Origin of the sequence: Gemmata obscuriglobus (genome assembly GCF_008065095.1) — a bacterium.
In the GTDB taxonomy this organism is placed as follows: Bacteria; Planctomycetota; Planctomycetia; order Gemmatales; family Gemmataceae; genus Gemmata; species Gemmata obscuriglobus.
The window spans coordinates 1,721,822-2,180,615 of sequence record NZ_CP042911.1 but is presented as its reverse complement, the minus strand read 5'-3'; the positions used below and the strand labels follow the sequence as shown (position 1 = coordinate 2,180,615).

The 458,794-nt window shown below is 66.5% G+C and carries 409 protein-coding genes, 5 tRNA genes, 2 rRNA genes, 6 pseudogenes and 1 riboswitch (2 of these 423 cut by a window edge); of the genes and pseudogenes, 203 read left to right on the top strand and 219 right to left on the bottom strand.

Annotation, left to right across the window (positions count from 1 at the left end; all coding sequences use genetic code 11):
* The 4 genes from GobsT_RS09230 to rpiB form a co-directional block, all read left to right on the top strand.
* Positions 1–338, top strand: partial view of a TIGR02996 domain-containing protein gene (locus GobsT_RS09230; RefSeq protein ID WP_010043167.1) — the final stretch only. 910 nt of this gene lie to the left of the window's left edge; 338 of the gene's 1,248 nt are visible here — the last part of the coding sequence; its start codon lies off the left edge, out of view; the stop codon is at positions 336–338.
* Between the two features lie 87 nt (positions 339–425).
* Positions 426–1,403 carry a DUF5320 domain-containing protein gene (locus GobsT_RS09225; RefSeq protein ID WP_010043169.1) on the top strand — a complete coding sequence of 326 codons (978 nt, stop codon included), beginning with the start codon at positions 426–428 and terminating at the stop codon, positions 1,401–1,403.
* Between the two features lie 175 nt (positions 1,404–1,578).
* A complete protein-coding gene (locus tag GobsT_RS09220) occupies positions 1,579–2,610 on the top strand; it encodes an arsenate reductase/protein-tyrosine-phosphatase family protein (RefSeq protein ID WP_010043171.1) in 1,032 nt (343 codons plus the stop codon).
* Positions 2,607–3,062: a ribose 5-phosphate isomerase B gene (gene rpiB / locus GobsT_RS09215; RefSeq protein ID WP_010043173.1), complete on the top strand. Its 456-nt coding sequence runs from the start codon at positions 2,607–2,609 to the stop codon at positions 3,060–3,062. Before GobsT_RS09220 ends, rpiB begins: the two co-directional genes overlap by 4 nt.
* A gap of 95 nt (positions 3,063–3,157) precedes the next feature.
* On the opposite strand, the gene GobsT_RS09210 is transcribed toward rpiB, so the two are convergent.
* From GobsT_RS09210 to GobsT_RS09195, 4 genes are all read right to left on the bottom strand, one after another.
* Positions 3,158–4,432: a glycosyltransferase 87 family protein gene (locus GobsT_RS09210; RefSeq protein ID WP_157506812.1), complete on the bottom strand. Its 1,275-nt coding sequence runs from the start codon at positions 4,430–4,432 to the stop codon at positions 3,158–3,160.
* A gap of 129 nt (positions 4,433–4,561) precedes the next feature.
* Complete coding sequence (locus GobsT_RS09205) at positions 4,562–6,376, bottom strand: multiheme c-type cytochrome (RefSeq protein ID WP_010043176.1); 1,815 nt, start codon at positions 6,374–6,376, stop codon at positions 4,562–4,564.
* Complete coding sequence (locus tag GobsT_RS09200; protein ID WP_157506815.1) at positions 6,376–7,890, bottom strand: multiheme c-type cytochrome; 1,515 nt, start codon at positions 7,888–7,890, stop codon at positions 6,376–6,378. Before GobsT_RS09200 ends, GobsT_RS09205 begins: the two co-directional genes overlap by 1 nt.
* 61 nt (positions 7,891–7,951) lie before the next feature.
* A complete protein-coding gene (locus GobsT_RS09195; RefSeq protein ID WP_010043179.1) occupies positions 7,952–9,481 on the bottom strand; it encodes a multiheme c-type cytochrome in 1,530 nt (509 codons plus the stop codon).
* A gap of 192 nt (positions 9,482–9,673) precedes the next feature.
* Here GobsT_RS09195 and GobsT_RS09190 point away from each other — a divergent pair, with 192 nt between their 5' ends.
* The 7 genes from GobsT_RS09190 (at position 9,674) to GobsT_RS09160 (ending at position 22,935) form a co-directional block, all read left to right on the top strand.
* On the top strand, positions 9,674–10,555 hold the full coding sequence (locus tag GobsT_RS09190; RefSeq protein ID WP_010043181.1) for a hypothetical protein: 882 nt from the start codon (positions 9,674–9,676) through the stop codon (positions 10,553–10,555).
* Positions 10,556–10,674: 119 nt separating this feature from the next.
* A complete protein-coding gene (locus tag GobsT_RS09185) occupies positions 10,675–12,312 on the top strand; it encodes a cytochrome c3 family protein (RefSeq protein WP_010043184.1) in 1,638 nt (545 codons plus the stop codon).
* Positions 12,313–12,433: 121 nt separating this feature from the next.
* Positions 12,434–14,494: an NAD(P)H-dependent oxidoreductase subunit E gene (locus GobsT_RS09180; protein ID WP_010043186.1), complete on the top strand. Its 2,061-nt coding sequence runs from the start codon at positions 12,434–12,436 to the stop codon at positions 14,492–14,494.
* 99 nt (positions 14,495–14,593) lie between these two features.
* A complete protein-coding gene (locus GobsT_RS09175) occupies positions 14,594–17,353 on the top strand; it encodes a cyclic nucleotide-binding domain-containing protein (protein ID WP_109571184.1) in 2,760 nt (919 codons plus the stop codon).
* A gap of 162 nt (positions 17,354–17,515) precedes the next feature.
* Positions 17,516–19,399 (top strand): serine/threonine-protein kinase, encoded by a 1,884-nt coding sequence (locus tag GobsT_RS09170; protein ID WP_081472004.1) that lies wholly within the window; start codon positions 17,516–17,518, stop codon positions 19,397–19,399.
* 432 nt (positions 19,400–19,831) lie between these two features.
* The gene (locus tag GobsT_RS09165; protein ID WP_010050655.1) at positions 19,832–21,682 is read left to right on the top strand and encodes a WD40 repeat domain-containing protein; all 1,851 of its coding nucleotides are present in this window, start codon (positions 19,832–19,834) and stop codon (positions 21,680–21,682) included.
* Positions 21,683–21,804: 122 nt separating this feature from the next.
* On the top strand, positions 21,805–22,935 hold the full coding sequence (locus GobsT_RS09160; protein WP_109571185.1) for a hypothetical protein: 1,131 nt from the start codon (positions 21,805–21,807) through the stop codon (positions 22,933–22,935).
* A gap of 78 nt (positions 22,936–23,013) precedes the next feature.
* On the opposite strand, the gene GobsT_RS09155 is transcribed toward GobsT_RS09160, so the two are convergent.
* Positions 23,014–23,898: a DUF3472 domain-containing protein gene (locus GobsT_RS09155; RefSeq protein WP_010052082.1), complete on the bottom strand. Its 885-nt coding sequence runs from the start codon at positions 23,896–23,898 to the stop codon at positions 23,014–23,016.
* Between the two features lie 91 nt (positions 23,899–23,989).
* Positions 23,990–24,415 carry a TIGR03067 domain-containing protein gene (locus GobsT_RS09150; RefSeq protein ID WP_010052084.1) on the bottom strand — a complete coding sequence of 142 codons (426 nt, stop codon included), beginning with the start codon at positions 24,413–24,415 and terminating at the stop codon, positions 23,990–23,992.
* A gap of 281 nt (positions 24,416–24,696) precedes the next feature.
* Between GobsT_RS09150 and GobsT_RS09145 the strand changes: the two genes are divergently transcribed.
* Positions 24,697–25,227 carry a hypothetical protein gene (locus GobsT_RS09145; RefSeq protein WP_010052086.1) on the top strand — a complete coding sequence of 177 codons (531 nt, stop codon included), beginning with the start codon at positions 24,697–24,699 and terminating at the stop codon, positions 25,225–25,227.
* Between the two features lie 840 nt (positions 25,228–26,067).
* Here the strand turns inward: GobsT_RS09145 and GobsT_RS09140 are convergent.
* Positions 26,068–26,871 (bottom strand): ComEC/Rec2 family competence protein, encoded by an 804-nt coding sequence (locus GobsT_RS09140; protein ID WP_157506551.1) that lies wholly within the window; start codon positions 26,869–26,871, stop codon positions 26,068–26,070.
* 38 nt (positions 26,872–26,909) lie between these two features.
* Here GobsT_RS09140 and GobsT_RS09135 point away from each other — a divergent pair, with 38 nt between their 5' ends.
* From GobsT_RS09135 to GobsT_RS09125, 3 genes are all read left to right on the top strand, one after another.
* The gene (locus tag GobsT_RS09135; protein WP_071529239.1) at positions 26,910–28,535 is read left to right on the top strand and encodes a recombinase family protein; all 1,626 of its coding nucleotides are present in this window, start codon (positions 26,910–26,912) and stop codon (positions 28,533–28,535) included.
* A gap of 455 nt (positions 28,536–28,990) precedes the next feature.
* Positions 28,991–29,260, top strand: coding sequence for a hypothetical protein (locus GobsT_RS09130; RefSeq protein ID WP_010035103.1), 270 nt, complete (start codon positions 28,991–28,993; stop codon positions 29,258–29,260).
* Positions 29,261–29,402: 142 nt separating this feature from the next.
* The gene (locus tag GobsT_RS09125) at positions 29,403–30,725 is read left to right on the top strand and encodes a hypothetical protein (protein WP_010035108.1); all 1,323 of its coding nucleotides are present in this window, start codon (positions 29,403–29,405) and stop codon (positions 30,723–30,725) included.
* An 8-nt stretch (positions 30,726–30,733) separates the two neighbouring features.
* Here the strand turns inward: GobsT_RS09125 and GobsT_RS09120 are convergent, their stop codons facing one another.
* Both GobsT_RS09120 and GobsT_RS09115 read right to left on the bottom strand, forming a co-directional pair.
* Positions 30,734–32,263 carry a class I SAM-dependent methyltransferase gene (locus tag GobsT_RS09120; protein ID WP_010035110.1) on the bottom strand — a complete coding sequence of 510 codons (1,530 nt, stop codon included), beginning with the start codon at positions 32,261–32,263 and terminating at the stop codon, positions 30,734–30,736.
* Complete coding sequence (locus tag GobsT_RS09115) at positions 32,260–33,216, bottom strand: glycosyltransferase family 9 protein (protein WP_029600683.1); 957 nt, start codon at positions 33,214–33,216, stop codon at positions 32,260–32,262. Before GobsT_RS09115 ends, GobsT_RS09120 begins: the two co-directional genes overlap by 4 nt.
* A gap of 616 nt (positions 33,217–33,832) precedes the next feature.
* On the opposite strand from GobsT_RS09115, the gene GobsT_RS09110 reads away from it, so the two are divergent.
* Positions 33,833–34,108, top strand: coding sequence for a hypothetical protein (locus GobsT_RS09110; RefSeq protein WP_010035116.1), 276 nt, complete (start codon positions 33,833–33,835; stop codon positions 34,106–34,108).
* A 42-nt stretch (positions 34,109–34,150) separates the two neighbouring features.
* Here the strand turns inward: GobsT_RS09110 and GobsT_RS09105 are convergent, their stop codons facing one another.
* From GobsT_RS09105 to GobsT_RS09005, 22 genes are all read right to left on the bottom strand, one after another.
* Positions 34,151–34,627 carry a hypothetical protein gene (locus tag GobsT_RS09105; protein ID WP_010035119.1) on the bottom strand — a complete coding sequence of 159 codons (477 nt, stop codon included), beginning with the start codon at positions 34,625–34,627 and terminating at the stop codon, positions 34,151–34,153.
* Positions 34,628–34,635: 8 nt separating this feature from the next.
* Complete coding sequence (locus tag GobsT_RS09100) at positions 34,636–35,286, bottom strand: hypothetical protein (protein ID WP_010035121.1); 651 nt, start codon at positions 35,284–35,286, stop codon at positions 34,636–34,638.
* Between the two features lie 9 nt (positions 35,287–35,295).
* Positions 35,296–36,288 (bottom strand): hypothetical protein, encoded by a 993-nt coding sequence (locus GobsT_RS09095; protein ID WP_010035122.1) that lies wholly within the window; start codon positions 36,286–36,288, stop codon positions 35,296–35,298.
* Positions 36,289–36,303: 15 nt separating this feature from the next.
* Positions 36,304–37,641, bottom strand: coding sequence for a phage tail tape measure protein (locus GobsT_RS09090; RefSeq protein ID WP_010035123.1), 1,338 nt, complete (start codon positions 37,639–37,641; stop codon positions 36,304–36,306).
* A 10-nt stretch (positions 37,642–37,651) separates the two neighbouring features.
* The gene (locus GobsT_RS09085) at positions 37,652–38,011 is read right to left on the bottom strand and encodes a hypothetical protein (protein WP_010035126.1); all 360 of its coding nucleotides are present in this window, start codon (positions 38,009–38,011) and stop codon (positions 37,652–37,654) included.
* Entirely contained in the window at positions 37,971–38,414 is a 444-nt protein-coding gene (locus GobsT_RS09080) for a hypothetical protein (RefSeq protein WP_010035128.1), read from the bottom strand. The genes GobsT_RS09085 and GobsT_RS09080 overlap by 41 nt, the downstream gene beginning before the upstream one ends.
* 16 nt (positions 38,415–38,430) lie before the next feature.
* Complete coding sequence (locus tag GobsT_RS09075) at positions 38,431–38,808, bottom strand: phage tail tube protein (protein WP_029600684.1); 378 nt, start codon at positions 38,806–38,808, stop codon at positions 38,431–38,433.
* A 35-nt stretch (positions 38,809–38,843) separates the two neighbouring features.
* Complete coding sequence (locus tag GobsT_RS09070) at positions 38,844–39,281, bottom strand: hypothetical protein (RefSeq protein WP_010035130.1); 438 nt, start codon at positions 39,279–39,281, stop codon at positions 38,844–38,846.
* 12 nt (positions 39,282–39,293) lie between these two features.
* On the bottom strand, positions 39,294–39,599 hold the full coding sequence (locus tag GobsT_RS09065; RefSeq protein WP_148087674.1) for a hypothetical protein: 306 nt from the start codon (positions 39,597–39,599) through the stop codon (positions 39,294–39,296).
* Between the two features lie 83 nt (positions 39,600–39,682).
* Positions 39,683–40,075: a hypothetical protein gene (locus tag GobsT_RS09060; protein WP_010035133.1), complete on the bottom strand. Its 393-nt coding sequence runs from the start codon at positions 40,073–40,075 to the stop codon at positions 39,683–39,685.
* Positions 40,072–40,422 carry a hypothetical protein gene (locus GobsT_RS09055; protein WP_010035134.1) on the bottom strand — a complete coding sequence of 117 codons (351 nt, stop codon included), beginning with the start codon at positions 40,420–40,422 and terminating at the stop codon, positions 40,072–40,074. Before GobsT_RS09055 ends, GobsT_RS09060 begins: the two co-directional genes overlap by 4 nt.
* Positions 40,422–41,288: a hypothetical protein gene (locus GobsT_RS09050; RefSeq protein WP_010035137.1), complete on the bottom strand. Its 867-nt coding sequence runs from the start codon at positions 41,286–41,288 to the stop codon at positions 40,422–40,424. The genes GobsT_RS09055 and GobsT_RS09050 overlap by 1 nt, the downstream gene beginning before the upstream one ends.
* A gap of 693 nt (positions 41,289–41,981) precedes the next feature.
* Positions 41,982–42,362, bottom strand: a complete 381-nt coding sequence (locus GobsT_RS09045) for a hypothetical protein (protein ID WP_148087673.1) — start codon at positions 42,360–42,362, stop codon at positions 41,982–41,984.
* A 184-nt stretch (positions 42,363–42,546) separates the two neighbouring features.
* A complete protein-coding gene (locus tag GobsT_RS09040) occupies positions 42,547–43,977 on the bottom strand; it encodes a phage major capsid protein (RefSeq protein ID WP_071529240.1) in 1,431 nt (476 codons plus the stop codon).
* A 181-nt stretch (positions 43,978–44,158) separates the two neighbouring features.
* Positions 44,159–44,473, bottom strand: a complete 315-nt coding sequence (locus GobsT_RS09035; RefSeq protein WP_148087672.1) for a hypothetical protein — start codon at positions 44,471–44,473, stop codon at positions 44,159–44,161.
* Positions 44,474–44,484: 11 nt separating this feature from the next.
* Complete coding sequence (locus tag GobsT_RS09030) at positions 44,485–46,050, bottom strand: hypothetical protein (RefSeq protein ID WP_148087671.1); 1,566 nt, start codon at positions 46,048–46,050, stop codon at positions 44,485–44,487.
* 48 nt (positions 46,051–46,098) lie between these two features.
* The gene (locus tag GobsT_RS09025) at positions 46,099–46,482 is read right to left on the bottom strand and encodes a hypothetical protein (RefSeq protein WP_063744562.1); all 384 of its coding nucleotides are present in this window, start codon (positions 46,480–46,482) and stop codon (positions 46,099–46,101) included.
* Positions 46,483–47,268, bottom strand: a complete 786-nt coding sequence (locus GobsT_RS09020; protein ID WP_148087670.1) for an HK97 family phage prohead protease — start codon at positions 47,266–47,268, stop codon at positions 46,483–46,485.
* A complete protein-coding gene (locus GobsT_RS37625; RefSeq protein ID WP_010035152.1) occupies positions 47,249–47,416 on the bottom strand; it encodes a hypothetical protein in 168 nt (55 codons plus the stop codon). The genes GobsT_RS09020 and GobsT_RS37625 overlap by 20 nt, the downstream gene beginning before the upstream one ends.
* An 18-nt stretch (positions 47,417–47,434) precedes the next feature.
* Positions 47,435–49,552 (bottom strand): phage portal protein, encoded by a 2,118-nt coding sequence (locus GobsT_RS09015; RefSeq protein ID WP_010035155.1) that lies wholly within the window; start codon positions 49,550–49,552, stop codon positions 47,435–47,437.
* A 23-nt stretch (positions 49,553–49,575) separates the two neighbouring features.
* Entirely contained in the window at positions 49,576–51,075 is a 1,500-nt protein-coding gene (gene terL, locus GobsT_RS09010; RefSeq protein WP_010035161.1) for a phage terminase large subunit, read from the bottom strand.
* A gap of 336 nt (positions 51,076–51,411) precedes the next feature.
* Positions 51,412–51,687 (bottom strand): hypothetical protein, encoded by a 276-nt coding sequence (locus GobsT_RS09005; protein WP_148087669.1) that lies wholly within the window; start codon positions 51,685–51,687, stop codon positions 51,412–51,414.
* Here GobsT_RS09005 and GobsT_RS09000 point away from each other — a divergent pair.
* Complete coding sequence (locus GobsT_RS09000) at positions 51,686–52,285, top strand: hypothetical protein (RefSeq protein ID WP_148087668.1); 600 nt, start codon at positions 51,686–51,688, stop codon at positions 52,283–52,285. The two genes, GobsT_RS09005 and GobsT_RS09000, sit on opposite strands and share 2 nt — an antisense overlap.
* 62 nt (positions 52,286–52,347) lie before the next feature.
* Here GobsT_RS09000 and GobsT_RS40985 read toward each other — a convergent pair whose 3' ends face one another.
* Positions 52,348–52,749, bottom strand: coding sequence for an RNA polymerase sigma factor (locus GobsT_RS40985; RefSeq protein ID WP_081471459.1), 402 nt, complete (start codon positions 52,747–52,749; stop codon positions 52,348–52,350).
* Between the two features lie 265 nt (positions 52,750–53,014).
* Here GobsT_RS40985 and GobsT_RS08990 point away from each other — a divergent pair, with 265 nt between their 5' ends.
* From GobsT_RS08990 to GobsT_RS08945, 10 genes are all read left to right on the top strand, one after another.
* The gene (locus tag GobsT_RS08990) at positions 53,015–53,476 is read left to right on the top strand and encodes a hypothetical protein (RefSeq protein WP_148087667.1); all 462 of its coding nucleotides are present in this window, start codon (positions 53,015–53,017) and stop codon (positions 53,474–53,476) included.
* Between the two features lie 111 nt (positions 53,477–53,587).
* Positions 53,588–55,231: an AAA family ATPase gene (locus tag GobsT_RS08985; RefSeq protein ID WP_010035168.1), complete on the top strand. Its 1,644-nt coding sequence runs from the start codon at positions 53,588–53,590 to the stop codon at positions 55,229–55,231.
* Between the two features lie 300 nt (positions 55,232–55,531).
* Positions 55,532–55,999, top strand: a complete 468-nt coding sequence (locus tag GobsT_RS08980) for a hypothetical protein (protein ID WP_010035169.1) — start codon at positions 55,532–55,534, stop codon at positions 55,997–55,999.
* Positions 56,000–56,009: 10 nt separating this feature from the next.
* Positions 56,010–56,366 carry a hypothetical protein gene (locus tag GobsT_RS08975; protein WP_010035170.1) on the top strand — a complete coding sequence of 119 codons (357 nt, stop codon included), beginning with the start codon at positions 56,010–56,012 and terminating at the stop codon, positions 56,364–56,366.
* A 588-nt stretch (positions 56,367–56,954) separates the two neighbouring features.
* Positions 56,955–57,182 carry a hypothetical protein gene (locus GobsT_RS08970; RefSeq protein WP_010035171.1) on the top strand — a complete coding sequence of 76 codons (228 nt, stop codon included), beginning with the start codon at positions 56,955–56,957 and terminating at the stop codon, positions 57,180–57,182.
* Positions 57,183–57,208: 26 nt separating this feature from the next.
* Positions 57,209–57,652 (top strand): hypothetical protein, encoded by a 444-nt coding sequence (locus GobsT_RS08965; protein WP_148087666.1) that lies wholly within the window; start codon positions 57,209–57,211, stop codon positions 57,650–57,652.
* Complete coding sequence (locus GobsT_RS08960; protein ID WP_010035175.1) at positions 57,649–57,855, top strand: hypothetical protein; 207 nt, start codon at positions 57,649–57,651, stop codon at positions 57,853–57,855. Before GobsT_RS08965 ends, GobsT_RS08960 begins: the two co-directional genes overlap by 4 nt.
* 25 nt (positions 57,856–57,880) lie before the next feature.
* A complete protein-coding gene (locus tag GobsT_RS08955; protein WP_148087665.1) occupies positions 57,881–58,162 on the top strand; it encodes a hypothetical protein in 282 nt (93 codons plus the stop codon).
* Between the two features lie 372 nt (positions 58,163–58,534).
* Complete coding sequence (locus tag GobsT_RS08950) at positions 58,535–58,720, top strand: hypothetical protein (protein ID WP_010035177.1); 186 nt, start codon at positions 58,535–58,537, stop codon at positions 58,718–58,720.
* On the top strand, positions 58,717–59,007 hold the full coding sequence (locus GobsT_RS08945) for a hypothetical protein (RefSeq protein WP_010035181.1): 291 nt from the start codon (positions 58,717–58,719) through the stop codon (positions 59,005–59,007). The genes GobsT_RS08950 and GobsT_RS08945 overlap by 4 nt, the downstream gene beginning before the upstream one ends.
* A gap of 694 nt (positions 59,008–59,701) precedes the next feature.
* Here GobsT_RS08945 and GobsT_RS08940 read toward each other — a convergent pair.
* The 4 genes from GobsT_RS08940 to GobsT_RS08925 are packed head-to-tail and all read right to left on the bottom strand — an operon-like array spanning position 59,702 to position 61,605.
* Complete coding sequence (locus tag GobsT_RS08940) at positions 59,702–60,286, bottom strand: hypothetical protein (protein WP_148087664.1); 585 nt, start codon at positions 60,284–60,286, stop codon at positions 59,702–59,704.
* A gap of 16 nt (positions 60,287–60,302) precedes the next feature.
* Positions 60,303–60,488 carry a hypothetical protein gene (locus GobsT_RS38695; protein ID WP_010035192.1) on the bottom strand — a complete coding sequence of 62 codons (186 nt, stop codon included), beginning with the start codon at positions 60,486–60,488 and terminating at the stop codon, positions 60,303–60,305.
* A 44-nt stretch (positions 60,489–60,532) separates the two neighbouring features.
* Positions 60,533–61,351 (bottom strand): ComEC/Rec2 family competence protein, encoded by an 819-nt coding sequence (locus GobsT_RS08930; RefSeq protein ID WP_010035194.1) that lies wholly within the window; start codon positions 61,349–61,351, stop codon positions 60,533–60,535.
* A gap of 47 nt (positions 61,352–61,398) precedes the next feature.
* Positions 61,399–61,605, bottom strand: coding sequence for a hypothetical protein (locus GobsT_RS08925; RefSeq protein ID WP_010035198.1), 207 nt, complete (start codon positions 61,603–61,605; stop codon positions 61,399–61,401).
* A 601-nt stretch (positions 61,606–62,206) separates the two neighbouring features.
* On the opposite strand from GobsT_RS08925, the gene GobsT_RS08920 reads away from it, so the two are divergent.
* The 3 genes from GobsT_RS08920 (at position 62,207) to GobsT_RS08915 (ending at position 64,388) form a co-directional block, all read left to right on the top strand.
* On the top strand, positions 62,207–62,923 hold the full coding sequence (locus GobsT_RS08920; protein ID WP_010035204.1) for a hypothetical protein: 717 nt from the start codon (positions 62,207–62,209) through the stop codon (positions 62,921–62,923).
* A 176-nt stretch (positions 62,924–63,099) separates the two neighbouring features.
* Positions 63,100–63,774, top strand: a complete 675-nt coding sequence (locus GobsT_RS37620) for a hypothetical protein (protein WP_010035208.1) — start codon at positions 63,100–63,102, stop codon at positions 63,772–63,774.
* Positions 63,765–64,388: an NYN domain-containing protein gene (locus GobsT_RS08915; protein WP_010035210.1), complete on the top strand. Its 624-nt coding sequence runs from the start codon at positions 63,765–63,767 to the stop codon at positions 64,386–64,388. Before GobsT_RS37620 ends, GobsT_RS08915 begins: the two co-directional genes overlap by 10 nt.
* A gap of 288 nt (positions 64,389–64,676) precedes the next feature.
* On the opposite strand, the gene GobsT_RS08910 is transcribed toward GobsT_RS08915, so the two are convergent.
* The gene (locus tag GobsT_RS08910; protein ID WP_010035213.1) at positions 64,677–67,448 is read right to left on the bottom strand and encodes a DEAD/DEAH box helicase; all 2,772 of its coding nucleotides are present in this window, start codon (positions 67,446–67,448) and stop codon (positions 64,677–64,679) included.
* 614 nt (positions 67,449–68,062) lie between these two features.
* On the opposite strand from GobsT_RS08910, the gene GobsT_RS08905 reads away from it, so the two are divergent.
* The gene (locus GobsT_RS08905; RefSeq protein ID WP_010035218.1) at positions 68,063–69,373 is read left to right on the top strand and encodes a serine/threonine-protein kinase; all 1,311 of its coding nucleotides are present in this window, start codon (positions 68,063–68,065) and stop codon (positions 69,371–69,373) included.
* A 632-nt stretch (positions 69,374–70,005) separates the two neighbouring features.
* Here the strand turns inward: GobsT_RS08905 and GobsT_RS08900 are convergent.
* The 10 genes and pseudogenes from GobsT_RS08900 to GobsT_RS08855 all read right to left on the bottom strand — a co-directional run bounded on the left by GobsT_RS08900 (position 70,006) and on the right by GobsT_RS08855 (position 76,474).
* Entirely contained in the window at positions 70,006–70,917 is a 912-nt protein-coding gene (locus tag GobsT_RS08900; RefSeq protein WP_010035227.1) for a tyrosine-type recombinase/integrase, read from the bottom strand.
* 80 nt (positions 70,918–70,997) lie between these two features.
* Complete coding sequence (locus GobsT_RS08895) at positions 70,998–71,483, bottom strand: hypothetical protein (protein WP_010035231.1); 486 nt, start codon at positions 71,481–71,483, stop codon at positions 70,998–71,000.
* Positions 71,484–71,497: 14 nt separating this feature from the next.
* Positions 71,498–72,454: an AAA family ATPase gene (locus tag GobsT_RS08890; RefSeq protein ID WP_010035233.1), complete on the bottom strand. Its 957-nt coding sequence runs from the start codon at positions 72,452–72,454 to the stop codon at positions 71,498–71,500.
* A gap of 61 nt (positions 72,455–72,515) precedes the next feature.
* Positions 72,516–72,791 carry a hypothetical protein gene (locus GobsT_RS08885; protein WP_010035235.1) on the bottom strand — a complete coding sequence of 92 codons (276 nt, stop codon included), beginning with the start codon at positions 72,789–72,791 and terminating at the stop codon, positions 72,516–72,518.
* Positions 72,792–72,972: 181 nt separating this feature from the next.
* Positions 72,973–73,737, bottom strand: a complete 765-nt coding sequence (locus GobsT_RS08880; RefSeq protein WP_010035237.1) for a hypothetical protein — start codon at positions 73,735–73,737, stop codon at positions 72,973–72,975.
* Positions 73,738–73,925: 188 nt separating this feature from the next.
* The gene (locus GobsT_RS08875) at positions 73,926–74,270 is read right to left on the bottom strand and encodes a hypothetical protein (RefSeq protein WP_010035241.1); all 345 of its coding nucleotides are present in this window, start codon (positions 74,268–74,270) and stop codon (positions 73,926–73,928) included.
* A gap of 112 nt (positions 74,271–74,382) precedes the next feature.
* Complete coding sequence (locus GobsT_RS08870) at positions 74,383–75,243, bottom strand: AcrVA2 family anti-CRISPR protein (RefSeq protein ID WP_148087662.1); 861 nt, start codon at positions 75,241–75,243, stop codon at positions 74,383–74,385.
* A 190-nt stretch (positions 75,244–75,433) separates the two neighbouring features.
* Positions 75,434–75,733 (bottom strand): hypothetical protein, encoded by a 300-nt coding sequence (locus GobsT_RS08865; RefSeq protein ID WP_010035247.1) that lies wholly within the window; start codon positions 75,731–75,733, stop codon positions 75,434–75,436.
* Positions 75,730–76,136 (bottom strand): annotated as a pseudogene (locus GobsT_RS40980) (DUF6915 family protein). Before GobsT_RS40980 ends, GobsT_RS08865 begins: the two are co-directional and overlap by 4 nt.
* Complete coding sequence (locus tag GobsT_RS08855; RefSeq protein ID WP_029600688.1) at positions 76,136–76,474, bottom strand: DUF6878 family protein; 339 nt, start codon at positions 76,472–76,474, stop codon at positions 76,136–76,138. Before GobsT_RS08855 ends, GobsT_RS40980 begins: the two are co-directional and overlap by 1 nt.
* 452 nt (positions 76,475–76,926) lie before the next feature.
* On the opposite strand from GobsT_RS08855, the gene GobsT_RS08850 reads away from it, so the two are divergent.
* Positions 76,927–77,781, top strand: a complete 855-nt coding sequence (locus GobsT_RS08850; protein ID WP_010035253.1) for an ArdC-like ssDNA-binding domain-containing protein — start codon at positions 76,927–76,929, stop codon at positions 77,779–77,781.
* A gap of 1,531 nt (positions 77,782–79,312) precedes the next feature.
* Here the strand turns inward: GobsT_RS08850 and GobsT_RS08845 are convergent.
* Positions 79,313–79,675, bottom strand: coding sequence for a hypothetical protein (locus tag GobsT_RS08845; RefSeq protein ID WP_010035255.1), 363 nt, complete (start codon positions 79,673–79,675; stop codon positions 79,313–79,315).
* Between the two features lie 57 nt (positions 79,676–79,732).
* Here GobsT_RS08845 and GobsT_RS08840 point away from each other — a divergent pair, with 57 nt between their 5' ends.
* From GobsT_RS08840 to GobsT_RS08805, 8 genes are all read left to right on the top strand, one after another.
* On the top strand, positions 79,733–79,975 hold the full coding sequence (locus GobsT_RS08840; RefSeq protein WP_010035257.1) for a hypothetical protein: 243 nt from the start codon (positions 79,733–79,735) through the stop codon (positions 79,973–79,975).
* A gap of 101 nt (positions 79,976–80,076) precedes the next feature.
* On the top strand, positions 80,077–83,259 hold the full coding sequence (gene drmD / locus GobsT_RS08835; protein ID WP_029600689.1) for a DISARM system SNF2-like helicase DrmD: 3,183 nt from the start codon (positions 80,077–80,079) through the stop codon (positions 83,257–83,259).
* A 3-nt stretch (positions 83,260–83,262) separates the two neighbouring features.
* Positions 83,263–87,774, top strand: coding sequence for an Eco57I restriction-modification methylase domain-containing protein (locus GobsT_RS08830; RefSeq protein ID WP_010035265.1), 4,512 nt, complete (start codon positions 83,263–83,265; stop codon positions 87,772–87,774).
* The gene (locus tag GobsT_RS08825; RefSeq protein WP_109571188.1) at positions 87,771–89,786 is read left to right on the top strand and encodes a hypothetical protein; all 2,016 of its coding nucleotides are present in this window, start codon (positions 87,771–87,773) and stop codon (positions 89,784–89,786) included. The genes GobsT_RS08830 and GobsT_RS08825 overlap by 4 nt, the downstream gene beginning before the upstream one ends.
* A gap of 77 nt (positions 89,787–89,863) precedes the next feature.
* Entirely contained in the window at positions 89,864–93,481 is a 3,618-nt protein-coding gene (gene drmA, locus GobsT_RS08820; RefSeq protein WP_063744563.1) for a DISARM system helicase DrmA, read from the top strand.
* Positions 93,478–95,385 carry a DUF1998 domain-containing protein gene (drmB, locus tag GobsT_RS08815; protein ID WP_010035268.1) on the top strand — a complete coding sequence of 636 codons (1,908 nt, stop codon included), beginning with the start codon at positions 93,478–93,480 and terminating at the stop codon, positions 95,383–95,385. Before drmA ends, drmB begins: the two co-directional genes overlap by 4 nt.
* A 5-nt stretch (positions 95,386–95,390) precedes the next feature.
* Entirely contained in the window at positions 95,391–96,194 is an 804-nt protein-coding gene (gene drmC, locus GobsT_RS08810; RefSeq protein ID WP_162542169.1) for a DISARM system phospholipase D-like protein DrmC, read from the top strand.
* Between the two features lie 138 nt (positions 96,195–96,332).
* Positions 96,333–96,662, top strand: coding sequence for a hypothetical protein (locus GobsT_RS08805; protein ID WP_148087661.1), 330 nt, complete (start codon positions 96,333–96,335; stop codon positions 96,660–96,662).
* A 165-nt stretch (positions 96,663–96,827) separates the two neighbouring features.
* Here GobsT_RS08805 and GobsT_RS08800 read toward each other — a convergent pair whose 3' ends face one another.
* The 3 genes from GobsT_RS08800 to GobsT_RS08790 all read right to left on the bottom strand — a co-directional run bounded on the left by GobsT_RS08800 (position 96,828) and on the right by GobsT_RS08790 (position 98,718).
* Positions 96,828–97,916, bottom strand: coding sequence for a leucine-rich repeat domain-containing protein (locus GobsT_RS08800; RefSeq protein WP_010052654.1), 1,089 nt, complete (start codon positions 97,914–97,916; stop codon positions 96,828–96,830).
* Between the two features lie 198 nt (positions 97,917–98,114).
* Complete coding sequence (locus GobsT_RS08795) at positions 98,115–98,438, bottom strand: hypothetical protein (RefSeq protein ID WP_010052656.1); 324 nt, start codon at positions 98,436–98,438, stop codon at positions 98,115–98,117.
* Between the two features lie 88 nt (positions 98,439–98,526).
* Complete coding sequence (locus GobsT_RS08790) at positions 98,527–98,718, bottom strand: hypothetical protein (RefSeq protein ID WP_109571191.1); 192 nt, start codon at positions 98,716–98,718, stop codon at positions 98,527–98,529.
* Positions 98,719–98,875: 157 nt separating this feature from the next.
* On the opposite strand from GobsT_RS08790, the gene GobsT_RS08785 reads away from it, so the two are divergent.
* The 3 genes from GobsT_RS08785 (at position 98,876) to GobsT_RS08775 (ending at position 100,711) form a co-directional block, all read left to right on the top strand.
* Positions 98,876–99,250: a helix-turn-helix domain-containing protein gene (locus tag GobsT_RS08785; protein WP_109571192.1), complete on the top strand. Its 375-nt coding sequence runs from the start codon at positions 98,876–98,878 to the stop codon at positions 99,248–99,250.
* 166 nt (positions 99,251–99,416) lie between these two features.
* Positions 99,417–99,740 carry a DUF6900 domain-containing protein gene (locus tag GobsT_RS08780; RefSeq protein WP_010046622.1) on the top strand — a complete coding sequence of 108 codons (324 nt, stop codon included), beginning with the start codon at positions 99,417–99,419 and terminating at the stop codon, positions 99,738–99,740.
* A gap of 128 nt (positions 99,741–99,868) precedes the next feature.
* Positions 99,869–100,711, top strand: a complete 843-nt coding sequence (locus tag GobsT_RS08775; protein WP_010046619.1) for an adenine nucleotide alpha hydrolase family protein — start codon at positions 99,869–99,871, stop codon at positions 100,709–100,711.
* 39 nt (positions 100,712–100,750) lie between these two features.
* On the opposite strand, the gene GobsT_RS08770 is transcribed toward GobsT_RS08775, so the two are convergent.
* The gene (locus tag GobsT_RS08770) at positions 100,751–102,112 is read right to left on the bottom strand and encodes a hypothetical protein (protein WP_010046617.1); all 1,362 of its coding nucleotides are present in this window, start codon (positions 102,110–102,112) and stop codon (positions 100,751–100,753) included.
* 533 nt (positions 102,113–102,645) lie between these two features.
* Here GobsT_RS08770 and GobsT_RS08765 point away from each other — a divergent pair.
* From GobsT_RS08765 to GobsT_RS08730, 8 genes are all read left to right on the top strand, one after another.
* The gene (locus GobsT_RS08765) at positions 102,646–102,891 is read left to right on the top strand and encodes a hypothetical protein (protein ID WP_010046615.1); all 246 of its coding nucleotides are present in this window, start codon (positions 102,646–102,648) and stop codon (positions 102,889–102,891) included.
* A gap of 463 nt (positions 102,892–103,354) precedes the next feature.
* On the top strand, positions 103,355–103,555 hold the full coding sequence (locus tag GobsT_RS08760; RefSeq protein ID WP_010046613.1) for a hypothetical protein: 201 nt from the start codon (positions 103,355–103,357) through the stop codon (positions 103,553–103,555).
* Between the two features lie 63 nt (positions 103,556–103,618).
* Positions 103,619–104,122, top strand: coding sequence for a hypothetical protein (locus GobsT_RS08755; protein ID WP_148087660.1), 504 nt, complete (start codon positions 103,619–103,621; stop codon positions 104,120–104,122).
* A 293-nt stretch (positions 104,123–104,415) separates the two neighbouring features.
* A complete protein-coding gene (locus GobsT_RS08750; protein ID WP_010046611.1) occupies positions 104,416–105,000 on the top strand; it encodes a hypothetical protein in 585 nt (194 codons plus the stop codon).
* Positions 105,001–105,059: 59 nt separating this feature from the next.
* Entirely contained in the window at positions 105,060–105,443 is a 384-nt protein-coding gene (locus GobsT_RS08745; RefSeq protein WP_010046609.1) for a hypothetical protein, read from the top strand.
* On the top strand, positions 105,443–105,712 hold the full coding sequence (locus GobsT_RS08740) for a hypothetical protein (RefSeq protein ID WP_148087659.1): 270 nt from the start codon (positions 105,443–105,445) through the stop codon (positions 105,710–105,712). The genes GobsT_RS08745 and GobsT_RS08740 overlap by 1 nt, the downstream gene beginning before the upstream one ends.
* Positions 105,713–105,844: 132 nt before the next feature.
* The gene (locus GobsT_RS08735; protein ID WP_010046605.1) at positions 105,845–106,132 is read left to right on the top strand and encodes a hypothetical protein; all 288 of its coding nucleotides are present in this window, start codon (positions 105,845–105,847) and stop codon (positions 106,130–106,132) included.
* 57 nt (positions 106,133–106,189) lie between these two features.
* Complete coding sequence (locus GobsT_RS08730; protein ID WP_010046603.1) at positions 106,190–106,435, top strand: hypothetical protein; 246 nt, start codon at positions 106,190–106,192, stop codon at positions 106,433–106,435.
* Between the two features lie 295 nt (positions 106,436–106,730).
* Here the strand turns inward: GobsT_RS08730 and GobsT_RS08725 are convergent, their stop codons facing one another.
* The 3 genes from GobsT_RS08725 to GobsT_RS08715 are packed head-to-tail and all read right to left on the bottom strand — an operon-like array spanning position 106,731 to position 107,969.
* Positions 106,731–106,988 (bottom strand): hypothetical protein, encoded by a 258-nt coding sequence (locus tag GobsT_RS08725; protein WP_010046600.1) that lies wholly within the window; start codon positions 106,986–106,988, stop codon positions 106,731–106,733.
* A gap of 2 nt (positions 106,989–106,990) precedes the next feature.
* Positions 106,991–107,344, bottom strand: a complete 354-nt coding sequence (locus tag GobsT_RS08720; protein WP_010046598.1) for a hypothetical protein — start codon at positions 107,342–107,344, stop codon at positions 106,991–106,993.
* A gap of 31 nt (positions 107,345–107,375) precedes the next feature.
* Entirely contained in the window at positions 107,376–107,969 is a 594-nt protein-coding gene (locus GobsT_RS08715) for a recombinase family protein (protein WP_109571193.1), read from the bottom strand.
* A gap of 107 nt (positions 107,970–108,076) precedes the next feature.
* Here GobsT_RS08715 and GobsT_RS08710 point away from each other — a divergent pair, with 107 nt between their 5' ends.
* From GobsT_RS08710 to GobsT_RS08690, 5 genes are all read left to right on the top strand, one after another.
* The gene (locus tag GobsT_RS08710) at positions 108,077–108,676 is read left to right on the top strand and encodes a hypothetical protein (protein WP_010046593.1); all 600 of its coding nucleotides are present in this window, start codon (positions 108,077–108,079) and stop codon (positions 108,674–108,676) included.
* 71 nt (positions 108,677–108,747) lie between these two features.
* Complete coding sequence (locus GobsT_RS08705) at positions 108,748–109,542, top strand: DNA adenine methylase (RefSeq protein WP_010046592.1); 795 nt, start codon at positions 108,748–108,750, stop codon at positions 109,540–109,542.
* Between the two features lie 406 nt (positions 109,543–109,948).
* Positions 109,949–110,446, top strand: a complete 498-nt coding sequence (locus GobsT_RS08700) for a hypothetical protein (RefSeq protein WP_148087658.1) — start codon at positions 109,949–109,951, stop codon at positions 110,444–110,446.
* Between the two features lie 510 nt (positions 110,447–110,956).
* Positions 110,957–111,259, top strand: coding sequence for a hypothetical protein (locus GobsT_RS08695; RefSeq protein WP_148087657.1), 303 nt, complete (start codon positions 110,957–110,959; stop codon positions 111,257–111,259).
* Positions 111,260–111,316: 57 nt separating this feature from the next.
* Positions 111,317–111,532 (top strand): hypothetical protein, encoded by a 216-nt coding sequence (locus GobsT_RS08690; RefSeq protein ID WP_010046587.1) that lies wholly within the window; start codon positions 111,317–111,319, stop codon positions 111,530–111,532.
* A 246-nt stretch (positions 111,533–111,778) separates the two neighbouring features.
* On the opposite strand, the gene GobsT_RS08685 is transcribed toward GobsT_RS08690, so the two are convergent.
* Positions 111,779–113,482, bottom strand: a complete 1,704-nt coding sequence (locus tag GobsT_RS08685) for a recombinase family protein (protein WP_109571194.1) — start codon at positions 113,480–113,482, stop codon at positions 111,779–111,781.
* 62 nt (positions 113,483–113,544) lie between these two features.
* Positions 113,545–114,585, bottom strand: a complete 1,041-nt coding sequence (locus GobsT_RS08680; protein ID WP_109571195.1) for a ComEC/Rec2 family competence protein — start codon at positions 114,583–114,585, stop codon at positions 113,545–113,547.
* A 640-nt stretch (positions 114,586–115,225) separates the two neighbouring features.
* Between GobsT_RS08680 and GobsT_RS08675 the strand changes: the two genes are divergently transcribed.
* Complete coding sequence (locus tag GobsT_RS08675; protein ID WP_010033997.1) at positions 115,226–116,221, top strand: IS701 family transposase; 996 nt, start codon at positions 115,226–115,228, stop codon at positions 116,219–116,221.
* Between the two features lie 172 nt (positions 116,222–116,393).
* Here the strand turns inward: GobsT_RS08675 and GobsT_RS39475 are convergent, their stop codons facing one another.
* From GobsT_RS39475 to GobsT_RS08660, 3 genes are read right to left on the bottom strand one after another with little or no spacing between them, the layout of a single operon-like run.
* Entirely contained in the window at positions 116,394–117,131 is a 738-nt protein-coding gene (locus GobsT_RS39475) for a hypothetical protein (protein ID WP_010048146.1), read from the bottom strand.
* A 33-nt stretch (positions 117,132–117,164) separates the two neighbouring features.
* A complete protein-coding gene (locus GobsT_RS08665; protein WP_109571196.1) occupies positions 117,165–119,072 on the bottom strand; it encodes a serine/threonine-protein kinase in 1,908 nt (635 codons plus the stop codon).
* Between the two features lie 49 nt (positions 119,073–119,121).
* Complete coding sequence (locus tag GobsT_RS08660; protein WP_148087656.1) at positions 119,122–119,808, bottom strand: sigma-70 RNA polymerase sigma factor region 4 domain-containing protein; 687 nt, start codon at positions 119,806–119,808, stop codon at positions 119,122–119,124.
* Between the two features lie 210 nt (positions 119,809–120,018).
* Here GobsT_RS08660 and GobsT_RS08655 point away from each other — a divergent pair, with 210 nt between their 5' ends.
* Positions 120,019–120,396 carry a hypothetical protein gene (locus GobsT_RS08655; protein WP_109571197.1) on the top strand — a complete coding sequence of 126 codons (378 nt, stop codon included), beginning with the start codon at positions 120,019–120,021 and terminating at the stop codon, positions 120,394–120,396.
* A gap of 200 nt (positions 120,397–120,596) precedes the next feature.
* On the opposite strand, the gene GobsT_RS08650 is transcribed toward GobsT_RS08655, so the two are convergent.
* Complete coding sequence (locus GobsT_RS08650; protein ID WP_010048152.1) at positions 120,597–122,858, bottom strand: bifunctional SulP family inorganic anion transporter/carbonic anhydrase; 2,262 nt, start codon at positions 122,856–122,858, stop codon at positions 120,597–120,599.
* 373 nt (positions 122,859–123,231) lie between these two features.
* Between GobsT_RS08650 and aroB the strand changes: the two genes are divergently transcribed.
* From aroB to GobsT_RS08635, 3 genes are all read left to right on the top strand, one after another.
* Complete coding sequence (gene aroB, locus GobsT_RS08645) at positions 123,232–124,326, top strand: 3-dehydroquinate synthase (RefSeq protein ID WP_109571198.1); 1,095 nt, start codon at positions 123,232–123,234, stop codon at positions 124,324–124,326.
* A gap of 81 nt (positions 124,327–124,407) precedes the next feature.
* Positions 124,408–125,631, top strand: a complete 1,224-nt coding sequence (locus GobsT_RS08640) for a glycosyltransferase family 87 protein (RefSeq protein WP_010050872.1) — start codon at positions 124,408–124,410, stop codon at positions 125,629–125,631.
* A gap of 152 nt (positions 125,632–125,783) precedes the next feature.
* The gene (locus GobsT_RS08635) at positions 125,784–127,004 is read left to right on the top strand and encodes an inositol-3-phosphate synthase (protein ID WP_010050874.1); all 1,221 of its coding nucleotides are present in this window, start codon (positions 125,784–125,786) and stop codon (positions 127,002–127,004) included.
* 81 nt (positions 127,005–127,085) lie between these two features.
* Here the strand turns inward: GobsT_RS08635 and GobsT_RS08630 are convergent, their stop codons facing one another.
* Genes GobsT_RS08630 through GobsT_RS08620 form a run of 3 tightly spaced genes read right to left on the bottom strand, consistent with a single transcriptional unit; the run spans position 127,086 to position 128,858 of the window.
* Entirely contained in the window at positions 127,086–127,592 is a 507-nt protein-coding gene (locus GobsT_RS08630; protein WP_010050877.1) for a hypothetical protein, read from the bottom strand.
* 30 nt (positions 127,593–127,622) lie between these two features.
* The gene (locus GobsT_RS08625) at positions 127,623–127,994 is read right to left on the bottom strand and encodes a hypothetical protein (RefSeq protein WP_010050880.1); all 372 of its coding nucleotides are present in this window, start codon (positions 127,992–127,994) and stop codon (positions 127,623–127,625) included.
* Between the two features lie 9 nt (positions 127,995–128,003).
* Positions 128,004–128,858 (bottom strand): phytanoyl-CoA dioxygenase family protein, encoded by an 855-nt coding sequence (locus GobsT_RS08620; RefSeq protein ID WP_109571199.1) that lies wholly within the window; start codon positions 128,856–128,858, stop codon positions 128,004–128,006.
* Positions 128,859–128,953: 95 nt separating this feature from the next.
* On the opposite strand from GobsT_RS08620, the gene GobsT_RS08615 reads away from it, so the two are divergent.
* Together GobsT_RS08615 and ggt are read left to right on the top strand one after the other, a co-directional pair.
* Complete coding sequence (locus tag GobsT_RS08615) at positions 128,954–131,959, top strand: PVC-type heme-binding CxxCH protein (protein ID WP_010048038.1); 3,006 nt, start codon at positions 128,954–128,956, stop codon at positions 131,957–131,959.
* A 141-nt stretch (positions 131,960–132,100) separates the two neighbouring features.
* Positions 132,101–133,810 carry a gamma-glutamyltransferase gene (gene ggt, locus GobsT_RS08610; RefSeq protein ID WP_010048039.1) on the top strand — a complete coding sequence of 570 codons (1,710 nt, stop codon included), beginning with the start codon at positions 132,101–132,103 and terminating at the stop codon, positions 133,808–133,810.
* A 22-nt stretch (positions 133,811–133,832) separates the two neighbouring features.
* Here the strand turns inward: ggt and GobsT_RS08605 are convergent, their stop codons facing one another.
* The 6 genes from GobsT_RS08605 to GobsT_RS08580 all read right to left on the bottom strand — a co-directional run bounded on the left by GobsT_RS08605 (position 133,833) and on the right by GobsT_RS08580 (position 141,769).
* Entirely contained in the window at positions 133,833–135,329 is a 1,497-nt protein-coding gene (locus GobsT_RS08605) for a glycosyltransferase family 2 protein (RefSeq protein WP_010048040.1), read from the bottom strand.
* A 31-nt stretch (positions 135,330–135,360) separates the two neighbouring features.
* Positions 135,361–136,572, bottom strand: a complete 1,212-nt coding sequence (locus GobsT_RS08600) for a glycosyltransferase family 2 protein (protein WP_010048041.1) — start codon at positions 136,570–136,572, stop codon at positions 135,361–135,363.
* A 229-nt stretch (positions 136,573–136,801) separates the two neighbouring features.
* Complete coding sequence (locus GobsT_RS08595) at positions 136,802–137,503, bottom strand: MgtC/SapB family protein (protein WP_010048042.1); 702 nt, start codon at positions 137,501–137,503, stop codon at positions 136,802–136,804.
* A 49-nt stretch (positions 137,504–137,552) separates the two neighbouring features.
* The gene (locus GobsT_RS08590; protein WP_010048043.1) at positions 137,553–138,578 is read right to left on the bottom strand and encodes an isocitrate/isopropylmalate family dehydrogenase; all 1,026 of its coding nucleotides are present in this window, start codon (positions 138,576–138,578) and stop codon (positions 137,553–137,555) included.
* A gap of 250 nt (positions 138,579–138,828) precedes the next feature.
* A complete protein-coding gene (locus GobsT_RS08585) occupies positions 138,829–139,611 on the bottom strand; it encodes a tryptophan 2,3-dioxygenase (protein ID WP_109571201.1) in 783 nt (260 codons plus the stop codon).
* Between the two features lie 55 nt (positions 139,612–139,666).
* On the bottom strand, positions 139,667–141,769 hold the full coding sequence (locus tag GobsT_RS08580; protein ID WP_010049890.1) for a sigma-70 family RNA polymerase sigma factor: 2,103 nt from the start codon (positions 141,767–141,769) through the stop codon (positions 139,667–139,669).
* 164 nt (positions 141,770–141,933) lie between these two features.
* Between GobsT_RS08580 and GobsT_RS08575 the strand changes: the two genes are divergently transcribed.
* Complete coding sequence (locus tag GobsT_RS08575) at positions 141,934–143,757, top strand: tetratricopeptide repeat protein (RefSeq protein WP_010049892.1); 1,824 nt, start codon at positions 141,934–141,936, stop codon at positions 143,755–143,757.
* A gap of 16 nt (positions 143,758–143,773) precedes the next feature.
* Here the strand turns inward: GobsT_RS08575 and GobsT_RS08570 are convergent, their stop codons facing one another.
* Entirely contained in the window at positions 143,774–144,253 is a 480-nt protein-coding gene (locus tag GobsT_RS08570; protein WP_010049894.1) for a hypothetical protein, read from the bottom strand.
* A gap of 395 nt (positions 144,254–144,648) precedes the next feature.
* On the opposite strand from GobsT_RS08570, the gene GobsT_RS08565 reads away from it, so the two are divergent.
* Both GobsT_RS08565 and GobsT_RS08560 read left to right on the top strand, forming a co-directional pair.
* Complete coding sequence (locus GobsT_RS08565) at positions 144,649–144,933, top strand: ribbon-helix-helix domain-containing protein (RefSeq protein WP_010049896.1); 285 nt, start codon at positions 144,649–144,651, stop codon at positions 144,931–144,933.
* Positions 144,930–145,184 carry a hypothetical protein gene (locus GobsT_RS08560; RefSeq protein WP_109571202.1) on the top strand — a complete coding sequence of 85 codons (255 nt, stop codon included), beginning with the start codon at positions 144,930–144,932 and terminating at the stop codon, positions 145,182–145,184. The genes GobsT_RS08565 and GobsT_RS08560 overlap by 4 nt, the downstream gene beginning before the upstream one ends.
* 133 nt (positions 145,185–145,317) lie before the next feature.
* Here the strand turns inward: GobsT_RS08560 and GobsT_RS08555 are convergent, their stop codons facing one another.
* The gene (locus GobsT_RS08555; protein ID WP_109571203.1) at positions 145,318–146,334 is read right to left on the bottom strand and encodes an isocitrate/isopropylmalate dehydrogenase family protein; all 1,017 of its coding nucleotides are present in this window, start codon (positions 146,332–146,334) and stop codon (positions 145,318–145,320) included.
* A gap of 310 nt (positions 146,335–146,644) precedes the next feature.
* Here GobsT_RS08555 and GobsT_RS08550 point away from each other — a divergent pair, with 310 nt between their 5' ends.
* Complete coding sequence (locus tag GobsT_RS08550) at positions 146,645–148,870, top strand: zinc ribbon domain-containing protein (RefSeq protein WP_010050521.1); 2,226 nt, start codon at positions 146,645–146,647, stop codon at positions 148,868–148,870.
* Positions 148,871–149,111: 241 nt separating this feature from the next.
* On the opposite strand, the gene GobsT_RS08545 is transcribed toward GobsT_RS08550, so the two are convergent.
* The 4 genes from GobsT_RS08545 to tnpA all read right to left on the bottom strand — a co-directional run bounded on the left by GobsT_RS08545 (position 149,112) and on the right by tnpA (position 152,232).
* Positions 149,112–149,786 carry a hypothetical protein gene (locus GobsT_RS08545; RefSeq protein WP_010050519.1) on the bottom strand — a complete coding sequence of 225 codons (675 nt, stop codon included), beginning with the start codon at positions 149,784–149,786 and terminating at the stop codon, positions 149,112–149,114.
* 25 nt (positions 149,787–149,811) lie between these two features.
* The gene (locus GobsT_RS08540; RefSeq protein WP_010050517.1) at positions 149,812–150,609 is read right to left on the bottom strand and encodes a TIGR02996 domain-containing protein; all 798 of its coding nucleotides are present in this window, start codon (positions 150,607–150,609) and stop codon (positions 149,812–149,814) included.
* Positions 150,609–151,622: an N-acetyl-gamma-glutamyl-phosphate reductase gene (argC, locus tag GobsT_RS08535; RefSeq protein WP_109571204.1), complete on the bottom strand. Its 1,014-nt coding sequence runs from the start codon at positions 151,620–151,622 to the stop codon at positions 150,609–150,611. The genes GobsT_RS08540 and argC overlap by 1 nt, the downstream gene beginning before the upstream one ends.
* 163 nt (positions 151,623–151,785) lie before the next feature.
* Complete coding sequence (tnpA, locus tag GobsT_RS08530) at positions 151,786–152,232, bottom strand: IS200/IS605 family transposase (protein ID WP_033200298.1); 447 nt, start codon at positions 152,230–152,232, stop codon at positions 151,786–151,788.
* A gap of 200 nt (positions 152,233–152,432) precedes the next feature.
* On the opposite strand from tnpA, the gene GobsT_RS08525 reads away from it, so the two are divergent.
* The 4 genes from GobsT_RS08525 to GobsT_RS08510 are packed head-to-tail and all read left to right on the top strand — an operon-like array spanning position 152,433 to position 156,263.
* Complete coding sequence (locus GobsT_RS08525) at positions 152,433–153,818, top strand: amidase (protein ID WP_109571205.1); 1,386 nt, start codon at positions 152,433–152,435, stop codon at positions 153,816–153,818.
* 8 nt (positions 153,819–153,826) lie between these two features.
* Complete coding sequence (locus GobsT_RS08520) at positions 153,827–154,540, top strand: RluA family pseudouridine synthase (protein WP_162542170.1); 714 nt, start codon at positions 153,827–153,829, stop codon at positions 154,538–154,540.
* A complete protein-coding gene (locus tag GobsT_RS08515; protein WP_010045272.1) occupies positions 154,537–155,469 on the top strand; it encodes a DUF4392 domain-containing protein in 933 nt (310 codons plus the stop codon). Before GobsT_RS08520 ends, GobsT_RS08515 begins: the two co-directional genes overlap by 4 nt.
* The gene (locus GobsT_RS08510) at positions 155,469–156,263 is read left to right on the top strand and encodes a putative hydro-lyase (protein ID WP_174263814.1); all 795 of its coding nucleotides are present in this window, start codon (positions 155,469–155,471) and stop codon (positions 156,261–156,263) included. Before GobsT_RS08515 ends, GobsT_RS08510 begins: the two co-directional genes overlap by 1 nt.
* A 320-nt stretch (positions 156,264–156,583) precedes the next feature.
* On the opposite strand, the gene rrf is transcribed toward GobsT_RS08510, so the two are convergent.
* The 4 genes from rrf to GobsT_RS08490 all read right to left on the bottom strand — a co-directional run bounded on the left by rrf (position 156,584) and on the right by GobsT_RS08490 (position 160,291).
* A 5S ribosomal RNA gene (gene rrf, locus GobsT_RS08505) occupies positions 156,584–156,691 on the bottom strand.
* Between the two features lie 96 nt (positions 156,692–156,787).
* Positions 156,788–159,539 (bottom strand): 23S ribosomal RNA (locus tag GobsT_RS08500).
* A 585-nt stretch (positions 159,540–160,124) separates the two neighbouring features.
* Positions 160,125–160,197 (bottom strand) — tRNA-Ala (locus GobsT_RS08495).
* A 20-nt stretch (positions 160,198–160,217) separates the two neighbouring features.
* Positions 160,218–160,291 (bottom strand) — tRNA-Ile (locus tag GobsT_RS08490).
* 324 nt (positions 160,292–160,615) lie between these two features.
* Between GobsT_RS08490 and prpB the strand changes: the two genes are divergently transcribed.
* Genes prpB through GobsT_RS38685 form a run of 3 tightly spaced genes read left to right on the top strand, consistent with a single transcriptional unit; the run spans position 160,616 to position 163,091 of the window.
* On the top strand, positions 160,616–161,542 hold the full coding sequence (prpB, locus tag GobsT_RS08485) for a methylisocitrate lyase (protein WP_330591469.1): 927 nt from the start codon (positions 160,616–160,618) through the stop codon (positions 161,540–161,542).
* A complete protein-coding gene (locus tag GobsT_RS08480; RefSeq protein ID WP_010045281.1) occupies positions 161,539–162,342 on the top strand; it encodes an ABC transporter ATP-binding protein in 804 nt (267 codons plus the stop codon). Before prpB ends, GobsT_RS08480 begins: the two co-directional genes overlap by 4 nt.
* Entirely contained in the window at positions 162,339–163,091 is a 753-nt protein-coding gene (locus GobsT_RS38685) for a hypothetical protein (RefSeq protein ID WP_010045283.1), read from the top strand. Before GobsT_RS08480 ends, GobsT_RS38685 begins: the two co-directional genes overlap by 4 nt.
* A gap of 12 nt (positions 163,092–163,103) precedes the next feature.
* On the opposite strand, the gene GobsT_RS08470 is transcribed toward GobsT_RS38685, so the two are convergent.
* Together GobsT_RS08470 and GobsT_RS08465 are read right to left on the bottom strand one after the other, a co-directional pair.
* On the bottom strand, positions 163,104–163,808 hold the full coding sequence (locus GobsT_RS08470; protein WP_010045285.1) for a DUF4956 domain-containing protein: 705 nt from the start codon (positions 163,806–163,808) through the stop codon (positions 163,104–163,106).
* Positions 163,801–164,592: a polyphosphate polymerase domain-containing protein gene (locus GobsT_RS08465; RefSeq protein ID WP_010045287.1), complete on the bottom strand. Its 792-nt coding sequence runs from the start codon at positions 164,590–164,592 to the stop codon at positions 163,801–163,803. Before GobsT_RS08465 ends, GobsT_RS08470 begins: the two co-directional genes overlap by 8 nt.
* Before the next feature lie 359 nt (positions 164,593–164,951).
* Here GobsT_RS08465 and GobsT_RS08460 point away from each other — a divergent pair, with 359 nt between their 5' ends.
* From GobsT_RS08460 to GobsT_RS08440, 5 genes and pseudogenes are all read left to right on the top strand, one after another.
* Entirely contained in the window at positions 164,952–166,370 is a 1,419-nt protein-coding gene (locus GobsT_RS08460) for a DUF1501 domain-containing protein (RefSeq protein ID WP_010045290.1), read from the top strand.
* Positions 166,371–167,229: 859 nt separating this feature from the next.
* Complete coding sequence (locus GobsT_RS08455; protein ID WP_010045294.1) at positions 167,230–167,775, top strand: RNA polymerase sigma factor; 546 nt, start codon at positions 167,230–167,232, stop codon at positions 167,773–167,775.
* On the top strand, positions 167,775–168,521 hold the full coding sequence (locus tag GobsT_RS08450) for a hypothetical protein (protein ID WP_010045296.1): 747 nt from the start codon (positions 167,775–167,777) through the stop codon (positions 168,519–168,521). Before GobsT_RS08455 ends, GobsT_RS08450 begins: the two co-directional genes overlap by 1 nt.
* 153 nt (positions 168,522–168,674) lie before the next feature.
* A pseudogene (locus GobsT_RS08445) lies at positions 168,675–168,869 on the top strand (Rdx family protein); the annotation flags it as partial.
* 39 nt (positions 168,870–168,908) lie between these two features.
* A complete protein-coding gene (locus tag GobsT_RS08440) occupies positions 168,909–170,531 on the top strand; it encodes a DUF1559 family PulG-like putative transporter (protein ID WP_109571207.1) in 1,623 nt (540 codons plus the stop codon).
* Between the two features lie 110 nt (positions 170,532–170,641).
* On the opposite strand, the gene GobsT_RS08435 is transcribed toward GobsT_RS08440, so the two are convergent.
* From GobsT_RS08435 to GobsT_RS08425, 3 genes are all read right to left on the bottom strand, one after another.
* Complete coding sequence (locus GobsT_RS08435; protein ID WP_010049152.1) at positions 170,642–171,361, bottom strand: response regulator; 720 nt, start codon at positions 171,359–171,361, stop codon at positions 170,642–170,644.
* A 5-nt stretch (positions 171,362–171,366) separates the two neighbouring features.
* Positions 171,367–172,599, bottom strand: a complete 1,233-nt coding sequence (locus tag GobsT_RS08430; protein ID WP_010049154.1) for an ATP-binding protein — start codon at positions 172,597–172,599, stop codon at positions 171,367–171,369.
* A 457-nt stretch (positions 172,600–173,056) separates the two neighbouring features.
* On the bottom strand, positions 173,057–174,277 hold the full coding sequence (locus GobsT_RS08425; RefSeq protein WP_010049156.1) for a HEAT repeat domain-containing protein: 1,221 nt from the start codon (positions 174,275–174,277) through the stop codon (positions 173,057–173,059).
* Between the two features lie 408 nt (positions 174,278–174,685).
* Between GobsT_RS08425 and GobsT_RS40975 the strand changes: the two are divergent.
* Together GobsT_RS40975 and GobsT_RS40445 are read left to right on the top strand one after the other, a co-directional pair.
* Positions 174,686–174,982: pseudogene (locus GobsT_RS40975) on the top strand (transposase family protein); the annotation flags it as partial.
* Positions 174,931–175,869: an ISAs1 family transposase gene (locus GobsT_RS40445; protein ID WP_417936322.1), complete on the top strand. Its 939-nt coding sequence runs from the start codon at positions 174,931–174,933 to the stop codon at positions 175,867–175,869. The pseudogene GobsT_RS40975 and the gene GobsT_RS40445, both read left to right, overlap by 52 nt.
* A gap of 38 nt (positions 175,870–175,907) precedes the next feature.
* On the opposite strand, the pseudogene GobsT_RS08410 reads toward GobsT_RS40445, so the two are convergent.
* Positions 175,908–177,139 (bottom strand): annotated as a pseudogene (locus GobsT_RS08410) (ISKra4-like element ISGob7 family transposase).
* 295 nt (positions 177,140–177,434) lie between these two features.
* On the opposite strand from GobsT_RS08410, the gene GobsT_RS08400 reads away from it, so the two are divergent.
* The 6 genes from GobsT_RS08400 (at position 177,435) to GobsT_RS08375 (ending at position 183,381) form a co-directional block, all read left to right on the top strand.
* Positions 177,435–178,655 carry a patatin-like phospholipase family protein gene (locus GobsT_RS08400; protein WP_010049163.1) on the top strand — a complete coding sequence of 407 codons (1,221 nt, stop codon included), beginning with the start codon at positions 177,435–177,437 and terminating at the stop codon, positions 178,653–178,655.
* Between the two features lie 158 nt (positions 178,656–178,813).
* Positions 178,814–179,779 (top strand): GSU2086 family protein, encoded by a 966-nt coding sequence (locus tag GobsT_RS08395; protein ID WP_010041633.1) that lies wholly within the window; start codon positions 178,814–178,816, stop codon positions 179,777–179,779.
* 123 nt (positions 179,780–179,902) lie between these two features.
* Complete coding sequence (locus GobsT_RS08390) at positions 179,903–180,289, top strand: helix-turn-helix domain-containing protein (RefSeq protein WP_010041636.1); 387 nt, start codon at positions 179,903–179,905, stop codon at positions 180,287–180,289.
* A gap of 116 nt (positions 180,290–180,405) precedes the next feature.
* Positions 180,406–180,834 (top strand): hypothetical protein, encoded by a 429-nt coding sequence (locus GobsT_RS08385; RefSeq protein ID WP_010041637.1) that lies wholly within the window; start codon positions 180,406–180,408, stop codon positions 180,832–180,834.
* 135 nt (positions 180,835–180,969) lie between these two features.
* A complete protein-coding gene (gene rpsR / locus GobsT_RS08380) occupies positions 180,970–181,212 on the top strand; it encodes a 30S ribosomal protein S18 (RefSeq protein ID WP_010041640.1) in 243 nt (80 codons plus the stop codon).
* A gap of 141 nt (positions 181,213–181,353) precedes the next feature.
* Positions 181,354–183,381 (top strand): O-linked N-acetylglucosamine transferase, SPINDLY family protein, encoded by a 2,028-nt coding sequence (locus GobsT_RS08375; protein ID WP_010041642.1) that lies wholly within the window; start codon positions 181,354–181,356, stop codon positions 183,379–183,381.
* 223 nt (positions 183,382–183,604) lie between these two features.
* Here the strand turns inward: GobsT_RS08375 and GobsT_RS08370 are convergent, their stop codons facing one another.
* Positions 183,605–184,798, bottom strand: coding sequence for a hypothetical protein (locus GobsT_RS08370; RefSeq protein ID WP_010041644.1), 1,194 nt, complete (start codon positions 184,796–184,798; stop codon positions 183,605–183,607).
* Between the two features lie 155 nt (positions 184,799–184,953).
* Positions 184,954–185,763, bottom strand: coding sequence for a hypothetical protein (locus GobsT_RS39470; protein ID WP_232068342.1), 810 nt, complete (start codon positions 185,761–185,763; stop codon positions 184,954–184,956).
* 27 nt (positions 185,764–185,790) lie between these two features.
* On the opposite strand from GobsT_RS39470, the gene GobsT_RS08360 reads away from it, so the two are divergent.
* Positions 185,791–186,648 carry a type II secretion system protein gene (locus GobsT_RS08360; RefSeq protein WP_081471687.1) on the top strand — a complete coding sequence of 286 codons (858 nt, stop codon included), beginning with the start codon at positions 185,791–185,793 and terminating at the stop codon, positions 186,646–186,648.
* A 141-nt stretch (positions 186,649–186,789) separates the two neighbouring features.
* Here the strand turns inward: GobsT_RS08360 and GobsT_RS08355 are convergent, their stop codons facing one another.
* From GobsT_RS08355 to GobsT_RS08345, 3 genes are read right to left on the bottom strand one after another with little or no spacing between them, the layout of a single operon-like run.
* Entirely contained in the window at positions 186,790–187,314 is a 525-nt protein-coding gene (locus tag GobsT_RS08355; protein ID WP_010041648.1) for a type 1 glutamine amidotransferase domain-containing protein, read from the bottom strand.
* Positions 187,315–187,363: 49 nt separating this feature from the next.
* Positions 187,364–188,446, bottom strand: a complete 1,083-nt coding sequence (locus GobsT_RS08350) for a DUF4185 domain-containing protein (protein WP_109571209.1) — start codon at positions 188,444–188,446, stop codon at positions 187,364–187,366.
* Positions 188,443–189,186 carry a class I SAM-dependent methyltransferase gene (locus tag GobsT_RS08345; RefSeq protein WP_010041650.1) on the bottom strand — a complete coding sequence of 248 codons (744 nt, stop codon included), beginning with the start codon at positions 189,184–189,186 and terminating at the stop codon, positions 188,443–188,445. Before GobsT_RS08345 ends, GobsT_RS08350 begins: the two co-directional genes overlap by 4 nt.
* 232 nt (positions 189,187–189,418) lie before the next feature.
* On the opposite strand from GobsT_RS08345, the gene GobsT_RS08340 reads away from it, so the two are divergent.
* The gene (locus GobsT_RS08340) at positions 189,419–189,676 is read left to right on the top strand and encodes a hypothetical protein (RefSeq protein ID WP_010041651.1); all 258 of its coding nucleotides are present in this window, start codon (positions 189,419–189,421) and stop codon (positions 189,674–189,676) included.
* A gap of 166 nt (positions 189,677–189,842) precedes the next feature.
* Here the strand turns inward: GobsT_RS08340 and GobsT_RS08335 are convergent, their stop codons facing one another.
* From GobsT_RS08335 to GobsT_RS08325, 3 genes are read right to left on the bottom strand one after another with little or no spacing between them, the layout of a single operon-like run.
* Positions 189,843–190,784 (bottom strand): DUF1559 family PulG-like putative transporter, encoded by a 942-nt coding sequence (locus GobsT_RS08335; protein ID WP_010041653.1) that lies wholly within the window; start codon positions 190,782–190,784, stop codon positions 189,843–189,845.
* Entirely contained in the window at positions 190,781–191,128 is a 348-nt protein-coding gene (locus GobsT_RS08330; RefSeq protein WP_010041654.1) for a hypothetical protein, read from the bottom strand. Before GobsT_RS08330 ends, GobsT_RS08335 begins: the two co-directional genes overlap by 4 nt.
* A gap of 8 nt (positions 191,129–191,136) precedes the next feature.
* On the bottom strand, positions 191,137–192,222 hold the full coding sequence (locus GobsT_RS08325) for a hypothetical protein (RefSeq protein ID WP_010041655.1): 1,086 nt from the start codon (positions 192,220–192,222) through the stop codon (positions 191,137–191,139).
* 386 nt (positions 192,223–192,608) lie between these two features.
* On the opposite strand from GobsT_RS08325, the gene GobsT_RS08320 reads away from it, so the two are divergent.
* The 8 genes from GobsT_RS08320 (at position 192,609) to GobsT_RS08285 (ending at position 200,580) form a co-directional block, all read left to right on the top strand.
* Positions 192,609–193,214 carry a hypothetical protein gene (locus GobsT_RS08320; protein WP_029600963.1) on the top strand — a complete coding sequence of 202 codons (606 nt, stop codon included), beginning with the start codon at positions 192,609–192,611 and terminating at the stop codon, positions 193,212–193,214.
* A 113-nt stretch (positions 193,215–193,327) separates the two neighbouring features.
* The gene (locus GobsT_RS08315) at positions 193,328–194,293 is read left to right on the top strand and encodes a DUF1559 domain-containing protein (RefSeq protein ID WP_197905106.1); all 966 of its coding nucleotides are present in this window, start codon (positions 193,328–193,330) and stop codon (positions 194,291–194,293) included.
* A gap of 65 nt (positions 194,294–194,358) precedes the next feature.
* Complete coding sequence (locus GobsT_RS08310; RefSeq protein ID WP_010041660.1) at positions 194,359–195,759, top strand: hypothetical protein; 1,401 nt, start codon at positions 194,359–194,361, stop codon at positions 195,757–195,759.
* Complete coding sequence (locus GobsT_RS08305) at positions 195,756–196,661, top strand: redoxin domain-containing protein (RefSeq protein ID WP_010041663.1); 906 nt, start codon at positions 195,756–195,758, stop codon at positions 196,659–196,661. Before GobsT_RS08310 ends, GobsT_RS08305 begins: the two co-directional genes overlap by 4 nt.
* Positions 196,662–196,740: 79 nt before the next feature.
* Entirely contained in the window at positions 196,741–198,186 is a 1,446-nt protein-coding gene (locus GobsT_RS08300; RefSeq protein ID WP_081471689.1) for a serine/threonine-protein kinase, read from the top strand.
* 272 nt (positions 198,187–198,458) lie between these two features.
* The gene (locus GobsT_RS08295) at positions 198,459–199,106 is read left to right on the top strand and encodes an RNA polymerase sigma factor (RefSeq protein WP_010041668.1); all 648 of its coding nucleotides are present in this window, start codon (positions 198,459–198,461) and stop codon (positions 199,104–199,106) included.
* Between the two features lie 122 nt (positions 199,107–199,228).
* Positions 199,229–200,032, top strand: coding sequence for a hypothetical protein (locus tag GobsT_RS08290; protein ID WP_010041670.1), 804 nt, complete (start codon positions 199,229–199,231; stop codon positions 200,030–200,032).
* 2 nt (positions 200,033–200,034) lie between these two features.
* The gene (locus GobsT_RS08285; protein ID WP_029600965.1) at positions 200,035–200,580 is read left to right on the top strand and encodes a hypothetical protein; all 546 of its coding nucleotides are present in this window, start codon (positions 200,035–200,037) and stop codon (positions 200,578–200,580) included.
* Between the two features lie 21 nt (positions 200,581–200,601).
* Here GobsT_RS08285 and rdgB read toward each other — a convergent pair whose 3' ends face one another.
* Positions 200,602–201,213: an RdgB/HAM1 family non-canonical purine NTP pyrophosphatase gene (rdgB, locus tag GobsT_RS08280; protein WP_010041674.1), complete on the bottom strand. Its 612-nt coding sequence runs from the start codon at positions 201,211–201,213 to the stop codon at positions 200,602–200,604.
* Between the two features lie 378 nt (positions 201,214–201,591).
* Between rdgB and GobsT_RS08275 the strand changes: the two genes are divergently transcribed.
* Positions 201,592–203,796 (top strand): DUF4394 domain-containing protein, encoded by a 2,205-nt coding sequence (locus GobsT_RS08275; RefSeq protein ID WP_010041676.1) that lies wholly within the window; start codon positions 201,592–201,594, stop codon positions 203,794–203,796.
* Positions 203,797–204,027: 231 nt separating this feature from the next.
* Positions 204,028–206,952 carry a DUF4394 domain-containing protein gene (locus GobsT_RS08270; protein ID WP_109571212.1) on the top strand — a complete coding sequence of 975 codons (2,925 nt, stop codon included), beginning with the start codon at positions 204,028–204,030 and terminating at the stop codon, positions 206,950–206,952.
* 15 nt (positions 206,953–206,967) lie between these two features.
* Here the strand turns inward: GobsT_RS08270 and GobsT_RS08265 are convergent, their stop codons facing one another.
* Positions 206,968–208,317 (bottom strand): GumC domain-containing protein, encoded by a 1,350-nt coding sequence (locus GobsT_RS08265; RefSeq protein WP_148087654.1) that lies wholly within the window; start codon positions 208,315–208,317, stop codon positions 206,968–206,970.
* A 264-nt stretch (positions 208,318–208,581) separates the two neighbouring features.
* On the opposite strand from GobsT_RS08265, the gene GobsT_RS08260 reads away from it, so the two are divergent.
* The 13 genes and pseudogenes from GobsT_RS08260 (at position 208,582) to GobsT_RS08200 (ending at position 221,285) form a co-directional block, all read left to right on the top strand.
* Positions 208,582–209,523 (top strand): sulfite exporter TauE/SafE family protein, encoded by a 942-nt coding sequence (locus tag GobsT_RS08260; protein WP_010044242.1) that lies wholly within the window; start codon positions 208,582–208,584, stop codon positions 209,521–209,523.
* A gap of 495 nt (positions 209,524–210,018) precedes the next feature.
* A riboswitch (cobalamin riboswitch) is annotated at positions 210,019–210,228 on the top strand.
* A 211-nt stretch (positions 210,229–210,439) separates the two neighbouring features.
* Entirely contained in the window at positions 210,440–212,755 is a 2,316-nt protein-coding gene (locus GobsT_RS08255; protein WP_081471784.1) for a ribonucleoside-diphosphate reductase subunit alpha, read from the top strand.
* A 577-nt stretch (positions 212,756–213,332) separates the two neighbouring features.
* A complete protein-coding gene (locus GobsT_RS08250) occupies positions 213,333–214,331 on the top strand; it encodes a ribonucleotide-diphosphate reductase subunit beta (RefSeq protein ID WP_010044235.1) in 999 nt (332 codons plus the stop codon).
* A 541-nt stretch (positions 214,332–214,872) separates the two neighbouring features.
* On the top strand, positions 214,873–215,379 hold the full coding sequence (locus GobsT_RS08245) for a hypothetical protein (protein WP_010044233.1): 507 nt from the start codon (positions 214,873–214,875) through the stop codon (positions 215,377–215,379).
* A 171-nt stretch (positions 215,380–215,550) separates the two neighbouring features.
* The gene (locus tag GobsT_RS08240) at positions 215,551–215,970 is read left to right on the top strand and encodes a hypothetical protein (RefSeq protein WP_148087653.1); all 420 of its coding nucleotides are present in this window, start codon (positions 215,551–215,553) and stop codon (positions 215,968–215,970) included.
* Between the two features lie 121 nt (positions 215,971–216,091).
* Positions 216,092–216,481, top strand: a complete 390-nt coding sequence (locus tag GobsT_RS08235; protein WP_010044229.1) for a hypothetical protein — start codon at positions 216,092–216,094, stop codon at positions 216,479–216,481.
* 223 nt (positions 216,482–216,704) lie between these two features.
* Complete coding sequence (locus tag GobsT_RS08230; protein ID WP_148087652.1) at positions 216,705–217,130, top strand: hypothetical protein; 426 nt, start codon at positions 216,705–216,707, stop codon at positions 217,128–217,130.
* A gap of 243 nt (positions 217,131–217,373) precedes the next feature.
* The gene (locus GobsT_RS08225) at positions 217,374–217,679 is read left to right on the top strand and encodes a hypothetical protein (protein WP_010044227.1); all 306 of its coding nucleotides are present in this window, start codon (positions 217,374–217,376) and stop codon (positions 217,677–217,679) included.
* Positions 217,680–217,827: 148 nt separating this feature from the next.
* Positions 217,828–218,238: a DUF7919 family protein gene (locus GobsT_RS08220; protein ID WP_050790318.1), complete on the top strand. Its 411-nt coding sequence runs from the start codon at positions 217,828–217,830 to the stop codon at positions 218,236–218,238.
* A 147-nt stretch (positions 218,239–218,385) separates the two neighbouring features.
* A complete protein-coding gene (locus tag GobsT_RS08215; RefSeq protein ID WP_010044220.1) occupies positions 218,386–218,880 on the top strand; it encodes a hypothetical protein in 495 nt (164 codons plus the stop codon).
* A gap of 124 nt (positions 218,881–219,004) precedes the next feature.
* A complete protein-coding gene (locus tag GobsT_RS08210; protein ID WP_010044218.1) occupies positions 219,005–219,424 on the top strand; it encodes a hypothetical protein in 420 nt (139 codons plus the stop codon).
* Between the two features lie 179 nt (positions 219,425–219,603).
* Positions 219,604–219,819: pseudogene (locus GobsT_RS08205) on the top strand (ribonucleotide-diphosphate reductase subunit beta); the annotation flags it as partial.
* 422 nt (positions 219,820–220,241) lie between these two features.
* Positions 220,242–221,285 carry a tRNA dihydrouridine synthase gene (locus tag GobsT_RS08200; RefSeq protein WP_109571214.1) on the top strand — a complete coding sequence of 348 codons (1,044 nt, stop codon included), beginning with the start codon at positions 220,242–220,244 and terminating at the stop codon, positions 221,283–221,285.
* Here GobsT_RS08200 and GobsT_RS08195 read toward each other — a convergent pair.
* Positions 221,204–221,830 (bottom strand): FMN-binding negative transcriptional regulator, encoded by a 627-nt coding sequence (locus GobsT_RS08195; RefSeq protein ID WP_010044209.1) that lies wholly within the window; start codon positions 221,828–221,830, stop codon positions 221,204–221,206. The genes GobsT_RS08200 and GobsT_RS08195 overlap by 82 nt on opposite strands.
* A 240-nt stretch (positions 221,831–222,070) precedes the next feature.
* Here GobsT_RS08195 and GobsT_RS37610 point away from each other — a divergent pair, with 240 nt between their 5' ends.
* Positions 222,071–222,232, top strand: coding sequence for a hypothetical protein (locus tag GobsT_RS37610; RefSeq protein ID WP_010044205.1), 162 nt, complete (start codon positions 222,071–222,073; stop codon positions 222,230–222,232).
* Positions 222,233–222,369: 137 nt separating this feature from the next.
* Positions 222,370–222,567 (top strand): hypothetical protein, encoded by a 198-nt coding sequence (locus GobsT_RS08190; protein ID WP_010044203.1) that lies wholly within the window; start codon positions 222,370–222,372, stop codon positions 222,565–222,567.
* 414 nt (positions 222,568–222,981) lie between these two features.
* On the opposite strand, the gene GobsT_RS08185 is transcribed toward GobsT_RS08190, so the two are convergent.
* The 3 genes from GobsT_RS08185 to GobsT_RS08175 all read right to left on the bottom strand — a co-directional run bounded on the left by GobsT_RS08185 (position 222,982) and on the right by GobsT_RS08175 (position 226,279).
* Positions 222,982–224,142, bottom strand: coding sequence for a prenyltransferase/squalene oxidase repeat-containing protein (locus GobsT_RS08185; protein ID WP_010048802.1), 1,161 nt, complete (start codon positions 224,140–224,142; stop codon positions 222,982–222,984).
* A gap of 259 nt (positions 224,143–224,401) precedes the next feature.
* On the bottom strand, positions 224,402–224,884 hold the full coding sequence (locus GobsT_RS08180; RefSeq protein WP_029601243.1) for a GNAT family N-acetyltransferase: 483 nt from the start codon (positions 224,882–224,884) through the stop codon (positions 224,402–224,404).
* Between the two features lie 273 nt (positions 224,885–225,157).
* Positions 225,158–226,279, bottom strand: coding sequence for a D-TA family PLP-dependent enzyme (locus tag GobsT_RS08175; protein ID WP_010048805.1), 1,122 nt, complete (start codon positions 226,277–226,279; stop codon positions 225,158–225,160).
* Positions 226,280–226,415: 136 nt separating this feature from the next.
* Here GobsT_RS08175 and GobsT_RS08170 point away from each other — a divergent pair, with 136 nt between their 5' ends.
* On the top strand, positions 226,416–226,814 hold the full coding sequence (locus tag GobsT_RS08170) for a hypothetical protein (RefSeq protein ID WP_010048807.1): 399 nt from the start codon (positions 226,416–226,418) through the stop codon (positions 226,812–226,814).
* Between the two features lie 16 nt (positions 226,815–226,830).
* Here GobsT_RS08170 and GobsT_RS08165 read toward each other — a convergent pair whose 3' ends face one another.
* The gene (locus GobsT_RS08165; RefSeq protein WP_010048810.1) at positions 226,831–228,201 is read right to left on the bottom strand and encodes a formylmethanofuran dehydrogenase subunit B; all 1,371 of its coding nucleotides are present in this window, start codon (positions 228,199–228,201) and stop codon (positions 226,831–226,833) included.
* Positions 228,202–228,250: 49 nt separating this feature from the next.
* Positions 228,251–229,666, bottom strand: a complete 1,416-nt coding sequence (locus tag GobsT_RS08160; RefSeq protein ID WP_010048815.1) for a phytoene desaturase family protein — start codon at positions 229,664–229,666, stop codon at positions 228,251–228,253.
* 165 nt (positions 229,667–229,831) lie between these two features.
* Between GobsT_RS08160 and GobsT_RS08155 the strand changes: the two genes are divergently transcribed.
* On the top strand, positions 229,832–230,155 hold the full coding sequence (locus GobsT_RS08155) for a hypothetical protein (protein WP_010048816.1): 324 nt from the start codon (positions 229,832–229,834) through the stop codon (positions 230,153–230,155).
* A gap of 156 nt (positions 230,156–230,311) precedes the next feature.
* Entirely contained in the window at positions 230,312–230,548 is a 237-nt protein-coding gene (locus tag GobsT_RS08150) for a hypothetical protein (protein WP_010048817.1), read from the top strand.
* Positions 230,549–230,667: 119 nt separating this feature from the next.
* Here the strand turns inward: GobsT_RS08150 and GobsT_RS08145 are convergent, their stop codons facing one another.
* From GobsT_RS08145 to GobsT_RS08055, 20 genes are all read right to left on the bottom strand, one after another.
* A complete protein-coding gene (locus GobsT_RS08145; protein ID WP_081471942.1) occupies positions 230,668–231,576 on the bottom strand; it encodes an endonuclease/exonuclease/phosphatase family protein in 909 nt (302 codons plus the stop codon).
* A gap of 165 nt (positions 231,577–231,741) precedes the next feature.
* Positions 231,742–233,463: a serine/threonine-protein kinase gene (locus GobsT_RS08140; protein ID WP_010053017.1), complete on the bottom strand. Its 1,722-nt coding sequence runs from the start codon at positions 233,461–233,463 to the stop codon at positions 231,742–231,744.
* A gap of 244 nt (positions 233,464–233,707) precedes the next feature.
* Positions 233,708–234,184: a hypothetical protein gene (locus GobsT_RS08135; protein ID WP_010051776.1), complete on the bottom strand. Its 477-nt coding sequence runs from the start codon at positions 234,182–234,184 to the stop codon at positions 233,708–233,710.
* An 18-nt stretch (positions 234,185–234,202) separates the two neighbouring features.
* Positions 234,203–234,661 (bottom strand): hypothetical protein, encoded by a 459-nt coding sequence (locus GobsT_RS08130; RefSeq protein WP_010051773.1) that lies wholly within the window; start codon positions 234,659–234,661, stop codon positions 234,203–234,205.
* Between the two features lie 13 nt (positions 234,662–234,674).
* Positions 234,675–235,235 (bottom strand): hypothetical protein, encoded by a 561-nt coding sequence (locus GobsT_RS08125; protein ID WP_010051770.1) that lies wholly within the window; start codon positions 235,233–235,235, stop codon positions 234,675–234,677.
* Entirely contained in the window at positions 235,225–235,866 is a 642-nt protein-coding gene (locus tag GobsT_RS08120; protein ID WP_010051767.1) for a sigma-70 family RNA polymerase sigma factor, read from the bottom strand. Before GobsT_RS08120 ends, GobsT_RS08125 begins: the two co-directional genes overlap by 11 nt.
* Positions 235,867–236,059: 193 nt before the next feature.
* The gene (locus GobsT_RS08115) at positions 236,060–237,547 is read right to left on the bottom strand and encodes an EF-hand domain-containing protein (protein ID WP_109571218.1); all 1,488 of its coding nucleotides are present in this window, start codon (positions 237,545–237,547) and stop codon (positions 236,060–236,062) included.
* Positions 237,544–238,839, bottom strand: a complete 1,296-nt coding sequence (locus tag GobsT_RS08110) for a DUF1501 domain-containing protein (protein WP_109571219.1) — start codon at positions 238,837–238,839, stop codon at positions 237,544–237,546. The genes GobsT_RS08115 and GobsT_RS08110 overlap by 4 nt, the downstream gene beginning before the upstream one ends.
* A gap of 127 nt (positions 238,840–238,966) precedes the next feature.
* The gene (locus tag GobsT_RS08105; protein WP_109571220.1) at positions 238,967–240,523 is read right to left on the bottom strand and encodes an EF-hand domain-containing protein; all 1,557 of its coding nucleotides are present in this window, start codon (positions 240,521–240,523) and stop codon (positions 238,967–238,969) included.
* Positions 240,520–241,806 (bottom strand): DUF1501 domain-containing protein, encoded by a 1,287-nt coding sequence (locus GobsT_RS08100; RefSeq protein ID WP_010034579.1) that lies wholly within the window; start codon positions 241,804–241,806, stop codon positions 240,520–240,522. Before GobsT_RS08100 ends, GobsT_RS08105 begins: the two co-directional genes overlap by 4 nt.
* Before the next feature lie 26 nt (positions 241,807–241,832).
* Complete coding sequence (locus GobsT_RS08095; RefSeq protein ID WP_010034581.1) at positions 241,833–242,273, bottom strand: carboxypeptidase-like regulatory domain-containing protein; 441 nt, start codon at positions 242,271–242,273, stop codon at positions 241,833–241,835.
* Positions 242,260–243,168: a DUF1559 domain-containing protein gene (locus tag GobsT_RS08090; RefSeq protein WP_010034586.1), complete on the bottom strand. Its 909-nt coding sequence runs from the start codon at positions 243,166–243,168 to the stop codon at positions 242,260–242,262. Before GobsT_RS08090 ends, GobsT_RS08095 begins: the two co-directional genes overlap by 14 nt.
* Positions 243,169–243,179: 11 nt before the next feature.
* The gene (locus GobsT_RS37605) at positions 243,180–243,614 is read right to left on the bottom strand and encodes a carboxypeptidase-like regulatory domain-containing protein (RefSeq protein WP_162097338.1); all 435 of its coding nucleotides are present in this window, start codon (positions 243,612–243,614) and stop codon (positions 243,180–243,182) included.
* Entirely contained in the window at positions 243,598–244,482 is an 885-nt protein-coding gene (locus GobsT_RS08085; RefSeq protein WP_010034592.1) for a DUF1559 domain-containing protein, read from the bottom strand. Before GobsT_RS08085 ends, GobsT_RS37605 begins: the two co-directional genes overlap by 17 nt.
* A gap of 23 nt (positions 244,483–244,505) precedes the next feature.
* On the bottom strand, positions 244,506–245,420 hold the full coding sequence (locus GobsT_RS08080; protein WP_010034594.1) for a DUF1559 family PulG-like putative transporter: 915 nt from the start codon (positions 245,418–245,420) through the stop codon (positions 244,506–244,508).
* A 13-nt stretch (positions 245,421–245,433) separates the two neighbouring features.
* Positions 245,434–245,862: a hypothetical protein gene (locus GobsT_RS08075; RefSeq protein WP_010034596.1), complete on the bottom strand. Its 429-nt coding sequence runs from the start codon at positions 245,860–245,862 to the stop codon at positions 245,434–245,436.
* Between the two features lie 41 nt (positions 245,863–245,903).
* Complete coding sequence (locus GobsT_RS08070; RefSeq protein WP_010034599.1) at positions 245,904–246,827, bottom strand: DUF1559 domain-containing protein; 924 nt, start codon at positions 246,825–246,827, stop codon at positions 245,904–245,906.
* Between the two features lie 69 nt (positions 246,828–246,896).
* Positions 246,897–247,322, bottom strand: coding sequence for a hypothetical protein (locus tag GobsT_RS08065; RefSeq protein ID WP_010034602.1), 426 nt, complete (start codon positions 247,320–247,322; stop codon positions 246,897–246,899).
* A gap of 54 nt (positions 247,323–247,376) precedes the next feature.
* The gene (locus GobsT_RS08060; protein ID WP_010034610.1) at positions 247,377–248,306 is read right to left on the bottom strand and encodes a DUF1559 domain-containing protein; all 930 of its coding nucleotides are present in this window, start codon (positions 248,304–248,306) and stop codon (positions 247,377–247,379) included.
* 15 nt (positions 248,307–248,321) lie between these two features.
* Positions 248,322–249,812: a DUF1553 domain-containing protein gene (locus tag GobsT_RS08055; protein ID WP_010034612.1), complete on the bottom strand. Its 1,491-nt coding sequence runs from the start codon at positions 249,810–249,812 to the stop codon at positions 248,322–248,324.
* A gap of 628 nt (positions 249,813–250,440) precedes the next feature.
* Here GobsT_RS08055 and GobsT_RS08050 point away from each other — a divergent pair.
* Entirely contained in the window at positions 250,441–253,680 is a 3,240-nt protein-coding gene (locus GobsT_RS08050) for an RNA polymerase sigma factor (RefSeq protein ID WP_010034615.1), read from the top strand.
* A 305-nt stretch (positions 253,681–253,985) separates the two neighbouring features.
* On the opposite strand, the gene GobsT_RS08045 is transcribed toward GobsT_RS08050, so the two are convergent.
* The 5 genes from GobsT_RS08045 to GobsT_RS08025 all read right to left on the bottom strand — a co-directional run bounded on the left by GobsT_RS08045 (position 253,986) and on the right by GobsT_RS08025 (position 258,201).
* A complete protein-coding gene (locus GobsT_RS08045; RefSeq protein ID WP_010034617.1) occupies positions 253,986–255,008 on the bottom strand; it encodes a DUF1464 family protein in 1,023 nt (340 codons plus the stop codon).
* 187 nt (positions 255,009–255,195) lie between these two features.
* A complete protein-coding gene (locus tag GobsT_RS08040) occupies positions 255,196–255,831 on the bottom strand; it encodes a PEP-CTERM sorting domain-containing protein (RefSeq protein WP_010034620.1) in 636 nt (211 codons plus the stop codon).
* An 88-nt stretch (positions 255,832–255,919) separates the two neighbouring features.
* Positions 255,920–256,792: an NADP-dependent methylenetetrahydromethanopterin/methylenetetrahydrofolate dehydrogenase gene (locus GobsT_RS08035; protein WP_010034622.1), complete on the bottom strand. Its 873-nt coding sequence runs from the start codon at positions 256,790–256,792 to the stop codon at positions 255,920–255,922.
* A gap of 92 nt (positions 256,793–256,884) precedes the next feature.
* The gene (gene fae / locus GobsT_RS08030) at positions 256,885–257,385 is read right to left on the bottom strand and encodes a formaldehyde-activating enzyme (protein WP_010034623.1); all 501 of its coding nucleotides are present in this window, start codon (positions 257,383–257,385) and stop codon (positions 256,885–256,887) included.
* Positions 257,386–257,769: 384 nt separating this feature from the next.
* Complete coding sequence (locus GobsT_RS08025) at positions 257,770–258,201, bottom strand: ACT domain-containing protein (RefSeq protein ID WP_010034626.1); 432 nt, start codon at positions 258,199–258,201, stop codon at positions 257,770–257,772.
* 138 nt (positions 258,202–258,339) lie between these two features.
* Here GobsT_RS08025 and GobsT_RS08020 point away from each other — a divergent pair, with 138 nt between their 5' ends.
* Positions 258,340–260,952 (top strand): amidohydrolase family protein, encoded by a 2,613-nt coding sequence (locus GobsT_RS08020; RefSeq protein ID WP_010034629.1) that lies wholly within the window; start codon positions 258,340–258,342, stop codon positions 260,950–260,952.
* Positions 260,953–261,056: 104 nt separating this feature from the next.
* Here the strand turns inward: GobsT_RS08020 and GobsT_RS08015 are convergent, their stop codons facing one another.
* The 10 genes from GobsT_RS08015 to GobsT_RS07970 all read right to left on the bottom strand — a co-directional run bounded on the left by GobsT_RS08015 (position 261,057) and on the right by GobsT_RS07970 (position 271,828).
* Positions 261,057–262,214, bottom strand: coding sequence for a transposase (locus GobsT_RS08015; protein WP_010033207.1), 1,158 nt, complete (start codon positions 262,212–262,214; stop codon positions 261,057–261,059).
* A gap of 115 nt (positions 262,215–262,329) precedes the next feature.
* Positions 262,330–262,827, bottom strand: a complete 498-nt coding sequence (locus GobsT_RS08010) for a hypothetical protein (RefSeq protein WP_010034632.1) — start codon at positions 262,825–262,827, stop codon at positions 262,330–262,332.
* 57 nt (positions 262,828–262,884) lie between these two features.
* The gene (gene hpnE, locus GobsT_RS08005) at positions 262,885–264,327 is read right to left on the bottom strand and encodes a hydroxysqualene dehydroxylase HpnE (protein ID WP_010034634.1); all 1,443 of its coding nucleotides are present in this window, start codon (positions 264,325–264,327) and stop codon (positions 262,885–262,887) included.
* An 18-nt stretch (positions 264,328–264,345) separates the two neighbouring features.
* Entirely contained in the window at positions 264,346–265,287 is a 942-nt protein-coding gene (locus tag GobsT_RS08000; RefSeq protein WP_010034650.1) for a phytoene/squalene synthase family protein, read from the bottom strand.
* Between the two features lie 19 nt (positions 265,288–265,306).
* On the bottom strand, positions 265,307–266,443 hold the full coding sequence (locus GobsT_RS07995; RefSeq protein WP_010034653.1) for an HlyD family secretion protein: 1,137 nt from the start codon (positions 266,441–266,443) through the stop codon (positions 265,307–265,309).
* 103 nt (positions 266,444–266,546) lie between these two features.
* On the bottom strand, positions 266,547–267,275 hold the full coding sequence (locus GobsT_RS07990; RefSeq protein ID WP_010034655.1) for an ABC transporter ATP-binding protein: 729 nt from the start codon (positions 267,273–267,275) through the stop codon (positions 266,547–266,549).
* A 62-nt stretch (positions 267,276–267,337) separates the two neighbouring features.
* Positions 267,338–268,465: an ABC transporter permease gene (locus GobsT_RS07985; RefSeq protein ID WP_010034657.1), complete on the bottom strand. Its 1,128-nt coding sequence runs from the start codon at positions 268,463–268,465 to the stop codon at positions 267,338–267,340.
* A gap of 99 nt (positions 268,466–268,564) precedes the next feature.
* On the bottom strand, positions 268,565–270,550 hold the full coding sequence (gene asnB / locus GobsT_RS07980; protein WP_010034660.1) for an asparagine synthase (glutamine-hydrolyzing): 1,986 nt from the start codon (positions 270,548–270,550) through the stop codon (positions 268,565–268,567).
* Positions 270,551–270,583: 33 nt separating this feature from the next.
* Positions 270,584–270,799 carry a type II toxin-antitoxin system HicB family antitoxin gene (locus GobsT_RS07975; protein ID WP_010034663.1) on the bottom strand — a complete coding sequence of 72 codons (216 nt, stop codon included), beginning with the start codon at positions 270,797–270,799 and terminating at the stop codon, positions 270,584–270,586.
* A 177-nt stretch (positions 270,800–270,976) separates the two neighbouring features.
* Positions 270,977–271,828, bottom strand: coding sequence for an SDR family NAD(P)-dependent oxidoreductase (locus tag GobsT_RS07970; protein ID WP_081471436.1), 852 nt, complete (start codon positions 271,826–271,828; stop codon positions 270,977–270,979).
* Between the two features lie 274 nt (positions 271,829–272,102).
* On the opposite strand from GobsT_RS07970, the gene GobsT_RS07965 reads away from it, so the two are divergent.
* The 11 genes from GobsT_RS07965 (at position 272,103) to GobsT_RS07915 (ending at position 280,303) form a co-directional block, all read left to right on the top strand.
* Positions 272,103–272,702: a DUF2760 domain-containing protein gene (locus tag GobsT_RS07965; protein WP_010034666.1), complete on the top strand. Its 600-nt coding sequence runs from the start codon at positions 272,103–272,105 to the stop codon at positions 272,700–272,702.
* A gap of 50 nt (positions 272,703–272,752) precedes the next feature.
* Positions 272,753–273,016, top strand: a complete 264-nt coding sequence (locus GobsT_RS07960) for a hypothetical protein (protein WP_010034668.1) — start codon at positions 272,753–272,755, stop codon at positions 273,014–273,016.
* A gap of 2 nt (positions 273,017–273,018) precedes the next feature.
* Positions 273,019–273,429, top strand: coding sequence for a retropepsin-like aspartic protease (locus tag GobsT_RS07955; RefSeq protein ID WP_010034671.1), 411 nt, complete (start codon positions 273,019–273,021; stop codon positions 273,427–273,429).
* A 145-nt stretch (positions 273,430–273,574) separates the two neighbouring features.
* Positions 273,575–274,924, top strand: coding sequence for a DUF1501 domain-containing protein (locus tag GobsT_RS07950; protein WP_033197801.1), 1,350 nt, complete (start codon positions 273,575–273,577; stop codon positions 274,922–274,924).
* The gene (locus tag GobsT_RS07945) at positions 274,921–275,250 is read left to right on the top strand and encodes a DUF7716 domain-containing protein (RefSeq protein ID WP_010034676.1); all 330 of its coding nucleotides are present in this window, start codon (positions 274,921–274,923) and stop codon (positions 275,248–275,250) included. Before GobsT_RS07950 ends, GobsT_RS07945 begins: the two co-directional genes overlap by 4 nt.
* Positions 275,251–275,824: 574 nt before the next feature.
* Positions 275,825–276,730, top strand: a complete 906-nt coding sequence (locus tag GobsT_RS07940; RefSeq protein ID WP_010034678.1) for a hypothetical protein — start codon at positions 275,825–275,827, stop codon at positions 276,728–276,730.
* A gap of 28 nt (positions 276,731–276,758) precedes the next feature.
* Positions 276,759–277,913, top strand: a complete 1,155-nt coding sequence (locus GobsT_RS07935; protein WP_010034684.1) for a zinc ribbon domain-containing protein — start codon at positions 276,759–276,761, stop codon at positions 277,911–277,913.
* Between the two features lie 68 nt (positions 277,914–277,981).
* Entirely contained in the window at positions 277,982–279,145 is a 1,164-nt protein-coding gene (locus GobsT_RS07930) for a hypothetical protein (RefSeq protein WP_010034686.1), read from the top strand.
* Between the two features lie 47 nt (positions 279,146–279,192).
* Positions 279,193–279,423: a hypothetical protein gene (locus GobsT_RS07925; protein ID WP_010034689.1), complete on the top strand. Its 231-nt coding sequence runs from the start codon at positions 279,193–279,195 to the stop codon at positions 279,421–279,423.
* Positions 279,423–279,680 (top strand): hypothetical protein, encoded by a 258-nt coding sequence (locus GobsT_RS07920; protein WP_010034691.1) that lies wholly within the window; start codon positions 279,423–279,425, stop codon positions 279,678–279,680. The genes GobsT_RS07925 and GobsT_RS07920 overlap by 1 nt, the downstream gene beginning before the upstream one ends.
* Before the next feature lie 170 nt (positions 279,681–279,850).
* A complete protein-coding gene (locus tag GobsT_RS07915; protein WP_010034693.1) occupies positions 279,851–280,303 on the top strand; it encodes a DUF2262 domain-containing protein in 453 nt (150 codons plus the stop codon).
* A 31-nt stretch (positions 280,304–280,334) separates the two neighbouring features.
* On the opposite strand, the gene GobsT_RS07910 is transcribed toward GobsT_RS07915, so the two are convergent.
* Positions 280,335–283,778: a PVC-type heme-binding CxxCH protein gene (locus tag GobsT_RS07910; protein WP_010034694.1), complete on the bottom strand. Its 3,444-nt coding sequence runs from the start codon at positions 283,776–283,778 to the stop codon at positions 280,335–280,337.
* A gap of 296 nt (positions 283,779–284,074) precedes the next feature.
* Between GobsT_RS07910 and lptB the strand changes: the two genes are divergently transcribed.
* Positions 284,075–285,400, top strand: coding sequence for an LPS export ABC transporter ATP-binding protein (lptB, locus tag GobsT_RS38680; protein WP_197905105.1), 1,326 nt, complete (start codon positions 284,075–284,077; stop codon positions 285,398–285,400).
* A 131-nt stretch (positions 285,401–285,531) separates the two neighbouring features.
* On the opposite strand, the gene GobsT_RS07900 is transcribed toward lptB, so the two are convergent.
* Positions 285,532–286,959, bottom strand: coding sequence for a trypsin-like peptidase domain-containing protein (locus GobsT_RS07900; RefSeq protein WP_010034702.1), 1,428 nt, complete (start codon positions 286,957–286,959; stop codon positions 285,532–285,534).
* Between the two features lie 296 nt (positions 286,960–287,255).
* Here GobsT_RS07900 and GobsT_RS07895 point away from each other — a divergent pair, with 296 nt between their 5' ends.
* Together GobsT_RS07895 and GobsT_RS07890 are read left to right on the top strand one after the other, a co-directional pair.
* Positions 287,256–287,579 carry a hypothetical protein gene (locus GobsT_RS07895; protein ID WP_010034705.1) on the top strand — a complete coding sequence of 108 codons (324 nt, stop codon included), beginning with the start codon at positions 287,256–287,258 and terminating at the stop codon, positions 287,577–287,579.
* 89 nt (positions 287,580–287,668) lie between these two features.
* A complete protein-coding gene (locus GobsT_RS07890; RefSeq protein WP_010034708.1) occupies positions 287,669–288,808 on the top strand; it encodes a serine hydrolase domain-containing protein in 1,140 nt (379 codons plus the stop codon).
* Positions 288,809–288,915: 107 nt separating this feature from the next.
* Here the strand turns inward: GobsT_RS07890 and GobsT_RS07885 are convergent.
* Positions 288,916–288,981 (bottom strand) — tRNA-Ser (locus GobsT_RS07885).
* A 234-nt stretch (positions 288,982–289,215) separates the two neighbouring features.
* Here GobsT_RS07885 and GobsT_RS07880 point away from each other — a divergent pair.
* The 20 genes from GobsT_RS07880 (at position 289,216) to GobsT_RS07785 (ending at position 306,397) form a co-directional block, all read left to right on the top strand.
* A complete protein-coding gene (locus GobsT_RS07880; RefSeq protein WP_010034716.1) occupies positions 289,216–290,205 on the top strand; it encodes a hypothetical protein in 990 nt (329 codons plus the stop codon).
* 10 nt (positions 290,206–290,215) lie between these two features.
* On the top strand, positions 290,216–290,539 hold the full coding sequence (locus GobsT_RS07875) for a hypothetical protein (RefSeq protein ID WP_010034719.1): 324 nt from the start codon (positions 290,216–290,218) through the stop codon (positions 290,537–290,539).
* Positions 290,536–291,102 (top strand): hypothetical protein, encoded by a 567-nt coding sequence (locus GobsT_RS07870; protein ID WP_010034721.1) that lies wholly within the window; start codon positions 290,536–290,538, stop codon positions 291,100–291,102. Before GobsT_RS07875 ends, GobsT_RS07870 begins: the two co-directional genes overlap by 4 nt.
* A gap of 177 nt (positions 291,103–291,279) precedes the next feature.
* Positions 291,280–291,618: a hypothetical protein gene (locus tag GobsT_RS07865; RefSeq protein WP_148087651.1), complete on the top strand. Its 339-nt coding sequence runs from the start codon at positions 291,280–291,282 to the stop codon at positions 291,616–291,618.
* Between the two features lie 155 nt (positions 291,619–291,773).
* Entirely contained in the window at positions 291,774–292,475 is a 702-nt protein-coding gene (locus GobsT_RS07860; protein WP_010034722.1) for a hypothetical protein, read from the top strand.
* A 241-nt stretch (positions 292,476–292,716) separates the two neighbouring features.
* On the top strand, positions 292,717–293,589 hold the full coding sequence (locus GobsT_RS07855; protein ID WP_109571221.1) for a cupredoxin domain-containing protein: 873 nt from the start codon (positions 292,717–292,719) through the stop codon (positions 293,587–293,589).
* 26 nt (positions 293,590–293,615) lie between these two features.
* Positions 293,616–294,164, top strand: coding sequence for a hypothetical protein (locus GobsT_RS07850; RefSeq protein ID WP_010034733.1), 549 nt, complete (start codon positions 293,616–293,618; stop codon positions 294,162–294,164).
* Positions 294,161–294,898, top strand: a complete 738-nt coding sequence (locus GobsT_RS07845; protein WP_010034734.1) for a peroxiredoxin family protein — start codon at positions 294,161–294,163, stop codon at positions 294,896–294,898. Before GobsT_RS07850 ends, GobsT_RS07845 begins: the two co-directional genes overlap by 4 nt.
* Entirely contained in the window at positions 294,895–296,751 is a 1,857-nt protein-coding gene (locus GobsT_RS38675; RefSeq protein WP_010034737.1) for a DUF1559 domain-containing protein, read from the top strand. The genes GobsT_RS07845 and GobsT_RS38675 overlap by 4 nt, the downstream gene beginning before the upstream one ends.
* 79 nt (positions 296,752–296,830) lie before the next feature.
* Positions 296,831–297,223 carry a hypothetical protein gene (locus GobsT_RS07835; protein ID WP_148087650.1) on the top strand — a complete coding sequence of 131 codons (393 nt, stop codon included), beginning with the start codon at positions 296,831–296,833 and terminating at the stop codon, positions 297,221–297,223.
* A complete protein-coding gene (locus tag GobsT_RS07830) occupies positions 297,210–297,854 on the top strand; it encodes a PepSY domain-containing protein (protein ID WP_010034741.1) in 645 nt (214 codons plus the stop codon). The genes GobsT_RS07835 and GobsT_RS07830 overlap by 14 nt, the downstream gene beginning before the upstream one ends.
* A gap of 34 nt (positions 297,855–297,888) precedes the next feature.
* Entirely contained in the window at positions 297,889–298,863 is a 975-nt protein-coding gene (locus GobsT_RS07825; protein ID WP_010034744.1) for a DUF1559 domain-containing protein, read from the top strand.
* Complete coding sequence (locus tag GobsT_RS07820; RefSeq protein WP_010034745.1) at positions 298,863–299,306, top strand: hypothetical protein; 444 nt, start codon at positions 298,863–298,865, stop codon at positions 299,304–299,306. Before GobsT_RS07825 ends, GobsT_RS07820 begins: the two co-directional genes overlap by 1 nt.
* Before the next feature lie 40 nt (positions 299,307–299,346).
* The gene (locus GobsT_RS07815; RefSeq protein WP_010034747.1) at positions 299,347–300,360 is read left to right on the top strand and encodes a DJ-1/PfpI family protein; all 1,014 of its coding nucleotides are present in this window, start codon (positions 299,347–299,349) and stop codon (positions 300,358–300,360) included.
* Between the two features lie 76 nt (positions 300,361–300,436).
* On the top strand, positions 300,437–301,474 hold the full coding sequence (locus tag GobsT_RS07810) for a DUF1559 domain-containing protein (protein WP_010034750.1): 1,038 nt from the start codon (positions 300,437–300,439) through the stop codon (positions 301,472–301,474).
* 152 nt (positions 301,475–301,626) lie between these two features.
* Positions 301,627–302,550 carry a DUF1559 family PulG-like putative transporter gene (locus tag GobsT_RS07805; RefSeq protein ID WP_109571222.1) on the top strand — a complete coding sequence of 308 codons (924 nt, stop codon included), beginning with the start codon at positions 301,627–301,629 and terminating at the stop codon, positions 302,548–302,550.
* Between the two features lie 74 nt (positions 302,551–302,624).
* Positions 302,625–303,074 carry a hypothetical protein gene (locus tag GobsT_RS07800; RefSeq protein ID WP_010034763.1) on the top strand — a complete coding sequence of 150 codons (450 nt, stop codon included), beginning with the start codon at positions 302,625–302,627 and terminating at the stop codon, positions 303,072–303,074.
* Between the two features lie 34 nt (positions 303,075–303,108).
* Positions 303,109–304,062, top strand: coding sequence for a DUF1559 domain-containing protein (locus tag GobsT_RS07795; RefSeq protein WP_010034766.1), 954 nt, complete (start codon positions 303,109–303,111; stop codon positions 304,060–304,062).
* A gap of 5 nt (positions 304,063–304,067) precedes the next feature.
* The gene (locus GobsT_RS07790; protein WP_109571223.1) at positions 304,068–305,177 is read left to right on the top strand and encodes a hypothetical protein; all 1,110 of its coding nucleotides are present in this window, start codon (positions 304,068–304,070) and stop codon (positions 305,175–305,177) included.
* The gene (locus GobsT_RS07785) at positions 305,174–306,397 is read left to right on the top strand and encodes a PQQ-binding-like beta-propeller repeat protein (protein ID WP_010034770.1); all 1,224 of its coding nucleotides are present in this window, start codon (positions 305,174–305,176) and stop codon (positions 306,395–306,397) included. Before GobsT_RS07790 ends, GobsT_RS07785 begins: the two co-directional genes overlap by 4 nt.
* Before the next feature lie 6 nt (positions 306,398–306,403).
* Here the strand turns inward: GobsT_RS07785 and GobsT_RS07780 are convergent, their stop codons facing one another.
* Positions 306,404–306,667 (bottom strand): hypothetical protein, encoded by a 264-nt coding sequence (locus GobsT_RS07780; protein ID WP_148087649.1) that lies wholly within the window; start codon positions 306,665–306,667, stop codon positions 306,404–306,406.
* 217 nt (positions 306,668–306,884) lie between these two features.
* On the opposite strand from GobsT_RS07780, the gene GobsT_RS07775 reads away from it, so the two are divergent.
* Positions 306,885–307,382 carry a hypothetical protein gene (locus GobsT_RS07775; RefSeq protein WP_010034774.1) on the top strand — a complete coding sequence of 166 codons (498 nt, stop codon included), beginning with the start codon at positions 306,885–306,887 and terminating at the stop codon, positions 307,380–307,382.
* 22 nt (positions 307,383–307,404) lie between these two features.
* Positions 307,405–307,518, top strand: a pseudogene (locus GobsT_RS40970) (site-specific integrase); the annotation flags it as partial.
* A 235-nt stretch (positions 307,519–307,753) separates the two neighbouring features.
* Here GobsT_RS40970 and GobsT_RS07765 read toward each other — a convergent pair.
* From GobsT_RS07765 to GobsT_RS07725, 9 genes are all read right to left on the bottom strand, one after another.
* Positions 307,754–307,827: transfer RNA gene (locus GobsT_RS07765), tRNA-Arg, on the bottom strand.
* A 300-nt stretch (positions 307,828–308,127) separates the two neighbouring features.
* Positions 308,128–308,286: a hypothetical protein gene (locus GobsT_RS39455; RefSeq protein WP_010034776.1), complete on the bottom strand. Its 159-nt coding sequence runs from the start codon at positions 308,284–308,286 to the stop codon at positions 308,128–308,130.
* A 180-nt stretch (positions 308,287–308,466) separates the two neighbouring features.
* Positions 308,467–309,595 (bottom strand): IS3 family transposase gene (locus tag GobsT_RS07755; protein WP_417936319.1). Its coding sequence is split into 2 segments (ribosomal slippage): positions 308,467–309,315 and positions 309,317–309,595, totalling 1,128 coding nucleotides; the frame shifts between segments, so codons are not numbered across the junction.
* A 31-nt stretch (positions 309,596–309,626) separates the two neighbouring features.
* Positions 309,627–310,049 (bottom strand): hypothetical protein, encoded by a 423-nt coding sequence (locus GobsT_RS07750; RefSeq protein ID WP_010034777.1) that lies wholly within the window; start codon positions 310,047–310,049, stop codon positions 309,627–309,629.
* A 183-nt stretch (positions 310,050–310,232) separates the two neighbouring features.
* Positions 310,233–310,808: an RNA 2',3'-cyclic phosphodiesterase gene (gene thpR / locus GobsT_RS07745; protein WP_010034778.1), complete on the bottom strand. Its 576-nt coding sequence runs from the start codon at positions 310,806–310,808 to the stop codon at positions 310,233–310,235.
* Positions 310,809–311,108: 300 nt separating this feature from the next.
* Entirely contained in the window at positions 311,109–312,098 is a 990-nt protein-coding gene (locus GobsT_RS07740; protein WP_010034781.1) for an adenosine kinase, read from the bottom strand.
* A gap of 147 nt (positions 312,099–312,245) precedes the next feature.
* Positions 312,246–313,829, bottom strand: a complete 1,584-nt coding sequence (locus GobsT_RS07735; RefSeq protein ID WP_010034784.1) for a glutamate--tRNA ligase — start codon at positions 313,827–313,829, stop codon at positions 312,246–312,248.
* A gap of 251 nt (positions 313,830–314,080) precedes the next feature.
* Entirely contained in the window at positions 314,081–314,593 is a 513-nt protein-coding gene (locus GobsT_RS07730; RefSeq protein WP_010041765.1) for a MaoC/PaaZ C-terminal domain-containing protein, read from the bottom strand.
* Between the two features lie 108 nt (positions 314,594–314,701).
* A complete protein-coding gene (locus GobsT_RS07725; RefSeq protein ID WP_010041767.1) occupies positions 314,702–315,115 on the bottom strand; it encodes an acyl-CoA thioesterase in 414 nt (137 codons plus the stop codon).
* Positions 315,116–315,238: 123 nt separating this feature from the next.
* Here GobsT_RS07725 and GobsT_RS07720 point away from each other — a divergent pair, with 123 nt between their 5' ends.
* Entirely contained in the window at positions 315,239–315,538 is a 300-nt protein-coding gene (locus GobsT_RS07720; RefSeq protein WP_010041770.1) for a hypothetical protein, read from the top strand.
* A 224-nt stretch (positions 315,539–315,762) separates the two neighbouring features.
* Here GobsT_RS07720 and GobsT_RS07715 read toward each other — a convergent pair whose 3' ends face one another.
* The 3 genes from GobsT_RS07715 to GobsT_RS07705 all read right to left on the bottom strand — a co-directional run bounded on the left by GobsT_RS07715 (position 315,763) and on the right by GobsT_RS07705 (position 321,747).
* Positions 315,763–316,422 carry a hypothetical protein gene (locus GobsT_RS07715; RefSeq protein ID WP_010041773.1) on the bottom strand — a complete coding sequence of 220 codons (660 nt, stop codon included), beginning with the start codon at positions 316,420–316,422 and terminating at the stop codon, positions 315,763–315,765.
* Positions 316,423–316,986: 564 nt separating this feature from the next.
* Entirely contained in the window at positions 316,987–320,574 is a 3,588-nt protein-coding gene (locus GobsT_RS07710; protein ID WP_010041775.1) for a beta strand repeat-containing protein, read from the bottom strand.
* Between the two features lie 33 nt (positions 320,575–320,607).
* Positions 320,608–321,747 carry a TIGR03032 family protein gene (locus GobsT_RS07705; RefSeq protein ID WP_197905104.1) on the bottom strand — a complete coding sequence of 380 codons (1,140 nt, stop codon included), beginning with the start codon at positions 321,745–321,747 and terminating at the stop codon, positions 320,608–320,610.
* Between the two features lie 821 nt (positions 321,748–322,568).
* Between GobsT_RS07705 and GobsT_RS39450 the strand changes: the two genes are divergently transcribed.
* Together GobsT_RS39450 and GobsT_RS07695 are read left to right on the top strand one after the other, a co-directional pair.
* Positions 322,569–323,168 carry a hypothetical protein gene (locus GobsT_RS39450; RefSeq protein WP_010041779.1) on the top strand — a complete coding sequence of 200 codons (600 nt, stop codon included), beginning with the start codon at positions 322,569–322,571 and terminating at the stop codon, positions 323,166–323,168.
* A gap of 59 nt (positions 323,169–323,227) precedes the next feature.
* On the top strand, positions 323,228–324,829 hold the full coding sequence (locus GobsT_RS07695) for a bifunctional aminoglycoside phosphotransferase/ATP-binding protein (protein ID WP_010041781.1): 1,602 nt from the start codon (positions 323,228–323,230) through the stop codon (positions 324,827–324,829).
* A 232-nt stretch (positions 324,830–325,061) separates the two neighbouring features.
* Here GobsT_RS07695 and GobsT_RS07690 read toward each other — a convergent pair whose 3' ends face one another.
* Complete coding sequence (locus tag GobsT_RS07690) at positions 325,062–325,436, bottom strand: sirohydrochlorin chelatase (protein ID WP_010041782.1); 375 nt, start codon at positions 325,434–325,436, stop codon at positions 325,062–325,064.
* A 37-nt stretch (positions 325,437–325,473) separates the two neighbouring features.
* Between GobsT_RS07690 and GobsT_RS07685 the strand changes: the two genes are divergently transcribed.
* Positions 325,474–327,060 (top strand): serine/threonine protein kinase, encoded by a 1,587-nt coding sequence (locus GobsT_RS07685; protein WP_148087648.1) that lies wholly within the window; start codon positions 325,474–325,476, stop codon positions 327,058–327,060.
* Between the two features lie 173 nt (positions 327,061–327,233).
* A complete protein-coding gene (locus GobsT_RS07680) occupies positions 327,234–328,811 on the top strand; it encodes a serine/threonine-protein kinase (RefSeq protein ID WP_010041784.1) in 1,578 nt (525 codons plus the stop codon).
* A 51-nt stretch (positions 328,812–328,862) separates the two neighbouring features.
* On the opposite strand, the gene GobsT_RS07675 is transcribed toward GobsT_RS07680, so the two are convergent.
* Positions 328,863–330,110 carry a PQQ-binding-like beta-propeller repeat protein gene (locus GobsT_RS07675; protein WP_010041785.1) on the bottom strand — a complete coding sequence of 416 codons (1,248 nt, stop codon included), beginning with the start codon at positions 330,108–330,110 and terminating at the stop codon, positions 328,863–328,865.
* Between the two features lie 710 nt (positions 330,111–330,820).
* Here GobsT_RS07675 and GobsT_RS07670 point away from each other — a divergent pair.
* Positions 330,821–331,468 (top strand): thioredoxin family protein, encoded by a 648-nt coding sequence (locus GobsT_RS07670; protein WP_010041788.1) that lies wholly within the window; start codon positions 330,821–330,823, stop codon positions 331,466–331,468.
* Between the two features lie 978 nt (positions 331,469–332,446).
* Here the strand turns inward: GobsT_RS07670 and GobsT_RS07665 are convergent.
* The gene (locus GobsT_RS07665) at positions 332,447–335,062 is read right to left on the bottom strand and encodes a S41 family peptidase (protein WP_081471694.1); all 2,616 of its coding nucleotides are present in this window, start codon (positions 335,060–335,062) and stop codon (positions 332,447–332,449) included.
* Positions 335,063–335,250: 188 nt separating this feature from the next.
* Between GobsT_RS07665 and GobsT_RS07660 the strand changes: the two genes are divergently transcribed.
* The 3 genes from GobsT_RS07660 to GobsT_RS07650 all read left to right on the top strand — a co-directional run bounded on the left by GobsT_RS07660 (position 335,251) and on the right by GobsT_RS07650 (position 337,937).
* Positions 335,251–336,933: a DUF11 domain-containing protein gene (locus GobsT_RS07660; protein WP_010041796.1), complete on the top strand. Its 1,683-nt coding sequence runs from the start codon at positions 335,251–335,253 to the stop codon at positions 336,931–336,933.
* Between the two features lie 157 nt (positions 336,934–337,090).
* Positions 337,091–337,282, top strand: a complete 192-nt coding sequence (locus GobsT_RS07655) for a hypothetical protein (RefSeq protein WP_010041798.1) — start codon at positions 337,091–337,093, stop codon at positions 337,280–337,282.
* A gap of 193 nt (positions 337,283–337,475) precedes the next feature.
* A complete protein-coding gene (locus GobsT_RS07650; protein WP_010041800.1) occupies positions 337,476–337,937 on the top strand; it encodes a hypothetical protein in 462 nt (153 codons plus the stop codon).
* Between the two features lie 40 nt (positions 337,938–337,977).
* Here the strand turns inward: GobsT_RS07650 and GobsT_RS07645 are convergent, their stop codons facing one another.
* From GobsT_RS07645 to GobsT_RS07635, 4 genes are all read right to left on the bottom strand, one after another.
* Positions 337,978–338,637: an RraA family protein gene (locus tag GobsT_RS07645; protein ID WP_109571224.1), complete on the bottom strand. Its 660-nt coding sequence runs from the start codon at positions 338,635–338,637 to the stop codon at positions 337,978–337,980.
* 116 nt (positions 338,638–338,753) lie between these two features.
* Positions 338,754–339,710, bottom strand: a complete 957-nt coding sequence (locus GobsT_RS07640) for a metallophosphoesterase family protein (RefSeq protein ID WP_010041814.1) — start codon at positions 339,708–339,710, stop codon at positions 338,754–338,756.
* Between the two features lie 129 nt (positions 339,711–339,839).
* A complete protein-coding gene (locus GobsT_RS37600) occupies positions 339,840–339,998 on the bottom strand; it encodes a hypothetical protein (protein WP_010041815.1) in 159 nt (52 codons plus the stop codon).
* Between the two features lie 68 nt (positions 339,999–340,066).
* Complete coding sequence (locus GobsT_RS07635; RefSeq protein WP_010041816.1) at positions 340,067–341,017, bottom strand: DUF1559 family PulG-like putative transporter; 951 nt, start codon at positions 341,015–341,017, stop codon at positions 340,067–340,069.
* A gap of 297 nt (positions 341,018–341,314) precedes the next feature.
* Here GobsT_RS07635 and GobsT_RS07630 point away from each other — a divergent pair, with 297 nt between their 5' ends.
* Complete coding sequence (locus tag GobsT_RS07630; RefSeq protein WP_010041817.1) at positions 341,315–342,436, top strand: LacI family DNA-binding transcriptional regulator; 1,122 nt, start codon at positions 341,315–341,317, stop codon at positions 342,434–342,436.
* A gap of 88 nt (positions 342,437–342,524) precedes the next feature.
* Here the strand turns inward: GobsT_RS07630 and GobsT_RS07625 are convergent, their stop codons facing one another.
* From GobsT_RS07625 to GobsT_RS07590, 9 genes are all read right to left on the bottom strand, one after another.
* Entirely contained in the window at positions 342,525–343,481 is a 957-nt protein-coding gene (locus GobsT_RS07625) for a sugar phosphate isomerase/epimerase family protein (protein ID WP_010041819.1), read from the bottom strand.
* A 192-nt stretch (positions 343,482–343,673) separates the two neighbouring features.
* The gene (locus tag GobsT_RS07620) at positions 343,674–344,957 is read right to left on the bottom strand and encodes an MFS transporter (protein WP_010041821.1); all 1,284 of its coding nucleotides are present in this window, start codon (positions 344,955–344,957) and stop codon (positions 343,674–343,676) included.
* 143 nt (positions 344,958–345,100) lie between these two features.
* Positions 345,101–346,606, bottom strand: a complete 1,506-nt coding sequence (locus tag GobsT_RS07615) for an RNA polymerase sigma factor (protein WP_010041823.1) — start codon at positions 346,604–346,606, stop codon at positions 345,101–345,103.
* Positions 346,607–346,686: 80 nt separating this feature from the next.
* Positions 346,687–347,703: a hypothetical protein gene (locus tag GobsT_RS37595; protein WP_029600970.1), complete on the bottom strand. Its 1,017-nt coding sequence runs from the start codon at positions 347,701–347,703 to the stop codon at positions 346,687–346,689.
* An 80-nt stretch (positions 347,704–347,783) separates the two neighbouring features.
* The gene (locus GobsT_RS07610) at positions 347,784–349,568 is read right to left on the bottom strand and encodes a sigma-70 family RNA polymerase sigma factor (protein ID WP_010041826.1); all 1,785 of its coding nucleotides are present in this window, start codon (positions 349,566–349,568) and stop codon (positions 347,784–347,786) included.
* Positions 349,569–349,703: 135 nt separating this feature from the next.
* Positions 349,704–353,264 (bottom strand): caspase family protein, encoded by a 3,561-nt coding sequence (locus GobsT_RS07605; protein ID WP_010041830.1) that lies wholly within the window; start codon positions 353,262–353,264, stop codon positions 349,704–349,706.
* A 197-nt stretch (positions 353,265–353,461) separates the two neighbouring features.
* Positions 353,462–354,328 (bottom strand): menaquinone biosynthesis family protein, encoded by an 867-nt coding sequence (locus tag GobsT_RS07600; protein WP_010041833.1) that lies wholly within the window; start codon positions 354,326–354,328, stop codon positions 353,462–353,464.
* A gap of 46 nt (positions 354,329–354,374) precedes the next feature.
* Complete coding sequence (locus GobsT_RS07595) at positions 354,375–355,100, bottom strand: amino acid ABC transporter ATP-binding protein (protein ID WP_010041837.1); 726 nt, start codon at positions 355,098–355,100, stop codon at positions 354,375–354,377.
* Positions 355,097–356,647: an ABC transporter substrate-binding protein/permease gene (locus GobsT_RS07590; protein ID WP_010041839.1), complete on the bottom strand. Its 1,551-nt coding sequence runs from the start codon at positions 356,645–356,647 to the stop codon at positions 355,097–355,099. The genes GobsT_RS07595 and GobsT_RS07590 overlap by 4 nt, the downstream gene beginning before the upstream one ends.
* An 81-nt stretch (positions 356,648–356,728) precedes the next feature.
* Between GobsT_RS07590 and GobsT_RS07585 the strand changes: the two genes are divergently transcribed.
* Entirely contained in the window at positions 356,729–358,354 is a 1,626-nt protein-coding gene (locus tag GobsT_RS07585; RefSeq protein WP_109571225.1) for a helicase-related protein, read from the top strand.
* Positions 358,355–358,404: 50 nt separating this feature from the next.
* Entirely contained in the window at positions 358,405–359,376 is a 972-nt protein-coding gene (locus GobsT_RS07580; RefSeq protein WP_162542173.1) for an ATP-dependent helicase C-terminal domain-containing protein, read from the top strand.
* A 21-nt stretch (positions 359,377–359,397) separates the two neighbouring features.
* Here GobsT_RS07580 and GobsT_RS07575 read toward each other — a convergent pair whose 3' ends face one another.
* Both GobsT_RS07575 and GobsT_RS07570 read right to left on the bottom strand, forming a co-directional pair.
* Positions 359,398–360,702 carry a sulfatase family protein gene (locus GobsT_RS07575; RefSeq protein ID WP_010041842.1) on the bottom strand — a complete coding sequence of 435 codons (1,305 nt, stop codon included), beginning with the start codon at positions 360,700–360,702 and terminating at the stop codon, positions 359,398–359,400.
* 34 nt (positions 360,703–360,736) lie between these two features.
* Entirely contained in the window at positions 360,737–361,735 is a 999-nt protein-coding gene (locus GobsT_RS07570) for a hypothetical protein (protein WP_010041843.1), read from the bottom strand.
* A gap of 433 nt (positions 361,736–362,168) precedes the next feature.
* Here GobsT_RS07570 and GobsT_RS07565 point away from each other — a divergent pair, with 433 nt between their 5' ends.
* Positions 362,169–363,203, top strand: coding sequence for an aldo/keto reductase (locus GobsT_RS07565; RefSeq protein WP_010041844.1), 1,035 nt, complete (start codon positions 362,169–362,171; stop codon positions 363,201–363,203).
* Between the two features lie 91 nt (positions 363,204–363,294).
* Here GobsT_RS07565 and GobsT_RS07560 read toward each other — a convergent pair whose 3' ends face one another.
* Complete coding sequence (locus GobsT_RS07560; protein ID WP_109571227.1) at positions 363,295–363,897, bottom strand: RNA polymerase sigma factor; 603 nt, start codon at positions 363,895–363,897, stop codon at positions 363,295–363,297.
* Positions 363,898–364,454: 557 nt separating this feature from the next.
* Positions 364,455–364,886, bottom strand: a complete 432-nt coding sequence (locus tag GobsT_RS07555) for a hypothetical protein (RefSeq protein ID WP_148087646.1) — start codon at positions 364,884–364,886, stop codon at positions 364,455–364,457.
* A 443-nt stretch (positions 364,887–365,329) separates the two neighbouring features.
* On the opposite strand from GobsT_RS07555, the gene GobsT_RS07550 reads away from it, so the two are divergent.
* Together GobsT_RS07550 and GobsT_RS07545 are read left to right on the top strand one after the other, a co-directional pair.
* Positions 365,330–367,225, top strand: coding sequence for a M28 family peptidase (locus tag GobsT_RS07550; RefSeq protein ID WP_109571228.1), 1,896 nt, complete (start codon positions 365,330–365,332; stop codon positions 367,223–367,225).
* Positions 367,226–367,357: 132 nt separating this feature from the next.
* Positions 367,358–369,565 (top strand): nicotinate-nucleotide--dimethylbenzimidazole phosphoribosyltransferase, encoded by a 2,208-nt coding sequence (locus GobsT_RS07545; protein ID WP_010046540.1) that lies wholly within the window; start codon positions 367,358–367,360, stop codon positions 369,563–369,565.
* On the opposite strand, the gene GobsT_RS07540 is transcribed toward GobsT_RS07545, so the two are convergent.
* The 4 genes from GobsT_RS07540 to ispE all read right to left on the bottom strand — a co-directional run bounded on the left by GobsT_RS07540 (position 369,498) and on the right by ispE (position 373,200).
* Positions 369,498–370,202, bottom strand: a complete 705-nt coding sequence (locus GobsT_RS07540) for a DUF2306 domain-containing protein (RefSeq protein WP_232068340.1) — start codon at positions 370,200–370,202, stop codon at positions 369,498–369,500. The two genes, GobsT_RS07545 and GobsT_RS07540, sit on opposite strands and share 68 nt — an antisense overlap.
* An 8-nt stretch (positions 370,203–370,210) precedes the next feature.
* Positions 370,211–371,038 carry a DUF1559 family PulG-like putative transporter gene (locus GobsT_RS07535; protein ID WP_162097389.1) on the bottom strand — a complete coding sequence of 276 codons (828 nt, stop codon included), beginning with the start codon at positions 371,036–371,038 and terminating at the stop codon, positions 370,211–370,213.
* 597 nt (positions 371,039–371,635) lie between these two features.
* The gene (locus GobsT_RS07530) at positions 371,636–372,214 is read right to left on the bottom strand and encodes a SpoVG family protein (protein WP_010046546.1); all 579 of its coding nucleotides are present in this window, start codon (positions 372,212–372,214) and stop codon (positions 371,636–371,638) included.
* Between the two features lie 32 nt (positions 372,215–372,246).
* Positions 372,247–373,200, bottom strand: coding sequence for a 4-(cytidine 5'-diphospho)-2-C-methyl-D-erythritol kinase (gene ispE / locus GobsT_RS07525; protein WP_010046548.1), 954 nt, complete (start codon positions 373,198–373,200; stop codon positions 372,247–372,249).
* A gap of 269 nt (positions 373,201–373,469) precedes the next feature.
* Here ispE and GobsT_RS07520 point away from each other — a divergent pair, with 269 nt between their 5' ends.
* The 6 genes from GobsT_RS07520 (at position 373,470) to GobsT_RS07495 (ending at position 381,118) form a co-directional block, all read left to right on the top strand.
* Positions 373,470–374,483 carry a type II secretion system protein E gene (locus GobsT_RS07520; RefSeq protein ID WP_010046550.1) on the top strand — a complete coding sequence of 338 codons (1,014 nt, stop codon included), beginning with the start codon at positions 373,470–373,472 and terminating at the stop codon, positions 374,481–374,483.
* 158 nt (positions 374,484–374,641) lie between these two features.
* Positions 374,642–376,267, top strand: a complete 1,626-nt coding sequence (locus GobsT_RS07515; protein ID WP_010046553.1) for a DUF1549 domain-containing protein — start codon at positions 374,642–374,644, stop codon at positions 376,265–376,267.
* Between the two features lie 184 nt (positions 376,268–376,451).
* Entirely contained in the window at positions 376,452–377,729 is a 1,278-nt protein-coding gene (locus GobsT_RS07510; protein ID WP_010046555.1) for a DUF1501 domain-containing protein, read from the top strand.
* Positions 377,730–377,892: 163 nt separating this feature from the next.
* Positions 377,893–378,387, top strand: coding sequence for an REP-associated tyrosine transposase (locus tag GobsT_RS07505; RefSeq protein WP_010046556.1), 495 nt, complete (start codon positions 377,893–377,895; stop codon positions 378,385–378,387).
* 246 nt (positions 378,388–378,633) lie between these two features.
* Complete coding sequence (locus tag GobsT_RS07500; protein WP_010046557.1) at positions 378,634–379,764, top strand: WD40 repeat domain-containing protein; 1,131 nt, start codon at positions 378,634–378,636, stop codon at positions 379,762–379,764.
* 34 nt (positions 379,765–379,798) lie between these two features.
* Complete coding sequence (locus GobsT_RS07495) at positions 379,799–381,118, top strand: 3-keto-disaccharide hydrolase (protein ID WP_010046558.1); 1,320 nt, start codon at positions 379,799–379,801, stop codon at positions 381,116–381,118.
* Positions 381,119–381,392: 274 nt separating this feature from the next.
* Here GobsT_RS07495 and GobsT_RS37590 read toward each other — a convergent pair whose 3' ends face one another.
* The 4 genes from GobsT_RS37590 to GobsT_RS07480 all read right to left on the bottom strand — a co-directional run bounded on the left by GobsT_RS37590 (position 381,393) and on the right by GobsT_RS07480 (position 385,687).
* Entirely contained in the window at positions 381,393–382,538 is a 1,146-nt protein-coding gene (locus tag GobsT_RS37590; protein WP_010047799.1) for a hypothetical protein, read from the bottom strand.
* An 85-nt stretch (positions 382,539–382,623) separates the two neighbouring features.
* The gene (locus GobsT_RS37585; RefSeq protein WP_010047797.1) at positions 382,624–382,791 is read right to left on the bottom strand and encodes a hypothetical protein; all 168 of its coding nucleotides are present in this window, start codon (positions 382,789–382,791) and stop codon (positions 382,624–382,626) included.
* A 472-nt stretch (positions 382,792–383,263) separates the two neighbouring features.
* The gene (der, locus tag GobsT_RS07485; protein ID WP_010047795.1) at positions 383,264–384,751 is read right to left on the bottom strand and encodes a ribosome biogenesis GTPase Der; all 1,488 of its coding nucleotides are present in this window, start codon (positions 384,749–384,751) and stop codon (positions 383,264–383,266) included.
* 156 nt (positions 384,752–384,907) lie between these two features.
* A complete protein-coding gene (locus GobsT_RS07480; protein WP_010047793.1) occupies positions 384,908–385,687 on the bottom strand; it encodes an SDR family NAD(P)-dependent oxidoreductase in 780 nt (259 codons plus the stop codon).
* Between the two features lie 80 nt (positions 385,688–385,767).
* On the opposite strand from GobsT_RS07480, the gene GobsT_RS07475 reads away from it, so the two are divergent.
* From GobsT_RS07475 to GobsT_RS07445, 7 genes are all read left to right on the top strand, one after another.
* Positions 385,768–386,127: a hypothetical protein gene (locus GobsT_RS07475; protein WP_010047791.1), complete on the top strand. Its 360-nt coding sequence runs from the start codon at positions 385,768–385,770 to the stop codon at positions 386,125–386,127.
* A 20-nt stretch (positions 386,128–386,147) separates the two neighbouring features.
* Positions 386,148–386,711 (top strand): hypothetical protein, encoded by a 564-nt coding sequence (locus GobsT_RS07470; protein WP_010047789.1) that lies wholly within the window; start codon positions 386,148–386,150, stop codon positions 386,709–386,711.
* A gap of 742 nt (positions 386,712–387,453) precedes the next feature.
* On the top strand, positions 387,454–387,651 hold the full coding sequence (locus tag GobsT_RS07465) for a hypothetical protein (protein ID WP_148087645.1): 198 nt from the start codon (positions 387,454–387,456) through the stop codon (positions 387,649–387,651).
* A gap of 261 nt (positions 387,652–387,912) precedes the next feature.
* Positions 387,913–388,959: a DUF1559 domain-containing protein gene (locus GobsT_RS07460; RefSeq protein ID WP_010047783.1), complete on the top strand. Its 1,047-nt coding sequence runs from the start codon at positions 387,913–387,915 to the stop codon at positions 388,957–388,959.
* A 501-nt stretch (positions 388,960–389,460) separates the two neighbouring features.
* Positions 389,461–390,150 carry a hypothetical protein gene (locus GobsT_RS07455; RefSeq protein ID WP_010047782.1) on the top strand — a complete coding sequence of 230 codons (690 nt, stop codon included), beginning with the start codon at positions 389,461–389,463 and terminating at the stop codon, positions 390,148–390,150.
* Between the two features lie 35 nt (positions 390,151–390,185).
* Positions 390,186–391,727 (top strand): M48 family metallopeptidase, encoded by a 1,542-nt coding sequence (locus GobsT_RS07450; protein WP_085948097.1) that lies wholly within the window; start codon positions 390,186–390,188, stop codon positions 391,725–391,727.
* A gap of 285 nt (positions 391,728–392,012) precedes the next feature.
* Positions 392,013–392,720 carry a class I SAM-dependent methyltransferase gene (locus GobsT_RS07445; RefSeq protein WP_029600653.1) on the top strand — a complete coding sequence of 236 codons (708 nt, stop codon included), beginning with the start codon at positions 392,013–392,015 and terminating at the stop codon, positions 392,718–392,720.
* A gap of 268 nt (positions 392,721–392,988) precedes the next feature.
* On the opposite strand, the gene GobsT_RS07440 is transcribed toward GobsT_RS07445, so the two are convergent.
* The 6 genes from GobsT_RS07440 to GobsT_RS07415 form a co-directional block, all read right to left on the bottom strand.
* Entirely contained in the window at positions 392,989–394,161 is a 1,173-nt protein-coding gene (locus GobsT_RS07440) for a glycosyltransferase family 87 protein (RefSeq protein ID WP_010034418.1), read from the bottom strand.
* A gap of 816 nt (positions 394,162–394,977) precedes the next feature.
* Positions 394,978–396,312, bottom strand: a complete 1,335-nt coding sequence (locus GobsT_RS07435; protein WP_109571545.1) for a DUF1501 domain-containing protein — start codon at positions 396,310–396,312, stop codon at positions 394,978–394,980.
* A 60-nt stretch (positions 396,313–396,372) separates the two neighbouring features.
* Positions 396,373–399,333 carry a PSD1 and planctomycete cytochrome C domain-containing protein gene (locus tag GobsT_RS07430; protein WP_010034428.1) on the bottom strand — a complete coding sequence of 987 codons (2,961 nt, stop codon included), beginning with the start codon at positions 399,331–399,333 and terminating at the stop codon, positions 396,373–396,375.
* A 154-nt stretch (positions 399,334–399,487) separates the two neighbouring features.
* Complete coding sequence (locus GobsT_RS07425) at positions 399,488–402,007, bottom strand: O-antigen ligase family protein (RefSeq protein WP_010034431.1); 2,520 nt, start codon at positions 402,005–402,007, stop codon at positions 399,488–399,490.
* Positions 402,008–402,040: 33 nt separating this feature from the next.
* The gene (locus GobsT_RS07420) at positions 402,041–402,394 is read right to left on the bottom strand and encodes a hypothetical protein (protein WP_148087644.1); all 354 of its coding nucleotides are present in this window, start codon (positions 402,392–402,394) and stop codon (positions 402,041–402,043) included.
* Between the two features lie 35 nt (positions 402,395–402,429).
* Complete coding sequence (locus GobsT_RS07415) at positions 402,430–403,116, bottom strand: S1 family peptidase (RefSeq protein WP_010034436.1); 687 nt, start codon at positions 403,114–403,116, stop codon at positions 402,430–402,432.
* A gap of 194 nt (positions 403,117–403,310) precedes the next feature.
* Between GobsT_RS07415 and GobsT_RS37580 the strand changes: the two genes are divergently transcribed.
* Together GobsT_RS37580 and GobsT_RS07405 are read left to right on the top strand one after the other, a co-directional pair.
* Entirely contained in the window at positions 403,311–404,162 is an 852-nt protein-coding gene (locus tag GobsT_RS37580) for a hypothetical protein (RefSeq protein ID WP_157506530.1), read from the top strand.
* 110 nt (positions 404,163–404,272) lie between these two features.
* The gene (locus GobsT_RS07405) at positions 404,273–405,577 is read left to right on the top strand and encodes a polysaccharide biosynthesis/export family protein (RefSeq protein WP_010034440.1); all 1,305 of its coding nucleotides are present in this window, start codon (positions 404,273–404,275) and stop codon (positions 405,575–405,577) included.
* Here the strand turns inward: GobsT_RS07405 and GobsT_RS07400 are convergent.
* The 21 genes from GobsT_RS07400 to GobsT_RS07300 all read right to left on the bottom strand — a co-directional run bounded on the left by GobsT_RS07400 (position 405,558) and on the right by GobsT_RS07300 (position 428,273).
* A complete protein-coding gene (locus GobsT_RS07400) occupies positions 405,558–406,814 on the bottom strand; it encodes a glycosyltransferase family 4 protein (protein ID WP_010034442.1) in 1,257 nt (418 codons plus the stop codon). The two genes, GobsT_RS07405 and GobsT_RS07400, sit on opposite strands and share 20 nt — an antisense overlap.
* Before the next feature lie 126 nt (positions 406,815–406,940).
* Entirely contained in the window at positions 406,941–407,966 is a 1,026-nt protein-coding gene (locus GobsT_RS07395) for a GDP-L-fucose synthase family protein (RefSeq protein WP_010034444.1), read from the bottom strand.
* 67 nt (positions 407,967–408,033) lie between these two features.
* Positions 408,034–408,915 (bottom strand): glycosyltransferase family 2 protein, encoded by an 882-nt coding sequence (locus tag GobsT_RS07390; RefSeq protein WP_010034447.1) that lies wholly within the window; start codon positions 408,913–408,915, stop codon positions 408,034–408,036.
* Positions 408,912–409,484, bottom strand: a complete 573-nt coding sequence (locus GobsT_RS07385; RefSeq protein ID WP_010034450.1) for a DapH/DapD/GlmU-related protein — start codon at positions 409,482–409,484, stop codon at positions 408,912–408,914. Before GobsT_RS07385 ends, GobsT_RS07390 begins: the two co-directional genes overlap by 4 nt.
* Entirely contained in the window at positions 409,481–410,602 is a 1,122-nt protein-coding gene (locus GobsT_RS07380) for a glycosyltransferase family 4 protein (protein ID WP_010034453.1), read from the bottom strand. Before GobsT_RS07380 ends, GobsT_RS07385 begins: the two co-directional genes overlap by 4 nt.
* A 9-nt stretch (positions 410,603–410,611) precedes the next feature.
* The gene (locus GobsT_RS07375; RefSeq protein ID WP_010034456.1) at positions 410,612–411,793 is read right to left on the bottom strand and encodes a glycosyltransferase; all 1,182 of its coding nucleotides are present in this window, start codon (positions 411,791–411,793) and stop codon (positions 410,612–410,614) included.
* Positions 411,790–412,887, bottom strand: a complete 1,098-nt coding sequence (locus tag GobsT_RS07370; protein WP_010034459.1) for a glycosyltransferase family 4 protein — start codon at positions 412,885–412,887, stop codon at positions 411,790–411,792. The genes GobsT_RS07375 and GobsT_RS07370 overlap by 4 nt, the downstream gene beginning before the upstream one ends.
* On the bottom strand, positions 412,884–414,095 hold the full coding sequence (locus GobsT_RS07365; protein WP_010034460.1) for a glycosyltransferase family 4 protein: 1,212 nt from the start codon (positions 414,093–414,095) through the stop codon (positions 412,884–412,886). The genes GobsT_RS07370 and GobsT_RS07365 overlap by 4 nt, the downstream gene beginning before the upstream one ends.
* The gene (locus GobsT_RS07360; protein ID WP_109571229.1) at positions 414,092–415,558 is read right to left on the bottom strand and encodes a hypothetical protein; all 1,467 of its coding nucleotides are present in this window, start codon (positions 415,556–415,558) and stop codon (positions 414,092–414,094) included. The genes GobsT_RS07365 and GobsT_RS07360 overlap by 4 nt, the downstream gene beginning before the upstream one ends.
* Positions 415,555–416,871, bottom strand: a complete 1,317-nt coding sequence (locus GobsT_RS07355; protein WP_033197780.1) for a glycosyltransferase — start codon at positions 416,869–416,871, stop codon at positions 415,555–415,557. The genes GobsT_RS07360 and GobsT_RS07355 overlap by 4 nt, the downstream gene beginning before the upstream one ends.
* On the bottom strand, positions 416,871–417,941 hold the full coding sequence (locus GobsT_RS07350; RefSeq protein ID WP_010034471.1) for a glycosyltransferase: 1,071 nt from the start codon (positions 417,939–417,941) through the stop codon (positions 416,871–416,873). Before GobsT_RS07350 ends, GobsT_RS07355 begins: the two co-directional genes overlap by 1 nt.
* A 5-nt stretch (positions 417,942–417,946) precedes the next feature.
* Positions 417,947–419,188, bottom strand: a complete 1,242-nt coding sequence (locus GobsT_RS07345) for a glycosyltransferase (protein ID WP_010034473.1) — start codon at positions 419,186–419,188, stop codon at positions 417,947–417,949.
* Between the two features lie 2 nt (positions 419,189–419,190).
* Positions 419,191–420,330 carry a glycosyltransferase family 2 protein gene (locus GobsT_RS07340; RefSeq protein ID WP_010034476.1) on the bottom strand — a complete coding sequence of 380 codons (1,140 nt, stop codon included), beginning with the start codon at positions 420,328–420,330 and terminating at the stop codon, positions 419,191–419,193.
* Positions 420,331–420,418: 88 nt separating this feature from the next.
* Positions 420,419–421,384: a glycosyltransferase family 2 protein gene (locus tag GobsT_RS07335; protein ID WP_010034477.1), complete on the bottom strand. Its 966-nt coding sequence runs from the start codon at positions 421,382–421,384 to the stop codon at positions 420,419–420,421.
* Complete coding sequence (locus tag GobsT_RS07330; RefSeq protein WP_010034478.1) at positions 421,381–422,202, bottom strand: glycosyltransferase; 822 nt, start codon at positions 422,200–422,202, stop codon at positions 421,381–421,383. The genes GobsT_RS07335 and GobsT_RS07330 overlap by 4 nt, the downstream gene beginning before the upstream one ends.
* Positions 422,199–423,170 (bottom strand): hypothetical protein, encoded by a 972-nt coding sequence (locus GobsT_RS07325; protein WP_010034482.1) that lies wholly within the window; start codon positions 423,168–423,170, stop codon positions 422,199–422,201. The genes GobsT_RS07330 and GobsT_RS07325 overlap by 4 nt, the downstream gene beginning before the upstream one ends.
* On the bottom strand, positions 423,167–424,093 hold the full coding sequence (locus tag GobsT_RS07320) for a glycosyltransferase (RefSeq protein ID WP_010034488.1): 927 nt from the start codon (positions 424,091–424,093) through the stop codon (positions 423,167–423,169). Before GobsT_RS07320 ends, GobsT_RS07325 begins: the two co-directional genes overlap by 4 nt.
* The gene (locus tag GobsT_RS07315; protein ID WP_010034491.1) at positions 424,090–424,638 is read right to left on the bottom strand and encodes an acyltransferase; all 549 of its coding nucleotides are present in this window, start codon (positions 424,636–424,638) and stop codon (positions 424,090–424,092) included. The genes GobsT_RS07320 and GobsT_RS07315 overlap by 4 nt, the downstream gene beginning before the upstream one ends.
* Positions 424,626–425,915: an ABC transporter ATP-binding protein gene (locus tag GobsT_RS07310; RefSeq protein ID WP_010034492.1), complete on the bottom strand. Its 1,290-nt coding sequence runs from the start codon at positions 425,913–425,915 to the stop codon at positions 424,626–424,628. Before GobsT_RS07310 ends, GobsT_RS07315 begins: the two co-directional genes overlap by 13 nt.
* 8 nt (positions 425,916–425,923) lie before the next feature.
* Positions 425,924–426,742, bottom strand: coding sequence for an ABC transporter permease (locus GobsT_RS07305; protein WP_010034493.1), 819 nt, complete (start codon positions 426,740–426,742; stop codon positions 425,924–425,926).
* 25 nt (positions 426,743–426,767) lie between these two features.
* Positions 426,768–428,273, bottom strand: coding sequence for an MraY family glycosyltransferase (locus tag GobsT_RS07300; RefSeq protein ID WP_010034495.1), 1,506 nt, complete (start codon positions 428,271–428,273; stop codon positions 426,768–426,770).
* 551 nt (positions 428,274–428,824) lie between these two features.
* On the opposite strand from GobsT_RS07300, the gene nusG reads away from it, so the two are divergent.
* The 6 genes from nusG to GobsT_RS07270 all read left to right on the top strand — a co-directional run bounded on the left by nusG (position 428,825) and on the right by GobsT_RS07270 (position 436,449).
* The gene (gene nusG / locus GobsT_RS07295; protein WP_010034497.1) at positions 428,825–429,358 is read left to right on the top strand and encodes a transcription termination/antitermination protein NusG; all 534 of its coding nucleotides are present in this window, start codon (positions 428,825–428,827) and stop codon (positions 429,356–429,358) included.
* Between the two features lie 110 nt (positions 429,359–429,468).
* Positions 429,469–431,727, top strand: a complete 2,259-nt coding sequence (locus GobsT_RS07290; RefSeq protein WP_010034499.1) for a polysaccharide biosynthesis tyrosine autokinase — start codon at positions 429,469–429,471, stop codon at positions 431,725–431,727.
* A gap of 33 nt (positions 431,728–431,760) precedes the next feature.
* The gene (locus tag GobsT_RS07285; protein ID WP_010034502.1) at positions 431,761–432,537 is read left to right on the top strand and encodes a tyrosine-protein phosphatase; all 777 of its coding nucleotides are present in this window, start codon (positions 431,761–431,763) and stop codon (positions 432,535–432,537) included.
* Positions 432,538–432,856: 319 nt separating this feature from the next.
* Entirely contained in the window at positions 432,857–433,840 is a 984-nt protein-coding gene (locus GobsT_RS07280) for an alpha/beta hydrolase family protein (protein WP_010034505.1), read from the top strand.
* Between the two features lie 52 nt (positions 433,841–433,892).
* Entirely contained in the window at positions 433,893–435,296 is a 1,404-nt protein-coding gene (locus GobsT_RS07275; protein ID WP_010034508.1) for an IS4 family transposase, read from the top strand.
* Between the two features lie 22 nt (positions 435,297–435,318).
* The gene (locus tag GobsT_RS07270; RefSeq protein WP_010034509.1) at positions 435,319–436,449 is read left to right on the top strand and encodes a hypothetical protein; all 1,131 of its coding nucleotides are present in this window, start codon (positions 435,319–435,321) and stop codon (positions 436,447–436,449) included.
* A gap of 18 nt (positions 436,450–436,467) precedes the next feature.
* On the opposite strand, the gene GobsT_RS07265 is transcribed toward GobsT_RS07270, so the two are convergent.
* From GobsT_RS07265 to GobsT_RS07250, 4 genes are all read right to left on the bottom strand, one after another.
* Positions 436,468–437,130: a hypothetical protein gene (locus tag GobsT_RS07265; RefSeq protein WP_010034510.1), complete on the bottom strand. Its 663-nt coding sequence runs from the start codon at positions 437,128–437,130 to the stop codon at positions 436,468–436,470.
* A complete protein-coding gene (locus GobsT_RS07260; protein WP_010034511.1) occupies positions 437,127–437,753 on the bottom strand; it encodes a Fe(2+)-trafficking protein in 627 nt (208 codons plus the stop codon). The genes GobsT_RS07265 and GobsT_RS07260 overlap by 4 nt, the downstream gene beginning before the upstream one ends.
* 144 nt (positions 437,754–437,897) lie before the next feature.
* Positions 437,898–438,743, bottom strand: coding sequence for a hypothetical protein (locus GobsT_RS07255; protein WP_010034512.1), 846 nt, complete (start codon positions 438,741–438,743; stop codon positions 437,898–437,900).
* A 113-nt stretch (positions 438,744–438,856) separates the two neighbouring features.
* Positions 438,857–439,243: an FHA domain-containing protein gene (locus GobsT_RS07250; protein WP_010034513.1), complete on the bottom strand. Its 387-nt coding sequence runs from the start codon at positions 439,241–439,243 to the stop codon at positions 438,857–438,859.
* A gap of 848 nt (positions 439,244–440,091) precedes the next feature.
* On the opposite strand from GobsT_RS07250, the gene GobsT_RS07245 reads away from it, so the two are divergent.
* Positions 440,092–440,538, top strand: coding sequence for a hypothetical protein (locus GobsT_RS07245; RefSeq protein ID WP_010034515.1), 447 nt, complete (start codon positions 440,092–440,094; stop codon positions 440,536–440,538).
* Between the two features lie 251 nt (positions 440,539–440,789).
* A tRNA-Arg gene (locus tag GobsT_RS07240) sits at positions 440,790–440,862 on the top strand.
* Between the two features lie 247 nt (positions 440,863–441,109).
* Here the strand turns inward: GobsT_RS07240 and GobsT_RS07235 are convergent.
* The 3 genes from GobsT_RS07235 to GobsT_RS07225 form a co-directional block, all read right to left on the bottom strand.
* Positions 441,110–442,465, bottom strand: coding sequence for a hypothetical protein (locus tag GobsT_RS07235; protein ID WP_050790206.1), 1,356 nt, complete (start codon positions 442,463–442,465; stop codon positions 441,110–441,112).
* A gap of 154 nt (positions 442,466–442,619) precedes the next feature.
* Entirely contained in the window at positions 442,620–443,537 is a 918-nt protein-coding gene (locus GobsT_RS07230; RefSeq protein ID WP_010034517.1) for a hypothetical protein, read from the bottom strand.
* A 116-nt stretch (positions 443,538–443,653) separates the two neighbouring features.
* Positions 443,654–443,920, bottom strand: a complete 267-nt coding sequence (locus GobsT_RS07225; protein WP_010034518.1) for a hypothetical protein — start codon at positions 443,918–443,920, stop codon at positions 443,654–443,656.
* Between the two features lie 150 nt (positions 443,921–444,070).
* On the opposite strand from GobsT_RS07225, the gene GobsT_RS07220 reads away from it, so the two are divergent.
* The 4 genes from GobsT_RS07220 (at position 444,071) to GobsT_RS07205 (ending at position 447,831) form a co-directional block, all read left to right on the top strand.
* Positions 444,071–444,625: a thioredoxin family protein gene (locus GobsT_RS07220; protein WP_010034519.1), complete on the top strand. Its 555-nt coding sequence runs from the start codon at positions 444,071–444,073 to the stop codon at positions 444,623–444,625.
* 412 nt (positions 444,626–445,037) lie between these two features.
* Positions 445,038–445,559: a helix-turn-helix domain-containing protein gene (locus GobsT_RS07215; protein ID WP_010034520.1), complete on the top strand. Its 522-nt coding sequence runs from the start codon at positions 445,038–445,040 to the stop codon at positions 445,557–445,559.
* A gap of 47 nt (positions 445,560–445,606) precedes the next feature.
* Positions 445,607–446,281, top strand: coding sequence for a transposase (locus GobsT_RS07210; protein ID WP_010034521.1), 675 nt, complete (start codon positions 445,607–445,609; stop codon positions 446,279–446,281).
* Between the two features lie 593 nt (positions 446,282–446,874).
* A complete protein-coding gene (locus GobsT_RS07205) occupies positions 446,875–447,831 on the top strand; it encodes an alpha/beta fold hydrolase (RefSeq protein WP_033197781.1) in 957 nt (318 codons plus the stop codon).
* A 292-nt stretch (positions 447,832–448,123) separates the two neighbouring features.
* On the opposite strand, the gene GobsT_RS07200 is transcribed toward GobsT_RS07205, so the two are convergent.
* From GobsT_RS07200 to GobsT_RS07190, 3 genes are all read right to left on the bottom strand, one after another.
* The gene (locus GobsT_RS07200; protein WP_010034528.1) at positions 448,124–448,540 is read right to left on the bottom strand and encodes a hypothetical protein; all 417 of its coding nucleotides are present in this window, start codon (positions 448,538–448,540) and stop codon (positions 448,124–448,126) included.
* Between the two features lie 15 nt (positions 448,541–448,555).
* A complete protein-coding gene (locus GobsT_RS07195) occupies positions 448,556–449,467 on the bottom strand; it encodes a DUF1559 domain-containing protein (RefSeq protein WP_010034530.1) in 912 nt (303 codons plus the stop codon).
* Between the two features lie 156 nt (positions 449,468–449,623).
* Positions 449,624–451,108 carry an aldehyde dehydrogenase family protein gene (locus GobsT_RS07190; RefSeq protein WP_010034539.1) on the bottom strand — a complete coding sequence of 495 codons (1,485 nt, stop codon included), beginning with the start codon at positions 451,106–451,108 and terminating at the stop codon, positions 449,624–449,626.
* A 318-nt stretch (positions 451,109–451,426) separates the two neighbouring features.
* Between GobsT_RS07190 and GobsT_RS07185 the strand changes: the two genes are divergently transcribed.
* The 5 genes from GobsT_RS07185 (at position 451,427) to tnpC (ending at position 456,076) form a co-directional block, all read left to right on the top strand.
* Positions 451,427–451,834, top strand: a complete 408-nt coding sequence (locus tag GobsT_RS07185) for a hypothetical protein (protein ID WP_010034540.1) — start codon at positions 451,427–451,429, stop codon at positions 451,832–451,834.
* A gap of 191 nt (positions 451,835–452,025) precedes the next feature.
* Positions 452,026–452,631: a hypothetical protein gene (locus tag GobsT_RS07180; RefSeq protein WP_109571231.1), complete on the top strand. Its 606-nt coding sequence runs from the start codon at positions 452,026–452,028 to the stop codon at positions 452,629–452,631.
* A gap of 74 nt (positions 452,632–452,705) precedes the next feature.
* Positions 452,706–453,834, top strand: a protein-coding gene (locus GobsT_RS07175) for an IS3 family transposase (protein WP_417936319.1) whose coding sequence is annotated in 2 segments (ribosomal slippage) — positions 452,706–452,984 and positions 452,986–453,834 — 1,128 coding nt in all. Because the reading frame shifts where the segments join, the coding sequence is not laid out codon by codon here.
* A gap of 104 nt (positions 453,835–453,938) precedes the next feature.
* Positions 453,939–455,270, top strand: a complete 1,332-nt coding sequence (locus GobsT_RS07170; RefSeq protein WP_010034542.1) for an IS701 family transposase — start codon at positions 453,939–453,941, stop codon at positions 455,268–455,270.
* Positions 455,267–456,076, top strand: coding sequence for an IS66 family transposase (gene tnpC, locus GobsT_RS07165; protein WP_010034543.1), 810 nt, complete (start codon positions 455,267–455,269; stop codon positions 456,074–456,076). The genes GobsT_RS07170 and tnpC overlap by 4 nt, the downstream gene beginning before the upstream one ends.
* Positions 456,077–456,842: 766 nt before the next feature.
* On the opposite strand, the gene GobsT_RS07160 is transcribed toward tnpC, so the two are convergent.
* Positions 456,843–458,174 (bottom strand): IS701 family transposase, encoded by a 1,332-nt coding sequence (locus GobsT_RS07160; RefSeq protein WP_010034542.1) that lies wholly within the window; start codon positions 458,172–458,174, stop codon positions 456,843–456,845.
* A gap of 311 nt (positions 458,175–458,485) precedes the next feature.
* Here GobsT_RS07160 and GobsT_RS07155 point away from each other — a divergent pair, with 311 nt between their 5' ends.
* On the top strand, positions 458,486–458,794 hold the beginning of the coding sequence (locus GobsT_RS07155; protein WP_010034546.1) for a sigma-70 family RNA polymerase sigma factor. It continues 1,608 nt past the right edge of the window; the window shows 309 of its 1,917 coding nt (coding positions 1–309); it begins with the start codon at positions 458,486–458,488; the stop codon falls past the right edge of the window.

Here is a 458,794-nt window from a genome sequence, read left to right as displayed (position 1 = left end):
GGCTGGAGGAGTTGCACCTCGGGTCCAACACGCTCAACGACGCGGGCGCCGTGGTGCTCGCCCACAGCCCCCACCTCGCGGGCCTCACCGCCCTCACCCTGACGAGTTGCGGCATCGGGGACGAAGGGGTCCGGGCGCTGGCCAACAGCCCGCACCTCGAGCGGGTCGACCTGCTCGACCTGAGCAACAATCCGATCGGCGAAACCGGCTTTCGGGCGCTGCTCAACAGCCCATACTGGCGCGGCCTGCGGCGGCTCGTGTACTCACCTCTGAACCTCACGCACGAGATGCGAAAAGCCCTGGACCAGAAGTACAACCGCCCGCCCCGGCGGGTGTAAGGCGGAACTCCGCGACCGGCGCGCCACCAACGCCAGCCGCGTTCGTGCGTTAGGCGTCTGGCACGTCTCACTTCCCGGAGGTTCCGTATGACCGTCCGCACGCTCACCGTCTGCGCCCTCGTCGCGGCACTGGGCACCGCCCTCGCGCAGCCGCCCAAAACGACCGAACCCGCCGGCGCGCCGGTGCCGGCGCAGGCCAAGGCCGAAAAGGTCGACCTGAACAAGCTGCTCGCCAGCCGCGTCACGCTCGGGCGGTATGAGGGAAAGTTCCGCGACGCCGTCGACGTGATCGCCACCGCTTACGAACTCCCGCTGGTGCTGACCCGCCAGGGCGACCAGGGGCACATCGCCAGCGACGAGACCGTCCGCGGGGAGCTGGCGGTGAAACTGCCGCGGCTAACGAGCGTGAAGATCGAAACGATCCTCACGATGCTGTGCGAGCAAGCGGAGGCCAAGTTCCTGGTGTACCCGGACCACATCAAGATCGTACCGGACACGTTCGCCGCCTACGAGTCCGGCGTCCTCTCGACCACGCCCGACCCGACGAACGGCGAGGACGCGCCGCTGCTCACCGTCACCGACCTGCTCCGCTCCAAGCCGCTCACCAAGCGCGGGCTGGTCAACGCGAGCTTCAAGAACAAGCCGCTGGCCGAGATCGTCGACGAGATCGCCGAGGCGACCGGGGCGAACGTGACCCTCTCGCCGACCGTCCCGGCCGCCGTGCGCCAGGCCCCGGTCACGGTCCGGTTCGCGAACACCCCCGTCGATGCCGCGGTGCGCACCCTCTGCGAGATGACCGACACCGGCGCGATCGAGGACGCGAACGTGCTGCTGGTCACCACCCGCGAGCGCGCGGCCGCCCGCGCGAAGGAAGAGGCCCAGAAGCTGAAGGACCGGAACCCGCAGGTGCAGACCGCGCTCTTCAACGGCATTCCGGCCCCGCTGACCGCGCAGCCCGACCCGAGCGGCGAGATCGCCAAACTGAAAGATCGCAACGAGCAACTCGCGAAGCAGCTCGACGCGCTGACCAAACGACTCGACGAACTCAAAACGAACAAGCCGTAGAACCGGCCGGCGGCTCCCACCGCGCCGCGGTTCGGCCGCTCACATGAGCGATCGAGCCGCGGCGTTGGTCTAACAACCAGCAATGAGCAAGACTCTCGACTCCCTCTCGCCCTTTCGCCTCTTCTTTTCTAATATTGGGTACAGTTCCACTTGCCGTCCGGGGGACCGCCGCGCCATGCCGAGCGTGATCGACTGGAACCCGACCGTCGATCCGTCAGGGCTGGTGCAGCGCACACGTGACGCTCTCGCGTCCGGCGGCGCCGTCGTCCTGCCGGGCGACGGCGGCTACGTCGTCCTTTGGCGGCCGGGTACCGCGCCGGAACGTCCCGCTCCGGCGCTGCTGGTGTTCGGCCCCGAGGAAGCGGCCGCCGCTGGCGTAACGATCCCGAAGACGGCCCGGCGGCTCATGGCCCGCGCGTGGCCCGCGCCGCTGACGGTCGAGGTGCCTGCGGGCAATCAAGTGCCCGGCGCCGCCAACGGCTTCGTGCGGTTCCGGTTCCCCGAACACCCGCTGTTCGATCTCGTCGTTCCGGCGCTGGCCGATCTGGGGCCGGTGCTGATCGCGGACACGGGGGCCGAATCGGCGGCCGACGCCGTCACACGCGCGGGCACCGAGGTCGCACTGTCCATCAACGCCGGCCTGCGTGGCGGTCCGAAGCCAACGGTCGTCCGTTGTTCCGACGCGGGATACGCTGTCGTTGAGCCCGGCGCGTTCCCCAAGGAGGAAATCGACCGGCTCGCGGCGCGGATCGTTCTGTTCGTGTGTACCGGCAACACGTGCCGCAGCCCGCTGGCGGAGGGCCTCGCGAAGAAGCTCCTCGCCGACCGGCTCCGGTGCGCCACCGACGAACTCCCGGCCCGCGGTTTCTGGGTGCTGTCGGCCGGCGTCGCGGCCTACGGCGGCGGCCCGGCGTCGGAGGAGTCGCTCGCGGTTGCGGCCGAGTTCGGTGCGGACCTGGGTCGGCACGCGAGCCGCCCGCTGAACCCGCAACTGCTGGCCGCCGCCGACGACGTCATCGCGATGACGCACGGCCACCTGCACGCCCTCGCGACGCGATACCCTGGGGCCGGCCCGGGCGCCCGGTTGCTGTGCGGCGACGAAGACTTGGACGATCCGATCGGGGCGAGTCTCGACGTGTACCGGGAGTGTGCCCGGGTCGTCGTCCGGCACCTGGAGCGGATCCTTCCCGAATGGGTAGCGTCATGAAGGTTGCCGTGGGCAACGACCACCGCGGGCTGTGCGTGCGGCCGCGCGTCCTCGGGTTGCTGGCCGAACTGGGGCACGAGGTGCACGACCTCGGCGCCAGCGGACCGGCCGGCGTGGACTACCCCGACTACGCGATCCCGGTGGCCGAAGAGGTAGCCGCCGGTAAAGCCGACCGCGGCGTCCTCATCTGCGCGACCGGTCACGGGATGTGCATCGCGGCGAACAAGGTCCACGGCATCCGGGCCGTCAACAGCCGCGATGTCATCGACGCCGAGCTGAGCCGCCGACACAACGACTCGAACATCCTGTGTCTGGCGGCGGACTTGCTCGGGGAAGACCAAATCGAGCGCATCATCCGGGCGTGGCTGCTGACCGACTTCGAGGGCGGGCGCCACACCCGCCGCCGCGAGAAAGTGGACGCCTACGAAAAGAGCCACGAGAACCGGACCTGACCCACAAAACGGTTACGCCCCGGTAACGAATGTTTTGACGGGCCGCTCGCGCCCGGTTCGCCCAGACCTGTCCCGCGGTCGAAGTGTGCTCACAATCAGCTCTTCGGGTGTAACGCGAGGCGCCGGGCCAGACCGGTGAGTCGGTTCCCTCGCACCTCTTCCACCCGCCCTGCACTCGTGTCCCGCATCCGCCATTTCGCACGCCCGTACACCACTCCGACCGCGGCACCACACAACACGAGCGCCTGCGCGTTCACCAACAAACCGCGCAGGGGCCACGGGCTGGACACCTTCAGAATGAGGACCGCGAGCGCGAACGCCGCGAGCGCGAAGCCCCGCACGAACCGGCCACACGTCGGGTCGGCGCCCACAACCAAAAGCACCAGTGCCGGCACCACCAGCGGCACGAGGTGGTATGCTTCCAGGTACGGGTTGACCGCGACCGGACCGAGTACCAGCAGCGACACGTGCGTCAGGATGCTGCGTGCGTCGCGTTCGCGGTTCCCCCAGCACGACGCGGCCCCGCAGACGCCCACGAGCCCCCACACCACACACACGGCGAGCGAAAGCGCCTTCGCTCGCGCCGCGTCACCCGCGCACAGGTGCAACGCGGCCTTATCGAGTGAGATCAAAATCGGGTGATGGCTTTTGGTCTGCGCGTCCGTCGCGCGCGTGATCTCAGCCGCCCACCCCTCGTAAACCGGCCCCGCGCCCGTGACTCCGAACGCCGCCACGGGGACCGCGCACCAAAACACCAGCGAGAACGCGACGGCCCAGGCGAACGCGCGCCACCGCCGGGTCCACGCGAGGTACGGCAGCACCAGCACCGGAAGCAGTTTCAGCGCAACAGACAGTGCGAACCAGAACCCCGCCGCACCGTCGCGCGCCCGTGCCAGCGCGGCGCAGCCGAACACGAGTGCGGCCAGAACGATGAGGTTGCTGTTCACCGACCGCATGTCCCACTGGAAGTAGTACGCAGCCACGACGTGCGCGAGCGGTAGGAGGATGAGTTGTCCCGGACGCACGAGCAACCCGAGCGTGCGGGCGAGGGCGAAGTAAACGGCGGCGGCGGCCACGCCGGTCAGCGCCAGCCACAGCGCCACCGACACCCGGAACGGGAACACCGCGCTGGCGGCGTGGAGCGCGACCGCAGGCGGCGGGTACGGGTACGGGTTATCGGTCGGGTAGGTGTGCGTTTCGACGACGTGTCGGCTGCCGTCGTAGATGATGCGGTAATCGACGACAGACTGCGGCCAGGGCACCGACCCGAACACCGTGCGTGCGGTCAGATCGAACAAAAGCCAGCCCACAAGACCAATTACGGCAACCCGATCGAGCCGTCGGGCCGTTCGCTCTGAACCGATCCGCATCTGCGTGCCTCGCCCGCCGGGTTCTTCCCGGTAAGTGGCGCGAGCGGAGCACTCCGCGCCGGCTACGCACATAACGCAAAACGGGTTCCCACTCAAGGGAACCCGTTTTGCGGTCGCCGAGGCAAAGAACTATTTCGGGAGCTTCAGCCCCTCGACCGCCATGCGGAACGGATCGCCGCGGAAGGCGTTGAAGATGTCCATCCGCTTTTCGAGCCGGCGCTCGACCGAGTCGTTGGTCGTCGGTTTCTCGATCGGACTCGATTTCCCCTCGACGAAGCGCTGTTCATAGTAGAAGTCGGTGTCCGGGCGCAGCCGGGTCACGACCGACGCCGCGATCCCGTCGCGCATCGCCTTGAGGGCCTTTGGCTCGACCGCCTTATCCGTCAGTTCCTTGGGCTGGAGGTCCAGGTACAGCGTCTCGGCCGCCCACAGGTACAGTTGGGCGACCTCCGGGTCACCGACCGGCTTCTTCGCGTCGCTCGCGACCGCGGTCAGCTTGGTGAACAGCTTGGCGACCTCCTCGGGCGTGTACCGCACCGGCTCGAGTTTCTTTCGGACGCCCTCGCTCCAGGCCGCGAGTTTCGCGGTCGCGGCCTTCACCTTGTCGGCGTCGCCGTAGGTCTTCACGGTGAACGCGTCGGCCAGTTCCAGTTCCAGCTTGTCGAGTTCGTTCGCGGCCCCCTTGAGGGACTCACCGCCCGTCATCCCGCCGGCGTGGTCGAGCACGAGCCGGGCGAGCGCGAACGCCGCCGGACGGTACAGCGGCCGCCCCGGGCGCCCGACGTAGCCGCGATCCTGCCGCTCGCTCGGGTACTTCAGGTTGTGGTGGCACGAGTAGCAGTCGAACGCCGAGAAGTCGAGCCCGTCGCCCTTGGCCTTCGCGTCGTCGGCGAGCTGCGCGCCGAGGCCGGCGGTGGCGCCCAGCACCGCGAGGGCCGATTCCGCGAACCGCCGGGCCACGAGGGACTCGCCCGCGCGGTAGCGGTACAGTGCGAACGCCTTGTCCGCGGTCGCCTTGTTCTCGGCCATCTTGGTGATGAACGGCATGTCGCCCGCGAACCCCCAGTGCCGCGGCTGCTCGCGGGTGTAGGCCATCAGGTCCAGCGGCGGCAGCGGCGGGTGCCCGGCCGCGAACATGTCGTGGGTCACGAACCGCCCCTCGGCCTTGTTGCCGATGTGGCACGACGCGCACGTCTGGGCCGCGACGGCCGGGTCGCGAAGGTTGTTAAGGCCCCACTCCGTCTTCACCGCCGTCGGGAACAGCCGCCAGTCGACCACCTTCAGCGCCCCGGGGTTGGTGTCGCCCTCGCGCGACGCCTGGTGGACCGTCTGATACATCGTCCCGTGGCCGTGGCACATCTCGCAGCCCACCCCTTCGAGGCTGGTGAACGAGCCGCCCGCGAGGTTCCCCGCGGTCAGCTTGCCGGCCTTCCACGCGTCCGGTGGGACCTTGTCGACCGGCTGGCGCACGCTCGCGTGGCACGCGAGGCACGCGGTGTCGGTCGCCACCCGGTAGCTGTCGCCCTTGTATTTGCGGAGCTTCTGCTCCATCCGCTCGGCCGTCTTGTTGGGGGTGAACTTGGACCCCTTTGCGGTCTCTTCGGTCAGCAGGCTCCGGTAGGCGGTGGAGTGCAGGTCGTGCGCGCTCCACACGATGTTCTCCGAGAGCCGGATGAAGTCGTAGGCCTTCGTCTCCTCGTACTCCTCAAGGCCCGCCGCCTTCCGGTCGGCGACCGAGTGGCACTTCTTGCACTGGGACGCGCCGAGCAGGGCGTGGTCCTTCTTCTGGGCCTCGGTGGGGCGCGGCGGCTCCTTCTTGTCATCCTGCGCGGCGACAGCGGCCCGCGGCGGGCTGACGGCGACCGCCAGCCCGAGCGCGAGGCCCGCGAACACCGCCGCAAGTCCGGCGGCGCGGGCGGTCCGCCCCGCGTGTCCCGTCGTCATCACTTCCCCTCCGGTGTGCCCGTCGTGTCGCGCAGCAGTTCGAGCTGCTTGTAGATGGTGTCCAGTTCCGGCTTGCCGAACTTGACCGGCCCGTTCGAGCCGGGGGGGAACTTCAGGGCGCCGTACACCCGCGCCAGGGGCTCACCCCAGAGCGCCTCGCGCCCGCCCCGACCGCCGGTCGCGGTCCACATCGACGCGGCGCCCAGGTACGTCGACGCCAGCGCGTCCCAGTCGTGGTCCGCGAGCTTGTCCCCGTTCAGCGCCCGCGAGGTGAGCAGGTGCGCGATCCGGCGCGGCGTCCCTTCGGGGACGGGCACAAGCTCCCGATCTTCGGCGGCCTGGAGCTGCGCCAGCCACTGGTCGAGTTCGTCCCGGGCGGCGAGCGCCAGTCGCGCGACCTCGGCCGGGTTCGGCTCCCGCTTCGCCCCCATCAGTTTGCGAAGCTCTTGCACTTTCAACAACTGTGGCGAGCTTACCCCGGGAAACGCCGTGCCGCAAGTTTCGGCCGCGACACCCGCGCCGGCGTTCGCCCACACCTCCCAGGGCGGGTTGCCGACGGGGCGGGCGGTTGCGCTCCGTTCGCCCCGCAGCGCATCGCCCCCAATCGTCTGATGGCACGAGAAGCAACTGTAGCCGCTGAACTCCGGCCACGGGTGCGAGACGTTCGGCGTCTCGGCCTTCCGCGCCCGCTCGTAAAGCAGATTCACAGCCGCGCGAAGGGTCGCGGCCTGACCGACCACCCACACGCGAACCTCGAAATCGCGGGCCGGGGCCTTCTCCGTCCAGTGCTTGCGGTAGTCGGGCTGGGCGTGGAAGCGGGCCGGCTCGAACGCCAGTCTGGGGTGCCCGGCCGCAATGAAGTCGTGGTTCATGTCGCGCGTGCCGTCGCCGACGTGACAGCTCGCGCAGTTCAGCGTCCGCGCCACGAGGTTCTTCGTGGGCACGAACCCGAAGTCTTTCCACTTGGACTCGTTAGAACGGGCCTTCCACGACGGGAGCGTGTGCTCGGCGATCCACTTGTCCGCCGGCCCGTGGCACCCGCCGCACCCCACGCCCTCCGCCAGGAACTGCTCGCGATCGTCTCCGCCGCCCGCGCCCTCGGCCACGGAGTGGCACACGAGGCACCTGGTGTTCTCGTGGGGCAGCGGCTCCTTTTTGCCGTCGAACCCGAGCAACTGTCCCATCCGCACCGAGACCGGGTTGAACAGAACGCTGTACGCCTTCGCGTGCGGGTCGCCGGTCGCGGACGGCGCGGCCTCGCGGGTCCAGGTCGAGTGTTCGCTGCCCGCCTTGCCGATCGCGCCGCCGCCGTGGCAGGCGGACGCGGCGCACGAGGTGCTCGGCCGGTGCGCGAACGGCGCCGCCCCGACCCCGTAAGGCTTGTCGCCCGCCGCACCCACCGCCGACGCGAGTTGAGGGGAGCGGGTCGGGGGATGAGAGGAATGAACCGCGTTCAGGCCACCGGCGACGACGCCAGCGGCGAGGGCCATCGCAACAAGGGGAACGGCGCGCACGATCACACTCGCGGTTCGCTTCCGTCGCATCCGTGCGGGGAATCCTTCGCGGGCCGCGCTCCTAGCGCAGCCCGGTGAACACGTCCTTGACCTTCAGCCAGTCTCGGGCGCGAAACGCGTCCACGCCGGTCCGGTACTTCTGCACGGTCCCGGCGGCGGGCGCGCCCCGGGCGTATTCCCGCGCCGCGAGCCCGAAGAACAGTTGTTCCGCGCTGTCCCACTCGGGCACAAGCGGCGCGCCCGCCGGGAACAGCCCGGGCGGCGGCCCCTTCGTACCCGCCGCCGCCTCGCGCCGGGCCGCCGCGAGCGCATCGGCGGTGGCGAGAGCCAGCCCCTTCGCATCCGGGGCCTTCGCGAAGCGGAGCACCTTGGGCCGGCCGTCGGGCCACGTCTGCCCGGTCTCCCCCTCCATCAGCCGCACCAGCGCCGCGACTTCAGAGGTCGCCCGGCGCGGCTGCGGCAGTCCTGGCGCGTGCGTCACGGGCCAGATCGTTTGCCACGGGGTCGAACCGATCGGGCGGCCGTCGAGGTATTCCGCGCTCTTGCGCCAGTGCCCGCCGTCCTCCTCGGGAGCGCGCAAGTTGTGGTGGCAAGCGGCACAGTTGAACTCGGCGAACTCGGGCCAGACCGTCCGGGCGTCGTTCGCCTCGGTCCGCTGCGCCCGGCTCCCCAGGAGCCGGCACGCGGTCTCCGCGTGGGCCAACCGCCCGACGTACCACACCTGCGACTCGTTCAGTTTGGCCGCGCCGCTCGTTCGTTCCTTCTCGTGCCAGTGTTTCGGGAGCCGGCGCTGGTACTCGGCGAAGTCGAAGTTCAGCCGCGGGTGCCCGGCCGCGATCATGTCGTGGTTCATGTCGCGCACCGGGTTGGAGCCGTCGGCCGGCGCCCCGACGTGGCACCCAGCGCAGGTCACCGCCCGTTCGCCCATGTCGTACAGCGGTTTTAATCCGGTCTCGCGGTACACCTGCGCCCGGTCGCCGGTCCACCCGGTGTGCGGTTGAATCCACTGTCCCGCGTTACCGTGGCACGCCTCACAGCTCACCCCCTGCTCGCGGAGCGCAACCACTTCAGTCGTCGCGGGGAGTTCCGCGAGCGTCGGGTTGGTGTGACACGCCAGGCACCGGGCGTCGTCGGTCGCCTTCACCCCCGGTCGGTACTTCGCCATGATCCGGGCCGCGGTCACCACCACGCTACGCCGCGGGCGGTCGGTCAGCAGGCTGTAGGCCGCCGTGTGCGGATCGGCTGCGGCCCAGCAGCTCCCCGAAGCGGCCCATGTGTCGGGGCCGCTCCGGCCGTTGAGCAGTTCACCGGCGGGCGCGCCGTGACACGCGGCGGCCATGCACCCGACCGCGCCGACCGGCCGGCGCTCGGTTGGCGCGTCGGAAGTCGGGTGGACCGGCTCGTACTTCGGAACCGTCACGGTGTCGGGTTTGACGGCCCGGGCCGCGCCGACCGCGACCGCGAGGCCGACCGCGGCCGCCACCAGTGTGACGAGAACTGTACGCGCGCTGAGATTCATTGTCAGCCGATAATAGTTGAGCGGGTGTTCAAAACGCGAGCCACGGGACGCGCCCGCCGGTGCGTCCCCCATGTTCAACATTTCCGGGCCGGACGGCAAGCGCCGTCCATCACGAATGCGCCTCACAAGGTCGCGCGCCGGCCGCGGGTGACGCCCCGGTGTCACCGGGGCCGAAGTTCCTGTTCGAAATAGTTGACCGCCCCGCGCACGAGGGGTACTATCCTCACCGTAACACGAAATACGGCGTCATGATCGGAGCCGCGAGTGCTTCTCGGTAAGACCAAGACCGTTCCGCGCCGGGTGTTCACCATCATCGGTGCCACCGTCGGGATCACGGTTGCCGTCACGGCCGTCGCCTGGGTCGGCGGGCTCCTCGGGCTGTGGGACTGGCCCCCGCAGCCCAGCAGCGGGTTCGGGGTGCTGTGCGGGGTCGCGGGCGGGATCATCATCGCGTTCGAAATGGCCCTGGTGTTCCGCAAAATGCTGCGCGGGCACCGGCTCGGCCGCACCCGCACCTGGATGCGGTTGCACATCTGGCTCGGGCTCCTGTGCCTGCCGGTGATTCTGATCCACGGCGGGTTCGGGTTCGGCGGCCCGCTCCCGGCGGCCACGATGGCGCTGTTCCTTGCGGTCATCGCGAGCGGCGTTTGGGGCCTGGTGATGCAGCAGTGGCTCCCCCAAAAGATGCTCGCAGACATCCCGGGCGAGTCGATCGCGTCGCAAATCGACCGGCTCGGCGAGTACCAGGCCGACGAGGCCCGGCAGCTCATCACCGCGCTCACCACGGTGCCCCCGGAGTCCGAATCCGACGAGCCGGTCATCAGCGGACCGCTGGCCGGCGAACTCGAGGCGTTCCGCGACGAGGTGCTGCTCCCTTATCTGGAACAAGGGCGGCAGTCGCGGTCGCCCCTGACCGCCCGCGCCGAGGCCGAGCGCCGGTTCGCCCGGCTCCGGGAGGCGGTCCCGCCGGACGCCCGCGGCGCGCTCGACAAGCTCCAGGGGCTCGCCGACCTGCGCCGCCGCTGGGACGACCAGCGGACCCTGCACGCGTGGCTGCACGGCTGGCTCCTGGTTCACATCCCGCTGTCGTGGGCCATGTTCTCGCTCATGGTCCTCCACGCGGTCCGGGCGCTGAAGTACTGGTAAGTTGTGTTGCATACTGCATTCGGCGGGCCACACGTTCTGCACCGGTGCGTGGTCACCCGCGTCGAACGTATGGCAGGCACCAGGTACGAGACACCGAGCACCAACCGTCGGGTTAAGAGATGCCCCGCTCCCCTAGTCGCGACCTGTCGGACCGGTACATCGGGCGGCGCGGGTACTTCCGCAGCCCCGACGTGTTCCGCCGCGCCCGCCGCGCCCTCACCGCCATTGCCCTCATCGGGGCCGGCGTCTGGGCGGCGGTCGATGTGGCCAAACCGGCCCAGCGGGTCCAGTACGCCCACTCGCACGGCCAACTCGCCGACGTCCACGCGGCGTTCGACAACAACTGCGAGGCGTGCCACAAGGCGCATAAGGTGAGTCTGAATCCGCTCGACGCCTTCCGGGCGCGGGACCGGTGGCACGATCTCACCTGCGAGAAGTGCCACGCGGGGCCGCCGCACCACGCCTCCTCCAATAAGGAGGCGCAGGCGTTCCACGACCGGTGCTCGAACTGCCACCACGACCATAACGGGCGGCTCAACTCGCTGGTCCGGCTTGCCGACAAGGACTGCAACTGGTGCCACGCCGAACTCAACCGGTACCACGATGCGGACCGGTCGCTCACCGCGGCCCGCGGCGAGCCGCCTTACGCGAACAAGGTGACCAACTTCGTGACCGACCACCCGGAGTTTCGGTCGCTTGACATCACCAAGAGCCCGCGGACACTCACGTTCAGCCACGCGGTCCACATGAGTCCGGGGCAGGCGTACAGCGCGGACGGGAAGGAAGCGATGACCGTCGCCCGGCTCCGTGAGCTGGGCGGTGCCGCGGCCGTCGCCCGCTTCGCCCCCGGCCAACCCGACAGCGCGAAGGTTCAGCTCGCGTGCGCGTCGTGCCACGCGCTCGACGCCGGCGCCGGCTCCCCGGAACTGGACAAGGTGAAGGCGACGTTGACGAAGGGCGCCCCGGCGGACGCGCTGTTCCCGCCGCGCGCGGAAGGTGCGTACTTCCTGCCGGTCAACTTCGAGGCGCACTGCCGGTCGTGCCACCCGCTAGCCGCCCCCGAGGCCGTCGCCGAGTCAGGGGGCAAGAAGTTCGCCGTGCCGCGGTTCGAGCTGGCGCACCGCAAGCAGCCCGCGGACCTCGCGGCCGAACTCAAGGCGGGCTACCTGAAGGGGCTGAGCGACGGCGGCCACCCCGCACTCGCCCGCCCGCCGGAACTGGGCGGGAAACTGGACCCGCAACAACCGCTCGCCCCGCCGACGCTGGGCCACACCGCCGAACGCCTCACCGCGGACGCGGAGGCTAACCTGTTCGGCAGCCGCGGGAGCTGCGCGAAGTGCCACACGGTGACCGCAGGCGCTGGCGGCGCGAGGACGAAAATCGCGGCGGTACCGGACCGCACCGTCTGGCTCCGGCACGCGACGTTCAACCACGCATCACACCGCGGGGCCACCTGCGCGACGTGCCACCCCGGCACCGCAGCCGCATACGTGTCGCCGGTCGAGGCGAACAAACCGGAGCCGGTCCAGATCCTCGGGCTGAACACGTGCCGGGCCTGTCACGCGCCGGTCGGCACTGTCGTCAAGCTGCCCGACGGCACCGACGTGGCGGGCGGCGGCGCCCGGCACAACTGCACCGACTGCCACCGGTACCACAACGGCGACAACCCGCTCCAGGGGCGTGGGGCCGCCGCCCGCGAAAGCGGAACGCCGCTGTCGCTCAAGCAGTGGCTCACGGGCAGCACCAAGCAAGAATGAGACCCGAGGGCACAGGGCAGACGACAGAAAACAGTAGCCAAAGAAAACACCTGTGCGTTCTGGCTCCTGACCGGCGTCCTCTGTCCCAGACCTCCGTCCTACGACCTCTCAAGGGTCAGCGATGATCGTTCAGCGGCTCCGCGACATCCAAAACCGGTTCGGCTTCCTCCCCGATAAGGAGCTGCGGGCGCTCGCGCACGAGATCAACGTGCCGCTGTACCGCATTGAGGAGGTCAGCAGCTTTTTCCCCGCGTTCAAGCTCGAACGCACCAACCCGCCCGAGATCGAGATGCGGGTGTGCCGCGACCTGACCTGCCACCACCGCGGGGCCGCGGCGCTGCTGGACGAGCGCACCGGGCTGCCGGTGCTCGCGGCCGAATTGTCCGAGGCGACCGGCAAGAGTGTGTGCGTCGAGGGCGTTTCGTGCCTGGGCCGGTGCGACCGCGCCCCGGCGGTGTGGGTCGAGAAGCGGCCCATGCCCGAACACGTTCACGCCTGGGTCTACGCCGGGCGCGACGGCGAGTTCCTCGAAGGGGTGCTGCGGGACCTCGCCGCGGACCGCGACCCGCCCGAGCCGGACACCGACGCGACTTACGAGCCGCACACCAACACCAACCGCGGTTACGCGATACCCAAGGGCGTGATCGCCGACCCGGAGCACCCGGCGCCGCGCACGGCGGGCTGGTCGCTGGACATCTACGGGCGCCAGGGCTGGCCCCGCGACTACCGCGCCGTCAAGCGGTTCACGGACTACCTGGCTCGGCTCATCCGGCCGCTCGTGCCGCCCCCGCGCGAGCTGGGCGGCAAGGACCTTGAGACCTACGTCCAGCGGTTCCACCCGCTGCTGTGGGAGCTCAAGACGGCGAACCTGCTCGGGATGGGCGGGGCCGGCGCGCCGGCGTACCAGAAGTGGCTCGACGTGTGGCAACAGCCGGGCAACGAGAAGTACATCGTCTGCAACGGCGACGAGAGCGAACCCGGCACCTTCAAGGACCGCGAGATCCTCCTGCGGATGCCGCACCTCGTGGTGGAGGGGGTCATCCTCGCCGGGCTCATGACCGGCGCCACCAGCGGGCACATCTACGTCCGCCACGAGTACTTCGAGCAGATCCACGCCCTAAAAGAAGAGATCAAACGCGCGCAAGAGCTCGGCGCGTGCGGCCCGAACATCTTCGGGTCGGGACGCAACTTCCCGGTCGAGGTGTTCGAGAGCCCGGGGGGGTACATTTGCGGCGAGCAGTCGGCCCTGATCGAGGCAATGGAGGACCGCCGCGGGCAACCGCGGAACCGGCCGCCGGAGCTGTCGGCCAACGGGTTCCGCGACAAGCCGACGGTGGTGAACAACGTCGAGACGCTGGCCTGGGCGCCGGGGATCATCCTGTTCGGCGGCGACAAGTACGAGATGGGCGGGTGGCGGCTGGCGACCGACCCGAAGATCAAGTTCGGCGGGCGGCGGCTGTTCTCGGTCAGCGGCGACGTGGCGCGCCCCGGGGTGTACGAGGTCGCGATCGGCCTCACCCTCGGCGAGCTGTTCAACGGGGACAAGTATTGCGGCGGGATCACCGGCCCGCTGCGGGCGGTGGCCGCGTCCGGCCCGTCCGGCGGGCTGGTCCCGGCGAAGCTGCCGGTCGATCCCAAGTTCGACGCCAAGAAGCGGGCGGACGCGGTCGCCCGCATCCGCGACCGCTCGGCGCAAGACGCGGACTTCATGGAGTGGTTCCTCAACACGCACCTGCCGCTCGGCGCGACCGAACTCGACGTGCTCAAGATCCCCCTTGACCTGAACTTTTTCCGGCACCTGAACGGCGCGCTGCGGCTCCCCGTGGAAGCGATGCTCGGCGCCGCCATCACAGTGTACGCGGGCGACGTGGACGTGCTCGACCAGGCGGTGAACTACACGCAGTTCTACCGAAACGAGTCGTGCGGGAAGTGCGTGCCGTGCCGGCTCGGGTCGCAGAAGCTGGTGCAGATCGGCGAGGGGCTGCTGAAGAGCCGCCGCGCGGGCCGGCTGCCGGCCGACGACCTGGCCGCGATCAAGAAGGACGTGAAAGAGATCACGAAGACGCTCCAGCTCACCTCGATCTGCGGCCTGGGGTACGTGGCCCCGATCCCGCTGGCGACGGCGCTCGAGTACTTCGTCGATGACGCACCCAAAGCGAACGGGCGGAAGCCCGCCGAATAGCGGGCCGGCACCGCTCCCCCCACGCAGCGCACGCATCGCCTCGTCGCCACAGGTCACGCCAGGGCTCGCGCCCTCGCTCGCCAGGACACGGGTTCCACCATGCCTGACATCGCCGATCCCGACATCTTCCTGGGCCGCGAAGAAGAGTCCCTCTTCGCCCGCGACGACAACGACGTGCTCGTGCGGCGCGAGAAAGAGACCCGCGACCGGTTCCGGGACCTCGTCACCGTCGTCATCGACGGGTTCCCGGTCGAGGTGCCCCGCGCGGTGCCCAAGACCGACGCGCAGGGGAACGTCGTCCGCGACGCCGACGGCAAGGAGATCCCGCGCACCACGACCATCTACGACGCCGCCGCGGCCCTCGTCGCCGCCGGGGCGTGGACGGAAGAGGAGCTGAAGGAGCGCATCCCGGTGCTGTGCCACCAGCGGCACGTCGCCCCGGTCGCGGTGTGCCGCATGTGCTCGGTCCACATCTCGAGCATGAAGCGCGGGAAGCTGACCCCCGGGCGCAAGCTGGTGCCCGCGTGCCAGCACCGCGTCGAAACCAATATGGTGGTCACCACCCGCGCCGGGCTCGACGGGTACAACCCGCAGAAGCGCGACGAGGCCACGGGCGACGAAAAGACCGCCAAGACCATCCGGGACGCGGCAGACAGCGTCAACCAGTCGGTCAAGCTGCTCGCCGAGTTCCTCGTCGCCGACTGCCTCCACGAGCCGCTCACCGAGACCAAGCGGTACGAGGACGAGCTGTCCACGGTGGCCCGGTCGCTGGAGGTGCTGGAGGCGCGGCCGAGCCTGCGCAAGCCCGCCGCCCTGCCGAGCCGCAACGCGGCCGAAGAGGCGATCCCCAAGTCCCGGCGCGTCAACCTGCCCCTCCTCCCCACCCTCCGCGAAAACGAGCTGACGGAAGAGGCGCCGGAGCTGCGCGACGCCTGGGAGGAGTGGAACGCGCAGATCGACAAGGACTACCCCTACTCGTCGCGCACGGTGGTGGTGGACCACGACCGGTGCATCGTGTGCGACCGGTGCGTGCGGGCGTGCTCCGAGGTGAAGCCGTTCAAGGTGATCGGCCACACCGGCAAGGGGTACGGCACCCGCATCAGCTTCGACCTCGACAGCGTCATGCGGGACAGCACCTGCGTGCAGTGCGGCGAGTGCATGAACAGTTGCCCCACCGGCGCGCTGTCGCTGCGCCGCCGCGTGCGGCCCCGGGCGTGGGGCGACGACTCGCCCGAGCAGGTGCCGGTGAACCCGAACACCCCGTTCCCGGAGGGGTCCGACTTCCTGACCGCCGACCAGATGCGGGACGTGTGGCTCCTGTACGAGAGCCCCACCCGCGGGGCGCGGGTCGTGTTCCCGTTCCGCTCCATCCCGTACTCGTACCTCAAGTGGAACGAGGGGGCCGTGCGCCGGTGGGAGATCCGCCCGGGCGACCGCAAGGTGCTGTGCGACGAGGGCGAGTACGGCAGCACCGCGTTCCTCCTGCAAGGGACCGGCACGTTCGAGATCTACGTCCGCGGGCCGGAGCCCGAGGTGCGGCTCGGGCTGCTCGGCAGCCTGTTCGGCGGGGCGAAGAAGAAAAAGAAGCGCGCGGCGGGCGACTACGGGGCGCTGGTGAAGGTGTCGTCCGGGGACGAGCTGGTGCTCGGCGAGATGACCTGTTTCACCCAGCGCCCGCGCACCGCGACCGTGGTCGCGGTCGCCGAGGACGACAGCCCCGAACTCACCCTGGGGTACGACGAGAACGGATGGCCCACCGTCGCGCGGAACCCGAAGAAGCGCGGCCCGGTGGTGGTGTACGAGATCACCCGCAACATGCTCGACATGATGCAGCGGTCGGCCTCGGCCCGCGAGGACATCCAGGAGATGTACACCCTGCGCGCGATCCAGACCGGCGTGCAGAACAGCCGCGTGTTCGAGGCGCTCGACAAGATGGAGCGGGAGCAGGCGGCGACGTTCCTGCTGAGCGAGGGGGTCACGTTCGCCCGGGTCGAGGCGGGCGAGGCGATCGTGTCCGAAGGGGACGTCGCGGCCGCGTTCTACATCATCCGGCTGGGCACCGTGCGGGTGTTCACCACGGCCGGCGGGGCCGAGCAGGTGCTGCGGCTGCTGTCCGCCGGCGACAGCTTCGGCGAGCGCGGGCTGCTGTCGGACCGCCCCGGGGTGCGCACCGCGACCGTCGCGGCGCTGGACCCGGTCGAGGTGGTGCGGGTCCCCGGCCCGGTGTTCCGCCGGCTGTGCGAGCGGTTCCCGAAGCTCAAAGAGCACATGGAAGAGGGGCCGCGCCGCGCGGTCCCGGGCGTCGCCAAGGACCCGCCCCCGGCGGTCCTCCGCGACTACGTCCGCCAGGGGCTCTACCAGGGGCAGCGGCTGCTGGTGCTCGACCTGAAGAGCTGCACCCGGTGCGACGAGTGTACCAAGGCGTGCGCCGACTCGCACGACGGTAACGCCCGGCTGCTCCGCGAGGGGCTGCGGTTCGGCGACTTCCTGGTCGCCACCTCGTGCCGCTCGTGCCAGAAGCCGTACTGCATGGAGGGGTGCCCGGTGGACGCGATCCACCGCCGCGGCGCGCACCTGGAGGTGGTGATCGAGAACCACTGCATCGGGTGCGGGCTGTGCGAGCGCAACTGCCCCTACGGTGCGATCCACATGACCGCCCGCGGCACCCCGAACCCGGCCGCGACCCAGCACCCCAGCGGCGACCCGCTCAAGATCGCCGCCCGGCGCGCCGTCAACTGCGACCTGTGCGGCGGCAACGAGCCGTTCTGCGTTCAAGCGTGCCCGCACGAAGCCGCGTACCGGATGAGCGGCCCGGGACTGCTTACCGAAGTGCTGCACCGGCTCGAAACCCACGACTAAACGACCGAACGGTGTGTGGGAAGTCTGAGCGGCGGCGCGGGGCGGGCGCGACATCATTTGTGTCGCGCCCGCCCCGCGCCGCCGCTCACGCTTCTGGCGCATCAGCAGGCGCCCCGCCCCGTTCGGTGCTAAACTACGCGCGTGCTTCTTTCTGGGCGCCACATGAATGATGAAACACGAACCGCATCGCCGTCGCCCCCCGATTTGACAACCGAAGGGGACACGCACCCGAGCGAAGCGTCTCTCGCGCACAGCGAGACGCTCGCACAGACGGCGGAACAGGCGCAGCGGGTCGCGCTCACGCTCACGGCGTCCGGCCCTCCCGGGTACGAGATCGTCGGCGAACTCGGGCGCGGCGGCATGGGCGTCGTGTACAAGGCCCGGCAGGTGAAACTGAACCGGGTGGTGGCGCTCAAGATGGTGCTGGCCGGCGCGCACGCGGACGCGCGCGAGGTCGCGCGGTTCCTCGGGGAAGCGCAAGCGGTGGCCGCGATCCGCCACCCCAACGTGATCCAGGTGTTCGACAGCGGTGAGGCCGACGGGCGCCCGTACCTCGCGATGGAGTGCCTGGAGGGCGGGAGCCTCGCGCAGCGGCTCCGCGCGTCCGGGAAAATGCGCCCCTGTGCCGCGGCCGAGTTGGTCGCGAAGGTCGCGCTCGGGGTGCAGGCCGCCCACGACCGCGGCATCGTCCACCGCGACCTGAAGCCCCACAACGTCCTGCTCGACGCCCCGGGTCCCGCCGCCGAACCGTGGGGCGAACCGAAGGTGATGGACTTCGGGCTCGCGAAGCGCGACGGCGCCGAACTCACCCGAACCGGGTCGGTGATGGGCACCCCCGCGTACATGTCGCCGGAGCAGGCGCGGGGCGAGACGAAGAGCATCGGCCCGGCGGCGGACGTCTACGCGCTCGGCGTCATCCTGTACGAGTGCCTCACCGGTTCGGTGCCGTTCACCGGTTCGGATGCGTGGTCCGTGATCCGTCAGGTGGTTAGCGACGAACCGGTGCCGGCGGCGCGGCGCGCCCCGGGCGTCCCCCGCGAACTCGACCTGATCTGCCGCAAGTGCCTCGCGAAGGACCCGGCGGAGCGGTACGCGAGCGCCGCGGACCTCGCCGCCGACCTGCGGCGGTACCTGGGCGGGGAGCCGCTCCTTGGTCCGCGCACCGGGCTGTGGTACACGGCCTGCAAGCAGTTCCGCCGCCGCTGGCGCCCCGCCCTGGCGGCGGGCGTTCTCCTCGGGTTGCTCGCCGTCGCGTGGCTCGCACCGTCGCCGGTGTGGCTGTTCCGCAAGAAGGACGACGCGGCCGTCGCACTCGTGCGCGACGAAGTCGCCAAGCAGGTCGATGCCCTCCGACTCGTGGAACCGCTCCCGGACCGGACCTCGCCGCACCCCGTCACCGTACTACCGAACCTGCCCGACGCGGACGCGTCGCACTTCGAGGTGCGCCGGGACGAGCGGATCGTGGACATGCGCGGGTGGCGCGCGGTCCCTCCGGGCTCGACCGCGGAATCCTCGATCGTGTACTTCACCCGGCGCGAGGTGAAGAAGATCGCCCCCGTGAACGAGTTGCGCGTCGAGACCCGCACCACCGGACGGGACGTCGTCAACCGAGCCGGCCGGCCGAACGCCGACAAGGCCCGCGCGTTCAGTGCGGAGCGCCCCGGGTTCGTGGGGCAACAGGCAATGAAAGTGCGGCAACTGGTGTTCGACGTGTCCGACATCCCGGTGGGGCACGAGTTCACGCTCCGCTATTCGAGCACCTACTGGAACTCGCTCCAAGCGCCCGACGAGCAGTGGTTCGGAGCGGTCGGCTACGAGGGCTCGGTCAAGACCTCCATGTTGATCCTGTTCCCCGAGGACCGGCCGTTCAAGACCCACCAGTTCCGGTACGCACCGACTCGAGCAGACGACCCCAAAACGCGCGAGGAGCCGCGCCCGTACACCGGACCGCTGCTCACGTTCGCGGCCGACGACGGGAGCTGGATTTACTGGGAGATCCCGAACCCGGAAGCGAACCACGTGTACCGCGTCGACTGGACGTGGTAATCGGTTTCAAACGGGCGACCGCGGTGCAACGTCCAGATCACACCCGTTTGCCGTAATACGGCTGGTACCGGAACCGCGTGAGTGCCGTAAAAGCGGCACATTTGCAATAACCGTCGTCGGAATGAAACCCGGCCCGCACCGTAAATGAGCTTTCCGCGCTGCCGATTTGCTTTCCGGTCCAGCAAAGCCATACTTGGCGAAACTCACGTGGCTTGCGGCTCGCGCAGCCCAAATCCTCTGGATTTCTGTTGTTGGCGCAGAATATTTTAAATGCGACAATAATTCCGAATTGGTCAACTGTTCCCGGCACGCCGAATTTTCTGCCCGGCGCCCCTGTTTTTCTCGCCTCAACGGAAACACTGTTCTAGAGTTGAAACGCCCGTTCCGCGCGCCCACCGCGCGAACACCGAGACCGCACGACGAAGGGCTTTCATGTCCACACCCGTGACCACTCCACGCGAAGACGCAACACCCATCTACCCGTTGCCACTTGTAACCCGGGTGTTCGGCGAGCCGAGGTTCCACACCGACGGCGACATCGCGGGGCTCACCTTCGACGCCGAGGGGCGTCTGTTTTCGATCGACGAGTCGGGCGTGCTGCGGCACTGGGCCCCCGACGGGCGGCTGTTGGCCCGGCACTTCCTGAGCGACCTCGAGACGCTGTGGTGCTTCGGCCCCGGGGGGAAGCGGCTCGCCAGCGGTAACGACGACCTGCTCATCTGGGACACCGGCACCGGACAGCTCCTGAGCCGGATCGAGCAGCCGGCCGGTTCGGCGTGGCTCACCGCGCTGGCGTTCAGCGCCGACGGGGCGGTCGTGGCCAGCGGCCACGACGACGGGAAGCTCCGGTTCTGGGACGCCACGAGCTTCGCACTCGTGGGCGAGGTGCAGGCGCACCCGCGCAAAGCGATTTCCGCGCTCGCGTTCTCGCCGAACGGGAAGTTCGTCGCGACCGCCGGCGAGGACCTCACCGTCCGGGTGTGGGACGCGGCCACGCGCCGCCCGGTCGCCGAACTCAAGAGCCACACGGACCGCATCCCGGCGCTGGTGTGGTCGCCGGACTCGGCCCTGCTGGTCTCCGCCGGCTGGGACACGTCCGCGCGGGTGTGGCGGCCGCCGCACCCGGACCCGCTCATGCTGCTCAACAGCCACGCCGACCAGGTGGTGACGGCCGCGTTCAGCCCGGACGGCCGGTACCTCGCCTGCGCCGACTCGGACTTCGACATCCACCTGTGGGTGGACGCCGAGGGCGCCGCCCGCGGCCCGGTGCTGCGGGGCCACAACGAAGAGGTCCGGTGCCTGTGCTTCAGCCCGGACGGGACGAAGCTCGCCAGCGCCGGCGCGGACCGCGTGGTTCACGTGTGGGACGTGCGCGCCGGGAAGCTGATCGCCGGCCCGAACCCGCGCGGCCGGCACTCGATCGCGGTGCTCCCCGGCGCCCCGCTCCGGCTCGCCAGTTCCGGCGCGCAGAACGTGCGCGTGTGGGACGTGGAGAGCGGCGACGAGGTGGCCCCCACCAACCTGTGTCCGGCGTTCTCCGTGGCCGCCTCGCCGGACGGGAAGTGGCTCGGGATCGGCGGCACCGACTACTTCTCGCAGCTCTGGAACGCGGCCGACGGGAGCCTCGCGCACTCGCTCGAAGCGACCAAGCCGCCGGTCGGGTTCGTGACCTTCAGCCCCGACTCGAAGACGCTCGCTCACACCAGCCCGGCCGACGGCCTGGTGTGGCTGTGGGCGTGCGAGACCGGCCAGCCCGACATGATCATCGTGGAGGCCGCGGACGCCTGCACCCTGGAGACGATCGCGTTCCACCCGGACGGGAAGCGGGTCGCGTGCGGGGGCGCCGACTACATGCGCACCGGCGAGCGCGACGGCGCGGTGTGCGTGTGGGACGTGACCACGAAGGAAAAGCTGTACACGATCGATGTCGGGGTGACGGCGCTGGCGTTCGACCCGCAAGGCAAGTACCTCGCCGGCGCCGGGCTCGAAGACGCCGTCTACGTGTGGGACGCCGAGACCCAGGCGACGGTGTTCGTGTTCGGCGGGCACCAGGGCACCATCAGCGCCGTGTGCTTCGACCCGACCGGCAGCTACCTGCTCAGCGGCGGGGACGACGGCATCGTGCGGTGCTGGGACGTGCTCAGCGGCCGGCTGCTCGTGGCCCGCGGGTTCGACGGGCCGGTCCAGTCGCTCGCGTTCGGCCCGGACGGCAAGTCCCTGTTCTGCGGCAACAGCAACACCACCTGCTACCAGATCGAGTTCAAGAAGTTCCTGGAAGAGTAACGCCACGCCCGAATGCCCGAACGCTCGAACATTTTCACGGCGGCGCCAACGGGGCGCCGGGGTCCGCGTTGTGCATCGGCCCCCGGCGCCCCGTTGGCGCCGCCCCACGCGCGAGTCCCGCCATGCCCGTGTGCCGGAACTGGCTCCTCATTTCGGTCTGTGTTCTTACCCCTGTTTCCCCACTGGCCGCATCCGAACCGAACGAGCGTGCCCTCCTGGACGAAGTCCGCGACCGCCACCGCGCGGCCCGCGACGCGATCCGCACCGTAAGCTACACGGAACGGTATTACACGTTGAAATGGGAGGCCCTTCGCTACAAGTACGAAGACGATCGAATGCCGCCCGTGGGCATGGGTCATGTCAGTTTCGCCACCGGCCCGACGCAGTTCTGGCGCACGCCCGACGCCTGGAGGCAGCGCACCCTCATGTCGGACATGGCGATGTTTGACCAGCTCTCTCGCTTCGGGTACTTATTGAACGTGTCAATGCCGGCCGAGCCGAGCGATTATCAAAAGCCAACCGTCTCCGCTCATTGGCGATGTATGTCGGACCCCATCGGCCCCCTGTTCGATTACACGTCTCGCGACGGAGGGTCGCTCCCTTTTCACGCGTTACTGGGACAGCCCCACGAAATCATTTCGATCAGACGCCTCCCGACGCAGCCAGGCGAGGCTGCGGAAATCCACGTGGTGCTGAAGCACGACAGTAGTGTCAACGAGTTCTGGTTCAGCCCGAACCACAACTACCTGATTCGGAAGCACACCGAGTACCCCCACGATCAGTCCCACCACCATCACGAGCACGAGGTGACGGCGTTTGCCGAACCCAAGCCGGGCCAGTTCTACCCGGCGCGAGTCGAACACCGGTCGTTCGAAAACGGAGAACTCAAGGAGCACCGGGTCACGGTACTGTCCGAGATCCGCGTCAACGAGCCCATACCGCAAGAAGCGTTCCGCATCCCCGGGCTCGAAGGGCAATGGTGCGACGACCACGACTGCAACGTCCGGTACCGAGTCGACGCGGACGGGTTCCGAACCGGCTCCGCTCAGCCCATCCCCAATCCCGTTCCTGTGCCGGAGCCGTCGCTCGTAAAACCTGGGGTTTCCAAGCCCCCACCCGCACGAGACGAGAGCGGATCACCAACCGTCTGGCTCGGCACCGCGATCGCCGTTCTGGCCGTACTGCTTTGCACCGCCGTGTTCGAAATCCGCCGGCTCCGGGGGCAGTTGCGCAAACACACCGCCCCGCAATAGTAGTCGCATGCCCGGACCAACGAGGCGAGCCGGGGGAACACTTCCGGCTCACCGCTGCTGATCCGCACGGGGCAGGTCTCATTCGAACTTCGGCAGGTCCGCGGGCGGTTTGGCGCCCGACTTTTCCTTGTCCCGCGTGATGGAATCCCGCAACTTCGTGGTCTTGTTCTCGATGTCGCCGCCGGTGGTGAGGAAGTAGCGCCCGTCCGCGGCGCCGGCATCAATGTTGGTGACCGGATTGGCGTCCGCGGTGAAGCGGGCCTTGTCCAACGGCACCCATTCGCCCTTCGCCGGTTTGATCCAGCCGTTCCCGAAACTCGCGCGGCGCTCCTTCGTCGTGGAAACCTTGTTCCGGCGGAAGTCTTCCACGAACGAGTAGCACCCCTTGAGCAAGTCGCCTTTCGTGAGGGTCGAGAACGTCACGAGGTGTTTCCACTGCCCCTTCGCGGGGGAACCACCCGAGCCCCCGGCCGTTTTTTCCGGAACGAAGAAGTAGCCGCTGTACGCGGTGCGCGCGTCGCCGTCGGGCTTGGCGGTCACGAGGAAGCGATAGGTCTCGCCGATCTTCCAGTCGTAATCGAAAAACGACTGCCCGCCGGTACCTTCGCCCCCGAACCGCCCGACGCGGACGGCGGCGTCCTTGTGGAGCATCTTCACCCGCTTCGACTCGTCCACCTTCTTGGGGTCGTCGCCAGTGGTCGGGTCCCACACGGAGAACAGCACAAGCTTCTTGCCGTTCGCGAGTTCCTGAATGCCGAAGTACCCTTTGCCCCATCCCGCGGCCATGAAGTACGTGCCTTCGGCGGACTTCTCCACCGTCAGCTCGTTGTAAAACGCCACGCCCTCCGGCGCCGGGTAGCCGAGGTGAACCGAGCGGCACGCGATGCCCTTCAGCTTCTCGTCCGCGGGGGTGGAACAGACGGCGAGCGCGAGTAGCGCGACAGCGACCAGTAGAGAACGCATCACAACAGTCCCGGAAGGGAAAGGGCGCGGTGAGCAGAACTGCCGACAGCACTATCTGCCGGCAGATGGCAGTGAGTGTACGAACGCGGCGTTACTTCGCCTTTTCCTTCTTCAGCTCGAAGTAGTAGCCGGCCTTACCGTCGAACTCCTTCGGGCGCTTCTCCTTGTCGAGCGAGTACGCGACCTTGAGCGTGTCGCCCTTCAGTTCGACGATGCCCACGGCCTTCGTGCCCTTGGTGCCTTCGGGGCCTTCGAGGATCTCCATGTCGATCTGCGCCGGGTTCGCCTTGGCGTCGAGTTTGTACCCCATCACGAATTTGACCTCGCCGCCCTTGATGGTGAACTTGTCGGCGGTGACGGTGTACTGGGCCTTCTTGGCGGTCTCGTCCACGTCGGCGCCGTTCTTCTTGCCCGCCACCAGCGTGTAGGTGCCGGCCAGGTCCAGTTTCTCGTCGGCCGCCGGCGCGGTCAGGGCCGAACATGCGACCAACCCAATCACCAGTGCGAACGTCTTCATCCGGAGCCTCGTTTCGGGTGCGCGCCGCGGTCCCGGACCGTCCAGAACGCGGCGCGACGTGATTATATGTTCACGTTTTCGGCACGCCAACGAGCGGGTTTCGTTTCCCGAGATGAGAGTTGCATGAAAGCGCGTGTGGGGTTATACTGACTTCGGTTCGCTCATCGCCACATCGCTCGGGCTTCGCCTTCGCCCAGTTTCGCCCCTGTCGCCACATTCACAAGGTTGCTCCGCTCTGCGGCTCTCTGCCGCGCGGACCGGCCGGGCCACGGGAGAATCGAATGCACCTGACCCACGCGGAACACGAACTGGAACTCGACCTCGGGCCGGTAACGGTGAGTTGCACGGCGGACGAACTCGCGGCGGCACTCACGGGACTGGTGCGTGAGATGCGAGCCGCGGCGCCATTCATACGCCCCGACGAGCGGGACACCCTGCGCGCCATCATGGACCACGCCGGCGTCCCGACGGTGGGAGAAATGTTCCCCGACTTCGCACGCGACTCGGACGCGCACACCACGCTGCGCAAGTTGCGGACGGCACAGTTCATCCGGCCGCAGGACCGCGACCGGTGGGCGGTGGAGGAGCACATTGAGGTGAAACCGTTCGCGCGGCTGCTGTGGGAACGGCTCGGCGAGGCGCACCTCTTCGGCGATCTGAGCGAACCGGTCGAAGAAATCGACCTGGCGCTGCCGGGTGTCAACGACTCCGAACCGGCTCCCGAAGAGAAGCAAAAGGGCAAACCGGACGGCGAGGAGTGGAACGAAGCCGACGTACTCGACTTCCTCAGCGACGACGACACGAAGGACTAACTCGACCGACGTGTGTTCCATTGCTTCTCCAGCAGCTACTGGTTGATCGGGTAGTCGTGGCACCGACAGCGATCGGTGCCACGACTACCCGATCGGACTTGCCGCGCCACCTGTACGGCAGATGTCACGAGGCCAGTTTCCCGTTTTCAAACTCGTAGCCCGAGAAGCGAGTTCGAGCAAGAAAAGCTCGTAAGCAATTAAATTACAACACTTTACAGAGCAACACCGGGCGGCACCGCAACCCGATCGCTGTTACTTCCGAGAGCCGTTTCCAAGGCTTGAGACGGGCAATTCGTTGGTAGCAACTACCCTGCGAAGTGGCAGCGAACGGGTAGTCGGACGGCAGCGGATGTCCAGTCGACGCACCAGCGATTGCATCGGTGTCCGGCTGTAACGGGGGTTACAGCACCGCCCCCAAACGGAACACATGAACTCCCCTTCCCGGCTGTTTCGGTCGCTCACATCGTCGCGGGTGTAACCGGCGTACGCGGCTTGTAGCGGATTAGAGCGGCACGGCCTCTGATGCTTCATTGTGCGTAACGCTCCAGCGTGTCGGTGTTCGGTGTATCGGTGCTTCTCCGGACCCGGGCGAAGCAAACAGAATAAGAACGGGGGGCGGAATGGGCGGATAGCCGTGGCGCCGTTTCGGCTCGTGCAGTCCACGTGCTCACGGAGACAGATTTTGACAGGATTAACAGGATTTACCGGATGAAGACAGATTGATTCAAAATCCTGTTTATCCTGTCGATCCTGTCAAAATCTCCTCGGTTCCTCCATCGCGCTTGGGCGCCCCTAGGAGCGGGAATAATTCCGCCGCGCGTTCTGAACGACGTTGCGTCGCTACTCCCCGCGCCCGACCACCTGGCGCGCGCCGGTGCGGAACGCGTCCGCGACCATCCCGGTGCGGTGGCTCCGCACCGTCACTCCCCCGGCCGATGGCGTGTCCCACACCGTCGCCCCGCGGTAGCTCCGGGGCAGGTGATCCGTCGCGGTCCCGGCCCGCTGGCTCGATACCACCAACTTCGGACGCGCCCACGCCGCCATCACACCCGGTTCCGGCGCGCCCGCCACGCCACGCGGCGCGTTCGCACTCTTCGCCCCGTGGTGCGGGGCCAGCATCACGTCCACCGGCGCAATCGCCCGCGCCGTCACCCGCGCCTGCCCCTCCCCTTCCAGATCGCCCGTCAGCAGCACCGTGTGCGCGCCGTGACGCACGAGCAGCACCAGACTTCGCACGTTCTCGTTCCCCTCCAGGCCGACGGGCGGCGGGTGCAACACCTCCAGCGCGACATCTCCCGCGACGAACCGCTGCCCCGCGGCCGCGAACCCGCGCGGGACGTTGTGCCGGTCCAGCGCGGCTAGCACGGCTTCCACGCCGGGGCTATTCTTGTCCGGGAACGTCGGCGTCATCGTCACCTGAGCCACGTGGAACCGCCGGAGCAGTTCCGGCACCCCGTTGAAGTGGTCCAGGTCGGCGTGCGACAAGAACACTTCGTCGATCCGCGTCACCCCGCGGCTCCACAGGTACGGCGCCACCACCCGGCGCACCGCGTCCGGGCCGGCGGTGGTGCCGGTGTCGTACAGCAGCACCCGGCCGTCCGGCGCCTCGATCACCACGCACCCGCCAACACTTTTGACAACCACATGAAATGCTTTAAAATCAGGGCAATCGAGGGGAAACCATGAACCCGACCACACCGAACCGCCCCGCCTACAGCTACCTACGGTTCAGCACCCCAGAGCAAGAAAAGGGTGACAGCCAGCGACGGCAAACGGAAGGCACGGTACGAATCTGCCGGGAAAAAGGGTGGGTACTCCAAACGAAAACGTACCGGGACTGCGGGGTATCTGCCTTTCGTGGCCGAAACCGCACCAAAGGCGATTTGTCCGCATTTCTCGCAGCCCTCGAAGCGAGACAACTGGAACCGAACCCGGTGTTAATTCTGGAGGACTTGGACCGGCTCTCCCGTGACAAAATCATGGCCAGCGTGGACGTGGCGAGAAAAATACTTGAACAGGGCTGTGACCTGTTCAGCGTCATCGAGTACCGGCTTTACACGAAAGACAGCTTGAACGATCCGATGGGGCTGATGGGTTTGATTTGGCGGTTTTATTTGGCCCACGAAGAGTCACAGAAAAAGGCGGTTCGGTCCCGGGAAAACTGGACGGAGAAACACCGCCAAGCCGCAGAAGGGAAGGTTTTCAGCAAAATCTGCCCGGGGTGGCTGAAGGTGGTGGATCAAAAGAAGAAGAACAACCGGGTGACCGGCGGCCGGTTCGAAGAAATTCCGGAGCGTGTGGAGCTGGTGCGGAAGCTGTTCCGCTGGTGCATCGAAGGGCACGGGCTGCAATCGATAATGCGGCGATTGCTCGAAGAGAAGGTACCGCCGTTCAGGAGCGGGTGGGCACAAAAATACATCTGGGACATTCTCAGGGACCGCCGAGTCCTGGGGGAACTGCCGACCCAGATACACGGCGAGAAGGTCAAGCCCGGTCCGGCCATCCCCGGATATTACCCGCCGATTATCGATGAGAAAACGTATCGGGCTGCACAAGACGCAATGAAGCTCCGGTCGGGCAAACAAGGGCGGAAGGGCGATTTCGTGAACCTGTTCACGGGGTTGGTTCGCTACCCAGAACATGATTGCAATATGGTTTTCATATCTAAGCCGAAGACGAACAAATCGGGAAAGCACAACTATCGGTATCTCGTCTCGTATCTGGGCTGGAAGAAAGAGCACCCCTACGTAGCGGTGCGGTACGAACGGTTCGAAAGCGTGGTGCTGCACTGGCTGTACGAATTGAAGGCAAGCGACCTTCTACCGCAAGAGAACCAAGAAGACGGTATCGAGACGCTCAAAGCTCAGAGGAAATTTCTCGAAGAGCGGATCAAGAATATCGCTGACCAGCTCGACCAGCTTGGGGCAGAGGTGCCAGCGGTCATGGCGAAGTTAGCCGAAATGCAGGTCGAGAAAACCCGGCTGACGAACGAAATCGAAGAGAAATCACGCCAGCAAACGAGGCCGAACATCGAGGACACGAAAGCCCTAGTTGACCTGATGAAAAGCAAATCCGGCTCCGAACTCAAAGAACTCAGGGAGCAGGTACGGCAACGGCTATTAATGCACCTGGAAAAGATCGAAGTGAGCGTCGAGGACAAGCGGGTGTTTCTGACAATCCGGCTGCACTCCGGGACGGTGCGAAAGGTGTGGTACGACACAGCGAAGGACGAACAAGGCGTGTGGGGTACCGAAGTGCCACTAACCGACATGGCACACATGGCCAAGTCCGCAAAGAAAAAGAAATAAGTGGCAACACAGATTGCTATGAAAAGCTCCCCTTGCGGCTGCGGCTGGTGCATGAAAAGATGGACGCTGTTAGCCCCCCAATCCAACTCTTCGGAGATGAGCTATGCTGTGCTCAGGTTGCGGGGGTACGCTCGTGAATGCGGCGACTACTCCAGGTGCGTTTGACTGGCGGTGTGAAAACCTCTGGTGCGTCAGGCACGTGAGCCATCAGGATTACCGCTGCCGAATTTGCGGCGGTCGTCCTGCACGAATCACGAGCGTCAATATGCACGGTGCCGATTTCATTTGCACGAATGGCCACGAATCGTAGCGTTAACTACTAGTCGAATATCCCACCGCTCTCCAACCCCGGACCCAAAGCACCCGGGGTTCCTTTTTTGGCACAACGCACATTTGAATTGTCGCAATTCGTGAGAGAATGACTCCGGCTTCGAAATCCGAACGGAGGTACGCCCATGCTAGAAGGTGACGTAGAGAAGTTTCTACGGTGGAACAACGAAGGTAAGCGGAAATTGTGGTACGGAACGCTCATGAAACGGAGCAATCCAGAAGAGTATCCGGGCAACGAATCCGAGCTTTACCAAGGCGGGAAACGGGTGAGCATTGAGGAGATGGAGGAACGGGCCGACGAATGGCTGGAGCAAAACGGCCGAACCATGACAGCCCAGGAGCGTGAACAACTGGTGCTGGAGACAATCCGCAGGGTGTTGGATGGGCACGAGTAACCCGGACAAAAGTAATTAGCCCTACCCCGGACACAAAAGGCACCCGGGGCTTTTTTTTGCACCTCGCACCCCGCATCGCAGAAAATTGCAAACGTTCGCCAGCGAACCAAAAATTGGACAGCGAACCTCAAGAGGGGACGCAATGGCCAGCAAATCGAGGCTGGGGCGGTGGGCACGGCTCTGGATGCACGTGACGGGTACGTGGCTGCGGGCCTCGAAACCAACTGAATGGATCAGCAGCCTGACTACAGCCGCTGGGGTTAGTGCAACAATTATCGCTGGGTACATGCTGTATTCGACCGGCGTCATTGACAGCAAAAAGAGCGAACTGGAGGCAAAAAAAAGCGAAGTCGCCATGCAGGTAATGAAACTGGAAGGCGACCAGAAAGAGCTAGTGGTGAAACGAGACGCTATCAATGCCGAGATCAACCAGTTGAAGTGGGTTTTGAAGGAAAAGGAAGCTGACTTGGCCCAAACCGCCAAGAATCTCGGGGCTGCACAAACGGAGGTGAGTGAGAAGCGAAAGCTTGCGGCCGGGTTTGCGTTAAAGCTAGCTGGTGCCGAACAGGAACTGGACAAGGCGAATAAGCGACTTGAAGCATTCGCTCGTCATGAGAGAGCGGTTGCTTTCCTGGCCGGTCTCGGCCGGACGACAAACCACCGGGTCGGTTGTGACATCGACATTGACCCGACGACACAGAAGGTGAGTGTCACAGTTCGGACCTACTCGAACGAGCGTGACAATGGGGGGTACGGGCCGGCATGGCAGAATCCGCCGCTCAAATTGGAAGAGTCAGCACCAATCGTGGAGGCCGTTTCGAGCATTAGGAATCTGGTCAGTCTTGATATTGTGGGAGTTGCCCTTGAACCGTCCGACTTGCAAGTTATTAGCCAAATTCACGGCCTCACGAGTCTGAGCTTGCCCAACTGTTTGCTGAGCGATGCAAAGATTCGCAGCCTGAAGGTCAACGGCGTCAAGAGGCTCAACCTGTCGAAGAACAACCTGACCGTTCTCCCACAAATAAGTGACGCCGCAAAAATTGACTTTCTTGATGTTTCTCACACGGCGGTTGATGACGGGTCTTTAGCCTCATTCCTTGACGGTGCCGTAAGCCTCGGGGTGTTCGTGGCCGATCGGACGGCCGTCACCGACGTGTCCCTCCGGCGGATCAAAACCCTTCGGTACGCAGGGCTGCTCGGAACAAAGGTGACGACCCAAGGCGTGTGTGACCTACTCACGGCGACGGAGCCATCGCAGGTGAGAGTACTTCTAGACAAGACGATCGAAAGAATATACAGAAACCATCTTGTTAAGAATAAGCTTTCAAGCGAAATATTGATGGCAGTAGGAACATATGGCGATCTGTGTGGGCCTGACAAAGAAAAATTCTACAGGCCAGATGGAGAATTCATCATCACCATTAAGGCCGTCGAGGTAGCTCCGCTGCCCCGGGTCAAGCAGTAAGCCGCTCGTCACGTCTTTCCCGGTCCTATAACGAGGAATGTCTGGTACCCGCTGGCCGCCACCTTCCACCCCTGGCCGAGTAGGTAGGGCACGCCGAGGCCGCCCTTGCCGGTCCACCGCCCGCTCTGCCAAACAGTGTCGTCGAACCCTACGATTGAACCGTCGTGGAAGTGCGGTTCGGCCGCCTTCGCCTCGGCCAGTCCGTGGGAAGCGTGTTCAGCGTGTTCGCAATCCATCGAATCAAGGAACAACACGTCGATCTTCCCGCCGTATCCCTTCAAAAATTGCACCGAATCCGACTCGACCACCGAAACCCGTTCGCCCCACGGACGACAAAGCTCCCGAGCCGTCGCACAATTCCCGCCGTCAACGTCCGTCGAAGTCAGTTGCCCCGCATTCCGGCCGTCCAAATAGCACCCGAATAAGTACGTACTGTAGCCCGCCGACCAATCCTCCCGGCTTCGAATACTACCGGTTTCAACAATTTGCGGGTTCGGAAAACGGCCAAGCTCTCGAAACAACCAGTCCATCGTGTTGTTCCGGTCTGCCAACGCCGAGGTGCCAGTACTCGCTTTCAACCAGTCTCGGACCATTTGTTGAAGCATCACGTCCCGGCCCAACGGAAGTCCGTAACGAGGTCCGGTTAGCATCCGTAAAGCGTGAGTGGCGATGTCCGAAGCAGACGGCAAAGCTCCGCCGTATTCCACCACACTCCACCGCTTTCGCCGGGCCTGGTTCACCGGTTTGTACGAATTCGCATTCCGGGTCATGACGACGTTTTTCAGCGTTGGCCGGGGCAACGTCACGCACGATGGGTAAAAGTGGTGAAACACGCCCAAAGCCGGAGTTCGAGTCATTGCGGCCAGGTGGTACGGGCCGGAATCGATGCCGATCAGGAGGTCCGACGCACTCAACAGGGCTGCTGTTTGCAGAACGGAAATGTGGCCCCAGTCCCGCTTCACGTGACGAATACGACCATGCGGCGGCCGGGGCACCCGGTTGTCCCAGTCCATCAGAACCAACGACCCCGGCATCCCGTCAAGGAGCAATGAGTACACCTCGGAAATCGCCTTATCCGGAATTGTTTTCTCGCCCTGAAAGTTCGTGCCTTTACTGTGAATACAGACGATCGGTCGGGGCAGGCCGTCAAGGAATCGATCCACCTCGGCCCGCACTTCCGGCGTGATGAGCTTGTCGAAACTGTCTTCCAGGTTCACTTGGCACAGTTCGTCCCAAAGCTCATCGGGTTCGCCGATGTGCGGAAGGCCGTCCCGGTTCAAATTCAAGAAGGTCTTGTTGCCGCTGCCGTCCTGTTCTGGTTTCGGGGAATTGAAGCCCGGGTAGTACTTCCACGGATTGTGCTTAAGCGTCTGCTGGTGCCCGATCCCGGCGGCCTGGAACACGTGTTCTTTGTTCGGTTCCCAGTGGCACCGAACGTCGTACCCCCGCCGTTTGTACAACTGGAGCAGCGTGACGTACTGCACACAATCTCCGAGGCCGTGGTCGAAGAACTGAACCAGCTTTTTCCCGTCGCTCATCTGCCTCCCAGTTGCTGATCAATGGCCCGAATTACGCCGGCGGCACCAATCATATCTAGGCATTTCGGCACCGCTTCACCGTCGTCCTGGATCACCGGCAGCGAACAAAGCGACAGGTCATTTCGATTTCCGTCCTTCAGCGGCACCGTCCTCGACTTCCAGCACGCTCTCGATGTGCGGCAACAGTCCAACGCCCCCATCGTGTGCAGATACTGAGTCGTGGAATACGCCGCCCATGACGGCTCCTCCCGGCCCCCGGCCAGGCACACATAAGGCACCTCGAACGCAGCGGCCGTGTGCATCAAAAACGAAACCGGACCGCACGCCACCGTCGAATACCGAACCAGCCGAAAGAACTCACGGAATGTCGTTTTGCCGATCAGGTTCAGCACTCCCTCCAGAGGGCGATGGATGTGGTGCGGATTCGCTTCTCCCACCTGAACGAATTGAAGCCGCCCCCGGAAATAATCCACCACCTCCTGCCAAATTGCCGTGCTAGCGAACTTGGCCGTGTAGTCTAGTTTGTGCCCGGCATTGATGACGCAGTACGGGACATCGGTCCGAACAGCGTCCAGCGGCTTTTGTTCGTCGGGGGCTAGGTACAGGTGCGGCCGGTTCACTGCCAAAGGCACTGGACGGCCGATCAAATTCGACAGATATTCGCAGAAGGCGTGCATGAAATGGACGTGCCGAGTGCCGCACTCGTGAATGGCCGGATATTCCATTTCCAAAATTGCACACTGGTACGCCGGGGTGTCGGTAACTCCGGGGTTGTGCCACCAAATTTCAGGTGCGGTCGTCTGGACCGATACGAGATATTCCCCCGGGTAAGCTCGGTGCAAGCTTTCGACGGCTGCTGTGAGGACCAGCACGTCACCCGGACACTGCCCCTGACGGAGGTGAAGACGATACGGAGGAGCTGCTTGCTTCTCTAGCGGTACGCCGTTGCCCATGTTCTCCTTTACAACCGCACCCCGACGCCGGACCGTCTCGTCCGGGTCGAACCCCCTCCTTGGCCGAGGCCGCTTGTCGCCGCCACAACCGCCGGTACCCCTCTTCAATGTCGGGGGCTAAGCCGCTGGTGCCATCCCAGATGTCGAGCATTCGGCCCGTCAGTTCACGTTTTAATTCATCAATCCACATGCAGTATTAAGAGTTCTGCCGTCCAGATTTACGCCGTGATGTCGATGGTTTGAGGCGTGCCGCCGCAGCACGAACCCGGCCCCGGTGTGTAAACGATTTGAGCGTGAAACGGGCTGGTCGAGAAAATCGTCACGCCTCCGGTGTACGTCCCACCGCCATCCGCAACCGAGTACGTCAGGGCACCGCCCGAACAGTGCAGCGTGATACTCCATCCGGTCGGGGCACAGCTAGTAGTGGCCCCGGCGTTCCACACCGTCGGACCGCCCGTCAGTGGAAGGGCCGGGATGCCCGGCGTACAGTTCGGTGACACCGTGTACGACAGAGAGCCCGGGTAACTACTACATGGAACGGCACTTGCCGAAGACGATGACGACGAACAGCCACAGCACCCGCCGAGGGGGATCGTGATGGAGCGGCCCCTCGACGATGAGCTTGAAGAAGAACGGCTTGATGAGGGTGCGGTGCTTGAAGACGGCAGCGGTGCGGAACTCGATGACGGCGAAGGAGTTGTGCTGGATGACGGCAAAGGAGTCGCACTGGATGACGGCAAAGGAGCCGTACTTGAAGACGGAAGCGGGGTCGCACTCGATGACGGCAAAGGAGCCGCACTTGAAGACGGAAGCGGGGTCGCACTCGACGACGGTTCAATGGGTGCTGCACTCGATACTGGTGCGGCACTCGACGACGGTTCAATCGGCGTAAGACTGGGCAACGGCTCTAAGATCGGTCCGGCCACACTCCTCCTTACTCACATCCCGGGTCACCACCGCCGTAATCTTCGATATGAAGAACATACATTCCGCCGTACAGATAAAGATTGGCGTCCACAACGGGTTGGGCTTCTCCGGTGCTGTACTGATTGGACCAGGTGCAGCACTCGTAGGCGACGGCAAAGATTGACGAACAAAACGTCCCACCGTCGAACCGGAACGGTCCGTAGCAGTAACCGCCACAGTCCCCACCGCCGCACAAAATGTGACCGAACACGCCCCACCCGGTCCCGAACGCCGATACCGCCCACAACGTTCCCGGAGTGCCATCGTTTTCTGCGTAAACAACGTAACTTCCGCCCGTCTCGGCGTTGAACTCCGGACACGTCGACGTGATGGTGACCATCACCCGGTTCGGTAGCAAGCAGGGGGTACTACAAACCAGGTCGTAGTCCGGTTTCGGCTGGCAGCAATCTTCACACATCATCGTCAGGTCGATGTCGCCGGGCACGGGCCTCCTTAGCTGTAAATCACGGTCACGCAGTCGGGGATGCACACACTCAGCTTGGTGACCGTGAGAGTACACGCCTCGGCGTCGTACACGAGGTTCGACACCAAATCGAAGCACCCGCCCGACGAGGACGAACCCGAGGAACTGGACGAGTTCGACGATTTCGAAGAGTTCGAAGAAGATGACGAAGACGATGAGCCGGACGAACCTGATGACGAAGATGATGAGCCCTCTTCTTCACCGCCCCCGGCGTTGAACCGCCAGTCGTACACGTCCCACTGTTCTACGGACACGACGGTGCCCACGTCCACCCGACGGTCGTTCCATTCCCAGACGCCGATGCCACCCGTCAGCAATCGCCCGTTTTCAAGGTACTCCCACTTCCCGTTGGGGAGCTGAATGACCTCTTGAACCGTGTATTTGAACCGGTTGCTGGGTTCGGATGAAGATGACGAGGGCGGGGAGGCGTCCAGGTCAACGACCCCGGTGACGGCCGCCTGGAACCCGGTCTGGATCACCCGCAGTTGCGTGCCGCCGCCGAAGTGCGACACCTCCAGTGGCGGGCTGGTGCGAATGTCGGTAATCGTGTTGACGTACTCAACCAGCCGGTTGTATTCGGCCGGTGTCACCGTCTGGAACGCACTGAGCTTCTGAAGCACTGGCCCCCTTTACCACGTCACCGCAAACAGGTCGTTCAACTCGCCGTACTTGTACATGGGCCGACCGTCGACGAGACCCGTGTCCGTGTACAAGTCCCACTGGTTCCGGGTCGGGTCGTAGGCGTAGTTCCAGCCGACGTGTTCGCCCGGCACGACGGGCGTGAACGACACACCGTAGTCCCGCACCGACAGGGCGTAAGCGATCTCCCAGTAATAGTTGTTCGCCGTGGCCGCTTGGGGCATCACCAATGTCGGCGTGTACGCCGAAAACAAAACGGTTCCCGGTTCGTACCCGTCGAAAACGGTCTCGTTGATCGTGCCTTCCAGCGGCAGTACGGTGCCCAGGTTCGGGATCTTGCCGAGGTCCGGACGGCCGTCAACGTCCACCTTCACCGGCACCTGCTTCCAAATGTACGTGAGTCGTTGGTTGGCAATGACAATGGCTGGCTGAATTTCCAGTGGCCGGTGTTCCGGGTCCGTCACGAACCTGAACTGCCCCTGTGACGTTTGAAAATCAGCGTTGCCTTCCTGCGTTTTGACCACGAATCGGTTTATCTCGGTGGTGCTGGTATACTCCCCGTCCGGCACAATGAGGTAGTTGTTCGGGCGGAACACGACCGTCACCAACGCCTTGGCCCAGAGCGGGCTACCGTCCACGTCCTCCGACGGCTTGCCCATCGGCACCACCTCGGCACTTGCGGCAAAAAAATTGTAAAAGTACGGGTGCTCTTCAGGGGTAGAGCCTTGAAGAGAATCGAACTCCGGGGCCGAGGCCGACCGGCGAAGAAGACCGGTGCCGGGGTTCACGGTTTTACCAAGCACCACGTCCAGGAACCGCTCGACGTAGTAGTATTCGACTAGATAGACGATCGTGGCCTGGCTGTTGCCCGGTGCGAACGTGCCGCCACCGGACCCACTCGCTATGATCTTGTAGTCTGTGGCGTCCCACTCTGCGTTCGAGTCCTTCGTGGTCAGGGTGTAGCCGTACTCCGCTAAACTCATGGTCCTCCGTATGAATTAAAACGCACCAGCCGCCGCACTCTCTGGGGTCACCTTTTCGCTGATCGATTTCAAATAATCCCGACTCTCGATGGCGATCTTTTTCCGCTCGTTCTCCGCAATTTTTGTCGGGTCGAAGCTGGCCCCTTGCTGGGCCTTCTTGAACGCCTCTTCCAGACCAAAATTCTGTACCCGTACCGGCGGGAGGAGCGGGTTGTACTTGCCGCCCGCCCCGGTAAATTCGCCACCGGACCCGTGGCCGCTGAAGTCGCCGTCTGTGGTGTCCAGTCGCTCCCGGGCCGCTGACATAGCGTCTTCGTCCGCTTTGCCGCCAATCACATCGTCCCGAACAAAATCAGCCACACCACCCAGCGTTTCTTTGCCGAAACCGCCGAAGAAGTCGCTGATGTTTCCGGCCGCACCTTCCAGGTCGTTCACCACGGCCCGACCGAGGCCCTGAGCAATCGCTTTCGGCAGCTCGCTCGCCTTTTTCTCTCTCAACACCGAGTAAATCGCCTTAGCGTCCTTGATGACACTAACCACCTCAGACAAGGCCGTCCCGATAAGATCCAGGATGGCCTTCATGTGGTTCAGTGCCAACTGAATCAGCGGTAACGCCTCTTCGAACACGTCCAGCAGTCCGCCGCCGATGCCGTTGAAGATGTCGTCCACGATGTCGCCCACCAGGCCCCCGACCTGGACGAACGCCTCGTACACCTTCTTCAACACGCCCCACAAGCTCTCCAGAGCCGGAAGGGCCATTTCCTTCAGCTTGCCAAACAGTTCGGTCGCCCGACCTGCTTCGCCGTTGAACAACAGGAACCCCAGCGTCAACAGCCGCAGAACCTTGCCGATAGGGATGATCTTCGACAGGATCTCGACCAGCGGCCGGACCACGCCGACACCGGCCGAGATAAGGCTCCACAAGCTCGAAATCAAACTGATGGCTTTACCAATTGCGGTCCCGACGCCCAGAATTAGTAGGCCGATCTTCGACCAGTGGAGGATATTGTCCCGCTGGCCGTCACTGAGCTTGCTGAAGTACGCAATTAGCTTGTCGATCCACTTGATGGCCGATTCGAGCAGCGGGATGAAGGTGCGGCCGATATGAATGGCGAGCACCTCCAATTTCTGCGTGAAGATGGTGAACCGCACCGGGTCGGCCGCTTTCAGGAAGCCAAGAATGCCAGCCGAGGCGACGGCAAACCCTTTGGCCGAGGCGGACGTGAGGGTGTCCAGGCCGTTCTTCATCTGGCCCAGTTGCCCTTTGACGGCGTTCAGTTGCTCCTTGACCTTTTCGTACCCGGCCAGAGCGATCTGAATAATGCCGTCAGCAATCTTTCCCGTTACCGCCACGGTCCTCCTGTCACATCAGTTCGGCCTTCCACGTTTCCAGTTCGATCCGCTCCCACACGGCGAGCTTCGCCAGCAGCGTAATCCGTTCGTCGAGGAGGAGCAGGTCCATGATCTGACCGCCCCGGTCGCTCGACTCCATGTCAGCGTCCTCCGGCGGCCGGAGCATCACAAACAGGTCGGTGATCGTGTGCCCCCACACCTCGTTAGCGGGTAGTTCGTACTTGTGGCACACGGCCCGAACGGCATCGGTGACGAACACCGGGTCCGGGGGCGGGATGTCTTTCAGCGTGCCGTCGCCGGCTCGGTACTTTGGCGACGGGATGTGTCCCTTAGCCTGGAAGAACGCCTTTTCCACGTCGGCCTCGGACATGGGCACCCGCCACGCCCTTCGGAACCAGCCCGTCAAGAAACCCGTCGCCGTGTTCGGCCACCCCCTCCCAAAAGATGTCACCGGCCTCTTTTGCCGTCAGACCCGGTTGATACTTTCGCAGCGTGCGGACGAACAATTTGGTTCCCCCTTCGACGGTGGAGAGGTACCCTTGGAACGCTGCGTCATTGATGGCACCGGCCCGCTTCTTCTCTTCGAACGCCTGATCCAGATGCTTCTTAACGAAATCGTCCCGAAGGCCCTCCGGCAGGTCGTTGGCCGTTTCTAGGAGTTGCTTCACCGGGTCCGGGCGAGAGGCCCGGTACTCCTCGGCCACTAAGGCGTAGTCCTGTGCGGTGATGGGGGTCAGGCGGTATTGTTTGCCGCCGATTTCGATCTCTTTCATGGGTCTCCCTTGATTTTTAGCTCGGCATCGTCACGGCTCCGGTACTCGTGCCGGTACACGAGAACTCGACCGGCGTCTTGGCGTTGTTCTTCACGGAAAACGTCTTGATGACGAACGACCCGGCGAACACGCCCCCGCCGGTGCCGACGGTCAGGGTGATGGGCACCGTGGTGCCGATGGCGAACAGCGTGGACAACACGCTGACAGCACCTCCCCAGAAGGCGGTGAACGTGGTCTCGGCAGAGTTGACCCCGGCCAGCATCGCCTGCCAGCCTCCGCTGCCGGTGTCGGTCACGTCCTGCGTGTCGTTGTTCACGTTAATGGTCCATTCGGTGACGGGGCACTCCGTGCTGCCGGCCGTCACCCCGCCGCCCATACCGATCTGTTTTGCCATGTTCCTCCGGTGTTAAGTCCGGAGGTATGTAGGGGTCACGCTCCCAGAATTGCGATCTGCCAGGTGGTACTTGCGGCCGGGACGATGTGAACGGTTTTCACGCTGCCGCTGACCGTGATCGGCACGTTCGGGATGACGAGGCACTGACCCGCCTTCACCGTGTATTGGTCGCTGCCGAACAGCGGGTTGGAACCGCCGCCAACGGTCAACGAGGCCGCACCCGTGTTGTAAATTGCAACGGCGTTCACTGTGGCGAACGTCAGAGCGGTGCCGAACGCATCGGTTAGGCCAGTGGTCACGTCGTAGCTGGTGCCACTGCCCGTAGTGACCTGTTTCGTGAACCGTTTGGCGGCCTGTGCCGAAGAGAGACCGAGGGACGCTACGATCTTCGGGTTGCCGTTATAAATCCCGAGGCCGACGGTTTTGTTGTCCTGAACTGAAACCGTGATGTCGATTTGTGCGGTGTTCGCCATGTTCCTCCGGGGTTATTTGTTGGGGTCTTCGAAGAGTCGGTAATCCAGCTTCACGCCGACCTGATACAAGTTCGACGGATCCGTGAGGCCCACGGCGTACTGCTCTTGAAAGATGCCGATGTCCTGGTCCGTGGCTTCATAATTGTTCGTCAGGTGCGAATCGAGGTTCTCGGCCAAATCTTCAGCCTCCTCCAGGTTCTTGGCGACCACCAAGACGCTGAAGGTGGACTCCAACACGCCGTTTTGGGTGTCCCGATTGGGTACCCGCACAAACTCGGCCACCTGGATGTACGGGGGCTGAAGATTGTCCGTGGTCAAGGCGTTCACCTGCCCCGGCATCACCAAATTGAAGTTCCTGATCGTGGTCACAATCTGCGATAGAGTGCTCCTCAAATGCCCCCTTACTTACCCGTCACGATGATGCGGGCGATGGCGTCTTTCGTCTTGTCGAACCCCAGCGACAGCCAGGGTCGTGGTTTCATTACCGTCGTCCCGAGTTGCAAAAACTTCGGATACCCCTTCAAGTTCGTGCCGACCGTCAGCACGAATTTCTGGCGGTCCAGTTCCCAGGTGATGCTCCGCTGAAGCTGGCCGGACAGCTTTTTCGGGAACCCGCCCGGAACGGAAGGATCGAGGCCCACGTACCCGCCGCTCGGCGTCCGCTTATAGCTCTGCGAATCGTTCAGATACCCCCGCAGCTTGCTGGCGAAGTAGCCCCCGGCTTTGGCCATGTTGCGGGCCAGTTCGGACTCCGTGAGCCGCAGAAAATCCAGACCGTACCAGTTCACGCTCACTGGAAACTCTCCACATCAAGCCGCTTTTTTGCCCCTTCCGGGTACTGCTCTGCCACGAGTTGGAGGTACACGTCACTTTCCAAAGCGTTCAGCGGGTCGGCCGTCAGGTGGTACTGGTTGCCTTTAGCGTCAACCAGAACGTCTTCCCGCTCGAATGCCCTGGTGACGGCCGTGGTGTAGATCGTGTGCGTGACGACCGTGCCCCGCTGCGAATAGTACAACTGAAGGGCCGAGGACGCCGGCTGAATGAAACACGGGACGCCAGCGTATGCTTGCGTGTACCTGTCGATACGTTGGGCGGTGCCCTGAACGAGGTTCTGACGCCACACCGCTACACGATGCCTCATTAAATTTTGGATGGTACTCCTTGCGTGGTGAGACGAGGGATTTTGTACATGCTCAGTGCCGACTTCGACGTGAGTGACAGCAAGTCCCAGTTGTTCTGTGCGGCTTTCGTGTAGCTGTACTTGTCGAGCGTCTCGCTTTGCATCAGGGGGTTTTGAAGCCGAGACGCAAAGGTGAGTTGCACGAGTTCTGCAACCGCCTGCTGAACGGCTTCGGGAACGGTACTGAACCCGCCCGTATACTGAATGCGGTAGTTCTGGACGCCACGCACGGCCGGGAGAATGATCTCGCCCGTGGTTTTGTTCACCTGGTAGTACACCTCGTCCCACCAAAACACGAGCAATGGACACGAGACGTTCCTGGCGGACCGAGTTCCGTGGTTCGTACACATCTCGGCAGTCTGCCACTGAAGGAACTGACTGTTCATGCCGGTCGCTGTCCACCCGCTACCGAGGGCGTTAACCGCTGCGTAAAGCATCTCGAACGTCGGGTACGCTGCGAAGGTGAAGGTGCTGGTGGTGCTGACGTTGTTTAGGGTCTTCTTCAGCACCACGGCCGTCGGGGTGATGTCCACCGTGGCCCGCTGGACGAGGTTCGCCGGGTCGTTCAGTTGCACGTAGAAGGCGGGAAGTTCGTTGTTCCGGACGCCAGTCAGGTCGGAGATCGGCGGGTTATTCGCCCAAATGGAAGCGGTCGGACCCACCACGCTGTGAAGCTCGTCGTAACTGGCCTGTGCGAACGTGCGGTTCAGCTTGGTTTCGACGACTTGGCTGGCTGCCGTGATTAGAGCGGCGATCACCGTGGTGTCGTCGTCCGTTGCGGTCGGGATCTGTGCCAGGGCTCGGTCGATGGAGATCAGGTCAGCCATACCGGTATGTATGGCCAACAGGAACGAAAACCGTTCGGCGGTGAAGAAACAAAAAGAAACGATCAGCCGCTAATGAGGTGGGAAAGTCACGAAACTTTTCCGGTGCTCTTGAGACGCAAAAACGTTCGAAATACAAGGCTTTTAAGCGAGAAGTGCGGTCGAGGCAGGGGTGCGACTTCTAGAGCCGGACAGATCACCTTCCGTTCCAACGGAATACCTGTACAATGGCTCACAGCGTCGGAGTGCCAGGCCGACGTGCAATAACCCCGGGGGCCAGCCCGGGGTTATTGTGGTGGACATACACCTATTGGGGGTGCATGTCCCAACACGGCCATTCAATCTTACCCACCGTTGAGGGAGGGGTAGTCGAATGAGCAGCCACGTTGTTTGGTCTGCTCTGGCGGTCATTACGCACATAGGCTTGGCATGGGCTCACTCTTGTGAACCCATGTTATGCCTGCTGTACCTGTGTCAAGTCGTGCAAGACTTCCACAAGTGGCGTGCGGATCGCCAGGGCAATGTGTCAAGTGAACGGAAGGAGTGACCTTCGTTCGGGATGCCCGGTATACCTGGTATACCGGGCAGCTCTTCCACTAGGATACCGGTAGCACCTCTCGAATGCAACGACGACTATCGACGACCGTAGACGATCGCACAACAGTAAAAATTAAAAGCCCATTCTTTTCAGGCACTTCAAGCAAATTTGACTGCAAAAAAATTCTCAAAAAGAGCCTCCACATGCGAAGCGAGCAGGGCTGTTTTGTGCATCTTGCACAAGCTTGAAGCAACCTGCCAAGTGGCAGTCGGCTCAATTTTTTGAGTCGCCCCTGCAAGAGAGCTGCGAAAGGCTTGCAGGGGTAAGGTGACAACCGTTGTCACTCTTGGGGCAAACGGCTTGCCGGGGAGCCGCTTGCGAGCTTGTTCAAGTTGAACATCAGACATAAATCGTTGAGCCGGTTCTTCTTTAGCAGCCTTTAGGCACCGGCAATCCCTAACTTCGGGGGCAAATTTCGCCGGGGCGATGTCATCACCCCAGCGGCGAATCGCAAGAAAATGCCAAACAGCAATTGCCATTGTGACTTTTTTGCACTGAGCGAGCCGACGGGGCTGGAACCGACTCTGTGATGGTGGAGTTACCGTGTTTCTAAACACGCAACGTCAGCAAACAAAAGCACCTGGCGTAATGTTTGCCAGGTGCTGAGCTTTTGCTTCGAACTCTGGCGTCAACCAGCAGCTTGAATTCGGAGCATCATGGGCCTTAACTGCTGCTGGTTGACCCCGCTGACAACACGACGATGTTCGACGACACCGACCCGTCCGCACGGGTGTACGGCGTAGTCAGCGGGTTCACCGAGTCGAAGTAGAACAGGAATCTGAACGAATCTTGTGCCAGGTCGAAGTAGAGGTACGGTGTCTGATCAGCGATCAGGCCGCTGTACCCGGCCGCACAGGACTTCGGGTGCCACAGGATCAGAGCACCACGGGAACCCAACGCCGGGATGTTTTCCAGGGTGTACACCGGCTTGCCCAACAGCGTGCCCTTCGGCTTCGGCCCGAGCAACTGTTCCTGACCGAAGGTGCCCGGGGTCCAGGCCGGGTACGGGTTGGTTGCCCCACGGTTCGGGTACGCCAAGCTGTACAGTTCTGGCAGAGTGCTCTTGCTGCACAGCCAGATGGCGTCATTGTCGAAATCGTCGTACAGTGCCGCATTCATCTTCGTAACGTCGTCGAAGTTGATCCGGCCCGGTGTCGCCGCAATGACCGTTACGGCTGCGGCGTTGCTCACCAAGTTAATCTGGGAGTTCGTACCCGCAACCACGTTACCGTTGGTCATGAATCGGAGCCGCTCCGGCACGACCTGTTTGATGACGTTTTCCAAATTGTAGCTGTTGAAGCGAAGCAGTTCGTCCGAGGTGTTCACCAGGACGGCACCCTTCACCAACGACAACTGGACGTTGGCCGTCACGCCAACGGTGGCGGTGATGCTGTTCGCCTCAGCGATCACGTTCGACTGGATACCGGCCGCCGCCGAAGACTGGACCCACGCCGGAATGTTCTCGACCTGATTCCGCATCTCGTACTTGGTCATCATCCCGAGCAGGTCCGGGACGTTCTGGAAGGTAAGACGCCACAGGTCTTTAGCCCACTCTTGCGGCACGAGGTCACCACCCTGGTGACCGGACCCGCCGCTGATCGACATGCCAGTGGCTTTAGTTCGAGCTTCGACCGCCTTTCCGTACTGGGAGAAACGCCGAGCTGCGTCGAAGTCGCCTTTACGTGCCCGGATGTACCCGGCCACAGCGTCACCTAGGTTCTTGAATCCGCCAGTTGCGGCCAGATCGGAGCCCGCTACGTGCGGGGTGGCGAATGCCGGACGCTTGACCCGGTTCGCCAGCTTCTCGGTTGCCTTCTCGACGGCCTTGGTGACAGTGGCATTAGCATCGGCTGCAAGACGCCGGACAGCATCTTGGACGAGTTCCTCGTCCCCTTCGTCCTTGTCCTCTTCCGCCTCGTCTTCTTTTACTTCGTCTTCAGCGGTCTCGCCGATGTCCTCTTCAGTGGCCTCACGGCACACGCCAGCGGCCACTAAGGCGTTGCCTTTTTCCTCGTCGCACTGAAGAACGGTACCTTCAGCCAGACCGCCGAAGCTCGACTCCAGAACGTAACTGACCAGTTTTTTCTTATTCACTTGCCCTCTGATTATTTGATTCAACACATATATGCCGAACCCCCGACCTCCCGGACGCCTCACCCCCGGCACTCGCCTGGCAGGTCGCCACGTTCTGCGGTCTGGTTGGTCACTCACTTAGAGGATATGTAGAGCAGTGGCGTCAAGAATTGAACTCTTCAATCATTGAAACCCTTACCCCTCACACCTCCACCGCTGCCGCAAAGTACACATCATTCGCCTTGATGTAAGAATAAATTGGGTTTGAAATGCCCAAGGGCTGCGGGCCGTCCATTTGGTTTGCTAGGGCTGCGAACCCAGGGCCTGTTACCTGATACTGCCGATCGCCAATTGGTTGTTTGCCTGTTTCGTAAGCCTCTTTAGACACGTAAGCGTAAAGCGTTACTGTGCCTTGATTTCGGCTCACATCAATTCCTAAACCGATCCACCGCCAATAAGTGGAATCAACAGTGGTGCCGTAGTTTGTTTCGTACTGTCCCGTTAACTGTAATGCCATTTGATTCCTTATTAATAGAGGTTGTTCACTGTTCCAGTCGAGTCCTTGAACACCAGCTTCCCCGCAGTAGTGGAGTAGTACAGCGTGCCGTTTGGTGCCGCCGAGTCTGCCAGTTCAGCCGGTTTAATTGCCCTTTTGCATTCGATCATACTGTGAGCAAAGTACACGACTTCCACATCAGTACCGGCATTGTTCGCTGACACACGCCAAGCGTTGGTACCCGATCCGTGGGACTGGTCGGTAATTGCGATGGCACAAACCGCACCGCTCGAACTACGGTACAGCCCCGGGCCTTGTGTGCCGCTCCGGAACGACGCACCGGCAGACGACGTGCTCAACGAAATTCCGCTGTCCGTTCGAATCAAACCGCCAACCTTCAACTCATTGGCAACCCCGCCGGTAACGATCTCCAGCCCTCTGCCGACCCAGGGGCGAATGAATGCGTTGCTGCTACCGTTGGCCTGCCTCATTTCCAACTGTGCTAGCGTTACAGCATTGCCGTTGTAATCGGTCGTTGCGTATGGCTTGATGGTCGCTTGTGTGGTGCCCGTACTGTCCTTCCACTCGGTGTACGCCGCCGTTTGGGATGCCGCACCATTAATTACCAGCCCCACGTGAGAGGCGTTCTGAATGGGAATGTTGAACGCCACATTTGTTACAGGACTGGCGTACAAAGACGACGTGCCGACCGTGCCTGTGCTCGACGTGAAAATAGCGGCGTTGCTGTTCAGGATTCTAAACGTGCCGGAGTTGTTGTCGAACTGGGTCACCGCACCAGTCGAACCGCCATCGAGGATTAATCTGGGAGTTGAGCCGACACCCATTCTGACGTTGGCCGAACCGAGAGTGGCGTCACCCGTTACAGCACCGGACACAATCACGCCCCCGGCTGCTGTGATCCTGGCGAGTACAGACCCTGTGCTTGATTGCCACTGTTGCAAATCGAACGTTTGGCTTGCTCTGCCGGTGATGGCGAAACTGCTGGTGTAAGAGACGCTCAGCGGGGTCTCGACCTGTAGTGACGGTTGGCCAGCTTCGCCGAAGTACAGACCGAGGCTGCCCGACCCTCTCACAATTTTTAGGCCGTTAACCGACAGGCCGGAATTCGTCGTGTACTGGCTTGCGAAAATGCCGCCGTTGTCCTGGATTCTGAAAACCTCGGTGCCGACATTGTTGCGGATCGACAAACCTTGGTCACTCGCAGTGTCGCCGAACTGGATTACGGGTCGGTCTCCGGCGGTCGTAATCCGAAGCCGGAGATTCCCGCTAGTGTCCTGCCACTCTTGAATTGTGGCGTTTGTGCCGGTCTGCTTTACTGTTTGCAGTGCGGTGAACGTGTTGGCCGTGTCTTTGCGGGCGTAGGGGGTCAGGTCCGGGTTAGGGACAGTGGCCCATGATGGATTAGTTCCGTCGGTGGTCAAAAACTCACCACTGTGACCTGACTGATCTGGGAGCGATTGGCCCGACGGTCCTGGTGGACCAGCCGGACCTTGAGCCCCCTGCGGTCCCTGAATACCGATGGTGACTAGTTGTACTTCAGTGGTCTGTTCGACCAGTTGATACACGTCCTCGGACACTTCGATTAGTTGGATCGGATCGTTTCTAATTACCGGCATTCTTCTCCTTTAGGCCCCCGCCGTCACGCTCGCACGGATAACTACCAACCCCCCGAGGAGGGGAGTCACGACCCCGCCCGACGCAAGCAAAAGATCGTATTCGGCGTTCGCTGCTGTCAGAGTTGCCGTGTCCGAAGCATCAATGTTCAGCGTAATTCTTCCGTCCGTTGTGCCGAGGGCAATTCCGCTGTTGCCCGTGGTCAGGCTAATGACCACCGTTTGGCCGCTCCTGATCGCCATTTCTGCCGTGTAGCCCGTGAGATCCACCGGCGTCTGGTTGCTGCGGTCCGGCCCTGTGGTCCAAGTAAACGTCTTCGTGAACGTGGCACCTTGGTACACCGTCAGATTCAGTGGAAGTGGAAACTGGTCGGTCGATGCAAGTACTGTTGCCACTTAGACCTCCCAACGCTTCAAAAGGGCCGCTACCGCTTCTTCTGCGATCTTGTTCGGGTCCATCTTCAGGGCCTTCACCGCATCCGCCATCGGCCCATACACGTTCGCCTTCTTCTGGACCGGCTTCTTCGGCGTCGGCTTCTTGGTCTTGCCGACGATGGTGATACCCCAGTTGTCGAGACTGAACCCCTTGTTCACCGTCTCGACGAGGGCGGCTGGATTCGACGGAATGGACACCACGCTGTACTCCAACAGCAGCGAGCGGGTGATGACGCACTGGACGGCCGGATTCGCTTCCACCTCGGCCGGCTCCGGCTCACGCATTTCGAGCGGGATGAAGCCGATGCTTTTCCCCTTCAGGACTTCCGCCTGGACCATCGAGAACACGAAGTCGGGGAGCCATTCACCCTGATACGCTTCGGGCCGTGGCGTGTAGTACGTCTTGGCGATAAGGCCATCGGCGTCGGGCTTGATCCAGAGGCACTTACCGCACGGCCGGTCCTGATCATGGCCCCAAAGGACGATAGGGTTCTGGCGGTAGCTATCGAGTTCGATGCCCTCCGGGAGGACGATTTCGCAGTCTCGATCCATTAAACGTGTGGTGACCCGGGACGTGTCCACCCGCTCCGTGGCCTGAACGTCGGTGACTTCGGACGTGACCGCCTTCCTTCGGAAATTGTAGGCGTCGGTTTTCGGCAGTTCTTTGACCAGGCTGTCGATGTACCGGGCCGTGTCTTCGGTGACCCGCACCGGGGCCAAGGCACATTCAACGGTCTTTTTCTTCACGGGCCTCCTGTAGCTTTTGGAACTCGTCGAACTCCCGAACCACACGCTCCAAATCCTCCGTGATCTGGTCCAGCGGGTCCGGGATCTTGGTGCGGTACGGGCCTTCTTTCTTTTCCGGCACCAGCACCTTCTTGCGGTATTTCCTCATGCAGTATCTAGGGGTTGATTACTCGAACTCGTACTGCAAAGAGCATCGGCAACCGGGATGACCTGGCGGGTGATCGATCCTGGCGTAAGGCCCGATCCCTTTGGTGGCGAACGGCTGATCCAGCGGAACACCGCCCTTGCGGGCCAGTTCACGGCACAAGTCGCACGCCATGTTGTCAGGAAGCCACTTTTTCATGGCCGTTACGCCGGACTCGTCGATGGCGAGTAGTTCACCAGCGTGCTTAGCTCTCGACGACTCGGTTTCAGCGATCAGCATTGCCCGGGTCTCGGTCAGGTCTTCGAAAATTGCACCGACCCGCTTCGACAGTTCGGCGTTTGCTTCGCCCTGGCCGAGACCGCTCTGAATCGCTTCCCGTGTTGCCTTCACCGCATCTTCGACCGAAAGGGTTGTGGTGGAGAGCGTGGAGTCAGCGAACGCCAGGGCCGCACGCTGGACGGCATCGTCGAGCTTGTTCACCGGGAGCACCTTCAAAGCCCCGCCAATCTCTCCGAGGACGGCTGATCCACCTTCTTCGACGTAGAGTCGGAGAACCGGCACTAACTCCCGGACGATCTCGTCCTTCCAGTCGGCCACGGGGAAGAAACTTTTGGTGTGGATGGCGTTGGCGTGCTTCAGGCGTGAAATCACGTCCTGGCCGAGGCGAGCGTACAGCGACTTCAGCACCTCGACGAGGGCCGTGGCGTCCGGCACCGTGGATTTGTACCCCTTCCGCTTGAACCGCCCGCCGGTGTACGACGTGGTGAACGTCTGGGCCGAGGGCGTTCCGGTCTCCATCAACTCGAAGAAGAACTTGTTTCCGTCCGGGACCGGATCGTACCCTTGCTCCTCCCGGGCCTCGTTCAGCCAGGTGATACCGCCCTGAAAAAGTGCCGTACTTTTCTGGAGTTCGAACACCTCGTCCCGCTGGACGATGTTGTCCGCCGCTAACCACATTCGGGCCGGGAGAAGGTCGTGGCTGAGCGTTTCGAAGATCGTGTTCAGGATCGGAACCAGACAGTATTCTTGAAAGTTCCGCCGGGTCACGTCCGCCGTCACGAAGCTGGTGTCCGCCATGTCGAGCATCGGGAGCGGGACGTTGTACGCCTGTGCCACACTTTCACGGATTTGCTCGTACATGTTCAGGGCCGCTACGTCCTTCGGGGGTGTGCTGAGTGGCGACACTTTCGTCGAGTCTTGCACCGCCCAAACGCCGCCCTGGTTGCCCCATCGAAACCGCTCGTTCAGTTGCTTTTCGATCCTCTCGGCCTGTTGCGGGGTCCATGTCTCGTTGTCCGGCGGTGACGCCAAAAGACTCGGAAACGCCATGTTTCTAAGCACCGACAGCCAGCTTCCTTGTTCCTGCCGGAGTAAGCTGAACCGCTGCCAGATGGAGCGAAGTGGCGAGATGCCAAACGAGGTGTGTGGGTCCAGCGGGTCGGCCGTGTACCGGATGTGGATTACGTCGGACGGCTTGTGCAGTTCTTCGGTAGTGCCGGACTTGAACTTGTACCCCGCAATGGCCCCGGTCTTCTCATCCGGCTCGATCTGTACCAAGTGACTCGGAAGAACCCACAGTTCCCGAACCTGGCCGAGATCGTTTCGGCCCTTGAAGATGAAGGCAGACCCGACCAAGCACATATACTCGGTCGTCAGCTCGACGAGCTTCGACCAGGAATACAGCGGGTTCGGCGTGTCAAGAAGATCGAGGGCCGGGTGGTCCACCACTTCCTCAACACTCACGGCCTTCCGCACCCGATTCTTATGGTTCTTCTCGATCCACTTCCGGTCAGTGGTGCGAAGTGCTTTCGTGGTGGAGTTCGGCCGGGAGTCGGCGTGGCCGGTGGCAACGACGAGCTTGAACGACGTGGCGGCCTCAGCAACGCCCTGTGCGATGCGGTTTGTGCAAGCAAAAACCACGTCTTCGTAGGCACACAGAAGGTCGACCGGCGTGGGAACCTCTTGCTGCGTGGGATCGAACCCACCGCCGAACGTGCCCCCGCTGATCGGGGTCCAGATGTTCCCGGACCCGGCGTACCCTTTCTTTGCCACCCGCTTTTTGGTGGTCGGCTTCTTCGGAGCGGTCTTCTTCTTGGTGACCGCCTTTTTCTTCGACTTCTGACCCTCGTTTTTCGGCATGCAGATATCTAGTGGCCTGCCCATCAGAACGGAGCACCCTGCCAAAGCATCTTTTGGAAACGCCCCTCAGCGTCCTTTTTTGCTTTTGCTTCGGCTTCCTCCGGGGTCAGTTCGATCTCGATCTTCCCGGTGTACTTGTCCGCCAAAATGCACGCCATCGACAACGCATCCACTTGGTCGTCGTGGGTGCTCGCCGGGAACGCTAGGAGTTCTTTTTGAAGGTCCGACACCCAGTCCTGATCTGCCGGGAACCACACACTCCCGGCTTCCATTCTGATCTGTGCCGCTACCGCCCTCGTCTCTTTGTCACCGTGACCTTTTGCGTTGAACCGCTTGACCGGTACACTCTCGGCCCGCAACTGATCGATGACGAACCGCCCGACGAACTGCTCCTCCACGCACACGAACTGAGGGTTGTAGGTTCGGTGGACGCTGGCGATGGCCGGCACCAGTTTCGTGCCGTCGAGTCGTTTTCGTATCTGATGGACTAGGACGAGGTGACCACCGATGCAGTCCCAGACCTGAATCACTGAATAGTCGGCAGTGCTCTCGGTGCTGACGGCAGTATCAACCGCCACGAACCGCCAAGCCGCTTTCGCATCAACCTGCTTCCCGGCCAGATTGTAAAAGCCGTCTGCCGCCGTGAAGTACCGGAACATCGAAGCGGAGAAGATGTCACCGTCCGCCGGAGTAACATCCTGGTTGTAAAGACAGTGGTACTTGTGCTTCCCTCCCTTCTTCGCCTCATTGATCTTTGCCAGCGGCACAACGCCGGGGTGGAGCAACTGGCCGACCTTCCGGGTGTCCTTCCAACCGAGAGCGTTGTGGTAGCTGTTACTCAGGTCCGGATTCGCTTCTGCCGGGAGGTACAAATACGTCCAACTGCCGTCGTTGCCGAACGTGGTCCAGACGTGGTTGAATACGTCGTCTTCGTGAACCCGGTGCCCGCATAGGACGATACGGTCCTTGTTCGCAGCGTACACCAACCGGTTGGTCAACGTGTTGGCGTAGAAGTCCAGAACGGCTTTTCGCTCGCCTTCGTGTCGGGCCTTGTCGTAGTCCAGAAGGTCGTCGACGATCAGATATTCGGCATCGAGACCTGTGGATCGGGTGCCGGCACCGACGGCCTTTCGTTCGCCGCCCCGATCGTTCTTGTACCACCCCTTCGAGTCTTGCTTTTCGGAGAGATTGAAGAGACCGGCGAAGTGCTTTTGAAAGACCGTGTGGCTGATGATGTCCCGGGTCTTGTCGCTGTCACGAAGAACAAGGTCTTGTGTGGCGGATGCCGAAAGGAACCGTATCGACGGGTCGGTGATCCAGCACCAAGCGGGCCACAGTACGGAGGTGAATACGCTTTTGCCGTGCCGGACGGGGCAAACGAGAGCTAGCCGCTTGATCTGACCTTTGTGGACGGCTTCCAGGTGCTCGCATAAGGCGTCTACGAAGTATCCGCCGACAAATGGTTCTGGGCGGACGGCAGGCCAAACGAGTTCGCAGAAGTGGCGGAACCGGTTTGCGGCCAAAAGGCGGTCGATCTCGACGAGTGTTGGAGCGGATTTCACGGCCGTATCTAGGCCACAAAATCATAAATCACATAATGACCCCATCTGATGGGGTCGTATATTAAACGTATCAACCCGTACCATCGCCGAGGTTTTTACATGTACGTATTCGCTCGCTACAGCCACCGCTGCTACCACAAATGGGAGGTCAAGGAGACACGGGCAGGAAAAGATCGCCATCGAGAGTCGGTTTGCATCACTATTGAAATTTGCAAGAGGTGCGGCTCTACTCAAAGGGCCACCAGGCCACTGCACTCAACACCTCGTGAAGCAGAGATAGTCGAGCCGACGGAATAATTAGCGGGCAAACAGGTGGGAGAGCCACCCGAAGAAAAGCTGAAATGGCAGATGGGTGGCAAGCGTACTCTTCGACGAGGTTGGGGCATCTGCGATTTTTAGACAAATTTGCGAAACTCCGCCTGCGTTGCTGGGTTTTCTCTTTCGGATTTCAAGGAGAGATTTTGGAGACTGAATCTTCACTAATTCCTCACTAATTTCTTCTTGACCAAGCGAAGGTTGATCGAGTTTACTGGATTTGTCGCCCACCTCTGTCCCCAGGAGGCGATCTCCCATGCTCTCCGGTCTCATTTCCCGTTTCGATGCCGCACTGACACGCAAGGTTGAACAGATTCGCCCTGTTCGGAAAAAAGTGGCCCGCCGTGGCTCGATCACCATCCTGCTTCTGGCAGTGGCCACGACACTGATCCTCAACAATGGAGGGCCGGGCGAGGGGCCAGACACGCCGTTCCACCGCTTCCTCTACCAACCGCTGCTGTTTTTGATGTGGTCCGCCTTGTTCTGTGAACTCGCCTACTGCCATGTTCGGAAGAACTGGGGAGATGATCCAGGGCCGTTCAAAACGCTCAATTCCACGAAACTCCTTGCCGCTTTCGCACCCGGCCTAGTGCTTTGGGCTGGATTTGTCGGTGTATCCACCCGAATGGTCATGGATATTCTTCAGCCGGTGATATTACAGCCGTTCGGTGGTGGCGGTCGCTGCGGACACGGAACCGTCGTTCTGATTCATTACAGTCTCGCAATCTTGATGAATTTTGTGGCTTATATTCTCGCCAGGGGCGACCGGCCACCAATGCCAACGCCTTGCTCTACACCGCAGCCACAGGTGCAAAGCAATCCTACAGCAGACTACGTGATCCTAGCGATTAACTAGGAATTTATTGCAGCCCTCCGCATGACGTAGCCTTGTCATAGTGGAGGTGCTGGGAGATCGCATTAAGCATAGTACTTTAACCCCGACACCTGCTCCCATGACGCAATCGCTTGCCCCCTAGCAGTACTTCGATACGCCGGAGGCAAGCCGGCCAAGATCACTTCCACCTGAGCCAAAAGGTATTTACGCTCGGCTCGACGCCCCCGCATAATTCGCCGCCAAGTATTGACCACGCCGCTGCAAATATAAGCATACAAGTCCTTGTCCGGGTCGAGTTTCTGAAGATTTCGGACAAGGCTGCAAAGTACGGTCTGGGCAATATCTTCGGCCATACCGGGACAGCACCTGCGACGTGCAATTTGGTGTACTAAAAGAACCAATTTTTCGGAAATCGTACCGATTTCGAGCGAATCGAGTACAGCTCGGCGGACAGCGGCGGGTTCAGTCTCTGGTGTCGGCCCCATAATTAAGAAAGTCCGAGGCCGCAGCGGGCGACTCCCGGGTCTCCTATTGAAACGGACGGCAAGCCTACACCGCTGGCGTGCTTCGCCTATCAGAGTGTTAGTCCTTCAAAAAAATCTCAACGTGCATCAGCAAATCGTAATCACTCAGTACTCGCTGGGTCGGTATTTTCCCGTGCCGTATAGCGTGACAGCACTCACACAGCAGAATCACCGTGTGCAGGCCGTCCAGTTCACGGAGCCAAAAATTGTAGCTCAGGTGGTGAACATGAAGAGGGCCGTCAACGGCCGTTGCACCACATTGGATGCAACGGCCGTGATCCCGCTCTTCGACGGCACGGCGGACCGTGGCCCAGTACGGGCTGCGAAGGTGCTCCTGGTGCCTTTTTTGTTTTGGTGTCATCCTCCTAGATATGGAGGTAATTTCAAAATTGAGATTGAAATTCGGCAGCCGCACTCTACTAGTCTGTCGCCTCAATCGAAAGGAACCAAAAAAATGGACAGAGAAGCCTTCACCGTCGATCATGTCCGCCAGCTACTCTGCGAGCAGTTCGGTATTCCAGATGGCACCTGGCACTACCACAAGGCCCGGATGCCGCAGCCCGATCAGACCTACGGCGGGTGGCCGTTTTATTCGGCCACACAAATCGATTTTGTGCGTGCCTATTGGCTGAAACAGTCGGGGGTCAAACGTTACCTTCGGCAAAAGGCCGAGCAACCGGTGGCCTAACCACCAATAGCTTGTACCGGCTTGTTGCTGGTACAAAAAAAGACCACGGGCCGGTTACGAACCGGCCCGTGGTCAAATTCAATGGAACCGTCTTATGGAATATATCGTTCAATGGACCAAACAGCACAAGCGGAAATTAAGAAAAGGACGGAAGAAGAGAAGCGGAAGCTGATCGAAGAACTGGCGAAGCAAGACCCCGACCGCCAGCCGCTCGACATCACCATCACCGGTACCGAGAGCTTCCTGCGGGAGATTCTCGGCACGCTGCTGACCGAGACCGACCTGGCTGTCAAATATCACGACAAGCTGACCACCGAGCACTGGGTGGCCGAGCACCATAAACTGATTTTTAAGACCCTGGCCCGTCACGTCGAGAAGTACAAAAAGCTCCCGACCAAAGCGTACCTCGAAAACGTCCTGACTCAAGAGCTTGACGGCAAGGACGAGGCCGTAAAGCTGTGGCACCTCGGCGAGCTAAATACACTCCTGGAGTATCACACCGACCACCCCGTCCCCGAACAAATCGACGACCACCTTCGACACTTCGTTTTCGAGCAGCAGAGCAAAGTGGACCTGTTGCGGTTTATGGACGCCCGCAACAACAAAAAGGTCAGTTACGAGGAGCAAACCCAGTTCCTCAAGACGATGATCGAGAACCGGGAGCGTAACCTGGCCGGTTCCGAAGACGCCGACCTGTGCGACCTGGACACCTTCTTCGCCGAAACGTCCTCCGAGTACAAGTACCTCGTCCCCCGGCGTATCCCGCAAGGGAAGCTGATGGTCATTCCCGGCCCCGCCAAAAAGGGGAAAACGACGTGTATCATCCAGTCGTTTATCGACCTCGTGTACACCGGGTCGTTCTGGGGAGAAGCCGCCGACCCGTTCCCCTTTTATTACGTGGACTACGAAAACGATACGGCGTACCTGAAGCACTGCATTCTGAACCCGGTCATGGAAGGCCGGGACTGGACCGACCTAAAAAAGTGGTTTAGGGTCAGCAACCGCCAGGTGGACAACAAGGCGTACAAACTCCCGCCCCACGTCACCACCGACTTCCTGGACCAAATCGCCAAGCGGATGACCCAGCCCGGCTTTTTCCTGATCGATTCGCTTCGCCGTTCTTTCGGGCGAAAGCCCGGCTTGAAGTCAAACTGGGAATGGGACGCAAACTGTATCAGCGGACTTTTGGACCCCTTTTCCGAGTGGTCCCACAAAACCGGTCATACCGTCGGGTTCATTCACCATGCGAATCACGAAGGACGGGCCAGCGGTAGCACCGACATCCTGGCGGTCCCGGACGTTCTGATCGATTTTGAAGTTGTCAAGGCCCCTGGAACCGGTCAGGATACCACCCAGCGACGTGTCAAAATCGGTGGCCGTATCGACCACACCCCGCCGCACACGCTCGAATTCGACGACGGTGTGTACCGGTACCTCGGAGCGGGTGAGGATGCCGCTGCCGCACTCAGCGAAGAGAACCTAGCGAACGCAATGGCCCACGTCGTCCGACACCTCGAATCGTCAGGGCCGGAGTCGGGTGCCGCCATGCTTCGGAGTTTCAAAGCCGACAAGCTGAACCTGTCCTCGGCCAAGCTGTACGATGCTCTCCGGGCACTGGAGGCCGAGAAGATCGTCGAGAACGACGCTAAGAAGAAAAAGTACGGGTTGGTCACCGGCTACGCCGATCTGTGGGGGCCGTTTAAGGCGAAGCTCGGGTTAAAGGCCACAAATTGGACCCCCGGCAAGGAAGCGTGATCGGGCCGATAAGAACGATTATCGGGTTGGCAAGGATAATAGGAATCATCATGTCTAGGGGTGATTGTGGTCATCATCATCATCATCATCCCTCCTTACAGTCGGGTGTGATGATGATGACAGATGGCCCCCAACCCTGTACCCGGTTTTGAAAAAGCAACAACCCGACCCGATCATCATCACCGTCGTCACGGTCCAAAATGATGATCCACCCGACCAAGCGGTATTGCGGTCGGGTCCAGAACTATCTACCCGTTGGTAATGAAAATGCGGCGGGTCGAACCACACGAAAGGAAGATCATGTTCGTTGAAGCACAGTACGCCGGGGTGACGTTCAAATCACGCCTCCACGCACGGTGGGCAGCGTTCTTCGACCTGGCGAACTGGAAGTGGGCGTACCAGCCGCTCGAACTCGTCGGGTGGTCGCCGGACTTCCTGGTGTCGTGGTCGTGCGGACATTCCGAGTGCAACGGCAACCACTCGCTGCTGGTCACCGTCCTGCCGACTTTTTCGCTCGGCGACTTCAAAGGGCACCCGTGCCTGGATTACCCCTATGGCCGAGATGATTCCGAAGACACCATCCCGGCCGATGCGGGTGCGGCCTTCGGCATCAACACCGACGTGACGTACTGGGAAATGGCCCACGGTGCCGGTGGTGGTGAAGACAGCGTTGATTTCTGGGTGCCGGACCACAGGCGACTCTGGATACTCGCCGGCAACGCCGTCAGCCCGTCCGATCCGGTGACGGCATCTTCACCCCGAAACTAAGGAGTGTTCAATGAGCGATGACACCCGCCTGAACAAGCTCCAGGCCCAAACGTCATTCACCGCCGAGGAGCTAATCGAATTGGGCGAACTGGAGGACGCCAAGCTGAAGACGCTGGTTGACTCCGGTACACAACACTGGGGAAACTGGGTCTACAATCCCGCTGAACCGCCCTCCATCGACTACAAGCCACAACAGTACGAGATTGTCCTTACCCGAATCGACAGCACCGCCAAACTGGGCGACTGGTTGCTCCACCTGAACGAAAAGAACTGGATCACCGCCGAAGACCTTGGCAACCTCGTTAAAGGCGTCGAAGCCTTGGCAAGTATCGGCTACCACAGCATTCATGGCCGTGGCGTGGCCTAAAAGTACAGCAGTAAGATAGTGTCCCACCAGCAATTCCCGGCCAGTTCGTAAATCGATATTAGAAAAGGACTTCAGTCGTTTCGGGCTCGTAAATCAAATATATGATTGAATATACAATTACAGTGGACGCCTGTTAAGTATCTACCCCCACGCCTGGGAAATCAGCCTGTTTTCATTCTAAAATTTGAAATAATATTTATATGCTAACCGGGCTGTATGGCCGACTTGAGATGCCGGAACAGCCTGAAAAGACTACAAATTCGAGCTTTTCAAGCCGAATTCCACTTGCCGGGAATTGCTGGTGTCCCACCGATGCGGGTCACGGAGCGGAAGTGTTATCCGCCCGTGGCCCACTCCATTTCGTACCGGCCGTACTCTTTCAGTACATGGCAAAATACTACCCGCCGCCGTACTCCCGATTCGTGCAGCAGCAGCACCTCGGACTCGACAACCACACGCTGGCCACGCTGGTCCAGTGCGAGGTGCTCTCCGACATCCGGGAAATACTCGATGACATCGGCAACATCCTGTACACGGCACTGATCCACACGCCGACCATCCAAACAGTAGCCCGACCATACGAGGAAGATGAAAACCCCGATCCAAACGTACCAACAGATTCTTCACGATCACCAGACGGATCGGCAGACGGCCGCAACCCTGGCCCTGGCTGACCAAATACACACGCTGGTCAAACTCCTGGCGAACGTGGGCCAGGCTGTCCAAAAGATCGAGGCCGACACCATCAAGAATACGCCGGTGAACTTTGAGGCCGCCGCAATCAGGCACATCCAAGATCAGTATGTACAACGGTGAAAAAGTGCCAGCATCAAAAAGGCCGAGTGGAACAGTACATACCCAACATGGACGAGAGCAAAGACGAAAAGCCGCTGGTCATCCGGGACGAACAAGGCCGATTGTTGCCCGGTTCGAAGCTCAGCAAAGGCGTGAGGAACCCCGCCGCCGCAACCCAGCATTCGCTCCAGCGTCAGTTCCGTGAAACCGTGGGCACCGACCGTTTCCGTGATGTCGTCGAACGGCACCTCCAGCTAATCGCCGAAGCCGCTCCAAAAGACGCCAAAGGTCTGATCGAGTTGCTGTACTCGTACTACCTCGGCCGACCGAAAGAACACATCGAGATGGACGTGACGCAATCGACCCCGCCCGTCGCTTTGAACCTGGACACGACCGACCTGGCCGCACTCCACCGAATGCGACAAAAGCTGTCCGCCGTGAACGACGACGAGGACGACGTGATCGAACTTAACCCGAACGGAGAAGCGTGAAACTGACCCCCGATCCTTTCGATGCCGAGACCTACCCAGACCGTGGCGTCCTCTACGTCCGTCAGCCGGACACCGGCGTCTTGATTCGCCTAAATGTGGCTTTCGGCATCTCCCTTTATGACGGTGACTCCCGTGACATAATGTTCTCCGGCACCGCCATCGGCAAGCCAAAGGTCATTAAGCTGGCTCAGTCCTCGGACTGACCGAACTGTATGCTTGGAGGGCGGGGTGTACCTCGGCAAACACACCACGATTGGTATCGACTACGGCCGCATTCTGAACACAGTGGAAAAGACGATCAGGGGACTGTTCTTCAAGCACACCGGTCAGCCGCTCCCGAAGGATCACACAGTGTTCCGGCACTTGTTGCCGAAGGTGGGCAAAGCAACTTCCGACAAGTCCCGGACCCTGTTAAATGAGCTTGTCGAACTTTTACTTACGATGCCGGTGGTGTCCATTGGTCCGCAGGTCTTCCGGTACAAGTACTGCATCGAGGAAAAAAAATCATAACGCCTTTTACATCATGCTCCTGTTTTACGACCAATATGAGTTCATCGGTTGGACGCACCCGATTCGGGACACACTAGAGGAGACCCCGGCACCGCCCGGTTGATCGTTACCAAATTTCGGAAAAGGCCCTGGCAAACGCCGGGGCCTTTCTCTTTTAGGGGATGATAACATTCAACGATTTGCAGTTCAGACAACACCCAGCATCCCCATTTGATAGCGTCCAGGCCGTAGAGCTTTTCGAGAACGGGTACGGCGTCTCGGTGATCGGTGGTTCATCAGGACTATATCACGGCGATGGCGTGAACACGTTCGAAGCGGCGGTCCTGAAACAAAATGGCAAAGGGTAGCGATTGAGTACCGAAAGGGGGCCAAGTGATCATCGAGACGGCAGAACAGAAGGTCCGCCGGTTGGAGGAGACACTGGCGAAGTTGAACGCAAAGATGCACCCTCGGTTTGTGGAAGCTGCACCTCCGGAAGTGCTCCAGAATCAACGGGAACTGATCCGTGAGTTCGAAGGCAGACTTGCCGCCGCTGTGTTGGAGAGGGGGGCCAAGTGAACTTGAAGAAGCTCGACACGGCCGTCCTTCGTAGCAAAGTCGCCGCCCGGGTGCCGGTGCCGATCTGCTCCCTTGGCGTCCAGTACGTCACTGACCCTGTGGTGATCGAGGAAGCCGGTTGTCAGATGATCGAGGGGCGGGTGATCACGATGACGGCATGGGGTCCGAGTGCCGTGGCAGCGTGCGTGCCGTGGGGCCTCGGTGTCTCGGAGTCCGACGTGGTGAAATCCCTGGTGGCCTGTCTGCGTTATGAACTGGAGAAGGCCCACGATCCGAAACGGCCATGATTGGACACTTAGTTTGACGGGACCAGACCCGACCAGTTTTTCCGGAACGTCCGGAAAAACTGGTCGGGTTCCTCTAGTCACCCTCTTACTCAATGGGTGGATCGCTAATTTGCCACGTCCACCCGTCATTTTCTGGATGGCGGCCGCTTAGCTCATTAATTGCCTTCTCCCACGAATCGTAGTTTTGCCCGCCCGCCTCCCCTTGTTGTGGATTCACGCATACAGCATGATCTCCAAGTGGAATAAAGTGGTAGCTTTCATACTGCCGAACTCCTGCATGCATGCGACTGATTCGAAACACTTTGCCTTTCCGAGCCATTTTAATCCTCCAGAACATTAAGCGTTGGGCGACACCGGAATCCATTGTACTTAAATTCGAACGCTTCTGACGAAAGATCCCGCACTCACTCCCAGCCCGGTTTTTGCCCAGTCGTGTGGGCCACAGAGACACAGGCGGGAACTTGCTGCCTCATCCCGCAGCCGTCACACCGGTGGCCCATGCCCGGGTGTGGGGCTCCAAGACTACAGCGGCTTTGTGGGTGAACGGGGCAGTAACCCGGACACTTTTTACCTTTCACCTGCACAATTGCCCTGACTCTTCTTTGCTGCTTTCCGTTCATTTCAAACCCCCATATTGTTGCCGACAAGATATTTTATGCTGCTGGGGGGGGGGGGACGGCGTCAGTGCGGGCGATCACTCTTCATACTTCATCAAGAACACGGGCACGGTTGGCATATCAAGTTCAAAGAACGCAAGCAGGCGGTGGTTGCCTTCAAGCACCGGGGGCGGGTCGAGTTCTGCCAAATGCTTGTCTTCCCAAATCGGGAAGGCGGGCGAACCAGACTCAAGCAGCCCCCGAATCGTCTTGATGCGTTTGAGATCGTCACTCGAACTGAACTTTTTCAGCCTGCCATTTAACCAAGTCCTGTACCGCTCTAGTGGGAACTCTTGATACTCCATCACGACGCTCCGCCCGAGACCCAATTTCATCCTGGTAATATCATGCATATCCGGTTTATCTTTCTTGCGTGGGAACTTATTCCTGGCGTGAAAGTAATCGTCGGCCCCACCGTCCCCTTGCAGTGCGATATACCTTTTAACCTCTTCTCGGCAGTATGTTTGGCCGGGCGTCAGTTCTGGCATCTGGATCATTGGGCGTTTCTCACTTCTTATCGACATCGTTATTCGGCTGTTGTCGCAACCAGAAGTTGCCCGGCGAATGCGTGGAACGCTACTCGATCTTTTTCCTTCGCAGCATTCCACCAGCACCTCCAGCACTGGCAGTGTGTTTCGTTCACTCCGCCTCTCGCACTTCGTTGATCGCCCCTTCGATCGCCTCTAGTGCCGGGTCGGTGGTCTTTAGTCCGACAAAGACCCGTTCGCCCGTAGCAGCATTCTTAAAAACCAAATTCAGCACAAGCTCGCTGCCGTCCCCGTGGTCCACCGCAGCCGATACCAGTTCGTGCGTAGCCCGTGTCATGTGTAGCCCCCTTTCGTTCACTGCCTTACGTACCCCCATTTTACTTAAGCCCCGCTGCTCCGATTGCATTTTTCCCGACACTCCCGATAATGCCCAGCAGTTGCCAAAAGTGACGGCGACTGCACGCACCCGCCGTGACCCACCGCCAGGAACGTCACCCGCATCTCGTCGGACGTGTGCGGCGACAGCCCGAGAGCCGCGCCGAAGGTCGAGAACACGACGAGGGCGACGAAGAGGTGCCGCGAGCGGCGCCCGTCGAGCAGCACCAGCCCCGCGACGAGTACGTAGAACCCGACGAGCCACCACATCGGCGGCCCGGGGGCGTACACGTGGCCGCCCGGAACGCGGTCCGCCAGGTGAACGATCCACTCGCACCCCGCCAGACACGCTTCCGTCACGCGCGCGAACGGCCACGCGGCCCACACGGCCAGCGGCGACAGCACCAGGAGCACAAAACCGGCAATGAGCGCAACACCGGTCAGCACGACCAGCGGCGGCCCGATGAGGACGGCGACCGGCGAGGCGACGTTCTGCCACGCCAGCACCAGCGGCACGTTCACCGCCGTCAGGATGAACCCCACCGCGAACAGGTTCCACGCCCACCGCAGCGCCGCGCGGGCGGCCTTCTCGGTCGGCCCGCGGGTCTCATCAATGAGTTGTTCGATGGGCGTGAGGTCGCGCGGCTTGAGCCATCGCGCCGCACCGAAGAGAAGCACGAACACGCACAGGAACGACAACTGACAGCCGGCGGTGAACGGGTCGGTGGGGTTCAGCGCGATCACCACCAGCCACGCGAACGCGAGTACGTTCGCCAGGATCACCCGACGCCGCAACACGATCCCGCCGCAGATTGCACACACCATCACCAGGGACTAGACACTTGTGAAAGATTGTCAACAGTGCTGGGATTTTAGGGTTTTGGTGGCATCGGGCGGTAGACCAGCGTGAACCCGTGCTGGAACTGGTCAAGCACTTCTTCGGCTGTGTCCTTGTCCGGGTAACCGTTGCGTAGAAGGAACTCCAGCAGTTCGGCGTCATCGGGGAATGGGGCATCAATTGCCCGTTCCCGGTTCAGCTTTCTGGCCAGTTCTGTGAAGTCGTCGGGGGTGTTTTCCATGTCAGCACTCCGATAAAGCTTGGTCGGACGTTTCAGTTTAACAGGTCGTCCGGGCTTCGGGGAACGCTCGGTTCAGGTCGCAGTCACGCACCTGTTTCCAGTCCGCAGCGCCGTACCAAGCCCGCCTTCTCTGGAAGTGACAGTTCCGGTTGTGATGGCCCTCTTCCACGAACCCCGGCCGGGGCGTTTACAGCCCAGCGGCTTTGCCGGTCAATGTCCCGGCATGAACATCTGGATGCCGTAACCCGGCGCAGTCGCCTGCATACTCTCGATCTCGTCCGTCGTGGGCGGGGCGGCGGTCGCCGCTCACCGCCTGAGTGCCGGTGGTCGTGTACTCCTCGGGCCACACCCACGCCTCCAGCGTGCAAGGGCTAAACCTCTCCAGGGGTGTGACGATCCGGGTCCGGCCGTCAAAGTACATCACGCCGTCGAATACGTTCCGAGGTGGGGATGCGACCCTGGTGTTTAAGTTCATTTTCTGGTAATATCCGGCCTGAAGAAAAGACCCGACAAGAGGGGGAAACCGATGACTGGTGCTGTACCTCCGAAGCGGGTTTGTCCCCCGGCCAAGAAGCCCATTTGCGGCGAACGCCAGTCGTGCGTGCCGGACGCCCAGGCGGTCCAGCCGTTCCCGACCGAAGGCGAGTTGTTCAGAAATCTGGACCTTCGGAAGCCCGGCCTGAACGACCGCATCGGCGGGGTTCTGGGGACGGTTCGTTCGTACAAAATGATTTCGGTCCACCCCGACGACCGGGGCCAGCACCAACAGTACGGATCGGGGCCGAACTTCCAGGGCGGTTGTCTGACGCTCTGTACTTGTGCCCACCAAATTCGAGCGGAGAAGAAGAACCCCGGCGACTGGAACGGCTCCTGGTTGGCGGGCTTCACCAGCCCCCGGCTGTGTGGCCGGACGTGGCTGTTCTACCTTGCTCAAGTCGAACAAGTTCACCGGACTGCTGCCGCTCTCTGGAACGCACTTCCCGCCGATCTCCGACTGGCGAAGACGACCCGCCGCAACCGGCTAGGCGATGCGTTCCAACCGAATTCCGCTTCGTCGTGCGCCGATACTTTCGACGCCGACCACTACCACCCGCCGATGATCGGCCACAGCCATCACGAGACGGCCAGGGACGACAACTGGAAGAAGGACATCGAGTTCTTCAACCCGCTGTTCGGGCGACACTCCGTCTACCTCGTCGCAAACCCGGAACTCACCTTCCTCTGGCAGACACCAACGCTGTACTTGAAGGACCACCCCAGAAACCAAAGTTGGGAAAGCGTTGACGAACTGATGGCGAAACTGAAAGTGAATGCCTGAGTACCGTCCTGTTCACTTTCTGCTCCTCGTCAGTTGTGGCAAGAGGGGGCAACTTCACGTCACCCTGTTTGAAGACGACCGGATGGACTCGTCCCCGACGCACATCGTCCTGGAAGGAGAACTGTCTGGAGTCTCAGTAGAGTGCTTGTGGGCTGCCGGGACTCAGGGGAACGACCGTGACGATTCTTGCCGTCGAAGACCTGGCCGGTCGGCTTGCGCAATTCCTGAAAGATGGGATTGCGCCCCTGCCCGAAGGCTTCTTCAATTCGTTCGAGTACACGGCCACCGGGAAGGCGCTTACGCATCCGATTGTGTTCGGCTTGCTGGCCCGGTTCGCCTGGGGGGTAGAAGGTGTGTCGCATGTCGGGTTGGACGTGGCCCTGAACGAAGGCGCTGGGGTCAAGTTCAAGCCGGACGTGATCGGCTACACGGACAGCCTTCTGCCGATGTTCATCTTGGACTACGAAAGCCCGAATTCGTCTGACTACCGGGTCATCGAAAAGGACGTGGACGGCTACATCGACTGGCGGGACCACATGGGCAGCACCGTGCCCTACGTCATCATCACAACCTTGCCGCAAGAATCGAGTTGGTGGGAATGCCGATGGGTGGGCAAAGGAAGCTACAACCACAACTTCAAGGACAGAAGGAAGGAATGGGCAGCGAATCCTCGGCAATTCTGGCACAGTGTCTACGCCCCGGAGTTCGCAAGCCGATCAATGTCGAACATCGCCGTTGTGAACATCGACGGCAAGAACGTCACAAGGGTGTTCCCAGAAGTTTCCGACAAGCAATGCATGGACCAAACGCAGGAACAAACCGAAACCGCTGGGGTAAACACATGCTCATGATGGGAAAGAAATTCTACGTCTACGTTGACGGCGAAAGCCACTACATCCGCAACGAAGGCAAAGCCAAGAAACTCGATGGCTTCACGACGTTGGGTAAGGTTCAGCGGGTTGGCAACTCGCAAGGCCAGGACGTGAAGGTTCGAGACGACTGCCACTTTTTTTGGGATTCGGAATACCTTAACAACCTTCACCCCGACAGAAAGGTCTACTTCACCGCCTTCACTGGAAACGACAACGTACTACACGATGCCCACGTTTATCTCAGGTCGTTACATTTCGAGCCGTACATCATCAAGGAAGACAAAGGGTTGAGGGATCGGCGACGGTCGAAGGCGAACGACGCAGGAGTCATCGAGAAGCCGAAAGGGGCAGATATAGCTCTCGCCGTTCGGATGATTGAAGACGCCGTACTGGACAACTACCAGATAGTTGGCTTGTTCACGTCTGACGCCGACTATCTTCCCGTCATTAAGGCCGTGCGACGTATGGGGAAATACGTCGTCGTTTACGGCTTCAAGGAGAACCTGGGGAACCCGGAGTTGGAGTACGTTCCCGACGAATTCGTTGACTTGGGTTCCTACTGGAAACGAACCTGCTACAAGATTATCGCCTAGACAGATGTCATGCGTCCGCACCCCTTGCTAGGTGACCCAAATAACATAAACTCACAGATGCGTGACGGCTGTTTCGACATGCCGTGTTGCCAGGTATCATGGGGCGAAAGCGGTGGCGGGCAAGCCACGACGGAGGTGGAGTAGCAGGGGGTGACGGACTTCCAGGAGATGCTGCGTCACCTCCGCCGAAGCCGAAGCCGCTCTGAGCGCCGTCGTGGGCGTGAAGGCCGACCGTGGGCAGGTGGCGTCGTGACCGTGCGGGCGTAACTCGCCGACCGAGTGATCGGCTCAGACGCCTTCCAGGATCGACAACCCCTGGGCGAAATCGCAACGAGGGTAGTTCTCGCAGCCCAGGAAGAAGCCGTGCCCGCTCGACCGGGCGGTGAGCGGGTGCCCCGCCGGGCACCGCATCCCCTGAAGCCGGACCTTGAGCCTGGCGTCCTCCAGCGACAGCCGTTTCCGGTGCGAGCACTCCCGCACCTGAGGGTTGACGCAGACCAGGAACCACCCCTCGCCCCGGCTCTGGCGCAACACCAAGTCCCCGTTCGGGCACTCCGGGCAGTAGAACCGGCGGGCCTGGTTCGGGTCCACCTCGTCGTCGGCCAGGTGTGAGAAGCCGATCCGCCACAGCACCCGTGTCACGTTCGGCGAGTTCACGGCCACCCACCGCCCCCCAAGCGGCACGCACACGTACCCGCCTCCGGCGAAAACCGGCGGACAGTTCGAGCCGGTTCGGACGATGATGTCGTTCTGCCCGATCTTCGGTTCGACGTCGTGGGTGACGAACAGCTTCCGTGTCGCCGTCAACCGCTTCAGCGCCTCGACGCCGGGCTTCGCCGCACCCAAAGCCGGATCGTGGCTGTAGAGGGCGGGCAGGTGTTTGGCTTCGGTCGCCGGGAGAGCGCCTGGGCTGTCCGCCCAGGTTAACTTTTCGATCACGTCGGCGGCGTTGAACAGGGTGATCCCGGTCCCGAACTCGGACACGACACGCTTCCAGAACGGCATCGCCTTCGCCAGTTCTCGGAGCATCGCTTTACTGCCGATGACGACCAGGCGGTCCCTGGCCCGGCTGATCGCCACGTTGAACAGCTTGTCGCAGTGCTCGTCCCGGAAGAAGGCGGCGAGCTTGTCGGGCGAGTGCGTGGTCAGGTCCACGACCACCGCCTTCGCTTCCGACCCCTGCGCCCGGTGGATCGTGCTGGCGGTGGCCTTCCGCCCGCCCCGCTCCCGCAGGTCGAATGCGAGCGCCGAGAGGAGCGACCGCTGCGGGCGGAACGGGGACAGGAGCAGGAGTTCGTCTTCGGGAATCCGCTCGATCAGGGCGTGAATGATCGGAACTGCGGCGAGGTGGTAGTAGGACTTCTCTGAAATGGAGTAGGGGCGTGTCTCCCACTCGCCCCCCACGTCGATGAACTCGACCGTCGGGCCGGTGGCCCCACGCCCGTGTCGGAGGAGGTCGTTGTAGCTCAGTCGGCTGACCACGCCGCCGATCTCGGTCGTCATCCGGTATTGCGTGCGCAGCAGACTGAGCCGGGTCGGCGCACTCCCGTCGGCGGCGATCCCGAACCAGTCGTAGACGTTCTGGCCGAACCACCGTGCGGCGTTTCTTCCGTCGGCCTGCACGATGGGCGGTAGCTGCTGCGGGTCACCGGCGTAAACCAGATGCGCCCCGGCCAGCATCGAGGCGGCGACGGCGTACAACAGCGACACCATCGAAGCCTCGTCCACCACGACCACGTCGAACGTCTGCGCCCGAAGGGTTTTGTCGAGCACCATCTTCGCCAGGGTGCAGCCGGTAACAAGTACGCTATCCGCCAGCGCCGGGCCGGCTTCGTCCGCTTGCTTCTGGAACTCACTGATCCGTGTCTCGTACTCACGGGCCTCGTTGTGGAGGGCGTGCAGCCGATCCGGGTCTAACGGTCTGCTCCGAAGCTGCTCCTGAATGTCGGCGAGACGGTTCTGGGCTTTGGCGACGAGCCGGGCGGCTTTCGGGTTCTGGGCGGCGAGCTTCCCGCCGAGGGTTACTTCCCGGACGACCGGATCGAGTGAGGAGCCGAGCCGCAACACACGGTCCTTTTCTTCAGGCTGCAGCCGGGACAGCACCGCCTTCAGCGCCACGTCCACGGCGGCGTTCGAGGTCGAGACGACCAACACCCGCTGACCTTGCCTGAGCCACCGGGCGACGGCTGCGCCGAGCGTGGTCGTCTTCCCCGTTCCGGGCGGACCCCAGAGGAGGTGGAGCGGGGTCGCCGCCATCTCCTCGACGGCAAGACACTGCTCCTCGTTCAGCTTCGGGTGCGGGCGGGGTTGTACCGGGGACGGTGCGGGGGCCGTCTTGGTCAGCACGAGCCGGGCGATCTGGCCGCCGGTCGGGGCCAACTCGGACACGAAGCCTTCCAGCGCACGCAGGATGAACGTCGGGTCGAACGTCATCTGCAATAGCTTGGCGTCCGCCGGGAGCGGATTCTGGCACACGACCACCAAGCCCTCGTCGTCCGACTTCACTACCACCGCCGAAATCGTCTCTCTGGGATTCCGAGTTTGGAAAGTCACCGCTTGATCGGGCGTCAGATGGACCGGCGTAGAGAGAACCAGACGGTAGATGAACCCGCCCGGTGCGTCGGCGAGGTGTTCGATCCCGTCGATGTCGAGCCACGACGAACGAACGTCCTCTTTGGCGGCGGCGATCTCCTCACGCACAGCGGCCTCCACCGAGGCCAGGTCGTCGGGCGAAAGGACCGGCGGGCAGGTTCGCACCGGCCGTGCTATCGGCGGGCGTGGAACGGGCAGAACAGAATTTGGCGTTAAGCCCGGCGAAGCCGGAGCCGGTGTGTCCCAAATGGCGTCAAGCCCCGTGTAGCGCCAGCGGAACTCCTCGTCCCTTGTCGCCGACCCTTGCCCGGTCAAGTCGCCGGACAGGACGGCGGCGACCTCGGACTTGGTGACGACCCCGCCGCCCGGTTTGGCCCGCACTCGGTCGAGGATGTCTTTCGACAACATCGGGGCACGAGCGGACCGGAGGATGCGGGTGACCTCGGCGGCGAGTTGCTTGCGATCCATAAGGCGGATGCCTCACGCCGATCCGCTCCGGGTCGGAAGTCGAGGGTGGAGGGATCATTGTGCTCGGAACGAGTATAGCATTCGTTAGCGGCCTCGTTTGAGGGGAAGTGTTCCTGTGGATTCGGCCCCACGGCAGGAGGGCGCCAAATGGCGAAGCGGACGTAAGCTCGGCACGGGTATGGGTTTCGTGAGACACCGGCTCAAGCGGCTACGCTGGTCGTTCTTGTCACCTATCTGACAGGTCGTGAATGGCGTGATGCGGCGCTAGGAAGCCTCACGGTCTTGCTGGTGGCTGCGATGCTGGAAACGATGTCGGTGCGTGACTGGCTTTACCCGCCGGACGACGAGAAGCCGGGACGTGAGTAAGCCGAGCATCCGAGGGCGGCATCCTGCCTTACTAGTGCTTTGCGTTTCTCGAAGCGGCGAGCCTTAGGGTCACGGCTCGCCCACTCTCAACATTCGCATGGGTATCCCGTGCTTCGCCTTGCCTGTTAAGGTCAGCAGCACGGCACCCTGATTCGGCAACTCGTGCGGTCGGAAATCGGGGTGGGGGGGCGCCCGGCGGGTATAATGCGGCAGACGCACCGACTAGCGCAATCTTTGGAAGTTGCCCAATGAGCCAGCGGTATCTCGACGTAAGCCTGATCGGGGAAGGCGGGTTTGGGCAGGTGTATCTTTGCACCGACTCGACAACGGGACAAGATTACGCCAAAAAGAAGCTTTTGCCCGGAGCCACACCGAGCGAAGTCGAACGCTTCGTTCGGGAGGTGCGTTTGCTGTCCCTCTTGGACAATGAACACGTCGTGAAGGTGGTGGGTTCGCACATCAGCAGTGCGCCCTACTACTTCGTCATGCCGCTTTACCGGACATCCCTTGAAAAAGAACTTTGGGATATCTCGTTTCAGCCCAGCAGGGCAGTCCCGATCTTCAACCGGATTCTCGCTGGCGTCCGACACGCCCACGAGCATGGCGTGATCCACCGTGATCTGAAACCACAAAACGTCTTGATGAACACGGACGAAGATTGCGTGGTTTCCGATTTCGGCTTAGGTCGGCAACTCGACGCAGAGACAACCCGAAAAACGATGACGGGGGACAAAATGGGTTCCCTGATGTTCTCTGCGCCTGAGCAGTTTGCTGATGCAAAGGATACAGACGTTCGAGCGGACGTATATTCGCTAGGGGTGATTATTTACATTCTTTATGTCGGACCGATCGCTTACTTAGACGTTAACCACCACAAAATTCCCGCCCACTTACGCTCCGTCATTCGGCGGGCGACCCGACCGGAGCGGGAGCAACGGTATGCCACCGTTGCCGAAATGCAGGATGCGTGGATGACAGTCTCAGGGCAGAGGACCACGGCGTCTGCTGTCGAGCAGATGAACGCCGTGATTGCCTCGCTGGCAAAGACGACGGATGCGACGGGATTAACGGATCGGCTGCATGATCTGATGGTATCAAACATTGACGACAAGAAGGTGATTTTTGATGCCGTGATGAAGCTTCCTGTGCAAGCTGTTGCGCTTATGGAGGCTCGTTACCCCGACACGTTTCACACCATTATTCGCACCTTTGCTGAGGTCGTCGCTGATCCTTTCATGAACCACGGCTTCGACTTCATGGATACCATCGGGAAGCAGTGCCGAAGGCTTTACGACGCATCCGGTGACGTAGAGGTGCGGTCGGAAATCTTGTCCTGCGTGTACGCTCTCGGTTACGGTAGCAACCGCTGGTTCGTGATGCGACTATTCAATGACTTAGTCCAGCAGCCAAAACTGCCGGGCGAAGGAATGATGCTTGCGGAGCGGCTCCAAAAGCACACGGAGTGGCAAGAGCAAGCAGCAAAGCAACTGTCAGCCGCCCGGCTTGATTTCCACCTCCGGGCATTCTTCTTTCCCGACAATCCTGCTGACGATTTTTGAGGCATGAGGAAGCCGGCGACGCTCCTCACGAAGCAGGATGAACTCGGCGGCCTGCCAAATCGCTTACGATGCCTTCTGCTGCCCGAATGACCACGAAGACGACCAAAGCCCCTACGAAGGCTGTGAGTAGGGTGTGGTTCGCTTTTCTTTGAGGGTCGAAATCCTGGCCCGTCGCCAATTTTCCGCCCGCCGATTTTTCGACCCGACCCCATCGACACTTCTTCTACTTTTCGGGGGCACTGCTTCACACCCGCCGTTCGAAAATGTTACTCGGTTAGAAGAACGAGGTGGTCGCCGTAGCCGTCAGGCACGGGGGAGGCATGGTACTGCTGAGAAGGTTTTGGTCAGGAGTTAATTAATTTCATTGTTTGCCACGCAGCCGGGCAGTCGTCGCAGCAGCACCGCACGCAAGCTCCTTCATTCAATCCGTAGAGCGCTGCCGGGCATCGGTCGTTGCTCCGGTCGCTTTCGGTCTCGAACCGGAACGCCTAGCCGCCGACGATCAGCGCCGGAGGACGGTCCACGGGCACGGTGCAGGTCACGCTCCGGCCCTCGGTCTTGTGGGGCTGGTTGGTCAGCGTGCCGAGCTTGAACTCGCTCATGGCAATCCTCTCGTTACCCGTGCGCCACGGTCAATACGTCAGCTTGTCGGCGGCATCGGCCAGTTGGTCGTGGCTCCGGCGGGCGTACCGGGCCGTGGTGTTCAGGTTCTCGTGCCCGAGCAGTTGGGCCAGGGCGACGAGGTCGTTCTCGTTGTCCGCAAGGAACTGGTGCGCCATCGTGTGCCGAAACAGGTGTGGGTGCAGCTTCACGCCGATCAAGGCGCTGTACTTGTCGCACATCGCCCGGACGCCCCGGTCCGTCAGCGGCCCACGTTCCCCGATGAAAACAATCTGCTCCTTCACCGGCGGTCGGGTGTCGAGGTAAGCCTGGATGGACTTGCGGGCGGGCAGCGGGAGGGGAACCGACCGTTGCTTCCCTCCCTTGCCGAGCCGGAATACCACTGTTCCCGACCGCTCGGTCAGCATAAGGTCTTGAAGTTTAAGATTCACGAGATCGCCGATCCGACAGCCGGTGTACAGAAGCAGGTGAAAGACCGCCGAGGCCCGCACGTCCTGGCGAAGCTCGACCTCCCGCAACAGTTTTCGCACCTGATCCCGTTGGAGTCCCTTCGGCGCAAGTTGCACCCGCCGGAGTTCCTTCACGCCCACCGCCGGGTTCGAGGCAACGTGCCCCTGCTCGGCGAGCCACCCGAAGTACCGCCGTACGGCCACGAGTGCCCGGTTGACGGTGGAAACGGCCTGACCCTTTTCCCGGCGGAGGTGCTCCCGGAAGTCGGTCACGTCCCTCATGGTCACCCGACCGACCCGGAACGGTTCCCGGTTCACTTCAGCGAACCATACGGCGAACTTCTTGATGTCGAGGGTGAACGCTTTCCGGGTTCCCGAAGCGAAGTCGTGGGCGTCGAGGAAGGTGGTGAAGAGCGCTGCCTCTCCCTCTCCGACCTGAGTGGTGCCGAAAACCTTATTCGCCGAATTCTTCACGGATTGATGCTCCGAATGTGACGGGATCGGGACACGAATCTGACGCTACCCGTCCGGGATTGGGCGGAGAATGTCCCTTATCACCCCACCTTATCCGCCGTGTTCTGTCGCAACCGGAGGAACACGGCCCGGATCACTTCGCCGACCGCCACCCCGCCCGTGCCCTTCGGGAACGATTCCTTGATGGCGTCGTTAACTTGTAATGCCGTCGCTTGAACCAGGCCGAGCGCCCGGATGCCGTCAAGGATTTCATCGTGCTTCTCAGTCGGCGCTGGTCGGGGCTTGGCCGGTCGAGGCGGCGGTGCGGTGGCGGGCTGGCGCCGTGCGTAGAAGAGGACGACCCGCCCGTTCACCCCGCAGTTCCGGCGGCGCACTTCGAGACACTGCGCCTGACCCGACTCGTCGTAGTAGGGGCGTCCCGTCGCCTCGTCTCGGAGGGGCTGAGGGAAGACGCCGGACTTCATCAGTTGGTGGAATCGCTGGCGGGACAGTCCGACCGTCCGGGCCATGTCGCTGACGCTCACGCCGCTCTTCGCATCGGCCGGTTCTTGACCACTTTTTGACATCAGCGTTCCTCGATTCAGACGCCATTTTTCCGACAAATGGAAACGAAGTGGTCACGCCCCTCGGCGGTCAGTTGCCGTCGCCCCTGGTCGTCCTTTGCCACCAGCCCCGCCCGGATCAAGAACGGCTCGGTCACCTCGGCGACGGTGCGGGTCGGCAGCCCGAGCCGAGATGCGATCACGTTCAGCCGGTTCGCCCCCTCACCCAGAACGGCAAGGTACTGCTGCTCGGTGGGGCCGAGGCCCAGGCCGTCGATCCCTTCCAGCAGGCACGCCCGTTCGAGATGAACTCCGGTGACCCGCTCGTCGCCCTGCGAGCGGCACACCCGGCGTGCGGCCTGGAGCAACCGCAGCGCCAGGCGTGGCGTCCCACGGGAGCGGGCGGCGATGGGGCGATAAACATTAACGTCCACGTCCCAAGCCAGCGCCGCCGCCCGCTGCCGGATCAGTTCGGCCAGTTCCTCCGCCGAGTAGAACCCGAACCGGAGGCACAGCCGCATCCGGTCCCGCAGGGGTTGGAGCAGCTTGAACTCGTCGGTCGTGGCGAGCAGGAGCGTGAAGTCGGCGAGCGGTATGGCCTGCGGCGTCCGGCCCTTCGTCTGGAGCAGCACCCGGCGCTGGTCGATGGCGAGGTAGAGGGCGGTCTGGTACTCTCGGTCGAGTTCGTGCGCCTCGTCCAGAAGGATCACGTCCCGGTCCTTCGCCCCGAGCAACAAGGCGTTGAGGTCGGCGGGGGACTGGATCGCCTGCCCCAGAACCTCCTGAAACTCGCCCGCCATTTCCTGTGCGATGACTTTCGCCGTTTGCGTCTTTCCACACCCCGGAGGCCCACACAATAAGGCGTGGTCGAACTTCTTGGCGTCCTGGTGGGCGGCGTCGAGGGCGACCCGGACCTGCTCGACCACCGACCGCTGGCCGATCAGGTGGGCGAGTGAGGTCGGGGCCACGTCGCCGATCTCGTGGTGCTGGGACATCGGACGGTGTTCTCCGGGCGAGTCGGTCGAATCATCGCTCGAAACTTCGGGCGGCGGAAGCTCAGTACTCGCCCGGCAGGAGGATGCAAGTCGAGGAGCGGTCGGCCTCGGTGATGACCCAGACCGTTTCGCCCTTCGTGGTCTGGTAGCTGCTCATGAGCCGCCCGCCGTCCCGGAGGGCGATCTCGTTCTGTTTGGTGTCGTGCCCGTCGAGGTCGCCCCAATCGCCTCTGGCGTGGCGCTTGAGGAAGTCGGCCGGAGATTGCCCCGCATCACGCAGCGCCGCCAGCGCACCCGGCGTGGCGACCAGTACACCCAGCCCGAATCTGGCAATCATGTCACTGCCCTCGTGGTGTCGGATGCGGAGAAGCTCGGCAGCGCCGACGCCGAACCGGGTGTATGGTCACCGGACTGGGGGCGGACGCCGGAGAGCGCCACGCCGGAAATGACTTCTCAATTCGGTGCAACGACTTTCGCCGCCGAGCGGTTCCGACGGGCGGAACCGGGCGCAACGGGCTTCACCAGATGAGTCCGGCGAGACGGAGCGCTTTCATCCGTTCGGGGTCGGCCAACATCGGGCACGAGCGAACGAGTTCGGCCCGGACCTCGGTCTGTTCGGTCGAGAAACACACCCGCAGCCACTCGACCATCCGCCCGACCGCTTCCGCCGGATCGACTCCTTTGGCGAGTTCGTGTTTGAGATAAGTTCCGTCGGCGGTGTCGCACCCGAACCGCTGGGCGACGAGGAGCCGTCGTGTCGAGTTCACCCGTCCCATGTGAACGAGCTTGCCCCGCCTGCGGGCCTCGGCGGTTAACCGCTTGGCGTAGGGGCCGAGCTTCCACTCCGTCGAACCGCCGATGAAGCCCACATCGAAAGCATCCCACGGCATGTTCTCGGCCGTGGCCCCGTCCTGCCACACGAGGGCGGCGGGGCACTGCCACCGACGGATGGTTTGAAGGGTCGGCAGGGACGAGCGCAGGGTTGCGGACCAATCGAACGGCGTGTCGGGAGCGGTGGCGAACAGGAGGTCCGGGCCGAACTGCTCCAGCCCCGACTTCACGAGCCGTTCGTACCCGGCCATCGTGAACCGGCCCCGACCGGCTTCCGTGAAGCACCCGTTGTCGATCCCGCAGTAATCGTAAAACTGGCTGGCGTCTCGGAGGTACCAGGCGGTGAGGGGTTGAACGAGAACGCCCAGCGGCGGACGAACGCCGTACTCGCCGTCCTGTGCGGCGACCGAATCGAGTTCGGGGTGGCGCACGCCGGTCAGGTAGCGAATCATCGGCCTCTCCCGGTGGTGAGCGAGAGCCGTCAGGCGCTCGGCGACCGGGAGTGCGTATGGTCACTCGTGGAACCGTTCGGCGGCCTGGGTGGGGCGGCCGTGTGACACGGATTTGCCTTGCCTCCGACCGACGGCTCCATCAGAGGTTTCCGAATTTCGGAATTCGCCGTCGATCCGACCGTGAATGGTCAACTGGGAATCTCCTGCCGGATGACGGCCTGACGTGCCTCCCGCCAGTGGGCGGCGTAGACCTCGCACGTCTCGGCGTCCACCACGAGCCAGTGCTGCGCCTCTTCTTCGGAGTTGCCCAGGTGGAGGCCGTTCTCGTCCCGCCACGCCAACACCTCCTTGCGCCGGATGAAGGCCAGATAGTAGTGGTTGTCCGCCAGACCGCACGCCGAGGACTGGCCGTCGTCCCAACACGCCTCGTCGCCCATAGGACTCCAATACAGGCCGATGTAGCGCCGCTGGCCGGGGTAGCCGAACGTGCGGAGGAAGTCGGCGGGCAATCCGAACGGTGCTTTCAGGAACATGCTGTGATCCCCAGATGTTGCGCCGACACGGGCACCTCCCGTGCGGTCGAACCCTGGGCTGTATGGTCACCGGCACCCGACGGACCGGCCTTCGATCCGCCGTTCGTGCGCATCAATAGGCGAGCGTGTACTCGGTGTGCGTGCCCCCAAAGTCCCGCCTCCCGCCGACGGCGTACGGTTCAATAAACACGAGTTTGCGCTCCGCCCGCCGAGGCCCACACGCCTGCATCCGAAAGTGCCCTCGGCGCTCGTGCGGGCGCTGCCGCAGGCCCGTCGGAGGCCCGGTGTCGTGAGCGGCGAGAGAAGAGGGCCGTATTTCGATCCGACGCACCGGTTCGACCAGCACTGGCTCCCGCTTCAACTGGCGCTGAATGTCCCGCCACTCGTGGTGCTGCTCCCGCTTCCGGCGCTTCAGTGCCTTGACCCGGCCGGGATTGGCGTGCCGCTCGGTCGTGCCCCGGACGCTCAGGTACAAACCGGCGTTGAGGGCGATGTGGATCACGGAGGCCGTCTTCCGGTCGAGTGTGTCGCCAATGTTAACCGCCACAGAGCGCTCGTCGTCCGGGTAGATATGAAAGGCAGTGACGGCCCGACTGTCGCCCGTGTAGGGAGGGCGGGCGATAAACCCGGTCACCACCACCCGGCCGGGTGCGAGCCGGTCCACCGCCACGAACGGCCAGCGCCCCTCCCCCTCACCGTCGGTGCCCGCCTGGAGTTCTTCGGGCAGGGCGTAAAACATGGTCGGAAACGGCTGCACGTAGTCGGCGGCACTGATGTCGGCGTCGCAGTTGGCCAACACGTCGGCCTCGTGGGGGGACAGTCGAAACACTTTCACACCGGCCGAAAGCGCCCGGCTGGCGGTCAGGACGCTGTGCGTACAGACGTGGTAGCCGGCGTCGATCGGAAGGGTGCGAGCGGCGGCGATCAACCCCGGAGGGGCGTTCGTGACCCGATGGCCCAACGGTTCGCCCACAACCTCGAACTGGGGTTTCCAGCCGGGTATTCCGAAATTGGCGAGATAAATTTGGATGTAGTCTGACATAGGTTACCATCTCGCAATCGTAGGTAGTAATGAGGAATTGTCATACTTGCGGACCTGCTGAGGGGAGCGAACCGTGCGGCTCGCCTCCCTCATACGTTTTCTCTCGCCCTTGCCGATCTCGTTACAAGTTAACCCCGGTTGCCCGGCTGGAAGCGTGCGGTACGGTGTTGCCGGTCAGACGCCTTTCGGCGATATCCCTGTTCTCTGATGGGCCTGGCAGCGATAGGGACCGAACCCCGGCCGACCGGCGGAGGAGCCGCTCGACCTTTCGGGTGGCGCCCTTTCGCCGGTCGTTCTGACGCACCCGCTCACGGGTCAGGGGGGGGGCCACGAACAGCACCTCACCCGTGCGCCGGGGGTAGCGGATTTCCAGCCCCAGTTCGGCGGCCCGCCACTTGGCGTCGATGAGGTTCATGGTCATTTACGAGCGGACCTCCCGAGCGATCCGGCCGGTGGTGGGCGGATCGGTAGTCTCACAGGGGGCCGGAGCGGGTCCGACAGCCGCTCGGCAGAAGCGCCCACCCACGGCCGGGGTGCGATCTCCCTCAGCCAGTCGGCGGCCGTCGGGATGCGGCCCAGGTCTTCCTTGACGTGCTGCTCGCCGACCCTGCGGACCGGAACGATACGCCCGTCCGAGTTGGTCAGGGTCCGCCCGAAGGTCGCTTCCGTCTGAAAAATGCCTTCGGCGTGGTGGCGGAGGGCACGGTGACGGAAGTCGGGAACGCCTTCGTTGCGTCAAACCAGTCGTGGACGGGCTGGTAGTCCTCGGCCCGCCCGCCCCACCGCTTGACGCTGCTGAGGGCGTGGTGGTAGGGGTGCGCCATTAGTTGCCCTCCAGAATCGACACCACAAAGTCTTCGTCCGAGTAATCAATCACCCTTACCGTGTGCGAAAAACTGGCTAATCCTGTTTCGACATCAATCTCGACCTCGCCGAACGATCCGTCGTCCAGTTCCCAACCGCCCTGCTGTTCATCGAGCATTTCACACACCAATTCCTCGACTAAGGAATTGATTTCGGGTGTGGGTTTAACCTGTGCCCCATCCGGGCCGAAGCAAGTCACCGAGTCGATCATGCCCTCATCGTCCGAACTATCGTAAGAAATCTCCAGCCGACTCACGGCGCTCTGCTGAAGCAGGGCTAGAATCTCATGCTTCGTCATCGTCGTCTCCAAGTTAAGTGTTTGATCCGACGCCGGATCACAGCCGGCGCTCATGGGATGGCGGAGTCGGTTGGCTCCGAACGGCCTGCCTCTCCTCCGATCCGGTCTGCATTAAGCCATCTCAGTGGAGCGGATTCAAGTCGTGAGAGAAGCAGACTCGGCCCAACCGTCTCGTCAGCAAATGAACTTTGCGGTCGAGCGCCTGACGGGTGCCCACAGCCGTTTCCACCGAACGGAACCTGATCCCGGCCCTTCAAGCGACAATGGCCTCGTGTCTTCCTCGTGGTTCTCCGCACGCTCGACCTCTTCCTTGCGCCGTGACCATACGCCCGCTGATCTCCGCCCGGCACGTTAACAACCCTCCCCCGTTCTGGGTGACCATACACCCCCATCCCTCGAAGGCAGTTCGCACCCGGCGGTTCGGTGTGCGGCGTGACCACGAGGGACGGGCCATGAAGTACTTCGGCAGTGCGGAAGAGGCGGCGGCGGGCATCGTGAAGGCGTTTGAGAACCCGACGGCGTTACCCGCTCCGCTCGCCACACTGTTCGTCAGGACGGGCGACGACATCCCGTGCCGCAAGTGGTCGTGGCGCAACCAACTGCTCGTGGCGCTGGCCGGGCACACCGACGCACGGGGCTTCCGACAGTGGCAGGGCGTCGGGCGGTTCGTGAAGAAGGGCGAAAAATCGCTCACGATCCTGGCACCGATCATCAAAAACGTGAAGGACGAGGAGACGGGCCAAGACAAAGAAATCCTGATCGGCTTTCGTGGAATTCCGGTGTTCGGAATCGGGCAGACCGACGGCGCACCGCTCCCCCCGGCCGACCCGGAAGCGGAGCGCTGGGTCGAGTCGCTCCCGCTGGTGGAAGTCGCTCGAAAGTGGGGGCTGCGGGTCGAAGTCTTCGAGGGCGAGGGGAGCGGGCGACACGGCTTCTACCGCCGGAAGCAACTCATCGGCCTGGGCGTCAAGAACCTCTCGACGTGGGCGCACGAACTCGTCCATGCCGCCGACGACAGGGCCGGAAACCTGAAGGAAAAGGGCCAACACTGGCGCTCGGAAACCGTGGCGCAGTTGGGTGCGGCCGTTCTGTTGCGGCTGCTCGGAAGCGAAGAAGATGCTGATTTGGGCGGCTCGTGGCGGTACATCGCCGGGTACGCACTCTCGGAGCGGTTGGACGTGGTGTCGGCGTGTTGCGCCGTGCTGGAGCGGGTGTGCGAAGCGGTGCGGCTGATCCTCGATACGGCGGAGGAGATCGCCGCAGCGGGAGCGGCGAAGGACGAAACGCAAGTGCCGGTTAACTCTTAACCCGGACAATGGACGGCTCGGCGAAGGACGGTCTTTACGCCGGGCCGTCCTGAACGTTTTTGGCCAGCACACTACGCCCCTGGTGACCATACACCCCGGTTGGTGTGGCGGCCCACATTCGGGCACGCCCCTCAAGATGGGTGTTCACGCCAATGTCCGACGACGAAGCGAAAGAGCGTCTGCGGGAGGTGCTTGCGGCCTACTCAGTCGGGTCTGTCCTTCACCTGTTGTCCGAGCTAATCGAGGCAGACGCTCGTGCGGCTCGGCGGGACGGGGATGACGGGCTGGATCAGCAGTTGTTCCACGCCGCCTACACACTGTTCGTGGTCGGCCTGGGGCTTCACGCCATCCTCCCCCGGTAGTCTGCTGATCGGCCGCCCACCACCGCCGCCCATACCGCCCGGCTCGGTCACGGACGGAGAAAATGTGCGCCGGTCGGAAGGTGGTGTGCGCTGGTCGGTAACAGCAAGCGGTCGGGTCGAGTTGCGCCGGTTCGCACCCCGGCCGACTTGTTAACCGGGCGGTACCGGGTGCATCTTGCAGGAAGCCCGCTCTTGTGACCCGCACTGCGCATCGGGTCATTGCACCGCCAGCGTTTCAGCTTGGGTGTGCTGGGTGTGCGCCGGTCAGTGGGCGTCACCCGGGTGACTTGCTCGCCTCCGGCGAGAGCAACGGCAGGCGTCCGCCAAAGCCCGGACGCCTGCCACGAGCGGCGCTGCGTTCGGGTTGTGCTGGTGGAACACTCAACATTAACCATGTCACATTCACCAGCGAACCCGACCTGAACCAGACAATCGGTGCGGGTGTCCGGGCTTTGGCGGACGCCCGCATTGATTCACCGCAGGTGCCGGTAACTCTTGTTGCGCTCGTCTCGAACTGTCCAGAGTGAAGGCGTATTGACCCCGTGCCGAAGCACGGGAGCGTATTGTTCGCCACTGGTTGATTTACGTGTTCGTAGCGTCTCACCCCGACAACACGGCGGATAGGGGCGTCCTTGCTATTGAGTTCCACGCAAGTGAGCTTACCTTTGGCAGTTCGCCATATTCTTTAACCCGTGTCTGTTCGTCGCACGTTCACACGGTATCCGCACTGAGCCATTTCGCACGCCCTTCAGTAGTAGGCTTCACCGTGTTTTGCTTCTCCCGCAAGAGCCGCTAACGTCGCACACAGCACACGACTCGCTTGCCATTCAGGGGCTATTTAATTAGATTATATTATATATTCATCACTCATCTTTCAAGAGAATCTTATTTACTGAATCCCTTCTCAATGCTCAGTCAATTGTGTAGGCGATATAATAATTTATCGCTTGGGCATAATCGACAAATGAATTTGATTGACGTTAATGTTTTGCCAGGCCACCTGCTTCGCCCGACTCTGCTCTACCGTTCGGTACGCAACGACGCCGATCTTCGGACGCTTCAGTCTAATTCTGCGGGCTGCGCACCTCTGCACACCTCTTCGACCCCGCCGCTCCCATCGAGTGCCCGTTCGCCAAATTCCGGTTTTCGGAAATTCGGCAGCATGACTTTCAGCAAGCGCCTGTTCCGGCCAGCGTAAACGACAAGTAGTCGCCTGTCGGCACTTTCACGTCCAGCGTCACTTCTCGACCAACCGTGATTCTGCCGCTCAGTTTGGCCCATTGCCAGTCCCAGCAGACAATCGGGAATCTCTGTCCGTCGGCGTCTCGGACGTGCAGGAAGTAGCACGGGTCGCCGGTCCTCGTTACTCGCTCGTCCACCCGGAGGACTTCGACGGGCAGGCGGAACACCTGCAACGGCGTGGCCTCGGGCGGGATGTCGCTGAGTGACTGCACACTTGTCGGCCCCGACCTCGGTGCGGCGGCGGGGGGCTGCTGACGCTTCAACTCACGGAAATGATCTGACCAGTTCATCGGAATTCTCCTTTTGCCACTATATATGTGTTAAGTTGAGAATATTTTGAGGAAAATATGACGAATGTTAACAAATGGGAGTGCTACACATATGCAGGGGCGGCGGAGGTGCTGGGGGTGGCCGTGTGGCGGTTGCGGTACGCCGTCGATTCGGGGTACTTGCCGGGGCCGGGCGTGGTGTTCAAGCGGCGGGCGCTGTTCGCTCCGGGGCAGATCGAGGGGATGCGGGCGTACTTCAGCCGTGAGGACAGACGCAACAGGGCGACTTTCCCGGTGGCGAGGCGTCCCTCGTCACCGTAGGATACTTGGGCTTCACGAACAGCACTTTAAAGATTGCTGCGGGGAACGGCCCGATCACGGCGGAGTCCGGCGCTTTCGCCGAACCGGAAGGCACGACCGAGATGACGCCCATAACCTCTCGACACCCCGAACAGGGCCAGATGGTCAGCGTCCGGTCCCGCAACTGGATGGTCACGGACGTATCCGCCAGCACCCTGCCGTCCGAACGACTGCACGCCGGGTTGGACTCGCCGCAGCACCTCGTTACCCTGTCGTCGGTCGAGGACGACGGCCTGGGCGAAGAACTGAACGTCGTTTGGGAACTTGAGCCGGGGGCCAGGGTGGTCGAGAAGGTCGCCCTGCCCGATCCCACTGGGTTCGATCCGCCCGAACAACTCGACGCCTTCCTTGATGCCGTCCGTTGGGGCGCTTCCTCGTCGGCGGACGTGCGCACGATTCAGGCCCCGTTCCGTAGTGGCATCGACATCGAGGACTACCAACTCGACCCGGTGGTGCGGGCCATCCAGATGCCACGGGTTAACCTGCTGGTGGCCGACGACGTGGGCCTCGGCAAGACCATTGAGGCGGGCATGGTGGCGCTCGAACTCATTATCCGCCACCGGACTCGGAAAATCCTGATCGTCTGCCCGGCCCCGCTTCAGGTGCAGTGGCAAGAGCAGATGCGGGACAAGTTCGGTCTCGACTTCCGCATCGTCAACTCGGCGCTCGTGGGGCAACTGCGCCGCAGCCGGGGCATCCACGTCAACCCGTGGAACCACTTCCCCCGACTCATCACCAGCATCGACTTCCTCAAGCGGGAGCGCCCGCTGCGGCGGTTCCGGGAACTGCTGCCGGGGCCGGACGATCCAATCTACCCCCGCCGGTTCGACCTGCTCATCGTGGACGAGGCCCACAACTGCGCCCCGTCCGGCGTGGGGCGGTACGCCACGGACTCGCAGCGGACGCAAGCGCTCCGGCAACTCGTGCCGCACTTTGAACACAAGCTGTTCCTCACCGCCACGCCGCACAACGGCTACCCGGAGAGCTTTTCGGCGCTGCTCGAACTGCTCGACAACCAGCGGTTCGCCCGCAGCACGCCGCCCGACCGCAAGCAACTCAACGCCGTCATGGTCCGGCGCATGAAGTCGGAACTGCCGCCGAAGTGGGACGGCTCGCCCCGGTTCCCGAAGCGGGTGCTGGACCCCATCGAAGTGCCATACACCGACGACGAGCGAGCCGTTCACACGGCCCTCCGGCGGTACGCCGATCTCCGGGTCGAGCGTGCCCAGGACAGCACCGAAAAGCTGGCGACGGAGTTCGTTCTCAAGACGTTGAAGAAGCGCCTCTTCTCCAGTCCGGCGGCGTTTCTGAAGACCCTTGAGCAGCACGAGCAATCGCTCCGGCAAGCCAGGCGGGGCAAGGCCGTCCGCAAGTCGTCCGTCAACGTCCTGAAGCAAGAACTCGACCGGGCGGACGAGGACTACGCCGACGACGGCGAGTACGACGAGGCGATGACCGACGCCCTGGACGCCGCTTCACTGCTGTTCACCGAGCCGTCCACGGAAGAACTGGCCCTGCTCCGGCAGATGCGGACCTGGGCGGAAACGGCGACGGCCCAACTCGACTCGAAGGTAAACCGGCTGATCGAGTGGTTGAATACCCACCTTCGTCCCAACAAGAAGTGGAGCGCCGAACGGGTCATCATCTTCACCGAGTACCGGGCCACCCAGAACTGGCTCTTGGAAATCCTCGCCCAGCGGGGGTTCACGGGCGGCGAGCGGCTGATGACGATGTACGGCGGCATGGACTCGGAGGAGCGGGAGGAGGTCAAAGCCGCCTTCCAGTCGGCCCCGGACATCAGCCCGGTGCGGCTCCTGCTCGCCACGGATGCGGCGGCTGAAGGGCTGAACCTTCAGAACCACTGCTACCGACTGATCCACTACGAAATCCCGTGGAACCCCAACCGGCTGGAACAGCGCAACGGGCGGATCGACCGTCACGGGCAAAAGGGTTTTCTCGCCGACAGCGGCGAGCGCCAGGTGTTCGTGTACCACTTCGTCGGGCAGGGGTACAAGAAGCGCCAGCACTCGGCGTTCGCAGCGAAGGCGGCGGACCTCGACGCCGACTTGGAATTCCTGATGCGGGTGGCGCAGAAGGTCGAGACGATCAGGGAAGACCTCGGCAGTTACGGGACGGTGCTGGCCGATGACGTTGAACAGGCGATGCTCGGTCGGGGGTATTCGATGCCGGGTGTAGTCCGGGCCGACGCCAAATCCGAACCCGTGCGGAAGATGCTCAAGTTCGAGAGGGACTTGGCGAAGCAAATCAACGACCTGCTCGAACAGTACCGGGAGACACAGCGAGAACTGCGGCTGTCGCCGGAGAACATCCGCAAGGTGGTCGAGGTCGGGCTGGCCCTTGCCGAGCAACCGGCCCTGATTCCGGTACCGCATTCGTCCGGCAAGCCGGTCTTCACGCTCCCGGCGCTCAAGCACAGTTGGGCGGCGTGCGCCGAGGGGTTGGAGCACCCCCACACGAAGGAAATCCGCCCGATCACGTTCGACCATTCCGCCGCTGACGGACGGGACGACATCGTGCTGGCCCACCTCAACCACCGACTCGTGCAGATGAGCTTGCGGCTGCTGCGGGCGGAGGTCTGGTCCGTGAAGGGGCGCAAGCGGCTCCACCGTATCACCGCCCGGCTCGTGCCGAACCACGTCCTCAACACGCCCGCCGTCGTCGCCCACGCCCGCCTGGTCGTCATCGGCGGCGACAGCCACCGCTTGCACGAGGAGATCATCACGGCGGGAGGGCAGATCAAGGAAGGGCGATTCTCCCGGTTGAACGTCGGCGACATCGAAAAGTTGCTCGCTGCCGTCACCGGCGACGAGCCTTACGAACCGATGCAAAGGCACCTGCTCGAACTGTGGGACAAACTCGCCCCCGGACTCTCCCAGTCGCTTGAAGTTCGGATGCGGGACCGCACCGCCGGTCTCCAGAAGAAACTCGGTGAGCGGGGAGAAAAAGAGGCCGAGGACATCCGGGCGATCATGCTCGAACTCAAGAAGGCCATCGACACCGAACTCGCAGAGCAAGCGAACCACCAGCCCGGCCTGTTCGATGACCTCCTCGAACAAGACCAGTTCGACCGGAACAAGGACTTCCTGCGAGCGAGGTCGAAGGCGATCCCCGCCGAGATCGAGCGGGAGGCGGCGGCGGTCCAAGCCCGCTACGCCGACCCGCAACCCCGCATGTTCCCCGTGGCGGTGACGTTCCTCGTCCCGGAAAAGATGAGGAAGGGGTAAGCCGTGTCCATCACCCGTCACCACAATGACTGGCTGCGCCTCGTCCCGAACTCGGGACCGTTCTTGAGTTTGCCGGTGCTGGCGCAGGCGTTCCCGCAAGGCGTTGACGCTCACGACCCCGAACACGCCCGGCGGCTGCGGCAGGCGTTCGATGAGTGGGACCACGACGCCACCCTCCACCGCCAGTGGGTCCGGTTCGTGCTGGGCGAGACTCTGGGCTTCGAGGAACGGCTCGCCGAGGGGCAAGCGATCCCGCAGTCGCTCAAGAGCGAGGAGGCGCAGTACGGAGAGACGTTGCGCCCCGACTGGATTGTGACAGACCCGGCCACACAGAAGGTCCGACTGTTGGTGCAGGTGTACCCCCGGTCGCAGTCGCTCACGAAGCCCGTTGTGGCGTCCCGGTGGAAGACATCGCCCGACACCCGGATGACGCAACTGCTGAACGACACCGGCATCCGGCTCGGCTTCGTCACCAACGGCCTCGACTGGATGCTGGTGAACGCCCCGAAGAACGAGCCGACCGGTTACGCCACCTGGCGGGCCGACCTCTGGCTAGAGGAGCCGATCACGCTGCGGGCCTTCCGCACCCTGCTTTCGGCGGATCGCTTCTTCAGCGTGCCGGACAAGGACACGCTCGACCTCAAGGACGGCCTGCTCGACCAGAGCCAGAAGGACCAGCAAGAAGTCACGGACCAACTCGGCTATCAGGTTCGCAAGGCGGTCGAGGTGCTGATCCAGGCGCTCGACAAGGCCGACCAGGACCACGGGCGGAAGCTTCTCGCCGACGTTGACGAAAAGGCTCTCTACGAGTCGGCCCTCACGGTGATGATGCGGTTGGTGTTCCTGTTCTGCGCCGAGGAGCGGGAACTGCTGCTGCTCGGCGACGAACTGTACGACAAGAACTACGCCGTCAGTACGCTGCGGGAACAACTGCGGCTCACGGCGGACGAGCACGGCGAAGAAATCCTCGGCCTGCGGTTCGACGCCTGGATTCGGTTGCTCACCACCTTCCGGGCGGTGTACGCTGGCGTGAAGCACGACCGGCTGAAACTCCCCGCCTACGGCGGCAGTCTGTTCAACCCCGACCGCTTCCCCTTCCTCGAAGGCCGCAAGTCGGGCACGACGTGGAAGACCGCTGAAGCCACGCCGCTGCCAGTGAGCAACCGCACGGTGCTGCACCTGCTCGAAGCGCTGCAGGTGCTCCAAACAAAGGTCGGCAAGACGACCGAAGCCCGGTCGCTCAGTTTCCGGTCGCTCGACATCGAGCAGATCGGCCACGTTTACGAAGGTCTGCTCGACCACACCGCCCGGCGTGCCGCCGAGCCGATGCTGGGGCTGGCGGGGACACGGGATCAGGAGCCGGAACTCGCCCTGGCCGAACTGGAGAAGCTCGCCGCCAAAGGGGAGAAGGAACTGCTCACGTTCCTCAAGGACGAAACGGGGCGGTCGGAATCGGCACTGAAGAAGGCGCTCACTGTTGAACTGGACGACCAACTCGCCGGTCGCTTCCGCAGCGCCTGTCAGGACTCGGAGTTGTGGAAGCGGGTAAAGCCGCTCGCCGGGCTGGTGCGCCTCGACACGCTCGGCTACCCAGTCGTCGTGACCACGGGCAGCGTGTTCGTCACGGCGGGCACAGACCGGCGCAGCACCGGCACTCACTACACCCCGAAGACCCTCACCGAACCCATCGTTCAGTACACCCTCGAACCGCTCATTTACGACGGCCCTTCTGATGGCAAGCCGAAGGAAGAATGGAAGCTGAGATCAGCCCGTGACATCCTCGGCATGAAGGTGTGCGATATCGCCTGCGGGTCCGGGGCGTTCTTGGTCGAAGCGTGTCGGTACTTGGCGGCTCGGCTCCAAGAGGCGTGGCAAGAACTCGAACGCCAGCAGCCGAGCCAGGTGCGGTTGACCCCGGAAGGCTTGCCGTCACAGGGGGCGGTGAACGAAGAACTGATCCCCGCCGATCCCGACGAGCGGGAAGCCTACGCCCGGCGGCTCGTTGCCCAGCGGTGCATCTATGGCGTCGATAAGAACCCGCTCGCCGTCGAGATCGCCAAGCTCTCGCTGTGGTTGCTCACGCTGGCGAAGGACAAGCCGTTCGAGTTCCTCGACCATGCGATCCGGCACGGCGATTCGCTCGTCGGCATCCACGACCTCGACCAACTGCGGAACCTCACTCTGTCCGGCAAGCGGGAGGAAGGGAACCTCTTCCTCTCCAGCCTGGACGATGCAGCGACGCAGGCGATTGCCCTGCGAAATAAGCTCGAAAACCGCCACGCCACGTCAATCGAAGCGATCAACGAGCAGGAGGCGTACTTCAACGAATCCGTGGCGCTCACGAAGCGGCTGAAGCTGGTTGCTGACGTGTTGATTGGGAAGGCATTCGATGTTGGGGACGGCGAGTTAATTTCGGCGGCGATTAGCTTCCAGCAGGGAAAAGACCACGATCTCGCCGTCACCGCATGTGCGGCGAACAAGGGACGCACGCCGTTTCACTGGCCGCTGGAGTTCCCCGAAGTTTTCATTACCAAAGGGGGCTTCGATGCCTGCATCGGAAACCCACCGTTCATGGGCGGGCAGAAGATCACCGGCTTCCTCGGAACTCTCTACCGAGAGTATCTGGTTCACCATCTCGCCAAAGGAAAGCGGGGTAGCGCCGACCTGTGCGCCTACTTCTTCTTGCGTGCGGCGCAGTTGGTGCGACCGGGCGCAGGGTTCGGCCTGATCGCCAGCAACACCATTGCTCAAGGGGATACCAGAGAGGTCGCCTTCGATCTGCTGCTGGCGGCGAACTTCATCGTCAACCGGGCGCATTCGAGCCGCCCGTGGCCGGGATTCGCCAGTCTGGAAATTTCAATCGTGTGGGTTCGCAGGGGTGGGTGGAACGGCTTATACGTCCTCGATGAGAAGCCTGCCGAGGGGATTACTGCTTACCTGACACCCCCAAAAACTGTGACAGGTAACCCCTACAGTCTCAAGGCGAACGAGGGCAAGTCGTTCCAGGGTTCTATCGTTCTCGGCATGGGCTTCGTGATGACGCCTGAAGAAGCTCAGGCGCTGATTGCCAAAGACTCCCGAAACCGGAACGTGCTGTTCCCGTACTTGAATGGCGAAGACCTCAATTCCCGTCCTGACCAGTCACCGAGTCGCTGGGTCATCAACTTCTTCGACTGGCCCATCGAGAAGGCGATGGATTACCCCGACTGCTTCAGAATTGTGAAAGAAAAAGTTAAACCGGAACGTGATCGGTTGAAAGACAACACGGATGGCCGTCGCCGAAAGCAGTTTTGGTGGCAGTATGGCCGAGTGCAGCGGGAAATTATCGAAGTAATGTCTGGTCTAGATCGAGTGATGGCGTCCACACGTGTAACGAAATACCTATGCGTCTCAACACTCCCGACCAACTGCGTCTTCTCGGTCGATCTAGCAGTACACTGTGGCGTAGCGACAGCAGCGTATTCTGTTTTGTCGTCGAGCATTTTTGATCTGTGGTCCAGGGAGACGTCTTCGACGCTCGAAACACGGCTCCGGTTCTCGATCTCCGACAGTTTCGAGAGTTTCCCTTTCCCCCCACAAATCCCTGCGCTTCAGGTAGGCGAGAGCTACGAGTTGCATCGAAAAGATGTGATGTCCACTAGGCGAGAAGGGCTGACCAAGACCTACAATCGATTCCACGACTCCGAGGAAACCAACGACGGCATCCAGAAACTCCGACAACTCCACGTCGAGATGGACTGCGCTGTCGTCGCCGCCTACGGCTGGTCCGATCTCGCCCTCGACCACGGCTTCCACGAAACGAAGCAAGGTATCCGGTACACGATCAGCGAACCGGCCCGGCGGGAAATCCTCGCTCGGCTACTGAGATTGAACCACGAGCGATACGCCGATGAAGTGAAGAAAGGGCTGCACGACACGAAAAAGAAGCCGAAAGCGGCCAGCAAGCCGAAGGCGAAGGCTACCGAGCAGAAAGCCACCACCGGGGCCACGCTGTTCGACCCTGACGATGGCACATTCCCCAGCACCGAACGGGACAGTTATCTCTGTGGACTCGTCTGCGATCTGGTCAAAGCAGACTCCGGTCTAAGCGAGTTGGAATACGTCGATGCCCTCGTGATTGCGCTGGGCTATAAGCGACACAAACAGCTTCTCACCGGAAAGGACCGCACCGAGTTTGAGAAGTTGTGTCAGGCCACGCCATTAGCCTCGTGGAGCACCGCAGACAAAATCCCGTGGGGTGAGTTGAAGAACCAGCTTGTCCGGCGGAAAGCCATCGAACAAGGAGGCCAGACCATTCAGGTGGGAACAGCCGTGTCCGAGGCTCGGAAGTCGTACCTCGCTGCCGCACCGGAACTTGTCTCCCTGCTTCGCAAAGCTGCTGCGGAATTGCGTGATCTTCAGACACGGTTCGGCCCTGAGAACACAGGAACGCCCAATGAGATTCCGCCAGAGAAGGCCGAGATTCTCAAGGCGATTGTGAATGACAGATATCAGTGGTATGTGGTGGCGGCATGACCCGGAAATCGGCGAAACCCGGCAAGCGCACTTCGCCCCTGATTTGGGTGAAGCAGGTGACGCTGTATCGGTCGCTTTCGCCGGTTGATGAGATTCGCACGATCCCGTTTGCGCCCGGCTTGAACATCATCCAGGGCAAGTCCGACGACTCGGCCCAAGACTTTGAATCGGGGCACGGCAACGGGAAAACGACGCTTTGCCGGTTGATCCGGTACTGCCTGGGGGAGAAGACCTTCGGTCAGCAGCACGTGGTCGAAGAAGTCCGGCACTGCTTTCCCAAAGGGTACGTCGGCGCTGTGGTCGTCGTGGACGGCGACGAATGGGCGGTCCTGAGAAAGCTCGGCACCGGCGGACGAGATCGGGTCAAGCGTGGGGTTACGCTGGCGAAACTGGCAGCAGCAGCAGCAGACCAACCGTACACCGAGTTCCTGAAGCACGTGCAGGAACTCGTTCTGTCGGGGTTGAAGCACCGGGAGGTGCTGTCCGGCGGACAGGCGGTCCAGTGGTCGCATCTGCTGGCCCTGTGTAGCCGAGATCAGGAGAGCCGCTACGACCGCTTCTGGAACGTGCGCCCCGCCCGCAGCGATTCCGGCGTCACGAAGTTCACCAAAGTCGATGTGTCCCTGTGCGTGCGTGCGATGTTGGGACTGCTCGACATACGAGAACCCCAAATTCTGAAGCGTCAGGCCGAGTTAGACGCCGAACTGGGTGAACTGCGGGACAAGATCAAGTTGAAAGCCGCCGAGCCAGCGTTCCACATCGAGCAGACTCGCAAGCGCCTGCGGGACGAGTGCGAGGTGCCCGGAGCGGACGCTGCGCCGCTGGACAACCGGGTACTCGGCAACATTCGCCAGATGACAGAGGGGCGCATCAGCGATCTGGAGCAGGAGCGTGCCGCTGTCGAGAAGAGGATCGAAGACCTCGACACACAGATCAACGGGGCGACGGCGAGGCTCAACGAGATTCACGAGTTGCAGGAACAGAGCGATAGCGCAAAAGTCGTCACCGCTACGGGCACCGCCGTCCTCGAAGAGTCGGTCAGCCCCGAAAGCCAGCGCCAGACGATCTTGGAGAAGGGCTTCAAATCGTGCCCGACTGGTGAACTGGTCAGTGAGTGCGAGATGGTCAAGAAGAAGTTGGCCGATCTGGAGGGCGAGATCGCAAAGAAGCCGCCGGAAGGTCAGCGGCGGGTGCTCAGGGTGGTTCAGAACCGGGACCAAGTCGAAACGGCGTTGGGCACCGAGGCGAAACGCCAGGAGGACTCACTGGAGCGGATTCGAACGAAGTTGAAGCAACTCAATGAGGCGAAAAACGACCTGTCGGATCGTCGCCGTGACATCAACAACTTGCTGAAGGTCGTTCCCCTCGTCACGAACGATCTGTTGAAGTGGCACCGGGTCGAGAGCGGCGAAGAACCGAACCACGAACTCGCCGCCCTCAGTTCGGACGAGCAAAACAAACAGGCGGAGGTCGAGCGACTGAAGCAGGAGTTGTCAGAGTTGCTGGTCAAGCAAAACGAACGAATGGAGCAGTTTCGACAGCGGTTCCACAGCATCGTCCAGCAGGCGATCACCGGCACTTTCAAAGGCACGGTCGCCGTCGACAAGGAAGAGATCGCCTTTCGGATCAGCCGGGAGCGCTCGCTGGCTGGCGAGGCGTACGAAACGCTTGCCGTGCTCCTGGCCGACCTCGCCATTCTCGTGGAGAGTTCGTCGGGGTCGGTCTGCCACCCCGGACTGCTCATCCACGACAGCCCACGAGAAGCCGACCTCAACGTGCGGCTGTACGAGCGGATGCTGGACACGGCGTTTTCGCTGATGTCGGATGCGGGCACCACGCCCTACCAGTACATCGTGACCACAACGACTCAACCGTCCGAGGCGCTTCGGTCTGCCGACGTGACGAAGGAAGTTCTCAGCGGCGGAGCGGGTTCGCTCTTTCGGAGGCAACTGGAAATCGCTCAGTCCGACTCGGAACAACAGTCCCTCTTCAACGATGAAGAGGGCGCATGAAGCTCTGCAACCTCTCACGACGGTGAACGACGGGTGTTGTTCGCCGTGCGACGACTACAAGCGTTCGAGGTTTTGAGATGAGTTTGCCAGCGTTGCCGAAGCCGCCCTCGCCCCTCCAGTTGCGGGACGAACTGGAAACGATGGTTCTGAAGGAACTCCTCGGCCCCGGCAGCGCCGAGGAGGAGATCACCGAGTCGCCCGGAACTCGGTACTTCGTCGGCGTGCTGGCCCCCCGGAAGCGAACCGCCGAGGTCGCACCCGCTCGACCCGCCCCGCCCCAGACCAACGAGGACGACGACGGTGATACGGACGGGGAAATCCTCGACGGCGACGACCTGGCGCTAGGCGGCAAAGACACGTCGCAGGACGGGCCGACCGACCGGGAAGCCGCCCAGGAGCAGGCCAAGGCCCTGATCCCGTCGTCGTTCGGCATGACCTTCTCGGTTAACCCTGAGGCCAGCGAGATCGATCTGTCCGCCGCCTGGGGGCAGTACCTCCGGGAGAAGAGCGAGTACCTCGTCAGCGAGAAGACTGGCAACCCCCGCTTGGTGTGGAAGCGGTATCCCCGTGGCGGCAAGCACCGGCTGCCGTTGAAGGACGGCCCGCTCCAGCCGGTCGTGGTCGATCACAACTGCCCCGAAGTCGTCGTCCAGGGCCTCGTCCGCAAGCGGACCGACCACTGGTGCGTCACCCTGTTCCTGGTCAACGAGCAGCAGGAGCCGGAGAAGCGGAAGGACGCCGCCTGGGTGTTCCAGCCGGAGTTGATGGCGGAAGGGGTCGGTGGGGCGGCGGTCCTGCACAAGCGGCACACCATCCTCGAACTCACCGGCACGGACCCGGCTGTGAAGGCCGAGAACGAACTGCTGGGGATGCTGTATCGGCGGCACGTCGAGTTCGCCGTGGGCCACGGGATCGGTGTGCATGTGGACGTGTCGCCCGACCCGACACACGCCGTCCGGGTCCGCACCAGGGTCGTGCCGACCTACGAGGTTCCTAAGACTACCCCGCCAACGCCCGCCGACGCCGGGACCAATCCGGCCTTTGCTAAGCTGGAGGGGCTGGTCCTCGACATGAAACTGTTGGCCGAGGCCAGCCCGAAGCAGTACCGCCCGATGCTCAAGCCACTGGTCGAGGCGTACCGGGACTGGATCGAGCGGGAAGATCAGCGAATCGCCGACCCCGCCGAGGGGCTGACGCACTTCCAGCACGCCACCCGCCAAGCGCTCACCCGCTGCCGCACCACCCTCCAGCGGATCGAGGCCGGACTGGACCTGCTCGATAAGGACGATAAGGCGGCGCAGGCGTTCCAGTTCATGAACCGGGCGATGTGGCTCCAGCGGACCCACTCGCAGTTCGCAGAGCGGGTGCGGCGGGGCGACGAGAAGCCCGACATGGGGGCCATCGACATCCCGGTAAACCGCTCGTGGTATCCGTTCCAACTTGCCTTCGTCCTGCTGAACCTGCCCGGTATCACGAAGCTCGACCACCCCGAACGGGGCGAGTCGCCGGACGCCGTCGCCGACCTGCTCTGGTTCCCCACGGGCGGCGGGAAGACAGAAGCGTACCTCGGCCTGACTGCCTACACGCTCGGCCTGCGGCGGCTCCAGGGCGTGATCGAGGGGCGTTCCGGCGAGAATGGCGTTACCGTCTTGATGCGATACACGCTCCGGCTCCTGACACTCCAGCAGTTCCAGCGGGCGGCGGCGCTCATTTGCGCCTGTGAAGACATCCGCCGCACGGCCCTGAGTCACGGCGAAACCCGATGGGGGAGAACGCCGTTCCGCATCGGCCTGTGGGTCGGCGGCAGCACAACGCCGAACTGGACCAGCGATGCGGACGAGGCGGTGAAGTCGGCCCACGGCGGCAAGCCCAAGTCGGGGACGGCGTCCCCACACCAACTCACCAATTGCCCGTGGTGCGGGACGAAGATCGACCCCGGCAAGCACATTAAGGTCGAGAAGTACGCCGAGGGAGCGTGCCGCACGTTGATCTACTGTGGGGCCAAGTTCGGCCAGTGCAAGTTCTCGATGAAGGAAGCGCCGGGCGAGGGGCTGCCGGTGATGGTGGTGGACGAGGAGATTTACCGCCGCTTGCCGTCGCTCCTGATTACCACCGTGGACAAGTTCGCTCAGATGCCGTGGAACGGGTCGGTACAGATGTTGTTCGGACAGGTGGACGGGTACTGCGAGCGGCACGGATTTCGGTCCCCCGGTCTGGCCGAGGCGTCCGAGGAACTGGAGGTCGGCGGCGTCCACCGGGCTAAGGGAAGTATCCCCCAAGCGAGGGTGGTAGCGCAAAACCCGCTGCGCCCGCCCGACCTCATCATCCAGGACGAGTTGCACCTCATCAGTGGGCCGCTCGGTACGCTGGTCGGCCTGTACGAGACGGCCATCGACCGGCTCTGCACCTGGGAAGTGAACGGCAAGAAGGTGCGGCCCAAGGTGGTGGCGTCCACGGCGACCATTCGCCGGGCGAGCGATCAGGTGTACGGACTGTTCCTCCGCAGCCTGAACGTGTTCCCGCCGAGCGGCCTGGAGATCGCCGACAACTTCTTCTCCCTCCAGCGGCAATCGGGGGAGAAGACTCCGGGGCGGAAGTACATCGGCATCTGCGCCCCCGGTCGGCGGCTCAAGGCGGCGCTCATCCGGGTGTACGTCGCCTTCCTGTCTGCCGGGCAGGTGTTGTTCGACAAATACGGTCTGGACGCCGACCCGTGGATGACGCTCGTGGGGTACTTCAACAGTCTGCGGGAACTCGGCGGCATGAAGCGGCTGGTGGACGACGACGTGCGTACCCGGCTCCGCAGAATGCATGACCGGGGGCTGGCGAGCCGTACGCTGTACACCCCTGACACGGTGAAGGAACTGACCTCCCGGCTGGGATCGACGGCGATCCCGGAAACGCTCGACCTGCTGGAGAGCCGGTTCGACCCAGACATTCTGGACGAGATCAAGAAGCGGAAGGGGAGTGCGGAGTTCATCCGCCGCCCCATCGACGTGCTGCTGGCCACCAACATGATCTCGGTCGGCGTGGACGTACCACGCCTCGGCCTGATGGTGGTCGGCGGGCAGCCGAAGACGACTGCGGAGTACATTCAGGCGTCGAGCCGGGTCGGGCGGAAGTTCCCCGGCCTCGTTTGCACGGTGTTCAACTGGGCGAGGCCACGGGACTTGTCCCACTACGAAACGTTCGAGCATTACCACTCGACCTTCTACAAGCACGTCGAGGCCCTGTCGGTCACGCCGTTCTCAGCGGGGGCGACAGCCCGTGGGCTGGCGGCGCTCTTGGTGGCCTTGGTCCGGCAGCGGGGGTTCGAGTTTAACTCGAACGACAAGGCGATGCTGATGGCGACCCAGCGGGGCCACCAGTACGTCGCCGACGCCATTGAGGTCATCACGAGGCGGGCCGAACTGGTCGCCGGGCCGGACACCGCCGAGGAGGTCCGCCAGCAACTCAAGCGGAAGATGGACCTGTGGCAGAAGCGGGCACAGCGGACGGCCCAGGGGAACCAACTCGGCTACGAGACGAAGAAGGACGGGGTGACGGTCGGCCTGCTCCGCAAGCCGAGCATCGAGCCGTGGGACGAGTTCACCTGCCTCAACTCGCTCCGGGACGTGGAGCCGACCGCCAACCTGATCCTCGACACCTTCGGCATGGACGACGAGGGCGAGGACGAGGAGGGAGCCGCCCCATGACCCCGAAGGACCAGAAACGCTTCAAGGTGGGTGAACTGCGCCCCAGCCAGGCGCTCACCACGTTCGGCGTCGGGGCGATCATCGACCTGCCGAACCTGTCGGTCATGGTGATGGGGCTAGAGGACTGGCCGCTCAAGGATACGGTGGAGATCGGGGAGCAGCGGCTCTTGGCGTCGGTCAAGGAAGTGCTGGGGGCGCAGGTAGCCGCATTGCGGTCGGCCCCGGTCGTGCCGGACACGCATCAGGTCAACCAGTTCGACTCGTCGGCCCTGGTCGGCATCCCGGTCGCCCCGTTCCCCCGGTGGATGGTCTGCCCCTATTGTCGTCGGCTGGCACCTCTCGGCGGTGGGCTGTTCAAGCTGGAGACGCCGTACCGTACCGACCAGATTCGGTACGTCCACGCCAACTGTACCAAGCCGGGGAAGCCACCGACCGTGGTTCCCGCCCGCTTCATCGTGGCGTGCAAGAACGGCCACCTGGACGACTTCCCGTGGCGGAATTTCGTCCACGGCGGGCCGACTAAATGCCAAGGCGGGTTGAAGCTGCTCGAACCCTCGGCCACTGGCGAAGCTTCGAGCATCTATGTGCAGTGCGAGGCGGATCACGGATTAGGTTATCGAGATGGGAAGCCCGTTCTACTCTCTCGGCCAATGTCGGATGCCTTCAAGATGGACCTCCAGGCGCTGCCGGTCTGCAAGGCCCGCCGCCCCCACTTGCGGGACCACGACGAGTGCGGCTGCAAGACGCCCATTGGCGTGGAAGTGCGGGCGGAGCCAATGCTCCAGGGGGCATCGAACTCGTGGTTCGGTCTGACGCTCACAGCGCTGGCGATCCCGCAGGCGTCTGGGAAGCTAAAACAGCTTGTCGATGACCACTGGACCATTCTGGAGAAGGTCCAAAGCGAGCAGAACATCGAACTCCTCCAGGCGGTGACGCCGCAGTTGCGTGACCTGGCCGAGTACACGCCCGCCGACATCTGGCAGGCGGTTCAGACCAAGAAGACCGCCGTGCCGGACCAAGGCGGCGACCCGTCCGACCTCAAGACGCCGGAATGGGAGGTCTTCACCGACCCCGGCTCGGCGGAAACGGGGCGGGACTTCCAGTTGCGGGCCGTCCCGCCGCCGAAACGGTACGCCAAGTATTTCGAGAAGGTGGTCCTGGCCGAGCGGCTGCGAGAGGTGCGGGCGCTGGTCGGCTTCTCCCGCATCGAGTCGCCGAGCGACTACGACAACCCGGCAGCGTTCCCACCGAATCAGCGGGCCAGACTCTCCCGCAAAGACCCGGCCTGGGTTCCGGCGTCGGAGATTCGGGGCGAGGGGCTGTTCTTCCACTTCAAGGAGAGCCTGATCCAGACGTGGGTGAAGAAGAACGAGACGCTCGACGGGCGGTTCTTCGAAGCCCATCAGCGGTGGCGGACGGCCCGGAAGCTCGACCCGCCCCAGGACTTTTATCCGGGCCTGCGGTACGTCCTGCTGCACTCGTTTGCCCACGCCCTGATCCGCCAACTGTCCGTCGAATGCGGGTACACCACGGCCTCACTGCGGGAGCGGATTTACTCCCGCAACCCCGGCGAGGAACAGCCGGAGATGGCGGGCGTGCTGATCTACACCGCAGCGCCGGACAGCGAAGGCACGCTCGGCGGGTTGGTATCGCTGGGCAGACCGGAGGCCCTGGAGCGGCACCTGGACCAGGCGCTCGACAACGTGCGGCTGTGCGCCAGCGACCCGCTGTGCGCCGAACACCACCCGTACCGGGACGGGATCACCCTGCACGCCGCCTCGTGCCACGCCTGCCTGTTTGCCCCGGAGACATCATGCGAGCGGGGCAACAAGTACCTCGACCGGGCGGTCCTGGCCCCCACGGTGGAGACGGGCGAGTCGAGCGAGTTGGCATTCTTCCGGTGAAAGCTATGAGCCACGAACACCAGCAGATCGGGGCGGCGGCGGCACGGCTGGCGGGTCGTTTGCCTCACGCACTGATGGTGGGCGTGGCCGACGCCGTGACCCGGTACAGCAGCCTCGACCGAGCGGTGGCCCGGCAAGCGATTCTTCAGTCCGTGCCGACGCCCGACTTCAGGGAGGCGACCGCCGAATTCATCGACGTTTGGCATTCGACGGCGGGTTGCGTCGGAGGCGAGGCGGTCGCCGTGGCCATAGTCACGGCAGCGAAGTGCGAACACAACCACCGGCATGAGGAGACGGTCGAGGTCGTTTGGACCGGCCCGGAACCCGCCGAGGCCCGGTTCCGCCAGACGGAGCAGGCCATCCTGGAAGTGGTGAACTCGGCGACGAGCCGCCTGACTATCGTGAGCTATGCTGTCTACCGGATTCCACGCATCCGTGAGGCGCTCGTCGCTGCGGCCCGCCGTGGCGTTGCCATCTGCTTGATCGTGGAGACGCCGAACCGGGTCGAGGGCCAGGGGGAGTACGACTGCGTGCGAGCGCTGGGCGGGAGCGTTGCATCGTCCTGCTCGGTATACTACTGGCCCCAGGAAAAGCGGGGCCGGGACGACAACGGCAAGATCGGCATCCTGCACGTCAAATGTGCAGTCGCCGACGGACACCGAATGTTCCTGTCGAGTGCCAACTTCACCGAGTACGCCTTCACCATCAACATGGAGTTGGGCCTGCTCGTGACGGGAGGAGGGCTACCGGGACAAGTGGAGCGACATTTCGACCGACTTCTGGCCGACGGCACACTAACGAGAGTATGAGTAGGAGCGCCGTGGCGAGGCGGGGGCGGTATTCACTGGGTGGCAACCGCTGAAGGCGGGTTTCGCTTGTTCGGCACGAAAGTGCCGAAGGTGAGTTGCGCCAGTGGGCTTGCGGTGAGAAAGATGAGCGGAGAAACCATGACCGAGCCGACGATGCGTGAACCCGAACAAATCCGCCAGGACGCCGCCCGAAAGCTTGTGGCTGTGGAAGTCAGCGATCACTTCCGGGCGGTCCTCGGCTGCCTCCTAAACAAAGACTGGACGACGCCACGGCTGGTCGAGATGGTCATCACCCCGGACGGTCATCTGCTCGGCCGTTGCGATGGCGAGGCGTCCTTCAAAGCGTTTCTCGGCGCATCCGAAGACCTGTTGCGGAACATCCACGGTGTCGCCCCGGTCGCCGAACTCGACGGCGACGAGATCGGGTACTTGGTGGGCAAGGTCGCCGAACTCAAACGGCAGCGGTAGCGACGCCGCTACCCGACTGATCCGGCGGTCCAGTGGCGGCAGTTGCTCCGTCGGGAACTCGGTTCAGTCCGCCGCCCGGCGTGGCGTGTTGACTCGCCCAGCCATTCGGATCGAACCACTCGTGTTCCAGGCGAGTGACTCCATAAGCGGACGGCCCGCCCGGCGCTACTCCTTCCAGCCGATGTCGCACCTCGGCAGCGCCTTCCTCAACTCGGCAACGCCGGCACCGGTCACCTTCGTTCGGTAGAGGTCGAGCGCCAGGAGCGTTTTGAGGTGGGCGATGTCCTTCAGCCCCTCGTCCGTCACGGCGGCATCGGAAAGACGCAGGATTGCGAGTCTCGGGAGCGTGGAGAGGTGCTTCAACCCGCCGCCCGTCACCATCGTGCCGGTGAGTTCCAAGATTCTCAGCCGTTCGAGCGGGGCGAGTTCCTTCACCCCGGTGCCCGTGACGCCCGTCCCGTTCAGGTACAGGGACTCCAGCCGCTTCAGCGGGGCGAGGTGCTTCAGCCCGGCGTCCCCTACTTTGGTCCTGCTCAGGCTGAGGAACTTTAACGTGGGCTGTGAGGCCAGTTCCTTCAGGCCGTTGCTCGTCACCTTCGTGTCCGACAGGTCGAGGCCGGTGATTTCTTCGAACAGGCCCAAGTCCTTCAGCCCCTCGTCCGTGAGGGCGGTGCCGGAGAGGTCCAGGCCCGACACGCTCATGATCCTGATCTCCCGCAGCCCGCCGTCCGTTATCTTGGTCCCACGGAGGCTGAGGGAGCGCATTTTGGTCAGGGTCAGGTGCCCCAGTCCGGCGTTCGTCACCCCGGTGTGGGAAAGGTCGAGGGCCACCAACGTTCGGAGCCGGGCGACCTCCTTCAGACCGGCGTCTGTGACCTGGGTGGAAGAGAGGTTGAGGTCGGTCAGCACGGCGAGCGGGGCGAGTTCCGTTGGCCCGGCGTCCGTGATCTTCGTGCCGCCGAGGTTGAGGGCCGTCAACTTGGTGAGCGGGGCGAGGTGCTTCAGGCCGGCGTCTGTGACCGGGGTGGACGAGAGGTCGAGATCGGTCAGGCCGGTGAGCGGGGCGAGCGCCTTCAGGTCGGCGTCGGTGACCGTTTTGCCCCGGAGCATCACATGGGTCACCACGCCTTTGGGGTCACGTTTAACCTTGCCGCCCCACTTCTCGATGGCCTTGACCGCTGCGCCCTCGCCGTCGTCGGCACGGGCAACGGGAGCGAGCAGCACGAGCAGCACGGTGGCGACCGTTCGATGCATGGCGTTTCCTCTGTGCGGTGAGCGAACAGGGCCGAGGCGGGCAACACGCCCTCGAGCGATGACCGACGGAACGAGCAGGCGTCGGTGCCCGTGCGTTCCCTTCGACTACACTACCGCCCGCAGGCCACCCGTCGTGCGTGAACCCGACGCCGGCGCACCCGTAGCCGGTAAGTCGGTGACGCCAAGCGGCCCAGCGACTTACCGGAACCAGAAGTAGCCGACCGGTAAGGCGATGGCGGTCAGCACGGCGGCCACCGTGTACCGGGCCACGATGCGATATCCCAGCGCACCGGCCGCCGGTACGATTAGCCAGAACGCCCCCCGGTACTCGTCCCCCAGCGGCGACCGGTACCAAAGCAGGCACGCCGGCGCACCGAAGAGAACGGCACTCACCACGAAGCGGAACATGGCCACATTGTCTTCGTCTTCTTCTCGGGCCTCCGCCCGCCGGTCGTCCCGGCAAAACGGACAGACCCGTGCCCCGTAGGGGATGTCCATGCGGCAGGTCGAACACGTCGTCATCGTCACCCTCCCCACTTTCGTACCCGTGTTGCCTCTCTGATCCGGTAGCGCTTGCTTGGGGCCGAGCGCCGCTCAAGCGATTCGGCTCTTACCCCCGACCGAGGGCATCCAGGTCACGGTTAACTAGGGCGACCTGGATGCGGGCGTTGACGATGGCAGCGTCCACCCAGCCGGGCTTGGGCGCTCCGGTGACCTGCTCGTAGTTGGTCATGTAGTCCAGGTCGGATTGCAGGCTCCTCAGCTTCCGATTCAGCCACCACGCCTTGAGCTTGCGAAGCATCACTCGTCCCCTTGCCCGTCGTGCCCGTCCGTCCACCGGCCGCACACGACAGGAGCGCCACGGCAACCGCTTCAAAAGCGTAGCACCACTTTTCAATTGGTCAACCACCACTAATGTGCGCTCCCCTCGGACGGGCAAACGGGCCAAGTTATCCCGGATGCCACCCGACAAGAAGGCCCAGAAGGGCCGGATCACCCACGCCGCCATCGTCCGCCGGTTCGCCGACCGCCTCAAAGAGCGGCGGACGGCGCTGGGGCTGACACAGGCCGAGGTCGCCGAGCGTGCGGACGTGACGGTTAACTACGTCGGGCGTTTAGAGGCGGCCGGGGCCGCACCGGGCATCGACCTGCTGGACCGGCTGGCTCAGGCGCTGGGCACGACGGCCGCCGAACTGCTACCGACCGACCCGCCCCCGGACCCGGACGAGGTGCTGAGGGCCGAGGCCCGGCGCCTGTTCGAGGCGCTCGTCGGATCGGCCGACCGGAACACGCTGCAACTGCTCGTGCCCCTCCTGGCCCGGTTGGGCGGGTGACCCCTTCCTGTTCCCCACCAGCGGCCGAACACATTCAGATGTGGCGGATCGGAGCCGGTTTCTGGCGGGTCCGAAGGTCGGTTTCTCGCAACCGTGCTGGCACTCGGGCGGCGGACCGAGGTAGTACGAAGTGCCTCGTCCGGGGAAAAAACGTGGAGGGGAAGAGATGGCCGAGTGCTACTTTTGCGGGGTTCGGGCCGACACCGCTCCGGCGTGGGTAACGGAATTCTACCGAGCCGGTGGCGAGTGCGTGCGGGAGCCGACCTGCCCTACCTGCGCTGCCGTCCTGCTAACGAAGGACGAGAACGGGGCGTTCGTGCTGGCGGGTGCTGACCCCGTGAAAGAGGCGGTGCGGCGGGTGGCGGAACAGGCTTTCAAGTGGCCCCTCGAGGCCCGGAAGTCGGATCGACTGGACTTCCACGAGGTAGCGTGTTGGGAGATCGAGAGGGCGCTGACCGCCGCTTACCGGGCGGGACGGGCGGCACGCTGAAACGCCGAGTGACAACCGCAGTAGTCCCCCGCCCGTCACGATGGCCCGTTTTCCGACAAATGGAAATCGCCGCCAAAACGGCCCAGTGTCAGGGCGTGCAGAACGGGTGCGGCCCCCATAGATAGGGGGTGAACGAGTACCACATCCTGAACCTCGGCGCTGGCGTGCAGTCCACCGCCCTCTACCTGCTCTCACGGGAACCCGACGCCAAATTTCGCTTCGACCTGGCGGTGTTCGCCGACACCGGGGAGGAGCCGACCGCCGTGTATCGCCACCTCGACTACCTGCGGGCGCTGGGGGCACCCGACATCTGGGTGCGGGCGGCGGGCAAACTCGGCGACGACCTCGTGAACGGGCGGAACTCCACCGGCCAGCGGTTCGCCTCGATCCCGGCGTTCACCAAAGGGCCGGATGGCAAAGTCGGTATAGTTCGGCGGCAGTGTACGAAGGAGTACAAGATCGACGTGTGCGAACGGGCGATCCGGCGGGAACTCTTGGGACTGAAACCCCGGCAGCGCATCCCGAAGGGCGTGATCCTGCACCAGTACTTCGGCATCAGCACCGACGAGGCGGCGAGGGCCGAGCGAGCGAAGAAGCGGTTCGAGGGCGTCAAGCACACGGTCCCGCACTGGCCGCTGATCGAGATGGGCTGGAGCCGCAAGGACTGCCTGGCCTACCTAAAGGACAAGTTGCCCCACGAAGTCCCGAAGTCGTCGTGCGTGTTCTGCCCCTACCGCACGAACCAGGCGTGGTTAACCCTGAAGCAGACCGATTCCGACGGTTGGAAACGGGCGGTGGAGGTGGACCGGGCGCTGCGGGACAAGGGCAGCGTCGTGACCCGTGGGTTCCGGCAGGAGTTGTTCGTCCACCGGAGTTGCGTGCCGCTGGACGTGATCGACTTCACCAAGTTATGGCCCAACACCATCGACCCGCTGACCACCGGTGAGTGCCAGGGCATGTGCGGCCTGTGAGCGTGTACGGCCACGAGCGACATCAAGCAGGGGGAACGCCTATCGGCCCGGCGATCTTGTCTGTACGGAAGCGCCAGGGGGCAAGGAAAGGTCGCTGGCCGCCCGGCACCGCAGCAAAGGGCGCACACCCAACTTGGCGAACTCGTCCTGCACCGTTCGGCGGACGAGGCCGATGTGGTCGGGTGTCGTCCAGATGCCGTCGTGGAGCGTCAGCAAAGGGACGGCGGGGTGATCGGCGCTTAACTTCCGGCAGCAGGTGCCGATCACGAAGTCCGCCTCGAGTTGCTGCATCTTGTGCGGGGCGTCCCTCGGGTCACTCTTCTTGATGGCGGTCAGGACGGCGTGGGCGGTCGGGAACTCTTTGCGGAACACGTTGGCGATCGGGTTGCGGTACACCCTTTTGGCGTAGAAGACGTGCTGGAAGAACGAGTCCTTGAACTGGCTTCTTTTGGCCCAGGTGAGGCGTGCCTTGCGCATCAGATGCTCGTAAAAGTCGCCCCGCTCCACCAGGCCCAGGTACTCGGCAAGGTCAGGAGGCAAAGACCGTCGAATGTTGCCATGATGAATTCCCGCATCATAAAGAGAGAGGAGAGGGGGAGGAGATAGAATTGATTTGGAATTAACATTAGTAATTCTACCTGAGTTGTTCCTACACTCTTCCACGTCCTGTTGGCACTGAGAACTTGCCTCCTGAGACGACCGCCATTTCACCATTGCCAACAGCCCGAAGAAGAGCGGCTGGCTGTTGGCAATGTCCATTTCGACAAGGGGACTGCCGCCCACCGACAAAAACCGCCGCAGCCCCGACCACAGGTTCGTGAAGTTCGTGTGGATGCGGCCGAACCGGTCCCTCGTGAACCACAAGTCCCGTTCCGCCAACATGTCGACGGTTAACGTCTTCTGCCGGACCCATTCTGCGGCCCCGCCGTGTGCCCGAACGTAGTCTCTGGCTCCGTCGGCGTCGATGGTCAACCCCTTCAGCCACGAGTAGAGCGCCAGTTCGGTGGGGCAGTCGGCCTTCGGCCCGGTGCGGCCGAGGTGCTTGCCCATGCGCCGGAGGAGAAACTTGTCGGTGATGGGGAACCGCCGGAACATGGAGTTCTGGAACCGTGGGCCGATCTTGAACTCGAAGGACTTCTGGCCGACCACGAAACTGCGTTTGACGGAAATCACCCCTTCGGAGGCCAGGCAGTCACGGATCGCCTCGCAGTGGTCGACGCCAACAACGTTGCGCAGGTACTTGGCCTGGAGGGTGACCCACTCGTCGGCCCTGTGCCGCTTGTCCAGTCGCCGGAACTCGATCTGGTGGACGAGGACACGGGCGGCGTCGGACTGGCGGCGCAGGGCAGCCGGGAGGAAGTTGAGCGGGTCGAAGTCGTGTGGGTTCCAGACATATTTCATTGCGACCACTCCAAGAAAGCGAATGGCGCAAACTACTCTATGCTTGGCGACGATTCAAATCTTGATCACGGAGCATACGGGCGTTAACCGTGAGTCGGAAGCAGGCCCGCCGCCGACACGCATCCGACACGTCTTGATTAGCTGAATTATTTTGTCACAATTGCGTTCAGATTTCAGATGATAAAAGTTTTTACAAATATTTTGAAAGGTTAAACATGAATGAAAGCAGTATTCCAGCGGCGCACACGTTAAGCGTTGCCGACGTGACTGTGATCGATGGCCCGACGGGTCGCACGGTCCGGTGCGAGTGCCTGGCGTGCGGGCGTGAGTGGTGGCCAGAACTGTTGACCGGAGGGGGGCGACCTCCTGGGTACCGCCGTTGCCCAGAGGGTTGCACGCTCCCCAGCCTGGAACGTGACGCCCGGCGGCTGGTACGAAGACCGCACCGGAACTGATGGGCTTGCCTGCTCACGCTCGATCATAGTCGTGAGCCGTGTGGAATGGATGCCGCAGCTTCTTTTTGGGAGGTAAGTATGTTTCACTACGGCAGGGAATTCAATAGGTGGCAGGGTGCGTGGGCGTCACCCGACGGCAAATGGACGATCCGCAAGAAAAGGGATGGCTGGTACGTCGAGCGATGCGCCGACGGGGAAACGACCTTGTGGGGTGAATGGAGTCACAAGGGGTTGGCGGCAAATGGCAAGGAGTACGAACCGTTCGGCACGTTACGGCAGGCGATTGTAGCGATTGAAGAACACGAATCGAGGGGCTTCGCCTGAACTTTGGGGGCGTCACGATAAGCCGTTTCAGGCACGGGCGTGCTGCTTTAGTCATCCCTTTCCGGCGGGCGGAATGTGAACGCCGCCGTCACACTCTTGTGACGGCTACCGGATGGCGGGCCGGTACAGCCTCAAACTGCTGTGCCCGCCCAAGCTTAAACTCGTACCTGCTCGGCAGCTTCCTTTAATGGATTTCGCCTGTGCCGTGAGGCGTGAGTGGCGCTCGTGCAGCGTCGAGGCGTGGGCGTGTCTTAGCAGTGCCTCGACGGTCGCATGAGGGCACCTTTCACTAACGCTGTCGTGTCGAACGTGTGCTGCCCTGCCTGCGCCGTCCGCTCGTACCGTCCGCCTTGCTCCTAGAGCGGCGGCTGTTCCGGTACTGACCGGTGCCGCTCACGTCAAACGGCCGGCGTGAGGCGGAGGCAGGGACGCCCCGAGCTTCTTTACTCAGGAGTTGGATGTTATGACAAAGAATGGCAACGAAACTTGGACACACTATGGCTATATCGTCGGTGCCTTTACGAGCGTGAAGGACGGCATGTTGAAGGTTTCGCCGCCTTACAACGTGTGGCCGCCCGAAGACCCTGAGTGCCAATTCGACCCGATAGGCTTTGATTTCCCCAACTTGAGCGCCGCAGCCGAGTTCATCAACGACATCATGTAGGACTAATGTTTAACTTCTCCAGGCAGGGACGCCCCGAGCTTCTTTACTCAGGAGTTGGACATTATGAGCAAGAGCAAAGCGAACAGGGCACGAGAGCAACAAAAATACATGGCGAAGGTTCGCAAGCGACGGCGTGAGCAGGCAAAGAACCGTTGCAAAATTGAGTATTCGGACAAAATCTTGGACTTCACCGCCGCCACCCTGATACCCGTCGCCGTAGAGCCTGGGGCACAACCCCTAAAGTGCTGGAAAAACGTTCAACGAAAAGTCGAGCGGGACGGTGGGCGTGCTGTCTACGGGTGGAGTGTAGACGAGCACACGGCACCGGGAGTGCGGCGGCTAGTCGCTCATACCGTGTGGGAATCGCCGACCGGTGAGCGTGTGGACATTACGCCATCGCAATACAACGACAAGTTCTTGGAGGATGACAGGGCCGGGCCGGGTTGCCCTGTCGGATACTGCCTCCGTGACCACACTCTGGAAGCACTACTCACGCTTCAACCCCTGATGTCGCATGAGCGTGCCGAGATTGAGAACGGTTACGGCACACCTGCGATTTCGGCCTGATAAATCATAACACCAGAGGCCGGGACGCCCCACGGCAAAGGTGCGGCACGAGCGACGCAAGCGGGCAAAGGGTGGAGGGTAGGTAGCAGAACTGCCGTCAGCATGTCGAATGTCATCCGGGTTCCGCACCGACCACCTCGGCAGCGCCCGGCCCACGTCTCGCCACAACGAAACCCAGCAACCGCACAGGCAACTCGAAGCCGACCCCGCCCCGGTCCTCCGGCACCGAGGGCGCTTCGGCCACCGCCCGTTAAGGGCAACGCAACCAACACATTTAACACGAAAGAGCGATTATGCCAAAAACCATTGAACGACCCGGCCCCTCTTCGGCACCCGACAGTCACCCGATACCGGAAGCCGCAGCGCTACCCTTTACCGACGCCGACCGCCACCGGCTGTTCGGCCACACCGAGGAAGACCTGGCCTTTTTCCAGACCTACCAGCCCGTTTGCGGCTCGCCGCCGAAAGACGAAGCGGGGTCGAAGGAACTCGGCGACCGTATCCGGGCCGTCCCGAAGCAGTGCTGGTTCAACGCCCGCCGAGCGGTGATGAGGCTGAAGGACTTCGCCGGGGCGAGTTACGTCGAGGGCTGGGCCGTGTGCGACTCGGGGATGATGATCGAACACGGTTGGGTCGTGCGGGACGGTGTGCTACTCGACCCGACCCTGCCGACCGGGGTCGAGGTCTATTTTCCGGGTCTGGAGTTCCGGGGGCGGGACGAGATCACCGCCTTCCTCGCCACGCCGCAGGGAAAGAAGTGTAAGCGGACGCCGTTCTTCTACGAATACGGCTGGGGCGGGTGGTTCAGCCCGACGATGCGGCAGGCGCAGGTGCAGGCGTCCGACTTCGTCACCAAACGGTTTTGTACGTCGAGATGATTGCAGCGTTTTTCTGGGTACATAGTTGGCACTTAAACTATTTTTACAAGGACATGGCTATGAAATTCCGATGCTCCAAAATCAAGTGGGACACCGACGGCAAGCGGGTGCGGGGTCTTCCGAAGGAACTCGTTGTCGAACTGGATATGGATCAGATTCACGACATGCTCGACCCGGACGAGTTGAACGACCAGTTGTCGTCGCTCCTATCCGACGAGTCCGGTTGGCTGGTGGAGGATTACGAAGTTGAACCCGTCCCCAGCCGGGTGCTGATCCTTCGTCCGGGCTGTGAACACAATCCGACCGACGACCTGCTGGTGGCATTTGATGAGGGCGTCACCGCACTCATCAGCGGCCCCGGCTCCCCGGTACCCCCAGACTGGGCAGACCTACTGCCCAAGAAGAAACCGTCGCTCCCAACTGTACACGATAAGGATAAATGATGACCGATGATTCCCTGACGAGGTGCCTCCCGCCCTGTACGACCCTCGATGGCAAGCCCCTCAAACGGTTCCTCGTGTTCGAGCCGCACCGCAACCCGGCGGGTGAAACGCTAGTCATCCACGAGGACGGCCTCATGGGGTTCGTACACCCCGCCGATGGAGACACACCCGAAAGGTGGGCGCACCTCCTCCAAGAGTTCCTCGAGATTTGCGGCGGCGAGGATGAGGACGACGAGGACGACGACCACGAGAACAAGAAAGGCGAGTAGTCACTTCCAGAACAGCCCTCAGTGCCGCCGAAGTCGCTGGGGCTGCTCGTTAAACCCCTCGTCAGTTTAGCTCCTTCACGCACGGCCTGCGCCTGTGCCGTGGTAGCGCTTGTGTGACCTGCTCGTGTCGGCATGTCGCATCGGGAACCCCCTTCGCAGTGCTGTCGTGATGAACGAGAGAAGCCGTTCGTTTACAAGTCCACGCTGAGTAAGACCTACGGCCTCACCCCGGCCACGATTAACGAGTTGGGTGAACCCGACAAGTTCTGCGACAACCCGCATTGGCCGGACGGCCCGCCCTCCGGTCTTTACTCGATCCAGCGGGTCGAGTTCTGGGTCGGGGCCAACCAGGAGCGTGTGGACCGGGCACGGGAAAGTCGGGTCCGGCGGTCGGCGGCGGCAAAGACGATGCAAGAATAGAAGCGACGGGAGCGGCTCCGGGGTGCCGAGGCGTGGGCCAGCACCGTTGCAATCGAAGTGGCCCCGCTGCTCGACACGCTGATCGATGACGCCCGCCGCATCCACCGCAACCTTTCGGAACGGGGGCTTCGTGCGTACGTCCGGCACCGGCTCACCAACTACGAGTCGCTACTTGCTCAGATCAGCCGACACGAGTTCCAGACGGAACTGTACCCCATCCTCCGTGAACGTGTGGGAGCCGCCGTGGAGCGCTGGGCGACTGGCGGGCGTTCGCCGTTCATCTCGTGGAAGTTCAGGACGTGATATTCTGTGCTGAAGCCGTTGGCCTGGCGGGGGTCGCACTTGACAAGGACTTCGTACACCGCACTCCACCGTCCGCAACGCTTCTGCCGGGCGGAAGTCGCCTGCGACTCGTGTTGCTGCCACCGCCTCGCCCGTCGCCGGACTCAAGAGCGGTTTCTTGCTTGACGCCGCCTGCAATTTCGCCCAGGCGGTAGCTCAGGCAGCATCGACGGCAGAAGGCGCTTGGGCACGACTCAAGAACCTTTCGAGCCGGGCAGCGGTCCCTGAGTCAAACGAGAACATGTACACGATGTGGTTACTCGGCATCGCTCGGGTACCCCCACCGGTTGCTCATCCGCTGGATAATATCTATGTGCCGCTGAATCTCGTCCAGCGGCATGTCCGGGTACGGCGACACCTCCCCGCACGGCGGCCCGTTTGTCATCTCGTAGTTGCGTTTCGCCTGTTCCGCTCGCTCGTGTTGACCGGTCAGGCGCAGGAGCGAAACGAGCCGCCGCACGGCCCCCAAATCCTTCCACCCCTCCCGCTCGCACTCCGCCCATAGCTCGTCCATCGTTAAGCCTCAGCGCCCCCGGTGTAGTTGAGCATCCCGAGCAGCTTCTTCTCGTAGTCGTCCTGGGCGAACCAGACCTGTTTCAATGCTTGGCCGAAGGCGTGGTACAGCGCCCGGATGTCCGGCAACTGGTGGCGTGGGTTGTACAGCTTGTCGATCAATGCCTGTGCCGCCGCCCGGCATTCCTCCGACTGGACGGCTGCGGTCGCCACGGGCTTGGCGACCTCTGGGTGTTCCAGCGTAGCGTGAACGCCGGAGGGCAAGACGTTCACGACAACGGACCAGCCGCCGTTCGTCTCGGTGTAAGAAAAGTAGTTGTCGCCGTAACTCAGTCCCGCTTTGTACGTTTTCTTCATTTGTCACCATTCGCAACGCTGTTCGCTCGTATTACTCCTCGTTTTCAGTTTCAGAAAATGCACCGATTTTCCCCAGCGTATTCAGGAGAGCAACTTCGCCCAGAAACTGGAATTCGTCCAATTCCCGTACTTGTGGGTGTATCGCTTTCCACACGTCGAGAGTGATGTCTTCCATGCTTGTGATTTCCCGCCTGTATCGGTACCACCGTTTTTGACCGTGTAATCTCGCTAACAATATCCAGAGCATTCCCGGCGGTGGGTTTTTCATAATCCGAGCCAGCCACGTTCGGGTCGCCTCCAGAGCATATTCCGAGAGAGGCTCGGGGCGTGCCCGGTCTTTCGTTCGTTCCAGAAGAAGGCGCACCGTCTCGGCACTGAATTTTTTGCCCTGACGAGTACGGTACCCTTTCTCGTTCAGCACGTCTGCAATCTGTCGCAACGAACGGTAGACGGGCACAAAACCCACTCCGGCCCGCATCGCTTCATCGATCCGTTCGTCCGCCAGAGTCCTCACAAGACTTGCGATTCGCCGCCAGTAAAGCGGGCTTTTCCAATTGCGTGGCATTTCAGAACCATAGCTCACGAACTTCTGTCGCCCTCGGCATTGCTGCATTTCCTTATCCATTAAAGACTTGCGAAAATTCCAGTTTGCAAAACTTGACAGAAGGTGACCGTACAGCCAACGGGGTGTCAGGAGCCACAACGGAGCCTGAAACCAACGAGGGTGACGAGATGACCACGATGAACACAGCGACGATTCAGGCGGTGAAGGCGGCTTACGAGGCGTACAAGGGGGCCACCCTGAACCAGCGTGAGAAGGCCCGAGATCACGGCGACTGGCTGCTGAAGCTCCGTGAAGAGTGCGAGGCGGACGGCATCAACTACACCGACGTGCTGAAGGAGCATCGCATTCCCCAAAGCACCGCTTACGAACACAAGGCGCTGGCGGAAAATTGGGACGGGGTCCAGACCGTTTGCCTTCAGATGGGACTGGAATTTTGGAACCTGAGCATCAAGCAAATCGTCCGCTTCGCCCGCAACCCCGACGAGATGGGGCAGTACATCGAGGAGCAGAAGGAAGCATCCAACCGCTTGAGGACCGAAGTGAAGGGGGCCGAAACGAAGAACGGCGATGTTGCGTCCCAATCGCCCAAATCCGGCAAGGTGCGCACCCGCAAGCCGAAGGGGGCCGATAAGGAACGTGAGGCCGAGGCGAAAAACTACCTCAAGGAGAAGTTTAACATGGAAGTGAAGGTGAAGTTCATCACCAAAAACCAAACGGTCCCGATCAAGCTCGGCAACGACATCATCGTCATCATTCCCCAGGGCTAACGCACTTTCAGTTTCGATTTCCACTCGGCGGAAAAGCTACCGCCGGGTGTTCCGTCTCACGAGGCGTCACCGTGCCGAAGAACAAGAGCAACTTCATCTACCCGCTCCCGTGGCTCGGTGGCAAGCGCCGGATCGTCCACCGCTTCCTGCACCTGCTCACCCAGCACATGCGGCCAGGTGTTTCGTACACCGAGCCGTTCGCCGGGGGTGCGGCCGTGGCCCTGACCTTGCTGGACCGCCTGCCGTGGGCGGACGTCTGGTTGAACGACGTATACCGTCCGGTTTACGCCTTCTGGAAGACCATTCGGGACGACCACGAGTTCCTGATCGACAAGTTGTACGGTGAGCACTGCGAGCGGGACAAGTGGGAGGAGTACCACCAGTCCATCGCCAACGGAACCGTGGCCGACCTGAAGGAACTCGGCTGGCGCTTGTGCGCCCTCCACGCCTGGTCGTACGGGCAGAAGGGCGTGTCGTTTAACCCCCGCTGCGGCTCACGAGCGAAACTGCACACGAAAGAGCAGCAGTACCGTAACGCCCACCGGCTCCTCAGAGACGCCAAGATCACCAACTTGGACTTCCGGCAGGTGCTCAAAGACGACGACAGCGTGCTGTATTGTGATCCACCGTACGTCGGAGCCGCTCGGCGCAAGTATTACGCACACGGCTTTACCCAACTTGACCATCTGATGCTTCGGGACATCGTGTTGGCCCGGCAGTCACCGTGGCTAATGTCCTACGACGACCATCCGGCCATCTGGAACCGTTACAAGACCTGCCGCATCCAGACAATTGTGTTCGGGCGTGGGCTGGGTGGGCCGACTCGGTTCTACAAAGAGGTGCTGATTACGCCGCACATTCAATAACCAACCGGGGCCAACATGTATGTGGCTGCATCTTCCTTCAACGTTCTGTCCCTCTGCTCCGGCATCGGCGGCATCGAACTCGGACTTAAGCTCGCTGTCCCAGCGTCCCGATGGCACGGATGCCGGGCTTCTTTGGGCAAGGGCCGGGAACGGGCGAAACAAGAGACTGCGGAACAATAATCACGATCATGATAACGAATGTGTGAATAGATTTTATTACACACTAACATAATTTACTTTTGGTTGCAGTAAGTTTAATCAATTAAATCGTATTTATATTAGTTAGTCCGGCCCTGTCCAGTAGTCTGCAAATCTTCGATGCTCTATCCTCGCCGCAGGTGAAACCATGCCGGTTCTCTTTCATTATTCCCCTCTCGTCCACCTCCCCCCGATTTGGTCGGAGGGGTTGAGCAAGGGCGAGATTGCCACCCACGACCTGAAACAGACGTTAACGGCCGTCAGCCTAACAACCCAGACCGATCCTGACACGCTCCTCTGTTGGTCAACGAGGTTGCCCGTAAAGACCGCCGTCCGCTACGCCTGCCGCATCCCGGACGGCGACGTGCGGCTTGAACCCGCACTGGCCGCCTGGAAGCGACTGGGCGTTCCGGCCAAGACGATTCGTAACGGTCTGAACCCGGCAGGACAGGCTAAGTGGTGGTCGTTCTTTCACGGCGTCATTCCGCCCGACTGCTTCACAGTGGAACTGTGGGGGAGAGCCGGATACGTCCCGCTCACCAGCCCGGACAAGGTGATTTCAGAAGTCGCCGCAGCACGAGCCAAGTTCGTCTTCTCCGTTCCACCGGACATGCCGTGGGCACTGGCTGCGGAGCGAAGGGATGAGGGCGATGCGTCGGCAGATTGGCTGATGTCGGAGACGCACCCGGCAGACCGCTTCAAGTAGGCGTACTTTCATCCCAATACTGTTGGCTGCCTGCTGTTGCGGGTCTTGGCGATTTTTCTCGTTTTGGGGTTGCGGATACCAAAGTTGTCTTGGTAAGCTGCTCCCGACCAGCCTAACGCAGCTTATCTGGCCGCCCGCCCACTGCGACAAGTGGTAGACGACGACAGACGCCCGGTTCACTGGCTTCGGTCAGGGTAGAACCCGGTCGGGTTCCAAGTTCTGTCACCCGATGGCCCGCATGAAGCGGTAACCCATATCGGTAAGTGTGCGTGTTGCACACTCCTCCGCATCCCACTGCGGCGGCTTTCCAACCGGAGAGTTCGCCGTTTTTTCGTTTTCGGCGAACGGTGGGAGTTCGCAACATGGCAACTGTGAAAGCAATCGTAAAGCGGGTGGGCAAGGCTGACCGCTCCTGTCAACTCAAAGAGGTTAACAACGACGGGCACATGCGGGCCATTCAATCATACGATGCAGATTTTTAGTCAAACGTGACGCATCGTGATGGGCAACATGAAACTGAACTGGCAGAAGGACGGAATGGGGCGTGATCATGTCTTCGCCCTGCTCCCGCCCAACGGTGAAGACGAGTGCGGGGTAAAGGTCACCATCCTGAAACAGACGGGTGGGCCGCACAAGGTAACCTTCCAGTGGAAGGACTTTGACCCAGAGGACACGAAGCCTAGCCCGTGGGTGAGACTGGAACGCCTCGGGTTCAAGACGATGACGGATGCGAAGAAGTGGGCAGAGGAAACGACAGAGACTTACCTAGCCTTGCTACCGGCCCTGAGTGTGACACGGTTAGCAGCAGCATAACAGAAACGCCCCGCTTTTGGCGGGGCATCCATAATGACACATCGTGAGTGACGCCACATGACGCTAGACGCAATGATTTTGGCCACCGACGGCATTACGCACGACGGCAACCGAGTTCTTTTGTTCTCGGTGTTTGATCCGGCAGCCAAGCATCGGTTGCAAGTCAAATTGTCCTTCTTTGATCCGGCCGTCGCCCAAGAGATGATTGACGCTCTCGAAATGATCCGTGACGAGCTTGAGGCGTCAGATGCGGAAGCCGAAGAGGACGAGTAATGACCCTTACCATAGCGACACAACACGGTTAGCATTCAGCTAGACGACGGTTCCTCAGTAGCCGGATGCCCCCACCGGCTGCACATTCGCTGGATTATATTTATGTTTGCTTCAGTGTAGTGGCGTTGTACCGTTGCCGCTCGTTCGTGTTGCCCGGCGTGTTCCAGGGCAACAACCAGACGTTGAACGTTCTCCCCGTTTCGCCACTGCTGGCGTTCGCACTCGGCCCACAACTCTTCCATTTGGTCACTCCCCTTTGAAGGTCTTCTCAAACAGCCCGTTGGCCTCTTCCTCATCAATCACCCGATCCAGCGTCCCCCAGGTGCTTACCGTCTTCGCCTCACTGAACACCTTTTTTCCGCCCCCGGCGGTACCGTGCGCCCGTTGCGGCCAGAAGTCAACCAGCAACACGTTAACGGTCGTGCTGTCGTGGTAGGTGATCTGAACGATTGCCCGCCGCCGGTTCCGTGTCCCGCCGAACGTGCAGTGCATCCGATCAATCACCCGCCTCAGACACGCCCGCAACCGGTGCTTCATCTCGTCGGAGTTGTCGGGTTCGCCCTTCTTCGGCTTGGCGTCCCAGAGCAACCCGCCAAGTAAGTGTTGCGTCTCGCCGAACGCTTCGGCCTTCGGGTGCGCCGCCTTCTGCCGCAAGGCGTTCTGTTTCGTCGTGAGTGCTTCCGCCTTCTCTTCCCACTTCCGTAGCAGAGGAACGAGCCGCTTCACTTCGCCAGTTTCCATCTCGGCAGTCAGTTCGGCCAGCTTCGTTTGAACCGCTTCTAGCTCTCCGGTGACGGCCGATAGCTCTTCCGACGTGGTGTCTTCGCCGAGAACGTCTTTGGGCTGTAGGATGCGGAAGTGTTTGAAGAACGCCCGGTCAAGAACGTCTTGGGGGAAGCAGGACGCAGCCGCAACGCCCTGGTTCGCCTTCTGGCTCTGGTAGTTCACCTGTCGCCGGTTCTTCTTCGTCTCAACACAGGTCTGCGTGAAATATTTGTCTTCGGGGTTACCGGCCCGGCACATCAGCCCCGTGAAGTAGTTAAAGTTTGTGCGGGTCGGTGGTCGGCCCGTGGTGCCGTCCCGAAGGCTCTTGGCGTGCTGCGCTTGGTGGTAAAGTTCTTCGGTCACAACCGCCGGGTAGTAGTTCGGAATCGGGTTGCCGTCGGGCTTCCGGGTCTTCTTCACGATGGGCTGATACTCCCCCAGCACTTGCCGACACGTCAGGAGGTGTGCGACGTAAGACCGCACCCACTGGCCCGATTTGCCAATGGGTGCGTGTCCCTCTTCCGCCAGCTTCTTGCAGATGCCGAGATGCCCGTAACCCGCAACACACAGTTCGTACACCCGCTTCACGGCTTTCGCTGCGTCGGGCTTCGTCACGATCTTCCCGCCGTACAACTCCAGCCAAGCCGGGAGCATAGCGGTTGTTGGCGTTCCCTCCTCCCGAGCTTCCTTCTTCTTCTCACGCCACGCCTTCCCACACCGCTCGGCCTTCATCGCACTTTCGCTGTTCCCCCGGCTCAGTTCCATGACCGCCATCATCAGCGCCATCGGCTGCGAGTTCTCGTCAAAGACCATGAGGGACGGGGAGAGTTGCACCACCCGGACACCGGCGTTCACAAGGTTCAGCAGAAGGCCAAGCGCCTTCATGACGTGTTCACGGGAAAGTCGGTCCAAGTTCTCAACAAGCAGGTAATCGCCCCGCTTCACCTTCCCCTTTTCCAGCGCCAGAAGGAACATCGCCAGCCCGTGCCGGTCGGGGTTGTTCCGGTGTTCGCCGGTGAATCCCGAAACGCCGAGGTCTTGGAACGTGGACGGGTCCAGCTTTACGCCGAGTTGTTTCGCCCCGAGTTCGGCCAGTTCGGTTTGCCGCCGCACGCTGTCGCCCTTCGCCTGTGACGCCTGTGAAAAGCGAATGTAGGAGAAGGCGACGGGATTCGGGGTGTTCATGGCGGGTCACTCCGGGCAAACTTTCGTACCGGAGTTATAATAGCAAACACAACCATAAGTGTCTACTCCATCACGGCCGCTCGCATCGCCGACGGTCGCGCCCCGGTGAGCAGCGCGTAGCCGAGCAGCAGCAGCGCCACCGCCCACGCCGAGTAGCGGTTGCGGAACCCGCACAGCCGGAGCACGGCCCACGCGAACGCCCCCAGAATGACCAGGTGCTGGCCCGAGATCGCCAGGACGTGAATCACCCCGGTGCGAACGTAGGCGTCCCACTCCTCGCGGTCCAGCGCGGTGCTGTCGCCCAGCAGCAGGGCCGTCGCGAGTCCCGCTTCGTCCTTGGGAAGCGCCTGCGCGAGCGCCCGCGTGCCCCACCCGCGCAGCACCGCCAGCCACCCGAACAGCGACGCCCGCCAGCCCTCCTCGATCCGCACCACCGAGTCCGCCGAGCGCTTCACCCGCAGGTCCGCAGTGATCCGCTTGTCGAGGAGTGACCCGCGGTAGTCGCGCTCGCCCGGGTTGGCCGGCCCTTCGGGGAGCGACAGCCGACCGACGACCTGAACCGCGTCGCCGCAGTGCAAGTCGTCGAGCCGCCCTTCCACCGACAACCGCACGCGCCCGGATGCCGAACGCCAGCCGGTGGCGCCGTCTACTTCGCTGATCTCCAGAACCGTCGTGCTAGTCGCCTCGCGCTGCATGGTCAGCAGCGGGTCGAACCGCGGCGGCCGGAACCGGTCCGGCTCCTCGGCCAGCGTGCCCCGCACGCGGACGACTTCCGGCGCGGCCTTCGCCAGTGTCGAAACGTCGTCGGGGGCGAACGTGTGCCGGTGCGCGTGGTGATGTGCGGCGGCCAGGGTGGCGGTAGACACGAGCAGCCACCCGAGGGCCGTTTGCGGCGTCGCGCGGCGGGTGAAGCACCACCCCACGAGCGCGACCGCCGCGACCACCAACGCGGCCCCGAGCGGCACGCCGATGTAACGGTCCGCGAGCAACCCCGCCGACGCCGCCAGCGCGAACGGCACGAGCGGCGACCGCGCGAACTCGCGCCACGGCGGAGGAGACGGCTTCGCGGGCTCGTCATCGGGTGCGGGCGATGGGGCGGGCATCTTCGGCTCTCAACACCGAACCGGTTATCGTGCGGCGACCGATGCTGCGATCTTCACGTAGTATCGGCAACCGCAAGCGAGCGGACCATTTCTGTGCCCGTCGAGTGCCGCCAGCACGGCTTCCACGCCGGGACTGCTTTTGTCCGGAAACGGCGGCCTCACTACCTGATCCACGTAGAACCGCCACAACAGTTAGTACACCCGATTGTGTGAACTAATTTCCTCAGCCGTTTCGGGCTTCCGGAGAACTCGGTATAATTGCGATGACGCTGTTCCGAGGGCAACGAAATGACAGCAGCCGAACACCCGTCGGTAGTATTTTTCTTTGAGGTGATTGGCTTGTTATTATTTTCCGTAGGATCATTTATCATCATCGGAAACTACGCAATAGTGTTACGCTGGGCATTCTGGAGAAGATCTGCTTCGATAGCCCCAGTTCTAGGAGGGATGATCGCCTCATTGGGCATGTGTTTTTTCCCGGTGGCGATGGTAAAGTGGCTGTGCTGGATGCCGCTACTCATAGACCCTGGATGTTGCCTCGCCATCGTAACGTACTTCACTCAGGAGTACATCATAGGACTTACGCAGTTGCGCTGGCGCAGGATTTGCGCATGGTGTGTTGTTGGTCTATGATCGGGCCATGAACGCACCACGTGCGAGCGCCGAGGACTACATCCAATTCCTGATCGCCACCCCCAAGGTGGCGTCGGCCGCGGAAGCCGCGCGAGCCCAACCGGACCATCCGACGGCGCCCGCGCATGATGCGTTCACCCGACTGCTGCACCGGCTGGAACCGGACCCAGCGGCGTTGTGGGACGAAGCCCGGTCGTCGGTCCGCCCGGGCGGTGCCGTGGTGCTCGACGACTCGGTGCTGGACAAGCCGTTCGCCCGGCACATGGGGCTGGTGCGCCGGTGCTGGTCCGGGCGGCACCGCCGGGTGGTGAGCGGGATCGGGCTGGTGACCCTGCTGTGGACCGACGGGGCCGCCCTGGTACCGTGTGATTACCGGCTCGCCGACCCGGCCCGAGCCGAGACCAAGAACGACCACTTCCGAGCCATGCTGGCGGTCGCCAAGGGACGGGACCTGTCGCCCCGGGTGGTACTGTTCGACACCTGGTACTCGGGCAAGGACAACCTGAAGGCGGTGCGGGCCCTGGGGTGGCACTTCCTGACCCGGGTGCGGAGCAACCGGCGGGTGAACCCGGATCGCACGGGCAATCGGGCCATCGAGGGGTGCCCGATCGGGGCCGCCGGTACGGTGGTGCACCTGGAGGGGTTCGGATTGGTGAAGGCGTTCCGGATCGCCACCGGTGATGGGGGCACGGAGCATTGGATCACCAACGACCTCGACATGGACGAGGCCACTCGTGCGGTTCTGGCCGGGCACGCGTGGGGCATCGAGGAGTATCACCGGGGCCTCAAGCAGCATTGCCACGTGGACCGGTGCCAGGTGCGCATGAGCCGGGCCCAAGCGGTCCACATCGGGCTCGCGATCCGCGCGTTCCTGCGGCTCGAGTGGCACCGGCTCAAGTCCGGCGTCAGTTGGTTCGCGGCCAAGACGGCCATCGTGCGCGAAGCGGTGCGAACCTACCTCGCCGCACCTACATACCTACTTACCCAAAAGTCAACTACGTAAGTCCTACATCAATCACAAACACAGGTCGTAGCCCAAAGCCGCACGGGAAACTGCACAATAACGAAGCAACCTTATCCGATTCAAAGCGAGCAGGAAATGGGAGGGTAACTCGAACACACTTTGAGCCGCCCGGACCTTCGCAAGCATGTGCTCCACCGGTGTGACAGATTCGCTACGACTTGCCCAGCACTCCATCCAGCACCCAGCAGCCCTTAACGTGTGGGCCGTCGCTGCGCAGGTGGCTTAGGATGTTGTCGTTGCCACAGCCAGCGTCTTGCAGGGCGTCGGCCAGGATCGGCATCGGTGCGAAATCCCGGTTCTCATACATTTGACCAGCAAGTGCAAGAACAGTGGATGTTAACCAAGACGGATGCAGGGTAACGGCACGGAAGGGGTTGCCCAAGACACAGCGAAGCACGTCGCCACATTCGCCGAAAACCCTGTCATACGCCGCCTGCTGTAAACCCATGTCGGCAAGATCGTACTCGCCACCTCCGCAGTCGGATTCCCACGGGTAGGGGTAGATGTGTGGATCCGGCCATGCCGCCATCTCGGCCGCTTCCGCCCAGCCCGAAACGGCATACGCCTGCTGAACGAAATGCCGCCGCTTTCCTCTCGCCTCTTCCAGGTACCGCCGAGCAAGTGTGTGAAACTGCGCATGGACGAGGCGAGCATCTTCACGCGCCTCGGACAGCCAGCGGGTTGTTGTTAACCCGTCGGCGTACTGTTCTGCTACGTTCAACGCAGTGTGGCAGCCCGATTCTGATGTGGGCATGTCGCGAAGGCGGCGCTCCGCGAGCCGAACGCAGCCACAGGCGAACAGCCGCAGCTTCCTTTCGCTTACCTTGCCCCGAATGAACTCCAGCATCGGGCGCGAGTCCGTCACCGCAAGCCATTCCGCTTCGGTCATTCGCGGCCCTCGCTGGTCGTTCATCTGACGTTTTCAGTGCTGGTACTTTTGGACGTACTTCCGCAGGGCGTCGATCTGGTGACCGGGCACGTTGGGAGCGAAGCGGTCGTTGATTGCGATCGCCTGCTCGGCGTCTTTGAGTGCGTCGGCGGCCCGGCCCTGGCGGACGAACAAGCCGTGCCTCATCATCAGGGCGCGCAGGAGCAACAGGGCGTCGGACGTGTTTCCCGCCTCGACCGAGCGCGTTTGTTCGGCGATCACCTCGGAAAAATCTTGAATCGCCGTGGCCCGCTCGGCCGCGGCCGGCTCCGCCGGTAGGGACGAGGAGTGCCCGTACCGCGCGATCCCGCGCGTGTATCGTGCGTCGATCCAGGGCGTGAGGTATTGCGTCCGGTTCGCGGCCAGGAGCGACTGCCAAATCGCCACCGCCGCGTCCAGCTCTTGAACCGCTGCCGCGAAGTCGTTTCGGCGGATGAGCTGCTTCGCCAGGTTCAGCCGGGCGGTCGCGTGGTGCTGTTTGAACTCGTCGCGATCGACCGTCGGGGCGAGTTCGGCGTAGCGCGTTCGAGCCCGCGTCAAATCCTCGAACGACTTCTCCGTCTGCCCGAGGTTTTGGAGGACGGTGCCCCGCGTTAACCAGGTGAACGCCCAGATGTCGTTGTCGTGGGGAACGCCCGTCTGGTTCAGCGCGCGCTCGGCTTCGTCGCACAGGTTCAGCCCCTCGTCCGGCGCGGCGAGGGTCGCCAGGTTGCACAGCACCTCGGCCAGGTCCATCGTCGCCTCCACCTCGCCCCGCGCGGCGTGCTTGCGGAGCACGGGCAGAGCCGCGCGGAACTCGCGCTCCGCCTGCGCCCGCTTCGCCGGGTCCGGGGAGGTCATGAGCGACGACGCCCGGATGTGCAGCATGTCGGCACGGACCTTGTTCATGGTCGCGGCCGACTTGATGTTGAACCACCATGTGGCGCCGAAAACGCCCGCCAGGACGGTCGCGGTCAGCACGCCGGCGACGAGGAGCCGTCGCCGCCATCGGGCGCGGTACGCCTTGAGCGCCTGTACGACATCTGCCGCCGACGGTCGCGCGTGGGGCTCCGCCTGGAGGCACCGGACGCAAAGCCGACGCAACGGCCGCGGGACGCGGGACCGCGACGGGAACTGAAGCGGCTCCTCGGCAACGGGCAGTCTTCCCGTGAGCATGCGGTACAGTACGGCGCCCAGACTGTAAACGTCGCTCGCGACGGTGACGTTTTGGTTGCTGTTGATTTGCTCGGGGCTCCGGTACCCGGGGGTTCCGCACCCGATGCTCGAACCGGACTCCTCCACGAACCGCGCCAGCCCGAAGTCGGTCAACTTGGCGACCCGGGTCCCGTCCGGCCCCGGCTCGACGAGCACGTTGTTCGGGTTCACATCGCCGTGAATGGCGCCGTGCGCGTGAGCGGCCGTTAACCCGATAGCCAAGCCGATTCCCAGTTCCAGCGCCGTCGCCTGGGGCAGCGCCTGCCCCGGACGGAGCAGGTGTTGCAGCGATGTCCCCGGCGAAAGCTCCATCACGAGGAAGAGGTGCCCCGCTTCATCCACTTCGGCGTGGTGGACGGTCACAACGTTCGGCGACTTGACGCCCGCCATCGCGCGCGATTCTTGGACGAACTGCGCCTGAAACGCCGGCGACTCGGCGTACTCGGGCCGAATGACTTTGACGGCCACGTCGCGGTTCAAGTGGGGGTCCACGGCCGCATACACGACCCCCATCCCCCCACGGCCTTTGACCTCTTTAACGATGTAGCGCCCGACCTTGTCCGGCGTGGCGCTGATGTGCCGGACGCGCTGCCGCCGTCGCTCGAGTAACAATGCAATGCTGGGAACCGGCAGGCCGGCGGTATCGGTCGGGGCGCCGCCCCCCGGATCGAGCAACGGCCCGGCGCGGCCTTCCACTTCGCTGCTCATGGCGGAACTCTTGACCAGGGTGCGACGGTGCGCCGGCTCCGCGGAACCGCTACAGCGGTTTCGCCAGCGCCGGCAGGCCGTACATGTCGAGCGCGTCGAGCGCGTCCCGGAACCGCTTTTGTAGAGCACTGCGGGCGCCTGTCAAAAAATCAGATATCGTCGCGACCGTCTTGCCCAACTCCGCGCTCAACTCTGGTAAGCTCGGGAACTGTTCGCCGTGTTTGGGGGCGGCGTTGCCGTGGCGGAGGCCGCGCCGCTCGAGCACCACGCGCTGCCACTCCTTGCACTCGAGCAGGTACTCGCTGAACACCCGTTCGGCAACATCCTCCACGAACGTCGCCTCGAACTCCGTCGCCACGGCGTGGGCGTCGGGCACTTCGGCCAGCCAGTCCGAATCCCCGCCCGCCGCGCGCGTCGTTCGTCGTCGCGACCGGACCGCGTCGGCGGTCACCGACTGCACGACCGTCTTGAGCCACGCCCGAAAGCTGCCCGGGTGCGCCCGCTTCTGCGGGTCGTAGCGCTTCCCGCGGAACTGCTCCCAGGTCCGGCTCACGATGTCGTGGACGAGGGTGTCGATCTCCTGCTGCAACGTCTTGCCGGGCGGGCTGGACAGCTTGCCGACAATCTGCCCCTTAATCCATTTTGCGTATATACTCTGGAACTTCTCCCACGCCTCCGGTTGCTCGGGGTCGAGCATCGCGGACAAAAGTGCAGTCGATGTGACAAGGTTGGACATTTGCAACCCTCGCGATGAGTACATCGTATCGCGGCACGCGCCGGGACGGGAACAGTCGCTCCGGAAACCGGCCGGCTGAAAATTGCGGAAAAAGTTCACCGAGAATCGCCCGGCCGCTCTTACTCACTCCTGCCAGCAACCGGGCACCTCAACGTGGGGACCACTTCCCCGGCCTGGCTCAAGTCGCACGGTCCTTTGGAGGTCGTAGACATGCGGCGCATTAAGCTCTGTTTGGCCTTCGCCCTGTTCGCAGGGCTCTTCGTCTCCCTGGCCGGTGAGGCCCACGCGTTCGGCCAGCAAGTCACCACGCGCAAGGAGTACCGCAGCGGTACGGCCAGGGTGGCCGAACTGACCGGCACGTACCGCCTCGATGCCTACGAGACGCTGACCGATGTCCGGATCGTCTCGCTGGACGCCAACGGCCGCGAACTCAGCGTGGCTCAGGGGACGTTCAACCCGACGAACGGGACGTGGGCCGTCGGGTTGGGGGATTTTCAAATGGTTTCTTACTACGTGAAGTTTACCATCCGCTACGGCAACGCCACAAGGTATTACTACACGCCCACGTACAGGTGGGGCGTTCGCTGACCATGGGCAGAGATCGCATCACCGCCACGCCGTCGAAGTGCAGAAGAAACTGATAATGAATGCGTCGCGCGTGGCCGGCCGATTGCCCAATTGGTCAACTGCGTGACGGCAAAGCCAACGCCTCGTGTCCCGCCCGGGTGCAAAACATTGGGCGGGACACGAGGCGTTGGTGGTTTCCCGTTCGCGGGTCGCGTACCCGGTTACTGATCCGACTTCGCGGGCGGGAGGTCTGTCGCTCCTGCGGTCAAAAACTCCATCTCCCCGGTGTTCACGTCGTACATCGCGCCGGCAACGGCGATCCGGCCCTCCCGGACCAGCCGGCGGAGCGTCTCGCTCTGCTCGACGACCGACTCCACCACCCGCAGCACGTTCCGCCGGGCCACGTCGTTCACGAACGCCTCCTTGTCCGCCGGGGTGGGCCAGTGGGCGGCGCGGCACGCGACCGGGTCCACCACCCGCTGAACGTCCCCGATGATGTGGTCGAGGTGCTGGCACCCGGTGACCTCGGCCGCGGTCCGACCCGAGCAGATCAGATCGACCGCCGCGGTCACGGCCCCGCACCGGGTGTGCCCCATGACCAGCACCAGCTTCGCCCCCGCCACCGCGCACCCGTACTCGATGCTCCCGAGCACCTTGCGGCTGGCCACGTTCCCGGCCAGCCGGACGCTGAACACGTCCCCGACCCCCAGGTCGAAGACGAGTTCGGCCGGGGTCCGGGAGTCGATGCAACTGAGCACCACCGCCAGCGGGTGCTGGCCGCCCGCGGTGCCCCGCACCTGGCGCCCCAGGTCGCGGGTGAGCTGGCGGCCGGCGCGGAACCGCTCGTTCCCGTCGCGCAGGATCTGGAGCACCTGCTCCGGGGTCATCGCCTCTTGAACGTCGCGGGTCGAGTAGTCCACGTACTGGATCTGGTCGCTGAGCCGGTACTCGCTGCGGAACCCGCGCAGGCTCACCTCCACCCCGCGGGCCGGGGCCGTTTGCTCCGTGAACTCGCGGATCAGCCAGAGGATGTCCGGGTCGATGTAGTCGGTGTGCTCGGCGTCGAGCAGCACGTGCCCGCCGCGGGGGATCTCGTCCAGCGACCGGGCCAGCACCGCCCGGTTCAGGAAGCTCACCTGGCTCGGCAGCGCGATCCGGGTGACGCTCTCGGACAGGTGCCGCTCGACGATCAGCCGCAGCGGCCAGCGGACGCTGCTGCGGAGGATGAACACGACGCTGGCCGCGAGCCCGATCAGCACCCCGATCAGCGGGTCGGTCAGCACGATGGCGGCCACGGTCAGAATGAACGGGGCGAACTGGGGCCAGCCCTGGACCCACATGCTTCGGACCAGCCGCGGGCTGGCGAGCTTCACCCCCGTGACCAGCAGAATGGCCGCCAGGCACGACAGCGGGATCAGGTTCAGCAGGGTCGGCAGCAGGGCCACGCACCCGAGCAGCAGCGCCCCGTGGACGACGGCGGCCCACTTGGTCCGGCCCCCGGCCTTCACGTTCACGGTCCCGCGGACGATTTCGGTCACGATCGGGAGCCCGCCGAGGAACCCCAGCAAGACGTTCCCGCACCCCTGCGCCAGCAGTTCCCGGCTCGCCGGCGACGCGCGCCGCTGCGGGTCCGTGCGGTCGACGGCCTCGAGCGTCACCAGCGACTGGATGGACGCGGCGGCGGCGATGGTGAGGCCCGCCATGTACACGGCCGGGTTGCTCAACTGCTCGAAATCGGGCAACTGAAGGAACCCCAGGAACCCGGACACGCTGTCCGCCACCGGCACCTGCACGAGGTGCCCGCACTCGATCGGCCATCCCCCGCCGAGCTGGCGGAACAGTTGGCTCAGGCCCACCCCGAACAGGACCACGACCAGCGGGGCCGGCACGGGGAGCCGGGCCAGCCGGGACCGCTCCCACAACACCAGCATGACGATCGACAGGAGGCCGACGGTTGCGGCCCCCGGGTGGACGTCCTCGATGGTCTGGATCAGTTCGGTGAAGGTGTTCTGGTGGTCCGGCTGCTGGAACGCCATGTCCCCGTCCGGGTCCGGGTCGTGTCCCACAACGTGCGGTATCTGCTTGAGAACCAGAATGACCCCGATCGCCGCGAGCAGCCCCTTAATAACGGCGGTCGGGAAGAACGCGGCAACGAACCCGGCCCGGGCGAGGCCGAGCACGATCTGAATCAGCCCGGCCACCACAACGGCCAGGAGGAACGCCTGGAACGACCCGAGCGCGGCGATCTGCGCGGCCGCGACCGCGGTCAGCCCCGCCGCCGGGCCGCTGATACTGGTGTGCGATCCGCTCAAAAATCCGACCACCAACCCGCCGACGACACCGGCCAGCAGACCCGAAAAGAGCGGCGCGTTGGACGCGAGCGCCACCCCGAGGCAGAGCGGCAGCGCAACGAGGAACACCACCAGCCCCGCCCCCAGGTCCGGGAGCAGGCTTCCCGAATTGGCGTTATCGTCTGTCGGCATCAGGATTCAACTCACGTGGGCGGAAGGTCTTGTGGTCGGCGGGTCGCTCCGGAAACGCGGCCCCGCCCCGCCGGGTTACGTCCGTGTCTTGGGCACAAACATGGAATCCCAACCGGTTCCGGTACGGCTCAGGATCGTGCCGGGTTCGTTATGCGCCTGCGACCGGTCCCAAGGTAGTTGCAGCGCATCGGTCTTATCGGGACCAGCGCGGAGGAACGTCCCATACGATCCCAGGAAGCTCCGCGCGCCAGGGCCGGAACGGTGCCGACAACGGGGGCGAACGCTCGCCACGACGAAGGGGGCGGCCGGTGTCGCGAACGTCGTGCCCGCCGGACACTTGGCAAACCTCTGCGTTCTCGCTGAAATGCGGAGCATGGAAACCGTTCGTGTGAACCTCGGGTCGCGCAGCTACGACATCGCCCTCACTCACGGCGCCACCGCCAACCTCGGCGCGTTCGTCCGGGCCGCGCTGCCGAAGACTTCCAGTGTACTCGTGGTGGGCGATTCCAACAGTTGGCCGCACGCGGAATCGATTCAGGCCACACTTACGAGAGCGGGCCTGCGTGCCGGGAGCGCCGTGGTGCCCGCGGGCGAGGCGTCGAAGTGCCTGGAGCGGCTCGCGGGGCTGTACGACGCCCTCTACGAACTCGCCGCGGACCGCAGCACCGCGGTGGTAGCGGTCGGCGGCGGGGTGATCGGCGACCTCGCAGGGTTCGCCGCCGCCACGTACAACCGCGGGCTGCCGCTCGTGATGGTGCCCACCACGCTCCTATCAATGGTCGATTCGAGCGTCGGCGGCAAAACCGGCATTAACCACCCCAAGGGCAAAAACCTCATCGGCTCGTTCCACCAGCCCGCCGGCGTGTGGATCGACCTCGCGTTCCTCAACACCCTGCCCGCGCGCGAGTTCATCAGCGGGCTCGCCGAGGTGGTGAAATACGGCGTCATCCTCGACGCCGCATTCTTCGCGTACCTCGAATCCAACTCCCACGCCGTCCGCACGCGCGACCCGGGAGCGCTGCTCCGCGTCGTCACGCGGTCGTGTCGGCTCAAAGCCGATGTCGTGGAGCAGGACGAGTACGAGCGCACCGGCCTGCGGGCGGTGCTCAACTACGGCCACACGTTCGCGCACGCCTTCGAGACGTGCGGCGGGTACGGCACCCTTCTCCACGGCGAAGCGGTCAGCATCGGCATGGAGTGCGCGGCCCAACTGGCCCGTAAGCTCGGTCTGATCGGGGACGAGTTCGTTTCCCGACAAACGAAGCTGCTCGACGCGCTCGGGCTGCCGACCGCCCCGCCGACCCGGTGGCCCGCCGACGACCTGATCGCCGTGATGCGCCGCGACAAGAAAGCCGTGGGCGGACAGATGCGGTTCATCCTCCCCACGCGCCTGGGAGAGGTGAAGCTGTTCGACGACGTGCCCGAGCCGCTGGTGCGGACCGTTCTGGAATCGGCCGTCTCCAGGTGACTGGCGGCACAGGGCTCCCGCCCTGTGCCGCCAAGGGCGACGACACGGTTACGCATCACCGCGATCCGATACGAGACCACCATGACGTATGCCGCGACCGCCGAGTGGCTCCGCCCGAAGCTGTGGGTCGGGCTGGTCGTGGGCGCGGCGTCGTGGGTCGTGTGGGCGGTCAGCCTCGCGCTAGGCGGGTGGTACAAGGACTCCGAAGGTCAACTGATCGGGGCCGACCACCTCGCGTTCTATCACGCCGCGAAGCTGATCCGGGACGGCCAGCCGCAGCGCATCTACAGCTACCCCGAATTGATCGCCGAGGGCTATCAGCAGCAACTCGTGGGCTGGGACTGGGGCAGCCCGAACCGCGCGTTCGAGGCGTACCGCAACCCGCCCTTCTACGCGCTCCTCTACACGCCCACCGCGGGGCTCTCGTATTACGTGAGCTTCGCCGTCTGGACGCTGATCGGGTTCTCGCTGCTCGCGCTCGCCGTTCTCCTCCTGCGCCCGGAGCGCCCCGCCCGGGCTCTCCTGTGGGCGCTGGCGTTCTTCCCGGTGTTCGCGACCGCCAGCTTCGGGCAGAACACGTTTATCAGTCTTGCGGCGTTTGCCGGCGTGTACCGACTGCTCTCGAACGACCGTACCTTTGCCGCGGGGCTGGTGGCGGGGCTCCTGTGGTTCAAGCCGCAGTTGCTGCTCGGGCTGTTCGTGTGGTGGGGGCTCGAGCCGCGCCGCTACTGGAAGTGCGTTCTCGGCGTCGGTTGTAGCGGCGCCCTACTGGCCGCGGTGTCGTGGATCATCGTTCCCGAAGCGTCGCGGGCGTTCGTCGAAACGCTCCGCACCAACGCCGGCTTCAGCGGGTTCGGCATGTGGAACGTGGTGAACCCGAAGGGGTTCTTCGCGCTGCTGCTGCCCGAGCACCCTCAACTGCACTGGCCCCTAGCCGCCGCGTGCGCGATTGCGGGCGTCGGTGCCGCCTGGTGGGTGAAACGGAAAAGCGGCGGCCCGGTCGCGGTGATGTTCCCGGTCGCAGTGCTCCTCTCACTGTGGGCGTCGCCGCACGCCCTGATCTACGAGTGGACGCTCCTCGTTGCCGCCGCGGTGGTGCTGTGGGAACGGCTCCCGGGCTCGCGGAACGTGTGGCTCCCGCTCTTCGCCCTCGCGTGGGCGGGCCTGACCGCCACGTCGGCGTTAACGGCCGTGCAAATCCGGCACGGGCTCCCGGTTATCGTGCAAGTCGGCGTGCCGGTGATGGGTATGGTGGGGTGGCTCGCCGCGCGCGAACTCGCGCGTGAGCCGGAGGAGCACAGGTGAGCAAAAGTTGCTCACCCGGTTAAAGCGGGTGCGTGCCGGCTCGTTCTGCCTCCGGCGTGCGTCGTGTGCTTGACTCGGTCGCGCGCGGCATCGACAATTTCTGGTAGAATACGTTATCCGCCTGCCTCCCCCTCGACGGACGTTTAACTCTCATGGCCCCTCGGCGTGTCGGACTGTGGCTGATCGGTGCTTGCGGCGGGGTCGCGAGCACCACCGCACTCGGGCTCTCGGCGCTGGCCCGCGGGCAGACCCCGCCCACGGGGCTCGTCACGGCGCTCCCCCAATTCGCGGGGCACGACTTCGACGCCCCGGACGCGTTCGTGGTGGGCGGCCATGACATCCGGAAGGGGAACTTCCTCACCGCCGCGCGCGAGCTGCACGAGCGGTCGAACGTGTTCGACGAGCGCACCCTCGCGGCCTGCGCCGGCGACCTGGAGACGTGGTCGGCGAACCTCCGGCCCGGGGTGGTGTACCGCCCCGACGCCGCGGTCACCGCCCTCGCCGACCGCCCGGACATGCGCCGAGCCGGCAGCGCCCGCGAGGCCATCGACACCATCCAGGCCGACCTGCGGGCGTTCAAAGCGGCCCACAAGCTCGACCAGCTTGTTGTCGTGAACGCGGCGTCGACCGAACCCCCGTTCGAGCCGACCGACGAGCAGAAGTCGCTGGAGCGGTTGCTCCCGGCGCTCGAGCGCGGGGCGCCCGCGTCCCTGCCCACGAGCGGCGTGTACGCGTTCGCCGCGCTCGACGCGGGCTTCCCCTACGTGAACATGACCCCGAGCCGCGGGGCGACGCTCCCGGCGCTCGAAGAGTTGGCCCGCAAGCGCGGGGTGCCGCACGCCGGGCAGGACCTCAAGACCGGCGAGACGCTGCTCAAGAGCGTGCTGGCCCCGATGTTCGCGCGGCGCAACCTTCGCGTGCTCAGTTGGGTGGGGCACAACATCCTCGGCAACCGCGACGGGCTGGTGCTCAACGACCCGGACAACAAGTCGAGCAAGGTGACGAGCAAGGACCGGCTGCTCGCCGAGCTGCTCGGCTACAAGCCGCAGTCGCACGTGAGCATCGAGTACATCGAGTCGCTGGACGACTGGAAGACCGCGTGGGACCACGTCCACTTCGAGGGCTTCCTCGGAACGAAGATGATGCTGCAGTTCACCTGGCAGGGGTGCGACTCGCTGCTGGCCGCGCCGCTGGTGATCGATCTCGTGCGGCTCACCGCCCTGGCCCAGCGCCGCGGCGAGAGCGGCCCGATGCCGCACCTCGCGTGCTTCTTCAAGAGCCCGATCGGGGTGTCCGACCACGACTTCGGCAAGCAGTTCGCGCTGCTCGAAGCGTACCTGGCGAACCCCGACCGCAAAGCCGGGAGCGCGTAGAACGGGGCGGCCAAGAAGTTCTGGTGTTGAGTGCGGGCCGCTGACCCGCGGGCGAACCGCACTCAAAGCGCGCACCCCAAGTCACTTCTTTTCGCCCTTCGCCCCCGCCGCGCTCCCGCCCAGCCGCTTTTTCGCGGCGTCGAGCAGCCCGCTTGCCGCGTCGCGGGTGAGGGCTTTGGTGCTCACCTTCGACTCGCGCGTAACAACGACATCGTCATCGTTGCCCCACTGACCGTCCGGCCCGGCGGACCGTACTTCCAGACCGTCACTGAAGTGCCCCGCGCGGTACGCGAGCCGAAACACCCGTCCCCACGTGTCGATGTCTGGTAGCTCGCCTTCGGGCTTGCGCACGAACCGGCCGTCAGGATCGGTTTCGCGCGCGAGCGCATCCGCAACGCGGCTCGCGGTCGCGCTCGCGGCGGCCCGCTCGGCCTCCAATCGCTCGGCCCGTTCGCGGCTGCGGCAGTCGGACACGAAGATTACAGTCACCACCAACAGGATCTTCATCACGAACACCGACGCGCATCCGAACCCGGTGCGAAAGAACGCTTCGGCAATAGTTGGCGGACGGCGCGGGGCTGGCATCATGTGGCACCTCCTGGTACGCAATCGCGCAGATCAGTACCCGAGCCGAATCAGCCAACTCAAAACGACACGATCCCCCCCCGCGGGCTCGCCGTGGTACAGCCCGCGGATCACGAGTTTACCGTGTGCATAACTCGACCAAAACGCAACCGCTTGGTGGCCGAAAACTCCGCTCCAAAAAGTCGTAGCGGGGAGGTAATCGAAGTCCCAATACGCCGGTATGAGTATCTGGTCTCGCGCGGACGAATCGTCCGACAAAGGCACTACTTCGTACTCGTACCAAAACATCTCGACCAGCCGGCCGCCACGCAGGTAAGCAACGCGCACACCGTCACGTTCAACGTACCATTGCCGCTCGGCCCGGTAACGTTCCAGCAGCGCCAGATGGCGGGCGAAGAGTTTCATCCGCAGCCCTCACCGGTTCTGGTCTCCTAATAAGGACTTGGCGCTCGAATCTCTCGCATCCTCCAGCCATTTCACGTCGCCGCTGTCCGCGAACCGCTTCACCCCGGCCCGCTTGATGGCGGCGTCGGGCACCACGCTCAGCGGCGTGTACCGCGGGTGGTGCGAGTCCTTGTAGGGGTCGTTCGATTTCGCGTTGTAGCAGCAGATCATCGCCCACCGCGGGTGGTCGCTGCGGTTCTGGTCGCTCCGGTGCAGCAGGTTCGAGTGGAAGAACACCGCGTCGCCGGGCTCCATCGTCACGTACACCAGCGGGAACTGGTCGGGGCGCTTCAGCAGTTCCTCGACGCGCTCCCGGTCGGCCCCGGCCTGCTCGCCGGTGAGGATGTGGTTCACCCGCCCCGCGTGGTGCGAGCGGCCGATCACCTGAAGGCACCCGTTCTCCCGCGTGCACGGGTCCACCGCGATGAACACGCTCACGAGGTTCGGGGTGAGTACGCCGTTCTGGTACCAGTAGCCGTAGTCCTGGTGCCAGGCCCACGCGCCGCCCACCTTCGCGTCCTTCAGAATCATCTTCGAGTGGTAGTGGTACGCCTCGTCGCCGAGCAACTTCTCGCAGCTCCGGACCATCCGCTCGCAGCGGGCGAACATCCCGTAGATGCCGTCGCCGGGGTGGTTCCACAGCGACAGCCGCACCACGCCGCCCTCGCCGTCGGCCCGGCCGAACGAGCGCCGGTCGAGTTCGTTGTCCTCCTTCGCGGACCGCTTCAGGAGGTCGATCTCCTCCGCGTCGAAGAACCCGCGGGCCACGTGGAACCCGTCGGCGTGGTACTCGCGAACGGCGTCGTCGGAGAGGGTTGCGGGCATGGTGTGAGGTTCCACGAATAGAGGTTCGATTCCCGCCGCACTTGCGGTTACCATATCCCGAAATCAGCCCTCCCCCAACACCGCTCACACCCACCATGCGGACACTCGCACTTCTCCTCGCCCTGCTGACCTTCACCGCCGGCCCGCGGCTCGCCGCGGCCGACGCCGATAAGCCCGTTCCGGCGCGGGACGCCGCGGGCAAGATGACCCTGCCCGACGGCTTCAAGGCCACGCTGTTCGCGGGCGAACCGGACATCGTCCAACCGATCGCGTTCACGTTCGACGACCGCGGCCGGATGTGGGTAGTTGAGTGCCTGAGCTACCCCAAGTGGAGCCGGGACGGTAAGGGGAGCGACCGCGTCGTGATCCTCGAAGACACCGACGGCGACGGCGTTCACGACAAGAAGACCGTGTTCCTCGACAACGGGGTGAACCTGTCCGGCATCGAGTACGGGTTCGGCGGCATCTGGCTGTGCTCGCTCCCGAACCTCACCTTCGTTCCCGTTCTCGACGGCGACAAGCCCGGCAAGCCGGAGGTGAAGCTCGACGGCTGGAACATGGTCGACACGAAGCACAACATCTTCAACTCGCTCGTCTGGGGGCCGGACGGCTGGCTCTACGGCTGCAACGGCATTCAAGCGAAGTCGTTTGTCGGCGCGCCGGGCACGCCGAAAGAGAAGCGCACCTACCTCGACTGCGGCGTGTGGCGCTATCACCCCACGCGGAAGGCGTTCGAGGCGGTCGCGCACGGCACCACCAACCCGTTCGGCCTCGACTTCGACGAGCACGGCGAGATGTTCATCACGAACTGCGTGATCGACCACCTGTTTCACTTCGTCCCCGGCGGCCACTACCAGCGCATGTACGGCCAGGACCCGAACCCCCACGCCTACGGGCTGATGGGGAGTTGCGTGGACTACAAGCACTGGGCCGGGGGCGACTGGACCAGCTCGCGCACCACCGGCGTGGGCGGCAAGCCCGAGCACTCCGACGCCGGCGGCGGGCACGCGCACAGTGGGGCGGCGATTTACCTCGCGGACAACTTCCCGAAGGAGTACCGCAACACGCTGTTCACCGCGAACATCCACGGCAACCGGCTCAACAACGACGGCCTGGAACGCACCAAGAGCGGAATGAAGGGCGTGCGGCGCCCGGACTTCCTGTTCGCGAACGACTCATGGTTCCGCGGCATCTGCGTGAAAACCGGACCGGAAGGTGGGCTGTACGTCAGCGACTGGTGCGACACCGGCGAGTGCCACAACTACGATAAGGCCGACACCACCAACGGCCGCATCTACCGCGTGGTGTACAAGGGCGCCCAACCGTTTAAAGGCGACATCGCGAAGCTGACCGACACCGAACTGGTGAAGCTCCAACTGCACCCGAACGACTGGTTCGTGCGAAAGGCCCGCCGGGTGCTCCAGGAGCGCGCCGCGGCCGGGAAACTCGGTAAGGAGACGCCCGACGCTCTGCGAAAGTTGCTGAGAGAAGAGAAGGAGGTTCCGAAGCGGTTGCGGGCGCTGTGGGCGCTCATGGCGACAGAACAAGTTACCCTGGGTGATGCGTCCGCCCTTGTCACCGCCGCCGACGTTTCGCTCCGCGGGTGGGGGTTCCGCTGCGGCCTCACTTACGACGGGAAGCGCGACACGAGCGACATGCTGCCGATCCTCCTGGCGCTGGAGCGGGAGTCCTCAGAACACGCCCTCCTGCACATCACCGCGGCGGTCGCTCAAGCCGGGCCGCGTGCGCGGGGGTGCGCCAAAGTTCTGACCGAAAAGCTGACGGCAAAGTCGAACCCGCAACTGGCGCTCGCGGTCTGGTATCGGGTCGCTGATGAGTTGGCTCGCGCTCCGGATGAAGCGCACCGCACGATGTGCGAAACCAACAGTCCGCTCATCTGGCGGAACGCGGTGCGGCTGCTGTTGAGTGGGCCGGACGACCAGATGAACCGAGGGGTGTCTCGACTCATCGAACTGCTCAGTAGCGTCAACCAACCCCTCACGCTTCTGTCCGTGGTCAGCCCGCCTGACCTGACCCGCGAAACGCTGGCGGCGATGCGCGACGCGCTCGCGGGTCGGCAGAACGTCAAGCTGCCGGCCAACTGGTCGGAGGCCCGCAAACAAATATTGAAGCACGCGGCGGGTGAGGTGCCGCGCAACGTCGAGGCACTCAGTGTCATGTTCGGCGACAAGGACGCCATCGCCGCACTGGCGGCGCGCATCACGGACGCGACCGCGAAGGCCGACGACCGCCGCGCCGCGGTCGAGTTGCTCGCGCCGCGCAAGCTCCCCGACTTCGCCAAGACGCTCCACGCGCTCCTCGACGACCCGGCGTTGCGCGGCACCGCGATTCGCGCGCTGGCGCAACTCCCCGATCCCGCAACTCCCGCAGCCATCGTCAAGGCGTACCCGAAGTTCACTCTGGGAGAAAAAGCGGACGCCGTCCAGACGCTTGCGGCCCGCGTGAGCTTCGCAAAGGAGCTTCTCGACGCCGTCGAGAAGGGCCACATCCCTCGGGCGGACGTTCCGGTGGTGACCGCACGCCAGGTACTCGCGCTCAACGACAAAGCGACCTCCGAGCGGCTCGAAAAGGTCTGGGGTAAGATCACGCCGGTCGCCAAGGAGCGGGCCGCGCTGGTCACGAAATGGAAGGGCGTACTCACCGAGGACAGCCTCAAAAAGGGCGACCCGGTGAACGGCCGCGTGATGTTCACCAAGCACTGCGCGGCGTGTCACAAGATGTTCGGCGAAGGGCAGTCTGTCGCGCCGGAATTGACCGGCTCGCAGCGCGCTAGCCTCGAATACGTGCTGGAGAACGTCCTTGATCCGAGCGCGGTCGTGCCCAGCGAGTACCGGCTGGTGAACTTCACCCTCGCCGACGACCGCGTGGTCAGCGGGATCGTGTTACGCGAGACGAAGGACGCGGTCACCGTGCGCACCGTCAACGACACCCTCACGGTCCCGGTCGCGGACGTGGTGACGCGCAAACCCACGAACGTGTCGATCATGCCCGAGGGGCTGTTCGACCAGATGAAGCCCGACGAGGTGCGCGACCTGATCGCGTACTTGAGGGCGAAAGAGCAAGTGCCGTTACCGAAGTGAAAACTAACCCACCCCCAACCCCTCCCTGAAGGGAGGGGAGCAAGAATCCGCGCGAACCGCACGACCGACGCGTGGTTCATTGGCTCTTGCTCCCCTCCCTTCAGGGAGGGGTTGGGGGTGGGTCGGATTTGGAGTCTGTCAATGCGCACCCGCGTTCTGTTCGCAGCCGCCTTCGCGCTCGCCGCAGCCGCCCTTCTGGCCGCGGAGCGGCCGGTCACGCCGGCGGGGCGGTCCACCCGTTCCGTCACCGTGGCGACCAACGGCATGGTCGCCACCAGTCACCCACTCGCGGCACAGGTCGGGCTCGACGTACTGAAGGGCGGCGGCAACGCCGTCGATGCCGCGATCGCCACCAGCGCGGCGATGGGGCTGATGGAACCCACCTCGTGCGGCATCGGCGGCGACCTGTTCGCGATCGTCTGGGACGCGAAGACGCAAAAGCTCTACGGCCTCAACGCCAGCGGCCGCGCGCCGGGTAAAGCCACCCTCCCGTACTTCAAAGAAAAGGGACTGAACGCGATTCCGACCTCCGGGCCGCTGTCGTGGTCGGTCCCGGGGTGCGTGGACGGCTGGGACCAGCTCCGGACCCGGTTCGGTACGAAGGGTTTCAAGGAGCTGCTTACCCCGGCCATCGGATACGCGGAGGCCGGGGTGCCCGTGCCCGAAGTGATTTCGGGGCACTGGAAATCGGTCAACAAGATGCGCGACCCCGGGATGCGCGAGACCTTCCTGGTCCGCGACGGCGCCGCGCTCCGCTCGCCGAACGCGGGCGAGGTGTTCAAGAACCCGCACCTGGCCCGCTCCTACAAGCTGATCGCGGACGGCGGGCGCGACGCCTTCTACAAGGGAGAAGTCGCCGAAAAGCTCGTGGCGCTTTCGGATAAGGTCGGGGGGCTTTTCGCGCTCAAGGACTTCGCCGATCACACGTCGGAGTGGGTCGATCCGGTCAAGGCGTCGTACCGCGGGTACGACGTGTGGGAGCTGCCGCCGCCCGGCCAGGGCATCGCCGCGTTGCAGATGCTCAACCTGATCGAGCCGCACGACGTGAAAAAGATGGGACCGAACTCGCCCGACTACTGGCACCTGCTCGTCGAAGCCACGAAGCTCGCGTTCGCCGACCGCGCGAAGTTCTACGCGGACCCGGTGTTCGCGAAGGTGCCGGTGGCGGACCTCGTCTCAAAAGAGTACGCCGCGAAGCGGGCCAAACTGCTCGACCCGAACAAAGCGCTCACCGACGTGCCCGCCGGCGACCCGAAGCTGAGCACCTCGGAAACGATCTACCTGACGGTGGTGGACAAGGACCGCAACTGCGTGTCACTGATCCAGAGTAACTACTCGGGCTTCGGGTCCGGGCTGAGCGCCCCGGGCACCGGGTTCGGCATCCAGAACCGCGGGTGCCTGTTCGCGCTCGACGAGAGCCACGCGAACAAGCTCGAACCCGGCAAGCGGCCCTTTCACACCATCATCCCGGCGATGGTCACCAAGGACGGGAAGCCGTGGCTCACGTTCGGGGTGATGGGCGGCGACATGCAGCCGCAGGGGCACGTTCAGGTGCTGGTGAACCTGATCGATTTCGGGATGAACGTGCAGGCCGCCGGGGACGCGCCCCGGGTCGAACACGTCGGCAGCGCGAGCCCGAGAGGAGAGCCCGCGGGCGCAAAGGGGGGCACGGTCAAGGCCGAACCCGGCATCCCGGTCGAGGTGGTCAAGGAGTTGGATCGCCGCGGCCACGTGGTCGAGCGCGTCAAGGTGAACGGCGGCGGCTATCAGGGCATCCTGATCGACCCGAAAACGAACGTGCTGCACGGCGGCACCGAGTCCCGCAAGGACGGCGCGGCCGTCGGCTACTGACCCTCGGGGCCGCCGCGCCGGGTCACCCGGCGCGGCGCGGGCGGATCAGGTCCGCGAGCCGGCCGATCACGCCCTTCTGTGTCTGCTTTTCGAGCCCAACGATCCGGAGCCGCTGACCGGCCAGCACCTCGTCCTGGCGTTTGAGCCGTTCTTCCTGAACCCGCAGCCGCTCGTCCTGCCCCCCAATGTGCTGGGTGAACGCCGTGTGCTGCCGGCGCAGTTGCTCCTGTAGCTCCGCGCACTCGCGGGTCAGGTACCGGACTTGCGACTCCTTCTCCTGAAGCTCGGACCGCTCGGCGTCCCCGGCCGAGGTTTCGATGTGGTAGTTGACGCCGTCGCGGGCGTAACCGAGCAGGCGCTCGCACAGGTCGGCCACGTCGTCAACATTGCGTGCGCCGAAGGCGGCGGTGTCGAGGAACAGGTGCCCGGGGCCGTACCGGCGCCAGGACCGGTGCCGGCCGCGGTCCGGCCGCGGCAGTTCGCTCCACTCCCGTGCCCCGTACTCGCGCTCGAACCACGCGAGCAGTTCCGGGGCGTCGGCCAGCGCCGCCCGGCACGCCGCCCGCACCTCGTCCCACTCCGCGGCGCCGTCCAGCTCGGTCTCGGCGATACAGTCGCGGACCAGTTGGGCGCGGTCCAGGTTCGTGCCCGCGTCGTCCGGAAACAGGTCGGCCTTCGCCCACAGGAACGCGTCGGCCACGGCCGACGGGATCGGCGGCAGGTCCGGCACCCACGGGTGCAGCGGGAGCCCGGCGGCCTCGTTCAGCCGGCGGAACTCGTTGTCGATCGGCGACCCCTTCTTACTGAAGTGCCGCGCGACGCCGGTGCTCGCACCGGAGCGCCCGCACACCCCGATCGGGGCACGCAGCGCGTGGAACGTATCCACCAGCGCGGCCACCGCGAACGCGGCGTGCACGTCGGGCGTGCGGGTCTTGAACACCCGCCCGGTGCGCGCCCGGAGCCGGTCGAACAGGTCGCGTTTGATCACCGCGTTGTAAATGACCGGCAGCTCGGAGTAGGGCACCCGCCCGGCCGCCACCTCGGCGATCACCTGGCGCGCCGCGCGGGGCCGGAGCAGGTGCCCGACGGGCCGGTGCAGCAGCGGCAGCAGCAGCGTGTCCGGGCTGAAGTAGGGGTTGCGGACGTCCGGCCAGTTGTACACCGCGCTGTCCCACTGGAGCACGGCGGCCCCGGTGGCGGTCAGCGCCGCGTCGACCGCGGCCAGCGCGTGCCGCAGCAGCCCGTCGTCGTCGCCCTGAACGATGACGTACTCGCCGCGGGCGTGCGACACCGCGAACTCGAGGCTGTCGGTCATCGCAAGCAGCGCCGGCGTGCGGACGTACCGCACCCGCGGGTCGGCGCGGGCCTCGACCAGCTCGCGGGTGCGCGGCCCGCTCCAGTTGTCGCTCACCACGACTTCGAAGTCGCCCGTTTGCGCCAGGCACGTGGTGAGGGTGTGTTCGAGCGTGTGCGGGCGCTCGCGGGTGGGGATCACGATGCTGAAACGCGGGGCGGTCACGCGGTCCTCCTCGGTTCGCGTCGGGAGCGGGTCAACCGGCGAGCTTCCAGCCGCGCTGCATGTACTGAACGTGGTCGTTGATCGGCACGTAAACAGGTGCGGTGCGGTGCGAGTACGCGAGGGCCGCGGCGGTGGTCCGGAAGGTGCCGTCGGCGGCCGGTTCCCCGCGTGCGGCGCGGGCCGCGTCACGCAGCTTGGCCCAGAGGGATTTTCGCGGCGCGGGAGGGGCCGGCGGCGCCGCGGGCGGCGGTGCCCACCCGGCGAGGTCGGCACCGACCCGCGCCTTCAGCACCGCGAACAGGGCCGCACGGTTTTCGGGGTTCGCGCACGACTGAATGTCGTTGGCGATGGCGTGAACGTACCGGGTCCAGTCCACGGCCGGGAACCGGGCCGGATCGTTGGCCTGCTCGCGCACGAAGCAGTACTCGTGGTACACGACGTTCAGGTTGCAGCACACCTCGGGGACGGGCGCCGCGAACGTGATGCCGCGCGCCCCGGCGCACCGGTTAAAGTCCACCCAGGCGTCGTTCGTCTTGCCGCCGTAGTAGCCGGTGCCGTTACTCTTGGCGAACCCGTACTGCACCATCACCGGGGCGTCGAAATACCGGACCCGGTCGCGCAGCGACATGCACCGGTACGCGTGGCACAGGTCCGGGGCCACGGACGTGTACACATCCCCGAACCGGGTGCGGATCGCGGCCAGCAGGCCGCGCGGCACGACGCAGTTGAGCATCCGTGGTAGCGCTTGTGGGAACACCCCGATCGAGGACAGGTAGAGGAGTTGCTCCGCTTCGAGGTCGAACACCTTCCCGGTCAGCGGTTTCCGCTCCAACCGCACCGGCGAGTGCAGGTCGTGAACCATGTCGTCGTTGTACGACAGCACGTCGTCGGGCCGCTCGGCAACCAGTTCGGTCACGGCGGCGAGCATCCCGGCCCGGAACATCATCCGGTCCGTGAGGATGACGAAGTGGGTGGCGTCGTAGTTCTTTTGGGCGTACCCGACAGCGAACTCCCAGTGCGCCGGCATCGGGAGCGGCTCGGGCGGGTTCACGTACTGCACCCTCGGGTCCGCGAGCCGGGAGCAGTGCGCCGCCAGTTCCGCCCGTTCCGCCGGGGTCGTTGAGTTGTCCGAAACGAGCAACCGGACGTTGGTACCTGCCTGCGAAAGTACGCTGCCGATCGCGTTCTTCGCAAGGGCCGCGCGGTTCCGGGTGGGCACGATCACGACGAACGAGGGGGGCATATCGGCTCCCGGGGGCGGCGGGTTCCGGTCGAGAGATGGAATCCGCAGTGGCGCCGGTGTAACACGCCCCCGTCGGACACACAAGACGAACCTGAAGCCGCAAAATGCCCAGGGGCACAAGTCTCTGGATAACGCAGGCGGGTGGTTGTGTCTGTGCCACAAAGACAAAATCAAATCAGACATCAACAATCGAACTGCGAACGCACAGAGTGAGCGACAAGACGTGATGTCACTCCGGCGGCGGCGGGAGTTTCTCCCAGCTCGCGGACCGCACGCCCGGCTCGATGAGCACCCGGCCGATGGTGTCCTGAATGGCACGGTCGTCGGCCGGGGTCGCGACCGCGGTCACGTTCACGACCGCCTGCTTCTTGCGCTTCGGCTTCTCGGTCGCGATCCGGGTGACCGCCACACCCGGCGCCGACCCGAGGTGGCGGGCGACCGCCGCGCGCACGACCGCGTGCTCCCGCTCCTGGCACACGACCCGCAATTTGTAGTACCCGGGCGCGTCCGGCGCCTGCGCCTGCCGCGTTTCGATCCACCGCGCCACCGGCCGCAGCCCGAGCACCAGCGCGAGCACGAACGCGGTGCCGATCGCGGCGTGCGTGCCGAACCCGATCCCGGCCATCGTGCCGACCGCGGCGCTGCACCACAGCCCGGCGGCGGTGGTCAGCCCGCGGATCGTCGTCCCGTCCTTCAGAATGACGCCGCCGCCGAGAAACCCGACCCCGCTGACGATGTACGACGCGATCCGGCTCGGGCTGTTGTGGTCGCCGAGGAGCTGTGTGAGGCTCACGAACAGCGCCGCCCCGGTGCTGACCAGCGCGTTGGTGCGCAGCCCCGCGGGGTGCCGGCGGAGCTGCCGCTCCGCGCCGATCACCACCCCCAGCAACGCGGCGAGGGCGATGTTGCCGGTGAAGTTCAGCAGTTCCAACGTGGGCGCTCGCTTTCTCGGCGGCCGTGCGGGAGCGGGAAGCGGGGCGTCACATGCGGCTAACGATGGCGTCGGTGAACGCGGTCGTGGTCGCGGTGCCGCCGATGTCGCGGGTGCGAATCCGGCCCTCCAGCAGCACCGTCTCCACCGCCTTCTGAATGCGCCCGGCGGTCCCAGTCTCGCCCAGGTCCTTGAGCAGCTCGATGGCGGGCAGGATCAGCGGGAGCGGGTTGCTCATGTCCGGCGGGACCGCCTCGTGCGACGCCCCGTACACGGCCTCGTACACGGTGGTCCCGTTCCCCTTGTTGATCGCCGCCGTCGTGCTGACCCCGCCCACCAGCCCGGCGCCCAGGTCCGACAGCAGGTCGCCGTACAGGTTGCCGGCCGCGAGCACCTCGAACTGCTGCGGGCGGCTCACGAGCTGGTTGCAGGTGTTGTCGACGATCAGGTCCTTCGCCGCGATCTCGGGGTACTCCTTCGCGACCCGGTAAAAGCACTCGAGGAACAGCCCGTCGGCCATCTTGAGGATGTTCGCCTTGTGGATGCAGTGGACCGTCTTGCGGCCCCGCTTGCGGGCGGTGTCGAAGGCGAGCTTGAAGAACCGCAGGCATGCCGCCTCGGTCACGATCTTGAAGCTCTGCACCACGCCCGGCACGATCTCGTGCTCGCTGGCGGTGTACAGGTCCTCGGTGATCTCGCGAAACAGGAGGAAGTCCACGCCCGTGAACCGGCTCGGGATCCCGGGCAGGTTGTGCACCGGCCGCATGGAGGCGAACAGCCCGAGCTGCCGCCGGAACGCGACGTTGTAGTTGGTGGGCACGGAGCTGGGGCCGTGGGCCGTGGGCATGCCGACGCCCTTCGGCTGGAGCAGCTTGGTCTTCAGCGCCAGCCCGCACTCGCGGATCGCGTCGAAGGTGGCCTTCGGGAGCGCGTCCTTGCCGTGCTCGAGCGCCATCCGCCCGGCCAGGTGGACCTCGAACTCGACCGGCACCTTCGCGGCCGCGAACAGGCGCCGCACCGACAGCTCCTGGTCCTGGCCCAGCCCGCCGCCCTGAACGAAAATCACCTTGCGCATCGGCACCCTCCCGGTTCGTCGGTATCTTACGAAGCGCGAACCAGAAGAAGAGAAGAGGGTTCACCGCAGAGGGCGCATGAGGGCGCAGAGATGAAACCCAAAAGGGTGAGAACAGTTTAACTCTCTTGGCTCTCTCTGCGCCCTCTCGTGCCCTTTGCGGTGAACCCTCTTCTCTTCTTCACAGCCGTTTAACTCTCTTGGCTCTCTCTGCGCCCTCTCGTGCCCTCTGCGGTGAACCCTCTTCTCTTCTTCACAGCCGGTGCCGGATCGCCCACAGGTCCGGGAACACCGGGTGGAACAACGATCGTTTCAAGAACTCCACGCCCAACGACCCGCCGGTGCCGCGTTTGCTCCCGATGGTCCGCTCCACCAGCTTGATGTGCCGGTACCGCCACTCCTGCAGCCCCTCGTCGAAGTCGGTCATCAGCTCGAACAGGATCTCCAGATCGGGCTGGCTCTTGTAGAGCCGGAACAGCCCCTCTTCAATTTCCGGGTCGGGTTGCGTCGGCTGGGTGAGGTCGCGGGCCGTGAGGTGCCCGGGAACCGCAACGCCGTGGTGCCCGAGGAAGGTGTAAAACGCGTCGACGATCGACGGCTCGCGGAGGCGGGCCTGTAAGCGCGCGTGCGCCGGCGTGCCCTCCGGCTGGTACTTCAGCATGTCGGCGCGCTTGTACCCGAGCAGGAACTCCATCTCGCGGAACTGGCCCGACTGGAATCCCGACGCCTTATCGAGCCGGTCGCGGAAGCTGTTGAACGACATCGGCGTGAGCGTCTCGACGATGTCCACCTGCTCGACGGCCACCTTCAGCACGGTGCGGAGCCGCTTGAAGGTGCTGATCGCGGGGTACGTGCGCCCCGCGACGAAGTCGCCTTTGACCTTGTCGAGTTCGTGCAGCAGGAGCTTGAACCACAGCTCGTAGGCTTGGTGGACGACGATGAAGAGCAGTTCGTCGTGCTCCTCCGGCTCGGACCGCGGGTGCTGGAGGGAGAGGAGCGGTTCGACGTGCAGATAATCGGAGTACGTGAGGTCCACGATGCGACTCCCGGGCGGCGGCAACGGGAGTCAGCTTACGAACGGCGGGCGGCAATTACCGCTTCGGGTCGGTCGGCACGCCGAAGATTTTGCACACCTCGCGGACGTTCTCCGCAACATCCTGAACCACCAGCGCATCCGCCCGATGGAGAGTTGTAACCGACCCGAACGGCCCAAGCCTCTTCTTGACCGCTGGGACCAACTCCTCCGCCGCACCCTTCGGAACCGGAACGATGACCTGAACCAGTTCCGTCCGCCCGAACCGCGGCAAATCTTCCAGCGAGATCAACGGCACGATCAACGAATCGAGTTTCTCGTCGGACGGCTTGAGGATGAAGAACGTCGTGTGCCAGGGGACGAGCAGGAGCTTCTGCTGCATCAGAGCTTCGTTAATGATGTCTGTGACATCTGCGAGTGTGTACCGCTGTCCCGGTTTGGGAGCGGCAAACGTAAACGTCCCCGTTGGCTTCACGGTCGTGCTCATAACTCGCCCAGACACCTTCGCGTACCAGTCGAGCACATCCGGCCACGCGGCCTTCTGAAATTGCATTTCGAACGTCTTCGCCGTCCCGCCCTCGTCCAGCGCGGTGACAACCTTGAGCGCGGCTTCGACCACGTCTACCGGCCCGTACAGCATCAGTTGCCGGCTCGACGGCAGCGCGACCGCCGAAACGCTCCTGCCGAACTGCGCCCGCACCTCCGCCGACGCGTCCTCGGCAAGAATGTTCTTCAGCCTTACTGTTTTCATGAACACATTGTCCAACCTGCCAGATTCAGGGAGCAGCACATTCGCGAGGAGTTTCTGCACGGTCTGTGTGTCGGGTTCGCTCGCGTAAACGAGGAGCACCTGCTCAACCGGAACCGGGACGAGAACAGCACGATCCGGGCCGAACGCGGCAGCGAGCGTTTTAACGGTGCCGGCTAGGTCGGCCGTCTTGTTGAGCCGAAACGCGGTTACGTTCCGGGGCGCGGGCTCCCCCATCTGAAGGAGTAACTCCCGGATCTTCGCATGCGTCTTCTCGTCGGCGTAGACGAGTAACGACTTGTCGCCGGGCAGCGCCGCGATGGTCACGCGCCGCGGGTCGAAAAATTTAGCGAGCATCGGGGCGACTTCACCGGAATCGAGTTTCCGAAGAGGTATAATGGCCGCGCGGCGTGGTACACCGGGAACGACCTCCTCGAGTGCTTGTTGTCGTTTCCGGGTGTCTTGCAACTCTCTCGCTCGCTCTTCGAGTTCCTGCCGCGATCTCTTCAGCGCGGGGTCTTTCGTCAGCAGCGGCACGGGCGTGAATTCCGGCTCCGGCTGGGCGTTCGCGAGGCGGACGCCGCCGGCCGCGCACGCGAGCGCCAGGCCGCAGCACAGCACCGCGGCCGTCACTTTCTGAAGCTTGATCGCGAACATGCTGCTCACCACCCCTTCGGCCAGTTCGGACACGTGCGAGGAGATCGGCCCGCGGGCCGCGTCGCGCGCCAGTTCGTCGACGCCCACCGCGCGAACCAGTGCGGCAACCAGCGCCGGGGCGACGGCCCCCGCCCCGGCCGGCACCAGCGCCCCGGCGAGCGCCCCGAGGGCCGGGCACACGCCGCGGGCGCCGAGCCGGGCCGCGAGCAGTTCCCGGGCACGGGCCAGGCGCCCGCCGACGGTCCCCTCCGGGCACCCGAGGGCGTGCGCGGCCTCTTTCCGCGTGCGGCCTTCCAGATCGCACAGCACCAGCACCGAGCGGTACCGGTCCGGGAGTCGCGCGAGTTCCTCGTCGAGTGCCGCGTGCAACTCGGCGCGCTCGTCGGCGGCCCCGGCAGTCTGTTCGAGTTGCCCCGCGCGGCCGCGCTCGCGGGCGGTCCGCCGCAGGTTCGACCGCTTGAGCCGGCGTGCGGCATTGAACGCGACCCCGTGGAGCCACGGCCCGAGCCGCTCGCGGTCCCGCACGGCAGCCGCCTTGCGGGCGAGTACCAGGAACACCGCCTGGAACGCGTCGTCCGCGTCGGCGGCGTTTCCCAGCACCCGCCGGCACACGCCCAGCACCATTGCCCCGTGCCGGTGAACGAGTTCCGCGAACGCCCCCTGGTCGCGCCGGCGGGCGAACGAATCCAGAAGTTGGCCGTCGGTCCGTGCGCCGGCCCCTGCCACGGCGTCGAGGAGTTGAAGAACGGTGTTCACTTGGTCCTCGCTTGGTCACAAAACGGCCCCACCCGTTACTCCCCGCCGCGGTCCAGTTTGATACGCCGCCGGAAAGAAGCAACCGAAGGGTCCGTGAGAACGGCCGCTGGCAGATCAGGCGAGTTGCGGTTAAACTACCCCACGCCACATTCGAAGGAATGCCCATGCGTATCCGAATCGCGATTGCCGTTTGGCTCTTCGCGGTCGCGGCCCCCGCGACCGCCGGCCCCGAACCGGACACGGTTCACGAGTTACTGGAGCGGGGCGCCGAGTCCTTCGCGAACGGGAAATACGAGGACGCGATCCGGGATTACACCAGGGCCATCAAACTCGATCCGGACAGCGCCGCCGCATACAGCGCACGCGGAACCGCCCACCAGGCGAACGGCAACGACGCGGCGGCGCTGAGCGACCTGACAGAAGCCCTCAAGCGCGACCCGAACAACGCGACCACCCGGTACTACCGCGGCCTGGCTTACGCTCACCTGGGCTGGCCCGAAAAAGCGATCGCGGATCTCACCGATTTCATCGAAATGACCCCGGACTTCGCCCCGGCGTTTTACAACCGCGCACTGGCATTTGAACACGTGAAACAGTTCGACAAAGCGCTCGCCGATTACAACGAAGCGCTCCGCCTCGACCCCAAGCACACGAACGCACTCGTCGGTCGCGGCACGGCACACGCGACAGCCGGGCAGTTCGATAAGGCGCTCGCCGATTACAACGAAGCGCTCCGCCTCGACCCGAAGCAGTCGCTGGCTTTCTTCAACCGGGCGGCCCTGCTCTTTCGCCAGGGACGGTGGGCCGCGACGCTGACAGATTTAGACGAAGCCGTTCGCCTCGCACCCGAGAAGGCGGAATACCTCCTGTTCCGAAGTACGTGCCGAATGTTACGGTCCGAACTCGATGAAGCGCTCAAGGACGCCGACCAGGCGGTACGGTCGGCCCCCCGAAACCCGGACGCGCGCGTCCACCGGAGTTCCGTTCACTTGGCCCGCTCGAACTGGGACGCCGCGCTCCGGGACCTGACGGAGGTCATTCTCCTCGATCCGAACCACCGCTTCGCGTTCCTGAACCGCGCATGGGTTCTCGCGAGTTGCCCTGAAGCCAAACATCGTGACCCGGCTCAAGCGATCAAGGACGCGGACCGGGCCGGCGAGCTGTCGGGCTGGAAGAACCCGGCCGCGATCGAGGCGCGGGCGGCCGCGGCCGCCGAATCCGGCGACTTCCCCGACGCCGTGAAGTGGCAAAATAAGGCTCTCAAGCACCCGGGCTACGACGGCCCCGCAGGGGCCGTGGCCAGAGCGCGGCTCGCGCTGTATGAGGCCGGAAAGCCGTACCGGTTTCAGTCACCGACCGCTCCGAACGGTGCGGCGCTCCTCTTCGAGCGCGGAGCCCGCTGGCACGCGCAGGGGGAGTTCGATAAGGCCTTAACGGACTACGACGCGGCCGCCCGGCTCGATCCGAACAACGCCCGCATCTTTTACGCCCGGGGAAGCGTCCACCTCGCGATGCGCGACTACGACCGGGCGATCAAGGACCTGACGGAATCGATCCGACTCGACCCCACGTTCGTGTGGGCCTTTAACGACCGCGGCGCCGTGCGGTTCGTAATGGGGGCTTGGGGCGCCGCGCTGGGGGACTTCGACGAAGCGCTCCGCCTCGACCCGAAGCACGCAACCGCTCTGGCGAATCGGGGGCTGCTCCGGGCCGCGGCCGGGGACGCCGCACTGCGCGACGCGACGAAAGCGCTGGAAGACGCCAAAGCGGCCTGCGAGGCGACCCACTGGCGGAGCGGGTTGGCCCTGGAAGCGTACGCCGCGGCCTGCGCCGAAGCCGGCGAGTTCGAGTACGCGATCCGAACCCAAAAGATGGTGCAGCTCGACACGGGGTACGCGAAAGCACACGACCTCACCGTGCATGAGCGGTTAAAGCTGTACGAGAGAAAGGCGCCGCTCCGGCTCCAACCCCAGCGCGACAGCAAGTGACGTTCAGCTCACCCGGTCACCAGACGTCAGGCGGGCGGTGTTCGATCGCCGTCCGCCGCGCGCGATAACGGCTTTCGGCTCGCCAGTATCGCCGTGCCTTTCTGACCGCATCGGCAATCATCAGGCCGAACGGTACCACGAGGAGTACGAGCACCGGAAGGCCCTCGTACCTCCGATCCCTCAACATCATCACGAATAACGCAAAAAACGTGAATACGACCAAAATCCCAGACCCGATGGCGGGTTCAAGAAACTCGTCCGGCGTGCGCCAGTTGCCGTTCTTGTCCCTGGAGCTGTGCTCGCGCCGTTTCTCCTCCTCCCACTCGCTGTCGACGCGCTCCAGCTCTTTTTGGCGGGCGGCAACGTCGGTAAACGCCGACGAGTCGGTCCGGATCACCACCAGCGGCGTGCGGCAGTGGGCACAGGTGACGTACCGGGTGTCGGAGCCGACAGCCACAGACTGACCACAGCGGTTACAGTTCACAACGGGCAGCATCGCCCCCTCACTTCACTGTGTGGCGCCCACGATCTACCGTCTTGTTCGTAGGTCGCTCTGCGGGATTTGAGAAGCCCCGCCGAGCCTTGGAACTGGTGGCGGGGCGACGGGCGTCCGTCGCCCCGCTTCGGCCCATGTGGGTCTCGTATTCACAAAGACAGATTTTGACAGGATCGACAGGATTTACCGGACGTAAGGTCGGTCGTTTTGAAATCCTGTTCATCGTGTCGATCCTGTCAAAATCTGCCGTGAGCCTCGTCAAGTGGTACTCGCTCGCCCGCTCGCTTGCAGTCGCAGCTTGTAAAAAGCGCAGCGCAACCACGGCCGCCTGCTCAGAAGCACGCCGATTGACCGCGTGCCCACAAAACGGGTATCGTGACGTGAGGGGAGCACAAATGACAATCACACTGCCAGACGAGTTGAAGGACGAGTTGGAGCGTAAAACCCGCTCTGCGGGTTTCGCCACCGTTTCGGAGTACGTCTGCTGGCTCGTCCAGCGTCCGGAGGCACAAGAAGACATGACGCCCGAGGCCCTCGGGTTCGCGAGCCCGGCCGAACTGGAGACGAAATTGCTCGCGTCTCTCACCAGTGGCCCACCAGTACGGGCGACGCCGGAGTTCTGGAACGAACTGCGGCAGGCGTCGATCGCCCGGGCGGCAAGTAAGCCCGAGCAGCCATGAGCATCGATTTTCGCCCACAAGCACGCCTGGAATTGCTCGACCTGCTTACCGACATTCGGACCGCGAACCCGCGGGCTGCCGACGACCTGCAAGACGCCGTTCAGCGCACGCTCGAGCGGCTCGAAGCGCTGCCGCTCTCGGGAGCGCGGATGCGGGTCCGGAACCCGCACCTCAGACAGCTCCGCGCCACCACCGTCAGTTCCTACCCTCAAGTTCGTGGTACTCTATCTCCCGACCGCGACCGGAATTGAAGTCCTTCACATCGTTCGCGGGCGACGGAACCTCAGTCAGCTCACCGCTCACGACTGAAGCACCGGGCCGATTGGTACCCTCCCGTGTTCTTCGCGAGCGATTCAACACCGCAACCGCAGGCCGGTGCCTTCGCTACGCCCCCAAATTCTTGATGATCTGCTCGGTGATGGTCGCGGTGGTGCCGGTGCCGCCCAGGTCGCGGGTCAGTCCCTCGCCCACCTGGAGCGTCTTGACCACCGCGTGCTCGATCCGCTCCCCGGCGGCGCGGTGCCCCACGTGCTCCAGCAGCAGAGCCGCGCTGCGGATGCACGCGATCGGGTTCGCGATCCCCTTCCCCGCGATGTCCGGCGCGCTGCCGTGAACGGCCTCGAACACCGCGAACCGATTGCCGAAGTTCGCGCCCGGAACGAGCCCCAGCCCGCCCCCCGGCCCGGGACCGCCGATCAACCCCGCCGCGAGGTCCGAAATCACGTCGCCGAACAGGTTCTCCATGACGAGCACGTCGAACCCCGACGGGTCCATCGCCAGTTCCAGGCAAACGTTGTCGATCGGCTTCTCCTCGAACTGGATGAACGGGTAGTCCTCGGCCACCGTTCGCGCCACCTCGAGGAACAGCCCGTCCGACAGCCGCATCACGTCGGCCTTGTGGCAGAACGTCACCATCCGCCGGCCGCGGTGCCGCGCCAGTTCGAACGCGAACTGCACGATCCGCTCCGCGGCCGCCCGGGTCACGAGCCGCACGCTCTCCACCACCCCGGGCACCACCTCGTGCTCCATCCCGGCGTAGAGCCCCTCGGTGTTCTCGCGAACGACGATGAGGTCCACCTTCTCGTATGGTGTGTTGATGCCGGGGAGCGTGTTGACCGCGCGCACGCTGGCGAACAGTTCCAGCCCCTGGCGCAGGCGGACGTTGATCGAGCGGTAGCCCTTCCCGATGGGGGTGGTGCACGGCCCCTTCAGCGCCACCCGGTAGCGCCGGATCATCTCCAGCGTCTCTTCCGGCAGCGGCTCGCCGAACTGCTCCGCGGCCGGGATGCCCGCCGGCGCCTTCACCCAGTCGATCTTGACCCCGGCCGCGGCGACCACCCGGCACGCCGCCTGGGTCACCTCCGGCCCGATCCCGTCGCCTTCGATCAGCACGATCTGCATCAGAAACCCTCGCGTGACGGGCGGGCGCCGGAACAGCGGCCACCGCCGCGGAACTCGGCAAGGCGAAGCAACGGTATTCGCATCCGGGATGTTACAACGTTCACCCCTACTCAGTCAGAATGTCGGGTGGGCCGCCGTCCGGCAAGCACCGATCCGTTTGTCCCGCGGCGCGGGTTTTATTTCGGGGCGCGAACGGGACACGACCGGCCCGCGCGGCGAACGACTTTACGGAACCGGATCTGGTAAAGTATCCTCTAGATAAAAGGCACGACTGCCGCTGGCGCGAGCGGCCGCCGCCGGAGGGGACACGATGGAATCGGCCGTGCGAGCCACCTGCCCGAAGTGCCAGAACGCACTGAACATCCCGGCTCGGTGGATCGGCCAGACGGTGAAGTGCAAGAAGTGCGGAGCACTGATCCGGGCGACGACCAAAGTCCCACTCACACCCGGCGTGCTCCCACAGCCGGTCCCCGTCCCGGCCTACGAGACGAACGGCCTCTCGGCGGCAGCTTACCCGCTTCCGCTGGGCTACCCACCACCCGTTCTGGTGGCCCAACCCGTGCCCAACACGCCAGTGGACCCGGACCGCCCGGCGCGCCGGGCGAAGCCGAAAACCGCCCGGCCGTCCGCGTCGGATCACGCGTTCGATCTGGACCCCGCCGAGGGCGGCGTTGCGGTCCGGGCCAGGAGGCGCAACCGCGGCTCGGGCGCCCTCATTGGGGTCGCGCTGTTTTTTGTGCTGGCCGCAGGGCTCGTCGGCGCGGGCATCCTCTACGGCGAACAAGCGATCGGCGACCTACTCGCCATCAACAATAAGAACAAAGAGCCCGGGAAAGACGCCTCCGATCCGCCCCCGGGCACGGGACAATCCCCCGGCACAGCGCCCGGCGGCTCCGGCCCCTCGAAGGGGGCCAACGCCACCTTGCCGCGGCGGATGCTGTTCATCTCCGTCACCAAATACATGTACCTGAACCCGCTCACCGCCGGGGTCGCGGGCGGGGCCACAGACCGCCCGGCCGGGGTCGCCAACAACATGGCGTTCAACTGGCGCGTGCCCCGCGACAAGGACAACGACCAGACGTTCGTGCTGTCCGACACGGCGACCGGCAAAAACGAGCGGCTCCCAATGAAAAACGTGGTCCAGGGCACCTACCAGGAGTTCTTCAAGACCTCCCGCGCCCAGGACCGCGTCTTCATCTACTTCGGCGGGCACGCGATCGAGAAGGACGGTAAGGCGTACCTCGCCCCGATCGAGGCCGAACTCGACGGCGACGACTGGCAGAAGACCGTGATCCCACTGGACCACTTTTACGACGAGCTAAAGAAGTGCAAGGCGGCGCAAAAGGTGGTGGTGTGGGACGTGTGCCGGCTGAACCCCGAGAAGGGCAAGGTGCGGCCCGGGTCCGAGCCCATGAGCGCGGGCCTGTTCAAGGCGCTCACCACCCCGCCGGCCGGCGTTCAGGTCGTGACCACCTGCAAGGCCGGCGAGAACGCGCTGGAACTGACCCAGTTGCGGCCCGACGGCTTCGCGGGGCCGATGTACAGCGGCAGCGCGTTCCTCGAAGCCGCCCGGTTCGTCGCCAACGCCCGCCTCGCCAAAACGCCCCCGACTCCGGCGGACCCGCTCCCGATCGACGACTGGCACCCGGCCGTCGCCAAGCGAACCAACGAGATCTGCGACATCGCCGAGAAGTCCGGCAGCGGCGGCAAGCAAACGGTGACGCTCACCGGGGCCGCCCCGGCGACGCTGGCCCCACCCGACCCGGCCGAGAAGGTCGCCGCCCGCTTCGACCTGCCCCAGGCGCCGAAAGGGGCTTCACCGGCCGAGGTCAAATCGGTGGAACGCGAACTCGCCCTGCCGCCGCTGCGCCCGGGCCTAAGCGAGATCGGGCTGGCCGACTTCCCGTTCCCCGCCGACGTGATGAAGGACTACGCCGAGGACGTGAAGATCGCCGACGTGATGGCGGACAAGGAGAAGTACCCCCTCCGGGTGGCGGTGCTGGAGGTGTTCGGCAAGTTGCGGCAGATGTGGGCGCCGGGCGCCGGCGCGACGCGCATCCGCGACACCATCACCGGGTCGATCAACGACAACCTCAAGGCCGCCGTGAAGAAGGAGCAAGAGTTCTGGGCCGTCAGCATCGCCGAACTGGAACTGGAGCTGATCAAGCTGGAGGGGCTGACCGACGCCCGCAAAGAAGAGCCGAGCAAGCGGTGGCAGGCCCACTACGACTTCGCGCTGGCCGTGCTGAAGGCCCGGCTCGCGTACATGAACGAGTACAACAAACTCCTCGGGAACCTGGTAACCGAATCGGTACCGGCGCTCGACCCGAAGCTGGGCCAGGACGGGTACACGCTGGTGGCGGCCGACACGCTCCGGAGCGGTAAAGAGGTGAAGAAGATTGCCGAAGAGGCGCAAGCCCTGTTCGGCGAGATCGTGACGAAGTACAAGGGCTCGCCATGGGCGATCCAGGCGAAGCAGGAACGCGGCGTGGCCATCGGGCTGAACTGGAAGCCCGCCTCACTCAAGAAAGAGTGAGACAATTAGTTATAGAGGCAGGTTGGCCACAAAAAAGCACAAAGGGCACAAAAGAAGACGGAATACCAAGACAGAAGAGAAGTGTTCAAACGCGCCACGTTGCTTTTATCTTCTGTCTTATTTTGTTCTTTTTGTGCTTTTGCGGCCAATCTCTCTTCTGTCTTTTTTTGTGCCCTTTGTGCTTTTTTGTGGCCAATCTCTCTTCTGTCTTCGGTTGTGCGTTTTTGTGGCCAACCTGACTTTACTCGTTCCGCACACCGGCAACAGTCACGGCGAACCCGAGCTGTGCCTTCTTCCCGTCCGCAACCAGTGCCCGCTGGACGGTCGCGGCGTACACGCCGTTCCCCTTGCTGACCACCTGCACGCGGGCGGCGTCCTTCCCGTTGTTCGGCCACATCAGCAGCACCGCGGGGTGCTTCCCCTCGTTCACCAGGCTGCTCATCTCGATCAGCTTTTTCGGCTCGACCGCGTCCGCACGCCCGTCCTCCTTCGCCTGACTCATGAGGCAGAATTCGGGGTGCGGGCTGGTGCCCGTGTGGTCGCCGATGTCGGGTTGCACGGCGAACCGCAGCGTGTACACGCCGGCCGCGATCTCCTGCTTGCGGAAGTCGGTGAACTTCTCCGGGAACCGGACCGCTCCGACGAGCGTCCCCTCGGAAATCTCTCGGTAGGTGAGTCCGTTCTTGATCTGCTCCTCGGTAGCCTTCGCCGGGATCTCGGTGCGGAACCACACGGTCATGAGTTCGGTGTCGCCGTCCCGGACGACCAGCGCCTGCTCGTCGAGGAGCTTGCGGACCGGTTCCGCAAGTGCGTCCGGCGGCGCCACCTTCTCCACCTTCGCGGACAGTTTCGGCTCGGCGGCCGACACCGCGAGCGGAGCGACCGCGACCGAAAGCGCGAGTACGAGCCACTTCATCGGAACCCCTTTCGTACCGGCGGCGCTACCCCACCGCGTCCTCGCCGAACCGCGCGATCACCTGCTGCCACACCGCCCCCCGGAACCGGTTCCCTTCGAGCAACTGAAGGCGCTTCAGGTTGTCGAGGTACGGCGCCCGGACGAGCGCCCGCGCCGCGTCGTTGTCGAGGTTGTTGTTGCGGAGGTCGAGTTCGGTTATGCGCCGCGCGCCCTTGTGCCGCGCCAGCGCCTCGACGCCGGCGGTCGTGATGACCGGCTGCTGAACCATGTCGATCAGGTCGAACGCGCCGGCGCCGCTGTGCGACCGCTCCTCGCGCACGTGCCCGCCGAGCCCCCATTCGGTGATGCGCTGGGCCGCGGGCAGAGCGAACAGCGTGTCGATGTGCTCCGGGCGCACGAGCCCGCCCCCGACGGCCAGGGTCCGCGCGCCGAACGCCTCCGGCTCGCTCCGCACGATCCGCCACCGCTCCTCGGTCGCGTGCGCGAGGAGCGGCGCCGAGACGACAATGGTGCCACCCGCCGGCCGGAACCCCCTAACGAATTGGAGACAAAATTGCTCCCGTTCGTGAGACTCCAGATACCGTAGCTCGGGGTGTAAGCGACCGGCCAAGGTTCGCTCTTGTTCGACCAGTTCCCACAACCGATCGAAGTGTTCGGGCTGTCCCTTCTTGGCCGCCAGTTCGCACTGCACGCGAACGAACTGCGCCCGCTCCTCTTCGCCGTTCTCTTGGAGGAAATCCGCGTACACGAGGCGCGGGGTGTCATCGTCGGGCGTATCGTAGATCGCCCGCAGGAACGCCTCGTGTTGCGCCAGCAGGTCCATTACAGAAGCCCTGTCGTCTCCGGGAACCCGAACACGCGGTTGAAGTTCTGGACCGCCACCCCGCTCGCGCCGCGGATCAGGTTGTCCTCGGCCGCGAGCACCAGCACTTTACCCCGCACCACCTTCACGCACACGTCGAGGAAGTTCGTACCGGTCGTGTCCTTCGTCGCGGGCGGCGCGGTGCGCACCCGCACGAACGGCTTGCCCGCGAAGTAGCCGCGGTACAGTGCCGTTAGCTCGGCCTCGCTCACCGGCTTCGTGGGGGTTGCGTAAATGGTGCTGAAGATGCCGCGGTCCATCGGCATCAGGTGTGGGGTGAAGATCACCGACACCGCGGCACCCGCGATGTCGCCAAGGGCCTGCTCGATCTCCGGCGTGTGCCGGTGGGTGCCGACCGAGTACGCCGAGACGCTCTCGTTACACTCCGGGAAGTGTGTGGTGAGCTTCGGCGTGCGCCCGGCGCCGCTGACGCCGCTCTTGCTGTCGATCACGATCCCGGACAGCTCGATCAGCTTGTTCGCCACGAGAGGCGCGAGCCCCAGGATCGCGGTCTGGGGGTAGCAGCCGGGGTTGGCAATGAGCCGCGCGCCCGCGAGTGTGTCGCCGTACACCTCCGGCAGACCGTAGACGGCGTGCGCGAGGTTCTCGGCGTCGTGGTGAGTCTCCTTGTACCACTCCTGGTAAACGGTCGCGTCACGCAGGCGGTAGTCGGCGCTCAGGTCGATCACCCGGATGCCACGGTCCAGCAGCGGCGGGATGCTCTCCATGCTGGTGCCGTGCGGCAGGCACCCGAACGCCACCTGCACGCCCTTCGCCTTCAGCGCGTCGGGATCGAACGGCTCGCACTGGAGGTCGAGACGGCCGAGCAGGGACGGGTGCAGGTCCGCAACGTGTTCGGCCTGTCGCGAGGTGACCGCGGCGATCTCCGCGCCCGGGTGCCGCAGCAGCAACTTGATGAGTTCCACCGCGGTGTACCCGGACCCGCCCAGAACCGCGACCTTCACCTTCTGCATCGACTCACACCTCATGACGCACAGGGCTCCCGCCCTGTGCTACATCCGCCGGCCCCTCCGGGGCGGAAAAACAACCGTACGCGGCGCCGCTTGCGTGCCTTTAACACCCCGGAGGAGTCGCCGGGCGTAGCACAGGGCGCCAGAAACGCGGCAGCGGAAGACGTTAGCCCCAATCGCGCAACTCGTCTTCCGTAGCGTCACTGGCAAGCAGCATCGCCCGCATCTCGTCGGCGAACGAGGCCCGGGCGTGGTGCGCCTCCTGGTTCTCAATGTATGTGCTTACGCCGCGAATCGCGGACGGTCCCAGCGTGAACGCGCCGTACCCGTCCTGCCAGTCGAACGGAAAAACCCCGCGGTCGTGTAACCACCCGGACGAGTTCGCTTTCACATCGCGTACCACGTCGGACAGCGATCGTGTCGCGGGCGACCGAAGCAGTAGGTGAACGTGATCCGACACACCGCCGATGGCGAGCATTTCGCCCTTTCGGTTCCGCACTCCCCCACCGATAAGCTCGTACAGTTCGGGACGCCACGCGGGTTCGAGCCATGATTCGCGGCTCTTGGTGCTGAATACAACATGGTACAGCAACCGCGTGTAAGTTTGCGGCACGGACGAGCCCCCGGAGGGACGAACGACCGCCCCATTGTACACGCAGTTGGCGCACAGGGCTCCCACTTCGCCCAGCGCCCCTCCGAGTGCTAAAGGCGCATAAATGTGCGCCGCGTACGGTTGTCTTTCCGCCCCGGAGGGGCCGGCGGACGTAGCACAGGGCGGGAGCCCTGTGCGTCATGCCAACGAGAACCCATTCAATGCCCGAACCACTGACGATCACAGACGCCGCCGGGTTCATCCGCACCGGGGAACTCACGCCCGCGGACCTCCTCGAGCAGTGCCTCGCCCGCATCGACCGGTACGAGGACCGCGTCCGCGCCTGGGTTCACATCGACCGCGACGGGGCGCGCGAGCAAGCCGCCCGTCTCACCGCGGAACTGAAACAGAACAACTACCGCGGGCCGCTGCACGGCATCCCCGTCGGCATCAAAGACATCATCGACGTGTTCGACATGCCCACCGGGTGCGGCTCGAAGCGCTGGGCGCAGAGCTACGCCCGTCGCGACGCCACCTGCGTCGAACGACTGCGTCAGGCGGGCGCCGTCATCCTCGGCAAAACGGTCACAACCGCCTATGCCAGCTTCGACCCGCCGGTCACGCGCAACCCCTGGAACCTCGACCGCACTCCGGGCGGCAGTTCGAGCGGATCGGCCGCCGCGGTCGCGTGCGGGATGTGCCTCGGTGCACTCGCAACCCAGACGGGCGGCTCAATCACCCGCCCCGCGAGCTACTGCGGGGTATACAGCCTGAAGCCGACACACGGCCGGGTGAGCGTTGACGGCGTCCTGCCGCTGGCACCGAGCCTCGACCACATCGGGGTGATGGCGAACTGCGTGAACGGACTGGCTTGGATCTTCGAGGCCATTGCCGGTCGCGACCCACGCGATCCGGCCAGCGCCGGTGAGCGCGTTCCGGACCTCACTTACGCGCCGCTCACGTCGCCCGATCCGCAACGAATCGCCGTGCTCGGTGGGATTTTCCACGAACGGGCCCCTGCCCTGCACGAGCAAATCGTCTCGCTCACTCGAAGGTTAGAGGGGGTCGGGGGGCTGGCGACAACAACCAACGGCACCATTCCGATCAACGTGTTGGATGCGCGCAACGCCCCGTTGCCCGCGGAATTCGGAGAGGTGACGCGCCGACACAACACCGTCATGGCTGTGGAAGCAGCGGCTTACCACGCCCCACGCTTAGCCCGGTATCCGGATGACTACCCGCCGAATGTGACGGCCCTCCTGCGCGAAGGGCTGAACATCTCGGCCCCAGAGTATGCGAACTGCAAAGCCCATCAGGAGCGGCTGTCGCGGCTCTGCGACGCCTTATTCGATCACTACGACGCTCTGCTCACCCCCGCCACAACCGGGGCCGCGCCAACGAGCGAAACGACCGGCAACCCGGTCTTTAACTCGCCCTGGAGTTACGTCGGGCTTCCCACGGTTTCGCTCCCGTTCGCTTGGTCGCCAGAAGGGTTGCCGCTCGCCGTACAACTGATCGGACCGCGACTCGGCGAGGCGCAACTCTTCGGCGTCGCCGCCCGCTGGGAAGCGGAGATCGCTTTCGAGCGTCGTCCGCTCCCGCTATGATGTCACCTATGTCGTTCGCAGACAGCCTGGACATCTTGCACGAAGACAACCACTGCCTCGCGCTGAACAAGCCGGCGGGGTGGCCCACCACGCACTTCGACGGTAAGGACGAGACCGTCGATCGACTGGTTAAGGCGTACCTGAAAGAGAAGTACGACAAGCCGGGGAACGTGTTCCTCGGGGTCGTCCACCGACTTGATAAGCCGGTGAGTGGATCGCTGGTATTCGCGCGCACGAGCAAGGCCGCGGCGCGACTCAGCGAACAGTTCCGCGAGGGGGGCGTCGAAAAGGTGTACTGGGCGGTGATCGAGGCGCAAGCGCCCGGCCCCTGGGTCACCGCCGATAACGGCTCACTCGAAGACTGGCTCCAGAAGGATGATGACAACGCCCGGGTGGAAACCGTAGCGCCCGAAACGCCCGGCGCGCAGTTCGCGCGCCTGCTGTTCCAGGTGCGCGGGCGCCACAACGGTCTGATCTGGTTGGAACTGCGGCCGCACACCGGCCGCAAGCACCAACTGCGGGTGCAGCTCGCGTCGCGCGGCGCCTCGATTTATGGCGATCACAAGTACGGCAGCAAGCTGCCGTTCGGAAACGGGATCGCGCTGCACGCGCGGAGCCTCACGTTCCTGCACCCGACGTCCAAGAACCCCGTAACGGTGAAGTCGGAGGTGCCGAAGATCTGGCGCGGCCGGTTCGCTCATCTCCTGAACACCCACACATGACCACCGACGAGAAGCTGACCGCAATTCTGGCCGCCGTCCAAACCGACCCCGGCAACCGCGGTCTGGGACGTGATCCGAATGACAACCTGTTTACCGCCACGAAGGGCGACTTCGAGGCCGCGTGCCGGAGCTTCGTGGGAACCCCTAATGCCGCGCTCGATGTAACCACCGGCTTTTACATCCCGACAGCCACCCCGCCGGCGTTCGAGACCGACGGCCCGCTCGGCGCCGCGTTCCTGTTCCGCGCGTTGGTACCGCTCGGCTACCGAGTCGGGTTGACCGGCCAAAAGGCATGCGTGAGCGCGATGCACGCCGCAATTGCACAGGGAACCACGCTGAAGCCCGCGTACATCGAGTACCGGGACGAATCCGATCAACCGAGTTACGTTGTCCAACTCGACGAAGCGTGGCCCGGTCAGTCGGCCACACACTACCTCGCAATCGAACACGTCGGCCGGGCGAGCAACGGACGCTACTACTCAATGCGCGGCCGCGACATCACCGGGTTCACGAAGCCGGTCGATGAGGGTTTCTTGCGCAACGCCGAGCAGCGGCTCGTCGAAACCATCGGTATCGGCGACGGCGGCAACGAGATCGGGATGGGGAAGATCCCGCACGACACGATCGTCAAGAACATCCCGAATGGCGACCTGATTCACTGCCGCGTTCCGACGGATCACCTGATCGTATGCGGGGTCAGCAACTGGGGCGCTTATGCCTTCGCCGCGGGCGTTTACGTTCTGCGCGGGGTGACGCCGCACGGTGACCTCTTCGACCCGAACTGCGAACGCAAGATTCTCGAAATCATGGTGCGAGAGGGGCCGCTCGTGGATGGGGTGACGGGCCAGCAGACCGCCACCGTCGACGGGTTAACGTGGGACAAGTACGTGAAGCCGCTCGCCCGGATTCGCGAGATCCTGGAGTCCTGATGTTGAACGATCTGATCCACGCAACCGGCAGTGATGTGCGTGCCGCGTGCCGCGCCGGCCGCCACACCGGGCCGACCCCGGGCCTCGCACTCGGTTACGTCCACGCAAACTTGGTGATCCTGCCGCGCGACTGGGCTTTCGACTTCTTGCTGTTCTGCCAGCGAAACCCGAAGCCGTGCCCGCTCCTTGATGTGACCGAAGCGGGCGATTCCGAGGCGAAACTCACCGCCCCGGGGAGCGACCTGCGTACCGACCTTCCAGCGTACCGGGTCTGGGAACACGGCGAACTAGTTGCGGAACCTACTGACATCACTCGCTATTGGCGGGACGATCTCGTATCGTTCGTAATCGGCTGTTCCTTCACCTTCGAGACCGCGCTCATGGCCGCCGGGGTACCGGTGCGGCACATCGAACAGAACGTGAACGTGCCGATGTACCGGACGAACGTCCCGTGCAAGCCTGCGGGACGCTTCAGCGGCCCGATGGTGGTCTCGATGCGTCCGCTCACACCCGCACAGGAGGTGAAAGCGACTCAGATTTGCAGTCGCTTCCCACGAGCTCACGGCGCTCCGGTCCATTTCGGCGATCCCACCGCCATCGGCATCCGTGACATAACGAAACCCGATTTTGGCGACGGCGTCGAAATACGGAACAATGAAGTGCCGGTGTTCTGGGCCTGTGGTGTAACGCCGCAAGCCGCCCTGATGCAGGCGAAACCGCCGTTCGCAATCACACACAAGCCGGGTCACATGTTCCTAACAGACTTGAAAGACACCGACCTCGAAGGCGAGTAGCGTTCCCCCCCCGGAACACCAGAATTGTGCTCGCAACAATTCAGTACAGAGTTCGGTTCCCGTGAGCCGTGGCCGCACTGCCTCAAGTCACGGCGACCACTTGCATTTGCGGCTCAAGAGTATCCCGAGCTAAGAGCAGCGAGAGGGGTTGCAATCACGGCACATGTGCGTAGCGATTTCGCTGATATCGGCTGAACGATGGACTTCCTAGCATTTGCCCGAGCGATGGGCACGGACGGTTCCCGCAGTGGTCGATAGATCAAGGCGGAAAAACGAAGAAGCCCCACACAGTTTTAACCGTGTGGGGCTTCATTGTAATTAGCCGGCGATACCTACTCTCGCGCTGGACGCACTACCATCGGCCTCAAACGTTTCACGGCCGTGTTCGGAATGGGAACGGGTGTTTCCGTTTGGGTATGGTCACCGGCATGGTTCGTGTCGGGTTACCCCGACGGTGTATCAGTACAACGTGGTGAAGCGTCAAGTCGCATGTGTATCAAGACACGGGCGGTGGAGTGGGGAGTGCGGCCAAGCGGTCGGCTGTTAGTACCGGTTAGCTGAGCGTGTTGCCACGCGTACACGTCCGGCCTATCGACCTCGTGGTCTACGAGGAGCCTTCGCTCGCGCGGGATACCTGATCTAGGGGGAAGTTTCACGCTTATATGCCTTCAGCGTTTATCCCGTCCACACGTGACTACCCAGCGGTGCGGCTAGCGCCACAACTGGAACATCAGCGGTGTGTCCCTCCCAGTCCTCTCGTACTAGGGAGAAAGCCCCGCAAGTATCCTCCGCCCACAGCAGATAGGGACCGACCTGTCTCACGACGGTCTAAACCCAGCTCACGTACCACTTTCATCGGCGAACAGCCGAACCCTTGGGAGCTTCTCCACCCCCAGGATGTGATGAGCCGACATCGAGGTGCCAAACCTCCTCGCCGCTATGAACGCTCAGAGGAGATAAGCCTGTTATCCCCGGAGTACCTTTTATCTGTTGAGCGATGGCCCTTCCATCCGGGACCACCGGATCACTAAGGCCGACTTTCGTCCCTGCTCGCCCCATCGGGCTCGCAGTCAAGCACCCTTATACCTTTACGCTCGATGCCCGATTGCCAACCGGGCTGAGGGTACCGTTGCACTCCTCCGTTACCGTTTAGGAGGAGATCGCCCCAATCAAACTGCCCACTTAGCACGGTCCCTGTCGTTCCACACGACGGGTTAGAATTCAAACACAGCAAGGGTGGTGTTTCATCGTTGGCTCCCGGCGCACCGAGATGCGCCGCTCATAGCCTCCCACCTACGCTACGCATGCTGGGTCTAAACCCAATACCAAGCTGCAGTTAAGGTTCACGGGGTCTTTCCGTCTAGCTGCGGGTATGTCGCATCTTCACGACAACTACAATTTCACCGAGTCGCTCGTGGAGACAGTGTTCCGGTCGTTACGCCATTCATGCAGGTCGGAACTTACCCGACAAGGAACTTCGCTACCTTAGGACCGTCATAGTTACGGCCGCCGTTTACTGGAGCTTCGGTTGCGAGCTTCGCCTTACGGCTAACCCTCTCCCTTAACTTACCAGCACCGGGCAGGCGTCAGTCTGTATACCGCGGCTTACGCCTTCGCACAGACCTGTGTTTTTAGTAAACAGTCGCCAGAACCTTTTCACTGCGGCCCACTCGCGTGGGCAACCCTTTTCCCGAAGTTACGGGTTTAACTTGCAGAGTTCCTTCACGAGCGTTCTCTCGAGCGCCTTAGAATACTCATCTCGCCTACCTGTGTCGGTTTTAGTACGGTTTCTCGCGCGGTTTTCTCGGCCGGCCCTCAGCAGATATCGGGATCATAAGCGCCCTGAGGCAATCTAATTAGCCTACACTGCTTCGGACCGGCGTCCCGTGTTACGCGAGGAGCGCAGGAGTATTAACCTGCTCCCCATCGGCTACGCCTTTCGGCCTCGCCTTAGGCACCGGCTAACCCTGGGCGGATTTACCTTCCCCAGGAACCCTTAGGCTTACGGCGAACGGGATTCTCACCCGTTTTATCGTCTACTCATTCCGGCATAATCACTTGGGTGCGCTCCACGGATCGTTGCCCGTACCGCTTCGCCGCACACCCAACGCTCTCCTACCGTGCATTGCTGCACCCGCCGCTTCGGTGTCGTGCTTGAGTCCCGTTCATTATCGGCGCAGGGCTCCTCGACCAGTCCGCTATTACGCGTTGTTTAAATGGTGGCTGCTTCTAAGCCAACATCCTGGCTGTCTCCGGAGCCCAACTTCCTTTCGCACTGAGCACGACTCTGGGACCTTAGCGGGCGATCTGGGCTGTTCCCCTCTCGACGATGAAGATTATCCCCCACCGTCTAGCTGCCCGGACTTGAACCGCGGTATTCGGAGTTTGGCTGCGACGGGTAGCCGGGTAGGCCCCCGTTCGCAATCAGTCGCTCTACCCCCACGGCCAACTATCCGAACGCTAACCCTAAAGTTATTTCGGAGAGAACGAGCTATCTCCACGTTTGATTAGACTTTCACTCCCCCACACAGCTCATCCCATCGGTTTTCAACCCAAATGAGTTCGGTCCTCCATGGGGTTGTACCCCCACTTCATCCTGGCCATGCGTAGGTCACGTGGTTTCGCGTCTACCGCACCCAACTTGACGCCCGTTTAAGACTCGCTTTCGCTTCGGCTCCGGACCAAAGGCCCTTAACCTCGCTGGTTACGGTAAGTCGCCGGATCATTATGCAAAAGGCACACCGTCACCCCGTCTCGCGACATGGGGCTCCGATCGCTTGTAGGCATGTGGTTTCAGGTTCAGTGTCCTCCCCTTGTCGGGGTTCTTCCCATCGTTCGCTCGCGCTACTCTACGCTATCGGTCACCAGGGAGTATTTAGCCTTGCGGGATGGACCCCGCCGCTTCGGACTCACTTTCACGTGTTGAGTCCTACTCAGGATACCGCTCGGCCGTCATTCCAGTCGCTTACGGGACTTTCACCCCCTGCGGCGCGTCATTCCAGACGCTTCAGCTTGGAACTCCGGATCCTAACTGCGGTCCTACAACCCCGGGGTGTTACCCCCGGTTTGGGCTACTCCGCGTTCGCTCGCCGCTACTGACGGAATCGAGGTTTCTTTCTCCTCCTACAGGTACTGAGATGTTTCAGTTCCCTGCGTTCGCTCGGGTATTCCGGGATCAAAGTTCGTTTGACAACTCCCCCGGACTTTTCGCAGTCTTCCACGCCCTTTCGCCTCCTGGTGCCAAGACATCCCCCACACGCCCTTACTAGCTTGGCCGCACTGCCCAGGCCACCGCACCCGCCGGCAAGCGGGTACCGTCAGTCGAGCATCACCACTAGTTCCGCGGCGGCACCGATATGTGCCACGCACGGAGATTATCTCAACCACTTCTAAGGCTCGTGTCTCGTCTTGTCACTGATCGCCACCACCCGCAACCCGCCGGACCCGACCCCGCACCCGAAGGAGCGACGCCGCACCCAGACGACCCGCAAGCGGCACCGACGAAGATGCAACTTAACTTGCTTCACCACGTTGTCAAAGACCGCTACTAACGGGCAGCTTAACTGTCCGCGAATATTGGGCTACTTAACCACTTCATTTGAAGTAGGACAGCAACCCAAACGACTTACTCACCCTGTCGAATGATGCAAGTCCAACTTTCGACCACCATCACATCAATTTGTCGCAACGTCCTATCAAACATAACGTTGCGACATCCTCAATACTAGCGGCGACCATTCGCTCGTCAACCTGACCCGCAATTTTTCTTCTTCACTTTTTCGCAAATCGCTTGCGGGTCGTTGCGGCTTAAGACACCTGTCACCACTTCCCAGGCATCAGATCAGGCTACCATCAGTGGTGTGGAGGAGAGGGGACTCGAACCCCTGACATCCTGCTTGCAAAGCAGGCGCTCTACCAACTGAGCTACACCCCCGCCATATACTTAAAAACAGGTGCGCGTGCCTGGATTTGAACCAGGGACCCCGTCGTTATCAGCGACGTGCTCGTACCAACTGAGCTACACGCGCGTTATCGCACCCAATAACAACCCCATGAAACACGAAAGCCAAACCGATTTGGTTTGGCCCCCTCAACACCCGAGTTGTTGGGAGAGCTATCCGCACAACGGCGGAATCATCTTTTCCATTAATCGGGTAATCAACGCACACCTCATGGGGTGGGATTGCACTTGGGAGATTCTAAAGTGGGACCTCGAAGTGTCAAGGGTGCGGTAAATCTCCGCCCCGCTCACCGGCTAACACATCGATCTGGACACATTGCCCTCAAAGGACTTCCGACGAATCTCAGCTTTCCGAAATTTCTTCCTTCGTGTTCGCAGACGCACTGCGATAATGCGGATTTCACTTGTTCGCCACGTGAGAAACCCAATGTCTTTCGACACGAATTCCCTCTCGCCAGGGGCGAGATTGCGGGCGGCGTGGATGAGCGGCCCTCTCACCCTCCCTGGTGTGTTCAATCCGCTCGTTGCGAAAATGGCAGAGCGACTTGGATTTTCGGCCGTCTACCTCTCCGGGGGGGCTCTTTCCGCAGGTAGTGGCGTCCCGGACATCGGGTTACTTACGCTCACCGAGTTCACCCAAGCCGCCCAGCTCACTGCGCAAGCCACCACCCTCCCCCTGCTCTGTGACGCGGACACGGGCTTCGGCGAATCACTTAACGTTGAGCGAACCGTCCGCATGTTTGAGGCGGCGGGGGCCGCGGGGATTCACCTTGAAGATCAAGAGATGCCCAAACGGTGCGGTCACCTCTCCGGGAAATCGGTTGTGAGCGCCGAAGTGATGGCCGCCAAGATCCGGGCGGCGGTCGCGGCAAAGCGGGATAAGGACTTCGTCATCATGGCGCGAACCGACGCCAAGGCGGTGAACGGCTTCGATGACGCGCTCGATCGCGCGAAGCGGTATTTGGACGCGGGCGCCGATGCGATCTTCCCGGAGGCGATGGAGTCCCGCGACGAGTTCGAGCGGTTCGCGAAAGCGCTACCTGGGGCCGTGCTGCTGGCGAACATGACCGAGTTCGGCAAATCGCCGTACCTGGACGTTAAAACCTTCGGCGAAATGGGATACCGGCTGGTGCTGTTCCCGCTCACCGCGTTCCGCGTGGCAATGAAGGCCGCCGAGGACACCCTCCGCGACTTGATGCAAAGTGGCACACAAACCGGCAGCCTTCCCAAAATGCAAACGCGTTCTGAACTGTATGACCTTCTCGGTTACACCGGGTACGAGGCGCGAGACCGGGCGTACTTCGGGGGCCGGCAATGAGTGACGCAGAGCCGGTGGTTCGGTTGCGTAACGTGACCGTTCGGTTCGGGGCACAAACGGTGCTTCAGGGCGTGGACCTGGACATCATGCCCCAGGACACGCTTTGCGTGATCGGCGAAAGCGGGTGCGGCAAAACCGTGCTGCTGAAGCTCATCGTCGGCTTGCTCCAACCGACCGAAGGCGAGATCCTGTTTGAGGGCAAGCCGCTCCACAAACTCTCGGAACGCGATCTGACGCAACTCCGCCTACGGATAGGGTTTCTGTTTCAACAGGCGGCCCTGTTCGACAGCCTAAACGTGTTTGACAATGTGGCGTTCGGGCTGCGTGCGAAAGGCGGATTCGCGGAAGCGGACGTTAGCACGCGTGTGCGCGAGCGTGTGCTGGAGGTCGGCCTGCCGGCGAGCGTCGAACCCAAGATGCCCGCGGAGCTGTCTGGTGGGATGCGGAAGCGAGTGGGGCTCGCGCGGGCGCTCGCGCTCGACCCCGACGTGATGCTCTACGACGAACCCACCACCGGGCTCGATCCGATCATGACGGACGTCATCAACGAGCTGATCCTGCAAACCCGGAGCAGACGCCCGGTCACGTCCGTGATCGTCACGCACGAGTTACGGACGGTCGAGAAGTGCGCGAGCCGCGTGGTAATGCTGTACCCGCGCTCGCGGCTCCGCTCAGACGAGAAGCAAATCCTCTACGACGGCCCGCCAACGGGCCTGGCCCAAGCGGACGACGCACGTGTGCGGCAGTTCATTCAGGGCGAGGCCCGGGACCGGCTGACCGAACTAAGGGACGCGCCATGACCGAAGCGGAGTGGCTCCTGTGTACCGAACCGCGCGAAATGTTGCGTGGGGTGCAAGGCAAGATCTCATCGCGCAAGTTGCGCCTGTTCGTCTGCGCGTGCTGCCGGAAGAATCAGTGGCTCATGTCGCTACCCGGCGGAGCAGAAACGATCCAGGCGGCCGAAGCCGCGGCCGACGGCGCCCTTGAATTGAGCACGGTCGGCAAGTCCGTCGCGGACCTCCTCGCTCGGAGCAGGCAAAACCCCGACTACGACGACGAGTTGGCCGCGCTCCCGTTGTTGCTTGGGGTAGCCGATGCGGACGAAGTGGCTCACCGGGTCATCAACATAATCGACGGTTCTGGTTTGAATTCTGCAACACGGCAATGGTGTGTAGGCGCGCTCCACTGTCTCGTTGGGCGGCCGTTTCCGCCGGTCGCCCCGAAACCGGCATCGACCATTTCGAGCTGGCTCGCCAAAGCGACGGGATTTGTCAACATGATTGCCTCGGCCCCCTTACGACGGTCCGGGGATACCGAATTGACAAAAGCCGGCGTTCCCTTCTTTCAGCCGTCTTGGCTCACGAGTACGGTCACCGCCATCTCGAACCTGGTGTATGAGTCCGGCGATTTTGGCCCGATGCCGATACTCGCGGACGCGCTCCAGGACGCAGGCTGCGATAACGCGCACATCCTGACCCACTGCCGCGACGCGGGAGCGACACACGTCCGCGGCTGTTGGGTCGTGGACCTCGTGCTTGGAAAGGTGTGAGCACCGACCGGGTCACTTTTCGGCCTTCCAGTCCACCCCTTGAACCCCCTCCGTGCGGTTCAACTCGCTGATGAGCGTTAGCGGGGGCACACCGGTTCGCAACCGGAGCGAGTACGTCAGGTCCAGTGCCGTCCCCTGCCGCACGACTCCGGCCGCGACCAGTTCCGCCGCGTTGGTGTGTTTGGCAAACACCGCGGCGAGCGCCATATCGGGATCGACCCCGATCCCGACGCGAACCACCACGGTCGTCGGCGGTTGCTGCGTCGCGCGGGGAGGCGCCCCGCCGCTCCGACCCCAGTACGCAAGAAGCCACGCCACCAAACCCACGATCGGGATGCCGATTGCGGCCACCAGGTACGCCCCGGACCCGGCCGCCATGCCCACCACCACGGCGAAGATCACGAACGCGGTGTCGCGCGTGTCCTCGACCACCGTGCGGAACCGCACGATGGACAGCGCTCCCACCAGCGCGAACGCCCGGGCGATGTTGGTGCCGATCACCATGCTCACCATCCCGAGCAAGATCGCCAGCAGCACCATCGTCGCCACGAACGACGCCGACTCCGCCCGCCCCTTTCGCTGCGTGATGTAGTACGCCGCCCCGGCCGCGATCCCGAACCCGGCCGCGAACACGAGTCGCAGCGCGATGTCTTCGGCCGTGAGCGCCGGCAACTCGGTCGTTGCCTCGAACGGAACCTCCGGCCCCTGCTTAGCCATTCTCCGACCTCACCGGGGCCAGTCCCGTGGCGCGCACGAACGTCCGGTACTTCGACACCGGCGTCGGGGTCAGTTTGAGGTCCGCGACGATCCCTTTGAACAGCGCCGGCATCGTGTTGCGGAACTTGAACTCGCACACCACACGGTCTAGCAGCGGGGCCACGGCGCCAACGGGCTCCAGCTTCCACTCGGACAGAAGCACCCCGCGCACGTTGCGGTCGAAGGTGAGGCGGACGGTGCCGCCGTCGGCGGTGCCCAGGTACGCGACGCGCTCGTAGGCGATGCGGCACACCGGCTTCAGTTGCAGTTGCAGGAGTTGGCTGTGGAACCACTCGCCCGCCCACTCGCCGTTGAGCTCGCTCGCCACGAGTTCGCTCACGTCGTCCGGATTGATGCGGGCGCGGTGCTTGCGCACCTTGTCGCCGTTCTTGGTCTTGCGCTCGACGAAAACCGGGCCGACGGCACCGTACCGGCGGACGCGGAACTTGTCGCGGTCGTACCCGTCGGTGCGGTAGAACACGTCGAAGTTCGGCGTGTCGGTGTAAACGCTCGTCGTGAGGTACGCGTTCCCCATCGCGGGGTCCGCGTACGGATCGAGCGCGAGCCGGCCGTGAACGCGGGCGGCGACTTCCGCCGCCTCGGCCTCGGTCAGCAGGAACTTGACTTCGTAAGCCGTGGCCGCCTCTTCCGTCGCCCCGGGGCTGAAGAGGGACGGCGACTCCAGCGCGCTCGGGGGCGGTGACGAACCGAACGCGTTTTCCGTGGGTTCGGACAGTTCCGACATCCTCTAACCGCTCCTTGCCCGATGTGCGAACGGGCGCGTCTGTGATAAACGGAACAAACGACCGGTGCCCGGCCGTTCGCGGACTCTGTGACGGCAGGAGTCACACCAAAGCTGGCAGCGTTTTGGTGGGAGTGAGCGGGAGGCGTCCGCGGGAGGGCATCAGACCGTACCCGGAATCTCGGAGCAGAGTTTACCGCGCCGCCCACCCCGATTCATCACCGTTTTTTCACGCCGTTACGCAGATTCACCAACAACTGCCAACGCTATCCCATCAAAAACGCAAAAACTCTTGATGCAACGCCCGGTTACAGAGGGTAAAACGGGGGAAGCCTTCCCGGCTGCTGCCCCCGAGAAGTTCCATGCACGTTCCCCTGTTCTCTTCGCGCCGCGACTTCCTGCGTTCTGCCGGAAGCGGGTTCGGTGCGCTGGCACTGGCCGCGCTCTCTGCAGAGAGCGATGCTTCGGACGGGTCAAAAATTGCCGACCCGCTGGGGCCGAAGAAGCCGCACTTCGAGCCGAAGGCGAAGCGGGTCATCTTCCTGTTCATGGAAGGCGGCCCGTCGCACGTCGATCTGCTCGACCCCAAGCCCGAACTCACCCGGCAGCACGGCAAGCCGCTGCCCGCGAGTTTCGGCAAGGTGCTCACCCCAATGGGCACCGGCGGCAACAACCTGCTCGCCAGCAAGCGGAGGTTTAAAAAGCACGGTCAGAGCGGGATGGACTTCAGCGACTGGCTCCCGCACATGGCGAAATGCGCCGACGACTTCACCCTGCTCCGCGCGTGCTGGGCCGACGGGCTGAACCACGTCGGCAGCGTGTGCCAGATGAACACCGGCAGCATCCTCGCGGGGCGGCCGAGCCTCGGCGCCTGGGCGCTGTACGGGTTGGGGAGCGTGAACCGCAACCTGCCGGGGTTCGTGGTGTTCACCGAGGGCAGCGGGCAGGTGTTCGGCGGCGCCCGCGTCTGGGGAACGGGCTACATGCCCGCGACCTACCAGGGCACCCACTTCAGCAGCGGGGCGCACCCGATTCTGAACCTCGCTCCCCCGGCCGATGTCAGCACCGCCCGTCAGACGGACAAGCTCGGCCTCATCAGCGAACTCAACGCGATCCACCGGCGTGAGCGGGCGGGGGATACGGAACTCGCCGCGCGCCAGGCGGCCTACGAACTGGCGTTCCGGATGCAGGCCAGCGCCCCGGAGGCCGTCGACTTGACCCAGGAGAGCGACAAGACGAAAGAGATGTACGGGCTCAACCGCAAGGAGACGGCAGAGTTCGGCCACCGGTGCCTACTGGCCCGGCGTCTGGTGGAGCGCGGCGTGCGGTTCGTGCAAATCTATTGCGGGGCCGGGAGCCAGTGGGACGCCCACGCGGATATCGAGGGCAACCACACGAAGATGTGCCTCCGCGCCGACCAACCGAGCGCGGCACTGATCCGCGACCTGAAGCAGCGCGGGTTACTCGACGACACACTAGTGATCTGGGGCGGCGAGTTCGGCCGCACCCCGATGACGGAGGGAGTGAGCGGGCGCGACCACAACCCTTACGGCTTCTCCATGCTCATGGCCGGCGGCGGCGTAAAAGGCGGCTTCACGCACGGCAAAACGGACGAGTTCGGACTCAACGGCATTGAGGGCCGCGCCCACGTCCACGACCTGCACGCCACTATTCTGCACCTGCTCGGCTTTGACCACACGAAGTTGACGTTCTTCCACAACGGCAAGGACGAGCGGCTGACCGACGTAAAAGGCAACGTGGTGGAAGAGATCTTGGCGTAACGCGAGCGTGCCGGTCCGCGAACCGGTACATCGGCTTACCTGCGCTCACTTTTTCTGCGGCTGTGGCCGATCGAAGTCACTGTTTTTGCCGCGCTCACGCCCCCCACCACACCCGATCGCACTAACGGTCAAAACAAAAACCAAAACGTAGGCAAGGGTGCGACTCACGAGAAGCCCTCGGGATAAATTGAAAGCGTGTGCGTTCGGAGGAAGTGTCGCGAGCCGGCGTGAAATGGCAAGAGAGCCAGCCGGACGAATCCGGCCGACCCTCTCAGAAGTTCGGCCCGCATAAGCGGGCAGCGACTTACTTCTTGGTGCTCGGGGCGCCGGTGGTGGCGCTGGTGCCGCCGCAGCCAACAACCGCGGTGACGCTCAGGGCAACGACCAGGATCGCGATGATCTTCTTCATGGGGATTCTCCAAAAACGGTGACACTGGTGGGAACAACAGAGAGGCTCGACACGCCCCGGGCATCCCGGAACGCGGGCTTCTGTTTTGTTGGATACCCGACGCCCCTTCGCAACCGGTAGCTCACTCGATCCCAACGAATTCATCACAAACCCTGATAGGCTCATGATTTCCGAGGGATCGAATGTTACAAGTTGCGGGTGCGTCGCAGCACCCACGCCCACATAGATACGAACCCGCCAAGGTTATTCCCAAAAAAAATCGGTCGACCCAATTTTTCCCGTTTCGAGCGGCGTCTCTGTTCTTCTTGAGTCTCGTTGCCCCGCAACGAAATACAACAAACGCGCGTAATTCGTTCTGGACGCGAAGTCACCGGACGAGAACAGGAACTTCTTCTCTGCCGCTGGGAATAAACGCCGGGAAGTGGGTTCGTAGAGGAGTGAGGATCGCGTATGGGGTCGAACGGTGAGTTGCACCAGTTGATCGACGCCCACTACGAGGCACTCTACCGGTACGCCTACCGGCTCAGCGGGTCGTCTTCGGACGCCGAAGACCTCACGCAAGAGACGTTCGGTAAGGCACTCGCCCGGTTGCCGCAGCTACGCGAACTCGATCGCGCCAGGGCCTGGCTGTTCCGAATTTTGCGGAACCTGTACCTGCACAAAGTCCGTGACCAGAAGCGGCACCGGGTCGTCCCGCTCGATGCGGTCGGCGATCTGCCGGGGCGCTCGGCCGACGAGATGCCCGAGATCGATCCGGCGAAACTGCAGCAGGCGCTGAACGACCTGGACGAAACGTTCCGAACGCCGATCATTCTGTTTTATTTTGAAGACTTCAGCTACCGCGACATCGCCGATCAGATGGAACTGCCGATCGGAACGGTGATGTCGCGGTTGGCCCGCGGGAAGGCGTACCTCCGGTCGCGACTGGCACCGCCCGACGGCGCCGACCAGGAACAACCGGCCCTCTCAGGAGACGGCCCGAAGAAGGTGACGTGATGGACTGCCGCGACGCACAATTTTACCTCCGCATGCGGCGCCAAGTGGCCGACGAACTCGGCGCGGACGTTACGGCGCCGCTCGACCAACACCTGGCGACCTGCCCGGCGTGCGCCGCGGACGCCCGCGCGATCGCCTCATTCGACCGCGCGGTGGGGCGCGCGATGGTGAACGTCCCGGTCCCCGCGGGCCTGCGGGGCAAGCTCGTCGCGCACGCCGCGAGCAAGCGGGGCGAGGTACTTCGTCGGAAGGTGTACCAGTACGCCGCGATGGCCACTGCGGCGCTGCTCCTGATCGGTATCGGTGCGGGGGTCATCTCGAACACGCGGCCCGCCCTCGACGTGTCGCATCTGGTCGAGCGCAACGGCGAGCTTTCCGCGAACAAGCAAGAGAGCACCGAACGGTGGCTGGCGGCGCAGAGGTTGCCAGACCGGCTCCCGCTGCCGTTCGATTACGACCTGCTCACCTACCGCGGTCACGAGACGGTTCAAGGGCGCGACGTGCCGGTGCTCGTGTTCCGCAGCCGCACGGACGGCGGGTTCGCGGTGGTTTACGTCTTCCCACACGACAGCGGCTTCAACCTCAAGAACGTGCCCGAGGTGAGCAGTTCACACGCTCGGGCCCAAGTACTCGTGAAACAAGGGTCCCGCGGAAACGTCACGTATCTGTTCGTCCACACCGGCGGGCCGAGCGGGCTCGAGTCATTTCTCCTTGCTAACCGCGGCGGGGGTGTGGCTGGCGCCTGAGTTCCTCCCTCTGGTCAATAACGAACGCCCCGGCGCAAGTCGGGGCGTTCGCCGTTAATGTGCCTACAATTCTCCCGTTCGCACGGCGCGAACGAGGAGAACACGTTAATGAACATCGAACTGAAGTACTGCTCGCTCTGAGGGTACGAGCCCAAAGCCGTCAGTCTGGCGGCCACACTGCTCACGAGTCTGAAACAAAAAGTGAAGGGGCTGACGCTCGTACCCGCCGGCGGCGGGTGCTTCGAGGTCACGGTTAACGGCGAGTTAATCTACTCGAAGCTCCAAACCGGAACGTTCCCCGACGAGCAGTCGGTGCTGGAGTCCGTGCGTGAGCGATTGAAGCGGTGAGTTTCGCCTCGTGATCCCTTCCCCAAACGGAGGAGCGTCATGTTCCGCCGGTCGTTCCTGGTGCCGTTCGGCCTCTTGCTCTTCGGGCTGACCGTTGTGCCGGCGTGTCGCAAGAAGGAAGCCGCACCCGACCCGTCCGCCCCGCCTACGGCGGTGAAATCCGATTACGTCGCTTTCGCGCACGTTGACATAAAGCAGATCCGCGACGGCGCCCTGTTCGCAGAAATCAGGCAAGCGTTCACGAAGGCCGGTGGCGCAGCCGAGTGGAACGAGGTCGAGAAGGGGTTCGCCAGTCAGACCGGTTTCAAGCCGTCCGATGTCGACGCCGTGACGGTCTGCGTGACCGACGTGACAGAGCGCGACGGGCCGCAACTCGTCCTGATCGTGAAGGCCAACACTGCGATCCCCAAGAACGGGGCGTTCGGAATCAAACAGGGCACGGAGCCGGACGCGGACGGGTGCTACATCGTTTCACCCACGGCGGACGCGCACTTCCCGGACGACAAAACGCTCGTGGTGCTGACCCGAAGCTTGCGGAAAAAGTACCTCGACGGGTACGCGAAGGACCGCGCCGGCTGGCCGCTCACCCCGGACCTGTCAAAGGCCGCCGCGGGGCACACGCTGTTCGCCCACGTCCAGCTCGACAAATTGCCTAACGAACTAAAGAACGGCCGCGAGATGGGCGATGTTGGCCCGCTGCTCGCCGCACGGGCCGTAACCGTGACCGGGAACCTGAAAGACAAAACGCTCGTCCTTGCCGGGCGCGCGGCGTTCGCCGACGCCGATGCTGCGGGCAAAGCGAAGGACAAGGGTCAGGAGTTCATCAAAGTCGCAACCGACGAGATCGCGAAGTTCCTGAAGCGTCAGGGCACTGAGGACCTCGGCCCGCTGCTCGCAGCGGTGAAGGAGGCCGACCGCGCCCTCGCGGGCGCGAAGCTGGAGGTGAGCGGCTCGGACGTCACACTGGTCGCCGACTACAAGGCCGACTTTGACTTCGGCACAATGGTGGTGGAAGGGGCCAAGAAAGTGCGCGAGGCCGCCGCGCGGATGAAGGTGTCGAACAACCTAAAAATGATCGGCCTCGCGCTGCACAACTTCCACGACAGCAACGCGTGGATTCCGATTCACGGCACCGGGGCGAATGGCACCAGGCTCACGAAAGCGACCGACAAACCGCTGCTGAGCTGGCGGGTCGCCCTCCTGCCGTACCTCGAGCAGGACGCGCTGTACAAGCAGTTCAAGCTCGACGAGCCGTGGGACTCCGAGAACAACAAGAAGCTGATCGAGAAGATGCCCAACATCTATGCTCCGGTCCAGAAGCCGGGTAAGCCGGGCTACACGAACCTGCAAATGGTGATCGGGCCGAAGGCGATGCCCCCGCTGGCGACCACTCTGGTTTTTATCACCGACGGTACGTCCAACACGCTGGCAGTGGTTGAGGCGGCCGATCCCGTCGTCTGGACGAAGCCCGACGATGTCATGCTCCCTGGAAAGGAGCTTCCCAAAGACTTGAAGAAGAAGTTCGGCGGTCAGTTTAAGGGCGGGTTCCAGGCGCTGCTCTGGGACGGCTCGGTGCGGTTCATCGCGGACGGCATCAGTGACAAGACGCTCGGCGCGTTGCTCTCACCGGCGGGCGGCGAAGTCCTCGGCGACGATTTCTAAGTTTGCAGGTCTCAGGTCAGAAAAGTCACAAGTCCCAAGTCGAAGAGCTTCCGCAGTGGGCAGCTCTTCGACTTGGGACTTGTGACTTTTCTGACCTGAGACCTGCTGATTTACGCCCGCTGCACCGACTGGAACAGCTCGCTCATCTTCATCCCGAGCGCCAGGCAGATGCGGTAGAGCGTTTCGATGGACGCCGAGTTCTTGCCCAGTTCGATCTGGCTGAGGTACCCCAGCGAGACCCCGGTCCGGTCGCTCATGTTCGAGAGGGTGAGGCTCAGCGCCTTGCGGCGCTCGCGGATCGCCGCGCCGAGCGCCTCCTTGAGCGCGTCCTCGGTCATGCGCAGCAGGCCCTGGCTCTCCAGGCACCGGTACACGATCTCGCGGAGCTGCTCGATCTGGAACGGTTTGGTCAGGTAGTCGCAGGTCTTGGCGCGGAGGCAGTTGATCGCGCTGTCCACCGACGGGTACCCGGTCACCACGACGATGTTCGCGTCGGGCTGGTGGTCGCGGATCCAGCCGAACACCTGCTCCGGCTCCAGGCCCGGGAGCACGTAGTCGAGGACGATCAGGTGGTACCGCTGGCCCGACGAGAGGGCCGACTGCACCATCATCGGGTCGGACACCACTTCCGTGACGAAGTCGCGGTTGTTCAGCGCCGCCTGGATGACCGCACAGGTGTGGGGGTCGTCGTCCAGAATCAGGATGTGGATGTCGCCCGACGACTGCAGCTCCCGTGGCGCGGGCTGCGGTTGCGCTTTCGGTGGAGGAGTCATGGGATACATCGGCTTGGGTGTTTGGGTCAGGCGGTAGTCGTCAAGATCGTACGGCACGGTGTTCAGCCTCCGACGGCGGTAGCGGTGATGGTCCCGGGTGCGACCGCCGGCGGCCGCACGGCCGCCAGCGGCAGCACGACGCGCACCTGCGTACCGGTCCCCGGCGCGGGCACGGATTCGATCTGGATGCCACCGCGGTGCGAGCACAGGACCCGGTACGCGATGGCCAGCCCGAGCCCGCGGTGCCGCACCTTGGTGGTGAAGAACGGTTCAACGAACAGCCGCCGCCGCACCTCCGGCTTGATGCCCGGGCCGGTGTCGGAAACGGTGATTTGGAGGTACCCGCCGACCGCCGCGCGGCCAAGGTAGCCGCGCGAGTCGGCGTCGCTCAGTTCGACCGGGCGGGCGGCCACCCGCACCACCCCGCCGGCCGGGCACGCTTCCACGGCGTTCTCCATCAGGTGGCCGAGCACGATCTGGAGCGGGCCGGTCTCCACCGCCACCGGCGGCAGGTTCGGTACCAGGTCCTTTTCGATCCGCACGCCGGGCGCGACGAGCTTGAGGCGGGTCTCTTCTTTGGTAACGGCCAGCGCCACCGCGCCGGGGCTGGGCTTCACTTGCCCGCTCCGGCTCAGGTGGTGGAGCTGCTGGGTGAACTGGATCCCGCGCTGCCCCACCTTCCCGATCTCGGTCACGAAGTTCGCGGGCTGCGAGCCCGGCTGGAGCAGCGGGAGGGTGAGGTCCGAAAACCCGATGATCCCTTGCAGCAGGTTGTCGAAGTCGTGGGCCATGCGGCCGGCGATCACGGCCACGTCGCCGAGCCGCTGGTACAGGCGGTCGGGGTCGAGCACCGGCCCCACGACGGCGGAGAGGGTCGGCGCCCGCTCGACGGTCTTGGCGGCCAGCGCCATGTACGCGCGGTCCGAATCGGTCCAGGGGTTGCCGGCGGCCTTTTCGGCCCACAGCACCCCGGCGGGGCGCCCGGCCGGTTGAACGGCGGCGAACACGCGCCCGGTCGTGCCGGGGAGCGAGTACGCCACCGTGGCCTCACCGCTCTTAAGCCGGCGGAGCGCGTCGGGCACTTCCGGCGGCGCCGGCAGCTCGAGCGGCGCCCCGGCCTGCACCGTCTTCACAACGGGCGGCCCCTCACCGGACCACACGAACCCGCACGCACGCCACCCGCACGCACGGGCCCAGTTTACGAGCAGCGCGTCGAACGCGGCCGGGTCGGCGGACTCCTGCCACCAATTCGGCACGAACGCGAGGGCTGCTGACAGGGTACCCGGGGTGGACATCTGCGACGCTCCCAACCGTCAATGCGAATTCATCGGGGCGAGCTATGGCAATAGCTGAATTCAGGGAATTCATCCTGTATCTAGAACGGACGAAAACGAAGTCAACCGGGTTGTATCGCTTCGCACGAACAGATAAGATGTGCAGAATAATATGAAGATCGCGAAATTGTCTTTAAAAGCGATCATAATGCCCGCCGAGCGGGCGGCTACCGGACCTCCGTAGCCGTTGCGTCCGGCAGTCCGCTCAGGGGCGTAGACAGTTATATCAGGTTCTCGTGGCACCGACGTTCCGATCTGGCGAACAGGCACACCAACGCACCGGCCTCTGAGCCCAAGTAAGCAAACACCGTTGCCGCGGATGCGTCTCGCATAATCCCCCCAGCCATCAAACGCCGGCCGCGCCGCGCGGTGCGAGACCGCGGCGAATGGCCTCACGTGAGCCGCCGAGCCGTTCACTTCACGGCTCCTTCTTCGGCGCGGGCTCCTTCTTGGGCTCGGGCTTCTTTTCGATCTTGCGCACCGCGATTCCGGCCGCCTCGCGGACCTTGACCTGCGGATCGGCGAGGCGCAACCGCAGCGCCCGGAGCGTCTCCTCGGCCGCGGCCTTCACGGCCTTGTCCGTCGACAGCAAATCGGCCCCGAGGTGCTCGTACCCGAGCGCCGCGACCTCCTCGATCAGCGCGAGCCGGACCTCGTAATCCGGTTGCTTTTTGGGGTCGAGCAGTGGGCGGAGGTCCGCGAGCCGCGCTTTCACCCCGTTCGGCCCCAACGCCGAGCCGAACGCCCGCACCGCGTCCACGCGAATATCCTTGGTGGGGTCGGTGGTCAGCACTTTGAACAGTTCGTCCGTCGCACCAGCGGCAGCGGTGCCGAGCGTACCCAGTGTGCGGGCCGCGCCGCGCCGCACGTCGTCGTCCTTGTCCGCGAGCGCCGCCGTGAGAGCCGTTACAACCGGTCCGGACTTCTCTCCCAGCAGTCCCAGCGACGCGAGCACCTCACGCTTGATGTCGGCTTCCTTCTCGGTGGCCAGCATCGCGGCAAGTGCCTCCGCGATCGTGGTGCCCGCTTCAGGGGCGATTCGACCGAGCGCGTAAACGGCCGCGACGCGCACCGGCTTCTCGCCGTCCTTCAGGAGTTCGGCGAGCGGCCCGGCCGCGGAGTTGGCCTTCGCACCAGCCAGGGCCAGCGCCTCGGCGGCCTGGACGCGCACGCCTGGCTCGGCGTCTTTCAGAACCGCGATGAGCGACTCGACACCCGCGGCGCACACCGCCGGGTACTTGGACATTGCGGCGATAATCTCCTTGCGGACGCGCGACTCTTTCTCGGTCCGGAGCACCTCGATGAGCGGCTTGGCCCCGTGCCGCTCCATATCGTTCTCGCGGAGCCCGGCGAGCACGATCGCGCACTGGGCGCGAACGGCCGCACTCGGGTCGGTGCGCAGCGTCGCGGTGATGTGGCTGATGGCGTCGGTCCTCGGCTCGAGCAGCCAGATCTTGCTCAGCGCGTCGACCGCCAGTGCCCGCTGCCGCGCGGACTTGTCGTTCTGCACCGTGCTGACCCACTGCGAGAACTTCTTCCCCTCGTACACCGGGTCCTTGTCGTCGGCCCGCGCCGCCCCATTGGTTAGTGCCACAAAGGCAACGAGCACACACACACCAACGATTCGTGCGGCGAACATGACGGTGTCTCCCTCGGAGAGCCGGTCCGGGCAATCTGGATGATATGACGCCCGTCGCGCGCGGGTCAAACAGTTTCGCCCCGGCGCGACCGTCGCGGAGGTCACGCCACGGTTTGCAGTGGCCCTTGCGTCCCTCGGGCCTCGGGATCGGAAAAGCGCGAGTCGCATTTGCCGCAACTGTTGCACAGGACGGGCCATGAGCACACTGCGTTTCACGGCCGAGGAACCGGACCAACTCCGGGAACTGGCGGCGGCGTAGGGCAAAATCGTTTCCAAGCGGGCTTTCGGGAAGCACGGGCCGGGTTTGGACGTGGACTTTCGCACGATGGAACAGATCGCCACCGCGGCGGCACAAGGATTGACCGAAGGGCAGGGCTGCGCACGGATTGGTGTTGGGTAAGCTGCGGCATGTGGGTATGGGTACGGCTCCTCGTTTCAGGGGCCGTCGATGTCCCGTTCCCTGGTCGAGCGATTGGCCGAGCTACCGGCCCCGCGGAGCCATCACGGTCGCCAGCACCACTGGTAGGCCTGTTGACCCTGTGCTTGGTAGCGGTGATGAGCGGGCACACCACGCCCGAGGCGATTTCTCCGTTCGGGCGACGGCGGCAGAAGCGGTTGGGTCACGCGCTGGTGTTCCGGCACGGCAATATGCCGTGCCCCAACACCAGCGCGGGGTTGCTGCGAAAGTTGGACGCCGACCACCTGGACCGGATCATCGGGGACGGGTTGGCGGACCGGCACCCCGACGGGTGGGAACACCTCGCGTTGAACGGCAAGCGGTTGCACGGGTCGCGAGACAGCGAGGGGCCGGGGGTCCACCGGCGGGCCGCGTGCGCCCCGGGCGTCTCGGCGGTGGTCGCCCAGATGACGGTCGAGACCACCACCCACGAGCACGAGGCGGCGCTCCGGTTGCTGGGCGTGTTGCCCCCGCTGGCGGGACCGTCATCACCGGGGACGCCATGTTCACCCAGCCGGACGTGTGCGCCGCGGTACAGGAGCGAGGCGGGGATTACATCCTGTACGCCAAGAGCAACCAGGGTACGCTGTGCACGGACCTGGAAGCCGCGTTCGCCACCGCCGCGGGGGCGACTTTTCCCCCCGGGTTGCCGCGCCAGTGGGACCGGGACGCGGGCACCGCGTGTGAGGTGAGCCAGGGGCACGGGTGGGTCGAGCGGCGGACCGTGACGACCACCACCTGGCTCAACGAGTACCTGACCCGGTGGCCCGGGGTGCAACAGGTGTTCCGGCTCACGCGCACCCGTCAGGTCGGTGGGAAGACAACCGTGGAGGTGGTGTACGGGATTTCTAGTCTGAGCTCGGTAGACGCGGCACCCGATGCGTTACTCCGGTACACCCGCACCCACTGGGGCATCGAGAGCCGGCACCACATCCGCGACGCGACCTTGGGCGAGGACCGGTGCCGGGTGCGCCGGGGCGCCGCACCACGGGTGCTGGCGGTGCTGCGGAACGTGGCCGTGTACCTGCTGCGGCACCTCGGTACCGGCACCATCGCAGCCGTGATTCGGACGGTTGGTGCCAAACCTGAGCTGGCACTGGCGGCCGCCCATCAGCCAGTTTCAGTCTCTGAGTAGCCCTGTAGCCCTGGGGTGCCCCTCTGGATTTTGGCCCGTTATTGGTTTTCCCAAAACCCCTTCCACTCCGGCCCCGCTGCTAATGCCCCCAGTTCGACAAACGGTGCCACATGCCCCAGATTCCATCTCGCCCCAGTTTGTTTCATTCTGATGTTGAGCAATTGCTTAACCGTTCCCTCCACCAACCCGCTTCCAATCGACTGCCCCCGCCGCAAACGCACCGCATAATTCAACCGCCCCTGTTGGCCACAAAAGTAATTCAATACGCCGCCCAAGGCGGCTCCGTCGCCTCCGGCGGGCATCTGCCCGGTCAGTTCTCCGATCCAGTCCACCAACCCGGGATATCCGTCTTCCAGCAGCTTCGACTTGCCCCGGACAAACGCCGTCGCGGCTTGGCCCCCGGGACCGAACACCGCCTTCGCCCCGCTGGCGAGGTACTCCGCCCCATGCCAGAAGTCGAGGACCTGGGTCGCGTCACGGAAGTGCTGCTCGGACACGTTCCACAACCACTCGGCCCCATCCCCAGTACCGTCATTTGGCTCGAATCGGTCCACTCCAGTCGCGTGGCCTCGTCGTGACACCGCTTCCCGAACAGGCTCGCCTCCTCCACGGCCGCGATCACCGACCGCGCCAACGGGGTTGGCAGGTCGCGTCCCTCCCAGTCCATCGCCGTGGTCGGCGCACTTCGCTCGCGCCGGGCAAAAACGGCCATCTTGAGATCCCGCCAACCGTCCTCCACAGTGTTGACCTTGCCCGCGTCGATGTGCAACTCGCTGTCCACCGGCCGCTCGGTCCTGGCCGCGGCTTGGGCTCGGGTGAAGACTTCAGCGGTCGAGCGGTGTTGCCGGGTGGCGGTGGCCTGGGCCGCCGTGGCGTGGCAGAGTTGCCGGATGGTGTTGTCGTCCAATTCCCAGCCGACCACCTCGGCCAGAGTCACTTCGGCTTTGGCGAAGGACTGTTGGACGCCCAGCAAGACGGCCATCCGACAGGCGCCCGGGGTGACGTAGCCGCTGAGGCCCAGCCCGCGATCGGCTCCGAACTCGCCTTGCCCGCAAGTGGGGCAGTGGAAATACCTCCGCTCCAGCTCAATCGGACCAACGGCGGTCACAACCGTTCGGGTGTGCGGTCCTTTGGAGCGCCCGGGGTGCGTCTTCGCGCAGGTGCGGGCGCGCCCCCTTTTTGCTCGTCCTTCTCGATCCGTGAACCCAAGGCGGCACCGAGTGTGGTCCGCAACAGTTTGCGCCCTTGATCGAGTGCATGCTTCTCGCAGGCGGCCAGGACCGTGCCGTCGGGAGCTTCTTGGGCCAGACGATTCAGGTCCGTGAAATAGCCCAGCAGTTGTTCCAAGGCCAACCGTTCGGATTCGGTACTGTATTCTATAGTCAGCGTCGGCATCAGTATCCCTCCCAGATTGCCACGGCTTCCCCAGCCGGCTCCCATACCGTTCACAAATGCCAAAATCCAGAGGGGCACCCGTAGCCCTGCGGACCCCGACTTGGCGCTTGACCGGTTGTGCGAGTGGTGCTATCTCCTCCCGCCCACAAGGGACCGTAGCGGGGGTATGCATGGGAACCGGCTCGTTCGGGCGGCTGGGGGGCGCCCGGATCGCGCAGTTGTTCACGCGACTGGTGCCGCTGGCGCTCGCCGCGACCGTCGGGTGCCTCGGGCCGAAGGTGCGCCCGCCGGTGCCGGACGAGGTCGCGACCAAAGTCTGGTCCAACGCCCGGCCCGGGGACGACTACCACGACGCGGACACCGACGCGGTCGCCGGGCTGGCGGCCGTGATGCAGGGGGCCGCCGCCCCGCCGGCGGGCCGCCCCCAGAACGTGCTGTGCGTGTCCGGGGGGGGCAAGTACGCCGCGTTCACCGCCGGCGCGCTGGTCGGCTGGAGCGCGGCCGGCACCCGGCCCACGTTCGACGTGGCGACGGGCGTGAGCAGCGGCGCGCCGACCGCGTTCCTCGCGTTCCTCGGCCCCAAGTACGACCGCGCGCTGTCCAGCATCTTCGTGAGCCTGCGCCGCTCCGACCTGTTCCGCTGGCGCCCGGTCCGCGGGGTGCTCAGCGGCGGCGCGCTGATGACCTCGGCGCCGCTCGAGGAACTGCTCGGGCGGTACATCGACGACGAGGTCATGGCCGACCTGTGCGCGGCCCAGGCCGACGGGCGGCGGCTGTTCATCGCCACCTCGAACGTGCTCACGCACCGGCTGGTGGTGTGGGACCTGGGCGGGATCGCCAGCTCCGGCCGCCCGGACGCGAAGGAGATCGTGCGCAAGGTGGTGCTGGCCGCGTGCTCGATCCCGGGCATCGTCCCGGCGGTCAAGTTCGACGTGACCGTCGACGGGGTCCGTTACCAGGAGCTGCACGCCGACGCCGGCAACCTGGCGCAGGTGTTCGTGCGCACCAACGGCCCGCTGGCGCCCGGGTCGAACGTGTGGGTCCTGTCCGCGGGCAAAACGCACCAGAACCGGTCGCGGCAGAACCCGGGCACGTTCGAGACGCTCGTGAACGCCGTCTCGACCGCGCTCTACGCCCTGTTCCGGGCCGACACGGTGAAGCTCCACGCCCTGTGCCGGGTGACCAACTCGCGGTTCGGGCTGATCGCCCTGCCGGACAACTTCGAGGGGCGGTCCAGCAGCATGGTGTTCGACCCGGAAGAGTCGAAGCGCATGTACTTGGTGGGCTACCAGATGGGCGCCGGCGGCGCCTGGGAGCTGCTCCCGCCGGACACCGCCCCGGGGCAGACCAACCCGCCCCGCGCCGGGCTGGAGTTCACCACACAGCCATAAAACGAAGAAGATTGGCCGCAAAAACGCACAAGAGGCACAAAAAAGAAGGCTGGGAGCGGCCGACCGAATACCACATTCGGTCCCCTGATCCACGTTCTTTTTTGTGCCTCTTGTGCGTTTTTGCGGCCAACCTCCTTTCTCTTTGCGTGAGGGCACCGATGCCGTACCCGCAGTTCAACCGCTCGCAGCTCCGGCTCCAGCCGCTCGCCAACCGTCAGCACGACCTCACCCTTGACGTAATGCTGCCGCTCGCCGCCGGCGCGTTCGCCCACCCGTCGCTGCCCGCGATCGGCCGGCGGCTGGCCGAGGCGAAGGCCCGCGGGGCCGCCCGGGTGCTCATGATGGGCGCGCACGTGCTGCGCGCCGGCGCGCAGCGGCACCTGATCGACCTCATGGAGCGCGGGCTGGTGTCGCTGATCGCCATGAACGGCGCCGGGCCGATCCACGACTGGGAGTTCGCGCTGATCGGGGCCAGCACCGAGAGCGTGGCCCGGTACGTGTCGTCCGGGGAGTTCGGGCTGTGGGACGAGACCGGGAAGATGAACGACGCGATCACCCGCGGGGTGCGCGACGGCATGGGGCTGGGCGAGAGCGTCGGGCGGGCCATCGCGGAAGGGTTCTTCCCGTACAAGCACGCGAGCGTCCTGGCCGCGGCGTACCGGCTCAAGATCCCGGTCACGGTGCACATCGGCATCGGGTACGACATCATCCACGAGCACCCGAACGCCGACGGCGGGGTGCTGGGCCGCGCCAGCTACACCGACTTCCTGGTGTTCGCCGAGCACATCCGGAAGCTGGAAGGCGGGATCGTCCTCAACTTCGGCACGGCCGTGATGGGGCCGGAGGTGTACCTGAAGGCGCTGGCGATGGCCCGCAACGTGGCGCACCAGAGGGGCGAGCGGATCGCCACGTTCACCACGGCGGTGTTCGACCTGCTGCCGCTCGGCGACGACTACCACGCCCAGGCGCCGAAGACCGACCCGCGGTACTACTACCGGCCGTGGAAGACCATCCTGGTCCGCACGGTCGCGGACGGGGGCGAGAGCTTCTACGTCCAGGGCGACCACAAGGATACCGTGCCCGCCGTCTGGGGCGCCGCCACCGCCGCCGCAGAAGCGCCGTAGCGCGCACCTCCGTCGCACACCCCCTCGCTAGAATCGGGTAGGACTTGAGTCCTACCCGATTCTCGGTATCATCTCATTGATTACACATTTTCCACACATTCCATTCCCTCACGAGGGTTGCGTATGGGGTTGTCGAAGCAAATCGCCTACCGGCTACAAACGCTGCGCGCCGCGGCGGGCCTGTCGCAGGAGGCGATCGCGGAGAAGGCCGACCTGAGCCTGTCGCTGGTGGCGAAGATGGAGCAGGCGCGGAAGGCCGACCCGCGGGCCAGCACCCTGATCGCTCTGGCCGGCGCTCTGGGCGTGCGCCCCGGCGAACTCATTGAAGACCTGGTGGACCCGCCGGAAGGGGCGTTCCCGTCGAAGAAGGAGAAGAAGAAAGAGAAGAAGAAGGGCAAGAAGCTGCGCGAGGCGCTCGTGGGCGCCGGTGGGGAGCTGTCGGTGGTGCTGGCCCCGTCGGCGAACGGCCACAAGGACGAGCACAAGAAGAAAAAGAAGAAGGACAAGTGAGGGGCGGGCTCCGTCATTGCGAGACGATGGCGGCGGGCTAAAATTCGCGCATCGCTCCCGGCGGCGCCGAACGGTGCCCGGTGCGGAGCCCTCCACGCAGCAGGAGCCCGGCCCCCATGTCCCCGGACGACATCAAGAAGCGGATCGTCAACGAGATCAAGGCCCGCGCGTACGACGACAAGTACATCGACCGCAACGAGGAGCGGGAGATCGTCCGCATCGCGATTGAACTGGGCGTGACGGTCGAGAGCGCGCTGGCGGCGCTGAACCAGGTGTGCGACGAGTTCAGCTACGCGCTGGAGTCGCGGGTGCAGAAACAGATCGAGGACCAGCTCGCCACCGCCGCGGGTAACGACGGGAAGATCGACCAGCGCGAGTTCGACCTGATCTTCGGGAACGTGAAACGCGCGATGGCCGGCAAGAAGCCCGACCGCGACATCAAGAAGATGATCGTGCAGACCATGGAGACGACCGGGAACAACAAGGTGCGCACCGGGTGGTTCAGGGACTGGTACGCGGCGCTGAAAAAGGACCTGGGGGTGTAACGCCCCGGGGCCACGTTGGCGCGCAGAGACCGCTGCCGACCGGTCCGTTGCCGTTCCTCGTCCCGCCGTCTATATTAACCCTTTCCGAATCACCGGAACTGTCACTACAGTTCCACACGGGGCGTTGAGAACGACATGAACCGGAAGAAGTTGGGGCGGTCGCGGGCGGGTCGGTGCCGGTTTTGTACGAAGGACGGGTGCCCGCGGCCGGCGTTCGTGGACTACAAGGACGTGGGCAACCTGAAGAAGATGATCACCGGGCAAGGGAAGTTGGTGAGCCGCAAGCGGAGCGGGCTGTGCGCCACGTTCCAGCGCGAGGTCGGCACCGCGGTGAAGCGGGCCCGCTTCATGGGCCTGCTGCCGTACGTCGGAGAGTAGCTCTCCTTCCGAGAAGAGCGGCCCCAACGAGCCGACTTGACACGGGCGCCGGGTTACGGGAAACGTCCCGCGACTTGGCGCCCCGGTGCGTTTCAGGATAATACAGCCCGCACCGTTCGCCCGCTCCGGCCGGAGGGACCTGTGGCCACCCTGGACGACCTCTTCCAGCGCGCCGTGGCGGCGCACCGCAGCGGATCGCTCGACGAAGCCGAGCACGGCTACCGGCAGCTCCTCACCGCGACCCCGAACCACCCGCCGGCGCTCACCAACCTGGCCGCGATCGTGGCCCAGCGCGGGGACGCCGACGAGGCCGAGCGCCTGTACCTCGAATCGCTCGGCGCCGACCCCGACCAGCTCAACACGCACTTCAACCTCGCGAACCTGTACCGCCGCACCGGCCGGTCCGCCGACGCCATCCCGCACTACGAGGACGCGCTGCGGCTCTCGCCCGACGCGCCCGCCGTGCTCGTCAACCTGGGTCTGGCCGCGGGCGACGTGGGCAACTGGCCGCGGTCCGTCGAGTGCTTCGCCCGCGCCGTAACGGTGAACCCGGACGTGCCCGAGGGGCTCACGCTGCTCGGCGACGCGCTGGCGCGGTGCGGGCGGCGCGCGGAGGCGATCGGCGCGTTCCGGGAGGCGGTCGCGCGGTTCCCGGACCAGCCCCGCGGGTACTGCCACCTGGGGCTGCACCTCGCGGCAACCGGCGAGCACGAGCAGGCCGTGGAGGTGTTGGAAAAGGCCGTCGAGCTGCGCGCCGACTACCCGGAGGCGCAGAACGCGCTCGGCGTGGCGTACGAGGCGGTGGGCCGCGCCGACGAGGCGCAGCGGGCGTACCGCGCCGCCGTCGAACTGCGCGACGGCTTCGCCGACGCGTGGGCGAACCTCGGCACCAGCCTCGGCGAGCAGGGGCGGGTGGGCGAGGCGGTGGCGGCACTCCGCAAGGCGCTGGACCTGGCCCCGAACCCGATCGCACAAAGCGCGCTGCTGACGAACCTGCTCTACCCGGGCACGCTGACCCCGGAACAGCTCCGCGACGAGCACGTCGCCTGGGCGCAGAAGCACGCCGACCCGCTGACGCCGGCCGAGAAGCCGCGGCGCACGAACCGGCCGGGGCGCGTCCGCGTGGGGTACGTGATCGGCGAGTTCAAGTCGCGGGCCGCGGTCTCGTTCCTGGAAGCGCTGCTGACCCACCACGACCGCCGGCAGTTCCACGTCACGGTGTACGCCAACTCGGGGCGGCAGGGCGAGGTGTACGAGCGGCTGCACCGGCTCGCGGACACCTGGCACCCGATCCCGCACCTCACCGACGAGCGGGCGGCGGAGCTGATCCGCACCGACGAGATCGACATCCTCGCGGACCTGAACGGGCACGGGCAGGGCAACCGGCTGCTGCTGTTCGCGCGCAAGCCGGCCCCGGTTCAGTTGAGCCTGTTCGGCTACCCGGCGACGACCGGCATGAGGGCGATGGACTACCGGGTGACGGACGCGGTGGCCGACCCGCCCGGGGCCGACGCGCTCTACGTGGAGAAGCTCCTCCGGCTGCCGGACCTCGGCGGGGTGTACGTCCCGCCCGCGGACGCGCCGGTGCCGAGCGCGGCGCCCGCGGCCCGCCGGGCGTTCACTTTCGGGTGCCTGAACCACCCGGCGAAGCTGTCCGACGCGTGCCTCGACGCGTGGGCCGCCGTACTGAAGGCGGTGCCGAAGTCGCGCCTGGTGCTGCTGGCGGGCCAATCGGTGGCGTCGTCGGCGGAGATCTCCGCCCGGTTCACGCAGCGCGGGATCGTTACCGACCGGCTGGAGCTGGTGTACCGGCTGTCGGGGAGCGATTACTTCGAGGCGTACCAGCCGCTCGACCTGATGCTGGACCCGTTCCCCTACGGCGGCGCCGTGACCACGTGCGACGCGCTGTGGATGGGGGTTCCCGTGCTCACGGTGGCGGGCCGGGACGCGCGGGGCCGGCAGAGCATGAGCCTGCTGACGGCGCTGGGGCTGCCGGAGTTCATCGCCGACGACACGGACCAGCTCGTGACGCTGGCGGCGACGTGGGCGGACCAGCGGGCCGGGCTCGCGGACCTGCGATCGAGCCTGCGCGACATGATGAGCCAGTCGCCGGTGACGAACGTGCCGGGGTACGTGAACTACCTCGAAGCGGCGTACAAAGGGCTGTAGCGGCGCCCCAAGTTGTTGGTTGTTCGCCACCCGCCTGCTGATGAAGGCGGGTGTGACCTCGGTGTGTTCGGGTCCGGCAATTGATCTCATCAAAGCCGTCGCCGAACGTTTGCCGTGTAGCCTCTGAGCCTCGCATCTGCTCACGCAAAACCACGGCACCGAAGGGTTCGCTCGCTGGGCGGCCAGTTGCGCCCGGTGCGGCGGTGATTCGGCCACTCGGATGTCAGTTCAATCGGGCGGCGTAGGCGAACCCGAACGGCCCGTTGAACAACTGGTTGATCGGCCCCAGCGTGCTCAGGTCGAGTAGCTTCTTGCCCTTCTCCGGCTCCAGGTACTTCGCATCGATCCCCTTCAACCGCAGGCGCTTCTCGTTCAGCAGGTCCGCTGGCGGGTCGTCGAGCAAGGTCTTCAGGTTCAGCCCCTGTTCGACCGGGTGCTCCCGGAAGACGAACGAGATCAGGAACCCCGGCACCAGCCGCTCGCCCTTCAACAGCTCTTCTCCTTGCGCCATCATCGCCAGCCACGCGTCGATCCGCTCGTCCGTCAGCGGCAGGCCCAACTGGTCGGTCTGCTTGGGGTGCGGGAGCCACTCGTAGTCGTCGTCGGTTTCCACGCGGATGTGCATCCACGTCTCGCGGTTCAGTTCGCACACCGCCACCATGTGGAGCCGCGCCCGCCGCAGCCGGGGCGGGTCCACGACCTTGAGCCCGCCGAGCCAGTTCGGGTCGGGCTCGCGGGCCGGTGGGGCCACCTTCGGGAAGATGTCCCGCACCCGCACCTCGAACCCGGCCTCCTCGTCCACCGACCGGTACCCTTCCACCATCGCCGAGAGCAAATAGCAGTACGACCGCAGCCACGCCACGTCCCCGCGGTCGAAGTGGACGCGGAACTCGGGGTTGTCCGTCTGGAACCCGAACCGCCCGCCGTTCAGCGTGTTGAGCAGGTCGATCAGGGTCGTGTGGCTCTCGCCGGTGCCGGCGAAGTCGAAGGCGACGTTGGCCAGCCGCAGCCGCAGCTTCACCTTGTCGTCGGTGATGCCGGCGAGGGTGCGCTCGGCCCGCTGGAGGTCCGTGGCGAAGGCGTCGAGGATGCGCCCGAGTGCCCGGTAGCTGATGACCGCCGGCGCGTCGTTCTTCGGCACCGGGAGCCGCAGAAACGGCTGCGTCGCCTTCTCGGACACGCACCCGTACTCGTACAGCGCCCGGCCGAGGTTCTCCACCGCCCGCGCGAACTGGATCATCCCCAGGCCGAACCGGGTCGTGTCGTCCTTCGGGGCGGCGTCGAGGACAACCAACAGGGCCGTCTCCCCCTCCGCGAGCCGGCCGTCGTGTAAGAACTTCTCGGCCAGCGGCGATTCGGTGCCGCGGGCGGGGGCCGCGACGATGCAGATGGCGAGGGCGGTCAGGAGCCGAGTCATGGGCACACTCCTTTTGAACCGGCGGACGTGCGGGGCGAAACGGTCGGGAGCGTTTTGAGACTTGAGGGCGGTCGGAGGCGCGACAGCATCCGCCGCGGTACAGTCCGGGATCGGGCACCCGACCATCGATTCAACGCCGCCAGTTCGGCTCGATACTACTCTTTCCCGAGCACCAAGTCTACGACCCAGCATCCGCGCACGTGCGGCCCCGGACCTTGGCAGTGCGAAAGGATGTCGTCGGAGTCGCACCCGGCGTCTTGAAGGGCGTCGGCGAGAATCGGCATCGCGCTGAAGTCCCGCGATTCGTACATCCCGCGAGCCAGTGACACCGCGGTGCCAGTGCGCCAGTCCGGAGTGAAGGCAACCGGGCGGAACGGGTTGCCGAGAATGTCGCGAAGCGTCACGCACTGCCGCACGCGCTCGGCTACTGCTTCCGAATCATCCGCTGCGCACTCGACAGCACACTCGGCCGCGTAACGTAAGTTGCTCCGGTCACCGGACGCATTGATGGCCGAGAACAACGCTTGATTCGCCGCGTACTCGGCTTGGTTGGTGATGTCCTTCTCCTCCGCGGTGTCGCGTACTGCGGCGAGATGCGCAGCGAGGAGTTCTTTCTTCGTGGCTGTGCCATCGGCGTATCTCTCCGCCACACCTGCGGCTTTGTGACCGTTTTCACTCGGCAACAAATCCCACACGGCGCGGGTGCATTCGACGGCAAACAACCTAAATTTGCGGTCCGTCAACAACTTCTTTTTGCGACGGGCAGACGCCAAGAGTTTCACCGGGTCGGCACACGCCCACCATTCCGCTTCGGTCATCAGGCCCCCTCTGGAACCACCCTCAGCACGGCCGATGCGCCGCCGGGCGCAACCCCGCATCGGCTCTGGCACCGGCCTACGTATTGCCAGCCCGATGCGGCCGTTGTATAGACAGACGACCAGCAATGACCCGGCGTTATAGTGCATGCGCGAATCGCACAGGAGGACGGCAGAATGGTCGATCGATCACGTCGTGCGTTCACGCTCGTGGAGCTGCTTGTAGTGATCGCCATAATTGCCGTTCTTATCGGCCTGCTCCTGCCGGCTGTACAAAAAGTTCGTAACGCGGCACTGCGATTAGTGAACACCAATGCCATCAGGCAGGTCGTCCTTGCCTCTCACAATTACGCAAGTGCCAATCAAGACAAGTGGCCGAGTGTCGATGGCAACATGCACTCAACGGGCGGATATTCTGTCATGTGCATCCTTGGGCCGTTCCTTGAAGCGGACCTAAACCACCCTCCAAAGATGATTCGATTTCGATCAGATCCTTCTCTTACAGTCACCCTACCTGCTCCACTTTTCCCGACGAGTGAGTCGCCCCAGGAGAGCGCGACGAGCATCGCCTTCAACCCCCGCGTGTATTCCGGCGGTCGGTTCTCTGCATCGATTCCTGACGGTTTATCAACAACTATAGCGACAACTGAACACTACGGCTCTTGCAACTACACCACGTTCTACTGGAAATACAATGGATCGGTATGTATGGATGGATCTGGGAAGATAATCCCGTGCGAATCTGGAGTTCCACGTCGAGCGACCTTTGCGGATTCGCCTATGTTTCTCGATGTTCGTCCAGAAACGACTATGGGTCAGGGCGGCGCGGTTTCTGTTGGAAGCTTGCCACTGACCTTCCAAGTTCGGCCGACATTTGAAAAATGTGACCCACGAATTCCGCAATCGTCGTTGTCAGGCGGGCTCCTCTGCGGCCTGGCCGACGGAAGCGTCAGGTTCATAGGCGAAAACACTAGTCACACAACATTTTGGGGCGCAGTCACTCCCGACAAAGGTGAAATCGTCTCTTTAGACTGAGTGTCGCCGGGGCGACGAGCTTCAATCAGTCGCCCCGAGAGAAGAATTCCGACTTCTGTGCGGTCCGCATTTTCAGGAATGCGGCGCGAGCCGCACGGCGGCAGAATCGTGCGACTCAGATTATTTATTGAGCCGGCGCAATTACCCCTTGTGCATCATCTCGATCAGCGCCACTACGAACGCCGGCAAGTCCTCCGGCGTGCGGCTCGTGATGACGTTCCCGTCGACGCACACTTCCTGGTCGACGTAGGTGCCGCCCGCGTTGACCACGTCGTCCTTGATCGAGTGGAAGCACGTCACCTTCCGCCCCTTCAGGCCGGTCGTACTGCACAGCACCCACGGGCCGTGGCAGATCGCCGCGACCGGCTTGTTCTGCGCCAGCGCGTCGCGCACCAGCTTCAGCATCGGCTCGCTGCGGCGGATGTAGTCCGGCGCGAACCCGCCCGGGACCACCACCGCGGCGAAGTCGGTCGCGTGCGCGTCCTTCGCCGCCAGCGTCGCCTTCGCGGGGTAGCCGAGCTTGCTCGAGTACGTCTTGCCCGCCTCCGGGCCGACCAGTTCCACCACGCACCCCGCCTCGCGCAACCGGTACACCGGGTACCACACTTCCATTTCCTGGTACTGCTGCTCCACCAGCACCGCGACCCGCTTTCCGGTCAGGCTCATATCGCGCTCCGTCGTTCGAGGGCGGGCGAACAGGAAGTGTACGCCGCGCTCACTTCAGCCGCACCCGGACGAACAGCGGCCAGTACAGCTCGGCGTTGTTGACGACCGGCCCCAGGTCGAACGAGTTGACCACATACGAGATCACCAGTTCGTTCCCGGTCGCGAGGTGCGAGTGCGCCTTCGCCGCGTAGCTGAACACCCGCTTGTCCTTTTTCATCTCGGGGCACGTGTACAGCAGCACGGGGTCCGACCACGGCCCTTCGGGGGCCGGCGCGAACCGGCCGACGATGCGGTCCGAAAGGCCGTTTTCGGTGTGGACCAGCGCGTACTGCTTGAGGCCGGGAAGGTAGCTCACGGAAAGCTCCACCGCAACTTTGTCGGCCTGCCCCGCGGCGTCCTTCGGGTCGGCCGTCCATTCGCCGTTCGCCAGGAACCGCCACGCCTTGAAGTCGGCCAGCTTGTCCCTGGGAACGCGGGCGGTGAGCAGCTTCCGCACCGGGAACGGCTTGCTCGGCGTTTCTTCGTAGCCGTAAACGTAGGCGAAATCGCCGACCGTCAGCACCGCCGAGCCGAACGCCCACTTGCGCTTGCCCGTCAGGTCCGCGAACGGCACCTTGGTGTACTCGGGCTTCCACTTGAGCGGGTCGGCGTCCGGCCGCGCGACCGTGCCCAGCCACAGGTCGAAGCCCCGGAACCCGAACGCCCCGGGGTCGCTCGTCTTCTCGAACCGGGGCAGAAAGACGTGCAACTTGTCGTCCGCCACGTGCCCGGCGAACTGCCAGAACCACCCTTCCCCGTCCGGCGGCGTAAAGAGCGCGGCGGGCTTGCCCTTCGCCCCCTTCTGGATCGCGAACGACAGCTTGCGGTCGGCACCGGTTCCGTCCTCGACGCCGACGCTGTTGTTGACCAGTTCCACGTCCTTGCGTTTACCGTCGCGAACGGCACCGACCCAGGTGTCGCTGAACAGCCACAGCGCCCGCTTCTCGCCGAGCGAAACGGAGAACGCCCCGTCGCCACCGACCCACCCGTCCTTCTGACGGAACGAGGCGGTGAGTGCGGCGTCCGGTTCGGATTTGACGACGGCCGGCGGCGCCGGGGGCGCGCCGAGGCACACGAGTAGCAGCGCGATCACTTCTTCTCGCCCTTCTTGGTGAAAATGACGACGTGCTGCCACGGGAGCGTGCCCACGGTTTTCGTGTGCTCCAGTTCCGGGAACACCGCGGCCTCCTTCAGCACCTGCCGCTCGCTCATCTTGTGGACCAGTTTGATCGCGACCTTGTCGTCTTCCAGCCGGAACTCGACGAACACCAGGCGCCCGCCCGGCTTGAGCGCCGCGACCATCTTTTCCGTCATCTCGTAGGGGAACTCGAACTCGTGGTACACGTCCACCAAGAGGATGAGATCCACCTGCCCCGCGGGTAGCTTCGGGTCGGTGGTGGTGCCCTTCACGGCCTCGACGTTCGTGAGCTTCTTGTCCTTGGCCTTCTTGGTGACGATGTCGAGCATCTCCTGCTGGATGTCCGACGCGATCACCTTCCCCTTCTCGCCCACCCGCGGCGCCATCATGAACGTGTGATAGCCGCTGCCGGCGCCCACGTCCGCGACCACCATGCCCTCCTTGAGGTCGAGCGCCTTGATGAGCTTTTCGGGGTCTTCCTCCTTGATGCGCTCTTTGCGTTCGAGCCAGCCGGCGGCCTGGAAACCCATGACGTGCGCGATCTCGCGGTCGAGGTAGAACTTCCCGATCCCGTTCGGGTCGTGCTCCTGGCGGTACTCGTACTTCGGCTTCTCGCGCGGCTTCTGCGGCTCGTCGGCGGTCCCGACCGCGCACGCCAGCACGAACGCAACACCCCCAGCCAGTACGCATCGCATCGCACACCCCTCACGGCCCGCAGTTCCGGTCCTGCGCATCGTATCCGCTACCGCGCGAAAAATCCGCGCCCTCGTGTTGACAATCACCTTGCGTCGCGCAATATCGAAAGTGTACAAAATATCACTAATCAACCTGCGCCGGGTGCGCCCGGTACTGGGTCGAAGTGTTCCGTTGCCGCGCCGGGTTTCTGGCCTTATCCCGTTGCGGTCCAATAAAGAAGGTGACGGCCCCATGTCGCACTGGATGAGTTACACCTCTTACTCTCCGTACTTCGACGGTGGCGACATGGCCGATGACGAGGTCGAGTTCCTGCGCGCGATCGCCGAGTTTCAGAAGCGGTTCGGCCGGCGCTACCCGACGTGGCTCGAGGTGTTGCATGTCGCGCGGTGTCTGGGGTACCGCAAGGTGGCAGCCCCGGTGCCGATCGAGCGCCCGTTACCGCCACGCCGAGAAAAGGGAACGCCCAAAACGCCGACTGGGACCGACTGACGGGGCGAAGCCCGTCCGTCGGCACCAGCCAGCTTCTGCGCGTGTTGTAATATCTGCCACAGAGTCTGGACACACCAGCGTCGAGTTGCGCCCGGCTACTGACCGAAAACGCTGTCCGGGCCGAGGGCGATATTGGACTGCCATGCCAGCCCGACGTGCTTCGGAACTAGTCCGGAACGATTTCGCCGCCGGCACGGGTCGCCAGTGCGGGTAGAATGTCGGCCGCCGCGTAGGAGAGGAACCGGACCGCGCCGTCCGCGAAAGCGAACTGTCCACCGCCACCGTGCGTGCTCCAAAAATGGTTTGCGTCGCATCGGTTGCTCAACCGCCCGGGGCCGAACCGGAACGGCCCGCGACAGCCGTACCAGTCGCCGTCGTCGCGCGCGTGCATTGAGCCGATCGCCCCCCCGCCATAATTCGGGTCGCTCACCAGCGCCGGGTCGTCAATGATGCTTGCGTACCACGTGCCACCGAGGTACCGCCCCCAGGGCGGTTTTTCACCGATCATCACGGTCGCACTCGCGCCGTCGGTGATTTCGGCCAACCGCACTCCGAGCGGCCCCCGCATCACGCCGTCGGAGCCCGCCGGCCGCGTCACCCCATCGGCGCCTTCGTGTCCGGCCCGCGCGACGCCACCACCGACGCCTTCGTACGAGCCGTAAGCGGCTGTGTACCCGCGGTCGTCGGTAAGAGGAGCGGCCAACCGCCCGTCGGCCGGGCACGCATACACTTTGACGACCGTGGACAAGCCGACATGCGGCGGGTTCCGATTCGCGTCCGTTGTTACCCGATACGCCGCCTCAGTTTGTGCCCAAAGAGCGTCTTGATCGAGGTACGGAAGGAGCCGTACCGGCCAGCGAACAACCGGCCACGCGAGCGAACCCGGAGGGCCGTTGAGCGAGTCGTAGGCCGCCGGGAACGTGCCTCGCGCCTCGTGGTAGTGGTGGGTCGCGAGAGCGATCTGTTTCAGGTTGTTCGCGCACGCGAGTCGGGCCGCCGCCCCGCGTGCCGCCTGGACCGCAGACAGGAGCAAACCGATCAGGACACCCGTCACCCCGATTACGACCAGAACTTCGACAAGAGTGAAGGCAGTGCGCGTGCGGGTCATGGTTTCGCCCCAACGGTTGTCACCGGGATGGTCAGCGTGAACGAGCCGTCCCCCACCCGAACCATCCCGGTCCCGGCGACAGGCAATTCCGGAGCGGGGTGGCCGGAGTCGGAAGCATCGGGCGACACCAATCGGACATCGAACCGGTCCGGTTGCAGACCACCCACCGATTGGACGCGCCGATTGAGGGCACCGTTGTTGCGGAGCCGGACGGTCATTCTCGTCGGTTGCTCGAGCGGGATGTCGCCGAGTACGACCGCGGTCGGGCTGGCGACCAGTCCACCGGTAACGCGTGGGAAGACGCCCGGCACGGCCCGGTCGGGGAGGAAACCTATCGTTCTCATGGGCGACCTCAAGCAGTAGAGTTACGGCGAGCACGCACCCGGCTGACGACGGCCACACCGGCCGCAAGAACAAGAAGCACAAGCGAGCCGCTCAGCACCCAACGACCGGTCGAAACTGGTTCGGACGTGGACGGTACGGCGGGGGCGTCCGCCGGCGCGACTTTCGGCGCCGGCGGAAGGGGGGGCGGGGCCGCCGGCCGCATCACCCCCAGCGGCTTCCAATCCGAATCGATCGGCCCTTCCTTGCCTTCAATTCGGTCGTGCAACGTCGTTCCCCTCGGTACTTGCGGAAGCGCCAGTGCGTCGGGCGGCAACAGCTTGTTGATGGTTACGTCTGTGAGCGTGGCAACCGTGGCGGAAAACATCTCCCCGTTACGAAAGTGTTCGCGCCGCACCTTAACGGGAAAGACGACACCCGGTTGCGGCTCGATAAAATCGAGAACCTGAAGCACGCTGTAGCGAGAGGTCGGCAGGTCGGGACGTTCAACTAGCACTCGGCAGACCAAATAATTGCGGCCGATGTCGTGCCAAAGCGTCACACGCTCCTTCGCGCCGCTCGGGTACGTTGCCGAAAACCGCAGCCGAACGCACTCGCGGCCGTCCAGCTTCTCTCGATCTGCCCGCACGGGGCCGTCTGCCGCTGTCAGGAGCTGGTCGAGATCCAGTTGCCCCCCGGCCGGGCCGGTGAGTTCAATCAACATTTCGCGCCACACATCGCCCGGGCCAAAGAACGCGTTTCCCGGCGCGCGGAAAGCGACCGCAGACGGCCCAGCCTTCCCCGCCTTCCACGACCGCCCGATGTGGCGGATTTCGCCCCCTTTCATCAACAGGTCTTCGGTGTGGCCACCTTCCCGGCCTTCCCGAATGCGGGCGACACCGCCAGAACGGCTGTACTTTGCTTGAGTCACGATCTGGCGATCCGGATGAATTTGCTCACTGGTCAGCGTCGCAGTGAGCGTCTGGATCGACTCACGAGCCGCCCGGTGTCCGTCCCGAACCTGGCGGACGAGGTCATCGTCCGCCACCGCCACGAGGGGCACCGAAAGCACAAGCAACGAACCAAACGCGAACCGAAGCGTGCCGTTCCGTGACATCGGTGCAGACCTGTAGAGCGGGGGGTACAACGAACGCTGTTTTTAGTCACTCAGGGATTTGTCAGTGGGGCCGGGACGGGAAGTTGGGGGGTGGGGACTGGGAACGGTGGAAGAACAGAAGTAAACGGTCATCTCACATCCCACCTTCGCGCCGTTCTGACACGTCCCAGCGCATCAAATGTAGCCGTAGTTGTCGTCGCTGTTAATACGACTCGTCGCCACGGTCTCGGGTCAGCATGTTCCGAACTCAACTGTTGCGGTGAAAACACACGAGTTCCGCGATCACACGTGCCCTTTTGCACCCTCCGCGGCTTCTGCGGGGTCGGTGCTGGCGTTGTGGGGCGGCGGCCGTAAAATGCCTGTACCTTCCCACCCTGAATGCCCGAATGCGGCTCTCCCGACCACGACTGACCAACGCCCTCCGTCACATGGTGGCGGTTGCGGCACTGTTGGCACAGGTGATCGCGGCCACCGGGGCGCCGGTCCTCGTTCGCCCTGCGAAGGGCGGGCCAGGGGCGATCCCGTTTCCGTGCCAGAGCCACCCGTGCGGCTGCCAGACCAGCGAGCAGGGCTGGGCCGGCGACTGTTGCTGCTTCACGCTCGAACAGAAGCTGGCCTGGGCCGAAGAGCGCGGGATCACGCCGCCGGAACACGTCCGCCCCACGGTCGCGGCGCGGCAGCTCGCCCGCACGAGCAAACAGACCTGCTGCACGAAGAACACAAAATCCTGCTGCGAGAGCGCCCCGCACGCGGACGGCGAGCACGAACCCCAGGCGAGCAAGCCGGTCGTCCGGTGGGTCGCGGGGATGTTCGCGCAGAAGTGCCGCGGCGAAGGCCCCGGCGGGCTGCTCAAGCTCGAACTGATCTCGGTTCCCGCGCGGCCCGTGGCACCGCGCGGGGCGTTTGCCCTGGCCGATTCCGTCCGTGAACCGGCCGTCCACATCACCCCCGTCTCGTTCCGCCCGCCGACCCGGCCCCCGCGAATCTCCTGACGTTTCCGTTGCTTTCGTTCGCGACCCGCTCGCCCCGGGACCGCGCGCACCGACCGAACGTCCGTGTCGGCTCGTACCGGCACGTCCCGCACGTACATCAGGAGATTCTCACCGTGAACAAGCGTTCCGGATTTACCCTCATTGAGTTGCTCGTAGTGATCGCGATCATCGCGATCCTGATCGGCCTCTTGCTGCCCGCGGTGCAAAAGGTCCGCGAGGCCGCCGCACGGATGAAGTGCCAGAACAACCTCAAACAGCTCGGGCTGGCCGCGCACAACTACGAAGGAGCGATGGGCCAGTTCCCGGCCGGGGCGACGCAGAACGCCAGCCAGTGGGCGTTCTCGTTCCAGGCCCAGTTGCTGCCGCACGTCGAGCAGGACAACCTCCGCAAGCTGGTCGATTTCACGCAGGCCATCACACTCGGGAGCGGCGGGTCGCAAACCCTCAACCCCGTTCACGCCACGCCCGCGAAATCGCCGGTCGGGCTGTTCCTCTGCCCGTCCGACGCGGGGCCGGTCCTGTACCAGAACAACTTGGCGGACTGGACGCCGAACAACTACATGGTGAACATGGGCACCGGCGTGACCGTGCAATCGCTGGCTAACGCGAACGACGGCATCGTCTGGTACACGTCCAAGCTCCGCATCACCGACGTCACGGACGGCACGTCGAACACCCTGCTGATGGCGGAGGCGCTGCGCGGGAACAACATCCAGACCGAGCCCGCCTCGGCCCCGATAGAGCCGCTCCGCCAGTACGCCAGCTTCGGCGGCCAGGGCGCGCTGCTCGACGAGGCCACGTGCGCCACCGCCACCCGGTGGGCCGGGAACCGCGGGAGCAGTTGGCTGTGGGGGCGCGAGTTCAACGTCTGCTTCACCACCACGCACCGGCCGAACCAGCGGGCCATCGACTGCGCCCGGAGCGGGGCCGGGTTCTACAAGGCCGCGAGCGCGCACACCGGCGGGGTGAACGTGCTGCTGTGCGACGGCAGCGTTCGGTTCGTCCGCGACGCCGTCGACCTTGCCGCGTGGCGCGCGGCCTCGACCCGCGCCAGCGGCGAGGTGCTCGGCGAGTTCTGACCGCCCGTCGGGCGGTCGTTACGACCGCCCGGCATCTCCACCGTTCAACACAAAGGATTCAGCCGATGATCGCGACAGCACCGGACGCCCGCCCCGGCTGGGCAAAGTACGCCGTTCTGTTCGTCCTCGCGGCCGGCGGCCTCGGGGGCGGGTTGTACCTCGCGGGCGGGCCGCCCGAACCGCCGCCACCGACGGCCGGGGAAGCGGCACCGCCCACCGCCCCGTGCCGCTTCGCGCTCAGCGCGGCCGACGCGAAGGACACGCTCGAAGCCCCGACGCTCGCCACCGACGCGGGCGGCCGGGTGTACCTCGCGTGGGCGTCCCGCACCGGCGACGACGAGCGCACCCTCTACCTCACCCGCTCCGACGACGGCGCCCGGCACTTCGCCCCCGCGCGATCGGTCGCGCGGTCGGGCGTGTTCAAAGCGGTCTCGCAAATGAAAGGCAAGACCGTCACCCGCGAGCTGCGCATGGTGCCGCACCTCGTCGCCGCGGGGCCGGCGCTGCACCTCGCGTGGACCGAAACGGTGCCCGGCGGGAACGGCGTGCGCATGGCAGCGGTCGAGTCGCGGGACCGGGGCGACACCTTCGGGGCACCGGCTCAGGTGCATCGCGGGGCCGGGGCACGGCCCACCTTCACCGCGCTCACCGCCGGCCCGGACGGGGCGCTGCTCGCGTCCTGGCTGGACAACCGGAACAAGGCCCAGCAGTGTTTCGCGGCGGTGCGCCCCGCCGGCGCGGCCGCGTTCGAGCCCGAAGCGGTCGTCCACACCGGGGACGACGACAAAGGGGTGTGCCCGTGCTGCCCGACCGCGAGCCTGGTCGCACCGGACGGCACGGCCTACGTCGCGTTCCGCAACGTCGCGAACGGCTACCGCGACATCGCGCTGGGCGTCAAGCGCCCCGGTGCGAATTCCTTCGACGTGGTTCCGGTGGTGCCGCCGACGTGGGCGTTCAACGGGTGCCCGCACGACGGCCCGTCGCTTGCGCTCGTCGGGGACACGCTACACGTGGCCTGGATGGACGCGCGCACCGGCTCGCAGCGGTGCTACCACGCTTCCGCTCGGCGCTCGGATCTGAAATTCACCGCACAAGAGTTGAACGCGGGCGCGGGCGGCACGCAGGGCAATGCCAAGTTGTTCGCGGACGCCACGGGCACGCTCCACGCCGTGTGGGAGGAGAGCAGCGGTGCGGAACCGGCTCCCGCACCCAAACACCAACACGAGCCCGTCGCGCCGACGGTGGGGGCCGGAGGCGGGCGCGCGATCATGCACCGCGCGATGCCGCCGGGGGCCGCACAGTTTGGCGCGGCGCGGGCCGTTGCGCCGAAGACCGGCGCGTTTCAGACGCGCCCCGCAATCACCGGCACCCCGACCGGAGAAATCGTGGTCGCGTGGAACGAACTCGACGAGAGCGGCAAGGCCGTAACGGTCGTGCCGCTCGCAGGGGCAGGAGCAGTGAAATGAAGCGCCTCTCGTTCCCGCTGCTCGCCGCGGTCCTACTGGTCGCGACCGGCGCGGTCGGGTGGGGAATCGGCACCTGGCGCAAACGGGCGGTTGGACCCGCACCCGCGCCGGACCAAACCCAACCCGCGCCCGCGCCAGTCGCGGACCGCGGGCCGCTCGTGTACCAGATGTACTGCGCGTCGTGTCACGGCCCGGACGGGCACGGTGACGGGACCGCCTCAGCCGCGTTGCGCCCGCCGCCGCGCGACTTCGCCGCCCGCCCGTGGCGGTTCGCGCCCACACCCGAAGCGATCCGGAGGGTCACGTTCGACGGCATTCCGGGGACCGCAATGGCGTCATTCCGCTCCCTCCCGCCGGCCGATCTGGACGCGGTCGTTGCGCACGTCGAGCGGCTCGCGGCCGGCGGGGGCGGTTCCGTAAAGCCGCTTTCCGCGGACGCACAGTTGCTGGCCGCCGCCGGGTTCACAGACCTCACCGGCGCCGCGCCGCCACCGCTGTCGCTGCTCGACGCGCGTGACCGCACGACGCGGCTGGCCGACCTGAAGGGGCAACTCGTCCTCCTGCACTTTTGGGGCACCAACTGCACGCACTGCGTCAAAGAGGTTCCGGCCCTTCAACGACTGGAGCATGAGCACGCCGGCCGCCTCAAAGTGCTGCACGTTTGCACGGACGCCGACACCCCGGCCGACGCGCAGGCGGTGCTCGACAAGTTCGCCCCGGGCGCGCCCGCTCTCGTCGAGGCGAGCGGGGTCGGGGCCGCCCGGTACGAGGTGCAGGCGCTCCCGACGGTCTGGCTGATCGCCCCGGACGGTACGGCGGTCGGCCGCAGCAGCGGGGCGAAGGACTGGGCCGCCGGACCGCAAACGAAGTTGCTCGCCCGGTGGCTCCCGCCCGCGAAATGATTGTGATGGCGCGGAACGCGAGCTAGACTGCGCCCGGTGCTCGCGTTGCCCATTTCCGCCCCTCCGCGCCGAGGACATCATGTTCGGCACGTCGCCCCCTGTCTCTCTTGCCTCGTCCGCCCCGGACGAGGTGTACCACCCTTTGGACCTCCCGCCGGGGACCGTACTCGGCCGCTACCGCCTCGACTGCGCCATCGGCCGCGGCGGGATGGGCACGGTGTACGCGGCCTGGGACCTCGACGAGGAGCGATGGGTCGCGGTCAAGGTGCTCGGCGGCGCCATTTCCGACCCGACGCTGTTCGGCCGGTTCCAGCGCGAGGCCGCAACCGTTTCTAAACTCAAGCACCCCGGCATCGTCGAACTGTACCACGTCGGCCAGACCGCGCAGGCGTGCTACATCGCGATGCGCCAGGTGCAGGGGACGACGCTCCGCGGGTGGCTCAACCGCCAACCACGCGGAGCGGCCCCGCCGCACGCGGAGCCGCAACCGCCCGGGCCGGCCGCGCCGGAACGGCTGAAGGACGCGCTGCGCGTGTGGCGCGACCTGGTTGCGGCGGTCGCTTACGCGCACTCAGTCGGGGTGGCGCACCGCGACCTGAAGCCGGAAAACGTAATGGTCGAACCGGACGGGCGGGTTGTGGTGATCGATTTCGGTCTCGCCCGGTCGTTCACCGACACCACGCTCACCACGCACAGCGGCCCCATCGGCACGCCGATGTACATGGCGCCCGAGCAACTCGGCGGGAACCCCGCGGGGCCGGCGTCGGACGTGTACGCGCTCGGCCTGATCGGGTACGAGCTGCTGTCCCTCACGCTCCCGTTCCGGGGCCGAACGGTCGAGGCCCTGCTGGGCGAAGTGCTGCACAAGCCGATCCCGCCGCTCGCGGGGCGCAACCCGGCCGTGCCGCCCGACCTGGCCAACGTCGTCCACCGCGCCACCGCCAAATCCCCGGGCGAGCGGTACGCGGACGCGGGCGAGTTGCTCGCCGACCTGGACCGCCACCTCGCCGGCGCGCGCGTGACCGCGACAGGGTACCGGTACCGGTTCAACCCGATCGAGGTGTTCGCCGCCCGCCCGCGGGGCGTGTCCGCCGCGGTGTACGCGAACTTCGCGTTCGGCGCGTTCTTCCTGATCTGCACGGCGTTCCTGCTGCTTAGCAAGCCGACGAGCAACGACCTGCCCGAGTTCGCGGGCATCGCGGCCGTACACCTGTTCGCCGGCGGGCAAATGTCGACCGGGCGCCGGTGGGCGCGGGTCGGCGGTTGGTGCGTCGTGTGCCTCACCCTGTGGCTGATCGCGGTTTCGGTGTCCCGCGAGCCGTCCACGCTGCTGTTGGCGCTCGGCGCGCTGTTCTTGGCCGTCGCCGCGGCGAACTTGGTAGCCCTGTGTTCGCCCCGCGGGCGGGAGTGGTTCGCGCTCGCCCAGGAGAAGCGCCGCGCGTTCGAGCTTGAGCGGTCGGGAGCCGCGGCGCCCGGTGCCGGAGCGGAGCCACCGCATTCGCCGGCACAACCGGACCTCCTGTAGCGGCTGTCGGCCCAAAATTCTCCCCGCCCGCCAACGAACCGCCGCCGGCCCCGTTGTACCCTGCGAACGGGGCGGAACGGGCGCAAGATTCAGCCGGTGCTGGACAACCGGCCGCACGGGTGGTTAAGGTGGATGAGGAAGTTGCCGGTGCGCTGTGCGAGCGCGGCCGCGGGGGATCAGCCCTCGCGAGCCTGGCCAATGTGTAAACACGGCCGCGGCAACAAACGAATGCACCAATCGCCTTGCCTCCCTGATCGCCGGACGAACGACGCGTGACCCGTGAACCGGACCCTGCCCTCCCCGGGGCGGACGGCGAACCACTCGCAGGTTCCCCCTCCGAACCGCTGTCCGCGGAGGCCGAATGGATACGGGCCGCCCAGAACGGCGACCGGTCCGCGTTTGCGTTGCTCATCGACGCGTACTGGGACCGGCTATACCGCTGGCTGTACCACCTGACCCGCGACCGGCACACCGCCGAGGACCTGACCCAGGAAACGTTCCTGCGGGCGCTGGCCGCGGTGAAATCGTTCCGGCCGGGCAGCAACTTCCGGGCGTGGGTGTTCCGCATCGGGCACAACAACTTCGTGAACCAGAAGCGGTCCGAGCGGCGCACAAAGCACCAACTGTCCGACGAGACGCCCGCGCCGGCGTCGGAAGGGAACTCGGCCGAGAGCGCCGCGGAGAACCGCGAGGCGCTGGAGGTGGTGAGCCGAGCGGTCGCGGACCTGCCGTCCGATTTCCGGGCCGCCCTGCTGCTCCGGGTCGAGGAGGGGCTGTCGTTCCGCGAGGTGGCGAAGGTGCTCAACACGACCGAGGAAACGGCCCGGTGGCGGGTGTTCAAGGCCCGCCAGAAGCTGATGAAGGTACTCTCCCCCGAGTTGCTCCCACCCGGCGCGGTGCCGGAAGAGGCGAAAGAATAAAAGTAGCGGCCGCGAAATGCACAAAAGTCGAACGCCAGGCGACGAACAGTGTTACTAATTAACATCATTCATTCCGTCGCCCTTGTGTGCTTTTTTGCGGCTGTGCTGTCCTTGGTGTCGAGATGAACTGTCAGGCCGTTCAGAACCAGATCATCGCCCTGGCAGACCCGCGGCACCTGCCGCCGTCGCTGCTCGCGCACGTCAGCACGTGCGAAGCGTGCCAGGGTTGGGCGCAGCGCGCCGCGCGGCTCGAGTCGATGCTCAAGCGGTTGCCCGTGCCGTCCGCCCCCCGCGACCGGAAAGAGGCGCTCATCGGCGAGCTGATGGCCGCCGACCCGGTCATCCGGCCGATGGTCGCGCCGGCGCCGCGCCCGAGCGTTGTGGCCCCGCTGGCGCGGCTCGCGCGTGAGCACCCGTCCTCCATCGGCGGGCTGGCGGCCGCGGTGCTGATCACGGTCGGGCTCGTGTGGTACGGCACCCGGCCGCGAACCGTACCGCACGAGTTCGTGGAGTCGCACGAGCACCCGCTCCTGCGGAAGATGGTGGCCCGCGACGTGGCGCTGACACGCGCGGACGGCCCCGCCAAGCGGCTCGAGGTGCTCGGCGGGATGGCCGAGGACCTCGCCGGGGAGACCCGCGGCATGGCCCGGATCGCCCCGTCCGCGGAGCTGAAAGACTTCGCCCGGTGGTACGATAAAGTGGTGAAGGACGGCATGGTGCGGCAGGTCAAGGAGCTGCCCCTTCACATGGACGCCGGCGAGAAGCGGCGCCTGCTCGACAACCTGAAAGGCCGCCTGGAGGCGGACGCGGCCGAGGCGGACAAGCTGGCAACCGAGGCCCCGCAGGACGCGCAACCGACACTCAAGCGGATGGCGGACACGGCCCGCGAAGGCGCGCGGGAGCTGTCGCTCGCCAAGGGGAGATGACGATGGCCCGCTGGGCGTACATCACCGCCGTGTTCGTCGCTCTCGCGGCGTGGGCCGGCGCGCAAGGCCCGGGGGCCGCTCCGGCGCCGCTGAGCCCCGCCGACCAGCTCCGGCTCCTCAAAGCGAACGGCACGCTGATCGACAACCTCGTGGACCACGGGGTCCAGTTATCCCGCGCGGACACGCCCGAAGACCGGGCGCAACAGTGCCACAAAGCCGCCAGGGTGCTCGCGAGCGCCGCACAGCACGCCGCCGACAGGCAAGAGGCCGAACGGGTGGCCGAACTCACCGGCCTGTTCCACAACGTGGTTCGCGACGCGCTACTCCCGACGCTCGCGGACGGGAACCGGCTCGTCACCCCGGGGTCGCCGAGCGAGCGGAAGTTGCTTGAGACCCACGCCGCACTTGTACAGGACGTGCGCGATCTGAAGGCCGCGATTCCCACAACCGGGAAGGTCGCCGAAAACGATCGCGTCCGCGCCGAACTCAAGAAGCTCAACGAACTCGGGGAAATGAAACTGCCCGCGGGCCGGCGGCCGAACGACTGACTGCCGACGTGCCCCGCGCCGCTACGACAGTTCGCCCTTGACCAACCGCTCCATCACCGGGCGTAGCTCCGCGAACGCCTTCGCCCGGTGGCTCATCTGCTGCTTCACCTCCGGCGGCAACTCCCCGAACGTCTTCCCGTACTCCGGCACCAGGAACAGCGGGTCGTAACCGAACCCGCCCGCCCCGCGGCGCTCCTCCACAATGGCCCCGTGGCACCGGCCCTCGACCGATGCAATGACTTTGCCAGTAGGGTCAGCGAGCACCGCGGTGCTCACGTAATACGCCGCCCGGTCCGCGCCACCGAGGTGCGCCATCTCGCGTAGCAGCTTGTCGTTGTTGGCCTGGTCGTCGCCGTGGGTTCCCGCGTAGCGCGCCGAGTACACGCCAGGCGCGCCGCCCAGCGCGGGGACGCACAGCCCGCTGTCCTCGCCGATCACCCATGCGCCCAGCACCGGCGCGAGTTGTGTCGCCTTGAGGGCCGCGTTCCCGACGAACGTGTCGGCCGTCTCTTCGACCTCCGGCGCGTCCGGGTACGGCGTCAGGTCGGTCAGGTCCAGGGGAAGGTAGCCGAGCAGGGCAACCATCTCCTTCAACTTCTTCTTGTTCCGGCTTCCGAGCACCAAGCGAATCATGACGGATTCCGTTGCAGAAATGGCGGCACAAAGTAGGCAAACGGCTACGCAAGCACGCACCTTGACGCACAGTACAGTTCCCATCTCAGGGTCGCGCAAGGTCTCACTATGGGCAACGTGGGCCACTCGATTAAGTTACGAAGAAGCTGGAAAGCAAAGAGTTACTGCGTGCCGCTTAGGTGATCGTTGAACCGGGTTTGTGGTTTCTGAGGTGCTCTGCGGTAAACTGCGTAAATTTGATCCCTCCCAGGTTCTCTACCCTTCTGCGCCGCGTCTCACGTTCTTCAGCGAATTCCGAAAAAACTCCGAACTCGTGTGGGGATTTAGAACGGTTCTTCCGATTACACATGACAAATTCCCGTTCCCATAGAGGGTGTCATGAGCGCATCACTACGAGCCGTCGCGGGCGTTCGACTCGGCTGCGAGACCCTGGAAGACCGGGCTACACCGGCGGCAGCGTACGCGCTCAGCGGGGCCAGCCTGCTGGCGTTCGACACCACCAACGCGGATAGCGTGACCTCCACTGCGGTTACCGGGGTTGCCACCGGTGAGACGCTGGTGGGCATTGACTTCCGGGCCGCGGACGGCCTGCTGTACGGGCTCGGCGTCAACGCCGCCACCGACACCGCCACCCTCTACACCATTTCCCTCGAAAGCGGAGCCGCGACAGCGGTCGGGACCGCCGGGACGATCGCGTTCTCGGACGCCTCGGACAACCCGGTCGAACTGCCGGCGCCGGCGTCCGCGAACTACGGCGTGAGCTTCGACCCGGCCGCGGACCAGCTCCGCGTCGTCACCGGAACCGGGCTGACGTTCCGGGTTGACCCCGCAACCGGCGCGGCGATTGATGGCAACAACGGGCTGGCGGGGAGCGTTGCCGGCACCAACCCCGACGGCGCCGTCAACGGCCTGCCCTCCGGCTCCACCGGCGTTTCGGGCACCGCTTACACGACCGCCGCGCCCGGTGCTCCGGTCACGCAGTACACGCTCGACGTTGCCAGCAACTCGCTCTTCATCCAGGGGAGCGGCAACAGCGGCACCCAGAGCGGCCAACTCGCGGTCACCCTTGACGGTGCCCCGCTCGACTTCACCGCGGTGAAGGGGTTCGACATCCCCGGCGACATCAGCGTCACCGAACCCGGGACTCCGGCGACCGGTAAGGCCGTGGCCGCACTGGTCGTCGGCGGCACCACCCAGGTTTACGAGATCGATCTCGCCACGGGAGCCGCGACCGAGATCGGCGCCGCTCCGGCCGGCACCCGGAGTCTGGTGCTGAGCAGCACGATCGTGCAGATGGCCGAGGTCGAGTTCGCGAGTGCGGAGTTCACCGCGACCGAAGCGGGCCGGGTTGCGGAAGTCACCCTCACTCGCACCGGCGATTTGAGCGCCGAGCTGACCGTGTCGGTGCTCGTTACCGGTGGTACCGCCACCGAGGGCGTTGACTTCACCGGCGTAACGTCGGCAGACGCGCTGTCCGTTGTCGGCGTATCGTATGTCGTCACGTTTGCGGCCGGCTCGGACACCGCCACGCTGAACATTCCGATCACCGACGACGGTGTGGCGGAATCGGACGAAACCATCACGCTCATGCTTTCGACGCCGTCGGCGGGCGCCGTCGGCGAACAGGGCACGGCCGTGGTGACCGTCAAAGACAGCGGCGGTCCGGCGCCGATGCCGGTCGGGTCGAGTTCGGAGCCCTTCGTCGCGGTCGGCTCCGGGGTCGGGACCGGACTGGTGTACCTGCTCAACGCCGACGGCACCCCGCGGGGCGGGTTCATGCCCTACGGCCCGACGATGAACGCGGGCGTGAAAGTCGCCACCGCGGACGTAGACGGCGACGGGGTGCAGGACGTCATCACCGCCCCCGGGCTGTTCCTGTCGCACGTGAAGGTGTTCTCCGGTGCGACCGGGGCGGAACTGTACAGCTTCAACGCCTTCGACCCGTCCTGGTACTTCCTCGGGATCAACATCGCGGCCGGGGACGTGAACGGCGACGGCAAGGCGGAGATCCTCGTCGGCACCGCGACCGGCTCGACGCACGTCAAGGTGTACGACGGCGCCACCGGCACGGAGGGGCTCAACTTCTACGCGTTCGCGGGGTCGCTGACCGGCGTGACGCTGGCCGCCGGGGACGTGAACGGCGACGGCAAGGCGGACCTCGTGGCCGGGTCCGGGGGCGGCATCAGCAACGTGAAGGCGATCGACCTGAAGAGTGGCGCCACGCTGTACAATTTCGTCGCGTACCGCGGGTTCGTGAACGGGGTCACCGTGGCGACCGGGGACATCGACGGCGACGGGCTGGACGACATCGTCACCGGCACCGCGCGGGGCGGGGCGCAGGTGAAGGTGTTCAACGGTCGGAACGGCGACGAGATGCGCAGCACCTACGCGTTCCCGATGGTGTTCGGGGGCGGGGTGAACGTCGCGACCCGGGACGTGAACCGGGACGGCATCCCGGACGTGCTCGTGAGCGCGGCCGATTTCACCGACCAAACGAAGGTGTTCGACGGCTCCAGCGGCAAGGAGATCAACAGCTTCCTCGCGTTCGGAGTCGAGTTCCCCGGCGGGGCGTTCATTGGCTGATCACCCAATGGCACCACCGCGGGCGGCGCAACGATTGCGCCGCCCGCGGCCGTTGTATCGTTCTGTTCCTTGGACCGGGACGATTGTTGGGATGGCTATCCTCGCTATTTTACCCATCTATTCATTTTCGGTTTCTGTTCGCTCGAACCTCTCTGTATACAAGAGCCAACATCGCGCTAGATTTGCGCGGCGCGATGTTCGGTTGCACCACGACTATCCCCGAGAGCCGTTATGCGTCACACTCTCCGTACACCGAATGTGGTTCGGCTGAACTGTGAATCCCTCGAGGACCGCACAACACCTGCGACTGCGTTCGCGCTGAGCGGGACCAGCCTGCTCTCCTTCGACACCGCCGCCCCGACGGTCACGCAAACGACCGCCATCACAGGGGTCACCGGGAGCGAGACGCTGGTGGGGATCGACTTCCGCCCGCAGAACGGCCTGCTCTACGGGCTCGGAGTTAACGCCGCCGCCGACACCGCAACCCTGTACGCCATTTCCACCCGCACCGGGGTCGCCACTGCCGTCGGCACCGCCGGCAGCATCGCGTTCACCACCGACGGCACGACCGTCGTCGACCTGCCGGACCCGGCCACAGTTGGCTACGGGTTCGACTTCAACCCGGCGGCGGACCGCGTCCGCGTGGTGGCCGGGTCGCTCAACTTCCGGGCCGACCCGAACACCGGCGCCGGCGTAGATACCGACAACAACGCCGGCAACGGTATTAACCCCGACGGCCCCGTCAATACCGGCACCACCAGCGTGGATGCCGCCGGGTACACCAACAACCAGCCCAATAACGGCAGCATCACTACCCTGTACACGCTGGACGCGACCAGCAACAGCCTGTTCATCCAGAACCCGCCTAACGCCGGCACCCAGGTGAGCGTCCAGACGATCACCCTGGGCGGGTCGACGCTCGACTTCACCGCGGTCAACGGGTTCGACATCCCGGCCGGCGTAAACGCCCCGTCGAGTAACGCGGCTGTCACCGCAGGGTCTGCCTTCGCGGTTCTAAACGACGGCAGCACGACCGGCCTGTACAGCATCGACTTGGTCAACGGCCAAGCCACGCTGATCGGCAACGTGGGCACCGGCGCGACCGCCGTTCAAGGGCTGGCGATCCAGAGCGACCAGGGCGGGTTTCCCGCAATCGCCCTGAGCGACGACGGAGCCTCACTGCTGCGGTTCAACACAGCGTCGCCCGGTACCGTCACCACACAGGCCATCAGCACCGGCTCGCTGGCCGCGAACGAGGTGCTGGTAGGGATCGATTTCCGGCCCGCCACCGGGCAGTTGTACGGGCTAGGTGTCAACGCCACGGCCGACACCGCCACCCTCTACCTGATCGACCCGCAGACCGGCGCACTGACGGCGGTGGGCACTCCGAGCTCGATCACCTTCTCCGGCGTCGACTTGCCGCCGGCGACGGCGGGCTACGGGCTCGACTTCAACCCGACCGTGGACCGGCTCCGGGTGACGACCGGCTCCGGGCTCAACTTCCGCGTGAACCCGAACACCGGCGCGCCGGCGGCGGCCACGGTTGACGGTGCCATTATCGGCCTGCCGGCCGGCTCGACCGGTGTCTCGGCGACGGCGTACACCAACTCGTTCGGCCAGCCCCTCAGCGGCGGGGTTACGACCCAGTACACGCTCGACGCCGCCAGCGACAGCCTGTTCATCCAGAACCCGCCCAACAACGGCACCCAGACGGCACGGATCCCGATCACGGTCGGCGGCGCGCCCATCGACTTCACCGACGTGAACGGGTTCGACATCCCGGCCGGCGTTCGCGTGGGCACGTCCAACACAGCCGTCACTTCGGGCACCGGCTACGCCGCGCTGACCGTGAACGGGGTCACGCGGCTCTACGCCATCAACCTGGTGACGGGCGAGGCCACCAGCCTGGGCAGCGTCGGGGCGGGTGCGACCGCCCTGGCCGGGCTGACGCTGGCGGCCGCCCCGGCCGGCACCATCTCGTTCGGGCTCACGACCTTCAGCGCCACCGAGGGCGGAGCGGCCGTTGTCACCCTGTTCCGCTCCGGCGGTTCTAGCGGCGAGGTGACCGTGACCGTAACCGTGACGGGCGGCACCGCGACCGCGGGCACGGACTTCGCCAGCGGGCCGTACACGGTCACCTTCCCGGACGGTGCGACGGCCGCCACGCTGACCATCCCGTTCACCGACGACACGCTTGCGGAAGGGTTGGAGACCGTCACCCTTGCGCTCTCCGCCCCGACCGGCGGGGCCGTGCTGGGGGCGCTGACGACCGCCACGTTGAGCGTCAATGATAACGACACCGCGGGCGCCGGCTCGGTGGCGGCCGGGCCGGTGGTCGTCATCACCCGGGCGGACGGCACCTCCACGACCGTCACCCCGTTCGCCGGGTTCCAGGGCCGGGTGACCACCGCGTCCGGTGACGTGAACGGCGACGGGGTGAACGACGTCGTCGTCGGGGCGGGCGTGAACGGGCACGTGAAGGTGCTCGACGGTAGCACCGGGGCCGAGGTGCGCTCGTTCTTCCCGTTCGCGGGCTTCACCGGCGGCGTGTACGTCGCGGCCGGCGACATCAACAACGACGGGTTCGATGATGTCATTGTGGGGGCGACCATCAACGGGCACGTGAAGGTGTTCGACGGCAAGACCGGGGCCGAGGTGCGCTCGTTCCTCGCGTACCCGGGCTTCCCGGGCGAAGTGCGGGTGTCCTCCGGCGACATCAACAACGACGGGTTCGACGACATCATCACCGGGGCCGGTGCGAACGGGCACGTGAAGGTGTTCAGCGGGGCGACCGGGGCCGAGATCCGGTCGTTCCTGGCGTTCCCCGGGTTCACCGGGGGCGTGAACGTGGCGTCCGGCGACGTCGATAAGGACGGGACCGACGACCTCGTTGTGGGGGCGGACGCCAACGGACACGTGCGGGTGTTCAGCGGGGCGACCGGGGCCGAGATCCGGTCGTTCCTGGCGTTCCCGGGGTTCGCCGGTGCGGCCCGGGTGGGCGCGCGGGACGTCAACGGGGACGGGGCCGCCGACCTGCTCGTGGGCGCCGGCCCGGGCGGCTCCGGGCGGCTCCGCACCTTCAACGGGGTGACGCTCGCGCTACTGTCCGAGGTGGCGCTCAGCGACCCGCTGAACCTCGGCGTCTTCGTCGGCTGATCGCGCCCGCGAACGTTACCGCGGGCGGAGCGCGTGGAACACCAGCCCGGTGAGCTGGAACGCGGTCGCCAGCACGAACGCGGCGCCGAACGCCCGGGCCGCCGCGCCGAACGCCAGCCCCCAGCGCCACGGCCGGCGGACGGGGTCCACCACCGCCGGCCCGGCCGGGCGGGCGCGAGGGGTTTCGGCCGAGCCGTCGGCCCGCAGTTGGGCGAGCTGCGCCCCGATCTTGTCGAGGTGCTGCTGGAGCGGCGCCAGCTCCCGGCGCACGCTCTCGGCCGCGGCCCCGGTCACGTGGGCCGCGGCGATCGCTTTGCGCAATCCGTCGCATTCCTGCCGCAACCCCTCTTGCGCGGCCCGGGCGACCGCCAGCCGCAACTCGACATCGGCCAGTTCGCTCGCCGCCCGGTGCGTGTCGGCCTCGCGCAGAAGCGCGTCAACCTCCTTACGCACCGGCAGGCGCGCGGCCGTGAGTGCGGCCGTGGCCTGGTTCAGTTTGGCTTGCAGGTCTCTGAGCGATGCCTCGCTCGCGGTCGCGGCCCGCTCCTTCTCCAGCGCCACCGCCGCGGTGGCGCGCTGGGTCAGCAGCGGGGCCACGCGCGGGTCCGCGTCCACGAGCCGCAGCGCTTCGACCGGGTCCGGCGCCCCGCCGTCCGCCCGGCGCGCCTTGAGCGCCTCGGCGCGGCGCTCGAGCAGCAGCCGCTCGGGCGTGCCCCGCGCGAGGTCCGTTTCGGCCCGAACGAGTTGGTCGCGGAGCGCCGCGTCCCCGCCGCTGGCGTGGGAGACCACCTTCAGCGTCTTCTCTTGCAATTTCATTTCCGACTGCAACGCGGATTCGACTTGCTCGAGCTGGCTCACCCGCTCGTTGCGAGTCTTGTGGTCGCGGGTGGCCAGTTCCTCGACGAACCGCGCCACGATCCGGTCGAGTACCGCCGCGAGTTCGTCCGGGGCGTCGCCGAACAGCGCCACGGTTACGATGCCGCTGTCGGCCGCTTCGACGGTGAGCCGGCGCTCCAGTTCGAGGACCGCAGACCCGTCCGCGGCGTCGGGCGCTTCGAGCGCGCGGGTGAGCAGGGCGCGGTCGCGGAACAGGAACGCGGCCCGCTGCCGCTCGGCGTCGGACACGGCGGGCTCGCCGGGCGCCGGGCGCAGCAGCACCCGGGCGGTGGCCCGGTACGCGCCGCTCGGGTGCTCGTCGGGCGCGTCGACCAGGCTTATGAGACCCATGACCAGGGCCGCGACGAGCCCCAGCGCCAGCCCCGGGAACCACCACGGGGGCGGAGGCAATCGGAGCGGTTCGGGGGCGGGAAGCGGTTCGGGAGCAGGAGCGGGGGCTGGTGCTGGTTCGGGCGATGCGTCAGACACGCGGGTTCGCTCCTTTGGTACGCGGCATAAGGGGTGCGAAGTCGCCCGGCGCGTGGCCGTGCGCGAACGGTTCGCGGCGCCCGGTCCTGGCCCGGCGGTACACGGCTGATGGCACGCCCCGGTGTAACGGCGGCGGGGGAGTTCGCGCCCCAACAAATCGGGAGGGACTGTACCGCGACCGCGCGGCCGTTGGGTAGGCCAACTTGGCGGCGGCACGCGCCCTAGAATGCACCGGGCTGCCGTGCGACCGTTCAGGAGGGGCGGGTGGAAACCGAGCGCGTACTGTTGCTGGTCGGGACCGGGGTGATTTCGTTCGTGCTGAGTTACGTGGGCGCCGCGGCGGGGCTGATCCTCGGCCACCTGCGCCTGCCGCTTCTGGTGTACGTGCTGGGGAACCCGATCGCCGGAGCGTCCACGAACTTGGCCGTGTCCGGGGCCGGGGCGCTGGCCGGGTCGCTGAAGCACGTCCGCGACGGCCGCGTGTCGGGCAAGGTGCTGCTGATGATGGGCCTGCCGTCCATGATCGGGGCGGTGACCGGGGTGCTGTTCTTCGTGTCCGTCAGCCCGGTGTGGTCGCACGTCGTGATCGGGGCCATGCTCGTCTACTCGGGCGGGGAACTGGTCCGCGCCGGCCGCAAGGAAGAGAAAGGGGCGGCGGCCCCGGCCGGGAAACCGGGCCGGTGGCTGGCCGTGTGGGAGATCGTCATCGGCCTCATTCTGGGTGCGGTGGCCGCGATCACGGGGCTGATGCTCGGGACGATCCGGCTGCCGATGATGATCCGGTGGCTGCGCATCGACCCCGCCGTAGCGGTGGGGAGCAACATGGTGATCGGGTGCGCGACGGCGGTGGCCGCCGCGATCACCGCGTGGGGCGCCGGCGGCGGGTTGCACCCGCTGAGCCTGCTGATCGTCGGCCCGCCGACCATCCTCGGCAGCTACTTCGGCGCCCGGAAGACCGGGAAGCTGTCCCCGGCGAAGTTGAAGCGCCTGGTGGGCTGGGTGGTGGCGGGGTCGGGCGTGTTCATGATGGCCCTGGCGGCGCCGGCGCTGCTGCTGCGGTCCCCGTCCGGTGCCCCGGCGCGCGGGCCGACCGAGGACCTGCCGGACCTGCGGCCCGAGGCCCCGCGCCCGCCGCACACGTCGATGGGGTTCATCGAACTCGACGACGACCCGGACGACGATCCGGACGACGCACCGGATAATTGACCCGCTGTACCGGTGCCGTTCGCTGCGTTGCCGCGGGTCGCGCGTTCGGCACATCGGGCATTTCCCCACCGCATTTCCCCCATTTAGAGCTTCCAGAAGTTTTCCACTCCCCGCGACCGGTTCCGGGCAAGCGGTCGGCACCGCATTCGTGCCCGAAAAGCGAACTCGCCTGCACATAAAATTCGCCGCAACTCGTTTGAATTGAACGCATTGAGTCCCAATTACCGCGTTCGAACTCTGTCGTCTCGGTGCCCCGCTCCTGTGCTTGGGGGTGTGGGATTCGGTGGTAGCTGTGCCCCAGCGAACTGCCACCGAACGACCAGCGAATGGGTAGCGGATGTCCAGTCGGGTCGCTGACGTGGCGCTGTAACCCCCGTTACAGCGCCGCAACCGGTTCCAACCCGCGTAACGCGCATGGCTTGCCTGCCCCGTACCCGCGGCGCCCCGTTTGCCCCGGCGCGCGGATTTGGTTGCGGCCGGCAGCGCGGAACGCCGATGATGGTGATTGTCGTCGGTTCGGCCGCGCCTCGCGCGGCTGACTAAAAGGGAACCCGGTGGAAATCCGGGACTGCCCCACGCAGCGGTAACGGGAACGACCGCCGTCACACGCACTGGCCCAGGTGGGCCGGGAAGCGACGGCCAGTAGGTGTGCGGTTCGCCGCACCCGCCCGAAGTCCGAAGACCTGCCGCCGACCCGCGCCGCGCACACCCTGCGCCGCGCGGACACACCCGTGCCTTCGAGGGGAAGGCGGCGGGCGGCCGGCACACGTGCGCTCGCGCACGTACCCATCCGCCTGTGCTCTTTCCCCGCGCGCACCGCGTTCACCGGGAGAGAGCCGTGACCACCCCCGCCATCGACCTCACAATCACTCCCCCGCCCGCGGGGCGCCCGCGGCTCCCCGATTCGCCGTCGCTCATGCAGGTCCGCAAGCGGAGCGGCGCGCTCGAAGACGTTAACGTGAACAAGATCGTCCGCGCGGTGCAGCGGTGCAGCGGCGGGCTCCCCGGCGTGGACCCGATGCGGGTCGCGGTGAAGACCATCGGCGGGCTGTACGACGGGGCCACCACCGCCGAACTCGACCGCCTCTCGATCCAGACCGCCGCCGGACTCATTTCGGAGGAGCCGGAGTACTCGCGGCTCGCGGCCCGGTTGCTCGCGACCTACGTCGATAAGGAGGTTGCGAACCAGGACGTTCATTCGTTCTCGCAGTCGATCGCGGCCGGGTACCGGCACGGGCTGGTCGCCGGAGGGACGATGGCGTTCGTCGCCGCCAACGCCCGCAAGCTCAACGCCGCCGCCGCCGAGCCCGCGCCGGACCTGTTCGAGTACTTCGGGCTGCGCACCGTGTACGACCGGTACCTGCTCCGGCACCCCGACACGCGCCACGTCATCGAGACGCCGGCGTTCTTCTTCCTGCGGGTGGCGTGCGGGCTGGCCGAGTCCGCCGCGGACGCGATCGAACTCTACCGGCTGATGTCCGCGCACCGTTACCTGCCCAGCACCCCGACGCTGTTCAACTCCGGCACCGCGCGGCCGCAGATGTCCTCGTGCTACCTGCTGGATTCTCCCGCCGATGCCCTCGAAGCCATTTACGACCGGTATGCCGACGTTGCGAAGTTGTCGAAGTTTGCCGGCGGGATCGGGCTGGCGTACCACCGCATCCGCTCGCGCGGGTCGCTGATCCGCGGCACCAACGGGCACAGCAACGGCATCGTCCCGTGGCTCAAGACGCTCGACTCGTCGGTGGCGGCGGTGAACCAGGGCGGGAAGCGCAAGGGCGCGTGCTGCGTGTACCTGGAGACGTGGCACGCGGACGTGGAAGAGTTCCTGGAGCTGCGCGACAACACCGGCGACCCGGCCCGGCGCACGTACAACCTGAACCTCGCCAACTGGGTGCCGGACCTGTTCATGCGGCGCGTCGAGGCGGGCGAGCCGTGGTCGCTGTTCGACCCGAAAGCCGTCCCGCACCTGACCGACCTGTTCGGCGCCGCCTTCGACGCGGCCTACACCGACGCCGAGGCAAAAGGCCTGGCCGTGAAGTCGGTGCCGGCCCGCGACCTGTACGCGCGGATGATGAAGACGCTGGCCGAGACCGGCAACGGGTGGATGACCTTCAAGGACGCCTGCAACCGCGCGTGCAACCAGACCGCCGAGCCGGGCGCGGTCGTCCACAGTTCCAACCTGTGTACCGAGATCGTCGAGGTGACATCGGCCGGTGAGACCGCGGTGTGCAACCTCGGTTCGGTGAACCTGGCCCGGCACGTGACGCGCGACGGGTTCGATTTCGCCGCGCTGGCCGAGACGGTCCGCACGGCGGTGCGGTTCCTCGATCGCGTCGTGGACGTGAACTTCTACCCCACCCCGGAGGCCGCGGCGTCGAACGCCCGGTGGCGTCCGGTCGGGCTCGGGGTGATGGGGCTTCAGGACGTGTTCTTCAAACTGAAGCTACCGTTCGACGCCCCCGCCGCGCGCGAGCTGTCCCGGCGCATTCAGGAGGAGATTTACTACCACGCGCTGGCGACCTCCTGCGAGTTGGCGGCGGCGCGGGGGCCGCACCCGTCGTTCGCGAGCACCCGCGCCGCGGCCGGTGTACTTCAGTTCGATCTGTGGGGCGTGGAGCCGACCGACCCGGCCCGCTGGGCGGCGCTGCGGGAGCGGGTGCGCACGACCGGGCTCCGCAACTCGCTGCTGGTCGCGATCGCGCCGACGGCCACCATCGCGTCGATTGTGGGCGCCTACGAGTGCGTGGAGCCGCAGGTGTCGAACCTGTTCAAGCGGGAGACGCTGTCCGGCGAGTTTCTTCAGGTGAACCGCTATCTGGTGGACGATCTCAAGGCGCTCGGGCTGTGGACCGACGCGGTCCGCACGAAGATCAAGCTCGCCGACGGCTCGGTTCAGTCACTTTCGGAGCTGCCCGCGGGGCTGCGTGCGGTGTACCGGACGGCGTGGGAGGTGCCGCAGCGGGGGCTCATCGACATGGCAGCCGAGCGCGGGCCGTTCATCGACCAGAGCCAGTCGCTGAACCTGTTCCTGGAGAGCCCGACCATCGGCAAGATGTCGTCGATGTACATGCACGCGTGGAAGAAGGGGCTCAAGACCACGTACTACCTGCGCTCGCGGCCGGCGACCGCCATCGCGAAGACGACCGTGACGCCGACCGCCGCGCCGGCCGACACGTCGGCGGTCTCCTGCTCGCTCGAAAACCCCGGCGCGTGCGAGGCGTGCCAGTGAGGGCCATTCGGTAGTCTCAAGTCAGCAAGTCGAAAGTCATAAGAACGCGTGGCGGAATGAGCCCCGCTCGTGTTGGCGCGGCGGCCCGAGATGAGGGCGTGGCACCAAAACTCGTTGAAGGAGCCAAGAATATTTTGACAGGATCAACAGGATAAACAGGATTTAGAATTCATCTGCCTTCATCCTGTTTATCCTGTTGATCCTGTCAAAAACTGCCTTCGTAAGCACGAGGGCGGCACGGACCAAAACGCAGCCACGACCATCCGCCCATTCCGCCCCTGTTCGAGAGTCTCGGTTAACGCAACCACAGCCAGCCCGAGATAAGGGTGTTCGGCGTCAAGGCTTGATGAAAACTAAAGAGTTGTTGACAGGATTAACAGGATCAGCAGGATTTAAAATTTGTCTGCCTTCATCCTGTCTATCCTGTTGATCCTGTCAAAAATTGTCTTCGTAAGCGCGAGGGCGGCACGGACCAAAACGCAGCCACATCCATCCGCCCATCGTTCGACAGTCTCGGTCAACGCAACCACACCCGGGGCGCGAATCCCCGGTTCACCGACGGCACGGAGGCCGTTTTATGCTCCTCGATCCCGGAATGAGTCTGACCCTGCGCCCGATGCGCTACCCGCCGTTCTTCGAGATGTACAAGGACGCGATCAAGAACACCTGGACCGTGGACGAGGTGGACTTCTCCACCGACCTCGCGGACCTGCGGGGGCGGGTGACGCCCGCCGAGCGGCACCTGATTCACCGGCTGGTCGCGTTCTTCGCCACCGGGGATTCGATCGTCGGCAACAACCTGGTGCTGAACCTGTACAAGCACGTGAACGCGCCGGAGGCGCGGATGTACCTGTCGCGACAGCTTTACGAGGAGGCGCTGCACGTCCAGTTTTACCTCACGCTGCTCGACAACTACCTGCCGGACATGGCCGCACGCGAGGCCGCGTTCGCCGCGGTGGACAACATCCCGTCCATCAAGCTGAAGGCCGATTTCTGCTTCAAGTGGATCGACTCCATCGAGGGGCTGGACCGGCTGGAAACCCGGGCGCACCGCCGCGCGTTCCTGCTGAACCTGGTGTGCTTCGCGGCGTGCATCGAGGGGCTGTTCTTCTTCGCGGCGTTCGCTTACGTGTACTTCCTGCGCTCGAAGGGGCTGTTGCACGGGCTGGCGACCGGCACCAACTGGGTGTTCCGGGACGAGAGCGCGCACATGGCGTTCGCGTTCCGGGTGATCGACACGGTGCGGCGCGAGGAGCCGGACCTGTTCGACGCGGAACTGGAAGCGCAGATCGTGGCGATGCTGCGCGAGGCGGTCGAGTGTGAGACCGCATTCGCCCGCGACGTGCTGGGCCAGGGGGTCGCGGGCTTGTCGCTGGCGGACCTGCGCAGCTACCTGGAGTACGTGGCGGACCGGCGGCTGGAGTCGCTCGGCATCGCCCCGGTGTTCGGGGCTAAGAATCCGTTCGGCTTCATGGACCTGCAAGACGTGCAGGAGCTGACCAACTTCTTCGAACGCCGGGTGTCCGCCTACCAGCTCGGCGTAACCGGCGCCGTGGCGTTCGAGGAAGAGTTCTGATATTAAGGCGGCGCGTGTGATACGCATGGATGAGGTCCGTCTGGCCGCCACGGCCCTCGACCCCCGGTGATTCTGCCCGATGTGTATCTCGTTCCGCCGTGCTATAATAAATGACTGCGACAATTGCCACTATTGACATCACTTCCGCTTGTATTATTTACTGTCGCACGGTGCACCGGCACTGACGATCGATCGCGCGGAGTGGGTGTGGCGCGCTGGAGGCTGGTTCGGCGGCCGCACGCAAGGAATCTTCACACAGCCTTCACGCGACGCGCTGTTGCCCCGGTAGCCTCTTGCGGTTCGTGCTCAAGACTGGTAAGAACTTACAGACTCTTACCAGTCTTGAGAATGCGGGCACGGTGCTTCGAGCACTAAACACTGGTTCGGCCACAGAAGGCCGAGGGCGATGGCCGCGGCCTTCTGTGGCGGGCGTGCGGCACTTCGCAATTGTCGCCAAGCGAGACCTGGCGTAGAGTTTTAGACCCGCCGGGCCAGCCGTCCGACGGGCTCATCGTTCGCAACCAACTGTAAGGAGGCTCACATGTTCCGAATGATCTGTGCCCTGTCGCTGGTGTGTTTCGCCACCACGGCCGGCGGTGCCGACCGCAGGGAGAAGGCCGCGCAGTTGCATAAGGAAGTGGCCGACCTGCGGGCGCAGCTCGCCGCCAAGGAGGCCGAGCTGAAGCGGTTGGAGGACGTGACGGCCGTGCCGTTCGTGTTCGCCGAGAAGATGAAGGTGGGGACCGCCGGCCCGCTCGGGTACGAGAAGGCCAAGGGGGAGGCGCCGACCCCGCTGCGGGAGTTCGGGGTGGTGCAGATCCTGGACGCCGAGCGGGCGCTGGTCCACGCTCCGTCCCACTGGGTGCCCGTCCAGGGCGGGGGCCTGGTCCTGTGCTACGGCACGTTCGTGCTGCGCCATCCGACCGCCGGGCTGAAGGTCGGAGGCGGGGTGACGCCGGACGCGCCGTGGCTGCGCGTCTGGGACACGGTCACGATCGACAAGCGTACCTACCCTCTGGTCGAGCCCTACACCCCGCCGGCCAAGTAGCCCGTTCACCCCTCCTAGAAACACTGCCGCGGCCCGGCGCCTCACGTCCGCGGGTGCCGGGTGGTGGACCTGGTGCTGGGCAAGGGGTAACGTGGAGAGCCGAACCCGGCGCGGCACCTGACACCGCCGGCTGATTCGGGACGCTTCTCTCATCCGGTGACGGCGGTGTTGGTGAGTTCATCGTTCGGCGGGGGAGGGCTTCGCGGCGTGGTAGCGATTGGGAGCGATCCCCGGTACACATCCGCCCGTCACTTCGCCGTGGCTGGGTGTGACCTCGATCGGGTCTGTGAGTTGCTCGCGGGCTGGCGGGGCGAGGCGCTTGGCCTGCCCGCGTTCGAGTACGACGGTGAGCGGAACTGGTGCGGCGAGTGGTCGTGGGGCGAGGCCCGCGGCACTGTGGTCGGTGTTAACGTCACTCAGGTCCACGAGATCAGGGACGCCGGCGAGTGGGCGTTCCTCACCGGAGCGCTGGCGGGCGCGACTACCGACGTGTCAGTCTTCTGGGCGGCAGAGGCGTCGCCGTTGGTGAGCGCGTTGGAGCGGGAGTTGCCGTCGCTGCTTGGCTGTCCCGTCGCCAAGCGAAGAGGGTAGCATCCTCCGGCGGCCGAACCCGTCGCGGCACCTGACACCGCCGGCAGACTTGGGACACACCGCTCATCCGAGCGGTGGCGGTGTCGGCGGGTTTGATGTTCAGCCACTAGGGGGCGCAGCGGTGGAAGGTTTCTTCCTACTCATCCCTGTCGTGATCGTGGTCGGCATCATGATCCGGCTCGCGGCCGGGGGGATGGACCACGACCGGATCAGGCAGTACGTCGAAGAGCGGGGCGGCAAGGTGCTGGACTCGAGTTGGTCACCTTTTGGCCCCGGCTGGTTCGGCGAGAAGAGCGACCGCATCTACGGCGTCCGTTACCTCGACCGCGACGGCAATGAGCACGAGGCCCACTGCAAGACGAGTATGTGGACCGGAGTGTACTTCACCGAGGACCGGATCGTGAGGTACGCAGAGCGGCCCGCACCCGCCACCGACACCATGACTTCACTGGAGGCGGAGAACCGGCGGTTGCGAGAGGAGTTGGAGCGTCTGCGGCAGGGACGCGGGTGACCCCGAACCAGGTAGCGGGACATCTGAGTGATGTCACCGACATGTGGGGGCATGGCCGAACCCGGCGCTGCGCCTGACACCGCCGGCTGAGTTGGGACGCACCGCTTATCGGATGATGGCAGTGCCGGTGAGTTCATTGTTCGGCAAGAGAAAGGCGAACCTTGCTTTGTTTGGGAGGCTCCATTTAGTTTAAGGCAACCAAGTCAACTGCGAGGACTCTGAAATGGAAGCAACCTCAATCGCTGAGGATATGCTCAACAATAATCCACTCGTCATTTTCTCTATATATGTCGATAGCCAAAGTCGAATAATTCGAGAGCTGGGTGTGGAAATTCTTGCGCGGCTCGACACTGGCATTTCGCCGAACGTTGAGACAGGGAAAGGGGCGGTGCTGAGCATCGATATCAGTTGCTGCTACGGCCGAATCTGGTTATGGGTAATCGGAGCCTACGAAATCGTCCGGACCATGTGCCAAGCAAAGCAGTGTTTTTCTCAGCGAGTTGTACAGGAGCTGCACGGACTCAAACACCGGTTAGGCTTCCTCCGGATGCCGTTTGCCAAGCAGGAACTTCGCGGCAAGTCCGTTCCAGTTCACGCTGAAAATTCGATTGCGGGGATTGGGTCACACCGCCGGACCTCAAATTCCTGATCGAGGGGGAGTTAGTCTCTGTAAGGGATTTGATTAGCGAGTTCGCCCGTGTGTTCGGTGGCATCACGAGGGCAGATGTCCTTGCCGACCATCGCACCACTTACTCGCCTGATGCAGCGTGAGAACCGCTCAAAGACGAGCCGAACTCGGCGCGGCACCTGAAACCGCCCGCGGATTCGGGACGCACCGCTCATCCGGTGGTGGCGGCGCAGGTGAGTTCATCGTTCGGCGGAGGGCGCACGGATGGCGGAAGCGTCTGGTTGGCGGCACCAACCCGTGACCGCCCACCCGGTGTCGCGGCTCCGGTGCCCGGAGTGCAACTGGCTCCAACTCGTCGCCACCGCGGGCGGGCCACCAGTGACCGAGTGCCCGTGGTGCGGGTGGTCCGGGGTGGAAGCCGAGCCGGGCGGGGCGTTCGCCGCCCTCACCTGCCCGGCTCACGGGCCGGTGGTGGTCGTCATCCCGGAGTCCGGGAACGAGGGCGGCGGCATCAGCCCTGACGACTTCACCGACCTGTGCTGCCCGCACTGCCGACGGCCGGCGGGGTGAGCCGCAGACGCCGCCCCAAGCGCCGCCCCAGACCGGCGGGGCATGTAAGCTTTTCCAGGTTCACAGCTCACTCAGCCCCGCCGGCAGGTTTGTTCATCGTTCGGCCACCAGAAGGCCACTTGCCGTGCCGAACTGCGAGGTTGTCGCCATGTTCTTCCCAGATCTCGGGACGACGTGCCAAGTGGATCGAGGCGACCACGTTCGCGCGGTCGGGTGGCTTCACCCGGACCACTCGTTCCCCACCGGCCCCGTGCCACCGGGCTTCTCGGCCGCCCTTCGCGCGCACGCCTACGACTCCTGGCAGCCGGTACTGGCGATGGGGCCGCACTTCTGTGAGCTTTGCTCGCACCCCGCTCCGGGGGCCGACCGCGCCGGCGGCGCGCGGAACTTCTGGATCCCGTCCATGTCGGTGGTGTACGTCGCGCCGGAGTTGATCGTCCATTACGTCGAGGACCATCAGTACCAGCCGCCCGAAGAGTTCGTCGCCGCGGTTCTGGCCTGTCCGCCGCAGAAGTCGGATGCGTTCCTGGAGATGCTCAGGCCGTTCGGTTACACTTAGCGCGAGTAGGCCGAACCCGGCGCGGCACCCGACACCGCCCGCGGATCGGGGCGCATCGCTCGCTTGTAGGGGGCGGTGCTGGTGAGCTTGGTTTTCGGCCACCCGAGGGCGCCTGTGGACGCAAAGCGGGAGCGCTCGAGGTGGCGGTTGAAGGCCGGTCGCGCCATCGGCGTTACTGCCGTCTTGGCCCTCGGGTACTTCGTCCGTCTGTACTTATACCCCTACGACGAGGTTGCCGTCGAGGTGCGGGACGTACCGGCCGACACGGCGTTCGTGTGCCTGGTCGCCGACCGGCCCGGCGGCCCGGTGCTGATGCCCTGGTCGCTCGCCAAGGTGTTCCCGTTCACGATGCACCCCGACAGGTGTACCGCCAGCTATCGTTGGGGCGGTGAAGCCGGCCCGCACGGGGGGTCGGTGCGCTGGGCGAGCGCCGTGCGGGTCGGGGTGCTGCTCGGCGGGGCCACCGGCCGGTGGCGGGTCGCCTGGTACGAGGGTGCGGCCGCCCGCGTCCGGGGCGGGTCGTGGGTATTCGGGGGCGGGTCGTGGCGGCCGAGCCTCCTGGATGCGGCAGACAAGCAACCCCTCGACGAAGCCGCGCTTCGGGGGCTGGGGCTGGACTACGCCCTCCAGAGCGAGAGGTAGCCGGCCCAACCCGACGCCGCACCGGACCGCGGCGCAGAGGTTGTTTCCAGCACCGAACGCGGGTGGCGCGGCTGGTGAGCTTTATGGCCGGCAAGGAACTCGAGAGTTATGGAGGCCGCAGCGGATGTCGTCGAGCGGGCAGAACAACCGGCTGGAGGTGTCGGTGAACGGGCGGGTGGTAACGACTGCGGCCGTTAGCGACCTCGGGCTGATGGATTTCTTCTTGTCGTGGGCGCGCCGCGACCCGGCGCGGCTGACTCCTGAGATGCTGGCCACTCCGGGGTTCACTCCCGAGTCGTGGGCCGGGGGCGAGTTCGAGTACGGACTGGGGGCGCTTGACACGACTCGGTCCGAGACGTTGGAATGGCTCGGCGGGGAGTTGCGGGCGGGCGACGTGCTGTCCCTCCGGGTGCTCCCGCCCGGCGAGGTAGACGAACCGGCGGAGCGAGCACCGGTCGCCGGTCTCAAGGGGCGGGGACCGTTGCGTCGGCGGGCGCGGCCTGACGGCGTGGCCCCAGGCGCCGAACCGGGCGCCGCCGGCTGACTTGGAACGCACCGCTCATCCGATGATGGCGGTGCAGGTGAGTTCATTGTTCGGCCGCCCTCGCGTTCTGCAGCGCGGGCGGCGGTGGGCGTGTGGTCCGCAGTGGTGAAGCCCGTGTGTCGGGCTCCACATGGTGCCCGTAGCTGGTCCGCGCGGCTCGCCGCCGCGAGTGGCGGTTGGGCGTGGCCGGGTTGTCGTGTAGGGACCTCCGCAGCTACCCGGAGTACGCAGCGGACCGGCGGTTGGAGTCGCTCGGCATCGCCCCCGTGTTCGGGACCAAGAATCCGTTCGGCTTCATGGACCTGCAAGACGTGCAGGAGCTGACCAACTTCTTCGAGCGCCGCGTATCCGCCTACCAGCTCGGCGTAACTGGAGCCGCGGCGTCCGAGGAGTAGTTTCAACAACATAATCGATAGACTGTGTCTGTTTCTTGTGGCGCAGACTGGAATTTCTATGTCACAAGCACAAAAGACCAAATCGCGCACTTGTAACCGTTCGCGGAACATCACCCGTCACGGGCGCGAGAGCAAGACCACTACCACCAGCACGGCAGCGGCCACGAGCGCGAGAACGGGGTTGAACGGCCGCCGCGGCACCGGGCGGTAATAGCCCATCGTGTTCGTCCTCAGGCCGTGCGCCGGGACGGCAACCGCTGGAGTCGGGGACGGAAGCTAATCAGAGGTGAGGTCTACCCGCCCATCTGTGTTACGAATTCTAAAAACATAACACCAAGAGACCAGGGTGCGGGGCCGGTTTCTGGCGCACGGCCCGACCGGGCAATCACTTCGCAGGGCGCGGGGCGCGGTACACTACACCCATGCTCCACCCGGATACACCAGCGCTCGCGCTCGCGCCGATGGAAGGCGTCACTGACGCGCCCATGCGGGCCGTTCAGGGGGCGACCGGCGCGTTCACCTACGCCGTTACCGAGTTCCTGCGGGTCAGCCACGCGGTTCCGCCGCGGCACGTGTTCCACGACCACGTGCCCGAACTCCGCACCGGTGCGGCCACCCTCACGGGGCTGCCGGTTCAGGTGCAACTCCTCGGCGGGGATTCGGGGCGGATGGCAGAGTCGGCGGTCCGCGCTCACGAACTCGGGGCGACCGCCGTTGATGTGAACTTCGGGTGCCCGGCCCCGACCGTGAACCGGCACGACGGCGGCGCGGCCCTCCTGCGGCACCCCTTGCGGATTCGTGAGATCGTCGGGGCCATCCGCGCGGCGCTCCCGCCCCACGTTCCCGTTTCGGCAAAGCTACGGCTCGGCTGGGACACACTCGACGCCATCCACGAGAACGCCACGATGGCCGCGGAGGGCGGGGCGGCGTGGATCACCATTCACGGACGAACGCGGGTCGCGGGGTACGCGCCGCCGATCCACTGGGAGCCCATTGGGCGGGTGCGCGAGCGGCTCGGCATCCCGGTTGTCGCGAACGGCGACATCTGGACCGTCGAGGATTTCAAACGGTGCCGCGACGTGACCGGGTGCAAACACTTCATGCTCGGTCGCGGCGCGCTCGCCGACCCGCGGCTCGCCCGCCGTGTTGCGGCCGAACTCGGGCTGGTGCCACCCGTTGAGGAGACCGACGAGCCGTTCGATTGGGCCGCGCAACTGCGGAATCTGGTCGAGTGGTCGCACCGCTTCGACATGCTCCGGTCCGACAAGAACGTGAGCCGGCTCAAGCAGTGGTTGCGGCTCGCGTCGCAGTTCGGGAGCTTCGCGCACTTCGACCGCGTCAAGCGCATCGAGAGCGTGAGCGGGCTGTTCGCCGCTCTGGAGTGTCAGGCCGGTTTCGAGAGCGTGTCGCGCATCAGCGCGGCGACCGATACCGCGTCTGCGCTGCCGTCCAACTCCAGCGCCTGAATCACCTTCTCGCGGCGCTCGCGCGGGTGGTTCTGGCTCAACTTCTTCTTCCCTTCGAGCCGCTCGATCTCGATCCGGAAGCCGACGATTTGCGGGAGCAACCGCTCCACGAACGGCCCGGACTCGTTCAGCGCCCACGGGTTCGGGCGCACCGCTTCGTAGTAGCTCACGCTCCGGCGCACGATGTCGAGCAGTTCCGTGTGGTCCTCGACCAGCGCGGCGCGGCCGGTGGCGTGGACCGCGACGTAGTTCCACGTCGGCACGGCGTACTCGGTCTCGTACCACGCGGGCGAGATGTAGGCGTGCGGACCGCTGAACACCACCAGGACCGGTTCCGCGGTCAGGTCGTGCCAGTGCGGGTTCGCTCGGGCCACGTGTCCGACGAGCGTTCCGTACGGCCCCGCAGTGCGGTCGAGCAGAAAGGGCAGGTGGGTGGCGAACGGCTCGCCCGCAACTCGCGACACGAGCAGCCCGAAACTGTAGCGCTCGATCAGGTCGTGAAGCGCGTCTCGGTCGTCTTCGGCGAAGTGCGGCGGTGTGTACATCAGCGGTTCTCCGGAAAAACGACGGACGCCCCGGGCATCCGACCGGTTCGCCTGGGTAAGCTGGGCAGCAAGCTCACATAGGCGAAAATGTGGAAGGTGTTTCGATAATAAGGTCGACGATCCGGCGACCGCACGTTCTGCGGCTTTTCACCCGCCGACTGGCACGATCGCTGCGTTACTACCGGCAACTCCCTGCGAACGGTTCGCAGTTTTTGCAAGACGCCCAGGGCGAGATTCCCGATGACCCCACTTATCAACCTCTCCGAACCGGTTCAATCCACCCAGGCAGACGTTTCGGCGCCCCGCTTCTTCATCGACAACACCATCGACGCAAGTCCGGACGACGGCGACTGGTGGCTCGACCTCGGCGGCGTCGATTTGCCCGGCTCGATCGCGGTGTAAGTTATTCGTGCCTAGTGTACGAATGTGTATAAAGTACAGAAAGTGATTGTAAAAGGAGCAGGCGCAACTGGGACCCCGGCCGACGTTCCGGGTTAACACCACACGGGAAGCGCCGGGCCACACACAAGGAAGACGCCATGAACCACGAACTGGACGTGCTGACGCTGCTGTTGCTGGACCCCTGCCTGACGGCCGACGAGGCGGCCCGGGAGGCCGCGGCGCGGCGGTCGGCGGTGCTTGCGGCCGAGCCGCGTGACGAGATGCGTTCGCGCCGGGGCCGCAAGGTGCGGGCCGCGACCGTCCCCGCGGAAGACGGCCCGGCGATGGGTTTCTGACCCTTCCGGGTGCGGACGAAACTTTTGGTTCGGTCCCTGGGACCGCGGGCGTCCCGCCCGCCCGGCTTCGTGAGTGGTGTCGGTTGGCGTTGATTCGCCAGCCAACTGCTCACGCGGAGCCGGGCGGGCGGGACGCCCGCGGTCCCAGGTGTTAGAGCTGGTAGCAGAATGAGCCCCGCTTGGGGTGGCATTGCGGCTGCCGGGACGACAGGTAGGACCAACACTCGATGGCTGGGCGGAGAAGATCTGACAGGATCAACAGGATTCACCGGATTTAGAATTAATTGGTCTTCATCCGGTGAATCCTGTTCATCCTGTCAAAAATCTTCTTCGTAAACATGAAGCCCGCGTAGGCCGGAACGAAGCTGCGGCCGTCCGTCCATTCTGCCGCCGGTTCTTCGAAGCCCCGCAGGTTCACTTCTTCTTGCAGTAGCTGAGCGCCAGCACTGCGAACGCCGTGGCCAGCGCCGGTTCCGTTTCGAGGAACGCCCGGTTCGTGTTGGCCCAGCTCCCGTTCGCCTTCTGCTTACCCTTCAGCTCGTCGAACAGCTCCTGCCGCCAGTCGTGCTCGGCCCCCTTGGCGTCCTTGAACTTGTCCTCACCCAGCGCGTCCATCGCCTTCGCGAACGTGTGGTAATAGTAGAACAGCCCGCTGTCCTTTTCTTTCATGCCAGGGTTGGCCGACACCGTGTAGTTCTTGCGGATCCACGCGACCGCGGCTTGCACGCGCTTGTCGTCTTTACCGACGCCGGCGTACAGGAAGCTCTTCAGCCCGGCGTAGGTCATGCCGCCCTCGCTCCGCAGCCCGCCGGCGTCGGTGCGCTTGTCGCTCTTCGGGTCCTTGAACGCGCTCGGGTTGTACACGAACCCGCCGCGGGTGTCGTCGTCGGCTTTCTTCGCGAACTCCTGCTTGTTGAACTCGCTCTCCAGGTTCTGGCACCGGCTGATGTAGGTCACCGCGTTCTTGACGGCCGGGTCGTCCTTCGGCACGCCGGCGGCCAGGAGCGCCTCGACCATGAAGTGCGTGTTCGACAGGTCCGGGCCGCCGCGGGTGCCGGGCTTGTCGTACCCGGCGCCGCCGAAGTTCGGGTCGTCCGGGGTGAGCCCGTCGCCGAACTGGAGGGTCTTCACGTACTTCCCGGCGGCTTCAAGCACCTTGTCGTACTTGCCCCCGGCGTTCATCTCCTTGAATGTGACGATGGCGAGGCACGTCATGTAGTTCGACATGCCCCGGATGTACACCCCGCCGTCCTTCTGCACGTGCTTTTCGAGGAACCCGACGGCCTTCGCGACCACCGGGTTGTCGGCCGGGACGCCGGCCCGCACGAGCGCCGCGGCGATGAGCGCGGTCAGTCCCGGTTCGGCCTGGGGGACCGGCCCCATCGGCCCGAAGAAGTGCCCGTCGTCCTTCTGGGCCGTCTTCAGAAAGCCGAGTGCCTTGTCAACAACGGCCTTGAGGTCGTCGGCGCCGGGGGCGGCGCCGGCGGTCGAGAGGGCCAGTCCCCCCGAGACCGTAGCCACGACGGGCGCGACGGCGGCGGCCTTGAGCCATTCGCGGCGGTTCAACTGCGACATGCGGACCCTCCGTTGAAGCAATGCGGGAGCGCGGCGAGGTGCAACCCGGGCGCGCGCTCAGGCGCAACGCGAACCCCGGCTCACCGCCAGGGTACGCGCAAACGGGGGCCGGGGGAATGGTCAAACGGTGGCCGTCGCTGGGCGAGAAATGGCCACGGGTGCAAATGGCTCGCGGTGCGATGTCAAGGGACACAAACTGACCCAGCTCTCCGGCCCGACCACGCCGCAGGGAGCGATGTCAGCAGACCGCGTAGCCGGGTCAGGTGTGCCTTGGCGACCCCAGCAGTTTGCGGAACACCACCTTGTCGTCGCCCGCCTTGTAGAACTCGCGAATGCGGGCCTCCTCATCATACCCTATCGCTCGATAGAACGCCCGCGTCTGTTCGAAGCTCCCCAGCCCGGACGTCTCGATCAGCAGCAGCCGCGCCCCGCGGGCGGCCAGCGCGTGCTCGACGTGCCGCACCAGGGCCGCCCCCCGCCCTTGCCTCTGGCGGTCGGGGTGAACGGCGAGCATGTACAGGTTCCACGTCCCTTCGGTCAGCCGCTCGGGGGCGTAGTACGCCACCCCGACCGGCCCTCCGTCGTCGTCGGTCAGCCACACGTGGTCGGGGCCGTTCTCGCCCGCGAGGCTCGCGGCCAGGACGGCCCCGACTTCGTCGGTCGCGTCGGGCGGGAACAGTCCGGACGATACGGCCAGGGCCAGGATCGCGGCAACATCGTCGGTCGTGGTCGGTCGGATCATCGCGAACTCCGATCGGGTATCGGGCATCACATCCCGACACGCGCCCATCGCTGGAGGTTCGCGCTTCTCTTCGCCCGACCGCAGATTTGCCGCGGGGGGCAGCCGGCAAAGTCAATGTGGTACTCACACGGAAGGGCGGGCACGCCGGCAGCGGCGACGAGCGCGAAACCGGACATGCGACCTTCGTGAGTTAGGCAAGGGAACGTGTCAGATCACGACCCGCTGCGACAAATTAACAATCTTAATATATTACACAATATTGATTCCAGTGCACTATACCGTCAGCGTTCGCACGCGCGAGGCCACGTCCCACTTGCCCACCACCTTCCCGCCCTCGGCCACGAGGACGTGGTGGTGCAGGGCGACCGTCGGGCAGATGTGGCCCGGGAGCGCGTACACCACGTCGCCCGGCTTGTAGGCGTCGGCGCCGGCGGTTTCCACGATGAGGTGCTCCTCGTTGTGGCCCACCGTCTTGTACTCGGGGAAGTCGAGCAGCGTGACCCGCTTCTCCAGCAGCGGGTCCGCGGCCACGGCCTTGTTCCCGAGGTCGAGCGTGACGCGGTTCGGGGTGGGTCGGCTGATGACGCGCGTGACCAGCACCGCGGCGGGGGTGATCCCGGCGAGGTCCGCGTACTTGGGGCCGTACCCGGCGTCGTGCAGCACGAACGTCCCCGGCGAGCACTCGATCCCCGGCACGTCGGTCATCGCGGCGTACACCGGGAAGCTCGGCGTGCCGCCGCACACCAGCCGCGGCACCGGTAGCCCTTTCGCTTCGGCGGCGGCGCGCAGGTCGAGCACCGGCTTGATGAACGCGCGAACCGCCTGCTCGCGCTCGGCGCGGTCGGGCTGGCTGTTGTGGCCGTCGTAGAGCTGGAAGCCGTCGAGGCGCAGCCCCGGGAGCTGGCCCGCGAGTTCGTACAGCGCCAGCGCGCCGGGGCCGACCGCGATCCCAGTGCGGTGCTGGCCCACGTCGAGGTCGAGGACCACCCCGATCGTCCGGCCCGCGGCGGCCATCGTCGCGGACAGCGCGCGGGTGGCGGTGGCGTCGTCGATGAGCGCCGAGAAGGTGGTGCCGGGGTACTTCCGAATCAGCTCGCAGGCCCGCTGAATGTTCGGTCCGACCAGCGGGTACGCGATCAGCACGTCGGGCGCGCCCGCGTGCGCCAGCATCTCCGCCTCGGCGATGGTCGCGCACTTGTGCTTCGTGACGCCGGCCTCAAGGAGCAGTTTGACGATTTCGACCGTCTTGTGCGTTTTGACGTGCGGGCGCAGCCGGGCGGGGCCGCCGGCCATCTCGACCACGCGATTGATGTTCTGCTTGATGAGCGCCGGGAAGAACACGAGCGCCGGGCTGAAGATCGTGGCCTGGTCGGAGAGCTGGTAAGCTGGGTGCATGGTTGGCGTTCCGGGGTGGGTGCTGGTGGTGAACATACCAGAACCGCTGTCCGGGTGGGAGTGCCGGCGCCGCTCGCTCGAAAATACCGGCGTCCGGCGCCCGAATCGCAGGTAAACACTTTCGGAGGAGGAGCCCATGCGTCTTTTGATTTCGGCAGCCGCGGTTGCGGTCCTCAGCGTTTCGGCGCTCGCCGATGTGACCGACGCGCGCGTGGTTCAGGTGACGCTCCCGAACGAGGACGTGACGCTGTCCTACGTCGAGCGGAGCCCCCAATTCACCGTCGAGCTGAAGGCGAAAGACGGGGCCGTCGAGGCGCCGCGCGTGTACATCGGGGACGGGGCGGTGGCGGTCGAGTTGTTCGCCCACCCCACGAACGGGATCTTCCTTCAAGACGTAAAGCTGAAGCAAGGCGATCAGTTCAAGAAAGGGGACACGATCAAGGTGCGCCCCGGTTACAAGAAGGCAGCCGATCTGGTCGCGGGCGACGTGTACGTGAAGCTCCCCGGGGTGACGTTCGAGCTGCCCGCGAAATAACGCACGGTCGTTCGGACTAACCGGCGACCCGGCCCAGCAGTTCGTTCAGCACCTCGGCGTCGCTCGGGTAGTCGGTCGGGAGCAGCACCCGGAGCGGGACCGGCACCTCGTCCATCCGGTACGCGGTTCCGGGGCGGTGGACGCCGTACACCGCCGTCGTGAACCGCACCGCGGCCGGCACCGGCGGCTCGGCTTCCGGCGGGTCGAGTACGATCACCGGGATGCGCTTGAGGTGCTCCAGGGATTCGGGCGGGAAGTCCGCAACGGTTTCGCTGCCAATCAAGAGGCACAAATCGGGCTCGCCGCGGGCGAGCATTTCGGGGCCGGTGAACTCGCCGGGGTTGTACCGCGGGTACCCGCGGCTCAGGTTCACCCCGAACGGGTAGCCGGTCTGCCACGCGAGCACCGAGTCCGCGCCCGCCACGTCGCCGAAGCGGCGCATCCGTCGCGCGTAGAACCGGCCGCGGTCGTTCAGGTCGGTGACCAGTTGCAGCAGCGCTTCGACGGTCCGGTGGGCCTGCCTACCGCGCGTGACGCCGGCGCCGAAGAAGAACACGCCGCATTCCGCAGCCGCGATCGCGCGAGCGAGTGAAGACACCCCGCCCCCCGGCCCCCTGCTTTCAGTGCGGGGGAGTTCGTCGGAACCGCCAACCGCGTTCGCCGCGCGAGCCATTTCAGGCGCGTCCTCTCTCCCCCTCCCTTCAGGAAGGGGGCCGGGAGGTGGGTTGCCTTCACGCATCCGCATCCGCAGTTCCCACAGCGCCTCCCAGTTCTGCGCCGCGGGGATCTGCACGAACAAGTCCGCGAGTTTCGCGGTTTCCGTCTCCTGCTCGTCCACAACGACCACCACGCGCCCCGAACGCCCGCCCGGAACCCACCGGCCCACCGGGTCGGCCGCGTACCGCTCCAGGTGGCGCGGGTGCGTCACCGCCGGGTCGCTGCCCCAGAACACGACGAGGTCCGCCCGGTTCTTCACCTCCCCGAGCGTGCACGTCGATTCGCCCACCTGCTGAAGCGCCATGATCGACGGCGCGTGCCCGGTGCTGGCGGTGGTGTCGATGGTCGCGCCGAGCCGGTCCGCGAGCGCCGCCGCGGCGCGCTGCCCCTCGGTCGTGCTGCGCGACAACCCATAGATCAGCGGGTACCGCGCGGCCTTGAGCAGTTCGGCGGCGCGCGCGAACGCGGCGCCCGGGTCGCTCGGCCGACCGTCCAGCAGCGCCGCGGGCGGGGCCGCGCTGTTTTGCGCGCGGAACCACGGGTCCGCGAGCCGGCACGCGCCCTTCGCTTCGACCACGCGGCCGCCGGCAACGGTGACCGCGAGGTCGTCGCACACGCACCCGCACACGGTGCAGCCGACGTCGGTGAAGGTTCGGGGTTGAGAGGTCATCGGGCCGCCCGTGGTCGGTGAGTGGTGCGGAACGGTGGGGCGCGCCGGTTCAGAATCGGCGAAGAGCCGCTTGCGCCGCGAAGTACCCGCACATGCCGTGAACGCCGCCGCCCGGTGGGGTCGAGGACGAGCAGATGTACAGCCCTTTCACGGGGGTGGTGTACGGGTTGAGCCGCGCCACCGGGCGCGTGAAGAGCTGCCACCAGTCCACCACGCCGCCGGCGATGTCGCCGCCGATGTAGTTCGGGTTGTGCGCTTCCATCGCGGCCGTGTTCATCGTGTGCCGCGCGAGGATCACGTCCCGGAAGCCGGGGGCGTACCGCTCGATCTGCGCCTCGATGCGGTCGGTCATGTCCACCGTGGAGCCGTGGGGGACGTGGCAGTAGCCCCACGCCACGTGCTTACCTTCGGGGGCGCGCGTCGGGTCGAACGGCGTCGGCTGTGCGACCAGCACGAAGGGCTTTTCCGCGTGCTCCCCCTTCCAGGGGGCGGCCTCCGCGGCGGCAACTTCTTCGAGCGTCCCGCCGACGTGGACCGTACCGGTGCGGCGGCACTCGGCGGCCAACCACGGGATCGGCGCCGATAACGCCCAGTCTAACTTGAACACCCCGGGGCCGTACCGGAACCGTTCGAGCGCCCGCCGGTAGCGCGCCGGCAGCTTGTGGCCCGCCAGGGCGAGAATTTGCTTCGGTGTGACATCGAGTAGGATCGCTTTCGCGCCGGCGAACTCGTCTACCGACTTCACCGGCCGCCCGGTTTCGATCCGCCCGCCGAGTGAACGCAGATAGGAAGCCAGGGCGTCGGCGATCTTCTGCGCGCCGCCCTTCGGGAACGGCCACCCGGCCGCGTGGCCCGCGAGCCCGAGCATCAGCGCGACCGCCCCGCCCGGGGACTGCTCCAGCGGCAGCACCGCATGCGCCGCCAACCCCGCCACGATCGCCTTCGCGCCGTCCGTTCGGAACCACGCTTCCGCCAGCCGCTTGCCGGAGTACAGCGCCCGCAGTCCGAACCGCATTCCCAGGATCGGGTGCCGGGGGATGCGGAACGGGCCGAGCATGTCCCCGAACAGGTTGGCTGCGCCGGCCGCGAGCGGTTGCATCAGCTTCCGGTACGCGCGGGCGTCCTCACCTACCCCTTCGGCCGTTGCGTCCACGGACCGCTCCAGGGCCGCCGCTCTTCCGTTGTCGAGCGGGTGCGCGAACGGCGTTTCCGGGTGAACCCACTCCAGCCCGTGTTCGTGAAGGGGCAGCGACTGAAGGAACGGGGACACGACCGCCATCGGGTGAACGGCAGAGCAGATGTCGTGAACGAACCCGGGCAGCGTGAGCGCGGCCGACCGCGTGCCGCCGCCGATCGTGTCCGCGCCTTCCACGACGAGTACCGAGCGACCCTGCCGGGCGAGCGCGACCGCCGCGGCCAACCCGTTCGGCCCGGACCCGACCACGACGCACTCGGGGGCTGACATTGGTGTCCTCACAGCCGTTGTGGGCGCACGCTCACTGAACCGCACCGGGCGGACTGCTTGCAACGTATGGCCCCGGGGCGGTTTCAGCAACCGGACGGGCGCGCAACTTGCTCAACAGTTCGGATGTCCGCCCTCGCCTGTGCTCGACTACGAAAGGGGCATCCGATGCGCACGTCACTCTTCTCCGCGGCGGTCGTCGCCGCACTCGCAGTTACGGCCGGGCAACCGGCGAAGGCCAGCGCCCAGGTGGTCGTGTACCCGTCGATCAACAGCAGCCCGTATGTATACCCGGCGGGGTACTATTCGTACCCGTCTTACTCCTACAACTACGCGTACAACTACCCTGGTTACCGCACGTACTCCTACGGCTGGTCGAACCCATACTCCACATGGGGTTGGTCCGGCTACCGCGCGTATCCGTCGTATGGCGCATACGGGGCCGGTTGGCGGAGCGGGTACGGCGGGTATCGCGGGTTCCGGCGCTGGTAGTCGGTGTGTGCGAGCAGAAGCGCGGCCATTCGGCCGCGTTTTCTTTTTTGCCCCGGCATAGGTGCGTCACGATCAGATGGGCGTGCTATTTGCACTACCTGCGGCGCGGAGGGGAACACCATCACCGCATGAGCGGACATGAACCGAGGGGCACCAATGAAGAAGTGCGAAGTGTGTGGCAACGAGTACGATAAGGCGTTCACCGTGACGGAAACCGACGGCAGCGAGCACACGTTCGACTCGTTCGAGTGCGCGATTCACGCCCTGGCGCCCGAGTGCTCGCACTGCGGGTGCCGGGTCGTGGGACACGGCGTCGAACAGGGCGGCGTCATCTACTGTTGTGCGAACTGCGCGAAGCACGCCGGGCACACCGCCTTGCGCGACCGCGCATGAGCTTTGGACACCAAATCCAGTCGTTTCCAGTTCGTCACTTGTGTGCGCCACCCGCCTGCTGACGCAGGCGGGTGGCGCTCCCAATCACCAATACCCTTCAATCGGACTTGGTCCGGTCGTCATTTCACCTTGAACCGGCACACGAGCGGGCGGTGGTCCGACGTGTCGTCGGCGACCACACGCGATTCGAGCAACTCCCACCCGGCCGGGGCGAAGATGTAGTCGAGGCGCTCGGCGCGCGTGCCCTCGAAGAACGTCGGCGGGCCGTCGAACGCGCCGCAGAACTTGCCGGTGTCGCGGATCAGCTTGATCGACGCGTTCTCGGGCCGGTTGTTGAAATCGCCCGCCAGAATCGCGGGCCGGTCGCCCACGAAGTCCAAAAGTTGCTGCGCCTGCGTCAGGTTGTTCCGCATGTCGAACGAGTCGTTGTGCAGGGCGGCCATCAGCACCGGTCGCCCGCCGAACTCGGCCGACACGAACAGCGCCCGCCGGTTGTTCCCCGTCACCCAGAACGGTTTCCGGCCCGCCAGGTCGATGTTCGCGACCGGCGTGAGCGGCGTGCGCGACAGGATCGCGTTGCCGCCGGCCACGCGCGCGAACGGGAGGCCGACGTTGTAGTTCTCGCCGGCCGCGACGTGCGGCAGCCCGCACTCACGCGCGAGGTACTCGACCTGATCGACGTTACAGGGCGCCAGCTCGGTGAGGGCTTCCGAGAGGAACACCGCGTCGGGTTGCTCGGCCCGGATGACTTCGGCCATGCGCCGGAGCTTCGCCAGCACGAACTCGCGCGACTCGAACTTCAGCCCGCCCCTGTGGGCGAACCCCTTCGCGATGTTGTAACTGACGAACGTGGCCTCCCCCGCCGGGGACCGCGACGCGGCTACGGGCACGTCCGCGAGGTGCTGCATCCGCGGCGCCTGCCGGCCGGCGAGGGCGAGACCGTTTAGCGCGAACAGCCCGACCACCAGCAGCGGCAGCGAACCGAGCGCGGCGACCACCCACAACACACGGCGCGTCCTGCGACTCATAGCAAGCTCTTGGCCTTCCGGCCGTAGTCTGTTTCTTGTGGCACAGACATTCCTGTCTGTGTTCCTCAAAATTACCGCACAGACAGGAATGTCTGTGCCACAAAGCCGTCAGCAAAAGCAGACACGATCGGTCGGGCGGTGAATCCGGCCGCTCGGCCGGGGCGCCTACGCGATCCGCGCCTTCCTCTGGCGATAGTACTTCAGCCCCGGGACAAAGAACGACAGCGCCGACACCGCCCCGAACAGCAGAATGCTCACCTGCGGAACCAGTGGCATCACGACCGAGGCGCCGAAGTTCAGCGCGGCCCAGCCGTAGAACCGCCCCGACAGGATGCCGGCCTTGAACATCATCACCATCCCGGCCGCGACCGCGACCGCCGGCGACAGCGTCAGCGCCGGGAGCTGCGCCAGCCACTCGATCCAGAACATCGCGATGCTGGCGCACACGCCGGCCGCCCACGCGTGCGCGATCTGCCGCTCCACGAACAGCACCGGCCCGGCGGCCTTGCGCAACTGCCACAAGATCGTGCCCCAGGTGACCAGCCCGACCGACCAGAACCCCATGTACCACACGTGGTCCTTGTAGCCTTCCCAGGCCAGCACCTGTGTGAGCAGGCACAGCAGGAAGATCATGACGCTGTGGAAGATCCACAGCTTGCCCCAGTTCTCGAGCACGTCGGCGTGGTGCGTCTCGCGGAACAGCCGCGCCATGAAGAACCGCAGCCCGCTGGGCGCCGCCGCGACCGGCTGCCCGGCCGCGTAGGCTTCGAGGTCCGTCGCCAGGGCGGCGGCCGACGGGTACCGCATCTCGGCGGGCTTCTGGAGGCACTTCAGGCAGATGAGTTCCAGCTCGCGGTCGACGGTCGCGTTGAGGTGCCGCGGCGGCACCGGCTCTTGCTCCATGACGAGGAGCAGGGTGTCGACGGGGTGGGCGGCCTGGAACGGCGGGCGCCCGGTGAGCAGTTCGTACAGGATGGCGCCGAGCGCGTACACGTCGGCGGTCGGTGTGAGGTCCTTGCGCCGCGCGGCCTGTTCGGGCGCCATGTAGCTCGGCGTCCCGACCACGAGGCCGGTTTTGGTGATGCCCTCCGATCGGTCGATCTGCTTCGCGAGGCCGAAATCGGACACCTTCGGCTGGAGCGCCGAGGCCGTGGCGCGGAGCGCGGAATCGGAACCCGAAAGCGGCAGCGGGTCGGCTTTCCGTTCCGCGCCCCCGAGCAGGATGTTGCTCGGCTTCAGGTCCCGGTGCAGGATGCCCGCGGCGTGCGCGTGCTCGACCGCCCGGGCGATCACGGCGACCAGCGCGGCGGCCGCGCGGGGCGGGAGCGGGCCGCCGGTGCGGACCTTCTCCGCGAGCGTCGGCCCGTCGACGAACTCCATGCACAGGTACGCCTGCCCGCCGGCCGTGCCCACGTCGTACACGGTTACGATGTTGGGGTGCTTGAGCCGCGCCGCGGACTCGGCCTCGGTGCGGAATCGCGCGCGGTCGGCGTCGGTCGCGAGGTGCGCTTCGCGGACCAGCTTGAGCGCGACGACGCGGTTGAGGCTCTTCTGCCGGGCGCGGTACACGACCCCCATGCCCCCGCGCCCCACCTCTTCGAGCAGCTCGAAGTCGCCGAAGTCGCGGGGCAGCGCCGCGGACCCGTGCTCGGCCCGGTCCGTGGGCGTCGGCGCGTCCGGGTAGGACAGGGTGACCGCGTGCGGGGCCGGCTCGGCCGGGCGGGCCAGGTGCGCGAACTGGGCCACCGCCCACAGCTCGCGCAACTCGGCCGCCAGTTCGGGGTGCTCGCGGGCCGCGGAGTCCACGTCCGCGGGGCGCCCGGCCCGCTGCTCGAACGCGAGCCGGTCGATGAGCAACGCCAACTGCTCGTCGTGGTCGTGCGCCATGGCTCAAAATAAAAAGGGTTCACCGCAGAGGGCACGAGAGGGCGCAGAGAGAACGAACAGAGAGTTGAGGTGCCCCTCGCTTGTCTTTCTCTCTGCGCCCTCTCGTGCCCTCTGCGGTAAAAAAAGTCTAAAGAGTGCTCACCGCAGAGGGCGCAGAGAGAAAGACAAGAGAGCTGAGCCTTCCTCACTCTTGTTTCTCTCTGCGCCCTCTCGTGCCCTCTGCGGTAAAAAACGCCTTCTGCCTTTACTCGTCTTCCCCGAGGCGGGCCGCGTAGTCCGCGAGCGCCTCGGCCGCGTCGTCCGCGAACTCGGTCGCGTCGTCGATGTCGAACCGGATGAAGCCGTAGGGCTCCCGGGGGTCGATGCGCACCGCGAGGTCGATCCACCGGCCGCCGATCTGGTACGTGAGCCACCCGGCTTCGAGCGGTTCGTACCGCGCCCCCGGGATGCCCGCGATGACCGTCAGCTCCGGGCGCTCGGGCGACACCAGCACGGACGCCTCGCGCACCGCCTCTTTGATCAGCGGGTACACCTCGTCCGGCGGCGCCGACAGCTCCCAGTCGCGGCCGTCCACGCGGTAGTACAGCAGCCCGCCCTCTTCGCCGAACCGCACTTCGAGCTGCGTCGCCTTGTCGCGGATCGCGTTCAAGATCACGACGTGCAGGAAGCGCTTAACGTCCGATTCGCCGAGAAGCTGATCGACGGATTCATAAGCCAGCACGGGAACCTCACGAGGCAGTCAGGCGAATTCGGAATCGTCAAAATACACAGAGCCGTTTTCATCAAAGTGCGAGTCGAGCAGTTCATTTGCCCGCCCGGACAGCTCCGGCAGAACCGGGAGTTCCAGAGTCGAGCACTCCAGGACGGACGACGGCGGGTGTGGCACCGGCACGATCTCTACGCGGACGGCGAACTCGTGCCCGCCGAGACGCGCGGTGAACCGGCCGTCCGGTCCGCCGGCCAGCTCGCGCAGCAGGCGCGTCAACTTTGGCAGGACCGTATCGGGCGGCGGTACCAGGCTATACCAGTCGCCCCCGATGCGGCACTCGACGGTGCTGCTCCCGGCCCCGGACCGGCGCGAGGGATCGAACGTGAGCCGATCGGCCCCGTCGCGGGTCGTCATCATCAAGGCGAGCGACACCAGGCGGGCGGGGCCTGTGCCGAACCGTGCGGCGGTGTCGAGGTCGAAGGGCGGCATCGGAACCCTCGGCTCACATCACGGCGGTCGCGAACGCGGCCGGCACGGCGTTCCTCAACCGGGCCTCAAGATCGTCAAAGTCGGCCGGGCGCATCATGTGCGCCTCGATGCGGAGCGGCTGGGCGCTGAGGTCGTGAACCACCTCCAGCGCCCGCTTGTGCCCGCCCCCGTTCGTCGCGACCGTCCGGATCGCGTTCAGCGGCACCGCTTCGGGCTGAGGGGGCTCGTGCGACAGCAGCTCGCCGTGTTCGCCCCGCGGTGGCTCGCCGCGCGCTTCGACCGGGAGCACCAGTGCGGCGGCGGTGAGCCGCAGCAGCGGCGGGCGGAACGCGTTGCGCACGCCCGTGACCAGCGACCAGAACGCCATCCCGAGCGTGGGCGCGCCGAACACGCCGAACACCATCATCGCGACGCCGGTCGGCAGGTCGCCGGTGCGGACGCGGCCGTACCCGGCCGGGAACAGCGACACCGCGAACGTGCCGAAGAGCCCGAAGAACAGCACCGAGCAGCCGACCATGTGCCAGCCCGACCAGTACGGGTACGCGCGCCCGGCGGCGCCGGCATCAGACGTCATCGGGCCGCTCCTGTCCGTCCGGCACGAGCACCGTGCGCAACCGCCGCAGCGCCCGCAAGTACCGCATCGACGCCGCGGCCTCGGTCAACTGCAGCGCGTGCGCCACCTCCTGGTTCGACAGCGCCTCGTGGTGCCGCATGAGCACGATCTCGCGGTCGTCCTCGGAGAGCTTGTCGATCGCGGTCGCGAGCCGGCGCTGGAGCTCCAGCCGGATCGCTTCGGACGTGGGGGTGCGCTCGGTGTCGATCAGTTGCGCGACGAGGGAGACGCTCGACTCGTCGTTCCACGCCGGGCGGGCGATCGGCTGCTCGCGGTCCACGCTGCGGCGCTGCGCCAGCCGGTGCCGGCGGTGCGTGTCGATGATGCGGTCCTGCGCGAGGTGCCGCAGCCACAGGTGGAACGGCATGTCGGGCTTCTTCAGGTACTCGGTGAGCCGCTGGTTGGCCTCGATCAGCACGTCCTGAACGATGTCGGAGGCGTCCACGCGGCGCGCGACGGCGGGGTCGAGCCGCAGGCCGACGACCTGGCGCAGCGGGTCGCGGAACTCGCCGAGGAGCTTGTCGACCGCGCCCGGCGCGCCGGCGCGGGCCTCGTCGAGCAGGCGGTCGGTTTCTTCGCGGTTGGGCCACATACCGGCATTTTATGACGATGGGGCGCGAATTACACGGAATCCGGGAACGACACGTCCCGGACGGGATCGGGTATCAAGTCCAATTGTTCCACTTTCCAAGTCGGGAAGAGCTGAAGCTCCCGCCCCCAAACAGGCGGGGCCGGAACTTCAGCTTGACTCATCTGCGGCTCGTTCGGTTCAATCGGATCGGTCATCACTTCTTCGGGTTCGCCTTCCCGGCCTCTTCGGCACTGAGCAGCCCGTCCTTATCAAGGTCGAGCGTGTCGAACACCGCGGCCGGGCCGGTGAACTCGCGGCGCGACACGTCCCCGTCGCCGTTGCGGTCCATCGCCACGAACCACGCCGGGCCGCCGCGGGTGCTCGCCGCCAGCGTCCGCGGGTAACCCAGGCTCGCCGCACACAGAACCCCGCGCGGCACCTTCGCCGGGGCGACCGCGCCGTCGGCGACGCACCCCGCGGCCTTCAGCCGGTCCCACGCGCCGCGCAGCTCCCGCACCGACAGCGCCCCGTCGTGGTTCGCGTCCAGCAGCTCGAACAACCCGGCGCCGTCGAGGACCGTGAGGAAGACCTGCCCCCGCATGATCTGGGCTTGCAGGTCGAGCCACCCGTCGAGTTCCTTGCGGTCCAGGGTGCCGTCGCCGTCGCGGTCGGCGATCGGTGTCAGCCACCCCAGCCCGCCGGCCGGCCGGCGCCCCTTGGGTGCGTCGGCCGGTTCGGGCGCGTCCAGTTGCGCGACGAACTGTTTGCGCGCGGTCGCGGCGGCTTCGCCCGCCTTCCCCGGAGCGGCCCAGCCGTCCACACGAACCGCGGTCCCGGCGAACGCGAGCCGGTCCGACGCACCACCTTTGTCGGACAGATTCACCGCCCACGTAACGTCGGCCGCCTTCTGGCGCCACGCCGCCGCGTCGGTCACCTTGTGCCGCGGGTCGCGGCGGGCGACCTCGGCGGCCCAGTTCGCGTCCTTCGGGTCGGCCGGGAGCAGCACCAGCGGCAGAGCCGCGACCGCCGCGGGTTGCCCGGTTGTGTCCGTGCCCGGTGGGGACAGGAGCAGCGCGCCCGCGGCGCCGGGGTACACGGCCTTCGGCACCAGTTCGCCGGCGCCGATCAGCTCGTCGTCGTTCTTGTCGAGCGCCTTCAGCACGTCGGCCGCCGCCCGCCACTCCGCTTCGCTCACTTTGCCGTCAGAATTCGTGTCCAGGTGCTTGACCAGCGCCGCGGTCAGGTCGGCGCTCGCGGGCAGCGTGCCGGCGCCGACCTGAATGTTGCCCAGCCCGTTCGCGCGGTAGTAGGCCACCAACTCGTCGAGGCTCACCTTGATGTCACCGTTGCGGTCCAGGTCCGCGAGCGTCAGGACCGGCCCGGTCGGCGGCGTGAACCCGCTCCCCAGCGACTGGCGCAGCGCCCGCGCCGGGGGCAGCAGCGTCACCTCCTTCGCGTCCAGAGCGCCGTCGGCGTTGCGGTCGAAGTACGCGAACAGCTTCGCGAACGTCTCGTCCCAGATCGCGGAAACCGGGACGCCGTCGACTTCGGCCCGCACCTCGATGCGCCGGAGCGCGTCGCCGTCGAGCAGCGCGAACCCGACCGGCACCCCGGCCGGCTTGGCCGCGCCCGGGTCGGCCGCCGGGCACAGACCGACGGCCGCCAGCCCCAGAACCAGCGCGCCGAACGTGAAACGGGTCACAGCAGCTCCTTGATCGGTTTGCCGCTCGGGTCGGCCAGCCGGATGGGCCGGCTCACGTTCGACATGTTCTGCTTCATCGGATCCAGCCCGGCGGCCTTCATCACGGTGGCGACGAGGTCCGCGGTGCGGGTCGGGTCGCTCTCCACCTGCGTGCCGTCTTTGCTGGTCTTGCCGACCGCCTGCCCGCCCTTGACGCCGGCCCCGGCGAGGGCCACGGCCCACGACGCGGGCCAGTGGTCGCGGCCGCTCTGCCCGTTGATCTTCGGCGTCCGCCCGAACTCCCCTTGGCACACCACCAGCGTGCGGTCCAACAGCCCGCGGTCCTTCAGGTCCGCCAGCAGAGCGGAGAACCCGGTGTCGAGCGTGGTGGAGAGCGCCTTGACGCGGTCGAAGTTGTTGTTGTGCGTGTCCCAGCCGTCGAGCGTCACTTCCACGAACGGCACGCCCCGTTCCACCAGCCGGCGGGCGAGCAGGCACCCCTGGCCGAAGGTGCCGCGGCCGTAGGCGTCGCGCACCTGCGGCGTCTCGTCCTCGAGCCGGAACGCAGCGGCGGCCTCCGGGCGCATCAGCCGGACGGCGCGGTCGGTCGCGGCGCGCATCGTCTCGGCCACCGGGTGCGCCTTCCCGGGCGCGAAGTCCTTCTCCAGCCCCGCGAGCAGGTCGAGGCGCTTCACCTGCGCCTCCGTGCCGAGGCCGGCCGGTGGGTCGAGGTCGGCGACGCGCAGGTCGGCGTTCGCAGGGCCGCCGCGCTCGCGCTCCCCGCCCACCACGAACGGCGCGAACCGCGGCCCGAGGAACCCGCCGCCGACGTCCGACCGGCCGCCGACCGCGACGAACCCGGGCAGGTCGGCCTTCGGGTCGTCGAACTCGTGCGCCACCAGCGCGCCGAGCGCGGGGAACTGGATCGCCCCTTGCGGGGTGTACCCGGTCAGGCCGACGACGCGCGCCCGCTGGTGGTCGCCCTCGCGGGTCGCCATCGAGCGGACCACGGCCAGCTCCTTGCCGAGCTTCGCGAGTTTCGGCAGGTGCTCGCTGATCTTCAGCCCGGGTGCGGCGGTGGCGGCCTCCCGGAACGGGCCGCCGTTGTCGTGGCCCGGCTTCAGGTCCCACAGGTCGATGGTCGCGGGGCCGCCGTTCATCCACAAGAGGATGACGGACTTGTGCTTCTTCGGGGCGCGGGCGGCGTCGTCGGCCAGCGCGCCGAGCCACCCGGACTGTGACACGCCGACCGCGCCGGCGGCCGAGAGCCGCAGCCAGTCCCGGCGCGACGGCCGAACACGCAGTGAGAACATCAGGGCCTCCGGTGAGCGAGCGATTCAGGTCGAGCCGGGTGCGGGCGGCGGGCACCGGCATTATCACTTTTCGGGGGCGCGGAAGCGATGCGAACCCGAGGGCTGACAACGCTTTGTCCGGGCGCGGTCAGTTTTTAACCGCGGCGCCGGCCTCGCGGGCGTCGAGGAGGCCGTCCTTGTCGGCGTCGAGCGTGTCGAACACCGCAGCCGGGCCGGTGAACTCGCGGCGCGACACGTCCCCGTCGCCGTTGCGGTCCATCGCCACGAACCACGCCGGGCCGGGCCGGGCCGGCTTGCCCGGGGACGACTTCGGGTGCCCGCGGCTGATCGCGGCGAGCAACTGGCGCGGCAGCTTCGCGCGGTCGAAACGGCCGTCGGTCACGCACCCCGCGGCCGTCAGCCGGTCCCACGCGCCGCGCAGCTCGCGCACCGACAGCGCCCCGTCGTGGTCCGCGTCCAGCAGCTCGAACAGCCCGGCGCCGTGGTCGATCACCGTCAGCAGCACGTGCCCCCTCGCGATCTGGTCCTGGAGGTCGAGCCACGCGGTCAGCTCCGTGTCGCTCAAGGCGCCGTCGCCGTTCCGGTCGGCCGCCGCCGCGAGCTGTTTGAGCGTCCCGGCCTTCGGGGCCGCGAGCTCCTTCGGGTCGAGGCGCGCGTTCGCGTCGGCGTCGGCCTCGGCGAACTGGGCGGCGTACCGCTTGCGCGCGGCGGCGACCGGCTCGGCGAGCTTCCCCTCGTCCGACCGGAGTTCGAGCCGCACCGCGCCGGCGGCGTACACGAGCCGGCCGCTCGCGGGGAGCTTTCCGCCGACCGGCTCCAGCGCGCCGCCGGTCAGCTTCTCCCCGAACCGTGCCTTCCACACGGCCGCTGGTGACGGCCTTCGCGGACCACGTAGCGACTCGGCCGTGAACGCCGATAGCCCGACCTTTTCGCGACGGGCCGCCACGGCGGCCTCCCAGCCGCGGTCCGCGGTGCGCAGCGGCAGCACCACGAACGGGAGCGCGTCCGCGACGGCGTCGGGCGCCCCGTTCGGCGCCGGGGCCGTCACCAGGATCGCCCCGAGCGCGCCGGGGTAGGCGGTGCGCTCGACCAGTTCGCCGGGGCCGATCAGCTCGTCGTCGTTGGCGTCGAGCGCCTTCAGCGCGTCGGGGGCCGCCTTCACCTCCGCCTCGGTGAGCTTGCCGTCCTTGTTGGTGTCGAGGTGCTTCAGCAGCGCATCGGTTAAGGCATCGGTCGCCGGTGCCCTCCCGACCCCCACGAGCACCCCGCCCAGCCCAGCCCGGCGGTAGAAGTCGGCGAGTTCGTCGGGGCTCGCCTTGCCGTCCCCGTTGAGGTCGATGTCCGCAAGCGGCGGCGCGGCGCCCGTGAAGGGCGTGGACTGCCCCCACAGCACCTGCCGCAGCGCGAACGCCGACGGCAGGCGGGCCGCCTCGGTGGCGTCGAGGGCGCCGTCGGCGTCGCGGTCGAAGTACGCGAACAGCTTCGCGAACGTGTCATCCCAGACCGCGGGGACGGGCCGCCCGTCGATCTCGGCGCGCAGCTCCAGCCGCGCGGGCTTCTCGCCCCCGATGAACAGCAGTTCGAGCGCGTCGGCCCGCGGGCTGGGGCCGGGTTCCGCCGGTCTCGCGGGCGCGGCGCACAGGACCGCGGCCCCGACCAGCGCGACGAAAATGACCCGGTTCACAGCAGCTCCTTGATGGGCTCGGCGTCCGGGTCGGCGACCCGGATGGGCCGGCCCACGTTCGACATGTTCTGCTTCTTCGGGTCGATGCCGACCGCTTTCGCGACCGTGGCGATCAGGTCCGGCACCCCGCGCGGCTTGTCCTCGACCGCGGCGCCGTCCGTGCTCGTTCTGCCGACCGCCTGCCCCGTTTTCAGCCCGCCGCCGGCGAGGGCCACGGCCCACGACGCGGGCCAGTGGTCGCGCCCGGTGTTGCCGTTGATCTTGGGCGTGCGGCCGAACTCCCCCTGGCACACCACCAGCGTGCTGTCCAGCATCCCGCGGTCCTTCAGATCCGCCAGCAGAGCGGCGAACCCGGCATCGAGGGCGCCGCACAGGTCCTTCACGCGGTCGAAGTTGTTCTGGTGGGTGTCCCAGCCGTCGAGCGTCACCTCCACGAACGGCACGCCCCGCTCCACCAGCCGGCGGGCCAGCAGGCACCCCTGACCGAACAGCCCGCGGCCGTAGGCGTCGCGCGCCTTCGGCTTCTCCTGCTCCAGGTCGAACGCCGCCGCGGCCTCCGGCTTCATGAGCCGCACCGCGCGGGCGGTCGCGGCCCGGACGCTGCCCGCGACCGCCGACTCGCGGCCGGCGGCGAACTGCCGCTCGGCGCCGGCGAGCAGTTCGAGCCGCGCCCGCTGCGCGTCGTCGCCGACGCCGGCGGTGCGGGCCAGGTCGGGCACCTTCAGCCCGTCCTGCGGGGCGGTCAGCTCGCCGACCACGAGCGGGTCGAAGTGCGGCCCGAGGAACCCGCCGCCGGACGCGGCGTTGCGCGCCGGCGCGACGCTGACGAAGTTCGGCAGGTCGCCGGCCTCGGCCCCCAGCTCCTTGGCGATGACCGCGCCGGCGGCCGGGTACTGGATCGCGCCCAGCGGGGTGTACCCGGTGCGCAGGAGGTAGGTGGCCCGCCCGTGGTCGCCCTCCTTGGTGGACATCGACCGCACCACGGCGAGGTCCTTGCCGAGCTTCGCGAGCTTCGGCAGGTGCTCGCCGATCTTCAGGCCGGGGGCGGCGGTGTCGATCGCCCGGAACGGCCCGCCGTTCGCGTGGCCCGGCTTCAGGTCCCACAGGTCGATGGTCGCCGGCCCGCCGTCGAGCCACAGCACGATGACCGACTTGGCGGGCTTCTTGGGCGCGCCCGCGGCGAGCGCGCGGAGCCAGCCGGACGTGAACCCGGCCCCGAGGCCGGCGCCGGCCGCCGAGCGGAACAGTCCGCGGCGGGTGAGTGGGTTCGTAAAGGTGCGCACCGGTGCTCCTGTGTGGGTAACGGAACTCAGTCGAGTACGAACGCCGGGAGCGTGTTGTCGCCGGGGGCGATCTGGACCTTCCACCGCGCCTTGGCCGGGTCCGCGAACCGCCCCTTGAGCCGGTCCGGCCCTTCGGTCGCGTCCGGGTCGCCCTTCGGCGGCGGGCCGGGCCAGGTGATCGTGACCGCGTACTCGCCGGCGGGCGCGCCGTCCTCGCCCTCGTAGGTGCGGAGCCGGAACGTGCCGTCCGGGCCGGTCCGGCCGAACGGCTTCATGGCGCGCGCCTTATCGCCCTCGGTCGCGGTGAGCACCACCCAGGCGCCGGCCACCGGCTTCCCCTGAAGGCGGACCTCGCCGCGCGTCGGCTGGGCCGGCGGAGGGCCGCCCGCGCCGCAGCCGAGCGCGGTGAGCAGGGCCAGCGCCCCTGCCAGCCGCGCCGCGGGCGGCGCGCGGTCAGAACTCGCCATCGCTCAGCACCTCACCGCCGTTGCGGGTCACCAGGGCGTAATACAGGTACTTGTTGACCCCTTTGCGGACCGTGCGGACCGACCCGTCGGCGAACACATGGTTCGCGCCGGCCGGGTGGAACGCGTACGTTCCGTAAAAGTTGTTGCAATTGACGACGCAGGTGCCGTTCTTGGTGGTGCCCGACTCGTCCCAGCTCTCGACCACCGCCGACTGGTACGACGCCCACGCCCCGATCGAAGAAACGCCGTCGGCGTAGGGCGTCCGGGCGCCCGTCGCGTTGTACCCGTCCGGGCGGCCCGCCACCTCGCGCAGCACGAGGGTGCTTGAGGTGCCGTCCGGGAAGTTTGTGAGCGGACGCACCGCACTTCCTTGACTCAGTGCCATGTCGTCGATCAGTGCGGCGCTGGTGCCCCCGGCCGCGCCGGGCATGGCGAACGTGGGGTCTTGAACGATGTTGCACGCGTAGTAGTCGCCGACGGCCCCGTACATGCCGTTGGCGTTCATTTTGATGAGCCGCTCGGGGCTCGGGGCGGCCGGGCACTGGTAGACCGGCAGCGGCTTCTTGAGGGCCTCGTTGTTCTCGGGGGCGAAATAGCTCTGATCCATTTTCAGCGCGGCCTTCACGTTCCCCTGCTCGAGGTAATCGAGGATCAGCACCGGCCAGCCGACGTTCGGCTCCGGCAGCGGGTACGAGCGGCGCGGCGGCAGCCCGTTGTTCGCGCCCGCGTAATTGTGCATGGCCAGCCCGATCTGCTTCAGGTTGTTCTGGCACTTCATGCGCGCGGCGGCCTCGCGCACCTTCTGCACGGCCGGCAGCAACAGGCCGATGAGGATCGCAATAATCGCGATCACCACCAGCAGTTCGATCAGGGTAAAGGCGGAACGTCGGGGCACGGCCGGGGTCCTCACGGCAGGTGGAAGTCGATCGTGTTCGGTTCGGCGCGCACGGCGGCGCGCAGCTTGGTCGCTCTCGGGTCCGCGAACGCGCGCTTGAGCCGGTCCGGCGGGACCTCTTCGTCCTCGCCCGGTTCCAAGGCCTGGCCCTTCGGGCGCGGCCCGGGCCAGTAGACCGTGACCGCGTACGCGCCGGCCGGCGCGCCGTCGCCGGTGGCGTAGGTGGTCAGCGTGTAGCGGCCGTCCTTGTCGGCGGTGGCCTGCGCGCGTACGGCCCGCGGGTCCGGGTCGTCGAGCGGGTGGAACCCGACCATCGCGCCGGCCATCGGCTCGCCCTTGCACGTCACCCGTCCCGAAACAGGGATCACCGGCTTGCGGCCGTCCCGGGGTCCACAGCCGGCGGCCAGCACGACGAACAGGGCGGCCAAGCTAAAAGTCCGAGCCATTCACCACCTCACCGGTGCTCGGGGTCGCGACGGCGTACAGGACGAAGTTGTTCAGCGCCGGCGTGACGAACCGGACCGACCCGTCCATCAGCGCCACGTTCGCGCCGTTCGTGTGGAACCCGTAGATGCCGTCGGCGTTGGTGCAGTTGACGGTGCAGGCGCCGGGCTTGGTGGTGCCGTCGGCCGAGTGCCCGCGGGCCTCGATGTGGTTGTGGGTGTGCGCCCACGGCCCCTTCACCCCGGCGTTCTGGATGGCCCCGGTGTCCCGGCCGGCGTTCCAGCGGTTCGGCCGCCCGCCCATCTCGACCACGGCCAGGGTGGTCGAGGTGCCGTCGGTGATGTCGGTGACCCGCAACTCGATCCCCTGCATGAAGACCCCGTTGCGGCTGGTCGTCGCGGGGAGCCAGCCGAGCGTCATGAGGGACGGGTCGAGGCCGCCGTTGGCCCCGAAGTCGCTGACGCTCGACGCCCACGCCCCGCCGTTGAACGTGCCGCTCGCGGTCCGCTCGGGCGAGGACGGGCACTTGTACGTCTTGACCGGCTTGGTGACCGCGTCCTGGTTGAGCGGGTCGCGCCAGTCGAGGTCCGGGCGGTACAGCTTGAACACGTTGTCCTGCTCGATGTGCGGCAGGATCAGCGTGCCCCACGCGGCCCCGGTGCCCGGGAAGGCCCGCGGGGGGAGCTTGCCGTTGGCGTTCTCGTAGTTGTGCAGCGCGAGGCCGATCTGCTTCAGGTTGTTCTGGCAGCTCATCCGCGCCGCGGCGTCGCGCACCTTCTGCACGGCGGGCAGCAACAGGCCGATGAGGATCGCAATGATCGCGATCACCACCAATAGCTCGATCAGCGTGAAGCCACGGCGAGCGCGCATGAGTCCGGATCTCCTGTGGTGGGTCAAAAGTCGTTCGGGCCGAGCACCTCGCCGCCGGCGATGCTCACGAGCGCGACCAGCAGTTCCTGGGACAGCCCGGCCTTGAGGAACCGCACCGACCCGCCCACGAACAGGGCGTTCGCGCCCCCGGGGTGGAACCCGTAGATGCTGGCCCCGTTCGCGCAGTTCACCGCGCACGGGCCGAACTGCTCCCGGCCGTCGGCCGTGTACGAGCGCAGGTGGTTCCAGTTCGGCGCCGCCCACTGGCCGTTGAGCGCCGGCATCTGCGGCTTCCCCGACCGGTCCTCGGCCAGTTTCCCGGCGCGCCACCCGTTCGGCTTGTCCGCCATCTCGACCACCAGCAGCGTGTTGGCGGCGCCGTCCTGAACATCCGACACGTGGATGCGGCGGGTGATCTTGCGGTGGTGCATCGCGCCCGGGTGCAGGTTGCCCGGGTCGTTGTTCTGGTAGTACGCGCCCGCGGAGCCGACGTAGTCCGTCGGGGCGGCCTTGAAGCTCCGCGCGGCGTCGTCGGGGTCCTGCGTGAGCACCCAGCGGTCCGGGTGCGGCGCCGCCGGGCACAGGAACGCGGGCACGCGGGTCGCGGCCACGTCCCGGTTGCCGCCCGGGCCGGGCGCGAACCAGTCCTGGCCCGGGGCGTACGCCTTCGCCAGCTTCTCCTCGCCGATGTGGGCCAGGATCTCGCTGTTCCAACTCCCGCGCGGCGCCGAGCCGTCGCGCGGCAGGTTCCCGTCGTGGGCCGCGGCGTACCCGGCCGCGCCCTTCCCGATCAGGCGCAGGTGGTCGGCGCACCGGGCGCGGGCGTCGGCCGCCCGCACCTTCTGCACGGCCGGGAGCAACAGCCCGGCGGCGGCCGTCCCCAGCGCGACGGCCGCCAACAGGTCGACCGCGGCGAACCCGCGAGTGAACCGCTTCACGCGCACCCCTCCGTTACGGCAGGTCGATGTTAATGGTGTTCGGCTCGGGCCGGACGGTGTACCTCAGCTTCGATTTCGCGGGGTCCAGGTACGCGCCCTTCAAGCGGTCGGGCGGGTTCGGCACCTCGAGCGCGTGCGGCTCCGGGGGCGCCGGCGGGACGTACAGGATGACCCCGTACTCGCCCTCCGGGGCGCCGTCGTTCAGTTCATAAGTGGTGAGGCGATAGTTCCCGTCCGGGTCGGCATTCGCGCGGCACTTGAGCGCCTGCGCGAACGGCTGCCCGAGCGGGTAGAAGGTGACCACCGCGTGCGGCATCGGCTCGCCCCTGAAGGTGACCCGCCCCTTCACCGGGTACACGGGCACCTCGCCGGGCCGCTTCGAGCCACACCCGGCCGCCGCCAGCGCCGCGCACACCGCGGCCATCGTCAACCAGATTCGCATTCTGCCCCTCGCTCGGATCGGGACGGTTCGGCCGCCCCGGCTCAGTCGTCGTTGATGTCGCCGCCGTTGAAGCTGACGTACCGCTTGACGGTCTCGGCGGTGGTGTTCTCGCCGAAGAACCGGACCGACCCGTCGCCGATGAGGGCGTGCGCGCCGCCGGTGTGGAACCCGTACAGCGCAGCCCCGTTGCGCTTGTTCACGATGTACGGGCCGAACTGGACGGTGCCGGTCGCGTCCCAGCCCCGCATGTTGTTGTTGTTCGGGTTGCACCAGGTGCCGTTGTTGCTGTGCTGGTAGGTGGTGACCGTGTTCGTGTTGTCGGTGGTCAGCTTGCCGTTGATCCACAGGTTCGGCACGTCCGCGTTCTCGAAGATGACGAGCGTGTTCGAGGTGCCGTCGGTCACGTCGGTGATGCGCCGCTTGCCGATCGCGGCGGTGCCGCGGATGGTGCCCTCGACCCAGTTGAACGGGTTGGTCGAGTAGTAGAACCCCTCGGCCACGGTGTAGTCGGTGGGCGCGGCGCGGAAGCTGCCGCCGGTCACCTCCGGGTCGGCGATGAGCGGCATCCGCTGTGCGCCGGGGTTCGCCGGGCACACGAACACCTTGAGCGGGACCTGCCCGGCGGCCCGGTTCTGGCACCCGTTGGCGGTCGCGGCCCAGGTCTGGGTCTGGTCGATCATCTTGTACACGTTGTCCTGCTCCAGGTACGGGAGCAGCAGCGTGGTCCAACTCAGCCGGCGGTTGGTGCCGTCGTACTTCGGGAAGCAGTCCTCGTTGGCGCCGGCGTAGTTGTGGACCGCCAGCCCGATCTGCTTCAGGTTGTTGCCGCACACCATCCGGGCGGCGGCGGCGCGGACCTTCTGCACGGCCGGCAGCAACAGGCCGATGAGGATCGCGATGATGGCGATCACCACCAGCAGCTCAATGAGGGTGAACGCGGGGCGAGTGGAGCGGACGCGCTTCATGGAGCACCTCGGATCGAGCGTGAACGTTGGGTTGCAAGCCGGGACGGATGTCGAGTACGGGACGAGACATCACTTGATTTCGAACGGGGGTAACTCGTTCTCCCCCGGCCGGACCGTTACCCGGCAGAACGGCTTGGCGGGGTCCCGGTACGCCCCGCGCAGCCGGTCGGCCGCTTCGCCGGTCCCGTCGCCGTTGGCGCGCTGCGGGTCCGGCCACGTGATCGTGACCGCGTACTCGCCCTCCTTCGCCCCGTCGTCTTTGGTGACCGTCGTGAGCCGGAACGTGCCGTCCGAACCGGCGACACCGGAGGCGGGGGAACCCCGTCCGGCAGCGACGGGCACGAGAACGACGCGCGCGCCGACGGCCGGACGACCGGCCGCGAGGCACGTGCCCCGCACGGGCTGAACGTCCGACCGTTCGGCGCCGCCACACGACACCGCTGCGGCCGAGGCGAAAGCAATGAACGAACGGCGAACCAAAACGATCACCTTCATGTCTTCACGGGTTACGGTTGAGTGAAGTACGGACGGGTGGCGAACCCTGAACCGTCAGAAGTCGCTGTTCGAAAGGACCTCGCCGAGGTTGTAACTGACGAGCGCGTAGACCACCAACTTGTCCGCCCCGTCCCGGAGGAAGTGAACCGAGCCGTCCGCGAAGAGGACGTTGATGCCGCCGGTGTGGAAGCCGTACAGCCCGCCGTTGTTCGAGCAGTTGATAATGCACGGGCCGTGGTTGGTCTGGCCGGTCGAGTCGAAGCTCTTCACCGAAGTCGCTTCCCATCCGACCCACGCCCCGCCGAGCCCGTGTTGGACCGGCAGGGCGCCGTCCAACTTCCCGCGCACCCACTTGTCCGGCCGCCCGGCCGACTCGCCGATGATCGCCGTGTTCGACGTGCCGTCCGTGATTTGCGTCAGCTTGCGCTGGGTGTTGTCGTACCCGTCCAGCGCGCCGACCGTGTCCCGCCACGGCGTCGTTGGGAACGCGATGGGGTCCCAGAACCGCCAGAAGCCGACGTAGTCGCTCGGCGAGCCGGTGACCGCCGGGTTCGTCGCCGTGGCGAACCCGGGGACGAGGTCCACCTTGGCCTTCGAGCGGGGCGTCGCCGGGCAGACGAAGACCGGGATCGAGGCGTTTGCGGCCGCTTGGTTCGCCGGATCGGAGAAGTCCACGTTCCACGAATACGAACTCGCAACCGCCCCCTGCTCCAGGTACGGCAACAGGTACGCTGTCCAGGCGTGCTTCGGACTGACGGACGACGTGTTGTTGAAGACGAGGTAGGGCAGGCCCTTTTCCGCGTCGTGGTAGTTGTGGACCGCCAGCCCGATCTGCTTCAGGTTGTTCGCGCACTGGAGCCGGGCGGCGGCGGCCCGCACCTTCTGCACGGCGGGTAGCAGCAGCCCGATGAGGATCGCGATGATCGCGATCACCACCAGCAGCTCAATGAGGGTGAACCCGCGGCGCGGGCGGTGGGATCTCACGGTGTCGGTCTCCGATTAATGGTTGGTGCCGAACTCGCTGCCGTTGAGCAGCGCCCAGAGCACGTCCGCGAGCGCCGGGCCGGCGTCCGCGCCGCGCGCCAGGTGCCGGACAGCCGCCGCGGACTCCTCGGCGGTCGGCGTCCGCCCGAGCGCGGCGAGGTACAGCGCCTCCACCTTCGCCGCGGCGTCGAGGAACGGCGCGCCCGCCACCGCCTTGAGCGCCGGCGACGTGGCGGGGTCGGTCAGTTCGGCGGTGACGGCGCCGTTCATGAGGGCGAGGCTTTGCAGGATCGACCGCTGGGCGGTGCCCGCGCGCTCGCCCCGGAACCGCTCGGCGAACCGCTTGCGCGCGGCCGCCGCGTTGAGCGGGTCCAGGTCGGTGCGGTCCGGCGGGAGCCCGGCCGCGCCCCGGAGGCTGTCGTAGAGTTGCTCGCCCGTCAGCCCGCGGACGGCGGCGCGGGCGAACAGCCGCGGGTCCGAACTGCCGCCCGGTGGCGCCACCGACGAGAGCTGGTACGTCCGCGTCTGCACCAGCGCAGCGGTGAGGTGCTTCAGGTCGAAGCCGCTGTCGGCGAAGGCCGCCGCGAGTTCGTCGAGCAGTTCGGGGTGGCTCGCGGGGTTCTCGCCGCTCAGGTCGTCGAGCGGTTCCACCAGCCCGGTGCCGAAGAGCTGCGCCCACACCCGGTTGACCGCGTTCTTCGCGAAGTACGGGTTGCCCTTCTTCGTCACCCACGCGGCGAGCACGCCGCGGCCGGTGTCGGGGGCGAGGGCCGCGGGCCACGTCACCGGCTCCCCGGTCAGGAGCTGCGGGCCGAGCTTCGTGCCGGTGCCCGGAACGCCGATCTCGATCTTCTGAGCCCCGGCCCCGGCCTCCGAGGGGCGAGCGAAGAACGCCGCCGTTTCCCAGAACTGGTCGCGGGTCCAGCGGGCGAACGGGTGGTTGTGGCACTGCGCGCAGTCCAGGTTGATGCCCAGGAACGCGCGGGTGATGTTGGCCGCGAGGTTCTCGGGCTTGAACTCGCTGGCGACCAGGAACGTCTGCGGGGCGGTCCCGGGGGCGCGCGCCGCCGGGGCGGTCAGCAGGGCGCGGACCACGCGGTCGTAGGGGGCGTTGTCGCGCAACTGGGCGGCGATCCAGCCCTCGATCTCGTCGCCGCTCGCGGCCGGGGGCTGCGGCACCCACTCGCGGCGCCAGAAGGTGGCCCAGTGACGGGCGTACCCGCCGGAGCCGAGCAGCCGCGCGACGAGCGCCGGCCGCTTGTCGGCGCCGCGGTCCTTGATGAACGCTCGCGCCTCCGCCACCGTCGGGATGCGCCCGACCAGATCGAGGTACGCGCGGCGCGCGAACGCGGCGTCGGTGGCTAGAGCCGCGGGCGCAACCTTCTCGGCCTTCCACCGCGCGGCGATGCGCGCATCTACCTGGGCCGCCAGCTCCGCGGGCGATGCCGCCCGCCCGGTTCCGTGGATCAGCAGCAAGGTCAAAGCGGCGAGAACGGCGGGTCGCACGCGGGCGGGCCTCCGAAGGCGGATCAGGGTGAACCGCGCTACCGGCACGTCCCCAATTCGTTGGAGGGTGCGAGCAGCGCGGGCGTGTGGCGAACGGCGGCGCACGCAAATGCAATTCGTGTACCGAAGAGAATTTCCGGCTAAATCACACAGATCGCATCAAGGTCAGGCAGGCAACTGGACAAGTTGCGATCAGGCACGAGTACGCTGTGACCAGTTCGAGGGAGGAAATGGGGCCCGGCGGACCCGGCTATTCACGATGCGATTACTGCCATTTATGATGTCGTTCACTGTTCACGAACCCGGCCTCACCGGGGCGACATAGGGGCCGCAATGACCTGAAGTACCGATCGCCTAGCAGCCGACCGCACCGCGAGCGAACTCCAGTCGTTTCAAGTTGGCGCGGCCGAGATGAGATCACTCGCGGAACCCAACACTTACACCCGCCTGCTGACGCAGGGGGTTCGACAAGCCACGGTCGAACCGCTTGCGTCAGCAGGCGGGTGGCGCACAACCGACAACGTGAAACGACTGGAATCGGGTTTTCGTGTTGCCACGCACATTCGCGCGACGCGCCGACCGCCGCCGCACACTATTTCGGTGAGCAGTCACACCGGAGGGCTACCCCGTGCCCCGTTCCGCCGTCGCGCTGGCGCGTTTCGCCCTTGCCCACGACACACCGAACACGGACGCGCAACTCCTGAGCGCGTTCATCGCGTCGCGCGCCGAAAACCCGTTCGCGGAGTTGGTCCGCCGGCACGGATCAATGGTCCTCGCGGTGTGTCGGCGGGTGCTGTCCGACCCGCACGACGCGGAGGACGCGTTCCAGGCGACGTTCCTGGTGCTGGCCCGCAAGGCGGGGAGCGTGCGCGGGGCGAACGTGGCCGGGTGGCTGTACGGGGTCGCCGTGCGGACCGCCCGCGGGGTGCGACTCGCACGCGACCGGCGCGAGCGACGCGCTGACCCGGATCGGAAACGGGATCACACGAGCCCGGCCCCGGCGCCCGGCGACGCGCTCGCGGTCGCCGAGCAGGCCGCGATCGTCGACGAGGAACTCGCGCGGCTTCCAGAGTTGTACCGCGTGGCGGTGGTGCTGTGCGAGTTAAGAGGGCTGTCGCGGCGCGAGGCGGCAACGGAACTCGGCGTACCAGAAGGCACCGTCTCCAGCCGGCTCGCCGCCGCGAAGCGCAAGCTCGCGTCACGACTCGCCGCCCGCGGGGTCGCGCCTTCGGTCGCGCTCGCGGTGCTGACCTCCGGATCGATGACCGTTTCGGCCGAACTCACCCGGGCAACGACGGGCGCGGTGAGCGGCGCCGCCGGCGGAACCGCGGGCGCGGCCGCGGCGGTGGTCCTGAAAGCCATGCTGTTCGATCAGTTGCGGGCCGGCGCGGTCGTGGGAGCGGTGTGCCTCGCGCTCGCGTGCGGCGGGCTGGCAATGACCGGTTCGGCCGACGCGCCGCCCGCACGCGGGAACGCGACCGCACCGGCACCGCACCCCGTTGACGATTCGATGGCGAGGCTGATCGCGCAGTTGGGCAGTGAGAGTTTTGCCGAACGAGAGGCTGCGGAGAAAGCACTCCGCGCGCACGGCACGAAAGCGGAACCCGCGCTGACGGCCGGGCTGCGGTCCGACGATCCCGAAGTCCGCGCCCGGTGTGCGGTGGTGCTGGTAGGGGTGCGGAAAGACGCACTCGCCGCCCTGGTGAAGGGGTTCGACCCGAAGGTCGAACCGCAACCCGCGCACCCGATCTGGAAACGGTTCCAGGCGATCACCGGGAACACTTCCGCATCGCGCGAGCTGTTCGCCCGAATTCTGAAGCGCCCGGAGTGGGTCGCCCGGCTCGACGCCGCGGAAGCCAACCCGGCGGCCGCAGCCCGGCAGTACCGTGACGCGGTGACCGAGATCGGGACGCGCTTTCAGAGCAATATGGCGGTGTTCTTCCGCATCCCCGTTTGGCCCGCGGACACCGCGGAGGAAGCCGCGTATCTGCTGTTCCTGGGGAGCTACCCGGGAACCGAAACCGCTCCCCCGGCGAACGACACCCGGGCCTTATTCTCGACGGGCGAAGGGCGCCTGCACTACGCCAAAGGAATGTCGCTGGGACTGCGGGGTCTGGAGATCGCCCCGGGGCCGGAGAAGCGGTACGACGCGACCGCCGCACTCCCCAGCGGGAGCGATCGCGTGTTCTGGAAGTTGCTCGCCGCGTGGCTCCCGCGCCGAGCGGACACATCGGTGCTGTACAACAGTTTCGATCTGGCCGTCGTTTCGCGAGCGGCCGATGTGCTACCGGCCGCGCGGCTCATCGCCGGAGACGGAAAGCGCAGCGCGGGCGAGCGGTGCGGCGCCCTCCGCGCGGTCGCACAGTTCGGCGCGGCGAGCGATCTGCCGCTCTTCGCCGAACTCTACGGCGACGACACGCCTGTTGTTTTCCCCCCGCCACCGAGCCGTTATTCACCCGGCCCGCGGTCGCGCCGGCTGATCGCCAGCGACCACGCCGTCGCGCTGGCGCTCTTGCTGTGCGACCAGGACCCGTTCGAGTACGGGTTCGCCCGCGCCAAGGGGCTGTTCCAGCGCGAGAACCGGCGCCCCGTAATCGCAGGGTACGGCGCGGAAGACTTCGGCTTCAACGATGACCCGTCCCGCGCCGCGGCGCACGCGAAGGCCCGGGCGTTCCTTGATGAGCAAAAGCCGAAGGGGCCGAAGAAACCGCCGGCCCCGGTCGCAGCGCAACTCGTGGAGCAGTTGGGCAGTGAAAGTTTTGCCGAACGAGAGGCTGCGGAGGAGAAGCTGAAAGAACTCGGTGCCCCGGCCAAGGCTGCCGTACTCGCGGGGCTGAAGTCGGACAACCCCGAGATCGCGCGGCGGTGCGCCGCCGTCCTGCCCGTGCTCCGTCGGGCCGACTGGCAGCGCGCCGCGGCCGCGTTCGCCGCGAACCCGGACACGTTCAAGCACCCGGTCTGGACGAAACTCAAGGCCGTCACCGGCGCCGGCCCGGACGCCCGCGCCATCTTCGCCGAACTCCTGGCGAACGAACGGGCGTTCGTGGGAATAGTCGAAGCGATCGAGAACCCGAACGCGGCCGAGCGGTTGCACCGGGCGGCCCACGCGCGACTGGCTCAGGATCTCAAGGGCTGGTACGCCGCCGACGCGAAACGAAACGCGGTGACCGCGCTAACGCAGTGGTCGCCGGAACGCGGCACGTACCCCGCGATGCTCCTGTTGGGCACGTTCCCTGGCACTGAGGCGGTGCCTGCGCACCGCGTGCGGCTCGATGCACCACGGGATGAACACACCGCATGGCACGCTTGCTGGGCCGGGCTCGGTGCCGAGCAGCGGCCAGCACCTGGCGCGCTGGGGCGCCCGCCGGCCGCCCTCCAGCGCCTGTTTGTGGCGTGGCTCGGGGCACGCGAGAACCCGGACGCCGCCGTTTCCGGGTTCTCGACGCTCCTCATGCTCGACTGCCGGGAAGGAGCGGCCCTGGCCCATGCCGTTGCGGCCGATGCCAAGCGGACAGAGCGTGCGCGGGGTTGGGCGCTGCTGTACCTCGCGCAGGGCGGAACCGCGGCCGACACCGCCGCAGCGGTGGCAGCGTTCGGCGACGCGCGCGAGTTCGCCTCCTCGCGCGAACGCACCTTGCAGATGCGAGACATCGCCACCGCCGTCGCACTCAAACTGAACGGCGAGGAGCCGGCCGACTGGGGCTTCTCCGTCAGGCGCGGGGCCGCCGCACTCAAGAGCGCCGGGCCGCACCAACTGGGCTTCACGAGCAACTTCGTGCGCGACCCGCTGCTGAAGGCCGCACAGGCGAAGGTGGCCGAGCTGACCGCGCCCCTTCGCACCGCACCGGCGCCCCGCGCGAAGCCGTGACCGGTACAGTGTGTCCCGCCCCCTCCGCGCGTCGTGGCTCTGGTCCTGAGTGCGGCCCGCTCCGCGAGCGGTGCTTCGCGTATCAAATTTACCACACCCGATGCGACCCGCACTCCGTCGCAACCGCTCGCGGAGCGAGCGGGCCACACTCAGAACCAGAACCACGCCGCGCGAACTTGAAACTACTGCCCGTAGTTTGCGGCTCACGGCAATGTTCCCAGACCGCCAGCTTGAAACTACGGGGTTTGGGACCGGACGGACCGCGTCGCAGTTCGTCGCCCCGCCGGCAGTGGCGGGTGGGGCGCCTATTCTGCCAAGAACTGCCGGCGCACGTCAGCGGCCCGCGGGTGCGTGAGCCAGTCGAACACGGTGCCGCTCGCCGCGCGCAGCCGCAGCCACTCCACCAGCGGTGCGAACGTGCCGCCGCACAACCCGTCGGCGAGTAGGGCCGCTCCCTGTGCGGCGTGCTTCACCCAGGCGCCGGGCAGATCGCCGGCGTAGTGCAACCGGAAGAAGCCGTTCGGCAACTCGCCCAGCGCCTGCTGAACGAGGTCCGGGTCCGATCGCAGCAGGCTGCCGCTGTAGTACACGTCCTGACACCCGTGGACGTTCAGCAGCCCGTAGACCGCCTTGCAGAACGATTCGCGAAACGCGGCGCGGCCGGTGTCGCGGTCGGGGGCGTCGTTCACCCCGCCGTGGAACAGGTCGTTCTTGCCGAGCGGTGAGAGCAGGTACGCGGTTTCTCCGTCCCACGCGCCCCCGCTCCGCGCTCCGAGCGGCCCGCTCGTTCCGCCCAAGCCGTCCACGATTTGCCGGCCCTTCAGCACCAGGAACGCGGTGAACGCGGAGCCGAACTCCACGACCAGCGCGGGCTCGTCGCTGTTGTGCTGGGCCAGCGCGAGCGCGGCGACGCACAGCTTGTCCGCGGTGCCGAGATCGATCTTGTTTAGTTTGCGGTGCGCCGGGACGCTGGGCAGGTGTACGACGCCCGGAAGGAAGACGATCGGCAGCCCGCTGGCCCGCAGCGCGCGAACCGTCGCGGAGAAGCCGCTGACGCCCTTCGCGCCGGGCTCGTCCGGCCGCACGAGCGACATGAGCGCGAGTTGACGGTCGGTGCAGGCTTCCGCGCGGACGAGGGGGAGGCCGTAACCCGACGGCCCCGCGACGAGGTCGAACGGCCCGTGGTCGGTGAGCCATCGCACCGGCGCGGCGGGGTCGGCACGCAACTCGGCCGGTTCGATGCGCGCCTGCGCGATCACGCGCCCGTCTTCGAGCGCGAGGAGGTCCAGCGAAGAGGTGCCCGGGTCGCACCCGGCTACGCGCGGCATACGGGTACTTCTGAACGCGTGTTGGTATTAAGCCTACGCTGGCTGTTACGGCTTGGCCGAGGTGAGGGCGCGTATCACCAAAGCTCGATGGAGAAGCCAGAATATTCTGACAGGATCGACAGGATAAACGCAATCGATTTTTATCTCGTCAATCTTGTTCATCCTGTCGAAATCTGTCTTCATATTATCACTTCGTGCGGCGGAACCGGCGCAGCCCGATCGGGGCCAGCCCGAGGGCCGCCAGAACGAGCGTCCCCGGCTCCGGGGTCGCGACCGGGGCGCCAGACCCGACCCACACGTTGACCGCGGCCTGCCCGTTCCCGTCGGTGAACCGGTTCGCCCCCCAGACCGTGTACGTGTTCCCGCCGAGCGTCACCTGCTCGCGCTCGTCGAACCAGAACACCGTTTGCCCGCTCCAGCCGGAGCCGGTGGCGTAGTTGCTGTACATGTGGGCGCGCCCGTGCAGCGTCAGGATCGCGCTCTCGCCGGAGGCGTAATCGACCAGGTTCACATCGACCGCGAAGTACCCGTCGTTGTTCCAGTGGGTGGTGCCGTCCGGATGAACGTCGCGCGGGTCGGGGGTGGGGATGCGCCCCGGCTCGTAGGCGACCACGCCGAGCGTGACGGGCTGGGTGCTGTCGAGTTCGGCGCTGCGCGTCGCCGTCGATGTCACGACCGGAACGAGCGCCATGCCGAGCTGGGGTGCTTCGGGGGAGGTGGTGAGGTTCCCGGCCCCGAGGGTGAACGCGATCGGTCCGGCGCTGGCGAGGGCGGGCAGGCAAGTCAGTGCGCAGAAGCTCAGTGCTGATAATCTGACCGCCATTCGTCGCTCCAGGTGTGGTGGGCGGCGAATGATGTTCGATTTCGGGCCGGCGTGTCAACCCGAACTTCGTCCGGGCCGCGGGCGCCGGTCAGGGCAGTTGCAGCGCGAGCGCGTAGACCTCTTCGACGTCCAGCACCGCGTTGTTCGCCTCGAACAGCTTGCCGATGGCGGCCCGGTGGACCTTCATCTTGGTGCCGCCGACGCCCAGCGCGCCGTAGCAGATGTGGCCGTCGCGGTCGGCGCCCTTGTCGCCGAGTTCGACCCCCTCAATGCCGGACGGGGGCACGCCGTTCAGGTCGATGGCGACCTTCAGCGATTCGCACCCGCGCCGCAGCTTCTTCGGCAACAGCACCGCGCCCGCGGCGCCGGCGGCGACGACCAGGGTGCGGCCGTCGAGGGCGGCCGGCGCGTCGGACGACGAGGCCACGCTCACCGCTTCGAGATGCCCGCCGGGGATGTGCGCCCGGATCGCCTCGCACACGGCCTCGGCGCGCCCCTTCTGGCGCGACCCGAGCCGGACGTGCCCCCCGGCCTTGGCCAGGAGCCGCGCGACGCGCTGGCCGACCGGCCCGGTGCCCCCGAGTACGAGGGCCTTTGTCTTGCTCAGGTCCAGGTGCCGCCCGGCCGCCCGCACCGCGGCGGCGGCGGTCGTGTTCGCGCCGTTGGAATCGAGCATCAGCGAGACGCTGAGCCCGTACTGCGGGATCAGGTGCTTCTTCACCTCGGCCAGCACCGCCTCGCCCGCGGTCACGTCGGACCCGCCGACGAAGATCGCGGTCCGCGCGAGGTCCTTGCCGCCGCGGGTGAAGATGCACCCGTGGACCAGCGGCATCACGTTCTGGGGCGTCACCCCGCCGTAACTGAAGGTGTGCTGGACGCCCGCGTCCACCGCGACCACGCGGTCGAACACGCTCGGCAGCGGATCGGTGTCGAGCTGGACGAGGATGGTGGCCTTTTCCATTTCGGAACCTTCAGAAATGCGGAGTGCGGAGCAAAGGCAAAAGAGGCTCGGCTTCTTGCCTTCGTTCCGCACTCCGCATTCCGCATTGAGCGTCACTCGAACGGGTGCGGGGTGTCCTTCTTGGCGATGATCTCGTCGATGCTCGGGCTCTTCTGGATCGCGTTCTTGATGGCCAGCTTCACGGCCTCGTAGTTGTTCTTGTAGATCTTCTTGTTGTCGTTGGCGCTGGGGGCGATGAACACCCCGCACACGATCACCCAGTTCTCGGCCTCGGCCTTCGGGAGCACGCCCTCGACCACGCTGTCCACGACCGCGCGGGCCACGGCCGCCTGGGCCGGGCCGAACATCTGCATCACCTGGGCCGACTTCTTCATCGTCACCTTGGTGACGGTGACGGTGGCCGGCTTGGCCGGGATGTTCGGGCTGACGACCGCGAGCAGGTTGGTGTGGCCGGCGGTCTGGCTGGCGAGGGCGTTGGCGAACGCGACGCCGACCGGGCCGTCCTTCGGCCCGATGAGCAGGTCGATGTGGGCCACGTTGTCCAGGTCGCTGCCTTCGATGACCAGACCTTCGCCGACGTACATCACGGACATGGGCCGCCTCGGTGGGTGAGAGAGTCTCGATCCTGGGGTACGGCGTAGATGCTAGCGGTGCGCCTCACGAAAGCAACCACTTGCGCCGGTTTCGCGGGAATTGGGCCGGGCGCGTGCCGTCGGCTCCCGCAGCGTCTCGTGCGTCTCATCACTGGGCGACGCGGGCCGGGAATGGAGCCGGTCTCGCCGGACCGGGGCGATGAACGTCCCGCGCGCGAAACGGCTCCGCGCGCCCGGTGCCGGGACTCGGTTCGCAGGTGTTAAGCTGTTCGCGGGTGCGAGGTGCGAGAGGTGCCCCGCCTACCGATGCAGGCGGGGGCGTTCACACGGGTGAGCGGAAGACAACCGGGTCCAAAGCGGCCCCGGGCTCTGGCTGTTGGGGCCTCAAGCGGTGCCCAGCTCGGCGAGAATGGTGGCGGCCTTGTTCGCGTCCGCGACGGAGTCGAACGTGGCGTACCCGACGAACTTGCCGCTGATCACCGACATCACGAGCCCTTGCAGGTTGATCCCGGCCATCTCCCACGCCTGGGTGACGCGCCCGCCCAACCCGGCCTTGTCGTCGCCCTCCACCCGCATCACGATCGGCTCGCTCACCTCGTGCAGCCCCACCGCCTTCGCGGCGGCCAGTTCGCCGGTGCCGGTGAGGGGGGCCACGTACAGGTCCCCCACCCCGGGCTTGTTCAGCGACCGCTGGCTGTACACGTACTCGAGGTGCGCGCCCGCCTCGGCCAGCTTCTTCAGCTTGGCCGCGGTGCCGCCCGGCTTGTCCTCGACCTCGGCGTGGAACAGGTGAACCCGTTGCATCTTGAAGCTCATGACCGCTCTCCGGTTTTGAAGTGAAGTCGCGAAGGGGTCGGCGACGCGACAGGTTTCCCATCCGCGATGATAACTCTGGCACACGGCTTTTCAACCGGTTAGCGTTGTTGAATCCGCCCGTTCCGCCACGAGGTCCGCATGCGCAGGCTCGCCGCTCTCGTTCCGATTGTCATCGCGTTGTCACTGCCGCTCGTGCCCGGGGCCGGCGCGCCCGCGGCCGCCCGCGCGGCCGACGCCGACCGGGTCACCGCGTTCACGGGCGCCACGATTCACACCGCCGCGACCGACCGGCCGATCGAGAACGGCACGCTCGTCGTCAAAGGCGGGCGGATCGCTGCCGTCGGGGCCGCGGCGGACGTAACGGTCCCCCCGGGGGCCGAAGTCGTCGACCTCAAGGGGCGCGTCGTCATCCCCGGGCTGGTGGACACGCACTCGCACGTCGGGGTGTACAGCCGCCCGGGCGTGGCGGCCAACTCCGACGGGAACGAGATGAGCGGCCCCGTGCAGCCGGGGGTGCGGGCCATCGACTCGTTCAACGCCGACGACCCGGGCATCAAGATGGCCCTCGCCGGCGGCGTCACCACCGCCAACGTGATGCCCGGGTCGGGCAACGTGATCGGCGGGCAGACCGTTTACGTGAAGTACCGGGGCCGGAGCGTCGAGGAGATGCGGGTCACCGGCCGCGCGTGGGGGAAGGAGATCCTCGGCGGGCTGAAGATGGCCAACGGCGAGAACCCGAAGGGGTACGGCCGGGGTAAGGGCGTCGCCCCGTTCACGCGGATGAAGGTCGCCGCCATGCAGCGGGAGACGTTCCAGAAGGCGAAGGAGTACCGGGCAAAGCTCGAAGGGGGCGGCAAAGTCGATCGCGACGTGGCACTCGAGCCGCTCGTGGAGGTGCTCGACGGCAAACGCACGGTCCACTTCCACTGCCACCGTGCGGACGACCTGCTCACCGCCGTGCGCCTCAGCGAGGAGTTCGGGTTCGAACTCGTGCTCCAACACGCCACGGAAGGGTACCGCGTCGCGGACGTGCTCGCGAAGAAGAAGATCCCGGTTTCGCTGACGCTCATCGACAGCCCCGGCGGTAAGGCCGAAACGATGGGCCTGCTCGAAGAGAACGCCGCGATCCTGAACAGTGCCGGGGTGATCGTCACCATCAACACCGACGACAGCGTCACCGAGTCGCGGTTCCTGCTCCGGACGGGCGCGATCGCGGCGCGCGGCGGGATGTCCGAAGCGGACGCGCTCAAAGCCATCACCATCCGCGCGGCGAAGCTGCTGCACCTCGACCACCGGCTCGGCTCGCTCGAAAAGGGCAAGGACGCGGATTTTGCGGTCCTGAGCGGTTCCCCGTTCAGCGTGTACACTCGTGTCGAGCAGACCTGGATCGACGGCCAGAAGGTGTTCGACGTTATCCCCGATCGGGGCTACCAGACCGGCGGGTTCGCGCTGCCCGCGGGCGAGAAGTTACCGACCCCGCCTCCCGGGCCGCGCCCGGCCCCGGAGGCCCGTGACCTGGGCACGCCGACCTTCGACGGCAACACGCCGGAACTGAAGGGCGCGGTCGCGGTGACGGCCGAGTTCATCCACACCGGCGGCCGCGTTTTCCCGGGGGTGATCGTGGCGAAGGACGGGAAGATCCTGCACGTCGTTGCCGGCGAAGCCACAGCCAAGAACATGCCGATTTATAAGGCGAAGCACGTCACCCCGGGGCTGATCGACCCGTTTTGCTCGGCGGGGCTGAGCGGCGCGTGGAACAGTCCGGCCGACCAGGACCAAGACGAGACGAGTGACCCCAACCAGGCGGACCTCCGGGCGCTCGACGGCTTCAACCCGCGGGAACCGCTCCTCGATTTCCTCGTCGCGAACGGCACCACGGTGGTTCACGCGACCCCGGGACGGGTGAACCCGATCGCGGGCCGCGGCGGGGTGTTCCGCGCCGACGGCACCACGGCCGACTCCGCTCTGGTACCTGTCGGGGCGCTGGTGGTGAACCTGGGAGAATCGTCAAAGGGCAAATCGCCGACGACCCGTATGGGCGTCGCGGCGTTGGTGCGCAAAGCGTTCACCGACGCCGACGCGTACCGCACCAGCAAGCCGGCGGCGAAGAACCCCAAGCACGAAGCGCTCGTGCCCGCGCTCGAGGGCAAGGCGAACGTCTACTTCGCGGCGCACCGCAGGGACGACATTCAGACCGCCCTGCGGATCGCAGCGGAGTTCAAGCTGAAGCCCGTGATCGCGCTGGGCACCGAAGGGTACCGCATGGCCGAGGAACTGAAGCAGGCCGGCGTTCCGGTCGTCGTTCACCCCACCATGCTGCGCGCCGGTGGTAGCATCGAAACGATGCACGCGTTCACCGGAAACGTTGCGGCGCTCGACGCGGCCGGCGTCCCGGTTACCGTTTGCACCGGGTTCGAGGGGTACGTTCCGAAGACGCGGGTGCTGCGTTACGAAGCGGCGATGGCCGCGGCGGCGGGTATGGACCGCGAGCGGGCACTGAGCGCGATTACGATCAACGCCGCGAAGCTGCTCGGCATCGACAAAGAGTACGGCAGTATCGAGGTGAGCAAGGTTGCCGATCTCGTTCTGTACGACGGCGACCCGTTCGAGCACACGACGCACGTCACGCACACGCTCCTGCGCGGGAAGGTGGCGTACGACCGCGCCGAGTACCTGAAACTGCCGTTCGAGCGGCGCGTGCTTCCGCTCCTCACCGGCGGCAGCGGAACGGGGTGCTGCTTGGGCTGGTGAGTTTGTAATGCGGAACCTTCAAATGCGGAATGCGGAGTGCGGAATTCGGAATTGAAGGCAGAAGACCTCTTGGCTTCCTGTCTTCAATTCCGAATTCAGTAGTTTCAAGTTGGCGGCTTGGTTTTGTTGGCCGATCGTGCAGTAGTAATGGACTTATTTTCGCCATCTGTAGGTGCCAGCCCATCGGCCAACAGTATCAGGCATACCGCCGCCAGTGTCCACCCGAGGCCGCGGGCTGAGCGGGACCACAACCAGGCGTTACGCAGGATCAGCCCGACGGCCACCCACAGGAGTCGCACGACCCCATCGGTGGTCGAGGTCCGGGGCCGAACCTGCCCCAACTGGCGGTAGCTGCTCTCGATCCCGAATCGGGTCCGGTACAGGTCCCGAATCGCCACCGGGCTCCCGCTCACCCGCCACGCCGCGTACAGTAACTTCTTGCTCCGCCGGCCCCCGGTCCGCCGGTACCGGTAGCTCTTGTGAGCGATCACCACGTGCACCCGCACCGAGGTGCCCCGATCCGCGTGGGTGTACGCATATCGACCCGCGCCCCGCCGCCGCACGGCCCGCAACCCGACCCCCTTCACCCCGGGCCGGGGCTTGCGGCCCCGGACCACGGCCGGGATCACGAACGGCACACCCCGCGCCTGGAGCAACCGCATCACCGCGATCGAGAAGAACGCCTTGTCCAGCAGCGCGACCCGGACCGTAACCCGTGCCGCCGTCACCTGATCCAACAGCCGGGTGAGCACCGCGGTCATCGGCTCCTTCTCGCCCACGGCCGTCAACCCGAGCGTGTACCGGTCCGGTCCCCCGACGAGGCACGCGGTGGCGTACGTGTGGAACGTGTGGGTGCCGCCGGCCCCCTTGGACCGGGTGGTGTCCCGGTTCGGCGTCCCGAAGTACCCGATCCGGTGGTAGTCGATCGCGACCCGAGCCGCCCGCTTCCGCTTGCCGAGCGGGGCGTGGAGGGCCGGCCGCAACCGCCGCTCGAGGGTGCGGCGCCGCTTGGGCAGCGTGAGGTACAAGCAATCCCAGATGGCCTGCCCGGACGGGGCGTCGGCGATCGCGGCACAGGCCGCGGCCACCGAGCGGGCGAACGCCGCGGCGAACAGCACCACCCGCCACACCACCTCGGGTGTACAGGTGCGGCGACGCTTGGGCAGTTGGACCGCACGGCCGAGCCAGTCGGTCAGGACCGGACGGAGGTGCCGGGTGGCGTGGGCCGGGGTGGCTCGGATAGACTGACGTTTGGGTCGCATGGGGGCTCCGACAGTGGAGGCGTGGTAACCACCATTGACCGGTAAACCCATGCGGCCCGCTACTCATAAATCGCCCAACTTGAAACTACTGGAATTCCGCACTCCGCATTTCTTCCTACTCGCTCAGGTCGCTCTCGGTGAACAGCGTGAAGCCCTGGGCTTCCAGGGCGGCGGCGGCGGTCTCGAAGTCGTCCACGTACACCGCGATGGCCGTGTTCCCCAGCGGCCCGACGCCGATCAAGAGCGGGTACATGTAGCAGATGTCGATTTCGGCGCTCAGCAGCGCTTTCGTGATAGTGAGCAGCGGCCGGTCGTCGTCGGGGAGTTTCACCACGAGCAGGTCGCTCTCGGTGAACGCGAACTTCGCGTCCGTGAGGATCTCGTACCCGCGCTCGTAGTGGCTCGGCACCAGCCGGATGATGGCGCAGTCGGCCGTTTCCACCACGGTCAGCGACACCACGCGGATGTCGGTCTGCTCGAACCGGCGGACCAGATCGAGCAGCGCGCCCATGCGGTTCGCCAGGAACACGTTGAACTGCCGCACGCTCGGCCAGTCGCGCCCCTTCGCGGTGTCGAAGTCCACGGGCGCGTCATCGCCTTCGCCGAAGCTCATCAAAGACTCCTCGCCCGCCGGGCGGCGGGCGTGTGCAACGGGTTGTCCTCGGTGAGTTTACTCGCACGGTCGCGCGCGGGTCAACGGAAAGGCGGGGGCGACACCCGCCGGGCGGGCCCAGGACAACTCGGGTTGCACCAACTTCGCGGGCTGTCCGGCGCGGGCGAGAATCGCCTCGGCGGCCAAATAACCGCTCCGAACCGCCCCCTCCATCGTCGCGGGCCAGCCGGTGTCGGTCCAGTCCCCGGCGACCGCGAGGTTCCACACCGGGGACGCCTGGGGGGGCCGCCACCGGTCCACCCCTGGCACCGCGCTGAAGGTCGCAGTGTGTTCGGTCACCACCTTCGCGCGGAGTAACTTCGCCTGCGCCACCGGCGGGAACAGGCGCCCGAGTTCTTCATAAATGCGGCGCTGGATCTCTTCCCGGCCGAGCCCCTTCAGATCGCGGGCGGCGCTGACCACCACTTGCAGGTAGAACTCGCCGGGCGCGACCTCGCCGCGATCGAACACCCACTGCCCCAGGCAGTCCACGAGCACGGCGTGCGGGAGCTTCATGGTGGGCCGATCGAGCCACAGGTGGACGCTCGTGATCGGCGACGGCGTGAGGCCGTTCGCGCCGCCGAAGTACGGCTCGCCGGCCAGCTCTCCAGGCAGCAAATCGGCGACGCGGTCGAACGGCACCGCCAGCACGTACCAGTCGGCGGTGAGGGTGGAACCGTCGCGGAGGGCGGCCCCGCTGATCCCCTCTCCCTTTAACAGCCGCTTCACCCCCGCGTTCTCGCACACCTCCACGCCGTGCGTCGCGAGCCACCCGCGCAGCTCGTCGCCGTAGAGCCGGCCCAGCGGCACACTCGGAACGTGGACTGTGAAGGCGTCGCGGTGCCGCACGAACCCGTCGCGGAACACCTTGCGGGCGTACTTCAGCCCCACGCGGTCAACCGTTTCGTTCAGCGCGCTGGTGAGCACGATGGCCCAGAACCGGTTGATCGTGCGTTCATTCTGGAAATGCGCCTTCAGCCAGGGGAGCAGCGGCGGGTCCGCGTCCGGGCGCTCTAAGAGCATCCGCCCGAGCCCGTAGGCCACGCGGAGCTTGTCGAGCGGCGTGAGGTAGTGCGCGCCCATCAGCGCCCGCCCGAGGTGGAACGGCGCCGGCCACGGGTCGCTCTTGAAAACACTGACCCGTCGGTCGGGGGTGACGAAATACAGCCTCGGTTGGGGCGAAAGGAGGTGCTCGGCGCCGACCGTGCGCAGCAGGTGGGCGAAGTTGGTGCAGCAGCCCATGCTGACGTGCTGGCACGCGTCCACGAGCTGGTCGGTTTGCGGGTCGCGGAACGACCCCGCGCGCCCGCCGAGCCGGTTACGCGACTCCAGCACGGTCACCTTGAACCCGCGGCCGGCGAGCCCCACGGCCGCCGCCAGCCCCGCCAACCCGCCGCCGACCACAATCACGGAGCCCGACGCGCGCGCCGGCGGTTCCGATTTCGGTTCTTCGTTCCGCATTCCGAACTCCGCGGCGCGTTACACGACGCCCCACTTGATCAGGTACCCGGAGCCGAACGCGGCGACCTTGCGCCACTTCGGCACCCGCACCCGGGCCGTGAACACGTCGTATCCGCGGCGCTCGATCTCGTCGAGCAGCGCGCGGTAGGAGTTGAACATCATGTGGCAGATCGCCCAGCCCTCGCGCGACAGCAGCGGGAGCAGGGCGGCGCCGCGGCGGTAATACTCCCGGGCGCGCGTGACCTGGGCCTGCATCATCGCGCGAAAGTTCGCCGCGTTCCCCGGGTCGCGCCACAACTCCGGCGGGCACCCGGACCGCGCGAGTTCGTCGGCCGGAAGGTACACCCGCTCGCGCGCGTAATCTTCGGCCAGGTCGCGAAGGATGTTCGTGAGCTGGAACGCGATGCCGACCGCCTCGGCCGGTTGGTCTGTATCGCTGAAGGTTACACCGGGCCGAATCCCCCAGATGCGGACGCACGCCAGTCCCACCGCCGACGCCACGCGGTAGCAGTACGGGTACAGTTCGCTGAACGTCTGCATCCGGACCGGGCCGAGGTCGGTCTCCATCCCGTCGATCGCGTCGAACAGGTATTGCGGGGGGATGTCATAGCGCCGGACGGTCTCGGCCAGCGCGGGGTGTACGGGGTGGGTGAACGCGCCGCCGAGTGCGGCCTTTAAACTGACACGCCACGCCGCGAGCTTGGCCCGCTTCGCCTCGACCGCTCCGTCCTCGTCGGCCAGATCGTCGGTGACCCGCATGTACGCGTAGAGGGCGTTCATCGCCCGCCGCTTCGCGGGGCACAGGAGGCGGAACGCCAGCGGGAACGAACTGTTCGCCGCGGCGGTGATGGCGCGGCAAGCCTGGAAAGACCGGGGGATGAGGGGTGCGGTGCGGGGCGCACCGCGGGGCACCGCGGGCGCGCTCGGCCGTACCGGTGTCACGAGGTGCTCGACGTTCACTCCCCGCCCCTCGCTGGTTTTACTGCCCCATGTTCACGCGCACCCGCTGCCCCACGCGGAGCGGCGGCTTCCCGGCCGGGGCCGGGTCGGCAATGTCGATAACCGCCTCAATGACCCGCGTGTCACTGCCCAGGAAGTTCTCAGCACTGGCGCGCTTCAACAGGAAGGTGCTCCCGATGTGCCGCACCGTCCCGGTGTAGGTAAGTTTCGCATCGCTGTGGTCCATTACGGTCACTGGCTTGCCCGTGAGCCCCGGGCCGACCCGGTGCGCGAACTCGGCCTCGACCTCGGCGCGAACCACCCGCGGCCCGGCCGGAATCAGCCACAACGCGGGCGTGCGGGTGCTGATCCCGAGCGTCGCCCCGGCGCTGATCGACACCTGCTCCACGGTGCCCGCGGTCCGCGCCCGCACGACGCACATTTCTACGGCCGCCTGTGCTTTAGCGAGTTCGGCCCGCGCCTGCTCGACCGCGGCCTGCGCCTCCCTCACTTGCACCTGCGGGTCGGCCGCTTCCAGCCGGGCCAGGTTCGCCTTTACCACGTCGCGCTCGCCGACCGCGGCGTCGTAGTCCACATGGGCCTTATAGAGGGCCGGATCGGTCTTCAGTTTCGCCTCCCACTCGGACTCGGGAAGCCGGTCCACCTTCTTGTAACCTGTGATGATGTTCTCTTTCACGAGGTTGTAATACGACTGTTGGGCGGTAACCTTGCGCTCAGAGTTGGCAAGTGCGGAACTGCGGGTGAAATCGATGGTCGCTTTGTGCTGCTTGGCCAACTCCTCGGCCTGTCTGACCTTCGTCTCGGCGTAGGCCACTGCTGCCTTCGCGCGGTCCACGTCTTTCTGCTGAATGGTGGAATCGAACACGTACAGTTCCTGCCCGGCGGCCACCTCGTCGCTGTCCTTGACGGACACCTTCGCAATGGTACCGGACTGAATTACCGGGGGCAGCCCGTAGGAAACCGGCGGCGGGTCCGTGTCAACGGTCCCGAGCACCACCGGCCCGCCCGCGGCCCGCGGCGGCGGCACGTCCGCGCCTTTCGCGGTCGCCTCCGACCCGCTCCCGTGAGTCAACGCGCGGGCGCCCACGAGGCTGCCGACCGCCAGCCCGAGCCCGATCACGATCAGCACCGGTCGCATCTTGCGGAGCCAGTTCATGGGCATCTCCCAGTAGTGGAGCCCGGTGGCGGGCGAAAACCGCGTGGACCGAAACTCCGAAGCCGCTGTGACGGCCCGTTCGTTTTCGGCTCACCGCACGCACTCACTCCGCGGGCAGTTCCCGCCGTTCCAGGTGACCGTCGTCCAGGTGGTAGTACACGTCCACGAACGGCAGCAGCCGCGCGTCGTGAGACACGCACAGCACCGAGGCGCCGCGCTGGTGGGCCGCGTCGCGGAGCAACTCGATCACCTTCTGCCCGTTCTCCCAGTCGAGGGCGCTGGTGGGCTCGTCGGCGAACATGAACGACGGGTTCTTCACGAGCGCCCGGCCGATGGCGACCCGCTGCTTCTCGCCCCCGGACAGTTGGGCCGGCTTCTTGTTCTTGTTGTTCCCCAGCCCCAGCCGTTCGAGCATCTCGTCCGCCCGGCGCCGGGCGTCCCCGCCGTCCGCCCCCTCGCCCCACTTCAGCACGATCTCCAGTTGCTGCCGCGCGGTGAGGGCCGGGAACAGATTGTACCCCTGAAAGATGAACCCCGTGTGCTTACGGCGATGCTGCTCGCGCTCCTTGGCGGTCAACTGCCAGATGTCCCGCATCGCGCCGTCGTCGTCCGCGAGCACCTGCCCGCTGTCGGGCTCCAGCAGCCCCGAGAGGACCGCCAGGAGCGTCGATTTGCCGCTCCCGGACGGCCCCATGAGCAGCACCAGTTGCCCCGGGTACAGGTCGATGGACACTTCCCGCAGCGCCGCACGCCGGGCCGTGCCGTCGCCGTAGGTGCGCATCAGCTTCACACCCCGCAGGCACGGCGTCGAACGGCTCGCGGTCCGGCTCATGAATGCTCCCTGCCTTGGATGCTCGGCACTCGAGTTCGGTTCGTGGTGTTCGACACCAAACACTATCGCAGCAACGACATCGGCTCGATCTGGCGCACGCTCCGCAGCGCGAACACGCCCGACACCAGCGCCATGCCGACGGTCACCACCACCGTGCCCAACTGCACCTCCCAGCGGAGGTCCACGTCGGCCCCGATCTGCCGGGCGCCGAGCCGCAACCCGAGGCACACCGGGTACGCCAGCGCGACCCCGACCACCCCGACCCAGAACGACTGGACCATTACCATCAGCGAGATCCGCCACCGCGGCACGCCGAGAGCGAGCAGGATGGCGAACTCCTTGGCGTTCGCCGCGGTCGCGGAGTACAGGGTCTGCGCGGTGATGACCGACCCCACGATCAGCCCGAGCAGGGCCGCGTACCCGATCGCGACGCCCGCTTTAGTGCGGGTCAGCCAGTACAACCGCGACCGCTGGGAGAACTCCTCGGCAGCGTACGCCCCCATGTCGGACCCGTACTGCGCCCGCAACTCGGCCGCGATCGCCCAGGCCCGCTCCGGCGACTCGCACTTCGCCAGCAGGTAGGTGACGTGGTCCCCGGGCATGAGGAACCCCAGCAGGTAGCGGGCGGTGTGCTCGCTGCACAGCACCCACGGGGCCGCGAGGCTTTTCAGCCCGCGCACCGTCCCCACCACCTTGACGTCTTTCCCGTTGATCTTCGGCTTGCCGTCCTGGTCGAGTCCGAGCCGTTTGGTCATGTCGGACTCGTCCACGATGATCGCGCCCGGCATGGTGAGCGCGTTCCGCTGGTCCGCGGTGAGCATCGCCGGCAGCCCTGCCGAATCGCCGTCGAGCTGGCTGCCCAGCAGGTAGCACAGTTCGGTCCCGCCGCCCGGCTTGCTGAAGTTCGCGAAGTTCGCGATGTACAGCTCCACCGACTTCACCCCCGGCGTCCCCGCGACCCGGCTGACGTACGACACCGGGATCGGCTTGCCGAGGTCCACGCTCGACACCTCGCGCGACCCGACCCACAGGTCCGCGGTGGTGTTGTCCACCGGGATCGAGGTGATCTTGAACAGCCCGAGCAGGAGCCCGCACTGGAGCGCGATGAGCACCGCCGAGAAGGTCACCGCCAGCACGCCCGAGGCGTACCGCTGGCGCTCGTGCCACAGAGTTTGGAGGGCATACGACATAGTCAAAAGTCGTCAGGTCGGAAGTCGTAACGTCCAGAACCGCAAAACCGACAGTCGCAACACCGACTGGTCGCAGAGGCCCGGTCGGACCTCATGACTTTACGACCGGTCGACTTTTGACTCCAAATCGCAGAGCGAGCCGTCGAGGTACAGGTGGTGCCACAGTTGCGTGGCGAGCACCCCGGTGAGGCCCATTTCCAGCCCGGTGCGGGCCACCCCGCCGCCCGGCCGGGCGAGCCGCTGCCGCGCCTGGGCCACCGCCTCGGCGTCGAAGTAACCGGCCTTCCGGAGCGAATCCGGCGACAGCACCTGATCGATCCACGTCCCGCCGGCACCGCCCCCGCGCACCGCCGCCCAACTGTCCATCGGGGCGCGGAACATCTTCTTCGTGCGCCACGCCACATCCCTGGGCAGCCACCGCTCGGCCACCTTACGTTCGATGAACTTGTCCCGCAGCAGCCCGCGCAGCTTCCACCGCGGGTGCAGCTTCGCCATGTACGCGATCACGTCCTCGTCGAGGAACGCGTACCGCGTCTCCACCGACGAGTGCATCGCGATCCGGTCCCCCTTGGACGCGAGCAGGTGCCCGGGCAGCATCACCCGCGCGCCGAAGTACATCTGCCGGTTGAACGGGTGCCACCGGTGCAAGTCGGCGGGGATCTCGAGGTCGTCCAGCGCCGCCCGGCCGATCAGCGCGGCCCGGGTGTCGCCGGTGAAGAACCGCAGCTTGTTGGTGCTGATCAGCCCGTACAGGTCGCCCCACCCGTTCGGCCCGCCGAGCCGGTCCAGCGAGTGCAGGTAGGCGGCGCGCGGGAACCGCGGCGCGCCGCTGAGCCGCTGGAACAGTTGCCGCACCGCGAACCCCAGCGGTACGCCCGGGATGCGGTCCATCCACCCGATCAGCTTGCGGATCTTGAACCACGAGTACCCGCCCAGCCACTCGTCGGCGCCCTCACCAGTTAGAGCGACCTTGTACCCGTTTCGATGCACCGCTCTCGCTAAATGAAGGAGGGCCAGGCAGGACGTGTCGATGACCGGGAACTCGGCGGCGGCGATCAGCTCCGGGTAGCCGGCGCGGAGCTGGTCGTGCCCGCAGTCGACTACTACCGGCGAACAGCCCAGGTGCTTGGCCGTCGCCAGCGCCTCGGACTTCTCGTCGAGCCCTTTCGCGTTGACCGAGACGGTGAACGTCGGGATGGGCCGCCCCATCGCCTTGTTCGCCATCGCCACGACGACGCTCGAGTCCACGCCGCCGCTCAGGTACGACACTACGGGCACGTCGGCCCACACCCTGCGCTGGACCGCGGCGTACAGCACCTCCTCGAACCCGTCGACGACCTTCTTCTCATCGGCGCCGTAGTCCTCGTGCCCGCAGTCCGGGTACTCCACCCGCCAGTAGGTCTTTTGCGCGGTCGCCTGCTCCGGCGTGGTCTGCCCGAGCTTGAAGTGCAGGTACCGGCCGGGTACGAGGCACCGGATGCCCTGAAAGACCGTAGTCGGTCCGGGCATCGCCATGAACGTGAAGATGTGGTTCAACCCGTTCAGGTCGGCCTTGCGCTCGACCAGCCCGGAGGCCAGCAGCGCCTTCATCTCGGAAGCGAAGAGGAGCCAGTCGGCGCCGTCGTGCTTCACGGTCGTGTAGAACAGCGGGCAGATGCCGGCCCGGTCGCGTGCGAGCACGACCTCGTTCGTCCGGCTGTCCCAGACGCAGATCGCGAACTGCCCCTTGAGGTGCTGAAGGAACTCGGTGCCGTGATCCTCCCAGGTGTGGGGGATCAGTTCGGTGTCAGTGTGGGTCCGGAAGACGTGCCCTTTGGCCTCAAGGGTCTTGCGCTTCTCCTTGTAGTCGAAGAACTCGCCGTTGAAGACGGTCCAGACGCTCCGGTCTTCGTTCGAGATGGGCTGCTGACCGTCGGCGAGGCCGACGATCGAGAGACGGCGGTTGGCGAGGTGCAGCCCGGGGCGTTCGAGGTAGCCGTCTTCGTCCGGCCCGCGATGGTAGATGGCCTTCGCCATCGCCGACACCACGCCCGCGGGGGCGCGGCGCTGGCCACTCAGGTCGAACATCCCCGCGATCCCACACATCAACCCACCCTCAGCGGATCAGAAGCAGCCACTTTACGCGAACATTAACCGGCCCCGCGGCTCGGGAATCGGCCGACCCAGCTCTTTCGCCGTTTCGAGCCACTCGGCGATAACGATCTCGACAGCGGCGAGTGCCTCCCGGCGGGTCGCGCCGTCGGCCGCGCACCCGGGCAGTTCCGGCACCGTGGCGATGTAGGCGTCGTTCGCCTTACTCCAGTGCAGGATCGCCTCGTAACGGTCGCTAGTCATTGTCGCCTCTGGTCGCGCTGACGCACGCTCTGGCGATTCGCTCGCGGCACCGGCTGTCACTTAGGACTTCGAGTCAAAAAATCGTCAGGTCAGCAAGTCGTAAAGTAACAAACCATTACTATCGCTTGGTTTGTGACTTTACAACTTTTCGACGATCGGACTTTTGACCAGAAGCCCTCAGCTCTTCCTGCCCGCGTTCTCGCGCCGGGCGAACTTCCACACCTTGCGCTGCATGAAGAACCGCACCCCGCGCGGGAACATCCGCTTCCCGAACCACACCCACCACGACACGAACCCGACCGCCGCTTCGGTGCGGTTCCGCAGCAGGCTCCTTACGACCGCGTCGGCGACCTCGTCCGACGGCTGGGCGCCCTCGAAGTCGAGGTGGATCTTTCCCTCGTTCCGCAGCAGGTGGCGCTGGAGGTCGTCGCTCCGCACCAGCCCCGGGAGTACCAGAAGAACGTCGATCCCGAACCGCTCGAACTCGCCGCGGAGTGACTCCGTGAGACCGACGAACGCGTGCTTGCTTGCACAGTGTTCGGACATCGACGGGATGCCCCACCGCCCGCAGATGCTCGCCACGTTCACAATGGCGGGGCGCCAGCCGTCGCTCGCGGTCTCGAAGCTCCTCGTCAGGTGCGGCGCGCACGCCCGGATCATTTCGACCGGGGCGAAGAAGTTCACCTCCAGCACCTTGCGAACGATCTCCTCGCTCGACGTGCTGAACTCCCCGAAGCTGCACACGCCCGCGCAGTTAATGAGCACGTCCAGCCGGCCGAAGGTTGCGACCGTGTCCCGAACGATCCGCTCCCGGTCCTCGGCTCGGGTCACGTCGCCGGGGAACGCCGCGGCCCGCGCGCCGGCGGCGTTCAGTTCCTCGACGAGGGCCGCCAGGTCGTTGGCCGAACGTGCAGTAAGGGCGAGTGTTGCGCCGAGTTTTGCGAGCCGCACCGCGGCGCGGCGGCCGATGCCCCGCGACGCCCCGGTAATCAGCACGACCCGACCTCGGACCTCCCGGCGCGTACCCATTCTTCATCGTCCCCGGTGCATGCCGCACATCAGACCCATCTGGACATTTTAGGGCGACCGGTACCATCCGCCAGTGCCGCGCCCGTGGGCATCCCGTTCGCGGCGGGTGCCTGTTCGTATAACACCCGCGCCAGGCGCTAATTGCGTCGCGCGCCCCGCGGGGAGCAAGGAACCAGTGGTTTGAACCTCATTTCTCTTTGCTTTCTCGACCTTCCGCGCCTGTCGCGGTGAATACTCTTTCATTCTGCCGTCTCGCGTTCACCGGAGTGGTCACATGGACAACATGCTCTTGATCGGGTTCATGCTGGGTGCGCCGATCGGGTTCTTCGTCGCCTCGTGGTTCGGGTACCAGCGGGCCGGCGGCTTCGAGGCGCTCGCGACCGCGCTGGGGGTCGCGAACCGGGCGAAGAACGACCCGGCGTTCGCGGCCAAGCTCCACGCCGTGCGGACGGGAACGGAGCTGAAGCCCGCGGGGCCGCCCAAGCCCACGAAGCCGAGCGGGGCGCCGCTCCGCCTGCTCGCGCTGCTTCAGGCGGAGTCCCGGCTGGTGGACTTCTTGCTCGAGAACATCCAGGGCGCGACCGACGAGCAGATCGGGCAGGCCGTCCGCGAGGTCCACAAGAAGGCACAGGCCGCGCTGAAGCAGCACCTCGTTCTGGAGCCGATCCTGCCGGGCAACGAGGACGACCGGGTGACCGTTCCGAAGGGGTTCGACCCGTCGGCGATCCGGGTGGTGGGCAACGTGACAGGCGAGCCGCCCTTTAACGGCACGATCCAGCACCCGGGCTGGAAGGTGAAGGAGATGAAGCTCGCCACCCCGGCCGAGGGCGCCGACGAGTTCGTCATTCAGCCGGCCGAGGTGCAGATCGCGTAGCGGCTTGGCACCGCCGTTCGTGTGTGGGATACTGAGGCGGAGGTGAACCCATGTACGGACCTTACCTGACGATGACCGAGATCAAGGCGAAGTACCCGGACGAGTGGGTGTTCCTCGCCAACCCAACGTCCACGCGCCACGAAGTGACCGGAGGGTACATCATCCTGCATAGCCCGGATCGGGCCGAGTACATGCGGCTCGTAGGCGAGTGCGACGATCCGGCGGTCAAACATTTGGCTTCGTGGTGGACCGGCGAAATCCGGGGCGTGGAAATCTTCCCACCGGATGCCGAGCCTGAGTCCGGGGCCGCCTGACGATGAGCCATCCGTTTTCGCCCGACGCTCACCGGCTCAGCCTTCTGGCAACGGTCACCGGTCCGCACCGGACGCAACAGTTTCGCTTAACACTCGATACCGGGTCCGCACTGACCGTACTGTCGCGCATGTTCTTACTGCAACTCGGGTGCGACTTCTCGTGTCCGGTCGGACACGCCCGGTTGCCCACCGCGACCGGAACCGCTCGCGTCCCACTGGTTCGCGTGTCCGCAATCAGCGCACTGGGCCGGTTGCGCACCGATTTCCCCGTCGCGGCACTCGACTTCCCGGTGGGGGTCGAAACGGACGGGCTTCTCGGGTTGGACTTCTTTCGCGGGTTCGTTCTCACGCTCGATTTCGTTCGCAGCCGGATGAACTTGTCGCGGCGCCGCTGGTGGCGCTTCTGGTCGTAACGTCGCTCCTCTCGTCACCCGCTCGGAGTGTGGCACTTCGGAACCGCTTGACAGCGCGGGGCGGGAATACGCGCTTGTGTTTCGCCGTGTGGTGCTGCACAATCGGGGCCTCCCGCCGATGGTTCCCTCCCACCGCAGGCTCCCCATGCCACCCTTCTGCACCGGGCCGCGCGTCTCGCGCCGCCAGATGATCCAGGCCGGCGCCGCCTCGTACCTCGGGTTGAACCTCCCGCAACTGCTCCGCGCCAACGAAGCGCGAAAGGGGCACGACGCCCGCGCCGACGCGTGCATCGTCATCTTCCTGAACGGCGGGCCGAGCCACCTCGACATGTGGGACCCGAAGCCAGACGCGCCGGCGGAAGTGCGCGGCGAGTTCAAACCCATTCCGACCAGCGTGCCCGGGGTGCTGTTCGGCGAGCACCTGCCGAAGTTCGCCCGGCAGATGCGCCGCTGCACCGTCATCCGGTCCGCGCACCACAGCGTGAACAACGCGCACGCCGCCGCTGTGTACTGCGCGCTCACCGGGCACGACCGCGGCGAGATCGGCGGCGGCGCTCGGCCCGACGATTACCCGTGCGTCGGGTCCGTGGTCGGCGTCCGGCGCCCGCCGGCGCACGCGGTCCCGCCGCACGTGCTGCTACCGTTCATCACGAAGGAAGGCGCCGGCGGCCCGCCGCAGCCGGGGTTCTTCGGCGGGTGGCTCGGTAAGACGCACGACCCGCTCGTCATCCTGCGCGACCCGAACGCCGCCGACTTCGCCCTTCCGGAACTCACGCTCGGGCCGGACATCAACCCATCCCGGTTCGACGCCCGGCGCGACCTGGAGGTCCGGCTCGCGGCGGCCCGCAAGGGGGGCACGGCCGACGACCTCGACGGCATCCGCGCGAAGGCGTACGACCTGCTCACCGCGCCGGCGATGCGCGAGGCCGTGAGACTGGACCGCGAGCCGGCGAAGTTGCGCGATTCCTACGGGCGCAACATTTACGGCCAGAGCGTCCTCCTGGCGCGGCGGCTGATCGAGGCCGGGACCCGGGTGGCGTGCGTGTCGTGGGCGCCGGACGCGAACGCCACCTGGGACACGCACGGCAACAACTTCGTGAAACTCAAGAGCGAACTGCTGCCCCAACTGGACGCCGCGTTCTCCACGCTCCTCGACGACCTCGACGCCCGCGGGATGTTGGAACGCACGCTGGTGGTGGTCGTGGGCGACTTCGGGCGGACGCCGAAGATCAACACCAACGGCGCCGGCCGCGATCACTGGAACTTCTGTTACTCACTGGTGCTGGCCGGCGGCGGGGTCAAGGGCGGCTACGTCCACGGCGCCAGCGACAAGATCGGCGCGAAGCCGAGCCGCAACCCGGTGACGCCGGCGGACGTGATCGCCACCGTGTACGAGTGCCTCGGGGTGCCGCCCGACCTGGAGCTTCAGGACCGGCTCGGTCGGCCCTACGTGCTGTGCCCGTGGGGCCGGCCGATTCCCGAAGTGCTCGCGTGAGCGAACGCAACGTGCTAACGCTCGGAGACGTGCTGACGAGCCCCACACGTCCGGGCCGCGACGTTCACCTCTTTTTGCCGGCCGATCGGCCCTGGGCGCTCTCGGCCCCGGCGCTGGTCGTCGACCTCGACGACGGCGATGAGGAACCGGAGAACGTCGAGCGCCGAACCGGCTTCCGGTACGTATTGCCGCTCTCAACTGTTGGTCAGATCACGGCGAACGCGCGGCGTCAGTTGCGCACGCCGACGGCCGGCGAGTTGCTCCGCGCATTCCTCTTCTACTACAACTGCGACGCGTTCATCGACGTGACGAGAGGGGCCGGTTGATCGCTCTGCCCGCTCTGCAGGGCCATTGAAAGTTTCGCGATGGCGGGGATAGGAGTTCGATGGCTTCGTGGACCGGTGCGGCTAACCGTCGCATCACTTGAGCGCAATTGTCGGCGGTCACGCGGACCAGCATGTGGACGACCACGTTCCGAAGCGCGGCAAACACCGATGACGCGACGGACGTTCTGCAACTGGCGCATGGAACCGCCGGCGCCAGTCGCGGGGCCGTGAGCGACCGGGCAGGCCGGGCGTTTCTTGGCGCGTCCTGACCCCAGTTTCCCGGCTTCTGCATGTTTCCGGCATTGCCCTTCCTGTGGTCCGGGCGGTAGAAAGCAAAGCACTACCGTCCCTCCCGCGGAGGACGCCCGTGCCGGTTGTCGCCTGTCCCAAATGCCCCGCGCAGCTCAAAACCCCCGACGGGGTCAGCGGCAACGTCAAATGTCCCAAGTGCGGCAACATCTTCCCAGTTAGTGCATCCCGGCCGACCGGGAACGAGGTCACGGGAACTGCTCCCGTCCCCCAATCGCCGTCTCCCCGTGTCGCACCCTCGTCCGGGTACGATGACTTCGAGGTCGTGGACGAAAAGCCCCGGAGGTCGCGCGACTGGAACGACGGCCCCCGGAGACGGAAGAGGGAGCGTGACGACGAAGACGATGAGTACGAGGACAACCGGCGCCGGAAGAAAACGAGACGCCGCGACGACGACGACTGGCCGCGCCCGAAACGCCGGCCGGCGGGGTTCGGCCCTGCCCGCACCGGCGCGCTGCTGCTCGGCACCGGCGCCTGGATCTACATGAGCACGTTCGGCCTGTTGGCGCTGCTGGCCCTGCTCGGCTGGGCGGGCGGCGAGCAACCGGGCGCCCTCCTGGCCCTTGCGGGACTGGCCGGGTGCACCAACTGGGTGATGTCACTGATCGGGCTGGGGTTCTGCATCGCCGGTCCGGAACGCGCCCGCGGCACGGCCATCGCCGCGACCGTCTTGTCCGTCGTTCACCTGGGGCTGCTGTTCGTGGGCCTCGCGCTCCGGGGCGACGCGCTCGACCGGTTCGGTGGCGGGGAACCGCTGTGGGCCACGATGGCGACCGCCATCCCGTCACTGAACGGCGTGCTGTCGCTGCTCCTTTACGCCCCGCAGGCGTTCGGCAGCGGGGTTCTGGTTAAGTTCCTCGCCGGCGGGTGTGAGGTGGCCCGACTGATTCTGATCGTCCTCACCCTGAAGGGGCTCGCGCAGGCCGCCCGCAGCAGCGCCGCAACCGCCCGCGCCGGTCCCGCGGTGACGGCCGTGGCCGGCGTGTGCGGCGGGGTCACGGCGGTCACGCTGTTCGTCACCATACTGGTCGCCGAGTGGGGGTTCGTGCGGGCCGGCCTCCACCTCGCGTCGGCCGTTTCCCTGCTGTCGCAGTTCGCCTACGCGTTCATGATGATGGCGCCCGCGCTGCTGGCGAAGGACACCGCGAGCGCGCTCGCGGCGCGGGCCTGAACCGTCTCTGCCCCTTCGAGATCGATCGATGCTGCTGACCTGCCCGAACTGCCGCAGCGGACTCGAGGTGCCCGACGGCACCACCGCGCTGATCCGCTGCCCCGCGTGTACGACCGTGTTCGCGCCCGCAGATAGCGTCTCGTCCGAAGCGGAGTACGAAGACGCTCCGCGCCCCCGCCGGCGCCCGCGCGACGAAGATGAAGACGATGAGGACGACGACCGCCCCCGGAAGCGGGCGACCGGCCGGCGCGCGCGGCGTGACGACTACGGCGACGATGAGGACGACGAGAACCGCGACTTCGACCCGCCCGACGAGGACGACGAGCGCCCCCGGAAGCGCCGGCGGCCGGCGGCGGACGACGGGCTGACGCCCGACGAGCGGGCCTCGCGCCGCGCCGCGTTCGACCGGGCCTCGTGGGGCTGCAAGCTGATCCAGGTGTCGTTCGGCCTGTTCATGATGTCGATGCTGTTCGCCACCGGGTTCTTTTTCCAGGGCGCGTTCACCGAGCCGAGCGGCGCGATTGTGGTCGTCGCCGGCTTGCTCGGCATGTTTAACTGGGCGCTCGGGGCGCTGGGCGTGGCGCTGTGCCTGACCGGGCCGCGGGCGAGCGGGCACCTGGGGTACGGGGTCGCGGCCGCCATCGCCACCGCCGTTCACCTGTTCCTGCTGTTGATCCTCGTCGTGCAGGGGACGGAATCGAGCGCGCTGCGGGTCGAGGGCGCGAACGTGCGCTGGGACCTGCTGCCCACGCAACTGAACGCCACCATGTTCTACCTCACCGCCGTCGTGTACCCCGACGCGCAGGGGATCGCCCCGAAAGGGCGCATGCTGCTGTCGATGATCACCGGCATCACGGAGATGATCCGGATGGTGCTCATCATGATGTTCCTGTCGCGCCTCGCGCGGGCGGCTTTGGACGACGAACTGGCGCACCGCTGCACCCGGGCGGCGGGGCGCGTGTCCGGCGGCCCCGCCCTGCTCGCGGTCCTCATCTTCGTGTTCGTGGCCTTCATGATCGAGACGAACGCGGGGGTGAACATGTTCACCCGCGTGCTGTTCTCAACGGTACACATGGGGGCCTACGCGATCCTCAACGGGATCATCCTTCCGTCGTACATGGCCGCGCGTGATGTCGCCGACGCGTGCGAAGAGCCGTTCCAGTCGTTGATCCCGCAAATGTAGCCGGCGCGTGCTTTCCGCCCGTTCGGCGGCTACAATCCGTGCGCCCACCACCGCACGGAACCGACCCCATGACCGCCCCCCGCGTGCCCCTCACGGCGCTGCTGTTGTTCGCCGCTCTCGCGCCCGCGCGAGGTGCCGAACCGAACGCGGAACTCCGGCCAGCGAAGGACGGCGTTCCGGCGGCAGTGGTTGTTACCGGCATTGAGAAACCGCACCTGACCGCGCTCGCCGCCGCGAAGCTGACGGCGGACGAGTGGCCCCGGGTGGCGCGGCTCGTGGTGGACGAGGGCACGCCCGAAGAGGTCACGAAGAAGCAAGGGGTCGCGGGTGCGTGGGCCGTGACTGATGACGGGCTGCGCTTCGAGCCGCTGTTCCCGCTGGTGCCCGGAACGAAATACCGGTTGTTCGTCACCCCTGGAGCGGCACCGCGGGTGAAAATCGCCGCGGCGCCGTTCGCGCTGGCAGTGTTGCTCCCGAAGCCGCCGCCGGGGCCGCGGGTGGGCGTGGCCGGTGTGTTCCCGTCGGCGAACCGCCTGCCCGAAAACACGCTCCGGTTCTACGTTCAGTTCTCCGGGCCGGTGTCACGCGCCGCTACCTACAGCCACATCAAACTGACCCGCGACGACGGCCGACAGGTGCTGACGCCGTTTCTCGAAATCGACGAGCAGTTGTGGTCGCCGGACGGCACGCGGTTGACGCTCCTCTTCGACCCGGGGCGGGTCAAACGCGGCTTGAAGCCGCGCGAAGAGGACGGCCCCATCCTCGAAGAGGGGCGGCGCTACACGTTCGAGATCGACGCGGCGTGGGAGGACCTGGACGGCCGCCCGCTCACGGCGAAGTTCACGAAGGCGTTCAGCGTGTCCGCCCCGGACGACGAACCGGTGTGGCCCGAGGACTGGGCGCTGATGCCCCCGCGGGCCGGTTCCGACGCGCCGCTCATCATCCGGCTGGCGAAGCCGCTGGACCGCGCGCTGCTGGCCCGCCTGCTGTCGGTGCGCGACGCGAGCGGCAAAACGGTGGAGGGCACCGTCACGGTTGGGGGCGGGGAGCGGGTGGTCACATTTGCCCCAGCGCGTGCGTGGGGCAAGGGAGATTACAAGCTGGTCGTGGACGCCCGGTTGGAAGACGTGTGCGGGAACCGGGTGGGCGAGCCGTTCGAGTTGGACGTGCTGAAGCCGATCCCAGAGCGCGCGGTGGCGAAGGTGGCCGAACGCCCCTTCGCGGTGAAGTAGACAGGCGCCCGTGACTGTGCGAAAATGAAGTACCGGAGGGTAAACGCATGACCGTAATTCGATTGGACGCTGCGACGCTGGCGCAGTTCGAGGCCGCAACGGGTGAGGTGATCCTGGCCGACGAGAACGGTAAACCGGTGCGCCAAGTGGTACTTCCGCCCATCCCGACTGGCGAACCGGATCTGACCGAGGCCGAGTGGGTCGAGATCGAGAACGATCCAGTTTCTTATTCACTCGCCGAGGCGTGGGAGAAGATTCGCCGCGGGGAGAAAATCTGATGTTTCAGGTGACGTGGAGCCGGCGGGCGATTAACCAACTGGCCGTCATCTGGATGAACGCAACCGACCAGAACTCTGTGTCCGCCGCCTCGCACGCGATCGGCGCAGCACTTGCCAGTGACCCAGAAAATGAAGGCGAGTCTCGGCCGAACAGCCGCCGCGTGATGTACGCCTCCCCGCTTGGGGTGCGGTATCGCGTGTACCCAGGCGAGACGCGCGTTCGGGTATTGGTGTGCTGGCAGATTCGTCAAGTCTAAGTGAGCCGATCACGGTGTACCCGCGGCCTTCTGGAACTAACGGTGGCGGTAGTTGTTGCCGCCCGGCAAGCCGTTAGTATTTGGACGTGCTCATGCTCCGATCCCGGAACGTGCGGTGATGAAGGTCGCCGAACGTCCTTTCGCGGTGAAGTGAGACAGAGGCCGGAATCATGAACGCGGAGCAACCCGCCGAACTTGTTATCGCGCATGCGGCCCTTGGCGAATTGCGCTGGACGAAGCAGTCCGGCGAATGGGTTGGTCGCGTCTCGAGTTTATCCGGCGAGTGGTCTGTTGTTATCGTTGACGAGCATGGCTCAGCCGAAACGTTGAACACGTCGGTGATGTTGTACCAGCGGGCCATTCGCGCTGAGCGAAAGATCCTTCGCACGGCTTTGCGAGCAGAAGTTTCGGACCTCTACAACGAGTCGTGGGCGGGCGGGAGTGGCGAACTGGGTGAGGGAGAACTCCTGAGCCGGTTGCGTCTTGAATTGGTCAACGTGGATGTCAGCGGTTACAGCGCAATCGAGTTTCATTACGACGGAACGGAACTCTTTGGCGGGCACGTTCTGGTCATCGAACTTGACGAAAAGCTGAAATACCAGGACTGCGACCTGCGCGGCTGACCGCTCGCGCGGGTCGCGGTCTCACAAACCTTTACTTCTTCTCGGCCGGTTCGGGGTAGCGGAGCTTGCGGTCCGGGTCGAGGAACCGGGCGTACACGACGTTCACCCCCGCCCCCTTCACGACCACCGTCAGCGTGTGCGTGCCCGCCGGGAGCGTCACTTCAACACCGTCACGGTCGGGACGAACGTCCTTGCCCGCGCCTTTACCCGTTCCGATCGCCTTCCCGTCCAGGCGCAGTTCGTAGTCTCCGGTCGAGCCGATGAGGAGCTTCGTCTTCAGTTCCACAGGTGCGGTGAACTCGGCTTCCAGCACCGCGGGGGCGCCTTTCGTGTCCGGGAGCACCAGCCGCCCTGGAACGCCCACCTTCAGTTTCGTTCCGTTGACCGTGGCAGCGGTCACGAACGGGTTCGCCATCACGTAGCAGACGAGATCGCGGAAGTCCTGCGGCGTCATGTTGTAGCCCAGCCCCTCGGGCATCAGCGACTTCTCGGCGACGCGCACCGGTTCCGCGAGGTCTTCCTTCTTGATCTTCTTCACGACGGCGTTTTCGAGCTTCAGCGTGATGGTTTTGTCGTCCTCTTCCGCGAGCAGCCCCGAGAACACGGTGTCGTCGAGCAGCCGGGCGGTGCGCAGGAAGTACGGCGCCCCGATGACGCGGTTCGGGTCGAGCACGTTGGCGAGCAGGTACTCGATGTCGCGGCCGGCGCCGTCGAGGGGCGGCCCGACTTCGGCGCCCTTGCCGTCGAACTTGTGGCACTTTCCGCAGTTCGCCTCGAACACTTTCTGGCCGCGCTCGAACGACGCCGGCGTCTCGTACAGCGAGTCGCGGGTCTTGTCGATCAGCTTGGCGAGTTCCGCGGGCGTGGCGCGGGTCCGGCCCCACGCCTTTTCGATCAGCGCGTTCAACTCCTTATCGTTGAACGCCTGAATGCGGAGGACGGTGTTGTCCGTCACCTCGGCCCGGTCGAGCTTCTTGTCCGCCAGCGCGGTGAGCAGCGCTCGTGCCCACTCCTTGCGGGTGCTGAGGGTGTTGACCGCGTCGGGGCGCACGCTCTTCGGCACATCCTTCCAGTTGCCGAGGAGGGCGTTCGGCACGGTCGGACCGTCGAACGCAGCGAGCGCCCGCACGGCCTCCGCGCGCAGGGCATCGGGGGTGTCCGGCGCCTTGCTCGCGAGTGCGACTAGCAGGGGCAGCGCCTCGGATGGCTTGAGCAATGCGAGCTGCCGCACGGCCTCGCCGCGCGCCTCGATCGGGAGCTTCGGGTTGGCCGCAACGTCGAGCGCCCGCTTCACCGCAACCGGGTCGCGGAAGCTGACCGCGAGTTTGTTCGCGAGTGCGACGAGTTTCGGGTTGTTCTCCTTCGCGATTTCGGCCTGGAGTGCGGCCCACGCGACCGGCGCGGTCACCGCTTGCTTGTCGAGCGCCAGGGCGAGGCCGTCGAGCGCCTTCTCGCGGGTGGCGGCGTCCTTCACTTTCGCAACGAACTCGACGCACTGTTTCAGGTCTTCGGGCTTCCCAGTGGCGACCAGCCGGCGCATCACCTTGGGAACGATGGAGTCGCGCACGAAGATGTTGTCGGGCGCCTGCTCGGCGAGCCACGCGAGTTCGCTCTCCGTCGGCGAGCGGGGGGCGTCAGCCCGGGTTTCCGCGGGCGCCTTGCGCTCCTGCGTCAGCACCTTTTCGTAGGCGAGCCAGACCAAGTGCGGGATGATCGGATCTTTCGCATCCTCTTTGTGTGCCAGGAGGGCGCGGAGCAGCGGCGCCACGTCGTGATTGTCGCCGAGGCGAACGGCGGCCGAGGCGAGTTCGCGGCGGGCGCGGGGAGGCACTTGATTGCCCAGGTCGGTCAAGAAGCTGATAGCATCTCCGGACAGGCCCGCATCGGCCAAACCCCGGACCATGAAACCAAGTGCAGCCGCGTCAACCGTTTTCCCGTCGGCTTTCAGCACATTAAGGAGCCGCTTGGCGTTCTTCAGTGTTGCTTCGGCACTCTCCCGATCCATGATGTTGGTGATGTACGTGTAGATCAGCAACGAACGGCCCCCATGCCCGCTGCTCTCCGCCATTGCTTTGAGGCACTGTGCCCTCTCCGACGTGTCATTGAGCCGTTCACCTAACAGCCTTAGTGCCGTTCGCCAGTGGTACGGGCCATTATCGTCTAACAGCTTTGCGAGTTCGGCAGTTGATTTCTTCCCCAAGTCCTCCGCTTTCTTCGTCTTGGTGCCCTTGAGCTGGATGCGGTACACGCGGCCGCGCTCGTAGTCCCACTGGTCCGGCGCGGTCTGGTGGCACGGGTTCTGGTCGTGCCAGTCGATCAGGTAGATGTCGCCCGCCGGCCCCCACTTCAGGTTGATGGGCCGAACGTTTTTGTCGCCGCTCTGGAGGAAGTCGTCGCCGCGGGCCGCTGTGTACGAACTGCCGTTCGGCTTCAGAACGTTTTGCTTGATGCTACACCCGTGGATGCTGCCGAAGATCACGCTGTTCTGGAACCGCTTCGGCATGTGCGGCGCGTCGAGCGAGATGAGACCGGCGTGCGCCCACCCGCTCTCCTTGTGGAACGTGTGGTCGCAGATCTCGTTGATGAAGCCGTAGGCGTGCGGGTTGTAGCTCGCGCCGGCCTGGCGCTTGTAGATACCGCCCGGGACGATGTGGTACAGGTGCGGGATCACGCAGCACGCGAGGATGAACTGTCCGTCGGAGTTGCGCCAGTCCATGCCCCACGGGTTGCTGGTGCCCTCGGCGAACACCTCGAACTTCTTCTGCTTCGGGTGGTACCGCCACACGGCGGCGTTCATGCGGGTCTCGGGGCCGTCCGCGGACTGCACGTTGCTCTGGGTGAACACGCCGTGCAGGCCGTACAGCCAGCCGTCCGGCCCCCACTGAAAGGTGTTGAGCGTCTCGTGCGTGTCCTGGCTGCCGAAGCCCTTCAGCAGCACTTCGAACTTGCCGGGTTTGTCGTTCTTGTTCTCGATGAAGTAGAGGTACGGCGCCGCGCCGACGAACACCCCGCCGTGCCCGACCTCGATTCCGGTACACAGGTCGAACGCACCCAATCCCGCCTTCGCGCGCTCCTCGGGCACCGGGAAGTCCTTCCCCTCGGCAAACACGGTGCGTTTGTCGCACACGCCGTCGCCGTCGGTGTCTTCGAGGATCACGATGCGGTCGCGGGGAGCCTTGCCCTTCGGGGTCCGGTTGGGATACTCGAAGCACTCAACGACCCAGACGCGGCCTTTCTCATCAATGGTGAACGCGACCGGGTTGACCACCTGCGGTTCGCCGGCGAACAGCTTCACCTCGAACTCGTCGGCGACCTTGAACTTCGCGACGGTTTCGTCGGGCTTGAGGTACGGTTGCCCGGACCCCTTGCGGTTGTCGAACCCGAACTCCTTTTGCGCGAGTAGGCGGCCCGGGGGCGCGAGCCCCCCAAGCGAAACGAGTAGCGCAAGGGCGAACGCGAGGGAGAATCGCGGCATAATGTGCGTCCTTCACGGCGGGAAATAGCGTGAAGGAGATGGTACCGCGGGACGGTTTCAAGTTCCAAGGCCCAAGTTGCGGTGCGGATCGGGGCACGCGGCCGTTACTCGTTTCATGCGGTATGGACCGAAGCAGTGAGGAATAGCGACTCGGGTTCACTTGGGACTTCAGCAGAGCCCCCCGCGTGAAACACGGAACGGCCCTGCGGCGGCGCGTCTTGTTTTTCACTCCCGCTTGCGTGGTTCACCTCCTTCGGGTAATCACCGCGTTCGAACTCTGTCGGGGGACCGCGCGCATGCCGCTGCTCGAAGTGGAAGGGCTGGTCAAGTATTACGGCAACCGAGCCGTAGTGAACGGCGTGTCGTTCGACGTGAACCCGGGCGAAATCGTCGGGCTGCTGGGGCCGAACGGCGCCGGCAAGACCACCAGTTTCCGCATGGCGACGGGGCAGGTCCAGCCGAACGAAGGCAAGGTGATCTTCAACGGCGAGGACGTGACCACGCTGCCGATGTACCAGCGCGCCCGGCGCGGGATGGGCTACCTGTCCCAAGAGCCCAGCGTGTTCCGCAAGTTGAGCGTGGAAGGGAACTTGCTCGCGATCCTTGAGGCGCTCCCCCGGAGCCGCAAGCTCGGCCGCCGGCTGACGCGATCCGAGCGGTGGCAGCGCACCAACGAGGCGCTGACCCGGTTCAAGCTCGATACGGTGCGCAAGAGCACCGCGGGGCGCTGCTCGGGCGGCGAAAAGCGGCGGCTCGAAATCGCCCGGTGCCTCGTGTGCGAGCCGCTCCTGATCCTGCTCGACGAGCCGTTCGCCGCGGTCGACCCGATCACCACCGAGGACATCCGGGCCAACATCCGCGAACTGGCCGACGCCGGAATCGGCATCCTGATCACCGACCACAACGTCCGCGAGGTGTTCCGCACGGCCGACCGCGTGTACCTCATCACCGCCGGTAAGGTGGTGACCCGCGGCACGCCGCTGGAACTCGTCAACGATAAGGTTGCGGTCGATTCGTACCTGGGCCGCACGTTCGAGGAGGACCAGTTCACCCGGCACTTCGACGCACAGCGTGCGGCGAAGAACGGGGATTCGGGTGTCGCGACGCCGGTCTTCAAACCGTCGGTTTCGGCGGTTCCGTTATCGGTGTCAAAGCCCCCGGCTGCGCTCCCACGCACGCAACAGGCGGAGAGCGTCGCAACAGCTCCTCCGTCTCCGACGCTGGTGTCCACTGTGACGCCCCCGCCGGCGTTCCCGGCCGCACCGGCGGCCCCGCCGTCGCCGTTCGGGACCGCCACGCCGCCGCCCGCCACCGTTCACAAGGTGGGCTCTCTGGCCGCGACGTTGGAACTGGAGAAGCTCCGCCGCGCAGTGGAAGGGTTGGCCGACGACCGCACACTGAAGGCGTCGATGGTGGAACTGGTCGCCCGGGGGCAGATCGCGATCCCGCTGCTGCTCGAAGCGCTGGAACGCCGCGATGCGATGCTGCGGACGCGGGCGTTCGAGGTGCTGAAGTACCTCGCGAAGGAGCAGTTGCCGCTCGAATTCGACCCCGACGCGCCGACGGACGTGCGGATGCGCCAGGCCGCCTACCTGCGGCTCAAGCTGGAGCGCCGGAAGTAGGTGTTTGGTGTTCCGACTTGCTTCACACAACTGAGCTGCAAGCACCAAACACCAAAGCCCAACAGAAAAAACGCCGCCCCGGGTGGCGAGACCCGAGGCGGCGCGAGGAGGGTGCTTCCGACTGTGTTCGATCAGGGCACGTTGGTGATGAGCCCGTCTTTCAGCTTGCCGTCGCGGGCAACAAAGTACTTCAGCGGCAAGAACGTCGTCAGGTCCTTGTGGTTCAGCACGAACGTCACGTTGTCGATGTTGAGCGTCTCCCACAGGTGAAGGCCGACCAGCACGTCGCCCTTCTGGACGCCGGCGGTCGCGGCGACGCTGCCGGCCGCGATCTCCGTCACCAGCAGCCCCCCGCGGAGTTGCGGGTTCGCCTTCGCGACCGCGTCCGCGCCCACCGGCGCCACCTTCAGCCCGAGTTTACGCCACACCGAATCGGGGGCCGCGATCGCCACCTTCGGGGCCGGCTGGAGCGACACCTCCAGGTCGGTGGGGACGCCCGCCCGCTTCACCTTCACGGGGATTTTGGCCCCCACAGCGCGGTCAATCAGCCCGCGCTCGAAGTCGATGGACGTGACCACGCTGATGTCGTCGATCTGATCGAGCACGTCGCCCAGCTTGAACCCGGCCGCGGCGGCCGGCGAGTTGGCTTCAACGTGTTCGACGGTCACGATCCGCCGCGACGTACTTTCCGTCGCCTCGCGCGTCACCTGGTCGCGTAGCGTCAGCCCGTGGCGCACGCCGAGCCGGCGGCGCACGCCGATCAGGTCGGCGGCCCGCGGGATGACGGCGTCCACCGCCAGCGCGAACCCGATGTTCTGCGCCCCGGCCCGGATCGCGACGTTCACCCCCACCACCTCGCCGAGAACGTTCAGCAGCGGCCCACCGCTGTTCCCGGGGTTGATCGGGGCGCTGGTCTGGATCAGCCCCTTGTAGCCCATGTCCTTGTTGAGCGACACGTCGCGGCCCTTGAACGACACCCGCCCCTCGGTGACCGAGTGCTCGTAGCCGAACGCGTTGCCGATCGCGATGACCGATTCGCCCACCATCAGGTCCGAGGAGGTGCCCAGGCCGATCACCGGCAGCGCCTTGGCGGGCTCGATCTTGATGAGGGCGAGGTCGGCCTCTTTGTCCGTCGAAATGATGCGGGCCTGGTACCCGGTGCCGTCGTGGAGCCGCACCCGCAGGCTGTTCACGTCGTCCACAACGTGGAAGTTCGTGAGGATGTAGCCGCGCGAGTCGACCACGATGCCGGTGCCCATGCCGTTGACGCGCTGGGGCTGGACCGGCTGCCGGGCGAAGGGGTCGTCGCCGGGGGCGGTGACCGTGCGCTCGCTGTGGATGTTGACCACGCTCGCCTTGAGCCGGTCGTACACGTCCACGACGTGGTCGCGGCGCTTGAGCGGTGTTGCCACGCGCTCGCCCGCGGTCAGCGTGGGCGGCGGCTCCGAGAACGCGGGCGAAAACGCCGCCAGCCCGACGGCTGCTGCCGATAGCGCGGCCGGCGCGAGCAGCCGGCGACGCGCGAACCGGAGTAGTGAGGTGACAGTGACCGAACCCATGTGGCCCCCGTGCCAGCGGCGGAATCCTTCCGAGCACAGGCTTCTAGTTCGGACCGCGCTACCGAACCGCTGCACGCACCGGGCACACGGAATGCCCCGACGCGCCTCTTTGTGGCACACCTGCGCCGGGCGTACACGGTGGCGCAAACAGAACGATTGTCCGGATCGGCGAAGTGTGCCGGTTGCATGGATTTTGCGGCGTGTTGTCGGTTCGCGCCCCGGGGTGTAGGGTTAACGACACGGCGACTTGAGACCTTTTCCCGCGCCGCCGATTTCGCCCGGAGCGACGACACGTTATGGCCCGCACCCCGCGCATGGCGCAGATCGAAGCGCTCTTGGCCGAGGACCCCGAGGACGCCTTTTTGCGGTACGGGCTGGCGATGGAACACGCCAGCGCCGGCGACGACGCGGAGTGCGTGAACGTCCTCCGCGACCTGATCGCTCGCGCCGCGGCGAGCCCCTACGTGCCGGCGTACCTCCAGTGCGGCCAGGCGCTGGTCCGGCTGGACCGGACCGAAGAGGCGGCAGAGGTGCTGCGCACGGGGGTGGAGGTCGCCGGCCGCGCCCGCGACTTCCACGCCCAGGGCGAAATGCAGGGGCTCCTGTCGTCCATCGAGTAAGCGCCGATCGGCCGCCAAAAAGCACTAAAGCACACAGGGAAGCAGAAGAGATGAGTTCAAAACGCGTCTTACGACGGCATCTTTGTTTCGTGCTTCTTGTGCTTTTGGGCGGCCAGTCGGCCCGCGCCGCGGACCTCGACAAGACCAAGCTCGCGGAGATCGACGCCGCGGTCGCGGGCGCGATCAAGCGCGGCGAGTGCCCCGGCGCGGTCGTGGCGGTGGTCCACGCGGACGCGGTGGTGTACCGGAAGGCGTTCGGCAACCGGTCGGTGAAGCCGGACGAAGCCGTCATGACGCCCGACGCGGTGTTCGACATGGCCTCGCTTACGAAGCCCGTCGCCACCGGCACTTCGGTCATGCTGCTGGTTCAGCAGGGGAAGCTGAAGCCCGAAGACCTCGTCAGCAAGCACTGGCCCGAGTTCGCGGCCAACGGGAAGGACAAGGTGACCGTCGAACACCTCCTGCTGCACACGTCCGGCCTGATCGCCGATAACGACATTAGGGATTATGCCGACGGGCGGGCGAAAGCGCTGGAGCGGGTCGCCGGTCTGAAGCTCGAAGCGCCCGCGGGCACGCGGTTCAAGTACAGCGACGTCGGGTTCATCGTGCTCGGCGAACTGGTCGAGCGGCTCAGCGGAACTCCGCTCGACCAGTTCGCGAAGAAGAACGTCTTCGAACCGCTCAAGATGACCGACTCCGGTTACTCGCCCGCCGCCGCGCTCAAAGCGCGGGTCGCGCCGACCGGGCCGCGCGACGGCGGCATCATTCTGGGCGCGGTTCACGACCCGCGGGCGTTCAAAATGGGCGGCGTGGCGGGCCACGCCGGGCTGTTCTCCACCGCCGACGACATGGTCCGCTACTGCCGGATGCTGCTCCGCGACGGCGAACTCGACGGCGTCCGCGTTCTCGACGCGAAAACCGTGAAGCTGTTCACGGAACCGCACGACGTACCGGTTGCCGACAAGGCCCCCAAGGGGCTCAAGGGCTCGCGGTCGTTCGGGTGGGACGTGGACACGAGCTTTTCGGCCCCGCGCGGCGACCGGTTCAAAAAGGGCGAGGGGTACGGGCACACCGGGTTCACGGGAACGAGCGTGTGGGTCGATCCCCGGTCGAAAACGGCGATCATCATCCTGACGAACCGCGTTCACCCCAGCGACAAGGGGAATGCGAGCCCGCTCCGCCGCGAGGTCGCCAACATCGTCGCGGCGGCGGTTGGGGAGAAAAAGTAGCAAGCACCGGCGGCGTGATACGGGTAAGCGGATGAGCGGCGCGGCTCATCCGCTCGAAATGGTTGAAGCCAAGCCAAACGAGCGGGGACGGCGCCGGAAGAGGAAAGTACGCCCGGTGGGAGTCGAACCCACACGCTTCCGCTTAGAAGGCGGATTGCCAATTCTCCCAACGTGTTGAAAAGCAACGACATCGGCACATCGGACGACTTCCGGAGCAGCACCGGGAGCAGCAACCCCACTGATCCTGAACTCGCTCGGGTCGTCACGGCGTGGGCGAACTTGCCCGACCCGATCAAGCGGGCCATTCTCGCACTCGTCGGCACCACAACTGAAATCCCAGCCGCACCGCATTGACCACCCGTGAGCGGGGCAATGGTTCGTTCCGTAGTACACGCCGAGGCGCATCAATGGGGTGGGAGTTGCGACACGGCGGGCGCTGGTACCTGTACCGCAACCGCCGGGTGAACGGGAAGCCGGTCAAGGAGTACGTCGCCAGTCGGGACCCGTTCGGACTCGGCGACGCGATGGGCGCCGTGCTCGTCGAGCAGACGGAAGCCGCCGCCCAAGTGCGCCGGCGGGAGCGCGAGGAACGGGACCGGACCCGGGCGCGGTTTGCGGCGCTGTTGACTGCAACGGCTGAGGCGAACGGGGTGCTGCGTGCGGTCGCGTATGGGGTACTGGAGGCGCTCGGGTTCCACCGACACCACCGCGGGGAGTGGCGCATGAAACGGCAGTTGCAAGAACTGCGGGATACGCTGGCGAATCTGAAGGAGCGCGTCGAGAAGCGGAACCCACTGATCGAATACCGAGCGCCGAACAACGACGCGGAAGCGGTCGAGTTGTTCGCCAAGGCCCGAACCGGCGACTCGGGCGCGAAGGCCCAGGTGGCGGCGCTGGTCCGGTCGCGGGGTTGGTCCAACTGGCTCGGGGATCTGGGGCGCCAGGCCACGGTGCAACTGATCCGCACAGCCGCGGGCGACGATCCCGTGTGGGAAGCCGGGATCACCGAAAAGGTCGTCGCGCTCCGCGCCCAGGTGCTGGGCGACAACCCGACCGTACTCGAAGAGCTGCTCGCGCGCCGGGTGATAAACGGGTGGCTCACCGTTCACGCGCTGGAACTGGAACTGGCGGTGCGCCCGCCGACCCGTCTGCAGGACCGTGAGCACCTCGACCGGATGCTGACACGCGGGCAGAAGCGGTTCACCGATGCGGTCCGCGAACTGGCAAAGGTGCGGCAACTCAAGGCCCCCGCGCTCCTGGCCCAACTGAACCTTGCCGCCAATCAAACCGTCGTGAACGGAGCCGCGCCCGGCGAGGTGCGGGCGCCCGTACCCGGCACCCGGTCCTCGTCTCAGCCGGGTTTGGCGCCAGCCGGGGCGATCCCTGAACCGAACTGAGGGCTGTACCGTGCCGTTCTCGAGCCCCGATCGAGCGAGGGATTACCAGCGCGAGTACCGGCGCACGCGCCGCGCCGGCGACACGTGTACAACCCCGCGTACATCCGCAATCCCGATCACGTTCCGGCTCCAGACCGCGCAAGACGTGATCGACCTGTTGGAAGAGCAGGTCACTGCGGTCCGCGCGGATGCGGAGGCGGGCACGTTGGAGAAGGCAAGAGCGGTCGGGTTCCTGGCCGGGGTGGCGCTGCGGGCGATCGAGGCCGGCAACGTCGCGGCCCGACTCGAGGCCCTGGAAGCGGCCTTGAAGCACCGCGCGGAGAGCACGTCGTGAACACCAAATCCCTCTCGAAGCATTACGCGACGCTGTCTGCGGCCGAACGGCTGTCGCTGCTGATGGCGGCCGGCGCGCGGGGCGACGACGTGGAGCACGCGCGGGTGGTGGCCGCGGCCCCGTGGGAAACGTGGCGCGTGCCGGACACGTTCGGCCGGGCACTCGCTTTTCTGGCCGTGTTCGGTCAGCACCGGATGGAGCGGCTCGAGCTGGCCGCGCTGTTCTTCAAAACGTCCGCGCTGGCCGATTCTGCGACCGAGCCGTTGGCGACACGACTGCGGGACGCGGCGCGACTGTACGGGTATCTGGTCCGGGTTCACGGCGAAGCGTGGGACCAGTTCTGTGCGGCCGAGCAGTTGGACCCGGGGGTGTGCGAGACGGTCGCGCCCGGGAACGCGACGCTCGAAGTGGCCGACGACGAAGCCACGGCCTGTGGTTTCACCGACGCCGAGGCGCGCGAATACGTTCAGCGAAGTGGAAACGCAGAGCACAGGCTCAAGACGGCACAATCTTTAGTCGCCGAGCTATCGTCCGCTTTAAAATTTATAATTAATAAATTATAGTTTAAAATAAAATTAACACATTAATAGTTATGAAAGCCTATCAATCGTGAATCGTGACTAGTCCGGTTACAGCCAACACGTGGGAATGCACCTCTCCTACCCAAGGTAAGCCCAAGGATAAACCCTGGTCAACTTCGGACCGAGCAGATCATTAAAAATCATGACTCAAAGAAATCTTTGTCGTTTAAATATATTAAAAACGATGGTCGCAACCTATCACTCATCGCCACGCACCTGGCCCACATCGCCGCGGGCGGCGGGCGGCGGGCGGCGGGCGGCGGGCGGCGGGCGGCGAAACGGGACGAGTTATTCGCCGGCGTTGATCGCCCGGTGATCTTGGCCAGCGATCTGAACAGCACTGCGAACAGCAAGGCGTTTGCCGCGCTCACCGCGACACGGGCCGGCGCGATAGGCAACGGTTTCTCACGATTCTGGCGTACAGTCAAAGTAGCAGATCGATTACGTTCTGTTCAGGCCCGCCGAACGGTTCCGAGTGCGCAGCGCCGCGGTGATTGATGGGCGGCTAGTGTCTGACCACCGCCCGGTGCTGGTCGCACTGGAACCCGCGCCGCCCGGCAAGCCGTGCACCGGATGAGCGGGCGTGGCACTGGCAACCAACGGGCGAAGGGCGTAAGACGATACCGTTAATCACTCCGTGCGGGGCGTTACAGATGCGGATCGGGTTCGGGGGGCGCGGGCTGGCGGCGGCGGCACTGGTGTGCCACCTGCTGACCACGTTCGGCTTCCCGCTGCCGACACCGCGGAAGAAGGGCGACGGCACCCCGTACCCGTGCCAGACCCGCCCGTGCGGGTGCCTCACGTCGGACGAGTGCTGGAAGGGCGACTGTTGCTGCTTCACCCTTGAGGAGAAGCTCCTGTGGGCCGAGGAGAACGGGGTCGAGCCGCCGGCCCACGTGCGTCCGCTGGTCGAGTCCCGCCAGTCGCAGCCCGCTGCGCCGAAAAAGAAGAAGGCGTGCTGCTCGGAACCCGAGCCCGCTCCCGCACCGTCCTGCTGTTCGAAGCTCAAGGCGGCGCCCGCGTGCTACGCCGAGAAGGCACCGTGCGAAGCGGAAGCCGCCCGCGATTGCGCCTCGTGTCCCACCAAGTCGGCCGCGGTGAACCGCGGCCCGAAGCCGTGCCACGAAACCCCGGCACCGGATCGGTCGGGTGTTCGGTGGGTGGTCGGGGTGTACGCCCAGAAGTGCCGCGGCCAGGGACCCGCCGGTCTGTTCCTGCACGACCCCTCGTTCGTCCCTGATACGCCCACCGTTTTCGCCGACCCGCCGGAGCCCGACCGCTTCCCGGCCCCACTCTCCGACCGGGCCGTTGCCGTTCCCCACGTCCCGCCGACGCCGCCCCCGCGCGCGTCCTGATCCCCACCCGCTGAACCCGCGCCCGAACGTCGTGCCGTAGGTCCGCGCACGCGCGTCCCGCGCCGTGCCGCGCGTTGCCCCAAGGGCCGCGCGCGCCGAGACCGCGTAAGTGTCCCGCGCACGTTCGATCGTCGGTTCCCGCGCCGTCACCCAATCACTCCGACCGCCCACGCGGCGGTCGCTGCCACCACACGCACGCACGCGCGTCGGTGCACGCACGCACACACACACGGTAACACGCATGAACATCGAGAAACCGCAGGACCACTTCCCCGACCGTCGGCAGGCCCTCCGCGAACTCGCGCTCGCGTCCGCCCTCGGCGCGCTGCTCACCCACGAGGTGCTGTGGCCCGACCGGGTGGCACTCGCCGCCGACCCGAAGGCCCCCGCGGGCGACTGGGGCACCGTGAAGGGGCGCGTCGTCTGGGACGACGCGGAGAAGCCGCCCGAGCGCCGCGAGGTGGACTTCGAGAAGCTCAAGCTCCTGAGCGACGATCTCAAGTTCTTCACCTCGAAAGGCAAAGTCTACTACGAGGACTGGGTCATCGACCCGAAGTCGAAGGCCCTCCAGCACGTCTTCGTCTGGCTCCGCCCGGACTCCACCGCCCGCGACCCGGAGCCGCTCCAGGTGCATGCCGACCTTAAGGAGGTGAAGGCGACCGAGGTCGTAATGGACCAGGAGCCGATGGGCTACCGCCCGCACGCGCTGGCGCTCCGCGCCGGGCAGACGCTGGTGGTCAAGAACACGTCCCCGATTTTCCACTCGCTGGCCTGGTCGAGCGAGAACAACGGGGACGGGAACCGGGCCATGCCGAAGGGCTCGGAGGTCCGGTTCGAGAAGCTGAAGGCGGAGCGCATCCCGGTGCCGTTCTCGTGTGCCCCGCACCCGTGGGAGAAGGCGTACCTGCGGGTGTTCGACCACCCGTACTTCGCGCTCACCGGGCCGGACGGGCGGTTCGAGATCAAGCTGGCGCCGGCCGGCAAGGTGCGGCTCGCCGTGTGGCAGGAGACGCTCGGGTTCAAGGGCGGCACCGCGGGCCGGTTCGGGCAACCGATCACGGTCGAGGCGGGCGCGACGCTCGACCTCGGCGACCTCAAAGTGAAGTCCGCCTGACCGCGCCCCTGCCCCCGGAGCCTCCCATGTGCCGCGCCGCACTCGCGCTCGTCCTCCTGGCCGCTTGCGCCCCGCTCTCCGCGGCCGGCCCCGCCGCGCCGGCACCGCCCGAAGCGTCGTTCACGCTCGCGGGCGGGTGGGTCGAGTTCGTCGTCGAGCGGAACGGACGGCCCGTCGCCGACGCGCGCGTGACCGTGCTCGTCGGGGCCACGGTGTGGGCGACGGGGGAGACCGGGCCGACCGGGCGGGGGACGTTCCCGCGGCCGGCCGGGCGCGACGATTGTCAGGTGGTGTTCGACTTCGGGTTCGGGGCATCCGCCCCAATCCCGCTCACCGTTTCGGACGGCGGCACAGTGACACCGGCCCGCGCGCCGGTGCTCGGCGCCGTCGAGTGCTGTCAACCCGTGCGCCGCCCCGCCCCGCCCGCTTCACCGGCGCCGCCCACGGTGCCGTGGGGCGTGCGGCTGGCGCTCGCCGGCGCAGTCGCTTTTCTCGGCCCCGCGGTCGCGCTCGCCCTGTGGTGGCGCGTGCGGCGGGCGCCGGCAACAACCCAGAATTCGGAAACACAGTCGTGAACCTCAACCAGATTAAAGCCCCCCCGCCGGCCGGGCGTGCGGCCCTGCTCCTGAGCGCCGCCCTCGTCGCCGGGTGCGCGGGCCGCGCCGCGCCGCCCTCCGAGCCCGCCCCCGAGCCGAACGTGGCCCGGGACGCGGCCGAGTACCTGCGTGCGAAGCAGGTCGAGCCGCTGTCAGGTCCGCTCCAGGCGCTGCTCGCCGCCCCGCCGAAGCCCCCGGTGCCGACCGAGCCCCACCCGCTCGTGAACCAACCCGCCCCGCTGTTCGCGCTCACCGGAACCGACGACCGGCCGACGGACCTGGGCGACCTGGCCGCGCGCGGCCCGGTGGTGCTGGTGTTCTACTACGGCTACTCGTGCGACCACTGCGTGGCCCAACTGTTCGGGATCGAGAAGGACTTGCGGTACTTCACCGAGCTGGGCGCCGCGGTAGTGGCGGTGAGCCCGGACGCGCCGGCGAAGACCCGCGAGCGGTACGCCGAGTACGGGGCGTTCCACTTCCCGGTGCTGAGCGACCCCGACCGGACCGCCGCGGCCCGGTACGGCGTGTTCCGCCCGGCGGCCGGTGACCTGCCGAAGTGGCAGGCGCACGGCACGTTCGTGATCGGCCGGGACCGGCGGGTGCGGTGGGCGAACACCGGCTCCGAGCCGTTCGCCGACACCGCCACCCTCCTGCACGAGCTGGCGCTAAGCGAGCAGCGGCTGCCGGCACCGGGGAAGGCGGTGGCGCCGTGAGCACACCACATCAGAACGCCCCCGAGGGCGCTCCGCCGCTGGTCGGCCGGTACGAACCGCCGGCCGTGCGCGAAGGAGATCGCGTCTACTGCCGGTACCGGCGGGCGTGGTGCCGGGTGACCGGTTGGGGCACCGGCCCGATCCGGTGGCCGCGGGTCCAGCCGATCGGGGGCCGCGGGCGGCCGGGGCTGCTCGTCGATGCCAGCCTGGAGCAGGCGGTCCGTACCGAGGCGGCGGCGGCGGTCGCGTACTGGCTCGGGGTCAGCCTCAAACCGGTGTCCTGCTGGCGGCGGGAGTTCGGGGTGGGCAGCCCCGAGCGCCTGAGCCCGGCCACCCGTGCGCTCCAGAGCCGCCCGCGTGTGAAGGTCGGGGCCGGCGCCCGCACCGGCCGCTCGCCGGCCGTGGCGGCCGCGGGTACCGGACCGTGGGGCAAACGTAAGTGGGGGGACGACGAACTGGCACTGCTCGGGACCGATCTGGACGAGGCGGTCGCGGCGGTACTAGGGCGCACCGCCGCGGCGGTCACGTGGCAGCGGTGCAGCCGGGACATCCCGGCGTTCCGCCGCCCGGCCACAGCCCCCCGGCCGTGGATGACCGCGGACGTCATGCTCCTCGGCACCGACACCGACGAGGCGGTCGCGGCCCGACTCGGTCGGACCGTTGTCGCGGTGTACTCGAAGCGGATCGCCATGCGGATTGCCCCGTTCCCCATTAAGCCCCGCCCACACCATGCCAACGGCGCGGGTGGCTTCACCGACCCTCACAACGGCGCACGCGCCGTGACGCCCCGTAACGCCTTTACCTTGATTGAGCTGTTGGTGGTGATCGCGATCATCGCCATCCTGATCGGCCTGCTGTTGCCGGCCATCCAGAAGGTGCGCGAGGCGGCGGCGCGGATGAAGTGCCAGAACAACATGAAACAACTCGGGCTGGCGATGCACAACTTCGAGAGTGCCGAGCAGAAGCTGCCCGCGTATTCGAGTCTCGCCGGGAGTAACGCCGGCAACTTTTCCGTCCAGGCGCGCCTGCTCCCGTACGTCGAGCAGGACAACCTGCGGAACCTGCTCTCCTTCGACGTGTCGCTGACGGTCGGCTGCTGCCCCGGCGACGTGCGCCCGCAATTCGTCGTCCCCGCCCGCACCGTGCTGTCGCTGTTCCGCTGCCCGAGCGACGGCAGCCCGGACACGTTCACCAGCCGCTCGGGGGCGAGCGGCGGGGCGACCGGGCAGGACTTCACCTATGCCGGCACCAACTACCACGTCAACATCGGTACGGCGGTCGGCACCCTGTACGACGCCCGCCGCCCCACGGACGGGATCGCCTGGAACAACTCGTCCGTCCGCCTGACCGACATCACGGACGGGACCAGCAACACCGCCGCCTTCGGCGAGTCCCTACTCGGGGTGCAGGCGCAGTCCCCGCCGGCCCCGACCACCGACGCCGAACGGAAGCGGGTGATGATGAACATCACCTGCTCGTGGATCAGTCCCGCCGTGCCGCCGGCCGTGGCCGGGCTGACCGCCGGGTACGTCCTGCCCGACGACCCGAACGGGTACTACGCCATGTCGCTCGCCAGCCCCCTGAACCGGGGCTGGTCCGGTCAGCGCGGGGCCGGGTGGATCAGCGGGCGGGAGTACTGGACCGCCTACCAGCACTACCTGCCGCCGAACAGCACCATCCCCGACATGCAGACGTGCGGGAACGGGGTTCTCGGCGCACGGAGCAACCACACCGGCGGCGTGAACGTGGCCTTCTGCGACGGGAGCGTGCGGTTCGTCCGCGACTCCATCTCCCTGGCGACATGGCGGGCCTTCGCCAGCCGGAGCGGCGGCGAGGTCGTCAGCGACAACTGAGGTCCACAGTCGGTCGGCGGGGCTTCCCGCCGACCTCGTCCCCACACACCGACTACCCAACACGACGAGATCACCCTTCATGGCCCCCCTGGAAACTACCGACCCGCCCGTCACGCCGTCGTCCGACGCCGCGAGCCCGCGGCCGACGAGCCGACCACTCTCGCGGCGGGTCATGCATATGGTCCGCCGGACACACCTGTACGTCGGTCTGTTCCTGTTCCCGTGGGCCATCCTGTACGGCGTCACCGGGTTCCTGTTCAACCACCCGACCGTACTCGCGGACGCCCCGACCGCGCACTTCAGCCGGGCCGATGTCGTCGGCACCCCGCTTGAGTTTGCCCCCACACCCCAGGAGCAGGCGACCTGCCGTACTGGCCGCGCTGAACGACCAGCAGAAACCCGCCGCACCATACAGGCTGGCCACAGGGAGCGCCCACTACGCGACCCGCGAGTCGTTCGTGGCGAACGTTAAGGCCGACGCCCGCACCTTCTTTGTCGTGTACGACCCGAAGACGGCCAGCGGCACCATCCGCGAGACGACCACCCGGGCCGTGGGCGAGAAAGCCCCGTTCGCCACGGCGACCGGAGACGCCCCGCGACAGCGCGGGATGGGGATGGGCGGGCCGATGAAGCAGAACCACGCCGGCGTGAAGGTCGAGGACTCGATCGTCGAGCGGCTCAAGACCGCCGTGCCGACGATTATGGAGCGGAAGGGATTCCCGAAAGGCGAGGTCACGGTGACGACCTCGCCGGACGTCAAGTTTCCCGTGGAGGCGGACGGGCAACTCTGGACCGCGACCTACAACCCGATCACCACGACCGTGAGCGGGGCCGCGGGGCAGGAGCAGAGCGAGTTGACGGCGCGAGGCTTCCTGCTGCGCCTGCACCTGAGCCGGGGCTACCCGGGTGAGGTCACGACGAAGTGGCTGTGGGCCGTGGGCGTGGACGCGATGGCCCTGATCCTCTGCTTCTGGGGCGTATCCGGCCTGCTCATGTGGTGGCAGATCAAGGCCACCCGCAAGGCGGGGCGCCTCGTCCTCGCCCTCAGTGCCGCCGCCGCGACCGCCCTCGGAGTCGGCATGTACGCCGTTCTCGCGGCCTGACCTTCTGGAACACCAACATCAAGGAATAGTACCCATGACGAAGGCCAGACGAACCGGCTTCACACTCATCGAGCTGTTGGTGGTGATCGCGATCATCGCCATCCTGATCGGCCTGCTGTTGCCGGCCGTGCAGAAGGTGCGCGAGGCGGCCGCCCGCATGTCTTGTTCGAACAACCTCAAGCAGATCGGCCTCGCCGTCCTGAACTTCGAGACGGCGAATCAGCAACTGCCGAAGGCCACCTACGGCCCGGAGCACTCGGGCGACCCGACCGAGGGCAGCTTCTTCACCAAAATTCTGCCGTACATCGAGCAGGACCACCTCGCCAGGCAGTACGACTGGACGAAGAACTGGGGGGCGAACGCCAACCAGCCGGTCATCAACACGTTCCTCAAGTCCTACCAGTGCCCGTCCTCGCCGGACCGGCTGACCCGGGTCGGGGTGATGACCCAGGGCGTCATGGGCGGTCCGCCGCCGGCGGACGCGAACCCGACCAACACCGGGGCGGTCGGCAGCTACATGGTCTCCATGTCGTTCGGCGCGCCGGTCGGCCCGGCCTCGGACCCCTACGGCATCGGCGCGCTCTGCCCGCTGACCGCAGACATCATGGGCTTCCAGACGCCGACCTTGGCCGGGGTGACGGACGGCACCTCGAACACGATGACCGTGACCGAGCAGGCGGCCCGCTCCCAGTTGTGGATCAAGGGCCGGAAGGTGAGCGACACCAACCCGGACCCGTTCACCGACTGGTTGGCCCCCTGGGCGGGCTTCGGGGCCTTCTTCGCCACCCCGTACACGGCGGACGGGCAGGCCCCGTTTTCGCCCGGGTTCGGCCCGTGCACCGTGAACTGCAACAATTCCAGTGGCATCTACGGCTTCCACACGGGCGGAGCGAACGCGCTGTTCCTGGACGGGTCCGTGCGCTTCCTCAAGGAATCGCTCAGCGGCCAGATCCTGTACGCCGTCATCAGTAAGGCGGGCGGCGAGGTCATTGCGGGGGACACGTACTGATGACCCTCACGCGCACTCCGAAGCTGCGGTACATCCTCCGCGCGGCGAGATGTCTCGCGCCGTGTGTGCTACTGGCCGTGGCCGCTTGCACGGCAAAACTGCCCGACCACCCGCCGGTTTACCCCGTTCGCGGGGAGTTACTCGTCAACGGCAAGCCGGCGGTCGGTGCCGTGGTGTCATTTCATCCGGTTGGAAACGCGGCCCCTGGCGCCGTCAGGCCCCAGGCGACGGTCGAAGCAGACGGTACGTTCCGGCCCAACTCCTTCGACCCGCGTGACGGTGCGCCGGCCGGGGAGTACGCCCTGACCGTCTTCTGGCCCGGCGGGAAGAGTCACATCGGACCGGACCGCCTCAAGGGCAGGTACAGCGATCCCACTCGGCCAGTTCGGAAGGTCACGGTCAAGGCAGGTGACAACGTCTTGGAGCCGATCCGCATCGACTGAACCCGTAACGCTCGCCCACACACGAATTGAGAGGTGATCCATGAACGGTTCGCGCATCGTAACCGCGTCCGTGCTGCTCGTGACGGGCCTCATCTGGTCCGCGAATTCGGTCGCCCCCGGCCGCGCCGCGGCGACCGACCCGCCGGCCGAAGTGCCCGCCAAGGTCGAGGGCGAACTCGCGCTCACAGGTCTCGACCCTGTGCAACTCGTGCAGGGCAAAGAGGTCAAGGGTGACGAGAAACTGGCACTGGTCCGCAAGGGGCTCCGCTACCGGTTCGTGACCGAAGCCGGCCGGGCGGCGTTCGAGAAGGAGCCGGAGAAGTTCGAGATTCAGAACGATGGGCACTGCGCGGTGTCGCCGACCGCCAAAGGCGACCCGGGCATTTTCGCGGTGCATCGGGGGAAGATCTACGTGTTCTTCTGCGAGCACTGCCGGGCCGGGTTCCTCAAGGAGCCCGACGCGCACACCCGGCCGCGCAAGAACGTCGCGGTGTACGTCCACGACGGGGTGGAACTGCTCGACTTCGCTGGCCCGGGGGAGGTGTTCGCCGCGGCCAAGTCGGGCCGGGCGTTCAACGTGTTCACCGTCGCGGCCGATGCCGGCCCGATCACCAGCCAGGGCTTCCTGAAGGTCACGCCCAACTACACGTTCGCCAACTGTCCCAAGCCCGACATCGTCGTGTTGCCCGGCGGGAACACCGGCCACGCGCTGAAAGACCCGCGCCTGGTGGAGTGGGTCAAGAAGGCTGCGGCGGACGCCGAGGTGACCCTCTCGGTTTGCACCGGAGCGTTCATCTTGGGTAAGGCCGGACTGCTCGACGGCAAGGAGGCAACGACCCACTGGGCCTCGGTCGAACGGCTCGAGAAGGAGTACACGAAGGTCAAGGTTCATGCGAACAAGCGGTTCGTGGACAACGGCAAGGTCGTGACCGCCGCCGGTGTGTCGGCCGGGATCGACGCGGCGCTGCACGTGGTCGAAAAGTTGCTCGGCAAGGAGGAGGCCGCGACGACCGCCCGTTACATGGAGTACCGCCGCGACGCAACGGGCAAGTAACCCAAGCCCCGTCGCCCGCAGTGTTCGTACCCGCGCCGGCGCCGCCGGCGCGCCTCCCTTGGGACATGGCCCCCTGATGAAGATTCCACGCAACGCGTTCACGCTGATCGAGCTACTGGTGGTGATCGCGATCATCGCGATCTTAATTGGTTTGCTGCTGCCCGCCGTCCAGAAGGTGCGCGAAGCGGCGGCCCGCATGAAGTGCCAGAACAACCTCAAACAACTCGGGCTCGCGTTACACAACTCCGAGAGCACGAACGGCCGCCTCCCCGCCGCCGGTGTCCAGGGCGGGGCCGGGGCCGGACTGATGGCGAGCACCTACGCCTTCTCGGTCCAGGCCCGGTGCCTGCCGTTCGTGGAGCAGGACAACCTCCAGAAACTCATCGACTTCACCCAACCGGTCCTCGGCGGCAGCCCGCTCGGCTTCTCCAACCCGGCGGCCAAGGTGGTCGTGCCGCTCCTGCTCTGCCCGAGCGACGGGCAGGCCCCGACCGGGACGGTCGGGTCGTTCGGGACCGGCCTGGCCGGCACGAGCTACATGGCGAACATGGGGAGCGGGCGGACCGACGGTTCGACCTCCGCGTACTACGACCCGGCCTTCCCCACGGACGGGGTGTTCTGGTTCGACTCGAAGGTGCGGTTCACCGACCTGACCGACGGCACGTCGAACACGATGCTGCTGGCCGAGTCGCTGCTCGGCCCCGGCGGGGTGGCCGCAACCGGACCGCTGTCCGGGTTGCCGCGGCCGCTCCGCGTGTCCGCCGCCTTGAGTGCGGGTCGCGGCCGGGTCGGGACAGCCCCCGGCGGGGTGAGCCCGATGTTCACCGAGGCCGACATCCAGGGCGCCACCTCTTGGGACGGCACCCGCGGGTTCCCGTGGATCTGGGGGCAGGCGAGCGCCACGCTGTTCAACGCCTACCTGCCGCCCAACAGCGCGACCCCGGACGGGTTCGCCCACAACCGCGGGTGGTTCGCCGCCCGGAGCGCCCACACGGGCGGGGTGAACGTGTGCCTGGGCGACGGGAGTGTCCGGTTCGTTCGCGATTCCGTCCCGATCGACACCTGGCGGGCGCTCGCAACCCGCGCCGGCGGTGAGGTGCCGGGAGAGTTTTGACCGCGAAGTGGTCGCCCCCGGCGATCGTCTCGCCGGGGGCGCGAGTAATTCATTATATAACCCGGTAATAAAATGAATCGGGTGACGCGATTGGCGCTCGGCCGGTCGCGCCACCAGTAGCTCCAAACACCCGTACCTTCCGAGGAGAAGCAATGTCGAGTCCCGACCGCCACCGCGGGTTCACGCTGATCGAGCTGCTGGTGGTGATCGCGATCATCGCGATCCTCATCGGGCTGCTGCTCCCCGCGGTCCAGAAGGTGCGCGAGGCCGCGGCCCGCACCCAGAGCATGAACAACCTGAAGCAGATCGGGCTGGCGACGCACGGGTACCACGACGCGAGCACCCGGTTCCCGGCGATGGGCACCTACGACGCGACCACGACCCCGCGCCAGTTCTACTCGCTGTACCACGCGATCCTGCCCTACGTCGAGCAGGAGAACGCGGCCCGTCAGGCCCAGGCCGCGGGCAACAGCTACGTCCTGAACCAGCTCCTCATCAAGACGTTCTTCAGCCCGCTCGACCGGTCCAGTCCGGACGGGTTCGTGACGCTGGCGGGCGGGACGAAGGGCGGCGGCGCGAGCTACGGCCCGAACTTCCAGGTGTTCGGCAACCGCCGGTACGCGTACCCGACCGACCCCGCGTACCTGTACGGCGGGTTCAGCGCGGTGGGGGTGAACACCGTGTGCGACGGGAAGGCCACCCTGACGGCCTCGATCCCGGACGGCACGACCAACACGGTCATGTACGCGGAGCACTACGCGCAGTGCCCGGGTGACGGCTCGGTGACGTTCAACGGGGCCGTGCAGTCGGGCCGGTTCATCCACATGTGGAGCTTCTCGTTCGGGATCCACGCGCCGGCGTCGCCGCACATCGGGTACGGGTCCGGGTTGCCCCCGCAGAACAAGCCCACGCTCCAGCAGTGCGACTTCTTCCGCCCCCAGGCGATGCAGGACGGCGGGTGCGGGGTGTGCCTGTGCGACGGGAGCGTGCGGATGGTGTCCACCGGCGTGACCGAGGCGACGTGGCGGTTGCTGCTCAACCCGGCCGACGGGCAGGTGCTGCCGGGCAACTGGTAGCACGAGTCCGAACCCGGCGGCCGACGGGGCCGCCGGGTTCTGTTCCGCTTCAACATCCAGTGACGGGGCACCTCATGCGCGTCCGGCTCGCCTACGTTCTGATCGCCGTCTGGGCTTGTTCCGCTCTCGGCTGCGGGTCGTCCGGGCCGGAGAAGTTTCCTGTCATCGGGACCGTGACGGTGAACGGCAAGCCCGCGCCGCTGGTCCGCGTCCAGTTCCGGCACGCGGACCAGTCGCTGCCCGGGAACCTGAAAACGCCGGTCGGCATGACCGACGAGTCCGGGACGTTTCACCTATCGACCACCGGCGACAAGGACGGCGCCGTCGCGGGCGAGTACACGGTCACGTTCGAGTGGATGTCGGGCAACGACCTCGGCGCGTGGGACAAACTGGGGGGCAAGTTCGCGAAGCCCGAGACGAGCACGTTCAAGGTCCGCGTCGATCCGAAGGCCAACGCCCTCCCACCGTTCGAAATCACCGTCCCCGAGGCCGCGATCGTCACCCGGCCGTCGCGCCCCCAGTAGCCCTCAAACGCCCCACTGCCATTATGGAGAACCGATGCCGAACCCCAATCGCCCCCGTGGCTTCACGCTGATCGAGTTGCTGGTGGTGATCGCCATTATCGCGATCCTCATCGGCCTGTTGCTGCCCGCGGTCCAGAAGGTGCGCGAGGCCGCGGCGCGGATGAAGTGCTCCAACAACCTCAAGCAACTCGGTCTGGCGCTCCACGGGTTCCACGACGCCAACAACGAGTTCCCCCGGAACAACCCGCTCGTCACCCGCCCGAGCGACGGCCGCACGTTCGTCGAGCGGCCGTGGACGCTCGCGATCCTGCCCTACGTCGAACAGGACAACCTGTACAAGCAGTGGAACCTGGGGCTCGGGTACGCCGAGGGCACCAACCGGACGCTCGTCCAGACCCCGCTCCCGGTGTACAAGTGCCCGTCCTCGACCGGGGCGCCGGTGGAGACGTTCCTCCCGCCGTCCGCGTCCTTCTCGGCGGACGCGACCGCGCTGGCCGGCAACTCGTTCCCGGCGTGCCTGGTCGAGTACGCCCCGGTGCTGAGCGTGGCCCGGCCGCCGATGGGCGCGTCCGACCCGCGCGACAAGGGGCTGCTCCAGCAGGCCGAGAAGGTGACGATGACGGGCGTGACCGACGGGCTGAGCAACACGCTCGCGTTCGGGGAGAACTCGGCGTGGCGGCAGGGGCTGATCCGCGGCGGGCGCGCGCACCCGACGTTCCCGAACAACGCGGCCGGGTTCGGGCACCTGGGCGCGTGGGTGCGGCTGCTCCCGATCCCGACCGACAACACCGGAGCCACCCTGCGGGGCGGCAACTGCCTCATCAACTGCACCAACTACGCGGGCGTGAACATGTACAGCTTCCATAGCGGCGGGGCGAACATCGCCGTGGCCGACGGGAGCGTGCGGTTCCTCCGCGAGTCCGCCAGCATGGACGCCGTGTACCGGCTCATGGCCGTGTCCGACGGCCTCCCCAACGTCGAGGAATGACCATCATGTACCGAACCAGTGTGATTCTGCTCCTGCTGTGCGGCGCGCCGGCGCGCGCCGCCCTGCCGGACGACGTCGCGGCACTCGCGAAGCCGGGCGCCGACCCGGCGGCCACCCGCGCCGCGTGGGACCGGGTCGTCGCGGCCGGGCCGCCGGCGCTGCTCCCGCTCCTGAAGGCGTGGCCCGCCGACGACCCGGTCGCGGCCAACTGGCTCCGCACCGCGTTCGACCAAATCGCCAAAGCGAACCCCGCAAAGCTCCCGACCGACGAGTTGCTCGCGTTCGCGTCCGATCCGAAGGGGCACGGTAAGGCCCGGCGGGTGGCGCTCGCGGCCGTCGAGCGGGGCCAACCCGGCACCACCGCGAAGCGGCTCGCGGGCTGGCTCGGCGACCCCGAGTTCGGCCCGGACGCGGTCGCCGACCGGCTCGCCGCCGCGGACGCCCTCACCGCCCCCGCGGAGCAGGTGAAGAGCCTGCGGGCCACGTTCGCGGCGGCCACCGACCTCGAACAGGCGCTGCTCGTGGCGAAGCGGCTGACCGCGGCCGGCGACAAGCCGGACGTACTCACGCACCTCGGCGTCGTCCGCCGGTGGCACGTCGTCGGGCCGTTCCCGGTGTCGCCGGACGAGGGGCTGACGAAGGGGTTCCCGCCGGAAGCGAAGATCGACCTCGCGGCCGGTTACGAGGGCAAGGCCGGGACGCTCAAGTGGCAACCGGCCGCGAACGACCCGGCCGACGCGCGGCTCGATGTCGTGAAGCTCGGCGTCAAACCGGACGACGGATCGGTCGCTTACGCCGTCGCAACGGTGAAGCTGGCCGCCGCGGCGAAAGTCGAACTGCGGGCGTCGGCCGTCGACAACCTCACGGTCTGGGTGAACGGCAACAAGGTGACTGAGCGAGCGAGCGAGTACCGCAGCATGTTCCGCCCGGACCGGTACCGCGCGACCGTCGAGCTGCCCGCGGGGGAATCGGTGGTGCTGGTCAAGCTCACCAAAACGAAGGCCGAAGAGGTGCGCGGCAAGCCGAGCACCCCGGTGAAGTGGGACTTCCTCGTCCGCCTCGTCGGGTCGGACGGCCGTGCGGCCGCGTTCACGCAACAGGGGGACCAGAAATGAACCGCGCGCTCGTCATTCTCGCCCTAATGCTCCTGCCGCTCAGCGCCGCAGCCGACTGGCCCCAGTGGCGCGGCCCGACCGCCGACGGGGTGAGCGCCGAAACCGGGTTCCCGACCGAGTGGGACGGGAAGGCCGGCACGAACGTGCGCTGGAAGGCAAAGCTCCCCGGCGCGGGCAACAGCAGCCCGGTCGTGGTCGGCGACGACGTGATCCTGACCGCGTCGTCCGGCCGCGACCACTCGGAACTGCACGTCCTGTGCTACGACCGGGCGACCGGCCAGGAGCGGTGGCGCACCGACCTGACGGCGACCCCGGCCGACGCCCCGTTCAGCATGTTCCCGCCCGAGCGCGGGCACGCGGCGTGTACCGCGGCCGTCACCGATAAGGCCGTGGTCGCGCTGTTCGGCACCGGCGACCTGGTGGTCCTCGACCGCGCCGGCAAGCCGCTGTGGGCGCGGTCCCTGACGAAGGAGTACGGCGTGATCCGCAACGACTACGGCATCGCCGCGTCCCCGATCGTCGCGGGCGGTGTGGTGCTGGTGCAGGTCGATCACCTGGAAGGCTCGTACCTGCTCGCGGCGGACCTCACGACGGGAAAGACCAAGTGGAGGGCCGAGCGGCGCGGGGTGTACGACAACTGGGCCACGCCGGTCGTCGCGACGGTGGGCGGCGACCGCCAGGCCGTGTGCCTCGGCACGAAAACGATCAAGGGCTACGACCTCGCCACCGGCAAGGAGCGGTGGAGCCTCGACGGGCTGGAGCGGCTCTGCTCCTGCACGCCGGTCGTGCGCGGGGGCCGGCTGTTCGCGGTGTCCGGGCCGGCGGGGGCGACGCTCGCGGTCGATCTGACCGTCTCGCAACCGAAGGTACTTTGGCAGTCGAAGAAGACCGGCCCGTTCGTGCCCTCGGCGGTCGTCGTCGGCGACCTGTACTTCGTGAGCGACGACCAGGGCACCGCGACGTGCCTGGACCTGAAGACCGGCGCGGAGAAGTGGCGCGAGCGGCTCGGGGCCGGGCGGATGCGGCCGTCGCCGGTGGCGGCCGGCGGGCGGATCTACTTCACCGCCCTCGACGGGACCACGACGGTGGTGAAAGCGGCCGACGAGTTCGAGGTGATCGCGAAGAACCCGCTCGGCGAAGACGCCGCCGCGTCGCTCGCGCTGGCGGGCGGCCGCGTGTTCGTCCGCGGCGACAAGCACCTGTGGTGCCTGGGCGAGTGACCGCCGTTACGGCGTCACATACGCGTCCCGGCAGGCGCGGTACGCCGCCTCCAGTTTCGGCAGCCGCGCCCGCGCGCCGTCGGCGTCGCGGGCGATGAGCGCGTCGCGCACCTCTTCCAGCTCCTCGCGCAGGTCGTCGGACGCCTTCGCCTGCTCCCCGGTGATCGAGAGGTCGCGGAGGTACACGCCCACCTGGAGCTTGCGGGTGAGCAGGTCGCAGTGCTCCAGGTGCCGGATCGCCTCGTCCCGCTTGCCCGTGCGAGGGCCCACGACCGCTTCCGCGTGAACGCCCCTCATGTCTTCAAAGCACTGCCGGCGGTCCGGGTAGTATAAGTACGCGCCGACCACACTGGACGCGACCAGTCCGAGGAGCGCGATCGCCCAGCACCGGGCCGGGCACCTGCACCGCCTCGAGGTCGAGGCGACCGCCGACCGACTGGCCGCGATCCGGGCCGCGCGCCGGGCCACCGGGCTGACCGAGGCCCGGGTGCAGAAGCTGCTCGGGGAGGGAAAGGACCACCTGGACGTGCCCGGGCTCGACGTGCGGGCGCGCGAACTGGCGGGCGAACTCCCGGACCTGGGCATCGGGACGGGGTACGACCCGGCCGGCGTCGACGCGGATTACGCGCCGAAGCTGTGGGCGGTGCTGGCCGAGCCCGACCCGGCGCCGCGGCCCAAGCACCACCCGGACGTGATCCGCCGGGCCGCCGACCTCATAGGCCCCGGGGACCGGCTGCTCGGGGACGGCCCGCTCACGTTCTCCGCGGACCGGTGGGCCGCGTACCTGTCCCGTAAGCGAATCGCGTGGCCGCGGCTCCCGAGCGGCGCCCTGGCGCTCGACGACGAGACGTTCCGGGAGCGGGCGAGGGCGCACCCGGCCGAGGTCGGGCCGATCCGGGAACTGCGGCACACGCTCGGGCAGATGCGGCTGCACGAGCTGGCGATCGGGCCGGACGGGCGGAACCGGTTTCCTCGCCTACCGTAACCGGGAGAACGAAGTAGCCGATTTCCATTCCTTGCGGCACACGTTCATTACCAACTTGGTAAGCGCGGGAGTCGCACCACAGGACGCGAAGGAACTGGCCCGCCACTCCACAATTACGCTGACGATGGATCGGTACGCGCACGTCAACCTCCAGAACACCGCCGCAGCCGTGGCTCGTTTCGCCCTTCCCGGGCCGAGCGCATCCGGTCATCGGGAGCAGCAGGGAGCAGCAGCGGGAGCAGCAGAAGGCGAGAAGGGGCGAAAACCATCGGGAGCGGCTGAGGAAGTAAGTGAAATCGCTCAGCCGCTCAAAATGCTTGAAAACAAAGCAAAGAGGACGAACGAGAGGAGACGGGAGGGGAAGAGGAAAGTACGCCCGGTGGGAGTCGAACCCACACGCTTCCGCTTAGAAGGCGGATGCTCTGTCCAGTTGAGCTACGGGCGCAAGCGGCTTAAAGCCAGGCGAATTCAACACATCTCCGACATCGCCTTATCATGGCACTACACCCGGGGCACCGAATACGCTCCGGACTACAACCGCACCGGGCACCGCGGCGTAGAAGCAGAAAAAGCTGTACCCCGACTCCCCGTTGTTCTACCACCAGACCGGTCAATGGGCCAAAAAGGTTCGCGGCAAGCTGTACTACTTCGGCACCGACCCGAACGCCGCACTCACGATGTAACTTGGCCCGTGGGAAAGCGCTCGTTCACAGCCGCCCCCGTTCTGAGAGCATTACGGAACTGGTCAGCTTTTCACCAGGACGAGATCGACCACCCAGCACCCGCGGACGTGAACTCCCTTCGGGTCGCGGCAGTGGCTCAGGATGTCGTGGTTGTCGCACCCGGCGTCTTGAAGGGCGTCCGCGAGGATCGGCATCGCGCCGAAGTCGCGTGAGTCGTACATGCCCTGAGCAAGTGATAAGGCGGTGTCGGTGCGCCAGGACGGGGAGAAGGTGACCGGGCGAAAAGGGTTTCCGAAGATGTCGCGGAGAAGCCGACAATGCAACTGTTTCGCTTTTCTCCTGGCAACGTGCCAGGGGTACAGTGGACCCCATTGTCTAGACCAAAAAGTTGCTATCCTTCGCTACTGTTTCGTCGGGGCCTTCGTGGCTCCGACGCCATACACCTGAGCCGGGGTGCGGTAGTCCAGGGACTGGTGTAACCGCTCGGTGTTGTAGAACCCGAAGTACGCCCGGAGCCCACTCTCCAGGGCCGGCACCGACTCGTAACCCTTGAGGTACACGTCCTCGTACTTGACGCTCCGCCACAGGCGCTCCACGAACACGTTGTCCAGGCACCGGCCCCGCCCGTCCATGCTCACCGCGACCCCGGCCCGCTCCAATCGCCCGACCCACGCGGCGGCCGTGAACTGGACTCCCTGGTCCGTGTTGAACACCTCCGGCTTGCCCCGGCCCAAGGCCTCCTCCAGCATGTCCTGGCAGAATGACCCGTCCAACGTGTTGGACAGTCGCCAGGCCACCACGTACCGGCTGAACCAGTCCATCGTTGCGGCCAGGTACATGAACCCGGTGGGCATCGGGATGTACGTGATGTCCGTGCTCCACACCTGATGGACCCGGTCGATGGCCACGCCCCGCAACAGGTACGGGTACACCTTGTGCCCGGACCCGACCGACAGCTTGGGCTTGGGGTACAGGGCCTCCAACCCCATGATCCGCAACAGCCGCTGCACCCGCTTGCGGTTCACCTCGTGGCCCTGGGTGCCCAGCCACGCGGCCAGGCGCCGGCTCCCGTAGAACGGGCACGTCGTGTACTGCTCGTCGATCAACCGCATCAGCGTCAGGTTCTCCGCGCTCTCCGGGGTCGGCTCGTAGTACACCGTCGAGCGGTTCAATCCGATCAGCTCGCACTGGCGCCGGACGCTCAGCTCCGGGTGCTCGGCCTCGATCCGGGCACGCTTGGCCTCAGCCGAGGGCGGCCGATTTTTTTTTCACCCAGTCGAGTTCCACCTTGAGGCGGCCGATCTGCTCGTACAACTCGGTCGTCTTGTCTTCCGGGGGGCCGGTGCCCTTCGCCCCCGAGGCGAACACGGCCTCGGCCCCGGTGAGCAACTGCTTCTTCCACCCATGAATCAGGGTCGGGTGGACGCCGTGCTGACTCGCCAGTTCGTTGATGGTCTTGTCGCCCTTGAGGGCCGCCAGCGCGACCTGGGCCTTGAACGCCGCCGAGTGACTCTTCCGCTTGCCCGCCATGGGTTCCCCTTTCCTGGGCCTCCGGTATAGCTTAACCGGCGGTCCAGTTTTCGGGGTCCACTATAGGGGTAACCTGATCGAATCTCACTTCGGCAGCAACCGCAGAAATGCCGGCTGCCGATCCTTCACCCATTGGGAATGACGGAATCGTATGGCAAAGCTCGGTGATAGCGATGGCACTATGATCGGCGATGCTGTCACCGTTACCCTTGTAGACGCTGTTGGCGGCCTTACGTGCTACCTCCAACTCCTCTACCGTAGCCCGTCCGTCCGCGAACCGCTCACAAGTCTCGACCGCCCGACGCAGGGCTTCATGTGGCAGGTCGTCCCAGATATCTCGCACACACTCGCAGCCAAAAAGGCGGAACTTGCGGATGCTGATCTCGCCTCGGTCCTCAAGGAACCAATACATCGTCTCGGGCTCTTCGCCCGTCAGCCATTTTTCTTCCGTCATCGTTCGCTCCCAGCATGACCGGTTTTGGCGCACGGTTCCGGAATTTGTAGCGCGAGCTTGGGCGGGCGGAGGGGCACACGCACGGGTCGGTAACCGGGGGGTGATTCCCGGTTTCGGCCGATGGCCGCAGAAGTGGCGGAACACACGAGGCGCGCCGGCGCGAACCTTCGCTGCGCGCCGGGGTCACTGTCCGGCCAGCGGGGCACGGCCCACGACCGTGTACACCGGGCCGTCGGAGTTCAGCTCGCTGTCGTAGACCAGCACTTCGTCCACCGTCACCCGACCGCCCTGCCACGCAGTCCGCTTGGGCAACTCGGCCGCCACCGCAACCGCGGCCTCCGGGGTGTTGACCCGCCCCAGCGTCAGGTGCGGCGTGTACCCCCGCTCTTCCGACCGGTAGCCGCCCAGCGCCAGCATCTTCTCTTCGAGGGCCGTGTGCAGCCGCCGCAAAACGTCGGCGCCGTCCGTGACGCCCGCCCACACCACCTTCGGGCGGCGGGCGTTGGGGAACACCCCCAGCCCCGACACCCGCAGCGAGAACGACGGCTCCCCGCGCGCGGCCGCCGCGACCGCTTTGCAGACGGCGTGCAGCTCGCGGTCGTCCACGTCGCCCAGGAACAGCAGCGTGACGTGCATGCTCTCGGGCGTCACCCACTTCACCCCCGGGTCCACCTTCGCGAGCTCCTTTTGGAGCGCCTTCGCGCTCCCGCGGATCGCGTCGCCGATGTCGATGCCGATGAACGTCCGTCTGCGTGCCATACGTTTGGTATTCAGCCGTTGGTGGTTGGTGTTGAGAACGGGTGGACGGTCGCGGCCCCGCCCCGGCCCACGCGGGCCTCGTGCTGACGAAGGCCGGTTTTGACAGGATCAACAGGATCGACCGGATGAAGACAGATCGGTTTGAAATCCTGTCGGTCCTGTTGATCCTGTCACACTCTTCTGGGCTTCTCGATCGAGCTTCGGCGCACGCGCCGCTCCGAACGGGATTCGTTTCGCCGCGTGTCTTTAGCTGCCGGTGTTGGGCCGCTCCACTCGCACCGAGCACGCGACGCCCGCCCGTTACACACACGCTTCCGCCCAGAACTGTTTCGCCCCCTGGTGCAGGCGGGCGCCGATCTGGGTGATGACCTTCATGGCCAGGAAGTTCGCCGCCCGCGCCGCCGTCTCCGCCGGCACGCCGTGCGTGACCCCGTACAGGAACGCGCCCGCGAACATGTCGCCAGCTCCGGTCAGGTCCGCCGGCTGGCACAGGAACGCCGGGACGTGGTACTCCGCACCGTGGTACCGCACAAAAGCCCCGTTCGGGCCGTCGGTGACGACCGCGTTGGGCACGAGCGCCTTCAGGTTCGCGAACGCCGCCGCCGCGTCGCCCCCGCCCGCGACGGCCACGGCCTCGGTGGCGTTGCAGAACAGCAGGTCGCTTTGCGCGAGGGCGGCGCGGAACGCGTCCCCGAACACCTGCGGGACGAACGCGTCCGAGCAGGTGAGCGCGACCTTGGTGCCGTTCGCCTTGGCGGCCTGAAGGGCCTCGCGGATGGCGAGTTGCCCGGTCGCCGGGTTCGCGAAGATGTACCCTTCGACGAACAGCCACTCGCTCGCCGCGATCTTGCCGGCCGGGACGTGCCGGTCGGCCAGGTGGCTCGACACCGCCAGGCAGGTGCGCATGGTGCGCTCGGCGTCCGGCGTGATGATGCTCACGCACGTGCCGGTCGTCTCGCCCACCAGCGGCGGGTTGGTGAAGTCGATGGCGAGTTCGGAGAACTCTTCCTTGTAGTGCAGCCCGTACCGGTCGTCGCCGACGCACCCGATGAACGCGCCCCGCCCGCCCAGTTGCGAGCACGCGATGACCGAGTTCGCGACGCTCCCGCCGCTGACCAGCCGCGGCTCGCGCTGGCGGAACGCCCCGAGCAGCTTCTGCTGCTCGTCGCGCTCGGTGAGGCGCATCGTGCCCCGCTCGAACCCGAGCGGGCCGAACTCCTCCTCGCTCAGTTCCACAAGGATGTCGACCAGCGAGTTGCCGAGGCCGATGAGGTCGAATTCGCGGGGCATGGAACTCCTTCGTTGGTCGCGTCGTTGGGTCGGGTTTTCCCTGGGACCGCGGCCGTCCCGGCCGCCTGTTACCCGTGTGATGTTGCGCCTCGAAATCTCGTGGCGGCCGTCCCGGCCGCGGTCCCAGGGGGGGGCGTTCCTCACACGTCACTGTGCCAGGGGCAGCGCGCCCTCAATGCGCGAAAGCACCTTCTCGCGGCCGAGCAGCGCGAGCGTTTCCGGCAGGCTGAAGCCCGTGGTCTCGCCGGTCACCGCCACGCGCACCGGGCCGTCGAGGTCCTTGGGCTTCACCCCGAGCTTCGTCGCGAACGCCATGAAGCCCGCGAGCAGCGTCGGCGCGTCGAACGGCTCGACGCCCTTCAGCTCCTCGGCGTAGGCCCGGAGCCGCTCGCCGGCGCCCGGCTTCGCGAGCTTGTCGGCCACCGCCTTCGGGTTGTACTCGATCGCGTCCTTGACGAGCGGGGCCGCGTAGAACACGAAGTCCGAGAGCAGCTTGATCCGGTCCGCGGACGCCCCGGCGATCTTCAGCAGCAGCTCGCGGGTCGCGTCCGGGAGCGGGTCGCCGATCAGCTTCGCCCGGCGCAGGTAAGGCAGCGACCGCTCCAGCTTCTCGGCCGGCGAGAGCAGCTTCATGTACTCCGTCTGGAGCCACATCAGCTTCTTCTCGTCGAAGTTGCCGGGCGCCTTCGTCACCCGGTCCAGGCTGAAGTTCTTGACCGCCACGTCGAGCGGGATGAACTCGTCGGTGTCGTTCAGCGACCAGCCCAGGCGCAGCAGGTAGTTGACCAGCGCCGCCGGCAGGTACCCCAGCGCCCGGTAGTACGCGACGGTCGCGATGTTCAGGTCGTCGCGGCCCTTGATCTCGTCGTCGGTCCACCCGCACGCCTTCAGGGCGTTGATCTCGATCGCGGAGAGCGGCGGGAGCTTCCGCTTGCTCATCTTCTCGCCCTTGTAATAGACGAGCGGGATGTGGCCGAACTCCGGCGGCTTCTTCCCCGGCGCCTGGTGCAGGAGCGCGTTGTAGATGAGCAACTGGACCGGCGTGTTCGACAGGTGCTCCTCGGCGCGGATCACGTGCGTGATGCCGAAATCGATCTCGTCCACCACGGTGGCGAACGCGTACAGCGCCCCGCACACGCCCTTGTCGTTGGGGGCGCGCAGGATGGCCGGGTCGCGGATCGTGTCGGTGCTCACCTCGACGCGGCCCCGCACGTGGTCGTCGAACGCCACCGTCTGCCCGTCCGGCACCTTCAGCAGCACGGGGGCCGGCTTCTCCTTATAGAGGCGCAGGTTCTCCTCGGGCGCCACGTCGCGGTTGCTGCCGCGGTGGACGTACGCCTTCTTCATCCGCTGCGCGATGTCGCGGCGGGAGTCCTGCTCGGCCTGGGTGGTGTAGTCGGGGTAGGCGTGGCCGCTGGCGATCAGGTCCATCGCCGCGGCGACGTACCGGTCGTTCCGCTGGCTCTGGAAGTACGGCTTGTGCGGGCCGAAGCTGTCGCCGCTGGCGTCCTTGGTCGGCCCCTCGTCCCAGTCCATGCCGAGCCAGTCGAACCCGTCGAGGATGGGCTGCACGGCTTCGGCGCGGTTGCGGGCGGCGTCGGTGTCGTCGATGCGGAGGACGAACTGCCCGTTGTGGCGCCGCGCGTAGAGCCAGTTGAAGAGCGCGGTGCGCACGCCCCCGATGTGGAGGTAGCCGGTGGGGCTGGGCGCGAATCGTGTGCGAACGGACATAGGGAGCGCGGAGTTCGGAATTCGGATCGCGGAACCGAAGGCCAGGATACGGGAACCGGGGCCGAGGTTCGAGCACGGCCCGGGTTCCTGCCTTCAATTCCGCCTGCCGAATCGCGCGCCCTCACACATGAACCCGTCTGCGGTGTCGCTTGTGTTGACGAGCCGCGACCGCCAGGGAGCGGTGCAACGTATCCCGCTCCCTGGCGGTCGCGGCTCGTCAACACAAGCGACAGTATTACCGGATACGTGTATCAGACGGTCCCGCTGCTGCTCGGGGCGGTGCGGGCGTCGCGGTCGGCGGCCTCGCGGGCCGGCGTGCGGCACTCGACCAGCGTGGACACCTCGCCCTCCTGCACCGTCTTGCCGTCCTGGTTGACGATGGCCCGGTACCAGAGGATCTCGCCGCGCCGCCCGCGGCCGCGGAGGATCTTCTCTTTCACCCGGCTGAGGGTGTGGACGGTGTCGCCGATGAACACCGGCTGGCTGAACTTCCAGTCCACCACCTTGAGCAGCGCGATGGTGCGCATGGGCGGGGCGATGAGGCTCAGCCCGCTGGCGATGCAGAACACCGCGAACCCGTGCGCGATCGGCCGCCGGAACGGCGTCCCCTTGGCGAACTCGTGGTCGATGTGGATCGGGTTGAAGTCGCCGCTGAACCCGGCGAAGTTGACGATGTCCCCTTCGGTGACCGTGCGCCCGCCCGAGGTCCACTCCTGGCCCACTTCCAGGTCGTCGAAGTACAGGTGGAACGCGGAAAAGCTCATTGTACGGTCTCACTACCGGGCGGCGCGCGATCAGAATTTGGTATACGCCCGCCGAGACGGCAGAACAAGATGAAGAACCGGCCGGCGCGCGCTTCCCGGCGGCGGGGGTCAGGTTCCGGCCGCCGGGAACAGCTCCACCGGCTTGCGCTCGGGGGTGGAGAGGTCCACGCCGACGAACACCCCTTCCGCGGAGGTGACGTGGACGGTGTCGGCGCCGCGCTCGGCGAACACCTCGACGTGAACGGTCATCGACGTGCGCCCGGTCTTCACCACGTTGGTCTCGAACCGCACCACGTCCCCGACCAGCACCGGCTTCTTGAACTCGACGCGGTTGATGGCGACGGTGACGAACGACGCCTTCGGGTTGCCGCCGCGGAGCTGCAACTCGCGCTGCGCGGTGATCGCCCCCGCGAGGTCGATGTACGAGAGCAGCACGCCCCCGAAGATGGTCCCGTGCCGGTTCGTGTCTTTCGGCATCATGGGAACTTGAATGGCGATGTACGGCTGGTTCGGTTCGGCCATCTGCGGGTTCTCCGGGGCGTGCAATTCGTTTTACTAAAGAGAGCCAATCGCCTTACCTCTAGACAACTCGCACGCACGTGCAAGAATGGGGGTGGCTCGATCCCGAGTCGTGAGGGGCACACCATGCGAAGCGAAGAGATCTACGAGGCAAACGCCCAGCAAGAGGTTCTTGAGTACTTGGCCGAAAGCGGGGACATCGACGGGGCCGCACTGGGAATCACAAGGCAGGTACTCAGCCACGGCCGGGGCAGCCTGTCTGCGGCACAAGAGGCGGTGTTCGAGCGGCACGTTGCGGGTGAGTTCTTCCGAATGGAGTGCGGCCTCTGCGGTGACCGCATGCCCACGAACGAAGTGGTGCATGCACTGGCAGAAGGCAATCGGTACTGCTCTCACTGCCAACACTTGACCAGTAAGCCGGATTGATACGTCCGAACACAAGTGTGCAAAAGAACCAAATTACCCTTGAACTTCCCGGGCGGTCTGGAAATCTTACGGCGGCGCGAAAGATACGCAGGGCAAAACTGCTGGGGATCACGGGCAATGGCTGCTTGGCCGCGGGCCTCAATGCGTATCTTGCGCGCCGCTATATTAGCAAAGAACCCTGCCAGCACCAGAACGTTTCCGGAAAACTGGTCGGGCTCTTTCGTTTACCGCAGTTCCATTTCTTTCGCACGTTTGATTTCTGCCTGAATCTCTTCGCCAGGTATTTTGACCAGTTCAGCATTCGCAAACGACTCCACTACGATATACACGTTTTCCGGCTTTAGCCCGAGTACCTTGTCCCCGATGTCTCCCATAATCATCTCGTGAAACCGGGCGTGTCCTTTGGGCTGAAGGTCAATACGGTTCTTGTAAGTTCTCTCGTGCGTGGTCACTGGCGTAGGTATGGCCCCCCCCCCTGTGTACCTTGTAAACGGTTCTTTAAAATCTGTGCAAACCATTGCTTGCGGCTGAAGTTCTCCCTCATGCACCACGACCAGCCAGACGCCCTTTATAGGAACCAGTGTTTTTCCATCATTGTACAACTCCACACCAATATTAGGCGTTGTTACATGGAAACAACGGTACTGCACTGTTGCCTTTAACTTCTCCTTCTTCTCGTCTTCCTTTTGATCACGCTCACGATCTTCTTTTAACCTGTCCCGGATGTGTTTTTCGGCGTTCAGCAAAATACTCACTGTCGCCACAATGGCACCGTAAGCGGCAATCTTGTTCTTCTCGTCCTCAATCTTAGCTGCCACTAACCCGCCAGTAACGATTGCCCCGATTACGACAGGAATCACCCACCACCGTTTTAGCAACGTCATAGGCAGCCCTCTTGGTGTGCTCCCCGCTGGGTTGTTCGCTCGGTGGCGGGCATCTTTTTCCTTTCACACATAATCGGTTACGTATCGGCTAATTGCAACTCGGTGCAGTCCCACATGTACAATTTCTATTCCTCGTAGTGATCTACCGTCCCAGCCACCGTAACCATCTGGCATACCTTCACCTTCTCCACACCGGTACTTGTCGCGGGTAAACGTGCCGCGACGAAACGCCGCTCGGACCTGCTGCTTCTGACTCACGGTGTACCTCTTCATCCATTCGGAACTGCGGCGGCCGTCTCGTTTCGCGCCGGCCCGCGATCGTCGCTCTTGGCCCGAGTGAAGAGCGTTTCTGCCGCTTCGAGGTTCGCGTTGTGTCCCTTGTGGCGTCGGCTGTGGTATAAGTCGGGAAGGCAGCCTCCACACGTCACGAGCAGGGGCGAGCGATGAACCCCGGCGGCACCCCGCGAGCGCACATCGACACCGCGTGGCTCCTCGGGCTGGTGCGGCGACCGCGTTCCGGCCGAACGCGGTTCGCAAGCCGAGACACCGGCACCACCGTCGGGATCAGCCGACGATCAAGCCGTCCCGGAGTGTGGGGGAGCCGACGAACTCGCTGCGGAGCACCGCAAGGCTCTCCCCGTCGAACACCGTGAGGTGCGGGCCGCCGCCCGGCCCGGCCGCCGCGACGATGTCCGCCTTTCCGTCCCCGTCGGCGTCCGCGGTGCCCACCCGCACCCCGCCGGTGAACCCCGCGTCGAAACCGAAGAACGACGCGCGGGTTTGGCCGGTGCGGCCGTCGAACACCTTCACGTGCGGTCCCTGTGAGCTGCCGGTGATGATGTCGTCGAACCCGTCCCCGTTCACGTCCCCGGCCGCCACGCTCACCCCGCCGCCGAACGCCGGGTAGGCGAAGAAGCTGAGCAGCACCGCTCCGTCCGCGCCGCCGAACACCTTGACGTGAGAGGCACCGCCCGCCCCAGTTCCGGTGATGATGTCGTCGAACCCGTCTCCGTTCACGTCCCCGGCCGCCACACTCACCCCGCCGCGGAAGCCGGTGTCGTAGGCGAAAAAGCTCCGGACCTCTGCGAAAGTGCGGCCGTCGAACGCCTTCACGTGCGGTCCGGCGCCGGCGCCCGCACCGGTGATGATGTCCAGGGTGCCGTCTCCATTTACGTCCCCGATGGCCACACTCACCCCGCCGACGAAACGGACGTCGTAGGCGAAGAAACTGGCCAGTTCACCGCCGTCGCCACCGTTGAACACTTTGATGTGTGGGCCGCCGCCGGCCCCGGCCGCGACCAGAAGGTCTGCTACCCCGTCTCGGTTGAAGTCGCCCGAGGCTAGATCCACTGACCCGACGAAGCCGGCGAACGGGATCAGGGTCCGGATGAGTTGACCGGTTACCGGATCAATTATCCGGACGGCCGTGCCCGCCGGGTTCCCGGTCGGCACACTGGTGACCAGGGCCGGCTTCGCCTGCGTGTCGACGGTGAAGGTGCCGAGGGCCGCGTTGGCCGCGACCGGGTTGCCGGCTAGATCGGTCACTGCGCCGGCGGCCAGCGCAATCGTGTACGTCCCCTGGGCGCTGGCAGACCACGTAGCGGCGGGGGCGGTGATGGTGTAGGTGACCACGTTACCCGCCGCCGAGAACCCGGTGACGGTGGCCCCATTGGTGACGGTAATGTCGCCGGTGCCGAAGGTGGCCGCATCGACCCCGGAGCCGGTGTCGGCGTAGGTGACCGTGACGGTGACGGTATTCGTGCCGCCGAAGGCCGCGGTAATCGAAGGGGCCGGCGTCGTTACCGCCGCCGTGGGGACGGTGGTATCGACGGTGAAGGTGCCGAGTGACGGGTTCGCGGCCACCGGGTTACCGGCCAGGTCGGTCACCGCGCCGGCGACCAGCGCAATCGTGTACGTCCCCTGGGCGCTGGCAGACCACGTAGCGGCGGGGGCGGTGATGGTGTAGGTGACCACGTTACCCGCCGCCGAGAACCCGGTGACGGTGGCCCCGTTAGTGACCGTAATGTCGCCGGTGCCGAAGGTGCTGGTGTCGACCCCGGAGCCGGTGTCGGCGTAGGTGACCGTGACGGTGACGGTATTCGTGCCCCCGGTGGCCGCGGTGATGGCCGGGGCCGGCGTCGTTACCGCCGCGGTCGGGACAGTGGTATCGACGGCGAAGGTGCCGAGTGACGGGTTCGCGGCCACCGGGTTACCGGCCAGGTCGGTCACCGCGCCGGCGACCAGCGCAATCGTGTACGTCCCCTGGGCGCTGGCGGACCACGTAGCGGCGGGGGCGGTGATCGTATACGTGACCACGTTGCCCGCCGCCAAGAACCCGGTGACGGTAGCCCCGTTGGTGACCGTAATGTCGTCGGTGCCGAAGGTGCTGGTGTCGACCCCGGAGCCGGTGTCGGCGTAGGTTACGGTAATGGCGACGGTGCTGGTACCGCCGGAGGCCGCGGTGATGGCCGGGGCCGGCGTCGTTACCGCCGCGGTCGGGACGGTGGTATCGACGGCGAAGGTGCCGAGTGACGGGTTCGCGGCCACCGGGTTGCCGGCCAGGTCGGTCACCGCGCCGGCGACCAGCGCGATGGTGTAGGTGCCCTGTGTGCTGGCGGCCCAGGTGGCCGCGGGGGCGGTGATGGTGTACGTGACCACGTTACCCGCCGCCAAGAACCCAGTCACGGTGGCCCCGTTGGTGACCGTAATGTCGTCGGTGCCGAAGGTGCTGGTATTGACCTCGGAGCCGGCGTCGGCATATGTCACGGTGATGGTGACGGTGCTGGTGCCGCCGGTGGCCGCGGTAATCGAAGGGGCCGGCGTCGTCACCGTGGCCGTGGGTGCAGTGGAGTCGGCCGCGTTGACCGTCCCGGTGACGGCCACGTTCTGCGTAGTCGCGTTCGTACTGCTCACGGTGATGTTACCACTGACCGCGCCCACCGAAGCACCGGCGGTGATCCGGGCCGAGATGAGGGTGTTAGCGACCTTGCCGCCGGTCGGTGTCAGCATCACCGAGGTAGTCCAGGTGGTTCCGTCGGTGGAGAGTTCCACGCCGGTGGGGGCCGCCACGACGATGTTGGCGCTCAGTGCGATACCGCTCACAGTGAAGGTCTGGGGCATGCCCGCCGTGCCCGCGGTCGTTGTCCCCAGGTTCAGCGAGGAGGCACTCGTCGCGAGGCCGGGGGCGGACTGGTAGTAATTCAGTGAGCCGAACGAATTCCCGGAGACGAGATCGAGGGCACCGTCCCCGTTCAGATCGCCGAACGCCGGCGCGGAGAAGCTGCCGACGTCGAAGCCGTTGAATGGGTTGTTGGCCCCGGTCTGCTGCGCGAACGCGGGGCTGCTGGTCGTACCCGTGTTCCTGAAGTAGAACTGAACTCCGCTGCTCTCCCCGGAGATGAGGTCGAGATCCCCGTCGGCGTCCACGTCCCCCAACGCCGGGGTGGAGCCGGCGGCACCGACATCGAAGCCGTTGAGCGGGTTGGCGGCGCCGGTCCGCTCGACAAAGGCGGGGGCGCTGGTCGTGCCCGTGTTTTCGAAGTAATGTAACTTGCCGACGGTGTCCCCGGACACCATGTCGAGGTCGCCGTCGGCGTCCACGTCCCCCAGATCTGGGATCGAGAAGTTGCCAACATCCAAGCCGTTGAACGGGTTGGCGCCCCCGGTCCGCTGGACGAACGTGGGGGCACTGGCCGTGCCCGTGTTCTCGTAGTACAGGAGCGTCCCGGGTTGGGTCCCGGAGACGAGGTCCAAGTCGCCGTCGCCGTCCAGATCGCCGAACGCGGGCGAGGAGTAGCTCCCGACATCGAAGCCGTTGAACGGGTTGGCGGCGCCGGTCCGCTGAACGAACGTGGGGGCGCCCGCCGTCCCCGTGTTCTCGAAGTAGAAGAACGCGCCGTTGGTCTCCCCGACACAGAGGTCGAAGTCGCCGTCGCCGTCCAGGTCGGCGAGTTTTGGGACGGAATAGGTCCCGATGTCGAAGCCGTTGAACGGGTTGGCGGCCCCGGTAACTTCGGTGTACGCCGGGTTGGCGGACGGGAGCGCCCGCGACTCGAACTCTTCCACCAGTAGGCGCTGGCGCCACGTCCGCCGGCCACGTGCGCCGACACCGCCGCGCTGAGCGAGCACCTTCAACCAGGCACGCAGCCGCATGTTCGTTCCTCGGAGAGGGAGTTGGGTCTGGGTCTATAGCGGGACTTCCGGGGCCGGGACGCTGGCCTGGCGGACGGCGTCCTTTTCCAGGCCGACCACGGCGGGCCAGCGGGCGCCCGGAAGAAGTTGAACGTCGAACACCTCGCGAATGCCGCCGAGGAACTCGATCAGGCCGACCAGCGCTCCGGTCGCGAGGTCCACGACCGCCACGCCGCAGGGCCGCTCGGCGTACCGCTCCGCCACCTCGACGCCTCCGAACGTAGCCGTGTCGCGGGTCTTGGACAGGCCGACGAGCGCGTATCGCCCGGCGAACGCAAGCCCGCGGGTGTAGCCGGGGAGTTCGGTCACGCACTCCGCCTTCCCGCTCGCGAGGTCGACGGCGAGCAACCGGCCCCGGCCGGAGTCCAGGACCCACAGCCGGCCGTTGTGCCAGCGGGGCGAGTGCGGCATGGACAGGCCGGCGGCGATCACCTCGCCGCCGGGAACCTCGAGCAGGAGGCCGCCGTCGCGCTTGGCGGGCCGCCACCCCTCGTAGGTGTCGGTCCGGCCGAAACAGGTGGCGTAGCGCGGCCGGCCGTCGCGCACCGCCAGACCGTTGAGGTGGCACCGGTCCTCGCGGGCCAGGGCCGTCACGAACGGGGGCCGCCACCGCGGCACGAAGCTGAAGCGCTCGTCCAGGGTACACAGGCACGAGAAGTGGGTGTTCACCAGCCACAGTTCGTGCCCGCCGTCGGCCCCCCGCGCGTACGCCATCTCGTGGACGTCGATGGCCCCCGTCAGGTGGGCGGACCGCGGCAGGTAGCAGGCGTCGTGGTCGGGGCCGGGGGACCGGTCGGGCGCCTGGTTGAGTCTGGCCGCCACGGAGGGCGAGTTCCACAGCGTCCAAATCTGGTAGTTGGTGCCGACGGCCAGACGGTCCGGGCCGACGGCGAGCCCCATGGCCTTATCGAACGTGCGCAGCAAGAGCGACAGTTTGCCCCCGGACGATCGCAGCACGGCCAGTTTGCCGGCCTGGTACGTGCTCACCAGCAGCGACGCGCCGAGGCCCTCCAGTAACTCCGCGACACCCGGAGAGTAGCGGTAGTCGAACCCGTGCCCCGCGAGCCGGTCCGCGTGGCCGCTCGCGGGCGCCCCGTCACCCTCGGTCGTCCGCGGCAAATGGTCAGGAGACACTGTGTGGGTACCTCGTGTTCGCGGGGGCGGCCATTACCGTTGCGCTTCGCCCGCCAGCCGGGACCGAGCGGCCCGTTCCCCGACCTGCCGGTGACAACCGCCGCGTGTCCCTCCTGATCCGTCGGTTACCGCGCGGTCGCTGGTCGTGCCCGCTGGAACGACCAGAAAATCGTGGGGCACAACGTCTGTAACGGCGTGCCGGAAGTCGCCCGGTCCGTTTACGTTCCTGACTGGGCATCCCGTCGCTGAACGAGGCGGCAGGGCGCAAGAACGGGTGGCGAAAGGCGCTCCGGGGCGCTCACCGGCAGCAGCGCTGCAAACTTTACGCAACACTAGAACAGGCAAAGATCGGTGTCAGCGTAAATTGCGTGTTTTACGGCTACCCCGGGACCTGCGAGCCGATGAAACTCGGATCCGCGCGGGCAACCGTCACAACCCGGCAAAATTTTGCGCCCGCGCGCACCGGGATCCCGATCTGGCCGCGTACACCCGATAATATTTCGCAATATTTATTAACAATCAACCAATTAAAATTACGTAATTCACACTGATCCCGGAGCGGCACTCGGGGGTTACTCTTTCGTGGCGCCTTGAAGCCGCCGTGAATCCGTCCGACGGCCCGTACTCTCACCTCTCCGAAGGCTCGCCCCTTACGGCCCTCGTCGAGGGCACCATCGGCCCGGTTGCACACGTTCGTGACGCGGGCACGCGGCCCGACCTCACCTTCGATGCCGGCGCGGCGGCGTTCTCCGTGACCCGTGGCGGCGGCTGTGGTATAAGTCGGGAAGACAGCCTCCACACGTCACGAGCAGGGGCGAGCGATGAACCCCGGCGGCACCCCGCGAGCGCACATCGACACCGCGTGGCTCCTCGGGCTGGTGCGGAACCAGACCGACCGCCGGCTGCGGCTGGTCGCCTGCGCGCTGTGCCGCGCCATCTGGGACGAACTGTCCGCCCGCGCCCGGGAGGCGGTCGCGTTCGCCGAAGACCTGGCCGACGGCGGCGGGACGGACGCGGCCCGGCAGCACCACTTCGGCCACTTGCGCGCCGCGGGCGGCAGTAACGCGCTGCGCCGCGAGCTGTGGCTCCCCGCCTGCACGGTCGTCGAAACGGGCCGGTCGGCCGCCGAGTTCGCCATTGGCTCCGGGGTCGCGCCGGAGGTCGAGATCGCCGTCATCTACGACATCTTCGCGACCGCGTTCCGGCCGGTCGCGCTCGCCCCGGAGTGGCGCACGGGCACGGTCACCGCGCTCGCGCGGCAGATATACGAGTCCCGGGACTTCAGCGCCATGCCCATCCTCGCCGACGCCCTTCAGGACGCCGGGTGCGACAGCGCCGACGTCCTGCACCACTGCCGCGACGCGAGCCAGCCCCACGCCCGCGGGTGCTGGCTCGTGGACGCCGTTCTCGGGCACACGTGACGCGCCCCGGCGTGGTACACTCCGGGTACGCGGCCCCTTCCGCGCCCGGAGCTGAACCGATGGACCTCCCGCACCTGATCGACGCGCTGGCGCGGCCCGCGGCGTACCCCGATGCGGTCGAGGCGGTCGAGGTGTGCCAGACGCACATCTCGGTGGTGTTCCTCGCGGGCGAGCACGTTTACAAGCTCAAGAAGCCGGTCGCGCCCGGGTTCCTCGACTTCACCACGCTTGACAAGCGGCTCCACTTCTGCCGAGAAGAGGTGCGGCTGAACCGCCGGCTGGCGCCGGACGTGTACCGCGGCGTCGTGCCCGTCACTCGCACCGCGACGGGGCTCCGGTTCGGGGGCGAGGGCGAACCAGTCGAGTGGGCCGTGAAGATGCGCCGGCTCCCGAACGACGCCACGCTCCTCGAACGGCTCCGGCGCGGCGCAGTCGGTGAGGCGCTGGTGGTGGCGCTCGCGGAGCGGTTGGCGGCGTTCCACCGCGCCGCCGAAACGAACGACCGAATTGCCGCGTTCGGCACGTCTGCCGCCGTCGCGCGGGCGGTGCGCGACGTGTTCGCCCGCGCCGAGGCCCACGCCGCGAAGGTGCTCGCGCCCGGCGTCTTCGCGCGCGTCCGGGCGCTGGCGGAAGAGGCTCTGGCGCGCCTTCAACCGCTGATCGATGCCCGCGCGGCCCGCGGGGTGCCCCGCGACTGTCACGGCGACCTGCACCTGGACCACATTTACCACTTCCCGGACGCCGCGCCGCCCAACGATCTGGTGGTCATCGACTGCATCGAGTTCAGCGAGGCGCTCCGCTGCACGGACCCGGTCGCGGACGCGGCGTTCGTGGTCATGGACCTCGCGTTCCGTGGGCGCCGCGACCTCGGGCGGGCGTTCGCGGACGCCTACTTCCGCGCGTCCGGGGACGAGGAGGGGCGCGCGCTGCTGCCGCTGTACACCGCGTACCGGGCCGCCGTGCGCGGGATGGTTGACGAACTGCTGCTCGCCGAACCCGAAGTGCCGGCGGCCGAACGCGAGCGGGCCGCGGCGCGGTCACGGGCGCACTGGCTGCTCGCGCTCGCGGAACTGGAAACGCCCGACCGGCGCCCGGGGCTGCTGCTCGTCGGCGGGCTGCCGGGGTCGGGTAAATCCACACTCGCGCGCGAACTCGCGGCGGCCGGCGGGTTCGAGCTGATCCGCTCGGACGTGGTCCGCAAGGAACTGGAGGGGCTCGCGGTGAACCGGGCGTCGCCATGCGAAGAGCGCGCCGCGCGCTACACCCCGGAGCGAACCGACCGCACCTACGCCGAGTGCCTGAGCCGGGCCGAAACGTTCCTGCGCGCGGGGGGGCGCGTCATTGTGGACGCGACGTTCCGCGAGGAGCGCCGCCGGCACGAGTTCCTCGATTGCGTCACGCGGTACGGCGTGCCCGGAGCGGTGCTGGTGTGTGCGGCGTCGCCCGAAACGACGCGCGCCCGGCTCGCGGCCCGCACGGGCGACGCCTCGGACGCGGACTGGCAGGTTTACGAGCAACTGGCGGCGAGCTGGGAGCACCCCGGGCCGGACGTGAGTCGCGTGCTCGCGCACGTTTCGACCGAGGGGACGCCGGCGGAAGCCGTCGCGCTGGCCCGGGCCGCGCTCGCGCGACTCGGGTTGCTCAGCGCTGAGCCGCACTGAGCGCCGAACCCACGCCGCATTCTGGATGCCGACCGCTGTCAACAGATTCCAATCCGGGAAATCCGTGCGGGGTATTGGCCAGAGCGGCTCAAAAACCATCTCGACCTCACTCGAACCCGAGTGACCCCAACATCACGGATTGCATGGACAATGGTCCTATCGCCTGCCCAGGATTGAAAATCGGTTAACGATCCGGCTCCAGGATGTGGACATTCTTCAACCGGATTTCGTCTTATTCCGCCGCCCGGGCGCGCTGCTCCAGCACGTCGATCAAGAGCGGGTGCCGGCCGAGCGGCTCGGCCAGCGCGAACCGCACCCACGGGAACCGCGCGCTCAACTTCTCGCGGGCCTCGGTCAGGTCTTCGGCAACGTGAATCCCCGGGGACAAAAAGTACGGCAGCAGAAGCACATCCGTGGCACCGGCCCCGACGCACTGCGCGCCGCCGGTTTCGATGTCGGGTTCCGCCAGTTCGAGGTAGGAGACCTGCACGACGGGGTACCGCCCCCGCGCCCGCAGGGAAGCGGCGACGAACTCGAGGTCGGCGTTCGCCTCCGGGCGGCGGCTCCCATGCGCGATCAGCAGCACGGCGACGGTGCGTGTACCCATATCCACCTTTCGTTTCGCGGTGGCCCCACTCCGGCCAGTGATTACCATATCTGACATGATCGGTGCGCGGGTCGGAAACTGGTACGTCGAGTCCGAAATCGGGCACGGTCCGCTCGGGGTGGTGTACCGCGCCCGCGGGTTCGACGACCCCGAGAAGGTGACCGCGGTAAAAGTGTTCACCGGGGTGCGCGACCCCGCGGCGGTGCAGCGGATGGCCGCCGAGCTGCTCCCGCTCCAGCGGCTCGACCACGCGAACATCGCCAAAACCATCGACTGCGGCACCCACGGCGGGCTGGCGTTCGTCGCGTCCGAGTTCGTCGCCGGCACCGACTGCGCGAAGCGCCTCGAAGCGGGAAAGCTCCCCTGGCGCGAGGTGCTGGGCGTCGCGGTTCAGGCGGCGCGGGCGCTGAAACACGCGCACAACCGGAACGTCCTGCACCGCGACCTCAAGCCCGCCAACTTCGTTATCGCGCCCGACGGGACGCTGAAGCTCCTCGCGTTCGGGATCGCCAAGGTGTTCCCCTCGCCCCCGAGCCACGTTCCGGCGATCGGGTCGGCGGCGTACCTGCCGCCGGAGACCGCGAGCGGCAAGCCGCTCACCCGGCGGAGCGATTTGTACTCGCTCGGGGGCGTGCTTTATACTCTGGTGACCGGCCGCCCCCCGTTCTCCGCCGGGTCGGTGGTCGAACTGATGCACAAGCAGTGTTACACGCTCCCGGAGCGGCCGGCGCTGCTCGTCCCCGACCTCCCGGCGGAGGTGGACGAGTTCGTTTGCACCCTGCTCGACAAGAACCCGGCGCGGCGCCCGGCGACCGCCGCCGCGCTGCTCGACGAGTTGGAGCGGGTGCGCGGCAAGTTGGAGCGCAAGGGCGAGAAACTCGTGTGGCCCGCGAAGCTCACGCCCGACACAGCCGAAATGCCGGCGCTCCCGGCGGCCCTGGGCGGGGGCGATACGGACGACCCGGCCCCCGAGCCGCGGCCCCTCCTGAAGCGGCCCGTCGTCGTGATCCCCCTGTTCCTGGCGGCGGTGGCGGCGCTGGTGCTGCCGTTCGCGTGGCCGGAGCCGTCCGCGGACGAGTTGTTCACCGCCGCCCAACCGCTGGTCGAATCCGACAACCCCGACGACTGGGACGCCGCCGAGAAGTACCTGGAGCCGCTCACGCGAAAGTACGCCGACCGGTACAAGGACGAGTTGGCCGCCGCCCGCCGGCGCATCCGGGACCGCCGAGAACTGCGGCGCGCGATCACGGAGGGGGCGAAAGCCGACCCGCGGACCGACGCCGAGCGCGGGTATCTGCGCGGGCTGCGGTTCGCGCAGGCGGGCGAGACCGCGCAGGCGCGGGAGGCGTGGGAGGGCGTGGTTGCGGCGTTCGCGGCGGTCCCGTCGGAGCAGCGCTGGGTCGAACTCGCGCGTACGGGGCACGCACTCCTGGCCCAGCAAACGGTGCGCGCCCCCCGACCGCCGCTCGACCGCGAGCCGGTGCGTGCCGCCCTCGAACACGCAAAGGCCTTCGACGCCCAGGGCCGCGCGGCCGAGGCCGCGGCCGTCCGGGACGCCGTGCTAGGGGTGGCCGGTGACGACCCGGCCGTGCGCCAGATGGTCGAGGATTCGAGAAAGAAGTAGCAGGCAGCGAGCGCGTCTGGTTCGCGATCCGGTTGTTGGCGTGTGCGCTGGCGTTACCCCATTACGGCACTGGTGTTCCGACCTGTGCTACGAAACACCAGGCGCGGCCAACCGGACCGGGCGTCGGGCTCTGTCTCCTGACTGCGTCCCCTGTCCTCTGACTTTTGAGTCTTATGGCTACTCCCGTCACGACCGCGGCCGAGTACTGCACGCTGCTGGTGAAGAGCCGGCTGCTCCCGCCGGAAGAGGTGAGCGCGCAGTATCACCAGTGGCAACAGGAGAAGCCCGGCCCGGACGACCGCGTGGACTCGTTCCGCCGGTTCCTCGTCGCCCGCAAGTGCCTGACCGACTACCAGGCCGCGATCGTGCAGCGCGGCCGCGCCGACGGGTTCTTCCTCGGCGGGTACAAGATCCTCGACCGCATCGGTAAGGGGCAAATGGGCGGGGTGTATAAGGCCGTCCACAACTTCGGGCAGGTCGTGGCGCTGAAGATCCTGTCGGCGTCGCGGGCCAAGAACCCGCAGGTGCTGGGGCGGTTCCAGCGCGAGGCCCGGTTGCTCACCCAGCTCGACCACCCGAACGTGGTGCGCGCGTTCCAGGTCGGCGAGAGCGGCGGGGTCCACTTCATCGCGATGGAACACATTGAGGGCGAGACGCTCGCGGACGTGCTGGAGCGCCGCAAGCGGTTGCCCTGGCCCGAGGTGGTGCGGCTCGCGACGCAAACGCTCGACGGGCTCCAGCACCTGCACGAGCGCCGCATGGTGCACCGCGACCTGAAGCCCGCGAACATCATGCTCACCCCGGAGCCGGCGAAGGGCAAGCCCGACACCACACTCGACGCGACCGTCAAGATCCTGGACGTCGGGCTGGGCCGCGAGTTGTTCGACGACAGCGTTCCGGAATCCCAGGCGGACGCGAAACTCACTCTGGAAGGGTCGGTGCTCGGCACGCCCGACTACCTCGCCCCCGAGCAGGCGAAGGACGCAAGCACCGCCGACATCCGGGCGGACCTCTACTCGCTCGGCTGCTTGGTGCACCAGTGCGTCGCGGGGAACCCGCCCTTCCCCGAGTCGAACATCATGGCGCAGATGCTCAAGCACGCGACCGAGAAGGCGCCGCCGCTGAGCACGTTCGTGTCCGACCTGCCGAACGGGTTCCAGCAGGTGCTCGACAAGCTGCTCGCGAAAACGCCCGAGGCGCGGTACCAGACTCCGACCGAGGCGGCTCTCGCGCTAAAGCGGTTCACCACAGGCGGGGCCGCGCCGGCGCCGAACCTCCAGCCCGCGTTCAAAGACTGGCTCGAAAGTGAGTCGCAGTTGGAAGCGCCGAAGCTGCCGACGGCTCGACCGGCGAAACACGATTCGGCACCCGCCCTACCTATGAAGCCACCGGCCCCGGCGCCGAAGGCGACTGCGAAAGCGGCGCCGAAAGTGGGCACGGCCCCGACGCCCGCACTCGCAAGCACCCCGACGCCGCCACGGGCCGTCCCGACCGCGGCTCCGATACCCGTCCCGGTGCCGGTGCCGCTACCGCTGCCGCCGGGAGAGATCAACGTCGAACTGGTGGCCGACTCGGGAGCGCTGATGGCCCCCGAACCGGACCGTCCGCTCTGGCAACCGGACCGCCGCGACTGGATCATGCTCGCCGTGGGCGCGTCCGGCGTGCTGTCGGCGGTCGGGCTGGGGTACGGGATGGCCCGGCTGCTCCGAAGGAAGCCCGAGCGCCCCGAAAGCGACGCCGGTTCCAGTTGACCGCTTCACCACGGCCGCCGGTCGGCTCCGCTCCTCCGGGAGTGGGGCGCGTTACCGGACGCCCCACCGCCACATCGTCAGCCCGGTCAGATCGCGAATCACCACTTCGTCGCCGCACACCGCGAGGTGCGCCCACGTCTCCGCGTCGGCGACCTTCCTCTGGTCCAGCAGGTCGAACTCCTTTGCGCTCGCGCGGAACAGGTACAGCGTCCCGCGCTGGTCGAGGGCCAGCACCTTGTCGCGGTTCGCGACCAAGCTCCAGTAGTCCCCGAACCGCTCCTCCGAACGCCAGACCTCTTTGCCGGTTTCGAGGTTCGTGCAGAGCAACCGCTTGTCCTTTCCGAGCAAATAGGCGTGGCCGGCCACCACCACCGGCGAAGTCATGTTGCCCTCGTATTTGAAGCTCCAGGCGTCTTGGGCGGAGTACTGGCCTCCGTCGCTCTTCAGCCGCAGCAACCGGGTGTTCCCGCCATAGGTGCTGGTGAACACGCCGTCGTCGCCCACCGGCACCGGGGTGAGAATGTTCATCCCGCGGAACGAAGGGATCTCTTTCACCCACAGTTCCTCGCCGGTGCCGCGGTCCACCCCGGCGAGCTTCGTGCGCGTCTGCACGAGCACCTGCTCCTTGCCCGCGAGCCGCGCGAACACCGGCGACGAGAACGCGGACCCCATGGTCCCGCCGCCGTCCTTGAGTGCCGTCCAGAGCACCTTACCGGTAGCCTTGTCGAGCTTCGCGAAGCACCCGCCGGCCTGGACGTACACGCCGGTGTCGTCGACGAGCGGCGAACAGACGAACCCGAAGTCGGGGGGCGGAGCGCCGAACTCCTTGACGAAATCGCACCGCCACCGCTCCTTCCCGGTGGCCCCGTCCAGCGCGACCAGCAGGTCCTTGATACCGGCAACGAACAGCGTTTTCCCGTCGAACGCCGGAGTCGAGCGAATCCAGCTCCCGTTCTTCGCGGCGAAGAACGGCACCGTGATGGCGCCCTCCCACGAAACCTTCCACAGCTCCTTTCCCGTCTTGCGGTCGTGGGCGGTGACGACTTCGGTCTTCTTGTCCACGGTCTGGGTCGTAAACACGCGGTCGGCGGTCACGATCGGTCCCGAGTAACTGGGGCCGAGGTTCTCGACACGCCAGACGCGTTTGAGAGCGTCGCCGCCCAACTTGTCGGGCCAGGCGGCACCGGCGACAAGACCGTCCCGGGTGGGGCCACGCCACTGGGGCCACACCTCTGGCTCCGCGCCCGCCACCGGCGGAACCAACAGGAGCACGCAGGCGAACGCACGGATCGGGCTCATGGGCATTCCTCGCATGGACAACGGCCTGACCCAGTGGTTTCGCTCGGGCAGTCGAGGCGGATTCAACGCCCCTCACCGTTTGAGGTGTAATCAACCCGCTGGTAGAGCGAGCGCCCACCATGTGGGGCGTCAAGGGTGTAATAACGATTCAAAAGACTGAGCAGACGGACGTAAGTGCGCAGCGTTTTTGACGATCCGCACTGCTCGGAAGCGGGATACATCACCCGCTCCCGAGCGGTCCCGACTCGTTTCCGAGCGTTACCCCATCCCGGCAGCGTGATCAGTTTGTCCTGCGACGCGCCAACGGGCGACGATGCGACGCTCTGATACCAAATCCGGTTGAAGAGTAACCGCTCGGCAGGGTGTCGGTTGCACCCGCCTGCGTTAGCGGGCGGGTGGCGCTCCCAACCACCGTTACTCTTCAGTCGGATTTGGTATGAGACAGCAAAGGCTACCAACAAACCTCAATAAACAATATCACACTACAACAATTAAAAAACTTCACATTAATCCCGAATTATCTATTCTCACCAGAACACCACGCGGCAAATGTCCAGTCTTGACTCATTACGCAACCGAATTATTCCGAATTTTCCTTTTTTAACGGCTTTAAGGTTCACATCTGCGGCAGAAATGTCTATAAACGGCAATTCCCGCGGCATGTAAGGCGCGGGAGATCGCCCACCAAGTGGTTACACCAGGAGTAATGCATGACCACGACGATTCTGGCTGCGATCGCCCTGTCCGGTGTGCTGGCCCCGGCTGCAAAGCCCGAGTTCCAGACGCACACCGATTACGCTTCCGCCCTGAAGCTCGCGGCCAGTGAAGGCAAACCGATGGCGGTGCTGATCGGGACCGGCAACCCGTTCGCCAAGGTGCTGAACGACTCGGCCATGACCGACGAGGCCGCCAAGCTGCTTCGTGACAAGTTCGTGTGCGTGGCGGTGGACACTGGCACCGCGAAGGGCGCGGAACTCGCGAGCCAGTTTCAGCTCACCGACGGACTGGTGATCAGCAGCACCGGCGGCACCTACCAGGCGCTGCGCCAGCCCGGCGCGGTGTCGGCTGGGGACCTCGCCAACCACCTGAGCACCTACGCGAGCGCTCCGAACACCCCGAGCACGACCGTGACCGTGGGCGCCCCGGCGGCCGCCACCAGCGCGCCGTACACCGCGTACCCGGCCCCGCTGTACCGCGGGAGTTGCTCCGGGGGGGGCTGTTCGGGCGTGATCCAGAGCGGCTACCTGCCGACCGTCGGCGGCTGCGCGAGCGGCCGCTGCCCGACCGTGATCCAGGGCGGTTACGTGCTGCCGACCATGGGCGGTTGCGCGAACGGCCGCTGCCCGACCGCTCGCTAACCGACCGGCACGGAATCGTATCGAGCCCAAGGTAAAAAAGACGCGGCCGGCGGATCTCCATCCGCCGGCCGCGTCCGAGGGTCACCCTCCCGGGTGATTCACTTGTTCAAAGGGCCTTTCACCGGCGTCCCTGAGAGGGACGGGAACGGCAACTCTGTGTTGTTCGCCCCCGGCGCTGGCGCCGGAACAGGCAGCGCGGACGGAGGGATCAGTCCTCCATCGTTCAGCGACGGCATCGGCCCCACTTCAATCGGCCCGCGGCCCGGGACCACCGGACCGGTCACAGACGGGCCACCGGGGACCAGCATCCCTCCCCCCGTCGGACACGGCACTGAAGCACCGGTTGCGGTGTCGAAGCAGCCGCTGCTGCGTCCCACCGTCCGGCACGGCACATCCGACGACGAGCGCGAGCTGAACCAACTGTGGCGTTCGCCGCACGCGGAGCGGCAACCGGTCTGGGCCGCGATCAGAGCCGCGACGGCGGCGACCAGAAGCGCACGGCGGAACATCGCGGAACCCCTCGTGTCGTGCCTCGCCTGCCCCGTTACGTCGGCCGGCGCACCGCACTTGAGCTAATTCTGCTTCGTGCCCCATTTCTCGCAATGAAACGCGCGCAACAAAACACACACGCGCAACAACTCCGCCGGGCGCAGCCGGCGCAAGTCGTCAAGCCCCTACATTCGCCACAACGAATTCAAAAAGAACACATTTGCCAGATTAACTATCATGGACGCGGCGGATCGTGGCCGCTGGGAAGACAGCCGGTGCTGTCACCTTCTGGAAGTGAGCCCGGCAGCCAAGAGCAGAATGCTTGCGTTCTGGGGAGATCGACGCCTCGTCCCATCCGGTGATGAAGCGTCGGCTTCAGATTTCAGACAACGAGAGGAGTAACGAGATCGGCCGCGCGCAAACACGCCCGGCGGGTACTGGCCCGCCGGGCGTTGATAGACCGCGTTTAGATGCACCGAGCCGGCGCGATCACTTTCGGTTGACCAGCCCCTGGAGGTGCTCAAGCGCCTTCGCCAGTTGCTTGTCCTTACCCGGGTCGACCGTCGGCGCCTTCTTGCCCGGCACCGGGATCACTTCGAGGTCGCGGCTGTACTCGAACCAGTCGGCCAGCTCCTCGCGGGTCATCTTGAGTTCGAACCCGGCGTCGGGCTTCACGCCCCACTCGTCGCGGGACTTCAGCTCGGTCGACTGCTCCATCGCCACCTTGTCGATGTTGCGCCCGCTCGGCGGGTAGTACCGGGCGACGGTGTACTTGACCCGCCCGCCGGTCGCGTCGTACTCCTCGACGTGCTGGACGCTGCCCTTCCCGTAGGTCCGCTCGCCCATGATCGTGGCGCGGCTGTGGTCCTGCAGGCACGCGGCCAGGATCTCGCTGGCGCTGGCGCTGTTCCCGTTGATGAGCACCACAATCGGGAAGCTCCGGTCGCCCGCGCTGCGGCCCGAGTAGGTGAACGTGGCGCCCGCGCCGCCCCGCTCCTTCGTGGTCACGATCGCCTCCTTGCCGACGAACTGCTCGCAGATGTCGATGACGGCCTTGAGCGACCCGCCGGGGTTGTTGCGCACGTCAATGACGAGCCCGTTGAGGCCGGTCCGTTTCAGGGCCGCCACCGCGCGCCGGACATCGGCCGGCGTGCCCAACTCGTTGGACACCGTGATGAACTGGCTCAGGTGCAGGTAGCCGATCTTGCTCTTCTCGTCGAGGTAGTAGCCCCAGTCGTTCTTCTCGTCCCGCTTGACCCCGTGAACGGTTTCCACCATCACATAGTTGCGGGTGATGCGGTACACTTTCGGCTCCGGTTCACCTTCCCGCGAGACGACGAGCGAAACCGGGGTGTCCGGGGCGCCGGTGATCAGGTTCACCGCGTCGTCGGTCTTCAGCCCCTTCGTGCTGTGGACCTTCTTGGCGTCGGCCGGGAGCGGCTTGCCCTCCTTGTCCACTTCGAGGCGGATCTCCGTGATCAGGTCCCCCGCCTGAATACCCGCGCGGAACGCCGGGCTGCCTTTAATCGGGGTGACGACGAGGAGCCCGTCGCGCACGGCCTCGCGGCGGATTATAATCCCGACGCCCGGGAACCGGCCGAACAGTTGGCCCTGTGTGCGGAGCCACTCTTCCTTTGTGAAGTAACCGGCGTAGGGGTCGTGGAGGGCGCCGACCAGCGCGCGGACGGTCACATCGGCGCCCTTCGCGCCGTCGAGGTCCTCGCGCTTGCCGAGCCGCAACCGGGCCTCGGTGAGCAGCTCCTTGCCGCGCTCGTCGCTGATCTTCTCGGGGGTCTTGATCGTGTCGGCGATGTCGGCCGGGACGGGTTCGTCGGCCTCGGCGAACAGCCCCTTCACCGCGAGGGCGGTGAGCTCGCCGCGGGTCATCGGCTTGATGTACTCGGCCGACAGCTTGTAGATCGCCGGCAGCACCTTCCGGGTGAACTCCGCGGCGGCGTCGGTATCGAGCTTCAGGTCCTCGAGCAGCTTCTTGCGGTGCGCCTCGAGATCGGCCACGGTGGCGCCGCCGTCGGCCAGCTTCTGGTACTCCTTGCGGAGCGCCTGCGACCACTTCAGCTTGGGCATCCGGAACAGCAGGTCCACGCCCTCTTTAACGAGGTCGGGGGTGAGCTTGCCGGCCTTCGCGAGCCCCTCCACGGCGTCGAGCCGCTTCTTGATGGTGTCGGTCTCGGCCGGGTTGCGGGTGACCCAGAACTTGCTGGCGCCGCGGCCGACGAAGACGGGTTCGAGTTCCTTTTCCTTGTCGGTTTTGCCGGTCGCGCGGGCCGCGTTCGGGATCTCTTTTTCGAGGTACTTGAGCAGCTCGCGGGTGGTGACGATGCCGTCCGACTCGTAGCCCTCGTTGTACGGCGCCTGGTCGGCCTTCCCGCCCAGCGCGTCGGAGAGCACGGAGTAGAACAGGCCGTGGTCGCCCTTCGTGAGCGCGTCCTGGAACGGCGGGTTGCCGAGGACCAGCACCCGGTTCGGCGGGAGCATGTTCTCGTCCTTCTCGTCGCCGAACACGAGCTTCATGATCTCGAGCCAGCTCGGCTCGAGGATCTTCTCGGCCCCCGCGTCGACCCCGCCCTTGTACTGCACGTCCATCAGCAGCAGGACGTTCTGGCTCTTGAACTTCTTAAACGCCGGCTCCAGGTCGCTCATCAGCAGAGCGGTCTTCGCCCGGTCCTTCACCGTGCTGTCGTTCGTCAAGAAGCACGGCTTGTCGCCGGTGGACGACCCGCGGCCGAAGAACGCGAGGATCACGGTGTCGTCACCGCCGGTGGCGGCGGCGGCCGCGTCGACGGCCTTCACCACCGCCTCGCGGGTCGCACCCGAAGAGGTCAGGAGCTTGGCCCGATCGGGGGAAGCGCCGAGGTACTTTTTGTCGGTGAGCAGCGCGTGGAGCGCCTTCGCGTCCGCGTCGGCGGTCGGCCGGGGGCTGATCGCCTTGTCCTGGAACTCCCCGACGCCGACGACCACGACGTAGGGTCCCTGAGCTTTTCCGCCGGCCGGCTCCGCGGCCGGTTCTGCGGCGGAACCGACCAGGGGGGCCGCCAGCAGTCCTATCGCAGCAAGTGCGCCTATCGTCCACGCTCGCGCGTTCATCAAACTGTCCCTCTCCGGTTGGCCGGCATGGCCGATAACTAACACGCCATTGTCAACATTGGGTGGAACCCGTCAACCGCATTTGCGGGGCCGCGGTCGCCCCGACTTGACCTTTCGCAGCTTCGCTGAAAACACTATATCCCCACCGCGAGTCGAACGAACACCGGGACGCAGGTGAGGGTGCATTCATGAGCCGGTGGCAGCACGCGCGGTCGGCGGCGGTCGGCGGGGCGGTGGTGGTCGTGGTGTGGGCCGTGATCGCCCTGACCGCGCCGGCGCAACACCCTCAGGAACCGGCCAAACTCACGTTCGGCAACCTCCCACCCGCCCTACCGGCCGAAACCGAGCACTTCACGCCCCTGGACGTTCCGACGGGAGAAGTTGAGCAGGCTCAGCTCTTGCAGCGCGTGCCCGGCACTCCGGGCCAGTTCCCGCGGCCCGCGACCAACGTTCAAGACCCCGCGTACCCGGTCGTCACCGTCCGCGTGCGCGTCCCGGCCGACGCGCTCGACGGGGAGAACATCAAGTACGTCCTCACCGTGCAGAACGTCTCGGCGGCGGACGCCCACTCCGTGAGCCTCCGTAACCCGCTCGCGCCAGAAGCGGCCGAGTTCGTCACCGCGAAACCGATGCCCGACGACGCGAAAACCGACAAGCAACTGATTTGGAATCTCGGAACGCTCAAAGCCGGCAAGTCGCAGTCGGTCGAACTGACCTTGCGCCCCAAGCCGGGCACCAAGGAGCTGAAAAACCTCGCGTACGTGCGGTACGAGCACGGCCAAGCGGTAACGACCAAGATCGGCACCCCCACGGTCAAGGTCACGAAGTCCGCGCCGAAGCAGGCGGTGCGCGACGAAGCCTACACGGTGCGCATACTGGTGCAGAATCAGGGAAAAGTTCCCGCAGAAGGCGTGCGGATCATCGAGAACCTGACACAGTCCGCCGAGTTCGAACCGATCACGACGGGCGCAACTCGCGCACCACACAACGAAGGCCAGCAGTGGCGCTGGGACCTCGGGCGCATGCTCCCGGGCGAGCGGAAGGTGATTGAGTACCGAGTCACGGCGCGCGAGGCGTCCGAGGTGTTCACCCTGACCAACGTGACCGGGTCGAAGTTGGTCGCGGATCGCCCTTCGGAAGCCCGGACGGAAGTGCTCGTTCCCGGCCTCGAAATGAAATTCACCGGCCCGACCGGGAACGAGGTGGTCAAGCCCGGCGAGTCCGCCAAGTACGAAATCGTGGTGCGCAACACGGGAACGCTCCCCAGCACGAACATCAAGGTCACGGGGAGCATCCCGGTCAACTGTTTGCCCACCAGTCGGACCAACGGCGGCACCGTCTACCGGGACTCGGTGGTTTGGCAGATCCCGCGGCTGGAGCCCAAAGAGGCCGTGTCGCTGCGGTACGCGGTGAAAGCGAATACGAACGGGCGGTGGGTGCTCACGGCGCGGGCCGCGGACGCGCGCGGCATCCGCACATCGCAAGAGCTGGCGACCACGTTCGAAGGCACGGCGGCACTGCTGTGGGAAACACTGTTCCCGCCGCAGGCCGTTCAAGTCGGCAAAGAAGGCACATTCACGGTAAATGTGAAGAACGTCGGCGGCGAGGCCGCTCGCAAAGTGCAGCTACTGATTGATATCCCGGACAATGTGAGTGTAACGGGTTCCACACCGAAGGGGAGAACGGACAGCAACACCATCCAATTCGAGGCGGAATCGATCCCGGGTAACGGCGAGCGGACCTACACGCTCACGTTCAAAGGGACCAGGCCCGCCGAAGCGTGGTTCAAACTTCGGCTCACGGCGGACTGCCTCGGCGACCGCCCGATGCAGACCGAAAAGATGGTCGAGATCATCGGCGGCGCGAAATGAGGGCCGACGGCGCACCGATCAGTAGCGTTTTCTGACAGCGTGCCGATAAAACTGCGCACCCGAGCGTGACAGCCGCGGCCTTGCGTGCCAAAGGAATATTGGGCCGTGACACGAACGCGCCCGTTCCTCGGTATCCGATTCCCGCGGAGGATTTCACGTGAAGCGACTGGCCGGTCTTGTACTCACCGTTCTTAGCAGTGTGCCCCTCATCTGGGGCGGTCTCTCGGTACTCAGTGGTTCGGCCGGCGCCCGGATATCAATCACGGACGACTTCTCCGTCACCGCCCTCACCGGCGGGCTGATCGGAGTTACGACCTTCACACTCGGCCTCATCTGGCTGAGGGACTGAACGCCCGGCCAGCCGGTTGTGTCGTTCTGGCTCCGCCTCTTTCGCTTGACACGATCAGGTGCTACGCTTCAAGTATGCGGATCACCCCGTAGATGTCCCGTGTTTGGTCGCCGCCTCTGACCGGTATCGACTAACGGGGCCACGGCCCGAGATTCGCCTCTCCCACAACGGCGCCCCACGGAGGAGGGTTCCCATGACCGCATTTTCACCACCCCCGTCCCCGCGCGCGGTCCGAACGAGCCCCGCGCGGCTCGCCGCCGTACTCGCCCTTCCGCTCGCGCTCACCGGGTGCGGCGCGCCGACCGTGCCGACCGCCGGCCAACCGCCGTCGTCGGGCGTCGGTACGCAGGACCCGCCCTGGGTGGCCCTCCGGTCGCAACTGCCGGCGCCGGACGCCGACCGCATTACCTACGACGAGCAGACCGGGGTTCTCAAACTGTACGACCTGCCGGGTAACGACCGGTGGATGATTCAAATGCCCGGCGAAGAGGCCGGCCGCCCGTCCCCGGCGCAACAGCGCATCCCGGCGGGAACGCCGCTCGCGCACGTGTGCGTGTACTACGTGCGCCCGGGGATGAAGCCGTCCGCCCAGATCAGCGTCAAGCAGATCCGTGAAACCGGGTTGGCCCACAACAGCCTCGCCGCCCTTCGCTGACGCGTGCCGAACGTCGGGACGCGGCCACCGCGCCCGGCGTTCAGAGGATGCCGTACTTTTTGAACGCCTCGGCGGTGGTCATCCCGCCCGCGAGCGCCTTGCGAACGAGGTTCTCGCCGCTCACCTTCTCCTCGGCGAGCCGCAGCACCTCCTCCGCCACCCCGTTGGGCACCACGACCACACCGTCGTGATCGGCGAGAATCAGGTCGCCAGGGTACACCAGTACGTCCGCACACGAGATGGGAACGTTGTGCGCGGTCACGTCCAGTCGCCCGAGACTGTCCGCAGGGTGAAACCCGACATGAAAGACGGGGAACCCCATCTCCCGAATCGCGAGCGAGTCGCGCGTGGGGCCGTCGAGTACGACGCCGCGGCACCCGCGGTACGTCGCGGCGGTCGAGAGCAGCTCGCCCCAGAAGCTACACGCCGACTCCGACACCACCAGCACGTCGCCCCTCCGGAGCGAATCGGCCGCCGCCAGTTCACCGGCATACGGTTGTGCTGGCGATTGCTCGCGTGCGGGGACCGTCTGGACGGTGAGCGCGAACCCGGCGGCCTTCGCCTCGGGCCAAAGGGGGCGGACCCGCGGGTTCATGCTCTGGTTGCGGAACCCGAGCTTGTCCAGCACATCGGCAACGACAGGGGTGTAGAGCTTGGCGAGCCGGTCGGCCCACTCGATCGGGCGGTTCGGAAGTGACATTTTTGGGTGTGGGTTGGGTTCTGGTGTTTGGTGTTTCACCGTCGCGGTTCACATACTACCGCTCGGGCAAAATACGAAAACACCAAACACCAAACACCAAACCACACCAAACACAATCAGTCCTTCAGTTCCTTGCCGTTCCACTTGCGGGCGGCCCAGCCGTAATCGACGAAGTCGTAGCTGAACGTGCCGTCGGCGAACAGGTCGATGGCCCCGTAGCACGGCGGGAACCCGTACTCGCTGCCGTTCCACCACGCGCCGCACGCGGCCCCGCCGCAGATGTACCACACCCCGCGGTACTCGCACCGGTCGCACGTGTGCATGTGCCCGCTCAGGCACAGTTTCACGTGCGGGTTCTTGCGGAACACCTCGCTGATGGCCCAGCAGTCCGTGTGGTGCCAGATGCCCGGGACGACGTTGTCGTTGTTCTTGCGGCAGCTGTCGCCGTACACCTGCGAGGTCACGCTCAGGATCGGCACGTGACTCAGCACAACGGTGGGGAGCTTGGTCTTGGCCAGGTCGGCCTTGAGCCAGTCGAAGTGCTCGGGCGAGAGGGTCGCATACTTCGGCCAGTTGCACATGCTGTTGAGCGAGACGAAGTGCCACCCGCCCTTGTCGAAGCTGTAGTACGGGGCGGGCATGCCGAGCACTTCGGTCATCAGGCCGAAGCCCTTCTTCTCCGCGGGCACCTCGGCGGTCGGCTCGTTGCCGTCCCAAACGTCGTGGTTGCCGAGGCAGGAGTGGATCGGCGCCGGGGCGGCCTTCACGGCCTGCTTCCAGAGCGCGACCTGCTCCGCGGCCTTCGCGCCGGTCGTCTTGCCGTCGACGGCCATCACGGCGTCGCCGGTGTTCAGGATCAGGTCCGGCTTGCCGTCCCGGCGGTTCGCCATGTGGGCGAACATCGCGGCGACACCCTTACTGGCGTCGCGGTCCTTCGTGATGTGGACGTCGGTGATGTGCGCGGCCCGCAGCACCGGCTTGCGGTCCGCGGCGCGCGCCGTGGAAACGAACCCGGGCAGCGCGGCGGCGCCGAGTGCCGCGCCGAACAGGTCGCGGCGGGTAGGGGAAGTCATGGTGCTCCTCGTTCGGTTCTGGGCGCGAAAGCCACACCAGTTTTGGTTGTGTTAAAGCCCCGGCGGACGGCTCCGCGGCCCGCATCGGGGCCGCTGGTAACGGTGCCGCCCACAGACAGGAACAGCCCGTTACTTCTTCTGTCCGGCGCCGGGACCGGGACCGGCACCTTGCTCCTTTTGCTTTTGCTTGTCCGTCGGGGCCGTGTTGACGGTGGGGGCGGAGTCGCCGCACCCAAGGGCAACGAACACGCAGAAAGCGAATAGGGCGAGCGCAACGAACCGCCGCATGGTGTGTGATCCGAAATTGTGATAGGAGTGGGGCACGGTGATCCGGCCCCAGCCCAGAAACGGAAAGCTTACCAGTCGCTCCCGAGCACTTCGCCGCCGGTCGCCGTCTGGGCCGCCCACCACGTGTCGCCGGACACGCCCGCGGCGACGATTCGCACGCTGCCGTCGGCCATGGCGACCGGGAGCCCGCCGGAGCCCATCTGAGTGGCCAGCCGGAAGTCGCAGGTGGCGGTCTTCCCGGCCCACGTCGGGTTGACCTGGAACTTGGTCGCGGCGCCGGTGATGTACCCCTCGCTCGAGGTGCCGTTCTTCCAGTAGTTGATGACCGGCATCCACTCGTACCAGTCGCTGGCGTTGGCGTAAGGGGCGATGTTGTACAGGGGCGAGGAGTACGAGGCGCGGTACGCGCTAGGGCCGCGCTCGCACGCGGCCGTGCGGGCCGTGAAGGCGATGGTGTTCGAGGTACCGTCGCTGACGCCGAGGATGTTCTTCTTCGTGTCGAGGATGAACGTCGGACTGGTCGTCTTGTTCACGAGCCCGCCCAGCGCGAGGTAGTTGGCGACGTAGCCGGTCACGCTGTAGATCCCCCAACCGCTGTCGTTGTACGCGCCGTTCGACTGGGACGGGTCGAGCGGGTTGATGAACGGCTTCGGCGGGGCTTGGTTGTAGGTGATCGCGTAGTAGTGCCCGCTGTCCCCGGCCCGGGTGTCGACCGACCGCTTCAAGTTGTCCTGCTCGATGTACGGCAGGACGTGAACCACCCACGAACCGTCCTTGTACCCTTTCGACGGTCCGTATTCAACGAACGCCGGCGGGAGGTGGCCGATCGAGTCGTTGTAGTTGTGCGTGGCCAGCCCGATCTGCTTGAGGTTGTTCTGCCCCTGGGTCCGCGCGGCGGCCTCGCGCACCTTCTGCACCGCGGGCAGCAAGAGCCCGATCAGGATCGCGATGATCGCGATCACCACCAGCAGCTCGATCAGCGTAAAACCGGCCTTTTCGTTCCAGTTACGACGAACCATGGGAACCCTCGGGAGAAGGATGATACACGTGAGCCGGGGCGGCACATCTGTGATGAGAGAGTACTGAGACAGGCTCGGGGCTACAACGCAGCAAGCATGAAGATCTCACTAAGCACCCGACAATCTGCATCAATCAGAAAAATATCACCGGGGCACGCTACCGCTGTTGCTGCCACGGTACTGTTGCGTATTCTTGTTAAAAATAATCCCGGGCAGTTACCGTTGCCGCGCCCCGCCGCCGCCGTTCGCACCGCCTCTGAATGGCACACCGCTTGGTAGTTTTCGACGGAGCCCAATGTGCCTCGGCCCGAACCGCCCGTTGACGAAGCGTCGCCGAAATACGTCCACCTCGCGGACCAACTCGCGGCCCGGCTGCGAGCGGGCGAGTGGAGCATTGGCAAGTTGCCCACCGTCCGCGACATCGCCGACACCTACGACGTTTCGTCGTTCACCGCTTCGCGGGCGCTCCAGTTGCTCCGCGACCGCGGGCTGGTGGTCACGCGCGACCGGTCCGGCTCGTACGCCGCCGAGCGGGGCGCGGACCCGGTGGTGCGATGGGCGGTGGTGATGCGGGTGTCGCCCGGGCCGTGGCAGAGCGCGTCGGAGGCCGTTGTTAGAGTAGGGTTCGAGCGCGTCGCGGGTCAGGGGGCGTTCGCGCTGCGGCCCCTCGCGGTCCCACCGACCGCGGGCGCCGCCGAGGTCGACCGGGCGGTCGCTGCGGTCGCGAAGGGCGGGACGACGGGCGTGTTCTTCCTGCCGTCGCGCGTGTCGGAGGGCGACTGCCGCCAGGACGAGTGGTTCCTGGCCGGGTGCCGCAAGCGCGGGCTCCCGGTGGTGCTGCTGGACCGCAACCTGCGCGGCGAGCGGCGCGGGCTGGAGTGCGACCTGGTGGCCTCGGACCACGCCGACGGGGGCCGCCGCTGCACCGAACACCTGCTCGCGCTGGGGCGCAAGCGGATCGCGTGCGTGGTGGCGTCCCCGACGAGCACGCACACGGACCGACTGGCCGGCTACCTGTCGGCACTTGAGAACGCCGGCCCGGGGCGCCCGCCGCTCGTGCTGCGAGTGCCCGAACGTTTAGAGGCCCGGGAGGCGTACCCGTGGGCCGCCGACGAACTCGTCCGGGCCGGGGCCGACGGGGCGATCTGCTACCAGGACTACGTCGCGGTCGGGGTGATTCTGGAGCTGTTCCGCCGCGGGCTCAACGTGCCGCGCGACGTGGCCGTTGTGGGCTGCGACGACCTGCCGATCGGCCAGAGCTTCGCGCTGGGGGTGTCGTCGTACACGTACCCGTCGGAAGAAATCGTGCGGACCGCACTGCGGGTGATGGAGAACCGGATTGCGTACCCCGGCGACCCGTTCGCCAAGGTGCTGCTGCCCGGCCGCCTCGTCGTGCGGGACAGCAGCGTCGTGGGATGAGCGAGGAACAAGGCAAAAGTCGAAAGTGAAAAGGCAAAAAGGAATCCCATTATCCTATTTTGCTTTTCACTTTCAACTTTTGCTTTGGTCACCCTGCGACGGCTTTCATTTTCGCCAGTCCGGTCTTCGCGACCGCGTGCGGGTCCTGCTTCCAGTAGTCGCGGTTGAACAGTTCCAGCGACACGAACCCGGTGTAGTTCATTTTCCGCAGCGCCGCGAACACGTCCTTCAGCGGCGCGATCCCGTCGCCAGGGTACACGCGGTCGGCGTCGTTGATCCGGTCGCGCCCGATCTTGGGGTAATCGTTGACGTGGAAGATCCCGATCGCCGAGGCCGAAAGGAGCGGCAGCCCGGCAAAATCCGATCCGCCCTTGTAGAGGTGGTACACGTCCGGCAGCACGCACCCGCGCGCGTCGCCGCACTCGATCGCGACCAATAGTGCCTCGCCGAGCCGCCGCATGGTCCGCGAGAACCCCCACACCTCGGCGACCGGGGTGACGCCCATCTTGGCCCCCACGTCGAGCAGCGCGCGGTAGCGGTCCGCCGCCGCGACCAGATCGATGACCGGTTGCGTGAACTTCGGGTCGTCGCGCTTGCTGCCCCCGCCGGTCGCGCCGACGGGCGGGGCGGCCACGCGCGGGCAGCCCAGTTCGGCGGCCCAGTCCATGTCGCGTTTGGCCTGCTCCAGTCCCCTCTTGCGGCGGTCGGCGTCCTCCACGATCCACTCGGCGAAGCCGATCAGGTCCGCGGTTTTCAGTCCGGCGTCCGCGACGCGCTTGCGCAACTCCTTCAGCGTGCCGCCGCCCTTCAGGTAGGCGTCGACTTCCGACACCCACGGCTCAAAAGCGTCGTACCCGGCCTTCGCGGCAATGTCGATGAGTTCGGTGATGGGACGCGACTTTCCGTCCTTGTCGCGAACGGTGCTGGTGTTCAGGCAGAACCCGAAGGACGATTTGGGCGCATCGGCGCGGGCCTCGGCGTGACGTGCGACGAGAGCGGCGGCGCCGCCGGCCAGCACCGCCCGGCGCGAAAGGTCGGTGGACATGGTTCGGGTCCTCGCGTGGTTTCGAGCGACGGCGCCCGCCGCCGGCGGCGGGCGTCCGGGCATGATGACGGCGCGATTTGTCGCCGTCTACTGGCGGGTCGTGAGGTGAGCCTTCGAGCCGGCGCCGTTCCGCGACACCGGCCGAGTCATTTTTGAGCGCAGAGCGTCCGACGAGCCACGCGAGCCAACGCGTTACGCCGGCGGGGTCACAGCTGTACCCGCGACTGCCGGCTCCTCGATCCGCCCCGGGCGGTCGCGGAACACCAACAGGAACACCCCCAGGCACACCATCACGCCGATGCTCGGCACCATCCAGAACTCGCTCCAGTTCACGGCCTTCGTTTCGGGATTCGTGTATTTGTCTTGGAGGATGCCGCACAGGAGGCTACCGAGCCACATCCCGACGCCATAGGTGAGGAAACTGAACAGCGCCTGCGCGCTGGCGCGGATGTCCTTCGGGGCCTTGTTGTCGCAGTGGATGAACCCGGCGGCGAAGAAGAAATCGAAACAGAATCCGTGCAGCGCGATGCCGACGATGGCCATCGCGAAGCCAACACCTTCGGGGCCGGCGTTGGTGAACAGGAAATACCGCAGCCCCCAACAGAACATACCCAGGGCCAGCACCCATTTCATTCCGAGCCGGATCAGGAACAGCGGGAGCAGCGGCAGGAAGACGGTCTCGCACACCTGTCCGATGCTCATCGTGCTCCCGATGTCCTTCACCCCGCACTGCTTCGCCAGGAAGTCCGACGTGGACGTGTAGTAAAACGCCAGCACCACCGTAATCGCCAGCGACACGATGAAGAACGCAGCGAACGAGAAATCCTTGAACAGTCCGATGGCGCGGACGAACGGAACGCCCTTCGCCTCACCCTTTGGCGGCGTGTGGGGCAAGAAGAAGCTGTACACGCCCAGCGCCGCCGACAACCCCGCGGCCATCAGCAGCGGGCCATTGGTAGCGGCCGCCGTTTTGCCTTCGGACTTGAACAAGAAATCGATCGCGAACCCGGCCCCGATCCAGCCCAGCGTGCCGAGCACACGGATGCCGGGGAAATCGCGCTGCCCGTCCGGCACGTGCTCGAACGTGATCGAGTTCGCCAGCACCAGCGTCGGGTTGTACAGCAGCGCGTACACGAAGGTGAGCGCGAACAGCGTGCCGTACTGGTTCGTGTCCTGGGTTTGGGCGATCAGGTACAGCACCCCCGCGCCCGCAAGGTGACAGATCGCCATTAGCTTCTCACTGGCCAACAGCCGATCCGCAATATAGCCGGCGAAGATGGTTGAGAAGATGGCACCGAGCGCCATGTTGCCGATCAGCGCCCCGGCCTGGCTGCTCGTGAAGTTCAGCCCGAGGAGGTACGGGAAGAACACGACGAACCACGCCCCCCAAACCGCGAACTGGAGGAACATCATCACGGACAGATTGATTCGCAGCGGGAGCGAGAGCGGGGGCGCAGCGGACTGAGCGGCGGACATGTCGGCTCCGGGTGGGAAACGTTCGGCGAGGGAATGTCGCTGAATGTAAACCCCGGTGTGTGCGATGGCAACTGAGAACAGCGGGCCGCGGGCAGAAGGCGGCGGGCGGCGCGCCAAACGACCGCCACCGCCCTCTTTTCTGCTCACTCCTTTGCGGGTTCGGTGGGCGGCTCCTGAGCGGGGGCCGTGATGCGGTGCTTCAATGCGCCACGGGCGAGCGGATCGAACACGCGAACGGTTCCCTTCCGCCACAACTCATCGATGAGCGCGTCACGCTCAGTTTCGCGTCTCTCGCGCGTCACGCCGTCACCCTTCAGGCGCGCCTTCACCACGCTCGCGACGTACTGGTCGGCCATGAACTGGCGTTCCATCTGGCGGCGGATCACCTGCACCGTTAATCCTTGCGTGCGAAGCCGCGCAACGAACTCCTCGTCCGACTTCGCCCCGGTCCTGTCACGAAGCGCACGCAACTGCCGGTCAGTGGACGGTCCGGCTACTTCTTGAATTTCGTCGAGCACGACCAACTTGTTGGCCTTCTTCAGCCGCGTGTGCATCTCGTCCAGGATGAGTTCCCGCTCGATCGCCTTGCGGAGTGCCTGTGCGGGCAGATCGTTGTGCCACGCGGTCCCCGCGGGCGCGCCGAGTGCCGCGGCCAGCGCCTCCGCCCCCCTCGCTCCGGGCATCAGGTACAGGACGCCGCGAACGTCGTGGTTGGTAATGACGCGGCTCTCACCAACCCGGGCAACGATCTCGACTGAAGGAATCGCATCCGCGGGTGCCGCTGGTCCCGATTGTTCTCGTGTCGTTTCCGCGTGTGCCGCTCTGGCGATCGGTACGGACAACGCGGGCGTATTCCAGGCTCCGAGGCTGGTGAGCGTGGCGCACGTGGCCACCACCGCCAGGGCCAACTTCCATTTCGCCATCATCGCCTTTGTGACCTCCTCCGTGAGGGACAACACCGCCGCCGGCACCACACCCGACGAGCGTCCCAGCGCCGCCACCGCGTGGCGCACCGTCGCACCCGCCAGACCCGACGGCACCGCCACGCCCAACCCGCCGGCCACCGGCACCACGCCGCGACGCGACAGCCGCTCGCGCAGCAGCTTGCGCCCCCGCGCCAGGCGGCTCGACAGCGTCCCCTCCGCCACGCCCAACTCCCGAGCCGCCGCACGCCGGCTCAGCCCCTGCACCTCGCACAGCACCAGCGGCTCACGGTACCGCGCTGGCAAGCCCGACAGCTCCTCGTCCACCACCGCGCCGGCGTCGTCCGGGTCCGACGCCGGCGCCACCGGCTCCACCATCGGAACCTCCCCACGCTCTCGCGACACGCGACGCGACCGACGCGCGCGCACCTTCCGCGACACCCGCAGCGCCACCCCGTACAACCACGGCCCCAAGCCCGCACGCCACGGCGTCGAACTGGCGCGGCGCACCAGCACCAGGAACGTCGCCTGGAACGCGTCCTCCGCGTCCGGCGTGGGACCGAGCGCCCGCCGGCACACGCCCAGTACCGACGGCCCGTGCCGCCGCACCAGCTCCGCGAACGCGCCCTCGTCCGAGTCGATCACGAACGCGCGCACCAGGGCTGCGTCCGTGCGATCGTCCGGAGCGATCAAATGCGACACCGCGTGAAGAACCGAAACCGGCATACTCTGCTCCCGTGCCGCCGAAGCAACAACGCAATCGAGATTCCCAACACGGACGGGAAGCCGCACCACCCGCCGCACGGTCACTTCTTCGCCGGATCGATCTTCGGGAACGTCAAATGATACCGCGGGGCAGCCTCTTTCATGATCTCTTTCGACAGCCTTCGGAACTCCTTGTCTACTTTTGCGCCCGTGACATCGTCCGCGAGTGCCGCTTTCTCCTTCTCGAACGATTTCGTTCGGTCCGCCGGAATGATCCGGTCGCATTTGAGCGCGATGAATCCCCGCTCCCCTTCAATCTCAACGGGAATCAAGGGACTCACCTCGCCCGGTCGGAGTTTCGCCGCGGCCGCATGCGCGGCCTGTTCCGCCGGGTGGCCCTCAAACGGCTGCGCCCGGGGAATCGGCTCGCCGCGTCCGTCGGTCGCGATACCCGATCGCGGCTGTCCGGCCTGAGTGCAGCGGCGAGCGTGGGCGTCGAACTCCTTCTCGCTGCTGCACACCTTCTCGTAAGCCGCACGGGCCTCTTTTTCGTCACCCCAGATGATGATGCGGCAGTCGAGTTTCTCGCCGTACCGCACGTCGAACGCTTGGCGTAGCTCCGCTTCGGTCGGAGGTGCGGCTTTGGCTTTTGCGAGCCGTGAGAGCATGATGATTGGGACGTTTACGTCCTCGTGCCACTCGTCGATCGTCTTTCCCTGGCTCTTCAAGATATCCGCTCCCAACTGCTCCCGTGACATCTTGAGTGCGGCGGCGGTGCGGTCGAGTTGCTCCTGGATTTCCTCGGGCGACAGTTTGAGCCCCTGGCGAGCGAACACGGTGCTCACGATTTGTCGGTACACGAACCCCTTTAGCTCCTTCGGCCCGTACCGGCGGATGAGGTGATCGGCGAACTGCTCGCGGGTCACCGCCACGTCACCGAAGATCGTGGCCACCGGCTCCGCACCCGCCTTACCCGTCGGCAGCGGTGCAGTCGGCCCCGCGCTTGCCTTGTCCGCCAGCCCGGCGGGAGGTTGGGCCGGTGTGCGCCACGCGCCCGCTCCGGTGAGTACGACGCACGCCGTGAGTACCACCAAGGCGGGTTTCTGTCTCGTAATCATCGCTCTCGACCTCTTCCGTGAGGGACCGAAATGCGGCCGGAACATCCGGCCGCACGGACCGATGGGGTAACGACGTGCCGTTACTTCTTCGCCGGATCGGGCTTCGGGAGCGACTCGCGCTCCGGGAACGTGAGGTGGTATTTCGGGGCGGCCTGCTGCATCAGCTCGTTACGGAACCTCGGGAATTCGTTCACGACCTTCGCGTCGAGCGCCTCAAGCATCAGGGCCGCCTTCTCCTTCTCGAACGACTTCGTTTTGTCCGCCGGGATCACCCGGTCACACTTAACGACCATGAATCCGAACGAGCCAGGCTCGATCCGAAGAAGTGGGCTCACGTCCCCGCGCTGCAAGTTCTTGACGGCGGCGTGATGGACTTGTTCTTCCTCTTTGAGCGGCTGAGCGCGCGGGATCGGCGCGACGCGGCCGTCGGCGGCCACGCCGGTTCGCGGTTGGCCCGCCACCGCGGACCGACGGGCGTGGGCGTCAAACTCCTTCTCGCTGCCACGCACCTTTTCGTATGCCTTTTGAGCTTCGTCTTCGTTTGTCCAGATGATGACGCGGCAGTCGAGCTTCTCGCCGTACCGCACGTCGAACGCTTGGCGCAGTTCGGCTTCGGTCGGGGGCGCCACTTTGGCCTTACACATGTGCGCCAGCATCACGCGGGGGAGGTTGACATCCTCGTTCCACTCCGCGAGCGTAAAGCCCTGGCTCTGTACCGCCTGAGCGAGTTGCTCGCGGCTCATCCGAGACGCCGTGCAGATCTCGTTCAGCGCCGCCTCGGGGTCGGCCGGGGCCAGCGCGAGCCCCTTGCGGGCGAACGCATGCGCGATGACCTGCTTGTTCACGAACCGTTCCAGCTCTTTCTGCCCGTACCGACGAATGAGGTGTTCGGTAAACTGCTCGCGCGTAACGGCCACATCGCCGAAAATAGTGGCGACCCGCTCCGCACCGTCCTCGGCCTTCGCCCGCTCAGGGGCGGGTTGCTTGGCCGGCGGAGCCGACTTCTTCTCGTCGGCTCGTGCCACTGCGGCCGAAACGTTACTGACCGGCACGGGATGCGCCGATGTGTTCCACGCGCCGAGGGTGGTGAGTGTGGCGCAGGTGGCCACCGCCGCCAGCGCCAGTTTCCATTTCGCGATCATGGTTTTCGTGACCTCTTCCGTGAGAGACAGAATTGCGACCGGAACGGCCCCCGCCGCCCGCGCCAGTGCGTGGGTCGCGTGCCGCACGGTGGCCCCGGCCAGCCCCGCCGGCACAGCGACCGCCAGCCCACCGGCCGCGGGCGCGACCCCGCGCCGCGCGAGCCGCTCGCGCAGCAGCTTGCGCCCGCGGGCGAGGCGGCTGGAGAGCGTGCCCTCGGCGAGCCCCAGCTCGCGGGCCGCGTCCCGGCGGCTCGCGCCCCGGATCTCGCACAGCACCAGCGGCGCCCGGTACCGCGCCGGCAGCGCGGCCAGCTCCTCGTCCAGAACGGCGACCGCGTCGTCGGGCTCGGCGGGCGGGGTCGCAGGTTCGGTCATCGGGCGCTCCGGCCGTTCGTGGGTGCGGCGCTTCACACGGGCCGCACGGGCCTTGCGGGCGACCTTGAGCGCGACGCCGTACAGCCACGGGCCGAGCGCGTCGCGCCACTCGGTCGAGCGGGCGCGGCGCACCAGCACCAGGAACGTCGCCTGGAACGCGTCTTCCGCGTCCGGCGTCGCGCCCAATGCGCGGCGGCACACGCCCAGCACCGTCGGCCCGTGCCGCCGCACCAGCTCCGCGAACGCGCCCTCGTCCGAGCCGGTCAGGAACGCCCGCACCAGGCCCGCGTCCGTGCGTGGATCGGGCGCGGTCAGCCGCGCCACGGCGTGGAGAACAGAACCCGGCATCGTGCGCCTCCGTGCGACCGGCCGCACCGGTCAGAAAGGTATTGCCGCGCGACCGGCGGCGCGTCCCGGTTGCGCCCGAAAAAACAAAAACGCCGCGCGGAACGTCCGCGCGGCGTTGATCGGGCGCCGTTCCGGTCACGGAGCGGCCTGTTTCCCGGGCTTGGCGATCACGAACGGTTTCACCGCCGACGGGCGCCCCAGGGTCGGGTTCTGCAGCCCGCCGCTCAACTGGCGCACCCGCGCCGTCGCGTACATGTCCAGTTCGTGGATGTAAATGACCCCGTCGCCGTCCACGTCCGCGTGCCCGCTCAGCCCCTCCACCAGCCCCAGCGTGAAGAACCCGGCCTTGCAGATCTTGCTCTCGGCCGCGTACTCCCGGCCCAGCGACGCGCACATCACGATCACCCCGGAGTCCTCGGCGGTCAGGTCGCGGACCAGCGAGTCCGCCTGCGGCGGGCCGTCCTTCTCGGCCACCGAGCCCGAGTGGCACGCGTCCAGGATCGCGACCAGCCGCCCCGGCATGTCCTCCAGCCGCTTCTTGAACTCGTCGCCGGACAGCGCCCACTCGCTCTCGTCGGCGGTCGGGTCGGACTCGATGAACGGGACCAGGTAGAAGCGACCGAACAGGTCCCGGGAGCCGTGCCCGGAAAAGGACACGATGCCCACGTCCTGCGGGGTCATCTTCGACTTGAGCCACGTCAGCCCGTCGCGGATGCCCTGGCGGCTAGCGGCCTTGTCCGTCAGTACCTTCACCTCGATCTTGTCGAAGGTGCCCCGGGACTTCTCCTGAAACGCTTTGGCCAGCATTTCGGCGTCGGTGGCGCTGTAGTTGAGTTTCAGCTTGCCGGGGTACGCCGCCACGCCCATCGTGAGCACGTACAGGTTCGGCTTCGGGACCTCGCCGTCGCGCAGCACCTGCCCGACCTTCGACATACCCTTGCTGACGGGCGAGTCGGCGATCACCGCGACCGTGTGCGGGCCGGGCGCCAGCGGCACCTCCCACGTCGCCTCCGCGGTCGGCTGCGGGTTCTCGAACCGCTTCACGCCGGCCGCGCCGTTGAACGGGCGCCCGTCCACCAGGAGCCGCATGGCCGTGACCGGGTGCTTCGCGCTCGGGCTGCTGGCCGTGGCCCGCACGGTGAGCGTCCCCTTGGCCTTGTCCATTTTCAGCTCGCGGCCCTCCGTGAAGTCGGCGAGGGTGACCTCGGGCGGGAGCACCTCCGCCACGTTCGTGGTCTGGATCAGGGCCTTGTCGTACTTTTGGGCCATCGCCAGCGCCCTGCTCAGGTCGCCGGCCGGGATCAGGTACTTGAGCACCGCGGGCTGGTACATGGTGGGGCGGAACCGCCCGGCCGGGTGGACCTGCGGGAACTTCACGTTGCCGGCGTTGATCTGCCAGGCGATGAGCTGCTCGCCCTGGGGCGAGCACGCGTAGAACCCCTGCGGGGTCCAGGCGATCCACTCGCGCCCGGCCACGAAGATGGACAGCACCGGCTCCTCGCGGTTCCGCTGCCAGATGCGGATCGTCTGGTCGGCCGACCCGGTGGCGAAGTACCGGCTGTCCGGGGACGGTGTGACGCTCAGCACGTGGCTGGTGTGCCCCACGAACTGCTGGCTCACGTCGAAGCTGATCGGGCTGATCAGGTACAGGCTCTCGACCCCGCCGACCAGGATCGCGTTCCCCTTCGGCAGCACGCTGGCCGAGTAGATCGGCTCGCCGCCCGGGAGCCGTGCCAGCACCGGGTCGCGCCCGGTCGTTTTGACCATGAACACGCGCTGCCGGTAGTCGAGCGTCACGTGCTCGTCGCTGTTCACCGTCTGCGTGTACTTCGACGGGTCGGGCGGGCTGCCCAGGCCGAACTCGTCGAGCCGGAACGTGTGCTCCAGCGGGCCGACGTTGGCCTCGTTCCGCTCGTTGCGGGTGCCCCACGCGATCGACTTGCCGTCCTTCGCCCATGCGACCGCCCACACCCCGTGTCCGGTGCCGATCAGCCGGTGCTGCACGGCGCCGTCGTCCGCCTGCCAGACGAACGTCTCGTGCTGGTTGCCGCCGCTCGACACGACCCGGCGGCCGTCGACCGACACGTCCACCGCGCTGACCCGGTTGCTGTGGCCGGGGACCGTCACCCGCGGGCCCCCGCTGTAGGCCGAGACCAACCCGGTCCAGCCCCGGCCGTTGGCCGCCCCGCCGACGGCCAGTTCCTGGTCGCCGGGCGCGAACAGCACCTGCGACACCGCCACGGGCCGCTTCTCCACCAGGACCGGCGGCAGCTCGCGGATCAGCCGCCCCTGGCTCGAGACGATCAGGATCTGGCCGGTGGTGGTGCCCAGGGCCAGCGCCTGCCCGTCGTTGCTCCAGGCCAGGCAGGACGGCGTCACCCCGCCGATGCTGACGAGCGTGGTCAGGTTCTGCGCGAAGTCCCAGATCTTGACCGTCCGGTCCGTGCCGAGGCTGGCCAGGACGTTCACCCGCGGGTTCGGGTTGTACCGCACCTCGACGATCCCGCCGCGGTGCGGCACGGTGCGCCCCAGCTCGCGCCCGCTGGACACGTCCATCAGTTGCAGCACCCCGTCGTCGCCGCCGACCGCCAGCCGGTTGCCGTCGTTCGAGAAGTGCAGCGCGCCGACCGCGTCGCCGCTGCCGGCGTCCATCCGGGTGAGCTGGTTGCCCGTTTCGGGCGAGATGACGTAGATCGGCACCCGGCCGCTCGACACCCCGGCCAGCTTGTGCCCGGCCACCGCCAGCCGCTTCCCCGAGCGCGAGATGGCCGCCGCCTGGAGCGAGCCCTCCTTGCCCGGGCCGGCGGGGAACCGGATCGTCTTGACGGTCTCGTTGGACACCGGGTCCCAGAACCGCACCGCCTTATCCTCGCCGACGGTGATGACGCGGTCCCCCTTGGGGGTGAAGAACACCTTGCCGACGATGCCCGTGTGCCCGCCGGCGTCGAGCGTGAGCAGCGGCCGCCCGCCGCTCTTGGGGGGCGACGCGAGCGCGGGCAGCGCTCCCTCGGGTTTGAAGTTCTGTGCCCGCACGAACGGGTCCTCGTCCGGCGCCAGCGGCGGGACCGCGGGCGCCACCACCAGCGGCTTGGTGGCCGGCACCATCGACCCGTTGACACGGACCTTCGGCGGCGGCGGGAGCATGGTGGCCAGTTCCGCGTCCTCCGGGTTTTCTTTCTTTTTCGGAGGCGGGCTCGTGCCCGGGTTCGGGGTGTTACCCTGTTTGGGCGGAACACTCGGGTTCGGCTTGGGTGCGGGGGTGGCGCTCGGTGTGCCCGGCTGCGGGGCAACCGGTTTCGGGCCGCCCGGCGGTTGGGTCGCAATTTGTGGGGTGTCGGTGTTCTGTACGGTCTTGTCCTTGGTCCGCGTGGCCGCGTAGACCAGGAGCCCCAGACCGAGCACGAGAATGAGGCCGGCCCCGGCGCCGGCGACGATCAGCTTCTGGTTCCCGCCGCTCTCAGCCTCGGCCGGCTTCTTTTTCTTCTTTTTGGGCGCGACGTTCGTGGAGCCGGCCTTCGCGCCGCTCTTGGCCTTCTCCTTGGTGCCCGCCTTTGCCGGGGGGGGCTCGTCGGACTCGAGTGCGACCGCGAACTCGTGGCCGCACTTCAGGCAGGTGACCTCGTGGTCCCCATCGCCCTCGACGGTGAGGCGCAGGTTCGCGCCGCACTCCGGGCAGGCGGTTTTCAAAACGGGCATCAGTTCACCTGGGCTTGGCGACAAGCGGCGGCGCATGCGGGAGAGTCGCGCAAATGGATGTTGAGTAGATGCTGAAGGAGCCGCGAGCGTCCGTCAAGTGAAAACGGTTTGAGGGTGGGCCGGCAGCCGACCGGAACCAACGCGCCAAAGCTCGCGGCCGTTGGCCCGGCGCCAGAAGTGCGGGCGGGCGGAACCGGTTACTCCACGAACTCCAGTTCCACCGGGCTCGGGATGACGCCGGCGCGGTGCGCCTCGCCGAGCAGCTTGCGGATCGCCGCCCGGCCGCGCTCGCCGTAGTCGAGCGTCCATTCGTTCACATACATGCCGACGAACTTGTCCGCAAGCCCCACGTCCATGTCGCGGGCGTACGTGAGGGCGTACTGGAGCGCCTCTTCGCGGTGGTCGAGCGCGTACTGGATGCTCTGCTTGATGAGCCGGCTCACCTCGCGCATCGTTTCGGCGCCGAGGTCCTTGCGGACGACGTTCCCGCCCAGCGGCAGGGGCAACCCGGTGCGCTCGTGCCACCACACGCCGAGATCGGTAACGAGGTGCAGGCCCTGGTTCTGGAACGTGAGCTGGCCCTCGTGGATGATGAGGCCGGCGTCGTACTTACCGGACGCCACGGCGGGAATGATCTCGTCGAACGGGACCACGTCGTAAGTGAGTTTGTCCTGCGCCCCGATCGACTCGAACAGCAGTTTGAGCGTGAGGAACGCGGTGGTGAGCGTGCCCGGAACGGCGAGCTTCAGGTCCGGCAGGTGCTCCACCTTGAGCGGCTTGCGGGCGACGACCATCGGGCCGTACTTGTCGCCCATGCTGCACCCGGTGGGCAGCAGCGCGTACTTGTCGAGCAGGTAGCTGTACGCGTGGAGGCTGACCGCGGTCACCTCAAGCTCGCCGGTGAGCGCCCGGCGGTTGAGCGTCTCGATGTCCACCAGCTCGTGAACGAACTTCAGGTCGCCGGTCGGGATCTTGTCGTTGGCGAGCGCGTGGAACATGAACGCGTCGTCCGGGTCCGGGCTGTGCCCGACGCGGATCAGTCGCTGTGCGGTCGTAGCGGACATATCGATTTCCTTCTGACACCTGTTGTTTCGGGCGCTACGGGTTTCGCTATTCCAGCGCCGCGGCGGGGCCGCCCGGGGCGAACGCTTCGGCCGCCGGGCCGGAGTGGACCACCCGGCCCTTTTCGAGCACGTGAACCACGTCGGCGATCCGCTTCACGGCCGGGATGTCGTGCGACACGATGACCATCGCCACCTGCAACTGCTCGTCGCCGGCGAGGTCGTCGATCACGCGCATCACCTCGGCGGCCATCCGCGGGTCGAGGGCGCTGGTCGGCTCGTCGAACAGGATCGCCGCGGGGTTAACCGCAAGCGCCCGCGCGATCGCAACGCGCTGCTGCTGCCCGCCCGACAGCTGGCCCGGGCGGGCGTCGTGCTTGTCGGACAGCCCGACGCGGTCGAGCCACTTCTTCGCGGCCGCTTCCGCCTCGTCTTTCGCCCGACCGAGCGCGTGAACCGGGCCGCTCATGACGTTCTTCAGCACCGTCATGTGCGGGAACAGGTTGAACTGTTGGAACACCATCCCGACCGTGCGGCGCAGTTGCAGGAGCGTGTCACGCGGGGGCGTTTCGCCGCCCCGAAGCGCGAAGGCCCCGACGGCGATCTCGCCCTCCTGGAACTCCTCCAGCCCGTTGATGCAGCGGAGCAGCGTGCTCTTCCCCCCGCCGGACGGACCAACGAGGGCGGCCACCTGCCCTTTTTGCACCTCGATCGAGGCGCCGTCGAGCACGCGCGTGTCGCCCCGGAACTTCGTGACGTTGGTGGCTCGGATCACCGGCTCCCTCCGCTCGCGGTCCCGAGGCGCCGTTCGAGAAACCCGGCCAGCACCGCGAGCGGGTAGCTCATGAGCAAGTACAGCCCGGCCGTCAAGAACGCCAACTGGAAGATGTACTCGCGGTTGAAATTGTACAGCTCGTTGTACTTGCGCGTTAGCTCCACGATGAGGATCACCGAACAGACGGAGGTGTCCTTGAACAGCGCGATGAAGTCGTTGGTGACGGGGGGGATCACGATCCGTGCCGCCTGCGGTACGATCACCACGCGCAGCGCCGTCAGCGGGCTCATCCCGAGCGCGAGGGCGGCTTCCATCTGCCCGCGTGGCACCGCGAGCAACCCCGCCCGGTAGTTCTCGGCCTCGTACGCCGAGTAGTTGATCGCCAGCCCGAGAACGCCGAACAGGATCGGTTCGTTCGGGAGCGTGATCCCCAAATACTTCGAAACGAGCAGGGGGAGCAGGTAGAACACGAAGTACAGTTGTAACAGGAGCGGCGTGCCGCGCAGCACCTCGACGTACACCCCGAGCGGGACTCGAAGGGGCCACGGACCGTACACGCGGCCGAGCGCCACTAGCACCCCGACCAGCATCGCAAGCGGGAACGACGTGACCGCCAGGAACACGGTCATGCGTGCCGCCCGAAGCAGCTCCGAGAGCAACTTTCCCCAATCCGCTTTGCCCGTTTCAGTCGCCGTGCCGGCTTCTTCGTCCGGCAGGAACGGTGGCGGCCACGGCTGTTCGGTCCAGTACCGCAGCCGTTCCTGGTCCTCGTTCCACAGGCCGTACTTCTCGTAGATCGATTTGAGCGTCCCGTCCTTGATGCCTTTGTTGATGGCCGCGTTGAGCCGCTCGCGCAATTCGTTGTCTTCGCGGCGCGTCAGGATGACGTAGAACCCGGGCTTACGCGGCTCATCGGCCAGCATCAGGCCCTTGCCGTGCTTCACGTAATACAGCGCGGCCGGTGTGTCCTGGACGGTCGCGTCGAGCCGCTTTTGCTCGACCAGCCCGACGACGGTCGCGACGTCCGGGTTGATGGCCAACTCGATCCGGTCCCCGAACCGCTTGCTCTTCAGGTAGCTGTGCGCCACCGAGCCGCCGAGCACGCCGACCGAACGCTTACCCCCGCCGTCGTTCTCGCGGCCGAGGTCGGCCCAGCCCGCGATGGTGTTGGCGTTGTCTTTGTGGACTACAAGTGCGAGCTTGTAGACGTAGTACGGTACCGTGGACGGGTAGTCCTTTTCGAGGTCCTCGCGCAGCTCGTAGCCGTTGAGGACGATGTCGATGCCGTTCTCGGCCGGCGGCTTGCCGAGCAGCTCGGGCAGCTTGTCCCAGTCCCCGGGCACCATTTTGCTGGTCCGCCCCAGCTCCCTCGCCAAATAATCGGCGAGTTCCACCTCGAACCCTACGAACGCGTCGCCTTCCTTGTAAACGAACGGCGCGCCGCCGGTCGGATCGGTGCCCCACCGCAGCCCCTTCTTGTCCTGCCCGAAGGCAGGCGGAGCGAGGGCCAGCGCCGCGACGGCGGCGAGCAGCCAGCGACGGTTCACCTGTGGCGCGCTCCTGGGATAACGGGTACCGATGCTCAGTGTATGTGGCGCCCCGCGGCGCGGGGCTGCTAAACTTTGGGTATGCCGAAGGACCGACTCCCCATTGATGACGCGCTCCCGGAACTGCTCGCCGCGCTGCGAGCGAGCGGGGCCGCGGTGCTCCGCGCCCCGACCGGCGCCGGTAAGACCACCCGCGTGCCCCCCGCCCTCATCGACAGCGGACTCGCCGGGAACGGACTCGTGCTCATGCTCGAGCCGCGCCGGGTGGCGGCCCGCGCCGCCGCCCGGCGCATGGCGCTCGAAGACAACTCGCCCCTCGGCGACACGTTCGGCTATCAGGTTCGGTTCGACAAGAAGTCCTCCGCCCGGACGCGGGTGCTCGTCGTGACGCCGGGGGTGCTGCTGCGCCGGCTGCACGACGACCCGTTCCTGGACGGTGTCGCGGGCGTCGTGTTCGACGAGTTCCACGAGCGCGGGCTCGAAGCCGACCTCGCGTTCGGCATGGCGCGACTCATCCGCGAGAACGTCCGGCCCGAGCTGAATGTCGTGGTGATGTCCGCGACGGTCGACCCGTCGGCGGTATCGGCGTACCTCGGCGGCTGCCCCGTGGTGGACAGCCAGGGGCGCACGTTTCCCGTGGAGGTGCGCTACCGGGCGCGCCGGAGCGACACGCCGGTACACACAGCAGTGGCGGACGCGGTTCGCGACCTGCTCGGCACCCAGAGCGGCGATGTGCTCGCGTTCCTGCCGGGGCTGCGTGAGATCCGCCAAACCGCCGACGAACTGGACTCCTTCGCCCGCGAGAGCGGTGCCCTTGTACTGCCCCTCCACGGCGACCTCCCGCCCGAGCAACAGGACCGCGCACTTCAGAAGCTCGACCGGCGGAAGGTGGTGCTCGCGACCAACGTCGCGGAGACATCGGTCACGGTAGACGGTGTGACCGCGGTGGTCGATTCCGGGCTGGCCCGGGTCATGGAGTTCGAGCCGTCGGTAGGCATGGACCGGTTGCGGCTGGTGCCGATCGCCCGCGCGTCGGCGGACCAGCGGACCGGGCGCGCCGGGCGCACCGCGCCGGGCGTGTGCGTGCGGCTGTGGGACGAGCCCGGTCACCGCGCGCGACCCGAACAGGCCGCGCCGGAAATCAAACGAGTGGACCTGTGCGGCGCGGTGCTCCAGCTCGCCGCGCTGGGCGAACCGGACGTGCGCAAGTTCCCGTGGCTCGACGCACCGACCGAAGAGGCCGTCGAGCAGTCGCTGAAGCTGCTCGACCAGCTCGGGCTGTTCGTCAACGGCGCCCTTACTCCTCTGGGCGAAATCGCGGCGGGGCTTCCGGTTCACCCGCGGCTCGGGCGGTTGCTGCTCGAAGGTCAGCGGCTCGGGTGCGCGCCGCGGGCGGCACTCGCGGCGGCGCTGCTCTCGGAGCGCGACCCGTTCCTGCGCGAGTTCGACTCGGGACCGCCGGTACGGACCGCGCCGCCGACCGTGTCCGACGTGCTCGATCGCGTGGAAGCCCTGGAAGCGTTCGAGGCCCGGGGCCGGCTCGATGGCCCGCTTGGCCGGTTGCACCGCGGCGGCGCTTACGCGGTGCTGGAGGTGCGTGATCAGCTCGCGCGGCTGGTCGGGAAAGGCCCCCCCCCCCCAACCCCCTCCCTTCAGGGAGGGGGAGAGAAGGCATTTCCGGAACGTCTCGCGAATCGAGTTTGCTGAGCGGAGTGTCCAAACTCCCCCTCCCTTCAGGGAGGGGGCCGGGGGGTGGGTTGCCTTCATCCGACGACGCCCTCCTTCAGTGCGTGTTCGCGGCGTACCCGGATCGCCTGGCGCGGCGGCGCGAGCCCGGCAGCACCAAAGCGGTCACCGTCGGCGGGCGCGGAGTGCGGCTCGCCCCCGCGTCGGGGGTGTCGGAACCCGAACTGTTCGTGTGTGTCGATGTGGACGCCGGCGGGACGGATTCGTTCGTCCGGCAGGCCTCCGGCGTGGAACGCGAGTGGCTGCCCGCAGAGCGGGTTTCCACGCGCATCGAGATCACCTTCGACGAGAAGACCGAGCGGCTCGCGGCCCGCAAGGCGACTCGCTTCGGCGACCTCCTGCTGGACGAACTCAACGCACACATTGCGGACGAAAGCGAAGCCGCGAGCGTGCTCGCCCGCGCGGCCGCGGAAAGATTGGAAAAGGTGCTACCGGCGCCCGATTCTCCGGCCGGCGCATTCCGAACCCGCGTGCGGTGCCTGCGCGAATGGGTGCCGGAGCTGGATCTCCCGGCGTTCGAAGCGGCCGACCTGCGTGAGGCCCTGGAAGCGCTGTGCCGTAACCGGCGGTCGCTCGCGGACGTGCGGAACGGCCCGTGGCTCGACTTCCTCAGGGGGTGCCTAACCTACCAGCAGCTCCAGGCGGTGGAAAGCGAGGCCCCGGGACACCTGGAAGTCCCGAGCGGTAGCCACATTCAGCTCGTGTACGAAGAGGGCCGCCCGCCAATACTGGCGGCACGGATTCAGGAGATGTTCGGGCTGACCGAAACGCCCACCGTCGGGCGCGGGCGCAGAAAGGTGCTGCTGCACCTGCTCGCCCCCAACTACAGACCGCAGCAGGTGACCGAAGACCTCGCGAGCTTCTGGCGGAACGGCTACCCGATCGTGCGGAAGGAGCTCCGCGCCCGCTACCCGAAGCACAGTTGGCCCGACGACCCGCTCACCGCGGAAGCCGTGCGCGGGGCGAAGAGAAGACAAGGATGAGCCGCAACTCATCCTGCGGCGTCACTCTGGCTTCCACCAGATATTGAGCTTCTTGGTCAACTCCTTCACCTTCTCGGGCCGTTTCGCGGCCAGGTCTTCCTTCTCGTTGGCGTCCTTCGACAGGTCGTACAGCTCCGCTCCTTCGCCCTTCACGTTGGGCTCGTGCGGAACGATCAGTTTCCAGTGCCCGTCCACGATCCACCGGTGCCGGAGGTTGGCGCTCGGTTTGGTGATGTCGACCGCGTTGTGCTCGAACACCTCGCCGTAAAGGGTGTGGCGGGTCGCGACCCGTTGCGGGTCGAGCAGGTCGATTCCGGGCATGTCCTTGGTTGGTTCGGCGCCGGCCGCGCGCAAGATCGTCGGCGCCAGATCGATCGAACTCGCGAGGTGGTCACTCGTGCCCGGCTTCGTGTGCCCCGGCCACTTGATCAAAACCGGCGTGCGCAACCCGCCGTCGTACTGTGAGCGCTTCGACCGCGGCGCGAAGTTCGCGGACATCTCGTCCTGAATCCACCCGTTGTCGTGCAGGTAGATCACCAGCGTGTTTTCGACCTGCCCGCTCTTTTCGAGCTTCCCGAGCAGGTCGCCGACGGTCTCGTCGAACCACTCGCACATGGCCCAGTACTTCGCCACGAACTCGGACTTCGTCTTTTCCTTGTACTTGTTGAACAGCCGCTCGGGCGGGTTGTGGGGCGTGTGCGGCATCATCGGCGCGTACCACACGAAGAACGGCTTCTGGTCCTTCTTGGCCTTATCGAGGAAGTCGAACACGGGTTGGAGCCCCTGCCGGCCGATCTTCAGCCCCTCGTCGCCGTGCCGCCCGCCCTTCAGCGGATCGCCGTGCGTCATGCCCTCGGTGAAGCCCCCGCACCGGCAGGCGTTCCCCTCCCACCACTTCCCGACCTGCAAGCTGACGTACCCTTCTTTACCCAGCAACTTCGGCAGGTCCGGCGACGCCTCGAAGAGCGCCACCATGTCCGCGCGGAGCTTCAGGTAGCTGTCATCCTTGTTCGCCTGCGCCGCGGTGAGTCCCTTCGGAAGGGGCGGGTCGTTCGACGTGATCTTGTGCTGGTGCGGGTAAAGGCCCGTAATCATGGTCGCGAGGCTGGCCCGGCACAGGCTACTCGGCACGTATCCTCGTTTGAAGAGAAGCGACTCGCGTGCGAGTTTGTCGAGGTGCGGGGTCTTGATGTGTTCGTGGCCCATGAACCCGTAGTCGGTCCAGCACTGGTCGTCGCCCACGAGCAGCACGACGTTCGGCGGTGCGGCTTTAGCGGGCAGCGGGATCGCAAGTGTGAGTGCGAAAACGGAAAAGCTGCGGAGCATGATAAGATTCCTTCGGAGCGGCCCGGGCTCGGCGTCAGTTCGGTGTGGCAGTTTGCTTCGCGACCTGCTCGGCGAGCGCCTTCAGATCGAGTTGCTGACCCGTCTTGGGGAACGGGTGCGGAAGCACCCACCACTCTTCCGTAAATGAAGCGGACTCGCCGGGTTTCAACCGCTCGCGCGGCCCGATCGGCTCCAGTTCGATCCGCGGCCCGGTCGGATACCACACTGAAAGCGTGAGCCCCGCGGCTTCGTTGTACACCCGATCCGGGAACGTCTTGAACCGCTTCACGAACAGGGTGTCGTTCGGCATCGCGTAAGCGAGCCAGCCCGCGTAGCTGTCGAACCCGAGTTTGGGCTTGCGCGGCGGGGCGAGGATCTCGAGGCACCCGTCGCGCTCGCGGATGTTGTCGTCCTTCGTGCGCACGTTGATGACGGCGCCGTCCTCGTACATCGCGTATTTGCTGGGGAACCGACTCGGGCGGTCGCCAAGCGGAACCACACAAATGCCCCCGCCCGGTGAAAACGAGCGCCCCCAGTGGCACACCTCGCGGACCTCTTTCGAGGTGTTGGTCAGGGTCTGTGAGCACGACAGTCCGACGAAACGGTTGTGTGTGATCAGCTTGAACTCGCGGACCACCTGAATGCCGGCGTCCTCGGGCGGGCTGGTGAGCTTCGCACCGTTGCTCCTGGTGACCTCGGCCTTCCACTCACCGGCCCACGCCTTCGGGTGCGGACGGACGGTCAGCTCCGGGCCGTAATCGAACCGGCCCGCAGTGATCGGGATCGTTCGCCCCGGTTGCCAACCCTTCTCGGCCTCGTCGAAATACATCGCATCGACACCGCCGGTCGAGAACTCCAGCACGCGGCCGCCGGCCTGCGGGCACAACACCGCCCGCGTCTTGCCGAGCCCAAGTTCGATCGCCTCCGAGTACCCGTGCGATTTCACCACTTTTGCCGTCGGCTCTTCGGCCCCGGCGAGCGGCACCGCAACGACAAGAACGAACAGGGCCACAAAACACGAGCGGGAGAGCATGTCGGGGGCTCCGAAGGGGAGTAACGGGCCGCAACCACACTTTGAACGGAACCACTCGCGACGGGAAGCGAAAAACGGTACGATGCGCGGACTCGGCTTCAGCGTTTAGCTCGTTGCGCTGCGACAGGCTGATGTTGCGTCAGCCGGGCTGTTTCCTCCACATCCTCCTCGGGGGAGCACGGCTTCAGCACCGCTTTCACGACCGCGAAGAACTTCGCGAAGGCGGTCTGGAGCTACCGCTCGGGTCGAGGTTTCGCCTTCGCGAAGTTCTTCGCGGCCGTCGCGGTACTGTGAGTGCTCCGCGCCCCAGGTTAAGAAGTTAACGCCGAACACGCGCGCCGGGCCGGGCTCATCCCGTCCCGGCGTTGCGTTCGTAAGGCAGTACGGGGCGGCATAGTATAACCACCACCTTAAACCCCGTTGAGGACGCAGAATGGAATACCGTCAGCTTGGCCGGTCCGGGTTCAAGGTGCCGGTGCTGAGCATGGGCACCGGCACGTTCGGCGGCGGCAACGAGTTCTTTAAGGCGTGGGGCAGCACCGACGCCGCCGGCGCGTCAAAGCTCGTGGACGTGTGCCTTGACGCCGGCGTCACCATGTTCGATTCGGCCGACATCTACTCGGGCGGGCTGGCCGAAGAGGTGCTCGGCGCCGCGATCAAGGGGCGGCGCGACAAAGTCCTCATCTCCACGAAGGCCACGTTCCGGTTCGGCGACGGCCCGAACAACGTCGGCTCGTCGCGGTTCCACCTGATCTGGTCGTGCGAGGCGCAGCTCAAGCGACTCGGCACCGACTACATCGACCTGTACCAGATGCACGGGTTCGACGCGACCACACCGGTCGAGGAGACACTGTCCGCGCTCGACGACCTCGTGAAGGCCGGCAAGGTCCGGTACATCGGCTGCTCGAACTTCTCCGGCTGGCACCTGACGAAGTCGCTCCTCACCTCCGATTACTACGGCTGGTCGCGGTACGTCGCCCACCAGGCGTACTACTCGCTGGTCGGGCGCGACTACGAGTGGGAGCTGATGCCACTCGGGCTCGACCAGGGCGTGGGCGCGGTGGTGTGGAGCCCCCTCGGGTGGGGCCGGCTCACGGGCAAAATGCGCCGCGGGCAACCGCTGCCGAAGACGAGCCGGCTGAACTCGCAGTTGAGCAACGAGAAGGGGCCGCCGCTCACCGACGAGTACGTTTACAAGGTTGTCGACGCGATCGACGTGATCGCGAAGGAGACCGGCAAAACGGTGCCGCAAATCGCGCTCAACTGGCTGCTCCAGCGGCCCACCGTTTCGACGGTCATCATCGGCGCCCGCGACGAGCAGCAGTTACGCGACAACCTCGGCGCCGTGGGCTGGAACCTCACACCCGACCAGGTGAAGCGACTGGACGAGGCGAGCGCGGTAACGCTGCCGTACCCGTACTGGCACCAGCGCGGGTTCGTCGAGCGCAACCCGCCGCCGGTCGGCTGATGTCAGTAGCGGAAAATGACGCGGCCCGCGGCGCCGGAGGTGAAAACCACCGGCGCCGCGGGCCGCTACTTCAGGATCGGAACGCGGCCGCTCAGACGCCAACCGCCTCGACCTCGTCCTCGACCCCGGCGAACTTCTCGGCCAGCGTCGGGTCGATCTCTTCCAGCACTTCCTTGAGGCGCTGCCGGGCGACGTGCAGCCGCCGCTTCACGGTGCCCGTCGGGACCGCGAACTCCTTCGCGATCTGCTTCAGGCTCCGGCCTCGGATGTAGAACGCCTCGAGCGTCTGCCGGTCCAGCGGCTTCAACTCGCTCAGCGCCCCCTTGAGTTGCTCCACCGCCTCGCCGACCGCGAACTGCTCTTCGGCGGTCCGGGTCCGCGCCTCGACGGCGTCGAGCATCTCGGGGTCGGTGCCGAACAGCGGCCCGCGCCGGGTCAGGCGGTTGATCGCCATCCGCGCCGTGATCCGCCGCAGCCACCCGGCGAAGCACCGCGGGTCGCGGAGCTGCGGCAGCTTCCGCATCGCGTGAACGAACACGTCCTGCGCCAGCTCCTGCGCCTCGAGCGGGTCCCGCACCCGGCCCAGCGCCATCGCGTACACGCTGCTCTGGAACCGGGTGACCAGTTCCCCGTACGCCTCCCGGTCGCCCGTCTTCGCCTTCTCAACCAGCACAGTGATTTCGGTCCAGCTCATGATTGGGTTCCTGCCCCGATCCTGTCCCGTTGTCGCTGGCGCGGCACACCGGACGTCGGAACGCGGCTCTCCCCGGATCAGATGAAGGGGAGCCGGCGTGTTCCGATGTTCCGGGCGCTTCCGAAAACGTGACCCCGACCCGCACCTGTGGCCCGTGCGACCGGCGCAGCAGAAGCTACGCGGCTGCACGGGCGCCGCCCCTTTGCGCATCAAAGGGACACCGGCGCGACGCATCGTCGGTCGATCACGCTCGAAAGCTCGGCGGCTTTTCATCCTCAGAACGGGTGAGCGATCGACCGTGGGAGGTCACATGCGGCGGTGAGGGCCACGAAGCGACTGAAGGCGCGGGCCTTCGTCTGCCTCGTGTCACCGGCGCACCGTGCGACCCGACGAGGTCTCACTCGCACCCGTTCCGGGACCAGCGTGTTAAGTTCGGACTTCTGGTTGTGTTGTGGCTCTGCGCCAAAACGCACTGCGACTACGGTTGTGCATCCGAGCCGATGGGCCGGCTCACGGGGTCAATCCGAATCGAAATTGCGTTTAAGCCAGGAGCCACCTCACTTTCCGGCGGTCGCCGCCGGGGCCACTTGCCTCAGTAAGCTCTGTTTGTCGCAGACCCGAGCCGGCGATTGGCAGTCGCGGCTAATTCGGGTTCTGGCGACGCTTACTGTGGCCCAGTGGGTCCGGCACGGTTTCGTAGCTGTTTGCCACGAGACGACGGCACGGGTACCAGGGGGTAGACATCCGACCGCCTTCGGTACCGGGGGTACTGCCGGAACGCCCTCGTGCAGTTGCTTTCGCATCTGCTCCGCGGACTGTTCCTGCCGTGACCGGTCCTGTTCGGAGGCCGGATTGGGGGACAGGTTGTCCGACGGATAGGCTTGTGCCGCGAACCCCAGACCGAGGCGATCGGCCGCCGTCGCGGTCAGCTTCACGCTGGCCACAATCGCGGTGCTCGTCGTCACGGTCGTCAGGTTGTTCAGGGCCATCGCACACCTCCGTCGAACGTTGTGATGCGGTTGAGCGCCGCACCCAGGATGAATTAAGAAGTCATCTCGAACAGTTAGAGGAAATTAAGGGTTCAGGGTTTGGGAAAAGGACATGAGCCGGAGTCACCGGTCACGGTCTGTAAGATTAACAGCCCCGCGACCGTCTGGCAACCGACTCTTACCGCTTTTCCCAGTTTCCATTTCTAACGAAACACCCGCCACCGGAGAACCCCGGTGCGGTTACTCCTCTCAGACACAAGCTCCAAGGGCGGGTTCGCGCGGTTTCGGATTTTCTTTCGCGTTTCCTTCGGCCCGCGCCCCCGACCACCTTCGGAAGACGCAGCCACTTGCCCGCAGTTGCGCCGGTGCCGCATAATAGCGCCCAGAAATCCCTCTCCCGAACGCACCGAACCCGCCCCGCCTTTATTGAAGGATCACACGGTATGTCTTCCCTGTTCCGCCCGCTCGCGGGGGCCGTCGCACTGACCGCGGTGCTCGCGCTCGTGCATTCGGCCCAGGCCCAAAAGCCGCTCGACAACCCGATCCTCGAGCGGATGCGCAAGGACATCTTCTTCCTCGCGAGCCCGGAGTGCGAGGGCCGCGGGATCGACACCAAGGGCATTGAGAAGGCCGCCGACTACGTCGCCGAGACGTTCAAGGCCGCCGGCCTGAAGCCGGCCATGAAGGACGGGTCGTACTTCCAGCCGTTTACCGTCACCATGTCGGCGAAGCTCTCCAAACCGACTTCGCTCACGATCGCCGGCCCGAACGACGCCAAGAAGGAACTGAAGCTCAACACCGACTTCACGGCGATGGGTTTCAGCCCCACGAGCAAGGCCGACGCGGGCCTCGTGTTCGTCGGGTACGGGATCACCGCCCCCGCCCTCAAGTACGACGACTACGCGGGCCAGAACGTTGAGGGGAAGTTCGTCGTGATCCTGCGCCGCACCCCCCGTTACAACGAAAAGGGCGACAAGCGGTTCGACACGACGGTGCCCGACGGCGAGGACAGCACGCACGCCGCGTTCGCCACCAAGATCGAGCTGGCGCAGGCGAACAAGGCCGCTGGCGTCATCATGGTGAACGACGCCGGGGCCGCCGGGAAGACCGACGCCCTCGCGCCGTACCCCCTCCACGCCACCGGCACCACCCCCGCGACCATCCCGGTCGTGATGGTCAAGCGCGCGGTCATCGATGAAGTCCTCGCCGGCGGGCCGTGGAAGTCGCTGACCGACCTCGAAACGGCCATCGGCGGCGACCTGAAGCCGCGCTCGTTCGCCGTCGCCGACTGGACCGCCCGCGCCGAGGTGACGGTCGAGCGGACCGACCTGAAGGTGAAGAACATCGTCGGCGTGCTGGAGGGTTCCGGACCGCTGAAGGACGAAACGGTGGTGATCGGCGCGCACTACGACCACGTCGGGTACGGCTCCTGGGGCAGCCTCGCCAAGGACGGGAAGGGGAAGATCCACTACGGGGCCGACGACAACGCGAGCGGCACCACGGGCCTGATGGAGTTGGCCCGCCGGTACGGCGCGGCCAAGAACCGCCAGGGGCGGCGACTGGTGTTCGTGGCGTTCACCGCCGAGGAGCGCGGGCTGTACGGCTCCATCCACTACTGCAAGGAGCCGCTGTTCCCGCTCGACAAGACGGTGGCGATGATCAACATGGACATGATCGGCCGCACGCAACCGGTCAGCGCCGACTGGCTCGGGCTGTTCGGCAAGAAGGACCGCCTCGTCGTGTACGGCACCGGCACCGGCACCGGGCTCGACAAGCTCGTGGACCAGGTGAGCGCGAAGTCGGACTTCCGGGTGAGCGCGCAGAAGGCCGGGACCGGCCCGAGCGACCACGACTCGTTCTACCGGAAGAAGGTTCCGGTGCTGTTCCTCTACACCGGCACGCACGGCGAGTACCACCGGCCGACCGACGTGCCCGAGCGGATCAATATTGAGGGGCTGAAGAAGACGGCGGACTTCGCCCAGTCGCTCGCCGACGATCTGACGACACGGAGCGCGGCGCCGAAGTTCCAGGTCGTGAGCGACCCGTGGCGCGACCCGACCGAGGCGCCGCGCGGCCCGCAGGGGCCGCGGCTCGGCGTGCGGCCCGATTACATGTACGAAGGGGAAGGCATGCGCCTCGAAGGCGTGACCCCCGGCGGGGTGGCCGAAAAAACCGGGCTGAAGGACGGCGACATCATCGTCGAGGTGGCCGGCAAGCCGACGCCGAACGTCGGCGCGTACATGACCGCGATGAGCGCCCAGAAGATCGGCACCACGATCGACATCGTCGTGGACCGCAAAGGCAAGAAGCTGACGCTCAAGGCCAAGCTGGAAGAGTAACACCCGACGCGCCGGTGCGGGCGGCGAGCCATCCCCGGCCCGCACCGGCGCATTCAACTTCGTCGCGCCCGGTTGCATTGGCACATCCCTGAATACAATCGGGCGTGTTCCGTTTCCGCACGGTACCGCCGCATGTCGAACCCGACGCAGAACGAGATCCGCGATCACATTGCCGCGCTGGCCGCGCCGGAGGGCGGGCTCGGCGAGCTGATGGCGGTCGCGGAGCAACTGTGCCGCGCCCAGGGGACGCTCCGCCCGGTCACAAGCCCGCGGCGGCTGGTGCTGTTCGCCGCGGACCACGGACCGGACGCCGAGAGCCGGGTGGGCGACGCGATTCATGACCTCACCTCCGGCGCCTCGGCGACGGCCGTTCTCGCGAAGGCGACCGGCACCGAGCTGATCGTGGTGGACGTCGGCACGTGGTGCGACGGGCTGGCGGAATCGCCGCGGTACCGGTGCCGGAAGACGCGCTCCGGGTCGGGCGACGCCGGGGCCGGGCCGGCGCTCACCGCCGACGAGTTCCGGGCCGCGTTCTCCGCCGGCCAGAAAGAAGCCGAACTGGCCCACGCGGCCGGCGTCCGGGTGCTCGCCGCGGACGCCATCGGCGCCGACAGCGCGGCCGTGGCGGAGCGGGTGCTCGCGCTCCACGAGCCGGCCGACGACCCGATGGGCGTGTTCGGGGCCGTCGGCGGGTCGGACGTCGCGGCGCTCGCGGGGCTCGTCGCGAAAGCGAGCGAGTTGGGGCTGACGGTGCTGGCGGCCGGTGCCCCGGCGCGGGCCGGGGCGCACGTGGCCGAGCGGGTCGCGCCGGGCACTGCGGCGCGTGTGATCGAGGGGAGGGGTTCCCCCGACGGGCTCGGCGCGCTCCTCGCGCTCCCGGCGCTCGACGCGGCGGCGGCGGTGCTGGCCCGAACGGCCCGCCGCCACGTGGACCGGCCGGCCGCGCGGGCGAAGCCCACGCGCAAGGTGGCCGTGTTCACGGGCAGCTTCGACCCGCCCACCACGTACCACCGCAAGGTGGTCGAACTGCTCCGCGAGAAGGGGTTTGATGAGGTGATCGTGCGACCGTCCGGCCCGCGGTGCGACGGCCCGGAGGTCGAGCACGCCAAGCCGGTCCACCGCGCGATCCTCACGGACCTCGCGTTCAAGGACGTGCCCGGCGTCACGGTCGACCTGTCCGACCTCGACGACGCCACGTTCACCCCCCACTTCTCGCTCGACGACCTGCTGGGCGACCGCGGCGAGCTGTGGCACGTGGTTCCGGCCGAGTTCGTCACCGGCGGGCGGGCGAGCGAGTCGGCCATCCACAACAAGTGGGAACTCGGGCTCGACGCCTGGGCGACGCGCCGGTTCGTGGTGCTGCACCCACCCGGGGCCGCCCCCGACGCCGACGACCTGCCGCCGAAGTGCCAGCTCCTCGCGGTCGACGGGCACATCGCGACCGCCGACATCCGGCTGCGGGTGTTCCAGCACGGGAACGCCCGCCCCGACGTTTCGGAACAGGTGGACGAGTACATCCGGCGGTACCACCTGTTCACGGGGCTGACGATCCCACGCGAGACCCGCGTGCACCTGAGCGGTCCGCGGCTGAAGATCGTGGCCGCGGACCGGAGCGAGAAGGCGCTGCGGGCGGCGGAACCGTTCCGCCACCTCGAATCCCCCGACCCGACGCACATCCTCGTGCTGGGCGGCGACGGGACGATGCTCCAGGCGATCCGCGACCACTGGCGGCTGCGGCTGCCGTTCCTGGGGCTGAACGCGGGCACGCTCGGGTTTCTGATGAACGAGCGACTGCCGCCGTCGCTGGAAAATACGGAAATCGTGCTGTACCGCATGCCGATGATGCGCGTGGACGCCGAACTGCCGGACGGCAAGCGGGTGCAGTCGCTGGCGTTCGCGGACGCGTGGGTGGAGCGCGACAGCGGGCAAGCGGCGTGGCTCAAAATCGACGTGGACGGGCACACGCAGGTGCCGCGGGTGGTGGGCGACGGCCTGTTGGTCGCCACGCCGGCCGGTTCGAGTGCGTATGCGCGTGCGATGGGGGCGACCTCGGTTCCGTTAACGGCTCCGGTGTTCACGCTGGCGGGGTCGAACGTATTCCGGCCGCGGTTCTGGAAGCCGGTGGCGCTCCCGGAGACGGCACACGTGTCGTTCACCACGCTGGACTTCAACGGCAAGCGGCCGATCCGCGGGTTCATCGACGGCCAGCCGATCGGCCCGGTGAAGTCGATGCACATCCGGGTGAGCACGGTGGCGAACGTGGAACTCGGCTTCACCCCCGAGTTCGACCTCTCGGCGCGGCTGCTGCGGTCCATGTTCCCGCCGTCGGACCCGCTGTGAACATCGAACCTCGTCTGACCAACCGCTCCGCAATCTCGTAGAGCACGAGCGGAATGACCCAACTGCTCCACGCCGCGACGACGTACGCGCCTTCGGGGCTCGATACTCCAATCAGTCCCGCCGCACCCGATATCAGCCTCAGTACCACCGCCGAGCACATCAGCACGAAGCAGCGGAGCATCCAGCGGCGGTGCCGGTCGTAACGGCCGCGGCGCGCGGCCATAACACCCGCGACGGCACACAGCGCAGTCAGAGCCGACAGCACGAAGAAGCTCACACCCGCCCACCAGCCACCGAAGGCGTGCGGGGCCATCACCGCACTGCTCGGCAACATCAGCGTCAGCAGCACGAGCACCTGAACCCGCCCCAACACACGATGCAACCCGTCGTACCGTCGGCGCACGTGTTCGCTCAGCAAAATCAGCCCGCCGAGCAGCACCACCGGCGCGGAGAAGATGTGGACGTAAAACGCCACCCGATAAGCGCCGGTAAACGTCTCCTCACGCCCCAGCAGGAAGAGGGCGTCGAAGTTGGGCGGGAAGTAGTCGGGGTAGTTGGCCAAAATCGTGACCAACACCCGCAGAATCAGCGCGACCGCGAGACAGCGAAGGGCCGTCGTGAGAATGTGATATCGCACGGCAATGTTCAATCCAGTTCGGTCGTCTCTCCGCCAGCGATCGTGATCGCGGCGACCAGCTTCTTCGGATCGGTCCACGGCCCAATAAACCGGACCGAGCCGTCAGCCATCCCGACATTCATACCGTGAGGCACGTTCGAACGGGAACGCCCTTCTGCGTGATTCAAGAATTCGGCAGACTCGAACCCGCGAAGGTTCGACGGACCGCCGCGCGCCCACGGCCCGAGGCCGACGCGCGTTTCCGTCAGCGCGATGGTGTTCGAGGTGCCATCTTTAATCATCGAGATCGGAGTAACGCGGTCGTACCCCATGAACCCGTTGCCCGCGGCGCCCGCCGGTCGGGACGCGGCCTCCGAACCGAGCCCGGCCATCGCGACGTAGTTGGTCAACCCGGCCACCGTAGTTGCTTCCTGCGATGAGGGGCAGATAAACGCCGTCACCGAAGTCTGACCCGCAGGGAGATTCGCCGCATAGCCCTTCTCGCGATCGAACCGCCGGTACAGTGCTCCTTGTGATTCCTGTTCCACATGTGGCAGTAAGGCCACCATCCAACTGAGCCGCTCTTCGGGTGCCGCTCCTGGGCCGAAACACCCCGGCGGGAACGACGGCTCGCTCCGGCGATTCACCCACGGCAACATCGGCACGGAACTGCTCACGTCGTGCGCGTTATGTAATCCCAGTATCAAGTGTTTGAAATTATTCTGGCATTTCACACGCCCCGCTGCCTCATGGATACGCCGCGTGGCCGGCATGAGCAGGCCGATCAGGATCACAACGATGGCGATGGCGACAAGAACTTCAACGAGGCTCAAGCCTCTGCGTGCTGAACGAGACATGACACCCCCCGCCATTTGAATCGCTCGGCGCGGACTGATTGTACCCGACGCTGCGCCACCATTATCCAGATGGCACCGGGCCTGATGTCGGCCGTCGCCCGGGGTATGACGCCGGAACGGGGCGCGCATTTCGTGGTAGCGGCCCCCCAGCGACGGGGTAGAGATGTCCCGTCGGTGACCAGTCGGCTGCCGCCGTTGGCACCACGCTATCCCCCCCCGCTACATCCGCTCGTACCGGGAGCACCGCACGACGAGGCGCTGGAGCGCGGGCCTCCGGCCCAATGGCACTTACTTTGTTGATTCTGTGTGTTGGTTGTTTTTGGGCGACAGGCCGATGTTGCATCGGCCGGGCGTTCCGCCTCCCCCCCGCACGAGGAGCGCGGTTCCAGCACCGCAAACCGTCCCCGAAATCGCTCCCGGGTTCGGCCCGGGACAACCTCGCGGATCGCGGTCACTCGAACCCTCGAGCGATTTCGGGGACGGGCGGTGCCGTGAGCGGCCCGCGCTACAGGTCGGGAAGTGAACCGGGCAGCCAGCGCCGTCGGCCCCGAGGTAGGATCTCGGGGCTGATGTGTTTCGTCGTTTACCGCGAAGGATTCAGGCGATGCCGTCGGCGAACCCGTCGGCCTTCTTGACGCTCTCGGCGGGCGCGTCGGTGCTGTGGAAGTGCGTCCCCTTCGGGCCGGTGTGCGGGCCGTGCGCCTTCACGGTCTTGCCCATCTCCGTCACCATCCCGCCGTAGCTCACCGGCACGTCGTCGTCGTAGTCGAACTCGTCGTAGGTGCAGACGTAGCCCGGCAGCTTGGCCCGCTCCTTCTCCTTCGCGTAGGCGTCCACCACCGCGCCCTGGATCATCTCGCGGGCGCCGCTGTGGATCGGGTGCGCGATGTCCGCGTGCAGCTTCGCGCGGCCGTCGACGGCCCGCATCGCCCGCTGGTCGTCCAGGCGGGTGCCGCACTGGTTGCAGAACCGCGACCGCAGGTGGTTCTTGCCGCCGCACCGGCCGCACCGGTCGGTGAGCTTGCGGCTGGGCATCGCCACGAAGATGCCCTTCGTGCCCTCGATGATTTTCAGATCCCGGACGACGAAGGCGTTGTCAAAGGTGACCGAGCAGAACGCGAGCAGCCGCTCGTTGTTCTCCTCACACAGCTTGATGCGAACTTCCGTGATGACCACCGCAAGTCTCCTTCAGCGGGATCTGAACGAAATCAGAGCGCGACGCCGCGAACGATCAGGACACGTGATTCGGGCTCATCCGCCGGGCGCGAGTTCCGGAACGCCGCGGCGACTTCGAGCGCGTGGGAGCGGTCGCGGCACACCGCGAACACCGTCGAGCCGCTGCCCGACATCAGCGCCCCGCAGGGGGCCGGGTGCAGCTCCGCGAGCCGCGTGCGGAGCCGCCCCACCAGCGGCTCGGCCCCGAACGCGGCCGGCTCCAGCCGGTTAAAGAGCGCCGCCCCGACGGCCGCCGGGTCGCCGGCGCGGAACGCCGCCCGCAGGCGGTCGCCGCCCACCGGCCCGACCGGCACCACGAGCCGCTTGAACACCGCCGGCGTGCTCACGCCGACGGGCGGCAGCACCAGCACGAAGTCGAGGGCGCGCCGCGGGGGCGGCTCGGGCGCGGTAATTTCCCCGCGCCCGGTGCACCACGCGGCCGGGAGGGCCAGGAAGAAGGCCACGTCCGAACCGATGGACGCGGCAATAGCGACGAGTTGCTCGCGTGTCAGCCCCAATTTCCAGATTTCGTTCAAGCCGACCAGCGCCGCCGCCGCGTCGCTCGACCCGCCCCCCATCCCGGCCTGCGTCGGGATGCGCTTCGTCAACCGGATGTGGGCGCCCAGGTCGGGCCGACCGGCCACCGCCCGCAGCGCCGCCGCCGCCTTGTGGACGAGGTTGTCGGGGCCGGAACCGAGCGTGTCCGGTTCGCACCGCAGCTCGACCGCACCGCCCGGCACGGCCCGGAGCTCGAGCGTGTCGTACAGCTCGACCGCGACCATCAGGGACTCGAGGTCGTGGTACCCGTCCGGCCGCTTCCGAACGATTTCGAGAAAGAGGTTGAGTTTGGCCGGGGTCGCGAGGGTGAGCCCGTCGGCCCCGGCCCGGAAGTGTGGGTAGAACGCGAGCGGGTCCGCGGAGCGGGAGCTGGTTGGTAGAGCCGTCATTCGGTGCGGGGCTACTGACCCGTGAAGGGAGCGGCCCATCCGTGGGTGCTGATCGAGACCGTCCGGCCGGCGCACGGCCCCGCGAGGGTGTGGGCCGTGTGAACTTAGGGGCGAACGTTAAACGAAGATTCGGCCCGCGTCAAGAGGGCGACCGGGGTAAAATGTGGCGGCCCTTCGTGCCCCGTTACCGGGGAACGTGGGGCACACGGGCGGAACGCGTTCTAAGCTCGTGTTGGCCCAGTCCGTCCCCCGTCGTGGAAGTTGCCGCCATGCTGCCGCAGCGTCCGTCCGCTTCGACGTACCTTTCCGCGGGCCAAGCCGGGCCGATCGGGTTCACCCCGGTACACTTCGAGGCCGCCCGCAAGCGGGTGCTGACACGGCTCGAGGAGCGCCTGGACATGGGCTCCTCGAAGCGGATGCCGCAGTCGCTGCTGCGCCAGAGCCTGAAGCAGTACGCCGAGCAGGTCGTCGACCAGGAGGCCCGGGGGTTCGCCAAGCCCGACCGCGACCGGCTGCTCGAGGAGGTCTACCGCGAGCTGTTCGGCTACGGCCCGCTCGAGGAGCTGTTCAACGACCCGGGGGCGCGGGAGGTCATGGTGGTCGGCCCGGGCATGGTGATCGTGCGCCGCGACGCCGCGCAGTGGCTCCCGACGAGCGTGAAGTTCCGCGACGAAGGGCACCTGCGGGGCACCCTGGATCGGATCGCGGCCCAGGCCGAGCCGGTCGGCCCCGTGCTGGCGAGCATGAGCCTGTTCGACGTCCGCCTGCCGAACGGGTTCCGCGCCCTGGCCCTGATCCCGCCGGAGGTGCTGGGGCAACCCGCGACGGTGTCGTTCATACGCGAAGCCGCGGCCCCGGCGCCGGCCGCGCCCCCCAAGGACGCGACCGCCACACAGCCGGGGCTGCCGGCGACCGGCTCCGCCTCGCCCGCGGCCAAGGCCCCGGCGCCCGTCTCCACCCCGGCGCTGCCGCGCCCGGGCTCGATCACCGCGTCCCCGCGCCCCGGCAGCGGCCTGATCGCGGCGCCGGCCCCGCGCCCCCCGGGCGACCCGTCGCCGACCATGCTGGACCCGCTGCTCCGCCACCGGGCGCGCATCCTGGAACGGCTGTTCGCGAAGTTCGCGGCCCTCAAGGTGTACGACCTGTCCCGCCTCGACGTGACCGAGCTGCGGAAGATCATCGCCGCGTACATCCGCGAGTACACCGAAACCGAGAAAATCTACCTGAGCGACGCCGACCAGGGCCGCCTGATGCTCGAGATCCTCACCTCGCTCCAGCGCTAAACAGTTCCAAGGCCCGGGTTGCGGCCGGAGAGTCGAATTGCCCGCGCACCCGCGCGCCGGGCCGTTTCGCGCTTGACTCGGGCGCGGAGCCGGGCGACGATTAATCCTCCCACCTGCCGGTCCACCTTTGCTCCCCCCACCGCAAGGACCGCCCCGCGATGCTCGCTCCCTTTCGCGCTCTCGCTGCCGCCGTTTTGCTCGCCGCCCCGGGCCTCGCGCCGGCCGCCGAGCCGCTGCACGTGCGGATCGACCGGCACATCGCCGCCGGCGTCCCGGATTTCAAGAAGAAGGCCGCGCCGCTCGCGGGCGACGAGGAGTTCGTCCGCCGGGCGTACCTGGACCTCGCGGGCACCGTCCCCGCGGTCGCCGAGTTGAACCAGTTCCTGGCCAGTTCGGAACCGGATAAGCGCGCGAAGCTCGTCGACCGGCTGCTGGCCGCACCGGGGTACGCGCGGCGCATGGCGTGGCACTTCGACGTGATGCTGATGGAGCGCCGGCCCGACGCGAAGGTGCCCCGGGCCGCGTGGGAGACGTACCTCCGGGTCGCGTTCTCCGAGAACCGGCCCTACGACCGGTTCGTGCGCGACCTCCTGGCCGCGGACGGGGCCGACCCGAACACCCGCCCGGCCGCGAAGTTCTTCCTCGACCGCGACCTCGAACCCCACCTCGTGACCCGGGACCTCGGCCGCGTGTTCCTGGGCCGCGACCTCCAGTGCGCCCAGTGCCACGACCACCCGAGCGTCGACGGCTACCGGCAGGCCGAGTACTACGGCATCCAGGCGTTCCTGAACCGCTCGTTCCTGTCCCCCGACGCACAGGCCGCCGGCGCGGTGATCGCCGAGAAGGCCGAGGGCGATGTCAGCTTCATGAGCGTGTTCGACAAGGACAAGAAGCAGCACACCGCCCTGCCCCGCATCGCCGGCGTCAAGCCGGCTGAGGAGCCCGAGCCCGTAAAGGACAAAGAGCCCAGGCCCGCGCCGAGCGCGGTCGCGAAGCCCGCCAACAGCCGCCGCGCGCGGCTCGCCGGCGCGGTGACCAGCCCCGAGAACGCGGCGTTCGCGCGCAACATCGCCAACCGCATGTGGGCGCTGATGATGGGCCGGGGGATCGTTCACCCGCTCGACTGGGACCACGAGAAGAACCCGCCGTCGCACCCCGAACTGCTCGACGAACTCGCGCGGGAGCTTGTGGCGCACGGGTACGACCTCAAGTGGCTCGTGCGCGAGATCGCGCTGTCCGAGGCGTACCAGCGGTCGAGCGAGTTGCCCGCGGACTCCGACGCGCCCGAGGACCGCTACCTGGTCGCGATCCTGAAGCCCCTCTCTCCCGAACAGTTCGCGTACGCGGTGATGCAGGCGACCGGGCACACCGACGCCGAGCGCGACGCGGTCAAGAAGCTCGGGCCGAAGGCGACGGACGAGGTGCTCGACGGGCGGCTGGCGCCGCGCCTGGTCGCGTTCCGGCGGGCGCTCGGCGGCCGGCCCGGGGACGCGGGCGAGACGTTCTCGGCCACGCTCGACCAGACGCTGTTCCTGAAGTACGGCGGGGCGGTGCGCGGGCTGCTGCCCGCCCGCGCCGGCAACCTCGCGGACCGGCTGAGCAAAACCGCCGATGCGAACGCGGTCGCGGACGAGCTGTTCGCGGCGGTGCTCTCCCGGCGGCCCACCGCCGAGGAGCGCCGGGACATCGCCGACGCGCTGAAGGGCGCCCGGAACCGCCAAGCGACGCTCAACGAACTGGTGTGGGCGATGGTCGCCAGCGCCGAGTTCCGGTTCAACCACTGACACCGAATTCAGTCCGTTTCAAGTTTCAAGTTCCAGGTTCCAAGTTGGAAACCGCTTCGCAAAAGCTCAGGCCGTTCGTGCGCCTTTTGGCTTCGCGTGGAACTTGAAACCTGGAACTTGAAACGCCTCGATTCGTTACGGCCGTGGGTCACGCCCACAGCTTCACCACACGCGGGAGCCCGACATGCTGCCATGCCAGTACGCCTGCCACACGGCCCCGCACGCGGTCTCGCGGCGCGGGCTCCTCGGCGCGACCGCCGCGCTCGGCCTCGGCGGGTTCGCCAGCGCGGGGGCCGCGAGCGAGCTGAAGAAGTCACAGAAGCGGGTGCTGGTGATCTTCCTGGCGGGCGGCGTGAGCCAGCTCGAGACGTGGGACCCGAAGCCCAACACCGAGACCGGCGGGCCGTTCAAGGCGATCCAGACCTCGGTCCCGGGCACCCGCATCTCCGAACTGCTGCCGCACGCCGCGAAGCGGATTCACAAGCTGGCGCTCGTGCGCAGCCTCAACTCGGTCTCGGACGACCACGGGATCGGCGAGAAGATCATGCTCACCGGGCGCCGGCTGGAGCCCGGGATCGAGTACCCGCACATCGGCGCGGTGGCGGCCAAGCTGCTCGGCGGGGGCGCGTCGGCGCTGCCCGGGAACATCCAGATCCTGCCGCGGGGCGGGAGCGGGTTCGGCGGGCGGGACGCCACGTTCCTGGGGCCGAAGGTGGCGGCGGTGTCGCTCGGCGACGGCAAGCCGCCGGCGGACCTGTTCCGCCCGAAGGACCTCGCGGGCGACGCCGACGCCGCGCGCGAGGCGTTCCGCCGCAAGCTCAACGACCGGTTCGCGCGGTCGCGCAAGTCGGCCGCCACCGACGCGTACACCGAGAGCTACGCGCAGGCCGAGCGGGTGGTGCGCCAGGCGGACGTGTTCGACATCGAGAAGGAGAGCCCGAAGGTCGCGGACCGGTACGGGCGGCACGACTTCGGCCGGCACCTGCTCTTGGCCCGGCGGCTGCTGGAGGCCGGCGTGAGCTACGTGAAGGTGTCGCACTCGAACTACGACACGCACCATGAGAACTTCGACTTCCACATCGAGCAGCTCGGCGAGTTCGACCGCCCGTTCGCGGCCCTGCTCGACGACCTGTCCGACCGCGGGATGCTGGAGAGCACGCTGGTGGTGGTGATGAGCGAGATGGGCCGGACCCCGCGGATCAACGACCGGTACGGGCGCGACCACTGGTCGAAGGCGTGGAGCGTGGCGCTGGCCGGCGCCGGGGTCAAGGGCGGGGCGGTGGTGGGCAAGACGAACGCGACCGGCACCGCGGTGGCGGACCGCGAGGTGTCCAGCGGGCACCTGTTCCACACGTACCTGCGGGCGGTGGGCCTGGACAGCACGAAGAACTTCTACCCGAACGACCGCCCGGTGCCGGTCGCCGACCCGAAGGCGTCCGCGATCGAGGAGATCCTGGCGTAGCGAGGCGCTTAGCCACCCCGTAGCATCAGCGGCGTTGTTTTTGTGGCACAGACATTCCTGGCGGCTTTGTTTTGTGGCACAGACATTCCTGTCTGTGCGTCGTCGTCGGTCCCGACGCCAGGAGGGACCGACCGTCAACCGGCGGGAACCAACACGAGGCGCCATGCCACCGATTCGCCAGTTCCAGGCGACGCGCCGGAACCTACCACACTGGCACCAACCGGGCGCCACATACTTCCTCACCTGGCGCGTGGCCCCGGGTCGCGAACTCGCGCCGGAAGACCGCGTACTCGCACTCGACGCGGTCCGCTTCTGGGACACCAAACGGTGGGCCGTGTATGCGGCGGTCGTCATGCCCGACCACGCGCATGCGTTGGTCCGCCCTCTGCCTCGAGACGCGACCGATGTGACTGCGCGTGAGTTCCACAGCCTGCCGGAACTGACGAAGAGCGTCAAGGGCTACTCGGCACGCGCGATCAACCGGCGCCAGGGGCGAAGCGAGGCGCTGTGGCAGGACGAAGGGTACGACCGCATCGTGCGGAACGACCGGGAGCTGGAAGAAACGTGGGGCTACATCCGCTTCAACCCGGTGAAGGCCGGGCTCGTAGCGGAGCCCGAATTGTACCAGTGGTTGTACTCAGCCGGTCGCGCGGACTGATGTATGATGTCGGTGGCACGGCATGATTTTGTTTTTGTGGCACAGACATTCTTGTCTGTGCTGCGAGCCACGGCCGCGCTGCCGGAAACACCTGAGCTGAAAAGCATCCGCGGCTACGGTGTCCTCCCACCACCGGTTGACAGGTCGATTCCTCCTGACGTCGGAACCGACGACAACGCACAGACAGGAATGTCTGTGCCACAAAGCCAAGATTCGCAAAGGCCCCTGAAACCAAGAAGCGCCGCCATGTCCGACGTCCCCCCGCCGCGCCGCGCGTTCGACCCCACGGCGGCGCGCATCGCCCACAGCTTCAAGCACCCGCGCCCGCTCGTCGGGTGCCGGTTCGACCCGTCGGGCCGGTTCCTGTTCGCGTCCGCCGAGGACGACACGGTCCAGCGGTTCGACCTGCTCACCGGGGCGAAAACCGCGTTCGTCGGCCACGCGAGCTGGGTGCGCGGGCTCGCGTTCGTTGCCGCAGCGTCGGCCCCCGGCGCGCCCGCACCGAACCCCGGCACGCTTCACGGAGCGATCGGGTTCGGCGCGGTGCGGGCGCCGGTGCCCAAGGCCGCTCCGTTCACACTGATCTCGGCGGACTACCACGGGAACCTGATCTGGTGGGACGGCGCCGCCGACGCCCCGAAGCCGCTCCGCACCGTGCCGGCGCACGACGGCTGGGCGCGGGCCGTGGCCGTCAGCCCCGACGGGGCGACCGTCGCGAGCTGCGGGAACGACCACGCGGTGAAGCTCTGGGCGGCGGCCGACGGCGCCCCGGTCCGCACCCTCGAAGGCCACACGTCGCACGTCTACAACGTCGCGTTCCACCCGAACGGCCGGCGCCTCGTGTCGTGCGACCTGAAGGGCGTGGTGAAGGACTGGGACGTTAAAACCGGCACGTGCGAGCGCGAGTTCGACGCGAAGGTGCTGGCCAAGTACGACGCCGGCTTCATGGCGGACATCGGCGGCGCCCGCGGGATCGCGTTCCGGGCCGACGGGTCCGCGTTCGCGCTGTGCGGGATCACCAACGTCAGCAACGCGTTCGCCGGCGTGGGCAACCCCGCCGTGGTGCTGATCCACTGGGCGGCCGGCACACCGACGCTGCTGCGCCCGAAAGAGGCGTTCCAGGGCACCGCATGGGGGGTCGGGTTCCACCCGTCCGGGGCGATCATCTCCGCGGGGGGCGGCGGCCAGGGGCGGGTCTGGTTCTGGAAGGGCAAGGACGAAGCCGGCGTTCACACGATCAACGTTCCCACCAACTGCCGCGACTTCGCGCTGAGCCCGGCGGGCGACCGGTTCGCCGTGGCCGGCGCGAACGGCACCGCCTACGTGTACGATTTCACCGGCCCCGCGCCCGCACCGCCCGCCCCGCCGAAGAAGTAAACCGCCCGCCCCCTTCTACCACATCGGGTTCGTTATGCACTACCTGCTCGCGTGCGCCGCGCTGGGCGCGGCCCTTCCCCTTCTGGCGGCCGACGCCCCGAAGGGCTTCGCCCCACTGTTCAACGGCAAGGACCTGTCCGGCTGGCACGGCTGGGCCGTCCACGCCAAGGGGGGCTCCCCGCTGGACGTGGCGAAGCTCGCGCCCGAGGAGCGCGCGAAGAAGGTCGATGAGTGGACCGCCGACGCCAAGAAGCACTGGAGCGTCGCGAACGGCGAACTCGTGAACGACGGCAAGGGCGCGTACCTGGCGACCGAGAAGGAGTACGGCGACATCGAGCTGCTGGTGGAGTACAAGACGGTCGCGGGGGCCGACAGCGGCATCTACCTGCGGAACACGCCGCAGGTGCAGATCTGGGACAGCGGGCAAACGTTCGACCCCAAGAGCCCGACCCGCAAGCCGCACCTCGGCTCCGGTGGGCTGTTCAACAACACCCCGGGGGCGCCCGGGCGCGACCCGCTCGCCCGCGCGGACAAGCCGTTCGGCGAGTGGAACTCGTTCCGCATCGTCCAGGTGGGCGAGCGCACCACCGTGTACCTGAACGGGAAACGGGTGGTCGAGCACGCCCGCATGGAGAACTACTGGGACCGCAAGGCCGCGCTCCCGAAGGCCGGCAAGGTCCTGCTGCAAACGCACGGCGGCGAGATCCGCTGGCGCAACCTGTTCGTGCGCGAGATCCCGGCCGCGGAGGCGAACGAGGTCCTCCGCACGCACGACGCCAAGGGCTTCGAGCCGCTGTTCAACGGCACGGACTTCGACGGCTGGGCCGGGGCGCTCGACAACTACGAGGTCGCCGACGGCGCCATCGTGTGCAAAAAGGGGAAAGGCGGGAACGTTTACGCGAAGCCCGAGTTCGCGGACTTCGTGGTGCGACTGGAGTACAAGCTCCCGCCGGGCGGGAACAACGGCCTCGCGCTCCGGTACCCGGGCGGGAACGTCCACGTCGCGACGCAGGCCATGTGCGAGTTACAGATCCTCGACGACACCGCGCCGAAGTACGCGGCGCTCGACCCGCGGCAGTACAACGGCTCGGCCTACGGAATGGTGGCCGCCCGGCGCGGGTACCTGCGCCCGGTCGGCGAGTGGAACTTCATGGAGGTGACGGCGAAGGGGCCGGCCCTGGCGGTCGAACTCAACGGCACCCGCATCCTCGACGCGGACCTGAGCACGGTGACCGAGTTCAAGGACAAGACCCCGCACCCCGGGAAGGACCGCACGAAGGGGCACTTCGGGTTCGCGGGCCACAACGACCCGGTGGCGTTCCGGGGCATAACAGTACGGAAGATCGAGAAGTGAACCGCGGCCGGGGCGCGCGGTAAGGCATTCGGCAGGTAAAGATTTACCCACACTTTGGCTATTCAAACCGTTTTGCGCCCCAGCTCGGGTAATTTTGCACCTGCCGAACGCCTAACCGCTAAAGATCGGTGCCGTGTCCGGAGTGTGGTCCGCTCGCGGAGCGAGCGGTGCTTCCAGTATCAGATCGCGGTCAAGGTTTGCAACGCTCACCGTTTCGTAACCGCTCGCAAAGCGAGCGGGGCACACTCCGGACACGGCACCAGATCAACCGTCATTATTCGGGCGCCCGTCGGCTGAACAGTCGGTCGCGCCGCCAGACGCCGAGCACGACCAGCGCGACCGCACCGAGCGCGAGCCCGGCCGGGGCGGGAACCGGGACGGGGTCGTTCGGTCCGCCGCCCGGTGGGACTTCGACGTCCGGCGGGGGCGGGTCGCTCGGCGGGGGCACGTCCCCGCCGCCCGGCGGCGGTGGGGACACGGGCGGCGGCGACGAGGGCGGCGGTTGGTTCGGGTCGTTCGGCCCGCCGCCACCGCCGGTGCCACCAATACCCAACCCGCCGCCCCCGCCGGAGCCGCCGGGTCCGCCGCCCAGCGGCACGATCCCGGGACCGCCGCCGCCACCGCCGGCGGTCAGCGCGCGGGCGAACGTCCCGGCGCCGCCCGTTCCGCCGCCGGCGTACCGCAACGCGAACTGCGCCTGCGCCACGACGCCCTTGGCGTTCTCGACCCCCTGCAACCGGATCAGCTCGCGCCCGGTGAGGTCCGCGTTCTCGGTCGCAAGGGCCTCTTCGGTCCCGGTCAGAGTGCCGAGGTACTCCTGCGCCCGCGCGACGTACTGCGGCGCCTCGTTTTTGGGGTAGTCCGCCCGGAATTCTCCCGCGAACAGGTCCAGCGCCACGTTCCCTTCGACCGGTTCGGCCTCGTGGACGACCTCCCACAGGGCCACCTGGAACGCGACCGCGTCGGTCCGGTCCGTGGGCTTCCGAACCGGGTCACGAAAGTGGCGGGCGAACAGTTCACCGACGAGCCGGCCCCGGCGGTTCGTGGCCGCGTCGAGCCGGTCCTTCGGGGCGCCCGCAAGGTTGTAGTTCGCGGGGTCGTACAAGTTGTTGGGGCGGAACCGGTACGTCTCACCCGCGACGACGGGCACCCGCACCTGGGCGCAGTACCCGGTGAAGGTGCGGTCGAGCCCGTTGGTGCCGAACTCGGTCCGGGGCACCTCCCAGCGGAACACCCCGGCGGAACACTCGCCCGCCTCGCCGCTCAGCTTGTACCGGAACGCTTCCCGCGGCTCGAGCCGCGTGTACAGGACGTCGAAGGCCGGCTCTTGGGTGGCGGGCCGGGGAGGTTCGGCGGCACCGGCCGGAGCAATCACAAGGGGCGCGGCGAGCAGGTAAAATCGTGGAGAGAATAACCGCATCAACGACGACCTCCGTGTGTGCGTAACTCAGGGAGCAAAACGAGTGCCCGTCCGGCCACAGTCCATTAGCCGGACGGACGCATCGTCACCGACCGCCGGGCGCGTCACCCGGGAGCGCCGGAGCGGGCGACACCAGCACCAGTGCGTCCTCTTGGAGCGGACCGAGGCGCGCCCGATCGACCGCCTTGCCGTCGGCGGACGTAGAAACCACCTCGCCCCGGGTCTGCGCCTTGGCGACCGCATCCGCGGCCACCGCCTTCCCGCCCGAGGTGCGGACCTCCGGGCCTCTTGATCTCGGTCAATGCCGTCGGCGAGTCACGGCCGCCCCTTCGCGGTTACGGGCTCTCGTTGCGGCACGGGGCACGGCGTAATGCGCGAAATCGAGTGCCTCGACAACACCACTGTCGCGACAGCCGCTCGGTCGTGCGGAACCGGGGCACCATTATTGCAAGCCCGGCCCGAACGGACCAGAGCAGTCGGGGGCTACGGCAGGTTGACCGAAAAGGGGGGCGTGGTTTCGGTCTGAAGTGCGGCCCGCTCGCTCCACAAACGGTGGTCCGTGGCGAGCAGCATAAAGGCGATTCGATACACGATCCGAACTGTTGAAACCTGTTTAGCCGTTGCCTTTATGGCCCGGACGCGACTGTCGGTGCGGGGCACGAAGCGTCGCACCGACCGGCACAGCCGGGCCACAAGACGCAGACACAACCGACCGGTTTACGCGCCTAAAAGTCCCACGTCTCGGACCCGCGCGGCTTCTTCCGGGCGCGCGGTGCCGGCTCCGGTTCGCTCTCGGCGACCGGCTCCGGGGCGGGCCGCGGCGCGCGGACGATCGGCACCTCCTCGTCCGCGTCGCTCATCTCGGCGACCGGCTCCTCGTCGGCGGAGCGGCGCCCGCCCTCCCCCTTCGCCCGCAGCACCACCTTGATCGCCACCTCCGGGAACGGGAACGTGTCGCGCAGGGTCTTGGTGAGGTACCGCACGTAGGTCTGCTCGAACAGCTCCGGGCCGTTGGTGAACAGCACGATCGTCGGCGGGTTGATGCCGATCTGCGTCGCGTAGAACACCTTCGGCGTCTTGCTGCCGGCCATCGGGGGCGGGCTGGCCTCCATCGCGGCGCGGATCACGCGGTTCAGGTCGCCGGTGCCGACCCGGACGGCCGCCTGCTTGTGGAGCTGCACCGCGAGCTGGAGCACCCGCAGCACGTTCTTCCCGTCCTTCGCCGTGATGAACGCGATCGGGACGTGGTCGAGCATCGGGAACATCTTCCGCATGTACTCGGCCATCTCCTCGGTCGTCATCCCCTCCTTCACCAGGTCCCACTTGTTCACGACGAAGATGGCCGGCTTGTTCTCCTCGACGACGTACTCGGCGAGCTGCTTGTCCACGCGGCTCACGCGGTGCCGGGCGTCGAAGAAGTGCATCACCACGTCGGCCCGGCGCACCGACCGCTGCGCGCGGTGGTTGCTGTAGAACTCGATGTTGGTGCCCATCTTCGCGGTCTTGCGCACGCCGGCGGTGTCGATCGCCACGTACGACTTGCCGTCCCGCTCGATGCGCACGTCCACGCTGTCGCGGGTGGTGCCGGGGATCTCGGACACGATCACCCGCTCGCCGCCCGCGAGGCTGTTGATGAAGGTGCTCTTCCCGGCGTTGCGCCGGCCGACGATGGCGAGCATGAGCGCCGGCTCCTCGGGCGCGACCTCGCCGGTGTCCGGCGGCAGTTGCGCCAGGATCGCCTCGAACAGCTCGTCCTTGCCGAGCTTCTGGTCGGCGCTCACGCACAGCGGCTCGCCGTAGCCGAGCCGGTTGAACTCGCCGGCCTGCTCGCCCAGCTTCGCGGTGTCGGCCTTGTTCGCGACCAGGACGACGGGCTTGTTGATGGCCCGCAGCCGCGCCGCCACGTCCTCGTCGAGGGGCACGACGCCCTCGCGGACGTCCACCATGAACACCACCACCGCCGCGGACTCGATCGCGAACTGGATCTGCCGCTCCACGTCGGCGGTGAGGTCGTCCACGTCGACGATGCCGATCCCGCCCGTGTCCATGAGGTCCCACACCCGCCCGCCGTGCTCGACGACGGTGGACACGCGGTCGCGGGTGACGCCCGCGGTGGGGTCGACGATGCTGATCCGCCGCCCGGCGAGCCAGTTGAACAGCGACGACTTGCCGACGTTCGGCCGTCCGACAATCGCCACGAGGGGCAGCGCCACGACGTAACCTCAAAAAAAGACAGAATGGCCGCAAAAACGCACAAAACAAGACAGAAGCGAGGCAAATTTAAAGAGATCACAAGAGGAACAAGAACATTGGTCTCGATCCTGTTGAATCCTGTTAATCCCGTCAAAAAACTGCCTGCGCCGTTCGCCTTACCACAGCGTGTACCCGCCGTCCACGACGACCGTGGCCCCGGTGACGTAGCTGCTCGCGTCGCCGGCGAGGAACACGGCCGCCGGCCCGAGCTCCTCCGGCTCGCCCATCCGGCCCATCGGGATGTGCGACACGAACTCGTTCTGGAAGGTCGGCTTCTCGCCGAACCACTTGCGGTTCGGGGCGGTGAGGAACACGCCGGGGGCGATCGCGTTCACCCGCACCCCGCGGGGCGCCCAGTCCGCCGCCAGCGACTTCGTGAGGGCCGTGAGGGCCGCCTTCGCGGTCTCGTAGTGCCGGCCCCGGATGCCCTTGATCGCGATCGGCCCCGCGATGCTGGTCACGTTCACCACGGCGCCCTTGCCGCGTTCGAGCATCCCGCGGCACAACTGCTGGCAGCACACCAGCGCGCTGGTCAGGTTCAGGTCCATCAGCTCCCGCCACTGCGCGAGCGGCACGTCTTCCGTGGCCACATCGACCCGGCGCCCGCCGACGTTGTTCACCAGCACGTCGATCGGCCGGTTCAGGCTCAGCACGTCGCGGCACGCGGCCTCGGCCCCGGCGGGCGTGGACACGTCCCCGGGCACGGCCGCGACGAACCGGCCGAGTGCGGTCAGCTCGCGGCGGGCGGTTTCGAGCGCGTCGGGCTCGCGTCCGACGAGCACGAGGTCGGCGCCGGCCTCCGCAAGCGCCTGGGCCATCGCGCGCCCCAACCCCCGGCTGCCGCCGGTGACCACCGCGGTGCGTCCGTCGAGCCGGAACCGGTCCAAAACGCCCATCACGCTCCCGATTTCAGCGCCGCCCCGCGTGGCCCATCAGCTTAATATAGGGACAACAACCCAGAAGCGGCGGGCAATCGATGGCGAAGTGCGACGAGGGCTACCGGTGCGAGGTGTGCGGGCGCGACGTGGAGGCCGTCACCGACTCGGACCTTTACCTGCGGTTCGTGCTGGGCGAGGTGCCGCTCGAAACCCTTCACCTGCTGCCGGAACGGCATTTGCGTTGCAACCCGGCGCTGGCCCAGTACATCATCGACCCGGCGTTCGCGCCGGTGGGGTGCGAGGGGCCGTTCGCGAAGGCGGAAATGGACGGCCAGTTCGTCGCCGCGGAAGAGCGCCGGGTGTCGCACGGGTACCGCCGGTTGCGCGCGATCCCGACGCTCGGTCTCGCGGTGCCGGAGTACCCGCTGGGCGTGACGCCCGACGGCGGAACCGATTAGCGATCTCGGGGGGAGCAGCCATGAAAGCGTTATTCGCGGCCGGTGCGGTGCTCGCGCTCGCGGTTGTTGCGCGGGCCGAGGAGTCAGGGCCGAAGGCCGGCGAGAAGGCGCCCGCGCTGAAGGCGTTCGGCGTGGTGGGCAAGGTCGAAGGTAAGGAGGCGGACTTCGTCGCGGACCGCAAAGGCGAGCCGACGATTTACGTGTTCGTGCAGGCGGAAGAGGGCGGCATCCCGGTCGGCGGCCGTCCGGCGGCGCGGTTCATGAAGGAACTGGACAACAAGATCGGCGACACCGCGGACAAGGCCGAGGTGGTGGCCGTGTGGCTCGGCGAGAAGGCGTTCGACAAGCACAAGGAGTACCTGCCGCGGATCAACATGTCGCTGAAGTTCGCGAAGACCTCGCTCGCGGCGTTCGGCGGCGAGAAGAGCGGCCCCAACAACTGGAACGTGAACCCCGACGTTCACCTGACGGTGGTGATCGTGACCAAGGGGAAGGTGGCGAAGTCGTTCGCGTTCACCTCGGTGAACGAAACCGACGTGAAGCCGGTGCTCGAAGAGCTAGGAAAAGCGATAAAATCCAAGTGACCCGCGGCACACAACAGGTCGGCACGTCCGGCCTTCACTGCCCTTGAAGGTCGTGGCAAAAGGGCTCGACCTCCAGGCGCGGTCCCGAATTTCCCGTTACTAACGTGCAATGCCCGCAACGCACTCACCGTTGCGGCACGGCCCCCCCAAGCGCCTCCCCGAACACGACGTCGTCCGGCCCAGTTCCTTCTGCGTCTGCAGACCGCCCGGCCGCCCCCGCAACTGCACCGGCGGCAAATCCGGCCATGACTTCCATTCTGGAATTCGGTGGGCTGTACCACAAAACGCCATTGTTTCAGGGCTCGCCGGAATAGTGGCATCCGCTCCGAAGCTACCGACCGTCTTCATCATTTCTTCTTTTGACCGCCGCACCTTGTTTCTTAGGATTTCTATCTCTCGGGGCGATCGCCATCGATCTGCGCCCGGCGAAACTTATGAGCGAATCCACACCACCACCCTCCGCATCCGGGGCCGACCGCACGCGGAAGGAGTGCGTGGGCGTACACGCTCGTATTTTGTGCTCTGGCCGTCGCCGGCGGGGACGGGTACTATTTCTATGAGAAATCTCGCAATCCTCTCCCGCCACCGGTCGACGAGACCAAGTCCCTGAAGGACTGCGTCGCCCGGCTCGCAACGACCCAAAAAAATTCGCAATAGCTAATGAGTTCTGTCCGGTAGTCCTCAGCGGCGTGCTTTGCGGTCGGTTTATTCGTCCACTCCGTTCCTGCAGTTGTGTTTCGGCGTGCCGCACAACCGGCCCGCAGACCGTCAGGAACAGATCGAGCAGACGTTCGAGGCGTTCAAGTTCGCTGGTACGTCGGTCGAAGGGATTTCCGTCGGCCGCGGGCGAACGAAGTTCATTCGGGTCTCGTACAAAACGGCATGGGCGCCGGTCCGCGAAGTGGACCGGAAGCTCACGCACCTGTTCGACGAGCAGTAGGCTCGCACGGTTCGCCCGAGGTTCGTGACGGAAGTATTGAGGTCCCGCGTGCGGAACCCGCACGCGGCAACGGACGTTTCGACCGGTTGGCTCGCAAGTTCGCAGGTTTATCAGTTCGCCTACGCACAGCCGTCGGGCGCCCGCAGCGGCGCCCGGCCCCCGACGGGGAAACGTGATCGAGTTGCCCGGTCCACCGTGCCTCTCGCCCCGGAGCGCTCCGGCCTCCTGGATTCATCACCGTTTCCCGCGGAAGGGTTATACATGCGCGCACGTTCTGGCCCGAATCGTTCGTCCGGCTTCACGCTCATCGAGCTGCTCGTTGTCATCGCCATTATCGCGATCCTGATCGGGCTCTTGCTGCCCGCGGTGCAAAAGGTCCGCGAGGCCGCCGCACGCATGAAGTGCCAAAACAACCTGAAACAACTCGGCCTGGCCGTCCACAACTACGAAGGCACTTACGGCTCTCTCCCTCCCGCAATCGTGAGCAGTCCGGGCTCAGCCGACTGGGCTGGGCTGAAAGAGTTCCAAAAGAACCCCGCCGTCACGCCGACCGCGGGGACCGACTTCGCAAAGCACGGCTTCCTCTCACTCATGTTGCCATACATCGAACAAGGCAACGTGCTGAACTCGATTCCCGGCGGGTACAACTTCCGGCTCGACTGGAACGATCCGGTCAACCAGCCGGCCACGAGCACCCGCATTCCGACCTACGAGTGCCCGTCAGTGCCCAGCGAGCACGTCGTGAGTCCCGTTCCGAGCGGGTGGACCAAAGGACCGGCGACGGGCGATTACTGGCCCATCACCCGCGCCAACAACAACAACGCCGTCTGGACGCAACTCAACATGACGCCCCCCAGCGACGACGGGGTTCGGGGTGTGCTCACCCACAACCGCCGGACCAACATCCTGGCGATTACGGACGGGCTGAGTAACACCCTGATGCTTGGCGAGTCGGGTGCTCGGCACGAGGGCTGGGCGGGCGGAAAACGGTACGCAGACGCATCCACGCTCGGCTTTTTGGCCGGGGGCTGGGGGCAAGAGAGCAACAACATCGTGTGTGCGGGTACGCAAGCTCCGGTCACACCCGGTGTTAAACCGGCCAAGGTGTCCACGGCCGCGCACGTTCAAGCCGGAACGGTCGCGATCAACGCCTGGAACCAGGGCGAGTTGTACGGCTTCCACTCCGGGGTGTGCAACGTCGTCTTCGGTGACGGCTCGGTCCGATCCCTGCGCAGCAGTATCACCCTGACCACCCTTCTCAAACTGGCCGCGCGGGGCGACGGCGTCCCGGTGAACGCGGACGAATAACGTCGCATCCTTATAAATGAGCCCGCCCCGGGCGGTCGCGGCGCTTCAAGAACAGCGACACGACCACCGGTCACGTGTACGAGAGCGGGAGGCGTTTTGCGGCCCGCGCAGGGCGCACGCTTCGGAATGCCGTTTTTGACAGGATCGACAGGATAAACAGGATGAAGACTGATCGATTTAAATCCTGTGCATCCTGTCAAAAACGGCCTTCGCATCCCCATCGCGTTCGTGCCCCGCTCACGGGCGCGGTAGCGCGTCAAGAAATGCCACACGACCACCGGTCACGTGTGCTCGGTCGTGCGGGCAGTCACAATTGACTTTCGACATAAGTCCTGAATCAGCTTGGTGTAGCGCCACGATAGCTGTCAGAGACTTGGCTATCGCAACCGCTTTTCAGGCATCGACTTGCGGGTTTGACGGTCCGCACGCCCTCGTACCGTTGTGAGATCGGCCCGCGCGCGGCGGTATAATCCTACCGCCTGCCCCCCGCGGAGCCGCATCATGGTTCGCTTCACCCTCGCGTTGTTGGCGCTCACCGGTATCACCTTGACCGCCGACGCACAGCCCGGGCGTTTGCCGCTCGCACCGGGTGTGCATCAGGGCAGCTCGATCGGCCCCGGGACCCAGTTCCTGCGGCAGTCTCACTCGCACCTGCCGCTCTCGCCGGGCGTGTATCAGGGGAGTTCGATCGGTCCCGGGACCCAATTCCTGCCACAGCCGACCTCGCGCTTCAACTCCGGTGCGTCGTGGATCAACCCGTACGCCGGGCGCCCGACGAGTGGGTACCAGTTTTTCCCCAGGCCGTACTACTTCGGGTACAGCTACGGGCTCGACTACGAGTACATCGAACAGCCGGGTTACGATGAACCGGTCTACCCGGTCGTCGGGCCGGTCGTGCGGGTGCCGCGGCCGGAGCCGACGGTGGTACTGGCGAACGAGTTCCCGGCCACTCTTGTCGTGCAGTTCCCGGCCGCGGCCGACGTGTGGCTCAACGGGCGTGAGGTGAGCGGCGCCGCCGCGGACGAGCGCGTCCTGACCTCCCCGGTGCTGAAGCCGGGCGAGTCCTACGCCTTCGCGGTCAAAGCGCGCTGGGCGGCCGGCGGCAAGACCTACGAGGCGAACCGCACCGTGACGCTCGGGAGCGGCGACCGGAGCCGGCTGATCGTCGTATCGGGGACCGAGGTGAAGTAGGTTCTTTCGCGCTTCGTTGCGCGTACACTGGGGGTATGCCAATACTCTTGGTGTTCGCTCTCATTGCCGCGTGCCTGCCCATCGAGTGGCCGCACCCGCTGATCGGGCCGGAGCGCGAGGCGGCGCTCGTGCTGTCCGGCGGGGCCGTCGCGGCGGCCTTCGGCCTGGCCCTCGCGCTGCGGGGGTGGGTGATCCGGACCGTGCGGCGCGACCCGCTCCGACGGTACGAGGCAGCCCGCGCGTACAACCGGTGGCGCCGGGTGCTGTTTTTCGTCAACCTCGCCGTGGCCGCGGCGTGCGTGCTCGCCTTCGGTTGGGGTTGGCGGGTCCAGTCCGAACTGCTGATCTTCTGGGACGGCGAAGCGCGCCTCCTGCCGTTCGCGGAACTGGCGGTCCCGCTCCCGTACTTCGTTCTCCTGGTCGGCGGCTGGCTGGTCTACTACGACGCCGAGCGCGCGCTCCACCGCGTGCTGCACCTCGGCGAGCGGCCGTTCTGGTCGCGCTCCGCCTACCTGCTGTACAACCTGCGCCAGTTCGCCCTGATGGTGATGCTGCCGGTGCTGCTGTGGGTGGCGCAGCAGGCGCTCGGCCGCTACCTCCCCGACATCACGCGCACGCTCGTGTACAAGCTCGGGTCGCTGGCCGTGGTGCCGGGGCTCATCCTGCTGATGCCGCTGCTGATGAAGCCGCTCCTGGGGCTGCGCCCGATGCCGCCGGGGCCGGTGCGCGACCGGTTCGTCGCGCTCGCGCGCCGGCTGGAGTTCCGGTGCGCCGACTTCCTGCTGTGGCCCACGCACGGGGCGATCGCGAACGCCTTCATCACCGGGTTGCTCCCCCGGGTGCGGTACGTCGTGTTCACCGACCGCATTCTGGACGACCTCCCGCCGGACGAACTGGACGCGGTGTTCGGGCACGAGGTGGGGCACGCGCGGCACGGGCACATCTGGCTGTACGCCGGATTCCTGGCGCTGAGCCTGTCGGTCCTGGCGGCCCTCGTGCTCTTCGTGGAGCAGGTCATCGAGACCGGCACCTCGGAAGAGGTGGGGCGGTTGCGGGAGGCACTCAAGGGCTTCAAGACCTGGGCGGCGCTGCCCCCGGTCGTGCTGGTGACGGCGTACCTGTTCGTGGTGTTCGGGGCGCTGTCGCGGTGGTGCGAGCGGCAGGCGGACCTGTTCGGGTGCCGGGCGATGTCGTGCGCGGACCCGACCTGCACGGGGCACGACGAGAAGACCGTTTACGCGACCGGCGGGCGGTGCCTGTGCCCGACCGGCATCCGGACCTTCGCCCGCGCGCTCGACCGCGTGCGCGACCTGAACGGGCTCGACGCCGACGAGGGCGGCCGGCACCGGTTGGGGCGGGCGGCGCGGGCGGTGTGGGGGTGGCTGCGGGCGTGGCAGCACGGCCCGATGTCGCGCCGGATCGCGTACCTGAGCGACCTGGCCACGCGCCCGCACGACGAGCGGCGGTTCCAGCGGCGGCTGTTCGCGCTCAAGTGGGTGCTGATGCTGTCGCTGCTGGCGGCGCTGGTGGTGCTGGGGCAAGCCGTCGGCTGGCGCGCGCTGCTCGAAGTGCTGTAATTGCGAATGGGTGATGCTCTAACCGGATTTCGGCCGTCTCAAGTTGGTCCGCTACTTGTGATTGTGCCCTGGGCCGCGGGCGGGTTGTTCCCTGGGACCGCGGACGTCCCGTCCGCTGGTCGGCACGACGTTTCGTGGTGCGGATGTTCCGCCACGCGACCCGAGCTTCCAAGCAGCGGACGGGACGTCCGCGGTCCCAGGGAACAACCCGCCGTCACGCCCCGAGCTGTTCGATCGCAGGATGAGCGGGCGATTTTTGGATTGTTTTTGTACTGTGGAGCGGGAATGAAGTCCTCGGTCGATGAGATCCGGCGGCGGTTCGACGCCGACGTGGAGCGGTTCAGCAACCTCGAAACCGGGCAGTCGGCCACGGTCGACGCGCCGCTCGCGATGGCGCTGGTCGCGGAGACGGCAGCGGCCGTCACCCCGCACGCCCGGCACGTCCTCGATATCGGTTGCGGGGCCGGGAACTACACGCTCAAGCTGCTCGAACGGCTCCCCGGTCTCGACGCGACACTTCTTGACCTGAGCCGGCCGATGCTGGACCGGGCCGCCGAGCGGGTCGGGGCCGCCACCACGGGGCGCGTGACCACACTCCAGACGGACGTGCGGGAGACCGACTTCCCGGACGGCACGTTCGATGTCGTGCTGGCCGCCGCGGTGCTGCACCACCTCCGCACCGACGCCGAGTGGGAGCGTGTTTTCGCATCGATTTTCCGGTGGCTGCGGCCGGGCGGCTCGGTGTGGGTCTTCGACCTGGTCTCGAGCCCGCTGCCGGCCGTGCAATCCGTGATGTGGCGGCACTACGGCGAGTATTTGGCCGGCTTCAAGGGAGACGCCTATCGCGACGCCGTGTTCGCGTACATCGAGCAGGAAGACACGCCGGCGCCACTCGGCTACCAACTGGACCTGCTGACGCGGACCGGGTTCCGCACCCCAGAGGTGCTCCACAAGCACCTGTGCTTCGCCGCGTTCGGGGCGGTGAAACCGTGAACTTCCGGCACTCGGCCCGTGTTCTGGCGGGCTGATGGTACCCGGAATCCAGTAGTTTCCGGTTGCGACAGCCGTGACGAGATCAATCGCCGGATCGGAACACGCCCAGGTTACACCCGCCCGCTGACGCAGGCAGTTCGACAAGCCACGGACGAACCGCCTGCGTCAGCAGGTGGGTGGCGCACAACCAACGAACTTGAAACGACTGGAAGCTCCTTCCGCGGAACGGCCGGCTGCTCGTGCCGTTCCCGAACTATGTGTCTTGTGTTCACACGTGTGTGAGTACTGTTCTTTTGGCGAGCCGAGTTCCCCAGAAATAGAGAACGAGTGTCAAAGGGGCGAGCCAAACGAAGGTGAACTCCTGGTACTTGGCGGCGTTCATCACCAAACACACCGTCGTAATCCCGGTGGCCCCCAAGAGCATCGGAGCGACCGTTTTCGGGCGGCGCGCGGTCGCCGTCGCGAACACGTGCGCGAGCGGCACCAGGAACAAGATTTGGTCGTAGACCCAACCGTAGGGGCTGGTCATGAACGATACGAGGAGCAAAATCGGAAGGCGATCGGCCCAGATCCAATGATGCCGGTTCACGAAATAGTACCAGACGCCCCAGACTTGCGCCCCGACGGCCGGGACAAAGGCCAACCAAAAACGCTCCGGCCCGAACGCGAGTCGTAAGAGGGTGCCGAGCGTCGGGGGGATCATTTCGGACGGCGGGCGGGCCGTGAGCGCTTCGCGGTACTGCTCGAACACGAACGGGTTCGGCACCGCCGCCACCGCCGTAAGCACGAGCGATCCGCCGATTACCCCCGCGATCATTGGCCACGCGCGGGTGCGGATGGCCCAAATCGCGACGAGGCTCCCGACCAAGTGCCAATTCTGCGGCTTAACCAGGACCACGGCGAGCAGCGCCCCCGCAAGCACCGGGCGCCCGGCGGACAGCCCGGCGAGCCAGCCGACGACGCCCAGCAGAACTAACGAGCTGTGTTGACCGAGACCGAGCGTTTGGAGCGTCGGGTACCAAAGGAGCCCGATCGTCCAGGCGATCGACAGGTGCTCACTTGAGCCGTTGTATATGCGCCAAAGGGCCGTGAGCGTCCCGAAAATGGTGCCGAGTTGGATGATGAGCCAAACCCACCGGGCGGCGGGGAACGGCAGACCGGCCAGCGGGGTGAAGACCGCGAGCGTCCAGGGCGGGCTCCAGGCGGGCAAGGGCGCGGGCCGGTCCGGTTCGATCGCGCGTTGAAGCGGGGCCAGGTTGTTAGGGTCGTAAGCGTTTTCGCCGCTAAGGTTTACGACCGTTCCGGCCCAATACGCCCCGAAATCTTCGACCCGAGCGATGCGACCGACGGAGAGCGCCTCCGGCCGAACGGAAGCCACGAGCAGAACGGCTCCCACCGCCACGGCCGTTCCGGCGGCAATAGCGACGTACGGCTGTTTCATTACGATTTCTATTCGATTTGCATCGTTGATATATCGACGGCTAGCGCGTCCTCGGTGTCAACTTATAGGATTCAAATGGCGTTGGTCAGCGATATTTTCGACACATTGTGTCGCAAGGTGATGCCGCTTCTATTGGCGCGTGACTTGGTGTCGTGACCTGCGACGATTCTCGAAACCGGTCGCGGCATTGACGTGCCCGTTCACGGAGTTCACGCAACGCGGACCGGGCACGCCGCCCTTTCGCACGTGACGGCTTGTGAAAACGGCATTTTCGACCGACGACGGGTATCACTCAAAATCGCTATCTCGCTCGCGCAAGCGAGCCACTTCAAAACCAGGTCACGTACAGACAACCAATCAATGGGAGGCGGTGCCATCTGGCTATTAGGGGGCAGCCGTTTCGCGCTCGCGCGGTGCCGGAGTCGGAACCGCGCGAGCGCGAAAAATAGCCGATGGGGCACCGACTGGACATCTGCTGGCCAGGGACTGGCAATTCGCTGGTAGTTCGCTGGGTCGTTGCTACCACCGAATCACAGGTCCGGACGCCGCAGTGCCAACGGCTCCTGACCGCGGCGGTGGCGGGTGCTTAAGTTGCAAACTGTTGCAGAGGTATTGTTTGTGTGCGTTTCAGTCGAGCCGCATCGCTTGGCCCATCGAGAAGAAACGGGGTGCCAGACCCCGTCGGATGCGGTTGCGGCGCGGTGGAAACTTCTGGAAGTGCAAAACGACGTGTTGAGGGTGGGGAAAGAACCGATGTACCGATTCGCCGATCGGCTGCGGCACCGCGAGCGGAATGGGTATTCGCCGCCCCCGGCGTCAGGTCAGGAGGTCGCGCACGACCTCGCCATGGACGTCGGTCAGGCGGTAGTCGCGTCCGGCGTGCCGGTACGTCAGCTTCGTGTGGTCGAGGCCCATCAGGTGCAAGATGGTCGCGTGGAAGTCGTGGACGTGGACCGGCTTCTCCACGGGCTTCATGCCGTACTCGTCGGTCGCGCCGTGGGCGTACCCGCGCTTCACACCCGCGCCGGCGAGCCACGAGCTGAACGCCCAGTTGTGGTGCTCGCGGCCCGGGTTGTCCGCGGTGTTGTTGAACGGTGTGCGCCCGAACTCCGTCGTCCACACCACGAGCACGTCGTCCAACAGGCCGGTACGTTTCAGGTCCTGGAGCAGCCCGGCGATCGGCCGGTCCACCTGCTGCGCGAGCCGCCCGTGGTCGGCCATGTCGCCGTGCGAGTCCCAGTTGCCCGACGAGCCGGTGTGGATCAGTTCCACGAACCGCACGCCGCGCTCCACCAGCCGGCGGGCGACCAGGCACTGCCACCCGAACCCGCTCGTCTGCCCCCGGCTCAGGCCGTACAGGGCGAGGGTCTTATCGTCTTCCTTCGAGAGGTCGAGCGCGTCGGGCATCTCGGACTGCATCCCGAACGCCGTCTCGAACGACCGGATCCGGGCCGCCAGGGCCGGGTCGTCCGCGCGTGTCGTCCGGTGCGCTTCGTTGAACGCTTTCAGCGCGTCCAGTTCGAGCTGCTGCCGCGGCGCGTCGGGCACGCGCGGCTTCAGGTTCGCGATGGGCTCGGTGCCGGGCACCACGCGCGTCCCCTGGTGCGCCCCGGGGAGGAAGTCGGCGGCCCACACCTGTGTGCCCGCGTAGGGCATCTGCGGGGCCAGCACCAGGAACGACGGCAGGTTCTTGTTCGGGGTGCCGAGGCCGTAGCTGGTCCACGCCCCGATGCTCGGCCGGGCGAACGCGAACGACCCGGTGTGCATCCCGAGCGTCGCGTTGTAGTGGTTCGAGTGGCTCGTGTGCATCGAGCGCACGAGCGCCACGTCGTCGATCTGCTGGCCGAGGTGCGGGAACAGGTCGCTCACTTCGGTGCCGCTTTTGCCGCGCGGGGCGAACTTCCAGTTCGGCTTCTTGAGGAACAGCTTCTCGTACCCGGGCCGGTTCCGCGTCTCGGGGTGGTCGAACGTGACCTGTTTGCCGTGGTCCGCGACCAGCTTGGGCTTCGGGTCGAACGAATCGACGTGCGACACCCCGCCGCTCATGAACAGGAAGATCACGCTCTTCGCCTTCGGCGCGAAGTGCGGCTTCTTGGGGGCCAGCGGGTCGGCCGAGTCCGCCGCCAACAGCTCCGCGAGGAGGCCGGGCATGATGAGCGATCCGGCCACCGCGGAGCGAACGAACCCTCTGCGCGACGGGTGCATGTGCGGTCACTCCACGAAAAGGAATTCGTTGCTGGCGAGTACGACACGCGACAGGGCGGCCCACGCGGCGCGGTCGGCGTCGGGGCGGTTCCCGAGCGCGGCCTGATAGCGCTTGAGGAACGTGGCCGCGAACGCCCGATCGCGCTCGGTCGGCGGGCGCTGGAGGGTGAGCCGGAACAGCTCGCTCGCGCGGTCGGCTTCGGGTTTTGCGAGGACGCGGTCGGAGAGCTTTTCGGCTTGCGCGTGGAAGAACGGGTCGTTGAGGAAGTACAGCGCCTGCGTCGGCACCGTGGTGGTCTGGCGCTGCGGGGTGGTGGCGTTCGGGTCCGCGCCGTCGAACAGCCCGAGGAACGGGTGCCGCCGGTTCCGCACCTGGACGAGGTACACGCTCCGCTTGTCGGTCTCGAAGAACGTGCCGAACGGAACGTGCTGCGTGTAGCTCCACGCCGACTCCGGCGGGAACGGGTGCGCCGCTCCCGGTTTACGGTCGAGTTGGCCGCTGACCGCCAGCAGGGTGTCGCGCATCTCTTCGGCGCTCAAGCGCCGGCGCTCGAATCGCCAGTGGAGTTCGTTCGTGGGATCGACTTTCGCCGCTGCGTCGCGGTGCGTGGCGTCTTGTTGGTAAGTTTGCGAGAGCATGATGGCGCGGTGCAGCGCTTTCGCTTTCCAGCCGCCGCGCACGAACTCCGACGCGAGCCAGTCGAGCAGTTCGGGGTGCGTCGGGGCCGCGCCGCGGGTGCCGAAGTCGTTGGGCGTCGCCACCAGCCCTTTGCCGAAGTGGTGCAGCCAGATGCGGTTCGCCATCACCCGGGCCGTGAGCGGGTTGTCCTTCGACGCGACCCAGTTCGCCAGGTCGAGCCGCCCGCTCGCGGTCGCGTCGGTGATCGGGGTGCCGCCGAGCGCTTCGAGCCAGCGCCGCGGGACCGCGTCGCCGAGCTTTTCGGGATCGCCGCGGAGGTGCAACCGTGCGTCGGCCGCTTGACCCTCGGTTACTGCGAACGCGACTTCCTGGGTCGGCGCGGCCTTCAACAGTTCGGCGCGTTCGCGCGTCAGCGCCGCGAGCTTGACCGCCGCTTCGGCTTGGGCCGAGAAGAAGGGCCGCACGTCCGCCGCGAACCGCTCCAGCACCCAGCCGACGCCGTCCGGTCCGCCGGGGTGGGCGTCCTTGACGCGGCCCCGGACCGTGACCTTCCCGGAAATGGGGCTGAGCCACCCGATTGCCACGTTCCCGTCCGGCGCGGGGTGAACGAACAGCGATTGCGGCGGGAGCTTCGTCCACACGGCGGCTTCGTTCTTTGCGCCGTTCACGAGTACGGAGGGCGTGTCGCCGTTGCGCCACGCGTGCAGTCCGGGCTTGCCGTTGAGGTCGCGCACGGACTCCGGGAGCAGCGTCGGTTGGTTCCGGGCGTCGAGCAGCCACCACACGCCGTTGGCGCCGTACCCGTCGGCGTGCGGGTTGTTGGCGAGCGCGTCACGCAGGAGATCGTCCCGCGCGCGCCAGCGCCGCTTCTGGCCGCCGACTTCGGTGAGGTCGAACTCGATCAGGGTGGTGTCGGCCCCGTGGTTTTTGAGGGGCGTGATCGAGAGCAGGAGCATCTCGCCGGCGCCGACCTCGATCTCGCCGGCGTCGAACGTTTTGTCCCCGCCCTCGGAGATTTCGCCCTGCGACAGCACCCGGCGGCTCTTTACGAACGCCGCTTGCGCGGCCTGGGCGTGCTTGCGGCCTTCGCCGGATGCGGCTCGAATCGCGGCGTCGAGCTTCGCGAGTCGCTCCCGGTACGGCTTCACAACGCGGTCCCACTCGGCCGGCGGGAGCAGGGGCACGAGGTCGCGGGGCTGCTGTTTGGCCTCGCACCCGGGGAACGCGAACTTGGTGCTCTCGAAGATGCCGTACAGGGCGTAGTAGTCGCGGGCGGTGACGGCGTCGTACTTGTGGTCGTGACACCGGGCGCACCCGAGCGTGAGGCCGAGGAACGCTTTCCCGAGGGTATCGATGCCGTCCTCGTGGGTGAGGTGCATGAACTTGTCGCTGTCGTGATCGAACCGGCGCGCGAGCGCCAGGTAGCCGGTGGCGACCACCCGCGCGGCGTACTTCTCGGGCGGCCCCTTCGCGGCGAGGAGGTCGCCGGCGAGTTGCTCGCGCAGGAACTCGTCGTAGGGCACGTCGCGGTTGAACGCGTCGATCACCCAGTTGCGGTACCTCCAGGCGTGCGGGAGCGGGTGATCGCTGTTCTCGCCGGCGGTGTCCGCGTACCGCACGAGGTCGAGCCAGTGGCGGCCCCACCGCTCGCCGTAGTGCGGCGACGCGAGGAGCCGGTCCACCACCTTCGCGAACGCGTCGGGGGCGCCGTCTTTCAGGAACGCTTCGACCTCTTCGGGCGCCGGCGGCAGCCCGGTGAGGTCGTAGGTCGCGCGGCGGAGGAGCGTCCGCTTGTCCGCGGCCGGAGCGAGCTTCAGCCCTTTCGCTGCGAGCTTCGCGAGCACGAAGCGATCGATCTCGTTTCGGGTCTCGGGCTTCTGGCCTTCAATGTCCGGTACGGCGGGCCGGCGCACGGGCTGGAACGCCCACCACTTCCGGGCTTCTTCGAGCGTCACCCCGCCGAGCTTCACCGGCCCGCCGGTGCGCGGGTCGGCGGCGCCGTCGCGGACCCACTTTGTGAGCGCGGCGATGTCGCGGTCCGGGAGCTTCCCGGCGGGCGGCATCTGGGACAGCCCGTCCTTGCCGTGGAGCGCCTTGATGAACAGGCTCTCGTCCGGCTTCTTGGGGCGGATCGCCGGCCCGCTGTCCCCGCCGGTTTCCCACCCGGTGCGGGTGTCGAGGCGCAGCCCGCCCTTCTGCTTCTCGGGGCCGTGGCACCCGACGCAGTGCTTCACGAGCAGCGGGCGCACCTCCTTCTCGAAGGCGTCGTCGGCGGCCGCGGGCGAAGTACCGAGTGCGAAAAGCACGAGCGCGAGAGACGTTCGCATGGCGGGTTCCGGGCGGTCAGCTTAGCGCACGATCGTACCCCAGGTGACGACAGACTGAAAGCGATTGATCCGCGATTCTGCGCAACCAATTCTCGACATCGTGGCTGCTGGCCGGAAGTACCTGCGATCGAAGCTGGCGCGAGCACCTCGGGTGTCAGTTCGCTTCGATCACGCGCTTCAATTCCAGCCCGTGCCGCGCCGCATCCAGTCGGTCCTGAATTGCCCCGCTTTGCGTCCGGTTCAGAAGCCATTCGAGCTGTGGGACGGCGTCCTCGTATCGCTCCTGTTGTTCGAGCCAGCGGCTGTACCCGTCCCGAATGCCGAACTCATCGGGCGCGGCGGCGACCGCCCGTTGCCACGCCCGAAGCGCGTCCTCGGCGTGGTCGAGTTCTTCGTGAGCCCGCGCGACCGCACCGAACTGAGCGCCGGTCGCGCCGGACCGATCACCACAAGCCGCGACCGCTTCGAGGAACGGCTGGCGCTCGGCGCGGGCCGTGTAGTCCGGGAATAACAGGTCGGCCGCGGCCAACAGAATCACGGGCTCGTCCGGGAGCACGTGTTCGCGCAGCTCGCCGACCGAGAGCACCTCTTGGGCCGCCAGGAGGATCGTACCGAGGTGCCGCGGCGACAGGGCGAGCGACTTCTGCCAATCTACCCAGGCCGAAGTCCGATCGCCCCGCCGCAGCGCGGCCCTCCCGCTCGTGAACCACAAATCCGCGTCATTCGGGAGCAGTCGCTTCGCCCGGTCGAAGTGAACGGAAGCGGGTTCGGACCGCTCGAAGTGTTCCGCCAGGAGCGCCAATCGCGTGTGCGGCTTCGGGGCAATCGGGTTGACCGCGCGGGCGGCTCGAAGGAAGCGGAGGGCCGGAACGATGTGACGCGAGACGACCTCCGCAGGGAATCGGTCGGGTGGTTCGGTTCCGGGCGGCGCGCCCGCGAGTGTGGCTTCAACGGCCGCGTCAATTTGCCCCTGTGCGGCGTCGAACAGCACGGCCGGGTCGTCGGGGCGAAGGGCCACGCGCGCGTCCAGATGCCGCGCCCGGCGCGCGAGCCGGTCGGGCGAATCGGTGTCGCGGTAGGTCACGTCGGCCGCGCGCTTCAGCCGGTGAACCCGCTCGCGGGCGCGCGCGTCGAGCGCGACAAAGAGGGCCAACCCCGCGACGGCCAAACCGGCACCGACGGTCCACCACCCGCGCTCGCGAGCGACGTGAGGCGGCCGCTCGAAATCGGGGTCGGCGGCCGCCATCGCGAACCCCGCAACGGTGGCCGCGAGAAGCGCCACCGCGGGCATGTGAACCGCGAACTCCGCGACGGCGTGAAGTGCGACCGCGGCCAGCCCGAACCAGGCTCCGAGGATCAACGGACCGGCCGACCGTTCGCGCTTCCGGGCGAACCCGCGCGCCACCGCCACCGCGACGCCAGCCGCGAGGAGGAGTGTCAACCCGAAGCGGACCACGCCCCCCTCGACGGCCGCTTCCAGGTACTCGTTGTGGGCGCTTTCGACGACCGCCGTCGGCCGACCGGTTCGCACGAGCGGTTCGGCCCACAGGAACGTACCGCCGCCCGTTCCGCTCGTCCAAAACCGCGGAACCAGATCAACCGTGTCGCGCCACAGATCGGTCCGACTGTCCGCCGTTTCCACGGACCCGAAGGTGGCCAGGCGCCGCTCGATGCTCACCGTCCCGAACCACGCGAAGACACCGCCCGCGACGAGAACCGCACCCGCGAGCGCCGCCGGGTTGCTCCAGCGCCCGGGCCACCCGCGCCACGGTCGGCTCAACAGTAACGCACCGGCTCCCGCCGCGACCACCGCAAGGATCCCGCCCCGTGAGAGGCTGAACGCGATGCTCGCGGCCATCAGCCCGACGGCCGCCGCCAGCCCCACGTTGCGCGGCGTCAACAGCCCGGCCGGCGCCTCCCCACGCGTTCGACCTCGCTCGCGGTGCAACATCAAGCCCACCGCCAAACCCAGACACACCGCCGCGTAATCCGGGTAATGGTTCCGGCAGACGAACGGGCCGAACACGGCTCCTTCGCACCGCACCGACCAAAACAGCACGTTCGGTGCGGAGGAGAAGAACTGCCCGAGTGCGAGCACCGCGAGCGCAACCCCGTTCGCGGTTAGCGCCCAGGCCAACCGGCGGAAGCCGGCGGGCGTCGCGAGCCAGTTCCGGGCCGCCGCGTAGACCAACAGAATCGCCAGTACGCGGGCCAAGAAGGTGCGCGTCGCCGCCGGGTCGACGCTCAGCGCGAGCGCCGTCGGCCGCGTCACGCCAGCTTCACCCGAAAGCAATTCCGATGTGTCAGGGACGAACGTTCGGTGCCACTCGAGCCGCGTCGGCGATAGCACGCCCACGACGGATTCGGGTAGCGGGACCAGTTGAACCGCCGACCAAAGTGCGATCCCGCTGAGGCTCACAGTCACGATATCAGGACGGATCGCGAGCCGTCCGGCCGCGACTGCGTGTGTCGACCAGAGCGCCACGAGGAGCAGCGCCCCTGCGGCAAGGGCCGACTCGAACGGCGGGTCGTTGGACGCGAACGGCCACGGGGCCAGCACCACGAGCACGAACAGAACCGCCTCGCCGGCGCCGCGCAGTGACCGCGGAACCGGCGAGGCGGCGGGCGCTCGGTGCTCCGAGGCCGACGACGAACGCGGCGAAGGTGTGGGCATAGCGGACCCCTTTCGGGCAGCACGGGCGGGCCGCTACTTCGGCAACTTTCGCGATTTCAGCAACGCCCCCAACGGAGCGCGAGTGGTGAGCCCGGTGCCCTTTGCGGTCCGGGCGGGCGCCCGCGCCTGAGTTGAGGGGCTGGTTGAAACTTCCTCCCAGTCCCGCAGAACGGCCGCGGACGACAGCTCCTCCGGGGCCGGCGCGACGCGGTCCGCGGGCGACGGTTGCCCGACCAGCGTTCGCGCTTCCGCCGGGAGGTCGTCGCTTCCCATGAGCGCCGCGCCCATCAGGACAACGGCTACCGGCACGAGCGCGACCGGCAGGAGGAGCGAACAGGCTTGGGCCACACGTGCCCAAGAAGCACCGGACGAAAATGGCCGGGTCATGTGTCCCTCGCGGTTGGGGGCGTTCAACGGAGCCATCAGGGTGCGAACAGCCAGTCGTAGCCGTTCTGTTTCAGTGCGTAGTGGATCTCATCAAGGTGCGCAAAGTAGCCCCGACCGCCTTGGGCCGCGGCGCAGATGCCGATCACCCGGCCCTCGGCGTCGAGTAGCGGACCGCCCGACATCCCGCCGACCGGGACGCCTTCCGACCGCCAGAAAAACGCGGCCCCGCCGCCCGGGCGCCGGACGAACGCCTTCTCGATCAGCTTTTCCGCGCGCCACGCGGGCGGGTCACCGCGCGGGCACCCGACCGCCGCCGCCGCCGCGGGGAACCGTTTCGGCCGCGCGCCCGGCCCGGCCAGCCGCGCCACCGGAACCGGGGTCGTGCCGACTGGCAGTTTCACCAGCGCGAGGTCGGGGTCTGCGAGCCTCACGACGACTTCGCCGTGCGTCAGCGTGCGCGCGACCTTCGGATACGATTCGCGTGTGAAGAACTCGTATGCGCGGGGTTCGCCCTTCGGCACCGCGTGCGCCGCCGTGAGCAGGTACGCGAAGCAGTCCTTGCACCCGATGCAAACGGCGGTTGCGCGAGTCCCGCCGACCGGCCCGCCGCCGACCCGCGGACACGCCGCGAGCGCCGCCCACTGCGCGTCAACGGCTGTCGGGGCCGCGGCGGCGACCGGGTCGAACGCGACCATCAGCACGAACCCGATAAAAGGTAGCACGGGAAGAGCCTCCGAAAATGGGCCGTTCGCGGGACAAAGCTGATGAATCTCGCCCAATCAGCACACCGGCACCAATCCGCACACCTGGCAATTTCGGTAGAGTCGCCAGAACCGGTCAACTCGGAACTCTCACGATCCGATATCACCCTTAGTATTCCGTCCTGAACGTGGTGGTGTTCGTTGCGGAGACCGTCATGGGTTGGAGAGTTGTCGTGGCCCTGTGTGCCGGCACCCCGGCTCTCACGTCGGGGTGCAACATCGCAGCCTACGCCACCCACAACCTCGTGAACGAACAGTCGCAGACGCTGACCAAACTCAAGTTGCGCCAGCGCATGAACGCCGCGGCGAGTGCCGCGTGGCAAGAAGAGTGCGCGCGGCACCCGCCGGGCACCTACTCCGGGGCCTACGCGGACGGCTTCATCGACGGGTACGCCGATCACCTCGATAACGGCGGGACGCCGGCACCGCCCGGCACGCCGCCGCCGAGCTACAGGCGCCACGCGAACGACTTCACGCCTGCGGGACAGGCGGTGCAAAGGGATTACCTGGCCGGGTTCCAACACGGGGCCGAAGCCGCGGCCGCAACCGGGTGCCGACAGAACTTCGTCGTGCCGGTGGTGCTACCGGCTCCGAAACCGGAGCAGCCCCTGAACATCATCTGCGTGCCGGCACCCGCGCCCCCGCCCCCGATGCCGAAACCGCCCGCACCGGCGGGGCACCCACCGGCCGCGGAACCGCCAGCCCCCGGCCCGGCCTCGTCGCCCCTCAGCCGCCGGATGCGGCCCGTTCGCTGGCGTGACCAGCCGGGGCCGGTTCGAGAACCGGCCCCGGATCTAGAGGTGGTTCCGCGGTCCGACCCGATGTCCGCGCCCCCGGTGCCAAGCGCGCCACAACGGCCACCCGCCTCGCCGGCACTACCTCCTGTCAGGGGGACGTTCTCGCCGTGGCCGCTTCCTGCCATGGGTATGCCTCTGTATGGGCCCGTGGTTCCGGCGGGAGGAAACGGGTGGGGGCCATACGATGGGCGAATGCCGGCACTGTTTTGATAAGGGCACCGGGCGGCGGCGGCGGCGGACCATTGGGCGCGCCGCCGCCCGGCGGCGGTTTTTGGTGGCGCGCAATTAACGGCCCATTTTCCGTGACCGGATCAACGACCATGACCACGACCCGCGCACTCCTTTTCCTCCTTATGGTCGGCGCGTCGGGCGGCTGCGCTTCGCTCACGAACCCTGTCGCGGACGGTGTCCCGGTCAACCGCCTTCCCGCCGAGGTGCTCGGGCGGCCGAAGTCGGAACTGCGCCCGGTGCCGCTCACACTGCTCCGCCAGGCCGCCCCGGCCGAATACACGCTCGACGCCGGCGACGTGCTGGCGGTCACCGCGAACGAGATCTTCGCCCCGGGCGACCAACTGCCCCCGGTCCGGCCCGCCGACGCCAGCGGCCGGCCCCCGGTCGTGGGCTACCCGGTGACCGTTCGCGACGACGGGACCCTGCCCCTCCCCTTGCTCAAGCCGCTCAACGTTCGCGGGAAGACGATCCGGGACGTGGAGCGCATGCTGCTCGACGCGATGACCGGCAAGAACGGCGGCCCGGAAATCGTCAAGCCGGGGGCGGCGCGGGTGTCGGTGCAGATGTACCAGCGCCGGCAGTACCAGGTGCTCGTGGTCCGGCAGGACTCGGCCAGCGGCACGTCCGGCCGGCCGCTCGGCGGCCCGGGGTTGGCGAACCCGTTCTCCAACGTCGGCGCGCTCGGCGGCGAGGGGAAGCGCGGGCTGGGGTTCACGGTGAACCTACCGGCGGGCGAAAACGACGTCCTCCGGGCACTGAACGCGACCGGCGGTCTCCCCGGCTCGGACGCGAAGAACGAGATCGTCATCATCCGCGGCGGGCGCGACTTCTGCGCCGGGGCCGGGGCCGACCCCGCGGCCCAGTCGATCCGCATCCCGCTCCGCGTGTACCCCGATCAGCCGCTCACCATCCGGGCGGAAGACGTGATCCTGCACGAAGGCGACGTCGTCGTGATCGAGTCGCGCGAAACGGATGTCTTCTACACGTCCGGGATCATGGGTTCGTTTGTGGTGCCGCTGCCGCGGGATCACGACCTCGACGTGATCCAGGCCATCGCGTTCGTCCGCGGCCCGCTCCTCAACGGGTCGTTCAGCCAGACGGCGTTCAGCGCGTCCTCGGTGAACAACGGGATCGGGAACCCGAGCGCCAGCTTGTGCGCGGTCTTGCGGCAGTTGCCGGACCGGCGCCAGATCACCATCCGGGTCGATTTGAATAAGGCGTTCCGCGACCCCCGCGAGCGCATTCTGATCCAATCGGGTGACGTCCTGGTTCTCCAGGAGGCCCCGGGCGAGTCACTCACGCGGTACTTCACCCAGACGTTCCGGCTGTCGGGCGCGTTCAACATCCTGCGCCGGTCCGACGCGAGCTCTGTCATCACGACGACCGTGCCATAGCCGGCTGCGGTGCGGGGACCGGAAGGAGGGCGCGCAGCTCCGCGTCCCACTCGTCGAGCTGGCGGCCCCTGGAGAAGTGTTCGTGGTAGGCCGCGTGGCACCGGGTGCGGAGCGCGGCGAGTCGTCCGGGTTCGGCGGCGAGTGCCCGGAGGTCGGCCGCAACGGCCCCGAGCGTTTCGGGGGTGAGCACCCAACCCACCCGGTACTCGGTCACCCACCGGCCGATGGCGGAATCCGGCGGCCCCGCGTAGACCACCCCGCGACCGGCCGCCAGCGCGCCAAAAAACTTCGACGGGACGACGGCGCCGGACCACTCGGACCGCAGGCTCACCAAGTGCAGGTCGCACGCCCCGAGCCGCCGCTCCAGTTCTTCTTCCGGGGCGAACCCCGCGAACGACACGTTCGCGTCGTCCGGCGTCACGGCGGCTTTGAGCTCGTTGACCCGGTTCCCGCGGACCGCGAAGCACAGGCCCACCGGCGCGCCGCGCAGCAGTCGCGCGAGGTTCAGGAACTCGGTGTGCGAGTGCGCGCGGCCGAAGCTCCCGGAATACAGCAACCCGAGAGCCGCGGTCCCGAACAGTTCCCGACGCGTTGCGGGGTCCGCCTCGACCGGCCGGCTCGGCTCCACGAGCGCCCACGGGGTGAGCGTCACGGGGCGCGCGTGCGAACCGTACCGCTCGAGCCGCTCGCGCATGCACGGCCCCAGGTCCGCGATCACGCCGCAGCGCCGGTAGGCCTTCGCGAGCAACCAGTTCAGCACCCGAACGGGAAGCGAACCGGCTTTCAACATGCCCTCCGCGACGGCCGCGTCGGGGTAGAGGTCGTGGCACCAGTGAACGACCCCGGCGCGCCAGCGGAGTGCCCACCACGGCAGCGCCGCGAGGACGCCCAGCACCGGGTCGGTTCCGACGATCATGACCTCGTTCCGCCGTCGCGGGAGCGTCACCGCGGCGCGCGCCCAGGCGCACAGCATCCAGGCGGCGTTCAGCACCCGGCCCCGCGCGGACGCCTGCCGGAACGGCGGCCGCCACACGCGACGGATGCTCACGCCGTCGTGAGTCTCGTTCGCCGGGTGAGCGATGGACTCTTCGCGGCACCCGCGGTTGCACGGGATGGCGGTCACGTCCCAGCCGCGCGCGACGAGGCCGTCCGCGAGGTCGGTGAACATTCGCGCGCTGATCACGTCATCGGGGTGAAAGTAGTGGTACAGCAGAACGGCGTGTGGGCGGTCGGACATGGTTGTGGTCTGTTGAAAGGATTATGAGGGCGCGACGACGGTTACCAACGGGCAACCGTTGATAATGCTCTGTCAATTTCATCGCTTCGTGCGGCGGGTGCCAACTCGGGCACACGGCAACGATGGTCATCGTGGGTGCGTGGAGGCGAGCGCCGCGAGCGGTTCGGTGCCCAGCGGCGCCAGGGCCCGCGGCGCGGGCGGGAGGGGCGTCTGTGTCGCCCGGAGCTGCTCGTACCAGACGATCGTTTCGCGCAGGCCGGCGCGGAACTCGGTGCGGGCCGACCACCCGAACCGCTCGCGCGCCCGGGTCGCGTCCAGGCACCGGCGCGGCTGGCCGTCCGGCTTGGTGGCGTCCCAGCGCAGTTCGCCGTCGAAGTGGCACAGCTCGCAAATTAATTCGGTCAGCGCGCGGATGGTGATCTCGCGCCCGTTCCCGAGGTTCACCGGGTCGGGGCGGTCGTAGCGCTCGGCGGCGAGCACGATGCCCTCCGCCGCGTCCCGGACGAACAGGAACTCGCGCGACGCCGCCCCGGTGCCCCACACGTCGATGTGTCCCAGTCCGGCTTCGCGGGCGTCCACAACCTTCTTGATGAGCGCCGGAATGACGTGGCTCGACTTCGGGTCGAAGTTGTCGCCCGGCCCGTAGAGGTTCACGGGCAGCAGCGCGATTGCGTTGAACCCGTACTGCTGCCGGTACGCCTGCGCCTGGACCAGCTGCGCTTTCTTGGCGATCCCGTAGGGCGCGTTCGTTTCTTCCGGGTAACCGTTCCAGAGGTCGTCCTCTTTGAACGGCACCGGGGTGAACTTCGGGTACGCGCAGATGGTCCCGATGTTCACCATCTTCTGGACGCCGCGCTTGCGCGCCTCCTCCATGAGCATGATGCCCATGACCGCGTTCTGGTAGAAGTACAGCCCGGGGTTCTCGCGGTTCGCGCCGATCCCGCCGACCACCGCCGCGAGGTGGATGATGAGGTCCGGCTTGTGGTCGTCGAGCATCAGTCGGACGGCCGTCTGTTCGGTTAGGTCGTACTGCGCCTTGCGGGGGGCGATGAGTTCGCCGGGCCGGCGCTTGCGCACTTCCGCGCACACCGCCCGACCGAGGAACCCGGTACCACCGGTGACTAGCACCCGCCGGCCCGATAACGGACCCATCATGGGATCTCCTGAGTCGGCGCCGGGGCGGACCGGTGGCGCCGGTGAGCGGCGTGTGGCGTCGGTGCTACTTGCTATCTACTTGTCGTTGAAGCTCGTACATTTTTGCCCGGACCGCCGCGATGTAGTCGGCCCTGATGCGGCTGGCAACTAACCCGGGCCGGCCCTCCAGGAAGCCCAACCGGACGAAGTAGTGGTAGGCGAACCAGATCAGCGATTCGCACGGCAACCGGAGCACCCACCTCTTCAGGAAGCGGCGCCGCTCCTGCGCGTTGCCGAACAGGCGCGGCGCGATCGGGGCGTCGCCGTACCGCCCGGTTGTCAGGAACGTGTGGCGGAGTTTGGCCTCCCAGGTCGAGTACTTGTTGTGCCGGTCGAGGTACGCGTTCAGCCCCTTGAAATCGTCGTGGATGAGGGGCGTGCGCAGCGTCCCAACCGCACCGTCCACGATCACCCGCTCGTGAACTTCCATGTCGAGGGCGGTGGTCGCGTCATCGACCAGCCGCTCGAATCGGGCTCTGCCGAGCCGCACCAGGAGGACCGCGGCGAAGGAGAAGCCGCCGAACCGGAACCGCCGGCCGAGGAAGTGGAAGCCTTTCACGATCAGGAACCCGTTGGGCGCCTGCGGGTCCGCGACCGCGGCTCGGATCTCGTCCCACAGCGCCGGGGGGACCTCTTCGTCGGCGTCGAGGAACAGCACCCATTCGGTTGCGATCGGGACCGTGTCGAGCACCCATTGCCGCTTCTTCGGGTAGCCGCCGGTGTAACGGAACTGGACGACTTCGGCCCCAAGCTCGGTGGCGACGGCGGCCGTGCGGTCGGTGCTGTGCGAGTCCGCGACGATCACCCGTCGGGCGGGGCCGAGCGCGGTGAGGCACTTGCGGATGTTGATCTCCTCGTTCCGCACCGCGACGACGACCGTGACGGGTAGTGTGGCTCGGGCGGTCATTTCAGTTCCCGGCGCTTGACGAACCGGGCCGGGTTCCCCGCGACGACCGTCCCGGGCTCGACGTCCTTCGTGACGACCGCGCACGCGCCGACAACGGCACCCGCGCCCACCCGCACCCCCGGAAGCACGAACGCCCGCGCGCCGACGAAGGCGTCGTCCCCGATGACGATCGTACCGACGATCAGGGGCAGGTCCGGGTGCGTGAAATCGTGCGTCCCGCCGCACAAGTACGCGTGCTGCGCGACCGTGCAGCGCGCCCCGAGCGTGACCCGGTCGAGGTTGTAAACCTCGCTCCCCGGGCCGAGACACGCACGGTCTTCGAGCGTCAGCAGCCACGGCATCTTGACGACCGCGGACTGCGACACGAACGGCGTCCCGCGCACCGTCGCCCCGAACGCCCGCAGCAGGAACACGCGCCAAAACGAAAGCGGCTTGGGGGTGGGCCGGAACAGCGTCAGCCAGACGAGCCCCCACAGCGCCAGACGGGCGCGCACGCCGAGCGACCACGGCGAGGCGTAGGCGGTGGCTTGTGGCATCGTCCGCAGTTCGGTTTGGGACAAGTTCGTCATTCGGAGAGCACTTCTTCAAAGTCCCGGAGGTGGGCCGCGGCCACGCGCGGGAGCGTGTGCCCCGCGGCCCGGCTCGCCGCGCGGCCGGCGATCTGCTCGCGAAGGGCGGGGGCGCCGAGGAGCCGGCCGAGTTGCCCGGCCAACCGCCCCGCCGGGTCCGGGCGGCGGTGGTCGAACACGACCCCGGTCGCGCCGTCGGTGATGAAGTCGCGGAAGCAGGCGAGGTCGGAGACGACCGGGGGCAACCCGGTGGCCATCGCTTCCAGCGGCGCGACGCCGAACGTCTCCCCGGCTTCGGCCAGCGACGGGTAGCAGAACAGGTCCGCGGCGCGGTACTCGTTCGCCAGCCCGACGCGGTCGAAGATCGGTTCGACCAGCTCGACCGCGCGGCCGGCCGATTTGGCCGCGAGCGCGGACCGGTATTCGCCCCCGGCCCCGCCTTGCGCGACGAGCCACGGGCCGACGATCCGCAGGCGCGCCGGGAACCGCACCGGGTCCAACCGCGCGAACGCCTCGACCAGCAGGTCGAGGCCCTTCTCGGGGTGGATGCGCCCGGCGAACAGCACCGTGGGCTGGGGCTTGCGCGGGCGCTTCTCAGCGGGAGGCGTGAACCGCCCGTCGGCCGGGTACGGGACGACTCGCACCTTCGCGAGCAGTTTGGGGCGCTCTTCGGCGATCGCGTCACGGACCGCCGAGGACGGCACGTTCAACCGGGCGGCGCGGTCGTACAACCGGAGCTGGCCCTTCGGCATCCGGGCGACGTGGACGACGACCCGCCCGACCCCGCGCCGGAGGTGGGCCACCACCGGCCCCCAAAAGCTGTGCGTGACGAGGACGTCGGCCGGGGGGAGCAGCCGCTGCATCTGGAGCGAATAGCCCAGATCCTTTACGAGATTCGGGAGGAGCCGCGGACCGGCCGTGAACCCGGTCCGACGAACGTACCGCACCCCCTTGACGGTCTCCTCGGCCTTCTGCCCGGCGCCCGCTTTGCAGAGGACCGTGACCGTGTGGCCCTGTGCCGCGAACTCTTCGGCCAGCCCGTGCCAGACCCGCTCGACGGCCCCGCCGGGGGCCGGTGGGAACGGTTGAAACGGCCCGCCCAAGATGGTGATTCGCACGGCGGGCGCTCACTTTGTCAGTGTGCGGTAGAGGTCGCGGAGTCGCGCCGCCACTGCGGCCCAATCGAAGACCGCTCGCGCGTACTCCCGGCCGCGGGTCCCGGTCGCGGCCCGCCCCGCCGGGTGCTCCAACAACGCGTCGAGCGCGGCGGCGAGCGCGTCCACGTCGCGGGGAACGACCGCCCCCGCCTTCGCGGCCACGACATGGGGTGCGATCTGAACCTGGTCGGACACCACCACCGGGACGCCGCGGGCCATCGACTCGGCGACCACGAGGCCAAAATTCTCCTGGTGGCTCGGCAGCGCGAGCACCGCCGCGCCGTCGAACAGTTCCCACCGGTCGGGCGAGCGGACCGGGCCGAGAACGCGCACGCGCGCCGTCAGCCCGAGCCGCTCGATGGTTCGCGCGATCTCGTTCAGGTAGTCCGGCGCCGACCCGTCGGCGCCGCCGGCGATCACGAGCGTTGCGGACCGCGTGAGCCTGGCGAACGCGGGCAGGAGCAGGTCCGTCACGCCCTTCTTGGGGTGCATCCGCGACAGGAAGAGGACGACCGGCGGGCCGTCGGCCGGGAGGCCGCACCGCTCGCGCAGAGCCGCTCCGCGCGTCGGAGCGGTCCACGCGTCGGGGGCAACGCCGAGCGGCTGAACAACCACCGGGGCTTTCAGCCCGCGGTACAGGCGCAGTTCGGCCGCCTCGTCGTCGCTGGTGCAATGGAACGCGGCGGCCGACCGGACGTTCGACCGCTCGAAGCCGACCCAGTACGCCGCTTTCATCAGCCGGTTACGCGCCCAGGTGTACGGCGACAGCGTCCCGCACGGGCGGTACACAACGGGCACGCGGTGCCGCCGGGCCGCCCGGCAGGCCGCGTAGGTCGAGTGCAGCCACGCGGAATGAACGTGGACGACGTCGTAAGACCGAACGTGCCCGTCCAACCATCGGGCGAGGGGCGCGGAGTGCGCCCAGCGCGCGCCCGTTCTGCGACTGACCGGGAAGAGGCGTAGTGGGGTGTTCCGTGCGGGCCACTGGGATGCGTCGTACGCGCCCGCGCCATCGACGTCTGTGGTCGCCACGTCCGCGGTGACGCCCCCGAGCGCGTTGAGGGCTTCGCACATCGGCACGATGGCGGCGCTCGGGCCGCCGTACCGCGGCGCGACGGCGGGGATCACGTGGAGGATGCGGAGCGGCGTCATCGGAGGAACCGACCCAGGATGTCACCGAACCGCTTTCGGAAACAGGAGAAGCGGAAGTGCTCCGCCCACCGGCACCGCGCGGCCGCGCCGAACCGCTCAGCCAGCTCCGGCTCCCTCAATAGTCGAATGACGCGGTTCGCCAGTTGCCCCGGTGCGTCCAAATCGACCGTGAATCCGGTTCCGCCGTCGAGCACGACCTCGGGGGCGGCGTCGTGCACCGACGCGACGACCGGCAGCCCGTGCCGCATCGCCTCGATGTACACGATGCCGAACCCCTCCCCGCGGCTCGGCATCGCGAACGCCGTGGCGCGTGCGTACAACTCGTCGATGCGCTCTTCGGTCGCGAACCCTTCGAACACGATGCTCCGGCCGGCACCGCTCTGCGCGGCGAGCGCCTCCAGGGCCGCTTGCCCCGGCCCGCGCCCGACGATCCGGAGCGTGGCGCCGGGCACCGCATCGACGACCGACGGCCAGGCCGCGATCAGGTCGCGGTGGCCCTTGTCGCGGTCCGCGACCATGCGCCCGACCACAAGCACTTCTGCCGAAGCGGAATGGCGCGGACGCGCCGGCGGCGCGCGATCGGTTTCCGTCGCCAGCCAGCACACGTCCGCGCGATCGAACCGGCCGTGAACTAACTCGGCTCGGCGGCGGGTGTAGTCCGAGTTGAACATCTGGACGGTCGCGGCCTTCGCACTCGACACCCAGGCGGGTTTGGCGCCTTCCCAGATCTCGATGCCGTGGAGCGCCGTGAGGTGGGGGCGTTTCAGCCCCGGGAGGCGGCGGAGTTGACCGAGGTTGCAGGTGTCCGTGATGAGGTGCGTGCCGCGCGTCCGGAGCGCGTGGCACGCCATCCGCAACCGCGAGCCGCCGGCGCACCGGACCGGGGCGCCGACGTCGGCGGCGGGGGCCTTGTCGTGCAAGCTCAGGAGCGAAACCGTCGCGCGGTCGGCGAAGTCTTCGAGGAGGACGCGGCCCATCAGCCGGGCGACGCGCTGGATCCCGCCGGACCCGGCGTCCAGCGAGGTCGCCGCGAACAGAACCCGCGGCCGCTCCGCTCGCGCGCGGGCGGCGGGGAGTGGGTCGGTTGGGGTCATCGCGCGTGTCCGATCGTCCCGGCTTCGGGTGCAGCGCCGGCAGAGGGCTTCAGCCGGGTCAGGCAGGTGAGGAGGCCGGCGGTGGCGTGTTCGTAGCTGTAACGGCCGACACGCGCTTCGCCCGCCCGCCCCCACGCCGCGAGCGTGCTCGGGTCCGCGAGGGCCGCGCGCAACCGGGCCGCGAGGGCGCCGACGTCGCCCGCCGGGAAGGTGCCGCCGGTCTCGTCGTCGCGAACGAGGTCGGGGCCGCACCCGACGTGCGAACTCACGATGACCGGTCGGCCGAGGCACATGGCCTCGTTGACACACAGCCCCCAGGTCTCGCCCGACCCGTAACTCGGCAGGACGACGAGGTCGGCCGCGGCATACGTTCGGGGCATCCGCGACTGATTCTGAAACGGCGCGAAGAACACGTTCGGAACACCCGCCGCCGCGCGGCGCAGCTCGGGCTCTTGCGGCCCGTTGCCGACGAACAGCAGGGATGCTCGCCCAGGCGCGGCGCGCCGAAACGCTTCCAGTAGGTCGAGCGGCCGCTTCTTCGGTTCGAACTTCCCCGCGAACAACACGACCCGGTGATCCCCCGGGATGCCGAGGGCCGCTTTCCACTCGCGCGCTTCCGGTTCGGCGGTCACGCGGCTCCGGGTGAACCGGTCGTTGTCGACCGCGTGCGGGCAGAAGACGAGTTTGTCCTCCGGGACGCCGTGAAGTCGGTAGTATTCGCGGTTCGCCTGCCCGACGGAGAGGAACGCGGCGAACCGGCGGAACACGCGGGCCAGCGCCGCGCGCTTGAGCCGCGCCTTCAACCCCGACCGCGGAACGAGCCGGTGCGAGTCGCCCCTGAGGATGAGCGGGTACCGCGGCCGCGAAAGGAGGAGCTTCGCGAAGGTCGCGTAGTTGTAGCCCAGGCACAGGACCGCGTCCGGCGCGAACGGCTTGAGTCGCGCGAGCAGGCCGGGGTTGTCGATCCCCCAGAACGAGTTCGTGCCCGGCCGGCGGCTGCGGTTCGGGACGAACTCGTGTTCGTACCCGTCCAGCAGGGGGAGGTCCCAGGTCACACGAACCCCGAACGTGGGATCGACCCGCCCCGAGACGCCGAAATCCCAGAGGTAGAACACGCGCACCGCGAGCCCCGACCGTTCCGCGAGGTGGCGGAACCACGGGGCGTAGTACTGCACCGGGTGCGTGGTGACGATCGCGAGTTTGGTCACGCGTCTCCCCCCGCGGGCGCGAGCTCGAGGCACGCGGGCCGCTCCGGGACGCGCTCGCCGTTCGGGGTGCTCCGCATCAGCACGAGTCCGACGGCCAGGAGCGCCAGCGTCCCTTGCACGAGCGACGTCACCGCGACCCCGGCGGTCGCCTCCGTTTGCAGGAACGCGGACAGCACCAGGAAGCCGAACAGCCCCGGGAACGAGGTGACCGGCACGGTCGCCCCCCACCGCGCCGCGGTCCCGGTGGCCGTGCCGGTCAGCACCGCGAGCGCCAGAACCCCGAACCAGCCGAAGTTCGCGTACGACTCCGCGAGCAGCCCGAACCCAATCGTCGTGCTGAGGGTCTGGCTGCGCGTTTGCAGCCCGTAGTGCGTGGACAGAATGTACGTACCTTCGTGCGACCATGGCTTGTCGGTGCTCAAGAACCGCGGCAGCACGAGGGCCGGGATGATCTCGTAGGTCGAGCCGTTCAAATGTTCGACCTGCGACGGGCTGTTGGTCTGAACCAGCAGGATCATGTGGATCACCGAGGCCCGGCTCAGTACGGAGGAGCCCTGCGGGCGCTCGGCCGCGGTCGGGTCGAAGCGCCCCGACACGAACTCGCCCACCCCTTCGCTCACCCACTCGGCGTAGAACTCGACGTAGCCCGGGAACGGCTTCGGCGACTCACCCCAGTACGCCTTTCGCATGCCCCACTTCCCGCTGTGGAGCACCGCGAAGACCACGAACGCGACGATAATCAGGCGGTACGGGACCCGCCCGCGGCCGAGCGCGAACGCGGCCGCCGTGGAGAAGGTGAGCATCGCGACCCCGTGGATGATCAGCCCGCCCGCGTCCAGCAGCATGTAGACGACGAGCAGCCCCGCGAACGTGGCCTTCACGTTCATGCTCAACTGCTGCCGGCCCCACTGGAACGCGAGCACCACGGCGGACAGGATCGCAAGGGCCAGGGTGCCCATCCGCAGCGCGCTGTGGACCGTTCCGGGGAGGGACACCACCATCCACGGGAGCGGTGACAGGAACACGCACCCGCAGCCCAGAAACGTGAGGAACACACCGCTACGGGCCTCCGGGAACCCCCAGTAAGCGCGCGGCACGCGGGGCCGGCTCGCGGTCAACGTCCACCAGACCCCGGTGCCGAGCAGCAGGTACCCGATGACCGTCGCGGCGGCCGTGAGCTGGTCGCCGGTCGAGTAGTTCTGCACCGCCTGGTGGCCCTGGACCAGCGGCAGCGCGCACGTCCAGATGTACGTCAGGCAGACGATGGGATAAATGGGCAGCCCGCACGCGTGGCCCCGCGCCCAGAGGTACGCCGGGACCGCGGCCGCGGCCGCGATGAGGAACCCGGCGGCGGTCCCCACCGAGACGACCGACTCGGCCGCGACCAGCCCGCCTAGGGCCAGCACGGCGGCCCCGCCCCAGAACAGGCGGATGAACAGCGGGTTGGCTTTGGGGTCGATCATCGGGGGCCGGTTCGGTGGGGCGAGGGGAGCGCGGAGTCGAACGCGCGGCACAACACCCGGGTCATTTCGCGCGCGGTGTAGGGCGCGAACGCGGCCCAGTCGGTGGGCGGTTCGGTGCCGGTCGCGGCGAGCAGGCGGCCGAGCGCCGGCGCGAGGCGGGCGGCGAGGGCCTCGGTACTTTCGCCCGACGCGAACGGCACCACCTCACCGGCCCGGCACGCGGTGATGACCGCGGCCGCCGGGCTGTTCTCGTGGAGGACCGCCAGCAGGGGCCGCCGGGCCATGATGTACGGGTACACCTTCGAGGCGCTGTAGCTCGGGTCGTCCGAGCCGACGACGAGCAGCGCGCCCGCGGCGCGCAGCAGCGACACCCCGCGCAGGTACGGCAACCGGTCGGTCTGTTCGGTCACCACGGCCGCGAGCCCCGCGGCCCGCGCAAGCGGGCGAACGGATTCGCGCGCCAGCCCCTTCTTCGCGTAACTCGTCCCGACGAAGTGCATGCGCACGCGGTCCGCACGCGCGTCCGAGCGGCGAACGGCCGCAAAGGCGCCGAACAGCCCGCGCAGGGCCGGGGCGAGGTCCGCGCCGCCGCGCCCGAGGTACACCCAGTGCCGCAACCCGTCCGCGGGGTCGAACAACCCGTGTTCGATCTTGCGTTCCGCGACCACCTGAAAGTCGCTCGCCGCCGCCGCGAACGGCAGCACCGTGTAGCGCTCGGCGGGGACATCGGGGTAGCGCGCCCGGAGCGTATCGGCGTACGCGGGCGAAACGGTCGCAACGTGCCCGGCGTGTCGCACCACCGTCGGCTCGGCCCGCCGGGCGCCCCACTGTGCGAGCGCGTAGCGGAGGCGCCCGCCCGGGGGGGGCGTGCCCGTGCGGGAGTAGTAGTCGCTGACCCACGGGTCTTGGAGGTCGATTACATACGGCACGCCGAACCGCCGGAGCCAGCGCGGCCCGAGCTTCATCGCGGAGAAGATGGTGGTGGAGAAGAACACCAGATCGAACCGCTCGCGCCGCAGCAGTTCCGCCCCGGCGGCCGCGAGCCGCCGACCGGCGCGGAGCCAGAGGCCGCCGAACCCGACCGCCCGGGTCAGCCAGGCGGGAACCGCGGGCACGCGGGTGACCGCCTGCCCCGCGGGGAGCGTCCGCGCGAGGTCGGGGTCCAGAAAGCCTTCGACTCCGGACGGGTCGACGGCCAGCACGTGCGCGTCCCAGCCGAACTCGCGCAGGTGCGGGAGCGCCATCCGCACCCGCTGGCAGTCCGGGGCGTTTACTGGCGGAAAGTGCGGACTCACGATCAGTACGCGACGCATCAGGTCACCTGCCCGGTCAGCGAGCGGGTTCGTGGCCCGCCCCGTGCGGCTTCGGTGTACAGGCGCTCGTATCGGGAAATCACGCGTCCCGCTGAGAACGCCGATTCGGCCCGCGCCCGGCACGCGGCGCGGTCGATCTCACCGACCCGGCGCGAGGCGACCGCGAGGGCCTCTTCGGTCTCGGCCAAAAAGCCCTCGGTCCCGTTGCGAATGATTTCGGGCAGTGCGCCGCGCGGGCAACTGATGACCGGTGTCCCGCAGGCCAGCGCTTCGGCGAACACGATCCCGAACGGCTCGTTCCACTGGATCGGAACGAGCATCGCCGCCGCGCGACCGAGCAACTCGTTCTTCTGCGCGTCGTTCACGGGTCCGACGTACTCGATCCCGTTCCGCCCGAGGTGCGGCTGAATCTGTTCGCGCCAGTACCGCCCGTTCGGGGTGTCGTCGGACGCGTGGTTCCCGGCGATCACGAGCGGCCGGCCCGCGCGTTTCGCGACCGCGATGGCGACATGGGCGCCCTTGATGTGTTCGACCCGGCTCAAAAAGACGAACGGCGCATCGGCAGGCACGCTCGCCCGGAAGGTGTACTTCGTGAGATCGACGAAATTCGGGACCGCGTCCCAGGTTCCGCCGGCCCGTCGCCCGATTGCGCAGATGTACCCGCTGCACCCCGTGAACCGGAGCGTTCGGCCCGCGAGGCGCTGTGCCCATCGGGTCGTTCGCAGACTCGGGTTGCGCTGGTAGGACATGACCTTCGGCAGCCGCCCGGGCAACAGAGGGAGCAAGTACATCAGCCGCGAGAAACTGTGGACCACGTCCGGCCGGAACGCGTTCACGGCTCGCGCGAGGGCGCGGGTGTTTCGGACCGTGTCGCGCAGGTTCTGCGAGGCGGCGCCGGGCCACGGGAAGAACGCGTCGACCGGCGCGGTGGAACCCCGGTGCGCCGCCAGTCCGACGGCGTGGCCGCGCTCCCGCAGACCGGCCGCGAGGTCGGCAACGATCCGCTCGATCCCGCCGTAGGTGAGCGGCGGGACCGGGATCTCGGGGTCGGCGGTGAGCAAGACGCGCATGTGAGCTAACCGTGCAGAGCGGTTCCGACAGAAGCGAGGAACGCCTTCTGCTCGATGTCCCAGTTGTAGCGGTCGCGACCGAGGCGCCACGCCGCTGCCCGGCGCCGGGCGAGCCCGTCGCGGTCGAGCACGAGGGCGTCGAGCGTGCGGGCAAATTCTCCCGGGCTGCCGAGGTCGACCAGCGCGCCGGCGTCCCCCAGTTCGCCCGCGAGCCGCACCTGGGCCGGCGTTCGGCTCAGGACAACCGGGACGCCCGCGAGGAGGTAGGTGAAGATCTTGTTCGACAGCGCGATCGAGTTGTTCGGAGTGAAGCCGGTTTCCGTCCCGAAGCCCAGGTCGAACGCACCGGCGAGCCGGACCATCTCGCCCGGCGCGGCCGCCGGGTGCCACACGATCCGCCCGCGGACCCCGTGCGCGGCCGCGTGCGCGTCCAGTCGTTCGCGGTACCCGGCGGCGGGAACGCCGCGCAGGTGCAGCACGACCGGCGTGACCATTAAACCCATCGCGGCGACGACCGCTTCCAGCCCGCGCCCCGGCCCGACCGTCTGGCTGAACCAGTAGAGCGTCGGTCGGCCCTCGCCCTTCAAGTACGCGGTGGGAACCGGCTCGCGGGGCGCTTCGGACCGCGGAAACACGTTCAAGACGGTCGCCGGGCACCGGCCGTAGCGGCGCTCGTAGGCGCCCGCGACCAGCGGGCTCGAAGCCGTGAGGTGCGAGCACCGGGCGAGCAACCCGCGTTCGAGCGACTCGCGGGCGGTGCGCCTGTTCCGGTGTTCCGTTGAGTCGGGGAGTTCGTCAACGTGACTGTCTTCGGCGTCGAACCCGAACTTCGTGCCGTGCCGACGGGCCGCCCGGAAGGCCGCGCACAGTCCGGGTAGATAGTGCCCGATGTAGAGGTCGGCCGGTTCGGCCGCGGCGGCGCGTGCCAGCCGCACGACGAGTTCCGATTCGGCCCACGCGGTCACGGACCGCGTGTGACACATTCCGAGCCGAACGAGAGCCGCCGCCGCCCGCTGTCGCAAGACGCGGGCCGCCCGTTGCCACTTGGCCCCCAACGGCACCTGGACCACCTGCCACCCGCGCGCCCGGAACAGCTCGTCATCGAGATCGGTGCCGAGCGAGTGCCCGGTCCCGCACACGACGCGAACCGGGTACCCGGCCCCCGCGAGGGCGTCCGCTTCTTTGACGAGCCGCGGGTTCGAGGACGGCGCCCCGGGGCCGATCAGACAGATTCGCGGGCGGGCCACGTTCAGGCGCCCCCGACGAGCGCGGGAGCCAGTTGGACCGGGCTGCGGCCGAACCGCGCCTCGAACGGCTCGCGCCCGCTGACCGCTATAACGTGGCGGAGCGCCCGGCCGAACACGTCGTCGAGCTCCTCGCGGTCGATGGTCCGGCAACGGCTGTACGGTCTGCACTGGAACCGGCGGAGGACGCGCGCCGCCCGCGCGGGGCCGAGCACGGACGCGAGCCGCGCGAACCGCCGGCCCCCGAGGTGCGCGCGGGGCGCGTCGGTGGGGCTGGTCTGGTAAACGGCGAGCGTGAGCCGTTCGTACTCCGCGTGGAACCGCCGCGGGAGCCGGCGGTAGCTCTGGAACGCGGCCGCGCCGAGCAACGCGCGCGCCGCCCGCGTTGCCGGCGTTTGGGGGCACCGGAGCGCGAACACGAGCGTCACGGCGAGCGCCGGGATGCCGAGCTTCTCCCACTTCATCGACAGGTGCTCGTCGTCGTGACACACGGTAACGGCGAACGGGCCGTTCACCTTGCACACGCGCCACGGCTGCGTCGCGCAGTTGAAGAACAGCCACGTGTCCCCGGCGGGTTCGAACACCCGACTCGGGGGCACCAACGGATTTGCCAATGCGGCTAGGAGCGCGGCGCGACGGAAGACCGGGGTGTGCGGGACGGTCTGAACGCCGATAAACAGCTCGGCCGCGGTCCCAACCGTGGGGAGCACTTTTTGAGACAACCGGGGCGGCTCGTGCGCGTCGTTGAGGGGATCGTACGGTCGCGTGGTGGCCTGGTCGCAGTACGACAGCTCGGCGCCGGTCTCGCGCATCGCCCGCACGTGGGCCGCTAGTTTATCGGGGTGCAGGAGGTCGTCGGAATCGAGGAACTGAACGAACTCGCCGTTCGCGCTGTGAAGGCCGGTCATCCGGGCGGCCGACGACCCGGCGTTCGCCTGCCGGATCACGCGGAGGCAGTGCGCCGGGGCGAACCGCGCCCGGAGGTCGTCCAGACGAGGCTCGAGCGGCGAATCCGAGCCGTCGTCCACGACAACGCATTCGACCCGCAGCGGCGCGGCCCGTCCGGCCGCCACGAGGACGCTTCCGACGCTCGCCCGTAAGAGATCGACGCGGTTGAACGCCGGGATCACGACGCTGATGTCCACATGTGCTCCCCTGAGAGGCGCCGCCCGGTTTCGCTTCCGGCGCCGCCGGACCGTTTCGAGTGTGTGAACGGGTGCTCGCCTGCTCTTGTCACGCTTTCTTGGCGCGTGTCAGACGACGGGCCAACCTCTCGATCCGCTTCGCCAGCTTCCAGCCGACGAGCCGCGCGAGCGCACGCATCTTGGGCCCCATCAGAGGGGAGAAGTGCGGGCCGCCCAGCGCCCGCACCTGCTCGCGGGCACGCCGCCGCAGCTCCGGCACGGCGGGGTAGCAGGCGAAAATGAACTCCTCCCACACACGCGAACACGCCTTCCGGCTTCGCGCCGTGTCCCCGGTGGCGAGCAGCGTTCCCGTGCCCGCGAGGGTGGCGCGGAAGGCCGAGTCCCACGCCCGATCGGATTTCGTGGCACTCAGCGCGCCCGCCAGCCCCGAGCGGTAGTGGAGGAACGCGTCCGGGCAAAACAGCACCGCGCGGGCGCGGGCCAGGACCCGCGGGAAGAAATCGAAGTCGTTGATGAGGGAGAGCGACTCGTCCCAAGGCCCGGCTTGTTCGACGAGCGCTCGCGGGAGCAGGTAGCACCCGCCCTGCACCATGCTGTGCCGCTCCCACATTTCGGTCAGCAGATCGACCGGGGCGATGTCGCGCCAAAACGGCTGCGGGACGGCCCGGGTGTTGCGCGGGTGGTCGACGAACCGGCCCCACGGGTGGAACGACACGCAGCCCGGCTCCGCCCCGGCGAGCCGCCGCACCTGCACCTCGACCTTGTTCGGCGAGATCAGGTCGTCGGCGTCGAGGTGGACGACGTACTCGCCTTGCGCCTCCCGGAACGCCCGGTTCTCCGCCGCGCTCTGGCCGCGGTTCTCCTGATCGATCACCTTCACGCGCGGGTCGGTGAACGACCGGGCGACGGCGAGCGTGTCGTCGCGCGAGCCGTCGTTGACGACGATCACTTCGACCCGCGGGTGCGTCTGCGCGAGCACCGATCGCACCGTGTCGGGGAGGTACGCCGCCGCGTTGTACGCCGGGGTGAGAAACGAAACGAGTGGAACGGTCATGACGCCTCCGCCCCCAAGTACCGGCGCTTGAGGCGCTCGAACAGGCACCCGCGGGCGTACTCTTTATTCTTGTCGAGCCCGCCCTCGCGCCAGAATTCGTTCCACAGATGGAGGGCGTAACTCGAGCGGCGAACCGCCCCCGGGTGCGTTCGGGGGTGCAGGAGCCAGCGCGAGCGCCAGTAGAAGTAACGGTAGACCGACTTCAGCGTCGGGCCGCCGGGCTGCCGGACGATTCGCGACAGGCCACGCCAGCCGATGGGGGCGAACATCTCCGGTGCGGCGAGGTGCTCCTGGAGCCCGAGTTCCGTGACCATTTTTTGGACCAGGAACGGACCGATCGAAAGGTACCCGATCCGCTCGGGGTCGGGGCGGTCGGCCGCCTTCAGGAGGTACTTCGTGTAGGGGCCGCCGGCGGGAAATTTCAAAACGAACGTGCACGGCAGCACGCCGTGTTCGGCCTCGTTGCTCGTCGCGATGACGATCGCCCCGGGGTGATCGAAGGCCTTCAAGCAAACGACATCGCTGTCGACCCACCAGCCCCCGCGCTGGTGGAGGAGCGCGTAGCGGAACAGCTCCGAGAACCCGGAGACGCTCCCGCTCGCGAAGCCGTCGTGCTTGTAAAACCAGATCCGGGAGCGGTCGATGATCTCGTTTGCGTCTTTGAGAACGGTCCCTTTCGGCACGCCCGTCGGCACCGAATACACGTACAAGTGGTAGTCGTGCCCGTGGGCCAGAAAGGAGCGGATGCTGAGCTGCTCCATCGCACTGAGTGACGGGCCGATCCAGAGCCCCTGGACGACGCGGTTGGGGTCCGTCATACCTCACCTCGGTTCGTGCGGGCGTGCCGCCACCCGAAGCGGAAGTACCACGCCTTGGACTCGGCGACGTAATGGTGAAGGGCGGCCGTGGGGCGCTCCGTTTCGGGGCGCGCCGGCCGCACGACGTACTCCGCGGCCGGCGCCTCGACGCACCGCGTGCCCGCGACGAGCATCGCGGTGAGGGCCTGCTCTTGGAGGTAGTGGTCGCCCTCGCGCTCCGCGAGCGCGCGGCACCAGTGCTCCAAACGGTCCCAGTCGATGCCGTCGCTGCGCAGGCCGCACACCCCGACGTTCACGCGGTCCGGGACCGGTGCGCCGGCGAGCTCGGCCATCAGCGCGGGCGAGTACCCGTAGGCGCTTTCCACGTCCCGCATGTGGCACGGGCGGTCCGGAGCGGCGAGCCACCGGAGCAGCACGTCCGGGCGGCGGAAGAAGAGCATGTCGGAGTCGAGCACCAGTTTCCACCCGGTGCCGCCCGCGTGGACGTCGGTCAACTTCCGCAGGTGCGGGTACACGAGCCGCCTCTGGCGAAGGGTCGGGTATTTCGACGCCGGGAGGTGCTCGTCCAGCCGGCGAACGACCGCGTCCGCGGAGCGCACTTCGAGCCCCGGTAGCACGCGGGTGAGCGCCGCGGCGTGTTCGGCTCGGAGCGTGCCGTCATCGATGACGACGATCCGCACCGGCGCCCCGGCGCGGACCCGCAGCGAGTGCCCGCAGAAGGCGGTCTGGTACCAGAACTTGGCGCCGGTCAGGAAGTACACGCACGGAACGTCCGCACCGAGCGGTTCCGGCGCGGGGGGCAGCCGAAGGGCGGCGCGCTCCATTGCCGTCTGGCCGCGCCGCGCGAGCCACAGGTTCAGCGGCCCTTCCCGCACGCACTTCTTGAGGAACGTGCGCGGGGCGTGGACCAGCCGATAGGTCAGTTTCCCGATCCGCAGCCGCTTGGCGAGTTGACGCAACTGGCTCATGGCGCTCCTAGGAGTGCGCGGCCTTCAAACTGACCGCACGCGCCCCTCCAGCGGACGTACGCGGCGGGTCCGGTCCAGCTCCGGTAGCGGAGGTACGCGCGCCACTTGCGCAGCGGTACGGTCCAGCGCGCGACCCGCGGCCAGGGGCGGAGCCCGTGGCGGTCCAGCACCTGGACCCACGACTTCGCGATGCCGTGGTTCAACCGCGCGAGGTACTCGCGGGTCAACCGCGCCGCCGGCATCAGGTGCGTGAGGCACAGCTCCGGCGAGTAGCCGACCTGCCACCCGGCCCGGAACACGTGCAGCACGATGTCGCAGTCGCCGCCGCTGGCCAGCGAGGTGCCGCTCCGGTCCGTGATCGCGCCGCGGTCTGAAGCGCCCGCCCGGGCGTAATCCGCCCAGGCTTCGGTCCGGAGCGCCATCCCCGCGCCGATGGGGGCGCACGCCGGGTAGCCGGTCTCGGCGCCCGGGTCCGCGATCCGCTCCGCGTCGCCGAGGTCGCGCACGGCCAGCGCGCCCGCGAACTCGCGAACCCACGGGGCCGGTTCGACCGCCCATTCCGGCACCGACCGGCCGCCGAGGGCCCCGAGCCGCGGGCGGCGGGCGAAGGCGTCCGCGACCTGCGCGAGGTAGTTCGGGGCGAGCACGTTGTCGTCATCCACGAACACCAGAAACGCCCCCCCGGCCGCCGCCGCTCCCGCCCGCCGGGCGAACGTCAGCCCCAGCCGAGGTTCGCGAAGCACTTTCGCGGACGGGTGCCAGCTCAGCGCGGGAGCGACGGGCGCGGTCGACCCGTTATCGACCAGGATCAGTTCCCACCGCTCCAAAGGGAGCGTTTGCGCGCGAAGCCCGGCCAGCGTGCGGGCCAGTCGGCCCGCGTCCGGGTTGTGGGTCGGGATCAGAACCGATACGGTGGGGGTCATTCGCGGAACCGAAACGTTTTGGCCGGGACGCCCGCCGCCACCGCGTACGCGGGGAGGTCGCGTGCGACCACCGCCCCGGCGGCCACAACGCAGCCGTCGCCGATGGTCACGCCGCCCAGAACCGTGACCCCGGCGCCGAGCCAAACGTCGCGGCCGATGGCGGTGGGCAGCAACACATCGGGGTGGTGGCGGATGCGCTCGCCGCGCGGCGGGATCGTGTGGTTCGAGGAGAGGATGCGGCAGTGCGGCGCGATCAGCGTGTCGTCGCCGATCGACACGCCGCCGTGCCCGTAGACGACCGTGTACTCGCCGACGAACACGTTCGCCCCGACCGCCACCGAGCCGCCCCACGCCCGCAGAACCGCCCCGCGCCCGAGGCTCACGTTGGAACCAAGGGTCACGCGCCCCCGCCGGCCGTTCCGAACTCCTGGCGCGAGCACCACCCCGCGAGCGAGGTCGCAGCCCGCGCCGAACTCGGCGCCCGCCCAGGCGAACCGCGCGCGGCGCGCGGCCTGGACCGCCCGCGACCACGTCACCCGGAACACGTCACGCCTCGCTCGAGAGCACCGCCGGGACCTGGGCCGTGCGCGCCGTGTGCGTCGAGTGCGACCGACCAGCGCGCCGAGACCCGCAACGGGCCGATCACCCGCGTCGAGTACCGGCTCGAGAGCGCCTCGCTCGACACGAAATCGAACCGCACCACGTCCGGCAGGTGCTCGTGAACCGCCCCGGTTCCGTCCCCGAGCCAGACAGAGATGCCGTAGGTCCCCGACTGCAACGGGACGTCCGGGAACGTGACCACCGACCGACCGGCCCTTGAGCGGCCGTGCGGGTTCGCCGGGTGCAGGTCGCGGTTGGTGCCGAACAGCGGGGTGCCGAGGTCCGTTGAGACCACCACCCCGACGAGCGGGTCGAACGCGACCGGCGACTCGAAGCCGACCGCCACGCTCAGGTGCCCGCGGGCGAGTTCGGCCGTATCGATCCGGACCGAGGTCACGGTCGGCCGGTCCGGGCGGGCGGTGCCGGCGTACGCCCCCTGGTCCGCGCCGCCGAGGTACCGGCCGATGACGTCCGCGACGGGCCCGTGCGCGACGAGTTCGCCGCCGCGCAAGTACAGCCCGCGCGTGCAGAGCTGGTTCACAACGGACAGGTTGTGACTCACGAACAGCACCGTCCGCCCGCCCCGCGCGATCTGGCCCATTTTCCCTAGACACTTCTGTTGGAACGCGGTGTCGCCGACCGCGAGCACCTCGTCCACGACGAGCACCTCGGACTCGAGGTGCGCGGCGACCGCGAACGCCAGCCGCATGTACATGCCCGACGAGTACCGCTTCACCGGGGTGTCGAGGAACTTCTCGACCTCGGCGAACTCCACGATCTGATCGAACTTCGCCCGCACCTCCGCGCGCGACATCCCCAGAATGCAGCCGTTCAGGTACACGTTCTCGCGCCCGGTCAGTTCCGGGTGGAACCCGGTGCCCACTTCCAGCAGGCTGGCCACCCGGCCCTCGATCTCGATCTGGCCAGCCGTCGGCTCCGTGATCCGCGAGAGGAGCTTCAGCAGCGTGCTTTTGCCGGCCCCGTTACGGCCGATGATCCCGACCACGTCGCCGCGCTCCACGTCAAACGAGATGTCCTTGAGTGCCCAGAACTCGTCCGGCAGCGCGTCCGCGGGCCGGCGACCGCGCAACCGCTGGAGGCCCCCCCGCGCGCCGGCGGCGAGCGCGTCCCGGAGCGTCGATGGTCCCGACCCCGCGGCGCGCCCGAGCGTGTACCGCTTGCCCAGACCCTCGACGCGGATCGCCGTTTCGGGTTCGCCCACAGTTGCCCTCAAATTCGGTCCGCAAAAGTCTTTTCGGTGCGACGGAAGTACCGCACGCCGGCCACCAGCGTCGCGCCCGTCGCGGCGACGGTCACGGCGACCGCGTACGGGGTCGACTCGCACGCCTGCCCCAAGAGCGCCCAGCGGAACCCCTCGATCAGCCCGACCGCCGGGTTCAGGATGAAGAGCCACCGGTACTGCTCGGGCACCGCCCCGAGGCCGAACCCCACCGGCGAGATGTACACCCCGAACTGGAGCACGAACGGGATGACGAACCGCACGTCGCGGAACTTGACGTTCAGCGCCGCCAGCCAGACCCCGACCGCGACGGCCGCGAGCAGCGCGAGCGCGACGAACAGCGGCAGCAGCGCCAGCCGCCAGGTGATGTCGGCCCCGTACCAGGCCACCAGCCCCAACAGGACCGGCAGCGTAACCAGGAAGTCGATGAGGCTCACCGCGACCGCGCTCAACGGGATGATGAGCCGCGGGAAGTAGACCTTCGAGATCAGGTTCCCGTTGCCGACCAGGCTCTCGCTCGCAGCGGAGAAGCCGCTGGCGAAGAGCTGCCAGCCCAGCATCCCCGACAGGACGAGCAGCGGGTACGGCGCCCCGCCGGAGGGGAGCTTCGCGACGGTGCCGAACACGACCACCATGACGGCCGTCGTCGCGAGCGGGCGGATCACGGCCCACGCGATCCCGATCACGGTTTGCTTGTACCGGACCGACACGTCGCGCCATGCGAGGAGGAACAGGAGCTCGCGGAAGCGCCACAGGTCGCGCCAGTACTGACGTTCGGTGCGACCGGCTTGGATCACGGTACGGGACACGGTCCATCTCCTCGCGCGGCTTGGCTCAGCGGGCGCCCAAGGCCACGGCACCGTGCGCCGGCGCCGGTTCGGTCAACTCGGTCGCGCGGCGCTCCGTCGCTTCGACGATCCGGGCGAGCGTCTGGAAGATGCGTTCGATCGGGCTGCTGTCACGCCCACCGGTCGCCGCGACCCGGCCGATGAGGTGGCCGTGCGCGAACAGCGGGCTCTCGACCCGCCACCAGTGCGTGTCGGGCGTGGCGCACGTGGCGCGTTCCCACCGTGCGTGATAGTTCTCGTGCAGCTCGGGCGCGTTGACGTCGAGCGAGAGCGACTGGAGGTCCGCGCTCCCGGCCGCTTCCGCCAACACGGCCCAAACGGAATCCCAGTCGATCGTGCCTTGGATGCGAACCGCCAACCCGGTCCCGGCGGGGGCCGCGTCCCAACCGAGGGCGCTCCAGAGCGCCAAGCTGACCCGCTTGCGGATCAGGTGGAACTCCGCGTACCCGAAGAGGCGGGTCGCGAGGAGGGTGACGGCGACGCCCGCGGCGGCCACGAGCGCGTACAGGTCGTTCTTGAGCGCGGTGCTCGCGAGCGCGCCGACGGACGCGATCAGCCCCAGCACGGCGACCAGCCCCAGCACGCGCCGCACGGTGAGCCCGTGGCGCAGCAGGACGTGGTGCAGGTGCCCCCGGTCGGCGGTCGCCAGCCCGCGCCCGGTCAGCTTGCGCCGGATCACGGCCGCGGTGGTGTCCAGGACCGGCAGGATCAGAATCGCGACCGGGCAAATGAGCGAGACGGTCGCCGGCCCCTTGAGCGACGACGGGATCGCCAGCGCCCCGATGACCAGCCCGACGAGCATGCTGCCCGCGTCGCCCATGTACACGGTCGCGGGCGGGAGGTTGAACCAGAGGAACCCGGCGACCGCGCCGCACAGGGCCAGCGCGACGGTCGCCGCGAACACCTGCCCCACCATGAGCGCGATGACCGCGAGCGTTCCCAGCCCGGTCACCGCAACCGTTCCCAGCAGCCCGTCCATCCCGTCGATGAGGTTCAGCGCGTTGACGCAGGCCAGCAGCCAGAACACCGTGACCGGTCCGGCGAGCGGCCCGAACTCGACCACCCACCCGAACAGGGCCACGCGCTCGATCAGGTAGCCGCCGCCGGCGACGAGCACCAGCGTCGCGACGACCTGCCCGGCCAGCTTGTGGCGCGCCCGGAGGTTGTGCCGGTCGTCGACGAACCCGACGGCGGTGATGGCGACCACCGCCGCCAGCAGCGCGGCGGCCCAGCGCAAGTCGTCCCGCACGGCCGCGGCGAACGAGTGAGACACGAGCAGCGTCACCGCGAGCGCGAGCACCGCCGCCAGGAGAACGGCGACGCCGCCGATCACGGGAACCGGCCGCGGCTGCACCTTGCGGCGGCCGTCCGGGGCGTCGACCAGCCCGTTGCGATCGGCCATGTTCCGGGCCAGCCGGGTCAGCACCAGCCCGGCGCCGGTGCCCGCCGCGAGCGGCACCCACCAAACGGAGCCAAGGGAGTAAGTGGTCAAGGCGAACCCTCCGAATGCGCACGCAGCGCGGGGGCACGCGGCCCCCCTCGCGAACGTTGCTGGACGGCGGGGAACGCACCCGGTTCGGGCGCGTGGACGCGATTCAGCGGGCCACCGGTTGTGACAAATGGGGAACGCTGCGCGAGCCTTACAGCGGGTCGACCTCGCGGTCGAGCGGCTGCCAGGGGGGAACTCGGGCCGCGTCCCCCCTGAGTGGCAGAGGGGCACGGCCCGCTCGCGTCGAGCGAGTCGGATCGTTGGGAAACGTAATGTGTTATCGAGTATCGAAGCAACTCCGTACGCCGATTTTTTGGCCACCGTGCAATCAGGTTCGGCGGGGTGTCACTCCCGTCCGAAAAATGCGCCCCGCGATCAAGATCCCGTCTCCGCTCGCTCCTCAAAAGTTCGGTGCGGTCCGGAGGCGTTCACGGAACAGGGCCCGGACCAGAAACTCTCCCCCCGGTGCCGGTGCCAAAATCGGGCGGCGTGTTCGATAATTCGGCAGCGGGTCCGTTTCCGCGGTCTACGGTGTTGCGCGACCGAGGAGCTTCATGGACGAGTCAACGATCATCGACGAAGTGGGCCGCTGGGCCGCTCTGCGGACCGCGGCCCGCTGGGAAAAGGCGGTGACCGAGCAGTTGGCCGCCGCCGGGGTGCCCGTGTTCCTTCCGCTCTTGACGCGGGTCAGCCGGACCAAAAGCAAGACGCAGACGGCGCAACTGCCGGTGTTCCCGGGCTACGTCTTCTGCGGCGAGCGGGAGTACCGGGACAGCACGCGCGTGCCCCCGTCGTGTCGCAAGTTGATCGCGCAGCTGCTACGCGCCCCGGACCCCGATCAACTGAAGGACGAGCTGCGCTCAGTCGCGGATCTGCTCGCGAACCGGCAGCTCCTTCAGGAGCGCGTGTACGGGGTGATCGGCGACACGGTCCGAATCGTCGGGGGGCCGCTCGCCGGCTCGCTCGGCACGATCCTCCGGCTAAAGCCGGGCACCCGCCGGGTCCTCATCGAAGTGTCCTTCCTCGGTGCCCGGATGGAAGCGACGGTCGAGGAACGGCTACTCGAAAAAGCTGTTTCGATCGCGTAAGGCGCGCGGAGCCGCGCTCTTACCAGGTTCGCACGCCCGCCTCCATGTTGTCCGCGCCCCCCGGGCGCTCGCGCCCTGGGGCCGCCCTGCCACTCTTGGAGCCCGCTGCCGTGGCCGATACCGACAAGAATACCGCCGCCCCGCCCGACGACGACGAGCCCGCGTCCGGTCTGAACCCGCTGCATCTCGTCATGCGCCGGTGGCAGTTCCTGGCCGTCGGGCTGATCATCGGCGGGGTGCTCGGCGCCCTGATCTACTCGACTTCGGCGCCGCAGTACCAATCGACCGCACAGGTGCTGGTCGTGAAGAAGGGCGTCGAGGTGACCAAGGAGGGCGACGGGCGCATCGTCGAGGACCACGTCGCCACCCAGGTGACGCTCATCAAGTCGGAGAAGATCCGGCTCGCGGCGGCGGCGAAAGCGCGGGCGGCGGGCGGCGCCGGGCTACCGGCCGACGACCGGGCGGTCGCCGACATGATCGGCACCGGGCTGACCGTCGTGCGGGACAAGGACTCGGCTGGCCCCACGATCGGCAGCGGCGTCCTGAACCTCACGCTCCGCGAACCGGACCCGGAGCTGTGCAAGCGGCTCCTGGAGGCCGTGATCGCGGCGTACCAGGCCGAACTGTATTCCATTTACGAGAAGGCGTCCCAGGACCGCATCGCGACCCTCGACCGGCTCCTCGAAGCGGTCAAAGGGCAGCGTAAGGCGGCGGGCGAGCACCGCATCACGCACCTCACCGAGCTCCGCGGCATCACGACCGAGGACGTGTCGAGCGTCCGCACCCGCGTGAGCGCGCTCCGGGATCAGGCGCGCGCGCTCCGGACCGATATCAGCAACCTGGACGCGCAGGTCGAACTCGTCAGCCGCACCGGCCCCGCGCCCGAGGACCGGCAGCTCGCGTTCGTTCAGCTCACGGCCCAGTACCGCGCGCCCGTCGTACCGAACGCGGCCAACGGCGGCGAGCTGACCGGCACCGCCGCGCTGCGGGCGCTGGAGTTCGAGCGGCGGGAGTTGACCCAGGCGACCGGGCTGGGCAAGGACCACCCCCGCGTGCTCGCGGTCGACGCGCGGATCGCGGTGCTCAAAGAGGAGCTCGCGCGCCCGCCCGCGGCCGGCGGCCCGGTGCTCGACGAACTCGGCGCGCACATCCTCTGGGTCGAGCAAAAGCGCCGGACGGCGGGGCGCCAGCTGGTTCAGCTCGAGGCGCAACTGTCCAAGGACGAGGAGACCATGAAGCGCGCCGGCGGGCTGCTGGACCTGGCCGAGGCCATGGCCGTTCAGTCGCAGCACGCGGACGCGGAAATCATGCGGCTGGAGGCCGAGCGGCTCGCGCGGCAGGCGACCCTCGGGGCCGGCGGGTACTCGGCCGAGCAGATCACCCGCCCGGGGAGCGGGCACAAGGTCGCCCCGGTGCTGCTCCGCTCGCTGCTGCTGGGGTTGGGCATCGGGGCGCTTCTCGGCTGCGGGCTCATGGTCCTGGCCGAGACGCGGGACAAGAGCTTCCGCTCCCCCGCCGAAATCCGTCGCCGCCTCGGGCTGGCCGTGGTCGGTCACATTCCGCGGATCCGCACCGTGCCGGCGCTCAGCCTCGAACCCGCCACCTACGACCCGCTGCTGGTCGCGGCGCTGCGCCCCAAATCGTCGGAAGCCGAAGCGTACCGGGGGCTGCGCACGCAACTCTACTTCAGCACGCAGGGGCGCGGGCACCAGGTAATCCAGGTGACCAGCCCGACCCCCGGCGACGGGAAGTCCACGCTCGCGGCCAACCTCGCGCTCTCGGTCGCGCAGTCGGGGAAGCGGACGATCCTCGTCGATTGCGACCTGCGCAAGCCGCGCGTTCACAAGCTGTTCGCCGGCGCGGACGCGACCGGAACCGGGCTGGCCGAAGTGATCGCCGGGGTCCGGCCGCTCGCCGACGGGATCGTCGCCAGCGGCGCGCCGGGCCTCGACCTGCTCCCGTGCGGCCCGCGGCCCGCGAACCCGGCCGAGTTGCTCGGGAGCCCGCAGTTCCAGCGCGTCCTCGCCGAACTGCGGGAACGGTACGAGTTCGTCATCGTCGACAGCCCGCCGCTGATGGCCGTCGCGGACCCCGCGATCGTGGCCCCGCAAGCGGACGGGGTGCTTGTTGTGTTCCGAATGACGAAAACGGCTCGCCCCGCGGCGGAGCGTGCCCGAGAGGTGCTGGCCGGCGTCGGCGCCCACACCATCGGCGTGGTGGTGAACGCGTCGGGCGACGAAGGCCGCGGGTACGGGTACGGCTACGGCTATGGCTACGAGTACAAATACACCAGTTATAAATACTCTGACAGCTACAACACCGATGCCGATGAAGACGGGGCACGCCTGGTGCCCGCGCCGACCAGGTGAAGCGAGTCCCGAGGTCCCCGACCGAGGTTCCACATGACCTTGCTCGTCGACACGCACGTTCACCTGCTGGCCGGCCTCGACGACGGCCCGACCGACACCTCCGAGGCGCTGGCGATGTGCCGGCTCCTCGCGGAGGAGGGCGCCACACACGTCACGGCGCTCGCGCATCAGAACGAATCCTACCCCGAAAACACGACTACGAAACTCCGGCTCGCGGCGACCCATCTGGCCAGCCAGCTCAAGGCCAACGGGGTTCCGCTCGCGGTGCATCCGACCGGCGAGGTGGCGCTGACCCCGGACCTGGAAGCGGATTTCCGCGCCGGGCGGCTGCTGAGCATCGGCGACCACGGGCAGTTTCTGCTGGTCGAGATGCCGCCGAGCGGGTTCGTGGACGTGCGTCCGCTCGCGGGGGCGCTCCGCCGCTCCGGGGTGCGGCTCGTCGTGGCTCACGCCGAGCGCTACCCCGAACTGCTCCACGATCCCGAAACGGTCGACGACCTCGCGGCCGCGGGGTGCCTGATCCAGGTGACCGCGGGCGCGCTGGCCGAGCCGCCATCGGGCACGGTCGGGCGCGCTCTGCGGGACTGGGCGAAGCGCGGCGTCATCCACCTGCTCGGTTCCGACGGCCACCGGATGACCCGCCGTCGGCCGCACCTCCGGGCGGGGTACGAGGCGCTGGCTCGGTGTGCCGGCCGCGCGGCTGCGGACCGCGCGGGCATTTGGGGGGCCGCGATTCTTCAGGGGCTACCGGTGAAGGTTCCCGCTCCCGCCCCGCGCGCGCGCTCCTGGTACAGCGAACTTTTCCGTTAAGTGAATCCGCGCCTTTCAAATTGTGCGGGTGATCAAGAGCCGCCCCCGTCGTTCGTTGGGCTCGTTGCGCAAATTGTGGGCGATTGGCTCGACGTGCCGACGGCTCGCCGCCCGCCGGACGTTCAACTACCGTTATTCCAAAGCTGCTCAGGTGTATCGGCCCAGCACGCCGGGTTGCTCCGGGACTAAGAGGTCGCCGTGCGCCGACCGCTCCATTTCTCGATCGGTTGATCCCACTCGTCGGTCCGTGGGCTCACGGCTCCATTGCGATACGCGCGGCGGTCGGATAGGTTCATCGTCAACATCACGGGAGCCTGCCATGCCGCACCCCCTCACGTTCGTCTCCCGCCGGCACTTCTTGAGAACCACGGGGGCGATGCCTCTCGCACTCGCGTGCGACGGGTGTCCCGCCCTTACGCGGGAGAAACAACCGACGACGCCACTCGGGCCGCTCAACCGCTTTCCGCGGACCGTGCAGGACTGGTACGTCGAACAGGTGCGGGCCGCCGAGTCGCGGGGTAACGAGACCCGCGCGAAGCTCGCAACGAAAGCCGACGCGAAAGCCTTCGTTCGCGGCGTACGGGCCAAGGTCGCCAAGTGCTTCGGTCCGTTCCCGGAGAAGACGCCGCTCAACGCGCGTGTCACCGGTAAACTCGAACGAGATGCTTACACGGTTGAAAAGGTGACCTTCGAGAGCCGCCCCGGCTTCCATGTGACGGCCAACCTGTACGTTCCGCATGCCGCGAAACAGGGCAAGAAGCTCCCGGGCGTCGTCGGCTCGTGCGGGCACTCGCACAACGGGAAAGCGGAACCCGCGTACCAGTCGTTCAGCCAGGGGCTGGCGCGGATGGGGTACGTCGTGCTCATCTTCGACCCCATTGGGCAGGGCGAGCGGTCGCAGTACCCGCACGTTGAGAAGCCCGATCGCCCCGGAGTCGGGGTCGGTGAGCACCTGCTCGCCGGGAACCAGCAGTTCCTCGTCGGCGAGTTCTTCGGGAGCTGGCGCGCCTGGGACGGCATTCGCGCGCTCGATTACCTCCTGTCGCGACCGGAGGTCGATACAAGGCACGTTGGGATCACCGGCAACAGCGGCGGCGGGACGATGAGCACGTGGCTGTGCGGGTTGGAACCGCAGTGGACGATGGCCGCACCGGCGTGCTTCGTGACGACGTTCCGCCGCAACCTCGAAAACGAGTTGCCCGCGGACACCGAGCAGTGCCCGCCGCACGCCCTCGCGCTCGGGTTGGACCACGCAGATTTCCTCGCGTGCATGGCTCCAGGCCATTCACGGTGCCGTCCGTAATTGTAAGGTGTTTCCAGGGAACGATTAGTGTGCTCTACGGACGGACGGGCTCATGATTCTTGGCGCCGTGTTCGAGCGATTCATGAACGAGAGCCCATTAAGCGTCATGTCCCGTGCCACGATCGAACACGCGCTGTCGGCTTCGGCTCTGGATGCGTTGTTCGCACGGGTGGCGGAGCGCGGGTACACTCGGGAGCTGTTGTTCTCCACGGTGGTGGAGCTGATGAGCGCGGTGGTGTGCGGTAAGGCGCACCATGTGCAATCGGCGTATCAGCAGATGGCGGACCGGATCCCGGTGTCCCTGAAGTCGGTGTACGAGAAGCTGCAACATCTTGAGCCGGCGGTGTCGGCCGCGTTGGTGCGGCACGTGGCGGATCGGTGCCACGAGCTGATCCAGCAGTTGGGTGGGGAGCGCTCGCCGGTGCTGTCCGGCCGGGCCGTTCGGGTTCTGGACGGGAATCACTTGGGGGCCACCCAGAAGCGGCTCCGGGTGACCCGCGGGCGCACCGCCGGACCGCTCCCGGGGCTGGTCCTTGCGGTTCTGGATCCGGCCCAGATGCGGATCACGGACCTGATCCCATGCGAGGACGGTCACACCCAGGAGCGGGCTCTTTTGGATCAGGTGGTGCCGCTGGTGCAACCGGACCAGGTGTGGGTCGCGGATCGGAACTTCTGCACCGCCGAGTTCGTGTCCCGGATCGATCAGCGGGGCGCGTTCTTCGCGATCCGCCGACACGGGAACACCACACTCGACCCGGCCGGGGAATGGACCCCGGACGTGCGCACCGCGACCGGGTGGGTGAGCGAGCGACCGGTGTGGGTGTGCGTGGGCGGTGAGCCGGTGCTGCGGGTACGGTGCGTGCGCGTGCGGTTGGATCATCCGACCGGAGACGGGGACGCGGAGATCGAGATCCTGACCAACCTGCCGGAGGACGAGGCGGACGCGGTGGTGGTGGCCGTCGTGTATCGGGGGCGGTGGGCCATCGAAGGCGCGTTCCACGAGCTGACCGTGGCGCTGCGGTGCGAGGTGAACACGCTCGGGTATCCGAAGGCGGCCCTGTTCGGGTTCGCGGTGGCGGTGGTGGGGTACAACGTGCTCGCGGTGCTCAAGGCCGCAATGCGAGCGGTACACGGAGCGGACACGGTGCAGAAGGATGTATCCGGGTACTACGTGGCCTTGGAATGGGCCACCGTGTACCCGGGCATGATGATCGCCCTCCCTCCGGCCGAGTGGGTCGTGTTCGGTACCCTCTCGGCCGACCAACTGGCCCCGCAGCTTCGGGACTGGGCCGCGAAGATCAACCTGAAGAAGGTCCAGAAGGCACCGCCTCGTAAACCGACGAAACAGAAGCCCCCGCGCATCAACGACAATAGCCCGCATGTCTCGACCGCCCGGTTACTCGAAGACGAACGGAAGAGCAGCCGGACAAAAATTAAGGCACGTAAACAAGAGTAGCCCACCGTGAATGGCCTGGTGCATGGCTCCCAAACCCGTTGTGATACTCGCGAAGGAGAAGGACTACTTTGATGTCCGCGGTGCGGAAGAGGCGTTCGGGAGACTTCGGCGCCTGTACAAACTGCTCGGCGCGGAAGAGAACGTGAAATTGCACGTCGGGCCGACCGGGCACGGGTACAGCATCGAGAACCGTGAAGCCATGTACCAGTGGTTCAACACGGTGACCGGTGTGTCTGACGTGAAGACCGAACCGAAGCTGGTCATCGAGAAAGAAGAGGATCTGTATGCGGCCCCGAAGGGGCAAGTGAGCGAGTTGAATTCCCGCACGGTGTTCTCGTTTACCGCTGCAACGGCGCGGCAACTCGAAGACGCGCGGCGCGTAAAGCCGGGGGCGCTCGCGAAGCGGGTGCGTGACGCACTCGACCTACCCACTTCCGACAGCGCGCCGGACTACCGCATCCTGCGCCCGGTTACGGGCCGCAAGTATCCGAAACCGTTCGCGACCGCTTACGCCCTCGAAACGGAGAAGCCGGCGGTCGCGGTGGTGTACCGGCTCGACGACCAACAGCACCTTTCTCGCCCACCGAAGAACACCGGCGGCGCGACCGTGTACGTTTCGCACCACTCCGCGGACGCGGAACTGCGTGACGAACCGCTGCTCACGGAGCTGGTGAAAGCGGAACCGAAAACGGTTTTCTACGCGTGCGACGTGCGTGGGGTGGGCGAGTCGCGGCCGGACACCTGTGGCGGGACGAACCAGTTCCTCACCGCTTACGGCAGCGACTACTTCTACGCCGCTCATGGCGTCATGCTGGACCGGCCCTATGTCGGACAAAAAACGTTTGACGTACTTCGTGTTCTCGAGTGGCTCAAGACCGTCGGCCACAAGGAGGTTCACCTCGTCGCGAAGGGGTGGGGAGCGATCCCGGCGACGTTCGCCGCGCTGCTTTCGGGACTGGTCACGCGGGTGACGTTGAAGAACGCGCTCGCGAGCTACTCCGATGTTGCGCGTGCGGAACAATACGTGTGGCCGCTGTCGTGCTTCGTGCCCGGCGTGCTGCGGTCGTTTGACCTGCCCGACTGCTACGCTGCACTTGCGGCAAAGCAACTCCGGTTAATCGACCCGTGGGGTGCAGACGGGAAGCCGAAATAAGACCGACATCCGCCAGCTTTACACCAGCGGCGTGCGTGTGTGCGTGGCCGATTCCATCTGCTTGCGGAGGTCGGCGAAGTACGCGGACAGCTCGTCGGCCGACTTGACCTTGCCGCGCGAGCAGGAGCCGGTTGAGCACCCGCTTTTTTCGCCCCCGGTGCCGCACGACGAGCACCCGCCGCCGCCGGACCCGCACCCCGGCTTGCCGCACCCGCCGGCGGTTTCTTTCGGGTCGTTCGCGACCGGCGCGCGGGACAGGTCGAGGAGCCGCACGGCGAGCCCGAACCGTGCGGAGAGGTCTTCGAACAGGGGCGTGGCGTCGCAAGTGCCCCAGGCGAGCCCGTGGAGAATCAGGTGGTCGTCGAGTGTGAGCTCCGCGTCCACGAACGTGACGGGCAACGCGCGGCTTGCGGCCGCCTCGTTCGCCGCGCCGAGCAACTCGCCCTCGCGCGCGGCGAACCCTGCGGTGCGGGCGTCGTCATCGGGCGTGGCGGTCCGGAGGAGTTGACCTTCGACGGGGAGCGCCGGGGAGAACGGCTCGCCGGGCGCACACAGCACCAGCCCGCACTCGACCCCGCGCGGCGAGTGTACGACCACGCGCGTGCCGCGCGCGGCGGGCTCGTCGGCCGTGAACCGGCCGACGAACCCCGACTTACCGAACTGAACCAGGGTGGAAGTCACTTGGCGTCCTGCTCGAAGCCGAAGAACTCGCGCATGTTCTTGTCGTACTCGCCCTGCCCGCCCTCGGAGCTGAGGTCCAGGCGGAGCTCGTTCACCACCTTGACGCTGAGGTCCTTGAGCCACAGCGTCCAGCACGCGGAGCAGATCTCCTGGTGGATGCGCAGCCCGATCGCGTCGGGCACGGGCGGCTTGTCGAGCTGGCGGGCGCGCTTGCCCTCCATGCACCCGGGCCGCTCGCACCGGAACCCCGTGCCCGGCCCGTCGTCGTCCGCCGGGGCCGCCGCCTGCTTCTTCGGAACCGGGGCGCCGAGCTGCTCGAGGTGCTTGGCCATCGCGTCGCGGGGCACGCGGTCGCCGCGGTCGTCGGCCACGGACCAGCCCTTGGTGAACACCTCGATCGCCTCGTCCTTGCGGTCGAGCTTCAACAGGCTCTCGCCGAGGAACTTGAACGCCGTGGAAAATTCCGGGGTGATTTCGAGCGTGCGCCGGAAGCACTTCGCCGCTTCCTCGGCCTGCCCGTCTTCGAGAAGGAACTGCCCGAGGCGGTAGTGGGCCAGGTCGTTCTCGGGGTCCTCCTGAGCCATGTTCCGGAAGCGCGCGATCTGGTCGGCGAGGTTGTTCATCGGGGAGCCTGCGGGTGAAACGAGATGAGGGCATTGTACGCGCCGCCGCTCGCTTCGGTCGATTACCGGAAGGCCGAATGTCGTAAGTCGGGAACGGTTCCAGGGCGCTCCCGGCTTACGGCATTCGGTTCTTTACCCGGAAGCTCAGTTCGCCGGGCTCACCGTCACCGGCAACTTGTAGGTCGAAGCCTTCTTCGACACGCGATCGGTCGCGGTGATCTCGACGGTGAACTTGCCCGGGCGGTTCATGAACACCGGGAACTGGAGCGCGAACGCCCCGTCGGCGTCCTTCACCGGTTGCGGGGCCTTGGCGTCCTGAATGTGCTTCCGCGGGGTGGTCAGCAGCGGGGCGCCCTTGTCGTCGAGGAGCTGGCACACGACCTCGACGTCCGGCTGCTTGGTCTTGGGGTCGCGCTCGAAGCTGGCGACGCTGAACTGCACGTAGACCGTCTGCCCCACCTGCCCGCTGGTCGGGGCGGACAGCTCGCCGCGCTGGTCGTGCGTGGTGTACACCGCCACCACCCCGAAGTCCTTCTTCGTCACCTCGAACTTCAGGTTCATGCTGCCGGTCGCTTTGGTCTTCGAGTCGGTGACGGACAGCTTGCAGGTGTACTCGCCGGCCGGCTGGTCGAGGCCGACGGTGACGAACGCCCGGGCGGGCAGCTTGTTGCCGCGCAGGGGCACGAACTCGGTCAGCTCGCGGGGCTCGACCTTCGGCTCGCTCGGCGGCGGGAGGATGCGGGCGCCGGCCGCGTTCACCACCTCCATCGCCATCGTGTAACGCGCGAGCCCCTCGCCGTCGATGGTGATGCCCTCGATGTCGTACGCGATGAACAGCACGTCGCCGGGGAGGATCTTGGACACCTCGCGGGTCGGCCCGAGTTCGCCGACGGTGGTGCGCACGTTGGCGAGCTTCAGTTCACCGGCCGGCTGCGCCGTCGGCTGGGGCGCGAGGGCTGTCAACAGGGCGATCGCGATCATGACCGTCATGGCTCAGGGTCTCCTGTGGGTTGAGAGGGCGGGACACCGCTACCGGCGATAACACCGTATTCTCTCCGCCGTTGACGGCCCCGACCAGTGGGACCCGGTTTCGGCCCTTACGGTCACTTCTGCTCGGGGTACACGTCGGGCAGGGCGTTGCGCCGCAGTTGCGCCGCCGGCTCCTTTTTGGGCCGCGGCTCCTCTTGTTGTTCCAGTTTCTCCAGTTCCACGCCGAACTTGACCACGTACTTGAGGTTCGCGATCGCGACCGTGTCGTTCGGGAGCAGCGCGGCGCGGCGCACGCGCTGCCCGTTCACCCGGGTGCCGTTCGTGCTGCCGAGGTCGCGCAACAGGAGCAACCCGTCCGTCTTCACGACGACGCAGTGCAACTTCGAGACGCTCTTGTGGTCGAGGCGCGTGTCGCAGTCCTCGTCCCGGCCGAAGAGCGTCATGTCCTTGACCAAATCGATGGACGGGCCGCCGTCGGCGGACACCAACCGGGCGCGCATATCGGGTCACCCTGGCGGTTCGGATGCGTTACCGAGCATTCTCGCTCGCGACCGGCACCGGTACAAGGGGGGCGGCGCCCGCAAATTCCTGGCCCGCCCGCGGTTGGCGGTACGGTTGACGCGGTCGCGCGGCACAACGGTTGCAACAGGTCGTGGGTATCGCCCGCACTCCGCATACAGGAAAGAGCCACATGAGCACCTCACCGATACCGACCCCACCCGGTCCGGACGTGCCGACCCGACCGCACCCGCAGCCGCGACCGAGTGACCCGGTACCGAGCGTCCCGCCGGACGTGGCGCCGGCGCAACCCGGAACCGCCCCTGAAGGCCCGGCGCTGCCGTACCCGGTGAATCCGCCGTCACCACCTCCGGCGCCAACCGCCCCGCCGACCTGGGGTTGAACTGACTCCTGACGTCTTGACCTCTGCCACCCAACATTTTTCGATACCGCCGCAGCCGACAGTGGGTTAGAATTTCACCGCACTCTCCGTTCGTGCCCTCTCACCGTCCAAATTCATGTGATCGTGACCGCGAGGCGCCTCGCGGCGGGCCGAGAACAGGACCTCGCTCATGGTGATGCGGAACAGGAACGACGGTGCCGACGCGCGCCGGTGGTGGGACGATCTCCCGCCCCGGGTCCGCACGCGAGTCGCGTCCCCCGAGACCGAAACACACGAACAACCGGCGCCCGACACAGAACGGCTGTTCTCGACGGGCGAGTTGGTGCGTGATCTATCTCGCCTTGCGTTGCTGTTCTTCGTCATCGTCGTGGCTAACATGTTGTTCCTTGTGCTCGTGCTCGCGCTTCTGCACACCTGACGGCCGACACCCATTCGGACCCCGCTCTGATGCTCCGCACAAGCCTCACTTTCGTCGCCTTTATCGTCGCTCCCGCCGTGCTTGCGGACCCGCCAAAACCCGCCGAGCAGAAGTTCTGTCCGGTGATGACCAAGGACGAAATCGACCCGGTCTATTCAAAGCACGAGACCTACAAGGGCGTAAAGATCTACCTGTGCTGCGACACGTGCGTGGCGAAGTACCGCCGCGACCCGGCCGCGTACCTCGACCCGAAGTTCATTCCGGCCCTCGCCGGGGTTGAACTGCCGAAACGCGGGATCGAGCAACAGTTTTGCCCCGTCCACCGAGATAAGAAGGTGTCCGAAAAGGACCCGTCTGCGACGTACAAGGGGGTGAAGGTGTACTTCTACAACGCCACCGCGAAAGAGAAGTTCGAGAAAGATCCCGAGCGGTATGCGGACTCAGTCGTGCTGCCACAACTGCCGAAAAAGAGATGATGATTGGAGTTGGGAATCAAGAGGCACACCCCAACTTTGGGTTCGGCTGATGCCAATTCTGGAGCCGTTCGTGTCGGGTAGCGTGGGGTATGCAGGAGTTCGGGGGGGTGGCTTGTCCGGCTTGTTGGCGAACCCGGGCGCCGTAGAATTGCTCTCATACACAGGGACTGTTCCGCTTTTGATGCTGGGTGCCATAAGGCAGAAGTCCTCGAAAGACGAATGAACACAATTGCTTGGCAGTTAAAGACTTAGCCCTCGTAGCTCAGGGGATAGAGCACTGGTTTCCTAAACCGGGGGTCGCGCGTTCGAATCGCGCCGAGGGTACTGATCGGGTTCGCCTTCTCGTGATCGATCTCGTCAGAATCGCAGGAATCTTAAACTACTGAAGTTGGGTTGGGTGTCCCTGCAGCAATTCCCGGCGCTCGCGTATAATTGCCTATTGATCTCACAAATGTGACTTCTTCTAGTCAGATCGATCATCGAGTCGCGCGGGTACCCGGGCCACGCCGAGGCGCAGCTGCGGCGGTTTGCATTGGGATGTGTTTTCGACGGGTGCGATGTGTGGCCGTGACTACGACGTGTCATCCGCGTGGCCTGGTCCCGACGGGGGCTCGATCCACTCGTCCAGGCGCGGCCGCCGGAACCCGACGGCCAGGGCCTGGTACACGTCCCGCATGGACGACACCTCGAACGACGCGAACAGGTGCCGGACCCCGTCCCACACCGCGGCCCGCGCGCCCTTCTTCACGACCGCCGCCTGGAACAGGGGGTTGCACATCTGCTGCACCTGATCGAAGAGGAACGCCAGGAGCATCAGGTGCGCCAGCACCACCGACAGGTTGTTGTCCCCGTGCCCGAAGTTGTGCGCGAAGTGGTACCCCTGGTTCTTGAGCGTGTTGAACGTCTCGTTCTCGATCCGCCACCGGGCCCGCCCGGCCCGCGCCAGTTGCCGCACGTTGGCCCCGGTGACGGCCATGTCCGCGACCCACGTCCATTCCCGTGGGGTCCCGTCCGGATCGAGTTCCACCAGGTGCACGAAGTTCACCCGCACGTCGTCATTCGACTCGTTCAGCGGCAGATCGGCGATCCACAGGTAGCTGCGGCGGAGCCCGGTCCGCGGGTCCGCGTCCTCGACGACCTCGAACGCGTGCTGGTCCTGGCGGGCGCACACGTGCGCGAACAGGTGGGCGTGGTCCGCAGCCTTGACACCCAGGAGGAAATGGCACCTGGCCTTCTGAAGGTCCCGGACGTGGGGTGCATTGCTGCTCCGCGCGTCCTCGACCACGAGAACGGCTAGGTCCGGGTGCTCCTCGCGGAACCGGCCCAACCACCGCCGGGCCGCGTTCCGCTCGCAGTCGTTCTTGGTCCCCCCGTCGGCCCGCTGGATCGGCTCGGGGGCCAGGGCCAGGACCGCGGAGAAGTCCGGATGAACGACCGCGGCCCCGAGCATCTGGTGGTAATACGACACGGCCCCGTTGGCGTGCCGGCGGGTCATGCAATGGGGGCAGTGGACCTTCTGGGAGCAGAAGTACTCGACCCCGTCCAGGGCCACCACGTAGCACCCGTCCACCCGGTACTCGTCCAAGACGTGAGCCGCCTGCAACCGGGCGAACACGTCCCGGAACACGGGCCGCAGGTGGTCCGGGTCCACGTCGTCGAGGACGGCCCGCATCTGGGAATCACTGGGCCGGCCCGTGAGGCCGAACACGTGCCGCAGGTTGTGGTCCAGGGTGCGCCGTTGGAACGCGAGTAGGGACGGGGCCTTGAGGGCGAATAGGGCCAGCCCCGCCATCAGCACGTCGGGCAGCGAGAACGTGGGCCCGCGGCGTGCGTCCGGGATCGTCTCGAACCGCTCCCGGGCGCACGCGATCAGGGCGTCGGAGTGCAGGTCCTCATATGCACGCGGGGAACTGACGGGTAGGCTCATGACCACGCCCCAGCGAGATCCCAGGGCGATACGACAACGGCCGCCTCGGACCGAGCGTACCCCGCCGAGGCCAACAGGGCTCACGAATTCGAGCTTTTCAAGCCGAATTTCGCTCGCCGGGAATTGCTGGTGTCCCTGTAGATTTTGGCGATGCTCAAGCAGCGGCCCAGAAGTGATGCCAGTCCGGGGTATCAACGACGGCCGCCAATTCCACGAGCGGTCCGACGTGTTCGACCCGCCAGCGCGCGCCGGTGAGCTTCATCCGTCGGTTCACCAGTTGCTTAATCGAGCCCTCAATGAGCCCACTGCCGATGCTCCGGCCTTTGGCCAGCCGTTCCGCGTACCCCAGGCGCGTCGGGTGCGCGCCGAGGTAACCGGCCAGGTCCCTCAGCGGGTCCCCGTCGGCCCCCGGTGGCAGCTCGCCGAATCGGTCGGCGATCCACCGCTCGATCCCCGCTTTCCCGCCCGCGACCACGGCCAACAGCCCGCTCTGCCGGTGCGCCGCCGCCTCCGCCGTGTCACCCCAGACGGCCTTCACCGCGGTCCCGATGTGCTCGGCCGCGTGGTACACGTCCAGCACACCGGCCGCCTGGGGCAACACATCCGCCGCCAGGTTCCAGATCCACTCGGCGCCGTCACCGAGCACCGTCACGTCCGCGCCCGTGGTCACCTTCAGCCGGTCCGCCTCGGCCCGCACCCGCACCGCGAACGCACCGGCCTCCTCGACGTTCGCGACCACGGTGCGAATGGTCGGGGGCGGCAACACGCGGTCCCCCCATTCCGCGGGTGCCGCCGGTTTGCCGGGCTTCCGCTTACCGATCGCGCACACCTTGACGTCCCGCCACCCGGTCGTGGTGTTCACCTTACCGGCGTCGATCTGAACCTCGACCGCGCCGGCGGCGGCGGTGAACCGGCGGTCGTCGGTGCGGGTGCCCCGTGAGGCGCTCAGGCGACGGGCCGTTGCGTGGGTGCGCTGGCGGATCAGCTCGTCGTCCAGTTCCCAGCCGGCGAGCTCGCGCAACATCACCTGGGCTCGCGCGAACGCGTCCCGCGCGCCGGCGAGCACCGCCATCCGCTGTGCCGCCGCCGTCACGTACCCGTCGACGCCCAGAACGGCATCGGCCGGGAACGCTCCGCCGTCGGTGGTGACGGCGTACTGACGGAACAGGCGGACGCGCCCCAGCGCGGTCAGGAGCCACCGCGGGCGCCGCCCCTTGAGCCGCGCGCCGACTTTTTTTTAGCGTCGGTGGTGTTGGCCCGATCCTGAACGGCGGAAGCCAACGTGTCCCGGACCAGCCGGCGCCCCGAGTCGAGGGCGACGCGCTCACACGCGCCCAGGACCGTCCCGTCGGGCGCGGTCGCGGCGACCGGCCTCATCTGCGTCAGGAACGCCACCGCTTGTTCCAGAATCAGCCGCTCGCTCTCGGTCTGGTATTCGATGGTCAGCGTCGGCATCCGTGCCTCGGGGGTAGTTCGGAGGTTAGTAGCCTAACCGCTATAGGCTGCCAAAATCTATAGGGGCACCCAGTTGGGTTGACTTGGTGTTCTGTGCTGGGTATCGGTGTGTACGAACCGTTACGGGTCGGTTTCGCGTGGGAAGCACGAATGCCAAGGACGCCTCTCGCCTTTTCCGCACTACTTGCTCTGCCTGCCTTCACGTCTACTACTGTTGCCGCGTACGCACAGGAGATCCAGTGGCGGCACGACTATGCGGCCGCACGGAAAGAGGCGGCTGAAACCGGACGCCCGCTGCTTCTCGATTTCGGAACGGATGCGTGCGCATGGTGTCGGAAGTTCGATGCCACCACGTTCCGTGACCCGAGGGCCGTGAAGCTCCTAAATGAGCGGTTCGTACCGGTTAAGCTCGACGGGAACAAGGAGCAGCGTCTCACCGCCGCACTGCGGATCGACGGATTTCCGACGCTCGTTATCGCGACTCCCGAGGGCAAAGTTGTTGGTCGACACGCGGGTTATGTGGACGGCTCCCAGTTCCTGACCCTGGCGAACAAGGCTCCCACTCCGGCCCCTCCTCGGAGGCAACCGGCGGCAGGTGCGGACGCCCCACCGCGAGACGCGAAGGCATTGCTCGGCAGCAGAGCGGAGGTCGATGCCGCCCTTGCCGCACTGTATCCGGGAATTGCGGCCGCCCTGGACCGCTGACTCCTGGCACACGTCTCAATTCCTCGATCACGACAAGTCTCGAACTGATACCGACCGGCTTTGATTCCCGTCGATTCGCTACACTTCCCGCAATTCGAACCTGCAGTGCGGGCGAGTTCTTGAGCGGTGCTTCGGGCCTCCGCTCCCAGCGAGGCCGAACGGTTTGGCGACCGCTCGCTTCGCAAGCGGAACAAACTTCAAGCTGGGCTCCTTAGCTCACGTCTAATATCAAGTGCTTGTTCGCTTTGGCTGATCTGCTGCGACATGAGTGCCGGTTGGGATGCGCAGTCGCTCGTTGGTGGCGATCACTCTCGATCGCTAGATCAGGCTGGCTGAATCGGCCTTCCATCACGACGGGAGTTTCGTCATCCTCGCGGGGTATCCCAGATTGACACCCCGTGCGGAGCCGGTCATGCCAGGGAAGGCCGCCAAGGTGGTCATCACGGAGCGGCAGCAAGAGATCCTCCAACGGTGGGTTCGGTCCCGCTCCTGCCCGCGGGGATTGGCACAGCGAGCCGAGATCATCCTGCTCGCCTTCGACCGCCTGCAGAACGGACCGATCGCCGAGCCACTCGGGTGTGAGCGGCCCGCCGTCGGGATCTGGCGGCGACGCTGGGCGGACGTCTTCGACACCCTGGTCCGCATCGAGTGCCTCGAAGGTCTCTCGGCCCTGGAGACGGCGATCGAGGATGTCCTGAGTGACAACCCCAGGTCCGGTTGCCCGGGGACGTTTGCTCCCGACCCGATCGCCCGGATCATCGCGGTCGCGTGTGAGCCGCCGGAGGATTCGGGCCGACCCGTGACGCACTGGACCCCGGCCGAGTTGGCCGAGGAGGTCGTGGCACGCGGGATCGTTCCGGCCATCTCCGTCCGCCACGTCGGACGCTTTTTAAAAGTGCCGAACTCCAGCCCCATCGGAGTCGGTACTGGCTGAACGCGAACCCCAAGGATCCCGAGGCGTTCGCCCAACACGTCCGGGAGGTGTGCGACTGCTACCCGGCGGCCCCGGATCGGTCGAAGGCCGGGGTTCACACGGTGTGCGTGGACGAGATGACGGGGGTCCAGGCGAAGGAGCGGATCGCCCCGACCCGGCCGATGCGGCCGGGTCAGACCGAAAAGGTCGAGTTCGAGTACAAGCGGCATGGGACGCAGTGCTTGATCGGGAACTTCGCGGTGGCAACGGGTCAGGCGATCGCCCCGACGGTTCAGGCGACGCGGGGCGAGAAGGACTTCGCCACCCACATCGAACAGACGGTGGCGACGGACCCAGAGGCGGGGTGGATCTTCGTGGCGGACAACCTGACGACGCACACCTCGGCGACGCTGGTGTTGTGGGTGGCGTCGCTGTGCGGGATCGCGGCGGAGTCGCTGGGGGAGAAGGGGAAGAGTGGCATTCTGAAGTCGGTGGCGACGCGGAAGGCGTTCCTGACGGATGCGAGCCACCGGGTTCGTTTCGTGTACGTGCCCAAGCACACGTCGTGGCGGAACCAGGTGGAGATCGGGTTCCGCGTGCTGGCCAGGCGTATGTTGCGTCGAGGGAACTTCCGTTCGGTGGCGGACCTGCGTGAGAAGATACTGGCGTACATCGCGTACTACAACCGGACGCGAGCCAAGCCCTACAAGTGGACCTACGCGGGCCGCCCGCTCAATGTGTGAAACCAGGGAACCGTCTGCCTTGGTGGAAGGTCGATTCAGCCAACGTGATCTAGCGAATCAATTATAATATATCAATATTAACAAAATAATAATTAAACATACAGTTAAAATATATATTATATTCATTATTATCATCATAGAAAACCCGTCATCCGACTGAAGGTGACGGACATCACCTTTGCAATTTCGGCCTCCGATAGCTCACCCCACACCTACCCTCCCGGCACGCCTGTCTATGTCATGCCTTTCGCTCGCTATTGTGGCCGTTAAAGACGCCCGCACCACAAATTACTCAAGATATCGTCACCAGAAGGTGCGCACCAGCCGGATCACACCCCCGGTCGAAATCGTTGTCCAGCCCCAACGCTTGGTAATAGCGAGGGCCGAGGGAGGCTGAGCTTGCCCCGGGGCGCAGCTCAGCCGTCTGAACTCAAATCCTCACGCTGGCCGCCAGGTTCGCCACTGAGGGGTCGCCCCGGCTCGATTTGATCCGGCAGGACGCCCCACGGCCGTGTCGGGAACGAGCGCCAGCGGTGCGCCGCTTCTAATACCGATCGGACCCTTCAAACCCGGTTCTTTTCTGTGAGGTGAGTATGACGCGCTCAGCAATGCTGTTCCTGTCAGCGGTTACCGCGCTGGTCCTCGGCGCGCCCGCAGCAGCGGCGGACCTGCGGCCGGTTAAAGTGCAGCACAAGACGGTGAAGGTCGGCGATTTGGACATCTTCTACCGCGAGGCCGGCCCGAAAGATGCGCCCGCGGTGCTGCTGCTGCACGGCTTCCCGACCAGCTCGCAGATGTTCCGCAACCTGATCCCGGCGCTCGGCGACAAGTACCGCGTCGTCGCTCCGGACTACCCTGGCTACGGCCACAGCTCGATGCCGCCGCGGGACAAGTTCGCGTACACGTTCGACAATTTAGCAAAGGTGATCGACGAGTTCACCGCGAAGGTCGAACTCAACACGTACGCGCTGTACGTGCAGGACTACGGCGCCCCGGTGGGTTATCGCCTGGCGGCCGCGCACCCAGAGCGGATCACGGCCATTGTGGTGCAGAACGGCAACGCTTACGAAGAGGGACTCGACAACGAGTTCTGGAAGCCGGTCAAGGCGTGCTGGAAGGACCCGAACAACAAAGAGAAGCGCGACGCGCTCCGCGCCCTGCTCACCTACGACGCGACCAAATGGCAGTACACGCACGGACTGAAGCACCCCGAACTGGTCAGCCCGGACGGGGCCGCCCACGACCAGTTCTTGCTCGACCGTAAGGGGAACGACGAGATCCAGCTCGACATGTTCCTGAGCTACGGCAGCAACCCGCCGCTGTACCCGAAGTGGCAAGAGTACTTCCGTAAGCACCAGCCGCCGGTGCTGATCGCCTGGGGCAAGAACGACAAGATCTTCCCAGCCGAAGGGGCTGAGCCGTACAAGCGGGACCTCAAGACACTGGAGTTTCACCTACTCGACGCCGGTCACTTCGCTCTCGAATCGCACGGCGACGAGATTGCTTCCCTCATGCGGAACTTCCTCGGCAAGCACACCGCCAAGAAGTAACGGCCGGCGTTCACTGGCACCCGTTGCCACGCCCCGAAGAAGCGTGACAGCGGGCGCCCATCCGCGCGCAGACGCTAGCGCTCCGTCGACACTAAATTTTCGGGTCGAAACGCCCTGCTTTTGCAGGAACTCCCCGTGACGTCGCTTCAGCAACCCGAAATTTTAGCGTATACGAAATTAGTGCGCCCCGGCTCCAAAGAGAAGATCGCCCCGTACCCGCTCCGTTGACTCGCGCGGCGAATTGTCAATCAACCGCGTCCCAGAGCGAGAACGACTCGGGGACGCGCGTTCGTCACTTACCCAATTCCCAGTTTTTCTCGTTCGTGCCGCTCTTGACCTCGTGAGCCAGTTCGGTCTTGGCCGGGTCGCTGTACTTCGGCGGCAGCAGTTCGGCGGTTACGGGCATCTCCGGGCTGTTGGGGGTCGGGTAGACTTTCTTCTTGCCGACCACCTTGCTGCCCGAGATCACGACCTTCGTGTGCCCGATCGGCACCCGCGCGGCGGTGTACTTCCCGTCTTTAATCACGCCCCCGGCCGTCCCCCCCTTGCCGTCCGCCGGAACGAACGTGATCGCCCCGTCGTCCAGCGGCTTGCCGTCGTAACTCACCGTACCCGACACGTCGGCCAGTTCCGGCCCGTCGGAGCACCCGACCAGGGCGACGGCCGCGGCGAACGCCGTGACCGCACCCGCGAATCGTAGAACGCGCATCGCCGCCTCCGGTTATTAGTTGGAGAACACTTCGCCGCCGTTCATGGTCCCCATCGCGGACCACGTGCTCAGCGTGGTGCTGTTCGAGAAGAACCGGATGCTGCCGTCGCACAGGGCCGCGTTCACGCCGCCGGTGTGGCGGCTGCGGGCGGCGCTGTACTGCGAGCCGGAGGTGGTGTACGGCATCATCGGGTCGGTCCCGACGGCCCAGTTCACCACGTCCGGGGCGGACGAGTTGGGGGTGGTGATGGTCATGAACTTGAACACCCCGTCGTCGTTGTGGATGTCGCCCCGCCAGTCGTTGTCGTCCGGGCTCTTGGTCATCAGCGTTTCGGACAGCATCAGCGTGTTGGAGGTGCCGTCGCTGATGCTGGTCATCACCACCTTGCCGGGCGTGCCGCGGTTCCCGCCGGTGTGGTAGAACGGCGCGAGCTGGGCGGGCGGGGCCGCGTCGTACCGGGCGTTGCCCCAGTTCACGACGTAGTTGCCGCGGGCGCGCTGGTAGTACGCGCTGGCCGAGTTCAGGTCCGAGCCGGCGTCGCTCGGGCAGTAGTAGATGGCGACCCGGGCGCCGCACAGCCCGCTCATCGAGTTGCCGACGGTCGCCGGCGGCAGGTAGAACTGCTGGGTGTTGTAGTCGATCTTGCTGGACAGCGCGGTCTGCTCGATGTACGGCCACAGGTACATCACCCACGTCTGGCGCGGGTTGTTGCGGGCGCCGATCGGGAACTGTCCGACCGCGTCGTGGTACCCGTGCATCGCCAGCCCGAACTGCTTGAGGTTGTTGGAGCACTTCATGCGCGCGGCGGCCTCGCGCACCTTCTGAACGGCCGGTAGCAAGAGCCCGATCAGGATCGCAATAATCGCGATGACAACGAGCAGCTCGATGAGCGTGAACCCGCGCCGCGGGAGAGGCGGAGCCTTCATGATAAAGCCCTGTGATGTGTAACGGACGCAAAGGCGAGTGCGAGTCGGACGAACGTGCGATCTGATTCCGAACTTACCGTCCCGCATTTGCGGACGCAAGAGCCAAACGGCCGTTTCTCGACGAAACGGCCGTTTGACTCTTGCGCCCACGGATCATCACAGCGCCATCGTGACCGTCTTCACCTCGGTGTAGAGTTGGAGCGCGTACTGCCCCAGCTCGCGCCCGATGCCGGACATTTTGAACCCGCCGAACGGGGCGCCGGCGTCGAACACGTCGTAGCAGTTGACCCACACGGTCCCGGCCTTGAGCCCGTTCGAGAGCCGCAGCGCCTTGCCGATGTCGCGGGTCCACACCGCCGCCGCCAGACCGTAGTTCGTGCGGTTCCCGCGGGCGAGCACCTCGTCGGTGTCCTTGAACTTCAGGATGCTCATCACGGGGCCGAAGATCTCTTCCTTCGCGATCCTCATTTCGTCGGTCACGTCGGTGAACACGGTCGGCTGAACGAAGTACCCCTTCTCACCGACCCGGCCGCCGCCGGCGAGCATTTTCGCCCCGTCCTTCTGGCCGGCGTCGATGTAGCCCATGACGCGGTCGAACTGCTCCTGGCTCACCTGCGGGCCTTGCTCGGTGTCCGTGCTGAACGGGTCGCCGACCTTCCGCCCCTTCGCCTTCGCGACGATCTTGTGAACGAACTCGTCGTACGCGCTCTCCTGCACGAACAACCGCGACCCGGCGACGCAGCACTGCCCCTGGTTGAAGAACAGCCCGAAGTACGCGCCCTCGACCGCGGCGTCCATGTCGGCGTCGGCGAACACGATGTTGGGCGACTTGCCGCCGAGTTCGAGCGACACCCGCTTCAGGTTCGACTGCGCCGCCGCGGTCATCACGATCTTGCCGGTGCCGGTCTCGCCGGTGAACGCGATCTTGTCCACGTCCATGTGCCCCGACAGTGCCGCGCCCGCCGTGGGGCCGAACCCGGGCACGACGTTCACCACGCCGTCGGGGAACCCGACCTCCTGTGCGAGTTGCGCGACGCGGAGGGCCGTGAGCGGGGTCTGTTCCGCCGGCTTGAGGACGATCGTGTTCCCGCACGCGAGCGCCGGCCCCCACTTCCACGCCTGCATCAGGAGCGGGAAGTTCCAGGGGATGATCTGCCCGACGACGCCGACCGGCTCGTGCCGGGTGTAGCAGAAGTACGGGCCGTTGATGGGCAGCGTCTGGCCGAACACCTTGTCCGCCCAGCCGGCGTAGTACCGGTAGCACTGGATCGAGAGCGGCAGGTCGGCCGCGAGCGAGTCGCCGATGGGCTTGCCGTTGTCGAGCGACTCGAGCGCGGCCAGCTCCTCCTTGTGCGCCTCGATCGCGTCGGCGAGCTTGTTGATGAGCCGCCCGCGCTCGCTGGCGTTCATCCGCCCCCAGGGGCCGGTCTCGAGCGCCGCCCGGGCGGCGCGCACCGCCAAATCGATGTCGGCCTTATCGCCCTCGGCCACGCGGCAGATGACCTCGCCGCTGGCCGGGTCGAGGGTCTCGAACGTTTTGCCGGACACGCTGTCGACCCACTTCCCGCCGATCAGCAGTTGCTGGTCGGCGACGCGGGGCTTGGTGGGCCTGGGCTTCGCGGGCGCGGTGGCGGTGGACACGGGAAGGCTCCGGGAGAGAAGACGGGCACGGGCGCCATTCTCCCCCGGCGTACAGGCGAGTCAAGCGCCCGAAAGGAAGATGGCGGACAAACGTGACCGACACGGTCTTGAGACATTACCGGACCAGTAGCGCAATCTCGAACGCTCACAACCCACACAATACCTCCAATTCAACCGACCATAAAAGTCGATCGTTTCAGAGACAGTTAGTCGCCCAGCATGGTCGGTGTCCCGATCGTTCGGGATCGCCCAGATGGGATGGGTAAACCGGGGGATTCGCTCATGAGAACGGGATTACGGCGGATCGGGCGAGGTGCGGTGGTCGCGTTCCCGCTCGCACTGGCGGCGTGTCAGACGCTCATTAAACCGGCGCCATGCGTGGATGGTGTCGAAGGTGGCGACTGCCCGAAAGCGGTGTTCGCTCCACGGGTTCTTCACAACCCGACGGTGCTGACCGCAGCAGGTGATCTGGACCATGTGGAGAAGCACATCGACTGGCACGGCAGTGTAGTTCCCAAGGTGCCCGATGTCTGGGGGCAGGCTCGGCTGACCCTTTACCGCGAGCAGTTCGAGCAAGAGATGCTGAAGGAATTGGGTCAGTTCAAGGAAGCACTACAAGGATCGGTTGCCCGATCCGATCAGGCGTTCGCGCTGAGTACAACGGCCTTAGGGCTTCGCTCGGAGCAACAAAAGATAAAACGCCGCAACTGCTGCCGGTTGGTCTGACGTCGAGTGTTGATAAAGATGGTAACGTGACAGTTGCCGCAGCGAGTGATCCGAACTTTTTCTTCACCCCGCCTGGTACCGCATTCGACCCAAACAGGTTTCAGGCCTTTTTCACTGGTAAGGATGGTAGCGCTACGAAGCTCCAGATAGGCCTAGAACCAGAGCGAGTTTTTGAGCAAAAGAAGCGGTACTTGGATCTGCTCGCCCAGATACGCCGGACGAACGAGGGCGACGATACGGCGGACTCGCCCGGGTACTCGCTCCAATTGTTCCGCATCCCCGTTTCAGTGTTGCCCGGGAAGCACACTGACAAGGGCCACGGCGCCGAAATCACCATGACCCTGACGCCGGCACTCGGTGACGACCTGCTGCCTACCACGTTCCGCAACTTGCTCATCAACGACCTGCTCCACCAGCTCGCCTTCCCGCTCACCGAAGTGCTCGGCGACGAGAAAGTAATCGGGCTGCTCGATGCCGACTTCCAGGTGTTCGTGCGCGTCGTTACGCAGCTAAACGACTATCTATCAAGAAACAATGATAAAGAGGCAATGGAGCTGGCGAAAGCCGTGAAGGCGGACAAGCGGTTGCACGACGCCTTCGTGAAATTCGCGACAAAAGAGATCGCCGATGCGTTCGAATCGTTAAATGCAGACCAAAGTCAATCAGAGCAGGTAAAAGGTCTTCGCGAGTCACGGAACGTACGCTCCGCCCTCCAGAAGGGCTTCCCGACCTCGTTTAACAGCTGTACTTTCCGCGAATTTGTAGGCCGGGCGGTGATGGTGGTACGTTCGGAGTAGACGAATGTTTATAGTGGACCCCGAAAACTGGACCGCCGGTTAAGCTATACCGGAGGCCCAGGAAAGGGGAACCCATGGCGGGCAAGCGGAAGAGTCACTCGGCGGCGTTCAAGGCCCAGGTCGCGCTGGCGGCCCTCAAGGGCGACAAGACCATCAACGAACTGGCGAGTCAGCACGGCGTCCACCCGACCCTGATTCATGGGTGGAAGAAGCAGTTGCTCACCGGGGCCGAGGCCGTGTTCGCCTCGGGGGCGAAGGGCACCGGCCCCCCGGAAGACAAGACGACCGAGTTGTACGAGCAGATCGGCCGCCTCAAGGTGGAACTCGACTGGGTGAAAAAAAAATCGGCCGCCCTCGGCTGAGGCCAAGCGTGCCCGGATCGAGGCCGAGCACCCGGAGCTGAGCGTCCGGCGCCAGTGCGAGCTGATCGGATTGAACCGCTCGACGGTGTACTACGAGCCGACCCCGGAGAGCGCGGAGAACCTGACGCTGATGCGGTTGATCGACGAGCAGTACACGACGTGCCCGTTCTACGGGAGCCGGCGCCTGGCCGCGTGGCTGGGCACCCAGGGCCACGAGGTGAACCGCAAGCGGGTGCAGCGGCTGTTGCGGATCATGGGGTTGGAGGCCCTGTACCCCAAGCCCAAGCTGTCGGTCGGGTCCGGGCACAAGGTGTACCCGTACCTGTTGCGGGGCGTGGCCATCGACCGGGTCCATCAGGTGTGGAGCACGGACATCACGTACATCCCGATGCCCACCGGGTTCATGTACCTGGCCGCAACGATGGACTGGTTCAGCCGGTACGTGGTGGCCTGGCGACTGTCCAACACGTTGGACGGGTCATTCTGCCAGGACATGCTGGAGGAGGCCTTGGGCCGGGGCAAGCCGGAGGTGTTCAACACGGACCAGGGAGTCCAGTTCACGGCCGCCGCGTGGGTCGGGCGATTGGAGCGGGCCGGGGTCGCGGTGAGCATGGACGGGCGGGGCCGGTGCCTGGACAACGTGTTCGTGGAGCGCCTGTGGCGGAGCGTCAAGTACGAGGACGTGTACCTCAAGGGTTACGAGTCGGTGCCGGCCCTGGAGAGTGGGCTCCGGGCGTACTTCGGGTTCTACAACACCGAGCGGTTACACCAGTCCCTGGACTACCGCACCCCGGCTCAGGTGTATGGCGTCGGAGCCACGAAGGCCCCGACGAAACAGTAGCGAAGGATAGCAACTTTTTGGTCTAGACAATGGGGTCCACTGTAGCCGGCCCGTCCGGGAGGATGGCGTTACCACACGACCTCCCAACCCGAACGGACGCGGCGATGCCATCTTCGCACACTCCGGCCCCGCGGTGCCAGTGGTTTTCGATTCTGGCCGGTGCCTTGGATCGGCGCTCGGGCCGGCGGTTGGCGCTGTTGTTCCTGGGGGTGCTGTTGGCCCGCGGGCGACAGGCCCGGAGTTGCTGGATCCGAGCCGCCGGGTTGTCGTCCCAGTACCGCCGCTGCTACCCCACCGCGGCCGCCGTCGGGCGCCGGGCCGAGGCCATCGCCACCCGGTTGTTGGTCGAGGTGCTCCGGCCGTTGGTGACCGGGCCGCGGGTCGTGCTCGCGTTGGATGACACCCCGACGGCGCGGTACGGTTCCCAGGTGCAAGGGGCCGGGGTGCACCACAACCCGACCCCCGGGCCGGCCGGGAGCGGGTTCGTGTACGGGCACGTGTGGGTGGTCCTCGGGTTGCTGGTGGCGCACCCGCTGGGCGGGGTCGTGGCGTTACCCCTGTTGGCCCGGCGGTACATCCGGAAGGCGAACCTGGGGGCGGTTCGGGCGGCGGACCGGCCCCCGTTCGCAACCAAGCTGACCATGGCCGTGGGCTTGGTGCGGTGGGCGCACGGGTGGCTGGCGTTGTGGGGGAAGGCGGTGTGGGTGGTGGCCGACGGGGCGTACGCCCAGGGGCCGGTGCTCAAGCCGCTGCGGAAGCTCGGGGTGACGGTGGTGAGCCGACTGCGCCGGGATGCGGCCCTGTGCTCGGTGCCACCGGCGCGAGTACCCGGGCGGCCCGGGCGGCCGCGGGTGTACGGGACCGAGCGGGTGTCGCTGGCCAAGCGGGCCGCCCACCCCGGCGGGTGGAGCACCGGCATGTTCACCGTGTACGGGAAGTCGGTCGAGAAGCGGTACAAGACGTTCGTGGCCACGTGGCGCCCGGCCGGTGGGGCGATCCGGGTGGTGTTGGTGGACGAGCCCCACGGATGGGTCGCGTTCTTCGGCACCGACACCACCGCGACCGTGGCCGACATCCTGGAGCGGGTGGCCGACCGGTTCACCCTGGAGACCTGTTTTCGGGATCTCAAACAAGTCGCCGGGGCGGGTCAGCAGCAGGTGCGCGGGGTGCCGTCGAACGTGGGGTGCTTCCACCTGTGCGCGTGGGCCCACACCCTGACCGAGGTGTGGGCCTGGAACCAGAACGCCGAGGCCCTGGTGGGGCACCGATCCGCATCCCCGTGGGACGACCCGAACCGGCGCCCGAGCCACGCGGACAAGCGCCGGGCCTGGCAACACGAGCTGTTGGCCCAGGAGATTCAGGCCGTTGTGGGCGAGCACCACGACCACGCGAAAATCCGCGACCTCGCCCACCGGTGCTTGGATCTGGCCGCGTGAGCGCGGCCGATTCGCGGAAACTACAGCTGGAACCGGATTACCAGCGGATCCTCGACCACGTGCGGTCGTCCGAGCCGATCGCGGCGGACGAGACCGGGTGGCGGATCGGGGGGCACACGGCCTGGCCCCACGCGTGGGTCGGTGACCGGGACACCGCGTACGCCATCGACTCACAACGCAGCGCCGACGCCCTGGAGCGGGTGATCGGGGCGGACTGGTCGGGCGTCCTGAGCCACGACGGGTTCGCCTCCTACGAGCGATTCGAGGGGGCGATCCACCAGCAGTGCCTGGCCCATGTGCTCCGCCGCGCGCGGGAACTGCTGGAGCGGGCGACCCGCGGGGCCGTGCGGTTCCCGCGCCAGGTGATCGCGCGGTTCACCGAGGCGATCCACTGGCGGAATGAGTACGCGCCGGGGACGTGGACCGACGACCAACGGGACGCGCACCGGTCGCAGTTCGACGACCGCCTGCTGGAGTTGGTGACGCGACCGCGGGCGGTGCCGGCGTACGTGACGCTGGCGAAGCACCTGTGGAACCATTTCGAGCAGTGGTTTACGTTCGTGTTCGACCCGCGGGTCGAGCCCACCAACTGGAAGGCCGAGCAGGCGATTCGCCCCGCGGTTGTGAACCGCAAGGTGTGGGGCGGGAACCGGACCGCCGCGGGCGCGAAGGCGCAAGGCGTGTTGATGTCCGTGTTCGAGACGTGCCGCCGCCGGACCCTCTCGGTCGTGGATCACGTCAGCCACACGTTGCGATGCTTCGGAAACCGGCTCCTACCTCGACCGGTTCTACTACCGGCGCGCTAAACAAGTACCGCACCACTAGCTGTCAAGAAAGTGACGTTACTCAGCCACCAAGTGATGCAAGTGGAGGTGGAGGCGGGCGCCCTACCGCTAGCCCATAGTGCAAAGGCCACGATCCACGTCGCTACCCCATACGGAGTGACTCGCGAGTTGCTGATTCCGGTCGTCGGTACAAAGCCGGCTCCCGCTCCGCCCGCTGCGGGCTTTTCGGCCGCAAAAGCCGAGGTGACTGTTACGTACGCACTGCGCCCCGAAAAGCCGAGCGGATACACACCCGTTGCCACCAAGGTGTCCGGCGACTTGAAGCTCACTTGGGCGCAGCCGACCGGGATCGCGGCCAAGGATTACAAAATTGACCTCGTGTTTGAGTTGGGCAACATCACCGTTCCCTGCTCCTGCGGGGCGATGGCGATAGCGAACGAAAAGGGTGCAGTTGTGATTCCCGAGGCGGAGGTAAAGCGGATCGCCTACGACCTGTTTCAACAAAAGGCGATCCGGGACCAAGCCACAGCCGGAACGCTGACCTCACTCACAACCAAAACGGTTTCGATCACCCCGATCGCGGGTCCGGGGCTTGTGGCCCAGAAAGTTGCAGCGAGCGACCAACTTACAATCGCGTTTAAGGCCGAAGCGTATTGCGGCATCGAGTTGCCTCCTGTCATATGTGCGCCCCCGCAGGAAGCGGCGCCGGCCGCCCAGCCGATGCCAGCGCATGCTCCTTCGTCGCATGCGATCCCGTTGCTCTGTAGTTTCCGCGAATCGGCCGCGCTCACGCGGCCAGATCCAAGCACCGGTGGGCGAGGTCGCGGATTTTCGCGTGGTCGTGGTGCTCGCCCACAACGGCCTGAATCTCCTGGGCCAACAGCTCGTGTTGCCAGGCCCGGCGCTTGTCCGCGTGGCTCGGGCGCCGGTTCGGGTCGTCCCACGGGGATGCGGATCGGTGCCCCACCAGGGCCTCGGCGTTCTGGTTCCAGGCCCACACCTCGGTCAGGGTGTGGGCCCACGCGCACAGGTGGAAGCACCCCACGTTCGACGGCACCCCGCGCACCTGCTGCTGACCCGCCCCGGCGACTTGTTTGAGATCCCGAAAACAGGTCTCCAGGGTGAACCGGTCGGCCACCCGCTCCAGGATGTCGGCCACGGTCGCGGTGGTGTCGGTGCCGAAGAACGCGACCCATCCGTGGGGCTCGTCCACCAACACCACCCGGATCGCCCCACCGGCCGGGCGCCACGTGGCCACGAACGTCTTGTACCGCTTCTCGACCGACTTCCCGTACACGGTGAACATGCCGGTGCTCCACCCGCCGGGGTGGGCGGCCCGCTTGGCCAGCGACACCCGCTCGGTCCCGTACACCCGCGGCCGCCCGGGCCGCCCGGGTACTCGCGCCGGTGGCACCGAGCACAGGGCCGCATCCCGGCGCAGTCGGCTCACCACCGTCACCCCGAGCTTCCGCAGCGGCTTGAGCACCGGCCCCTGGGCGTACGCCCCGTCGGCCACCACCCACACCGCCTTCCCCCACAACGCCAGCCACCCGTGCGCCCACCGCACCAAGCCCACGGCCATGGTCAGCTTGGTTGCGAACGGGGGCCGGTCCGCCGCCCGAACCGCCCCCAGGTTCGCCTTCCGGATGTACCGCCGGGCCAACAGGGGTAACGCCACGACCCCGCCCAGCGGGTGCGCCACCAGCAACCCGAGGACCACCCACACGTGCCCGTACACGAACCCGCTCCCGGCCGGCCCGGGGGTCGGGTTGTGGTGCACCCCGGCCCCTTGCACCTGGGAACCGTACCGCGCCGTCGGGGTGTCATCCAACGCGAGCACGACCCGCGGCCCGGTCACCAACGGCCGGAGCACCTCGACCAACAACCGGGTGGCGATGGCCTCGGCCCGGCGCCCGACGGCGGCCGCGGTGGGGTAGCAGCGGCGGTACTGGGACGACAACCCGGCGGCTCGGATCCAGCAACTCCGGGCCTGTCGCCCGCGGGCCAACAGCACCCCCAGGAACAACAGCGCCAACCGCCGGCCCGAGCGCCGATCCAAGGCACCGGCCAGAATCGAAAACCACTGGCACCGCGGGGCCGGAGTGTGCGAAGATGGCATCGCCGCGTCCGTTCGGGTTGGGAGGTCGTGTGGTAACGCCATCCTCCCGGACGGGCCGGCATTCGTCTACTCCGAACGTACCACCATCACCGCCCGGCCTACAAATTCGCGGAAAGTACAGGTTGATGCCAGTGCCCGAGAAAGCTGCGCCCACTGTGCCCCCGACCATGACGCTTCCGGTACCTCCATTGAAGCCGTAACGGACACGCGAATCCCAACCTTCTTGCCCCGGCCGGCGCCACGTGCGCCGGCCGGGGTTTTATTTTTCTCGTCACTAGTAGGAACCGGCCGGGCGCGGGAACCTATTTGTGATGAGTCGAACGCTGCTCCAAGCCGTCGCCCGGAAGGCCGAGTCCCTCACCCCGGACGCGGACCTGCTGTCGCGCTTCGCGCGCGACGGCGACCAGACCGCGTTCGAGGAACTGGTGCGACGGCACGGGCCGCTGGTGTGGGCCGTGTGCCGGCACCTGCTGCCCGACCACGCCGACGCCGAAGACGCGTTCCAGGCCGTGTTCCTCGCGCTGGTCCGGTCCGCACGCACCGTCCGCGACGGACGGGCGCTGCCGGCGTGGCTACACGGAGTCGCGGTGCGAGCTGCCACGCGAGTCAAGCGCTCGATC

What these genes read in the sequence shown, in the direction of transcription:
- GobsT_RS07535 (WP_162097389.1), bottom strand. Translation starts at nt 371,038, where the DNA reads ATGTCTCGTTCAGCACGCAGAGGCTTGAGCCTCGTTGAAGTTCTTGTC.
- GobsT_RS09125 (WP_010035108.1), top strand. Translation starts at nt 29,403, where the DNA reads ATGGCCAGCAAATCGAGGCTGGGGCGGTGGGCACGGCTCTGGATGCAC.
- GobsT_RS09170 (WP_081472004.1), top strand. Translation starts at nt 17,516, where the DNA reads ATGAATGATGAAACACGAACCGCATCGCCGTCGCCCCCCGATTTGACA.
- GobsT_RS09210 (WP_157506812.1), bottom strand. Translation starts at nt 4,432, where the DNA reads ATGCGGATCGGTTCAGAGCGAACGGCCCGACGGCTCGATCGGGTTGCC.
- GobsT_RS08770 (WP_010046617.1), bottom strand. Translation starts at nt 102,112, where the DNA reads ATGAAATATGTCTGGAACCCACACGACTTCGACCCGCTCAACTTCCTC.
- GobsT_RS07205 (WP_033197781.1), top strand. Translation starts at nt 446,875, where the DNA reads ATGACGCGCTCAGCAATGCTGTTCCTGTCAGCGGTTACCGCGCTGGTC.
- GobsT_RS07915 (WP_010034693.1), top strand. Translation starts at nt 279,851, where the DNA reads ATGAACGCGGAGCAACCCGCCGAACTTGTTATCGCGCATGCGGCCCTT.
- GobsT_RS07160 (WP_010034542.1), bottom strand. Translation starts at nt 458,174, where the DNA reads ATGCCATCTTCGCACACTCCGGCCCCGCGGTGCCAGTGGTTTTCGATT.
- GobsT_RS08155 (WP_010048816.1), top strand. Translation starts at nt 229,832, where the DNA reads ATGCGCACGTCACTCTTCTCCGCGGCGGTCGTCGCCGCACTCGCAGTT.
- GobsT_RS07645 (WP_109571224.1), bottom strand. Translation starts at nt 338,637, where the DNA reads ATGTCACTTCCGAACCGCCCGATCGAGTGGGCCGACCGGCTCGCCAAG.
- GobsT_RS08890 (WP_010035233.1), bottom strand. Translation starts at nt 72,454, where the DNA reads ATGTCCCAGCACCACGAGATCGGCGACGTGGCCCCGACCTCACTCGCC.
- GobsT_RS07170 (WP_010034542.1), top strand. Translation starts at nt 453,939, where the DNA reads ATGCCATCTTCGCACACTCCGGCCCCGCGGTGCCAGTGGTTTTCGATT.
- GobsT_RS07545 (WP_010046540.1), top strand. Translation starts at nt 367,358, where the DNA reads ATGTCGAACCCGACGCAGAACGAGATCCGCGATCACATTGCCGCGCTG.
- GobsT_RS08515 (WP_010045272.1), top strand. Translation starts at nt 154,537, where the DNA reads ATGACCACCGACGAGAAGCTGACCGCAATTCTGGCCGCCGTCCAAACC.
- drmD (WP_029600689.1), top strand. Translation starts at nt 80,077, where the DNA reads ATGACGCCCATAACCTCTCGACACCCCGAACAGGGCCAGATGGTCAGC.
- GobsT_RS08635 (WP_010050874.1), top strand. Translation starts at nt 125,784, where the DNA reads ATGGCCCCTCGGCGTGTCGGACTGTGGCTGATCGGTGCTTGCGGCGGG.
- GobsT_RS08110 (WP_109571219.1), bottom strand. Translation starts at nt 238,839, where the DNA reads ATGTTCTCACTGCGTGTTCGGCCGTCGCGCCGGGACTGGCTGCGGCTC.
- GobsT_RS08395 (WP_010041633.1), top strand. Translation starts at nt 178,814, where the DNA reads ATGCCGTACCCGCAGTTCAACCGCTCGCAGCTCCGGCTCCAGCCGCTC.
- lptB (WP_197905105.1), top strand. Translation starts at nt 284,075, where the DNA reads ATGCCGCTGCTCGAAGTGGAAGGGCTGGTCAAGTATTACGGCAACCGA.
- GobsT_RS08680 (WP_109571195.1), bottom strand. Translation starts at nt 114,585, where the DNA reads ATGCCCGCCCCATCGCCCGCACCCGATGACGAGCCCGCGAAGCCGTCT.
- GobsT_RS07970 (WP_081471436.1), bottom strand. Translation starts at nt 271,828, where the DNA reads ATGGGTACGCGCCGGGAGGTCCGAGGTCGGGTCGTGCTGATTACCGGG.
- GobsT_RS08970 (WP_010035171.1), top strand. Translation starts at nt 56,955, where the DNA reads ATGAAAACCCCGATCCAAACGTACCAACAGATTCTTCACGATCACCAG.
- GobsT_RS08170 (WP_010048807.1), top strand. Translation starts at nt 226,416, where the DNA reads ATGCGTCTTTTGATTTCGGCAGCCGCGGTTGCGGTCCTCAGCGTTTCG.
- GobsT_RS07455 (WP_010047782.1), top strand. Translation starts at nt 389,461, where the DNA reads ATGGTTCGCTTCACCCTCGCGTTGTTGGCGCTCACCGGTATCACCTTG.
- GobsT_RS08925 (WP_010035198.1), bottom strand. Translation starts at nt 61,605, where the DNA reads ATGGAAAACACCCCCGACGACTTCACAGAACTGGCCAGAAAGCTGAAC.
- GobsT_RS08765 (WP_010046615.1), top strand. Translation starts at nt 102,646, where the DNA reads ATGTTTCACTACGGCAGGGAATTCAATAGGTGGCAGGGTGCGTGGGCG.
- GobsT_RS08015 (WP_010033207.1), bottom strand. Translation starts at nt 262,214, where the DNA reads ATGCGACCCAAACGTCAGTCTATCCGAGCCACCCCGGCCCACGCCACC.
- GobsT_RS07735 (WP_010034784.1), bottom strand. Translation starts at nt 313,829, where the DNA reads ATGTCCGTTCGCACACGATTCGCGCCCAGCCCCACCGGCTACCTCCAC.
- GobsT_RS08245 (WP_010044233.1), top strand. Translation starts at nt 214,873, where the DNA reads ATGTTCCGAATGATCTGTGCCCTGTCGCTGGTGTGTTTCGCCACCACG.
- GobsT_RS08880 (WP_010035237.1), bottom strand. Translation starts at nt 73,737, where the DNA reads ATGATTCGCTACCTGACCGGCGTGCGCCACCCCGAACTCGATTCGGTC.
- GobsT_RS08805 (WP_148087661.1), top strand. Translation starts at nt 96,333, where the DNA reads ATGACCGAGCCGACGATGCGTGAACCCGAACAAATCCGCCAGGACGCC.
- GobsT_RS08370 (WP_010041644.1), bottom strand. Translation starts at nt 184,798, where the DNA reads ATGACTCGGCTCCTGACCGCCCTCGCCATCTGCATCGTCGCGGCCCCC.
- asnB (WP_010034660.1), bottom strand. Translation starts at nt 270,550, where the DNA reads ATGTGTGGGATCGCGGGGATGTTCGACCTGAGTGGCCAGCGCCGCGCC.
- GobsT_RS07260 (WP_010034511.1), bottom strand. Translation starts at nt 437,753, where the DNA reads ATGAACAACCTCGCCGACCAGATCGCGCGCTTCCGGAACATGGCTCAG.
- GobsT_RS08600 (WP_010048041.1), bottom strand. Translation starts at nt 136,572, where the DNA reads ATGCCCCCCTCGTTCGTCGTGATCGTGCCCACCCGGAACCGCGCGGCC.
- GobsT_RS08855 (WP_029600688.1), bottom strand. Translation starts at nt 76,474, where the DNA reads ATGACGAAGCATGAGATTCTAGCCCTGCTTCAGCAGAGCGCCGTGAGT.
- GobsT_RS07935 (WP_010034684.1), top strand. Translation starts at nt 276,759, where the DNA reads ATGCTGCTGACCTGCCCGAACTGCCGCAGCGGACTCGAGGTGCCCGAC.
- thpR (WP_010034778.1), bottom strand. Translation starts at nt 310,808, where the DNA reads ATGGCACGCAGACGGACGTTCATCGGCATCGACATCGGCGACGCGATC.
- GobsT_RS08285 (WP_029600965.1), top strand. Translation starts at nt 200,035, where the DNA reads ATGGCCCGCTGGGCGTACATCACCGCCGTGTTCGTCGCTCTCGCGGCG.
- GobsT_RS07325 (WP_010034482.1), bottom strand. Translation starts at nt 423,170, where the DNA reads ATGAGCCAGTTGCGTCAACTCGCCAAGCGGCTGCGGATCGGGAAACTG.
- drmB (WP_010035268.1), top strand. Translation starts at nt 93,478, where the DNA reads ATGACCCCGAAGGACCAGAAACGCTTCAAGGTGGGTGAACTGCGCCCC.
- GobsT_RS07600 (WP_010041833.1), bottom strand. Translation starts at nt 354,328, where the DNA reads ATGTCCGCTACGACCGCACAGCGACTGATCCGCGTCGGGCACAGCCCG.
- GobsT_RS39455 (WP_010034776.1), bottom strand. Translation starts at nt 308,286, where the DNA reads ATGTACGACTCACGCGACTTCGGCGCGATGCCGATCCTCGCGGACGCC.
- GobsT_RS09055 (WP_010035134.1), bottom strand. Translation starts at nt 40,422, where the DNA reads ATGAGGCATCGTGTAGCGGTGTGGCGTCAGAACCTCGTTCAGGGCACC.
- GobsT_RS08035 (WP_010034622.1), bottom strand. Translation starts at nt 256,792, where the DNA reads ATGGAAAAGGCCACCATCCTCGTCCAGCTCGACACCGATCCGCTGCCG.
- GobsT_RS07400 (WP_010034442.1), bottom strand. Translation starts at nt 406,814, where the DNA reads ATGTCCGACCGCCCACACGCCGTTCTGCTGTACCACTACTTTCACCCC.
- GobsT_RS07675 (WP_010041785.1), bottom strand. Translation starts at nt 330,110, where the DNA reads ATGAGCCCGATCCGTGCGTTCGCCTGCGTGCTCCTGTTGGTTCCGCCG.
- GobsT_RS07995 (WP_010034653.1), bottom strand. Translation starts at nt 266,443, where the DNA reads ATGAACTGGCTCCGCAAGATGCGACCGGTGCTGATCGTGATCGGGCTC.
- GobsT_RS07405 (WP_010034440.1), top strand. Translation starts at nt 404,273, where the DNA reads ATGACCACGACCCGCGCACTCCTTTTCCTCCTTATGGTCGGCGCGTCG.
- GobsT_RS07620 (WP_010041821.1), bottom strand. Translation starts at nt 344,957, where the DNA reads ATGTCCGCCGCTCAGTCCGCTGCGCCCCCGCTCTCGCTCCCGCTGCGA.
- GobsT_RS08360 (WP_081471687.1), top strand. Translation starts at nt 185,791, where the DNA reads ATGGTCGATCGATCACGTCGTGCGTTCACGCTCGTGGAGCTGCTTGTA.
- GobsT_RS07800 (WP_010034763.1), top strand. Translation starts at nt 302,625, where the DNA reads ATGCGCGTCCGGCTCGCCTACGTTCTGATCGCCGTCTGGGCTTGTTCC.
- GobsT_RS08620 (WP_109571199.1), bottom strand. Translation starts at nt 128,858, where the DNA reads ATGCCCGCAACCCTCTCCGACGACGCCGTTCGCGAGTACCACGCCGAC.
- GobsT_RS09005 (WP_148087669.1), bottom strand. Translation starts at nt 51,687, where the DNA reads ATGGGAGATCGCCTCCTGGGGACAGAGGTGGGCGACAAATCCAGTAAA.
- GobsT_RS07650 (WP_010041800.1), top strand. Translation starts at nt 337,476, where the DNA reads ATGACCGCATTTTCACCACCCCCGTCCCCGCGCGCGGTCCGAACGAGC.
- GobsT_RS07785 (WP_010034770.1), top strand. Translation starts at nt 305,174, where the DNA reads ATGAACCGCGCGCTCGTCATTCTCGCCCTAATGCTCCTGCCGCTCAGC.
- GobsT_RS07505 (WP_010046556.1), top strand. Translation starts at nt 377,893, where the DNA reads ATGCCACCGATTCGCCAGTTCCAGGCGACGCGCCGGAACCTACCACAC.
- GobsT_RS07960 (WP_010034668.1), top strand. Translation starts at nt 272,753, where the DNA reads ATGTACGGACCTTACCTGACGATGACCGAGATCAAGGCGAAGTACCCG.
- GobsT_RS09225 (WP_010043169.1), top strand. Translation starts at nt 426, where the DNA reads ATGACCGTCCGCACGCTCACCGTCTGCGCCCTCGTCGCGGCACTGGGC.
- GobsT_RS08910 (WP_010035213.1), bottom strand. Translation starts at nt 67,448, where the DNA reads ATGGATCGCAAGCAACTCGCCGCCGAGGTCACCCGCATCCTCCGGTCC.
- GobsT_RS08875 (WP_010035241.1), bottom strand. Translation starts at nt 74,270, where the DNA reads ATGTTCCTGAAAGCACCGTTCGGATTGCCCGCCGACTTCCTCCGCACG.
- GobsT_RS07855 (WP_109571221.1), top strand. Translation starts at nt 292,717, where the DNA reads ATGAACATCGAGAAACCGCAGGACCACTTCCCCGACCGTCGGCAGGCC.
- GobsT_RS07450 (WP_085948097.1), top strand. Translation starts at nt 390,186, where the DNA reads ATGCCAATACTCTTGGTGTTCGCTCTCATTGCCGCGTGCCTGCCCATC.
- GobsT_RS37600 (WP_010041815.1), bottom strand. Translation starts at nt 339,998, where the DNA reads ATGCGGCGGTTCGTTGCGCTCGCCCTATTCGCTTTCTGCGTGTTCGTT.
- GobsT_RS07720 (WP_010041770.1), top strand. Translation starts at nt 315,239, where the DNA reads ATGCGAAGCGAAGAGATCTACGAGGCAAACGCCCAGCAAGAGGTTCTT.
- GobsT_RS08525 (WP_109571205.1), top strand. Translation starts at nt 152,433, where the DNA reads ATGCCCGAACCACTGACGATCACAGACGCCGCCGGGTTCATCCGCACC.
- GobsT_RS08400 (WP_010049163.1), top strand. Translation starts at nt 177,435, where the DNA reads ATGGGAACCGGCTCGTTCGGGCGGCTGGGGGGCGCCCGGATCGCGCAG.
- GobsT_RS37590 (WP_010047799.1), bottom strand. Translation starts at nt 382,538, where the DNA reads ATGCGGTTATTCTCTCCACGATTTTACCTGCTCGCCGCGCCCCTTGTG.
- GobsT_RS08825 (WP_109571188.1), top strand. Translation starts at nt 87,771, where the DNA reads ATGACCCGGAAATCGGCGAAACCCGGCAAGCGCACTTCGCCCCTGATT.
- GobsT_RS07805 (WP_109571222.1), top strand. Translation starts at nt 301,627, where the DNA reads ATGTCGAGTCCCGACCGCCACCGCGGGTTCACGCTGATCGAGCTGCTG.
- GobsT_RS09195 (WP_010043179.1), bottom strand. Translation starts at nt 9,481, where the DNA reads ATGGGGGACGCACCGGCGGGCGCGTCCCGTGGCTCGCGTTTTGAACAC.
- GobsT_RS07740 (WP_010034781.1), bottom strand. Translation starts at nt 312,098, where the DNA reads ATGCCCCGCGAATTCGACCTCATCGGCCTCGGCAACTCGCTGGTCGAC.
- GobsT_RS08690 (WP_010046587.1), top strand. Translation starts at nt 111,317, where the DNA reads ATGACGCTAGACGCAATGATTTTGGCCACCGACGGCATTACGCACGAC.
- GobsT_RS07575 (WP_010041842.1), bottom strand. Translation starts at nt 360,702, where the DNA reads ATGCTCCGCAGCTTTTCCGTTTTCGCACTCACACTTGCGATCCCGCTG.
- GobsT_RS07820 (WP_010034745.1), top strand. Translation starts at nt 298,863, where the DNA reads ATGACCCTCACGCGCACTCCGAAGCTGCGGTACATCCTCCGCGCGGCG.
- GobsT_RS09185 (WP_010043184.1), top strand. Translation starts at nt 10,675, where the DNA reads ATGCCCCGCTCCCCTAGTCGCGACCTGTCGGACCGGTACATCGGGCGG.
- drmC (WP_162542169.1), top strand. Translation starts at nt 95,391, where the DNA reads ATGAGCCACGAACACCAGCAGATCGGGGCGGCGGCGGCACGGCTGGCG.
- GobsT_RS07990 (WP_010034655.1), bottom strand. Translation starts at nt 267,275, where the DNA reads ATGAGCCGGACCGCGAGCCGTTCGACGCCGTGCCTGCGGGGTGTGAAG.
- GobsT_RS09085 (WP_010035126.1), bottom strand. Translation starts at nt 38,011, where the DNA reads ATGTCCGAGGCCGACGTGGAAAAGGCGTTCTTCCAGGCTAAGGGACAC.
- GobsT_RS08660 (WP_148087656.1), bottom strand. Translation starts at nt 119,808, where the DNA reads ATGTCCAACCTTGTCACATCGACTGCACTTTTGTCCGCGATGCTCGAC.
- GobsT_RS08140 (WP_010053017.1), bottom strand. Translation starts at nt 233,463, where the DNA reads ATGGCGCACGACCACGACGAGCAGTTGGCGTTGCTCATCGACCGGCTC.
- GobsT_RS07360 (WP_109571229.1), bottom strand. Translation starts at nt 415,558, where the DNA reads ATGATCGACCCCAAAGCCAACCCGCTGTTCATCCGCCTGTTCTGGGGC.
- GobsT_RS08025 (WP_010034626.1), bottom strand. Translation starts at nt 258,201, where the DNA reads ATGAGCTTCAAGATGCAACGGGTTCACCTGTTCCACGCCGAGGTCGAG.
- GobsT_RS08655 (WP_109571197.1), top strand. Translation starts at nt 120,019, where the DNA reads ATGCGGCGCATTAAGCTCTGTTTGGCCTTCGCCCTGTTCGCAGGGCTC.
- GobsT_RS07395 (WP_010034444.1), bottom strand. Translation starts at nt 407,966, where the DNA reads ATGGGTCCGTTATCGGGCCGGCGGGTGCTAGTCACCGGTGGTACCGGG.
- GobsT_RS08095 (WP_010034581.1), bottom strand. Translation starts at nt 242,273, where the DNA reads ATGGCGAGTTCTGACCGCGCGCCGCCCGCGGCGCGGCTGGCAGGGGCG.
- GobsT_RS37580 (WP_157506530.1), top strand. Translation starts at nt 403,311, where the DNA reads ATGGGTTGGAGAGTTGTCGTGGCCCTGTGTGCCGGCACCCCGGCTCTC.
- GobsT_RS09075 (WP_029600684.1), bottom strand. Translation starts at nt 38,808, where the DNA reads ATGGCAAAACAGATCGGTATGGGCGGCGGGGTGACGGCCGGCAGCACG.
- GobsT_RS07965 (WP_010034666.1), top strand. Translation starts at nt 272,103, where the DNA reads ATGGACAACATGCTCTTGATCGGGTTCATGCTGGGTGCGCCGATCGGG.
- GobsT_RS07510 (WP_010046555.1), top strand. Translation starts at nt 376,452, where the DNA reads ATGCTGCCATGCCAGTACGCCTGCCACACGGCCCCGCACGCGGTCTCG.
- GobsT_RS08590 (WP_010048043.1), bottom strand. Translation starts at nt 138,578, where the DNA reads ATGCGCAAGGTGATTTTCGTTCAGGGCGGCGGGCTGGGCCAGGACCAG.
- GobsT_RS07445 (WP_029600653.1), top strand. Translation starts at nt 392,013, where the DNA reads ATGAAGTCCTCGGTCGATGAGATCCGGCGGCGGTTCGACGCCGACGTG.
- GobsT_RS07330 (WP_010034478.1), bottom strand. Translation starts at nt 422,202, where the DNA reads ATGACGGACCCCAACCGCGTCGTCCAGGGGCTCTGGATCGGCCCGTCA.
- GobsT_RS08145 (WP_081471942.1), bottom strand. Translation starts at nt 231,576, where the DNA reads ATGAGTCGCAGGACGCGCCGTGTGTTGTGGGTGGTCGCCGCGCTCGGT.
- GobsT_RS08465 (WP_010045287.1), bottom strand. Translation starts at nt 164,592, where the DNA reads ATGTCGGAACTGTCCGAACCCACGGAAAACGCGTTCGGTTCGTCACCG.
- GobsT_RS07660 (WP_010041796.1), top strand. Translation starts at nt 335,251, where the DNA reads ATGAGCCGGTGGCAGCACGCGCGGTCGGCGGCGGTCGGCGGGGCGGTG.
- GobsT_RS08510 (WP_174263814.1), top strand. Translation starts at nt 155,469, where the DNA reads ATGTTGAACGATCTGATCCACGCAACCGGCAGTGATGTGCGTGCCGCG.
- GobsT_RS07440 (WP_010034418.1), bottom strand. Translation starts at nt 394,161, where the DNA reads ATGAAACAGCCGTACGTCGCTATTGCCGCCGGAACGGCCGTGGCGGTG.
- GobsT_RS08575 (WP_010049892.1), top strand. Translation starts at nt 141,934, where the DNA reads ATGCGTATCCGAATCGCGATTGCCGTTTGGCTCTTCGCGGTCGCGGCC.
- GobsT_RS08695 (WP_148087657.1), top strand. Translation starts at nt 110,957, where the DNA reads ATGAAACTGAACTGGCAGAAGGACGGAATGGGGCGTGATCATGTCTTC.
- GobsT_RS07665 (WP_081471694.1), bottom strand. Translation starts at nt 335,062, where the DNA reads ATGAACGCGCGAGCGTGGACGATAGGCGCACTTGCTGCGATAGGACTG.
- GobsT_RS08310 (WP_010041660.1), top strand. Translation starts at nt 194,359, where the DNA reads ATGATCGCGACAGCACCGGACGCCCGCCCCGGCTGGGCAAAGTACGCC.
- GobsT_RS07750 (WP_010034777.1), bottom strand. Translation starts at nt 310,049, where the DNA reads ATGACGGAAGAAAAATGGCTGACGGGCGAAGAGCCCGAGACGATGTAT.
- GobsT_RS08290 (WP_010041670.1), top strand. Translation starts at nt 199,229, where the DNA reads ATGAACTGTCAGGCCGTTCAGAACCAGATCATCGCCCTGGCAGACCCG.
- ispE (WP_010046548.1), bottom strand. Translation starts at nt 373,200, where the DNA reads ATGACGGCTCTACCAACCAGCTCCCGCTCCGCGGACCCGCTCGCGTTC.
- GobsT_RS07955 (WP_010034671.1), top strand. Translation starts at nt 273,019, where the DNA reads ATGAGCCATCCGTTTTCGCCCGACGCTCACCGGCTCAGCCTTCTGGCA.
- GobsT_RS07560 (WP_109571227.1), bottom strand. Translation starts at nt 363,897, where the DNA reads ATGAGCTGGACCGAAATCACTGTGCTGGTTGAGAAGGCGAAGACGGGC.
- GobsT_RS07215 (WP_010034520.1), top strand. Translation starts at nt 445,038, where the DNA reads ATGCCAGGGAAGGCCGCCAAGGTGGTCATCACGGAGCGGCAGCAAGAG.
- GobsT_RS09175 (WP_109571184.1), top strand. Translation starts at nt 14,594, where the DNA reads ATGCCTGACATCGCCGATCCCGACATCTTCCTGGGCCGCGAAGAAGAG.
- GobsT_RS08710 (WP_010046593.1), top strand. Translation starts at nt 108,077, where the DNA reads ATGACCACGATGAACACAGCGACGATTCAGGCGGTGAAGGCGGCTTAC.
- GobsT_RS07350 (WP_010034471.1), bottom strand. Translation starts at nt 417,941, where the DNA reads ATGCGCGTCTTGCTCACCGCCGACCCCGAGATCCCGGTCCCGCCGCTC.
- GobsT_RS08615 (WP_010048038.1), top strand. Translation starts at nt 128,954, where the DNA reads ATGCGGACACTCGCACTTCTCCTCGCCCTGCTGACCTTCACCGCCGGC.
- GobsT_RS09145 (WP_010052086.1), top strand. Translation starts at nt 24,697, where the DNA reads ATGCACCTGACCCACGCGGAACACGAACTGGAACTCGACCTCGGGCCG.
- GobsT_RS08335 (WP_010041653.1), bottom strand. Translation starts at nt 190,784, where the DNA reads ATGACCCGCACGCGCACTGCCTTCACTCTTGTCGAAGTTCTGGTCGTA.
- GobsT_RS08345 (WP_010041650.1), bottom strand. Translation starts at nt 189,186, where the DNA reads ATGCGATGCGTACTGGCTGGGGGTGTTGCGTTCGTGCTGGCGTGCGCG.
- GobsT_RS09080 (WP_010035128.1), bottom strand. Translation starts at nt 38,414, where the DNA reads ATGAAAGAGATCGAAATCGGCGGCAAACAATACCGCCTGACCCCCATC.
- GobsT_RS08175 (WP_010048805.1), bottom strand. Translation starts at nt 226,279, where the DNA reads ATGCACCCAGCTTACCAGCTCTCCGACCAGGCCACGATCTTCAGCCCG.
- GobsT_RS07460 (WP_010047783.1), top strand. Translation starts at nt 387,913, where the DNA reads ATGCGCGCACGTTCTGGCCCGAATCGTTCGTCCGGCTTCACGCTCATC.
- GobsT_RS07825 (WP_010034744.1), top strand. Translation starts at nt 297,889, where the DNA reads ATGACGAAGGCCAGACGAACCGGCTTCACACTCATCGAGCTGTTGGTG.
- GobsT_RS07715 (WP_010041773.1), bottom strand. Translation starts at nt 316,422, where the DNA reads ATGACGTTGCTAAAACGGTGGTGGGTGATTCCTGTCGTAATCGGGGCA.
- GobsT_RS07515 (WP_010046553.1), top strand. Translation starts at nt 374,642, where the DNA reads ATGCTCGCTCCCTTTCGCGCTCTCGCTGCCGCCGTTTTGCTCGCCGCC.
- GobsT_RS07610 (WP_010041826.1), bottom strand. Translation starts at nt 349,568, where the DNA reads ATGCCGGGTTCTGTTCTCCACGCCGTGGCGCGGCTGACCGCGCCCGAT.
- GobsT_RS07255 (WP_010034512.1), bottom strand. Translation starts at nt 438,743, where the DNA reads ATGACGGTCATGATCGCGATCGCCCTGTTGACAGCCCTCGCGCCCCAG.
- GobsT_RS08210 (WP_010044218.1), top strand. Translation starts at nt 219,005, where the DNA reads ATGTCGTCGAGCGGGCAGAACAACCGGCTGGAGGTGTCGGTGAACGGG.
- GobsT_RS08735 (WP_010046605.1), top strand. Translation starts at nt 105,845, where the DNA reads ATGTCGCATCGGGAACCCCCTTCGCAGTGCTGTCGTGATGAACGAGAG.
- GobsT_RS07985 (WP_010034657.1), bottom strand. Translation starts at nt 268,465, where the DNA reads ATGTCGTATGCCCTCCAAACTCTGTGGCACGAGCGCCAGCGGTACGCC.
- GobsT_RS07390 (WP_010034447.1), bottom strand. Translation starts at nt 408,915, where the DNA reads ATGACCGCCCGAGCCACACTACCCGTCACGGTCGTCGTCGCGGTGCGG.
- GobsT_RS07435 (WP_109571545.1), bottom strand. Translation starts at nt 396,312, where the DNA reads ATGCCCGGCCTCCTCGCGGAGCTGTTGGCGGCGGACTCGGCCGACCCG.
- GobsT_RS07625 (WP_010041819.1), bottom strand. Translation starts at nt 343,481, where the DNA reads ATGTCCACCGACCTTTCGCGCCGGGCGGTGCTGGCCGGCGGCGCCGCC.
- GobsT_RS08225 (WP_010044227.1), top strand. Translation starts at nt 217,374, where the DNA reads ATGGCGGAAGCGTCTGGTTGGCGGCACCAACCCGTGACCGCCCACCCG.
- GobsT_RS08715 (WP_109571193.1), bottom strand. Translation starts at nt 107,969, where the DNA reads ATGGATAAGGAAATGCAGCAATGCCGAGGGCGACAGAAGTTCGTGAGC.
- GobsT_RS07790 (WP_109571223.1), top strand. Translation starts at nt 304,068, where the DNA reads ATGTACCGAACCAGTGTGATTCTGCTCCTGCTGTGCGGCGCGCCGGCG.
- GobsT_RS08565 (WP_010049896.1), top strand. Translation starts at nt 144,649, where the DNA reads ATGACAATCACACTGCCAGACGAGTTGAAGGACGAGTTGGAGCGTAAA.
- GobsT_RS08330 (WP_010041654.1), bottom strand. Translation starts at nt 191,128, where the DNA reads ATGAGAACGATAGGTTTCCTCCCCGACCGGGCCGTGCCGGGCGTCTTC.
- GobsT_RS07795 (WP_010034766.1), top strand. Translation starts at nt 303,109, where the DNA reads ATGCCGAACCCCAATCGCCCCCGTGGCTTCACGCTGATCGAGTTGCTG.
- GobsT_RS08800 (WP_010052654.1), bottom strand. Translation starts at nt 97,916, where the DNA reads ATGCATCGAACGGTCGCCACCGTGCTGCTCGTGCTGCTCGCTCCCGTT.
- GobsT_RS37625 (WP_010035152.1), bottom strand. Translation starts at nt 47,416, where the DNA reads ATGAGGAAATACCGCAAGAAGGTGCTGGTGCCGGAAAAGAAAGAAGGC.
- GobsT_RS07250 (WP_010034513.1), bottom strand. Translation starts at nt 439,243, where the DNA reads ATGCGCGCCCGGTTGGTGTCCGCCGACGGCGGCCCGTCCATCGATTTG.
- GobsT_RS08750 (WP_010046611.1), top strand. Translation starts at nt 104,416, where the DNA reads ATGCCAAAAACCATTGAACGACCCGGCCCCTCTTCGGCACCCGACAGT.
- GobsT_RS08480 (WP_010045281.1), top strand. Translation starts at nt 161,539, where the DNA reads ATGAGTGACGCAGAGCCGGTGGTTCGGTTGCGTAACGTGACCGTTCGG.
- GobsT_RS07930 (WP_010034686.1), top strand. Translation starts at nt 277,982, where the DNA reads ATGACCGCCCCCCGCGTGCCCCTCACGGCGCTGCTGTTGTTCGCCGCT.
- GobsT_RS09115 (WP_029600683.1), bottom strand. Translation starts at nt 33,216, where the DNA reads ATGGGCAACGGCGTACCGCTAGAGAAGCAAGCAGCTCCTCCGTATCGT.
- prpB (WP_330591469.1), top strand. Translation starts at nt 160,616, where the DNA reads ATGCGGATTTCACTTGTTCGCCACGTGAGAAACCCAATGTCTTTCGAC.
- GobsT_RS07370 (WP_010034459.1), bottom strand. Translation starts at nt 412,887, where the DNA reads ATGACCCCAACCGACCCACTCCCCGCCGCCCGCGCGCGAGCGGAGCGG.
- GobsT_RS07495 (WP_010046558.1), top strand. Translation starts at nt 379,799, where the DNA reads ATGCACTACCTGCTCGCGTGCGCCGCGCTGGGCGCGGCCCTTCCCCTT.
- GobsT_RS09070 (WP_010035130.1), bottom strand. Translation starts at nt 39,281, where the DNA reads ATGGCGAACACCGCACAAATCGACATCACGGTTTCAGTTCAGGACAAC.
- GobsT_RS08425 (WP_010049156.1), bottom strand. Translation starts at nt 174,277, where the DNA reads ATGTTCGCCGCACGAATCGTTGGTGTGTGTGTGCTCGTTGCCTTTGTG.
- GobsT_RS08640 (WP_010050872.1), top strand. Translation starts at nt 124,408, where the DNA reads ATGACGTATGCCGCGACCGCCGAGTGGCTCCGCCCGAAGCTGTGGGTC.
- GobsT_RS39450 (WP_010041779.1), top strand. Translation starts at nt 322,569, where the DNA reads ATGAACCCCGGCGGCACCCCGCGAGCGCACATCGACACCGCGTGGCTC.
- GobsT_RS09015 (WP_010035155.1), bottom strand. Translation starts at nt 49,552, where the DNA reads ATGCCGAAAAACGAGGGTCAGAAGTCGAAGAAAAAGGCGGTCACCAAG.
- GobsT_RS40985 (WP_081471459.1), bottom strand. Translation starts at nt 52,749, where the DNA reads ATGGGGCCGACACCAGAGACTGAACCCGCCGCTGTCCGCCGAGCTGTA.
- GobsT_RS07275 (WP_010034508.1), top strand. Translation starts at nt 433,893, where the DNA reads ATGATTCTTGGCGCCGTGTTCGAGCGATTCATGAACGAGAGCCCATTA.
- GobsT_RS08760 (WP_010046613.1), top strand. Translation starts at nt 103,355, where the DNA reads ATGACAAAGAATGGCAACGAAACTTGGACACACTATGGCTATATCGTC.
- GobsT_RS08450 (WP_010045296.1), top strand. Translation starts at nt 167,775, where the DNA reads ATGGACTGCCGCGACGCACAATTTTACCTCCGCATGCGGCGCCAAGTG.
- GobsT_RS07475 (WP_010047791.1), top strand. Translation starts at nt 385,768, where the DNA reads ATGGCGAAGTGCGACGAGGGCTACCGGTGCGAGGTGTGCGGGCGCGAC.
- GobsT_RS09000 (WP_148087668.1), top strand. Translation starts at nt 51,686, where the DNA reads ATGCTCTCCGGTCTCATTTCCCGTTTCGATGCCGCACTGACACGCAAG.
- GobsT_RS07690 (WP_010041782.1), bottom strand. Translation starts at nt 325,436, where the DNA reads ATGGGTACACGCACCGTCGCCGTGCTGCTGATCGCGCATGGGAGCCGC.
- GobsT_RS07615 (WP_010041823.1), bottom strand. Translation starts at nt 346,606, where the DNA reads ATGCCGGTTTCGGTTCTTCACGCGGTGTCGCATTTGATCGCTCCGGAC.
- GobsT_RS08550 (WP_010050521.1), top strand. Translation starts at nt 146,645, where the DNA reads ATGGAATCGGCCGTGCGAGCCACCTGCCCGAAGTGCCAGAACGCACTG.
- GobsT_RS08895 (WP_010035231.1), bottom strand. Translation starts at nt 71,483, where the DNA reads ATGTCAAAAAGTGGTCAAGAACCGGCCGATGCGAAGAGCGGCGTGAGC.
- GobsT_RS07280 (WP_010034505.1), top strand. Translation starts at nt 432,857, where the DNA reads ATGCCGCACCCCCTCACGTTCGTCTCCCGCCGGCACTTCTTGAGAACC.
- GobsT_RS07355 (WP_033197780.1), bottom strand. Translation starts at nt 416,871, where the DNA reads ATGCGTCGCGTACTGATCGTGAGTCCGCACTTTCCGCCAGTAAACGCC.
- GobsT_RS08745 (WP_010046609.1), top strand. Translation starts at nt 105,060, where the DNA reads ATGAAATTCCGATGCTCCAAAATCAAGTGGGACACCGACGGCAAGCGG.
- GobsT_RS39475 (WP_010048146.1), bottom strand. Translation starts at nt 117,131, where the DNA reads ATGACCGAAGCGGAATGGCTTGCGGTGACGGACTCGCGCCCGATGCTG.
- GobsT_RS08040 (WP_010034620.1), bottom strand. Translation starts at nt 255,831, where the DNA reads ATGGCGGTCAGATTATCAGCACTGAGCTTCTGCGCACTGACTTGCCTG.
- GobsT_RS08220 (WP_050790318.1), top strand. Translation starts at nt 217,828, where the DNA reads ATGTTCTTCCCAGATCTCGGGACGACGTGCCAAGTGGATCGAGGCGAC.
- GobsT_RS39470 (WP_232068342.1), bottom strand. Translation starts at nt 185,763, where the DNA reads ATGCACTATAACGCCGGGTCATTGCTGGTCGTCTGTCTATACAACGGC.
- rpiB (WP_010043173.1), top strand. Translation starts at nt 2,607, where the DNA reads ATGAAGGTTGCCGTGGGCAACGACCACCGCGGGCTGTGCGTGCGGCCG.
- GobsT_RS08355 (WP_010041648.1), bottom strand. Translation starts at nt 187,314, where the DNA reads ATGAGCCTGACCGGAAAGCGGGTCGCGGTGCTGGTGGAGCAGCAGTAC.
- GobsT_RS08185 (WP_010048802.1), bottom strand. Translation starts at nt 224,142, where the DNA reads ATGTCGCAGTTGAACCGCCGCGAATGGCTCAAGGCCGCCGCCGTCGCG.
- GobsT_RS08795 (WP_010052656.1), bottom strand. Translation starts at nt 98,438, where the DNA reads ATGACGACGTGTTCGACCTGCCGCATGGACATCCCCTACGGGGCACGG.
- GobsT_RS08650 (WP_010048152.1), bottom strand. Translation starts at nt 122,858, where the DNA reads ATGCCGACAGACGATAACGCCAATTCGGGAAGCCTGCTCCCGGACCTG.
- GobsT_RS08630 (WP_010050877.1), bottom strand. Translation starts at nt 127,592, where the DNA reads ATGATGCCAGCCCCGCGCCGTCCGCCAACTATTGCCGAAGCGTTCTTT.
- GobsT_RS08250 (WP_010044235.1), top strand. Translation starts at nt 213,333, where the DNA reads ATGCTCCTCGATCCCGGAATGAGTCTGACCCTGCGCCCGATGCGCTAC.
- GobsT_RS09165 (WP_010050655.1), top strand. Translation starts at nt 19,832, where the DNA reads ATGTCCACACCCGTGACCACTCCACGCGAAGACGCAACACCCATCTAC.
- GobsT_RS09180 (WP_010043186.1), top strand. Translation starts at nt 12,434, where the DNA reads ATGATCGTTCAGCGGCTCCGCGACATCCAAAACCGGTTCGGCTTCCTC.
- GobsT_RS08915 (WP_010035210.1), top strand. Translation starts at nt 63,765, where the DNA reads ATGCTCATGATGGGAAAGAAATTCTACGTCTACGTTGACGGCGAAAGC.
- GobsT_RS37610 (WP_010044205.1), top strand. Translation starts at nt 222,071, where the DNA reads ATGACCCCACTTATCAACCTCTCCGAACCGGTTCAATCCACCCAGGCA.
- GobsT_RS07710 (WP_010041775.1), bottom strand. Translation starts at nt 320,574, where the DNA reads ATGCGGCTGCGTGCCTGGTTGAAGGTGCTCGCTCAGCGCGGCGGTGTC.
- GobsT_RS08180 (WP_029601243.1), bottom strand. Translation starts at nt 224,884, where the DNA reads ATGATCCGACCGACCACGACCGACGATGTTGCCGCGATCCTGGCCCTG.
- GobsT_RS07975 (WP_010034663.1), bottom strand. Translation starts at nt 270,799, where the DNA reads ATGACTAGCGACCGTTACGAGGCGATCCTGCACTGGAGTAAGGCGAAC.
- GobsT_RS08850 (WP_010035253.1), top strand. Translation starts at nt 76,927, where the DNA reads ATGAAGTACTTCGGCAGTGCGGAAGAGGCGGCGGCGGGCATCGTGAAG.
- GobsT_RS07815 (WP_010034747.1), top strand. Translation starts at nt 299,347, where the DNA reads ATGAACGGTTCGCGCATCGTAACCGCGTCCGTGCTGCTCGTGACGGGC.
- GobsT_RS07695 (WP_010041781.1), top strand. Translation starts at nt 323,228, where the DNA reads ATGGACCTCCCGCACCTGATCGACGCGCTGGCGCGGCCCGCGGCGTAC.
- GobsT_RS07425 (WP_010034431.1), bottom strand. Translation starts at nt 402,007, where the DNA reads ATGCCCACACCTTCGCCGCGTTCGTCGTCGGCCTCGGAGCACCGAGCG.
- GobsT_RS08010 (WP_010034632.1), bottom strand. Translation starts at nt 262,827, where the DNA reads ATGAGCTTCGGCGAAGGCGATGACGCGCCCGTGGACTTCGACACCGCG.
- GobsT_RS09045 (WP_148087673.1), bottom strand. Translation starts at nt 42,362, where the DNA reads ATGGCAATTGCTGTTTGGCATTTTCTTGCGATTCGCCGCTGGGGTGAT.
- GobsT_RS08905 (WP_010035218.1), top strand. Translation starts at nt 68,063, where the DNA reads ATGAGCCAGCGGTATCTCGACGTAAGCCTGATCGGGGAAGGCGGGTTT.
- GobsT_RS07635 (WP_010041816.1), bottom strand. Translation starts at nt 341,017, where the DNA reads ATGGTTCGTCGTAACTGGAACGAAAAGGCCGGTTTTACGCTGATCGAG.
- GobsT_RS08085 (WP_010034592.1), bottom strand. Translation starts at nt 244,482, where the DNA reads ATGCGCGCTCGCCGTGGCTTCACGCTGATCGAGCTATTGGTGGTGATC.
- GobsT_RS09160 (WP_109571185.1), top strand. Translation starts at nt 21,805, where the DNA reads ATGCCCGTGTGCCGGAACTGGCTCCTCATTTCGGTCTGTGTTCTTACC.
- GobsT_RS08930 (WP_010035194.1), bottom strand. Translation starts at nt 61,351, where the DNA reads ATGGTGTGTGCAATCTGCGGCGGGATCGTGTTGCGGCGTCGGGTGATC.
- GobsT_RS08275 (WP_010041676.1), top strand. Translation starts at nt 201,592, where the DNA reads ATGAGCGCATCACTACGAGCCGTCGCGGGCGTTCGACTCGGCTGCGAG.
- GobsT_RS08555 (WP_109571203.1), bottom strand. Translation starts at nt 146,334, where the DNA reads ATGCAGATCGTGCTGATCGAAGGCGACGGGATCGGGCCGGAGGTGACC.
- GobsT_RS08790 (WP_109571191.1), bottom strand. Translation starts at nt 98,718, where the DNA reads ATGCTTCGCAAGCTCAAGGCGTGGTGGCTGAATCGGAAGCTGAGGAGC.
- GobsT_RS07195 (WP_010034530.1), bottom strand. Translation starts at nt 449,467, where the DNA reads ATGAAGGCTCCGCCTCTCCCGCGGCGCGGGTTCACGCTCATCGAGCTG.
- GobsT_RS38695 (WP_010035192.1), bottom strand. Translation starts at nt 60,488, where the DNA reads ATGACACGGGCTACGCACGAACTGGTATCGGCTGCGGTGGACCACGGG.
- GobsT_RS08460 (WP_010045290.1), top strand. Translation starts at nt 164,952, where the DNA reads ATGCACGTTCCCCTGTTCTCTTCGCGCCGCGACTTCCTGCGTTCTGCC.
- GobsT_RS08020 (WP_010034629.1), top strand. Translation starts at nt 258,340, where the DNA reads ATGCGCAGGCTCGCCGCTCTCGTTCCGATTGTCATCGCGTTGTCACTG.
- GobsT_RS08725 (WP_010046600.1), bottom strand. Translation starts at nt 106,988, where the DNA reads ATGGACGAGCTATGGGCGGAGTGCGAGCGGGAGGGGTGGAAGGATTTG.
- GobsT_RS07680 (WP_010041784.1), top strand. Translation starts at nt 327,234, where the DNA reads ATGGCTACTCCCGTCACGACCGCGGCCGAGTACTGCACGCTGCTGGTG.
- GobsT_RS08975 (WP_010035170.1), top strand. Translation starts at nt 56,010, where the DNA reads ATGAGCGATGACACCCGCCTGAACAAGCTCCAGGCCCAAACGTCATTC.
- GobsT_RS08165 (WP_010048810.1), bottom strand. Translation starts at nt 228,201, where the DNA reads ATGACCTCTCAACCCCGAACCTTCACCGACGTCGGCTGCACCGTGTGC.
- GobsT_RS08455 (WP_010045294.1), top strand. Translation starts at nt 167,230, where the DNA reads ATGGGGTCGAACGGTGAGTTGCACCAGTTGATCGACGCCCACTACGAG.
- GobsT_RS08785 (WP_109571192.1), top strand. Translation starts at nt 98,876, where the DNA reads ATGCCACCCGACAAGAAGGCCCAGAAGGGCCGGATCACCCACGCCGCC.
- GobsT_RS09135 (WP_071529239.1), top strand. Translation starts at nt 26,910, where the DNA reads ATGAACCCGACCACACCGAACCGCCCCGCCTACAGCTACCTACGGTTC.
- GobsT_RS08740 (WP_148087659.1), top strand. Translation starts at nt 105,443, where the DNA reads ATGACCGATGATTCCCTGACGAGGTGCCTCCCGCCCTGTACGACCCTC.
- GobsT_RS07550 (WP_109571228.1), top strand. Translation starts at nt 365,330, where the DNA reads ATGTCTTCCCTGTTCCGCCCGCTCGCGGGGGCCGTCGCACTGACCGCG.
- GobsT_RS08305 (WP_010041663.1), top strand. Translation starts at nt 195,756, where the DNA reads ATGAAGCGCCTCTCGTTCCCGCTGCTCGCCGCGGTCCTACTGGTCGCG.
- GobsT_RS38685 (WP_010045283.1), top strand. Translation starts at nt 162,339, where the DNA reads ATGACCGAAGCGGAGTGGCTCCTGTGTACCGAACCGCGCGAAATGTTG.
- GobsT_RS07810 (WP_010034750.1), top strand. Translation starts at nt 300,437, where the DNA reads ATGAAGATTCCACGCAACGCGTTCACGCTGATCGAGCTACTGGTGGTG.
- GobsT_RS07920 (WP_010034691.1), top strand. Translation starts at nt 279,423, where the DNA reads ATGTTTCAGGTGACGTGGAGCCGGCGGGCGATTAACCAACTGGCCGTC.
- GobsT_RS07285 (WP_010034502.1), top strand. Translation starts at nt 431,761, where the DNA reads ATGACCTTGCTCGTCGACACGCACGTTCACCTGCTGGCCGGCCTCGAC.
- GobsT_RS08045 (WP_010034617.1), bottom strand. Translation starts at nt 255,008, where the DNA reads ATGCCGCGCGTAGCCGGGTGCGACCCGGGCACCTCTTCGCTGGACCTC.
- GobsT_RS07235 (WP_050790206.1), bottom strand. Translation starts at nt 442,465, where the DNA reads ATGAGCCTACCCGTCAGTTCCCCGCGTGCATATGAGGACCTGCACTCC.
- GobsT_RS08545 (WP_010050519.1), bottom strand. Translation starts at nt 149,786, where the DNA reads ATGAAGTGGCTCGTACTCGCGCTTTCGGTCGCGGTCGCTCCGCTCGCG.
- nusG (WP_010034497.1), top strand. Translation starts at nt 428,825, where the DNA reads ATGGACGAGTCAACGATCATCGACGAAGTGGGCCGCTGGGCCGCTCTG.
- GobsT_RS09120 (WP_010035110.1), bottom strand. Translation starts at nt 32,263, where the DNA reads ATGAGCGACGGGAAAAAGCTGGTTCAGTTCTTCGACCACGGCCTCGGA.
- GobsT_RS07430 (WP_010034428.1), bottom strand. Translation starts at nt 399,333, where the DNA reads ATGCGAACGTCTCTCGCGCTCGTGCTTTTCGCACTCGGTACTTCGCCC.
- GobsT_RS08150 (WP_010048817.1), top strand. Translation starts at nt 230,312, where the DNA reads ATGAAGAAGTGCGAAGTGTGTGGCAACGAGTACGATAAGGCGTTCACC.
- GobsT_RS37605 (WP_162097338.1), bottom strand. Translation starts at nt 243,614, where the DNA reads ATGGCTCGGACTTTTAGCTTGGCCGCCCTGTTCGTCGTGCTGGCCGCC.
- GobsT_RS07900 (WP_010034702.1), bottom strand. Translation starts at nt 286,959, where the DNA reads ATGGGTTCGGTCACTGTCACCTCACTACTCCGGTTCGCGCGTCGCCGG.
- GobsT_RS07640 (WP_010041814.1), bottom strand. Translation starts at nt 339,710, where the DNA reads ATGACTTCCCCTACCCGCCGCGACCTGTTCGGCGCGGCACTCGGCGCC.
- GobsT_RS08430 (WP_010049154.1), bottom strand. Translation starts at nt 172,599, where the DNA reads ATGTCCACCCCGGGTACCCTGTCAGCAGCCCTCGCGTTCGTGCCGAAT.
- GobsT_RS08540 (WP_010050517.1), bottom strand. Translation starts at nt 150,609, where the DNA reads ATGGACCTGCTGGCGCAACACGAGGCGTTCCTGCGGGCGATCTACGAT.
- GobsT_RS08845 (WP_010035255.1), bottom strand. Translation starts at nt 79,675, where the DNA reads ATGAACTGGTCAGATCATTTCCGTGAGTTGAAGCGTCAGCAGCCCCCC.
- GobsT_RS07470 (WP_010047789.1), top strand. Translation starts at nt 386,148, where the DNA reads ATGAAAGCGTTATTCGCGGCCGGTGCGGTGCTCGCGCTCGCGGTTGTT.
- GobsT_RS07670 (WP_010041788.1), top strand. Translation starts at nt 330,821, where the DNA reads ATGACCACGACGATTCTGGCTGCGATCGCCCTGTCCGGTGTGCTGGCC.
- GobsT_RS08070 (WP_010034599.1), bottom strand. Translation starts at nt 246,827, where the DNA reads ATGAAGCGCGTCCGCTCCACTCGCCCCGCGTTCACCCTCATTGAGCTG.
- GobsT_RS08270 (WP_109571212.1), top strand. Translation starts at nt 204,028, where the DNA reads ATGCGTCACACTCTCCGTACACCGAATGTGGTTCGGCTGAACTGTGAA.
- GobsT_RS07730 (WP_010041765.1), bottom strand. Translation starts at nt 314,593, where the DNA reads ATGAGCTTTTCCGCGTTCCACCTGTACTTCGACGACCTGGAAGTGGGC.
- GobsT_RS07925 (WP_010034689.1), top strand. Translation starts at nt 279,193, where the DNA reads ATGACCGTAATTCGATTGGACGCTGCGACGCTGGCGCAGTTCGAGGCC.
- aroB (WP_109571198.1), top strand. Translation starts at nt 123,232, where the DNA reads ATGGAAACCGTTCGTGTGAACCTCGGGTCGCGCAGCTACGACATCGCC.
- GobsT_RS09155 (WP_010052082.1), bottom strand. Translation starts at nt 23,898, where the DNA reads ATGCGTTCTCTACTGGTCGCTGTCGCGCTACTCGCGCTCGCCGTCTGT.
- GobsT_RS09095 (WP_010035122.1), bottom strand. Translation starts at nt 36,288, where the DNA reads ATGAGTTTAGCGGAGTACGGCTACACCCTGACCACGAAGGACTCGAAC.
- GobsT_RS37595 (WP_029600970.1), bottom strand. Translation starts at nt 347,703, where the DNA reads ATGATTACGAGACAGAAACCCGCCTTGGTGGTACTCACGGCGTGCGTC.
- GobsT_RS07880 (WP_010034716.1), top strand. Translation starts at nt 289,216, where the DNA reads ATGGGGTGGGAGTTGCGACACGGCGGGCGCTGGTACCTGTACCGCAAC.
- GobsT_RS08340 (WP_010041651.1), top strand. Translation starts at nt 189,419, where the DNA reads ATGTCGCACTGGATGAGTTACACCTCTTACTCTCCGTACTTCGACGGT.
- GobsT_RS07270 (WP_010034509.1), top strand. Translation starts at nt 435,319, where the DNA reads ATGGCTCCCAAACCCGTTGTGATACTCGCGAAGGAGAAGGACTACTTT.
- GobsT_RS07725 (WP_010041767.1), bottom strand. Translation starts at nt 315,115, where the DNA reads ATGGCCGAACCGAACCAGCCGTACATCGCCATTCAAGTTCCCATGATG.
- GobsT_RS08755 (WP_148087660.1), top strand. Translation starts at nt 103,619, where the DNA reads ATGAGCAAGAGCAAAGCGAACAGGGCACGAGAGCAACAAAAATACATG.
- GobsT_RS09150 (WP_010052084.1), bottom strand. Translation starts at nt 24,415, where the DNA reads ATGAAGACGTTCGCACTGGTGATTGGGTTGGTCGCATGTTCGGCCCTG.
- GobsT_RS07565 (WP_010041844.1), top strand. Translation starts at nt 362,169, where the DNA reads ATGGAATACCGTCAGCTTGGCCGGTCCGGGTTCAAGGTGCCGGTGCTG.
- GobsT_RS08195 (WP_010044209.1), bottom strand. Translation starts at nt 221,830, where the DNA reads ATGTACACACCGCCGCACTTCGCCGAAGACGACCGAGACGCGCTTCAC.
- GobsT_RS07335 (WP_010034477.1), bottom strand. Translation starts at nt 421,384, where the DNA reads ATGACCGTTCCACTCGTTTCGTTTCTCACCCCGGCGTACAACGCGGCG.
- GobsT_RS08980 (WP_010035169.1), top strand. Translation starts at nt 55,532, where the DNA reads ATGTTCGTTGAAGCACAGTACGCCGGGGTGACGTTCAAATCACGCCTC.
- GobsT_RS07520 (WP_010046550.1), top strand. Translation starts at nt 373,470, where the DNA reads ATGCTGCCGCAGCGTCCGTCCGCTTCGACGTACCTTTCCGCGGGCCAA.
- GobsT_RS07200 (WP_010034528.1), bottom strand. Translation starts at nt 448,540, where the DNA reads ATGCGCGTTCTACGATTCGCGGGTGCGGTCACGGCGTTCGCCGCGGCC.
- GobsT_RS07500 (WP_010046557.1), top strand. Translation starts at nt 378,634, where the DNA reads ATGTCCGACGTCCCCCCGCCGCGCCGCGCGTTCGACCCCACGGCGGCG.
- GobsT_RS08560 (WP_109571202.1), top strand. Translation starts at nt 144,930, where the DNA reads ATGAGCATCGATTTTCGCCCACAAGCACGCCTGGAATTGCTCGACCTG.
- GobsT_RS08200 (WP_109571214.1), top strand. Translation starts at nt 220,242, where the DNA reads ATGCTCCACCCGGATACACCAGCGCTCGCGCTCGCGCCGATGGAAGGC.
- GobsT_RS07950 (WP_033197801.1), top strand. Translation starts at nt 273,575, where the DNA reads ATGCCACCCTTCTGCACCGGGCCGCGCGTCTCGCGCCGCCAGATGATC.
- GobsT_RS09220 (WP_010043171.1), top strand. Translation starts at nt 1,579, where the DNA reads ATGCCGAGCGTGATCGACTGGAACCCGACCGTCGATCCGTCAGGGCTG.
- GobsT_RS08125 (WP_010051770.1), bottom strand. Translation starts at nt 235,235, where the DNA reads ATGACGTCTGATGCCGGCGCCGCCGGGCGCGCGTACCCGTACTGGTCG.
- GobsT_RS09130 (WP_010035103.1), top strand. Translation starts at nt 28,991, where the DNA reads ATGCTAGAAGGTGACGTAGAGAAGTTTCTACGGTGGAACAACGAAGGT.
- GobsT_RS08440 (WP_109571207.1), top strand. Translation starts at nt 168,909, where the DNA reads ATGTTCCGCCGGTCGTTCCTGGTGCCGTTCGGCCTCTTGCTCTTCGGG.
- ggt (WP_010048039.1), top strand. Translation starts at nt 132,101, where the DNA reads ATGCGCACCCGCGTTCTGTTCGCAGCCGCCTTCGCGCTCGCCGCAGCC.
- GobsT_RS08570 (WP_010049894.1), bottom strand. Translation starts at nt 144,253, where the DNA reads ATGCTGCCCGTTGTGAACTGTAACCGCTGTGGTCAGTCTGTGGCTGTC.
- GobsT_RS08885 (WP_010035235.1), bottom strand. Translation starts at nt 72,791, where the DNA reads ATGATTGCCAGATTCGGGCTGGGTGTACTGGTCGCCACGCCGGGTGCG.
- GobsT_RS08320 (WP_029600963.1), top strand. Translation starts at nt 192,609, where the DNA reads ATGCGGCTCTCCCGACCACGACTGACCAACGCCCTCCGTCACATGGTG.
- GobsT_RS08075 (WP_010034596.1), bottom strand. Translation starts at nt 245,862, where the DNA reads ATGCGAATCTGGTTGACGATGGCCGCGGTGTGCGCGGCGCTGGCGGCG.
- GobsT_RS07895 (WP_010034705.1), top strand. Translation starts at nt 287,256, where the DNA reads ATGGCCCGCACCCCGCGCATGGCGCAGATCGAAGCGCTCTTGGCCGAG.
- GobsT_RS08120 (WP_010051767.1), bottom strand. Translation starts at nt 235,866, where the DNA reads ATGTGGCCCAACCGCGAAGAAACCGACCGCCTGCTCGACGAGGCCCGC.
- GobsT_RS08685 (WP_109571194.1), bottom strand. Translation starts at nt 113,482, where the DNA reads ATGAACACCCCGAATCCCGTCGCCTTCTCCTACATTCGCTTTTCACAG.
- GobsT_RS07245 (WP_010034515.1), top strand. Translation starts at nt 440,092, where the DNA reads ATGCTCCGCACAAGCCTCACTTTCGTCGCCTTTATCGTCGCTCCCGCC.
- GobsT_RS07480 (WP_010047793.1), bottom strand. Translation starts at nt 385,687, where the DNA reads ATGGGCGTTTTGGACCGGTTCCGGCTCGACGGACGCACCGCGGTGGTC.
- GobsT_RS07375 (WP_010034456.1), bottom strand. Translation starts at nt 411,793, where the DNA reads ATGACGCCGCTCCGCATCCTCCACGTGATCCCCGCCGTCGCGCCGCGG.
- GobsT_RS08325 (WP_010041655.1), bottom strand. Translation starts at nt 192,222, where the DNA reads ATGTCACGGAACGGCACGCTTCGGTTCGCGTTTGGTTCGTTGCTTGTG.
- GobsT_RS08385 (WP_010041637.1), top strand. Translation starts at nt 180,406, where the DNA reads ATGTCCCCGGACGACATCAAGAAGCGGATCGTCAACGAGATCAAGGCC.
- GobsT_RS08390 (WP_010041636.1), top strand. Translation starts at nt 179,903, where the DNA reads ATGGGGTTGTCGAAGCAAATCGCCTACCGGCTACAAACGCTGCGCGCC.
- GobsT_RS08230 (WP_148087652.1), top strand. Translation starts at nt 216,705, where the DNA reads ATGGAAGCAACCTCAATCGCTGAGGATATGCTCAACAATAATCCACTC.
- GobsT_RS08470 (WP_010045285.1), bottom strand. Translation starts at nt 163,808, where the DNA reads ATGGCTAAGCAGGGGCCGGAGGTTCCGTTCGAGGCAACGACCGAGTTG.
- GobsT_RS07555 (WP_148087646.1), bottom strand. Translation starts at nt 364,886, where the DNA reads ATGGCCCTGAACAACCTGACGACCGTGACGACGAGCACCGCGATTGTG.
- GobsT_RS08255 (WP_081471784.1), top strand. Translation starts at nt 210,440, where the DNA reads ATGCAGGTCCGCAAGCGGAGCGGCGCGCTCGAAGACGTTAACGTGAAC.
- GobsT_RS07420 (WP_148087644.1), bottom strand. Translation starts at nt 402,394, where the DNA reads ATGACCCGGCCATTTTCGTCCGGTGCTTCTTGGGCACGTGTGGCCCAA.
- GobsT_RS08665 (WP_109571196.1), bottom strand. Translation starts at nt 119,072, where the DNA reads ATGAGCAGCGAAGTGGAAGGCCGCGCCGGGCCGTTGCTCGATCCGGGG.
- GobsT_RS08840 (WP_010035257.1), top strand. Translation starts at nt 79,733, where the DNA reads ATGACGAATGTTAACAAATGGGAGTGCTACACATATGCAGGGGCGGCG.
- drmA (WP_063744563.1), top strand. Translation starts at nt 89,864, where the DNA reads ATGAGTTTGCCAGCGTTGCCGAAGCCGCCCTCGCCCCTCCAGTTGCGG.
- GobsT_RS08160 (WP_010048815.1), bottom strand. Translation starts at nt 229,666, where the DNA reads ATGTCAGCCCCCGAGTGCGTCGTGGTCGGGTCCGGGCCGAACGGGTTG.
- GobsT_RS09050 (WP_010035137.1), bottom strand. Translation starts at nt 41,288, where the DNA reads ATGGCTGACCTGATCTCCATCGACCGAGCCCTGGCACAGATCCCGACC.
- GobsT_RS09205 (WP_010043176.1), bottom strand. Translation starts at nt 6,376, where the DNA reads ATGACGACGGGACACGCGGGGCGGACCGCCCGCGCCGCCGGACTTGCG.
- GobsT_RS07220 (WP_010034519.1), top strand. Translation starts at nt 444,071, where the DNA reads ATGCCAAGGACGCCTCTCGCCTTTTCCGCACTACTTGCTCTGCCTGCC.
- GobsT_RS08065 (WP_010034602.1), bottom strand. Translation starts at nt 247,322, where the DNA reads ATGAAGGTGATCGTTTTGGTTCGCCGTTCGTTCATTGCTTTCGCCTCG.
- GobsT_RS07570 (WP_010041843.1), bottom strand. Translation starts at nt 361,735, where the DNA reads ATGCTCTCCCGCTCGTGTTTTGTGGCCCTGTTCGTTCTTGTCGTTGCG.
- argC (WP_109571204.1), bottom strand. Translation starts at nt 151,622, where the DNA reads ATGCAGAAGGTGAAGGTCGCGGTTCTGGGCGGGTCCGGGTACACCGCG.
- GobsT_RS08190 (WP_010044203.1), top strand. Translation starts at nt 222,370, where the DNA reads ATGAACCACGAACTGGACGTGCTGACGCTGCTGTTGCTGGACCCCTGC.
- rpsR (WP_010041640.1), top strand. Translation starts at nt 180,970, where the DNA reads ATGAACCGGAAGAAGTTGGGGCGGTCGCGGGCGGGTCGGTGCCGGTTT.
- hpnE (WP_010034634.1), bottom strand. Translation starts at nt 264,327, where the DNA reads ATGCGGAACGAAGAACCGAAATCGGAACCGCCGGCGCGCGCGTCGGGC.
- GobsT_RS08130 (WP_010051773.1), bottom strand. Translation starts at nt 234,661, where the DNA reads ATGCCGCCCTTCGACCTCGACACCGCCGCACGGTTCGGCACAGGCCCC.
- GobsT_RS08625 (WP_010050880.1), bottom strand. Translation starts at nt 127,994, where the DNA reads ATGAAACTCTTCGCCCGCCATCTGGCGCTGCTGGAACGTTACCGGGCC.
- GobsT_RS07860 (WP_010034722.1), top strand. Translation starts at nt 291,774, where the DNA reads ATGCGGATCGGGTTCGGGGGGCGCGGGCTGGCGGCGGCGGCACTGGTG.
- GobsT_RS07320 (WP_010034488.1), bottom strand. Translation starts at nt 424,093, where the DNA reads ATGACCCCCACCGTATCGGTTCTGATCCCGACCCACAACCCGGACGCG.
- fae (WP_010034623.1), bottom strand. Translation starts at nt 257,385, where the DNA reads ATGTCCGTGATGTACGTCGGCGAAGGTCTGGTCATCGAAGGCAGCGAC.
- GobsT_RS08990 (WP_148087667.1), top strand. Translation starts at nt 53,015, where the DNA reads ATGAAGAGGGCCGTCAACGGCCGTTGCACCACATTGGATGCAACGGCC.
- rdgB (WP_010041674.1), bottom strand. Translation starts at nt 201,213, where the DNA reads ATGATTCGCTTGGTGCTCGGAAGCCGGAACAAGAAGAAGTTGAAGGAG.
- GobsT_RS07585 (WP_109571225.1), top strand. Translation starts at nt 356,729, where the DNA reads ATGCCGAAGGACCGACTCCCCATTGATGACGCGCTCCCGGAACTGCTC.
- GobsT_RS08865 (WP_010035247.1), bottom strand. Translation starts at nt 75,733, where the DNA reads ATGACCATGAACCTCATCGACGCCAAGTGGCGGGCCGCCGAACTGGGG.
- GobsT_RS08985 (WP_010035168.1), top strand. Translation starts at nt 53,588, where the DNA reads ATGGACCAAACAGCACAAGCGGAAATTAAGAAAAGGACGGAAGAAGAG.
- GobsT_RS07230 (WP_010034517.1), bottom strand. Translation starts at nt 443,537, where the DNA reads ATGGCGGTGCTCGCCGGCGCGCGGGACGCGTTCGCGCGAGCCCAGGTG.
- GobsT_RS08520 (WP_162542170.1), top strand. Translation starts at nt 153,827, where the DNA reads ATGTCGTTCGCAGACAGCCTGGACATCTTGCACGAAGACAACCACTGC.
- GobsT_RS08675 (WP_010033997.1), top strand. Translation starts at nt 115,226, where the DNA reads ATGAACGCACCACGTGCGAGCGCCGAGGACTACATCCAATTCCTGATC.
- GobsT_RS07850 (WP_010034733.1), top strand. Translation starts at nt 293,616, where the DNA reads ATGTGCCGCGCCGCACTCGCGCTCGTCCTCCTGGCCGCTTGCGCCCCG.
- GobsT_RS07605 (WP_010041830.1), bottom strand. Translation starts at nt 353,264, where the DNA reads ATGCCCGTTTTGAAAACCGCCTGCCCGGAGTGCGGCGCGAACCTGCGC.
- GobsT_RS08720 (WP_010046598.1), bottom strand. Translation starts at nt 107,344, where the DNA reads ATGAAGAAAACGTACAAAGCGGGACTGAGTTACGGCGACAACTACTTT.
- GobsT_RS07910 (WP_010034694.1), bottom strand. Translation starts at nt 283,778, where the DNA reads ATGCCGCGATTCTCCCTCGCGTTCGCCCTTGCGCTACTCGTTTCGCTT.
- GobsT_RS08300 (WP_081471689.1), top strand. Translation starts at nt 196,741, where the DNA reads ATGTTCGGCACGTCGCCCCCTGTCTCTCTTGCCTCGTCCGCCCCGGAC.
- GobsT_RS09035 (WP_148087672.1), bottom strand. Translation starts at nt 44,473, where the DNA reads ATGGCATTACAGTTAACGGGACAGTACGAAACAAACTACGGCACCACT.
- GobsT_RS08780 (WP_010046622.1), top strand. Translation starts at nt 99,417, where the DNA reads ATGGCCGAGTGCTACTTTTGCGGGGTTCGGGCCGACACCGCTCCGGCG.
- GobsT_RS09110 (WP_010035116.1), top strand. Translation starts at nt 33,833, where the DNA reads ATGAGCTTGAAGAAGAACGGCTTGATGAGGGTGCGGTGCTTGAAGACG.
- GobsT_RS07835 (WP_148087650.1), top strand. Translation starts at nt 296,831, where the DNA reads ATGGCCCCCCTGGAAACTACCGACCCGCCCGTCACGCCGTCGTCCGAC.
- GobsT_RS07225 (WP_010034518.1), bottom strand. Translation starts at nt 443,920, where the DNA reads ATGCCGACGCTGACCATCGAATACCAGACCGAGAGCGAGCGGCTGATT.
- GobsT_RS07385 (WP_010034450.1), bottom strand. Translation starts at nt 409,484, where the DNA reads ATGACGAACTTGTCCCAAACCGAACTGCGGACGATGCCACAAGCCACC.